This is a genomic window from Pedococcus sp. P2_D7 (genome assembly GCF_056404295.1).
Window position 1 is genome coordinate 112,722 of sequence record NZ_JBFUEH010000001.1, and the last position, 450,542, is coordinate 563,263.

The window sequence follows — 450,542 nt, forward strand, 5'->3', positions numbered from 1 at the left end:
GATGATCGAGCTCGCCGACCGGGTCTCGGTGCTCCAGGTCGAGGCCCTGTGCTGGTGTGGGCGCCGCGCCACGCACAACGCGCGAGTGGTCGACGGAGTGATGGTGGTCGAGGGCGAGCAGGTCGTCGTCGGCGACACCAAGCCGGGCACCGAGACCCTCGTGGAGTACGAGGTGCTGTGCCGCCGGCACTTCATGCGGCGGATGAACTCCGCCGCCGCGCGAGCTGCCGCCACGTCCCCCGACGTGCTGCCGTTCGACCTCGACGTCTGCCCCGTGCCGCAGGGCTAGTCGACCAGCGTCCCGCGTCCCGCGTACCCAACCTGTGTGGTCAGTACAGCTAGTCGCGGGGCTTGGCCCCGAACATGACGTCATCCCAGCTGGGCACGCTGCGGCGCGCGGACTTCTTGCCCGAGCCCGCGCCCGGACGGTGGGCCGACCCGGGCTCCGCTTCGGCGGGCGACTCGGTCGTCGCCTCGACCTCGGGCTCGGGCTCCCGGTGGTCGGTGTCGTCTGCTGCGTCGGTCGGCTGGGGTCCCCGCTCGGCCCCCGCAGGCTCGGTCGGTGCCTCCGGCGCCGCGGGCAGCACGTCGTGGCCCACGGAGCCGTCATCGGAGGCCTGGTCGAGGGGGTGTGGACCGCGCGCGGCCGGGGGAGGAGGCATCGACTCGGGGTCGTAGGCCAGGTCCTCGAGGGGGAGAGCGTCGTCCCTGGGGGCGTCGTCGCCGGGAGTCTGGGTCGCGGGGCTCTTGCGGCGACGTGGGCGCCCCCGATGAGACGCGCGCTCGCGCATGGCGGACATGAGGTCGAGCGGCTCGTCGAGCGTGCCACCCGTCGCGGAGGTCGAGCGCGTCGCTGCCCGGCGTGCCGATCCCACTCCGCCCTCGGCCTCGACGTCGTAGACGGTGGTCGCCCGCACGGGGGCAGAGACGAGGTGTGGTGCCGGCAGGGGTGAGCTCGTGCCGGACACGTCCTCCTCGCTGAGCCAGCGCGCCTCGTCGTCGGCCGCTGCGACGGTGCGTGCCTGCACGTCGAAGGACCACCGCGCCTGCCGCTCGCGACCGCCTGCCGGGAAGGTGAGGATGATCGTCCAGTCGCCCTCGGTGCCGCGGGCGGAGTCCCAGTCGGCCGAGGCAGGGTCGACCCCGCGGCCGGACAGTCGCTGGCTCACGCGGGCGGAGAGGGTGGGCGCACTGGCGCCTCCCGCCGAGCGGCCACGGAGCCGGACAGCCCTGGCCAGGCCCGCGACGTACTCGCGCTCGGCGAGGATCGGTCCTTCGTAGCGACGGACCTTCTCCACCGGCCAACCGGACCGCTCGGCGACCTCGTCGGCCGAGAGCCCGCCACGGATGAGGGCCTGCACCTCGCGCGGGCGCATCCCGCCGTCGATCTCGATCTGGAGCTGTCCGAGGCGGGGCCGGTCGCGCCTGGCGGCGGCCCGGAGCGGTTCGTCGAGCTGGACGCGGAAGCGCTCTCCGTCGGAATCGGACAGCAAGAGGTGCTGGCCGTCCTCCTGCACACCGATCAGCCGCAAATCCCGCATTGCCATCGTCTCCAGTATCGGCATGTCTCCCGTATCGCCCTCGCTCGTTGGATCGGGCACCGTGCTGCTGACTCTGCCATCCCCGAGGTCGAGGCGAAAGCGACCACGCCGCAACGGTAGTTTTGACCTCGCGATGCTCACCTTCGACGCACACCTCCAGCTGGCACTCGACCTCGTCGGCGTGTTCGCCTTCGCGCTGTCCGGTGGGCTGGTGGCCGTCAAGAAGCGGCTCGACCTGTTCGGGGTGCTCGTCCTGTCCGGGGCGGCCGCGCTCGGAGGAGGGGTGATCCGGGACGTCCTCATCGGCGCCCTGCCCCCAGTAGGCATCTCCGACTGGCGTCTGCTGACCTGCTCCGTCGTCGCCGGACTGGTGACTTTCCTCTACCACCCCGGCGTCGAACGCATCTCGCGCTTCGTCCGCGTGCTCGACGCCGCGGGGCTGGCCGTCTTCGCCATCGGGGGGTCGCTCAAGGCGCTCGGAGCCGGGATGGACCCGCTCACCTCCGTGTTCGTCGGTGGCATCACCGCTGTCGGGGGCGGCATCATCCGCGACGTCCTGGCCGGCCAGGTGCCCGAGGTGCTGCGACGAGAGATGTACGCGCTCCCGGCCCTGCTCGGCTCGATCCTGATCGTCACCGCCCACCACTACGACCTCGTCAACTCCTTCACCATCTGGGGGTGTGTCGCACTCGTCTTCGTCATGCGGATGGTGGCGGTCGTCCTCGACGTCCACGCCCCCAAACCACTGCGCACGGGAGACCTCACATGAACGGACCCACCCCATGACCACCGAGCAACCCCTCGAGCCCTACGACGGCATCCTGCTGCTGTCCTTCGGCGGCCCGGAGAAGCCGGAGGACGTGCTGCCGTTCCTGCGCACGGTCACGGCGGGCAAGAACATCCCGGACGAGCGCCTCGAGGAGGTGGGGGAGCACTATTACGGCTTCGGTGGCCGCAGCCCCATCAACGACCAGAACCGCGCCCTGCTGGCCGCCCTGCGAGCCGAGCTGGACCGTCGCGAGATCCCGACGCCGGTGATCTGGGGCAACCGCAACTTCACCCCGTTCACCGCCGAGGCGCTCGCCGAGGCGGCGCGGCAGGGGATGCAGCGGCTGGTCACCGTCGTCACGAGCGCCTACTCCTCCTACTCCTCCTGCCGGCAGTACCGCGAGGACCTCGCCGCAGCCCAGGAGTCAGTGGCCGAGCGCGGCATCGTGATCGAGCTCGACAAGGTCCGGCCCTACGCCAACCACCCCGGGTTCGCCCGAGCCAACACCCGGCTGGTGACCGAGGCCGTGCGCGGGGTGCTGCGGGACGGGGTGGACCCGGAGGGGATCCGCCTGCTCTTCGTCACGCACTCGATCCCCACGGCGATGGACGACACCTCCGGGCCCGGCGACGAGGACGGCAACGCCTACAGCCACCAGCACCTCGCGCTCGGGGCGGCGATCACCGACGAGGTCAACGCGACCCTCGACACGGAGCTCACCGGTGAGCTGGTGTTCTGCTCGCGCTCGGGTCCGCCCTCCCAGCCCTGGCTCGAGCCCGACGTCAACGACCGGCTCGAGGAGCTCGCGGCCGAGGGTGCCACGACCGTCGTGCTGGCCCCGATCGGCTTCGTCTCGGACCACATGGAGGTCGTCTACGACCTCGACACCGAGGCGGCCGCCACGGCAGAGCGCCTCGGGCTCCGGCTGGCCCGCGTGCCCACCGTCGGCGTCGACCCCGAGTTCGTGTCCGGCCTGGTCGACCTCGTGCTGGAGCGCGCCGCCCAGGCGCGCGGTGAGGAGCCGGTCGTGCCCGCCTGGCCGGGTCGAGCGGCCATGCCGTCGGTGTGCGCCCCCGGGTGCTGCCCGAACCTGCGGGCGGCCAAGCCGGCGCTCTGCGGGCGGGACTGACCATGGACCTCGCCACCCCCGACCTCACCACTCCCGACGACGCCACCCTGGAGGTTCTCGAGGCGCTCGCCGTCGACGTCGCCATGGAAGCGGGCAGGCTCATCGTCGACGAACGGCCCCCGAACCTGGGGGTCTCCAAGACCAAGAGCACCGCCACGGATGTCGTCACGGTCATGGACCAGCGGGCGCAGGACCTGCTGCGGACCCGCCTGCACGAGGCGCGACCCCAGGACGGCTTCCTCGGCGAGGAGGAGGGCGGCACCGACGGGCGCTCCACGATCACCTGGGTCGTCGACCCCATCGACGGGACCGTCAACTACCTCTACGGCATCCCCTCGTACTCGGTGTCCGTGGCCGCCGTGGTCGGCGACCCCACGATCCCCGGGGCATGGCGGCCCGTGGCCGGCGCCGTGTTCAACCCGGTGACGGGTGAGCTCTTCCGCGCACGGGCCGGTGCCGGGGCCCGGCTCGAGGTCGGACGGGCGCCGGCCCGCCGCCTCGAGGTGGCCGAGCCGCCGTCGCTGGGCCACGCCCTGGTCGGCACCGGCTTCGGCTACGACACGGCGCGGCGGCTGTGGCAGGCGACCGTGCTGCTGGACGTCCTGCCGGAGGTCCGCGACATCCGCCGGCTCGGCAGCGCCGCCCTCGACATCTGCTCGGTGGCCGCAGGCAGCCTCGACGGCTACTACGAGCGCGGCCTCAACCCGTGGGACATGGCTGCGGCCTGGCTGGTGCTGGTGGAGGCGGGCGGTGTCTTCTCCGGCCTGGGAGGCGAGCCACCCAGCGACCGGATGGTGGTCGCGGCGGCGGCCACGCTGCATACCGCCCTGCACGAGGTGGTGCTCCGCGCCGCCGGGCGGGCCGGCACCGACTCCACCCTCTGACAGCGAGCTCATGAAGGAAGCCGGCGCCGGGGCTGTGGCCCCGGCACCGGCTTCGTCGTGCAGGTCTGGCTCAAGCGGCGCTGTAGCCGCTGAGCTCAGGGATGCGCAGGCCGTGCTCGGAGGCGAGGCGAGCCAGGTTCTCGAGCTCGGCCTCACGGACGGAGGCGAGGTAGTCGTCGCCGGACTCCTGGGCCGTGCGAAGGGACTGGACGGCGCGGGCTGCGCGCTGGGTGATCTCGGTGTGGAACTCGGTCATGGTGCACCCCTCTCTTCGTGTGTCAGATGGTCGTTTCACGAGTCGGGTCGGCCGGGCCGAAGTGAGGACTCTACGGGTTCAGACGCCGAAACAGGGAGTCGGGGTTGCCCGTCAGAGGTGAATCTTGGGTGAACCCAGACCAGCACTTGGTATGCCGCTGGCGCGCGGACCGGGGTGGCGCGCCGGTCGTGTGGCGGTGCTTACGTGGGGCTTCGGAGACGCGGGCGGACCGGATCTGGACACGATGGTGACGTGGCGCCGTGGATAGGGCACAATCCCGCCCGGCAACGGGCACAAAACCGTGACCACCAGCGTTACACGGGCGAATCGTATTGCCGGGGCACCGGCCGATCGTTTTTCCCGATCTTCGGGAAGACCCAGAACGACCACAGAACAGGGAGAGCGACAGCGACCATGGCGACTGACTACGACGCGCCGCGCAAGACCGATGACGAGCTGTCCGAGGACTCGATCGAGGAGTTGAAGTCCCGCCGCGTCGACAAGAGCGCATCCAGCGTCGACGTCGACGAGACCGAACAGGCCGAAGGCTTCGAGCTGCCCGGTGCGGACCTGTCCGGCGAAGAGCTTTCGGTGCGGGTCATCCCGCGCCAGTACGACGAGTTCACCTGCTCACGGTGCTTCCTCGTGCACCACCGCAGCCAGCTGGCTTCCGAGTCCGGCGGTCAGATGGTGTGCCGGGAGTGCGCCGCGTAGGTGAGCAATGACACGGAGGACGGCAGCGTGGGCACCACGGTGCAGGATGCACCTCCTCTCGACGCAGGGATAGGGTCAGTCCACGTGACTGGCCCTTCCCGCGTTCCGACCTCGACGGTGGCCGTTGCGGTCCGGCGGCTCGACCCCGGGCTCCCGCTCCCGTCCTACGCCCACCCGGGCGACGCCGGGGCGGACCTCTACGCCGCCACGGACGTGACGCTCGCCCCGGGGGAGCGGTCCCTGGTCCCCACCGGGGTCGCGCTCGCGATCCCCGACGGCTGGGTCGGGCTGGTGCACCCCCGCTCCGGGCTGGCAGCCAAGCACGGCATCAGCATCGTCAACGCCCCCGGCACCGTGGACTCCGGCTACCGCGGCGAGATCCTCGTCAACCTCGTCAACCTCGACCCCCGTGACGCCTTCGCCGTGCGCCGTGGCGACCGCATCGCCCAGCTGGTGGTGCAAGAGGTCGCGCGGGTCGAGTTCCACGAGGTTGATTCGCTCGAAACCACCCCACGGGGTGACACTGGACATGGTGCCAGTGGTGGCTTCGGCGACCACCCCCCGACAACGAAGGACTGACTCACCAGTGGGCATTTTCCGACGCGGCAAGAACTCCGACGCGACCGACACCGTCGACAGCGTCGACGACGTCGACCTGGCTGACGGGACCGGCGCCGCCGACCTCGACCTCGCGGACCTGGGCGACGTCAGCGACACCGACGACCAGGCAGACGACCAGGCCGACGACCGGGCCGACGCTCACTCGGCCGACCAAGCGGACGACCACGCGGTCGATGCCGGGACCGGCGCCGCGGGGCCGTTCGACTCGTCCGAGGTCGACGACGACGACGGCCGGCTCGACCTCGGCGCGCTGCGCATCAAGGGCGTGCCCGGCATGGAGCTGCGGCTCGAGATCGACGAGGCGGCCAACCAGGTGGTCGGCGCGACGGCGGTGATCGGTGACTCGGCCGTGCAGATCCAGGCCTTCGCTGCCCCCAAGACGATGGGCATCTGGGACGACATCCGCAGCGAGATCGCCGAGTCGATCCTGGCCCAGGGTGGCACCGCCGACGAGGCCCGGGGAGTGCTCGGCACCGAGCTGCGCACCCGGATGCCCTCGGCCGGGCCGGACGGTCGCACCGTCTTCGCCCCGGCACGGTTCGCCGGCGTCGACGGCCCGCGCTGGTTCCTGCGCGCCGTGTTCTCCGGGCGGGCGGCGATCGAGGACGCCGCGGCCGAGCCGCTGCTCGAGGTCGTCCGCGGGACCGTGGTCGTGCGCGGCGACAGCGCCATGGCCCCTCGCGAGATGCTGCTGCTCAAGCTGCCCGACGAGATGCAGACGCCCCACGACCACGACCACGACCACGATCACGGGGACGACGCCCCCGCTGGGTCGTCCAGCCGGGTCGACGACCTCAAGCCGTTCGAGCGTGGTCCCGAAATCACCGAGGTCAGGTAGGACACCGTGGCGATCAAGCACCTCACCCCCGTCGACCCGCGGACGCCGCAGGTCCACAAGTCACCGCTGGCCAAGCTCTCCGAGCGGCTCACGAAGTCCGTCACCCAGCTGGAGGCCGACGAGCTCCAGGAGGACGCCGCGCGCCTGGGGTGTACGCCCATGTGCGACCTGCAGGACCGCCAGGAGGCCACCGTCTCCGGCACCGTCCGCGCCGTCACCCTGCGGCCGCGGGTCAACGTCCCCGCGCTGGTGATCGACCTCTACGACGGGAGCCGCACGATCAACCTCGTCTGGCTGGGCCGTCGCACGATCGGCGGGATCGAGCCCGGCACCTACCTGCGCGCGCACGGCCGCGTGACCTACACCCGCGGCACCCCGACGATCTTCAACCCGTCGTACGAGATCGTCCCGCTGCGTGCCCACTGACCCCGCGGCCGGCGTCACCGTCGAGGAGCTGATCCGGCACCGGCTGTCGACCGCCCTGGGCGGCTGGCGCGGTTCGATCGAGACGGCCCTGCCCACCGTGGCGTTCGTCGTCCTCTGGGTCTGGCGCCAGGACCTGACCATCGCGATCATCGCGTCGGTGGCGGTGACGGTCGTCCTGGCCGTCGTGCGCGTGGTCCAGCGGCAGAGCCTGCAGTACGTCCTGTCGGCCGTCTTCCCCACCGCCATCGCCGCGTTCTTCGCGCTGCGCAGCGGCAAGGCCGAGGACGCCTTCCTCCCCGGCATCATCTGGAACGCCGTGATGCTCGCGGTGGCCCTGGTCTCGGTGGCCCTGCGCTGGCCCCTGGTGGGCTTCATGGTCGGCGCGGGTGACCCGCGGATGGCCGACGACCCGGTCGGCTGGCACCGCGACCGCGGTCTCGTGCGCGTCTGTCAGCGGTTGACCCTGGTGCTGGTCGGGCTCTTCGTGATCCGGCTCGTGGTGATGGTGCCGCTCTACCTCGCGAGCCAGGTCGCGCTGCTGGGCGTCGCGAAGGTCGTGCTGGGGTGGCCGCTCTGGCTGGCCGGGATCGGCGTGATGGGCCTCATGCTCGTCAAGGGACACACCCCGCCCGAGCTGGACCCCGCCGACGAGGCACGGCCCGACGCAGAGGCAGACGCCCGCGAGTCCGAGGTCGACGCACTACCGGCGGAGGAGCAGGGAGAGGTTGAGCCCGAGGGCTCGGTTCACTCCTCGCCGCGCGGCACCCTCTGACCCGGGCTCAGCATCGCCTCGAGCTCGTCCTCGAACTCCGGCGTCGAGATGAACAGCAGCTCGTCGTGCGGTTCGAGCGAGTCGTCGCGGCTGGGGGCGATCGGGTGGTCCTCGCGGATGATCCCGACCAGCACGGTCTCACCGGGGAAGTCGACGTCGCCGACCCGCTTGCCGGCGTAGGGGCTGTCAGGCGGCAGCGTGAGCTCCACCATCGTCGCCTTGCCCTGCTGGAACTGGAAGATCCGCACGAGGTCGCCGATGCTCACGGCTTCCTCGACCAGGGCCGTCATCAGCCGTGGGGTCGACACTGCGACGTCCACGCCCCACGCCTCGTCGAACATCCACTCGTTCTTGGGGTTGTTCACCCGCGCCACGGTGCGCGGCACCCCGAACTCGGTCTTCGCCAGCAGTGACACGACCAGGTTGACCTTGTCGTCACCGGTCGCGGCGACGACCACGTCGCACTCGGCCAACCCGGCCTCGTGAAGTGCGGTGATCTCACAGGCGTCGGCGAGCAGCCAGTTGGCGTCAGGGATCTTGCTGGCCTGGACGTCCTTGCGCTCGCGGTCCATGAGGAGCACCTGGTGACCGTTGTGCAGCAGCTCGCGGGCGATCGAGCGGCCCACGCTGCCTGCACCGGCGATGACGACGCGCATGCTTGGTTCCTTCGTGCTCAGGGTTCGTGGGGCTCGGTGTTCGTGGGGCTCACTGGTCGGTCACGGCGGGCGGTCCGTCGAGCGTGCGCTCGACGGAGGGCAGCTCGGCCGCGAGGGCGGCGAGGTGGAGCAGGTCGCCCTCCTGGAAGACGCTGTCCGCGGCGGGGAGCGTGGCCACGCCCAAGCGGGTCAGGTATGCCGCGCGGGCGCCCGTCGCATCCTCGAGCTCGGTGATGCGTCGCCCGACCCAGCCGGGGTTGACGGTCACCTCGGCGATGACGACGTTGCCCGACGGGTCGACGAACTCGGGGACGTGGCCCTGGGGCAGCAGGCGCCGCATCATCTGGTCGGCGGTCCACTTCACCGTGGCGACCGTGGGGATGCCGAGCCGCTGGTAGACCTCGGCGCGACCGGGGTCGTAGATGCGGGCGACGACGTGCTCGACGCCGAAGGTCTCGCGCGCCACCCGGGCCGCGAGGATGTTGGAGTTGTCACCACTGGAGACCGCCGCGAACGCATAGGCGTCGGCGATGCCGGCCTCGTGCAGGGTGTCGCGGTCGAACCCGACCCCCGTCACCCGACGACCCTCGAACGTGGATCCGAGCCGACGGAAGGCCGACTCCTCCTGGTCGATGATCGCGACGTCGTGGCCCAGGGTCTCGAGGCTGTGCGCGAGGGAGGAACCCACCCGGCCGCAGCCCATGATGACGAAATGCACGACGCCGACGCTACACCGCGCCCTCCCACCGCCGCAGGGCGCCGCGCAGCCGTGGATACCGCGCCCTAGAGTGTTGGCCGTGCCCAACTCTTCACGTGTCGTCAAGCGCGTGCTCGTCGGACGCGCGATGCGCAGTGACCGGCTGGGCGACACGCTCCTGCCGAAGCGGCTCGCGCTGCCGATCTTCGCCAGCGACGCCTTGTCTTCCGTGGCCTACGCGCCGGACGAGATCTTCCTGACGCTCGGCCTGGCTGGTGGCTTCCTCGCCCTGACCCACTCGTGGGAGATCGGGCTGTGCGTCGTCGGCGTCATGCTGGTCGTCGTCGCGTCGTACCGCCAGAACGTGCACGCCTACCCCTCAGGCGGTGGTGACTACGAGGTCGCGACCACCAACCTCGGGCCGAAGGCCGGCCTCACGGTCGCCGCGTCGTTGCTCGTCGACTACGTCCTCACCGTGGCGGTGTCGATCTCGTCGGGCGTCCAGAACGCCGCAGCGGCGCTGCCCTTCATCCGCGGCCACGAGGTGATCGTCGCCGTCGGGCTGGTCGCGCTGCTCACCGCGATGAACCTGCGTGGAGTGCGTGAGTCGGGCAAGGCGTTCGCGCTGCCGGTCTACCTCTTCATGGCGAGCGTCATCGGCATGGGCATCGTCGGGCTGATCCGCGAGGTCTCCGGGTCGCTGCCCCAGGCGGAGAGCGCCGGACTGACGCTGGCCCCGGAGAAGGGCTTCGAGTCCCTCGGCAGCTTCGCGATGATGTTCCTGCTCCTGCGCGCCTTCTCGTCCGGCTGCGCGGCGCTCACCGGCGTCGAGGCCATCTCCAACGGCGTCCCCGCCTTCCAGAAGCCCAAGAGCAAGAACGCCGCGACCACCCTCCTGCTCATGGGCGTCATCGCCATCACGATGCTCATGTCGATGCTGACCCTGGCCAAGTGGACCGGCATCAAGTACGCCGAGGACCCCGGCACCCAGCTGCTCCGCGACGGCAAACCGGTCGGCGACTCCTACGTCCAGGACACGATCATGGGGCAGGTGGCCAAGGCGGTCTTCTCCGGCTTCCACCCCGGAGTCGTCCTGGTCTCGATCGTGGCCGGACTCATCCTGATCCTGGCTGCCAACACGGCCTTCAACGGGTTCCCGGTGCTGGCCTCGATCCTCGCCAAGGACGGCTACCTGCCCCGCCAGCTGCACACCCGCGGCGACCGGCTCGCCTTCTCCAACGGCATCCTCATCCTCGCCGGCGCGGCGGCCCTGCTCATCGTGATCTACAACGCCGAGGTCACCAAGCTGATCCAGCTCTACATCGTCGGCGTCTTCGTCTCGTTCACGTTGAGCCAGACCGGCATGATCCGGCACTGGAACCGTCACCTGCGGCTCGAGCGTGATGCGGCCGTGCGACGCCGGATGATGCGCAGCCGCGTCATCAACGCCGTCGGCGCGACGATGTCGGGCACCGTGCTGGTGGTGGTGCTGCTGACCAAGTTCATCCACGGGGCCGGCTACGCCATCGCGGCGATGATCGTCATCTTCTTCATCATGGTGCGCATCCAGCGGCACTACGAGCGCGTTCGTGCCGAGCTGCGGATCAGCGACGACGACCTGGACGCCCAGATGCTGCCGAGCCGTGTGCACGCGATCGTCCTCGTCTCCAAGATCCACAAGCCGACCCTGCGAGCGCTCGCCTACGCCCGGGCCACCCGCCCGTCCAAGCTGGAGGCGATCACGGTCAACGTCGAGCCGGACGAGACCAAGGCGCTGCAGGACGAGTGGGACCGTCGCGACATCCCCGTGCCGCTCAAGGCCCTCGACTCGCCCTACCGCGAGATCACCCGCCCGGTCGTCGAGTACGTCAAGTCGTTGCGCTCCGGCCACCCCCGCGACGTCGTCGTGGTCTACATCCCGGAGTACGTGCTGGGCAAGTGGTACGAGCAGGTCCTGCACAACCAGAGCGCCCTGCGCCTCAAGGGCCGGTTGCTCTTCACCCCCGGGGTCATGGTGGCCAGCGTGCCGTGGCAGCTCGCTTCGTCGGAGGGCCAGGAGGAGCGGTTCGACGGCCCCACCGCGGGCTCGGTCCGCCTCGGGCAGTGACCACCACCCCGCCCGCTCCAGCAGCCCTCGCCGTGGGCGACCTGGTGACCCTCGACGTGGGGGCGGTGGCGCACGGTGGGTTCTGCGTCGCGCGGCACGAGGGCCGGGTCGTCTTCGTCCGGCACGCCCTGCCGGGCGAGCGCGTCACCGCGAAGATCACCGAGGCGCGCGAGGGGCAGCGGTTCGTCCGGGCCGACTGCGTCGAGGTGCTCGACGCCAGTCCGCACCGCGTCACGCCGCCCTGCCCGTATGCTGGCCCCGGCCTGTGCGGGGGGTGCGACTTCCAGCACGCCACCCTCGCCCACCAGCGAGAGCTCAAGTCATCGGTCGTGCGTGAGCAGTTCGCCCGGTTGGCCAAGCAGGACGTCGAGGTCGCCGTCGAGGCGCTCCCGGGCGACCAGGCGGGCCTGGGGTGGCGGACCCGGGTGGAGTTCGCGGTCGACGACAGCGGTCGGGCCGGACTGCGGGGGAGTCGGTCGCACGACATCGTGCCCGTCGACACCTGCCTGATCGCTGATCCGCGCATCCTCGCCACCGGTGTCCTGGCGCGCGACTGGTCGGGCGAGTCGGCCGTCGACGTGGCGGCGCCCTCGGAGGGCGAGGCGGTCGTGGTCGCCATCCCCTCGGGGGAGGCCGAGCCTCCGGTCGTGACCGAACACGTTGCGGCTCAGACCTTCTCGGGCACGTTCGAGGTGTCGGCCCGCGGCTTCTGGCAGGTGCACCCCGGAGCGGCGGCGACCTTCGTCGACACCGTCACGGGCATGCTCCAGCCCGGTGCGGGCGAGATCGCCCTCGACCTGTATGCCGGGGTGGGCCTGTTCGCCGCAGCCTTGGCCGAGCGGGTGGGCGAGTCGGGCAAGGTCGTCGCGGTGGAGTCGGACTCCGGAGCCGTCGCGTCGGCGGCAGGCAACCTCGCGGCATACCCGTCGGTCGCGGTGGTCCGGGCCCGCGTGGACGACGCGTTCGGCGTGCCGCGGGCCAGTCGGTCGGGCCCCACCCGCAACCGCGCGCAACGGCAGCGCAAGCTGCGCCGGCACCCGCTGATCCCCCTGCGCGCCGACCTGGTGGTGCTCGACCCGCCGCGGACCGGAGCGGGGCGCGATGTCACGGCGCAGATCGCCGCCCTCGAGCCGCGGGCCATCGCGTACGTCGCCTGCGACCCTTCTGCGCTGGCCCGGGACTCGGCATTCCTGGCGGCGGCCGGCTACGAGCTGGGGGAGCTGCGGGCCTTCGACGCGTTCCCGATGACCCACCACGTGGAGTGCGTTGCCCTGTTCACGAGGGCCGCGACGTGACCGGTGGCGGTGCTGCGACGGCTGTCGCGGGCGCTCCCCACTTTCGCTGGGCGCGGCCTTGGAGCAGGATCAGGCAGTAGGCCTGACCGACGTGATATCTTGACGTCAAGATAAATCGACCGAGCACGAGCACCCGTATCGAGCGACACGAGGGTGCATCCCCAGAGCATCGATTCCGAGCATCGAAGGAGCAGGCAGTGGCCAGCACGAACAGCTTCAACGCCCACGGTGAGCTGAAGGTCGGTGACAACTCCTACGAGGTCTACCGGCTCGACGCGGTCGAGGGCAGCGAGACCCTCCCGTACAGCCTGAAGGTGCTGCTGGAGAACCTCCTGCGCACCGAAGACGGCGCCAACATCACGGCCGACCACATCCGCGCCCTGGGCGCGTGGGACGAGACCGCTGACCCCGACACCGAGATCCAGTTCACGCCGGCGCGGGTCCTCATGCAGGACTTCACCGGGGTGCCGTGCATCGTCGACCTGGCCACCATGCGCGAGGCCGTCGCCGACCTCGGGGGCGACGCGGCGAAGATCAACCCGCTCAGCCCGGCCGAGATGGTCATCGACCACTCCGTGATCATCGACGTCTTCGGTCGCGCCGACGCCTTCGAGAAGAACGTCGAGATCGAGTACCAGCGCAACGGTGAGCGCTACCAGTTCCTGCGCTGGGGCCAGACCGCGTTCGAGGACTTCAAGGTCGTGCCCCCGGGCACCGGCATCGTCCACCAGGTCAACATCGAGCACCTCGCCCGCACGGTCATGGTCCGTGACGGCGTGGCCTACCCCGACACCTGTGTCGGCACCGACTCGCACACCACGATGGTCAACGGCCTCGGCGTGCTCGGCTGGGGCGTCGGCGGCATCGAGGCCGAGGCGGCCATGCTCGGCCAGCCCGTCTCGATGCTCATCCCGCGCGTCGTCGGCTTCAAGCTCTCGGGCTCGATCCCGGCGGGCGCCACCGCGACCGATGTCGTGCTCACCATCACCGAGCAGCTGCGTGCGCACGGCGTGGTGGGCAAGTTCGTCGAGTTCTACGGCGAGGGCGTCTCGGCCGTGCCGCTGGCCAACCGCGCCACGATCGGCAACATGAGCCCCGAGTTCGGCTCGACCTGTGCGATTTTCCCGATCGACGACGTGACCCTGGAGTACCTGCGGCTTACCGGTCGCAGCGACGAGTCGGTCGCCCTGGTCGAGGCGTATGCCAAGGAGCAGGGGATGTGGCTGCACGCCGGCCCCGACCAGCCCGAGGCCCGCTACTCCGAGCGGCTCGAGCTCGACCTGTCCACCGTCGTGCCGTCGATCGCCGGGCCCAAGCGCCCGCAGGACCGCATCGCGCTCACCGACGCGAAGGACTCCTTCCGCAAGGTGCTGCCGACCTATGTCGCCCACCACGAGGGTGACGCCGGCGTGGCGTCCTCCTTCCCGGCGAGCGACCCTTCGCCGCAGGGGAGCACCGACGGCACCAACGGCGGCGACAAGCCGGCCTCGGAGGGTGATGGTGCCGAGCGTCCGTCCAAGAAGGTCACCGTCACGACCGCCGAGGGGGCGTCCTTCGAGATCGACCACGGCATCGTGTCGATCGCCTCGATCACGTCGTGCACCAACACCTCCAACCCGTCGGTCATGATGGCCGCCGCGATGCTGGCCAAGAACGCCGTCGACCGCGGTCTCACCGTCGCCCCGTGGGTCAAGACGTCGATGGCGCCGGGCTCCAAGGTCGTCTCCGACTACTACGAGAAGGCCGGTATGTGGCCCTACCTCGAGAAGCTCGGCTTCCACCTGGTCGGCTACGGCTGCACCACGTGCATCGGCAACTCCGGTCCGCTGTCGGACGAGATCTCCGCGGCCATCAACGAGAACGACCTCGCCGTCGTCTCCGTGCTCTCCGGCAACCGCAACTTCGAGGGACGCATCAACCCTGATGTGAAGATGAACTACCTCGCGTCGCCGCCGCTGGTCATCGCGTACGCCCTGGCCGGGACGATGGACTTCGACTTCGACTCCGAGCCGCTGGGCCAGGACACCGACGGCAACGACGTCTTCCTCCAGGACCTGTGGCCCGCTCCGGCCGACGTCGAGCGGACCATCACGGAGAGCATCAACAAGGAGATGTTCACCAGCGACTACGCCGACGTGTTCGCCGGCGACGAGCGCTGGAAGTCGCTCCCCACGCCTGAGGGCAAGACCTTCGACTGGGCCGAGGACTCGACCTACGTGCGCAAGCCCCCCTACTTCGACGGCATGACGATGGAGACCACGCCGGTCTCCGACATCGCCGACGCGCGGGTGCTGGCCAAGCTCGGTGACTCGGTCACGACCGACCACATCAGCCCGGCCGGGTCGATCAAGGCCGACAGCCCTGCCGGCACGTACCTCGCCGAGCACGGTGTGGACCGCAAGGACTTCAACTCCTACGGCTCGCGTCGTGGAAACCACGAGGTCATGATCCGCGGCACGTTCGCGAACATCCGGCTCAAGAACCTCCTGCTCGACGGGGTCGAGGGTGGCTTCACCCGGAACTTCCTCTCGGGCGGCGAGCAGACCACCATCTACGACGCCTCGGCGGCCTACCAGGAGGCCGGTGTCCCGCTGGTCATCCTCTCGGGCAAGGAGTACGGCTCAGGCTCGTCGCGTGACTGGGCGGCCAAGGGCACCCGCCTGCTGGGGGTCCGCGCCGTCATCGCCGAGTCGTACGAGCGCATCCACCGCTCGAACCTCATCGGCATGGGCGTGATCCCGCTGCAGTACCCGGCGGGTCAGTCGGCCGAGTCGCTGGGCCTCGACGGCACCGAGACGATCTCGATCTCGGGCATCACCGAGCTCAACGAGGGCCGGACCCCCAAGACGGTCAAGGTCTCCGCGGTCCGTGACGGTGCCGACCCGGTCGAGTTCGACGCGGTGGTCCGCATCGACACCCCCGGCGAGGCCGACTACTACCGCAACGGCGGCATCCTGCAGTACGTCCTGCGGTCGCTCGTCAACAGCTGAGCTCCGCCGCACCGCACCAACACTGAGGGGTATGCCGCGTGGTCACCACGCGGCATACCCCTCAGCCCTGCTGCAGGACCCGGATGGGGTTGCCGAACGGGTCTCGGACGCCCATGTCGGTGCCGTAGAAGTGCTCGGTCGGCTCCTGGGTGAAGTCGGTGACGCCGGCGTCCTTGAGGGACTCGTAGAGGGCCGGCACGTCGTTGGCGATGAAGACCAGCGTGCCGAACGCGCCCTTGGTGACGAGCTCGCGGATCTGGGCGGCGGTCGCCTCGTCGTGCAGGGGCGCACCCGGCTGCTCCAGCGAGATCTCGGTCGACGGGTCGCCCGGGACCCGAACCGTGAGCCACCGGTAGTCGCCCTGCCGGACGTCGTTGCTCTTCTCGAGCCCCAGCTTGCCGACGTAGAAGTCGAGCGCCTCCTCCTTGTCGAGGACGTAGACGGACGTGACGTTGAGCCTGGTGATCATGGTGCGCTCCTGGGTCGGATCGGGTCGGATCGGGTCGGGGGAATGGGTTGGCCCCATGCTAGGAAGCCGCCGTGCCCGAGACTCCTCGATTCCTGCTCGATCTGTCGCCGTCGCTGGGCAGCCATCCGGCCCCAGGCGTGATCCCCGCACGCGGGCAGGCCACCGGCCCCGCGGTCGGCGGGGTGTGGGGCGGGCTCATGGTCGGTGCTCGTCGGGGTGGGTCCACCGGGGGATGGTGCCGGTGTGGCGGAGGGCTTCGAGGTGGTCGTCGTAGGCGCCGGGGGTGAGATCCCACCGGACACTGGGTCCGAGGGCGCCGTCCACCACGGTGGCGGTGTAGCGGTGGCGGTGGACGACGGTGTGGTGTGCTCGGCAGAGCAGCGCGGCGTTGGTCAGGTCGGTGGAACCACCATCGGCCCAGTGGATCAGGTGGTGCGCGTCGGTCCAGGTGGGTGGTTTGCTGCAACCCGGGAAGGTGCAGCCTCGGTCGCGGAGCCACAGGTGTCTGACCTGGGCCGGGGTGAAGAGCCGGACGGCGGTGCCGTGGTCGAGGATCTGTCCGGCGCTCCCCAGGACGATGGGGATGAGCTCGGCGTCGCAGGCGAGGCGGCGGACAGTGTCCGTGGTGAGCAGGTCCCCGGCCAGGGTGAGCCCGGCGCCGCGGCGGGTGCGGCGGAGCACGTCGAGGTCGATGGTCACCATGAGGGCGGTTTTGGCCTGCCGTGGTGTGCCGTCGGGGGCGGTGACGGCGCGGGTCACGAGGTCGAGCAACGCGTCCGCGCGGCGCGCTGCGGGGGTCCGCGGGTCCAGCTCCCCGGTATCGGCATCCGGTCGAGGTCGGGCGAGGGCGTCGACGGCGGTGTCGAGGACCGCGGCGCCTTCGTCGTCCAGGAGCAGGGTGTAGCGGGAGAGGCCGAGCGGTCCTGGGCCCTTCACGAGGGAGCGGTGCGCGCGGCGCAGGTCGGCGTCGTGTTCGACGAACCGGTCGGGGCGCAGCTGGTCGGCGGCGCGGCGCAGCGCGGTGGCCAGACCCTTCTCGGACAGCGGTCGGTCTCCGCGAGCGGCGCGCAGGGTGATCGTGGTCAGCTCGGCGAGGTGCTCGGGCTCGGCCAGGCCGCGCACGGAGCGGTGGAACCGGACGATCTGGGCCGCCTTCCCGAGCTCCAGCCCACCCGATCCCACGTCGTCCGTGCCGCCCTCGCCTCCCCAGTGCTCCTCCGTGTCGGCACCGCCCGCATCGTCCGCACCATCGCCGGACGCGCTGCCGCGGCCAGCCGCCCCGGTGACGGCATCGATGACGTCGCCCAGGCGGGTGTCACCCGCTGCGGCGTCGGCCGCCGCCGTGGCGACGGTGTCAAGGTCGGCCAGGGTCCGGGTCGGCAGCTGAGGCGCCTGCGCTCTTGCCCAGTCGACCGGCCCCCACCCGTCACCGGTGCCGAGGCTTCGCCGCTTGGCCTCGGCAAGCACCGCGACCAGATGCGCGTCGCCGCTCGCGTGCAGCTGCCCGAGGAGCGCAACCGCCTGGGTGACTTCACCGTCACTGAGTGCCCAGAGCCGCTCCGGCGTCGACTCGGACATCGCGTCGAGGGCGGCGCTGACCGCGCCCAGCACAGGCCGGGCCGGCGGCTGGTCAGCCGGCCAGCTCGGGTCCGGTGCGAACGACATGGATCAAACCTACGACCGACCACCGACAGCCCAACCAGATGCCTGGACCGCGAATCCTGTTGCTGTGTATAACGTTTCGACGGCGGCGTGACTGTGGAGGCCTAGCCCGGATAGGGCGCCGATACGGCGCGGCCGACGCAGCGAGCGAGGCCACGAGAGGAGCCAGCCACGCGGCATACCTCAGTCGTCGACCCAGAACCCGCGCCCGCCGCCGTAGAAGCCACCGAACTGCTCTCGGTAGGAACCCGGCCCCCGCGAGCCGAGGTAGCTGCCGACGACCGCCGCACCGAGGTCGTCGAGCTCTGGCGCCACGACGCGGCCGTCGACGCGGCGCGCCATCTGGTCGATGAACCGGGCCAGCCCCGGGTCCTCGCCCAGCCGGAAGAACGTCACCTGCGCCCCGAGCCGAGCCACGTTGTCGAGCTCGCGCACGCTGTAGGCGACGGTGAGGGGGTGTGGTGGGTAGTCGAAGTAGACCTGCCCGTCGGGTTCGAGGTGGGCGGTCGGCTCGCCATCGGTCACGATGAGCAGCACCGGCTGCGCGCTCGGGTGCTTGCGGAAGTGCCGGGCTGCGAGGAGCAGGGCGTGGTGCAGGTTGGTGCCCTTGGCCCACTGCGCGTCGAGACCGGTGAGCTGCTCGATGTCCATCACCTCCGCGTGCCGGCCGAAGCCGATCAGCTGGAGGGCGTCGCCACGGAACCGGCTGGAGATGAGGTGGTGCAGCGCCAGGGCGGTGCGCTTCATCGGCACCCAGCGCCCGTCCATCGCCATCGAGAACGACGTGTCCACGAGCAGTGCGACGCAGGCCTGGGTGCGCGCCTCGGTCTCGGTGACCTCCACGTCGCGGAGGTCGAGGCGTATGCCGTGTGCGGGCTGGCCGCCTTCACCCGCCGTCCGCAGCACGGCGTTCGTGACCGTGCGCGTGACGTCCCAGGGTTCGGTGTCACCGAACTGCCACTCGCGGGTGGCGCCGCTGGCCTCGCCGGCCGCGCCGGCGTGCCGCACGTCGCGCTGTCCCTGGCGACCGGACAGCCGGGTGGCGACATCGCGCAGCAGGGCCTTGCCGAGCTGCCGCATCGCCTTGGGAGACAGTCGCAGCTGTCCGTCCGAGGTGCGGTTGAGGTAGCCCGAGTCGCGCAGGGCACGCTCCAGCTCGCCCAGCGTCCTGGCATCCACGGCAGCGTCGTCGCCGACCAGCCTGGCCAGCGCATCGATGTCGATGTCGTCCATCCGAGCGCCGGGATAGGACTGCGAGAGCTGTTCGGCGAGCTCGTCGAGCGACGCGAGCTGTTGGAGGGCGCCGGTGCCGTCGCCGAGACCGAGCCCCTGCGATCCCTCGAACTCCTCGGAGCCGCCCCAGTCCTCACCGGGGCGCAGCGCCTGCAGGTTCGCGTCGAGCTGCCCCAGCTCGTCCATGAGCGCGGGAGACCCGAACGCCTGCGCCGACAGCTGCATCAGCTCAGCCCGCTGTTCCGCGGTCATCGAGTTCAGCATCCGCTGGGCGGCGGCCGCCCGCTGGGCCAGGCTGTCGATGAGCTCGTCGACGTCCTGCGGGTCGTCCGGGAAGAAGTCGGCGTGCTGCTCCATGAACTGGCGGAACTGCTCGGTGGTGTCCTCGCCTCGACCGTGGGCGGCGAGGAGGTCGTTGAGGTCCGAGAGCATCTGTCGGACCTCTTCGCGGTCCTCGTCCGTGGCGTTCTCGAGGGCCTGTTTCATGCCGGCGAAGCGCTGGTCGAGGGCCTCGCGGCCGAGCAGGTCCTTGATGCGCTCGTAGTCAGCCCGGGCCGACTGGCTGCGCCACGAGTAGTCGGACAGCTCGCTGACCGCCCCCGCCGTGGACGCGGGCAGGCTCTCGATCCGCATCTCTGCCAGCCGGGCGTCGTCGTCGAGGTCGCGGGCGAGCTGCTTGCGCTCCTCGAGCACGGCGCGGTCGAGCAGCTCGCGGACCTCGCGCAAGGTCCCGTCGAGGGAGTGCCGCTGCAGCAGCTCCTGCCGCTTCTCGGCCACCCTGCGGGCCAGGTCGTCCAGGCCGGTCTGGTCACGGCTGCCCCGGCGCAGGTACTCGCGCATGGCGTGGTCGGCCGAGTAGCCGGCCATGACGTCCTGGCCGATCGCGTCGAGGGCTTCGGCCAGGTCGACCGGGGGTGCGAGGGGATCGGGTCCGCCTGAGTAGCGCGCGTACCGCGACCGGTGCGGGCTCATCCGTAGACCGTCTCCCCGTCCGCCGAGTCCTTGTCGACGCGGCGCGCCAGGTAGAGGGCCTCGAGCGCGAGCTCGACCGCCCCGGCCCGCTCACCGGCGCTGTGCGCGTCGAGCCGATCCGCGATGGCGTCGTAGAGGTCGGACTCGCCGAGCACCGGCAACCCGGCCAGCACATCGGTGGCCGCCACCTGCTCGCCCGTGGTGACGGTCGCACCGCCCTCGAGGGCGGCGACGAGGAGGGCGAGGTCGATCCCGGCGAGGTGACGCCGAGCGGTGTCGGCGATGGACGTGCGCAGCAGGTGGGTGAGGATCTCCTGCTCGCGACCTTCCTCACCCGTCTCGAACTCGATCTTCCCGGCCAGCACCTCCACGGCGCTGTCGAGGTCGACGACGCGGGCCACGGCCTCGGGCTCGCCCTGGCGGGTGGCGCGGTGCAGGGCTGCCGCGGCGACCGTCTCCGCCCCTGCGATGGAGAACCGCGCCGAGACGCCGGAGCGCTGGTCGACCGAGCTCGACTCGCGCAACGCTCGGGTGAACCGGGCGAGGACCTCGACGAGGTGGTCGGGGAGCTGCGCGACGAGCTCGGCCTCCTGGCGGATGACGGCCATCTCGTCCTCGAGCTCGCGCGGGTAGTGGGTGCGGATCTCGGCGCCGAACCGGTCCTGCAGGGGAGTGATGATGCGACCGCGGTTGGTGTAGTCCTCGGGGTTGGCGCTGGCCACGACGAGCACGTCGAGTGGGAGCCGCAGGACGTAACCGCGGATCTGGATGTCGCGCTCCTCCATCACGTTGAGCATCGCGACCTGGATGCGCTCGGCGAGGTCGGGGAGCTCGTTGATCGCGACGATGCCGCGGTGGCTGCGAGGGATCAGACCGAAGTGGATGGTCTCGGGGTCACCGAGCGAGCGCCCCTCCGCGACCTTCATCGGGTCGACGTCCCCGATGAGGTCGGCGACCGACGTGTCCGGGGTGGCGAGCTTTTCGGCATACCTCTCGTCACGGTGTCGCCACTCGATGGGAAGGTCGTCGCCCAGCTCGGCCACCCGACGCCGGGAGGCGTGGATGACCGGCTCGTAGGGGTGCTCGCCGAGCTCGGACCCGGCGATCACCGGCGTCCATTCGTCGAGCAGTCCGACCAGACTGCGCAGCAGACGGGTCTTGCCCTGGCCTCGCTCGCCCAGCAGGACGATGTCGTGGCCGGCGAGGAGGGCCCGCTCGAGCTGGGGGATGACGGTGGTGGCGAAGCCGTGCAGTCCGGGCCACGGGTCACGGCCCTCGGCGAGGGCGGCCACGAGGTTGCCGCGCACCTCCTCGCGAAGGGTGCGGTGCGCGTGACCGGAGGCGCGCAGCTCGCCCAGGGTCGTGGCAGGGGGCGGGGGAACAGGGGTGGAGGCAGAGGGGTGCGTCACCTCCTCACGCTAACCCCGCCGTCGGCGAATCCGTATGCCGGGGACCGCCCCTCGGACTCGCCGGTCGCCGCCCGACCGGCTCACCTCGTCAGCCCATCGTCTTCTGTCCGTCGAGTGCCTCGCGGATGACGTCGGCGTGGCCGGCGTGCTGAGCGGTCTCGGCGATGATGTGGAGGAGGGTCCGGCGAGCCGACCACCGCGCCCCCGGCTCGAACCACGGAGCCTCCGGCAGCGGGTGGGACGCGTCCAGGTCAGCGAGGCTCCCCACGAGCGCATCGGTGGCTTGGGCGACCGAATCGTAGTGTGCGAGTAAGTCGGCCAGCGTCTCGTCTTCGGTCATCCGGTGTGAGTCCATGAAGGCCCGCACGTGCTCCGGGGGGTTCTGCCAGTCGACGTCCTCCCAGTCGATGTCGGGGCGGGGAGCGGGCCCGTCGACGATGAACTCCGCCCACTGCTTCTCGGTGGTGGCGACGTGCTTGATGAGGCCACCGAGGGTGAGCTCCGAGCCGGTGGTGCGCTGGCGGGCCTGCTCGTCGCTGATGCCCTTGACGGTGAAGCGCAGGAAGTCGCGATGGCGTTGCAGCGACTCCAGGAAGTCGGCGCGCTCACCGCCGGCGGAGGCGGGTGCTGTGGCGGGTGCGGTGGTCGGGGTCTGGTCGGTGGTCGTCATGGCTCCACGCTAGGAGCCAAAGAGGTCAGTTCCTGACCGCTTCAACCACTGGATGTCGAGGTTCTGGTGGCGTCCGGCGGACGGTCCCTGGGCCCGTTTGGGGTGCGAAGGGTGGGCCTGACCTGCGGTGATGATGGGCTGACCGGTTGCCGTTGCGCGTGGTCCGTGCTCCACTGGAGTGACGGTAATGCCCTTGAGCCGGGGAGCTTGGGGTCGACTGCATGCAGGGGACGATGCACGTGCGCAGCCTCCTTCGGCTGCTCATCGGCGCTGCCCTCCTCTGTTTCGCCTGGGTCGTCCTGACCTCCGGACCGGCCTCGGCCGCCGAGCGATCCGCATCCTCGCAACCACGCTCCGACGTCGGTCGCACCCTTGCGCCGATCGACCGGGACGGGCTCGAGGCGGTGCTGGGCACCGTCGTCGGGACGTCGTCGGCCACGGCCGAGCGGCCCGCGGGTCACCCGGCCCAACCCGCGAAGTCTGCCAAGCGCGCCACGCCCGCCACGCCCGCGAAGCCCGCCACGCCTGCCACGCCTGCCACGCCTGCCGACGCGCAGGCGAGCGAAAAGCGTTCTGGCACAACGATGTTGACCACCACGTTGACGACCACGATGGCGCCCGTCAAGGCTGCCGGCCGGCAGGTACCCCCGGTCCTCGACCAGGTCGGGGCCACGGCACGGTCGACCGTCGACAGCGGGCTGACGCAGGTCATCGACCTGGCCGAGGTCGCCGGCTCGGTGCCAGTGGCCGGCGAACCGCTCGTGCTGGTGACCGACACCGTCGTGACCCTCGTGCAGTCCCTTGCTCCCGTGGGCTTCCCGTCGCCGATCGTGCCCCTGCCGATCGGCGACGGGACGCCCATCGACGTGGTCCCGCTTCCGGGGGCCACGGAAGCCGTTGCGACAGAGCGTGACCCGTCAGCCGCCAGGGCGGTCATCCGGCCAACCATGTCCCGTGATCGGGACGGGCTCCTGACGAGGTCCGAGGCCGGCCCCTCTCGCCACGCGGCATCCGTGCAGACCGAACTGCCCGCCGCACCCAGCTGGCCCGGCGAGCCGTTCGACCCGTGGGCCCCGCTCGACTCCTCGCCGGCCCTGCCGACCCAGCCGTCGCCCCCCGGCGGCGCTGCGCAGGGTGGCGGCGACCCGGCCACCGGGAGCCCGAGCGTGGTGCTCCCGGACCCCCGCTTGTTCGGTCGCAGCAGCGCCGACTGGCGCGTCCCGCGCGGCCTTCCCGCACACCCCGGTACCCGACCTGACTAGTGCCGCTCTCGCGCCGTGATCTCGGCGCAGATGAGCCATGCCCGGACACGGGCGACACAGCACGATCAGGAAGGAAAGACCATGCATGCATACGTGCGCAGAGGGCTCGAAGTGGCTCTCGTGGTCGGGGGCGGCATCCTGTTCTTCGCAGGACAGGCGTCAGCCGACGAAGGCACCACGGGCGCGGACAGCGCCCTCGGCGGCAGCCAGGCGGCAGTCTCGGTCGTCGTGCCGGTCACCGCGACGGGCAGCTCCATCTCAGCGGTGGGGGACTCGGACTCGTCCGGGTCGAACGCCACCGCACCAGCGGCGGCTCAGGCGCCCAGCGCTCAGGCCGCCAGCACCTCAGGAGACGGCTCCGCTGCCGGTGGCAACCAGGCTGCTGCGGCGGCCACGGTGCCCGTCACGGTCAGCGGCAACAGTGTGTCGGTCCTGGGGGACTCCTCGTCCTCCAACTCGACCGCAGCAGCGCCGTCGGAGCCCGCTGGGGCATCCGGTTCGACTGGTGGCACCGCCGGTGACTCGACGTCCGGTGCGGACTCGGCTGCCGGTGGCAACCAGGTCACGGCTCCGGTCAGGGCTCCGGTGACTGCCGATGGCAATGCCGTGTCGGTGCTGGGGGACTCCTCGTCCTCCAACTCGACCGCAGCAGCACCGTCGGAGCCCGCTGGGGCATCCGGTTCGACTGGTGGCACCGCCGGTGACTCGACGTCCGGTGCGGGCTCGGCTGCCGGTGGCAACCAGGTCACGGCTCCGGTGGCCGCCCCCGTCACAGCTGGTGGCAACTCCGTCTCGGTCGTCGGGGACTCCACGACCACGGGAGCTGCCACGGGGACCGACCCCGTGACACCTCCCGGCGAGGACGCGACGGACCCCACGGACCCGTCCGAACCCATGGACCCGTCCGACCCGACCGCCCCCGGTGACGGCGCGGGGGGTTCGAGCGGCCAGCCCGGGGGTGACACGGCGGACGGTGCGACCGGCCCGCCGTCAGCCTCGGCGCTTCCTGCCCTGGGCATGGCCACCGCGGCGTCGCTCGCCATGACCGGTGGTGGCCTGCCATGGCAGCTCCTGCTGGTCGCTGGGCTCCTGCTCCTCGCGGGAGCAGGTACCCGGGTCACCGCGCGGAGGTTCGCCGACGTGAGCTGACCCGGCAGGGGAGGACGGACGGTGAAGCAGCCCGCCGTCCGTCCTTCCGTCGCGCCCTGCGGGGTGCCCGCTTCTCCGTGGTGCGACTTCCCTCATCCGGTCCAGCGGAGCTCGCTCATGCCCTATGATCGAACACATGTTCGAATCGCTGGATTCCCGCCGGTCGTCCAGCACGGCCGGCGATGACTGCTTCGGCTCGCCGACCGGGTGAGGTCGCGGGACGCCTCGCGGGTCCGTCGCCGACGAGACCTGCGAGCCCCGCGGTACCCCCGGGCTGGCCGCCACTGGTGCCACCACCGGAGTCGCACGGCTGGCAGGTGCCCGCCGTCTCGTGGCTGCTCGACTTCTGCCCCTCCGAGTACCGCCTGTATGCCGGGTGGCGACGTCAGCCCGTCGCGCTGGCCTGGATGACGACCCGGCACATCGACGCGCAGGTGGTCGCGATGCGGCAGGCCTACCGCGAGGTGCGCGTCGAGCTGGGTGATCACCTCACCAGCGAGGGACTGGCCCAGGTGCTGGCCGACCTCGAGACCGAGGGGGTGCGGCTGCTGGCCGCGCGACGCAGTGCGGGGCTGATTTACGACGCGCTGCAGGGCAAGCGCTACGTGCCCCGGTTGTGAGCTCCGACCGTGCCCCGACCGTGCCCCGACCCACGGTAGGCCGCCGCGCCCGGTGGGGCACGGCGGCCTACCGACGGCGTCAGCCCTTCTCGGCCCCCTCGTTGGCGCCCGAGACGAAGTAGCGCTGGAACGCGAAGAACAGCACCGCGACCGGGATCGTCGTCAGGAGGGCGGCTCCGAGCTTGAGCGGGTACTGCGAGCCAGCACCCAGGTCGCCGCTGGCCAGGCTGGCCAGGCCGGTCACGAGGGTCTTCAGCTCCGGGCTCTGCGTCGTGACCAGGAAGTGGGTGAACTCGTTCCACGACCCCTGGAACGACAGGATCGTCAGCGTGATCAGGGCCGGGCGGGCCATCGGCAGCACCACCGACCAGAAGGTCCGGAAGACGCCAGCCCCGTCGATCCGCGCGGCCTCCTCGATCGACACCGGGACCGAGTCGAAGAACTGCTTCATGATGAAGACCCCGGCAGCGTCGACGACCAGCGGCAGGACCATCGCGGTGTAGCTGTCGTAGATGCCGAGGTAGTTCACCATCAGGAACTTCGGGATCAGGAGCGCGACGCCCGGCACGCTCATCACGGCGAGCACGGTGGAGAAGAGGAACCCGCGGCCGCGAAACCTCAGCCGGGACAACGCATATCCGGCCATGCTGTCGAGGAACACCCGAGCCGCCGTGATCACGACGGTGACGACGACGGAGTTCGTGAGCCACCGCATGATGGGGAGCGAGGTGTCCCCACCGATGCCGAAGATCCGCTTCCAGGTCGAGAGGTCGAGCGGGTTGGGGACCAGGCTCAGGGGGTTGTCGGTGGCGCTGGCGTTGGACTTGAACGACGTCGCGGTCTGGATGAGGAACGGGTAGAGATAGATGATCGCGAAGGCCACGAGCACGACGTAGAAGAGGGTGAGCTTCCAACCCTTGGTGCGCTGGTTCACTTCACCCCTCCGGTGCCGGTGCCCTGGGTCGCGACGCCGACCGCAGCTGCCCGTCCGAAGCGTCGCCTCGGCTTGGCGTCCTTGTCACGCATCAGCCATCGCTGGAAGGCGGTCAGCGCGACGATGAGGACGAAGACGATGAACGACATCGCCGCGCCACTGCCGTACTGGAGGCTGGTGAAGGACTGCTTGTAGGACAGGTAGGCGGGGGTCAGGGTGGTGTTGGCGGGCGCGCCCTTGCCCATGACGTAGATCTGGTCGAAGAGCTGCCAGGTGCCGATCAGACCGAGCGTGGTCACGAGGAAGAACGCCGGCTTGAGCATGGGGATGGTGACGTGGCGCAGCTTCTGCCAGCCGGTGGCGCCGTCGAGCATGGCGGCCTCCTCGACCTCGACCGGCACGTCCTGCAGGGCCGCCAGGAACATCAGCATGAAGGTGCCGGTGGTGGTCCAGACAGCCAGGATGATGACGACGCACATGGCGACCGAGGGCCCGGCGAACCAGTCCCAGACGGAGCGGCCCAGGATCAGGCCCTGGCCCCAGCCGGGGTTGTCACCCGCGCCGAACCACCCCAGCACGATGTGGAAGAGCCCCCGCGAGTCGCTGAACCACGCCGGCCCCTTGATGCCCACGGCGCTGAGGACCGCGTTCACCGCGCCCGAGTTGGCGAAGAGGAAGAGGAACACCACGCTGATCGCGATCGAGCTCGTGACCGAGGGAAAGTAGAAGGCGGTGCGGAAGAAGCCCTTTCCCTTGAGGAAGCGGTTGCTGACGATCAGCGCCAGGAAGAACGACACCGCCGTCTGCAGCGGCACGACGAACAGCACGTACCAGAAGTTGTTGTTGAGCGACTGCATGAAGTTGGCGCGCTTGAGTCCGTCCTGGGTGAACAGCGACGTGTAGTTGCTGGTCCCCACCCACTCGGCGTTCGTGCCGCCGTTGAAGGGCGATCCGTTGCCGTTCCAGTTGGTGAAGCTGACGTAGAGCGCCATGACGATCGGGATGAACAGGAAGAGCCCGAGGATGATCATCATCGGTGCGGTGAACAACCAGCCTGCGACGGACTCGCCGCCGCGGATCCCGCCGCCGGCCTTGGCGCGGCGACGGGATCCGGGGATGACAGTCATGCTCACTGACCCTTGAGGGCCGCGTCGCCGTTCTTCTGCAGGCTGGACAGGATCGTCTTCGGGTCCTTGCTCGCCAGCTGCTCGAGGTCGGTGTTGAAGGCGGCCATGACGGGGTCGAAGCCCGGCACGTTCACCGGACCGGTGCCGTAGGCACCACCGGCGGAGAAGGCGGCATCGTCAGGGAAGGCGGCGGCATACTGCGTCGAGCCCTCCTTGGTGGACGGCATGACACCGAACGCCTTGGCGAAGGCCATCTGCTGGTCGACCGAGGTCAGCGACTTCACGAGGTCGACCGCGGCGGCCTGGTTCTTCGACTTGGCGGCGATGCCCCAGCAGTTGCTGAACAGCAGGGTGCCCTTGCCGCCCGGACCAGCCGGCAGCTCGACGACCTTGGCCTTGATGGTGGGGAAGTCGTTCTTCAGCGCGCCGCGGATCCAGTTGCCCTCGATGGTCATCGCGGCCTTGCCCTTGCCCAGCGCCTCGCCACCCCAGCCGGCGTCGACCTGCTTGGCGTACTTCATCGAGCCGGCCTTGAGCAGCTTCTGCGCCTCGGTGAGCCCGGCGACGTTCTCCGGCGAGTCGGCCGTCACGGTCTTGCCGTCGGGGCTGACGACCCAGCCGCCGGCCTGACGCATGAAGACCCCGAGCCGGGCCCATTCGCCACTGACGACCAGGCCGGTGACCTTGCCGCTGGTGAGCTTCTTGGCCACCGTCTCCAGGCCTGCCCAGTCCTTGGGGATGTCGGCGTCGGTCAGACCGGCCTTGGTCCACATCTCGGTGTTGATGACCAGGGCGAGCGTCGAGAAGTCCTTTGGCGCGCACTGGAGCTTGCCGTCGTAGGTGTAGGTCTGCACGAGGCTGTCGAGGTAGCCCGCGTCCTTGACCTGGTCGCCGTAGGCGTAGAGGTTGCCCGCCTTGGCGAAGTCGCCGATGCGGCCGGCGTCGGCGTAGAAGATGTCCGGCGGAGTGCCACCGGCGAAGCCCTGTCCGAGCTGCTGGTTGAGGTCGGAGGCCACGACGACCTCGGCGGTGTTGCCGGTCTTCTTGGCCCAGGTGTCAGCGGCCGCCTTGACGGCGGCGGTCTCGGCGTCGCCGGACGTGCCGATCAGGATCTGCAGCTTCGCCGGGCCCGACGACTGCTGTGGCTTCGCGCCTTCGTCGAAGCCGCCGCCACCGCAGGCGGTCAGCGCCAACGATGTCGTGGCCGCGACGACCAGGGCCAGGGTGGTGTTGCGCCTCATGGGTGCTCCTTGGGGTGGGGGTGCCGTCCGCCGGGTGTCGGACGACCTGGGTAACTCAGGGGTCGTGGGTCAGGGGTCGTGGGTCAGGGGTCGTGGGTCAGGGTCTGGGTCGGGGCGTAGCAGTCGGAGGGGGTGCCGAGGGGTCGCCCGCGCGGGAGGTGCTCTCGCGGATCGAGAGCGTCGGGGCCAGCAGGGCGGTGAGGGACAGGTCGGTGCCCTTCTCGTGGACGATCCGCCACGCTTCGGCGGCCGCCTGCCGGAGGGGCTGGCGCAGGCTGGTCAGCTGCAGGGCCTCGGCGACGTCGCTGTCGTCGAAGCCCACGACGCCGATGTCGCGGCCGGGCTCGAGACCGCGGTTGCGGACCGCCCTCAGGGCGCCGAGGGCCAGCAGGTCGGAGGCGCAGAGGATCGCGCTGTCGGGACCGAGTCGCGCCAGCAACCGGTCGGCTGCCGCCGTGGCGACCGCGAGGTCCTGGACGGCCTCCTCGGCGATGGGATCGTCCGCCAGGCCCGCGTCGGCCAGGCCGGCCAGCCAGCCGCGGCGCCGGTCGTCGCCGACGGGGGAGCCCTCCGGCCACCCGAGGTAGGCGACCGAGGTGTAGCCCTGGCCGAGCAGGTGCCCGACCGCGAGCTCCATGCCGGCGCGTCCGTCGACGTCGACCCACCGGCCCATCTGCGGCTCGTCCCAGATCCGGCCGAAGGTCACGAAGGGCACGTCGTTCTGGAGCAGCCACGCGGGTCGGGGGTCGTCGTGCCTCGTGTCTCCCAGCACGAACCCGTCGACCAGCCCGGTGGACAGGATCTGGTCGTAGCCCGAGAGCAGGCTGCTCAGGTCGGGCGCGAAGGTGACCAGGTGGCAGCTGTGGTCGGGGGCGGCCACGGTCAGCTCGACGAGGAAGCCGTCGAGGATGTGACCCATCTTGCCGGCGCCGGAGGGGTTCACCTCGAACCCGTAGGCGGAGGCCTTGCGCCGCCTCAGCTGCTGGGCGGCGGCGTTGGGGGTGAACCCGAGCCGCTCGATCTCGCGATGCACCCGCGCGAGGGTGCTGGGTGCGACCCGGTCGGGGTAGTTGAGGGCGTTGCTGACGGTCTGGCGGGACACTCCGGCCGCGGTGGCGACGTCGACGATCGTCGCTCGTCCGCGGTACTGCTCTGGTCCACTTGCCACAACCGCTCCCTTGCGCTGTGATCGACCGACGGGCCATGGTGGAGATGCCCCATTTGAACGTTCCAACTAGGCTGAATATGGCCCACGACGGGCCGCCAGTCAAGAGATCATGGCCACCAACCCCTGGGTGGACCCCTCAGTGCTCAACCGGAAACGAGGCCCGCGTGACCACCGAGCAGAGCCCGCGTCAACCGTGGCTGCACGACCTGCGGATCATCGTCGACGGCAACGCGACCGCGCTGTCGGCGACCACGGGTGACGTGAGCCCCGGCGCGGGCCACGGGCTGTTCGTGGACGACGTGCGCCTGCTGTCCAGGCTCGAGCTGACCGTCTCCGGCGAGACACCCAGCGCGGTCGCCTCCGAGGCCGGGGGAGCCACCGCGGAGTTCTTCGGCGCGGCTCGCGGGCTCGGTGACGAGGGCCCTGACCCGACCGTGGAGATCCGCAGGGTGCGCACCCTGGAGGGCGCCACCCTGCACGAGGACGTCACGGTGACCTCGCGCGCCGCACGCACCGTCCGCGCGACGTTGCGGCTCGAGCTCGGGTCGGACGGCCTGGCCATCGCGCGGGTGAAGTACGGCGCCTTCGGCGCGCCGGCGGTGCCGCCCGAGCTGGTCGACGGGGTCCTGACGTTCACCACCGAACGGCACCGCACGCGCGTCGACGTCGACCCCGCGCCGACCGGACTCGAGGTCGCCGCGGACCGCGCCGTCGTGAGCCACGACGTCGTCGTGGAGCCCGGCGAGAGCCAGACGGTCCGGGTCACGGTCAGCGCCTCCCGGACCGCCGCCTCGGAGTTCGACGCCGACCCGGGCGGCGACGCCGTCACGTGGCGCGACATCCGCATCACGTCCGACGAACCCCGTCTCGCCCCCCTCGTCGCGCAGTCGACCGACGACCTGCGGCATCTCCTGCTCCGTGACCCGCTCGAGCCGTCCGATGTCTTCGCCGCAGCCGGATCCCCTTGGTATCTCACGCTTTTCGGGCGGGACTCGATCTGGGCGGCGCGCATGATGCTGCCCTTCGGCACCGAGCTCGCCGCCGGCACCCTCCGCGCACTGGCCAGACGACAGGGCACGCGACACGATGCCGACTCGGCCGAGCAGCCGGGCAAGATCCCCCACGAGGTGCGCCGCACGGCATACACGGGGTCGCCGCGCAAGGGTGACCTGGCACTCCCGCCGCTCTACTACGGCACCGTCGACGCCACCGCCCTGTGGGTGACCTTGCTCGTCGAGACCTGGCGGTGGGGTCTGCCCGAGGCCGAGGTGCGCGCGCTGCTCCCCAACCTGCGCGCCGCGCTGGCCTGGCTCACCTCGGACGGCCAGCCCGACGACGACGGTTTCCTCAAGTACCTCGACACGTCGGGTCACGGCCTCGCCAACCAGGGCTGGAAGGACTCCGGTGACTCGATGCGGATGCGCGACGGCAGCGTCGCTGCCGCGCCGATCGCCCTCGTCGAGGCCCAGGCGTATGCCGTGGAGGCACTGCTCGGGGCAGCCGACCTCCTCGAGGCGCTGGGTGAGGACGGAGCGGACCCGGCACGGGCGGAGGCCGGGGCGCTGCGTGAGCGCGTGCGGCAGGCGTTCTGGGTCGAGGGCGGTGAGGGCCGCTACCTCGCGATGGCGCTCGACGGGTCCGGCAAGCCGGTGGACGGGCTGGGCTCCAACATGGGGCACGCGCTCGGCACCGGCACCCTCGACCCCGCGGAGGCCGCCAGCGTCGGGGCGACGGTCACGGGAGACGAGCTGCTCGACACCTTCGGCGTGCGCACCCTCGGCACGGGCAACGGTGGCTTCAACCCGATCGGCTACCACACCGGCTCGGTCTGGACCCACGACACGGCCATCGTCGCGCTGGGCCTCGCGCGCGAAGGGCTGACCGGGCCGGCCGCCCGCGTGGCGCAGACCCTCGTGGCGTCCGCCGAGGCGTTCGACTACCGGTGGCCCGAGCTCTACTCGGGCCTGCCCTTGGGTGGCGGCGGAGGCCACCAGCGCAGCTTGGGTCGCCCCTCGCCCTACCCGGCCTCGTGCCGGCCCCAGGCGTGGTCCGCGGCCTCGGCCGGTGCCATCCTCACCGTCGCGCTCGGCCTGCGTGCCGACCTGCCCGGCGGGGTCCTGCACGTCGACCCCGTCCTGCCCCTGCCGTTCGGCGCGCTCCACGTCGAAGGCCTGCGGCTGGGTGGCGTGCCGTTCTCGGTCTCGGTCAGCCGCGACGGAGCGGTCGAGGTCACCGGGGTGCCGCAGGAGGTCCGGGTCAGCGGGGGCGCATAGACTCGGGCGGTTCCCCTGCAGAGATATGCCCCTGTGCTGACACAACCGGAAGGACGGCGTGCGTGGGAGTGCTCGAGACCATCACCGGCCCGGCCGACCTCAAGGCGCTGACGCCTGCCCAGCTGCCCGGGCTGGCCCAGGAGATCCGTGACTTCCTCGTCGAGTCCGTCTCCAAGACCGGCGGCCACCTGGGCCCCAACCTCGGGGTGGTCGAGCTGACCATCGCGCTGCACCGCGTCTTCGACAGCCCCCAGGACGCCATCGTCTTCGACACCGGCCACCAGTCCTACGTGCACAAGCTGCTCACCGGTCGCCACGACTTCAGCCAGCTCAAGAAGCAGGGCGGCCTGTCGGGCTACCCCAGCCGGGCCGAGTCCGAGCACGACATCGTCGAGAACTCCCACGCGTCGACCGCCCTGTCCTGGGCCGACGGCATCGCCAAGGCCCGGCGGCTGCGTGGCGAGAAGGGTCGGCACACCGTGGCGGTCATCGGTGACGGAGCGCTCACCGGTGGCATGGCGTGGGAGGCCATCAACAACATCGCGGCCGACAAGGACCTGCCCCTGACCATCGTGGTCAACGACAACGAGCGGTCCTACGCCCCGACCATCGGCGGCCTGGCCGACCACCTCGCGACGCTGCGCACCACCCGCGGCTACGAACGGTTCCTCGACTGGGGCAAGAACACCCTCAGCCGCACCCCCGTGGTCGGTGGCGCGATGTACGAGACGCTGCACGGGATGAAGAAGGGCCTCAAGGACATCGTCGCGCCGCAGGGCATGTTCGAGGACCTCGGGCTGAAGTACCTCGGTCCGGTCGACGGCCACGACGAGCAGGCGGTCGAGGCGGCGCTGCGTCGGGCCAGGGCGTTCGGCGGCCCCGTGCTCGTCCACGTCATCACCGAGAAGGGCCGCGGCTACGACCCCGCCCGCCGGGACGAGGGCGACCAGTGGCACGCCATCGGCAAGTTCAACCCCGAGACCGGGCTGCCGTTCGAGGTGAGCGGCCGGATCTGGACCGACGAGTTCAACGACGAGATGGTCGCGATCGGCCGCGAGCGCGAGGACGTCGTGGCCCTCACGGCGGCGATGCTCATCCCGGTCGGCCTCGACGGCTTCGCCGCTGCGTACCCCGACCGCGTCTTCGACGTCGGGATCGCCGAGCAGCACGCCGTGACCATGGCCAGCGGCCTGGCGTATGCCGGCCTGCATCCGGTCGTCGCGGTCTACGCCACCTTCCTCAACCGGGCCTTCGACCAGCTGCTCATGGACTGCGCCCTGCACAAGGCGGGCGTGACCTTCGTGCTCGACCGAGCCGGCGTGACCGGGAGTGACGGCGCCTCGCACAACGGCATGTGGGACATGACGATCGCGTCGGTCGTCCCCGGCCTGCGGCTGGCCGCGCCCCGCGACGGCGACCAGGTCAAGCGCCAGCTGCGCGAGGCGATCGACGTCACCGACGGGCCGACCGTGCTCCGGTTCCCCAAGGGTGACGTGGGGCCGGCCGTCGACGCCATCCGCCAGGACGGCGTCGTCGACGTGCTCCACGAGACCTCGAGGGACAGCTGCGACCTGCTCCTGGTCGGGGTCGGCGCCTTCGCCGGCATGGCCGTCGACATCGCGGGCAAGCTCGAGGCGCAGGGACATTCGGTCACGGCCGTCGACCCCCGATGGGTGCTGCCGGTCAGTGCTGACCTCGTCGAGATGGCTCGACGCGCGGGTGCCGTCGCCGTGGTCGAGGACAACCTCGTCAGCGGAGGAGTGGGAGCCGCGGTGGCCCTGGCCCTGCGCGAGGCCGACGTCGACGTGCCGGTGCACGTGCACGGCATACCGAAGCGGTTCCTCGACCACGCGTCGCGGGGACAGGTGCTCGAGGAGGTCGGCCTCACCGCGGACGCGGTGGCTACCTCGTTGGCGACCCGCCTGCGCTGAGCCGCATCAGGCGCAGCGCCAGCTGGAGCTCGAGCGACTCGCCGGGGCGCTGCCAGTGCGGCCCGAGGAGCGCGGAGATCCGCTCCAGGCGCTGGCTCACGGTGTTGACGTGGACGTGCAGGTCGGTGGCCGCGTGGCGGGGGCTGCCGCCGGCGTCGAAGTAGGCCTGGAGGGTCTTGACCAGCTCGGAGCCGCGGCGGGCGTCGTAGTCGAGCAGGGGGCCCAGGTGTTGGCGCACGTAGCCGCTGACGTCGGGTGCGGACCCGACGACCAGACCTGCGAAACCGAGGTGGCCGGCGCTTGCTCCGGTGCCCTCCAGCCCGAGTGAGACGAGCGCTGAGACGGTGCGGACGGCTTCCCGCCACACGGCCGGCACGTCGGCGCCGAGGGTCGTCGGTCCCGCCGCGCCGACGGTCACCGTGGCGAGCCGGCTCAGGCGGCGGGCGAGCTCGACGGCGGCCTCGTGCGGGTCCTGCGACGGGAGCAGGGCGACCACGTGGCCGTCGTGCTCACCGACGACGGAGCCGTGCCCAGCGGCAGCGTGGGCGGCGAGCAGCAGGGTGCGGCGCGGGGTGTCGGGGTCGGCGTGCGCGACCAGCACGGCGTGGGCGGCACCCGGGTCGATGCCCTGGGCCCTCGCCCGGGTGGCCAGTGACGTGGGGTCACCGCGACCGCTGACCAGGTCGGCCACGAGGTCGGTGCGGACGCGTTGCTCGGCCTCGGCGGCGGTGCGCTCGAAGAGCAGGACGAGCGCGCTCACGACCGACGCGCGCTCGACGGTGCGGCGGTCGGCGTCGTCGAGCACACCCACACCCCCGAGGACGAGGGTGCCCAGCGGGGTCTGCGGCGCCTTCACGCCGATGGCCCACTGGTCCGTGCCGGGGTCCTGCGCGAGCCGTCCGGTGCTGTCCGTCTCGCGGACCGCGCGCGACCGGGCGAGGGCGCCAGCGGTGCCGTCGTCCGGCAGCGGGGTCGACCCGTGGGTGCTGAGCAGCTCGCCCTCCGAGCTCAGCAGCACCACCCACCCGCCGAGCAGGTCGCCCAGCGCCTTGGTGATGTCGTCGACGCCGCCACCGGCGAGGACCAGCTCGGCGAACCGGTCGTGGGCGGCAGCGGCGCGCTCCACCCCGGCGGTGTGGCGTCGGACCTCCTCGGCGCTGCGGGTCTGCACGATCGACACCGCGGCCAGCGCCGCGAGCGAGCCGAGCAGGGCCACCTGGTCGGGGGAGAAGGGGCGCGGGGAGCGGTTGGCCGCGAACAGCACCCCCACGAACTCGTCCTCGACGACCAGGGGAGTGCCGCAGATCGAGACCAGGCCCTCGTCACCGACGGCGCTGTCGATCGCGCCGGTGTGCTGGAAGCGGTGGTCGTGCAGGTAGTCGGCGCTCCAGTAGGGCTTGCGGGTCGAGGCGACGAGCCCGCCGAGGCCATCGCCGAGCGACAGCCGCACCACCTGGAACTCGGAGCTGACGGAGCCGTCGGTCGCGCGCATGAAGGTGTCGCCCGCCTGCGGGTCGAACAGCGTGAGGTAGGAGACGTCGGTCCCGAGCAGGGCCCTGGCCCGACGGACGATCGCCTCGAGGATGCCGCTGGGGTCACGCATCGCAGCCAGGTCACGAGCCGTCTCCACGAGGCCGGTGAGCTCGGCCTCGCGGCGGCGCCGCGAGTCGAAGGCCGCCCGCACGCGCAGCGCCAGCTCGCGGGCCTCGTCGGCCTGGGCAGCCGCGGGGTCGTCGGGACCGGAGGCGTGGGGGACCACCGCCTCGAGCTCGGCCGCCGGAGCCCCCTGCGCGAGCAGGCGCAGCAGCGTCATCGCCGGGGAGTCGTCGTGGGCGTCCATCGAGTCGGATCCTAGGCGGCGGGCCCGCTCAGTGGGCGGTCCAGCCGCCGTCCATCGAGAACGACGAGCCCGAGACCGAGTCCGCGGCCGGGCTGCACAGGAAGGCCACCAGCTCGGCGACCTCGTCCGGTTCGACCAGCCGCTTGAGGGCGACCGGCGCCAGCATGACCTGCTCGACGACCTCGTCCTCGGAGATGCCGTGGGTGCGGGCCTGGTCGCTGATCTGCTGCTCGACCAGGGGCGTGCGCACGTAGGCCGGGTTGACGCAGTTGCTGGTGACCCCGTGCTCGCCACCCTCGAGCGCGGTCACCTTGGACAGGCCCTCCAGCCCGTGCTTGGCCGAGACGTAGGCGGCCTTGTAGGCGCTCGCCCGCAGGCCGTGGACGCTCGAGACGTTGACGACCCGGCCCCAGCCCTGGTCGTACATGTGGGGCAGGACGCGGCGGGTCAGCCGGAACGGCGAGGTCAGCATGAGCCGGATGATGAGGTCCCAGGTCTCCACCGGGAACTCGTGGATTGGGCTGACGTGCTGGATGCCGGCGTTGTTGACCAGGATGTCGACGGTGCCCGGCAGGGCGTCGACCGCGTCGAGGTCGGCCAGGTCCATCGCGAGCGTCTCGACCGCGCCGACCCGGTCGAACCGGGAGAGGCCCTCGGCGTCGCGGTCCACGGCATACACGCTGGCCTTGGCCGCGACCAGCCGCTCGACGCAGGCGGCACCGATGCCGCTGGCGGCGCCGGTGACCAACGCGCTCCGTCCGGACAGGTCGAGCAGCGTTGGCGTCATCGGCATGCGGTGAGACTAGGTGCGGCGCAAGCACGCGAGCATGTGGTGCCAGCCCACAGTTGGCTGCGAACCTGTGTGGTCGGTCCGGACAGGCCGGCGGCCGGCACACCGTCGCTTCGGTATGCCGGCCACCGGCCTTGCTGGGGTCCCTCGCCTAGGCGGGGACGCTTGCGGCGCCGGGCGGCAGGAAGCGCCGGCCGGTCACCTTCTCGGCCACGCCCTCGCGGTCGAGCAGGGGGGTGAGGCCGCCGTTCCAGAACTGGAACCCGGCACCGGTGATCATGGCCAGGTCGAGGTCCATCGGAGCGGCGACCACGCCCTCGTCGAGCATCCGGCGCGCCTCGTCGGCGAGGACGCCCAGCACGCGCTCCCGGACCTCCTCGGTGGACAGCACCACCGGGTCGGCCGGCTTGTCGAAGAGCGCCTCGACCTCGGGGTCGACGACCGGCTTGCCCTCGGGCCAGGTGTAGATGGCCGACTTCTTCGCGGCCACGACCTTGCGCAGGTTCTCGGAGACGTAGAAGCGGTCGGGGAAGGCCTGGGCCAGGGTCTCGTTGTTGTGCAGCGCGATGGCCGGGCCGACCAGGCCGAGGAGGATGAACGGCGGCATCGGGGCGAGCCCCGCGAACGCACGGTCGGCGACCTCGATCGGGGTGCCCTCGTCGACCACCTTGGCGACCTCGCCCATGAACCGTCCGAGCAGGCGGTTCACGATGAAGGACGGGCTGTCCTTGACGAGGATGGTCGTCTTCTTCAGTCCCTTGCCGGTGGCGAATGCTGTGGCGAGGGTGGCGTCGTCGGTCTGCTCGCCCTTGATGATCTCGAGGAGCGGCATGACGGCGACCGGGTTGAAGAAGTGGAACCCGACGACCCGCTCGGGGTGGGCGAGCTCCGAGGCCATCTCGGTGATCGACAGGGACGAGGTGTTGGTCGCGAGGACGCACTCGGCGCTGACGATCGCCTCGACCTCGGACCAGACCTGCTTCTTGACCGACATCTCCTCGAAGACCGCTTCGATGACGAAGTCTGCGTCCGCGAAGCCGTCCTTGGACGTCGCCCCGGTGACCAGGCCCTTCAGCCGGTTGGCCTTGTCGGAGCTGACCCGCTTCTTGCCGAGCAGCTTGTCGACCTCGCCGTGGACGTAGCCCACGCCCTTGGCGACCCGCTCCTCGTCGAGGTCGGTCATGACGACCGGCACCTCGAGCCGCTGGGCGAACAGCAGGGCGAGCTGGCTCGCCATGAGTCCGGCGCCCACGATGCCGACCTTGGTGACCTTGCGGGCCAGGGCCTTGTCGGGCGCGCCGGCGGGGCGCTTGGCGCGACGCTGGACGAGGTCGAACGAGTAGAGCCCGGCCCGCAGCTCGTCACCCATGACGAGGTCCGCGAGGGCCTCGTCCTCGGCGGCGAAGGCCTCGTCGCGGGTCGCGGTGCGCGCCTGACCGACGAGCTGCAGCGCGCGGTAGGGCGCGGGAGCCTTGCCACCGGTCTTGAGGTCGACCAGACCCTTGGCTGCCTTGATCGCCGCGGTCCACTCGGCCTCGTCGGTCGAGACCGGGGGGCGGTCGACCTTCGTCCGGCCGGACAGCACCGAGGCCGCCCAGAGCAGCGACTCCTCGAGGAAGTCGGCCGGCTCGAGCAACACGTCGGCCAGGCCCAGCTCGAAGGCCTGCGGACCCTTGAGCATGCGGTTCATGGTCATCGGGTTCTCGATGATGACCTTGAGGGCGTTGGCCGGGCCGACCAGGTTGGGCAGCAGGTAGCAGCCGCCCCAGCCGGGGACGAGACCGAGGAAGGTCTCCGGCAGGGCCAGCGCGGGGACCCCAGCCGAGATGGTGCGGTAGTCGGTGGACAGGGCGATCTCCACGCCGCCACCCATGGCCGCACCGTTGACGAACGCGAAGGTCGGCACGGGCAGGTCCATGATCGCCGCAAAGGCCGCGTGCCCCGCGCGAGCGACCTCTAGCGCCTGCTCGCGGTCTGCTGCCTGGGAGACTGCCTTGAGGTCGGCGCCGACGGCGAAGATGAACGGCTTGCCGGTGATGCCGACGGCCTGGATCTCGCCGGCTTCGGCGCGCGCCCGCAGGGCATCGACCGTGGCCTTGAGGCCGACGATGGTCTGCGGGCCGAAGGTGTTGGGCTTGGTGTGGTCGAAGCCGTTGTCCAAGGTGATGAGGGCCAGTGTGCCGGCCTTGCCCGGCAGCACGACGTCGCGGACCGGGGTGTGGGTCACGACCTCCTCGAACGCGGGAGTGGTGCTCGTGGTGGTGTCGCTCATGCTGCGACCTCCTTGCCGTAGTCGGCGTGGTGGGGGTTCTCCCAGATCACGGCGGCGCCCATCCCGATCCCGATGCACATGGCGGTCAGGCCGAAGCGCACCTCGGGGTGCTCCTCGAACTGGCGGGCGAGCTGGGTCATCAGCCGCACGCCGGACGACGCGAGCGGGTGCCCGACGGCGATCGCCCCGCCGTACTGGTTGACCCGGGGGTCGTCGTCGGCGATGTCGAAGTGCTCGAGGAAGGCGAGCACCTGCACGGCGAACGCCTCGTTCAGCTCGAACAGGCCGATGTCCTCGATCGACAGGCCGGCCTTGGCCAGGGCCTTCTCGGTGGCCGGGACGGGGCCGATGCCCATCACCTCGGGCTCGACACCCACGAACGCGAAGTCGACGAGGCGCATCTTCACCGGCAGGCCGAGCTCGCGGGCCGCCGTCTCCGACGCGAGGAGGCACGCGGTGGCACCGTCGTTGAGCCCGGCCGAGTTGCCGGCGCTGACGTTGCCGTGCGGTCGGAACGGGGTCTTGAGCGTGGCGAGGTCCGCCACGGTGGTGCCCGGGCGCGGCGGCTCGTCCTGGGTGGCCAGGCCGTAGCCGAGCTCCTGGTGGCGGGTGGCGACGGGCACGAGGTCGGGCTGGATCTGCTCGTTGGCGTAGGCCTTGGCGAGCTTGTCCTGCGACCCCACGGCATACGCGTCGCTGCGGTCCTTGGTGATCGACGGGTAGCGGTCGTGCAGGTTCTCCGCCGTCGAGCCCATGACCAGGGCCGAGGGGTCGACCAGCTTCTCCGCGACGATCCGCGGGTTGGGGTCGACGCCCTCACCCATGGGGTGGCGGCCCATGTGCTCGACCCCTCCGGCGATGGCGATGTCGATCGAGCCGAATGCGATCGAGCTCGCCGTGGTCGTCACGGCGGTCATCGCGCCGGCGCACATGCGGTCGACCGAGTAGCCGGGAGTGGTCTTGGGCAGACCCGAGAGGAGGGCGGCCATGCGACCGAGCGTGAGGCCCTGGTCTCCGATCTGCGTGGTGGCGGCGATGGCCACCTCCTCGACGCGCTCCGGCGGGAGCTCGGGGTGGCGGCGCATCAGCTCGCGGATGCAGCGGATGACGAGGTCGTCGGCGCGCGTCTGGGCGTACATGCCCTTGTCGCCGGCCTTGCCGAACGGTGTCCGGACACCGTCGACGAACACGACCTCATGAAGGGTGCGGGGCACGGGTGGCCTCCCTGGGTATGTGGATCTGGCTCGGGGTGGTGGTTCACCGGTATGCCGGTGGGTCCGCGCTCGATGCTACTCCGCGGTAACAAGCGGGTCACCGGCTCCGCGCGTGAGAGCCGTCACCCGGCCGCCCCTCTTCCGGACGCCATCTCATGCAAAAGGCGAGTTAGCGCCGTTCTGGGGCGGCGCTAACTCGCCTTTTGCATGAGTAGGCGCCGGGGAACGGTCAGGCGTCGGGGTTGGCCTCGAAGGCCGCCTCGATCAGGGGCGCGACCACGGCGGTCTGCCAGTGCCGGGCCCCGAGCCCGGACAGGGCCTCTGCGAACGCTGCCGCCGTGTGTTCTGCGGGCGGTGACCAGATCACGCGGCGCAGTGGCTCCGGGGACAGGACGTTCTCGACCGGGATCGCGTGCTCGGTGGCGAACGCGGTCAGCGCCTCCCGCGTGGCGGTGAGCCGGGCCGCGGCGACCGGGTTGCGCTCGGCCCACGACCGCTGCGGGGGCGGGCCGTCGGAGCGCAGGGTCATGGGGGGCAGGTCGGCGTCCGGGATCGCGTTGGCCCGGGCGATGGCGTCGAGCCACTGGCGCTGGTAGCGGCGCACCGAGCGGTGACCACTGGGCAGCGCGCCGTTCTCGGTGGGCGACTCCATCGCGACCTCGACCAGCACGGCGTCGGGCAGCACCCGGCCGGGGGAGACGTCACGGTCCTGGGCGATCTGGTCGCGGGTCTCCCACAGCTCGCGCACCACGGCGGCGATCCTGCGGTGCCGGACGCGGTGCATCCCGCTGGTGCGGCGCCACGGGTCGACCCGCTGCGCGGGACCGGTGAAGTCGAGCAGCGCCTCGAACTCCTCGCGGGCCCAGCTGTCCTTGCCCTGGCGGGCAAGGTCGACCCCCATCAGGTTGCGGACGTCGACGAGGACCTCCACGTCGAGGGCCGCGTAGCGCAGCCAGGGCTCCGGCAGGGGACGCGTGGACCAGTCGACCGCCGAGTGCTCCTTGGCCAGCGACAGGCCCAGGTAGTGCTCGACGACGGCGGCCAGGCCGACCCGCGGAAGGCCCAGGAGGCGCCCGGCGAGCTCGGTGTCGAACAGCTGCTGCGGTCGCAGCCCCACCTCGGCCAGGCAGGCCAGGTCCTGGGTGGCGGCGTGCAGGATCCACTCGGCGCTGCCGATGGCGTCGTTGACCGGCGACAGGTCGGGGCACGCGATGGGGTCGATCAGCCAGGTGCCGGACCCCTCGCGGCGGAGCTGCACGAGGTAGGCACGCTGGCCGTAGCGGTAGCCGCTGGCGCGTTCGGCGTCGAGGGCGACCGGGCCCTCGCCGGCGGCGATCGCGCGGGCGGCCTCCATCAGCGCCCGCTCCGACTCGACCACCGGCGGCACCCCGTCGGCGGGCATGTCGAGCGGGGTCAGCGGCGGGGCTGGCTCCTGCTCGGGCTCCACCGCCTGGTCGGCGTCGGTGTCGGTCACCGGGTCAACCTATCGGGCCAGCGCGTCCCGGCACCGCGTGGCGCTCAGCACTCCACCGTTCAACGGCGTGGCCCGGGCAGGGCGATGACGCCCTCCGGCAGCGGCGGGAGCCCCGCGATGGTGCACAGCAGGTCGGACCACGCGACCAGGTGGGCACCGACATTGCCGGCCACCGGGGTCCACGAGGCGCGGACCTCCATCTCGACGCTGGCGGGTCGGTCGGACAGCCCCGCGAAGCTCTCGGAGACGACGCGGGTGACCGTGCCCGCCTCCGCGGTGTAGCCGAGGTGGTGGCTCTCCAGCGCATCGGTCAGCCACGACCACCCGACCGCCCCGAGCATCGGGTCGTTGGCCAGCTCGGGCTCGAGCTCGGCCCGGGCGAAGGTGACGGCGCGCCAGGCGCCGTCCCACGGGTCCGGGACCGACGGGTCGTGCAACAGCACGAAGCGTCCGGAGGCGAGCTCGTCCTCGTCCGCAGCGGCGCCGACCACCTCGGCGGTGAGCGCCACGGCATACGGCGCGATGCGCTGGGGAGCAGGGACCTCGGTGAGACGGATCTCGGGGCGCAACCGCGCCCCGCGCAGGTCGCTGAGCGCCTGCGTGAACTCGGGGGATTGGTCGCCAGGGACCGTTCGGCTGCCCACCATCAGAGGGTATGCCGAGGGGTCGGATATCACAGGGAGGTTGCCGTCCGCGTCGTGTCGCGCCGAAAGGTAGCGTGCGCGCATGCTCTCCCTGCTCGCGCTCGCGTCCAGCGCGTGCTGGGGCACCTCGGACTTCTTCGCGGGGCTGTTCTCCCGCCGCAGGCCGGCCGTGGCCGTGGTCGGGTGGACCCAGTCGCTCGCCTTCCTCGTGCTGTGCGTCGCCGTCGCGGTCCGCTGGGACCACGTCACGTGGAGCGGCTGGCCCCTGTGGTCGGTCGGCGCCGCCCTGTCGGGGGTGGCCGGGCTGCTCTGCTTCTACACCGCGCTCGCGACCGGCACCATCGGGGTCGTCGCGCCCATCGCGGCCCTCGGCGTGGCCGTGCCCGTGCTCCTGGGAGTCGCCACCGGGGACGAGCCGTCCTCCTGGACCTGGGTGGGCATCGTGGTCGCCGTGGTCGGGGTGACCCTCGCGTCGGGACCCGAGCTCAGTGGTGGGGTGTCACCTCGACCGGTCGTGCTGGCCGGGATCGCGGCGGTCGGGTTCGGCCTCGCGCTGTTCTGCATCGACCGTGGCGCGCGGTCCTCCACCCTGATGACCCTCTGGGGGATGCGCGGGGTGTCGTTCGTCGTCTTCACGACCCTGGCCCTCGTCGTGCGCAGCCGCGGCGGCGTCGTGGTGAAGGAGCTGCCGGCCCTGCTCCTCATCGGCTGCGGCGACATGGGCGCGAACCTGCTCTTCGGGATTGCGTCGTCCCGGGGGCAGGTCAGTGTCGCCAGCGTGCTCGGCTCGCTCTATCCCGTGGTCACCATCCTGCTGGCGCGGCTGCTGCTCAAGGAGAAGCTGCGCAGGATCCAGCAGGTGGGGGCCGTGCTCTCGCTGGCGGGCGCGGCGATCATCGCCCTCTAGGCCACCTAGAATCGCTCGGTGACCTCCCCCCACGACTCTGCCCTGGTCCGTGCTGCCCGCCGCGAACCCGTCAGCCACACGCCGGTGTGGTTCATGCGCCAGGCCGGGCGGTCGCTGCCGGAGTACCGCGCGGTGCGTGAGGGCATCGGCATGCTCGACTCGTGCCGCCGTCCCGACCTCGTCACCGAGATCACCCTGCAGCCGGTGCGCCGCCACGGCGTCGACGCCGCGATCTTCTTCTCCGACATCGTGGTGCCGCTCGCTGCCGTCGGGGTCGACCTCGACATCGTCGCCGGGGTCGGCCCGGTCGTCGCCAAGCCGATCCGCACCCGCGCCGACCTCGACCGGCTGCCCGAGCTCACCCCCGACCACGTCCCCTACATCACCGAGGCCGTGGGGCTGCTGACGGCCGAGCTGGGGGCGACTCCCCTCATCGGGTTCGCGGGCGCCCCCTTCACCCTGGCCAGCTACCTCGTCGAGGGCGGCCCGAGCAAGAACCACGAGCACGCCAAGGCGCTCATGTACGGCGACCCCCAGCTCTGGCACGACCTGTGCGCCCGGCTGGCCCAGATCTCCGGCGCCTTCCTCGACGTGCAGGCCGCAGCCGGCGCCTCGGCCGTGCAGCTCTTCGACTCGTGGGTGGGCGCCCTCCCGCGCGCCGACTACGAGCGCTTCGTGGCGCCGCACTCCACCGCCGCGCTCGCCGCTGTCGCGGGCCGCGGCATACCGATGATCCACTTCGGGGTCGGCACCGGTGAGCTGCTGGCGTCGATGGGCGCCGTCGGCGCCGACGTGGTGGGGGTCGACTACCGCGTGTCCCTCACCGACGCACTGGCCCGGCTCGATGGCCGGTATGCCGTGCAGGGCAACCTCGACCCCGCGCTGCTCTTCGCGCCGTGGGAGGCCCTGGAGGCCACGGTGCGATCGATCGTCGAGGAGGGCCGCGCCGCTCCGGGACACATCTTCAACCTGGGCCACGGCGTCCTGCCGGACACCGACCCCGACGTCCTCACCCGCGTCGTCGAGCTCGTGCACGAGGTCGGCCAGCGCTGACGCACTCACACGCTGACCGACCTCGGCATGCCCCCGCGGGACCTACTGGGGGAGGACTGCAGGCGACGGGTTCACCGGACGTCGCCGACGCAGGTACCACCACACCGGAAGGCCCAGCAGGGCGAACAGGGCGAGGAACGGGAGCAGGGCCCCGAGGACGGTGAGCAGCACGCTCAGCGAGCCGGTGAAGGCGTCCCAGCCGCCCTTGAGCCCGACGAGGAACCCGGCCTGGTCCGGCTCCTCGACGATTGCGCCGGGCTCGGTGGTCAGGCTGATCTGGATGGGCGAGCGGGCCACGCTGCCCTTCAGCGACGCGAGCTGCGCCTCGAGCGACTCGAGGTCCGACTGGCGACGGGTCAGCTCGGCCTCGAGGGCCACGATCTGGTTGAGGTCCTTGGCGTCCTCGAGGAAGGCCCGCACCCGCTCGACGCTGACGCGCATGGTCTGCAGTCGTGAGGTGGTGTCGACGATCTGCCCACCGACGTTCTCGCTGGAGCTCGTGGACCGGATGACGGTGCCGACCGAGCCAAGCTCGGCGATGACCCGGTCGAGCTCGGCCGAGGGCACCGAGATGGTGATCTCGCCATAGGTCGTCGCGGTGACCTTGGCCGACTCGGCCAAGGGTGCGTCACCGGCCGCCGTGCCGATGTTCTCCGACAGGACGATGCCCTGGGCGGTGGCAGTGGTGGCCCGCACCTTGGCCACGGCCTGGCCGATGTTCTTGACCTTCAACGCGATCGAGGCTCGGCGGGCCAGGGAGTCCTGGCTGGCGGCGAGGTTGGCGGTGGTCACCGGGTCGGCGGTCGAGCCGCTGGCGCCCTTGCCGGGGCTGCCCGCGGACGATGGTGTGTCGCCGGAGGAGTCGGCTGCGCGCCCTCCTGACTCGTCGGAGAACCCGGCCTGGGGGCCGGAGGCGGCAGAGCTGCCGGAGCTGTCGCCGCTGCTTCCAGCGCACGAGGCGAGGGCGAGGGTGGCGAGGAGGGCTGCCCCGATGGCGGCAGCGGTGCGGTGCGATCGAACACGGATCATGGCGACTCCCTGGTGGTGGAGCGGGTCGTGGAGAGGTCGTGCGGCGGTGCGGATACCGGTGCGACTCGTGCCGTGCGCTCGACGTTCCCACCCGGTGGTGTCGAAAGAGTCACGATCTTGAAAGGGTGTGGGCATGGTCGGATCACGAATCCTCATCGTCGGGGGAGGCATCAGTGGGCTTGCCTGCGCTTGGGAGCTGTCGCATGCGCTTCCCGACGCGACCATCACGCTGGTCGACGCAGCCGACCGTCCGGGTGGCAAGCTCCGCCGGGAACCCGTGGCGGGCGTCGCCCTCGACGTCGGCGCCGAGTCGATGCTCGCCCGGCGACCGGAGGCGCTCGACCTGGTCACCGAGCTGGGACTCGACCTCGACGTGGTGCACCCGGCGACGACCGCTGCGTCGATCTGGTCGCGCGGCGACCTCCACCCGCTGCCCAAGGGGACCCTCATGGGCATCCCGTCGCCGGCGTCCTCCGCGCTCGGCATCCTGTCATCCGCCGAGGTGGCCAGGGCCGAAGCCGAGCAGCCCTGGGAGGCCGGCGAGTTCGACGACGTGTCGGTCGGTGACTACGTCTCGGCGCGGTTGGGTGAGGCAGTCGTCGACCGCCTCGTCGAGCCACTGCTGGGTGGTGTGTATGCCGGTCAGGCCAGGCTGCTGTCGCTGCGCGCCTGCCTGCCCCAGGCCTTCGAGGCGGCCCGGCGGGGTGAGTCGCTGGCCGCCGCCGCTGCGGGCGCCGCCACCGCCGCTGCCGCGGGGGCGGCTGCCGCGGGGGCGGGTGCCGCGGGGGCGGGTGCCGCGGCCGGGGCGACGGTTGACGCGGCTGAGCCGACGCCCGTCTTCGCCGGCCTGGCCGGCGGGGTGGGGCGGTTGGCCGAGGTGCTGACCGAGTCCCTGCGGGGACGAGGAGTGACGATCCGCAGTGAGACCATCGTGCGCGAGCTGCACCGTGAGCCGGTCGCGGCGGGGGGCGGGTGGACCGTCGTCGTCGGTCCGCAGCCCCGACCCGAGCGGCTGCACGCCGACGCCGTGGTCCTGGCGACTCCGGCCGCCCCGACGAGCAGGCTGCTCGCCCCCCACCTGCCGCAGGCGTCCAGGGCGTTGCGGGAGATCGACTACGCGTCGATGGCGATCATCACGTTGGCCGTGGGCGCCGACGGTCCGCACACCGTGCCCCTTCCGGGCTCGGGGTTCCTCGTCCCTGCAGTGGAGGGGCGCACGATCAAGGCGAGCACGTTCTCGTCGACCAAGTGGGCGTGGACCGCCGACGCTGCGGGTGACCTGTCTTTCCTGCGCGCGTCGGTGGGCCGCTATGGCGAGACCACGGACCTCCAGCGACCCGATGACGAGCTGGTCGCGATCGCGGTGGCGGAGGTCAGTGAAGCCCTCGGGCACCAGCTGCCCCGCATCGTCGACACGCACGTCCAGCGATGGGGCGGGGCCCTGCCGCAGTACACGGTCGGTCATCTCGACCGGGTCGCCAGGATCCGCGCCGACACCGCGACCGCACCGGGGCTGGAGCTGGCCGGCGCGGCATACGGTGGCGTCGGGATCCCGGCGTGCATCGCCAGCGGTCGCGCGGCGGCGCAGGCGGTGGCCACCCACCTGCGGGCGCGGTCGGCGGGCACGGGAGGATAGGGGCATGAGCGAGCCGCACCCCTCCAACCCCAACGCCGCCCGGATCCGCGAGATCAACGAGTCGATCCGCTATGCGATGTGGTCGGTGTTCGCGGTCAACGGTCCCTTGGGTGACGACCGTGAGGTGATGGCCAAGGAGGTCGAGGACCTCTTCGCGTCGCTGGCGGACGAGGGTGTCGTGACCCGTGGCGTCTACGACATCGGGGGTCTGCGCGCCGACGCCGACTTCATGGTGTGGTGGCACGCCGAGCGGATCGAGGACGTGCAGCGGGCCTACCGCGCCCTGCTGCGCACCGACTTCGGCCACCTGCTCGAGCCGACCTGGTCAGCGGCCGCGCTGCACCGGCCGGCGGAGTTCAACAAGAGCCACATCCCCGCGTTCCTCGCCGACGAGGCGCCGAAGGACTTCATCTGCGTCTACCCGTTCGTGCGGTCCTACGAGTGGTACCTGCTGCCGGACGCCGAGCGCCGCGACATGCTCCGCGAGCACGGCCAGCAGGCGCGCGACTTCCCCGACGTGCGCGCCAACACCATCGCGTCGTTCGCGCTCAACGACTACGAGTGGATCCTGGCCTTCGAGGCGGACGAGCTGCACCGCATCGTCGACCTGATGCGCGAGCTGCGGGCGTCGCGGGCTCGGATGCACGTCCGCGAGGAGCTGCCCTTCCACACCGGCCGACGCGTCGAGGTCGGCGAGCTCATGGCGTCGCTGCGCTGAGCGAGGGTCCCCCCTTTATCGGGTCTAGGGCCTTGGTTGCGCTTCACCCGAGGAGGGTTCTCGGGTGAACAGCAACGTTCTCGGGTCAAGGTCGGCGCCGCTGAGGGATCCGCCTGTCCACTGGTGCTCACGGTCGCGGCGTCCTGTCCACAGGTCGTTGCACTGACGATTGCCGGTGTGACGGCTGCGTCCGACCGTGGCGCCCATGGACACCCACCTCCTCGACCTCGCCAGGGCCCAGTCTGGGGTCATCACCACCGCACAGGCTCGCGCCGCCGGGTTGGACCGATGGGGGTTGCGTCGTCTCGTCCACCACCGTGAGCTGCTGAGCGTGACCCGCGGGGTGTATGCCGTGCGGACCGAGTCCGAGGGCGAGCTCAGCAGGGAGGCGATGCACGTGCGCTTGGGACGCGCCATGGCGTTGCTCTATCGCGACTGCAGGCTCGCCGGTCACACCGCGCTTGTCGCGCTGGGCCTCCCCGCGTGGGGCGCCGACCTCTCGCGGGCGCAGCTGGAGCGGCCAGTACAAGCGGAGGTGCTGACCCAGGATGCGGTGATCCGACCGGTGTTCGAGCTGCGGCGCCAGACGGCCGACGACGAGTCCATCGAAGAGGTGCCGAGGGACGAGGTGGTGATGGCCGAGGGAAAGGGTGCAGGGTTGCGGCCCACGCGCGGTGAGGGCCCCGAGCCGGAGGACCTCACGACCGCGATGGACGTCGAGCATCCTGCGACCGTGTCTCCGGCGATTGCGCTCATCCAGCACACTCTGCAGAACGGCGCGGCCGCAGGTGTCGTTGCCGTCGACGCCGCGCTCCGCCAAGCGATGGTCGGCACCGAGGAGCTGGAGCTGCTGGCTGATCGCGTCCGAGGGTGGCCACGATCCAGCCGCGTGCGCACCGTGCTTACTCATGCCGACGGGAGGTCAGAGTCCGTGGGTGAGTCCAGACTGCGGTTCGGTCTGGCGATGCTGGGCATCGAGCTGATCCCGCAGGTCCGCATCACGAATGAGCACGGGGCGATCGTCGCCCGAGTCGACTTCCTGGTCGCCGGGACGAACGTCGTGGTCGAGTTCGACGGCTTGGTGAAGTATCGCGACGGCGGTTCACAGGCCCTGGTGGCGGAGAAGCGGCGGGAGGATGAGCTGCGTCGCCTGGGCCATGGGGTCGTGCGCGTCATCTGGTCGGAGCTCGACCGCCCGGGATTGATCGCGGCGCGGATTCGGGCGGCCGCCTCCCCAGGGAAGGTTGCGCTTCACCCGAGAACGGACGTCGGGTGAAGCGCAACAAAGCCCCTAAACCCGATAAAGGGGAGGTCAGGCCTTCGGGCGCATCGTCAGGCTGATGCTGTTGATGCAGTAGCGCTGGTCGGTCGGGGTGCCGTAGCCCTCGCCCTCGAAGACGTGCCCGAGGTGGCTGCCGCAGTTGGCGCACCGGACCTCGACGCGCTTCATGCCCATCGTGACGTCCTCGATGTACTCCACCGACTCACCGGCGAGCGGCGAGTAGAAGGACGGCCAACCGCAGTGGCTGTCGAACTTGGTGTCCGAGGTGAACAGCTCCGCGCCACAGGCGCGACAGGCGTAGACGCCCTCGGTCTTGGTGTCGGTGTACTCGCCGACGTAGGGGCGCTCGGTGCCGGCTTGGCGGAGCACCTGGTACTCGGCCGGGCTGAGCTCGGCGCGCCACTCCTCGTCGGTCTTGGACACGGCGTACGTGCGGTCGGTCTGCTCCATGCTCACGCTGCGACTCCTTCGCGGGACGGTGACGGTGTTTCGTCGGCGGTATTTCGTCAAGAGGTGCTTCACGACCATCTCAACGCAATCGGCGTCCATTCTGGTCCCGACCATCCTGACGGCCCGGTGACGGGCGCCCCGGCTAGGCTCGCGCCATGGCGGCCAAAGCAACCGAGCTGGAAGTCCCGGGGGGTCCTGAGGGGTCGCGGCTGGTCCGCGTCTCCAGCCCTGACCGGCTGATCTGGCCCGACGACGGGATCACCAAGCTCGACCTCGCGCAGTACGCGGTCGAGGTGTCGGACCCCTTCATGGGCGCGCTGGGCAACCGCCCGGTGACGCTCCAGCGGTTCCCCGAGGGCATCACCGGCGAGGAGTTCTGGACCAAGAACCCGCCCAAGGGGATGCCCGACTTCATCAACCCGGTCATGTGCACCTACCCCTCCGGTCGCAAGCACCTCCAGGTGGTGGTCGACGAGCCGGCCGCCGTCGTGTGGGCGATGCAGATGAACACCGTGACCTTCCACCCCTGGCCGGTGCGGACCAGCAACGTCGACAACCCCGACGAGCTGCGGATCGACCTCGACCCCCAACCCGGGCGCGACTTCAAGGACTCGGTCGAGGCGGCCCTGGTCCTGCGCGAGCTGTTGACCGAGCTCGGGCTCACGGGGTGGGCGAAGACCTCCGGCAACCGCGGGGTGCACGTCTTCGTCCGCGTCGCGCCCACGCACGAGTTCCTCGACGTGCGGCACGGGGTCATCGGCATCGCGCGCGAGCTCGAGCGTCGGCTGCCCGACCTCGTCACGACCTCCTGGTGGAAGGAGGAGCGGGGCGAGCGCGTCTTCGTCGACTTCAACCAGGCGTGCCGTGACCGCACCATCGCGTCCGCCTACAGCCCGCGCCCGCTGCCCGGGGCCCCGGTGAGTATGCCGGTCAGCTGGGACGCGCTGCCGGGCGTCAGCCCCGGCGACTTCACCGTGCGGACCGTCCCCGGCATCGTGGCGGCCTACGGCGATGCCTGGGCCGGGATGGACGACGCGGTGGGGGATGTGGCCGCGGCGATCGCGTTGTGGGACAAGGACATCGAGGAGCGGGGACTCGGCGAGCTGAACTTCCCCCCGGACTACCCGAAGATGCCGGGGGAGCCGCCCCGCGTGCAGCCGAGCAAGCGTCGCAAGGACAAGTCCGACGAGGACTACATGCCGCCCAAGGCCGAGCGCGACGCCGACCTGCGCACGGTGTGGGGTCCGGTGGTGCCACCGGTGGCCCCGATGCTGGCCAAGCCCGTCAAGGGGATCCCGACCGGTGACTACCTGTTCGAGCCCAAGTGGGATGGCTTCAGGTCGATCATCTTCCGGTCCGGTGACCAGGTCGAGATCGGCAGCCGCAACGAGAAGCCGATGACGCGCTACTTCCCCGAGGTGGTGGAGGCGGTGCTGGCCAACTTCCCGGAGAAGTGTGTGGTGGACGGCGAGATCGTCCTGATCGGCGACACCGGTGACCGACTCGACTTCGACGCACTGCAGCAACGGATCCACCCAGCCGCCAGCCGGGTGAAGAGGCTGGCAGCGGAGACGCCGGCGAGCTTCGTCGCGTTCGACCTGCTGGCGATCGGCGATGAGGACCTCACCGAGCGCCCGTTCGCGGAGCGGCGCGCGCGCCTGGCGGAGGCCTTCGCGGAGGTCCAGCCGCCCATCCACCTGACCCGTGCCACCGACGACCCGTCGGTCGCGCAGGAGTGGTTCGAGCAGTTCGAGGGAGCCGGGCTCGACGGCGTCATCGCCAAGCCGCTCGACATCGCCTACGTCCCGGACAAGCGGCTGATGCTCAAGATCAAGCACGAACGCACCGCCGACTGCGTCGTGGCCGGCTATCGCACCCACAAGAGCGGCGACGACGCGATCGGCTCCCTACTGCTGGGTCTGCACACCGACGACGGCTCGCTGCAGAGTGTCGGCGTCATCGGGGCCTTCCCGATGGCCCGGCGCAAGGAGCTGTTCGAGGAGCTCCAGCCCCTGGTCACCGACTTCGACCACCACCCGTGGGCGTGGGCCGCCCAGGAGATGGGCAGCCGCACCCCGACCACCGGGGCGACCTCGCGGTGGAACGCCGGCAAGGACCTGTCCTTCACCCCGCTGCGGCCGGAGCGGGTGGTCGAGGTGAAGTACGACCACATGGAGGGCATCCGGTTCCGCCACACGGCTCAGTTCGTGCGCTGGCGTGCGGACCGGACGCCGGAGTCCTGCACCTACGACCAGCTCGAGGAGCCGGTCAGCTTCGACCTCGCCGACGTGCTGGGCGAGACCGCCACCCAGAAGCACGGGTCGGGGGAGAAGTAGTGGCGGCCTCGTCCACCCCCGCCCGGAAGGCAGCCATCGCCGGAGCGGTCACGGCGGGCTCGCTGGCCGCAGCGGGCGCGCTCAGCACCCTGGGCGCGGCGTCCTACTTCGCCCGCCGGGTGCTGACGCCCGACCGCCAGCGCCCGGACGACACCCAGATCCTCGCGGTCGAGGGCGACTCGGTGACCCTGGGCGTCAGCCCCGACACGCTCTCGCCAGGGCGCTACGGACTCTGGCTCGACGGCGACCGCGGTCATGCGCGGGTGGGTGAGGTGCTGGAGGTCCACGAGGGTTCCGGCCGCGTGCGCCGTGAGCTCCTGGGGGTCGACTTCGGGCAGCTCACCAGCGGGTTCGGCCGTTGGAACCAGTACTACTTCGCGAGCCCTCCCGACCGTTCGCTCGGGTTGCGCACCGAGTACGTCGACGTGGACACCGAGCTCGGCACCATGCCGGCCTGGGTCGTGCCCGCGCCGGCCCAGTCGGACCGCTGGGCGATCCTCGTCCACGGTCGTGGTGCCCGGCGTCAGGAGGGCCTGCGCGCGGTGCGCCCCCTGCACGACGCGGGTATCAACGTCATCATCCCCAGCTACCGCAACGACCTCGGTGCCCGCAGTGGCCCCGACGGCCGCTACAACCTCGGTCTCTCCGAGTGGCGTGACATCGAGGACGCGGGGCTGCTCGCGGTGCAGCGAGGGGCGCGGGAGCTGGTGCTGGTGGGCTGGTCGATGGGTGGCGCCATCGTGCTGCAGACCCTCGGACGGTCATGGCTCGCCGAGCACGTCACCCACGTGATCCTCGACGCCCCGGTCATCGACTGGGGAGACGTGATCGCGCACCACGCGCGAGCCAACGGCATACCCGCTCCCATCGGTGGGCTGAGCCGCGCGCTCATGGGACGGCGCTCGGCGCGGCGGCTCGTGGGCGTGCACGACCCGGTGGACGTGGCGAAGACCAACTGGGTGTCGCGCGCGGGCGAGCTGCAGCACCGCGTCCTGCTGATCCACTCGGTCGATGACGAGTTCGTCCCGGTCGGACCGTCGCTCGCCCTCGCCGGGGCGCGGCCGGACCTCGTGACGATGGAACGGTGGGACCGCGCCAGGCACACCAAGGAGTGGAACGTCGACCCCGAGCGCTGGGAGGCGTCGGTGTCGGAGTTCGTCAGCTCGTGACCCAGCGCGTCTGTCAGCGGTTGACGAACCAGCGGCTGAGGATGGTGCCGTCCTCCTCGAGGAGGAGCGTCGGCGACGCAGGCAGGTTGAGGTTCGGACCGCGCGCGATGGTGGGGTGCTCGCCCCCGACGAGGATCGGCGACCACGTGAGGTCGAGCTCGTCGACCACCCCTGCGGCCAGCATGCTGTTGAGCAGGCTCGGGCCACCCTCGCAGAGGATCTGGCGGAAACCCTTGTCCTCCAACATGTTGCGCATCTTCACGAAGTCCACCTGGTCCTGGCCGCAGGTCAGGACGAACTCCTCGCCGAGGGCCCCCCGTGAGGCTTCCAGCACGGCGGGGTCGGCGCCCTCCCGGGTGATCAGGTAGACCGAGCCGAACGGGCCGTCGACCACGCTCGGGGGCACCTTGCCCTGGTGGCTGACCACCATGAGCACGGGCGCCCTCGGGTCCTCGGCCCGCAGGGACGGGTAGCCCTCGGCCCGCACGGTGCCCGCTCCGACGACCACGACGTCCGTGAGTCGGCGCAGCAGGTCGAACACGACGTGGTCGGCCGGGGTGTTGATGCTCCCCGAACGGTCGTCGGCCCCGTTGGCGGCACCGTCGAGGCTGGCCACGAAGTTGGCCCGGAGCCATCGGCGGGCCGGCGCGACGTAGAGGTCCGCGAGGGTGGCGGCGTCGACGTTCACGCCGGGGGCATGGGTGCTGGACGAGTCGAGCAGCAGGCGCATGTCCCACAGTGTTGCATTTATCCCCTGACTCCCGTCACTAGGCTGCGCTCGTGCCTGGCTCGCTCGTGGACCGATTCCCGCAGCTCGACCGTGGACGGCTGGTGCGCGAGCTCGTGCCGCCGCCCCGCTTCGACGCCGAGCGCTTCACGACCTACCGACCCGATCCGGTGGAGCCCTCCCAGGCCGCGGCGGTCACGCGGCTGGAGGGGTATGCCGCGGGGCTCGGACAGCGCTCAGGCGGCGGGTGGTTCGGGCGTCGCAAGGCTGCCGCCGACGACGGGCGCGGGATCTACCTCGACGGCGGGTTCGGGGTGGGCAAGACCCACCTGCTCGCGTCGCTGTGGCACGAGGCCCAGGGCGACAAGGCCTTCGGGACCTTCGTGGAGTACACCAACCTCGTGGGTGCCCTCGGCTTCCAGCCCACCGTCGAGGCGTTGAGCGGGCACCAGCTGGTCTGCATCGACGAGTTCGAGCTCGACGACCCCGGCGACACGGTGCTGATGGCCACGCTGCTGTCCCGACTGGCCGGCGCCGGGGTCTCGCTGGCCGCCACCTCGAACACGCTGCCCGATGCGTTGGGCCAGGGGCGGTTCGCAGCGGAGGACTTCCTACGCGAGATCCAGTCGCTCTCGGCCCGGTTCGAGGTGCTCACGGTGGACGGGCCCGACTACCGACACCGCGACACCGTGGACAGCCCGCCGCCGTCGTCCGAGGACGAGGTGCGCGAGGGCGTCGACGGCGAGGGCGGCGTGCTCGACCACTTCGTCGATGTGACGCGACACCTCGCCCACGTGCACCCGAGCCGCTACCGCGCACTGCTCGACGGGGTCACCGCTGTCGGCTGGACCCACGTGCGGCCGGTCACCGACCAGGCCGTGGCCTTGCGCCTGGTCGTCCTGGCCGACCGTCTCTACGACGCTGACCTCCCGTTGTACGCCAGCGGTCTCCCGCTCAACGAGGTCTTCTCCGCAGAGATGTTGGCGGGCGGCTACCGCAAGAAGTACTACCGAGCGATCAGTCGACTGACCGCACTGGCACGCCACCCAGAGCACTGAGTCGCCCGACATCCCTCGCGCGGCACGACCGGCACTGACAGGATGCGGGAATGAGCAAGGGCAAGAAGGACAAGGGCGCGAAGGACAGCGGCAAGAACCTCAAGAAGGCCAAGGGGGACAAGAAGTCCAAGGTCGCCGGGCTCGACGCGACGGTGGCCTCGGACAAGGGTGTTCCGGCACCCTCGAGCTTCGCCGACGCGCTGAGGGTGGGCGAGGGCTTCATCCTCGCCGACTGCGACCCGCGTTCGACCCCTGGCTTCGACGGTGACAAGGCTGATGGCGAGCAGGCCCTCGCTGCGCGGGCCGGTGAGATCAGCCAGTTCCAGGAGCGGTTGTACGCCGAGTCCAAGGGTGACGTGAAGCGGTCCCTCCTGCTCGTGGTGCAGGGCATGGACACCTCGGGCAAGGGCGGCATCATGCGCCACGTCGTGGGACAGATGGACCCCCAGGGCGTGAAGTACACGGCCTTCAAGGCTCCCTCGCGCGAGGAGCGCGCGCACCCCTTCCTCTGGCGGATCCGCAACGCCCTGCCGGCTCCCGGACAGGTCGGGGTCTTCGACCGGTCGCAGTACGAGGACGTCCTCATCGTGCGGGTCCACGAGCTGGTGCCGCGCGCGACCTGGTCTCGCCGCTACGCGCAGATCAACGACTTCGAGGCCAAGGCGGCCGCCGCCGGCACGACCATCGTCAAGGTGATGCTCAACATCTCCTCCGACGAGCAGAAGGCGCGGCTCACCGAACGGCTCGACCGTGAGGACAAGCACTGGAAGTACAACCCGGGCGACGTGGACGAGCGGCTGCACTGGCCGGAGTACCAGGCGGCCTACCAGGCAGTCTTCGAGAAGACGTCCACCGCAGCAGCGCCCTGGTTCGTCGTGCCGGCCGACCGAAAGTGGTACGCCCGCCTCGCCGTCCAGAACCTCGTCCTCGAGCACCTGGCCCAGATGGACCCGCAGTGGCCCCCGGCGGACTTCGACGTCGAAGCCGAGAAGGAGCGACTCGCCAAGTCGTGACTGGGTCGCGATGAGTTCGGCACGCTCTGCGGGTCGGTACTCGTAGGGGACCGACGTGGGTCGGCCCTGACCACCTCCACCGAAGGAGCAACGATGCTCAGCGAGTCCAAGGCCTTCAGCGGTTTCTCGGTGCCCGACACCGAGGCCGCCCGCGCGTTCTACGCCGACAAGCTCGGGCTGGAGGTGACCGAGGACCACGGCATCCTGCAGATCCAGCTGGGCGGCGGCCACCACGCCATCGCCTACCCCAAGCCCGACCACGTGCCGGCAGGCTTCACGATCCTCAACTTCCCGGTCGCTGACATCGAGGCGACCGTCGACGACCTGACCTCGCGTGGTGTCGTGTTCGAGAAGTACGAGGGCACCCAGATGGAGACCGATGCCAAGGGCATCTTCCGCAAGGGCGGCCCGCTCATCGCCTGGTTCACCGACCCGGCGGGAAACGTGCTGTCCGTGATCGAGGACCAGGGATGATCGAGGACCAGGGCTGATCGAGAACCAGGGCTGATCGAGGACCAGGGCTGATCAGCCCTGACCCGCCCTCGACCCGCTCCTACGCGCTGAACGCCCGGTCGACGATCACCCGAGCGTGGGTGGCCGACAGACCGGCGTCGAGGGTGCCGAACGTCACGCCGTGCTGCCCACCGAGACGGCTGGCGACGAACGCGTCCGCGACCTCGGTCGGAGCGTGCCGGGCGAGCAGCGAGGCCTGCAGCGTCACCGCAAGCTGCTCCACGACGTGCCGCGCGCCGGCTTGCGCGCCCGGCTCCGCGGCATACCGGACGACGTCGTCGACCCGCGCGATCGCGGCGTCGAGGACGGAGCTGTGCCCGTGCGCCAGCGCGAGCTCCTTGCGGAACGCCTCGACCGACACTGGTTCGCGCGTGATGGCACGCAGGACGTCGAGCGCGTTGACGTTGCCCGAGCCTTCCCAGATCGAGTTGAGGGGGGCCTCGCGGTAGAGCCGGGCCAGGCCGTTCTCCTCGACGTAACCGTTGCCGCCCAAGCACTCCAGCGCCTCGGCAACCATGGGCGAAGTGCGCTTGCAGACCCAGTACTTGCCCACGGCGACGCCCAGCCGCGAGAGCGCGGTGTCACCCTCGTCGACGGCGTGGGCGAGGCGCAGGGCCAGCGTGGTCGCGGCCTCGACCTCGAGCGCCAGGTCGGCGAGGACGTTCGCCATGAGGGGCTGGTCGACGAGCAGCGCACCGAAGGCCGACCGGTGGCGGGCGTGGTGGACCGCACGCACCAGCGCCGCGCGCATCGTGGACGCCGAGCCGAGGATGCAGTCGAGGCGGGTGGCCGCCACCATGTCGAGGATCGTGCGGATGCCTCGGCTCTCGTCGCCGACCCGCACGCCCCAGGTGCCGTCGAGCTCGACCTCCGACGAGGCGTTGGAGCGGTTGCCCAGCTTGTCCTTGAGGCGTTGCAGCGCAAAGGGATTGCGTGTGCCGTCGTCGAGCGCGCGCGGCACGAGGAAGCAGCCCATGCCGGCCTCCGTCTGGGCGAGCACGAGGAACCCGTCGCTCATCGGCGCAGAGCAGAACCACTTGTGACCCGTCAGGCGGTAGGTGTCGCCGCCCTCGACCGGACCGCCCGCTGTGGCGACCGCCCGGGTGGTGTTGGCGCGCACGTCCGAGCCGCCCTGCTTCTCGGTCATCCCCATCCCCACGAGGGCCCCACGCTTCCGGTCGAGCGGTCGCAGCCCGAAGTCGTAGCTGCGCGAGGCGATCTGGGGCAGCCAGCGCTGCTGGAGCGCGGGGTTGGCAGCGAGAGCCGGCGCGGCGGCATACGTCATGGAGATGGGGCAGAGGTGACCCTGTTCGTTCTCCGACCAGGCGATGAAGCCGGCGGCTCGGCGCACGTGCGCCCCGCTGCCCGTCGGCCGGGTCCACGGCTCGGCGGTGAGGCCGGCGCCGACAGCGACGGTCATCAGCTCGTGCCACGCGGGGTGGAAGTCCACCTCGTCGAGGCGTTCCCCGGTGGGGGAGTGGGTGCGCAGGACCGGCTCGTTCTCGTTGGCCTGCACCGCCCATTCGCGCGCCTCGGCACTCCCCGCGCGGGCGCCCAGGGCGCATACCTCGTCGTATGCCGCCTGGCTGGCCCAGCGTCGCAGGCCCTCCTCGAGGGCGGGCTGGGAGGTGACGGTGTTGGCGTCGGGGAGCGGGGGTACCTGGTTGGTCACGGCGTGGGTGGGCACGGGGGCACACTATGCCGGGATACCGTGACGGGGTGACTCCCAAGGCTCGGGTACGGCGCGCACTGCTCCGCGTGCCCGGCGCCATGCCCGCGGCGAGGCTCACGGTGGAGACGATCCGGGTCTGCTTGCGCTACCGGGTGACCGGCCTGGCGTCGGAAGCCGGGTTCTTCATGCTGCTGTCGCTGCCACCCCTCGTGCTGGGGTTGTTCGGTGGCGTGGGGTATGTCGGCGGGTGGCTCGGCAACGACATCGTCAAGGACCTGATCAAGGGGATCCAGGACTTCTCGTCGGAGTTCCTGGTGGCAAACGTCGTCGACCAGATCATCCTGCCGACCGCGAACGACGTGCTGCAGAACGGCCGTGGCGACCTCATCTCGCTGGGCTTCCTGCTGTCGATCTGGTCGGGGTCGCGCGCCCTCAACGTCTTCGTCGACACCATCTCGATCATGTACGGGCAGTCGGGGGAGCGGGGGATCGTGCGCACCCGCGCGCTGTCCCTGACGTTGTACTTCCTGTCCCTGCTCGTCGGCATCATCGTGATCCCGCTGGTCGTCATCGGCCCGTCGTGGCTCGGTGACCTGCTGCCCGAGGAGGTGCACTTCCTCACCTACCTCTACTGGCCGGTCGTGAGCGTCCTGGCCGTGGCGAGCATCGCGACGCTGTTCCACATCTCCACGCCCAGGCGGTCGCCGTGGCTGCGCGACGTGCCGGGGGCGGTGCTGACGCTCGTGATCTGGGTGCTGGCGTCGTTCATCCTCCGGGGGACGCTGACGGCGTCCGTGAGTGGGGGCACGTCGATCTACGGTCCGCTGTCGACCCCGATCGTCCTGCTGATCTTCCTCTACGCCCTGGCCATCGCGGTCCTCATCGGGGCGGCCCTCAACGCGGCCATCCGCGCCATGTGGCCGGTCGAGGACCGGCTCTCCCTGCGGGCCAAGGGCGTCGAGTGGGTCAAGGGCTGGGCGAAGCGGCGCAAGGCTTCCACCCGACCGGTCAACGGCCCTGAGGCGTCGGCCGAGGCTGCCGCTGCGGGCGCAGCGCAGGCCGACGAGGAGCTGTCGACGTCGGTGAAGGCGCTGCGCGACGAGGCGCGAAAGCCGCTGACCCCCATGCCGCGGACGCCTGGAACCGACACCGACGACACCCAATTTGGAGACGACGCCGATGATCGGATAATGTCTGCACGCACGCGCAGCGGGTGAAACACCCCGTTCAACACCAATAGCGCGTGAATGCGGATGTAGCTCAGTTGGTAGAGCGCAACCTTGCCAAGGTTGAGGTCGCCGGTTCGAGCCCGGTCATCCGCTCGGAGGGTTTGACCGCCTTCACGGTGGAGTGGCCGAGAGGCGAGGCAGCGGCCTGCAAAGCCGCGTACACGGGTTCAAATCCCGTCTCCACCTCGACACGTACGAACCCGAAAAGCACCACCCGGGGCGATTGGCGCAGTGGTAGCGCGCTTCCTTGACACGGAAGAGGTCACTGGTTCAAACCCAGTATCGCCCACCAGCACGAAACGGCCCCTGACCTGCGGATGCGCAGACCAGGGGCCTTCGCCTTTGTAGGCACGTGGCCTTCAGCGAGTTCCTCCACGCCCGGATCACGAGGCAGGAGATCCGCTGCCGGACTCTGCTCGAGACCGCGGAGTTGTCGCCCGCGGCGTGTGGGGCCGCCCTCGGCGTGGGTGTCAGTCATGGGTCGTCCGTTCGGTTGTTCTATCCGCGGTTGAGCGAATGGATGCCGTGTGACGGGGTAGGACACAGTTCGAGTCCAGCCAGGACGAGCCTTTCCGACCGAGGAGTTGCCCGGATGGCCCAGCGAGCCCGTCACGCACAGGAACCCACCAAGCGCACCTACCGGACTACCCCCATCTGGCAAGACCTCGCGCTGCTCACCCTCGTCGTGGTTGTGGGGGTCGGCCTGTTCCTCACCTGGACCAAGTTCAGGTGAGCCGCAGGGCGTGACCCCCGCCCTCCCTTCGTCGTTATCCGTAGCATCGGTGTACTCAGTCCTTGGTGGGAAGGGCGTGTGGCATGTGGCGGCGATTCCTCGAACGATTCGTGCCCCTCATGGAAGATGGCCCGTCGGTGCTCGACCGACTGGATGGTGCCGGCGGTCCTCTCGTCAGGGCGCTCCTGGAGGGCGCGGCCGACAGCCAACCTCAGCCACCGAGTCGCGTGGTTGCCGGCGCGGAGGAGTCCTCCCCCCATCAACCCCGCGGGCGGTAGGGCGATTCGTCGGTTCGCCCAGCGGCCAGGAACCCGGCCCCGCAGTCGCTGATGGCGTCGCCCAGCTCCCGGTACCCACGGTTGTAGGCGTGCCGTTGCCCGGATCAAGGCCGTGGCCAAACGAGAGCATGACCTGGAGCAGGGCATGTCGAAGCAGGTGGTGGGCCCGGCTGCAGGTAACCTGTTGCCGAGTTCGGGGGCCATAGCAATGAGTGAGGGTGAGCGATGGTTTTGACCTCCGCAGGCGTGCAGGCGCTGCGGGGACTGTCAGAGCTGATGAACCGCGCGAGCGGGCAGGAGCGTCTGCAGGACCTGCTCGACCTGATCGTCGAGGGCGCAGCGGACGTCGTCGGCTTCCGCGTCGCTGCGATCAGTCTGCTGCGACCGGACGACGAGCTCGAGGTCGTCGCGGTGGCCGGTGACCCCGGCGCCCATGAGGAGCTGATGGGGCGACGGACCCCGCGCGCCCTGGTCGAGGCCGAGTTCGAGATCGCCGAGCGGTGGGGCACGCTGCGGTTCGTCCCAGCGGACCGACTGCCGCAGACGGCGCAACGCGGATGGGTGGCGGAGGGATGGGCGGACGGCGCGACCGGTGACCCGGATGCCTGGCACCCGCTGGACACGCTGTTGGCTCCTTTCTACGACGTCACCGGCACCTGGCTCGGCATCATCTCGGTGGACCTTCCGATCAGCGGCAAGCGGCCCGACGAGGTGCAGCAGGGTCTGCTGGAGGTGTTTGCGAACCAGGCTGGCATCGCGATCAACGGGGCGCAACAACGGCTCGCGCTCACCGAACGGGCCCGCCTCGCGGCCGCGGTGCACACGGTCGCCCGCATCTCCCAGGAGTTTCTCGACCCTGCTCGCGCCGTCGAAGCGGTCGTCGGACCGGTGTTGGATGGCCTGGACGGCTCCGCGATCTGGGTCAGGGTCTTCTCCGACCGGAGCTCAACGAGTGCCGAGGACTTCGTCGTGCACGCGGGCCTGGGGGCGCCGAATGCCCCCGCTGAGGTCATCAACCTGGTGCGGCGCGTCGCGCAGCACTGTTGGCGAGAGCGGACGGCCGGGATGATCCGCGCCGGGGCCAGCGAGCCGCAGGGACTGTTGAGCGAGGCGGAAATCGGCACCATGCTCACGTTCACCGCCCCCTTCGGTGGCGGCTCGTTGATGCTCGCGCCGATCGGCTCAGGCACCCAGTGCCTCGGCCACCTCGTCATCGCCCGCTCGGCCGACGAGGCACTCTGGAGCGATGCGGAGGCAGCGGCGGCCCTGGAGATGGGCCGTGACATCGGGAGGGCCGTCGTCAACGGGCGCCTGCTCGACCTCGAACGACGGCTGGTCGAGCAGCTGCGCCGCAGCGACCGCGCCAAGACCTCCTTGTTCGCGACGGTGGCCCACGAGCTCAAGAACCCGCTCGCGTCCATCGTCGGACACGTGGAGCTGCTTCAGGACGACCCACAAGAAGACGCCGGCTGGTCCCTGGGCGTCATCGAGCGCAACACCCACCGGCTCCAGGCGCTGGTTGACGACCTGCTCACCTTGTCGAAGGTCAGCGACCCGGACCGGCCACTGGTCAGCAGCCGGCTGGACCTCGCGCACCTGACGCAGGACGCGATGGACATGTTCCGGCCAACCGCCGAACAACGGGGGATCAGCCTGACCAGTGACCTGGTCGAGGGGGAAGCGGTGGTGCTCGGCAACGCCGAGGAGCTCGGCCGGGTCCTGGACAACCTGGTGAGCAACGCCGTGAAGTTCAGTCCAGACCACGGGGCGGTGCGGCTCAGCGCACGGCGCGACCATGAATCCCTCGTCCTGCTCTGCGCCGACGAGGGAATGGGCATCTCCGACGAAGACCAGCAGTCGCTGTTCACCGAGTTCTTCCGCGGCACCAACCCCGCGGCCCTGCAAGTCCCCGGCACCGGCCTGGGGCTGAGCATCGTCACCCGGATCGTGGCGCGCCACGGCGGCTCGATCACCGTGGAGTCGGAGCTCGGCAGGGGCACGACCTTCCGCGTTGGCCTTCCGGCCGCCTGAAGGTCCACGCGCGGCCCACGACACGACGTGGCCTAGGGTCGGGGAACGGGTCGAGCCGGAGAGAGACGGAGCCATGTGCCACTACTGCGGGTGTCGAGAGATGCCCCTGCTCAGGGACTACATCGCCGAGCACGAGCGCGCGACCAACCTCGGGGGTGACGCGGTGCGGGCCATCGACCGTGGTGAGCTGGCCGGGGCCAGCGTGCTGTTGGGTGCCATGGCGGCTGAGCTGCGCTCCCACTGGCAAGGCGAGGAGAACGGCCTGTTCGCCGTCATGGGGCGCGACCCCCTGGCGGCGGAGCACATCGGGCCGCTGGTGCAGGAACACAGGGAGCTGGCGGGCTTGCTCGCCACCGCGGACCTGGGCGACCCTGCCGACCAGGAGCGGATCCGGGCCGCCGTGTCGGAGCTGCACGAGCACATCGCGAAGGAGGAGGACGGCCTGTTCCCGGCCTCGCTCATCGCTCTGGGCGGCGACGAGTGGGACGCGTCGATGGTGGCCTGGCAGGAGGCCCACCCCGGCGAGACGATGATCAGCGGCTGAGGGGCTGGAGCACCTCGACCGCGGTCTCACCTGGCGCCGACTGCCGCCGTTCACGACCTCAGGGCGGTCAGCTGATGCGGTCCCAGCCACGCCGTGGCCGGTGGCTGCCGAGCTGGGCGTCGTCGCGGCTGCGGTAGACGATGTAGGGGCGGGTCAGGTACCCGACGGGCGCGCTGAACACGTGGACCAGCCTGGTGAAGGGCCACAGCGCAAACAGCCCGAAGGCCACGAGTGCGTGCAGCTGGAATCCCAGTGGTGCGGCGGCCATCAAGGCGGCATCGGGGTGGAACGCGAGGAAGGAGCGGTACCAGACGGATACGCCTTCGCGGTAGTTGTACTCGCCGCCGATCGTCAGGATCGACCCGGCGATGGTGTTCCACATGCCCAACACGATCACCACGGCGAGGAAGGCGTACATCACCTTGTCCATCCGGGTGGTCGCGGAGAAGACCGGACCTACAGTCCGTCGCCGGTAGATGAGGATCGCCATGCCGACCACCGCCATGACCCCCGCCAGGAGGCCGCCGGTGACCGCCACCACGTGGTACGCGTGCTCACTGACGCCGGCCCAGTCCGTCCACGACTGCGGCACCAGCAGGCCGATGATGTGGCCGCCGACGACCCCGAGCATCCCGAAGTGGAAGAGGGGACTGCCGATCCTCAGCAGGCGGTTCTCGTAGAGCTGGGACGAGCGGGTGGTCCACCCGAACTTGTCGTACCGGTACCGCCACAGGTGGCCGACCACGAAGATGGTCAGGCAAAGGTAGGGAAAGATGACGAAGAGGAACTCGTTCATGCGCGGCCTCCCGGGAACGACGGCATGGGCAGCGAGATGGCGTGTGCCGCGCCGTTCGGCGCGCGGTTGGCAGCGCCGGGGCTGAACTGCGGGTTGGCGAACGGCGCGAGGCCGACCTCCTCCTCGGGTGGGCCCTCGGCAGCCAGGCGCCGGACGGCGTCGCGCTCGTCACCCCGCAGTGGCGGCAGGGTGGCGGTCACCGCGTCGACCAGGTTCCCCCACGGTGAGGCCAGGTCGCGCAGCGAGAGTCGCAGCAGCTCGAGTCCCGCGCGATGGTCGAGCATGAGGTCGCGCCCGAGGGCCTGGTCGGCGGTGGCGGCGAACTCGAGGACGACACAGAGGTGGTCGGGCAGCTCCGCGTCATCGAGCTCGAACCCGGCGCGGAGGTAGGTCTGCTTGAAGCGCAGGAGGGCCATGCCACGCTTGCGGGTGTCGCCGTGGGCGAAGTAGGTCAGGAACAGGTTGCAGCGGCGACGGGTGTCGAAGGTCTCGACGTAGTCGGCCTGGAGCTCGGGCATGGGGGTGCCCTCGAGATGGTCGAGGAAGGCCCGGATGGAGCTCCCGATCCCGTCGGGCAGCCCTTGGGACGCCGATCTGAGGAAGTCGGCCCGGGCGAGGAGGTCCTCGTCGGGGTAGTCGAGGAGCAGCGAGACGGACTGCCACACGATGGTGAGCTGCTCGCTGGGCAGGCTCGACCCGGGTCGGCGACTGCTCATGAGTCGGGGCCTGCCGGAGGGAACATCCCTGGGGGCGAGCCCTTGCCGTCCCAGTTGAGCAGGTTGACCCGGCCCTTCTTGTTGCTGGGACCGCTCAGCGAGTCCGAGGTCTGACGGTCCTGCAGCATCTGGAAGTTCTCGACCGCGATCGGTGCCGGGGTGCCGGAGCCCTCGCCGAAGAGGTCCTGTTGCCCACCGCCGTACTCCGAGACCGAGCACTCCGTGGAGAGCTCCTCCAAGGAGTGGGCCTGCTCGGCGTGTGCGGGGGGAATCACGTATCTCTCGTCGTACTTCGCGATCGCGAGGAGGCGGTACATGTCGTACATCTCCTCCTCGCGCATCCCGACCGCGGCCGGTATCGAGGAGTCCGGGTCACGGCCCATGTTGATGTCGCGCATGTAGCAGCGCATCGCGGCGAGCTTCTTGAGCACGGCGTCGACGGGGGCGACGTCGCCGGCCGTGAACAGCTCGGCGAGGTACTCGATCGGTATCCGCAGGGCGTCGATTGCCGCGAAGAGGTTGCCCTTGTCCTCGGCGTCCTCACCGGTCTCGGCGACGACGTCGACCACGGGAGACAGCGGCGGGATGTACCAGACCATGGGCATGGTGCGGTACTCCGGGTGGAGCGGAAGCGCGACCTTGAACGTGTTGATCAAGGCGTAGATCGGCGAGCGCTGGGCGGCGTCGACCCAGTCACGGGCGATGCCGGCCTGCTCCGCCTGGCGGATCACCTCTGGGTCGAACGGGTCGAGGAAGACATCCCGCTGCGCCTCGTAGAGGCCTTGGTCGTCGGTGGTCGAGGCCGCTGCGAGGACCTTGTCGGCGTCATAGAGCATCAGCCCGATGTAGCGCAGTCGACCCACGCAGGTCTCAGCGCACACGGTCGGGAGGCCGACCTCGATGCGCGGGAAGCAGAACGTGCACTTCTCGGCCTTGCCGGTGCGGTGGTTGAAGTAGATCTTCTTGTAGGGGCAGCCCGAGACGCACTTGCGCCAGCCGCGGCACTTGTCCTGGTCGACCAGGACGATGCCGTCCTCCTCGCGCTTGTAGATCGCGCCGCTGGGGCACGATGCTGCGCAGGAGGGGTTGAGGCAGTGCTCGCAGATTCGGGGCAGGTAGAACATGAAGGTCTGCTCGAACTCGAACTTCACCTTGTCGGCGATCTTCTTGAGCATCGGATCGCGGTGCGCCGTGGCGGTGGAGCCGCCGAGGTCGTCGTCCCAGTTGGCCGACCACTCGATCTTCATGTTCTTGCCGCTGATCAGGGACTTGGGCCGCGCCACCGGCGTGTGCTCCTGGGCCGGCGCGTCGGTGAGGGTGGAGTAGTCGTAGGTCCACGGCTCGTAGTACTCGCCGATCGAGGGCAGCTTGGGGTTGGAGAAGATCGTCATCAGGTTCTTCAGGCGTCCACCCGCCTTGAGCTTCATGCGGCCGCGCTTGGTGAGCTCCCAGCCGCCCTTCCACTGCTCCTGGTCCTCGTAGGTGCGCGGGTAGCCGAGCCCCGGCCGGGTCTCGACGTTGTTGAACCAGATGTACTCGGTGCCCGAGCGGTTGGTCCAGGCCTGCTTGCAGGTCACCGAACAGGTGTGGCACCCGATGCACTTGTCGAGGTTCATGACCATCGCCATCTGAGCCATGACCTTCATCAGTACGTCACGTCCTGGCTGCGCTTGCGGATGATGGTGACCTCGTCACGTTGGTTGCCGGTGGGGCCGAGATAGTTGAACGCGAAGGTCAGCTGGGCGTACCCACCGATCAGGTGGGAAGGCTTCACGAGCAGTCGCGTCAGTGAGTTGTGTATGCCGCCCCGCTTGCCCGAGGTCTCGGCGAGCGGTACGTCGATCAACCGGTCCTGGGCGTGGTACATGTACACGGTCCCCTCCGGCATGCGGTGCGACACGATGGCCCTGGCCACCACGACGCCATTGCGGTTGACGGCCTCGATCCAGTCGTTGTCCGAGATGCCGACCTTGGCCGCGTCCCGGTCACTCATCCAGATGTTCTGGCCGCCGCGCGACAGCGAGAGCATGAAGAGGTTGTCCTGGTACTCGGAGTGGATCGACCACTTGTTGTGCGGAGTCAGGTAGCGCACGGTCAACCCTTCGACCTGACCTGACGAACCGTCGGACACGGTGCCGAGGGCCGGCTCAGCGAAGAGCGCGGCCATGTTGAGCGGCGGCCGGTAGACGGGCAGGCCTTCGCCCAGCTCGGTCATCCAGTCGTGGTCGAGGTAGAAGTGCATCCGCCCGGTCAGGGTGTGCCACGGCTTCTTGCGCTCCACGTTGATGGTGAAGGGGGAGTAGCGCCGTCCGCCGGTCTCTGAGCCCGACCACTCGGGTGAGGTGATCACCGGCACCGGCGGCCCCTGGGTGTCGGCGAAGGTGATCTGCTTGCCCTCGTGCTCCTCGGCCAGGTCGGCCAGCTTGACTCCGGTCCGCTTCTCGAGGGTCTTGAAACCCTGGGTGGCGAGGTGGCCGTTGGTGGTCCCGGACATCGCGAGGATCGCTTCGCAGACGTTGACGTCCTTCTTCAGCGAGGGCCGACCGTCGGCCACACCGCCGCGCACGGCGCCGTTCTTGGCCCGGAGGTAGTCGACCTGCGCGCCCAGCTCGAAGGTGACGCCCTTGGTGGTCGCACCGAGGGTGTCGACCAGCGGCCCAAGTGCGTTCATCTTCGCGGCCACGGCTCCGTAGTCGCGCTCGACCTCGACGAGCTTGGGCATGGTGACCCCCGGCACCGGCTCGCACTCGCCCTTCTTCCAGTCGCGGACCACGCCGTGCGGGTTGGCCAGCGCGTCAGGCGTGTCATGAGTCAGGGGCACCGCGACGACGTCCTTGCGCACCCCGAGGTGGGCGGCGGCCAGCTCGCTGAACCGCTCAGCGATCGTCTGCCAGGCGTCCCAGTCCGTGCGGGTCTGCCACGGTGGCGCGATGGCGGGGTTGAAGGAGTGCACGAAGGGGTGCATGTCGGTGGTGTTGAGGTCGTGCTTCTCGTACCAGGTCGCGGCGGGAAGGACGACGTCCGAGAAGATGGTGGTGCTGGTCTGACGGAAGTCGATCGTCATCAACAGGTCGAGCTTTCCCTCCGGAGCCTTCTCGCGCCACCGGACGTCGACGGGGCGTTGACCCTCGGGTGTCTCGGTGGCCCGCACCGAGGAGTCGGTGCCGAGAAGATGCTTCAGGAAGTACTCGTTGCCCTTGCCGGACGAGCCGAGCAGGTTGGCCCGCCAGATCGACAGGATCCTCGGGTAGTTGCCCGGTGCGTCCGGATCCTCGCCGGCGAAGTCCAGCTCGCCGGACTTGAGCTGCTCGACGACGTACTCGGCCACGGACTTTCCCGCCGCCGCAGCATCGTCGCTGAGGTCGAGGGGGTTGCGGTCGAAGGTCGGGTACGACGGCATCCAGCCCATCCGGGCGCTCTGGGCGATCACGTCGGCAGTGGACTTGCCCGCCAGCTGGCCCTTGCCCGTGGTCGCCGAGAGGGTGTCGGCGCCGAACTGGTCATAGCGGAACTGGTTGGTGTGCAGGTACCAGTACGCCGTCTGGATCATGTTGCGCGGCGGGCGGTTCCAGTCGAGGGCGTTGGCGATCTGGGTGTAGCCGGTGATCGGGCGGACCTTCTCCTGGCCGACGTAGTGTGCCCAGCCGCCGCCGTTGACACCCTGGCAGCCCGTGAGGTTGGTGAGCGTGAGGAAGGCACGGTAGATGGTGTCGGAGTGGAACCAGTGGTTGGTGCCGGCGCCCATGACGATCATCGACCGACCCTTGGACTCCTCGGCGTTCTGGGCGAACTCGCGACCGATGCGAGCGGCAGTCGCGGCAGGCACTCCGGTGATCGCCTCCTGCCACGCGGGGGTGTAGGGGGAGTTCGCGTCCTCATAGCCCTTGCTGCCCCCGCCCGGCCAGTCCCCGGGGAGGGGCTCGCCGTGGAACGACCGGCCGACGCCGTACTGCGCGAGCAGGAGGTCGAAGACCGTCGTGACCAGGTGGCCACCCACGCGACGTACGGGTACGCCTCGGGGCAGGTCGGCGGCGGCGCCGTCGGGGGTGTCGAAGCGCGGCATACGGACGACGACGGACTCCGTCGCGGTGTCCAGGAGAGACAGGACCGGGTCGGTGTCGGCGAGGTCGAGGTTCCACTTGCCCACCCCTGCCTCGCCGTAGCGGTGACCCAGGGATCCGTTGGGGACCACAGCCTCCCCGGAGCCGGCGTCGATGAGGACGGTCTTGAAGGCGGCGTTCTCGACGTCGGCGTGGTCCGGCAGGTCGGCGGCGGTGAGGAACTTTCCGGCGGTGAACTCACCGTCCGCCGCCTCCTCGAGACGGACCAGGTGGGGGAGGTCGGTGTACGTCTTCACGTACTCGGTGAAGTAGGGCGTCTGTCGGTCGACGAAGAACTCCTTCAGCACGACATGGCCCATCGCCATCGCGAGTGCAGCGTCCGTACCCGGCTTGGCGGCCAGCCACTCGTCGGCGAACTTCACGTTGTCGGCGTAGTCCGGCGCGACCGCGATGACCTTCTGGCCGCGATAGCGGGCCTCGGTCATCCAGTGGGCATCCGGCGTGCGGGTGACGGGGAGGTTGGAGCCCCACATGATGAGGTACCCCGCGTTCCACCAGTCACCCGACTCGGGGACGTCGGTCTGGTCGCCGAAGACCTGCGGGGAAGCCACGGGGAGGTCGGCGTACCAGTCGTAGAAGCTCAGCATCGAGCCGCCGATGAGGTTCACGAACCTGGCCCCGGAGGCGTGGGAGACCATGGACATCGCGGGGATGGGGGAGAACCCCGCGACGCGGTCGGGTCCGTACTTCTTGATCGTGTGGACGTGCGCCGCGGCGACGATCTCGCTGGCCTCGTCCCAGGTGGCCCGGACCAGCCCGCCCTTGCCGCGGGCCGACTTGTAGGCCTTGGCCCGTAAGGGATTCTCGACGATGTGCTCCCAGGCCCTGACCGGATCTCCATCGTGCTGGGCCTTCGCCTCACGGAACATCTGGAGCAGGACACCCCGCACGTAGGGGTAGCGCACGCGCGTGGGGGAGTAGGTGTACCAGGAGAAGGCTGCACCGCGGGGGCAGCCGCGGGGCTCGTACTCAGGGGAGTCCGGGCCGACGGAGGGGTAGTCGGTCTGCTGGGTCTCCCACGTGATGATCCCGTCCTTGACGTACACCTTCCACGAGCAGGAGCCGGTGCAGTTCACGCCGTGGGTCGAGCGCACGACCTTGTCGTGGCTCCAGCGGTCGCGGTAGAAGTCGTCGGCCTCGCGCCCGCCGACCTTCGAGATGGTGCGCAGGTCGTCGGACACGGTCCCTCTGGTGAAGAACCTCCGGGTGCGGACGAGGGCCTCGGTGAGGGTGCCGTCCATCCCGATGTCGGCCGTGGGCTTGTCGGGCGACGGAGTCAATGGGCTTCCTGTCCTTGGGCGGCGGTGTGTCGCACGACGGTGACGGTGAGGAACAGGGCCAGCGCCGCGGTCACGCAGAGCATCCACAGCCCGATGGCGTAGGAGTCGGTACGGCCGTAGACGTAACCCATGATCAGGGGTGGGACGAACCCGCCCAGCCCTCCGGCGGCGCCAACGAGGCCGGTCACGCCGCCAACTCGTGAGGGCTCGGTGACCTTGGCGATGAGGGCGAAGGTTGCGCCGCTTCCTGAGCCGAGCGCTGCGGCCATGGCGAGGAAGGCGATGGTGCCGATGCCGTGCAGCGGCGGTGTGCCTGCAGAGATTCCAGCACACACGACGACGATGCCGAAGCCGGTGGCAAGCACCGGGATGGCGCCCAGCTTGTCGGCGAGCCAGCCCCCGACCGGTCGCATGACGACGGCGACGAGGACGAAGCCGGCCATGCGGTTGGCCGCGCTCTCCGGGCTGAGGTGGTGAGCGGTCTTGAGGTAGGCCGGGAGGTAGACCGAGAACGCGACGTAACCACCGAAGGCGACCGCGTAGAGGAGGCAGGCCTGCCACGTGATCGCGAGCCGCGCGTTGGCGGAGATTCGCGACGTCAAGGAGGTGGAGGGGACGACCCGGCCGGGTGCGTCCCGCAGCATCACCCACGCCGCCGCGGCATACGCAGCGAGGACCACGGCGGTGATGAGGAAGGGCGACTTGGCACCCAGGTTGGTGCTGAGCTTGACGGTGGTCAGGGCGCTGATGGCGGTGCCGCCCATGCCGGCCCCGAAGATCCCGATCGCCAGGCCGCGCTTCTCCGGCGGGAACCAGGCGTTCACGAAGGGCACCCCGACGGCGAAGGCGGTGCCGGCGACGCCGAGGAAGAACCCACCGACGAGGAGCAGGGCGTAGGAGTCGAGGGCGACGAACGCGATGAAGAGGATCGGGACGATCGTCACGATGGAGACGATCGGAAACATCACCCGGCCGCCGTACCTGTCGGTCAGCCCACCCACGACGATGCGGCCCAGGGAACCGACGACGACGGGTACGGCCACGAGGAGTGCGACGTCGGACTCACTCAGGGCGCCGAGGGTCCCCGTGGTCCGGAAGAGCGGTCCGAGCGGGCTGATCAGCGCCCAGGCCCAGAAGTTCACGGCAAACCCGATGGTCGCCAGGGTCAGCATCAACCACGGGGATCGAGTGGCCTCGCGCGTCGAGGGCTCCGAGGTCACGGCAATCGTCTCTGCCCGTCGGTGGGGGGCGTCCAATGGTGCACTCACGTCTGGGCCATCCTGGGTCTTCGGGCAGCCACCGGTGGTGGTGGCGCGGGCTGGTCAGAGTCCATCGGGGTCCTCGGCGGATGGGCAGGGTCAAAGGTCCCTGGCCCTGTCAAGGCTGCAGATGCCAGGGCCAGGACCAGCCAGAGCCAGTCAGAACCCGAGCCAGCCAGAACCAGAGCCAGCCAGAACCAGAGCTAGCTCGCGGCCCAGCTCAGACGGTCGAGGAGGACCTGGAGGTCCACGAACGCGAAGCGCACCGTGGAGTCGCTACAGCCATACGGCACCACGAGCTGGTCCTGGTGGACGAGGGCTCCACACGAGTACACGACATTCGGCACGTAGCCGTCGCGCTCGTCGGCATCGGGGGTGAGGAAGGGCCGCTCCAGCGCCCCGAGCACGACCGTCGGGTGGTCGAGGTCCAGCAGCAGGGCGCCGATGCCGTAGGTACGCATCGGGCCGACGCCGTGCGTGAGCACGAGCCAGCCGGAGGCCGTCTCGATCGGGGAGCCGCACTGCCCGAGCTGCACGATCTCCCACGGGCGTTCCGGACTGACCAGGGTGGTGGGTGCGCCCCACGTGATCGCGTCGTCCGAGCTGGTGACACCCAGGGACTCACGATCCCAGCGGGTCAGGGCCAGGTAGCGTCCTCCCACCATCCGTGGGAACAGCGCCATGCCCTTGTCGCGGGCCGCAGGCCCCCGCTGCGGACGGCTGCGGAACGTCAGCCAGTCCTGCGTCGTGAGCAGCCGCGGCGCCACGTTCGCCCCGTCGTACGCGGTGTACGTCGCGTGGTAGGTCACCGTGCCGCCGTCGACGAAGGCGACGAACCTGGCGTCCTCCACGCCGTGGCTTTCCGCCGCCACGGTGGGGAAGACCACCCGGGCGGACAGCGGGCGGGTGGGGTCGAAGGACAACGTGTATGCCGCGGACTCACCTTCGGGAGACGGTTCGCCTTCCAGGTCGGGCCCGGAGCCTGCGCGATCGGTGTCCGCACGCCGGTCGCTGGACATCGTGGTGGGCGTGATGCACCCGGTCGTGGGATGCGGGTCCGGCTCGTCCAGTCGCACCTCGAGGGGTGCTGCCCCGAGGACACCCGTGCGGAGCTCGATGCTCGAAATGTGCCCCTCGCCCACGGCCCGCAGGCTCATGACGAAGCGCAGCTCCCCGGGCGGGAGACCTTCCTGGTCGGGGTGGGGAACGAGCGAAGGGTTGAACAGCGCGGCTGCCTCCAGCGCATACTCCTGGGTGAAGTAGGCCCCCACGAGCTGCTGACGCTCGTCCGACAGGTCGTCTGCGCTGGGGATGCGATGAGCCACCAGGGCGAAGTGCTCGCGAAACGTCGCTGACAGGTCGTGGTGGCGCGAGTCGAACGCCAACCGGGTCTCCACGAGGACCTCGTGCGTCCGGGCATCGTCCAGCGCGAGAATCCTCGCGATCACGGCGTCAGCCCTCGACACGCCGTTGCCGAGGAGCTCTTGGCCGGGCAGGAAGAGTCGGGCCAGCACCCGGCGTGGGTCGGGCCGCAGGGTCAGGGGGGCTCGATGGACCCAGGGGGCGTCGGTGGTCACAACCCGGCGACGCCGACGCGCTGTGCCTGTTGCATCGTCGAGATCAGCGCGATGGTCGACTCAGCGCCTTGGTTCTCGTTGCGCCCGAACTCGTGGAGACCGTCACACCCCCCGCCGCTCAGCGGGTCGCGCAGGCTGGTGCCGGCGTCATTGGCCCCGTCGAACCAGTCCGCACACAGCTGCACCGCAGCCTGCCACCGGGGATCGGCGGTGACGTCGAACGCCCTGGAGCAGGCATCCGCGAGCGCGGCCACCTCGATGGGCTGCTGGTCGAAGGCGGGGCGCGGCTCGCCCAGGGCCCACCCGTGGGCCGGTGTCGGGGAGAGGTGACCCGCCGACGTCTCCGTCTCGAGCAGCCAGGCCAGCATGCCCAGTCCGTCGGTGAGCCACTTCCAGACCCCGAGCAACGACCCAGCTGCGATGAGCGTCTCCGCCAGGACCGCGTTGGCATAGCGCAGACGCGGTTCGGGCCAGCGCCACCCGGGCACGATCGTCGGGGCGATCCCCATTCCGGGCGTCGGTCCCGCAATGAGCCGGGCGGCATCCCCCAGCAGGGTGCGGGCCGGGACGTGCAGCGGGCTGATGGTGAGCACTTCGGCGGCGCCGAGTGCCGCGAACGCCATGGAGCGATGCCACGGCGAACGCAGCTGTGCGCCAGCGGTGAAGGCGCCCAAGGCCTGCCAGTCGGCGAGCCCGGGAGCCCGGGCCACTGCGGTGCCCAGGGCCCAGAGGGCGCGGCCCCAGCAGTCCTCGACGCTGGGTTCGTCAGTCCAGTCACCCAGGACGGTGCGACGGTTGCGGAATCCTCCGTCGGGCCCTTGGGCGTCAAGCACGAAGTGCAGGTATGTCGTGGCGAGCCGCGTGAGCTCAGGGGACGGGTGCGCCTCGCGGGCAACCACCACCAGCCCGCGAGCCACGTCGTCCACGCAGTAGCCGTGGTCGCGCCGGGGACGGGTGTGGTCGGCGTGCTCGAACAGGCCGATGCGGTCCGTGAGGTGGAAGAGGTGACGGAAGGAGACCGGTGCGACGACGGAGGGGTGCGCGGCTGCGAGGGTCACGACGTCACACCGCTGCCAGGGCGGAGTTCGCGAGGGCGTGGCTCGCGAGGGTGCGGTACTGCTGGGCGACAGCGGGCCAGAGCATCTCCGGAGCGATGCGGATCGCCTCGGCCGACATGGAGGCAGCCAGCTCGGGGTCGGTCAGCACTCTCCGCACCCCGTCGGCGATGGCCCTGGGGTCCTGCCGGGCGACGAGGAGTCCCGCTCCGCTGCCCAGGGCCTCGACCGCGTGCGGGAACCCGGTGGACACCACGGGTTTGCCGGCCGTGACGGCCTCGGCGAGGACGCCAGAGGTGACCTGCTCCGTGGAGTCGTAGGGCAGCAGCACGACGTCCGCCTCGGCCACGAGCCTCTGGAGCGAGACCGGGTCCAGGTAGCGGGCGTCGAACTCCACCAGGTCCGTCACGCCGAAGCGCCGGGCCCTGTCAGTGAGCCGGTCCCGGTATCTCTCACCATCGTGTTCGAGCACCTTGGGGTGGGTCTGTCCGACGATGCGGTAGACGGGGTGCAGGTCGCGCAGCTGGGCCATCGCCTCGATGCCCCACTCGATGCCCTTGCCATCGCCCAGCAACCCCCACGTGAGGACGACCGGACGACGGGACGGAGAGGCATCAGTGGTCGGCGCCGCGCCCGGGGCTTCGGCCACCGAGCGCGCAGCCAGGTAGCCCGGGTGGGCTCCGTGGGGGACGACGCAGATCGTGTCCGCGTCGATCTCGTAGTGCTTCACGAGCCGCTCCCGGGCGGCTTTGGTCATGGTGACCACGACGGCGCTCCGGGACGCCAGCTCCCGCACGATGAGGCGCTGGCGGTGCGAAGGCTCGGTGAGGACGGTGTGGACGACCAGGACCACGGGCACGCGCAGCCCGGCCACCGCGTCGAGCACGTCGAGCCCGTCCCGCCCTCCGTAGATGCCGTACTCGTGCTGGACGATCGCGACGTCGAACTGGTTGAGCGCGGCGGTAGCCGCCACCTCACCCCCGGCACTCCCGCGCACCCACTGGTGCACCACGTCGTGGGGGAAGGCCTCCCCGACCGCGTCGACCAGCTGAACCACCCCGATGGTGTCCGGTGAGCGCAGGGAGTCCGCCAGGGACCGGCTGAAGGAGGCCAGGCCGCACTGGGTCGGCGGGTAGGTGCTGAGAATGCCGTAAGAGACGGACATGGCGCGGTGCCTTCCTGTAGACCCCGCGTCGGCTGTCGTCGCGGAGCACAGCCACCCGAAGGGCTGGATCTGCACGCACGATGCGTTGGGGGCCGTCGCGGAGTGGACACGCGCAGGCCGGTCACGGCCGGAGATCTCCGTGATGCGCCTCGTCTCCAGGGCGAGGCGTCGAGGTCCCTACGGTAACACCGCACCCCTGGGTCGAGGGCCGCCTGCTCGCTGGCCGGAACGCGACCCGGACCAGCGGGGCTAGGGTGAGCCACCTGACGCCCCGTCACGCCAGCCGCGATGCAGACCCGACCGCGAAGCCCGACACCTGCCGCGCCAGCCGCCGCCAGCCTGTTGGAGGACCGATGAGGATCGGCGTCATCGCCTCGATCGCCCACCGGCTGCCGCCGCTCGGGTACGGGCCGTGGGAGCAGATCGCCTCGACCCTCACGGAAGGTTTCGTCGAGCACGGTCACGAGGTGACGCTCTTCGCGACCGCCGACTCGGCGACCAGCGCCCACCTGCACGCGACCGCCCCGCACGGCTACGAGGAGGCTCCGGGCCTGGACGCCAAGGTCTGGGAAGGGCTGCACAACGCGGCAGCCTTCGAACGCGCGGGCGAGTTCGACGTGCTGGCGAACCACTTCGACTTCATGCCGCTGACCTACAGCCGGCTGGTCCGGACCCCCGTCGTCACCACGATCCACGGATTCTCGTCGCCGCGGATCGTTCCGGCGTACCGCGCGTATGACGACATCGCGCACTACGTGGCGATCAGCGACTCGGACCGGGACCCGACCCTTGACTACGCAGCCACCATCCACCACGGCATCGGCACGGACGCCTTCACCTTCGTCTCGGCGCCGGGCACGTACCTGCTGTTCCTGGGGCGGATCCACCCCGACAAGGGGACCCACAGAGCCATCGAGGTCGCCCGGCGCACGGGCCTCGACCTCGTGATCGCGGGCATCGTCCAGGACGAGGACTACTTCGCCAGGGAGGTGCTGCCGCACGTCGACGGACGTCACGTCCACTATGTCGGCCCAGTCGGACCCGCCGAGCGAGACCGTCTCCTCGGCGGTGCCCTGGCGCTGCTGCACCTGATCAGCTTCGCCGAGCCCTTCGGCCTCTCCGTGGTCGAGTCCCTCGCCACTGGAACCCCTGTCATCGCCACGTCCATCGGCTCGATGCCGGAGCTGCTGGAGCACGCGAGCACCGGCTTCCTCGTCACGGACGTGGACGAGGCGGTAGCCGCGGTGGCGCGGGTGGGCGAGCTCGATCGAGGGGCCTGTCGGAACGCCGCCGTGGAGCGCTTTGACTCCCGGCGGATGGTCCAGGACTACCTGCACCTGTTCCACGAGGTCGTCGCGAAGGGTCCGCGCACCCCACCCCGGTGATGCCGCGTCGGGCCCGTCGCAGGGTTCACCGGGGCGCCGCGGCCGGTCGGGGAGCGGGTCAGCAGGGGGAGGGCGTCAGCCCGCCGCACGGTGGGCCGTCAGGTAGGTGACCACGGCCTGGACGCGGCGGTTGTCGGCCGCGCCCCCGGGGAGGTCGAGCTTGGTGAAGAGGTGCCGGACGTGCGTGCCCACGGTGTGGATGCTGAGGGTCAGCCGATCGGCGATCCCCTTGTCGGACAACCCTTCTGCCATGAGTCGCAGCACCTCGAGCTCGCGGTCCGTGAGTCCGAGCCTGTCTGCGGAGCTGCGGACGAGGGACTCGGCCACGGCAGGGTCGACGACCGTGCCACCGGCTGCCACCCGGACCATCGCGTCCTCGAGCACGTCGGCGCGCAGGATCGTCTCCTTGAGCAGGTAGCCGACTCGGTGGGGCGCACGCTCGAGCAGCCACGCGGCATACCCTCCGACGACGTACTGGGACAGGACGAGGACGGCGACGGTCGGGTGGCTGTGCCGCAGCTCGGCTGCGAGCCGCAGCCCTTCGTCGGTGAACGTCGGTGGCATCTTGATGTCGACGACGACGACGTCCGGCCCATGGGCTCGCACCAGGGAGGGCACTCGCGCCGGCCCCTCGACGGCCTCGACGACGTCGTGCCCCCGAGCCCGCAGCAACGCGGAGATGCCCTCCCGCACGAGGAGGCTGTCGTCGGCGACGATGACCTTCACCGAGCCTCCCCACTGCCAGGTGTGGTCGTATGCCGCGTGGCGCAGGGGATCCCGAACGTCAGGGTGGTGCCGCCCCCGCGTGGGCTGTCGATGGTGAGCGTGCCGTCCACGGAGGCGAGCCGGTCGCGGATGCCCGTCAGTCCCTGCCCTCGTGGGTCGGCTCCGCCGACCCCGTCGTCCACGACCGTGACGACGAGGACGGCGTCGCGCTGCTCCACCGTGACCGCGACCCGCGTCGCGCTGGCGTGCTTCACCGCGTTGGTCACGGCCTCCGCCGTCGAGAAGTACGCGGCGGCTTCGACCGCAGGGGGCTGGCGCCGCGGGGTGCCGTGCGGTGCGCCGACGGTGACCAGCGCTCCGATGCGCCCAGCCAGGGCGTCGAGGGCAGGCATCAGCCCGAGGTCCGTGAGGACCGCCGGGTGGATCCCCGCCGCGAGTGCCCGCAGCTCCGCGAGCGCGCCGGTCACCTCGTCCTTGGCGTTCTCGAGCACCTCACGATCACCTGGCTGGGTCTCGAGGAGGGTCAGCGCGAGTCCGATCGCCAGCAGCCTCTGCTGGGCGCCGTCATGGAGGTCCCGCTCGAGGCGGGCCCTGGCGTCGTCGGCGGCCTCGACGATGCGGGAGCGGGACTCGCGCACCTCGAGCAGCTGGGACCGGACCTCGGCCTGGAGGCGGGCGTTCTCGAGGAGCAACCGCGTCGCGGACCCGGCCGCGGTGAGGAGTGCCGGCTCGTCCGCCAGGGATCGGTCGTGGGTGATGAGGGCCAGGGGCGCGTCGGCAGCACCGACCACGGTGACCTCTGTCGTGGGCCCCCGTGCCGGCGTCGCCACCACGCCTCCGCGGGGGTCGACATACCCATCGCCCACGGGGAAGGCGATCCGCAGCCCGGGGTCCCGGACGGCCGTGCCGAGAGCTCGCTCGAGGTCCGTGTCCGGGGACGATGCCGAGGACACGACGAAGTCGCCGATCCGCTTGTAGGACAGGCGTTCCCGAAGGAGCCCGACGAGGAAGCTCAGCGGCACACCCAGCAGGGCCACGACCTGCATGGCGGTCAGGGTGGTGGGTGACAGCCCCCAGGGGGACCGGCCCTGCAGACCCGCCACGACGACGAGGACGGCGTAGAACACGGCGGCCACGAGGATCGCCGCGTAGGGCAGCCGCAGGAGCCGGCGCTGCCGCTCACCCGCGCGGCGGTACTGCCGGACCACCTGCCAGAGGAAGACCAGCAGGAGGATCAGCCACAGCGCGCTGATCACGGCCGCCAAGGGTCTGGCCACCGATCGCGACAGACCGAGGTGGAGCAGTGGTTCGGCGCACCCCTGGCACAGCGGCCGGGTGTGACCGATCACGGTGAGCACGGACTCGGTCGCGCCAAGTGCGTAGGCGGCACGGACGAGCTGTCGGGCGATCCGGTCGTCGAGCCTGCCCGTCGGATAGGTCAGGAGGAGATGACCGGCCACCGGGGCCTGGAGCGGCACCAGGAAGACGGTGACCGTGTCGATGAGTCGGGTGTGGGGCGCCTGGCTGAGCAGCCCGAAGCTGCCGGCGAAGTTGGCCGACAGGACGAGGGCGAGGGTGAGGATCCGGACCGCTATCCGGGAGCGACCCAGCCAGATGGCCACGGCCCCCACCACGATCCAGCTCAGCGCGAACACCGTCTCCCGCGCCACCGCGCTGGGGGCCGCTCGATGGGCAGTCGCCACGGTGGCCCACAGGCTCAGCGCCAGGCAGGTGACGGCAGCCGCGAGGAGCCAGAGCTGTCGCACCCGCGAGGGCCCGGTCAGCCCGGCTGCGGGTGCGGCCGCGCTCATCCGGCCAGGTCTCTCAGGTGCGGCACCGTCAGCTCGTCCTTCTGGAGGAACCCGAGGACGCGGGCACCGGAGAGCAGCGGTGCGAGGTCCGCGCGCAGCCGGCTCGAGATGAGGATCACCCGCGGTGGCGGGGCCAGGTCGGCGAGCTGGCCAGCGACGACCACACCGTTGGTGTCCGGCAGCAACACGTCGAGGAGCACGAGGTCGGGGCTGAGCAGTCTGGCCGCCGCGAGGGCCTCTGCGCCGGTGCCGGCCTCGCCCACGACGTCGTAGCCACCACTCTCGAGCAGTCGCCTGGCCATCCGGCGAAACCCCGGATGGTCGTCGACGAGCAAGACCCGTTGAGCCATAGCTGATCGTGACACCGCCTGGGCCCCGTTGCCGAGCGATCGCCCGGAAGATCAGCAGTTTCCGTGACGCCCCGAGATGTGGAGCGACCTGACCGTGGAGTGTCAGCTCGTCCCGGCCCCCGGGCCCACCCAGAGAGGTCACGTCATGAACAACACGCCACGGAGGGCGGTCCCCGCCCTCGCCATCGTCCTGGCCGCGCTCGGAGGCTGGTCCGGAGTCGCGCCGTCAGCCTCGGCCAGCACCCCCGGGCGCGACATCGTCGTCACGTCGACCATCCAGGCCGCGGTCGACTCGGCCCTCCCAGGGGACCGGGTCCTCGTGCCGCGCGGGACCTATCGCGAGACCGTCAACGTCACAACACCCGGCCTCACCATCGCCGGTCCCACCGACGCGATCCTCGACGGCAGCGGACTCGGCGCGCGGATCGGCATCCGAGTGCGCTCGACGGACGGCTCCCGCATCGACGGGTTCACCCTCAACGGCCTGACGGTCCGTGGCTACGACTTCACCGGCGTTCAGCTCAGCGGGGTCGACGACTTCCGGCTCACCGGCACGACCTATGTCGACAACCCCCTCTACGGTCCCTTCCCGGTGCGGTGCTCACGCGGTCGCGTCGACCACAACCAGGTCACCGGGTCGGTCGACTCGGGGATCTACGTCGGCCAGTGCACCGATGTGGTGATCGACCACAACGTCGCGCACACCAACACGGTGGGCATCGAGGTGGAGCTGTCGACTCGGGTCGTCGTCGAGGACAACGTCGCCACCGGCAACTCCGTCGGCTTCTTCGTGCAGATCTCCCCGGGGCGGCCGGTCAAGGTCACTCGTGACGTCGTCCTGCGTCGCAACGTCGCCTCGTCCAACGACCTGCCCAACCTCGCCGACGGGTTCATCGGCCTGCTCCCCAGCGGGATCGGGATCCTCAACGCTGCCGGCGACGACGTCCGGGTCGAGGGCAACGTCGTGTCGGGCAACCACAGCGCGGGGATCGGCGTCATCTCCCTGCCCGCCGCGATCGCCGCGCTAGATCCCGCACTCGACCCGACCCCGACGGGCGGCGTCGTGAAGGGCAACATCACCCAGGGCAACGGTCGTTCGCCCGAGCCTGAGCTGGCGCCGCTCCCGGGTGCCGACATCGTCTGGGACGGGACGGGGACGACGTGCTTCGACGTCGCACGGGCTGCTCGCACGTTCCCGCTCGCGCTGCCCGGTTGCGCATGAAGATCCGCGGTGCGCGAGGGACCAGTCCGACTCGATCCAGCTGAGCCGTTCGAGTCGGCACGGCGTCCGTCAGGTGAACAGGCGCCTGGCGAGACGCTGTGCCTCCCCCGCGGTCTCGCGGGCGCGTCGTTGCTCGCGCTCGTGGAGCAGGCCGAAGGTGAAGCTGCTCTCGCCCGGTGCCTTGTCTGCCGTGTCGGCCAGACGTCGCAGGAGCTGGGCGCTCACGGTGCTGTCCTGAAGCTCGCCGAGGAGGTCCTGGAGCCGTCGGTAGCGGTCCACGGTCCTCAGCGCCGCCTTTCCCCTGACGGGTGACACCACCTCGGCGGCATACCGGGCCCGCTTGGCTGCCTTGCGGGCGCGGTGCATGTCCTCCACCTCGCCCGAGCGTCGAGCGCGCGCCAGTCGCGTGGCGACGGTGCGGTCAGCGTCCAGGACCATGCCGTCGAGGGTCGAGTCGGCCCGAGTGGCCTTCGCGGTCCAGGGCGGCGCGACCTGCCATCGCCCGAGGTGGCCGACCATTGCGCGATGGCGCTCACCGGCCAGCGCCTCCACCACGGCCGACCAGTGCTGTAGCCGGTCGCGGCCGAGCTCGACGTCGATCCGGGTGCGCACCGGACCGATCACCAGCTCCTCGTCGAGGTCGGCCACCAACGCGTCGAGTCGGTCCTGCAGGACCTGTAGATCGCGCACCGGGCCCATGATGCTGGCCCACCAGCGCAGCTCGTGGTCCAGGTGTTCGCTTGCAGGAGTGTCGAACAACGCTGCGTGAGCGACGAGTCGCGACCCTCCCGCCATGGACGACCGACTCGTCGCCCTCCCGGAGTCTGCCGTCCGCCTCCAGCAGGACGGTGAACTGTGCTGCCAGATAGGGCCCGACCAGTGACGCGGCGGTGCCCGGATCGGTCGGCTGGGGACTCATCGGGTGGGCTGCCTTTCGCAGGCTGACGTTGCTGAGAGGATCCCACGCGCGGTCTGCCTACAGGCGGCTGGTGCCGTCGCAGGCGGCCGCTGCCCAGCATCCGATGACCTCTTGCCGCGCGTTTGGGTGAGGTTCACACTGTCCGGATGGACACCCACGATGAGGTCGCCGCGCTCGGTGAGGTGCAGGAACGGCTGTCCGACCGGTTCCCCGACCTCGACCCGCAGGTCGTCGAGGCCGCCGTGCGCGTCGCGCACTCTCAGCTCACCGGGCCGATCCGGGACTTCGTCCCAGTCCTCGTCGAGCACATCGCCCGCGACCGGCTCGGCTCGATGGTGAGCCACTAGCCGCTAGCCACTAGCCACTAGCCGCCGGCGTCGTCAGCGCCGCGGTCGGACTGCCAGGTAGACCGTGTTGGTGGACTCGCCACCGGTCAGCGGGTTGGGGAACGGGACCACGTGGGCGTCGGCGTGGTCAAAGGCCGCACCCATCCGCCGCACGACCTCGGGTTCGGGCGGTTCGTCCGACCAGAGGGCGAAGGCGCCGTGGTCGGTGAGCAGGGCGGCGACCCGCGCGAAGCCCTCGACCGTGTAGAGGTCGCCGTGGTCGTCGCGCAGCAGCCAGTCGGGTGCATGGTCGATGTCCAGCAGGACGGCGTCATAGGTGCGGTCGGCGCGGCCGGTGCGCACGAGGTCGAAGAAGTCATCCAGCACCAGCCGTACGCGCGGGTCGGCGGCCATCCCCGCCGTGTCGGGCAGGAGGTCGCGCTGGTGCCACGAGATGACCTGCTCGAGCGCTTCGACGACGGTCAGCTCGGTCACCCGGTCGTCCTCGAGCGCGGCCAGCGCGGTGTAGCCGAGGCCGAGGCCACCGACCAGCACCGTGAGCGACGCACCGGTCACCGCGGCGAGGCCGATGCGCGACAGCTCCTGCTCACCGGTGGTGAACTGGCTCGACATGAGGAAGTCGTCACCCAGCTTGACCTCGTGCACGTCCCGCTCGGTGATGCGGTCCCACCGCCGGCGGAGGCTGATGGCTCCCCAAGGGGTGTCGGCCCAGTCGAGCTCCTCGATCCTCACCTCCCGAGACTAGTCCCGCTCGAGTCGGCCGGGTCGCCGTCCCAGACGCGGGTGCCCGGCCGGCCCCCCGTTGACGGTGGTGCGCTGACAGCAGGGCGTTGTCGGCGGCTGGTGGGATGCTGCCGGCATGGCTGGACAGGAGACCACCGCCACGGCTGGTTCGTTCACGACGCGGCTGCTCACCGAGGAGACCTGGCCGGACTTCGCCGCGCTCGTCGAGGCGAACAACGGGGTCTGGGGCGGCTGCTGGTGCATGGGCTTCCACCCCGAGGGGGTGGGGGCGGGGAAGACGGTCGCGGGCAACCGGGCCGCCAAGCAGGCCCACGTCCGTGCGGGCACCGTCCACCAGGTGCTCGCCTACGACGGCGATGCCTGCGTGGGGTGGTGCCAGTTCGGTCCGCCCGTCGAGCTCCCGAACATCAAGAATCCCAAGGCCTACGAGAAGGAGCTCACCCGCGGGCCCGACTGGCGGATCGGCTGCATCTTCACCGGGAGCCGACACCGGGGTCAAGGCGTGGCCCGGGCAGCGGTGACCGGGGTCATCGACGCCATCCGCGACGCCGGTGGGGGGATCGGCGAGGCCTATCCCGAGCAGGTCGAGGCCAGGCCGGCCCAGCGCGGGGCCTACTTCCACACAGGTCCCGAGACCCTGTTCGAGGAGTTCGGGTTCGAGCGCGACCGCCAGATCGCCAAGTGGCGCTGGGTGATGCGGCTCGAGGTCGACAGCCGCTGACCCGTCGCGCGGGCTCAGGTGGTCGTGTCGTAGAGCGGGGCCAGCGCCCGGTCGGCGTCGAGCGTCGGCAGGAGGGCGTCGCAGATCTCGCGGAGCTGGGTCACCTGCGCCGAGGTCAGGGGGTCCAGCACGTGGCGTCGGACGGCCTCCACGTGCCCGGGTGCAGCCGCCACGACGGCGTCCCAGCCGGCCGAGGTGAGGCGGGCGTTGGTGGCGCGGCCGTCCTGGGGGCACGGGAACCGCTCGACCAGCCCGCGGTCCTCGAGCCTGCGCACGACGTGGGAGAGCCGGGGGAGGGTGGCATTGGTGCGCGCTGCGAGGGCAGTCATCCGCAGCGTGTGCTCAGGCGACTCGGAGAGCATCGCGAGCACGTAGTAGTCGAAGTGCGTGAGCTGCGAGTCTCGGCGCAGCTGTGCGTCGAGCGCACTGGGCAGGAGCTCCACCACGGCGATCAGGCGCAGCCACGCCGCGCGCTCGTCCGCGTCCAGCCATCTCGGTTCCATGAGACAAGTCTAGCGAATACTTGAAGGAACAACTAAATCGTGTATGGTGTTACTTGAACCAACAACTAAACCGGATGCGACACCCGTCGCCCAGAACCCAGGAGCACCTCATGGCACACCTCTCCATCATCGGCACCGGCAGCATGGGCCAGGCCATCGCGGCCGTCGCAGGCCGCGGCGGACACACCGTCCAGCTGCTCGGCCAGGGCGACGCGGCGACGCAGGTCACGGGCGAGATCGTGGTCCTCGCCGTCCCGTACCCGGCCATCAACACCGTCCTCGCCGAGCGCGGCGAGAGCCTGGCCGGCAAGGTCGTCGTGGACATCACCAACCCGCTGAACTTCGAGACCTTCGACTCGCTCACCGTCGCGTCCGACGGCTCTGCGACGGCTGAGATCGCCGAGGCCCTCCCGCAGTCCCGCGTGCTGAAGGCGTTCAACACCAACTTCGCCGGCACGCTCGCCGCGGGCAACGTCGGCCCGCTCGGCACCACGGTCCTCATCGCCGGCGACGACGCCGACGCCAAGAGCGACCTGGCCGGTGTCATCACCTCCGGTGGCCTCGAGGCCATCGACGCGGGCTCCCTCTCGCGGGCGCGCGAGCTCGAGGCGATCGGCTTCCTGCAGATCACCCTCGCCGCCGGCGAGAAGGTCACCTGGACGGGTGGCTTCGGCGTCGTCGCCGCCTGACCGGAGGCGCTGACCCGACCGACCGCGTATGCCGCGTCCGCCCCGGAGAGGGGCGGGCGCGGCGTACGTGTTCCGGGACGCTGCTGCGTCGGTGGTCAGCCGGTGAGGAGCACCAGCTGCTGGGTGGCGCGGGTCATCGCGACGTAGCGGTCGACCGCGCCCTCGATCCCGTCGCCGAAGGCCTCGGGGCGGACGAGCACCACGAGGTCGAACTCCAGGCCCTTGGCGAGCTCGGGGGTGAGCGACCGGACCCGGCCGCTCGCCTCGAAGCTCGGGTCGCCGATGACGCAGGCGACCCCTTCGGGGTGGGCCGCGAGCCACGTGTCGAGCACCGACCGGAGGTCTGCGGTCGAGCCGTGGACGACGGGAACCCCGTTGCTGCGGATGGACGTCGGCACGTTGGCGTCGGGGAGCGCGGCACGGATCACGGGTTCGGCCTCGGCCATGACCTCCTCCGGGGTGCGGTAGTTGATGCTGAGCGAGGACAGGCTGCTGCGGTCCAGCCCCACCCGCTCGAGCCGCTCCTGCCACGACTCGGTGAACCCATGCCGCGCCTGCGCCCGGTCACCCACGATCGTGAAGCTGCGCGACGGGCACCGGGCCAACAGCATCTGCCACTCGGCATCGGTCAGCTCCTGTGCCTCGTCGACGACGATGTGCGCGAACGGCCCGGCGAGCAGGTCCTGGTCGTCGACCTGGAGTGCACCCTCGTCGACCCAGCGGTCCTTGAGGTCCTGCCCCTTGAGCATCGACATGACCTTCATCTCGGAGTCGTCGGTCGCGATGAGGTGCTCCACCACCTGGGCCATCTGCTCGCGCTCGGCCGCGACCGCTGCCTCGTGCCGGCGCCGACGGCGAGACGCCTCAGGATCGCCGAGCCGCGCCCGCGCGGCGTCGAGCAGGGGCAGGTCCGACACCGTCCAGGCCGTGGCGTCGTTGCGCTGCAACGACTTCACCTCCTCCGGGCTCAGCCAGGGGCCGCACATCCGCAGGTAGGCCGGCACCGACCAGAGGTCCCCGACGAGGTCGGTCGCCTCGACGAAGGGCCACGCGCGGTTGAGCGCATCCTGCAGCTCGCGGTCCTGCTGGAGCGACCGGCGCAGGAGCTGGCTGGGGACGTCCTCGTCGTGCTGGTCGACGATGATCGCCACCAGCTCCTCCCAGACCTGCTCGCGCGCCTCGTTGTGCGGAGTCCCGGGGTCTGGGGCAGCGAACGCCGTCGCCCAGTCATCGGGGGTGAGCCGCACGTCGTCCCAGGGCGTCGTGACCGTCATCGCCACGCTCGGTGGTTCCTCGTAGAACCGCACGGCCTTGTCGACGGCGCGCACGAGGTCGGCGGAGGACTTGAGGCGGGCCACCTCGGGGTCCGTCTCAGCCTTCGCGGTGGCGCCCTCCGGCAGGAGGTCGCGCACGGTGCAGGTCTGGACGCCCTCCTCGCCCAGGCTGGGCAGCACGTCCGAGACATAGGCCAGGTAGGGCTGGTGCGGGCCGACGAAGAGCACCCCACCGCGGCGGTGACCCAGCCTCGGGTCCGCATAGAGCAGGTATGCCGCGCGGTGCAGTGCCACCACCGTCTTGCCCGTGCCGGGCCCACCGTCCACCACGAGGGCACCGCGGGAGCTCGCCCGGATGATGGAGTCCTGGTCGGCCTGGATCGTGCCGAGGACATCGCGCATCCGCGCCGAGCGGTTGCTGCCCAGGCTGGCGATGAACGCCGACTGGTCGTCGAGGGCCGCGGCGTGACCCGTGAAGCCGTCTGCGGTGAAGACCTCGTCCCAGTAGTCGTTCACGCGGCCGCGGGACCAGCGGTAGCGGCGCCGGAAGGTCAAGCCCATCGGGTTCGCGTGGGTCGCTGCGAAGAAGGGCTCGGCCGCGGGGGAACGCCAGTCGACCAACAGCTGGCGGCCGGTGCGGTCGGTGAGCCCGAGCCGGCCGACGTAGATCGGCTCGCCTCCGTCGGTGGCAGCCGGGTCGTCGGGCACCATGTGCCCGAGGCACAGGTCGAGGCCGAAGCGGTGCAGGGCGCGCAGCCGTGCGGTCAGCCGGTGCACCTCGAGGTCGCGTTCCAGCACCTCCTGCCCGGCCCTCGCCGGTGCCGTGCGCTCGGCGTCCAGGCGCTCGGTCAGCTCGGCGATGGTCTCGTCGAGGCTCTGCTGGATGGCCCGGAAGTGCTCGTCGTCGCGGGCGATGAGACCTCGGTCTGCCTTCGCCGACAGGCGGTCCGGCAGGTCGAACGCACCTGACCCGTTCGCCTCGGAACCCCGAACCCCCACGTCGCTGTCGACCTCGTGCATGCGGTGGCTGCCCCCTTCGTTCGTCCTGGTCACGAGGGACGATTCTGAGGCAGGAGTAGGGCCTTGCCGCAAGGCCCCCTGTGCGCTATACGTTGGAGAGGGAGGAAAGGCGGACTTCCCGCAGCACCTATCGGCGCGGAGGGGTCGCCGACCAGATGGGTGCGATCTCCTTGCGGTAGCCACGCCCGAAGATCCCGCCGATGACCGACAGGACCGGTGCCGGCACGCTTGCAGTGACGCCTGCCCGCTCCTGGGGTGACGCACCGTCGAGGACCCACGAGAAGAACCGTCCGCCGCGGGCCAGGCCGGTCTTCCCGAACGCCCTCCCCATGGCCTTGATCTCGGGGGTGTCCTTCTTGGCCTGGTAGACCGGCTCCAGCTCGGCCTCCTCGTGGTCGAGGTGCCTCACGGTCACCATGCGCAGGGTCTCGAAGCAGGCCTTCGCCGCCGCGGCCTGCGCGGCGCCCGGGTCACGCAGCAGGCCGGCCATGGCGACGCGGGTCTCGGCGAGCGCGGCAGCCATGGTCTCGTGCTCGGCGTCCATGGCGTCGAGCAGCTCGGTGCTCACTCCCACCGCGTGCAGAGCGGGCCAGGCGATCTCGTGCTCACCCTCGTGGTGATAGGTGAGCTGGTCGTCGAAGTTCGCCCAGGCCGTGGCCAGCTGTGCTGCCCTGGCGCGGTCGCCGGGCTGGAACGTCTCGAGCGCGGCGATGAAGCGGTCGAGGTCGCGCCGGAAGGCGCCGTGGATGGCCTTGTTCATGCTCATCTCTCCCATGGCAGGACTGTAGGGCCGCGGACCCGATCCGGGAACCGCCATCAGGGGCCGGGTAGCCTTCACCCACCGATCCGTACGTCCTGCGCGGCCGGCACTGTGCGCCACCGCCCCGGGAGGGCAGTGGCCCCACCGAGAGGCACTGATGAGGAGTCGACTCGCCAGCCTCGTGCTGCGGGCCAGCCGCTGGACTGCCGTCGGGGAGGTGCCCCGGACCGGCGTCCTCGTTGGCGCGCCGCACACCTCGAACTGGGACTTCGTGATGATGCTGCTCATCATGTGGCGCGGTGGCGTGACGCCCCGGGTGCTGATCAAGAAGGAGCTGTTCAAGGGTCCGCTGCGTTGGCTGCTGCCACGGCTCGGTGGCCTCCCACTCGACCGGGACAACCCCGGTGCCGTGGTGCGCGAGCTCGTGCGGGAGGCGCGCAGCGGTGAGCCCTTCCTGCTGATCCTCGCGGCGGAGGGCACCCGCAAGAAGGGCGAGTACTGGAAGTCCGGCTTCTGGCGCATCGCGCGGACCGCCAAGCTCCCGATCGCCCTGGCCTTCATCGACGGGCCTACTCGCACAGCCGGATTCGGTCCGACCATCACCGCCACGGCTGACGTCGTGGCCGACATGGACAAGGTCCGCGAGTTCTACCGCGACAAGCGCGGGATCCACCCCGAGCTGCGCACGGAGCCGCGTCTGCGCGAAGAGTCGCGCTAGGGCAGACTGCCCTGAGGCAGCCCTCGACGAGGCCGGAGGAGACATCGTGGCGGAGCGCAACGTCCTGGGTGGCGAGCTGGAGGAGTGCGGCACGAGCCCGCTGACCGGCTTCTACCGCGACGGCTGCTGCACCTCCGGCCCGGAGGACCTGGGCAGCCACACGATCTGTGCCGTGGTCACGAGCGAGTTCCTCGAGCACCAGCGCGGCATCGGCAACGACCTCTCGACTCCGATGCCGGAGTACGGCTTCCCCGGCCTCGTGCCGGGCGACCGCTGGTGCGTCACCGCGCTGAACTGGGCCCGCGCCCACCGCGACGGCGCCGCCGCGCACGTCGTGCTCGCGGCCACCAACGAGGCGGTCCTGCTGGTCGTTCCTCTCCAGGCGCTCCAACAGCACGCCGTGGACGTGCCGCCCGACCTCAGCTCACTGACCTGAGCAGGCTCAGCCGTCCTTGATCCGGCGCCAGCCGCCGGCCCGGTTGTTGGCCACGATCTGGCGCAGGAACTCCAGGAGCGCCGGCTCGTCGACGGGGTCGCCCTCCCAGAACGCGATCGTCCGGGCTGTCGTGTTGTCGTGCCCGCCGGTCACGAGACCGTGTGGGTCGGGCACGATCGCGCCATCGTAGACGAACAGGTTGACGTGGTCCTTCGTGGCCAGCAGCGCACACACGTTGCCGTCCAACACGAAGTAGGGCTGCACCCGGCGCTTGACGACCTCGCGCACCCCGGGATCCGCGGCGTGGACGAGGTCGCGCAAGCGCTGGCACAGCTCGCGCTGCCAGTCCGGCAGCGGGTCGAGGTAGGCGTCGACGCCCGGGTCCCGCTGGTAGGTGTCCATGGGAGGTAGACCGGCGCGCGGGCGGCGACTCATCGGCATACCCGGCTCCCTGTGGTCAGCGCAGCGGTGCGCTCGGGGCGAAGGCCGGGGCGAGCGGGAAGAGCACGGTGAAGGTGGAGCCCTGGCCCAGCAGGGACTCCACCTCGATCGAGCCCTCGTGCCCCTCGACGATCGCCTGCACGATGGACAGCCCGAGGCCAGTGCCCTGCACCGCGCGCTCGGTCGCGTCGGTCGACCTGAAGAAGCGGCGGAAGACCTGCCGCTGGTCCTCCTCGGAGATCCCGTAGCCGCTGTCGCTCACCACCAGTCGAGCCTTGCCGACCCCCCTGGCGTCCCGCACCGTGTCGAGGGTCAGCGTCACGATGCCGCCGTCGGGCGTGAACTTCACCGCGTTGGACAACAGGTTCAGGACGACCCGCTCGATGGCGGTGTCGTCGCCGTCCACGGTGACCGGTCGGGTGACGATCTCGTGGCGGAGGTGGAGTGAGCGCCGCTGGGTGAGGGGGCCGGTGGCCTCCCAGGCATGGTCGACGATGGCTGCGAGGTCGCAGGGTCGACGGGCCAGGTTGAGCTGGCCGGACTCGATCCGTGAGTTGAGCAGCAGGTCCTCGATCAGGCCCAACAGCCGGCGCCCGTTGCGGTCGATCCGCGACACCAGGTCGAGCTGCTTGGTCGTCATCTCGCCGACCGCCCCGTCCTCGAGCATCTCGGTGTAGCCGAGCACACTGGCCAGCGGGGTTCGGAACTCGTGGCTGACCGAGGAGAGGAAGTCGGTCTTGGTCTGGTCGAGGGCGGTGAGCTCCTCGACAGCGTTTCGCTCGCGTTGCAGCGCCAGCTGGACCGCTTCCGAGGCGACCCGGCGCTCGGTGACGTCCTCGGCGACGCCGATGTAGCCGATCACCGAGCCATCCTGGTCGACGATGGGGCTGATTGTGAGGTCGACCACGATCCGTTTCTGGTCACGGGTCACCCAGGTCCAGTCGCGCGTCTCGGTGCGGCCGGCCTGGTCGAGCCCGTGGACCAGCACCTGCGGGCCCGGTGCCAGGCCGAGCTCCGCCGCCCGGGCCGCCACGTCCGCCGGCTCGTGCAGCTGCACCCAGTTGAGCGAGCCGACGACGTCCTCGGACTGGTAGCCCAGCAGGTTGCTGGCACCGCGGTTGAAGAGGGTGATGGTGCCTGAGCCGTCGGTGCCGATGATCGCGGTGGCCGCCGCCGAGTTGAGGACCGTCTGGGTGAAGGTCGCCTCGCTGAACAGGTCGGCCAAGGCGTCGCGGCGCTGGGTCGAGGCCACGGCCAGCGCCAGACCCGTCACCGCCGCGGTCACGAGGAAGGCCTGGGTCAGCGCCCCCACCGTCTCAGGGGCCACCGCACCGGACTTCCCGGCAATGGCGAACGGCCCATAGCCCGAACTGGTGAGCAGGACGACGATCACCCCGAGCACGGCCAGCTGGGTCGCGAGGGCTCGTAGGTCCAACCGCGTCGCGCCCCAGACGAGGACGGGCAGGGGGAGGAATGCCAGGGGGAGCCCGTTGGTTGAGGCGAAGACCCACAGGGTGACCCCGAGCAGGACGATGCCTTGGAGGGCGTCCTCCAGGCGCCACGGGATCGTGGCCTTCGTGGAGACGGCGACCCCCAACGGCGCGAGCGTGAGCACAGCGGCCGCGTGGGAGGCGGTCACGGCGTAGGCGGTCGGGAAGAACGTGCGGTCGAGGGTGTAGGTGACGGTGAGCCCGGCCAGCACCCCGAAGACGACGGCTCCCGCGAGCGTGGCGAGCAGGAGCCGGCCGAGGTCCTCCAGGGAGGCCAGTCGCGGGCGGTGGCTGCCGCGCGTCATGGCCCACCAGACCACCGCGGCCTCCGCGGTGTTGGCGAACCCGAAACAGGTCGCCGCGAGCGGGGGCCTCCCGCCGTAGAGGTTCGCCAGGCCACTGGTCACCACCATCCCGACGAGCACGATGGCGGCTCGTCGGCGATTGGGTCCGGTGGCGAGCAGGAATGCGACCGCCAGCCCCGCAGCCGGCCACCAGACGGCCACCGACGACCCGGGTGGGGCGAACCTGACGGCCGTTGCGCCGAGGACGAAGACGCCGAGCAGCACGATGGCCGCGGCGACGTCCCACCGGCGCAGGACCGTCAGGAGGCGGGTCACCGCACTCCACCCGACCCGCGCCCGACCGCCTGCCCCGCCGCTGGCGGCAGGGGAGGGCGATCATCCGGGCAGGTGGGCATGGGTCATTCTTGCGCAGCAGGCACGGCGAGGTGGGGGACATCCGGTGTGACGCCCCGCGGGGAAACTCGCCCGGGGGTTCCACCCGGACCTCCCACATCGTCCGTCCTAGAGGGTGTGGAGTGGAGTGTGGGCGACAGGGAGGGGGGCGGGCGTGGAGCCGCGTGAGGACTTCGAGGCGTTCGCCCGAGCCCGCTGGGTGCCACTGCTGCGCACCGCGACCCTGCTGACCGGCGACGCGCACGCAGCCGAGGACCTCGTCCAGGAGACGCTGGCGCGCGCGGCCCAACGGTGGTCAGTCGTCTCGTCAGCGGGCTCACCGGAGGCCTACGTCCGCCGCATCCTCTACACCCGCTCGGTCGACGCCTGGAGGTGGCGCCGGCACCAGCCCGACCCGGTCGAGGTGACCGAACGGCTCGGCTCCCGGAGCCGAGACCACGAGGTCGACGCCGACGCGCGACTCACCCTGGCCGACGCGCTCGCCCGGCTCACCCCCAAGCAGCGGGCCGTCCTCGTGCTCCGGTTCTACGAGGACCGCACCGAGGTGGAGGCCGCCGAGGCGCTCGGCTGCTCGGTCAACACGGTCAAGTCCCAGACGAGGCACGCCCTCGCGCGCCTCCGGGCCCTCGCCCCGGAGCTCGCACCCACCTTTGGCAGAACGGAGGTCCGTCGATGAACAGCTCACCACTCGGGTCGGCGCTGGACGGCCTGGTCAAGGACGTCCGGCCGTCCGCGGGACCACCCGTCGAGGCGCTGTGGGCACAGGGTGCGCGGCGTCGGGCCCGCACGCGGCTCGGAGGTGGCGCGGCCGCGCTGCTGGCGCTCGCCCTCGTGGCCTTCGTCAGCTGGCCGAGCCTCTCCCAGCCCGCGCCGCCGACCACCCCGCAGCCGGCCCAGACCGTCGCACCCGACACCTACCCGTCGGTGCTCGCGCACCCCTACTTCGCCGCCGACGCCCTCACCGCCCACCGGGCCATGACCGTGGCGGTCCTCGACGGCAGCACGGTGTACACGGTCGACTCCAAGGGGACGGCGTGGAAGCTGCCGGGGTCGTGGAACCAGCGCTCGTATGCCGCGTTGTCACCGAACGGGCGCTGGCTCGTCGACGGTCGGCGCGTCTACGACCTCGTGAAGGGCACCAGTGCGAGCGTGGTCCAGCCGGGCGCACCTGACGACACCCAGCTCTGGGCGGCCTGGGCGCCGGACTCGGCCCACTATGCGCGGGCCTACGAGCCGTCCAACGACGTCGTCGTCTCGACCCCGGACGGCACCCAGCTCACGATCCCGGGCGCGTCGGCCTTGGAGCAGGTGACCCGGGGCGGCATGGTGATGGGTGGCTGGCTCGACGACCGCACCCTCATGGTGGCCTACGGCTCGCAGTCGGAGGCGGCGATGGAGATCCAGACGTGGTCCATCGGGGACGACTCCTGGCGCGCCCGGGGACAGCTCACCTATCCCGAGACCCTCAACCTGACCGCCACTGTCGCTGCGGTGTCTCCGGACGGCCGCACGGTCGCGATGTCAGCCTCGGACACCTCCCGCATCGACGACTCCGCCCTGGTGACGTGGGATCTCGCGGGTTTGTTGAGCTCCGGGCAGCCCACCCCGGCGCGCATCGTGCTGTTGCACTCGCGCTACTCCGTCGACGGCATCACCTGGCGTGGGGGCACCCCGTTGGTGACCGTCAGCGGCCACACCGGCCCGGTGGCCGGGCCGCCCCTGGTCGGGAGCACAGCTGGTTTCGCGGGCCAGATGTCGTGGCGGCAGGACGCCTTCGCGGGCTCGCCCTACTGGAACTCGGCCGCGGTCTGGAGGGCGCGGTTGGTGGTCTGGACGACGATCCCCCTGGCCCTCTTCGGGGTGTGGCTCCTCTGGCGGGCAGGACTGTGGGTCGCTCGTCGCCTCGGCATCATCGACGGGCCGCTCCCGCTGCGGTTCGACCTCGCCTGGTGGCGGCGCTGAGGACGCCGTCGCAGACCTCGCGACACTTTCCGGCGCTGGACTAGTCTCCGGACTGAGGAAGGGAGACGCCGTGACCGTGCGGTCCAGCACCACCCCCGAAGTCCGTTTCACGCTCAACGGCGCGCCGACCGAGGTGGCCGTGGAGGCCGGGGTGAGCCTCCTCGACCTGCTGCGCGAGCGACTCGACCTGACCGGCACCAAGAAGGGCTGCAACCAGGGGGCGTGTGGCGTCTGCACGGTCCTCGTCGACGGGCGGCGCGTGCTGGGGTGCCTCACGCTGGTGGCGCAGCTCGAGGGTCGCGAGGTGACCACGATCGAGGGCGTCGGCACCCCGGAGCAGCCGCACGACCTCCAGCGGGCCTTCATCGGGGCCGACGGGTTCCAGTGCGGCTACTGCACCTCGGGCCAGATCTGCTCGGCCCTGGGGATGCTGCGCGAGCTCGATGACGGAGTGCCCAGCGCAGTCGCCGAACACGTTGCAGCGCAACCCGACTCGAGTGAGCTCGAGGTGCGCGAACGGATGAGCGGCAACCTGTGCCGGTGTGGTGCCTACAACGGCATCGTGGACGCCATCACCGCCTACGCCGACGCCGTGGGTGGTCACCGATGAGGCCGGTCTCGTATGCCGTGCCCGCCAGTGTCGACGAGGCCCTGGCGGCCATCGTCGACCTGCCCGGCGCGAAGTTCCTCGGCGGGGGGACCAACCTGGTCGACCTGATGCGCGAGGGCATCGAGGCGCCGGACGTCCTCGTCGACGTGACCCGGTTGCCGCTGGGGGAGATCACCGAGACCGCCGACGGTGGACTGCGCATCGGAGCCGGCGTGCGCAACACCGACCTGGCCGCGCACCCCTTGGTGCGCGAGCGCTACCCGGTCGTGGCCCAGGCAGTCGTCATGGGCGCCTCGGGCCAGATCCGCAACATGGCGACGGTGGGGGGCAACCTGCTGCAGCGCACGCGGTGCCTCTACTTCTACGACCAGGCTGCCGCGTGCAACAAGCGGGAGAGGGGCGCTGGCTGCGACGCCGCCTCGGGCCACAACCGGATGGGTGCCATCCTCGGGGCCAGCGAGCACTGCGTGGCGGTGCATCCTTCGGACCTGGCGGTGGCGCTGGTCCTGGTCGACGCCGAGGTCGAGGTGGTGAGTCGCACCGGCACCCGGACGATCGCCGTCGGTGACTTCCACCGACTGCCGGGCGAGACCCCCGACATCGAGACGACGCTGGCCACGGACGAGCTCGTCACTGCCGTGATCCTGCCCGCGGAGCCGCTGGCCGTCCGGTCGCGCTACCGCAAGGTGCGGGACCGTGCCTCCTACGCCTTCGCCCTCGTGTCGGTCGCTGCCGCCCTGGACGTCCGCGACGGCTCGGTCGCCCAGGTGCGGGTCGCGATGGGTGGCGTCGCCCATCGACCCTGGCGAGCCACCACGCTCGAACAGGAGCTGACCGGTCGGCCCGCCACCGATGCGGAGTTCGAGCGCGCAGCCCGGGCCGAGCTGGCGCACGCGGTGGGAGGGCCCGACACGGAGTTCAAGATCGGGCTGGCCGTCCGCACCATCACGGCGACGCTGCGCCGGCTGCGTGACGAAGGTGGTGCGGCATGACCATCGCGCCGGAGCGCACCACCACGACGACCGCACCCCCTGCTGCGGCACCTCCCGGTGCGCCCGGCCCCGCCATCGGTCGAGCGGTCGACCGCGTCGACGGGCTGGCGAAAGCAACTGGCACGGCACGCTTCTCGGCCGAGTACCCGATCCCCGGGATCACCCATGCCGTCCTGGTCCACGCGCCGATCGCCCGGGGCCGCATCACCTCGATGGACACGACGGTCGCGGAGGCGCACCCGGGGGTGGTGCTCGTCCTGACCCACCACAATGCCCCGCGGCTCACGCCACCACCCGCCCGGATGAACCCGATGGACCTGTCGACGATGGCTGCCGGCAGCACGATCCCGTTCCTCAACACCGACGAGGTGCACGTCGACGGACAGCCCGTCGCGGCCGTCGTGGCCGAGACCCTCGAGGCGGCCCAGTACGCCGCCTCGCTGGTCCGGGTCGAGTACCTCGAGGTCACGCCGACCGGCGACTTCGACGCCGAGCTCGGCAACTCCACGCCGGTCCGCTCGATGCCCGTCATGCCGCCGACGGGAGGCAAGCGCGGTGACGCGCGGGCGGCATACGGGAGGTCGCCGGTGAAGGTGGACCTGGCTTTCACCACCCCGCAGCACAACCACAACGCCCTCGAGCCCCACGCGACGACGGCCGAGTGGGACGGTGACCGCCTCACGGTCTACGAAGGCTGCCAGAACATCGACTGGACCCAGAAGTACCTGGCCAAGCGGTTCGGGATCCCGTCCGGTGACGTGCACGTCGTGGCGAAGTTCGTCGGCGGTGGCTTCGGCGGCAAGTCGAAGGTGTGGGCGGCGACGCTCATCGCGTGCATGGCGGCCAAGGTCGCCCAGCGGCCGGTGCGGCTGGCCCTCACCCGCGAAGGCGTCTACCGCACGGTCGGGGGCCGCACCCCGACCCGACAGCGGGTGGCGATCGGGGCCTCGGCCACGGGCGACATGGAGGCCCTGATCCACGAGGTCACGTCCCGCAAGGGCCGGGTGGGTGGCGAGGCCGACCAGATCGTGGCCTGCAGCCTCGACCTCTACGACGCGGCCACGATCCTGGCCGAGCAGCGGATCGTCGAGCTCGACCTCATGCCCAACACCGCGATGCGCGCGCCGGGGGAGGCCCAGGGCAGCTTCGCCGTGGAGTCCGCCGTGGACGAGCTGGCCGTCGAGCTCGGCATGGACCCGGTGGACCTGCGGCTGCGCAACCAGCCGGGGGAGCGCAGCCCGGTGCACGGCACGCGCTACTCGCACCGCCGGCTCGCGCAGACGCTCGAACGCGGCCGCGACCTGTTCGGCTGGGCCGACCGCCCCGCCCCCGGCACGCGGGACGGCAAGGACCTCGTCGGGTGGGGTGTCGCCGCAGCCATCCACCCGTCCTGGGAGTTCGTCGCGAACGTCCAGCTGACCGTCGACGCGACCGGTGGCGTCACCCTGTCCTGCGCGTTCCACGAGATGGGGATGGGCACGGCGACGGTGGTCGGCCAGATGGTCGCCGACTGCCTCGACGTGCCCCTCGAGCGCGTGACGGCCGTCTACGGAGACTCCGACCTGCCGATGGGTCCCGGCGCAGGTGGCTCCGGACAGACCGCGAGCCTGGCCTCTTCGATCGAGCGCGCCTGCCGCGCGATGCGCAAGCGCCTCGACGCGCTGGCCGACCGTGCGGGTATGCCGGATGGTTCAGACCCCGGGGAGGTCCTGACCCGCGCGGGCGAGGGGTCGCTGACGGTCGAGGTCGGGGCCGACAGCGGACCGCGGGCCGCGTGGGGACAGGTGCGGTTCCTGTCCAAGCTGGTGGTCGACAGCAGGCGGTGGATGAAGGCGGCCACCGGCGCGCACTTCTGCGAGGTCAGGGTCGACGCCGACACCGGTGAGCTCCGGGTCACCCGGTGGACCAGCGTCTTCGACGTCGGCCGGGTGGTGAACCCCAAGACGACCCACAGCCAGCTGCGCGGCGGCATCGTCATGGGTCTGGGTCTCGCGATGGGGGAGGAGACGCTGATCGACACCCGCAGCGCGCGGATCATGAACCCCAGCCTGGCCGAGTACCACGTGCCGGTCCAGGCCGACGTGCCCCACCTCGACGTCCACACCCTCGACGACCCCGACCCGCAGATGCCGCTGGGCATCCTCGGAGCCGGTGAGGTGGGCATCGTCGGGGTCGGCGCCGCGGTGGCCAACGCCGTGCGGCACGCCACCGGTCGACGGGTCACCGACCTGCCGCTCACGCTCGACCGCATCGTCGGCTGAGCGGCCTCCTCGCACGCTCCCGACCCCGGGCTTGACCTTGACGCAGGGTCAGGGTTGCACCCTTGCGTCATGACCACACCATCACCCATCATCGAGATCGTCGGGCTCACCAAGTCCTACGCCGACCACGAGGTGCTCAAGGGCGTCGACCTGACCGTCCCCGAGGGTGCCGTCCACGCCCTGCTCGGCTCGAACGGAGCCGGCAAGACCACCGTCGTGCGGATCCTGTCCACGCTGGTGAAGGCCGACGACGGCACGGCTGTCGTCAACGGACACGACGTCGCCACCTCCCCGCAGCTGGTGCGCCAGTCGATCAGCCTCACGGGGCAGTTCGCGGCCGTCGACGAGGTCCTCACCGGACGCGAGAACCTCGTGCTCGTCGCCCAGCTGCGCCGCCTGCGGGAAGCCGGCGCGATCGCCGACGACCTCCTCGCACGGTTCGACCTGACTGAGGCGGGTGGACGCCGAGCGGGCACCTACTCCGGTGGCATGCGCCGCCGCCTGGACATCGCGATGAGCCTGATCGGCAACCCGGCGGTGCTCTTCCTCGACGAGCCGACCACCGGGCTGGACCCGCAGTCGCGGCTCGAGGTCTGGGCCACCATCCGGGAGCTCGCCCGACAGGGCACCACGGTGCTCCTCACGACGCAGTACCTCGACGAGGCCGAGCAGCTGGCCGACCGGATCGCGATCCTGCACGAGGGCCGGATCATCGCCGACGGCACCCTGGGTGAGCTCAAGCAGCTCTTCCCGCCGGCCCAGGTCGAGTACGTCGAGAAGCAGCCCTCGCTCGAGGACATCTTCCTCGCCATCGTCGGCCACGACGCCGCCACCGCCCACCTTGCAAAGGACGCCCGATGACCACCGACCTCGTCCACGACACCACCGTCCTGCTGAAGCGCTCGCTCCGGCACATCCTGCGCAGCCCCGACACGATCATCACCACGGCGGTCACCCCGATCGCCATGCTGCTGCTGTTCGTCTACGTCTTCGGCAGCGCGATCGACGTCGGCGGCGCCAGCTACGTCAACTACCTGCTCCCGGGCATCCTGCTCATCACGGTCGCGTCGGGCATCGCCTACACGGCGTTCCGGCTGTTCACCGACGTCTCGGGCGGCATCTTCGAGCGCTTCCAGTCCATGCCGATCACCCGGTCGGCGCTGCTGTGGAGCCACGTGCTGACCTCGGTCGTCGCCAACCTGACGTCGCTCGTGCTCGTCGTCCTGGTCGCCCTGGTGATGGGATTCCGTTCCGGTGCAGGGGTGCTCGCCTGGCTGGCCGTCCTCGGGATCCTGGTCCTGTTCACGCTCGCCCTGACCTGGCTCGCCGTGATCCCCGGCCTCACGGCGAAGTCGGTGGACGGCGTGAGCGGCTTCTCCTACCCGCTGATCTTCCTGCCGTTCATCAGCTCGGCCTTCGTGCCCACGGCCGGGATGCCCGGACCCGTGCGCTGGTTCGCGGAGCACCAGCCGGTCACCTCGATCGTCAACACCATCCGCGCGCTCTACGCCGAGCAGCCCCTCGGTGACGACGGGTGGCTGGCCCTGGCCTGGTGCCTCGGGTTGCTCCTCGTGGCCTACGCGCTGGCCATGCGCACCTACCGCACCAAGGTCGCGTGACGCGCGAGGATGGGTGCCATGCTCACGATCAGCCAGCTCGCGTCGTACGCCGGCGTGACCGTGCGCGCCGTCCGGCACTACCACGCCAAGGGGTTGCTGCCCGAGCCCGCGCGCGACGCGTCGGGGTATCGGCGCTATGACGCGGCCGCCGTCGTCGAGCTCGTGCGGATCCGTACGCTCGCCGACGCCGGGGTGCCGCTGGCCAGGGTGCAGGAGCTGCTGGTCGCCGGTGACGACGAGTTCGCGGCGGCGGTCGACGAGATCGACCGCCGGCTGCGCTCGGAGATCCGCCAACGCCACCGCCATCGCGAGCGGATCGCCCAGCTCGCGGCCGGCGAGAGCCTCGCCCTGCCGCCCGAGGCGGTGGCCTACCTCGAGCGCCTCCGGGGCGTCGGCGTCCCCGAGGAGATGGTCGAGGCCGAGCGCGACGCGTGGATCCTCGTGGCCGCGCAGATCCCCGAGCGGATGGCGTTCTACATGGAGACGAAGGAGCGGCAGCTCGACGACCCCGCCGTGCGCGACCTCTACCGCGACCTGGCCGAGATCACCCAGTGGTCAGCCGACGACCCGCGTCTCGACCAGGCGGCCGAGCGGCTGGCCGAGCAGTTCGAGCAGGTGCCCGACGACGCGTGGGACGAGGAGAAGCTGCCCGAGGACCTCGCGGACCTGCTCGACGGGGTCTTCCTCTCGTCCGTCCCCGGCGCGCGTCGCATGTTGGCCCGGCTCGAGCAGCTCGGGTGGACCGGGTGGACGAACATCCAGCGCATCGAACCGGCCCGCTGACGGTGCGGTATGCCGCGTGGCTGGACCACGCGGCATACCCCGCTCGTCAGGTGGTGGCCTTGCGGGTGAAGGTCAGGTGGGTCACGCCGCCGGGGGTGGAGACCGCCTCGACGTCGTAGGAGTCCTCGATGCCCTCCAGATCGTCCCAGATGCGCACACCGCGGCCGAGCAGGATCGGCACCTGCACGAGGTGCAGGTGGTCGACCAGCCCGGCGAGGACGAAGTCGCGGACCACGGTCGCGCCGCCGCCGATCCGGATGTCCTGGTCTCCGGCCGCCGCGCGAGCCTTGTCCAGCGCCTCGGCCGGGCTCGCGTCGAGGAAGTGGAACGTCGTGCCACCCTCCATCTCCATCGGGGGTTTCGCGTGGTGGGTCAGCACGAACGTGGGCGTGTGGAACGGCGGGTTGGGTCCCCACCAGCCCTTCCACTCCGGGTCGTCGTGCCAGCCGGGCGGCCCGAACTTGTTGGCGCCCATGATCTCCGCACCGATGCCGGGAGTGTGCCGCTCGGCGAAGGCGTTGTCGGCCCCGAGCGAACCCCCCTCCGCGTCCCAGAACCGGGTCGCGAACATCCACTCGTGCAGCCGTTGACCGGCGTGGCCGAAGGGCGCCTCGAGGGACTGTGGTTCGCCGGTGGCGAAACCGTCGAGCGAGATCGACAGGTTGTGGACGCGGGTGATGGACATCCGTGCTCTCCTCAGCTGATGGACTGGACGTGGGCGATGCAGGTGCGTGCGGTTGGCCTGGCCTCGAGCCGCGCGGCGGGTATGGGCTCTCCGCACACCTCGCAGAGACCGTAGCTCCCGTCGTGGAGGCGCACCATGGCCGCCTCGATGCCGGACAGGTGCTCGCGGGCCGCCTGGATGAGGGACGAGAGCTGGGATCGTTCGTAGGCGATGGTCTGGCCCTCGGGGTCGTGCTCGTCGTCGGCGTTGGAGTCGGCCGATGCGGCAAAGAGGGCTTCGAGATCGGTCGTCATGCTGGCCAGGCGGCTCTGCACCTCGTCGCGCTCCCGGCGCAGGCGGTCGGCCGCCGCGCGGGGGTCTGCGGACTCGTGGTCAGCCATGCAGCGTCGGACGGTAGACGAGCTCCTGGATGTCGTGGTCGAGGGTCCGGTGCTCGACGAGCTCCAGGTCGAAGTCGGCCGCACCCCCGAAGATCGGGCCCAGACCGGTCTGGCCGGTGATGACCGGAAACAGTGTCACCTGCACGAGGTCGACGAGGCCCGCCGCCAGGAGGGCCCGGTTCATCGCGAGGCTTCCGTGCGAGCGCAGGGGCACCGTCGACTCCTCCTTGAGGCGGGCGACCACGTCGAGCGCATCGCCCCTCGCGATCGTGGCGTCCGGCCAGTCCAGTGGCCCCTCGAGGGTGGACGACACCACCGTCGCGGGGAGGTTCACCATGCGGGTGACCCACGGGTCACGCACGTCGGAGTCCTCGGTGCTGGCCGACAGCATCTCCGTGAACGCGCGAAAGGTGGTGGCGCCGAACACCATGTGCTGGTCCTCGGTGTAGAGGTCGAGCCGGTGGCCGAGCAGCTCCGGACCCTGCTTGCCCCAGTAGCCGGTCCAGTCGCCGCTGGCGGCACCGAAGCCGTCCAGGCTGCTGAAGACGTCGAACGTGTAGGTGGCTGTCATGTCCTTCTCCCGGTCGAGGTGGTGGTCGGATGCGGTCAGGCACGGATACAGACCGACGACGGCTGCCGAACTCATCGTGGCCCATCTGCTCGCGACCCGCCCCGGGGCATCAGGGCATCAGGGAGCCTTCCGTCCGGAACTCGTGCGAGGCTCCGGTCATGAGCACGTCGACCGAGGTCTCGGTGTCCTGGGCGCAGGCGCTGGCCTGGCGGCTGGAGCGACACCTGCTCGACCCCGTGGGATCGGAGTCCGTCGCCGGGGTCGTCCGTCGGCTCGGCGCCGTGCCGTCGATGGACGAGTCGCTCGCCGAGCTCGCGGTGCGGACCCGCCGGACGACCTCCCGGCCCGGTGAGCTGGCGCAGGCCCTGGCAGCGGGGACGGTCATCAAGGTCTTCGCCTTCCGCGGTGCCGTCCACTACCTGTCGCCCGACGACGGCGGCGCGTACCTGGCGCTGCGAACGGCGGGCCGGCAGTGGGAGCTGCCCAGCTGGGTGGACTACTACCGCCTCGCGCCCGAGGCGTGGCCCGACTTCAGGGCGGCCGTGCGTGAGGCGCTGGGTGACGGGCCGCTGACCCTCGCCGAGCTGGGCGACACCGTGACCAGCCAGGCGGCATACCGGCATCTCAAACCGGTCTTCGACGAGGGTGCCGGCACCCTCATCAAGCCGCTCACCTGGCAGGGCGACATGGGCTTCGGCCCACCGCGCGACGGACGAGCCACCTTCCAGCGCCTGGACACGAACGCACGGTGGGCAGGCATCCCGGACCTCGAGGTCGCGGGCCCGGCGGCCATCACGGCCTACCTGCGCACCTATGGTCCGGCGACGGTCGAGCACGTGCAGTACTGGCTCGGCAGCGGCCTGAGTGCCGGACGCAGACGGCTGACCGGCTGGCTGGACGGCCTCGGCGACCGGCTCGTGCCGGTCGACGTCGACGGCACGGTGGCGCACGTCCTGCGCGAGGACGTCGACGCGCTGGAGGCGGCCCGGCCCACCGACGCCGTGCGGTTCCTGCCCGGCCACGACCAGTGGGTCCTCGGCCCGGGGACCAAGGACGAGCACGTGACACCGCCAGCGCGCCGCGACCTGATGACCCGCAAGGCCAACCCCGTCACCCGCGGAGGGGTCGTGTGTGGGACCTGGGCGCGACGGGGCGACGAGCTCACGGTCAGCTGGCTCGACGGGACGACGCGACCCGATGCGGCCCTCGAGGAGGAGGGCACCCGCCTCGCGGCCCTCCTGGGCCGTGAGCTGCCGGTGCGGGTCACGTCCTAGGCGGTCGGTAGAGCTCCTCGACCGCGGCCTCGATGTCGTCGCCGTCGACGTCCACCGGCTCGACGTAGAGGTGGCCCTCGGCGATCAGGCCGTCGCGGACGGCCACGACGACGACTCCCCGCATGGCGAAGCCGGAGCCGTCGAGGTGGTGCCCGCGCCAGTCGACCTCCGCCCACTCGGTCTCGCCATCGCCGCTGGAGGCCAGCAGCTCGGCGTGGAAGTCGGGGACCCCCTCGAAGACGGAGGTCCAGTTGGCCAGCACCTGGGCCCGCCCCCGGAACGCGCGGCCGGGGTGCGCCGGCGTGATGCTGACGTAGTCCTCGGCGAAGAGCGACGCGAAGCGGTCGGCGTCGTGGGCGTTCTGGGCCTCCGTGAGGCGCTCCATCATGCTCGTCATGGGCTCAGACCCATCGCCGCACGTGGGACCGGTAGGCGTCGTACTCCGCGCCGAACTTGCCCGCCAGGTAACGCTCCTCCGGGCGGATCGCCCCCCACCAGAGTGCGGCGACGCCGAACGGCACGAACACCAACGCCCAGAACGAGTGCGCGAGGAGCGCCCACCCGACGTCGAACGCGATGAGCCCCAGGTAGAGCGGGTTCCGGCTCAGCCGGAACGGCCCCGACTGGAGCACCAGGACGGTGGCGCCGCCGGGCAGGACCGCAGTGCGGTGCGTCGCCATGTGGGCCAGTGTCCACCCGTTCCAGAGCACGAACGCGACGACCAGCGCCCAACCGACCCACCGGACGGCCGAGCCGGTGATCGAGACGGGGTCGTCCGTGGCCGCGCTGAGGAAGAGCCCCGCAGCGAGCGGCAGCCCCAGGGCCACCGGTGGCCAGATCCGGAACGCGGGCGCATCCACGACCGCCATCGTCGTCCGCGGCCGTCGCGACGGCAAGGGCCGGCCGCAGGTCAGGGCCGGTCGATCTCCGCGAAGACCGGACGCCCCAGCGACGGGTCGGTGAGCAACCGGCTGAAGTCGGTGGTGTTGCGCGAGATCGAGATCAGGAGCTTGCCATCGGCCAAGGCGATGCCGGGGTGGGCCAGCGGCGCGTACTTGAGCTGCCCGGAGGGGTCCTGGAAGTCCGCCCGCGCGCCCCGCTGGGCGGCCCACGGGCCGACGGGGGAGTCGGACGACCAGGCGTAGACGGCGTTGCCCAGGTCGCCGTCTCGCTTGGAGACGATGACGAACCGGCCGTCGAGCACGTCCACCGACAAGGTCTGTGAGACACCTCCGCGGGCGGGCAGGACGACCGCCGCCCGTGCCTGTTCGCCCACCCAGGTCGTCCCGTCCCAGAACTGCCACGTCGCGCGGTCGCGCGCGTCGGCCAGAGGTGCGCGGGCGGCATACAGGGCACGTCCGAAGGAGTCCTTGCTGGGCAGGCGGGTGCCGTAGACGTAGAGCCAGCCACCCCGGACCGTCATGGCCGACCCCCAGTTGACCTGGTCGGCGGCGGTGCTGTCAGGGGTGATGTCGAGCTGCTGCCGCAGGGTGGGCGCACCCCCGGGGGTGACGTCGAAGAGGGTGGCGCTGCTCCCGAGGTAGGTGAAGTCGAGGCCGCCCGCCGCGCCCCGACGGATGCGGGCGGAGACGACGACGAGGACGTCGCCGTCGGGCCGCGACAGGGACACGACGGACATCGGCCAGTGCACGACCCCGTCGGAGCGGTCCGGGATCACCGGTCCCTGTCCGGTCGCCTCGACCTGTGACGTGCACAGGCCGCTGGTGACGAGCATGGAGTTGGCGACGATGCGGGGGCTGATGCCGTCGCCGCGCACGGTGTCGCCGAACACCCAGACGATCCGGTCGTCGGGCAGGCGTGCGCTGGCTCCGATGTCACCGGCCTGCCAGAGCGGGAGGTCCAGGCCCGCGACGATCCGGTTGAGCTGCGCGACCGTCACCACGGGCGGTTTCCCGGTCGAGGTCGCCCGCGCGCAGGTCGGCGTCAACCGGGGGTATGCCGCGCCGCCCGCGGTCGTGGCGCCGTCGCCGCCGGGCGTGGTGGAGCAGCCTGCGAGCACCGCCGTGAGCACCAGCCCGAGCACCAGCCCGAGCGCTGCGCCCCCGAGGAGGGGAGGGGTGGCGCGGGGCATGGCGGCAATCCTAGGGACGCGACACGCGGACCCAACATGTGGTGCCAAGGATTCGCACCACCACCCGCATATGGTGTCTCTTGCTGGTCCGGAGGCCGCGCAATCGGTCTCCGGGGCAAGAGGGAACTCGGTGCGAATCCGGGACTGCCCCGCAGCGGTAAGCGGAAACGACCGCCGTCATCAAGCACTGCTCGCACCACGCGGGTGGGAAGCGACGGCCAGTAGGAACCGCGTCGACGACCGAGCTCGCCAGGGCTCACCACGGTCGCCGAGGCGAAGGTCCGCGAGTCCGAAGACCTGCCAGCGACCGCACACGCCGTGTGCGGTGAGTCGTGGCCTCGAGGGCGGGTCACACGACATGCACAGTCGACTTGCACCCCGGTTCCCGGAGGCGGTGGCTGTGTCGTCGTCCCCTCCTCGACCCGCGGCACCGAATCGCTCGCGAGGAGAGAGCAGTGACCGACACGACCACCGAGGTCATCGAGGACCCGGCGACGGGACGACAGGCCGGACCCCTGGCCACCGAGTCCCAGGCGCCCCGCCGCGCCAGCATGGCCGTGCGCAAGCGCAACGGCGACAGCGAACCCGTCGACGTCATGAAGATCGTCCGGGCGGTGGAGCGCTGGTGCGACGACCTCACCGAGGTCGACCCGATGGCCATCGCCACCCGCACCATCAGCGGCCTCTACGACGGGGCCACGACCGCCGAGCTCGACCGGCTGTCGATCCAGACCGCTGCGGAGATGACGGCCGCAGAGCCCGAGTATTCGCGGCTGGCCGCCCGCCTCCTGTCGAACTACATCGACAAGGAGGTGCGCGGTCAGCAGATCGCGTCGTTCAGCCAGGCCGTGCGGCTCGGCCACCTCGAGGGGCTCATCGGTGACGAGACCGCTGCCTTCGTCGAGGCGAACGCCCGCAAGCTCGACCACGCGGTGGACGTGACCAACGACCGCCGGTTCGAGTACTTCGGGCTGCGCACCGTCTACGACCGCTACCTGCTGCGCCACCCCGACACCCGGATGGTCCTGGAGACGCCGCAGTACTTCATGCTGCGCGTCGCCTGCGGGCTGTCGCACACGCCCCAGGAGGCCATCGGGTTCTACCGGCTGATGGCGTCGCTGGCCTACCTGCCCAGCTCGCCGACCCTCTTCAACTCCGGCACCCGCCACACCCAGATGTCGTCGTGCTACCTCGTCGACTCCCCGCAGGACGAGCTCGAGTCGATCTACGACCGCTACGCGCAGGTCGCGAAGCTCTCGAAGTTCGCTGGTGGCATTGGCATCTCGTGGTCGCGGGTGCGGTCACGCGGGGCGCTCATCCGCGGCACGAACGGCCACTCCAACGGCATCGTCCCCTGGTTGCGCACCCTCGACTCGTCGGTGTCGGCGGTCAACCAGGGCGGTCGTCGCAAGGGTGCCGCGTGCGTCTACCTCGAGCCGTGGCACCCCGACATCGAGGAGTTCCTCGAGCTGCGCGACAACACCGGCGAGGACGCCCGGCGCACCCACAACCTCAACCTCGCCAACTGGGTGCCCGACGAGTTCATGCGTCGTGTCGAGGCCGACGAGCAGTGGAGCCTGATCGACCCGAACGAGGTGCCCGAGCTGCCAGACCTCTGGGGGCCGGCCTTCGAGGAGGCGTATGCCGCGGCGGAGCGCGACGGGCGCTTCGTGCGCCAGGTCAGCGCGCGGGAGCTCTACGGCAAGATGATGCGGACCCTGGCCCAGACGGGCAACGGCTGGATGACCTTCAAGGACGCCAGCAACCGCACCTGCAACCAGACCAGCGACGACCAGCGACCGGGAGCCCCGGTCGTGCACCTGTCGAACCTGTGTACCGAGATCATCGAGGTCTCCAGCAACGACGAGACTGCCGTCTGCAACCTCGGCTCGGTGAACCTCGCCCAGCACCTCACCCCAGGTCGCGACGCCGTCGACTGGGAGAAGCTGCGCGCGACGGTCCGTACCGCGGTCACCTACCTCGACCGCGTGATCGACATCAACTACTACCCGAGCGAGGAGTCCGCGGCGTCGAACCCGCGCTGGCGCCCGGTGGGGCTGGGCGTGATGGGGCTGCAGGACGTGATGTTCGCGCTGCGGCTGCCGTTCGACTCGCCCGAGGCGAAGGAGCTGTCCACGCGAATCGCCGAGGAGGTCTACCTCTCGGCCCTGGAGCGCTCCAGCCAGCTGGCCGCCGACCATGGCGCCCACCCGGCATACGAGCAGACGCGCGCGGCGCGCGGTGACCTGCAGCCCGACCTCTGGGACGTCACCCCGACCCAGACGGAGCGCTGGGAGCTGGTGCGGAAGGCCATCAAGGAGAACGGACTTCGCAACTCACTGCTCATCGCCATCGCGCCGACGGCCACCATCGCGTCGATCGCGGGCGCCTACGAGTGCATCGAGCCGCAGGTGTCCAACCTGTTCAAGCGCGAGACGCTGTCGGGAGAGTTCCTCCAGGTCAACACGGCGCTGGTCCGCGAGCTGAAGGCGCGGGCGCTGTGGACCCCCGAGGTGCGCGAGGCGATCAAGCGCAGCGACGGCTCGGTGCAGGGCATCGCCGAGATCCCCGAGGACGTGCGGGTGCTCTTCCGCACCGCGTGGGAGCTGCCCCAGAAGTCGCTCATCGAGCTCGCCGCGGCCCGCCAGCCCTACATCGACCAGAGCCAGTCGCTCAACCTGTTCCTCGCGTCGCCGACGATCGGGAAGCTCAGCTCGATGTACCTCTACGCGTGGAAGGCCGGGCTCAAGACGACCTACTACCTGAGGTCGCGCCCGGCGACCCGCATCCAGCAGGCCACCACCACCAGTGTGAGGGCCACCCCAGCGACCGCGCTGGTTCCCACCATCCTGACCGACGAGGCAGCGATCGCCTGCTCCCTCGAGAACCCCGAGACCTGTGAGGCTTGCGAATGACTGTCACCAGCACGACCGAGAAGATGCTGCTCGACCCGGGGATGAACCTCACCCTGCGGCCGATGCGCTACCCGCAGTTCTACGAGCGCTATCGCGACGCCATCAAGAACACCTGGACCGTCGAGGAGGTCGACCTGCACTCCGACCTCAAGGACCTGCAGCGACTCACGGCGGCCGAGCGACACCTGGTGGGGCGGCTCGTGGCGTTCTTCGCCACCGGCGACACCATCGTCGCCAACAACCTGGTGCTCAACCTCTACCAGCACATCAACTCTCCGGAGGGCCGGCTCTACCTGAGCCGTCAGCTGTTCGAGGAGGCCGTGCACGTGCAGTTCTACCTGACCCTGCTCGACACCTACGTGCCCGACGAGAAGGAGCGGCACGAGGCCTTCGCGGCGGTCGACAACATCCCGTCGATCAAGGACAAGGCCGACTTCTGCTTCCGGTGGATCGACTCGGTGTTCGACCTCGACTCGCTGGAGACCAAGGAGCACCGCCGGGCGTTCCTGCTCAACGTGATCTGCTTTGCGGCCTGCATCGAGGGGCTGTTCTTCTACGGCGCGTTCGCCTACGTCTACTTCCTCCGCTCGCGCGGCCTGCTCAACGGTCTCGCGAGCGGCACCAACTGGGTGTTCCGCGACGAGTCGATGCACATGGCCTTCGCGTTCGACGTGGTCGAGACCGTGCGCCGTGAGGAGCCGGACCTCTTCGACGACGAGCTCGCCGACCAGGTGCGGGCGATGATGCGTGACGCCGTCGACGCCGAGGCCCAGTTCGCGCAGGACCTGTTGGGCGGGGGAGTGGCGGGGCTCTCGACGACCGACATGCGCACCTACCTCGAGTCGGTGGCCGACCGCCGGCTGGAGCAGCTGGGGCTCGAGCCGGAGTACGGCTCCAAGAACCCGTTGGCGTTCATGGAGCTGCAGGACGTGCAGGAGCTCTCGAACTTCTTCGAACGCCGTGTCTCGGCCTACCAGGTCGGTGTGTCCGGCTCGGTCGGCTTCGACGAGGACTTCTAGACCCCTCACCCGTCGCTCATCCATGCAAAAGGCGAGTTAGCGCCGGCAGACGCCGGCGCTAACTCGCCTTTTGCATGAGTGGGCGCCGGGGCTGGCTCACCACCAGCCCTGGCGCCGCGCCCAGCGCAGCAGCCACAGGCTGATCGAGGCCATCACGACGAGCACGATGATGAGCTGCACCCAGTGGGTGCTGCCGTTGACGATGACGTTCATGCCGTAGATCGACGCGATCGCGGTGACCGGCAGGGTGATCGCCGCGATGACGGCCAGCCGCTCCATCGCCACGGTCATCTTCGTGGTGACCCTGGTCTGGTAGAGCTCGATGACGCCGAAGAGGAACTGGCTCTCGCCGTCGGCGAGGCTGCGCACCCGGTCGAACTGTTCCGACAGGTCGCGTGCGTGGCGCTGCGACTCCTCGCTGGCGAACCGCTCGAGCGAGGCCAGTCGCCCGTAGATCTCGTGCGCCTGGCCGGCCTGGGTGCGTGAGATGAGCAGCTCGTGCCGGAGGAGGAAGAGCTCCTCGAGCAGCTCCTCGGGCTGGTGGAAGTCCGAGCCCATGACCCGCATCTCGAGGGCCGGAAGCCGGCTCGCGACGTCCTTGACCGCCGCGCTCTGCCGCCGCGCCACCGCCGACCCGATCGCGTAGGAGAGCTCGCTCGGGGTCTTGGGCCGGAACCGCCCCGCCCGCATCCGTTCCTGGACGGTGCGGGTCTCCTCCGTCGCATCGGAGAGCGCGACAGCCGGGTTGCGCGGCCCGTGCACGGTCACGAGGTAACGGCGGCCCACGAGCTGGTCGAGCTCGAGCATGTGGACGTGGCCGCCCTCGCCGGCCAGCGGGGTGTGCACGATGACGAAGGTGTGGTGCTCGTAGCCGTGCACGGACGGCACGAAGTTCCTTTCGCGACAAGCCTTCACGACCATCGGATGGGCGTGGAAGTGGTCGCGCAGGAGGGCCTCGGCCGCGTCGTCGAAGTCGGGCACGTCCACCCAGACGAAGCCGTCGTCGCGGCGGAGGAGGTCGTCGACCTGCCTGACGTCGTGCTCCTCGAGCCCGGCGTCGGACACCCACCAGGCGTCCATCACGGCTCTGCGCTCCTGACTCGACCGAGCCCCCGGCCTCAGCCGGTGAAGCTCGTCTCCAGCGTGATCGGGATCTTGAGCGCCTGGCTGACCGGGCAGTTGGCCTTGGCGTCCTGGGCCGCCTCCTCGAACTGCTCGGCGGTGATACCGGGGACGTTGCCGACGACGGAGAGGGCGCTTCCGGTGATGCCGGTGCCCGGCTGGAAGGTCACCCTGGCGGTGGTGTCCAGCGAGGTCGGGGGGTTGCCGGCCTTGTCGAGGACCAGGGACAGGGCCATGTTGAAGCAGCTCGAGTGCGCTGCAGCGATCAGCTCCTCTGGGCTCGTCTTCCCGTTCGGCTCCTCGCTTCGCGCGGGCCATGACACGTCAAACGTCCCGACCCCGGATGACTCGAGGTTGACCTTGCCGGCGCCCTCGAAGAGGGAGCCCTCCCAGTGGGCGACGGCGGTGCGGGTGGTGGCCATGAGTTCTCCTTCGAGCGGCGGGACGGTCATCCCCAATCTAGGCGCTGCACCGACATCCGCAACGGGCAGGGACGAAGGACCCTGTCGTGGCGGGCGTCGTGGACCCAGGCTCGAGGGACGAAGGGGTGCCGATCACGATGCACCTCTCGTCGGTGAGAGGAGCGAACGATGCTGGTCCGTGAGCTGGTGACCCGTGAGGTCGTCTCGGTCAGGGACGTCTCGGCCCTCGACGCGGCGGTGCGTGTCCTGGCGGAGCACCACATCTCCGCGCTGCCGGTGATCGACGCGAACGGGAGGGTCGTCGGCATACTCAGTGAGGCGGACGTCCTGCGGCTCCATGTCGCGGCGGACCCCCGAGCCCACCTCCGGCCGGTCGACGACGGCCCGGTCCAACCGTGGCCCGCCACGGTCCGCGAGGTCATGACTGCCGACCCCGTGGTCGCCCATGAGTCGAGCGACGTGGCGGATGTGGCGCGCACCCTCGCGGACACCGGGTGGAAGAGCCTGCCCGTCGTCGGCGGCAACGGAGAGCTCGCCGGGATGGTGAGCCGCAGCGACGTCATCAGGGCACTGGCCAGTCGCGACGCCGACATCTGGCTGCGAGTGGTCCGGGACTTCGCGGAGGTGGACCGGTCCTCCTGGCATGCCTCCGTATCCCGTGGGGTGGTCACGGTCACCGGGGTGCGGCCCGGTGGGGATGCGCGGATCGCGGCCGCCATGGTGGCGACCGGGCCGGGGGTGCGGGACGTGGTGGTCGAGGTCGAGGCGGACCCGGTGGGCTGACGAACCCGGTTCGGTCCGCATCCCGCGACCCCTCACGACCTACGATGGGCCCCGTGGCAGACCAGGTGGGACCGGCGGACCCAGGGCCAGGCAGCATCGCCCGACTCTCCGGGCTCGACCTCGACGACCTTCTCGAGGAGCTCAGGTCCCGCGCCGGCAGTGCACGGACGGCGCAGGCGCGGCTCGAGGCCCTCCTCGACGCCGTGGTGGTCGTGACGTCGGACCTGGAGCTGGCGGCCGTGTTGCGGCGCATCGTCGAGTCGGCCTGTCAGCTGGTCGACGCGACCTATGGCGCCCTGGGCGTGCTGGGCCCCAACGGCGAGGAGCTCATCGAGTTCGTCACGCACGGGATCTCGGAGGAGGACCGAGCGGCCATCGGTCCGCTGCCGCACGGGCGGGGTCTGCTCGGCATGATCATCACCAGTCCCCACCCCCAGCGCGTCGACCGGATCAGCGACCACCCCGACTCCTACGGCTTCCCTCCCAACCACCCGGAGATGACGAGCTTCCTCGGGGCACCGGTGCGGATCCGCCAGCAGGTCTTCGGCAACCTCTACCTCACCGACAAGCGCAACGCCGAACGCTTCAGCGCGGACGACGAGACGATCCTCACCGCGCTGGCGGCAGCGGCCGGGGTGGCGATCGACAACGCCCGGCTCTACCACCGCAGTGTCACCCAGCAGCACTGGGGCGAGGCGACCCGAGACCTCGTGTCGGCGCTGCTCGCCGGGGAATCGGAGGCCGAGGTGCTCTCCGATGCTGTCCGGCGCGTGCTCGCCCTCACGGGTGCTGAGGGTGCCTTCATCGCCCAGCCCTCGGGTCGCGACCTGGTCGTCGTGGCCTCGGCGGGGCCGGAGGCGGCCGACGTCGGCGACGTGCTCGAGGACGCGGAGACGCGGGCCGTGCTGGCAGCGGCGCCGGCTGAGCCCGATCCGGCGGCGGACCACGTCGTGGTCCCGCTCTCGGTGGGGACCCACCAGGCTCTGGGCGTCCTGGTGGTACGCGGACTGCCGGCTGAGCTGGGTGGCACCTCCGCGCCCCTGCTCGACTTCGCCCAGCGACTGGCCGTGGGTCTCACCGCCGCCAGTGCGCAGCGCGAAAAGGCGCGCATCGACCTCCTCGAGGACCGCGACCGGATCGCCAGGGACATGCACGACCACGTCATCCAGCGCTTGTTCGCCACCGGCATGTCGTTGCAGTCCGCGAGCCGCCTCACCAGCGAGCCGACTGCGCGCGAACGCATCGAGACCGCGGTGGACGAGGTGGACGCGGTCATCAAGGACATCCGACACACGATCTTCGCGCTCAACCGTGCGCCGGACGCCCGCAGCCTGGCCTCCGAGGTCACCACCATCTGCGAGGGCGCTGTCGTGGGTCTGGGGTTCGCGCCGTCCCTGACGATGCGTGGCAACGTCGCGGACGTTCCCGAGCAGATCGCGGCAGACCTGTTGGCGGTGGTGCGGGAGGGGCTCAGCAACGTGGCGCGGCACGCCCGGGCCAGTCAGGTCGAGGTCCTCATCCAGGTGTCCGACACGGTCCTGGTCCGGGTCCTCGACGACGGCGTCGGCGCGGCGGCCGACGCCACCCGGTCCGGACTCGACAACCTCGCGCGGCGCGCGAGCAGTCGAGGTGGTCGCTTCGAGCTCGCGGCGGCGACTGCCGGCGGCACGGTGCTCGACTGGCAGGTGCCGTTGGCACCGCCCACCGACTAGCCCCCCACGCGTCGCAGGACTTTCGGCCCTGTCCGCCCCGGGTCGCGGTTGGCATGGTCAGGACATGACGTCGCGACCCCACACCGAGTCGCCTGCCGGTCACCGGCTGCCCTCGTCCGACCTGGTGGGGGCACCGGTCGTCGTCGGGTTCGACGACGGTGCCGCCTCGGTCGCAGCGGTCCAGTGGGCGGCCGTGGAGGCCGCCCGGCTGGGATCTGGGCTCACCGTCCTGAGTGCCACGGACCCTCCTGTCCAGACCCCCATCGGCATCGGCGCCATCGCGCCCGCTCCGGACCTCGGGAGCGTCAGCCGGGCCATGGCCGCGCGGGGTGTGCACCTCGCCAGGTCCTGCGACCGCGAGCTCGCAGTCGGCGCGGTGGCCGTCGTCGGTGGGCCGGCCGGGGAGCTCGTCGCGCGGTCGAGCGAGACCGGGCTCGTGGTCGTCGGCCGCAGCCGACGCAGTGCGTTGCAGACGGCCGTCCTGGGATCGGTCTCCTTCGCCGTGGCCGCGCACGCGAGATGTCCCGTCGTCGTCGTGCGTGAGGGGGCGAACCGCCACCCCGGTCCCTCCTTGCCGGTGGTGGTGGGAGTCGACGGGTCACGAGGAGCGCTCGCCGCCGTCTCGCTTGCCCTGGCCTTCGCCCGCGTCTGGCAGGCGCCACTGCGGATCGTGGGTGCCTACCCGTCGCCGTCGCTCTCCCCGTACCCCGACACGTTCCAGGAAGCCCTGCTCACGACTGCGTCGGAGCAGCCGTGGGCGTTGGCCGCCAGAGCCGCCGTCGACGAGGCGGTCCGCCAGGCCAGGGAGCGCGAACCCGCTGTCCACGTCACGGGGGTCGCCGAGCCGGGACGGGCCGAGGACGTCCTGGTCGACGCCGCTCGGGACGCCGGCCTCGTCGTGGTCGGCAGCCGGGGCCATGGCGGCTTCGCCGGGCTGATGCTCGGCTCGGTCAGCCACGGCGTGATGCGTCGTTCGGCCAGCCCCGTCGTGGTCGTGCGTCGCGGTTCGGTGTGAACCTCGGTGGCGCACGCGCGTCGTCACTGCGCGTCGTTGCCCGCGTTGCCGGGTATGCCGTGGCGCGGCTGGGTAGGCTCGCACCGGAGAGGGAGTGATCGCCCATGAGCATCACGGTGTTCCTGCTGGACGACCACGAGGTGGTTCGTCGCGGCTTGCGTGAGCTGCTCGAGGTGGAGGACGACCTCGAGGTGGTGGGCGAGTCCGGCTCGGCCCAGGAGGCTGCTCGTCGGATCCCGGCCCTGCGACCCGACGTCATGGTCCTCGACGCACGGCTCCCGGACGGGTCCGGGATCGACGTGTGCCGCGACGTCAGGTCCGTGGACCCGGACATCCGCGCGATCATCCTGACGTCCTACGACGACGAACAGGCGCTGACTGCCGCGGTGGCCGCCGGCGCCGCCGGCTACGTGCTCAAGGATGTCCGTGGGGCCGACCTGGTGACGTCCATCCGTCGGGTTGCCGCGGGGGAGTCGCTCCTCGCCCCTGACGTGGTGGAGCGGCTGAGGAAGGCCTGGGGCCATGAGCAGCCGACCGACCCGAGGCTTGCCAGCCTGACGCCGCAGGAGCGTCGCATCCTGGACTGCATCGCCCAGGGCCTGACCAACCGGCAGATCGGTGAGTCCCTCTCGCTGGCGGAGAAGACCGTCAAGAACTACGTCACGTCGGTACTGGCCAAGCTCGGGATGGAGCGGCGCACCCAGGCGGCGGTCTACGTCGCCGGGCAGGGAGTCAGACCAACGCCCGACCGGTGATGCTCTGGGTGCGGACCCGCACCCAGGTGCTCGGTCCCTCGTGGGGTGGGACCCACGATGCCCGCGCCGCGTGGTCGAGCCTGCGGATGTCAGCCTCGTCGTCGACGACCATGGCCGTGCCCTGGACGAGCACGCTCCAGCCGGTCCGCGCGGACCCGTCGAACTGGTCCACCTCGAACGCGACGGGGTCGCGGTCGACCGCAGCCTGGATCTTCGAGTCACCCGTGGTCCGGAAGCAGACGTCGATGCCGTCGAGCGTGTGGACGACGGGCAGGATCGACAGCTCGCCGTCGAGCTGGAAGGCAAGCCGGCCCACCGGCACCTCGAGCAGCTTCGCGAGGCAGTCGTCGAGGTCGAGCACCACCAGGCCGGTGTGGTCGGTCGGGCGCACGATGTCAGCCATCACGCACCCCCGTCCGACCGGACCACCATCACCGGGCAGTGGGCGTGGTGGAGCACACCCTGGCTGACCGATCCGAGGAGCAGGCCGGCGAAGCCGCCGCGTCCCCGGCTCCCGACGACGACCAGCTCGGCTCCGCGCGAGAGGTCCACCAGCGCCTGCACCGGGTGGGCCCGCAGGGTGCGCTGCCGCACGGTCACGTCGGGGTACTTCTCGGACCAGCCCGCCACCGCCTCCGAGGCGACCGCCGACTCCTCCTCGGCGACCTCCTGGCGCAGGTCGGCGGTCTCGAGCGCCGCCAGGCCCGCGCCCGCCGAGTCGAGGTACCACGCGTGGACCACGGTCAGCGGCAGGCCGAGCCGGTCGGCCTGTTCGAACCCCGCGGCGATCGCGGCCTCGGACACCTCCGACCCGTCCGACCCGACGACCACGCCGGGACGGTCGGGGAGCTGGTGGGGGAGCTCGCGCACGACCACGACGGGGCAGGGGGCGTGGGCGGCGACGTCGAGCGAGGTCGACCCCAGGAAGACACTCCCCAGTGCGCTCCTGCCCTGTGCGCCGACGACCAGGCAGGTGGCGCCGCGCGACTCCTCGAGGAGCAGGGCGGCGGCGTTGCGGTAGGCGGCTGCGATGGTCACGGTCAGGCTGGGCGCGAGCGCGCGGACCCGCTCGGTCGCGGCTCCCAGGATCTCGTCGGACTCGGTCGTGTGGACCGCGAAGCCCGACTCGACGCTCGGGCCACGCAGGGGCATCGTGCGCGCGTTGACGAGGTGGAGGGGCGCCTTGACCCGCTGCGCCTCGGCGATCGCCCAGTCGAGCGCGCGGTCGGACGGTGGCTGCCCGTCGACCCCGACGACAACGGGACCGGTCATGGTGGACGACATGTCTTCCTCCTCTGCTGTGGGCCCGCACGGTGATGGGGCTCCCTCACAGCGTCCGACCGGAGGCCGCACGAGGACAGGGACCTTGGACCCTGAACACTGAGCAGCACCAGGGGGATCGTCGTCCCATGGACACGCAGAAGAACCCCCAGGCCCAGGACTCCCACGACCGGGCCGGCCGCGCCGGTCCCGACCGGGCGCCGATGCAGGAGCTCACGGTCGCGCAGTGCTGGGGAGCCCTGCGGGAAGGGGTCGTCGGACGCCTTGCCGTCGTGCACGACCGGCGTCCCGACATCTTCCCGGTCAACTACGCGGTCGACCACGGGACGGTGGTGTTCCGGACCGGCTCGGGCACCCTGTTCACGTCCGCGGACGGCACCTTCGTCGCCTTCGAGGTCGACGGCTACGACGTCGAGCGGGCCGAGGCGTGGAGCGTCGTGATCCGTGGGGTCGCCCACGAGGTCTACCAGCTCGACGACGCGCTCGAGGCGATGCGGCTGCCGGTGCACCCGTGGCACGACGCCCCCAAGCCCCGCATCATGCGCATCCACCCCGACTCGCTGTCCGGTCGTCGGTTCGTCGTCAAGGGCGGATATCGAACACAGGACCTTCGGCCCTGATCGCCCGCCTCTGGCACCGCCAGAGTTGAAGTGTCAGAACGGAATACAACCCGGGTGCTAGGCGCCCGAAGGAGGAACCACCACCATGCGACGACGCACCCTGGATGCCCTGCTCACGACCGGCGGCCTGATCGTCGCAGCGGTCCTGCTCGTGGTCGGGGGACTGATGACCTGGGCCAGCACGTTCGTGGACAACGAGGTCCAGTCCCAGCTCTCGGCCCAGCACATCACCTTCCCTGCCAAGGGCAGCGAGCAGCTGAACGACCCGTTGGTCAAGCCCTACCTCGAGCAGTACGCCGGGCAGCAGCTCACCACGGGTGCGCAGGCCAAGGCGTGGGCCGACCACTACATCAAGGTCCACCTCGACGAGTCGACCGGTGGGAAGACCTACTCGGAGCTGAGCGCCGCCGCCCGGGCGAACCCCGACGACCCCAAGGCCAAGGCCATGGTCGACCTCGCCTTCAAGGGTGAGACCCTGCGTGGACTGCTTCTCAACGCCTACGCCTTCGGCACCATGGGCAAGATCGCGATGTATGCCGCGTGGGCCAGCTTCCTCGGCGCAGCAGCGATGCTCGTCCTCGCACTGCTCGGCTTCATGCACCTTCGCCGGGTGCCGGTCGAGGAAGAGGTCGGCATCGCCGCACGGCACACCGTCCCGAAGCCGGCCATCGCCTAGCGCACACGGACCCCCGGACCAGAGCCCTCGCCCCCCTGCGGCGGGGGTTCTGCCGTGTCCAGCCTCAGAACGCGGTGTAGCCACCGTCGGCGACCAGCACCGACCCGGTGACGAACGAGGAGGCATCGCTGGCGAGGAAGATGACTGCCGGGGCCAGCTCCTCGACCGTGCCGTAGCGCTGCATGGGGGCGTCGTCGATCCAGTGCTGGCGGAACTTCGGGTCGTCGACGGGCGACATGTCGGTCTTGATGTAGCCAGGGGCGAGGGCGTTGACGCGCACGCCGTGCGGGGCCCACTCCGCGGCCAGGCTTCGAGTCAGGTGGTGCACCGCAGCCTTCGACGCGTTGTAGGCAGGCTGCCACTGGGGGCGGTTGACGATGAAGCCGGACATCGACCCGATGTTGACGATGGACCCTCCGCCCTGGTCGACGAAGTGCCGACCGAAGGTCTGCGAGCAGGTCCACACCGCGTCCAGGTTGACGGCCATGACAGCCCGCCAGTCCTCGGGGGTCACGTCGAGGGCCGGGGCGTGGACGCACGCGCCCGCGTTGTTGACCAGCACGTCGACCCGGCCGTGGAGGGACAGCGCTGTGTCGAGCACCCGGTGGACGTCCTCGGCGACTGTGACGTCAGCAGCGACGAAGTCGGCCCGGATGCCGTTGTCGCGCAACGATCCCAGCACGTCTTCGGCCGCCTCGGCGTCGCGCCCCACGAGGACGATGGCCGCCCCTGCGTCACCGAGGGCGCGCGCGAAGCCGGCTCCCAGCCCTCGGGTGCCGCCGGTGACGACAGCGACGCGGCCGGCCAGGGAGAAGCGGTCCAGTGCGTTCATCCGACCAATCTAGGGCGCGCCAAACCCACGCGAAACCCACGCGAAACCCGGGCGACGCCGGGGTCCTCGGCCGCGGGGTTCAGTGGCCGAGCAGCTGCTCGAACGGCACGGGGTCGGCGAACTCGTCGACCCGGTCGGTCCGGGGCGGGCGCCCGGTGAGGAGGTCGGCGAGCTCCCCGGCCGCCACGTCGATGCGACCCGAGAGGCCGGTGTCGACGGTGCCGCCGGTGCCCCAGTCCTCCGACGCCGCGAACACGGCGGTGGGGACGGTGATCGCCTTGAGGTAGGCGAACATCGGGCGCATCGCGTGCTCCAGCACCAGTGAGTGGCGGGCCGTCCCGGCGGTGGCCGCCATGAGGACCGGCGTGCCACGCAGGGCACCGTCGTCGAGGACGTCGACGAAGGTCTTGAACAGCCCGCTGTAGGACGCCTGGAAGACCGGCGTGACGGCGATGACGGCGTCCGCGTCGCGCACGGCGTCGAGCGCGGACCTGAGCTCACCCGTGGCGAAGCCGGTGAGGAGGGCATCCGCCATCGCGTGTGCGTGCTCGCGCAGGTCGACCGTGACGACCTCGGCCTCGTCGCCGCGCTCCAGGAGCGCGTCGCGGGTGGCGGTCGCCAGGCGGTCTGCGAGCAGCCGACTGCTGCTCGGCTGTCCGAGACCGGCCTGCACCACCACGACTCGACGGGAGCTCATCGGGTGACCTCCAGGTCCTCGTGCTTCGTGGTGGCGGTGGCGAGCCGGCTGGCGTGGGTGGGCGCGTCCGGCACGTGGGCCGGCTTGCGGGCCGCGGCGATCTTGCGCAGCTCCGGCACGACCTGGGTGCCCAGGAGCTCGACCTGCTCCATCGCGGTCCGGTGGGGGAGTCCGGCGTGGTCGACGAGGAACAGCTGGCGCTGGTAGTCGCCCACGGCGTCGGCCATGCCGGCGTACCGCTCCACGACCTGCTGGGGCGAACCCACGGTCAGGGGAGTCTCGCGGGTGAAGTCCTCGAGCGAGGGCCCGTGTCCGTAGACCGGTGCGTTGTCGAAGTAGGGGCGGAACTCGCGCACCGCGTCCTGGCTGTTGGCCCGCATGAACACCTGACCGCCGAGGCCGACGATCGCCTGGTCGGCGCTCCCGTGGCCGTAGTGGGCGAACCGGCGCCGGTAGAGCGCGACCATCTGCTTGGTGTGGCTCATCGGCCAGAAGATGTTGTTGTGGAAGAAGCCGTCGCCGTAGTAGGCCGCCTGCTCGGCGATCTCGGGGCTGCGGATCGACCCGTGCCAGACGAACGGCGCGATGCCGTCGAGGGGGCGCGGCGTGGACGTGAAGGACTGGAGCGGGCCGCGGTACTTGCCCTCCCACGTGACGTTCTCCTCGGTCCAGAGCCGACGCAGCAAGGCGTAGTTCTCGACCGCGAGCGGGATGCCGTCGCGGATGTCCTTGCCGAACCACGGGTAGACCGGGCCGGTGTTGCCGCGTCCCATCATGAGGTCGATCCGACCGTCCGCGAGGTGCTGCAGGTAGGCGTAGTCCTCCGCCAGCCGCACCGGGTCGTTGGTGGTGATCAGCGTCGTGGAGGTCGAGAGCACGAGGCGCTCGGTGACGGCGGCGAGGTGCGCGAGGAGCACGGTCGGGTTGGCCGGGGCGGCGAACGGCGGGTTGTGGTGCTCGCCGGTGGCGAACACGTCGAGCCCGACCTGCTCGGCGAGGCGGGCCAGCTCCACGGTGTGCTTGATGCGCTCGTTCTCGCTGACCGTCGTCCCGGTGGTGGGGTCGGTGGTGACGTCGCCGACCGTGAAGATTCCGAACTGCATCTCGCTCGCGCTCCTGGCTAGGTAGTTTGAATTTCAACTATCGTAACGGTGCGACCACCGTGCGCATTCCCGTGCGGCAGAGTGTGGCCCATGGCAGCCCCGACCCCGGTCCCCGACCCCGCCCGCACCCGCTACGACCGGATGCGCTGGAACACGCCGCTCGCGGCGGACCACGCGGCCCTGTTGCTGGAGCGCCTGGCGGTGGGGGAGGACGACCGGGTGACCGACCTGGGCTGCGGGTGGGGCGAGCTGCTGCTGCGGGCGGTGGAGCCGGCCGGCGCCACCGGCGTCGGGGTCGACACCGACGCCGACGGCTTGGAGCGGGGCCGTGGGCTGGCCGCAGCCCGCGGGCTCGAGTCGCGGGTCAGGTTCGTCGAGGCCGAGGCTGCCTCGTGGGACGAGCCCGCCGACCGGCTGCTGTGCATCGGGTCGAGCCACGTGCTCGGCGGCACCGGTCCTGCGCTCGCCCGTCTGGCCGAGCTCACCCCGCCCGGTGGACGACTCCTCTACGGCGACGCCTGCTGGACCGCCCCGCCCACCTCCGCCGCGGCCGAGATGTTCGAGGAGGTCGTGTCCCTGACCGATCTCCTCGAGCACGTCCACGCCAGTGGGTGGAGGGTGCTCCACCTGTCGACCGCCGACCAGCGCGAGTGGGACGACTTCGAGTCGACGTGGCGAGCGGCCAGGCAGGAGTGGCTGATCCGCCACGGCGACGACGCCCGCGCTCCGGAGGTGCGGAGCCGGCTCGACGCCCAGCTCGACGCCTACGTCCGCACCTACCGAGGTGTGCTGCAGTTCTGCTACCTGGTCCTCGGGCGCTGAGCGCGGCGGTCGAGGGTCACTCTGGAGCGGTGGCCAGGTTCGCGCACTGACCGGCTTGCTTCCAGAGCGCCAGGAGCCGTGCGCTGTCGGCAGCTGCCGGCGGCCGGGGTATGCCGTCGACCCCGATGAGCATGGGCGTCCAGACCGCCTCACGGACGGCACTGGTCTTCGTGCGCTTGGTGCCGCGCGCCGCGTTCACGTCGATCGACAGGGTCAGCACGCCGGACCGTGAGTCGGGCTCGTGGCTGCGCCACCAGACGAAGTTGCCGAAGCCGTAGTCGACGTAGGACCGTCCGAGCCACCCGGCTCCGTTGACGCGGTGCGAGTGGCCGCCGACGATGATGTCCGCGCCCGCCTGCTCGAGGGCCTCGGCGGTCTGCACCGAGAGCCGGTCCGGGCACTTCTGGTAGTCCAGCCCCCAGTGCAGGAAGACGACCACGACGTCGTACCGGGCGGCGGCCCGGCTGACCGCACCGCGGAGCCGGGTGACCGGCGTAGCGCTGGCGATGCCGCCCTTGCCCGGACCTGCCGAGTAGCGGGCCAGGGTCATCTCGAAGACTTCCGATGCCCCGAACACCGCCACCTTCAGGCCCTTGGCCGACAGGATCGCCGGCGCGAACGCCTCGTCCTCGTCCTTGCCGATGCCGACGATCGGCACGGGGCTGGCCTGCTTCGCCGCCAAGGTGTCCTTCAGCCCCACCGGCCCGTAGTCGACCCCGTGGTTGTTGGCCATGCTGACCGCATCGATCCCGGCGCCCTTGATCGTCTCGAGGGCCGAGGCCGGCGCCCGGAAGTGGAACTCCTTGCCGATCTTGGTGCCGCGCTCGGTGAGGGCGGTCTCGAGGTTCACCATCGCCAGGTCGGCTGCGCCCAGTGACGACCGCAGCTCGTCCAGCCCGTGCGGGTCACGGGCCAGCGGCGCCAGGTAGTCCTCGAAGTGCACGTCGCCGGCGAACGCCATCGTCAGGGTGTCGGGGTCGGAGGGGGGAGTCGTGGTGGTCGACGCGCTCGGGGCTGCGCCGGTCGTCCTGGAGGGCGACGAGGCTGTCGTGCCCGTGGCAGCGGTGGTGCCGGCGGCCGGGGCCGGGGTGGCCCCCTGGCAGCCCGAGAGGGCCACCACGACCGCCAGCACCAGCGCCGAGGCCAGCGTCGGGGTCGGTCTCGGGGCCGAGCGGGCGGCGACCGCGGTGGCGGCGAGAGGGCGCATGATCGGGAAGTCTAGGTCGGCCTAGGATCGCCCTCGTGGAGGCGGCGACGGGGCACGCGAGGTTCGGCTCGGTCCTGGCCACCCGACCCGTCGAGGTCCGCCACGACCTCGACTCCCTCGAGAGTGGCTTCTGGGCCGTCGTCGCCGAGTTCGAGGGGGAGGTCACGGCCGTCCGCTTCGCGGAGGTGGACCGGCTGGCGCCCACCGGACCGCCGACGCCCTGGACGCCGCTGGAGGGCGAGTGGCGCACGAGCCTGGACCACGCGGCATACCTCGCGGGAGTGGGCGAGATCCGCGATCGGATCGCGGCGGGCACCGTCTACCAGGTGAACCTCTGTCGCGTGCTCTCGCACGAGCTGCCCGAGGAGGCCGACCTCGACGGGCTGGCCAGCCTGCTCGAGCGGGGCAACCCGGCACCGCACGCTGGACGGGTGGTGGTGCCGTCCGCGGGACTCGACGTCGTGTGCGCCAGCCCTGAGGCGTTCCTCCTGCGGGACGGCGACCGCCTCGAGTCGCGCCCCATCAAGGGGACAGCCACGAGCCTCGACGCGATGCTGCCCAAGGACTACGCGGAGAACGTCATGATCGTCGACCTCGTGCGCAACGACCTGTCACACGTCTGCCGCGAGGGGACCGTGCAAGTGGACCACCTGTGTCGCCCCGAGGAGCACCCCGGGCTGGTGCACCTCGTGTCCGCCGTCTCGGGCCGGCTCCGCCCCGGCGTCGGCTGGGGCGAGGTGCTGCCGGCGACCTTCCCCCCGGGCTCGGTCTCCGGCGCGCCCAAGCACACCGCCCTGCAGGCCATCGTCGACCTCGAGCCGACCGCCCGCGGTCCGTACTGCGGCGCGATCGGCTGGGTCGACGCCGACCGCGGGACGGCGGAGCTCGCCGTCGGCATCCGCTCGTTCTGGGCGCAGAGGGACGGCGACGGGCAGCGGTGGCTGCGGTTCGGCACCGGCGCGGGGATCACGTGGGGGTCCGACCCCGAGCAGGAATGGGTGGAGACTCAGGTGAAATCCCGACGTCTCGTGGGGCTGGCGTCTGGGAAGGTGGAGGCATGAGCAACGAGCCACGGGTGTGGGTCAACGGTCGGCTGACCGCGGTCGACGAACCATCGATCACGGCACTCGACCACGGGGTGACGGTGGGCGACGGCGCGTTCGAGACGGCCAAGATCGACCGCGGCCAGGTGTTCGCCGCGACCCGGCACGCGCGTCGGCTCGACCGCACCCTGGCCGGGCTCGGACTCCCGGCCGCCGACCACGACTACATCGCCGAGGGCGCCAAGGCCGTCCTCGGCGCGGGCGAGCAGATCGAGTTCGGCCGGCTGCGCTACTCGGTGACCGGCGGGGCCGGCCCCCTCGGGTCCGACCGCGACGACAGCCCGCTCACCTACATCGTCACCGCGGGCGCCCAGCCCCGCCCGCCGCAGAGCGCCTCGGTCGCCGTCGTCCCCTGGACGCGCAACGAGCGGTCCGCCGTGGCGGGCCTGAAGACCACCTCGTATGCCGAGAACGTCGTCGCGCTCGCGTACGCCAAGGAGCGCGGGGCCATCGAGGCAGTGTTCGCCAACACGCGTGGCGAGCTGTGCGAGTGCACCGGGTCCAACATCTTCGTGGTCGTGGGTGGGGCGATCCTCACCCCGCCGCTCGACTCGGGCTGCCTGGCCGGGATCACGCGTGAGGTGACCATCGAGTGGTGCCGCGAGGACGGGCTCGAGGTGCGCGAGGAGGCCCTGCCCCTGGACGTCCTGCGCGAGGCCGACGAGGTCTTCATCACCAGCAGCACCAAGGACGTGCTGGCCATCCACGGCGTCGACGACCGCGCCCTGGAGCCGGGACCGGTCACGGCGCGCGCTGCATCGGTGTTCGCGCGGCTGTGCGTCGAGCGGATGGACCCGTGAGCGAGCGTCCGGGCGTCGCCGTGCCTGACGTGGACGACGACCCACAGGAACACGTCGAGGAGGACTGGGCCTGGCGCCGGCGGCTGCGCGCGAACCCGCACAGCCGCCGCGTCTACCGCGTGGTTGTGGCGCTCGTCGGACTGGCCATCGTGGGCGGCGGGCTGGCGCTCATCCCGCTTCCGGGGCCTGGCTGGGTGATCGTCTTCGTCGGTCTGCGGATCTGGGCCTCGGAGTTCGCGTGGGCCCGGCGGCTCTTCGACTTCGCCGAGGACAAGGTGCGGGCGTGGGGCGAATGGCTGGCCCCGAAGCCACTGTGGTTCAAGGGTGTGGTCGGCCTCGTGACGCTGGCGCTGGTGCTGGCGATCTTCTACGGGCTGTTCCTGCTGTCAGGCGTTCCCGGCTTCTTCCCCGACGCCATCGAGGACCGGATCAAGGACCTGCCGGGGCTCTGAGCCGGGTCAGCCACCGGGCGCGGGCCGATTTCACCTCGTGCGCCACATCCGGCTATTCTTCGGCAGGCCCGAACGTCACCTGGTGTGACGAGGGCGCTGGACGTGTAGCTCAGTTGGTTAGAGCGTTCGCTTCACACGCGAGAGGCCATGGGTTCGAGTCCCTTCACGTCCACCAGCCAGACAGCCCCTCACCTGCGAACCATGCAGGCGAGGGGCTGTTTCGCTTCCCGGCTCTCTAACGGCGGGTTGGAGAGGGCTCAGGAGATCTGGCAGGTCTGGACCCAGAACGTCTTGTACTTGGTGTCGGCGCCGATCGAGCCGGGTGCCTTCACCGTGAGCTTGACGTGGAAGCCCTGCTGCGGGTGGGCCATGTAGGACAGGAGGTAAGGGGAGAGGTTGTAGGTCTCCTGGGCGTCGACGTCGGTGCCGCCGCCGGCGTCGTCCTCGCCGATGAAGATCTTGTCCTTCTCGAGCAGGACGTCGCGCCCGGTGGGGGGCTGGGCCTCGAAGGTGACCGTGGCGTTGAGGTTTCCCTTGTCGAAGCCGTAGAAGTCGACCTGGAACACGCAGCCGACGTGTGGCTGGTTGTCCGGGGCCTCGTCGAACGGCATGCCGTCGATCTTGATCGTTCCGTTGTCGCCGGCGGGGCTGCCACCGGCGGAGGCCATGCTGATCGGGACCAGCAGGGCAGTGGCGCTCGCGAGCCCCACCAAGAGGGTGCGACCGCGTCCAGCTCGAATGACCATGTCCGCGCTCCTTGGCCAAGGACCCTCGGCTGCCGGCTGCATCCGCGTGGTCCAAGGCCCGCCAAGGTAGGCCCACGGCCGGAGCCGCCACATCGCCCAAGCGACCTACGCCGTTTGCGTTCGGCCTCGACCTTTTGTATCCGCTCGGGTGGTGGACGACCCCCGTGGGATGGCGGTCTATCCTGACCGTCCGGCCGGTCGCCCGGCCCTCCAGGGCCACGGGCGCTGGCCGGACCAGCGCAGCGGCATCCACCGCAGGGCTCTACCGGCCAACAGAGGGCTCCACCTGCCAACAGGGGCAACGGGCCGCGAGTGCGCGAAAGCGCCCGGACGACCTCCCTCACCGGGACGAGGGTTCCCGTCGTGGGTTCTGTCACTCTCCATCCATCAGCCACCACCACGTCAGGATGGAAGAGCCTCATGTCCAAGCACATCACCAAGCTCCGGGCCCTCATGACCGACCGCGGCGCCACCGCCGTCGAGTACGGCCTGATGGTCGCCCTCATCGCACTCGTCATCATCGTTGCTGTCGCCTTGCTGGGTACCAACCTCTCGACCATCTTCAACAACGGCGCCACCAGCATCTGAGGCGGGTAGCGCCGCGGGCATAGCATCCGAGGCGTGAGCGACTCCCTCAGCGCGACCACTGTCTTCCTCACCGCCTCCGACGGCGCGGAGGTCGAGGCGTACCTCGCCCGTCCCGACGGCGAGCACACCCGCGGCGGCGTCGTGGTCATCCACCACATGCCGGGCTACGACCGCGCCACCAAGGAGATGGTGCGCCGGTTCGCCGAGCTCGGCTACGACGCGATCTGCCCCGACCTCTACAGCCGTGAGGCACCGGGAGCCGAGCCGTCCGACGCCGCGGCCACCGCTCGAGCCCAGGGCGGCGTGCCCGACGACCGGCTCGTCGACGACGTTGGTGCTGCCGCGGCATACCTGCGCGCGCTGCCGACCAGCAACGGCTCGGTCGGCGTGATCGGCCACTGCTCCGGCGGCCGGCAGGCCGTCCTCGCCGCGTGCCACCTCGACCTCGACGCGGTCGCGGACTGCTACGGGGCGTTCGTCACGGGGGAGCCGCCGCAGGGCTACCCGCTCAAGGTCACCAACCTCGTCGACCAGCTCCCGTCCCTGGGCGCACCCCTGCTCGGCCTGTTCGGGATCGAGGACAAGACACCCAGCCCCGACCACGTGGCCGACCTCGACCGACGGCTGGGTGCGCTCGAGAAGCCCCACGAGTTCCACTCCTACGACGCGGCCGGACACGGCTTCTTCGCCACCGACCGCCCGAGCTACCGGGTGACGGCGGCGAACGATGGCTGGGAGCGAGTCGCCGCGTTCTTCGCGACCCACCTCGACGGACGGGAGAGCTGACATGTGCACCTACGCCACGGTCGCCGAACAGGTCGACGGCAGCGCCAAGGGCCCCGGCGGCCAGTGGTTCCACGTCACCGACGCGACGGTCTACTACGACCACCCGGTCCACGCGATGGCCGAGCACACCCTCAACATCGACCTCGCCGACCCCACCCGCGGACCCGGTGCCCGCGTGGCCGTCGAGCTGACCCGCGACTCGGCCGCCCGACTCGTCCGCGTGATCGAGGAAGCCCTCGCCTCCGCCCCGGAAGGCGTCTGACCGTGGCCGAGGTGACCGAGCTGCACGTCTACCCGGTGAGCGGCGAGCCCGGCCGTGACCTGGCGGAGGCCGCCGTCGACGCCGCGGGCCTGGCCGGCGACCGGCGCAAGAAGGCGGCGGTCCACGTCGTGGCTGCCGCCGACGTCGCGCCCGACACCCGGGCCAACCTCGTGGTGTCCCTGACGTCCACCGAGCTGGCCGCCGCCATCGGCGGGGTGCTCGTCACCGGGGGTGTCGAGCTCGACGTCACCGGCACCGCCCGCGACTGCCCAGGGGTGTATGCGGCGGTGCGTCACCCGGGCATCGTGCGCGTGGGGGACGAGGTGACCGCAGTCGTTCCCGACGGCGTTGTCGATGAAGGCTGAAGGTCCCCCGGCGACCGGTTGTCGGCAACCCACGTGACGACTGTCGGCACGGCGGCATAAGGTCGGAGTGTGCCGGACTTCGTCTCCGCTGGGACTGGGCGGATCGTGAAGGCTCCCACGGACGCTCGTGCGCGCCACGACGTCGCCGTGGGTCGTCTTGCTGCGAGCTACGCGGCGATCCCGCTCGATGCGCCGGTGCGGCTCGCCAAGAAGACCTCCAACCTCTTCCGGGCTCGCGCGCGCACCGACGCGCCCGGTCTCGACGTCGCCCTGCTCGACCAGGTGATCGCGGTCGACACCGAGGCCCGCACTGCCGACGTGCAGGGCATGTGCACCTACGAGCACCTCGTCGAGGCGACCCTGCCGCACGGCCTCGCGCCGCTCGTGGTGCCCCAGCTCAAGACCATCACGCTGGGAGGTGCCGTCACCGGACTCGGCATCGAGTCGACGTCGTTCCGCAGCGGTCTGCCCCACGAGTCGGTGCTGGAGATGGACATCCTCACCGGAGCCGGCGAGATCGTCACGGCCCGGCCGGAGGGGGAGCACGCCGACCTCTTCCACGGGTTCCCCAACTCCTACGGCACGCTCGGCTACGCCACCCGGCTCCGGATCGCGCTCGAGCCCGTCGACCCCTTCGTCGCCCTGCGCCACGTCCGGTTCCACGACGTCGAGTCCCTCGTCGCCGTCATGGCTCGGATCTGCGACACGGGGGAGCACGAGGGGGAGCGGGTGGACTACCTCGACGGGGTGGTCTTCTCCGCGACCGAGTCCTACCTCACCCTCGGCAGGCAGACCGCCCAGCCCGGACCGGTGAGCGACTACACCGGCCAGCAGGTCTACTACCGCTCGATCCAGCACGACTCGCCGCTGCCCAAGGTCGACCGGCTCACGATCCACGACTACCTCTGGCGCTGGGACACCGACTGGTTCTGGTGCAGTCGGGCGTTCGGCGCCCAGAGCCCTCGCGTGCGACGGCTCTGGCCGCGTCGCTACCGCCGGAGCTCGTTCTACTGGAAGCTCATCGCGCTCGACCACCGGTTCGACGTCGCCGACCGGCTGGAGGCGCGCAAGGGCCGCCCGCCGCGGGAGCGCGTGGTGCAGGACATCGAGGTGCCGCTGGGGCGGACCGCCGAGTTCGTCCACTGGTTCCTGCGTGAGATCCCCATCGAGCCGATCTGGCTCTGCCCCGTGCGCAGCAAGGACCGGTGGCCGCTCTACCCCCTGAAGCCGGGCGAGACCTACGTCAACGTCGGCTTCTGGTCCAGCGTGCCCCGCGACCCGGCCGAGCCCGAGGGTGCGGCCAACCGGCTCATCGAGGAGCAGGTCACCGCCCTCGCCGGGCACAAGTCGCTCTACTCCGACGCCTACTACGACGAAGCCCAGTTCTGGCGCCTCTACGGCGGCGACACCTACGCCGACCTCAAGCGCCGATACGACCCGAAGTCCCGACTGCTTGACCTCTACTCCAAGGCGGTGCAACGCAAGTGACGATTCTCAGGACCAACCGGACCGACCCCCAGCACAGCACTCCGGGCCCCGAAAAGCTGTCGATGGCCGAGATCCTCGACGCCGTCACGGCCGACGGCCTGCCCTTGCGGTTCACCGCGTTCGACGGTTCGGCGACCGGCCCTGAGGACGCCACCTACGGTCTCGACCTCAAGTCACCGCGGGGGGCGAGCTACCTCGCCACCGCACCGGGCGACCTGGGCATGGCGCGCGCCTACATCGCCGGAGACCTCGACCTCACCGGGGTCCACCCCGGCGACCCCTACGAGCTCCTCGACGCGATGGGCGACCTGCACTTCCGGATGCCGCCACCCAAGACCGCCGCTGCCATTGCCCGCTCGCTCGGTGTCGAGCTGCTCAAGCCCCCGCCGCCGCCTCCTCAGGAGGCCCTGCCGCGGTGGCGCCGGGTCGCGGAGGGCCTGCGGCACAGCAGGACCCGCGACGCCGAGGCGATCCACCACCACTACGACGTGTCCAACACGTTCTACGAGTACGTCCTCGGTCCGTCGATGACCTACACCTGCGCGTGCTACCCCCACGCCGACGCCACCCTCGAGGAGGCGCAGGAGAACAAGTACCGGCTCGTCTTCGACAAGCTCCGGCTCAAGGAGGGCGACCGGCTGCTCGACATCGGGTGCGGCTGGGGCGGGATGGTCCGGTATGCCGCCCGGCGGGGCGTCCACGTGATCGGGGCCACCCTGTCGGCCGAGCAGGCGAGCTGGGCGCAGGAGGCGATCCGCCGCGAGGGCCTGCAGGACCTGGCCGAGGTGCGCCACAGCGACTACCGCGACATCCGCGAGACGGGCTTCGACGCCATCTCCTCGATCGGGCTGACCGAGCACATCGGGGTGCGCAACTACGCGGCCTACTTCGGGTTCGTCAAGGACCACCTGCGCACCGGCGGGATGCTGCTCAACCACTGCATCACCCGTCCTGACAACAAGCGCACCTCCACCGGGGCGTTCATCGACCGCTACGTGTTCCCCGACGGCGAGCTGACCGGCTCGGGCACGATCATCGCGGCCGCCCAGGACGCCGGTCTCGAGGTCCGTCACGAGGAGAACCTGCGCGAGCACTACGCCCGCACCCTGGCCGGCTGGTGCGCCAACCTGCGCGACAACTGGGACGCCTGCGTCGACGAGGTGGGCGAGGCGACGGCCCGCGTCTGGGGCCTCTACATGGCCGGCTCGCGGGTGGGCTTCGAGCGCAACATCGTGCAGCTCCACCAGGTGCTGGCCGTCAAGCTCGACGACCGGGGCCAGGCCGACCTGCCCCTGCGACCGTGGTGGAACGGTTAGTGGAGCAACGACTCTCGCTCGTCACCCTCGGTGTGTCTGACCTCGCCCGGGCCGAGCGCTTCTATGCCGCCCTGGGCTGGGAGCGCGGCAACGACGACGACGAGGTCGCCTTCTTCTGCACCCTGCTGCGCGGCTGACGACGCGGCATACCTCCCTCAGTCGAGTGGGGCGAGCAGCTCGGTGCCGAGCCACGCCTTCGGGATCCCGAACGCGTCGACCAGCTCCTGGGCGTGTGGCCGCAACGCCGCGCACAGGTCGTTGACCGCGGCCGTGACCTGCTTGCTGCGCGCCGGGGTGATCCGGTCGTGCTCGAGGAACCAGCCCTTGTCGGCCTCGATGCTGCTCAGCGCATAGAGGTCGCACACCCGCGCGAGCGTCTGCGCGGCTGAGGGGTCGTCACACCGGTCAATGGCCGCGACGAACGACTCGAGGATGGTGCGGTCGACGTGCGCTCGCGCCGCCTCGATGACGTGGTCCTGGGCGTCGTTGAAGACGTCGAAGGAATCGGCGCCGGGCTTGCCGGCCTTGCGCAGTCGCAGGGCCAGGGTCTCGAGCAGGTGCTTCTCGCGGTCCTCGAAGAGGTCGAGCTGCCAGCCGCGGTCGGTCGGGCCCTTCTCGCTGTCCCGACCGGGTGCGGAGTCGATGAGGCGCTGGATGAGTCCCCGCGCGGAGGTGCGCTCGATGACGGCACCCGCGAACTGCCTGGCTCCGAACCGCACCATGCCCAACGTGTCGAGGTCGCCGAAGGCGTCGCGGTAGTCGGTGAGCAGGCCCTTGGCGACCAGCTGCAGCAGCACGGTGTTGTCGCCCTCGAAGGTGGTGAAGACATCGGTGTCGGCCTTGAGGGCGGGCAGCCGGTTGACCGCGAGGTAGCCGGCCCCACCGCACGCCTCGCGACACATCTGGATCGTCGCGGTCGCGTGGGCCGTCGCGACGGCCTTGGTGCCGGCCGCCCGTGCCTCGAGCTCGCGCTGGTCGTGCTCCGGGGCCGCCTCGCCGGCCGACTGCACGTCGTGCATGAGCCCGACCAGCTCGTTCTGGGCGAACTGCAGCGCGTAGGACTTGGCGAGGGCGGGCAGCAGCTTGCGCTGGTGGGCCCGATAGTCGAGCAGGATCACCTCGTCGGTGCCGCCGGGGGGCGCGAACTGACGGCGGTGACCGGCGTACGTCACGGCGAGGGTGAGGGCGGTGCGGGTGGCCGCGCCGGCCCCACCGGCCACGCTGATCCGACCGCGCACCAGGGTGCCCAGCATGGTGAAGAACCGGCGGGTCTGGTTCTCGATGGGCGACGTGTAGGTGCCGTGCTCGTCGATGTCGCCGTAGCGGTTGAGCAGGTTGGTCCGCGGCACGCGCACGTGGTCGAACGACAGGCGGCCGTTGTCCACGCCGGGCAGCCCGGCCTTGGCGCCGCAGTCGCCGATCGTCACGCCAGGCATCGTGGCGCCGGACTCGTCGCGGATCGGCACGAGGACGCAGTGGACGCCGTGGCTCTCGCCCCCGGTGACCAGCTGGGCGAAGACGGCCGCCATCCGCCCGTCGCGCGCGGCGCCGCCGATGTAGTCCTTGCGGGCGCGCAGGTCGGGGGTGTGGACGACGAGCTCGTCGGTGGCCGGGTCGTAGGTGGCGGTGGTGCCGAGCGACTGGACGTCGGAGCCGTGCCCGGTCTCCGTCATCGCGAAGCAGCCCGGCAGCGTGGCGTCGATGATCGACGGGAGGTATGCCGTGTGGTGGCGTTCGGTGCCGAGGTTCGCCACGGCCCCTCCGAACAGCCCCCAGTGCACCCCGGCCTTGACCATGAGCGACAGGTCGGCGTGGCCGAGCAGCTCGAAGGCGGTCACCGAACCGCCGAGGTCACCGTTGCCGCCCATGGCCTTGGGGAAGCCGCGCTTGGCGTGGCCGGTGGCCGCCAGCGCCTGCACCTGGTCGGCGATCCGGGCCCGGTAGGACTCCAGGTCGAGCGGCTCGGTCGGAGGGGCGAACCGCTCGGGGTCGAGGTCAGTCCTGGCCTCGTCGCGGATCGCGGCCCAGCGACCGTCGAGGGTCTTCTGGAGGGCGGTGGCGAGGGTGGTCATGGAGGTCTCCTGGGTCTGTGCTTCTCAGGTCAGTGCTGCTCTGGGCTTCTCAGGTCAGGGGGTCTCGTCGGGCCAGGCTGCCGAGAGCCCGCCCCAGGCGAGGTCGGTGAGGTGCTCGGTCAGCTCGGCTCGGCTGATCGCGTCGGTGTCGCCGAGCCACTGGTCGGCGGCCGCCCGCACCATCCCCACGAGCCCGGCTCCCCACACCGTCGCTGGTGCGGTGTCACGACCCGCGCGAGCCAGCGCCTCGGTGAGGACCAGCGACATCTGCGCCGCAATGTGTCCCGTCACCGGCGCCGCAGGATCCCCGGACGGCTGGTCCAGCAGGGGGGCGGTCACGACGAACCGGTAGACCTCCGGGTCCTTCTCCACGAGCGTGAGGTAGGCGTCGATGGCCCCGGCGATCAGCCCCCTCGGGGTCGAGTCCCCGCTCGTGAGGTCGTCACCCGCCGCGCCGGTCGCCTGCCCGAGGTTGTGCAGGATCAGGGCGTCCACGCTCGCCGACACAGCGGCATACAGGCCCTGCCGGTCGGTGAAGTGACGGTAGATGACGGTCTTCGAGGTGCCGGCCACGGCGGCGATGTCGTCCATCCCCACGCCCGCTCCGTGCTGGCGGATCGCCCGCAGGGTCGCGTCGACCAGCTCGCGGCGGCGAGCCGCCCGGTGCTGGTCCCACCGGGTGCTGCGGCCGTCGGGAGCCGGGATCGCCGGCTGCGTGGTCGTGGTCACAAGGCTGGACAGTAGCAGGTACTAGGTGTACCTGCTACTGTCCGTATCAGTTACCTGTCCCACAGTCCGACCCACCCCAGGAGCACCTCGTGGCCACCTCAGCGCCAGCCCGCACAGCGTCGTCCCGGACCTCCGGCCAACCCCGCCGGGCCGCCGTCATCGGCGGCAACCGGATCCCCTTCGCGCGGCAGAACGCCGCCTACGCGAAGGCCTCCAACCAGGACATGCTGACGGCGGCCATCGAAGGCCTCGTGGCTCGGCACGGTCTGGCGGGGGAGCAGGTGGGGGAGGTCGCCGCCGGTGCTGTGCTCAAGCACGCGCGCGACTTCAACCTGACCCGCGAGTCGGTGCTGGGGTCGAGCCTGTCAGCCCGCACCCCTGCCTACGACGTGCAGCAGGCCTGCGGCACCGGTCTGGAGGCGGCCATCCTCGTGGGCAACAAGATCGCGCTCGGGCAGATCGAGTCCGGCATCGCCGGGGGCGCTGACAGCGCCTCCGACGCCCCGATCGCCGTCAACGAGGGCCTGCGCGAGACGCTCCTCACGCTCAACCGCGCGAAGACGCCGGGGCAGCGCGCGAAGGCGCTCACGGGACTGCGCCCCAGCCAGCTGGTGCCAGAGGTCCCGCGCAACGTCGAGCCTCGGACGGGCCTGTCCATGGGCGAGCACATGGCCCAGACCGCCAAGCAGTGGGGCATCAGCCGGGAAGCCCAGGACGAGATCGCGGCCAGCTCCCACCAGCACCTCGCCGCCGCCTACGAGCGCGGCTTCTTCGACGACCTCATGACGCCGTTCCTCGGGCAGGCGCGCGACCAGAACCTGCGCGCCGACTCCACGGTCGAGAAGCTCGCGACCCTGAAGCCGGTGTTCGGGCTGAACCTGGGTGATGGCATGAGCGAGGGCGCGACCATGACTGCTGGCAACTCGACGCCGCTCACCGACGGGGCCTCCGCCGTGCTGCTCGGGTCCGACGAGTGGGCGAAGGAGCGCGGGCTGCCCGTGCTCGCGCACCTCGTCGACGCCCAGACCGCCGCAGTCGACTACGTGACCGGCCACGAGGGCCTGCTCATGGCTCCGGCCTATGCCCTGCCTCACCTGCTGGCCCGCCAGGGGATGAAGCTGCAGGACTTCGACCTCGTCGAGATCCACGAGGCCTTCGCCGCCACCGTGCTCACCACGCTGGCCGCGTGGGAGAGCGAGGAGTTCTGCCGCGACCGGCTGGGCCTCGACGCGCCGATCGGAGCGCTCGACCGCGACCGGCTCAACGTCAACGGGTCGTCGCTCGCGGCCGGCCACCCGTTCGCCGCGACGGGGGGCCGCATCGTCGCCTCCCTCGCGAAGATGTTGCACGAGAAGGGATCTGGCGCGCGTGGCCTGATCTCGATCTGCGCCGCCGGTGGCCAGGGTGTCATGGCGATCCTCGAGGCCGCCTGATGGCGGGCACCTACGCGGGCATCGTCAACAGCCCGGTCGGCAAGAAGCTGGCGACCCAGCTCGGGCTGCCCCGTCCCGGCAGGTTGCGCCGGTATGCCGTGGGCGAGCCGCTCGTCGACGGCGCAGTCCTCGTCGGCGGGCTCGGCACGGCACCGGTGGCAGCCCGCGTGCGCACTCTGCTGGAGCGTGAGGGCGTCGACGCGGTCGACGGGCTGTCCGACGGTGACCGGGTCGCGGGCGTCGTCGCCGACCTCACCGAGGCGGCTGAGCCCAGCGACCTCGACGCACTCCGAGCCCTCGTGGCGCCGGCCCTCAAGGGTCTGCGTCCGAGCGGTCGGGTCATCGTGGTGGGCCGAGAGCCCAGCAGTGCCAATGGTTTCGCGCAGGCGGCGACGAGACGCGCCCTCGAGGGCATCACCCGGTCCATCGGCAAGGAGCTGCGGGCCGGAGCCACCGCAAACCTCGTCCTCGTCGGTGACGGCGCGGAGGCCAACGCCGACGCGGCGGTGCGTTTCCTGCTGTCGGGCCGCGCGGCATACGTCGACGGGCAGGTCGTGCGCGTGGGACCGGGCACGCCCACGGAGCCCGCGAACTGGGCCACGCCGTTGGCCGGCAAGGTGGCGGTCGTCACCGGCGCCGCCCGGGGGATCGGTGCCTCGATCGCCGACGTGCTCGCCCGCGACGGTGCCACCGTCGTCTGTGTCGACATCCCTGCGGCCGGCGACTCCTTGGCCCGCACCGCCAATCGCGTCGGAGGCACGGCGCTCCAGCTCGACGTCACCGCCGCAGACGCGGGGCCACGGATCCTCGAGCACGCCATCGCGCGGCACGGCGGGCTCGACATCGTCGTGCACAACGCCGGCATCACCCGGGACAAGCTGCTCGCCAACATGGACGAGGCCCGCTGGTCGTCGGTGCTCGACGTCAACCTCGGTTCGATCCTGCGGATGAACGAGGTGCTCCTCGCCGAGGGAGGGGTCCGCGACGGTGGGCACGTGGTCCTCGTGTCGTCGATCGCCGGGATCGCGGGCAACCGCGGGCAGACCAACTACGGAGCGTCCAAGGCCGGGGTGATCGGGCTGGTCGACGCGTTGTCGGCAGACGAGGGCCTGCGGGCTCGGGGCATCACGGTCAACGCGGTGGCGCCGGGGTTCATCGAGACCGAGATGACCGCCAAGGTCCCGTTCGCGACCCGCGAGGTCGGTCGCCTGCTCAACTCCCTCAACCAGGGCGGCCTGCCGGTGGACGTCGCCGAGACGATCGCCTGGTTCAGCCAGGACGCCAACGCCGGCGTGAGCGGCAACGTCGTGCGGGTCTGTGGCCAGAGCCTGCTGGGGGCATGAGATGGCAGTCCGCACGCTGAGCGAGTTACCTTCGCTGGCACCGCTGTTCGCGAGGGCGGCGCTGACCCAGCGGGGCCGCAGCGGCGACCTCCCGGACACGGCGCTACGCCGCGAGGGCGTCGTCGTCGACCGTGACCACCTGCTCCGCTACGAACGGGTCTGCGGGTTCGGCGGCAGCGACGTGCTGCCACACACCTACCCCCATGTGCTGGGGTTCCCCCTGCAGGTGGCGTTGATGGCCGACCGGTCGTTCCCGCTGCCCTTGCCGGGGCTGGTCCACCTGGAGAACCAGATCACCGTGCACCGCCGGCTCAGCGCCGACGACAGGCTCGACCTGACGGTCCACGCGGAGGACCTGCGCGCGCATCCGAAGGGGCAGCTGGTCGACCTGGTCACCGAGGTGGACGTCGACGGCGAACGCGTCTGGGATGGTCGCAGCACCTACCTCCGGCGCGGCCCCGGGCACCACGACGCCGAGCGCGGCAGGCAGGCGCCCCCGCTGCCCGACGGCCCGCCCGCGGGCATCGTCCGCGTCCCCGAGGGACAGGGCCGGGCGTATGCCGCCGTGGCCGGCGACGTGAACCCGATCCACCTGTATGCCCTCACCGCCAAGGCGATGGGCTTCCCGCGTGCGATCGCCCACGGGATGTGGACGGCCGCCCGCACGCTGGCCGCCCTCGGCCGGAGCACCGCGGAGCCGAGTGGGTCGCACGTGTGGTTCGCCAAGCCCGTCCTGCTGCCCAGCACCGTCGAGCTGGTCGTGGACGACACCGGACCGGGCACGGTGGCGGGCCTACGGTCTGCCAAGGAGCCGACGACCACGCACCTGACGCTCGTGTTCGACCGGGCGGCGCACTGAGTCCGGGCCGGGTGCCTTTAGGGTCTCCACCATGGAGCGCTCACCCGACGGGCCGCAGCCGCCGTCACGGCTCGGTGCGCTGCGCGACTCGGCGCGCAGGGCGGTCCGCGCCGTCGGTGAGGTGGTGCGCCATGCCGGGCCGGAGCGCGACGCCGCCCTCCTGATGGGCAAGGCGGCCCTGGCCACCGTCCTGGCCTGGCAGTTCGCCGTGCGGGTCCTGCACAGCCCGGCCCCCTTCTACGCACCGATGGCAGCCCTGCTCGTGGTGGATCGCACGATGGTGCGCTCCCTCTTCGCCAGCGCCCAGCGACTGGTGGCGGTCATGGTCGGCATGAGCGCGGCCTGGCTGGTCGGGTCCACCCTCGGCGTGCACTGGTGGAGCATGCTGCCCGTCATGGCGCTCGCCCTGCTCGTCGGTCGGTGGCGCCGGCTGGGCGACCACGGCATCCAGGTGCCCACCATGGTGCTGCTGTCCCTCATCACGGTCGGTGGCACCGACATGGAGTTCACCTACCTCACCATCGTGGAGACGCTGGCGGGCGGTGTGATCGGTGTGCTCACCAACGCGGTCGTGGTGGCGCCCCTCCACATCCAGCAGCCGCGCGACCAGATCCGCGCGTTGACCCGACAGGTGTGCCTGCTGCTCAACGACATCGCCGCGGGGATGCGCGAGGGCTGGGACGGTGACATGGCGCGCGCCTGGTACGACACCAGCACCGACCTCCTGCGGTCGGCCCCCACCATCCACACGGCGATCGAGACCGGCAAGGAGAGCACCCGGTTCAACCCCCGCGACGACGTGCGTCGGATGGAGGTCGACTGGGCCGGCTACGCGGAGACGGTCGAGGCGATCAGACGGGGACAGTGGCAGGTGAGCGGGATCGCCCGGACCCTGGTCGACGCCACCGACGACGACGCGGGCCAGCCGACACCCACCCAGCGCTTCCTCGAGAGCTATGCCGACGCGCTGGACCAGATCGCCGGCGCCCTGAGCCACTTCGGTCTGGAGGGCCAGGATGAGGAGGCGGTGGTTCGCGACTACCTGCGCTCCGCCGAGGAGGTCATCACCGAGCTCGAGACGGTGGTCCGCACCACCGAGCTCGAGGACGCGCGGGCCTGGCCCGCCTACGGCGCCATGCTGCTCGACGCGCGGCGCCTGATCCGAGAGCTGGCTATGCACACGCGGACCGCGGTCATGCCCACGGACAGTGGACCGATCCGCAAACCCCCGAGGCGCATCGTCGGTCGCTGACCCGGGATGCGGCGTGGCGTCAGCGGCCGTCGAGGCGCTTGGCGAAGTAGCGGGACAGGTCGGAGTCGGCGTAGTGCCCGAACCGGATCGTGGGCTGGTAGCCCTGCGCCTCGTAGAGCGCGATCGCCTCGGGCTGCATGGTGCCGGTCTCGAGCGCCAGCACCTCCACACCAGCCTGCCGGGCAGAGTCCTCGAGGGCGGCCAGGAGCCGTCGCGCCAGCCCCTGACGACGCAGCATGGGGGAGACGAACATCCGCTTCACCTCGGCACACCGGCCGCCGATCGCGGCATCGAGCTCGGGCCGCAACCGCCAGCCACCCATCGCCACCGGCGAGGAGCCGACGAGTCCCAGCACGAACCGCCCCCGCGGCTCGTCGAACTCGGTCGGGTCGACGGGGGAGTCGTCGGGTCCGCCGTAGATCTGGACGTAGTAGTCCTGCACCTCGGTGACGAGGGCCTGCACGCGTGGGTCGGTGAAGCCCACCTGCTGCACGGACCACGCCGGGGCAGGGTCGGGTGTCCGCACGGTCACGAGCCCAGGGCCGCCACAGCCTGGGCGACCGGCACCTTGCCCGACACGAGGTCGACGGTGCGGCCTGCGCCCACCCCGGTGACGAGCAGCTCGGCCAGCACCGCCGCGACGTCGCGACGGGTGACCGATCCTCGGTCGAGGCGCTCGCCGAGGGCAACCCGACCCGTGCGCTCGTCGTCCGTGAGCCGTCCGGGGCGCAGCACCGTCCACTCGAGCCCAGCGCGGCCGCGGAGGTCGTCGTCAGCTGCGCCCTTGGCCCGCAGGTACACCTGGAACACGTCGTCGCTGTCGGGGTCGGCGCCCTCCGTGCCCATCGCCGACACCATGAGGTAGCGGGTCACCCCGGCCTGCTCGGCGGCGTCGGCCAGCAGGGCGGCGGCCGCCCGGTCCACGGTCTCCTTGCGGCCCGCGCCGCTGCCCGGGCCGGCCCCGGCGGCGAAGACCACCGCGTCCGCACCTGCGACGGCAGCGGCCAGCTGGTCGACAGTGGCCTCCTCGAGGTCGACCACGACACCGCGAGCGCCCTGCTTGGCGAGGTCGGCGAGGTGGTCGGGGTTGCGCACCAGCCCCACGGGTTCGTGACCGGCATCGGCCAGGAACCGTTCGAGGTGCAGGGCGATCTGGCCGTGGCCTCCGGCGATGACGACGATCATGGGGCCTGTCTACCACCACGTTGTGTGCCCCAGGGCACTGTCGAGCGCGCGTGCGCTGCCTACAGTGACGACATGACGCGACGCCCACTCACCGCGGAGTTCCTGCTCCTCGCCCTGGGTGACGAGGACGGGAGGCCCCGGATCGACAGCACCAGGCTCAAGGCCGCAGTCGCTGGTTCGGCGATCGTCGACCTGGCGCTCGACGGCGCCTTGCGCCTGACCGAAGCCGGCGACCCCGAGCACAAGGCCGGCCGGCTGGTCCGTACGAACCGCCACGTCTCCGACCCGCTGCTGGCCGAGGTGGCGCGCCTGTCCCACGACCGCAAGCCGAAGGACGCAGTCGGCCGGATCGGCGGCGTGAACGCGTGGAAGGACCGGGCCGGGACCCTCAAGGACGCGGTGCTGTCCGACCTCGTGGCCCAAGGGGTGCTGAGACGCGAGCGGGGCAGGGTGCTGGGGCTGTTCCCGACGACGTCGTGGCCGTTGGCCGACCCGACTGTCGAGCGCGAGGTGCTGGCCCGGGTGCGGGCCACGGTGGTGGGTGGGGTCGAGCCCGACGAGCGGACCGGTGCCCTGGTGGCGCTGCTGCACTCGGTCGACCTGCTGCCCAAGCTGTTCCCCGACCAGCCCAAGCGCGAGGTGCGGGCCCGCGGCAAGGCGGTCGCCGACGGCGACTGGGGTGCAGAAGCCGTGCGCAAAGCCGTCCAGGACGTGCAGACCGCCATCACGGCGTCCATCGTCGCCTCGACCGTGGTGGTCAGCGGCGGCAGCTGACCGCCGCGCGTAACTCGCGCGCGAGGGTTGCGAGGCGGCCGATAGCATCGGTATGCCGCCTGCGGGCCTCCGCGCGCGGCATACCGACAGCCCCATCACCACGACCAGCAGGAGAAGCCACCACCATGTCTGCCCAGATCACCGTCAACGTCGCTGGAGACGAGCGATCGGTGCCGGAGCAGACGACTGCCGCCGACCTGTTCGAGGGTGACCGCGCCGTCCTCGTGGCGCGCGTCAACGGTGAGCTCCGCGACCTGGCCCACGTGCTCTCCGACGGCGACGCCGTCGAGCCGGTCACCGCCCAGGAGCAGGACGGCCTCGACGTGCTGCGGCACAGCGCTGCCCACGTGCTGGCCCAGGCCGTGCAGGAGGTCAACCCGAAGGCGAGGCTCGGCATCGGGCCGCCGGTGCGCGACGGCTTCTACTACGACTTCGACGTCGCCGAGCCCTTCACCCCCGAGGACCTCAAGGCGCTCGAGAAGGTCATGCAGCGCATCGTCAACGAGGGCCAGACCTTCGCCCGTCGCGAGGTCAGCGACCAGGACGCGGCCGTCGAGCTCGCCGACGAGCCCTACAAGATCGAGCTGATCGGCCTCAAGGGCGGCGCGGCCGGCGATGCCGCCGAGGGCGCCGACGTCGAGGTCGGTGGCGCCCAGCTCACCATCTACGACAACCTCAAGCGCGACGGGTCACGGGCCTGGGGTGACCTGTGCCGCGGCCCGCACGTGCCGTCCACCAAGGTGCTCGGCAACGCGTTCAAGCTGATGCGCAGCGGTGGCGCCTACTGGCGCGGCAGCGAGAAGAACCCGCAGCTCCAGCGCGTCTACGGCACCGCGTGGCCGACCAAGGACGAGCTCAAGGCCTACCTCGACCGGCTCGCCGAGGCCGAGAAGCGCGACCACCGCAAGCTCGGCGCCGAGCTCGACCTCTTCAGCTTCCCCGACGAGCTCGGGTCGGGCCTGGCGGTGTTCCACCCCAAGGGCGGGATCATCAAGCGCGAGATGGAGGACTACGTCCGCCGCCGCCACATCGAGGAGGGCTTCGAGTACGTCGGGACCCCCCACATCAGCAAGGACGGGCTGTTCCACACCTCGGGCCACCTGCCGTACTACGCCGACACCATGTTCCCGCCGATGGAGTTCGAGGGCACCGAGTACCGCCTCAAGGCGATGAACTGCCCGATGCACAACCTGATCTTCCGCTCGCGCGGTCGGTCCTACCGCGAGCTGCCGCTGCGGTTGTTCGAGTTCGGCTCGGTCTACCGGTTCGAGAAGTCCGGCGTGGTCCACGGCCTGACCCGCGTGCGCGGCATGACCCAGGACGACTCGCACTCCTACGTCACCGCCGAGCAGGCACCGGGTGAGGTCAAGCACCTGCTCGACTTCTGCCTCGGCCTGTTCCGTGACTTCGGGCTCGACGACTTCTACCTCGAGCTGTCGACCCGCGACACCGAGGGCGACAAGAAGGACAAGTTCATCGGGTCCGACGAGCAGTGGGAGGTCGCGACCTCGGTGCTCGAGCAGGTGGCCGCCGAGTCCGGGCTCGAGCTCGTGCCCGACCCGGGTGGCGCGGCCTATTACGGCCCCAAGATCTCGGTGCAGGCGCGGGACGCCATCGGCCGCACCTGGCAGATGTCGACCATCCAGTACGACTTCAACCAGCCCGAGCGGTTCGGTCTCGAGTACCAGGCGTCGGACGGCACCCGCCAGCAGCCGGTGATGATCCACTCGGCCAAGTTCGGCTCGATCGAGCGCTTCATCGGAGTGCTCGTCGAGCACTACGCGGGGGCGTTCCCGGTGTGGCTGTCCCCTGTGCAGGTGCTGGGGATCCCGGTCGCCGACGAGTTCAACGACTACCTGTGGGACGTGCTCGCGCAGATGAAGGCCAAGGGGATCCGGGTCGAGCTCGACGAGAGCGACGACCGCTTCCCGAAGAAGATCCGCAACGCCTCGAAGGCGAAGGTGCCGTTCGTCCTCATCGCCGGCGAGGAGGACCGGGCGAAGAACGCCGTGTCCTTCCGCTACCGCAACGGCGAACAGAAGAACGGCGTGCCGATCGAGGACGCGATCGCCGAGGTCCTCGAGGCCGTCACCTCACGCCGTCAGGTGTAGTCGGGGGCGGTCGCCGTGGGTGACCAGGTCATGAGCACGTCGGGCGCGCCCTCCTCGTTGTCGCCGTCGGTCCACTCGACCGCGCGGAAGCCGTGCCGCCGGTAGAAGCGCAGCGCGTCGCGGTTGTCCTGGAAGGCCCACAGCCGCAGGCCGTCGGGGAAGCGGTCCTTGGCGAGGTCGACGAATCGGCTCCCCAGGCCGTGTCCCGTGTGGGGCTGGTCGAGGTAGAGATGGCTGAGCTGGTCGGGGGCCATGAGGGCGAGGAAGCCGACCATCCGACCGTCGAGGACGGCGACGTGGACCTCGAAGGCGGCCAGCAGGACGTCGCGCACGAACGGCAGCACGGTCTCGCGCGGGTGGGCGATCATGGGGATCGCCGGCACCGACTGCTCCCGCACCCGCCAGAACAGCTCGGCCAGCTCGACGGCGTCGTCGGTCACGGCGCGACGGATGGTGGGCTCGGATGCGGTCGCGGGCACGCCTCATAGGATCACGCCATGACGGATGCCATGCAGCCCGACACGGAGTTCGCCGGGGCCAAGGACGGCTTCGAGCGGCTGTGGACCCCGCACCGGATGGCCTACGTGACGGGGGAGCGCCCCAGCGAGGACGCGGGCGACGGCTGCCCGTTCTGCGCTGCGCCGGGCAAGGACGACCAGACTGGTCTCATCGTGCACCGCGGCACCACCTGCTACGTCGTGATGAACCTCTTCCCCTACAACCCCGGCCACGTGCTGGTCTGCCCCTACCGTCACGCCTCGCTCTACGTCGACCTGACCGACGAGGAGACCAGCGAGTTCACCCGGCTGACCAAGCAGGCCATCGCCGCGATCGACGCGGCCTCCGGGCCGCACGGCTACAACATCGGGATGAACCAGGGTGCCGTTGCCGGCGCCGGGGTGCAGGCCCACCTGCACCAGCACATCGTCCCCCGCTGGGGCGGTGACGCGAACTTCCTCCCGGTCATCGGCCAGACGAAGGCGTTGCCGATGCTCCTCGAAGACGTCCGGTCGCGGCTCGTCGCAGCGTGGCCGGGTGGGGAAGCCGCTCCAGCGGCAGGAAGCTGAGCAGGCACACGACGAGCGGCAGGAAGTGGATCTTCAGCATCACGTAGGTGCTGAGGTGAAACCCCGCCCAGAAGAGCAACGCGGCATACAGCGCTCTTCCCTTGAGCCACAACAGGATCGGCGAGGTGAACTCGGCCACCAACACGACCCACTGCAGCGCATGGGTCAGTGCGGGGTGCGACCCGACCCAGGGCCCGATGCCGTTGGGACGCCTCGTGAGCGCCCAGATGAGCGTCGCGCCGTTCGCCCAGCCCCAGCCGCCGAACCGCATCTTGGCGCTGGCCGACAGGAAGTAGATCGAGACCGCGCCGATCTGCACCATGCGGATCGCCCAGCCGGCGGCCTGCGACCGCACCTCGACGTCGGCGAGGCGAGCCCGGCCGACGGTCGGCAGGACGAAAAGGGCCACCACGAGGGCGAAGTGGTCGTGGTCGACCTTGGAGTACGCGAAGGCGTTGCTCACCCAGTCGAGCATGCCGACGGCGCAGACCCACCCCGCCAACCGTGGCAGGCGTCCCGTGACCGCGACGGCAGAGCTGACCAGCACCACGGCCAGCAGCACGCGCACGTAGTCGTGGGAGGGGGCCGGCAGGTGGAGCAGCGACCGCACCTCGAGCCCGCGGTAGAGGCTCGGGGGCACGTCACCGTGCGGGATGGGGTCGGTGACGATCCACAGCACGTCGAGCCACACGAAGGCGTGGACGAAGACCCGCAACCAGGCCACCCGCGCGAGGGAGATCTCCGGGGCGAAGAAGCGTTCGACGCGGTTCACGGCGGTCACCGGGCACCCCCTGGCAGCCCGGAGGGCTTGGGGTGCAACGGGTCCCGGACCTGCCACGTCGCGAGCGTGTAGATGGTCGTGGCGCCGGTCCCGATCTGGGTGGAGGTGTTGCGCAGGTAGACCACGGCGTAGGCGGGCTGGTCCGGGAGGCGGCGCGAGTGCAGCACCGCGAGGTCCTGGAGCAGCTCGGGGTGGGCGATGATCCGCGGGGCCTGGCCCTCGATCTCGGCGCGCTCGATGCCGATCATCTCCTTCGACAGCGGCACCCGCACGACCTCGCCGTCCACCGTCAGGGCGTCCATCGTCAGCGAGTTGATGACTCCGTCGTTGCGCACCGAGAAGGCGTACTGCGACATGGGCGCGAACGGCCACCAGTCGTCGTTGCCCACCCACGTGCCGAGGCAGACGGTCGTCACGACGGCCGCGGTCACGGCGAGCCGCCACAGCACGGCATACGGACCCAACGCCCTGGTCGTCCCCCTCACGCGGTCATGCTCCCACGCGGGTGACAGACTGGAACCATGGACATGGAGCGGGGACTGCTCATCTTCGACGGTGACTGCGGATTCTGCACGACCAGCGCACGGTTCGCCACGCGGTGGGTCGACCGCCGCGACCGCTACGACATCAAGCCCTGGCAGCAGGTCGACCTCGCGCGCTTCGGCCTGACCGAGGCCGACTGCATCGAGGCCGCCCAGTTCGTGCGCCCCGACGGGTCCGTTGCCGCGGCCCACCTCGCCATCGCGGAGGGGCTCAAGCACGGCGCCCCGCTGTGGCGGCCGCTTGGTCACCTGGTCACCCTGCCGGGGGTGAGCTGGCTGGCCGGCCGGGTCTACACGTGGGTCGCCGACCACCGCTATGCCCTTCCGGGCGGCACGCCGGCGTGTGCGCCTGCACAGCGCCCGGACGCGCCGGTGGCCGGGAAGACGGGCTCAGCCTCAGTAGGCTGACCCCACCATGCTCAACAAGTACGCACGCGCCCTCTTCACGAAGATCTTCACCCCGGTCGCCCGACTGCTCCTCAAGCTGGGCATCAGCCCCGACGTGGTGACCATCGTCGGCACCCTCGGGGTGTGCGTCGGCGCGCTGGCGTTCTACCCGCGCCACGAGTTCTTCTGGGGCACCATCGTCATCACGCTCTTCGTCTTCTCCGACACCGTCGACGGGGTCATGGCACGGATGTCCGGCCGGTCCGGCAAGTGGGGCGCCTACCTCGACTCGACGCTCGACCGCGTGGGCGACTCGGCCATCTTCGGCGGGCTCGTGCTCTGGTACGCCGGTAGGGGTGACGACTTCCTCATGGCGGGGCTCGCGCTGGCCTGCCTCATCCTCGGCAGCGTCGTCTCCTACGCGAAGGCCCGCGCGGAGGGGCTCGGCTTCACCGCCAACGTCGGGATCGCCGAGCGCGCCGACCGCCTCGTCGCCGTCCTGGTGATCACCGGGCTGGTCGGACTGGGGCTGCCCGAGGTCGTCCTCACCATCGTGCTCGCCCTGCTCGCCGTCGCCAGCCTCGTCACCGTCTTCCAGCGAATGCTGCTCGTGCGCCAGCAGGCGCTGGGCCCGATCGCCTGAACGGCCTGGTGCCATGACCGGCCTCGGCGACTTCTTCGCCGTCAACGGCTACCGCCTCGGGTGGGGCACCGTCCGACGCCTCCCCGAGCGCACGGCACACACGGTGTTCGAGCAGATCGCCGACCTCACCACCGCGCGTGGCGGCAAGGGCGTGCAACGGCTGCGGAGCAACTACGCGAGAGTGCGTCCCGAGCTGTCCTCCCAGGACCTGGACGCACTGGTGCGCGAGGGCATGCGGTCCTACCTGCGCTACTACTGCGAGGCCTTCCGCCTGCCCGACCGCAGCGCGGCCGACGTGGCTGCCTCGGTGCGGGTCGAGGGCGACGGGCCGGTGCGCGCCGAGCTCGCGGCCGGGCGTCCCGTCGTCTGCTTCCTCGGTCACCTCGGCAACTGGGACCTTGCGGGCGCGTGGGGCACGACCGACATCGCACCCGTCGTGACCGTCGCAGAGCGCCTCGAGCCCGAGGAGGTGTATGCCGAGTTCCTCGCCTTCCGGGAGTCACTCGGCATGACGATCCTGCCGCTGACCGGCGGTGGCGACGTCTTCGCCCAGCTCCGGGGTCACCTCACCAAGCCGGTGCTGATGCCCCTGCTCGCCGACCGCGACCTCACCGACCGCGGGGTCGAGGTGGACCTCTGCGGTCACCGCTCGAAGATGGCCGCTGGTCCCGCAGCCCTGTCGTTGGCGACCGGGGCGGCCCTGCACCCCGTGTCGATCCACTACGAGCGCCTCGACCGCCCCAGCTGGAAGCACCGCACGGTGATCACCTTCCACGACCGGGTCGAGGTGCCGACCACGGGCGCGACCCGCGCCAAGGCGGTCGCCATGACCCAGCAGTGCGCCGATGCGCTCGGCGCCGCCATCGTCGAGCACACGGCTGACTGGCACATGCTGCAGCGGGTGTTCCTCGACGACCTCGCCCCACGCGCCGACGCGTCCCCGCGGCCCGACCGCGCGACCGGGACGTGGCCATGAGGATCGGCATCGTCTGCCCCTACTCCTTCGACGTGCCGGGTGGGGTCCAGTTCCACGTCCGTGACCTCGCCGAGCACCTCCTCGGGCAAGGTCATCACGCCTCGGTGCTCGCTCCCGCCGACGAGGACACCCCGCTCCCCGACTACGTCGAGTCGGTCGGGCGGGCCGTCCCGGTGCGCTACAACGGCTCGGTGGCCAGGCTGAACTTCGGCCCCCTGACTGCGGCCCGGGTCGGACGCTGGCTGGAGGCCGGCGACTTCGACGTCCTCCACATCCACGAGCCGGTCACGCCCAGCATCTCCCTGTTGGCGCTCTGGTCCGCCGAGGGTCCTGTCGTGGCGACCTTCCACACCTCCAACCTGCGGTCGAGGGCCATGCAGGCCGCCTACCCGCTGCTGCGCCCCAGCCTGGAGAAGATCAACGGACGGATCGCTGTCTCCGAGGACGCCCGGCGCACCGTCACGACCCACCTGGGTGGCGACGCCGTCGTGATCCCCAACGGGGTCAACGTCGCCCGCTTCGCCGACGCGGTGCCGGCCGAACGCTGGACCGGAACGGAGGCTGCTCCGACGATCGCCTTCCTGGGCCGGATCGACGAGCCCCGCAAGGGGCTTCCGGTGCTGGCGGCCGCCATGCCCGCGGTGCTGGCGAAGCACCCCGGCGCCAGGGTCCTGGTCGCCGGCCCGGGCGACGTCGACGCCGCCCGCGAGCGCCTCGACCCGGCCGTCGCGGCCGCCACCGAGTTCCTGGGCATGGTCAGCGACGAGGACAAGGCGGCACTGCTGTCGTCGGTCGACCTCTACGTCGCGCCCCACACCGGCGGCGAGAGCTTCGGCATCGTGCTGGTCGAGGCGATGAGCGCCGGTGCGCCCGTGGTGGCGAGCAACCTGCCGGCCTTCGTCCGCGTCCTCGACGGTGGGCAGGCCGGCTGCACCTTCGCCAACGAGGACAGCGCCGACCTCGCGCGCCACCTCGTGCGGCTCCTCGGTGACCGCGCCGAACGCGAGCGCCTGGGGGAGACCGGGCACCGGCGGGCCTGGGTCTTCGACTGGTCGGTCGTGGCCGAGGACGTCATGGCGGTGTACGACACGGTCACCCACGGTACCGAGGATCAGCGGTCGGACGCTGCGGTCGACACACGGTGGACCCGGCTGCTCCGCGGGCGTCGAGGAGGCGAGGACTGATGGACTCACTGACCTGGGGTGTCGTCGTGGTGGCGGTGCTGCTCGGCGTCGCCTGGTACCTCTCCTACAGCGCGGCCAGGCTGGACCGGCTCCACACCAGGGCCGAGGGTGCGCTGTCGGCGCTGGACGCCCAGCTGGTGCGCCGGGCCGAGGCCACCCTCGAGCTGGCCAACTCGGGCGCCGTCGACCCGGCCAGCGCCCTGATGCTGGCGGGGGCGGCGTCGGAGTCCTTGGAGGCGCACAACGAGCGGGCGCTCGAGGACGACCTGCTCGACGGCCAGAGCTTCGGCGCGCGGGAGGTGCTCGAGAGCGACCTCACCGAGACGCTCCAGGCAGCCCTGACCGCCGACGTGGTGGCCGACCTGCGGGCGGAAGGCACCGACGCCCTCGGAGCCAGCGCCCTCCAGCGGGTCGAGGCAGCAGGGGTGCGGGTCCAGCTCGCGCGACGGTTCCTCAACGATGCGGTGACCGACGTGCGTCGGGTCCGCCGCAAGCCGGTGGTCCGGCTGTTCCGCCTCGCCGGGCACGCCGACCTGCCCCGCACCGTCGAGTTCGACGACGAGCTCCCGCCGGCCGTCCGCGACTGACGCCCCGCCCGCCGCCCTGCCACGCGGCATACCCTGCACTTCTGGCCACGGGTGCGGCTCCGCGGCTGCGTTTCGGGGGTGTGGTGCGGGATGGGTGGCCAGAAGTCGGGGGTCCCGGGCACTTCTGGCCACGGGTGCGGCTCGGCGGCTGCGTTTCGGGGGTGTGGTGCGGGATGGGTGGCCAGAAGTCAGGGGCCGAGCCGGGGTCGGGGGTCTCCGCCGGACCCACTAAACTCGGGGCTGAAGCGCGTCCCCTGCGCTGCGCCCTGCACATTCTTGGAGTGACCCATGTCCGCGGACACGACCCCCAGCCAGCCCACCACCGGCACCTCGCGCGTGAAGCGCGGCATGGCCGAGATGCTCAAGGGCGGCGTCATCATGGACGTCGTCAACGTCGAGCAGGCCAAGATCGCCGAGGACGCCGGAGCCGTCGCCGTCATGGCCCTCGAGCGGGTCCCGGCCGACATCCGCGCCCAGGGCGGCGTCTCGCGGATGTCCGACCCCGACATGATCGACGGCATCATCGAGGCCGTCTCGATCCCCGTCATGGCCAAGGCCCGCATCGGTCACTTCGTCGAGGCCCAGGTGCTCCAGTCCCTCGGCGTCGACTACATCGACGAGTCCGAGGTGCTGACCCCGGCCGACTACGCCAACCACATCGACAAGTGGAACTTCACGGTGCCCTTCGTCTGTGGCGCGACCAACCTGGGTGAGGCCCTGCGCCGCATCACCGAGGGCGCGGCGATGATCCGCTCCAAGGGTGAGGCCGGCACCGGCGACGTCTCCAACGCCACCACGCACATGCGCCAGATCCGCCAGCAGATCCGCAAGCTCCAGAACCTTCCCGAGGACGAGCTGTTCGTCGCGGCCAAGGAGCTCCAGGCGCCCTACGACCTGGTCAAGGAGGTCGCCGAGCTCGGCAAGCTGCCGGTCGTGCTGTTCACCGCCGGTGGCATCGCGACCCCGGCCGACGCGGCGATGATGATGCAGCTCGGCGCCGAGGGTGTCTTCGTCGGCTCCGGCATCTTCAAGTCCGGCAACCCGGCCCAGCGCGCTGAGGCCATCGTCAAGGCGACGACCTTCTTCGACGACCCCGACGTGATCGCCAAGGTCTCGCGCGGTCTCGGCGAGGCCATGGTCGGCCTCAACGTCGACGAGATCCCGGAGCCGCACCGGCTCGCCGAGCGCGGCTGGTAGCCGACCCACCCCTTTATCGGGTTTGGCAGCAAGGTTGCCCTTCACCCGACTTGCGAAGTCGGGTGAAGGGCAACTTTGTCCCAGAACCCGATAAAGGGGAGGTTCGGAGGTCGGAGGTGAGGCCTACCGCGACTCAGGTGACGGTGCTGCGGGCGCGGAACTCGTCGCGCTCGAACTCGCGACCGTCCAGCACCGCCGCGACGTGCTCGGCCGCGGCGACCACGTCGGCGTGCGAGAGGTAGAGCGGGCTGAATCCCAGGCGCACGATGTCCACCTCACGGAAGTCCCCGATGACGCCACGGGCGATGAGCGCCTGCACCACGGCATACGCCTCGGGGTGCCGCAGGCTCACCTGTGAGCCGCGACGTGCCTCGTCGCGCGGAGTGGCGAGGGGCAGGTCGACGCCGAGGCTGTCGAGCGCCTCGATGAACAGCCCGGTCAGCGACAGCGACCGCGCCCGCACGTCCTCGATCGAGAGCCCGTCGTATGCCGTGAGCGCACCTTCCAGGGTGAGCAGGCTGAGCAGGGGAGCGGTGCCGACCCTGGCCCGGGTGATGCTGGCCGCGGGGTCGTAGTCGGTGGACATGCCGAAGGGGTTGGCGTGGCCCTGCCAGCCCGACAGCGGGTTGTCGAACGCGGCCAGGTGCTCGCGCCGGACGTAGATGAACGCCGGCGCGCCCGGGCCACCGCTGAGGTACTTGTAGCCGCAACCGACCGCCAGGTCGGCCCCGCCCTCGTCGAGCCCCACCGGCATGGCGCCCGCGGAGTGGCACAGGTCCCAGCAGACCAGCGCGCCCACGTCGTGTGCGGCCCGGGTCAGCGCGGGCAGGTCCCACTGCTCCCCGGTGCGGTAGTCGACCTGCGAGTAGGCAGCCAGGGCCAGCGACTCACCGAGCTCGGCGATGCGGGCGGGTGCCTCCGGAGTCGGCACGAGCTCCAGGGTCAGGCCGAGCAGGTCGCAGGCCGAGCGGGCGATGTAGACGTCGGTCGGGAACGAGTCGGGGTCGGTCAGCACGGTGCTGCGTCCCGGACGCATGCGTGACGCGGCGACGATGGTCTTGAAGAGGTTGACCGAGGTCGAGTCGGTGACGACGACCTGCCCGGGCGCGGCACCCACCAGCGAGCCGATGCGGTCCCCGACCCGCTCGGGCGCGCCCCACCAGTCGGACTCGTTCCAGGCGCGGATGAGCTGCTCGCCCCACTGCCGGGCGACCACGTCCGCAGCGGTGCGCTCGGCCTCGAGCGACATGGCCCCGAGCGAGTTGCCGTCGAGGTAGATGACGCCTTCGGGGATGCGGAAGGCGCTGCGTCGGTCGGTGGCGGAGTGCTGCGCGTCGAGGTCGCGGGCGCGGGCGGCGAGGTCGGTCATGCCCGAAACCTATAGGGGCCTGGCGGGTCGATGTCAGGGCCGGCCGGCACTCGTCTCAGTTCAGCCGTCCGCAGGGTCAGGCAGCACCATGAACAGCACCGGCAGGTGGTCGTCGGGAAGCCACCGGGGTCGGCCCTCGCCGACCACCTGCCACCCGGTGCGACGGTAGAGCTCGACGGCCGACGCGGTCTCCTGCACGACGTCCAGCACAGGGGTTCGTCCCGACCGCCGGATGGCGTCCACCGCCGTCGCGAGCAGCGACCTGCCGATGCCCCGGCCCACCACCGTGTGGTCGACGAACAGGACGGCGACCGCGGCGAGCTCCTCGCGTGGACGTCCGGCCCCGGCGGTCCACAGGTCGGCCTCGAGCCCGGGCGCGACCCGCGACACGGCCACGTGGCCGACCACCCGGTCACCGAGCTCGGCGACCCACGCGGCATCCTCGTCGGCCCGGGCGATGAACGACCCCACCGGGTAGGGCAGTGGCCAGTTCTGCGGGTACCCGGAGTGCGGCTGCTGGGCGGCCAACACCTCTGCCAGGGCCGGGATGTCGTCCCCGGTGCGCTCGCGCACCACCACCTCGTTCATGGCGCCACTGTAGGTCGGGGGCAGGGCGGGGCGTGGCGGCGGTCCACCCGCCCGTAGCATTCCGGGCGTGACCGACCAGCCCACCATCGGAGTGCTCGCCGTCCAGGGTGACGTGCGCGAGCACCTGTATGCCGTGCAGCAGGCGGGCGCGCACGCCACCACCGTGCGCCGCACGACCGAGCTCGACGGGGTCGATGCCCTCATCATCCCGGGCGGCGAGTCGACCACCATGGACAAGCTGGTCCGGGCCTTCGAGCTGCGCGACCCGCTGCGTGAGCGGATTCGAGCGGGAATGCCGGCCTACGGGTCGTGCGCGGGCATGATCATGCTCGCCGACCGCATCGCCGACGCGCGTCCCGACCAGCAGACGCTCGGGGGCCTCGACATCACGGTGCGGCGCAACGCATTCGGGCGGCAGGTCGACTCCTTCGAGGAGGACCTGCACATCCGGGCCATCGGTGGCGCCCCCATGCGGGCCGTCTTCATCCGGGCCCCCTGGGTCGAGGACGTGGGGGAGGGCGTCGACGTGCTGGCCCGCGTCGAGGACGGACCCGCCGCAGGTAGGATCGTCGCCGTTCGTCAGGGGTCGCTGATGGCCACCTCCTTCCACCCGGAAGTGACCGGTGACCACCGGTTCCACCAGTTGTTCGTCGAGATCGTGAGAGGCAAGGCATGAGCGGCCACAGCAAATGGGCAACCACGAAGCACAAGAAGGCTGCCATCGACGCGAAGCGGGGCAAGCTCTTCGCCAAGCTCATCAAGAACATCGAGGTCGCCGCGCGCACCGGTGGCGGTGACCCCACCGGCAACCCGACGCTCTACGACGCCATCCAGAAGGCCAAGAAGACCTCGGTGCCCAACAGCAACATCGACAACGCGGTCAAGCGCGGGTCCGGTGCGACGGCGGGCGGCTCCGACTGGGAGACCATCACCTACGAGGGCTACGCGCCGGGTGGCGTGGCCGTCCTCATCGAGTGCCTGACCGACAACCGCAACCGCGCGGCCGCCGAGGTGCGCACCGCCCTGACCCGCAACGGCGGCCAGCTGGCCGACCCCGGTTCGGTGTCCTACGTCTTCGACCGCAAGGGCGTCGTCATCGTCCCCAAGGGCGACAAGACCGAGGACGACATCCTCGAGGTGGTGCTCGAGGCCGGCGCCGACGAGGTCAACGACCTCGGTGACTCCTACGAGATCATCTCCGAGGCGACCGACTTCGTGGCCGTCCGCAAGGCCGTCCAGGACGCCGGGATCGACTACGACTCGGCCGAGGCGTCGTGGGTCCCGAACCTCAAGGTGCCGCTCGACGCCGACGGTGCCCGCAAGATGATCCGCGTCATCGAGGCCCTGGAGGACTCGGACGACGTGCAGGACGTCTTCGCCAACGGCGACATCAGCGACGACGTGCTCGCCGAGATCGAGGACGACGACGAGTAGAGGCGTGTTGCTCCGCTCGATCGTGCGACCCGGTGTGTAGCGTTCAACCCGAACATGTGTTCGGAAAAGACGGATTCGGACGTGAGGGAGCAGCTGTCGTGCGCGTACTCGGTGTCGATCCCGGACTGACCCGGTGTGGCATCGGAGTGGTCGAGGGAGGGCGTGGCCGGCAGGTCCGGCTCGTGGCCGTCGGCGTCGTGCGTTCGCCTGCCACCGAGCCCACTGCGCAGCGGCTGCTCTACCTGCAGACCGAGCTCGACACCTGGCTCGACCGGTTCCAGCCCGATGCGATCGCCGTCGAGCAGGTGTTCGCCGACGTCAACGTCGCCAGCGTCATGCACACCATGCAGGCCTCGGCCATCCCGTTGCTCGCCGCCGCCCGACGGGGGCTGCCGGTCGAGCTGCACACGCCCACGTCGGTGAAGGCCGCGGTCACCGGGTCCGGCCGTGCTGACAAGGCGCAGGTCACGGCGATGGTCACCCGCATCCTGCGGATGGAGTCGGCGCCCAAGCCGGCCGATGCGGCCGACGCCCTCGCCATCGCGATCTGCCACCTGTGGCAGGGCGCCGCGTCCAGCCGCCTGCACGAAGCGGCCCGCGTCGAGCAGGCCAGGCTTCGGGCCGCGGTGGCCCGGTGATCGCCAGCGTCCGTGGCGCGGTGCGTCACGTGGGCCTCGACCGCGTGGTCGTCGAGGTCGGGGGAGTGGGCATGCTCCTGCACACCACCCCCGCGACCGCATCGGCGCTGCACCTCGGCCACGAGGCGCTGCTCGCCACCACGCTGGTGGTGCGCGAGGACTCGCTGACCCTCTACGCCTTCGGCTCCGACGACGAGCGCGACATCTTCGAGCAGGTGCAGACCGTGTCCGGCGTCGGTCCCCGGATCGCCCTCGCCATGCTCTCCGTGCTCGCGCCCGACCGGCTGCGCGCCGCCGTCACCAGCTCCGACCTCGCGACGCTCACCAAGGTGCCGGGCATCGGCAAGAAGGGCGCCGAGCGCATCGTGCTCGAGCTGCGCGACAAGCTCGCCATGCCGTCCGGTGCGGCCGGCGGCGCGACCGCGGCTCCGACCAGCCCGACCGCTGCGTGGCGCGACCAGGTGGCCGAGGCCCTCGTCGGGCTCGGCTACTCCGCGAAGCAGGCCGATGACGCGGTGTCCCGTGCCGCCGAGGCCGCGCCCGCGGGGGCCGACGTCTCGGCGATGCTCCGCGCCGCACTCCGCGAGCTGGGGCGCTAGGCCATGGCGGATGGCTTCTCCTCCGAGATGTTCGAGGACTCGTCGATCGACGCCACGTCGCGGGTGGTCGACGCCGACAGCGAGGCCGACGAGCGCACCGTCGAGGCGGCCCTGCGCCCCCGTCGGCTGAGCGAGTTCACCGGACAGACGCGCGTGCGCGACCAGCTCTCCCTGGTGCTCGAGGCAGCCCGGCGACGCGGGACCCCGCCCGACCACGTGCTCCTGTCCGGACCGCCCGGGCTGGGCAAGACCACCCTGGCCATGCTGATCGGCACCGAGCTGGAGCGCCCCATCCGCATCACCAGCGGCCCGGCGATCCAGCACGCTGGCGACCTGGCCGCGGTGCTCTCCTCGCTGATGGAGGGCGAGGTGCTCTTCCTCGACGAGATCCACCGGATGTCGCGCTCGGCCGAGGAGATGCTCTACCTCGCGATGGAGGACTTCCGCGTCGACGTGATCGTCGGCAAGGGACCGGGGGCCACCGCGATCCCGCTCGAGCTCCCGGCCTTCACCGTCGTGGGGGCCACCACCCGTGCCGGCCTGCTGCCCGCCCCGCTGCGCGACCGCTTCGGGTTCACCGGCCACCTCGACTTCTACGCGGCCGACGACCTGGTCACGATCCTCGAGCGCTCGGCCCGGTTGCTCGAGGTGTCGGCCGACACCGACGGCATCACCGAGATCGCCCGTCGGTCCCGGGGCACACCACGCATCGCCAACCGCCTGCTGCGCCGTGTGCGCGACTGGGCGCAGGTGCACGGGCGCCAGGTCGTCGACCTGGAGGCAGCCCATGCGGCCCTCGCCCTCTTCGACGTGGACGACCGTGGCCTCGACCGCCTTGACCGGGCCGTGCTCGACTCGCTCTGCCGCCGGTTCGGCGGTGGCCCGGTGGGGCTGTCGACCCTGGCCGTCGGGGTGGGGGAGGAGGCCGACACCGTCGAGACGGTCGCCGAGCCGTTCCTCGTCCGCGAGGGCTTCATCACCCGCACCCCACGCGGCCGCGCCGCCACCGCGCTGGCCTGGGAGCACCTCGGGCTCACGCCACCGGCCGGGCACGTCGCCCAGCCGAGCCTCCCGCTCGACACCGGTGAGGGCCGCTTCGGGAGCTGACCACCGCCAAAGGTCACAATTGGAACGCAGCCACGGTGGGGCACGTTGGTCGGTATGCCGTGCGTCACCTACACTCGGGCGGTCCCCCGGCTGGAGTCGGGGACTTGCGTGTGCCCGACTGCGTGGCGCCGCACACCGCCTGCCCCAACCCGAAGGGACTGCTCCATGACGTTAGGCATGCCGGCCACGCTGACGGCGGTCACGGCTTCTGGCGGCGGGTCGCCCGTGGCCAGCCTGCTGATCTTCGCGCTGCCCGTCCTGCTGATCGTCTTCATGGTGTTCAGCCAGCGGCGCCGCCAGCGTGAGGTCCAGACCCTGCAGGCGGCGCTGGTCGTCGGCGACGAGGTCTGCACGACATCGGGCCTGTTCGGCACCATCAAGTCCCTCGACGACAAGACCGCCACCCTGGAGATCAGCCCCGGGGTCACCGTCCGTTTCGACCGGCGAGCCATCGGCACCAAGACAGCGCCGACCGGCCCGGTTGCACCCGGCACCACCGAGTAGAGGTCCCTGCACGTGGCAATCAACCCGCACAACCGCAAGCCGCTGAAGGTCCTGTCAGCGCTGGCGGCCGTCACCCTGGCCCTCTACGGGCTGCTGTTCTCCGTCACCACCTGGGGTGACGCCCACTGGAAGCCCAAGCTCGGCCTCGACCTCGAGGGCGGCACGCAGCTCGTGCTCAAGCCGGTGCTCGTCGGGTCGAGCAAGGTCACCAACGAGCAGCTGACCCAGGCCCGCGACATCATCGTGCAGCGCGTCGACGCCAACGGGGTGGCCGGGGCGGAGGTGACCACGCGCAACAGCGAGGACATCGTCGTCAGCATGCCGGGCACGCCCGACAAGACCACCGAGGATGCGATCCGGAAGTCGTCGCAGATGCGCTTCCGCCCGGTGCTGGCCACGGCCCCCGGGGTGAACCAGCCGACGCCGACCGGCACGGCCACCGGCACCGCGACGGGGACCGCGACCGGCACCGCGACGGGGACGGCCACCGGCACCGCCACTGTGCCCAAGGCGACGGGCACGGCCACCACGGCCGGCTCAGGAGTGCCCGGTGCGTTCGTCAAGAGCACCACCGAACCCACCGGGAGCGCCACCGGAACCGCGACCGGCACCGCCACCACCGCTCCGACCGGCTCGTCGTCCAAGCCGGCCAACGCCAGCGACCTGGCCTGGATCACCGACGACGTGGCGAAGGCCTACCAGGCGCTCGACTGCTCCGTGCCGGGAGTCACCGACAAGATCGTCGACGACCCCGCGAAGCCCTTGGTGACCTGCAGTGACGACGGGGCGGAGAAGTACGTGCTCGGCCCGGTCGTCGTCAACGGTGACCAGATCAAGGACGCAGCAGCTGGCTACCGCCCGCTGTCCAATGGCCAGCCGTCGAGCACCGTCGAGATCAGCCTGACCTTCAAGTCGTCGGGCACCAAGGCCTACGGCGAGGCGAGCCGGCGGATGGTCTCGCTGGAGTCGCCGCGCAACCAGATGGCCGCCACCCTCGACTCGCGCGTCATCGTCGCCCCCTACTTCGAGGCAGCCATCCTCGACGGCCGCGCCAGCATCTCGGGCTCGTTCACCATCGAGTCGGCACGCGACCTCGCCAGCCAGCTGAAGTTCGGCGCCCTGCCGTTGTCCTTCACGCTGCAGACGCGCGACCAGATCAGCCCGACGCTCGGGAGCGAGCAGCTCCGCATGGGCCTGATCGCCGGCATCATCGGCTTCGCCCTGGTGTTCCTCTACTCCCTCGCGCAGTACCGCGCCCTCGGCCTCGTCACGGTGTTGTCGATCGTCATCGCCGCCATGCTGACGTACGTCGCGATCGCGTTGTTGGGGTGGTCGCACAACTTCCGGCTCGACATGGCCGGGGTGACCGGCCTGATCGTGGCCATCGGTGTGACAGCCGACTCGTTCATCGTCTACTTCGAACGGATCCGAGACGAAGTGCGAGAAGGACGGCCGCTGCGAGCGGCCGTGGACACCGGTTGGCGTCGCGCCCGGCGCACGATCCTGGCCGCTGACGGCGTGAACTTCCTCGCCGCCTTCGTGCTCTACCTGCTGGCGTCGTCCAACGTGCGCGGGTTCGCGTTCACGCTCGGCCTCACGACGCTGATCGACCTGCTCATCGTGGTCTTCTTCACCCACCCGCTCGTGGCCCTGCTGTCGGGCACGAAGTTCTTCGGCGGCGGACACAAGTGGTCGGGACTCGACCCCGAGCGCCTTGGCGCCAAGGCCCACAAGCCCCGGTATGCCGGGCGCGGACGGGTCGCGATGCCCACCACCGCACGGACCGCGAGCGACGGGAGCGCGCTGTGATCAACTTCGCCGCACTGGGCAACGACCTCTACACCGGCAAGCGGTCGGTCGACTTCGTCGGCCGCTACAAGCGCTGGTACGCCCTCTCCGGCGTCTTCTTCCTCATCGCCATCATCGGCCTCGTCTGGCACGGGCTGAACCTGAGCCTCGAGTTCCGAGGGGGCTCGGAGTTCCGGGTCTCGAAGGTCACCGCCAGCCAGGACTACGAGACCAGGGCCAAGGACGCCGTGGCCACCGTGCCGAACGCCGGTGCTGCCGAGGTGACCAAGGTCGGCTCCGGCACCATCCGGGTGCAGACCGAGAAGCTCGACGAGTCGGGGATCCGCTCGGTCCAGTCCGCGCTCGCCGACGAGTTCAAGACCGACGTGACCGACGTGTCGGCCTCCTTCGTCGGTCCCTCGTGGGGAGCCTCGGTCAGCCAGAAGGCCCTGCAGGCGCTGGCGGTCTTCCTCGCGCTCGTCTCGCTGGTGATGGCCCTCTACTTCCGCACCTGGAAGATGGCCGTCGCCGGACTCGTCGCGCTGCTCCACGACCTGTTCATCACCGTGGGCATCTACGCGTTGGCCGGGTTCGAGGTCTCGCCGGCCACGATGATCGGCTTCCTGACGATCCTCGGCTACTCGCTCTACGACACGGTCGTCGTGTTCGACAAGGTGCGCGAGAACACCACCGAGGCGCTCGGCAATGGCCGGATGACCTACTCGCAGGCGGCAAACCTCGCGGTCAACCAGACCCTCGTGCGCTCGATCAACACGACCATCGTGGCCCTGCTGCCGATCGCGTCGATCCTGGTGATCGGGTTCCTCTTCCTCGGCCCCGGCACGCTGCTCGACCTCGCGCTGGCGCTGTTCGTCGGTATCGCCGTGGGTGCGTACTCGTCGATCTTCATCGCCACCCCGCTCCTGGTGCACCTGCGCATGAAGGAGCCGGCTGTCGTCGAGCTCGACAAGAAGGCCACCCGCTACCAGGCCCGCCACGGTGGGGTGATCTCCTCCTCGGACGCTGCCCCGGTCCCGCACGAGCCCGATGCGGAGGAGCTGTCCGAGGACGGCCGCGAGCCGGTCCCGTCGGCGGCGCGCACCAGTGCTGTCCGCGAGACCCACAAGTACGCGACCAGTGGTCCGCGCAACCAGCCCAAGCGTCCGCCCAAGTCACGTCGGTGAACAGCAGCACGTCGATGAGCCAGCCGTCGCGTCGGTGGACCGGACGATGAGCGAGTCGCTCGCCGCCCGGGTCACCGCGCGGCTGCGTGACATCCCGGACTTCCCGACCCCGGGGATCCTGTTCAAGGACGTCACTCCCGTGCTCGCCGACGGCGGGGTCTTCGGCGACATCATCCGCGACATGGCCGACCGCCGGCGCGGCAGCATCGACGTGGTCGTCGGCATCGAAGCCCGCGGCTTCATCTTCGGGGCAGCCCTGGCGCACGAGCTCGGCATCGGGTTCGTGCCGGTCCGCAAGGCGGGCAAGCTCCCGGGGGCGGTGCGCGGTCTGACCTACGACCTCGAGTACGGCTCGGCCACCATCGAGATCCACCAGGACGCCTTCGTCGGCGGCGAGCGGGTGCTGGTGGTGGACGACGTCCTGGCCACCGGCGGCACCGCGGCGGCGGCCTGCCAGCTGCTCGACCAGGCCGGGGCCGAGGTCGTCGCGTTCGAGACCCTGGTCGAGCTGGCCTTCCTGTCCGGGCGCGAGCGCTTGTCCGGACGCGAGATCCACTCGACCGTGGTGGTCACGTAGGCTTCCGACATGACTGAGGACGTCGTCACCGGGCCGGTGCCCACCGGCGCGTCCTCGGCGAACCGCGTCCGCGCCCGACTGGCCAGGTTCGGCAGTCGCGGGGGCCCGACCAACCCGGTCCTCGAGCCGTTGCTCCAGACCGTGCGGGCCACCCACCCCAAGGCCGACCTGACCGTCATCGAGCGGGCCTACGTCGTCGCCGAGGAGGCCCACCGCGGCCAGCAGCGCAAGTCCGGTGACGCCTACATCACCCACCCGCTGGCGGTCACGACGATCCTCGCCGAGCTCGGCATGACGCCGGCCACGCTGGCGGCCGCCCTGCTGCACGACACGGTGGAGGACACGGCATACAGCCTGACCCAGCTCGAGAAGGACTTCGGGCGCGAGGTGGCGATGCTCGTCGACGGCGTCACCAAGCTCGACAAGGTGACCTACGGCGACGCCGCCCAGGCCGAGACGGTCCGCAAGATGGTCGTGGCCATGGCGCGCGACATCCGCGTGCTCGTCATCAAGCTCGCCGACCGCCTCCACAACGCCCGCACCTGGCGCTACGTCTCGGTCGAGTCAGCCCAGCGCAAGGCCCGCGAGACCCTCGAGATCTACGCACCGCTCGCCCACCGGCTCGGCATGAACACCATCAAGTGGGAGCTCGAGGACCTGTCCTTCGCGACGCTCTACCCGAAGGTCTACGACGAGATCGTGCGACTCGTGGCCGAGCGCGCTCCGGCGCGTGAGGAGTTCCTGTCGGGGGTGCGCGAGCAGGTCAGCGAGGACCTCAAGGGCGCCAAGATCAAGGCGACGGTCACGGGGCGACCGAAGCACTACTACTCCGTCTACCAGAAGATGATCGTGCGCGGCCGCGACTTCGAGGACATCTACGACCTCGTCGCGGTCCGCGTCCTGGTCGACTCGGTGCGCGACTGCTACGCGGCGCTCGGTGCCCTGCACGCGCGGTGGAACCCCCTGCCCGGGCGGTTCAAGGACTACATCGCGATGCCGAAGTTCAACATGTACCAGTCGCTGCACACGACGGTCATCGGACCCGAGGGCAAGGCCGTCGAGATCCAGATCCGCACGCACACGATGCACCGCAGGGCTGAGTACGGCGTGGCCGCGCACTGGAAGTACAAGGAGGACGGCACCGCGCCGAGCGCCGGCACCAAGGAAGGCGAGACCGGCCCGATCAACGACATGGCGTGGCTGCGCCAGCTGCTCGACTGGCAGAAGGAGACCGCCGACCCGGGGGAGTTCCTCGACTCACTGCGCTTCGAGATCAACGCCCGCGAGGTCTACGTCTTCACGCCCAAGGGTGAGGTCGTGGCCCTCCCGGCCGGGGCGACCCCCGTCGACTTCGCGTATGCCGTGCACACGGAGGTCGGGCACCACTGCATCGGTGGCCGCGTCAACGGCCGCCTCGTCCCGCTCGAGTCGACGCTCGAGAACGGCGACGTCGTCGAGGTCCTCACCTCCAAGGCCGACGGCGCCGGCCCGTCCCGCGACTGGCTCACCTTCGTCAAGTCGCCCCGGGCTCGCAACAAGATCAAGCAGTGGTTCTCGAAGGAGCGCCGCGAGGAGGCGATCGAGACCGGCAAGGACGCGATCGCCCGCGCCATGCGCAAGGAGGGTCTCCCGCTCCAGCGGTTGCTCACGGTCGAGACCCTGACCGGGCTCGCCTCCGAGCTGCGCTACCAGGACATCGATGCCCTGTATGCCGCGGTGGGCGAGGGCCACGTGTCCGCCCAGCACGTGGTGGGCCGGCTCGTCGCCTCCCTCGGTGGGGAGGAGGGCGCGTCGGAGGATCTCGCCGAGGCGACCACCCCGACCCGTTCGATGCGCCGACGCTCGGGCGACCCGGGTGTCGTCGTGGTCGGCACGGCCGACGTGTGGGTCAAGCTCGCGCGCTGCTGCACCCCTGTCCCCGGCGACCCGATCATGGGCTTCATCACCCGGGGCAACGGCGTCTCCGTCCACCGCACCGACTGCACGAACGCCGAATCCCTTCTCTCGCAACCGGATCGGATGATCGAGGTGGAGTGGGCGCCGTCATCCGCGTCGGTCTTCCTCGTGCAGCTCCAGGTCGAGGCGCTCGACCGCAACCGCCTGCTGTCCGACGTCACGCGGGTGCTGTCCGACCAGCACGTCAACATCCTGTCGGCGTCGGTGCAGACGTCGCGCGACCGCGTCGCCATCAGCAAGTTCACCTTTGAGATGGGCGACCCGAGCCACCTCGAGCACGTCATGAAGGCGGTCCGCAAGATCGACGGCGTGTTCGACGTCTACCGGATCACCGGCACCAAGGCCACCGCCGCCAAGGCGTAGCCCTTCGCGTGGTCGCCGACGGCGACCGTCGGTCAGCCGCCGAACTCGTCGAGGTTGCCGCGAGCCTGCTCGAGCCACTGCTCCTGGGCGTCGAGCTTGGCCTGGGCGTCCTTGACGTTGCGCTCGTTGCCCGAGGACTGTGCCTTGGCCAGGTCGTCACGCAGCGACGAGACCGACGCCTCGAGCTGGTCGACCATGCTCTGGGCGCGCGCCGCGACCTCGGGGTTCGACTGCTTCCAGCGCTGGTCGTCCGCGTCGCGGACGGCCTGCTCGATGCGGCGCATCCCCTTCTCCATGCGGTCGACGTCGCCCCGAGGCACCTTGCCGGCCGCGTCCCACTTGTCCTGCAGGGTGCGCAGCGACGCCTTGGCGGCCTCGAGGTCGGTGACGGGCAGGATGGCCTGACCCTCCTTGAGGAGCTCCTCCTTGACGGCGAGGTTGCCGCGGAACTCCTCGTCCTCCTTGGCCGAGATCTCGTCCTTCGCCGTGAAGAAGGCGTCCTGGGCGGCCTTGAACCGCTCCCACAGCGCATCGTCGTCAGCGCGGGAGGCGCGACCGGCCTGGCGCCAGCGGTCCATCAGGCGCTTGAAGGCGCCGGCGGTCTGGCCCCAGTCGGTGCTGCTGGACAGGGCCTCGGCCTCCTTGACCAGCTCCTGCTTGGCGGTCTTGGCCTCGGCCTGCGTGCCCTCCAGCTGGGCGAAGTGCACGCGGCGTGCCTTGTCGAAGGAGTTGCGGGCCTGGCTGAACCGCTGCCAGAGCGCACCCTCGGTCTCGCGGTCGAGGCGGGCCCCGCCGCGCTGGTGCTTCTTCCACTCGTCGAGCAGCTCACGCATCCGCGCGCCACTGCTCTTCCACTGGATCTTGTTCTCGGGCTGTCCGGCGATCTGCTCGGCCTCGGCCACGATCGCCTCGCGCTCGACGGCGGCGGCGGCCCGGGCGGCGCTGCGCTCGGCGGCCTCGGTCTCCTTGCGCGCCTTCACCAGGGTCTCGATCTCGGCGACCTTGCCATCCAGGATGGCGAGGTCACCCACGACGTTGGCCTCGGCACAGTGCTCGCGCAGCTTGGCCAGACCCTCGGTCGCGTCCTTGGACGAGAGCTCGGTGGTCGTCAGCCGCTGGTGGAGCAGCTCCGCGGTGGCGTAGAGCTCGTCGTACTTGCGGGCGAAGTAGTGCAGGGCCTCCTCGGCGGTCGCGCCGGGGTAGGCGCCGACCTCGCGCTCACCGTCGCCGGTCTGCACGAAGACGGTGCCGTCCTCGGCAACCCGACCGAAGGTCTCCGACGGCGGACCGGGGGGAGCCGCGACCGTCAGGGCGGCAGGCTGCGCGTGGGCGATCTTGCGGACCGCGGCCGGCGTCGGCACGGGACCGGGCTTCGGGGTGGGGCGAGGCACCGGCTTGGCGGCCGGCTCGGCTGCGGGGGCAGCGGCGACGGATTCGGGCGCGGCCTCGGGAGCGACCTCGACCTCAGGTGCAGGCGCGGGCTCGGGTGCCGCCTCTGCCTCGGGTGCAGCCTCTGCCTCGGGCGCGGGTGCCGGCTCGGGTGCCGCCTCGGGCTCGGGTGCAGCCTCTGCCTCGGGCTCGGGTGCCGCCTCGGGCCCGGGTGCCGCCTCGGGCTCGGGCTCCACCGTCCCTTCCGGCTGCGGTGCGGCGGTGGTGGGGGCCTGGCTGTCGTCGGGCTCGGTGGTGTCGGCCGGGGGAGTCTGCTCGGTCACGGTCAGGCCTTCTTCTCGGTCACAGCAACCTTGAGGATGCTGATGGGCGCGGCAGGGGCGCCATCGGTGGCACCTCCACTCACACCTGCTGCGGCGATCTTCTCGACAATATCCATACCCTTGGTCACCGTGCCGAAGATGGAGTAGCCGCCACCCTCGGTCGGGAGCTTGGTGTCCTTGTAGACCAGGAAGAACTGGTCGGCGTTGCTGTTCGGGTCACTGGTGCGGGCCATCGCCAGGGTGCCCTTGGGGTAGGTGCCGTCCTTGGGGGCGTTTTCGATGCCGTACGAGTAGCCGGGCCCGGGGCCGGAGCCCCCGAGCGGGTCACCGCACTGGAGCACGAAGATGCCCTCGGTGGTGACGCGGTGGCAGGGCGAGTCGGCGAAGTAGCTGGCCCTGGCGAGCGCGACGAACGAGGCGACCGTCTGGGGCGCCTTGGCCCCATCGAGCTCGAGCGTGATGTCGCCGCAGTTGGTCGTGACGACGGCCGTGAAGGTCTTGCCCGCAGCGGTCGCCTGGTCGGGCTTGGCGGCCTTGGGGACCTGCTTCGGGGGAGCCGGTGCAGCGGTGCAGCCCTCGACGGCGGCGGTCGTGGCGCTGGTCGCGCTGGGGGTCGTGGGTGCCGCGGCAGGGGTCTTCGTGTCGTCACCCAGCTGCGTGGTCAGGAAGACGAACGCGGCCACCACCACGAGCACGGCCGCCACCACGACGGCCACCTGGCGGTTGCGGGCCGCCTCGCGCTCCTTGAGGGCCTGCTTGGCGTCGAACTTCTCCGCACGGCGGCGCGCCCTGGCGCGCTCCTGTTCCCTGGTCACGCGCGTCAGTCTAGGCAGGGACCCTCGGTGAGGTCGTCGTTGGGCACGGACGCGAGCTCGCCCTGCAGCCACATGGACCGTTGGTCGACGGCGTGTGCCGAGCGGGCTGATCCGGCAGTGCCGTGCGGGACCACCCACCGGCTGCCGGACCGGTCGGCAAGGTCCCAGACGTAGCGCGCCGCCGGCGCCTGGACGAACCGGTCGTCGGAGTCGGGGAGGCTCGACGTCGCGAACACGCAGTCCCGGTCGCCGGAGGCGCCGACCCTCTCGGGCGGGGCTTCGCCCGGCGGTCCGATGCGGATCGGCACCAGGCGGTGCCGGTCACCCCACACGGCTTCGGGTGCGGCGGCAGCCGCCTCGAGGGCCGAGGCCAGCTCCGATCTGACGTCGAAGCCCTCGGGAGGGTTGGTGAGGAGCGACTCGAGCCGGACGGACACCCGCAGCGCCAGCGACATCCACGGGTCGAACAGCCCGGGCAGGCTCGATCCGGCCGTCAGGCCGTCGAAGGCGTCCAGACGACAGAGGGAGTCGACCAGGGCAGCCCGCAGCACGGCATACCGGTGGGCCAGGGCGCTGCCGGCATCCATCCGGCAGTCCCACGCCAGCAGCTCGCCCCGGAGCGCGGCCGCAGGCGCGCTCAGGCCTGTGAGCTCCTCCAGCCGGGGCAGGATGCGGTGGGCGGGCGCGTGAAAGGTGTCGGTGTGGATCCGTTGCAGGTCGTCCGCGTCGAGACTCGGCGTGGCGGCCAACAGGTCGGTGATGCGGTGGGCGCGGTCCGGGCTCGCGAAGTCACGGCCCAACGGCGCGGTATGCCGCGTGGCGTGGTTCGCGTGCACCGCGACGTCGCTGACGGCCGACTCGGCATGGTCGAGGTAGCCGGTCCACGTGTGGTGGGGGTCCCACCCGGGCACCGGTCCCTCGCGGTTGGCGGCATCGCGCTCGGGCACCAGCCCCGCCGTGAACTCCAGCACCGTCCCGGCCCGGTCGGCGGTGACGACGGCGTTGACCGGTTCGACCCAGCCGCGCCAGGCGGCCCGCACGTCCTGGGCGGAGCGTGCGCGGAGCAGGGCGAGCGAGGCGGCCAGCCCGGCGTCGCCCTGGACGCGGGGGACCATCCGCACCGAGAGAGCCCGGCCCGACCCCACCCTGCCAACCACGACCGGCCCGCGCGCAGTCTCGACGACCTCCACCTCGACCGGGTCGGCGCCGAGCACCTGCAGGACCTCGCGGTGCGCCGCCGCGGGAGCCCAGCCGTCTGCCTCCCGCGACTCGATGCCATCGGCCGAGCGGCGCAGCTCCTCCTCGAAGACGTCGTGGCAGTCGGACATCGCGTTCGTGATGCCCCACGCCACGTCGCCGGCGTGCGCGAAGTGTGGTGTGCCGGGCACGCCGGCGAAGGCGATGCCGACCACGTCGAACTCGGGGCACGCCAGGCGGACCTGCAGGTAGCCGCCCGGGAGCTCGAGCGAACGGTGGGGGTCGCCCGCCACGAACGGGTGGGAGGTCGTGGTCCGGCTCGCGGCGACGGCCCAGGCGTTGCTGCCGCTCGCGGCCACGCCGTCCCAGTCGGCGGCAGACGGGTGCCGCGGCCCGCACAACAGGTCCCACGCGCGGGGGGCCTCACGACGCACGCGGTCGCGCCAGAGCTTGTCGCCCAGGGTGCCGAAGAGCACGTGCTGGGTCAGCAGGACGGCGATGGGAGTCCAGGGGTCCCAGCGGCCGGCCCGCACCCCTGCGTCGTCGAACTCCGGCGCTCCGGGCCCCTCGACGAGACCGGCGCTCACGCCCTCGGCGTACGCGGCGACCCACTGGGCGGTCTCCACGTCGAGGCGCTCGAAGCAGCGGCGCGCCGTGTCCGTGATCCGGACCTGTCGGGCGAAGGTGTCCCACTCGACCCAGGCGGGTCCGAGGTGCTCGGCCAGGCGGCCCTCGGAGCGCCACCGCTGCACCTCGAGCTGCCAGGCCCGGTCCGTCGCGCAGACCTTCCCCTGCAACCGGGACAGGGCGATGACGTCCGGGGCCCAGAGCTGGGGGACTCCCCACGCGTCACGCCTGACCGTGCTCTCCTTCATGGCAGCCGACGCTAACCGACAGCGCTCTCCGCGGTGGTGGGGGATCGCGGATACAGTGCGGGCCGTGCTCACCGTCGCCTTTCCTGCCGCCGCCTTCGACACGAACTGCTACGTCCTCGCCCCGGCCGCGGGGGAGGATTGCGTCATCGTCGACCCGGGCATCGGTGTCGAGGAGACCCTGCGGGAGGTGCTGGCCCAGCACCGGCTCCGTCCAGCCGCCGTCCTGCTCACGCACGGCCACGTCGACCACGTCTACTCGGTGACACCGGTGTGCGGCGCTGACACGGCGGCCTACATCCACGGCGACGACCGCTACCGGCTCAAGGACCTGCTCTCGAACGTCGCCCCCGGGCTGCTCGCCATGCTCGAGCAGCAGTTCGGCCGGCGCGCGACCTGGACCGAGCCCAGCAACGTCATCGAGGTGACCGACCGGGCCACGCTCGACCTCGCCGGCCTCGGTTTCGAGGTCCTGCACGCGCCGGGGCACACCGAGGGCTCGGTGATGTTCAGCGTCGACGCGGTGCCCGACGGGATCGCCGACCAGGTCGACGTCGACCGCACGCTCCTCAGTGGCGACGTGCTCTTCGCCGGCTCGATCGGCCGCACCGACCTGCCGGGAGGTGACCCGGCCGCGATGGACCGGTCGCTGCGCGAGGTCGTCCTGCCCCTCCCGGACTCCACGCTGGTCCTGCCCGGTCACTACCAGGCGACCACCATGGACCGCGAGCGGGCAACCAACCCCTATTTGCAAGGATTGGCCTCGTGAAGATCACCCCGCTCAGCGGCTTCCCCGAGTTCCTCCCGGCCCAGCGGATCGTCGAGCAGCACTTCCTCGACGTCATCCGCGAGACCTTCGAGCTGCACGGGTTCCCGTCGATCGAGACCCGTGCCGTCGAGCCCGTGGACCGGCTGGTCGGCAAGGGGGGCGACGCCGACAAGGAGATCTACGGGATCCACCGGTTGGCTCGTGACGAGGACGGCGGTCCGGAGGACCGCTCCGGTGAGCTCGGCCTGCACTTCGACCTGACCGTGCCGTTCGCCCGCTACGTGCTGGAGAACGCCGGCCACCTGTCGTTCCCCTTCCGTCGCCACCAGGTCCAGAAGGTGTGGCGTGGCGAGCGACCTCAGGAGGGCCGCTACCGCGAGTTCACCCAGGCCGACATCGACGTGGTCGACGTGGGCGAGCTCGCGCCGCACTTCGAGGCAGAGATGCCGCTGGTCATCGCCGAGGTCTTCCGCAAGCTCCCCGTCGACCGGATGGTCATCCAGGTCAACAACCGCAAGATCCCCGAAGGCTTCTACCTCGGCATCGGCATCGAGGACGTGGCGGGCACCCTGCGAATCGTCGACAAGCTCGACAAGCTCGGTGCGGCCAAGGTCAAGGACCAGCTGGTCGAGGCAGGGCGGACCGCCGAGCAGGCCGACCGGTGCCTGGCGCTCGCGGCGATCCGGTCCGAGGACCTGTCGTTCGTCGAGCAGGTGCGGGCGCTCGGGGTCGAGCACCCGACCCTCGACGAGGGGCTCGAGGCTCTGGCAGCGGTCATCCGGGCGGGACTGGACAACGCCCCCGGAGCCCTGGTCGCCGACCTCAAGATCGCGCGCGGTCTCGACTACTACACGGGCACCGTCTACGAGACCCAGCTGGTCGGCCACGAGTCCTGGGGCTCGTTCTGCTCCGGCGGCCGCTACGACTCGCTCGCCTCCGACGGGAAGACGACCTACCCCGGCGTGGGGATCTCGATCGGGGTCTCACGGCTGCTCGGCCTGCTCATCGGCAAGGGGCTGCTGGTCGCCAGCCGCTCGACCCCCGCGTGCGTCCTCGTCGCGGTCAACGACGAGGAGAGCCGTGCGGTCTCCACCCGCATCGCCACCGAGCTGCGCGCCCGCGGCATACCGTGCGAGGTGGCGCCCAAGCCCGCCAAGTTCGGCAAGCAGATCAGGTATGCCGAGCGGCGCGGGATCCCCTACGTCTGGTTCCCGGGCGAGGAGGGCGCCGGGGGAGGCGTGAAGGACATCCGCTCCGGTGACCAGGTCGACGCCGACGCCACCTCGTGGGAGCCTCCGGAGCAGGACCTGCGACCGCAGATCCTGCGTGTCGAGCACGCCACCGACCAGAGCTGAGCCGCCATGGACGCCACCCGGCCCCTGACCGAGACCCGCACCAGCGGGGTGCAGCTGCACGTCACCTCGCTGCCCGGTGGGCGGCTCGGCCAGCCGGCCCGTGACTTCGTCGACTGGCTGGTCGAGGCGGGGCAGTCGGTGTGGCAGGTGCTGCCGGTGTCGATCCCTGACCAGCACCGCTCGCCCTACAAGTCGCCCTCGGCCTTCGCCGCGTCCCCCGCGCTGCTGGAGCACCCGGAGGCCCCGGTCACCGAGCAGGAGCTCGCCGACTTCGTTGAGCGGGAGGCCTACTGGGTCGACTCGTGGACGGCCTTCGGCGGTGACCTCGCCGACCAGGTGCGCTTCGACCGGGAGTGGTCGGCCCTGCGGGCCTACGCGCACGAGCGCGGGATCCGCATCCTCGGCGACGTCCCGATCTACGTCGCGCCCGACGCCGCCGACGAGCGCGCCTGGCCGCAGTTCTTCCGCTCCGATGCGGTGGCCGGCTGCCCACCCGATGCCTATGCCGCGACCGGCCAGCTCTGGGGCAACCCGCTCTACCGCTGGGACGTGCTGCGCGACGACGGCTACCGCTGGTGGATCGAGCGGCTGCGCCGGACGTTCGCGCTCTTCGACCTGGTCCGGGTCGACCACTTCCGTGGCTTCGCGGCCTACTGGGCCATCCCGGCCGGGGACGACACCGCCCTCAACGGCCGGTGGGAGCAGGGCCCGGGCCGGGAGGTCTTCGACGCGGCGCTCGGTGCGCTCGGCCCGCTGCCCGTCCTAGCCGAGGACCTCGGCGACATCGACCAGCCGGTGATCGACCTGCGCAAGGCCCTCGGCTTCCCCGGGATGGCGGTCCTGCAGTTCGCCTTCGAGCCGGCCTACGAGTACAACGCCCACGACCCGGAGAACCACGAGCCCAACCAGGTCGTCTACACCGGCACCCACGACAACGACACGGTCTGCGGCTGGTGGTGGGACCTGCCCGACCACCGTCGGCAGCTGGCCCGTGAGGCGTGTCGTCAGGCGGGGGTGGGCGCCGACGTCGATGCGGAGCCGTCCTGGGGGTTCATCGAGCTCGCCCAGCGCGGCCCGTGCGGCCTGTCGATGATGCAGGCCCAGGACGTGCTGGCCCTCGGGTCGCAGGCACGGATGAACGCGCCCGGCATCGAGGGCGGCTGGTCGTGGCAGATGGAGCCCGGCGCCCTCACCTCCGAGCACGCAGCCCGGCTCCGGGCGCTCACCGAGGAGTCAGGCCGCCTTCCCGGCTGAGGCGGGTGGGCGCAGCCCGGTGTCGCGCAGCTCGAGCAGCGCCAAAGACCGGATGGTCTCCTCGTCGCCACGACGCCAGGCGCCGGTCGGGTCGGCCGAGATCGCGGCCAGCTTGCGCATGGGCTGACCCGCCATCGCCCGCAGGGCGAACAGGTCGAGGTCGGCGGCGTTGTCGATGAACCGCTGGGCCGCGCTCGCCCTGCGGACGAACCGGCCACGCAGCACCAGCCAGACCAGGCCCACGATGAGGATCGGCACGAGGGCCGTCACCCACCCGAGGATGTTCGCGAGCCGGGTCACGGCGTCGACGAGGTCGGTGCCGGCCTGCTCGATGGTCGTCCCGGCACCGCTGACCTGGCGGAACGGCGCGGCGATGCGGTCGCCGACGAGGGGCAGGTCCCGCACCGAGTCGCCGGCGCTGGTCATCTGCTCGCGGAACCCCGACCCGGCGCTCTGCAGCTGTCGCCCTGGTGCGGCGAGCTCCATCGTCGTGTCATGGACGAGTCGTCCGACCCATGCCCACAGGCACACCCAGGCGACGATTCCGACGTCGGCGAGGATCTGGAGCGTGCGGCGGCCCGGCAGGTCTGCATAGAGCTTCATGCCGCCTACACTCCCATCCGTGCCACCCTCGAGCGCGGTCGAACGCGCAGCCCGCGGCTGGCTGAACCATCTCGACGTCGAGCGCGGCGTGGCTGCGAACACCCTCAAGTCCTACCGTCGCGACCTGGCCCGCTACGCGGCATACCTCGCGGCGCAGGGGGTCCGGGACCCCGCTGGCATCACCGAGGCGCACGTGAGCGACTTCCTCGCGACGCTGCGGGAGGGGAGCGCCGAGCACTCACCGCTCGCGGCGTCGTCCGCGGCGCGGACGCTCGTCGCGGTGCGCGGCTTCCACCGGTTCCTGGCCCTCGAGGGTGACGTCGACACCGACGCGGCCGGCGCGGTGAGCCCGCCCCGGCCGCCGGCCAGGTTGCCGAAGGCGATCAGCGTCGAGGACGTCGAGCGGCTGCTCCAGGCGGCCAGCGTCGGTGACACATCCGCCTCGCTGCGCGACCGCGCGCTGCTGGAGCTGCTCTACGGCGCCGGAGCCCGCATCTCCGAGGCGGTCGGGCTCGACGTCGACGACCTCGACCCGCGCGAGGGGGTGGTCCGGCTCTTCGGCAAGGGCAGCAAGGAGCGGATCGTCCCGCTCGGCTCGTATGCCGCGGACGCGCTCGACGCGTACCTGGTCCGGGGGAGACCGGCCTTCGCGGGAAAGGGCAAGGGCACCCCTGCGGTGTTCCTCAACCAGCGGGGCGGGCGGCTGTCCCGCCAGTCCGCCTGGGCCGTGCTCCGGGCGGCCGCCGAGCGCGCCGACCTAGGGGGACACCTGTCACCACACACGCTGCGGCACTCGTTCGCGACCCACCTGCTCGACGGCGGGGCCGACGTCCGGGTCGTGCAGGAGCTGCTCGGGCACGCGTCGGTGACCACCACCCAGATCTACACGCTCGTCACGGTGCAGCGACTGCGTGAGGTCTATGCCCAGAGTCACCCCCGTGCCCGCTGATAGGGTCGTGCCGATCAGCGCGAGGCTGACCGACGAACGCTAACTCACCGGGAGTGAAACGCCTGTGGAATCTGAGGTGACCACCCAGGAGCAGTCGCCGCCCACCCTTTCGGGCGCACCCTCCGAGTCGGCCCCCGACGGCGATGGTCGTGACCACGTGCTCCTGCCCGGCACCGAGGCTGCCGGCGCCGGACAGCTGGGTCCGACCGGGCGCCCGATGCCCGTCTTCCCCGATCCCGCGCCGCTGGCCGCGCACGGCCCCGCGCGGATCATCGCCATGTGCAACCAGAAGGGTGGCGTCGGCAAGACGACGACGACCATCAACCTCGGTGCTGCGCTGGCCGAGGTCGGTCGCCGGGTCCTGCTCGTCGACTTCGACCCGCAGGGCGCGCTGTCCGTCGGTCTCGGGGTGCGGGCCAACGAGCTCGACGTGACGATCTACAACCTGCTCGTCGAGCGCGGCCACGACGTGCGTGAGGTCATCCAGCAGACCTCGACCGAGAACCTCGACGTCATCCCGGCCAACATCGACCTGTCGGCCGCGGAGGTCCAGCTCGTCGGCGAGGTCGCTCGCGAACAGATCCTGGCCCGCGTGCTGCGGCCGGTCATGGACGACTACGACGTCATCATGATCGACTGCCAGCCCTCGCTGGGGCTGCTCACCGTCAACGCCCTCACCGCCGCCCACGGGGTCGTCATCCCGCTCGAGTGCGAGTTCTTCGCGATGCGTGGGGTGGCCCTGCTGGTCGAGACGATCGACAAGATCACCGACCGGCTCAACCCGCGGCTCCAGGTCGACGGCATCCTCGCCACGATGTACGACTCGCGCACCCTGCACAGCAAGGAGGTCGTGCGCAGCGTCGTCGACCACTTCGGTGACCAGGTGTTCCACACGGTGATCAGCCGCACGGTGAAGTTCCCCGACGCCACCCTGGCGGCCGAGCCGATCACGACCTACGCGTCGACGCATGGTTCGGCCGCGGCATACCGACAACTCGCCCGAGAGCTGATCGCCCGTGGTGGGGCGGCCTGACGAGGTGAGTCAGGAGGTCATCGCCACTGCGCCGGGAGGCGCGGTGCCGCCCAGTGACGCCCAGGCGGGGCTGACCCCCGGTGGGGTCATCACCCGCCGAGGTGGGTCCACCCCGTTCGAGGTGCACCTGGCCAACTTCTCGGGCCCGTTCGACCTGCTCCTGGGCCTGATCAGCAAGCACAAGCTCGACATCACCGAGATCGCCCTGGCGCAGGTGACCGACGAGTTCATCGCCCACATCAAGGCGGCGCAGTCGTCCGACACGGAGTGGGACCTCGGGCAGGCGTCGGAGTTCCTGCTCATCGCCGCGACCCTGCTCGACCTGAAGTCCGCGCGTCTGCTCCCGCAGACCGGCCCACAGGACGAGGAGGACCTCGCCCTGATCGAGGCCCGCGACCTGCTGTTCGCCCGGCTCCTGCAGTACCGCGCGTTCAAGGACATCGCCTTCACCTTCGGCGAGCGGATGGCCACGGCCGGCCGGATGACCCCGCGCCAGGCCGGGCTCGAGCCGCAGTTCGCCCGGCTGCTGCCGGAGCTGGTCATGGGCATCACGCCCGAGCAGCTCGCGATGATCGCGGCCCGTGCCATGGTGCCGAAGGTCGCCCCGAGCGTGGGCCTCGACCACCTCCACGCACCGCAGGTGAGCGTGCGCGAACAGGCCGGCATCCTCGGCGCCCGGCTGCGGTCGGAGCGGGTCTGCTCGTTCCGGGCGCTGGTCGCCGACGCCGACTCGACGCTCGTCATCGTGGCCCGCTTCCTGGCGCTGCTGGAGCTGTTCCGCGAGGCGGCGATCGCGTTCGAGCAGGCCGAGGCGCTCGGCGAGCTCACCGTGCGCTGGACCGGCGCCGACGACGGCGAGATCGAGGTCAGCGACGAGTTCGACGAGTTCGACGAGCTGGACGAGCCGGACGACGAAGCACGGGCCGACACCCCCGAAGACGATGGAGAGAGCGACGATGAGTGACCTTGAGGTCGTGCCCGACCACGGGCCTGACGAGGGCGTCGAGGCGCCCGGCGGCGACGGGGCTGCCGACGAGCAGTTCGCGTTCGACGTCAGCGATTTCCCGGGCGGTGCCCGCAGCGCGATCGAGGCCGTGCTGATGGTCGTCGACCAGCCGATCACCGAGATCTCGCTGGCCTCCGCCCTCGAGCTCCCCGTCGACGACGTGCGGGCGCACCTCACCGCGCTGGAGGAGGAGTATGCCGCGCAGCAGCGAGGCTTCACGCTCCGCTCGGTGGCCGGTGGCTGGCGGGTGTACAGCCGTTCCGACTACGCGCCGGTGGTCGAGAAGTTCCTGCTCGACGGCCAGCAGGCCAAGCTCACTCAGGCCTCCCTCGAGACCCTGGCGGTGATCGCCTACCGTCAGCCGATCTCCCGGTCACGGGTCAGCGCGGTCCGCGGTGTGAACGTCGACGGCGTCGTCCGCACCCTCCTCAACCGCGGCCTCATCGAGGAGCTCGGCTCCGACGGCGACGGCGGCGCGTTCCTCTATGGCACCACCGACTACTTCCTCCAGCGCCTCGGTCTCGGCAGCCTCGAAGAGCTGCCCGCCCTGGCGCCCTACCTCCCCGAAGTCGACGTGCTCGACGAAATCGCAGAACAAGGACGCGGATGACACCCCCACGCAGCAGAGGCCCCGCAGGATCCGGCTCGGACCGGGCTGGCGGTGGTCGAGGCCGTCCCGGCGGCAGCCAGGGCCACGGTGGTCGCTCGGCTGGGCGCACCGGCGGACCTCGGGGCGGTGGCCCGACGGCGTCCGAGGGAGGTCGCCCCGAGCGGCCGCAGCGCGGGAGCTCCGGCACGACCAAGAAGAGCCAGCCGACCAGGGTGCCGCGCGAGCGGGCCACCCCCGAGGTGGACGTGCACGACCCGGACGGCATCCGGCTGCAGAAGCTGCTGGCCGCGGCCGGGGTGGGTTCACGTCGGGTCTGCGAGAACCTCATCTCCGACGGGCGCGTGGAGGTCGATGGTCACGTCGTGACCGAGCTCGGCGTCCGGATCCGCCCCGACCAGACCGTCCACGTCGACGGGGTGAAGGTGCAGCTCGACGAGACCCGGGTCTACTTCGCGTTCAACAAGCCCCTCAACGTCGTCACGACCATGAACGACGAGCTGGGCCGGATCAGCATCGGCGACTACGTGGGTGACCGCCACGAGCGGCTGTTCCACGTCGGCCGCCTCGACGCCGACACCGAGGGCCTGCTGATCCTCACCAACGACGGCGAGCTGGCCCACCGGCTGCAGCACCCGCAGTACGGCGTCCTCAAGACCTACCTCGCCCAGATCCGCGGACCGGTTCCCCGCGACATCGGCAAGCAGCTGCGCGAGGGCGTCCAGCTCGAGGACGGTCCGGCCTCGGTCGACTCGTTCCGGGTCGTCGACTCCCAGCCGGGCAAGGCACTGGTCGAGGTGATCCTGCACGAGGGACGCAAGCACATCGTGCGGCGCCTCCTCGATGCCGTGGGCCACCCCGTCCTCAGCCTGGTGCGCGTGCAGGTCGGTCCGATCAGCCTCGGCGACACCAAGCCGGGCAAGATGCGCAAGCTGACCAAGGAAGAGGTCGGCCGCCTCTACACCGCTGCTGGAATGTGAGCGCACGCACCCACCACCCGTCGGTAGCCTTCGCGTCGTGACCACCAGCGTCCGCATCGTCGGCACCGGCCTCATCGGCACCAGCCTGGGCATCGCCCTCTCGCGGGCCGGGTATGCCGTCGTGCTCGCCGACCCGTCGCCCACCGCGGTGGCGCTGGCGCGCGACCTGGGGGCCGGCGCTGTCGCGGCCGCTGACGACGCGGCTCCGGACATCGTCGTGGTGGCTGCGCCGCCGGACGTCGCAGGATCGGTGGTGGCCGACGAGCTGGCCGCGTGGCCCGGCGCCGTCGTCACCGACGTCGCCTCGGTCAAGGTCGCGGTGCTCGAGGACGTGCGCCGTCGCGGAGGCGACCTCACCCGGTATGCCGGGTCGCACCCGATGGCGGGCCGCGAGCGGTCCGGTGCGGTCGCCGCCCGCGGAGACCTCTTCGACGGTCGGGCCTGGGTGGTGGTGCCGAACGAGCAGTCGTCGCGGCCGGCCGTGGCGGCCGTGACCGCTCTGGCGACCGCCGCCGGCGGCACGGTCTCGACGATGGACCCCGCCGAGCACGACGCGGCCGTCGCGGTCGTCTCGCACGTGCCACAGCTCGCCTCGTCACTCGTGGCCGGGCGACTGCGCGACCTCACCGACCCGGCCGTCGCGTTGTCCGGTCAGGGGATCCGCGACGTCACCCGGGTGGCGGCGAGCGACCCGCAGCTGTGGACCCAGATCCTGGCCGGCAACGCCGCTGCGGTCCGTGCGGTGCTCGTCCACCTGCACGCCGAGCTGACCGAGGTGATCGGTGCCCTCGACGTCCTCACCGACGGCGACGGGGTGGGCGCCCGTGAGGTGCTTGCGCGGATCGTGGCGCAGGGCAACGCCGGCCACGCGCGGATCCCGGGCAAGCACGGTGCCGCCCCCACGGCATACAGCGTCGTCGTGGTGCTCGTGCCCGACCAGCCCGGCGAGCTGGCCCGGCTGCTGCACGACGTCGGCGACGCCGGCGTCAACCTCGAGGACCTGCACCTGGAGCACGGACTCGGGCAGCCCTTCGGACTCGCCGAGGTCTCCGTGCTCCCGGCCGTCGCGGAGCGCCTGGGCGAGGAGCTGACCGCCCGCGGTTGGCGACTTCACGGCTGACGACCACCCGCCGTTAGTCTTGCCTGCCATGGAGAGCAAGCACCTCGTCGTGGCTGTCGACGGACCTTCCGGCTCGGGCAAGTCCAGCGTCTCGCGCGCTGCCGCCTCGGCGCTGGGCATCGGCTACCTCGACACCGGCGCGATGTACCGCGCAGTGACGTGGTGGTGCCTCGACCAGGGCGTCGACCTCGACGACCACGAGGCGGTCGCGCAGGCCACGCGCGACATCCCGCTCGAGATGGGCACCGACCCGACCACCCCGAGCGTGCGGGTCGGCGGGGGTGAGATCGAGGACGACATCCGCACCACGCGGGTCAGCGAGGTGGTCTCCAAGGTCGCGACCAACACGCTCGTTCGCCCGATCCTCCAGCAGCTCCAGCGCGACCTCATCGACCAGATCGCCACCGACACCGGGGGAGTCGTGGCCGAGGGCCGCGACATCACCACCGTCGTCGCCCCCGACGCCGACGTGCGGGTGCTGCTGACCGCCAGCGTCGAGGCCCGGCTGCGGCGCCGGTCCAAGGAGCTGCACGGCCACGATGCCGACCACGCGGTGGAGGCGACCCGCGACCAGATCGTGCGCCGCGACGCCGACGACTCCACCGTCTCCGAGTTCACCGAGGCCGCCGAGGGCGTCCACCTGGTCGACACCTCCGACCTCGACTTCGAGCAGAGCATCGAGGCCCTCCTCGACGTCGTCCGACGTGAGGTGCCGCACAAGGTCCCTGCGTGACGGACGCCACGGCGCCCGGCGCGAGTGGCCTGACCCCGACCTGGCGGGTCCGGATCAACATGGTCGTCGGCCGGGTCCTGTTCGGCGCGCTCTACCGGGTCACGGTCGTCGGTCGCGGCCGGGTGCCGCGGACCGGGCCCGTGGTGTTCGTCGCGAACCACGCCGGCTTCCTCGACGGACCGATGCTTCCGGCCCCCGCCCCGCGCCCGACCTCGGTGCTGGTGAAGCGCGAGATGTTCACGGGCCTGCTCGGCTGGTTCCTCACCTGGATCGGCCACATCCCGGTGACCCGCAACTCCGGCGACCGAAGGGCGCTCGCCGCGGTGGCGATCCTGCACGCAGGGGGAGCGGTGGGCATCTTCCCTGAAGGCACCCGCGGTCGCGGCGACGTGGCCGCGGTCCAGCAGGGGGCGGCCTGGCTCGCCCAGCAGGGCGCTGCCCGGGTCGTGCCCGTCGCGTTCCTCGGGACCCGCACAACGGGTGCCTCCAAGGGCTCACTGCCGCGTCTGTGGACCCGGATGGTGGTCGAGTTCGGAGAGCCGATGGACCTCGTGGCCGACCCTGCGGTGACGGGGTCGACAACCGGTCGTCAGCGGCTGGCAGCCGCCACCAGCCTGGTCCGCGAGCTGCTCGCCACGCACGTCCGGGAATCCCAGGAGCGACACCGCGTGTTCCTCCCGGAGGACGACGGCCGGCAGGGCCGCGACCCGCAGGCCTGAGGCTGGCCGGACCGCGCGACTGGTCGGTCCCACCGCAAATGTGCGCGACAATGGTGGGCGGCCACGCGGCACACCTGTCCGCGACCACACCCCCGAACGACGCAAGGAACCCCCGTGAGCGAGAACCTGACCGACGACTCGACTGTCGAGCGCGCCCTGCGCGTTGGGCTGGAGGAGTTCGACCTCAGTGAGGAGGACCGCTCCCTCATCGAGGGCGAGTACGACGAGGACGGCTACGCGATCACCGACGGGCCGCTGCCGGTCGTCGCGGTCGTCGGGCGTCCCAACGTCGGCAAGTCCACCCTCGTCAACCGCATCCTCGGCCGCCGCGAGGCCGTCGTCGAGGACGTGCCCGGGGTGACCCGCGACCGCGTCGCCTACGACGGCGAGTGGACCGGCCGCCGGTTCACCCTCGTCGACACCGGTGGCTGGGAGATCGACGCGACCGGCATCCACCTGCGCGTGGCCGAGCAGGCCGAGGTGGCCGTCGACCTCGCCGACGTCGTGATGTTCGTGGTGGACGCCACGGTCGGAGCCACCGACGACGACGAGGCCGTCGTCAAGCTGCTGCGCCGCTCGGGCAAGCCGGTCATCCTCGTCGCGAACAAGGTCGACGACCAGCGCAGCGAGGCGGACGCCGCCGCCCTCTGGAACCTCGGCCTCGGCCAGCCCTGGCCGGTCTCCGCCCTGCACGGGCGTGGGAGCGGTGACGTGCTCGACGCCGTCCTCGACGTCCTGCCGTCGATCTCCGCGAACGCCGACGCCTACCAGCGTGGTGGCCCGCGCCGCGTCGCCCTGGTCGGTCGTCCCAACGTCGGCAAGTCCTCGCTGCTCAACAAGCTCGCTGGCGAGGACCGTGTCGTCGTCGACAACGTCGCAGGCACCACGCGCGACCCGGTCGACGAGTTCATCGAGCTCGGTGGCAAGACCTGGCGCTTCGTCGACACGGCCGGCATCCGGCGCCGGGTCCACCAGGCCCGCGGCGCCGACTTCTACGCCTCGCTGCGCACCCAGACCGCCCTGGAGAAGGCCGAGGTCGCCGTCGTCCTCATCGACGCCGAGCAGTCCATCGCCGAGCAGGACGTCCGGGTCGTGCAGCACGTCATCGACGCCGGCCGCGCGCTGGTCATCGCCTACAACAAGTGGGACCTGCTCGACGAGGAGCGGCGCCACTACCTCGAGCGCGAGATCGAGCGCGAGCTCGTCCAGGTGCCGTGGGCGCCCCGCGTCAACATCTCGGCGCTCACCGGTCGCTCGGTCGAGAAGCTCGTGCCCGCCCTCGAGCGCGCCCTCGACTCGTGGGACTTCCGCGTCCCCACCGGTCGGCTGAACGCCTTCTTCGGCGAGATCGTCGCGGCCCATCCCCACCCGGTCCGTGGTGGCAAGCAGCCGCGCATCCTCTTCGCGACGCAGGCCTCGACCCGCCCGCCGCGGTTCGTGATCTTCGCCTCCGGCTTCATCGAGGCCGGCTACCGCCGCTTCCTCGAGCGCCGGCTGCGCGAGGAGTTCGGCTTCGAGGGCACGCCGATCGAGGTCTCCGTCCGGGTGCGCGAGAAGCGCAAGCGCCGCTAGCCGGCAGCACGGCATACCGATTTCAAGCGGAGGTATGCCGTGCGCTAAGGTTTCGTTCGCTCCCGCGGTCCTGCTTCGGCTGGATTTCGCGTGGGCAAGCCACGGGCTGTGGCGCAGCTTGGTAGCGCACTTGACTGGGGGTCAAGGGGTCGCAGGTTCAAATCCTGTCAGCCCGACTAACGGGGTCCGACTTGTCCACACACTTCGGGCCCCGTTTTCATGCCCCGGTGCGGCCGCCCTCGACGACACCGAGGAGCCGAAGCGGTGGGTCACAGCGATGACCAGCAGTAGACGTTCTCCCCGGAGGCAGCCGCAGCGCGGGCCAGGACGGTCAGCCCCGAGATCCACTCGCTCGCGACTTCGGGCGGATAGTCGCCCCACTGCCGGACGGCCCACTGCGTGGCGAGGTCGGCGACGCGGACCGGATCGATGGCCGCGAGCCCGTCGCGCACCCGCTCGGTCAAGCGCTCGATCCCGGGATCGGTGAGCCAAGGCGACGACTCGTCACTCGGTGGTGGTGTGTCGGCAGGCGGCCAGAGGCGTTCGGAAGTCTGCGGCCCGCGTTCGTAGGCTCGGTCCTCGGACAGGGCGAGAAGTTCCTCGAGGTGAGGGTCAGGGAACACCCCCTTGGTCGAGAAGCCGTCGTACGTCGCCGGGTTCAGAGGACCGCCCGCCAAGCCCTTCGTTGCGATGGCAGCGTCGTCGTCTGCGGCGCGGAAGTAGTCGAAGTAGATGCCCACCAGGTCCTCCGCGAGTCGAGTTGGTCCGGGCAAAGCCTGTCATCATCCAGCGGCGCGCAAGGTTGGTTCACGCGAGTTGGCGGACCAGGAAGTTCATTGCAGGATCGGCGATTCGCGTCCTCGGCGTCGATGATCGCGAGTTCAGTCGAGCCAAGTGTGGCGGTACGCCGAGGACTGGGCGGCTCGAGTCAGTGCGTCTGTCGAGCTGATGGCAGTCGGCCAGACGATGGGCGGGGAGTGATCCTCGTGCCCCCTGACGGGACGAACACTCCCACGGTCGTGTACGTCCGCTCTGGGGGCCAGCTCACGGCGTACAGCCTCTCCGGCGGGCCCTAGCTCTCCGCTCACTTTGAGCCCATCAGTTCTCGCGACGGCGCATCCCGGCTCGCATCGCCACTGCCACGACTCCCACGACCAGGCCGAACACCGTGCCCATCGCCGCCATGCCGACGAGCGAGTCGGTGCGCTCGTAGGAGTCCCCCCACGTGAGGGCGAAGACCGAGCCCACACCGATCAGCACGCCGCTCGCCCAGAACAGCGCCACCAGACCGAGGTCGGACACGCGTCGTCGGTCTCGTGGATCACCCATCACTGGAGCCTGGAGGCGGCCATACTTCCCGGGTGAGGATTGCGTCTCGGCGGTCGCGGGGAGACTCCGCCCGCAAGGCCACCTTCACTCTCCTGCTGTTCGCGCTGCCTGTCGTGGTCCTGATCTCCGCTGCCGGGGTCGGACCGCGATGTCGGTCGATGCGTGGGCTGCGGTAGTCCTCGGCGGCCCGACGGCCGCGGTCGCTCTGTGTGCCCTGGTGCTCCCCACCACGGCCACGCCAGCGGCGGCCCTCATCGGACGGCAGGGATGGCGGTCAGTCTGGGAGTGGACCGTTCGTCCCTATCGTTCGACTGCGCTACCTGCTCTCGGCATCGCCCTCGCGGAGTACCTCGGGGCTGCGCTCTCGACTCAAGGGCTGCGGCCCCTTCTCTTTGCCGACGACCCTGAACTGGGTTGGTACCTCCCGTTGGTCGGACTGGTGTTGGGTGTCCTGCTGGGGTGGGTGCTCATCGCCCTGGTGGTGATCCCGTTCAAGGCGGCAGCCCGCGCGGTGTCAATCTGGCAGTCGGACCGTCACGAGGCCGTCCGGCTACTGGTGTTCCCCTTCGTGATGCTCGCGATCCTGCTCACCGGGGCGGCCCACCTCGGCGCCTTTCCCCAGACGGCGGAGGTAGGTCGGTTGGCCATGCTCCAGGACGAGCGCGACCTCCTGTTCACGCCCGGTGCATCCGGCGCGCCGGCGTGGTGCGTGGCCTTCGCCTGGGCAGGCGTGGCGGCTGTGCTCGCCGCAGGGATCTCGGTGCGGTGGACGACGAGGGCGACGCGTCAGGTCACGCAACCCGGCCCGTAGCCCCAACCGACCGACGGCCGGATGGGGCTACGGTCGGGCCATGAGGGCGGCCGTCTACACCGAGTACGGGGGACCGGACGTCGTCCGTGTCACGGACGTCGAGGCACCCAAGCCTGGCCCGACTGACCTGCTTGTCCAGGTCCACGCGACCACGGTGAACCGGACCGATGTCGCCTTTCGCGCAGGACAGCCGACGTTCGCGAGGATCGTCTACGGGATCCGTGGTCCGAAGGCCACGATCCTCGGGTGCGAGTTCGCCGGGACGGTGATCGATGCAGGTGAGGCAGATTCCGCCTTCGCTGTCGGTGACACAGTGTTCGGTTATGTCGAGGGACCGTTCGGGGCGCATGCCGAGCTCCTCGTCGTGCCCCAGCGAGGATCGGTCGCCAAGATCCCGGCCGGCCTGTCCTTCGACATGGCCGTCGCAGGCACCGAGGGATCGCACTACGCGCTCGGCATGATCCGGGCTGCTGGCGTCCGGGCCGGCGATGCCGTGCTCGTCAACGGCGCGTCGGGTGGGATCGGCTCCGCCGCCGTGCAGCTCCTGCACCACCTGGGGGCAAAGGTGACGGCGGTCTGCTTCGCGGAGCAGGTCGACCTCGTTCGCGGGCTGGGCGCGGATCGCGTGATCGACTGCACCGCAGAGGATTTCACCCGTGACGCGTCACGCTACGACCTCGTCCTCGACGCGGTCGGCAAGAGCACGTTCACCGCTGCCCGACGGGTCCTGAAGGCCCGGGGGACCTACATCTCCTCGGAGCTCGGCCCGGCGCTCCAGAATCCGCGACGAGCCCTCGTGGCACCGCTGAGCCGCGGCCAGCGGGTGCGGTTTCCCATCCCGACGCACAACCAGGCCATGATCGAGAGCCTGGCCGCCCTCATGGAGTCCGGTGCCTTCCGCCCCGTCATCGACCGGACCTACCCGTTGGACGAGATCGTCGAGGCACACCGGTATGCCGGCAGCGGCCAGAAGATCGGGAACGTCGTCGTGCTCGTGGCGTCCACCGAGTCGTCAGGCTGACCAGCGCCTGAGTCGGCGCGGCGCGCCGCGGGTCGAGTCAGCGGGCGCGTGCGGTCGCGACCCACGCGGAGGCGGTCAGGGTGAAGGGACCATCAGGCAGCCGACGGGCGCACTCTGCCTTCAACGCCTCCCGCCCCGTCTCGTCGAGGTCGGCGACGTACGCGCCGGCCGGCCCCACGCCATACGTGAACGGCTCCCACCACTCGTCCAGGCCGGCGAAGGCCACGTCCACGGAGAGCACCCCCGAGCTGACGTCGTCCAGGCCGGCCTCGGCGAACAGCTCCGCCAGATGACCTTCGCGCGCGCCGGCCAGCCCACGCTCGGCACCGGCGAGGGGATCGAGCTCGTGCACGGCGTCCCAGAAGAGCGAGAGCGGGCCACCACCACCCGCGTGGTCCCAGACGGAGGCGGAGACGATCCCGCCGGGACGAGTCACCCGGCCCATCTCGCGCAACCCCGTGACCGGGTCACGCATGAAGTGCACGACGAGCTGGGCCAGCGCGACGTCGAACGACGCGTCCTCCCACGGGAGCTCCTCCGCGCTCCCGGCGCGGACCTCCACTCCGGGGAGGCGGTCGCGGAGCGCGGCGACGAACGACTGGGAGGGGTCGATGGCGGCCACCTGGTCGGGCCCGACCAGGTCGACCAGCACCGCCGTCAGGGCACCCGGACCGGCTCCCACGTCGAGCACTCGCTGACCGGCCGAGACTCCTGCCGCCCCGGCGAACGCCGGCGCCAGTGGCTCGGAGAAGCGCCCCATGAAGCTGCCGTATGCCGCGGCGGTCACCTCGAAGCCCATGGTCCGACGCTACTCGTGCACGTGCTCGGCCATCCACTCCACGAGCGGGCGAACCCGTCGCCACTCGGCGCGCACGTGGTCGACCGCCTCGGGCCCGGACAACCAGGACGGGGTGCCCACCCGCTGGATGGCCATCATCTCCTTGCGGCGCAGGAGCTCCAGACGAGGGTGGTCGGCAGCGAACCCCTTCGGCCGGGTCTTGAGCGAGTCACCCTCGAGGGCGAAGCCGGCTGCGGTCAGGCCTGTCGCAACCTGCTCGAGCCGGGCCCCGGACGCCGGTGCATCGACTGCGGCGCGGTAGCGGCCCGTCTCGGCGGGGGAGTGGGCGCGGAAACCACCACCGACCGCCAGCCCGTCACCACTGACCTGGACGTAGTAGCCGATCCCCGTGGCGACGCCGACGAACGCGCCCTGATGCGTCTTGTAGGGCGACTTGTCGTGGCTGAACCGGATGTCGCGGTTCGGGCGGAACAACCGCGCCGGGCCGAACTCGTCCTCCAGCGCATCGGCCAGGGCGAGCATCGGCTCACGAACGTCGCGCTCCCACTGTGCCTTGTGCTGCGCCCAGAACTCCTTGGTGTTGGTCTCCTCCAGCTCCTGGTAGAACGTCACGCCCCACTGCGGGAAGCCGGCGAAGGCACCACTGTCAGCCATGCCCACACTGTGGCACGCGGCATACTCGGCCGCATGAAGTTCACCACCGAGGTGCTGCAGACGGGGAAGACGACCACGGGCCTGGTCGTGCCGGACGAGGTCGTCGAGGGGCTCGGCGGCGGCAAGCGGCCGAAGGTCACCGTGACCATCAACGGCAAGACCTACCGCAGCAGCGTCGCGTCGATGGGTGGTCGCTACCTGGTCGGCGTCAGTGCCGAGAACCGCGCGCTGACCGGGGTCTCCGGCGGCGAGGTCGTCGAGGTCACCCTCGAGCTCGACACCGCGCGGCGCGAGGTCGAGGTGCCCGCGGACTTCGCGGCCGCCCTCGAGGTGGTGCCCGATGCCAAGGCGGTCTTCGCGCGACAGTCCTACAGCCACCAACGAGCCCACGTCGACGCGATCAACGGTGCCAAGGCTCCCGAGACGCGGCGGAGGCGGATCGACAAGGCCGTCGAGATGCTGCAGGCGCAGGCGGAGGGCTAGAGGGCAGCGGCGATCCGGCTGACCGCCTCGCGGACGATGTCGGGGGAGGTGCCGAAGTTCAGCCGGGCATGCCCGAGACCGCCCTGCCCGAACCCCGGTCCGGGGTGCAGGGCCACCCGAGCGCGCTCCCGCAGCACCGCCGCCGGGTCGTCACCGAGGCCGAGGGCCGTGAAGTCGAGCCACGCGAGGAACGTGCCGTCCGGCACGCGGTAGCCCACCTCGGGAAGCTGCTCCGCCAACAGCGACGCGAGGAGCTGCCGGTTCGAGTCCAGTCCCGCGAGGAGCGCATCGAGCCAGGGCCCGCCGTCGAGGTAGGCGGCCCGGTGGGCGATGACCCCGAGGTGGCTCGCGCCGTGGGACACCTCCTCCGGCATGCGGGCCAGGTCGGCGGCCGCGTCCGGACCGGGCACCGCCATGGCCGCCTTGAGGCCGGCGAGGTTGAACGCCTTCGACGCCGACATCAGCGCGATGGCGCGCGACCCCGCGGGCAGCGAGGCCACCGACGTGAAGGTCGCCGGAGCGTGGACGACGGGGGCGTGGATCTCGTCGGCCACGACCCGCACGCCGGACGAGTGCGCCAGCTCCAGGGCCGAGGTGAGCTCCTCGGGGGTGTGCACCGTGCCGGTGGGGTTCTGCGGGTTGCACAGCAGGTATGCCGCGCGGCCGCCACCGCTGGTCGCTTCGGCGAAGGCCCGCTCCAGCGAGGCGAGGTCGAGCCGACCGTCCTCGCCCAGCGGCGCCTCGACGACCCCGTGCCCGAGGTGGGAGACGAACTGGAAGAAGGGTGGGTAGACGGGGGAGTTGACGACCACCGCGGCACCGGGGTCGGCGACGAGCTTGAGGACCTCCACCACCCCGAGCATCACGTCGGGGACGATCCCCATCGTCGCCGGGTCGGGCTCCCAGCCCCAACGCTTCGCCGCGAAGGCCGACAGCGCCTCCGCGTAGTCGGCCGCCCACGGGTAGCCGGTGTCGCCGCTCGACATGGCGTCCGCCACCGCCTGCTGGATGGGCTCGGCCGGCACGACGTCCATCTCGGCGACCCAGAGCGGCAGGATGTCCGGGTCGTAGAGCCGCCACTTGACGCTGCGACGCTCGCGCAGCCGCTCGAGACCGGGGCCGACCAGCGGGTTGTCCATGCCTGCGAACTCTACGTGGGGCTGGCGGTTAGGCTGCCAGCGTGTCAGCACCAGGAGAGCGGGGGAGGGTCGTCGGCGAGCATGCCGTGACCGACCGTGTCCTGACTCTGCCCAACGTGCTGTCCGTGCTGCGGCTGGTCGGGGTGCCGATCTTCCTCTGGGCGATCCTGTCCGAGCACGACGTGCTCGCCCTCGTCACCCTCATGCTCTCGGGGGTCAGCGACTACCTCGACGGCAAGATCGCCCGCCGGTTCGGCATGGAGTCCCGGCTGGGCCAGCTGCTCGACCCCTTCGCCGACCGCCTCTACATCGCGACGACGCTCTTCGGCCTCGCCTGGCGCGACATCATCCCGTGGTGGCTCGTGATCGCCCTCGTGGGGCGCGAGGTGCTGCTCGCAGGGGTGCTGTGGTGGATCAAGCGCTACGGCCAGACCGGCCTCCCCGTGCACTTCGTCGGCAAGGCCGCCACCTTCAACCTCCTCTACGCCTTCCCGCTGCTGTTGCTCGGTGAGGGTTCCAGCACCTTCGCCGCGTGGGCCCTGCCGATCGGGTGGGCGTTCGCGTGGTGGGGGACCGTCCTCTACTGGGTGGCCGGGGTCATGTACATCGTGCAGGCCCGCCAGGTGGTGGCCGCACACACGGTGCCGGCGACATGACGACCCCCCACACCTCACACCGCGACGCCGGCCCGCCGGCCACCCCACCGGGCCGTCGGCCCGACGAGTCGATGACGCTGCTCATCTCGATGATGGAGCGCCCGCTGGACCCCGGGTATGCCGCGGCCGCAGCCGAGCGCGAAGCCGCCGGCCTGCCGCCCAGCACCGGGACCCGGACCGTCACGGTCGCGGTGTCCGCCCTGGTGGCCGGCCTGCTGCTCACCCTCGGCGCGCTGGCGCTGCGCACGCCCTCGACCTCGGCGATCCGGGCCAAGGCCAACCTGGTCAGCCAGATCGAGACCCGTCGGGCGGAGGTGGACCGGCAGGAGGCGCAGCTGCGGGTGGTCCAGGCGGAGGTCGACCGGTTGCAGGCGCAGGCGCTGGGGCAGGACGAGAAGTCGCTCCAGACCCGGCTCGCCGCGCTCACCCTGGCCTCCGGGGCCGAGAAGGTGTCCGGTCCCGGCATCACGGTCGAGCTCGACAACGCACCGGGCAGCGACGGCACCAGCGCGGACGGCAACCCGCGCACCGACGCGGGCAAGGACGAGGGCAAGGTCTTCTCCAAGGACCTCCAGATCGTCGTCAACGGGCTCTGGGAGGCCGGTGCCGAGGCGATCGCCGTGAATGGCCAGCGACTGACCTCGCGGTCGGCGATCCGGTTCGCGGGTGAGGCCATCCTCGTCAACTACCGTCCGCTCGCCCGGCCCTACCGGATCAGCGTCATCGGCGACCCGGAGGACCTGCAGGTCGAGTTCGCGGCCAACGACGGTGGCGCGTACGCGCGCGCCCTCCAGGACAACTACGGCATCCGTGTTTCCATTGACGCGGCCAAGAGCCTGTCGCTCCCCGCGGCGACCTCGCTCACGGTCCGCGAGGCCATGGTGCCGAAGCCGAAGTCCAGCGCGCCGGCCACCACCGGTACCACCCCATCCACCACGACCACCCCGTCCACGTCGGAGAGTTCACCGTGATACCACTGCTCGGCCTCATCGGCGGCGTGCTGGTGGGACTCCTCTGGGGTCCCGACGTGCCCGTCGCGCTGCAGCCCTACCTCCCGATCGCCGTCATCGCCGCCCTCGACGCCGTGTTCGGTGCGGTGCGCGCCGTGCTCGACGGGATCTTCAACGACAAGGTCTTCGTGGTGTCGTTCCTCGCGAACGTCGTGGTGGCCGCGTTCATCGTCTTCCTCGGCGACCAGCTCGGCGTCGGGTCCCAGCTGAGCACCGGTGTCGTGGTCGTCCTCGGGGTGCGGATCTTCTCCAACGTGGCCTCGATCCGAAGGCACCTGTTCAAGGCATGAGCGACGCAGCCATGGGCGAGGGCACGTGAGCACCGACGGTCCCGAGGACACCTCGGGCTCGTGGGGCAGGTTGCTGCGCATGGCGCGGCCGCGGGCGACGCGGGCCAACGCCTTCGCGGCCCTGCTGGCCATCGTGCTCGGCTTCGCCATCGCCACCCAGGTCCAGCAGACCAACCAGAGCGGGCTGGAGCAGCTGCGCGAGGACGAGCTGGTCCGCATCCTCGACGACGTCAGCCAGGAGCAGGACCGCCTGGCGTCCGACTCGCGTGAGCTGGAGACCAGTCGCGACCGGCTCGTGTCCGGTGTCGACTCCAGCGCCGAGGCGCTCAAGTCCGCCCAGGAACGGCTCGACACCCTGGGGATCCTCACCGGCACCTCACCGGCCACCGGACCGGGCATCGTCATCAACATCAACGACCCCGACCACAAGGTCACCGCGGCTCGTCTGCTCGACGCCCTGCAGGAGCTGCGGGACGCCGGCGCCGAGGCCGTGCAGATCGGTGACGTGCGCGTCGTGTCCGACACGTGGTTCGCCGACGTCGACGGTGCGATCGAGATCGGTGGCGAACGCGTCGAGTCCCCCTACGTCATCACGGCCATCGGCGACAGCGCCACGATGGCGTCCGCGATGGAGATCCCCGGTGGTGTCAGCGAGTCGGTCCGCGGCGATGGCGCGCTGCCGTCCGTGCGGCAGTCCGACGACCTCGCCATCACCGCGTTGCACAGTCTGAGCGAGCCTCGTTACGCTCGGCCCGTCCCGGCACCATCGCCCTGACCCGCGATCGCCCCGACGGCAGCACTCTGCCGTTGTTCGAAAGCAGCCACCCCATCCTCCGAGGAGCAGCATGAGCGAGCTGGACTACCCCCAGGACCTGCGTTACACGGCCGAGCACGAGTGGGTGCGGACCGGTGACGACGGCACGGTGCGGATCGGGATCACCTCGTTCGCCCAGGACTCCCTGGGTGACGTCGTCTACGTCAGCCTCCCCGCGGTGGGCGACACCGTGTCCGCGGGCGACGCCTGCGGTGAGGTCGAGTCCACCAAGTCCGTGAGCGACCTCTACGCCCCCCTCGCCGGCGAGGTGACGGCCGTCAACGAGTCGCTCGACGCCACCCCCGAGCTGGTCAACACCGACCCCTACGGCGAAGGCTGGATGTACGAGCTGCGCCCCTCCGACGCTGCAGCCGTCGACGCGCTGCTCGACCCGGCGGCATACCAGGCCCAGCTGGGCTGACCTGCGCGTCGCGCGTTCGCACAATTGGCTGCGGACGGCACCGGCGTCCCTTTAGGTTTGTGCTTTGCTAGAGGGGCGGACAGAACCACCACGAGGGAGTGCGGACCCATGAACGGCAGCGAGAACGACGAGCACACGTCCCGGCCCCACGAGCCGACGACGATGCGGCTGCCCGGGATCAACGACCTCGAACAGGTCGACACCAGCGCCGAGGCCGAGATCGCCCTCAGCAAGGCTGACCAGGCCACGGTCGACGCGCTCCGTCCCGGCACGGCACTCCTGGTGGTCCTGCGCGGCCCGAACACCGGCGCGCGGTTCCTGCTCGACGACGACGAGGTCAACTCCGGTCGTCACCCCGACAGCGACATCTTCCTCGACGACGTCACGGTGTCGCGCAAGCACGCGACCTTCCGTCGCGTCGGCGACACCTTCGTGGTGCGTGACGTGGGCTCGCTCAACGGCACCTACGTCAACCGCGAGCGGATCGACGAGGTCACGCTGCAGACCGGCGACGAGGTCCAGATCGGCAAGTTCCGTCTCGTGTTCTACGCCGGCAGGGCCTGACGAAGCTCCGCGAAGACCCCGGCGACACAGAAGCCTGGCTACTGGTGAGCCCTCGCACGACACCGCAGCCCATGACGATCGGTGCGGTGCTGGCTGCCCTGACGCCGGACTTCCCCGACGTCACCATCTCCAAGATCCGCTTCCTCGAGGCGGAGGGCCTGGTGACGCCGGCCCGCACCGGCTCCGGCTACCGCACCTACTCCGGCGCTGACCTCGAACGGCTCCGCTACATCCTCACCGCCCAGCGCGACCACTTCTGGCCGCTGAAGGTGATCGCCTCCGCCCTCGACGCCATGGACCGTGGCCTGACCCCGGAGCGCCACGACGCCGGTATGCCGCGGCCGTCCGTCCCGGCGCCGGTCGCCGACCCCGAGGTGCCCACCGCTGCCGAGGTCACCCAGGGCGGGACGCTGCGGCTGACGAAGGCCGAGCTGGCCGCCTCGGCCGGCCTCGACGCCGCCACGGTGGACGCGCTTGAGACCTTCGGGCTCCTGCACGCCGACGCCACTGGGCACTTCGGTGACGCGGCGCTCACGGTGGCGCACACGGCCGCCGAGCTCGCGGCCTACGGGCTCGAGCCGCGCCACCTGCGGCCGTTCCGCACCGCCGCCGACCGCGAGATCGGCCTGGTCCAGCAGGTCGTCACGCCGCACCGCTCGACCTCCGGCAAGCGCGCCCGGGCGGGCGACCCGAAGGATCCGACCGGTGACGTGCTGCGCCTGTGCATCGCGTTGCACACCGCCCTCGTGAGGGACGGGCTCCAGCGCGGCTGAACCGGGTTAAGGTGGGACGGTGAAGGTCCTCGAGGTCCTCGGTGTCCGCGTCGAGATGCCCACCAACCACCCCATCGTCCTGCTCCGCGAGCGAGACGGTGACCGCTACCTGCCGATCTGGATCGGCGCCGCGGAGGCGACCGCGATCGCCTACGCCCAACAGGGGATCGAACCGCCCCGGCCGCTGACCCACGACCTGATGAAGAACGTCATCGAGGGACTGGGTCACCGACTCACCGAGGTGCGGATCGTCGAGCTCCGCGACGGCGTCTTCCACGCGGCCCTGATCCTCGACGGCACCACCGAGATCTCGTCGCGCTCGTCGGACGCGATCGCCCTCGCCCTGCGCACCGGCACGACCATCGTCGCAGGGGAGTCGCTGCTCGAGGAGGCCGGGGTGGCCATGTCCGGCGAGGAGGACAAGGACGACGAGGTGGAGAAGTTCCGGGAGTTCCTGGACCACGTCTCGGCCGAGGACTTCGAGACCAAACCGGACGAAAGCGGGACAACCGGCTAGGGCGTCACGCTCAGAACCATGAACCTCAACTGAACATCTAGGGTTGACCCTCCGGGCGCGACACGCCGAAGGGCAAAGGTCGAGTGGTAGTTGACCTGCGGTTCTGCGCCACCGTACCTTCGGCACAGACCAGTAATGCGACCGGTGTAGTTACACCAGAGGAGGTGAGCGCTGTGAACCCGAGCAACGAGGCTCCGCACGGCCACACGAACGTGCCGGCTGCGGCACAGGGGCTGTTGTTCACGGACGACCTCCCGGAGCTGAGCGACGACATCGGCTACCGCGGACCCACGGCGTGCAAGGCGGCCGGCATCACCTACCGCCAGCTCGACTACTGGGCCCGCACCGGCTTGGTCGAGCCCTCGGTGCGCGGTGCCACGGGTTCCGGCACCCAGCGGCTCTACGGCTTCCGCGACATCCTCGTGCTCAAGGTCGTCAAGCGCCTGCTCGACACCGGTGTCTCGCTCCAGCAGATCCGGGTGGCCATCACCCACCTGCGTGAGCGCGGCGTCGAGGACCTGGCCCAGATCACCCTGATGAGCGACGGCGCCTCGGTCTACGAGTGCACCTCGGCCGACGAGGTCATCGACCTCGTCCAGGGCGGCCAGGGTGTCTTCGGCATCGCCGTCGGTCGGGTCTGGCGCGAGGTTGAGGGCGAGCTGGCCCAGCTGCCCAGCGAGCGCACCGACGACGAGGTGCCGGCAGACCACCCCGGCGACGAGCTCCGCGAGCGTCGCGCGGCCAGGTTGGCCTGACCCGCAGGCCCCATTCGTCCCATCCGGCCCGTCGTCCTCTCGAGGACGGCGGGCCGTGTTGTAGATTGGCACTGCTGAACATCCCGCGCGGGAGAGTCCCCGCGTGCACCCGGACGGGTCGCACGGCGGGGCGCCGAAGGGGCAAACTCCCCGGAACCTCTCAGGCGCCAGGACTGCGTGGGACAGGCACCTCTGGAGCGGCCAGTGCGGCGTGACAGATGGGGAGGCGATCCGAGCAATCCGACGTTCAGGAGCCTCATGTCCGCCCAGTTCACCACCGACCTGCCCGAGTTCGCCGGGCGCCACATCGGTCCGTCCGACGCCGACGTCGACGCGATGCTCGCGGCAGTCAAGCACTCGTCGCTCGAGGCCCTGGTCGACCACGCCCTGCCCGGTGCCATCCGCACCGACGGCCCGCTGCGCGTCGACCCCGCAGACTCCGAGGCGGCCGTCGTCGAGGAGCTCCGGGGCATCGCCCGCCGCAACCACGTGATGACCTCGATGATCGGGCTCGGCTACTACGGGACCATCACCCCGGCCGTGATCCAGCGGAACGTGCTCGAGAGCCCCGCCTGGTACACCGCCTACACGCCCTACCAGCCGGAGATCTCGCAGGGCCGGCTCGAGGCACTGCTCAACTTCCAGACCGTGGTCAGCGACCTGACCGGTCTGACCACCTCCGGGGCGTCGCTCCTCGACGAGGGGACCGCGGCGGCCGAGGCGATGACCCTGATGCGTCGTTCCAGCAAGGCCGCGGCCGACGCCGTCCTGCTGGTCGACCGGCACGTCTTCCCACAGACCCTGGCCGTGATGCAGACGAGGGCCAAGCCCCTCGGCCTGCCGGTCGTGGTGGCCGACCTCGACGGACTCGACTCCGCCGAGGCCCTGCGTGCCGCCGCGGACGATCGTCCGGTGTTCGGCGTGCTCGTGCAGTACCCGGGTGCCGACGGCGAGCTGCGCGACTGGCGCGGCCTGGCCACCGCAGCGCACGACGCGGGTGCCCTCGTGGCCGCGGCCGCTGACCTGCTCGCCCTGACCCTGGCCACGGCGCCGGGGGAGTGGGGTGCGGACCTGGCGGTCGGCACCACCCAGCGCTTCGGCGTGCCGATGGGCTTCGGTGGCCCGCACGCCGGCTACATGAGCGTCCGCCCGGGGCTGGAGCGTTCCTTGCCCGGCCGCCTCGTGGGCGTCAGCGTCGACACCGAGGGAGCGCCGGCCTACCGCCTCGCCCTCCAGACGCGCGAGCAGCACATCCGTCGTGAGAAGGCCACGTCGAACATCTGCACCGCGCAGGTGCTCCTCGCCGTGATGGCCTCGATGTATGCCGTCTACCACGGCCCGACCGGCCTGGCCGCGATCGCGCGGCGGGTCCACGGGCACGCCGTCACCCTCGTCGACGGCCTCACCGCCGCGGGCGCCGACGTGCAGACGTCGGTCTACTTCGACACCGTCACGGTGTCGGTCCCCGGACGCGCCGACGAGGTCATCAGCCAGGCCGCGCAGCGCGGGGTCAACCTCTGGCGGGTGGACGCCGACCGGGTCTCGATCAGCGTCGACGAGACCACCGACCTGCGCGACCTCGAAGCGGTCTGGAGCGCGTTCGGGGCCACCGGGCCGAGCGAGGTCACGATCGGTGACCTCCAGTGGCCGTCGTCGCTGGTGCGCACCAGCGACTACCTCACCCACCCGGTGTTCAGCAGCCACCACAGCGAGACGTCGATGCTGCGCTACCTGCGCCGTCTCTCCGACCGCGACTTCGCCCTGGACCGCGGCATGATCCCGCTGGGGTCGTGCACCATGAAGCTCAACGCGACCACCGAGATGGTCGCGGTGACCTGGCCCGAGTTCGCCGAGCTGCACCCGTTCGCTCCGGCCCACCAGACCGAGGGCATCCGCGACCTCATCGGTGAGCTCTCCGACTGGCTCTGTGAGATCACCGGCTACGACGCCGTCTCCCTCCAGCCGAACGCCGGTTCGCAGGGTGAGTTCGCGGGCCTGCTCGCCATCCACGCCTTCCACGAGGCGAACGGCCAGTCGCAGCGCAACATCTGCCTGATCCCCGCCAGCGCGCACGGCACCAACGCCGCGTCCGCGGTGATGGCCGGCATGAAGGTGGTCGTCGTCAAGACCGCCGCAGGTGGCGACGTCGACATGGAGGACCTCAGGGCCAAGATCGAGCAGCACCGCGATGACCTCGCCGCGATCATGGTCACCTACCCGTCCACGCACGGGGTCTTCGAGGACACCATCACCGAGCTGTGCGCGCTCGTGCACGACGCCGGTGGCCAGGTCTACGTGGACGGGGCGAACCTCAACGCCCTCGTCGGGTTGGCGCGTCCCGGCAAGTTCGGGGCGGATGTCTCGCACCTGAACCTGCACAAGACCTTCTGCATCCCGCACGGCGGTGGCGGTCCCGGCGTCGGGCCCGTCGCGGTGCGCTCGCACCTGGCCCCGCACCTGCCCAACCACCCGCTCGCCGCCGAGGCCGGTCCCGAGGGTGGCGTCGGACCCATTTCCGCTGCTCCCTACGGCTCGGCCAGCATCCTGCCGATCTCGTGGGCCTACGTGCGGCTGATGGGTGGCGCCGGTCTGACCCGGGCCACCCAGGTCGCGGTCCTCAATGCCAACTACATCGCCGCCCGACTGCGCGACCACTACCCGGTGCTCTACTCGGGTCACGACGGCGTGGTCGCGCACGAGTGCATCCTCGACCTGCGTGACCTCACCCGGCGCAGCGGTGTGACCGTCGACGACGTGGCCAAGCGGCTCATCGACTACGGCTTCCACGCCCCCACGATGTCCTTCCCGGTGGCCGGGACCTTGATGGTCGAGCCGACCGAGAGCGAGGACCGCTACGAGATCGACCGGTTCTGCGACGCCATGATCGCCATCAGGCACGAGATCGCCGAGGTCGAGGGCGGTGAGGTCGCGGTCGCCGACAGCATGCTGCGCAACGCGCCCCACACGGCGAAGGCCCTGGCCGGCAAGTGGGAGTACCCGTACGAGCGCTCCGCAGCGGCCTTCCCCGTCGGTGTCGAGGCCGCGGACAAGTACTGGCCGCCGGTGGGCCGCATCGACGGCGCGTACGGAGACCGCAACCTCGTCTGCAGCTGCCCGCCGCCGGAGGCGTTCGAGAGCTGAGCTCAGGCCGCTGGGGCGGACTCGTCGGTGCTGGTGACCAGCGCGTTTGAAACAAGCACCGACGAGCCGCGCTCGGTCTTGCGGACCACGATCTGGCTCGGGATGCGGGTGCGCAGCTCGGCGACGTGGCTGACCACCCCGACGGCGCGACCGCCCTCGCGCAGGTCGTCGAGCACGGCCATCACCTGGTCGAGGCTCTCGTCGTCGAGGGTCCCGAACCCCTCGTCGACGAAGAGGGTCTGCAGGTCGAAGCCACCGGCCTCCTCGCGGACGGCGTCGGCGAGGCCGAGCGCGAGGGCGAGCGAGGCCATGAACGACTCGCCTCCGGACAGCGAGGTCGTCGCCCTCGCCTGACCGGTCCACAGGTCGAGGACCTCGAGACCGAGACCGCTGCGGGCACCGCGCGCGGCCAGCCCGTCGGTGTGGCGGAGCTGGTAGCGGCCCTCACCCATGCGGGAGAGCCGCTCGTTCGCCAACGTCGCGACCTTCTCGAGCCGGGCAGCGAGCACGAAGGCGGAGAGCCGCATCCGCAGCTCGTTGCTCGTGCTCGTGCCTGCCACGGCGTCGGCGAGCTCGCGGATGACCTGATGGTGTGACTCCGCCTCCGTGATGCGCCCGCACCGGGCGGTGATGCTGCCCCGCACGCGGTCGAGGCCGCTCATCGTGCGGCGCACCAGGGTGTCAGCGGCCACCGCAGCCGTGTGGGCGGCATGGGCAGCCTCTCGGCCAGCGGCCAGGGCGGTGACATCGACGTCGGCGGACTCCAGAGCCTTCTGGACCTCGGGTTCGGCCAGGGTCGTGCGCGCCACCACGGCCGCTTCGTCGTGGGCGGCCACGCCGGCACGGAGCCGGGTCACCTCGGCGGCTGGCAGCTGTCCGGCCCGGGCCTCTGCGGGGCCGGTGAAGCCGGCAGTGCGGAAGGAGTCGTCGGTCGCGGTGGCCACCGTGGCCGAGTCACGCTCCGCGCGCTCCAGCTCGACGACGGCGGCAGCGTGGGCAGCCGCGACCGTGACGGCCTTGGCGTGGACGGCGCTGGTGGCGGGCATGCGGTCGGGATCGCGCAGGTCTGGAGCGGCCCCGCGCACCCCTGTCTCGGCACAGGGGCAGTGGTCGGCGTGCTGGCCCAGCGCCTCGACCTGAGCTGCCCGGTCGGTCTCCAGCTGGAGACCGACGTCGTCGATCCGCGACGCAAGGGTCGCGCAGGTCTGGCGGTCCTCCACCAGCCTGGTCGTCAGTGACTCGACGGACGCCGTCAGGGTCGTCACCCGGCTGCGCGCCGGGTCGACGGACTGCGCGCACGTGGTCGCCTCGTCGAGGTCGTGGCGGGCCTGCGTGACGGCCGCGTCGAGCGCGACCTGGTCGCGCGACTCGCCACCGAGCTGCTCGCGAAGCTGGACCACCGTGGCCGCGAGGGCCGCAGCGGTGCGTTCGGTAGCCGCGAGCTCGTCAGCGGCGCGCTGCCACCGGACCTCCGCGTCGGAGACCTGGTCCGCCGTCACCAGGTCGGTGGAGGAGGCGAGGTGGGGATGGTCCAGGGCACCGCAGACCGGACAGGGCTGGTCGTCTGCCAGTCGGCTGGCCAGCTCGCCGGCCATGGCGTCGAGTCGAGCCTGGCGGCGGTCCTGGTAGACGTCGCGCAGGTCCTGCGCGGTGGTGCGCTGGGCGGCCACCAGGGTGTGGCAGGCCGTCTGTCGGTCGAGGGTCTGGTCGAGGCTGCGGCGCGCAGCGAGCACCGCGCGGGCGCGCTCGAGCCGCGCCGTCGCGGACTCGAGCCGCGCCGCACCCTGCTGCGCGGTGGTCAGGGCCGCAGTCGCCTCGACCAGCTCGGCCTCCATCGTGGTCACGCGCCCGGCGGACTGTTCGACACTGCGTGCCATGCTGCCCAGCTCACCCCTGAGCAGGGTGGCCGCGCGCTCCCGCTCCTGCACCGCTGCCTGGATGCGCTGCGCGGTCGACAACGCCTGCGCGCCGACGTCGAGCCGCGCGATGACCTCCTCGATGGCAGTCGAGCCCCGGCCGTCGAGGGCCCACCGGGCCACGTCCGGCTGGGTCGAGGCCACCCGTCCCTGCGCTGACTCCAGGGCCGCGGTCACCCGGTCGAGGGCCTTGAGGTCGCCCGCGACGGAGGCGGCGCGCTCGGCCAGCTCGATCCGCGCGGCGGCGGCGTCTCGGCCCTCGGTCTCGGCCTCGAGGGCAGTCAGGGCCGCCTGGGCGACGAGTCCCCGTGACCGCCGGGCGACGGTCTCCTGTGCAAGGGCATGTGCGGTGGAGGCGGCTTCGTCGGCGAGGCGCGTCGCATCGACTGCAGCCAGCCGGGCGGTTGATCCCTCGTCGAGCGCCCTCCGGGCTGCATCGAGCGCGGCGGGGAGCTCGTCGAGCGGCAGGTCGGACCAGTCGCGCGAACCGTCGCCGAGGTCTGGGGCGTCCGCCAGCACGTCGGCGAGGACCGCCAGCTCGGCGTTCAGCGAGGCTCGCTCGTCGGCCACGATGGCAGCAGTGTGCTTGCGCTGCAACGCAAACCAGTCTTCGAGGCCTGCGAAGGACGAGACGTCGAAGAGTCGCTCGAGCAGCGAACGCCGCTCCTCGGGGGTGGCCCGCAGGAACGCGGCGAACTCTCCTTGGGGGAGGAGCACGACCTTGCTGAACTGCTCGAGACCCATGCCGAGCACGTCCTTGACGACGTCGGCGATCTCGTCGTGACGGGTGCTGAGGGCCACCCACTCGGTGCCGCGTCGCTCCCAGAGCACTGCTCGAGCCTGCACCTTGGTCTCGCCCTTGCCCCGGGCCTTGGGGCGCAGGAACTCCGGCGAACGCTCGATCTTCAGGCGTCGCCCACCGGCGGTGAAGTCGAGAGTCACCGACGGGACGACCCCTCGCTCCGCGTGGTCGCTGTGCAGCTGCTTCTTCGAGCGGGCGCCGGGGACGTCGGCATACAAGGCGAACGCGACGGCGTCGAGCAGGCTCGTCTTGCCCGCTCCGGTCGCGCCACGGATCAGGAAGAGGCCAGCGGCCGAAGCCGCGTCGAGGTCGACCTCCACTGTGCCGGCGAACGGACCGAAGGCGGTCACCTGGAGCCGGTGGAGCCTCACGCGACGCCCCGTCGCGCTGCGGGCAGCGTCATCGGCAGCTGGCCCTCGTCGTCGGCACCGGCACGCTGGACCCGCACGGCCTCCACCCCGGCAGCGAGCACGGCGCGCTCCTCCTCGGAGGGTCCGTGCCCACCGCGGACGTGGCCGAGGAAGGCGCAGCACACGTCGAGGTCGGACTCGGTCGCGGTGCGCTGGGTGTAGCTGCGCACCGGCACGGGTGCGCCCTGCGGGTCGAACTGGAGCACCAGGGTGTGGGGGAAGCGCCGCCTGAGCTGCTCCATCGCACCGAGGGGACGCACCGGGTCGGTCAGGGTCACCTGGCACCACGAGCGCTCGGCCGGGGTCAGGGCAGGGTCGGTGAGCAGCAGGTCGATGTCGCCGCGCAGGACGGCCAGCGGGCGCTCGACCGGGGCGTCCACGGCCTCGACGCTGACACCGGACTCGGTGAGGTCGACGAGCCAGGAACCCTTGGTGTGGCTGGCCTCGCTGAAGGACAGCGGCACCGGTGACCCGCTGTAGCGCACGCCGTCCGTGACCCGCTGGCGTCCGTGCAGGTGGCCGAGCGCGACGTAGTCGGCGCCGGCAAAGACCTTGGGGTGGACCGCGGAGACGCCTCCCACCGAGATGTCGCGCTCGGAGTCACTGGTCGCCCCACCGGTGACGAACGCGTGCGCCATGACGACGGAGGGGCCGCCACGGGCGGCGCGGTCTGCCTCGACCCGGGCCAACGCGGCGCGGAGCACCCCGGCGTGGGAACGCTCGGACGCACCCAGCGAGTCGGCGGCGACGGCCGGCTCGAGGTAGGGGAGGGGGTAGACGGCGACGCCGTCGACGAGGACGGGCACGCCGATCGACTCGGTCGCGGTGCGGATGTGCAGGCCGGCGCGGGACAGCAGCTCGCTGGCGAACCCGAGCCTGATCGCCGAGTCGTGGTTGCCGCTCGACAGGACCACCGCGGCGCCTGCGTCGATCAGTCGCGTGACGGCGGCGGAGAGCAGCTCGACCGTGTCGGGGGAGGGTAGTGCGCGGTCGTAGACATCTCCCGAGACGAGGACGGCGTCCACGCCCTCCGCGCGGACCGTCTCCACGAGGTGGTCGACGAACGCCGCCTGGGCGCCGAGCAGCCCCACCTGGTGGAAGGAACGCCCCAGGTGCCAGTCGGAGGTGTGGAGGAACCGCACGTCTGAAGGCTAGGAGAGCGGACCGACAGCCGTTGGCAGGCGCGCCCTGCGCATGGTTAGGTCATCACACACGTCACATCCTGAGGCAAGGCGCCACACCGGTGTCAGGCCCTGGGGAACACCGGAGGAGGTTCCGTGGGCGAAGAGGTCAACGCGCAGAGCTATACGCGCGAGCAACGCCAGCGGTACCGCGAGAAGGTCCGGCAGAACCTCGACGTCTTCGAGCGGATGCTGGCCCAGAGCCAGTTCGAGTTCGACCGGCCGATGACCGGCATGGAGATCGAGCTGAACCTCGTCGACGACGCCTACCAGCCCAAGTTCGCCAACGCCGAGGTGCTCGAGGCGATCGCCGATCCCGGCTACCAGACCGAGCTCGCGCAGTACAACATCGAGCTCAACGTCCCGCCCCGCCCGCTCCCGGGTGACTCGGCCATCGAGCTCGAGGACGAGATGCGCGCCTCCCTCAACGCCGCCAGCGCGGCCGCCGAGAAGCGGGGCGCCCACATCGTCGCGGTCGGGATCCTCCCGACGATCATGCCCGAGCACTTCGAGGGCGACTGGATCAGCGCCAACAACCGCTACACCGCGCTCAACGACTCGATCTTCTACGCGCGTGGCGAGGACATCTACCTCGACATCGAGGGGCCGACGGGGGAGCGGGTCGCGACCTACTGCGACTCGATCGCGCCCGAGTCCGCCTGCACCAGCGTCCAGCTGCACCTCCAGGTCGCGCCGCAGGACTTCGCGGCGCACTGGAACGCCGCTCAGGCGCTGGTCGCGCCGCAGATCGCCCTGGCGGCCAACTCGCCCTACTTCTTCGGCAAGCGGCTGCACGCCGAGACGCGGATCGAGCTGTTCAGCCAGGCCACCGACACCCGCAGCATCGAGCTGAAGAACCAGGGGGTCCGCCCACGCGTGTTCTTCGGTGAGCGCTGGATCACCTCGATCTTCGACCTGTTCGAGGAGAACGTCCGCTACTTCCCGGCCCTGCTGGCCGAGGTGAGCGACGAGGACCCGGTGGCCATGCTCGACGCCGGCGAGGCACCCTCGCTGCCCGAGCTGCGGCTGCACAACGGCACCGTCTACCGCTGGAACCGGCCCATCTACGACATCGTCGACGGCACGCCCCACCTGCGCGTCGAGAACCGCGTCCTGCCGGCGGGTCCGACGTTGGTCGACGTGCTGGCCAATGCCGCCTTCTACTACGGCGTGATCCGCAAGCTCGCGTCCGACGACCGCCCGATCTGGTCGAAGATGAGCTTCGCCGCAGCGGAGCAGAACTTCCACAACGCCGCCCGTGACGGCATCGAGTCGCGGCTCTACTGGCCGGGCTTCGGCGAGGTCAGGGCCGAGGAGCTCGTGCTCCGCCACCTCCTGCCGATGGCCCACGAAGGGCTGGCTGACTGGGGCGTCTCGGAGGCCGTGCGCGACCGCTACCTGTCCGTCATCGAGGGTCGCTGCAAGACCAGCACGAACGGCGCGACCTGGCAGACCGACACGGTCGACCGGCTCGAGGCCGCCGGCCTGGACCGCCAGAAGGCCCTGGCCGAGATGCTCAGGCTCTACGCCGAGCACATGCACAGCAACGAACCGGTGCACACCTGGCCGCTGCCCTGACGGGTAGTGTCGGCGCGGCGCGTTACCCTGTCGGTAGACCTTGACGCCCTTGACGCCTTGCCGCTGGTGACGGCGGCGAGGACGGGGAGTGAGACGACCGGCAGGAGGACCGATGGAGCCACGCACGCGCACGACGACCGATCTCGGACACCACAGCGTCGAGTCCACCAGCGTCGAGTCCACCAGCGTCGAGTCCACCAGCGTCGAGCCCACCAGCGTCGACGCCCTCACCGAGGCGGTCCGCGCCCGGGTGCAGCAGCGCGCTGCCGAGCTGGCGGCGCAGGGACGTCGGCTCGATCTCGGTGACGTCGAGGCGATCGCGGACCGCATGGTCGCCGCCCTGCCGACGGTGCACCCCCTCGACCAGCCGCTGGGTCCGTTCTACGACACGACAGGGCTGGTCGCGTGGCTGGGCATCTCCCGCCAGGCGCTCTTCGACCGGGTGCGGCGTGGGACCGTGCTGGCCTGCCGCACCGCCGACGGCCACCTCGTCTACCCGTCGCTGCAGTTCGGTCGCAACGGCGCGGTCCGCCCGGGCGTGCAGGAGGCGGTCGGTGCCTTCGTCCGCAAGGGAGCCGACGGCTGGTCGATCGGCGCCTGGCTCACGACGCCGTCAGCAGTGTTCGACGGCCACAGCGCCGTCGACTACCTCGTGGTACACCGTTCGTCCCCGACCTCGGTGGCGCGGGTGGCGGCAGCCGCTGCTGCCGACGCCAGCCACTGGGCCGCATGACGGCGCGCGAGCGGACTGCCCTCGGTCCGCCGCCCGGCTCCGTGGCCGGCTTCCCGGCATACTCCGTCGCCGCCGACACCGACCTGTACCGCGCCCACGGGCGCGACCTGGGCCCGTGGTGGTTCGGCAACGACGGGGCCGGCCGGTTCGACCTCCGGACGCCGCGCGGCACCTGCTACGTCGCGCTCGACCCGTTGAGCGCCCTGCGGGAGCGGCTGGGCCCGGTCCTCGGCAGCTCGCAGGCGGTCCCCGAGAGCCTCCTCGAGGAGGCGGTGGTCTCGCGACTGCGGCTGCCGGCTGCGCGAGACGTCGCCGACACCCAGGACCGCGGCGCGGCCGAGTTCGGGGTGACCCGTGAGATCGAGTCGACCGTCCCGTATGCCGTGCCGCAGGCGTGGGCGCGCGCCTTCGACGAGGCGGGTTTCGGGGGAGTGCGCTACGGCCCGCGGTTCACGCCGGGGGACTCGAGCGCGCTCGCGCTGTTCGACGCGGAGGGGGCCGCGGACTGGCCCGTCGATCCCGATCCCGTTCCGGCGCAGCAGGTTCCGGGCGCTCCCGCGGCCATGCCGAATCCTCGACGCGGCGACCTCACCGTGGTGCGCCCACCGCGCACGAGGACGACGCGAGACTGACCGACCGCGGCCGTGCGCCAGACCGGGTCAGTGGCCGGTCACGGCCGGCCCATGGTTCCAGACCCGGATGGCGGGCTGCTCTCGCTCGAACTGCAGCACGCTCACCGAACCCGCGTCGAGCAGCAGCTGTGCCCCCAGGCGCGGTTCCTGCCGCAGGAAGACGCTGGTGAGGACGCGCAGGCAGTGTCCGTGCCCGACCAGCGCGACGTCACCCTCGGCCATCGCCGCGATGGCGCGCTTGACGACCCGCGACGTGCGGGCCGCCACCTCCTCGACGGTCTCTCCCGGGGTGTCGCCCGGCGGCACCCCGTCCCGGAAGACGGTCCAGTCATAGCCGAGCTCGTCCCGGATCTGGGGTGTCGTCAGGCCCTCGTAGCCGCCGTAGTCCCACTCGAGGAGGTCGTCGTCGACCTCGGGCGTCAGCCCCGCGAGCTCCGCCGTCCGTCGCGCACGCTGCAACGACGAGCTGAGGGTGAGGACGAAGTCGTAGTCGGCGACCAGCCGACCGGCCTGCCGGGCGAGCTCCTCGCCGTGCTCGGTCAGTGGCACGTCGGTGCGCCCGGTGTGCTTCCCGGACCGCGACCACTCGGTCTCGCCGTGGCGCAGCAGCACGAGTCGGCCATCGGGAGTCGGGGGTGGTGAGGTCACGGCGCCAGTCTGACAGAGTGGGCGCATGCGCTTGAGGTACCGGCTGCTCAACGTCTTCGCACACGCGGACGACCCGTTCTCGGGCAACCCGCTGTGCGTCTTCGAGGACGGCTCCGCACTCTCCGACGACCAGATGCTCGCCCTGGCGCGGCAGTTCAACCTGTCCGAGACGACCTTCCTGGTGCCACCGGTCGACGGCGCCGACGCGGGCGTGCGGATCTTCACGACGTCCTTCGAGATGCCCTTCGCCGGCCACCCGACGCTCGGCACCGCCCACGTCGCCCGCGAGCTGCACGGGCTCGGTGACCGCCTCGGGCTCTCCATGCCGGCGGGAGTGATCCCGGTGGCGGCGCAGGGAGACCGGTGGACCCTCACGGCGAACGCGGGCCGGGTGGAGGCAGACCTCGTCGTCGACGACGTGGCTGCGGCGCTCGGGCTGGAGACCGACGACCTCGTCGAGCCCGTGCATCAGGTCAGCGTGGGCACGTCGCAGGTGATCGCCCAGGCCGCTTCCGTCGACGCGGTGCGCCGCGCCCGGGCCAGGCCCGAGCTGCTCGGTGGGTATGCCGGCATGGGCGCCCGAGGTGGCGAGACGCTCGTCTACGTGTGGTCGCCGTCGGGGGAGGGGGCGATCGAGGCGAGGGCCCTGATCAGCGATGGCCAGGCGGTGTCGGAGGATGCCGCCACGGGGTCGGCCTGCTCCAACCTCGGTGCCTGGATGGTGGCCCAGGGTCGGTCCGGCCGCTGGACCGTCAGCCAGGGGGAGCAGGTGTCACGGCCCTCCTCCCTCGAGCTCGCAGTGACCGAGGAGGGGACGGTCACGGTCGGGGGACTGGTCCGCGTCGTGGGTGCTGGAGAGGTCGTGCTGTGATGGCCGGCTACATCGTGTTCCTGCGAGCGGTCAATGTCGGCAAGCGTCAGCTGAAGATGGCCGAGGCGCGCGAAGTGTTGTCGGACAACGGTTTCGGCGATGTCGAGTCGTACATCCAGACGGGCAACTTCTTCGTGTCGTCGCCCCTGCGCAGCGTGCCCAAGCTCGAGGCCGAGGTGGGTCGGGTCCTCAGTGCCCACGCCGGCTTCGACATCGTCGCGATCGCCCGCAAGCCCGCCGAGCTGCCGGCCCTGCTCGCGGAGGTGGACGGCATACCCGAGCAGGTGAAGGGGGAGACCAGTCGCTACGTGAGCTTCTGCACCACCACGCCGTCTGCCGCCGCGACCACGGAGCTGCACGCGCAGGAGGCCGCGCGCGAGCGCGCCACGGTCATCGGCAAGGATGTGTTGATGGAGTTCGCGGTGCCGTTCAACGAGGCCAAGCTGACCGGTGCCCGCATCGAGAAGATCCTTGGTGTCCCGGGGACCGCCCGGAACATCACCGTCGTCCGCGCGCTGGCGCAGAAGTGGGGTGCCTGATGGCAGAAGAAACCGGCGGTACGGGTCCGGGCCATCGCTCGATCAGCATGACCCGGGTCGAGAAGGGGCTGTACGAGGTGACCAACGCGCGAGGCGGCACGATGCTCATCGGCGGGGGAGGGGACTCCACCGAGTTCACCCCCGTGGAGCTCTTCCTCGCCGCGATCGCGGGCTGCAGCGCCACCGACGTCGACTTCATCACGACCAAGCGGGTCCAGCCCACCTCCTTCACCGTGACGGGGGCGGGGGAGAAGCTGCGGGATGACGACGGCAACAGGATGGGCGACCTCAGGGTGGAGTTCGTGGTGACCTTCCCCGAGGGTGCCGACGGTGACCGGGCCCGCGAGATGCTCCCCAAGGCCATCGCGATGTCCCACGACCGGCTCTGCACGGTCACCCGCACCGTCGTGCTGGGCACCCCCATCGTCAGCGGGTTGGCTGAGGACTAGCGCCGGTCGACCAGGTAGCCCAGGAACACCACCCCGTCGCCGAAGGTGTGCTGCTCGGCGAGCCGTAGGTGGACGGTCGTGTCGCGGGGCAGGGCAGGAGTCCCACCACCCACCGAGACCGGGTGCAGGTAGAGCGAGACCTCGTCGACGAGGCCCGCTCGGAAGGCATCGGCCGCCAGGGTCGGGCCACCGATGCCGAGGTCGGCTCTCGCCGTGGCCTTGCGCTGCGCGAGGTCCGCGGCGGCCAGGTCCCGCACCAGCTCGGTGCGTGGCGTGTCGACCCCAGTCAGTGTGCTCGACACGACGACCTTGTCGGCCGACTGCCAGATCCGCCGGTAGTCGGCGGACACCGACGAGCGGTCGGACCCCGTGTCGTCGGTGGCCCAGTAGCGCATCACCTCCCACATGCGACGGCCGTAGACGTAGGTGCCCACGGTGCGCTCACGGTCGTTGACGAAGGCGTGCACCTCCTCGCTCGGCGCCGCCCAGGCGAAGCTCCCCGACGCGTCGACGGTGTAGCCGTCGAGCGAGGCGATTGCCGAATAGAGCAGCCGGGCCACCGGGGCGCCTCAGCCGACCCGGTCGCGGGCCGCCACGAAGGCGGCGACACAGGCCCGCACGTCGTCCTCGGAGTGACCGGCGGACAGCTGCACGCGGATGCGCGCCTTGCCCTGCGGCACCACGGGGTACGAGAACGCGATGACGTAGACGCCCTGCTCGAGCATCGCGTCGGCGACCTGGGCCGCCAGTCGCGCGCCGTCGTCGCCGGGGAACATGACCGGGGTGATCGCGTGCTCGCCGGGCAGGAGGGTGAAGCCGGCCTCGGTCATCAGCTCGCGGAACAGGACCGAGTTGGCCTGCAGCCGGGCCCGCGCGTCCTGCGAGCCGGCGGCGATCTCCAGGGCCTTGAGCGAACCGGCCGCGACGCTCGGCGCGACGGCGTTGGAGAAGAGGTAGGGGCGCGACCGCTGTCGCAGCAGGTCGACGATCTCGCGGTGCGCGCTGACATAGCCGCCCGACGCGCCACCGAGGGCCTTGCCCAGCGTGCCGGTGAGGATGTCGACCCGGTCCATGACCCCGAACCGTTCGGGAGTGCCGCGACCGCCCTCGCCCACGAACCCCACGGCGTGGCTGTCGTCGACGAGCACCATCGCCCCGAACTCGTCCGCGAGGTCGCAGATCTGGTCCAGCGGCGCCAGGAACCCGTCCATCGAGAAGACCCCGTCGGTCACGACGACCTTGCGTCGGGCACCGGCGGCGGTGGCCGCCTCGAGCTGGGTGCGCAGGTCGGCCATGTCGGCGTTCTTGTAGCGGAACCGCTTCGCCTTGGAGAGCCGGATGCCGTCGATGATCGAGGCGTGGTTCAGCTCGTCGGAGATGATCGCGTCCTCCGCGCCGAAGAGGACCTCGAAGACACCGCCGTTGGCGTCGAAGCAGGATGAGTAGAGGATGGTGTCCTCCATCTGGAGGAAGTCGGACAGCGCCCCCTCCAGCCGCTTGTGCAGCTCCTGCGTGCCACAGATGAACCGCACGCTCGCCATGCCGAATCCCCAGTCCTGCAACGCCTTTGCCGCAGCGGCTTCGACGTCCGGGTGGTCGGCCAGGCCCAGGTAGTTGTTGGCGCAGAAGTTGAGCGCCTCGGCGCGGACCCCGTCCGCGCGTGCGGTCCTGATGTGGGACGACTGCGGTGAGGACAGCTCGCGCTCCCGCTTGTAGAGGCCGGCCTCCTCGATCTCCCGCAGGGTCGCGGCCAGCTCGTCCTTGACGGTGCCGTACATCGCTCAGCTCCAATCCATGATGACCTTGCCGCACTGCCCGGAGCGGGCGGCGGCGAAGGCGTCCTGCCATTGCTCGGCAGGGAGGCGGTGGGTGATGACCGACGCGATCCGGTCGCGCAGGACGGGGGAGTTCCCGAGCATCGAGCTCATCGCGTACCACGTGTCGTACATCTCGCGGCCGTAGATGCCCTTGATGGTGATCATGTGCGTGATGACGCGCCCCCAGTCGATGGGGAAGGGGTCCTTGGGCAGACCCAGCATCGCGACCCGACCACCGTGGTTCATGTGGGCGAGCATGTCCTCCACCGCGCTGGGCACCCCGGACATCTCCAGGCCGACGTCGAAGCCCTCCTTCATGCCCAGGGTCTTCATCGCCTCCCCGAGGTCGGACGTCCGCACGTTGACGACGAGGTCGGCCCCGGCGTCCTTGGCCAGCGCCAGGCGGTAGTCGCTGAGGTCCGTGACGACGATGTGTCGGGCGCCCACGTGGCGCGCCAGCGCGGCGGCCATCACGCCGATCGGCCCGGCGCCGGTGATGACGACGTCCTCGCCCGCCATGGGGAACGACAGTGCCGTGTGGGTGGCGTTGCCCAGGGGGTCGAACACCGCGCCGAGGTCGGGGTCGAGGTCGTCGGGCTGCACCCAGACGTTCGAGGCCGGGATGACGACGAAGTCGGCGAAGGCTCCATCGCGGTTCACCCCGATTCCCTTGGTGTGGATGCACATGTGACGTCGGCCGGCTCGGCAGTTGCGACACGTGCCACAGACGATGTGGCCCTCGCCGGAGGCGCGCTGGCCGACGTGCACCGAGTCGACGTCCTCACCGACCTCGACGACCTCGCCGTAGAACTCGTGGCCGATGGTCATGGGCGCCTTGACGGTCGAGGCTGCCCAGTCGTCCCACTGCTCGAGGTGGAGGTCGGTGCCGCAGAGTCCGGCGCGCAGGACACGGATCTTGACGTCGTGGGGGCCGGGCTGCGGTTCCGGGACATCAACCATCTCGAGTCCGGGGCCGGCGTGGGTCTTCACGAGTGCTCGCACGCCGAACAACATAGTCGCCCTGTATACAGTCGCTGCATGGCCCGCTATCTCGACGTGCACCCCGTGGACCCGCAGCCACGGGCCATCGGCCAGGCGGTCCAGCTGATCCGGGACGGGGGCCTGGTCGCGTACCCGACCGACTCCGGCTACGCGCTGGGCTGCGCCCTGGGCAACCAGGAGGGCAAGGAGCGGATCGTGCGGATCCGGCACCTCGACGACAAGCACCACTTCACGCTGGTCTGCGCCGACTTCGCCCAGCTCGGGCAGCTCGTGCACATCGACAACCGGGTGTTCCGCGCGATCAAGGCGGCTACCCCGGGTCCCTACACGTTCATCCTGCCGGCCACCAAGGAAGTGCCGCGCCGCCTGCTGCACCCGAAGAAGAAGACCGTGGGTGTCAGGATCCCGGACAACCGCGTGGTGCAGGCGCTGCTGGCCGAGCTGGGGGAGCCGATGCTGTCGAGCACGCTGATCCTGCCCGAGGAGACGGCGCCGATGACCGAGGGCTGGCTGGTGAAGGAAGAGCTGGACCACCAGGTCGACGCGGTCATCGACGCGGGGGAGTGCGGCACCGACCCGACGACCGTGGTCGACTACTCCGACGGCACCCCGGAGGTCACGCGAGTGGGTGCGGGGGACCCGTCGCCGTTCGAGTGAGGGCTACATCTCCTCATGGGTGTCGGGGTCGCCACCGAACAACCGCCCGTCGGGGCGTCCGAGCGCGGTGATCGCGTCCATCTCGGCCCCGGACAGCTCGAACCCGAAGACGTCGAGGTTCTGCCGCTGACGCTCCGGCGTGGCCGACTTGGGCAGCGCGAGCGAGCCGAGCTGCACGTGCCAGCGCAGGATGACCTGCCCCGGCGTGACCTGGTGGGCGGCGGCAGGGTCCGCCACTGCGGGCTCGTCGAAGGGCGCCTGCCGCTTGCCCATGGGACTCCAGGCCTGGGTGCGGATCCCCAGCTCCGCGTGGACAACTCTCATGGCGGGCTGCGGGAAGTAGGGGTGCAGCTCGATCTGGTTGACGGCCGGTGTCACGCCGCTCTCGTCGATGATCCGGCGCAGGTGTCGTTCGGTGAAGTTGCTGACCCCGATGGTGCGCACCAGGCCGTCGCGCTGGGCCTCGACCAGGGCCTGCCACGCCTGCGGATAGAGGTCCTGGCTCGGGTTGGGCCAGTGGATCAGCGCGAGGTCGAGCTGCTCGACCTGAAATCGGCTGGCCGAGTCGCGAAGTGACTGCAGCGCAAGCTCTTTCGCGTGGAAGCGGCCCGGGATCTTGGTGGTGAGGGCCACGTCCTCGCGCGGCAGGCCGGAGCGGCGCAGTGCCTCACCGACCTCGGTCTCGTTCCCGTAGTTGACGGCCGAGTCGAGCAGTCGGTAGCCCGACCCCAGAGCCGCGACCATTGCCGCGATGCCGTCCTCGCCCCTGAGCGGGTAGGTGCCGAAACCGATCGCCGGCAGCGTGGTGCCGTCGTTCAGCTCGTATGCCGTGGTGTCGGTGGGCGTGGTGTCGGTGGGCGTGGTGTCGGTCGGCGTGGTGTCGGTGGGCGTGGGGGCCGTCTCGTCCATGGAGAAGAGACTATGACGACCCCGCTCGCGACTCAGCGTGAGACGGCGGCGACCGGTGCGCCGAAACGCAGTCCGTCGTAGACGAGGTCGACCAGCGCCAAGGTCGACGACGGTGGCGTGCTCTTGGGGTCGCTGGTGAGGCAGATGCCGCCGAGGGCCCGGATCAGCTCCGGAGCCGCCACGTCCTTGCGGATGACGCCGGCCTCGGTCGCGGGCGCCAGCACGCGCTCGGCCGCCTCGCGCATCGTGGCGCGGGTCTGCTCGAACTGACCGGCCCGGCTGCCGTTCATCATGGTGCGCAGCAGCGTCACCATGCCCTGCTTCACGGCGTAGAAGTCGACGAAGCCCCGCATCCACTCCCGCAGCGCCTCGCCGGGGTCGTCACTGGACGCCAGCTCGCGGGACCGCTGGTCGAGGGCGTCGATCTGCGCGCCGTACACCGCCAGCACGAGGTCCTCGCGGGTGGGGAAGTGGCGGTAGAGCGTGCCGATGCCCAGGCCGGCAGCCTTGGCGATGTCGTCGAGGGAGGCGTCCGCACCGCGGTCGGCGAAGGCGCCGGTGGCGGCGTCGAGCAGTCGCGACCGGTTGCGCACGGCATCCGCGCGCAACGTCTTGCCCTCGTCAGGGGACATCTTGGCCACCACCTTGCATAACCGGAGGCATCCTCCGTATAGTTCCAGAAGCGGAGTTAATCTCCGCTTCCATCCTTCGCAACGACGCGGAGGGATCCTCCGCTTCAAGGCCATCATAGCTCGCGCTGCCTGGAAGGACCTCCATCCATGAGTTCCACTGTTGCCCCAGCCCGGTCTGCTCGGACCTGGCTCACCCTCGCCGTCGTGCTCACGACGCAGCTGATGATCGTGCTCGACGCGGCCATCGTGAACATCGCGCTGCCGGACATGCAGCAGGCGCTGCACATCGCGCCGGCCAACCTCTCGTGGGTCGTCAACGCCTACACGCTCGCGTTCGGGGGACTCCTCCTGCTCGGCGCCCGCGCGGGCGACCTGTTCGGGCGCCGTGCCGTCTTCGCCGTCGGCATGGTGTTGTTCACCATGGCCTCGCTGCTCGGCGGTTTCGCCGACGCGGGTGCCCACCTGTTCCTGGCCCGTGCCGCCCAAGGTGTCGGTGCCGCGCTGGTGGCGCCGTCCGCCTTGGCCATCCTCATGGGTCTGTACCCCCGTGCAGAGGACCGCACGCGGGCGATCGGCTACTACACGATTGTGTCGGCGAGCGGCGCCGCCATCGGCCTGATCGCCGGGGGACTGCTCACCAACTACGCCTCCTGGCGCTGGGTGATGTTCGTCAACGTCCCGATCGGCCTCGTGGTGCTGGCACTGTCCCGGACCGCCCTGCCGAACAGCCGCGCCCACCACGGCCGGATCGACTACGCCGGAAGCCTGCTCTCCACCGCCGGGATGACCGCACTGGTCTACGGCTTCATCCGGGCGGCTGCCGACGGGTGGGGGAGTGCCACTGCCCTGGCGTCGTTCGCCGTCGCCGTTGCCCTGCTGGCGGGCTTCGTCGCCGTCGAGCGCACCGTGGAGCACCCCATCACGCCGCTGCACCTGTTCGCCGACCGCGAGCGAGCCAGCGCCTACGTGGCCCGGATGTTGTTGGTGGCAGGGAGCATGGGCGCGTTCTTCTTCCTCAGCCAGTACTTCCAGCTCGTGCTGGGATGGTCGCCGGTGCGCACCGGTCTGGCGTTCGTGCCGTTCCCGGTGTCGGTCTTCGTGAGCTCCCAGCTCGCCACCCGGGTCCTCGTGCCCCGGTTCGGGGGCCGGGCGGTCATGCTGGTCGGCATGGTCCTGTCGGCCGTCGGGCTGGTCCTGCTCACCCAGCTCGACGTCGACACCACGTACTCCCACCTGATCGGGTCGATGGTCATCTTCGCCCTCGGCAACGGCACGGCGTTCGTGCCGCTGACCGCCGCGGGCATGGCCCGGGTGGCCCCGCAGGAGGCCGGTGTGGCCTCGGGCCTGGTGAACGTGACGCAGCAGGTCGGTGGAGCAGTCGGTCTGGCTGTCCTGGTCACGGTGTTCGCCACCGCAGGGCCGGGCGCGGCCTCGGGCCCGTCGGCGAGCGTCCGGGCCAGAGAGCTGTTCGTCCTCGGCGCTGACCGCGGGTTCGGCGTCGCAGCGGCGATGATCGCGGTGGCCGTCGTGCTGGTGCTGGCGTTCGCGCGTCCGAGGCGCACGCCGGCTGTGGCACCGGTCGAGACGATGGCCCTCGAGCCCGCCACGACCTAGTGGGGAAGGGTCCGGGAATCGCTAGATTGACATAATGTCGATTATCGGCGTTCTAGCGTGAGCACAAGACGTCGAGCACACCGCGGTGCTGTCAGCGCCGCTCCTGGATCCTGATCAGGTTGCCGGCAGGGTCCCGGATCGCGCAGTCGCGCACGCCGTAGGGCTGTTCGGTCGGCTCCTGGACGACCTCGGTGCCGCTGGCCTGGACGCGCTCGAACGTGTCGTCCAGGTCAGCCGTCGCCAGCAGGATCCCGCCATACGTGCCCTTGGCCATCATCTCGACGATGGTCCGGCGTTCCTCGTCCGTGATCCCGGGATCCACGGCCGGTGGATGCAGCACGATCGAGGTCCCGGGCTGCCCGGTCGGGCCGACGGTGATCCACCGCATGCCCTGGTAGCCGACGTCGCCCCGGACCTCGAACCCGAGGATGTCGCGGTAGAAGCCGAGCGCGGCTTCCGGGTCGTCGTGCGGCAGGAAGCTCGAGTGGATGGTGATGTCCATGGCCGTCACGCTAGCTGTGGCTCGACGGCTGGTGCTTCTCGATTCCTGACCGGTCGCGTGACTTGCTTGGCCACGCAGGACGGGATGCCGGCGACTGACTCCGCTGCCTCGCGCCGGTAGGTGCTCGGTGGCATCCCGACGAGCTCGGTGAAGCGGGTGCTGAACGTGCCGAGCGACTGGCAGCCCACGGCGAAGCACACGTCGGTGACGCTCAGGTCGCCGCGACGCAGCAGGGCCATCGCCCGCTCGATCCGGCGCGTCATGACGTAGCCGTAGGGCGACTCGCCATAGGCCTTGCGGAACTCACGACTCAGGTGCCCGGCCGACATGTGCGCACCCCTGGCCAGGGCCTCCACGTCGAGCGGCTGTGCGTACTCGCGGTCGATCCGGTCCCGGACGCGTCGGAGCACCGCCAGGTCACGCAGCTGCTGGGTGCGTGGGGCGCCTGCGGGCGAGCTGGTGGTCACACAGCGATCGTGCCACGAGGTGCCGGGTGGGACCATGGGCGAACTGCCCGGCGAGGAGGACGTCATGGACCTGTCGAGCTTCTATGCCTTCTTGTCCGCCAGCTGCTTCACGCTGGTGGGCCTGTGGTGGAACGTGCTCGAGCGGCGGCCCCAGCTCTTGTCCACGCCCGAGGTGCGCAAGCTCGCCGGCGGCATCTACCTGTCGTTCCTCCTGCCGGCCCTGATGGGCCTGTTCGCCCAGGTGGCTCCGGACCGACCGTTCATGTGGCGCACGACGTTCGGGCTGGTGTCGCTCGTCGGGATCGTCTCGACCTGGCGGCTGATCCAGCTCGACGGTCGGGTCCCCCACCCCGGCCCGTTCCGCCGCTACCGGTGGGTGGTCGTCGTCCTCTACACCGCGATCCTGGTGCTCGGGCTGGTGCCGTCCTTGGCGGGCTTGCTCGACCTGGCGCCGATCCAGCTGGCGGCGATCGCCCTCATCTGCCTGATCGTCATCGCCCACGGGCTGACCTGGGAGTTCCTGACCCAGCGCGAAGCCGCTTCAGCGACAACGCCTCCACCTCGTAGCGACTGACCGTCACCGTGCCCGTGCGGAAGAACCGCCGCCGCAGGGCGCCGACCACCTCGACGAGGTCCTGCGCCTTCAGCCCGCGGGCGCTGCGACGGGTGCGAGCCGACCAGCACGCCACGTCGATGGTGTCGACGCGCCCGGCGCCGGTGTCGGTCGACCGCGGCACGACCACCCGCAGCTGAGCCACGCGGTCACCACTCGGCAGCTCGCGTTCCTGCGCGTCCACGCTGATCCGACCGACCAGCCTGACCTCGTTCTTCCACTCCCCGGCCTCGTCCATGGGTCAACCGTGGTGCCACTCCCCCACTTCTGCCATCGCCCCAACCGATGCCTGGGGACAAGTCCGGGGGCGCATCCCGGCTGTGGACGACTCATCCCCACCAGAACGAGGTGGCGATCACGGCATACACCGCGATCAGGGCCGCACCCTCGATCCAGGTGGACTCACCGTCGAAGGTGATGAAGGCCGTGAGGATCACGGCGATCACGACCGACACCACCAGCATCGGCGCGAACACCAGGGTGAGCGATGCGAACCCGAAGACCGCCGAGAGGACCACCAGGAGCGGCGCGAGGACGAGGGCGATCTGGATCGGCGAGTTGATGACGATCGAGAACGCGTACTCGGACCGGTTCTGCGCGGCTAGCTGCACCCCCACGACGTTCTCGATCGCGTTGCCGGCGATGGCGACGATGACCAGGCCCGCGAAGGCGTCCGAGATGCTGAGGGCGTTCATGGCCGGCTCGAGCGCCACGACGAACCAGTCGGAGACGAAGGCGGCGGCCGCTGCGGCGGCCGCGAGCAGGCCGACGGCGAGCCACACCGGCCACCGTGGTGCCTCAGCCTGACCGGCGCCCGTCTCCGCCTCGCTGCCGGACTCCTTCCGCAACGAGGCCGGGAGGGTGAGCGCGAAGAGCACGAGCAGCACGACGGAGACGATGAGCGACAGTGTCTTCTCGTGCGCCGCGGCCGGGGTGTGGACGTAGTGGGCCAGTGACGGCACGACCATCGCGGCCACCGAGAGCACCATCAGGACGATGATGCTGCGCGCCCGCTCCGAGTTGAGCTGCTGGGTGCCGTGCTTCAGGCCCCCCACGAGGAAGGCCAGACCGAGCACGAGCAGCAGGTTGGCCAGGATCGAGCCGATCAGGGCTGCCTGCACCACCCCGACCAGCCCGGCCTTGAGCGCGAACAGCGCGATGAACAGCTCGGGCAGGTTGCCCAGGGCCGACTGCAGCACCCCGGTGGCCCCCGGACCGAACCGGTCGCCGAGCTGCTCGACCGATCGTCCGACGAGCGACGCCAGCAGGGTCACCGCGACGGCGGAGCAGACGAACGGCAGCACCGCTCCCCCGCCGGCGAATCGGGTCACCGCCGCAGCGAGGACAGCCAGACCGCCCGCGCCGAGGATGACGTAGTCGGAGCGGATGAAGGTGGTGGTGCTGGTGGTGGTGCTGGTGGTGGGCATCGCGTGTCCCCTTCAGGCGAGCAGACGAAAGCGGCGTGGAGGAGTCTCCACGCCGCGCGCGAAAGTGACAAACGTCATGGGTGGCAGACTCGGAGCATGGAGGCCCCCGACGTGCTGCGTCCGATGACCGACGACGACGTGCCCGCCGTGCTGCAGCTCAACGCCGACCACGTGGAGCTCCTCTCCCCCTTGGACGGCGAGCACCTCGCGCGGCTGCGCGGGTGGGCCACCCGCGCCGACGTCATCCAGTGCGACGGCGAGACGGCAGGCTTCGTCCTGGTCTTCGGCCCGGGCACCGACTACGACTCCGAGAACTACCGCTGGTTCAGCGAGCGGTTCGGTGACCGCTTCGACTACCTCGACCGGATCGTCATCGCCGACCGGTTCCGGCGCAGGGGGCTCGCCTCGGCGGTCTACGACGCGGTCGAGGCGGCGGCCGCGCCGAGGGGCCGCCTGGTGCTCGAGGTCAACGTCGACCCCCCGAACGAGCCGTCGCTCGCCTTCCACCGGCGTCGGGGGTTCGAGGAGGTCGGTCGGCTCGGTCCCGCAGGGCACCGCGTCAGCCTGATGGCCAGGAGTTCTCCGCCGAAAGCAGGAGACGGACCGTGACCTTCCCGGGTTACCCTGCGTTGAGGTAGCAGAGCCGCCCGAGGGGGGTGGCGGACGAGGGAGTGGCAGATCGTGGTCGGGCTCGGAATGCGAGCCAGCGTGGTCGCAGGCGCCGTGGCGGTTGTGACGCTGGCAGGTCTCTCCCCGGCATACGCCTCGAGCACGACCCCACCCGTCACATCGTCCTCAAGCACCACAGCCACCCCGCCCCCGGCTTCCACCGTCGCGAGCCGCCCGCCCGCGACCGGCAGCGTGACCACCGGCAGCGGCACCATGTCCGCCGGGGCCACGGCCACGCCGGGCGCCGGTGGCGAGAGCACCCTCAGCCCCTCGGAGCTGGCCGCGCAGATCGCCGCCGCCGATGCCCTGACCGAGGACCTGACCGCCTCCAACGCCGGGATCGCCGCGGCCGCCACCAAGCTGGACCGGCTAGCCCTCGAGGCCAACGCGCTCCTCCAGAAGTACGCCGCCGCGCGGGATGCCGAGCGCGCCGCCCGCGAGGAGGCCAACCGCAACGTCCTGCTCTACCAGCAGCTGAGCACGCGGCTGGGCGAGGACCGCCGGGCCCTGGGCCAGTGGGCCTACCTCGCCTACGCCGGCACCGGCGGCAGCATCAGCGACATGGGCACCCTGCTCGACACCCTGGCCAAGCCCGCCGCGGAGGCGAGCGACACGGCCGCCCAGCTGTCCTACCTCAGCGACCAGCGGAGCTGGCAGATCGAGCGCGTCCAGAACCAGACCCAGCTGCAGCGCACCATCGCCCTCAAGGCGGTCGAGGCGAGCACCCGCGCGACCGAGGCCGCCACCGCGGCCGCTGACGCGAAGAAGAAGCTCGACGTGGTGGTCACGGAGCAGAAGGCGCAGCTCGACGCGACCCGCCAGCTGCACGCCGAGCAGGTCGCCAAGGCCGGACCGGTCGCCGGGCTGCTCCTCGGCAGTGGCGACCCGGCGGCGATCGAGGCGACGAAGCGGCTGCGCGCCGCGCTCGTCGTGCCCGGCGTCCTCGCCGACGGGTCAGTCAAGGCGTGCAGCACCAACGAGGGCGAGTACCCCAACGGCAAGATCCCGGTTGCCGCCCTCTGCCCGCTCTTCGGCGCCGCCGGCCAGAGCCTTCGCCCCGGTGCTGCCGCGGCGTTCAACGCCATGAGCATCGCCTACCAGAAGGACACCGGCTCCCCCATCTGCGTCACCGACTCGTACCGCTCCTACGCCGAGCAGGTCTCCGTCAAGGCGGTCAAGGGCAAGTGGGCTGCCACGCCCGGTCGCAGTGAGCACGGCATGGGCCGCGCGGTCGACCTGTGCGGCGGGATCAACAACTTCGGCACCCCCGCCCACCTGTGGATGAAGCAGAACGCGCCGCTCTACGGGTGGTTCCACCCCGACTGGGCCGAGCCCTCCGGCTCGCTGCCCGAGCCGTGGCACTGGGAGTATGCCGGCTAGTCACCGCACCACCCCGACTCGCCGTCGCATCTGGGTACGAATACCCATCTGACCGACCGGCCGCTGTGCCACCCTTCACGCATGACAACAGAGGCGGCACCGTCACGGTCGACGACGTCGGAGCACCACGCCCACCGCAGGGCCTGGTACTGGTACGACTGGGCCAACTCCGCCTTCGTCACCACGGTGGGGACCGTCCTGTTCGCGCCCTACCTGACCACCGTCGCGAAGGAGGCCGCCTGCCCGGGCCAGGACAGCGACGCGGCCTGCCACGTCGACCTGCACGTCATCCCCGCAGCGGCCGACCTGCCGAGTGGGGTCTGGCAGGTCGGGCTGGCGCTGACGCTGCTGGGACTCGTCGCGCTGGTGCTCACCGTCGTCCAGATGATCCGCAACCGGCCGACCGTGCTGCCGACTCCCATCCCGCTGGCGGTCGCCGGAGCCGGTGGGCTGCTGCTCGTCCTCACGGCTCCGCTCGACCCGGGCTCGGTGGCCTCCTACACCGTCACGCTGTCGACGATCATCAGCGCGGTCCTGCTGGTGTTCGTCGGCGCGATCGCCGACCGCACCCCGCGCCCGGCGCGGCTGCTCGGCGGCTTTGCCTGGGCCGGGGCGGTGGCTGCCTCGCTGCTGTTCTTCCTCCGCGGCGAGAACTGGCGCTTCGGCTCCGTGATGATGATCCTGGCCACCATCGCGCTGGGCTCGTCGCTGGTCGTCTACGACGCCATCCTCTGCCGCATCGCGTCCCCCGACGAGCGTGACGACGTCTCCTCGCGGGGCTGGGCGCTGGGCTACCTCGGGGGTGGCCTGCTCCTGGCGATCAACCTCGTGATCGTCTCCAAACCCGACCTGGTCGGGGTCGACAAGGGCATGGCCGTGCGGATCAGCATGCTGTCGGCCGGTCTGTGGTGGGGCTTGTTCACCCTCATCCCCGTGCGTGGCCTGTGGAACCTGCGGGGCGGCGAGATCGCCCGGGTCGAGGGGCCCTCGGCCGGGATCGTCCGTGGCAGCTACGCCCAGCTCGGTCACACCTTCCGCGACCTGCGGACCTACCCCAACACCCTGATGTTCCTGCTCGCCTACCTCTTCTTCAACGACGGCATCCAGACCGTCATCTCCTCGAGCAGCCTCTACGGCGCGGAGGAGCTCAAGTTCGCGCAGGAGCAGCTGATCGCGCTCATCCTGCTCGTCCAGTTCGTGGCGTTCGGCGGGGCCCTGCTGTTCGGCCGGTTCGCCCGGCGGTACGGCGCGTGGCGCACCATCCTCGGGTCCCTCGTCGCGTGGTCGGGCATCGTCATCGCCGCGTTCTTCGTGCCCGAGAAGGCGTTCATCCCCTTCGTCGCCCTCGGTGTGCTCATCGGCATCGTCCTGGGCGGCAGCCAGGCCCTGAGCCGTTCGCTGTTCAGCCAGCTGGTCCCCAAGAGCCGCGAGGCGGAGTTCTTCGCGTTCTACCAGGCCATGGAGCGCGGGACGTCCTGGTTCGGCACCCTGCTGTTCGGCCTCGTCCACCAGCTGACCGACTCCTACCGGCCGGCCATCGTGGCGCTCATCGTCTTCTTCGTCCTCGGCTTCGTCCTGCTCCGGAAGGTCGACGTGCGCCAGGGCATCCTGGATGCCGGCAACGAGGTGCCCGCCGTCGTCTGAGGGTCGCGTCGCGTGTGACTTGCGTCACATCGGACAACGCAGGGGCGTGCTGTTACGTCATCACGGGTACACACCGCGCGGATTCGGAACATTGAACCCATCCGCGGCGTTGGCAGTAACGAATCCCTTTCGCCCCCACCCGAGCGGGCAGGGTACCAAGCACGTTGGGAGAACCCCGTCATGGCAGAACGCACCCTCCGGGGCAGCCGAATGGTTTCGCACAGCCTGGAGACCGACGACCACGTCGTTCCGAGCGAGCGCCAGATCACCGCGTACGTGTGCCCCCTGGGCCACCGTACGGAGCTGCCCTTCTCGATCGAGGCCGAGATCCCGCCCACCTGGGAGTGCCGCTGCGGCGAAGAGGCTCGGCTGGTCGACGGCCCAGAGCCCGAGGCCAAGCAGGTCAAGCACGTCCGCACCCACTGGGACATGCTGCTCGAGCGTCGCTCCATCCCCGAGCTGGAGGAGCTGCTCGAGGAGCGGTTGACCCTCCTGCGCGAGTCGCGCGGCGAGAAGCCGCGCCGCAAGCGCACCGCCTGAATCACCCCGACCACCCAAGAGCACGACGAGGCCACGCCCGCCAGGGCGTGGCCTTCGTCGTGCCGGGAACCTAGAGGACCTCGCCCTCGATGATGTCCGGCCCCGACGGGGGCTGGCCGCCGGCTCCCCCACGCCCGGTGCCGAAGATCCCCCCGAGGAGCCGCTTCGCCACCACCGCCTCGAGGGCGGTGCGGGCGATCGGACGGGTGAGCGGCAGGATGAAGAAGAAGCCGACCAGGTCGGTCAGGAAGCCGGGCGCGAGCAGCAGCGTGCCGCCCACGAGGACCAGCGCGGCATCCGCCAGCTGGCGGCTGGGCATCTGCCCCGTGTTGAGGGCGGTGGTCAAGGCCTTCCAGGCCCGCGCACCCTCGCGCCGGACCAGCCAGGCCCCCAGTGCGGACTCGACGAGGAGCAGCACCAGGGTCTGCCAGCCACCGATCACCTTGCCGACCGCGATGATGGCCGCGATCTCCAGGACCGGGACGACGAGCAGCAGGACGAACACGACGGCCAACCAGCGCGGCCGGCGTCTGCGGGCGAAGGGCGTGTGACCTACAGCCGGTGCCACGTCGGCTCCCGACGGCCCAGCCGACGCACCTGGTCGGCGCGGTGCGACAGGCCCCAGGCGGTGATCCGCTGGAGGGACTCCCGCATGATGTCGCCGCTCATCTTGGAGTCGCCGATCTCGCGCTCGACGAACGTGATGGGCACCTCGACGACCCGGAGACCGAGGCGCACGGCTCGCTGGGTGAGGTCGACCTGGAAGCAGTAGCCCTGTGACGCCACGTGGTCGAGCCCGACGGTCTCGAGAGCGCTCGCGCGGTAGACCCGGTAGCCCGCCGTCGCGTCGTGCACCGGCATGCCCAGGAGGGCCCGGGTGTAGAGGTTGGCCCCGACGCTGAGCGCCTTGCGGTGCAGCGGCCAGTTCACGACGCTGCCACCACGCACCCACCGGGCACCGATGACCAGGTCGGCGCCCCGCAGGGCGGCGAGGAGGGCCGGGAGCTGCTCGGGCTGGTGGGAGCCGTCGGCGTCCATCTCGACGATGGCGCCGTAGCCCTGGTCCAGACCCCACGCGAAGCCGGCGAGGTAGGCGTTGCCGAGCCCTTGCTTGCCGGGGCGGTGCAGGACGTGCACCTGCGGGTCCGCGGCCACGAGCTCGTCGGCCACCGCCCCGGTGCCGTCGGGCGAGTTGTCGTCGAGGACGAGGACGTCCGCGGAGGGCACTGCCGCCCGCACGCGCTCGACGATGCGGGGCAGGTTCTCGCGCTCGTTGTAGGTCGGGATGCAGACGAGCACCCGGTCGATCTGGTCAGACAACACGCGCTGGTCAGAAGGCGCAGACTGGTCAGACAACGACGCGATCCCTTCGTTCGTGAGCCGGTGCGGTCGGTCCGTCAGCGGCGCGCTCGACCCTAGCGGTCCTGCGCCGCAGCCACAGGCCGAGTGCCAGGAGACCGACGAAGGCGATCCCCGCGGCATACTCCGGCAGGGGGCCCAGCCGGTCGGACGGGGTGACCTCGGTGCGGACCACCGGCGACCCGTAGCGGGCTGCTGCGCTGAACAACGACGTCTTGTCCACGTACGTTCCGTCGGGGTTGATGAAGCCGCTGACGCCCACGGTCGAGACGTGCACGACCGACCGTCCGTGCTCGATGGCGCGCAGCCGGCTGATCGCGAACTGCTGCTCGGACTCGGCCGTGTAGCCGAATGTCGCGTTGTTGGTCTGCACCGCGAGGATGCTGGCGCCGCGCCCCGGTTGGAGGGTCGAGTCGCGCATCAGCCCGTCGTAGGCCACCTCGAAGCAGATGGTGGGGATGATCCAGTAGGGCCGCTCCCCCGCCACCGGGACCTCGAACCCACCCGGCTGGTCCCCTCGGGTGAAGTCCCTGGTGACGAGGTCGACCTTGTCGCTGAAGTTCCGGAAGAAGCTGCGGTACGGGATGTACTCGGCGAACGGCACGGGGTGCTGCTTGACGTACCGCGCCGGGGCGCCGCCACCCGGGAGGTAGAACAGGCTGGCGTTCGAGATGTAGGGGTCCGGTCCCTGCAGGACGGCACCGATGAGCAGCGGCGCCTTGACCGCCTCCAGCGCGAGCTGGATGTCGGCGGCAGCGTCGTCGTTCAGCAGCGGGTCGATGTCGGACGAGTTCTCCGGCCACACGACGAGGGTGGGCGCAGGATGGCCGCTGGCCACGGCCTGGAGGGTCCCCTGCACGTGGTTGTCGAGGACCTTGCGGCGCTCGGCGTTGAAGTCCAGCCCGGCCTTGGGCACGTTGCCCTGCACGAAGAGCACCGACACCGGCCGCCCGTCGGTGGGTGGCGTCGTCACCAGGGCGAGCCCGAGCGGAGTCAGGGCCAGGGCCACCAGGACCGCCCCGAGCAGCCGGTGCGCTGTCGGCGCAGCGGCTCGCGGACGTCCCACCCGGTGGGTGAGCTCCCGCCCCGCGAGGTGGAGCAGCACCCCGAGCGCCGCGACGGCGAAGGTCAGACCTGGTGCGCCACCGAAGCGCGCCAACGGCGCCAAGGGGCTGTCCGCCTGGCTGAACGCGAGCCGGGCCCACGGGAAGCCCCCGAAGGGTGTCGTGCCACGGGCCCACTCCTGCAGGACCCACGCAAGCGGCACCGCGGCATACGCCAGCGGTCGCAACCGCGACCCGAGGAGGGGCTGCTGGACGGCGGTGGTGAGGGCGCACATGACGGCGATGTACAGCGCCTCGAGCGTGGCGAGCGCGATCCACGGGAGGTTGCCCACGTAGACCCCCGACCACGACAGGGTCGGGAGGAAGAACCCGAGACCGTGGGCCAGGCCGAGCAGGAGCGCCAGCCGCCACCGGGTGCCGAGGGCCGCGGCGGACAGCAGGCCGACGCCGACGGGCGCGAGCCACCAGACGTCGTGCTCGGGGAAGGCCTGCGCCGTGAGGAGGCCGGAAGCCGTGGCGACGACGAGGCGGGTCCCCGCTCGCAGGGTCAGGGTCGACGGGGGCACGGAACCACGGTAGGACACGGAACGGCCCACGCTGCCGTTGGGACCAGCAAGGGGCCGACTGGGTGCCGACATCCTGCTGTTGTCTACTAAGCGCGCGGGCCGTACCGCCGTCCACCACCGCCTCGAGCGGGGCACCAGTTCGGGTCACACGTCACTGCTGGCAGGGCGGTGGCTGCGCGCGCTAGCCACCGGGCAATGCGTGCTTCTCCGGTCTGGCTTCCCCCTGGTCGACGGTCCATCAGTGAACAACCGTGGGCCAACTTACCCCCGCGACGGTGCGTGTCAACCCGGTGTTCACGATCGAAAACCCTTGTGCTGCAAGGATTCCGTGGGTAATCGGCGAACGGTCGGCGTGTCGCGCGCGACACGCCGACCGCCTGCGTCAGGCAGTCGGCGCCGGTGGCGGAACCACGACAACACCGCGGGCTGTCGTGGCTACGACGGGTGGGTCCAGGAGAGCGGCCGCGGACTCGCCCCGATCGGGGGCGCCCCGTCCCACCACTCGGACCTCGAACTCCATCTCGCGGCTGCGGGTCCCCGCCCGCACCAGCCGGGCCTCGATCTCGATGACGTCACCCGCGCGGACGGGTGCCTTGAACTGGACATCGGAGTACGACGCGAACAGGCCCTCGTCGCCGTCGGTGCGGATGCACATCTCGGTGGCCACGTCGCCGAACGCCGCGAGCGAGTAGGCGCCGTCGACGAGGTTGCCGGCGTAGTGGGCGTGGCTGTACGGGACGTAGCGGCGATGGGTGACGGTGGTTCCGACGGTCATCACTTCTCCTTCGAGCGGGCGCTGCTGGGGGCGAGGGCGTGCACGAGGTAGCTGGCCACCTCGCCGGGGGTGGTCCCACGTCCGAAGATCCGGTCGACCCCGAGCTTGGGCGCCGACCCCTCCTCGAACCGTGGTCCGCCGACGACGAGCAGCGGCACCTGACCGGCAGGGTATGCCTCGCGGAAGGCCGCACTCATGGTCGTGGTGTTCTGGATGTGGGCGTCGCGCTGGGTGACGACCTGGCTGACCATCACGGCGTCGGCCTTCTCGGCCCGGGCACGGGCGACGAGCTCGGGCACGAGCACCTGGGCCCCGAGGTTCACCACCTTGATCTCGCGGTAGTACTCCAGGCCCTTCTCCCCCGCGAACCCCTTGATGTTGAGGATCGCGTCGATCCCGACCGTGTGGGCGTCGGTGCCGATGCAGGCGCCGACCACGACGAGCTTGCGACGCAGTCGCGCCTTGATCGCCTTGTTGACCTCGGTGGGGCTCAGGAGCGGGAACTCGCGCTCCACGACGGTGACCTCGCGGAGGTCGACCAGGTGGGTCGCGCTGCCGTAGACGACGAAGAACGTGAAGTCGGGTCCCATCGGCTTGGCGTGCACGAGCAGCGCCGGCTCCAGGCCCATCTTGGCCGCGAGCTGGAGGGCGGCACCTTCCGCCCGCTTGTCGTGTGGGACGGGCAGCGTGAACGAGACCTGCACCATGCCGTCGCCGGTGGTGTCGCCGTAGGGGCGGACGATGTCGGGTGTCTTGCGCGCTGCCTTGGCGCCCTTCGACCTGCCCTTGGCGGGCATGGGGTCGAGGGGCATCGCCTTGTCGGTCGTGCGCGGGTCCTGGGAGGGGGTCATCGGGTCTCCCCCGTCTCGAGGAGGGTCGTGGCGGGGTTGTCGTAGCCGTCGGCACGGACCACCACCCCGTCGAGTCCCTTGCCGGCGTTCGCGGGGCGCTTCATCAGGCCGAAGGTGCCGTCGGCGATCGCCTCGAGCAGCGGGGCCCGCCCCGGCTCCTCGGTGATGGTCGTCAGCAGGTCGATGGCCTCGGACAGCACTCCCCTGGCCCGCGTCTGGATGAACCCGTCGCGGGGCGGGTGGAAGTCCTCGGTGAGCCCACCGGCGGCGTTGAGCACGTAGCGGACGTTCTGCAGGGCCAGGTCACGGTCGGACAGGAACGGCGTCACGACGGCTTCGGTCATCATGCCGACGAGGAGGATGCCCTGACCGGTCATCGCTCCGACGAGGTTGAAGAACCCGTCGAGGAGGTAACCGCGGAAGACGTCGCCGGTCATGTGCTTGGTCGGCGGCATCCACTTCAGCGGCGCGTCGGGGAAGAGCTGGCGGGCCAGCAGGGCGTGGGCCAGCTCCATCCGGAACGAGTCGGGGATCTCGGGGTTGATCTCGAAGGCGTGGCCCAGGCCGAGCTGCCAGTCCTCGAGCCCGGCCTCCTTGGCGAAGTACTCGTTGAGCAGCTGGCTCACGGTGACCGTGTGGGCGGCCTCGACGGCGTCGGCGGTGGTGAGGTAGTTGTCCTCGCCGGTGTTGATGATGATCCCGGCGCGGGCGTGGATCTGGCGGCTGAACCGCTGGTCGACGAACGTCCGGATCGGGTTGATGTCGCGGAAGAGGATTCCGTACATCGAGTCGTTGAGCATCATGTCGAGCCGCTCGAGCCCGGCCAGCGTCGCGATCTCGGGCATGCACAGGCCCGAGGCGTAGTTGGTCAGCCGGATGTAGCGACCCAGCTCCTTGGACGTCTCGTCCAGGGCCGCGCGCATGAGGCGGAAGTTCTCCTGGGTGGCGTACGTGCCGGCATACCCCTCGCGGGTGGCGCCCTCGGGCACGTAGTCCAGCAGCGACTGTCCCGTGGAGCGGATCACGGCGATGATGTCGGCGCCCTCGCGAGCGGCGTTCTGCGCCTGGGGGATGTCCTCGTAGATGTCGCCGGTGGCGACGATGAGGTAGATCCAGGGGCGCTGCTCCGGGTCGCCGTGGCGCTTGATGAGGCGGTCGCGGGCGGCGCGCTGCTTGTCGATCGTGCGTATGCCGCAGCTCACCTCGCGGCGCGCGTCCTTGGCGGCCGCGGTGGCTGCCCTGCCCTCCGGCAGCCGGAACTGGACCGAACCGCTGGCGGCCTTCTGGGCCAGGGTCAGGAGGTCGGGGGCCTCTCCCCTGCGCAGCGCGTCGAAGACCGGGCTGGTGATGCCGTGCTCTAGACCGACCTCGGCGCGGACGGCGTCGACGAGGTGGTTGACCCACGGCACCCGCTCGTGGTCGGCGCCACCGAGGCCGGCCAGGCGCAGGGTGGCCCGCTCGACGCTCACGGTGGTGTGGCTCTGGGCCAGCTTCACCACGGGTCGGCCGGCCTTGCGGGCCAGGGTGCGGGCCCGGCGAACATCGGCCGGGTCGAGGTCGAGGAGGGGTTTCACACGCGAAGACACGCGGCAAATCTAGCAGTGAGAGAGAGGATTTCCGGTCAGGGTGATCGGAGGCCGCAAATCCTCTCTCCGGTGGTCGGCTAGACCGGCAGGGCACCCGAGTCGAAGACGGTCCGGCCGCGGACGACGGTGCGCTGGCAGGTCGGAGCCGCGATGCCGGGCGAGAGGTCGGGCAGTCCGGGCGTCCCCGACCGGGGGTCGGTCGACCAGGTCTGGATCCGGTCGTCCGGCGCCTGCACGACGAGGTCGCCCACCTCCCAGATGGCGAACGTGGCGGGCAGCCCGAGGTCGAGGTAGCCACGGTCGTCGAAGCCCGCGGCCCGCCAGCCACCTCGGGTGTGGGCGAGGAAGGCCGACCGGGCCGAGACCCGCTGGCTCTCGTCGTGGTGGAACGCGGCTGCGCGGACTGCTTCCCACGGGGCGAAGGGGGTCACCGGGGAGTCCGACCCGAAGGCGACGGTCATCCCCGCCGCCATCATCGACGCGAACGCGTTCATCGGCGCGGTGTCGGCACCGGCGCGACCGTGCACGCGGTCGGCACCCAGCCGCGCGGCATACATGCCCTGGTCGCCGCCCCAGAACGCGTCGAAGGCCGGCTGCACGCTGGCGCCGACGCCGAGTCGGACGAGCCGCTCGATCCCGTCGCGCGAGACCATCTCGAGGTGCTCCAGCCGGTGTCGCGCGCGGGTGACGACGGGGGCGCCGACCAGCTCGGCGGCGGCCTCGAACCCGGCCACCGCGGTGTCGACCCCGGCGTCGCCGATGACGTGGAACCCGGCCTGGAGCCCGGCCAGCGAGCACGCGCCGACGTGGTCGCGGACCTGCTCGACGGTCAGGTAGGCGTTGCCCGTGTGGCCCGCGGCATCGGCGTACGGCTCCCGCAGGTGGGCGGTGCGCGAGCCAACGGACCCGTCGATGTTGAGGTCTCCGGCCAGGCCCCGCGCACCGCGCAGGGTGGCGACGTCACGGGCCTCCGCCTCGTCGGCGACCAGCTGGGCCCAGTAGCCGAGGGTCTGGGGGCCATCGCCCCGCTCCCCCGCCGCCAGCACCTCGGCGAAGTCGTCGGTGCCCGACAGGGTGCGACCGCCGTTCTCCTGCACGAGCCCGATCCCGGCTGCCGCCGCCGACTGGAGGGCGAGGTCGATGTCGGCCTGTCGCTGGGCCGGGGTGACGGCGCCGTTGAACGCCTCACGCGCGGCGTGGTGGGCGTCGCGGGTCACCAGGCCGTCGCCCTCCCACCCCGGCAGGCCACGCGCACCGGAGGCGGCGGCGAGGGCGGACGAGATGACGGCGGAGTGGCCGTCGACGCGGGGCGAGTAGACGACCCCTCCGTAGGTGGCGCGGTCGAGCTCGGCCCCGGTGTGCGGTCGGTGCTCGGCCCAGCGGTCCTGGTCCCAGTTCGGGGCGTAGACCGGTCGTCCCTGGCTGCGGCGAGCCGCGTCCTCGATGCGGCTCAGTGCCTCGACCACCGAGTGGGTCGCGCCGAGGTCCACGCCGCGCAGTCCGGCGCCGGTCTGCGAGACGTGCGCGTGCGCGTCGACGAAGGCCGGGGCGACGAGGGCGCCGTCGAGCTCGACCACGTGGTCCACGGCGTCGACGTGCACCGCGGCTGCGTCGTCGCCGCCGATCCAGGCGATCGTGCCGGTCGCCTCGTCGACGACCATGGCGTTCGCGAACGGGTCGATCGGGGTGTAGACGAAGCCGCCGCGGTAGAGGGTGCTCACGTCCAGCACCCTAGACGGGGGCGTCCTCCCCCAGGACGGCGAGGCAGGCCCGGGCGATCTCCAGCTCCTCGTTGGTCGGGACGACGTAGGCGGGGATCCGGCTGTCGGCTGCCGTGACCAGCCGTTCCGGGTCGTCACCGGCGTTGGCGTCGTGGTCGGGGACGACACCGAGGGCTCCCAGGCCCGACAGCACCGCGGCCCGGACGGCGACGCTGTTTTCACCGATCCCGCCGGTGAACGCGACGGCGTCCACCCGGCCCAGCGCCACGGCATACGCACCGACGTACTTGCGCAGCCGGTAGACCATCACGTCGAAGGCCAGGGCGGCGTTCGCGTCGCCAGCGGTGCGGCGGCGTTCGAGCTCGCGCAGGTCGGAGACGCCCGCGAGGCCGAGGAGGCCGCTGGCCTTGTTGAGCGCCTCGTCGTATGCCGTGGCGTCCAGGTCCGCAACCCGAGCCAGGTAGGCACCCAGCGCCGGGTCGACGTCGCCTGACCGGGTGCCCATCACGAGGCCCTCGAGGGGGGACAGCCCCATCGAGGTGTCGATGCTGCGGCCGCCCTGGACCGCGCAGGCGCTGGCGCCGTTGCCGAGGTGGAGCACGATGACGTTGCAGTCCTCGGGGCGGCGGCCGAGGAGCTCGGCGGTCCGCCGCGACACGAAGCGGTGGGACGTGCCGTGGAAGCCGTAGCGCCTGACCTGGTGGCGTTCGCGCCACGCGCTGGGCACGGCATACGTGTGGGCGTGCGCGGGGAGGCTCTGGTGGAAGGCGGTGTCGAAGACCGCCACCTGTGGCACGTCCGGGAACGACTCCCGGGCGCTGAGGATCCCCTCGAGGTTGGCGGGGTTGTGCAGGGGCGCCAGCGGGACCAGCTCACGGATCGCGGCGATCACGCCGTCGTCGATGACCACCGGCTCGGTGAACAGGGGTCCCCCGTGCACGACGCGGTGCCCCACCGCGATGGGCGGGGTCGCCATCAGGTCTGGTCCGTGCTCGCGCAGCGCCGAGCGGGCTGCCTCCAGCGCGGCGCGGTGGTCGGGGCAGCTCACATCGGCCGTCGAGGTGCGGCCGCCGGTGGTGTGCTCGAGGCGCCCGTGGCCACCGATCTGGTCGACGAGGCCGGTCGCCGCGGTCTCGCCCGTCGTCGCGTCGAGGACCTGGTACTTCAGCGACGACGAGCCGGCGTTGACGACCAGGACCGTCCGCGATGACATCAGGCGCCGGCCTGGACGGCGGTGATCGCGATGGTGTTGACGATGTCGCGCACCAGGGCGCCTCGGGACAGGTCGTTGACGGGTTGGTTGAGTCCCTGGAGCACGGGGCCGATGGCCACCGCCGCGGCGCTGCGCTGCACGGCCTTGTAGGTGTTGTTGCCGGTGTTGAGGTCGGGGAACACCAGCACGGTGGCGCGACCGGCGACCGGGCTGTCCTTGAGCTTGGTCGCTGCGACGTGGGGGTCGACGGCGGCGTCGTACTGGATCGGTCCCTCGACGAGGAGCTCCGGCGCGCGTTGGTGGACCAGGGCGGTGGCGGCCCGCACCTTGTCGACGTCGGCGCCGCTGCCCGACTCCCCCGTCGAGTACGACAGCATCGCGACGCGGGGCTCGATGCCGAACTGCCGGGCCGTGCGCGCCGACGAGATCGCGATGTCGGCCAGCTGCTCGGCGGTGGGGTCGGGGTTGACGGCGCAGTCGCCGTAGACCAGCACCCGGTCGGCGAGGCACATCAGGAAGACGCTGGAGACGACCGAGACGTCCGGCGCGGTGCGCACGATCTCCAGGGCGGGTCGGATCGTGTGCGCAGTGGTCGTGATGCACCCCGAGACCATGCCGTCGGCCAGCCCCTGGTGCACCATCATCGTGCCGAAGTACGACGGGTCGACCACCCGGTCCCGGGCCTGGTCGAGGGTGACGCCCTTGTGGGCTCGAAGGGTGGCGTAGTCGGTGGCGAAGGACTCGCGCAGCGTGCTGGTGGCCGGGTCGACGACGTCGGCTCCGGAGATGTCCACGCCCAGACGCGCGGCATTCGCCCGGATCGTCTCCTCGGCGCCGAGGAGGGTCAGCCGGGCGATGCCCCTGGACAGGACCAGGTCGGCGGCGAGCAGGATGCGGTCCTCGGCGCCCTCGGGCAGCACGATGTGCGCCCCGGCCGCGCGGGCGTCCTCCACCAGGCGGTGCTCGAACATCAGCGGCGTGACCGCGCCACCGCCGGCTGCGACGACCGGACCGAGCAGGGCCTCGGCGTCCAGCCCGCGCTCGACCATGGCGACGGCGGCCTCGAGCTTGCGGGTCGAGTCGGGGGTGAGCCGGCCCCGGGCAGCGCCGAGCCGCGACGCGGTGGTCATCGTGCCGCCGTCGGTGGCGATCACCGGCAGCACGACGTCGAGCCCCTCGATGAGCCGCTCGACCTGGGGCGGCAGGGGGAACCCGCCGTTGAGCACGATCCCGGACAGTGTCGGGAAGGTCTTGGACCGGTGTGCAAGCAGCACCCCGAGCACGACGTCCTCACGGTCGCCGGGCACGATCACCACGCCGCCCTCGATCAGCCGGTCGAGGACGTGCGGCATCGTCATGGCGGCCACGACCAGGCCCATGCACTCGCGGTCGAGCCAGGCGGGGTCGCCGTGCACGAGCCGACCGGCGCAGGCGTCGAGGAGGTCCTTGACGGTCGGTGCCCTGAGCAGCGGGGTCTCGGGCAGGGCCTGCACGGGGACGTGGACGCGCGCTGACACGGCCCGCTGCGTCTCGGTGAGCCGGTCCGGTGACACCTGGTTGGCCACCACCCCTGTGACGTGGGCGTGGGCCTCGCGCGCGGCCTGCACGGCCATCTCGGCGGTCGTGGCCACCTCGACGGGGTCGCGGCCCTGGGCGGGGACGACGAGCAGGAGGCGCGACCCGAGGTTGGCGGCGACGGCCGCGTTGACCGAGAACTCCGTGGGGGCCGCCACGTCGGTGAAGTCCGACCCGACCACCAGCACGACGTCGTGCGCGTGCGCGACCTCGTGGAACCGGTCCACGATCGCCCCCATCGCCCGCTCCGGGTCGGCGTGCAGGTCGTCGTAGGTGACGCCGCAGGCCCGCTCGACGGTCAGGTCGCCCGGCAGCTGCGACAACAGCGTGCGGACCAGCTCGTCGGGCACCCCGGCTCGGACGATGGGCCGGTAGACCCCGACCCTCCCGGCTCGCCTGGACAGCTGGTCGAGCAGCCCGACCGCCACCGCTGACTTGCCGGACTGCGCCTCGGTGCCGGCGATGTAGATGCTGGTGGCCACGGGTCGAAACTACCGGCCCGTCCGGTCGGTCGCCGGGTGGCCGCCCAGGCCGCGCCACGTCCAGTCGGCGATCTCGGGCAGGTCCTCGAGGTGCTCCTCGATGTAGGGCCGGTGCTCGGCCAGCCGTCGCTCGCACAGCTCGGTCAGGGTGTCCCAGCCGGCCACCCGTCGCTCGGCCCTGCGCAGCACCTCCAGGGCGAGGTGGAAACGGCTCATCCGGTTGAGCACGACCATGTCGAACGGCGTCGTCGTGGTGCCCTGCTCGCTGAAGCCGCGCACGTGGAACCGACCCGGGTCGCTGCGGCCGTGGATGAGCTGGTGGACGGCGCGGGGATATCCGTGGAACGCGAAGACCACGTGCTTGTCTGGGGTGAACAGCCCGTCGAACGTGCTGTCGGAGTATCCGTGGGGGTGGTCGTTCTCGGGCAGCAGCCCCATCAGGTCGACCACGTTGACGAACCGCACCCGCAGGTCCGGCACGTGCTCGGCGAGCAGCTCCACCGCGGCCAGCGCCTCCTGGGTCGGCACGTCGCCGGCACAGGCCAGCACGATGTCCGGGTCGTCGTCCGGGCCGCAGGTGCTGGCCCACTCCCACACGCCGGCGCCGGCGGCGCAGTGCGCGTGGGCCTCGTCGAGGGTGAGGTACTGGAGGTGCTTCTGCTTGTCGACCACGATGAGGTTGACGTGGTTGGTGCTGCGCAGGCAGTGGTCGGTGATCGACAGGGTGGTGTTGGCGTCCGGCGGCAGCCAGACCCGCACGACCTCCGGCGACAGCGGGATGAGGCAGTCGATCAGCCCGGGACCCTGGTGGGAGAAGCCGTTGTGGTCGTTGCGCCAGCAGGTCGAGGTGAGCAGCACGTTCAGGGACGACACGTCAGCGCGCCACGGCAGCTCCTGCGCGTGCTGGAGCCACTTCACGTGCTGGACCGCCATCGACGCCGACACCATCGCGAACGCCTCGTAGGTCGCGAAGACCCCGTGGCGACCGCTGAGCAGGTAGCCCTCGAGCCAGCCCTCGCAGAGGTGCTCGCTCAACACCTCCATGACCCTGCCGTCCGGCCCCAGCTGCTCGTCGGTGTCCCGCAGCGGACCCATGAAGCAGCGGTCGGTCACCTCGAACACCGGCTGCAGCCGGTTGCTCGCGGTCTCGTCCGGCGAGAACAGCCGGAAGGTGCCGCCACCGTCGGGACGGGCCGTCGCGGCATACAGGTCGCGCATGAGCCGACCCGAGGTGATGGTGTTCTCCAGCGAGAGCTGGCCACGCGTGGACGGCGTCACCGTGAACTCGTGCGCCGTGAGGTCCACCTCGGGCAGCTCGGCCCTCAGCCGCCCGCCGTTGGCGTAGGGAGTCGCCGACATCCGCTTGTCCCCCTCCGGCGCGAGGTCACGCAGCGCGGGCACGAGCCGCCCGTCGGCGTCGAAGAGCTGGTCGGGGCGGTAGGTCTGCAGCCACTCCTCGAGCATCCTGAGGTGTTCGGGGTCCTTCGCGAGGCCGGACAGCGGCACCTGGTGGGCGAGGTTCGTGCCCTCGACCTGCTTGCCGTCGACCACGGCCGGACCGGTCCAGCCCTTGGGCGTGCGCAGGACGATCGCCGGCCACGCGTGCCGGACCGGCTGCGCCGGCCCGTCGCCGTCGCGGGCCTCGTCCTGGATCTCCCGGATCCGGTCGTGGGCGGCGGCCAGGGCGGCGCGGAACGCCGGGAACACCTCCTGGGGGTCGTCGCCGCTGACGGTCACGGGGTCCCAGCCCTGGCTGCTCAGATAGGCCTCGACATCCCCGTCGCTGGTGCGCCCCAGGACGGTCGGCCCCGCGATCTTGTAGCCGTTGACGTGCAGGATCGGCAGCACCGCGCCGTCCCGACGCGGGTTGAGGAAGTTCGGCAGGCGCCAGGAGGCGGCCATCGGGCCGGTCTCGGCCTCCCCGTCACCGACCACGCAGGCCACGACGAGGTCGGGGTGGTCGAACGCCGCCCCGGCGGCATGGACCAGCGCGTAGCCGAGCTCGCCCCCCTCGTGGATGGAGCCCGGGGTCTGCACGCTGACGTGGCTGGGGATGCCCCCGGGCGAGGAGAACTGGCGGAACAGCCGCAGCACGCCCTCGGCGTCGTCACCGACGTGGGGGTAGACCTCGCTGTAGGTGCCCTCGAGCCAGGCTGCCGCCACCAGTGCCGGACCGCCGTGTCCCGGGCCGGTGACGTAGAGCCAGTCGGAGTCGGTCTCGCGGATCCGCCGGTTCACCAGCGCGTAGATCATCGACAGGCCCGGACTCGTGCCCCAGTGCCCGAGCAGTCGCGGCTTGGTGTGGGCCAGGGCCAGCGGCTCGCGGAGCAGGGCGTTGTCGCGCAGGTAGATCTGCCCCACGGTCAGGTAGTTGGCCGCGGCCCACCACCGCAGGTCGAACTCGAGGTCCTCGGCGGAGTAGGTCAGCTCTTCGGGCACGACGGAGTTCTGCGGCATGCGCCAACCCCACCACGCTGCGTGGCGCAGCGATAGGCCCTTGGTCCTGCTACTCCTCCAGCCGTCCCTCGAACAAGCCGCGCACCGCGGCGTTGCTCCGGATCAGCTCCAGTGCGTATGCCGCATGGCCAGGGACGTAGCCGTTGCCCACCAGCATGCGCACGTCGGCCGCCACGCCCTCGGCGCCGAGGGCGGCTGCCGCGAAGTGCGTCGCCATGGAGAAGTAGATGATCGTGCCGCCCTGGGCGGTCGACAGGATGGCGGGCTGCTCACACCCGGGCACATCGACGCAGACGACGGTGACGTCAGCCGGACCGCCCGCCGCGGCCACTGCCTCCGAGAGGCCCAACGGGCTGCGCGCGTCGGCGATGACGACCTCGTCGGCCAGGCCGGTGCCTTCGAGCAGGTCGGCCTCACGCTGCACGGGCACCACCGCGATCCGGCGACCGGCTCCGGCATCGGCGGCAGCAGCGAGGGACAGCGAGCCGGACTTGCCGGCCCCGCCGAGGACCGCCACGGTCGGCGCGAGTCCGCGCTCGGCATACTCACGCACGACCCTGGCGACGAGGGCAGGGGCGCCGCACACGTCCATCACCATGAGGGCAAGGTCGGGGTCGAGGTCCTCGGGCAGCTGGGCGGCGATCGATCGCCCGAAGAGGATCGCGTGCCCCTGGGCCGGGACGCGTTCGGACCGCCCGTCCCAACCGCCGAGCTCGTCGGTGATCACGAGCGGGGTCAGGGACAGGGAGACGAGGGTGGCGACGCGGTCGCCGACCGACAGACCGAGGGTCGACTCCGGTCCGACCTCGGCGACGGTGCCGATGAGCATGCCGCCCGAGCCGGTCACGGGGTTCTGCATCTTGCCCCGGGTGGCGACGATCTCGAGGACCTCGGCGCGGACCGCGTCGCCGTCCCCGCCGTGCTTCTCGGTGAGCTGGCGGAACGACGCGGCGTCGAGGTTGAGCGTCTCGATCGCGATCCGCACCTCGTCGGGCCACAGCTCGGCGGTGGCGTCCAACCGGGCTGCGGCCTGCGGGAGGCAGGCCCCGGCCGGTTCGAGCACGCGGTGCAGACCCACCGGCGAGGACGGCGTGGATCGGCGTTCGATCGACGCAGACACAGAATCTCCCATCAATAGCGACACTCACCGCAAAAGTTGCGGCGGTTGGTCGATTTCATCGGAACCTGTCCCGTATCCTGCCATGCATGAGCACCGCGATCGAGCAGCCCTACGTCTACCGGCACCGCGAGCTGGTGGAGCCCGACTGGACCCGGTTCCCCGGCTGGCGTGACGTGACCGCCACCGACTGGGCCAGCGCCCAGTGGCAGCGCGCCCACTGCGTCAAGAACATCAAGCAGCTCCGCGAGCTCATGGGCGACCTGCTCACAGACCCGTTCTACGCCGACCTCGAGCGCGACCAGGCCGAGCGGGCGACGATGTCGATGCTGGTGCCGCCGCAGATGATGAACACCATGGTCAGCGAGCTGACCTGGGCCGACGGCACGCCGCCCGCGGCGGGTGCCGAGTTCACCCGGGCGTTCTACGCCGACCCGATCCGGCGCTACATGCTCCCGGTGTTCTCCGACCGTCGCACCGACTGGCCCTCGCACCCGCACGCCACCCGCGACAGCCTGCACGAGCACGACATGTGGGTCGCCGAGGGCCTCACCCACCGCTACCCCACCAAGGTGCTCGCCGAGCTGCTGCCGACCTGTCCGCAGTACTGCGGCCACTGCACCCGCATGGACCTCGTCGGCAACTCCACGGCGGTGATCGACAAGCTCAAGCTGACCGGCAAGCCCGTCGACCGATACGCGGCGATGCTCGCCTACCTCCAGCAGACCCCGCAGGTGCGCGACGTCGTCGTCTCCGGCGGTGACGTCGCCAACATGCCGTGGAAGAACCTCGAGGGCTTCATCGACAAGCTCCTCGACGTCGACAACATCCGCGACATCCGGCTGGCCACCAAGGCGCTCATGGGTCTGCCGCAGCACTGGCTCCAGCCCGACGTGGTCGAGGGCGTGGCCCGCGTCTCCGCGAAGGCGCGGTCGCGCGGTGTCTCGCTGGCGATCCACACCCACGTCAACAACGCCCAGTCCGTCACCCCGCTCGTCGCGGATGCGGCCAAGGCGATGCTCGAGGCCGGCGTCCGCGACGTGCGCAACCAGGGCGTCCTCATGCGTGGGGTCAACGACACCACCGAGCAGCTGCTCGACCTCTGCTTCGCGCTCCAGGACGACGCGATGATCACCCCGTACTACTTCTACATGTGCGACATGATCCCGTTCTCCGAGCACTGGCGGCTCTCGCTCGCCGAGGCGCAGCACTTGCAGCACTCGATGATGGGTTACCTGCCCGGCTTCGCCACGCCGCGCATCGTGTGCGACGTGCCCTACGTCGGCAAGCGCTGGGTGCACCAGGTCGACAGCTACGACACCGAGCGCGGTATGTCGTTCTGGCGCAAGAACTACCGCACCTCGATCGAGGGCGCGGACACCGACGCGCTGTCACGCGACTACGTCTACTACGACCCGATCTACACGCTGCCCGAGGCCGGTCAGCAGTGGTGGCGCGAGGAGGGCGACCACGAGGCTGCCCACGCCGTGGCCGTCGAGCGCGCCGCCGCCAGCCGTGAGGCGTCGCTCGTCTGAGTCGGTGACGCGGGGGGTGTGACGTGGTCGACGTGAGACATGCGTATGCCGCGTGGCCGGCTTTCGCTAGGTTGCTCCCGTGACTGCTATCGCCCTCCCCCGCAAGCGCGTCCTCGCCGACTACGTCCCTGCCGTCGCCGGTGTCCCGGCCTCGGTCGGGGCCCGGGTCCGCGACCTCGCCCTCGTCGCCGCAGGTGCCGGTTTCATCGGCCTGCTGGCGCAGTGGCACATCCCGCTCCCCGGCACGCCGGTCCCCCTCACGCTCGGCACCTTCGCGGTGCTGCTCACCGGAGCCTCGCTCGGCGGCCTGCGGGCCCTGCTGAGCGTCGGCACGTACCTCGTCGCCGGTGGCCTCGGGGTCAACTGGTTCGCCAACCACAAGGACGGCTGGGGCGGCGTCACCTTCGGCTACATCATCGGCTATGTCATCGCGGCGACGCTCGTCGGCTGGCTGGCGCAGCGCGGTGGTGACCGGACCGTCGCCAAGACCGTCGTCACCATGGCCCTCGGCAACCTGATCATCTACGCCGTGGGTGTGTCCTGGCTGATGAACGCGACCGGCATGGACCTGCAGGCCGGGCTGAAGGCTGGCATGACCCCGTTCCTCATCGGTGACGCCATCAAGATCGCGGCGGCCGCCGGCCTGCTCCCTGCAGCCTGGTCGCTCGTGAAGCGCGTCGAGAAGCGCTGAGGTTGGCCTCAGGCACTCCTGCCACGACGGCCCTGACCCGACTCGGGCTGGCCTTCGAGCTGCACCCCTACGACCATGACCCGGGAGCGGCCTCCTACGGAATGGAGGCCGCTGCCGCGTTGTCGGTGCCGCCGGGCCAGGTCTTCAAGACCCTGCTCGTGATCGGTGACTCGGGTCTGGCCGTGGGTGTGGTGCCCGTCGACCGGCAGCTCGACCTCAAGGCAGTTGCCTCGGCGCTCGGGCTGAAGAAGGTCGCGATGGCGCAGCCGTCTGACGCCGAACGCTCCACCGGCTACGTCGTGGGTGGCATCTCCCCGATCGGTCAGCGCAAGGCGCTCCCGACGGTCGTCGACGAGTCAGCCCTGAGCTTCGAGCGGGTCTACGTCTCGGGTGGGCGACGCGGGCTCGACCTCTCCCTGGCACCAGGTGACCTGGTGGTCGCGACGAAGGCAACCATCGCGTCGATCGCCCGCTGAGTCTCTACTCCCAGGGCGTCGAGAGCACCACGGTGGTGCGGGTCGCCACGTTGGCGGCGGCCCGGATCCGAGCCAGCAACGTCTCGAGGTCGCCGGGAGTCCGCACCCTGGCCTTGAGGATGTAGTTCTCCTCCCCCGCCACCGAGTGGCAGGCCTCGAGCTCGGTGATGTCGCGCAGTCGGTCGGGGATGTCGTCGGGCGCAGCGGGATCCAGCGGTGAGATGGAGATGAAGGCCGTCAACGGGAGGTCGAGGGCAGTGAAGTCCACGAGCGCGGCATACCCCTTGACGACGCCACGCTCCTCGAGCCGGCGGACCCGCTGGTGCACCGCGGAGGTGGACAGGCCCATGGCCTTGCCCAGGTCGGTGTAGCTCATCCGGCCGTCGGCGCGAAGCAGGTCGACGATGCGTCGATCGAGGTCTTCCACGCCCATACCCTACTGAGGACGGGCCCGTCTCGCGGGTCGTAGTGGGAGCATGTCCGCCATGACCCCGCCCGCCGGCACCGGCCGTCTCATGCTGCTCGACAGCGCTTCCCTCTACTTCCGGGCGTTCTTCGGTGTCCCCGACCAGCGATCTGACCCCTCCCAGCCACCCACGAACGCGATCCGTGGGTTCCTCGACATGATCGCCTCCCTCGTCACGACCCACCAGCCGACCCACCTCGCGGCCTGCTGGGACAACGACTGGCGACCGCAGTGGCGGGTCGACCTGCTGCCCAGCTACAAGGCGCACCGGGTGACGGAGGAGTCGCCCGCACCCGTGGCGGGGACGGCGCCAGACCAGGCCCACCCGGCGTCGGACGACACCGTCGCCGAAGAGGTGCCGGACGACCTGGCGCCCCAGGTGCCGGTCATCGTCGACGCGCTGGCAGCGCTGGGGATCGCCCGGCTGGGGGCCGACGGCTTCGAGGCCGACGACGTGATCGGCACCCTGGCCACCCGGTGGGGCGGCACCATGAAGGTCGACATCGTGACGGGAGACCGCGACCTCTTGCAGCTCGTCGACGACGCTCGAGGCGTGCGCGTTCTCTACACCGGCAAGGGCGGGGTGCGAGACCCCGACCTCGCGACCCAGGACTACCTGCGGGAGCGGTATGCCGTGGAGAGTGGTGACTCCTACCTGGACATGTCGGTCCTGCGCGGCGACACCAGCGACGGTCTTCCCGGGGTCAAGGGCATCGGCGACAAGACCGCGGCTCAGCTCATCGCCGAGTACGGCTCGCTCGCCGGTCTTCGCGCGGCGGTGGACTCTGGGGTTCCGGCCATCAAGGGAGCCCGGCGGGCCAACCTCGAGGCGGCGACGGCGTACCTCGATGTGGCGCCCACCGTGGTGCGGGTGACTCGCGACGCACCGGTCGACGAGGTGGACCTGGCCCTGCCGACCGAGGTGGCGGACCCCGTGCTGATGAGCCGGATCGCGAGCGAGTTCGGGGTGACCAGCTCGTTCAACCGGGTGCTGTCCGCCCTGCGCATCGAGTAGCGGGGTCGAGCTACGCGGCCGCCAGCCTGACCTCGAGGGCGTGCTCGACCCAGCTGAAGTCCGGGCTCGCTCGCCTGGCCTCGAGCAGGGGCGCTGCCGTCGAGTCGTAGGTATGGCCGGTCGGCGTGCGCAGCCGCACCCGGTGTCGCCTGTCTGAGAGCCCAGGCCGACCACCCGCAAGTCCGTCCTGCAGCACCTCTGCGCTCCAGCCCACGGCTTCCTTGGTCTGGTTGCAGGCCTCGCACAGGCCCTGCCCGTTGCCGGCGCTGGTCGGCCCGTCACGACCGGCTGCCACGACGTGGTCGGCGTGCCGGATCGGGGCATCGCACCACGGAGTGCGACAGGTCTTGTCGCGCAGGACCAGGAACCGCCTGAGGCCGTCGGGGAACAGCCGCCTTCGGCTCTCGAGCGCCACGAGCTGCCTCTCGTCCGGGCTGACGAACAGTCGACGGAACCAGATCGGGGCACCACCACGTGCCGCGGCGTCGAGCAGGCGACGGGCGGGACCCGCACCGATCGGCCCGTGACCCAGCACCTCGCTTGGCTGGTCGTCTGAGCCAAGCAGAGCGTCGACCGGCATCACGAGGTTGACCTCGATGGGGACGGCGTCGGCGGTCGCCTGGCCGGTGACCCGCTCGACGAGCGTGTCGGCCATGATCTGGCCGCGGCCACGCCCGTCACCCGCAGCGATCAGCTCGGTCGCGCGGCGGTCCAACGCGGCATACGTGGCGACGCCTTGGGCCACCGGCAGGAGCCCACTCAGGTAGGTCATCGTGTCGGGCGCTGGCCGGAGGGACACGCAGCGCTCGGCGGCGGCCTTGCTGGCCCGACGGGCCACCGACTCCGGGTCGAGCTGGGCGGCGAGCCCTCGCGCTGCTCGCGCCACTTGTGCATCACCCATGGATGGAAGGTCAGCAGCGAGTCGGCGGTCGACCTCACGCCGGTCCTCGACGGACAAGACGGCTGTCTCGCGACACAAGACGGTCGCGCGCCACTCGCTGAGCCGTCCTGCCGTGAGGTGGGCCATCGTCTCGGGCATCTCGTCGACCATCGCCCGAGCGAAGCCCAGGTGCCTCGACCCGCGATGCGGCGACTCGCGCCGCGCCAGCGCGATCTGGGCAGCCACTCCCCTGCCCCGCTCTCGGGCGGGGACGCCCGAGGCGGCCTGCGCGGACTCCTGCGAGGCGGCGAACTTCACCGCCAGCCTGGCCTGCGCGGCCGCGGCCGCACCTTTGAGCGACTCGAGGGTGCTGATCAGGTCGATGCGCTCGGCATCGGACCCACCCTCGAGCGCGGCCAGGGAGGCCATGAAGGTGCGCACGGCGTCGACCGCCTGGCTCACATCCCCCGACTCGAACATGTGTCCACCCTAGAGGGAGGGTCTGACAATGGTTCGGGCTGAAGCCGCCACACTGCACTCACTGCAACAGGCGACGCCGACCTGCACGGAGGGCTCGACCGCAACTCCGAGCGTCAACCCGCTCAAGAGCCCCCTGATCGCGGCCTGAGCGACGAGATTGACCCTTGAAGCGTGCCAAGTAGCCACTCACGGGCCCGTCCCAGCGGGTCGCTGCCGAGCACAACGGTGGGATCGCCTGCCCTATCGTTGACCGGTGCCCAACCAACTCATGCCGTTCCTCGCGGTCATCTCGTTGCTCACGGTGACTCCCGGGCCAGACATGGCCTTGGTGCTTCGTAACGGGATGCGCGGAGGCGTCCGGACCGCTTGGTGGACGGGTCTTGGCTGCTGTGCGGGTATCGCGGTCTACGCGGCCGCTTCTGCGGTCGGGCTGGCGGCGGTGCTTGCCGCCTCCGCCGCCGCGTTCACGGTCATCAAGTTTGCTGGTGCGGCCTACCTCATCTATCTAGGGGTGACGGCGCTCGTGCACTCCCGAAAGGCGGCAGGCGCCGCCGACGACCAAGTCGCGGCCCCAGGTGGCGTCCCCGAGGCGGTACTCGGACGCAAGCAGGCGTTCCGCCAAGGGCTCATGAGCAACCTCCTCAACCCAAAGATTGCGCTGATCTTCCTGACGCTCATTCCGCAGTTCATCTCGCGCGGAGAGGAGCCGTTCGCCACTACAGCAGTTCTCGCTGCGGCGTTCCTCGGCATGGGGATCGTGTGGTGGCGAATCTTCTCGCTTGCCGTCGGCGTTCTCGGGAGCATCATGGCGCGTGACAGAGTGCGCGTCGCTGTTGAGCGGGTCACGGGCCTCGTGCTCATCGCACTCGGTGTGAGGGTCGCCGTCGCCCATCACTGACGCGACCGCTCATCGGCCAGATCCGGTCGTTGCGGGCCCGGCTCGCGGCAGCCACCTCCGACGCCCGGCCGGACCTTCGGACTGCGGATGCTCCGCTCCAACCCCTCAGTCGAGGCGGTCGGCGGCGACCACGCCACGCATCACGGCGTCGATGGCCTTGCGCGACGTGGCGCGCAGGGTCGGCTCAGGAGCCGCGTCACCGATCTGGCCGAGCAGGTCGACCACCTGCTTGCAGCGCCGCACGAAGTCGCCGGCCGCCATGTCGGACCCCCGCAGCACCTCCTCGAGCTGTCGACCGCTTGCCCAGCGGTGCATCATCCAGGCCATCCCGGCGTCGGGGTCGCCGGTGAGCGGCAGGCCCAGCTCGCGCTCGCGGTCCTCGAGCACCGACCAGAGCCGGTTCATCTCGCGGACCGCCTCGGCCACGTCCTCGTTCGGCATCCGCGGTGACGGGTCGGTCTCGTCGCGCCGAGGCTCGTGGATGAGGGCTGACACGACCGACGCGAGCCCGGCCGGGTCGAGCCGCTTCCACACGCCGAGGCGCAGGCACTCGGCCGCGAGCAGGTCCTTCTCGGTGTAGAGGCGACGGAGGTTCTCGCCCTGCGCAGTCACCAGGTCACCGCTGTCGGACAGGTAGCCCATCTCCCCGAGCAGCGTGCAGATCCGGTCGAAGGTCCTGGCGACCGAGTTGGTCCGCCCCTCCACCTTGCGCTGCAGCCCGACGGTCTCGCGCTTGAGCCGCCACCACCGCTCCGCCCAGCGGGCGTGGTCCTCACGGTCGGGACACTGGTGGCACGGGTGGGCCTTGAGCTGGCGACGCAGCTCGGCGATGCGGCCGTCCTCGGCGCTCCCTGCGTATGCCGCGGAGCCACGCGAGCGGGACGGCGGCGGGTCGTGGGGCACCGCGATGCGCAACGAGGTGGCGAGGTCGCGACGGGCTTTGGGGCTCTTGGCGTTGAAGTGCGGCGGCACCTTCACGTGCCCGACGGCCTCGACGGGCGTGGGGACGTCGACGAGCGTCAGCTTGAGCAGCTGCTTGTCCTCGGTGACCACGGTCGGGGCCGGTGTCTCGCCCCGGTAGGACTTGGACGGCTGCACCACGACGGCGTACCCGGCGCGACGACCCGACGGGATCTTGATGACGTCGCCGATCCGCAGCGTCTCCAGCGAGACCGCAGCCTCGGCTCGTCGACTGGCCGACCGCTCCCGGGCGCCGTCCTTCTCCAGCCGGGCGATCTCGTGGCGCAGCGCGGCATACTCCGCGAAGTCGCCGAGGTGGCAGGCCATTCCCTCGGCGTACCCCTCGAGGCCCTCCTCGTTCTTCCGCACGGCGCGGGCCATGCCGACGACGGCACGGTCGGCCTGGAACTGCGCGAACGACGTCTCGAGGATCTCGCGGGACGTCTCGCGCCCCACCTGGGCCACGAGGTTGACGGCCATGTTGTAGGTCGGGCGGAACGACGAGCGGAGCGGGTAGGTGCGGGTGGACGCCAGCCCGGCCACGGCGAGCGGGTCCATCCCCCGGTTCCACTGCACCAGGGCGTGGCCCTCGACGTCGATCCCCCGGCGGCCGGCCCGACCGGTCAGCTGGGTGTACTCGGCCGGCGTGATGTCGGCGTGGGTCTCGCCGTTGAACTTCACGAGCTTCTCGATGACCACGGTGCGCGCCGGCATGTTGATGCCGAGGGCCAGCGTCTCGGTGGCGAAGACCGCCCGGATCCGGCCGGCCGTGAACAGCTCCTCGACGATCTCGCGGAAGGTGGGCAGCATCCCCGCGTGGTGGGCGGCGAACCCTCGGGTGAGGCCGTCGACGAAGTCCCAGTAGCCGAGCACACCGAGGTCCTCGTCGGCCAGGGACGACACCCGCTCCTCGACGGTGCGCCGGATCTTGTCTCCCTCGGCCTCCGTGATCAGCCGGACGCCGTCGCGCAGCAGCTGACCGACCGCCGCCTCGCAGCCAACCCGGCTGAAGATGAAGGTGATCGCGGGGAGGAGTCCCTCACGCTCGAGCCGCTGGACGACCTCCGAGCGCGTCGCTCCCCCGCCGGGACGTCCCCCAGACGTGCGGGCCATTCCCCGGCCGCCGTGACCACCGCCGGGCCCCCGCGGGCCCTTGCCCCTGCCACCGCGGCCGTGCCGGTCGGAGTGTGAGCCGTGACGGGCCCCTTCGTCCCACCGACCGCGTTGCTCCGACTGGCGGATCGCCTGCAGCAGCTCGGGATTCACCCTCGTGGCGTCGATGCCGGTGACGGGAGCGGACGCCTCGTCGACGAACAGGTCGTACATCGACTGCGAGACCATCATGTGCTGCCACAGCGGCACCGGCCGGTGCTCCGACACGATGATGTCGACGCCGCCGCGCACCTCGGACAGCCACGCACCGAACTCCTCGGCGTTGCTCACGGTGGCGGACAGCGAGACGACCTGCACGTCCTGCGGGAGGTGGATGATGACCTCCTCCCACACCGCCCCGCGGAACCGGTCGGCGAGGTAGTGCACCTCGTCCATCACGACGAAGCCGAGGCCGTGCAGGGTGGACGACCCGGCATACATCATGTTGCGGAGCACCTCGGTCGTCATGACGACGACGGGTGCCTCGCCGTTGATCGAGGAGTCGCCGGTGAGCAGCCCGACGTTCTTCGCGCCGTGGCGCCGGACGAGGTCGTTGTACTTCTGGTTGGACAGCGCCTTGATCGGGGTGGTGTAGAACGCCTTGCGACCGCTGGCCAGGGCCAGGTGCACGGCGAACTCACCGACGATGGTCTTGCCCGCACCCGTCGGCGCCGCGACGAGCACGCCACGACCCGCCTCCACGGCTTGGCAGGCCTGCACCTGGAAGTCGTCGAGGGGGAACCCGACCGTGGCCGCGAAGGCGGCCAACTGCGACTTCTCGTATGCCGCGCGGCTGGCGTTTGCGGCGTATCGCTCAGCGGGCGTCGACATGCTCCCGAGCCTACGGTGCGGCAGGCGCCAGCACCGTCACCGCGCCGGGGACCACCTCGACGGTCAGCGGCAGCGGGGCGAACCGCTCGCCGTCGGCGTAGGCCACGATGCCGGCGGCCTCGAGCGTGACCGACCGACCGCGGATGATCTCGACCGCAGGATGACCCACGTGGGCGCCCTTGAACACCTTGGGAAAGACCTTGAGGAACTCCATCGTGCTGATCTCGTGGAGCAGGAGCACGTCGAGCAGGCCGTCGTCGAACTGCGCGTCCGGCAGCACCTGCATGCCTCCCCCGTAGCTCGGTCCGTTGCCGACCACGACGAGCATCGCCTTGGTCTCGTGACGGACCCCGTCCACGGTCACGACATAGGGAATCGCCTTGAACAGCGGGAGCTCGCGGAGGATGGCGAGGTTGTAGCGCATCTGCCCCTTGGGCCACGGCCAGGTGTTGGCACGCTCGTTGACGAGCGAGTCGAAGCCGGCACCGAGCACCCCCACGTACCAGTGCCGGATGCCGTGGGCGTCGACGTGGCGGACGGCATCGATGGTGCGGGGCACGCCGGTGGTCACGAGGTCGGCCGCCCGCACCGGGTCGTGGACCGGCAGGCCCAGGCCACGGGCGACGTCGTTCCCGGTGCCGGCGGCGATGATGGCCAGCGTCGTCTTGGTCTCCGCCGCGAGGTCGACGCCGAGGTGCACCATGCCGTCACCACCCACCACGGCCAGGACGTCCAGGCCCTGCGCGATGGCGCCGAGCGCGCGGTCGCGAGCCGCGGCATACGTCTCGTCGGAGAGGTCGACGACGTCGTGGCCGGCCGCCCTCATCCGCTGGGCGACCTCGATGCCGAGCGACATCCCCCGGTTCTTCCCCGAGGTGGGGTTGACGACCAGGCCGATGCGCTTGGTCACAACGACGAGGCCTCGTCGTCGGGCACCTCGACCCACTCGGGACGGTTCTTGCGGCGCGCCCGCTCGATGAGCTTGCTGACGAGGATGGCCGCCACGTAGAGGATGCACAGCGGTATGGCCAACAGGAACATCGTGAACGCGTCCGGCGTCGGCGTGGCGATGGCCGAGATGACGAAGATGCCGAAGATCGCCGGCCGCCAGGCATTGATCATCGCGGAGGCGGGCAGGATCCCGATGGCGTTGAGCGCCACCAGGAAGACGGGCATCAGGAACGCGCAGCCGAAGGCCAGGATGAACCGGGTGACGAACGAGAAGTAGTCGCTGACCTGCTGGATGTTCGACGCGCCGGCAGGCGTGAACCCGTAGAGCACCTCCAGCACCTTCGGCAGCACGTAGTAGGCCAGTGCACAGCCCGCCAGGAACAGCGGAACGGTCGCCGCGATGAACGCGAGCGACACCCGCCGCTCCTTCTTGGTGAGGCCCGGCACGATGAAGGCCCACAGCTGGTAGAGCCACACCGGGCTCGAGAGCAGCACCCCGACGAAGATCGACAGGCTGACCTGCTGGGAGAAGGCCGCGGTGGCGTTACCGAAGTTCAGGCTGATGACGCTCGTGGGGTTCTGGTTCTTGTACTCGTTGAACGGTGCCGCCAGTTGGTCGTAGACCCGCTCGTAGGAGATCCAGCCCAGCACCGCACCCGCGAGGAGGGTGATCGCGGAGATCAGGAACCGTCGGCGGAGCTCGCGCAGGTGGTCGCCGAGGGACATCCGCCCCTCAGGGTTGCGGGCACGCCGGAAGGCCATGGTCGTGGGTGGCGAAGGAGCTGGGGACTCTAGGAGGCGCCGGAGCTGTTGTCCGTGCGCGGGGTGTTGTCCTCGCGGATCGGGTTGGTGCCCTCGGTGCCGGGGCTCGCGCCCGCGTCCTTGACCGTCTCGCCCTTCACGGTGTCAGCGCTCGCCGCCGACTTGCCGTCGTTCTTCATCTCGTCGACCTCGGACTTGAAGATGCGCATCGACCGACCGATGGAGCGCGCGGCATCCGGAAGGCGCTTGAAGCCGAAGAGCACGACCAGGAGGACGAGCAAGATGATGAGGTGCCAGCCCTCGAACAGTCCGCGCATGCTACTCATTTCCTCTCGGTCACCAGGTGACCATGATCTCGGTCGTGCCGGGGGTGCGGCACTGCAGTCAGTCTAGGTGTCGGGCCCAGCTTGGACGCCGCGCGGCCAGCCGGGCGCGCCGCTGCTGCTTCAACGAGGCGCGGGTGGCGTCGCGTTCCCGGCGCAGCTGACGGGGGTCGCCGAAGATGTCGGCTTGCGGAGGAGGAGGTCGCTCACCGAGGCGGTCGGTCTCGGCCTGCAGCGCGGCCACGGTCCGGGAGGAGCGGCTGACCTCGGCCGTGAGCTCCTTGAACTGGCCCCAGACGCCCCAGGCGCGGGTCGCCAGGTAGGCCAGCGCGATCAGCACCAGCAGCGCCCAGATCAGGATCCACCACCACACGGGACGACCCTACTCGTAGGCCTGCAGGGCCTCCTGTGCGCCCTCGCGCACGGAGGCCGCCACGTCGGCCGGGGCGAGGACCGTGCCGCGGCCGCCGAGCCGCCAGACCAGCCGACGGAGCCAGAGGGTGTCGGCCGTGCGCAGGGTGACGGTCTGCGACCCGTCGGGCTCGGTCTGCACCGAGTCCACCGGGTAGTAGTCACTGACCCAGGTGGCCCCCGGCTGCAGTCGCAGGGTGACGGGGGTGTCGTCCGGACGGGGGGTGAAGGCCCCCAGGTCGAGGTCCCGCAGCTGGGCATCGGGCGGTGGAGTGCCGTCCTCGTCGAGCACCTCGAGGCGGGCGATCCGGTCCATGCGGAAGGTGCGGGTGTCCTGGGCGAGGTGGCACCACCCCTCGAGGTACCAGCGCGAGTCGAGGTTCACCACGCGCATGGGGTCGACGTCACGCTCGGTGGCCTCGTCGCGGCTCGGCACGAGGTAGCGCAGGTGCACCCGGCGATGCCCCTCGACCGCACGGCGGGCGTCGGCCAGCAGGTCAGCCTCGACCCCCTCGTTGATCGACACCTCGACGCGGGCTGCGGCCTCGGCGCTCGCGCCGGTGGCCTGCTCGAGCTTGGCCATCGCCCGCTCGATGGCGTCCCGCTCCCCCAGGCCGGGGACCGAGGCCAGTGCACGCAGTCCCACCATGAGGGTCAGGGCCTCGTCGCGACCGAGCCGCAGCGGCCGGGCGATGGTGTCGGCGTTGGTGACGAAGACCCTGCCGTTCTCCCACTGGGCGTCGATCAGCTCGTCGGGCATCTGCCCGTAGCCACAGAGGAAGAGCAGGCGCAGGTCGGTCTCGAGCTGCTCGACAGTGATGCCGAGCTCGGCGGCTGCCTGGTCGAGGTCGATCCCCTGCCGGGCGACGAGCCACGGCACCATCGTCAGGAGCCGGGCCAGCCGGTCGGTGGCCGTCTCCGGGAGGGTCCTGGCCCTCTTGGGAGGCGGCGTCATGCCGCACCGCCCGAGTGCGCGGCCAGCGCGCCACGCAGTCGCTGGACCACCAGCTCGCGCACCTCCGGCGGAGACGTGACGACGACGTCAGCGCCGTAGCCAGACACCTCGTCGGCCAGCGCGTCGTCGTCGCCGAACGGCACCACCAGCTCGCTCCACTCCCCCAGGTCGGTCGTGCTCGTGGCCCGGCGACGCAACGTGTTGCCCCGGTCGGCCCGGACCCGGACGACCGCGTCGCGGGTCCGCTGCTCACCCACGGAGGTGCTGATCATCTCCTGCGCGCGGTGGTCGGCGGGCACGGCATACGGCTGCGCCTGCCTGACCTCGGTGACGTCGCCGTCGATGCGCGACAGCCGGAAGACCCTCGCCGCGTCGCGGTCCAGGTCGAAACCTGTGAGGTACCAGCGCCCGTGCCACGACGCGAGCCCCCAGGGCTGCACGACGCGGGTCATCACCGCGCCCTCGCCACCAGTGCGGTAGCCGAAGGAGATCGTGCGCTGCCCGACGACGGCGTTCTTGACCGGCTCGAAGGCCGGCTCGCTGGTGCCGAGGCGGGGCTCGATGCCGATGAGCGAGTCACCGTCACGTTCGATGCCGGCCGCCTTGAGCTTGCGCAGCGCCTGGGCCGCGGGACCGGCCAGCGAGGCGTGCGCCCACGTGCGGCTCGCCAACCCCAGCACGGCCAGCTCGTCGGCCTCGAAGGAGATGTCCGGGAGGGCGTACTCACGCTGGTCGATCCGGTAGCCCACCTCGTCGTCCCACGCCCCGCCGATGTCCTCGGTGACGAGCGGGATGCCGAGCTCGCGCAGCTCGTCCTTGTCGCGCTCGAACATCCGGTCGAAGGCCTCGTCGCTGGTGGCGTCGCCGTACTGCGGGACGACGGCACGGATCCGCGACTTGGGCAGGGGGCGGCGGGTGTAGAGCAGGCAGAGCACGAGGTTGAGCAGGCGCTCGGTCTTGGCCGCCGGACCGGTGGGGGAACTCACCCGCCCGACGCTACCCGAGTGGGACCCGCCCCTCGTGGCTAGTCTGCGTGTCGTGATGCAGTGGCGCGAGGGAACGGTCGAGCAGGTGCGTGGCCGGTGGCCGGGCGCCGTGGAGTATGCCGTGCGGCTGGGCGGTGCTCACCCTGACGACCATGACGGAGCCGAGCTCGTCCGGGCGCTCGCCTACACGGCCCTGGTCGGTGAGCCGCAGGTCGGTGACCGGGTGCTGCTCAACGCCTCCGCGCTGCTCCGGGGGCTCGGCACCGGGGGCCTGGCCTTCATCGTGGCCGCGCCCGACCGGCTGCCGGTGGACCCCGAGGCGACCGGGGGGCACATCGTCAAGGCGAGGTACACCCCGCAGCAGCAGATGTTCATGGCGGTGGACGAGCAGGACAGCCGGCACCACGACGTCATGACCGGGCCGCTGGCCGCCTCCGGTGACCTGCTGGGCATGCCCGTCGTCGTCGCCGACCTGCACTCCGCCCTGCCGGCCGTGCTCGCCGGGATCCGGCTCGACCGCCCGCACGCCCGGGTGGTCTACCTCATGACGGACGGGGGCGCCCTGCCACTCGCCTTCTCGCGGAACGTCGCGACGCTGACCGACGAGGGCTGGCTGGCCGGCACCGTGACGGTGGGCCAGGCCTACGGCGGCCAGTACGAGGCGGTGACCTTGCACTCCGGGCTGCTCGCGGCGAAGCACGTGCTCGCCGCCGACGTCGCGGTCGTCATCCAGGGTCCGGGCAACGTCGGCACCGGCACCGCCTGGGGCTACACCGGAGTCGCCGCAGGCGAGGCGCTCAACGCCGTCAGCACGCTCGGCGGCCGAGGGGTCGCGGCGCTGCGGGTCTCGGACGCCGACGCCCGTGAGCGGCACCGCGGGATCTCCCACCACAGCACCACGGCCTACGGCCGGATCTGCCTCGTGGCGGCGGACGTCCCGCTGCCCACGGACCGGTCGGAGTTCGGGCTGCTCGTCGCCGAGCAGGCGCACGCCATGGTGCGCAGTGCCCAAGGGGCCTTGCGGGTGCGGGAAGTCGACGCCGACGGTCTCGACGCTGCCCTGCGGGCCGTGCCGGTGCGGCTGTCGACCATGGGTCGCTCCCTCGACGAGGACCACGCGGCGTTCCTCTACAGCGCAGCAGCCGGGCGCCACGCCGCTCACCTTTATCGGGTGTAGGGACAACGTTGCGCTTCACCCGAGAACCGAACTCGGGTGAAGCGCAACGTTGTCGGGTCCAGCTCCGGGCGGACCGGTCTGCTCAGCGCACGTCCACGAGGTCGACCACGAAGATCAGGGTCTCGCCCGGCTTGATCGCGCCGCCGGCGCCACGGTCGCCGTAGCCCAGGTGCGGGGGGATGACCAGCTTGCGACGGCCGCCGACCTTCATGCCGACGATGCCGTCGTCCCAGCCACGGATGACCTGGCCGACGCCGAGCCGGAAGTCCAGCGGCGCGCCGCGGTTCCACGAGGCGTCGAACTCCTCGCCGGTCGAGTGGGCGACCCCGACGTAGTGCGCCGAGATGGTGTCGCCGGCTCCGGCCTCCTGGCCGTCACCCTCGGTGAGGTCCTCGATGATCAGCTCCGCAGGGGCCGCGTCGCCGGGGAAGTCGATCTCGGGCTTGGTGGTGTTGGGGTCGAAACCCATGGGGTTGCTCCTTCGCAGGGGGATGGTCGGGCTGGGGGTGGTTCAGGTGGAGCTGGGCGGGTCAGTAGGCCGCGAGGATGTCGACGACGAACACGAGGGTGTCCGTGCCCTTGATCTTCGGGGGGCTCCCTGCGGCGCCGTAGCCGTCGGCCGGCGGGACCACCATGAGGACGCGGCTGCCGACGGTCTTGCCGACGAGCTGTGCGTCCCAGGCCTTGATGACCTGCTGCTTGCCGATCACGGTCTCGAAGTACTTGGTGGGGCTGTTGGCGGAGGAGTCGAAGATGGACCCGTCCTTCCAGAGCGCACCGGTGTAGGTCACGCGGATGGTCTGCCCGGCCTGCACCGTGGCGCCGGAGCCCTCGATCAGGGCCTGGCCGACGGTCTTGGTCGGCGGCTTGGCGCCCGTGGGGATGGTGATGGTGGCGGCCTTGCCGGTCTCCACCTTCACCGTGGGCAGACCCTTCGCCGGCGCGACCTCCTTGCCCTCGGCGGAGGCCAGCGGCTTGGTCGCCGCCAGCACGTCCATGAGGAACACGACCGTGTCGGTGCCCCCGACCTTGATCTCCGCGTTGCCCTGCGTGCCGAACGCGTCCTTGGGCGGCATGGCCACCAGCACGCGCGAACCGATCCTCTGGTTCAGCAGGCCCTTCTTGAGGCCGGGCAGCAGGTCGCTGGCGCCGAGGTTGAGGCCGAGGTTCTGCTTGCCGAAGTTGCTGTCCAGCACCGAGGAGTCGTTGCCATTGACCAGGACGTACTTGAGGCTGACGATCTCGTCTCCCTTGACCGTCGCGCCGGTGCCGGCCTTGACGACCTTGGTGGTTGTCTCGGCCACCGTGAGCGGCTTGGGGTTGACCGTCACGGTCGGGGCGGTGGTGTCGCTCCCCCCGGTCACCGTGATCTTGTCGAGCGCGGAGCCCTTGGTCTCCTTGGTGTCACCGCAGCCGGTGAGCGCCAGGGCTGCCGCCAGAGCGGCGGCAGTGAGGGCAGGAAAACGTCGCAGATGCACGGTGAAGGACTTTCGCTGGGGGCGGGGAACCAGCGCCCACCATAACCTTCACGGCTGGCAAAGCCCGATTCGTCCCGCTGTGCCGGCCACCCGGCCCACCGATCCGCGGACTCAGCCGCGCATGCCCTCGATGAGCCGGTCGACGCGGGCGTCCACGGCAGCGAAGGGGTCCTTGCAGAGCACCGTGCGCTGGGCCTGGTCGTTGAGCTTGAGGTGCACCCAGTCGACGGTGAAGTCGCGTCGGTGCTCCTGCGCGGCCTTGATGAAGTCGCCCCGCAGCTTGGCCCGAGTGGTCTGCGGCGGCACCGTCTTGGCCTCGAAGACTTCCGGGTCGGTGGTGATGCGCGCTGCCCGACCGTGCTTCTGGAGCAGGTAGAACACGCCGCGCTCGCGGTTGACGTCGTGGTAGGCGAGGTCGAGCTGGGCGATCCGGGCGTGCTCCATCGGCAGGTCGTGCTTGGCCATGTAGCCGGTGATGAGCTTGTGCTTGATCACCCAGTCGATCTCGGTGTCGACCAGGGACAGGTCACCGGTGTCGACCGCGTGGATGGTGCGCTCCCACAGGTCGAGGACCTGCTTGTGGATCGGGTCCTCGAGGCCCTCCCGGTCGGCGAAGGCCTGGGCGCGTTCGAGGTACTCGGACTGGATCTGCAGCGCGGACAGCTCCCGGCCGTTGCTGAGGCGGACGGTCTTGCGGCCGGTCATGTCGTGGCTCATCTCGCGGATCGCCCGGATGGGGTTCTCCAGCGTGAGGTCGCGCACCACCATGCCGGCCTCGATCATCCGCAGCACGAGGTCGGCCGACCCGACCTTGAGCATGGTGGTCGTCTCGCTCATGTTCGAGTCGCCGACGATCACGTGGAGCCGGCGGTAGCGCTCGGCGTCGGCATGGGGCTCGTCGCGGGTGTTGATGATCGGACGGCTGCGGGTGGTCGCCGACGAGACGCCCTCCCAGATGTGGTCGGCCCGCTGGCTCACGCAGTAGGTGGCGCCCTTGGAGGTGGTGACGACCTTGCCCGCGCCACAGGTGATCTGGCGGCTGACCAGGAACGGGATGAGCACGTCCGACAGCTGCTGGAACTCCCCGGCCCGGCCCACGAGGAAGTTCTCGTGGCAGCCGTAGGAGTTGCCGGCCGAGTCGGTGTTGTTCTTGAAGACATAGATCTCGCCCTCGATGCCCTCCTCCGCGAGCCGCTCCTGGGCGTCGGCCACCAGGCCCTCGATGATCCGCTCCCCCGCCTTGTCGTGGACCACGAGCTGGCGGACGTGGTCGCACTCAGGGGTGGCGTACTCGGGGTGGGAGCCGACGTCGAGGTAGAGCCTGCTGCCGTTGGAGAGGAACACGTTGGACGAGCGGCCCCACGAGACCACCTTGCGGAAGAGATATCGGGCCACCTCGTCGGGGGTCAGCCGTCGCTGCCCCTCGAACGTGCACGTGATGCCGTACTCGTTCTCGATCCCGAAGATCCGCCGGTCCATGATCCCACTCTAGGCTTTACCAGCCTCTGGTCCGCGAGGTTGACGCACCGTGGAATCATGGGCGCCATGCCCGACGCCCACGCAGCGGACGGGGGAAGCCGTAGCCCAGGCTCGACCACCACCCAGGTGGGCGACCTGACGCGGCACACCCAGTCCATCCTCGAACGCGCACAGGCCTATGCCGACGCCATGCGAGCCGAGACCGACGAGGTCCTGGCCGCCGCACGAGCTGACGCCTCCCGCATCCGCGACGAGGTCCAGTCGCTGCTCGACGACGCCCAGCGCCAGCACGCCGACGCGGTGCGCGACCGCGAGCAGGCCGGGCGCGCGCTGGCGGACGCGACCCGCGAGGCGGAGTCGCTCGTCGCCGACGCCGCCGAGCAGGCCTCGATGCTCAACGAGTCGGCGAGCCGCACGAGCGACGAGGCGGTCACCTCCGCGCGCGCCGAGGCAGCGGCCCTCCTCGAGGAGGCCACCGCGCGCGCGGAGTCCCTACGCAGCAGCGCCCAGGTGGACTACGACGCCGCGATGGCGAGGTATGCCGCGCACGAAGCCGAGCGCGACGCGGACTTCCGTGCGGGTGTCGAGAAGATGGACCTCCACTTCGCCGAGCGCGACGAGCAGGAGCAGGCCGCGCGGGCCGCCTTGCTGGAGGAGGCCACCGCAGCGGCGGCGCAGCACCGCGAGGACGCCCAGATCGAGGCCGAGCGCATGATCGGCGCCGCCGCGATCCACGAGGAGGAGACGGCCACCAAGGCCGCCGCCCTGCTGGAACAGGCCCGGACGGATGCCCAGGAACGCCTCGACCGGGCCCACGCCGAGGCCGGCGAGATCATGACCCAGGCCGAGGACCACCTCAAGTGGGGCCAGGACACGGTGCGCCGCATCCTCGACGAGGGTGACGCCGAGGTGCGCCGGATGCGCAAGGAGACCCACCGCGAGCTGGCGGCCAGGGTCCGCTCACGGCGCCAGCTGATCCAGACCGCCCTCGCCCAGACGGCCCACCGAGCCCGCTCTGACCGCGAGTCGGCCAAACTGGAGTCCGACCGGCTCCGCGCCCAGGCCGAAGCCGTGATGGCCGCCGCGCAGGCACAGGCCGAACGCACCACCGCCGCGGCGGCCGCCGAAGCCGAGCGGGTGCGCTGGACCGCCGCCGAGACCGAGCGCGCGGCGGACGAACGCGCCGAGCGGCGGCTGGAGGAGGCCGAGAAGGCCGCGCGGATGGTCCGGGAGCGGACCGCCCAGGAGATCGAACGCCTCCAGCGCGAGACGCACGAGTCGCACCGCCAGGCCCGCGAGGAGCTGGTCACCACGACCGCCCAGGCCCGGGCCGATGCGGACCGGGTGCGCGACGAAGCGCGTGCCATGCTCGAACGCGCACGGTCCGAGGTGGCCGCCCTCGCCTCCCGCCGTCAGGACATCACGACCCAGCTGGGCCACCTGTCGGGCGTGATCAACGCGCTCTCGGTCCCCGAGAAGTCCGCAGACCCCGCGAGCCCCGACACCCCCGACACGCCAGACACCCCCGACCCCATCCCCCATGAAGAACGGAACGACCATGAGTGACACGACCTCCTTCCGCAGCGTCCTGCGCGGCTACGACCCGGCGCAGGTCGACCAGTGGCGTGCGGAGCACGCGGGTGCCCTCGAGCAGGCGCGCCAGGAGGCAGCCGAACGCACCGTCGAGGTCACCGAGCTGCGAGCCTCGCTCGCCCGCGCCCAGGACGAGCAGACCGGCGCCGCCCAGGAGCTCGCCAGCCTCCGCGAGGAGCAGAGCAAGGCCGCCGCCCCCACCTACGCCAACCTCGGCGAGCGGATCGGCACCATCCTCGGCCTCGCCGACGAGGAGGCCGACGAGATCCGGTCCAACGCGCGGGCCGACGCCGAGACCCTCAAGGGCACCACCACCCTCGAGGCCGACCGCGTCCGCTCCGAGGCAGACCGCTACGCCGAGGACGTCCGCACCAAGGCCGATGCCCAGGCGACCCAGGTCGTCGAGAAGGCCAAGCAGCAGGCTGACGCGATCCTCGACGACGCCGACCGCGAGGCTTCCGCCCGCCGTGAGGAAGCCGAGGCCTTCTACGAGCACCAGCGGGCCCGTGCCGCCTCGGCCGCCGCCGACTTCGAGGCCACCCTCGGCCAGCGGCGCGACAAGGCCGCTGCCGAGTTCTCGGCCCAGATGGCCGCCCAGCAGGACGCCCTCACCCAGGCGCAGGACCGCGCCTCGACCCTGTCCGCCGACAGCGAGCGGGCCCACGCCGAGGCCCAGGCCGAGAGCCAGCGCGCCCTCGAGGCAGCCAAGGCGGAGGCCGAGCACCTCGTCGCCGCCGCCCGCGAGCAGGCCGAGCGAATCCGTCGCGACTCCGAGCGTGAGCTGTCCGCCGCGACGCAGCGGCGGGACAGCATCACCGCGCAGCTGAGCAACGTCCGGCAGATGCTCGCGACCCTCGGCGGGGCCGCGATGGTCGACGGACTCGACGAGCACCACGACGCCCCGGCTGAGCCGGCCGCCGCGGCGGCGGTGCCAGTCGAGGACATCGACGAGGACGAGGCAGAGCTGGTCGACGAGGGTGGGGTCGACGAGGCCGGGGCCGACCAGGTCGAGGACCTCGACGACGTCGCGGACGACGACACCGACGAGGACGACACCGACGAGGACGACGAGGCCGAGGACGACGCGGACGACGAGGCCGAGGTCGACGAGAAGGCCGGCACGCGGGCCTGAGTCCCGTGTCGCTGCTCGTCCTCGGCGGGACCGCCTGGCTCGGCCGCGAGGTCGCTGCCGCCGGCGTGGCACTGGGCCAGGACGTCACGATCCTGGCCCGGGGCCAGTCCGGTGCGCCTCCGGACGGCGTCGAGGTGGTCCGTGCGGACCGCGCTGCCCCTCGTGCCTACGACGAGGTCCGCGGCCGCGACTGGGACGTCGTCATCGACGTCGCCCGTCAGCCGAGCCACGTGGCCGGGGCGCTGGAAGCGCTCGGCGACCGCGCCGCGTCCTGGGTCTTCGTCTCGTCCGCCTCGGTCTACGCCGGTGGCGAGGTTCCGGGCGCAGACGAGAGCGCGGAGCTGCTGCAAGCCCACGAGGCTGACGACGATGGCTGGGAGACCTACGGTGCCCGCAAGGTCGCGGGTGAACGACTCGTCCTCGACGCCGTGGGCGAACGGGCCCTCGTGGCTCGCTCGGGCCTGATCGCCGGGCCCGGTGACCACACCGACCGCACCGGCTACTGGCCGCTGCGGTTTGCCCACCCGGCCAGCCCTGACGATGCGGTGCTGGTGCCCGACAGCCCACTGCTGACCCAGGTGCTGGACGTCCGGGACCTCGCGCAGTGGCTGGTGTCAGCTGGCCTCTCCCGGGCCGTCGGCGTGGTCAACGCGAGCGGTCCGACGATCCCCTTGGCCGAGCACCTCGCAGCGGCCCGGTCCGTCGCCGGCCACAGGGGTGCCGTCGTGCCCGTCGACCAGGACTGGCTGGCGGCCCACGAGGTCGCCCCCTGGTCCGGGGAGCGCAGCCTCCCCCTGTGGCTGCCGCTGCCGGAGTATGCCGGGTTCATGGCGCGCAGCACCGGCGCGGCCGAGGCCCTGGGCCTCGTCGCGCGACCGCTCGAGCAGACCTTGGCCGACACCCTCGCGTGGGAGGTCGCGTCCGGGCCGGGTCGGGCGCGGCAAGCCGGGTTGTCCCCCTCGGACGAGCTCGCCCTCATCGCCGACGCTCGGAGCTAGGAGCGACCCCGCCACGCTGAGCGCCTTGCACACCCTCCAGTACACCGGCCACCTCTGCTGGGCGGACGCCATCGTCGGGCTGGCGGATGTACCAACATCCGGACAGGTCATCCATTCCTCGAGCAGATAACGGCATGTTTGGTCACGACAAACATCGCGTTACCTTCGAGAGGACCGTCATGGCCACCCTGCGACTGGGCGACGACGCCCCCGACTTCACCGCCCAGACCACCGAGGGCGAGCTCACCTTCCACGACTGGAAGGGCGACGGCTGGGCCGTGCTGTTCAGCCACCCCGCCGACTTCACGCCCGTCTGCACCACCGAGCTCGGACGGGTGGCGCAGCTCAAGGACGAGTGGGCCTCGCGCAACACCAAGGTGCTGGCCGTCTCCGTGGACGCCCTCGAGGACCACACCGCGTGGAAGTCCGACATCGAGGAGGTGTCCGGCGCTGCCGTCACCTACCCGATCGTGGCCGACAAGGACCGCGAGGTCGCCGAGCTCTACGACATGATCCACCCCGGTGCCGGCGACACGTCGCCGGTCCGCTCGGTGTTCCTCATCGACCCGGCCGGCAAGGTGCGCCTGTCGCTGACCTACCCCAAGAGCGCCGGCCGCAACTTCGACGAGATCCTGCGGGCCCTCGACGCGCTCCAGGTCAACGACTCCGGGCCGTTCTCGACCCCCGCCGACTGGAAGGCCGGCGAGCGGATCATCGTGGCCCCGACCGTCACCACCGAGGACGCCCAGGCGCGTTTCAAGGGTGTCGAGGTCGTGAAGCCCTACCTGCGCTTCGCCGACGCGCCGAGCGCCTGAACCGCGCGCGGCCTACGTTGGGGGCATGACCCCAGCCAGCGACTTCACGAGCCACCCCGTCTCCGTCGCCGACGGTGAGGTCCCTGCCGACCTCTACCTGCCCGAGGCCGGCACGGGTCCGGGCGTCGTGCTCTTCCAGGAGATCTTCGGGGTCACCGACTACATCCGTGGTCGCGCCCAGGACCTCGCCGACCTCGGCTACGTCGTGCTGGTGCCGCACCTCTACTGGCGCGTCGGCGACGAGGTCGTCAGCGAGGCTGTCGACGGGCTGCCCCGAGCCATGGAGCTGGTCGGCAAGGTCGACTGGGAGGCCGCCGTCGGCGACGGCGCCGCCAGCCTGGACGCGCTCCAGGACCTCCCGTCGGTGGACGGACCGGTCGGCGTGCTCGGGTTCTGCTTCGGCGGCGGGCTGGCCTTCAACGTCGCTGCCGTCACCGCCGCTGCAGGAGCCGGCCCCGACGCCCTCGTGAGCTACTACGGTTCGGCCCTGCCGAACCTGCTCGGGCTTGCACCGCAGGTCAGCGCGCCCAGCCTGCACCACTTCGGCCTCGCCGACGACTACATCCCGGTGGACACCGTGCGCGAGATCGAGGCGGCGGTCACGGCCGCCCACGACGACGTGACGTTCCTGACCTATCCCGGGGCCGGGCACGCCTTCGACAACCCGTCGCCGGTGTTCCACCACGACGGCGCCTCGCAGGAGGCGTGGGCGGCCACCGCGGCCTGGCTGGCCGAGAAGCTGCCCGTCTGAGACGTTCTACTGCGGCCCTTGCTCCGGACGCTGGGTCTGCGGGTTGCTCGCGTCGTCGCGGGGCGACCCCTCGCCGGTGAGGGTGTCGTGCCGGCCCGGGGTCGGGTCGTCCTCGACGGGGGCGTCGCTGGTCGGGTCGTCGGTGCTGAGCAGCGCGTCGAGCAGGCCGCCACCGATCCGGCGGAAGGTCCGGCGCGGTCGTTCCCGGTCGAGCACGGCCACCTCGAGCTGGGCAGCGGTGAGCGTGCGCGGAGCGCCAGCGGCAGGCGCGACCGGGTCCTGCCCCAGCAGCCCGACGGCCAGGCTGAGCGCGTCGCCGAGGGTGAGCCCGGGGCTCCAGCGGTCCTTGAGCCCGGTCTCGATCGTCTCCGCGGCACCACCCATGGCCACGAAGCCGAGCTCGTCGGCCACCGAGCCGTCGTAGGTGAGGCGGTAGATCTGGTCCTCGTCGGCGGTGGTGCCGACCTCGGCCACGACGATCTCGACCTCGTAGGGCTTGGACTCCTGGGTGAAGACCGTGCCGAGCGTCTGGGCGTAGGCGTTGGCCAGGCCGCGCGCGGTCACGTCGGTGCGGTCGTAGGAGTAGCCGCGCAGGTCGGCATACCGGACGCCCGCGACCCGGAGGTTCTCGAACTCGTTGTACTTGCCGACCGCCGCGAAGGCGATGCGGTCGTAGATCTCGGAGACCTTGTGCAGGGCGCGCGAGGGGTTCTCGGCGACGAACGCGATGCCCTTGTCGTAGCCGAGCACGACCACGGACCGGCCGCGGGCAATTCCCTTGCGGGCGTAGTCGGCTCGGTCCTTCATGAGCTGCTCGGGCGAGACGTAGAACGGCATGCTGGTCATCGCGCACCTCCCGGGTTGCCCTGTCGTGCCGCGATGACGGCCTCGACCACCTCGCGCAGCTCGTCGTCGGACACGAAGCGCACGCCGTCGACACCGACCACGGCGACGGTGGGCCAGATCCGGCGCCCCACGTCGGGGCCGCCGGTCGCCGAGTCGTCGTCGGCCGCGTCGTAGAGGGCCTCCACGACCACGCTGACCACCTCGTCGGCGGTGAGGCCGGGGTGCCAGACCTTCTTGAGGGCGCCCCTCGCGAACAGCGAACCGGAGCCGACGCTGTGGTGGTCGTGCTCCTCGTAGCACCCGCCCGTGACGTCGTAGGAGAAGATCCGCCCGAGCTGGCGGTCGAGGTCGTAGCCGGCGAACAGCGGCACCACGGACAGGCCCTGCATGGCCATCCCGAGGTTCGACCTGATCATCGAGGCGAGGCGGTTCGCCTTGCCCTCCAACGACAGCAGCGTGCCCTCGATCTTCTCGTAGTGCTCGAGCTCGACCTGGAACAGCTTGACCAGCTCGATGGCGATGCCAGCGGTGCCGGCGATCCCGACAGCGGAGTACTCGTCGCCCGCGAACACCTTCTCCATGTCACGGTTGGCGATGATGTTGCCCATCGTGGCCCGGCGGTCACCGGCCATCACCACCCCACCGGCGAAGGTCGCGGTGACGATGGTCGTGCCGTGCGGCGCCTCGAGGGTGCTGCCCGGGGGCAGCACCCGCCGGGAGGGCAGCAGGGACGGGGCGTGCGCGCCGACGAACTCGGTGAACGAGGACGACCCCGCCGCGAGGTATGCCGCGGGGAGCTTGCCCGCGTCGGACCCAGTGGTCACTGGCCGCCCTTCTGGACGAAGCCGCGGACGAACTCCTCAGCGTTGGACTCGAGGACGCCGTCGATCTCGTCGAGCACGCTGTCGATGTCGGAGTCGAGGTTCTCCTTGCGGGCCGTCGCCTCCGGCGCCGCGGGCGTGGGCTCGGGCGCCTCGTCGGGGGCGTCGTCGCGACGTTGTGGCCGGCTCTGCTCTTGGCTGGGCATTGGTGGGACCTCTCACTCGCGGGGCTTGCGCTCAACCTATCCCGATGCGGACGCCAACTCACGCAACAACGTGGCTGCGTCCGGACTGCGGTCGAGCAGGGGTCCGACCGTGGCCTTGGTGCCGCGCAACGGTTCGAGCATCGGCACCCGCTGGAGGGAGGGCTGCCCGGGGATGTCGAAGATGACCGAGTCCCACGACGCGGCCGCGATCTGGTCGGGGTACTTCTCCAGGCACTTGCCCCGGAAGTAGGCCCTGGTGTCGGCCGGCGGCTCGTGGACGGCCTCCAGGACGACCTCCTCGGTGACCAGCTCCTCGAACCGGCCGGCGGCCCGGAGCTTGTGGAAGATCCCGCGGTCGGGGCGCACGTCGGACCACTGGATGTCGATCGCCCGCAGCCGTGAGTCGGACCAGTCGAGCCCGTCGCGCTCGATGTAGCCCTCCATCACCTGCTGCTTGGCCACCCAGTCCAGCTCGCGGGACGCCTCCATGGGGTCCCGCTCCAGCCGGTCGAGGATGACGGCCCACCAGCGCATGACCTCGGCCGTGTCGTCGTCGAGCTCGCCGGCATACCGGTTCGTCAGGTAGCGCTCGGCCAGGCCGTGGTAGCGCCACATCAGCTGCACCGCGGTGAGCTTCGTGCCGTCACGCAGCTCCAGCAGCGTGCGGCACGTGGGGTCGTGGCTGACCGCCTGGAGGGTCGCGACCGGGCGGGCCACAGTCAGGTCGACGTCGATGGCGCGGTCCTCGATCATGGCCAGCACCAACGACGTCATGCCGAGCTTGAGCAGGTTCGCGACGTCGCAGTGGTTGGCGTCACCGATGATGACGTGCAGCCGGCGGTAGAGGTCGGCCACCGCGTGCGGCTCGTCGCGGGTGTTGATGATCGGCCGCTTGAGGGTCGTCTCGAGCCCCACCTCGACCTCGAAGAAGTCACTGCGCTGGCTCAGCTGGTAGCCGGCGGTTCGGGAGTCCACCCCGATGCCCACCCGCCCCGACCCGGTGACGACCTGTCGGGCGACGAAGAACGGCACGAGGTGGCGCACGATGTCGGTGAAGGGCGTCTCCCGGCGCATCAGGTAGTTCTCGTGCGTGCCGTAGGACTGGCCCTTGCCGTCGGTGTTGTTCTTGTAGAGGTTGACCCCGGGCGGCACGTGGGAGAGCCGTCGGACTGACTCGGCCATGATCGCCTCGCCGGCCCGGTCGAAGGCGACGGCAGCGCGCGGCGAGGTCACCTCCGGAGAGGAGTACTCGGGGTGCGCGTGGTCCACGTAGAGGCGTGCCCCGTTGGTGAGGACGACGTTGGCGAGGGTGGGGTCCTCCTCGTCGGTCAGCTGGCTCGGGTCGGCGAGACCGCGACCCATCTCGAACCCGCGGGCGTCGCGCAAGGGCGCCTCGTCGGCGTAGTCCCACGAGGCGTGCGCGGCCCGGATGCCCTGCGCGGACGCGTAGGCGTTGACCACCTGCCCCGACAGGATCATGGGGTTGGCAGCGGGGTCGCCCGGCACGGAGATGCCGTACTCGGTCTCGATGCCCATCACCCTGCGGACGGTCATGCCACTCCCGCGCTCATGGGCTCACCCTAGGTGAGAGAGTGACGGACCATGCGGCACTCCCCCTTCGCCCTCTACCCGCGGACCGCGCTGATCAGCGCCCTCCTCGACAGCGGGCTGCGCAAGCCGGTCGAGCGGCAGACCCTGGAGGAGATCCAGGCCGACCGTGGGGCGGTCACCCCGGACCGCCCGCCGTTCTCGTGGGTCACCGGTCGGGTCGACCGGTCCGTCGGCATCACGTACGGCACCGCGCAGACCCGCGACGCCTACGATCTCCCGCTGCGGATCTACCGCCCGCGAGCCGTCCGCGACACCGACGTCGACGTGCCGGTGGTCGTCTTCGTGCACGGCGGTGGCTTCGTGCGGGGCAACGTCGTGATGTACGACCCGCTGTGCACCCTCCTGGCAGCGCAGGTGCGGGCCGTCGTCGTGAGCGTCGACTACCGGCTCGCGCCCGAGCACCGGGCGCCCACGGCGGCCTTCGACGTGACCGACGCCATCGCCTGGGTGGCCGACCACGGTGCCGAGCTGCGCGCCGACACCAGCCGGATCGCGCTCTGTGGCGACAGCGCCGGGGGCAACCTCTCGGCCGTGGCTGCCCAGCTGCTCCGCGACCGCGGCGGCTCGCCGGTCGTCCACCAGGCGCTGTTGTACCCCGCGACCGACATGACCCTGGCGTCGCCGTCCATCGCCGCGAACGCCCACGCGCCGCTGCTCACCCGGGCCAGCATCGTGGCCTTCCGAGAGCTCTACGCGCCGACCGGGTCGGACTGGCGCGACCCCCTGCTGTCGCCGCTCTTCGGCACCCTCCAGGGCCTGCCCCCGGCGCTGGTCCAGACCGCCGACCTGGACCCGCTGCGTGACGACGGGGTCCGCTACGCCGATGCCATGCAGGCTGCGGGGGTGCCGGTCCGGCTGACCAACTACGTGCGCGTGCCGCACGGTTTCGTGTCCATCCCGGGGATGGTGCCCACCTCGGCCCAGCACCGGGCCGAGCTCGTCGGCGAGCTGCGCAGACACCTGTATGCCGCCGACGCGCCAGAGCGCGGGCGCGCGGGTTAGGCTCGTCCCAGACCTTCCGTCCGACGATCCAAACCCAGTCCGGCCACCCATCCACCAGGAGTGCCATTGCGGGACATCGTGGTCTTCAGCGGGAGCGCGCACCGCGCCCTGGCCCATCGCATCTGTGAGGCGCTCGGGGTGGACCTCTCCCCTGCCGAGATCAAGCGCTTCAGCAACGACTGCCTGCAGGCCCAGCTCCTGGCGAACTGCCGACAGCGCGACGTCTACATCGTGCAGCCGCTGGTGCCCCCGACCCAGGAGCACCTGATGGAGCTGCTCCTCATGATCGACGCGGCGCGAGGCGCCTCGGCGGCCCAGATCACCGCGGTGATCCCCCACTACGCGTATGCGCGCTCCGACAAGAAGGACGCCTCGCGGATCTCGCTGGGTGGCCGGCTGGTCGCCGACATGCTGGTGGCAGCCGGCGTGGACCGCGTGCTGACCATGACCCTGCACGCCCCACAGGTGCACGGGTTCTTCTCGGTGCCGGTGGACCACCTCACCGCGATCGGCGTGCTGGCCGACCACTTCCGTGGCGGTGACCTCCGGAACTCCGTGGTCGTCTCGCCCGACCTGGGCAACGCCAAGACGGCCACCCAGTTCGCCCGGCTCCTGGGCCTGCCCGTCGCGGCCGGGTCGAAGCAGCGGCTGGCCGACGACCAGGTCATCATCGACTCGATCGTCGGTGACGTGACCGGCAAGCGCGCCATCATCCTCGACGACGAGATCGCCACCGGCGGGTCGATCGTCGAGCTGCTCGACCGGTTGGCCGACCTCGGCTGCACCCGCGCCGATGTCGCCTGCACCCACGGGCTCTTCGCCGGCAAGGCCGTCGAGCGACTCCGGGACCACCCGATGATCGGCGAGGTCATCACGACCGACACGGTGCCGGTGCCGGGCCACTGGCCGGAGCTCCGGGTGCGGTCCGTGGCGCAGCTCTTCGCCGAGGCGATCAAGCGGATCCACGCGGGCGAGTCGGTCAGCAGCCTCTTCGACGGGGTGGACCCGACCCACGCCCCGCCGCAGGCCAGCTTGTTCGACAAGGTCCATGTCTGAGCCGACCGGCGTGCGACCCGTGGTCGCCTTCGTCGCCCTCGTGGTCGACCTGGCCTTCGTGCTGCTCTTCGCGACGATCGGGCGGCTGAGCCACGAGGAGGGCGTCACGGTCGCAGGAGTCCTCGGGGTCGCCGGGCCGTTCGTGGTGGCCCTGCTGGTGGGCTGGCTGGTTGCGCACCGAGCCTCGGGCTGGCCGGTCCGGATGCCCGGGTCGACGACCGTCTGGCTGGTGACCGCGGTGCTGGGTCTCGTGCTGCGGGTCGCAACCGGAGGCGGCTTCGCCTGGAGCTTCGGGGTGGTCACCCTGGTCGTGCTGGGGCTCTTCCTCATCGGGTGGCGGTGCAGTGGCGAGGTCGTCCGCTTCGCGGGTGAGGGCCTGGCCCGCTGGGCCGATCGGGCGGCGTCCCGCCGTTGACTCAGGACTCGGGTGACTCAGGACTCGGGTGACCAGCCCGGTGGCGCGAAGAGGTAGCCGAGCCGGTCACGCCAGTGCCGCGCCTGCCTGACCTGCCGGACCATCAGGGCGAACTCGGCGTACTGCAACCGGAACGGGTTGAAGGTCGAGACCGGGTGGGTCAGGCCGTAGGTGGGGCGGCGCTGCTCCTCGCGGAAGGTGCCGAAGAGCCGGTCCCACACGATGAGGATGCCGCCGTAGTTGCGGTCGAGGTACTCCGCGTCGCTGGCGTGGTGCACCCGGTGGTGCGACGGCGTGTTGAAGACCAGCTCGATCGGCCGCCACAGCTTGGGGATCGTCTCGGTGTGCACCCAGAACTGGTAGGTCAGGTTGAGCGAGAAGACGAAGAAGATCATCCACGGCGGCAGGCCCACCAGGGGCAGTGGCACCCAGAACAGCAGCTCACCCCACGGGTTCCACTTCTGCCGCAACGCCGTCGTGTAGTTGAAGTGCACGCTGCTGTGGTGGGCCTGGTGCATCGCCCACAGCACCCGGATCCGGTGGCTGCTGCGGTGGTAGGCGTACCAGAGCAGGTCGACGAAGAGCAGCGCGATGACCCAGGTCCACCATTCGTGCGGGTCGAGGCGCAGGGGCGCCACGGCATACAGGGCGGCGTAGCCGAGCAGCGCCAGGGCTCGGGCACCGAGGTTCACCACGACGGAGCCCACCCCCATGGACAGGCTGGCCACCGAGTCCTGGCTGGCGTAGCCGACGCGGGGCGCCCGGTGTTCTGCCCGCGGCGCGTCGGCGTCGGTCTCCAGCACGCGCAGCGCCACCAGCTCCAGCCCGATGAACACGACGAAGAACGGTACGGCGAGCAGCGCAGGGTCGCGCATCAGGTGGTCCACACCCGCTATGTTACCGAGAGTAAGTTAGCCCTGGCTACGGCTACTGCCCGGTCTCCTACAGGTACTGCCCCGTGTTCGCGACGTTGTCGATCGACCGACCCGGCTCGGTGCCGCTCTTGCCGGTGACGAGCGTGCGGATGTAGACGATCCGCTCGCCCTTCTTCCCGGAGATCCGCGCCCAGTCGTCGGGGTTGGTGGTGTTGGGGAGGTCCTCGTTCTCCTTGAACTCGTCGACGCACGAGGCGAGCAGGTGGTCGACCCGGATGCCCTTGGCCCCGATGGTGAGGAAGTCCTTGATCGCCATCTTCTTCGCCCGGTCGACGATGTTCTGGATCATCGCCCCGGAGTTGAAGTCCTTGAAGTAGAGGACCTCCTTGTCGCCGTTGGCGTAGGTCACCTCGAGGAAGCGGTTCTCCTCGATCTCGGAGTACATCCGCTCGACCGTCGCGGTGATCATGGCGTCGACGGTGGCCTGCGGCGACCCGCCGTGCTCGGCCAGGTCGTGCTCGTGCAGCGGCAGGTCGGCGACGAGGTACTTGGTGAAGATGTCGCGGGCGCTCTCGGCGTCGGGGCGCTCGATCTTGATCTTCACGTCGAGGCGGCCCGGGCGCAGGATCGCCGGGTCGATCATGTCCTCGCGGTTGGAGGCGCCGATCACGATGACGTTCTCGAGCCGTTCGACGCCGTCGATCTCGGACAGGAGCTGGGGCACGATCGTCGTCTCGACGTCGCTGGAGACCCCCGAGCCGCGGGTGCGGAACAGGCTGTCCATCTCGTCGAAGAACACCACCACGGGCGTGCCGTCGGAAGCCTTCTCGCGGGCCCGCTGGAAGATCAGCCGGATGTGCCGCTCGGTCTCGCCGACGTACTTGTTGAGCAGCTCGGGGCCCTTGATGTTGAGGAAGAACGACTTGCCGACCGGCTTGCCCTCCTTCTCGGCGACCTTCCTGGCCAGCGACGCGGCCACGGCCTTGGCGATCAGGGTCTTGCCACACCCGGGCGGGCCGTAGAGGAGGACTCCCTTGGGCGGCTTGAGCTTGTGCTCGGTGAACAGGTCGGGGTGGAGGTAGGGCAACTCCACGGCATCGCGGATCGCCTCGATCTGGCCGGCCAGCCCGCCGATGTCCTCGTAGTCGATGTCGGGGACTTCTTCGAGGACCAGCTCGGAGACCTCGGCCTTGGGGATCCGCTCGTAGACGAACCCGGAGCGCGACTCGAGCATGAGGGCGTCGCCCACGCGGATCGGCTCACCCTCGAGCGACTCGGCCATCCGCACGACGCGCTCCTCGTCGGCGTGCGCGACCACGAGCACCCGGCCCTCGCCGAGGAGCTCCTTGATCATCACCACCTCGCCGATGCGCTCGTAGCCGCAGGTCGCCACGACGTTCATCGCCTCGTTGAGCCGCACCTCGCGCCCCTGGGACAGCTCGGCGGGGTCGACTGCCGGGCTCACCGCCACGTGCATCTTGCGTCCGCCGGTGAGGATGTCGACCGTGGCGTCGTCGTAGGACTCGAGGATCACGCCGTAGGCAGCCGGCGGCTGGGCCAGCCGGTCGACCTCGGACTTCAGCGTGACGATCTGCTCGCGGGCCTCCTTGAGGGTGCGCACGAGCCGCTCGTTCTGCGACGAGACCGTGGCCAGGTTGGACTGGAGCTGGAGCACCTTGGTCTCGAGCTCGCGCGACCGCACCGGGGCGTCGGCGAGGCGCTGGCGCAGGGCGGCGACCTCCTCGGAGAGGAGCTCTGCCTGGCGGCGCTCCTCAGAGTGGTCACCCGGGGTGGCGTGATCGGTCATGTCGGCTCCCTCAAGACCTCAGAGTGGCTAACGACTGCTACCGACCGTCGACTGCCCGGCCGATGACCCAACCTAACCCCGATCTACTCCGCTGACGGGGAGGTTTGCGTCACAGAACGGCGAAGCCGACGGATCTTCTTGTCTGATGGGACGCGCTCCCCCATCTCCTCGGCGGTGAAGTCGCTCTCGGCCCCGAAGGCCAGGCCGCTCTCGAGGGCGCCCTCCTCGTCGGTGGACCCCTTCGCCGGGCGGCGCTTGCGCAGCGGCGGGGTGACGCCGGGAGCCAGCCGGCGGCTGGTGATGAGGAACCCGGTGTGGCCGTGCATGCGGTGCTGCGGCCGGACGGCGAGGCCCTCCAGGTGCCAGCCCCGCACCATCGACTCCCAGGCCTCCGGCTCGGTGTAGCCACCGTGGTCGCGCAGGGCCTCGGCCACCCGCGACAGCTGGGTGGCGGTGGCGACGTAACAGATGATGACGCCGCCGGGGGCGAGGGCGTCGGCCACGACGTCGAGGCACTCCCAGGGGGCCAGCATGTCGAGGACGACGCGGTCGACCGACCCCGGCTCCTCCGCCGTGGGCAGCGACTCGACGAGGTCGCCGACGGTGACCTGCCACGCCGGGTGGTCCTGCCCGAAGAAGGTGCGGGCGTTGCCCTTGGCGATGTCGGCGAAGTCCTCGCGCCGCTCGAACGAGTGCACGTGGCCGTGCTCCCCCACGGCGCGCAGCAGCGACATCGACAGGGCTCCCGACCCCACGCCGGCCTCGACGACCCGGGCACCGGGGAAGACGTCGGCCATGGTGATGATCTGGCCGGCATCCTTGGGGTAGACCACGGCTGCACCCCGGGGCATCGACATGACGTAGTCGGACAGCAGTGGCCGCAACGCGAGGTACTCGACCCCGGCGGTGTTGCGCACGACCGACCCGTCCGGGGCCCCGATGAGGTCGTCGTGGGCGAGCCGCCCACGGTGCGTGTGGAACTCGCGCCCGGCCTCGAGGCTGATCGTGTGCAGGCGCCCCTTGGGATCGGTCAGCTGGACCCGCTCCCCGACCGCGAACGGTCCCCTGCGCAGGTCGGCTCCGACGGCGGTGACCCGGGCCTCGTCAGGGCTGTCGTCAGGGCTCTGGTCGGGGGCGTCGCTCATGACCGGCGAGTCTAGTTGCGGGCTGCGGCCTCGTTGACCAGCCGGGCGTGGGCGATGCCGTAGACCCGTCCGTGCCAGGTCAGGACCACGTCCTGGTGGCCGGTCGACTGCATGACCTCGACCACGGCCAGCGCGTTCGCATCGGGTGAGACCTCGAGGACGTTGTCGTCCGGGATGCGCACCACCGCGGAGCTGAGCGGGGCGTCCGGATCCAGACCGGGTGGGGTGCCGCCGTCGGGTGAGGCGAGGAAGAGGCACGGTATGCCGCGCGCGTCCGTCGTGACGACGGCGTCGGGGTGGGCGATGGCGACGCGCAGAGGAGTGCGTGGGTCGAGGAAGACGGCCGGCTCCATCACCTGCGCGACGTGGAGCGCCTCCCACTGGGACAGTGCCTGGCCCCGGCGGATGGACTGCGTGGCGCCGCTCCAGAGCACTGATCCGATGACCAGCACCCAGATGGAGTCGAGACCGATCTGCTCGCCCTGCGCGAGCGGCCGGACGAAGAACCAGAGGACCAGGAGGACGGTCAGCACCCTCCCGCACCACCCGGCGACCACGGAGCCCTTGTTGCGGTTGCCGGTGGCCTTCCAGACCAGGCTCTCGACGACCTGTCCGCCGTCCAGCGGCATGCCCGGGAGGAAGTTCAGCACCGCGAGCGAGCCGTTGATGATGACCAGACCCGTCAGCAGGGTGCTCATGCGGTCACCGGAGGTGGTGAGGAGGAGCAGCCATGCCACCACGGCGAGCACGGCGTTCGAGGCCGGCCCCGCGGCCGCGATCGCCGCCAGCCTCCCGGGGGTGCTGCGAGCGGCCTCGAAGGAGGTGTGGCCACCCCACAGGTTCGCGACGATGCGGATCACCGGCATCTTGAACACCCGAGCGGTCACGGCGTGGGCGGCCTCGTGGACCAGCACGCTGACGAGGAGCAGGAGCGCCTGCGTGACGCCGATGGCGATCCCGGTGCCGACCCTGTCCGGGAAGTAGGGGGTGGCCACGATCGCGACGATCACGGCGGCGATGAGGAACCAGCTGGGGGCCAGGTAGACGGGCACCCCGCCGACGCGGGCGATGCGCACGCCGTGGCCGGACTCCTCCGGCTGTTGCTCGGGAGCCCGCGTCGTCATGCGCAGACCCTACGTGACCGGCCACGACCTCCCGGCCGCCACTAGGCCATACTTGTGCGGTGTCCGACTCCCCCGCGCTGCAGCCCGACGCCACCGACCAGCTGAAGACCGCTCTGACCGAGCGGATCCTCGTGATGGACGGCGCCATGGGCACGATGATCCAGCGCGAGGGGCTGGGCGAGGACGACTACCGGGGCGAGCGGTTCGCCGACTGGGAGAGTGACCTCAAGGGCAACAACGACCTGCTGAGCCTCACCCAGCCGGAGATCATCCGAGGCATCCACGCGGCATACCTCGAAGCGGGTGCCGACCTCATCGAGACCAACACCTTCAACGCCCAGCGGATCTCGCTCGCGGACTACGGCATGGAGGCGCTCGCCTACGAGTTCAACCTCGAGTCCGCGCGGCTGGCCCGGCAGGCCTGCGACGCGATGACCGAGAAGACCCCGGACCGGCCGCGGTGGGTGCTCGGCGCCCTGGGCCCGACCAACCGCACCGCGTCGATCTCGCCCGACGTCAACGACCCCGGCAAGCGCAACGTCACCTTCGACGAGCTGGTCGAGGCCTACCTCGAGCAGGCGCGTGGCCTGGTCGACGGGGGCAGCGACCTGCTCATCGTCGAGACGATCTTCGACACGCTCAACGCCAAGGCGGCGATCTTCGCCCTCGAGACCCTGTTCGAGGAGCACGAGCGCCGCTGGCCCGTGATCATCTCCGGCACCATCACCGACGCGTCGGGGCGCACCCTCTCGGGTCAGGTCACCGAGGCGTTCTGGAACTCGGTGCGCCACGCCCGTCCCCTCGCCGTGGGCCTCAACTGCGCCCTCGGCGCCGCCGAGATGCGCCCGTATGCCGCGGAGCTGGCCCGCGTGGCCGACACCTTCGTCTCGTGCTACCCCAACGCCGGCCTGCCCAACGCGTTCGGCGAGTACGACGAGACCCCCGACGCGATGGCGGGCGTCGTGGGCGAGTTCGCCGAGGCCGGGCTGGTCAACCTGCTCGGTGGCTGCTGCGGCACCACGCCCGACCACATCGCGGCGATCGCCAAGGCCGCCTCGGACCAGAAGCCGCGGGTGCCGGCCGAGGTCGCGCCCGCCCTGCGCCTGTCGGGGCTGGAGCCGCTGACCGTCACCGAGGAGTCGTTGTTCGTCAACGTCGGCGAGCGGACCAACATCACCGGGTCGGCGCGGTTCCGCAAGCTCATCCAGGCCGAGGACTACGGCACCGCGCTCAACGTCGCGCGCCAGCAGGTCGAGTCGGGCGCGCAGGTCATCGACATCAACATGGACGAGGGGATGATCGACGGCGTCGCCGCGATGGACCGCTTCGTCAAGCTGGTCGCGACCGAGCCCGACATCTCGCGGGTCCCCCTGATGGTCGACTCCTCGAAGTGGGACGTCATCGAGGCCGGGCTCAAGTGCGTCCAGGGCAAGTCGATCGTCAACTCCATCTCGATGAAGGAGGGCGTCGAGCCGTTCATCGAGCACGCCCGGCTGTGCCGCAAGTACGGCGCGGCGGTGGTCGTGATGGCGTTCGACGAGGACGGCCAGGCCGACTCGCTCCAGCGTCGCAAGGAGATCTGCCAGCGGGCCTACGACATCCTCACCACGGAGGTCGGGTTCCCCGCCGAGGACATCATCTTCGACCCCAACATCTTCGCGGTGGCGACGGGCATCGAGGAGCATGCGGCCTACGGCACCGACTTCATCGACGCGACCCGGTGGATCAAGGAGCACCTGCCGGGTGCGCTCGTCTCCGGAGGCGTCTCCAACGTGTCGTTCTCGTTCCGCGGCAACAACGCCGTGCGCGAGGCGATCCACGCCGTGTTCCTCTACCACGCCATCCAGGCGGGCATGGACATGGGAATCGTCAACGCCGGTGCCCTGGTCGTCTACGACCAGGTCGACCCCGAGCTCCGCGAACGCATCGAGGACGTCATCCTCAACCGGCGTCCCGACTCCACCGAGCGGCTGCTCGAGATCGCCGACTCGTTCAACACCGGCGACACCAAGCAGGAGGCGATCGCCGAGGAGTGGCGCTCCCTGCCGGTCGGCGAACGCATCACCTACGCGCTGGTCAAGGGCCTCGACGAGCACGCCGAGACCGACACCGAGGAGCTCCGCCAGGAGATCTCGGCGCGCGGCGGTCGACCCATCGAGGTCATCGAGGGGCCGCTCATGGACGGCATGAACGTCGTGGGCGACCTCTTCGGCGCGGGCAAGATGTTCCTGCCGCAGGTGGTGAAGTCGGCGCGGGTCATGAAGAAGGCGGTCGCCTACCTCATCCCCTTCATCGAGGCGGAGAAGACCGAGGCCGAGGTCGCCGAGAACCGGGCCAAGGGCAAGGTCATCATGGCCACCGTCAAGGGCGACGTGCACGACATCGGCAAGAACATCGTCGGCGTCGTCCTCCAGTGCAACAACTACGACGTCGTCGACCTCGGCGTCATGGTGCCGGCCCAGAAGATCCTCGATGCCGCCAGGGCCGAGAAGGCCGACGTCATCGGGCTGTCCGGGCTGATCACCCCGAGCCTCGACGAGATGGTGAACTTCGCGACCGAGATGGAGCGTCAGGGCTTCGACCTGCCGCTGCTCATCGGGGGTGCCACCACCTCACGGGCCCACACCGCCGTCAAGGTGGACCAGAAGTACCACGGCCCCGTCGTGTGGGTGAAGGACGCCTCGCGCTCGGTGCCGGTGGTCGCCCAGCTGCTGTCGGACGAGCTGCGCCCCAAGCTGATGGCCGAGGTCAAGGCCGACTTCGACTCGCTGCGCGCCCGGCACGCCGCCAAGACGACCGAGCGTCCGCTCGTGTCGATCGAGAAAGCCCGCGAGCTGGCCACGCCGATCGACTGGAGCGGCTACCGCCCGCCGGTGCCCCACCTCGTGGCGGCACAGGAGAAGGAGCTGCTGCGCCGTCAGTCGGGCAGCGACCGCAACCGCACGGTCACCCAGTTCGTGCGCACCTTCAAGGACTACCCGATCGCCGAGCTGCGCGACTACATCGACTGGGGCCCGTTCTTCCTGGCCTGGGAGATGAAGGGTCGCTTCCCGGACATCCTCAACAACCCCGCGACGGGCGAGGCCGCGACCCGGCTCTACCAGGACGCGCAGAAGATGCTCGACCAGATCATCGAGCACAAGTGGCTGCGCGCCAACGGCGTCATCGGCCTCTTCCCGGCCAACTCGGTGGGCGACGACATCGAGGTCTACACCGACGAGTCCCGCGAGACCGTGGCCACGACCCTGCACACGCTCCGGCAGCAGGGGCAGCACCGCGAGGGCATCCCCAACCGGGCGATGTCCGACTTCGTCGCGCCCAGCGACAGCGGACGCTCCGACCACGTCGGGGCCTTCGCCGTCACCGCCGGTCTCGGGTCGCACGACAAGGTCAACGAGTTCAAGGCCGCGATGGACGACTACAACGCGATCCTCCTCGAGGCCCTGGCCGACCGGCTGGCCGAGGCGTTCGCCGAGCGGATGCACGAGCGGGTGCGGCACGACTTCTGGGGCTACGCCCCCGACGAGCACCTCAAGAACCCCGACCTGATCGCCGAGAAGTACGTCGGTATCCGGCCGGCGCCGGGCTACCCCGCCTGCCCCGACCACACCGAGAAGGCCCTCCTGTGGGACCTGCTCCAGGTCGAGCAGAACACCGGGATGGAGCTGACCGAGTCGATGGCCATGTGGCCGGGCGCCTCGGTCTCCGGGTGGTACTTCTCGCACCCGCAGTCCCAGTACTTCGTCGTGGGTCGCCTGGGCCGGGACCAGATCGAGGACTACGCCGAGCGCAAGGGCTGGACCCTCGCCGAGGCCGAGCGCTGGCTGGCCCCCAACCTCGGATACCTGCCCGAGGACTGACGGCACGCCGCGGCACCGTTGTCGGCGCCGCGGCATACCGTGTGATCCATGGTTCCCGCCCTCTCACCGAGCCGGGCCTCGGACTTCAAGCAGTGTCCGTTGCTCTACCGGTTCCGCACCATCGACAAGCTGCCCTCGCCGCCCAGCCCTGCTGCGGCGCGGGGCACGCTGGTGCACGCGGTGTTGGAGCGGTTGTTCGACCTCCCGGCCGACGCGCGCACCCCGGCGGCCGCCCAGGCGCTGTTGGGCCCCCAGTGGGCAGCCCTGGTCGAGCAGGAGCCCGAGCTCGCGGCGATGATCGCCGACGACGACAAGCTCACCGAGGCCGGCTGGTTCGGTGACGCGCAGGCCCTGATCGAGACCTGGTTCACCCTCGAGGACCCGACCCGCCTCGAGCCCGCAGAGCGCGAGTTCTATGTCGAGACTGATGTCGACGGGCTGGTCCTGCGTGGCTACGTCGACCGCCTCGACGTGGCCGCCGACGGGGCGATGCGCGTCGTCGACTACAAGACCGGGCGGTCCCCCAGTGAGCTGTTCGAGGGCAAGGCGCTGTTCCAGATGAAGTTCTACGCCTTGGTGCTGTGGCGGCTGCGCGGTGAGATCCCGCGCCTGCTCCAGCTGGTCTACCTCGGCAACGGCGAGGTGGTCCGCTACACCCCCGACGAGCACGACCTGCTCAGCCTCGAGCGCAACCTCAAGGCGGTCTGGACCGCGATCGAACGGGCGGCGACGACGGGCGACTGGCGACCCAAGACCTCGCGGCTGTGCGACTGGTGCGACTACCGCGAGTTCTGCCCGGCCTGGGGCGGCACTCCCCCGCCGCTGCCGCCTGACGCCGCCCTGATCGCGCTCAACCCGGCGATCTCGGGTCAGGTCACGCCGACGGACGAGTGAGCGGCGCCAACCCATGCACCAGGCGAGTCAGCGCCGGTGCTGGAGGGCTTTGTCGACGAGAAGGCGGAGGTCGGCGGGGGTCAGCCCGCGCAGGCTCGGAGCCTGCACCGCGCCGGCGATGATCGGCACCGGCACGACGTGGGGCACCGCCAGCGTGGGCACGCCTGCGGCGACGGCGGACCGGACCCCCGTCGGTGAGTCCTCGATGGCGATGCAGTCGGTCACCTCGACACCGAGGGCCCGGGCCGCTGCGAGGTAGGGCTCGGGGTGCGGCTTGCCGTGCTCCACCTCGTCCCCGGTGATCACCGCGGCGAAGGTGCCCTCGGGGAGAGCCGCGAGGACGCTGTCGGCCAACGACCGCCACGACATGGTCACGAGGGCGTTCGGCACGCCGGCCTCGCGGAGGGCGCTGAGCAGCTCGATGGCACCGGGACGCCACGGCACGTGCTCGGTGACCTGGGCGATGACGCGCCGCAGCAGGTCCTCGACGATCTCGACGGGCTCGAGCGTGATGGGGCTGTTGTCGCGGATGAACTCGGCCGAGACCATGAGGTCGTTGCCGACGAGCTGGTGCGCGTACTCGTCGTTCCAGACCCCTCCGGCCTCCTCCACGATGGCGTGCTCGGCGTTGATCCAGTACGGCTCGGTGTCGACGAGGGTGCCATCCATGTCCCAGAAGACCGCCGCAGGCAGGTCCGCTGCGCGGGAGGTCGAGGGCTCGCTGGCGAGCGGGTGCTGAGACGGCATTGCGGAGGAGCCTTCGTGGTGCGGGAGTGGCGGCGCGCCCGACTATACGCAGCCGTGCGGATGCCTCCGCACCGCGGACCGTAGGCTGGGCGGGACAGCGGTGCCGCCTGCAGGGGCTGTGTGGATTCACGGCTGCGTATTCTTCAAGGCTGTGTCTCATTCAAGAAGGGAGCGATGGTGATCGAACTCGAAGACGTCCCGGAGCTCAACAACCCCGTCGTGATTGCGGCCTTCGAGGGCTGGAACGACGCGGGCGAGGCGGCCACGGCCGTGATCGACCACCTCATCGACGTGTGGGATGCTGACGCCATCGCGGCGCTCGACCCCGAGGACTACTACGACTTCCAGGTGAACCGTCCGCGCGTCGTCCTCGAGGACGGTCGCCGCCGGATCCACTGGCGCACCACGCGGATCCTGGTGGCCCGCTCTGCCGGGCTGGACCGCGACGTCGTGCTCATCCAGGGCATCGAGCCGTCGTTCCGCTGGCGGGCCTTCACGATCGAGCTGATGGAGTTCGCTCAGGAGGTCGGCGCGAGCACGGTCTTCACGCTCGGCGCCCTGATGGCCGACGTGGCCCACACCCGGCCCATCCCGGTCACCGCCACCTCGGACGACGACGACGTGATCCACCGGTTCGACCTCGAGCCGAGCCGCTACGAGGGACCCACCGGGATCGTCGGCGTCCTCGCTGACGCGGCCACCCAGTCGGGCATGCAGTCGCTCTCGTGCTGGGCTGCGGTCCCCCACTACGCGGGACACTCCCCCTCCCCCAAGGCGACCCTCGCGCTGGTCTCCCGGCTCGAGGAGCTGCTCGACGCCACGATCCCCCACGGCGACCTCGCCGAGGGAGCGAAGGCCTGGGAGCGGGGCATCAACGAGCTCGCCGACACCGACGAGGAGGTCGCCGAGTACGTCCAGTCCCTCGAGGAGGCGCAGGACACCGCTGACCTGCCCGAGGCGAGTGGTGACGCCATCGCCCGCGAGTTCGAGCGCTACCTGCGTCGCAGAGGCCAGGAAGGGCCCGGCTGACCTTTCCCCGTCAGACGGTGCCTCTTCAAAACGGTGGCTCTTCAGACGGTGCCTTTTCAGACGGTGCCTCTTCAGACGCGGACGCCGAGGATGGCGTCGAGCGCGCGGGCGAGCACGCCGGCCGCGGTGCCGTCCGTCCCACCGCGGGTGAGGGTCTGCTTCGCCCAGGCGTCCACGGCCCCCAGCGCGCCAGGGGTGTCGAGGTCGTCGGCGACCCGCGTACGGATGGCTTCGACCACCTGGGCCGAGTCGGGGGCCGAGTTGACCGACAGCGCCGAGCGCCAGGTGTCGAGGCGGGCCTGGGCCCGCTCGAGGACCGCGTCGGTCCAGGACCACTCGGTGCGGTAGTGCTGTCCGAGCAGGGCCAGCCGGATCGCCATCGGGTCGACACCGTCGGCCAGCAGCTTGGAGACCAGGACCAGGTTGCCCTTGGACTTGCTCATCTTCGCGCCGTCCAGGCCCACCATCGCCTGGTGGGTGTAGGTCCGGGCGAACGGTCGCTGGTCGGTCAGCACGACGGCCTGGGTGGCGCTCATCTCGTGGTGCGGGAAGACCAGGTCGGTGCCACCACCCTGGACGTCGAAGGCCATGCCCAGGTGGTCCAGCGCGATCGCGGTGCACTCGATGTGCCAGCCCGGACGACCCTGCGGGAGCCCCTCGACGGCCCACGACGGTTCGCCGTCGCGGGCGGCCCGCCACAACAGGGGGTCGAGCCGGTCGCGCTTGCCCGCCCGGTCGGGGTCGCCACCACGGTCGGCGAAGACGGCCAGCATCTGCTCGCGGGTCCAGTTGGAGACCGCCCCGAACCCCACGTCGGTCGAGATGTCGAGGTAGAGGTCGTCGCCCTCGGAGTCCGGGGTGTCGACCGAGTAGGCGGCGCCACGCTCGAGCAGGGCGCGCACGGCAGCACCCACCGGCTCGATGCTCTCGACGACGCCCACGTAGTGGTCGGGCGGGATGACGGCCAGGGCGGTCATGTCCTCGCGGAAGAGGGCGATCTCCTCCGCCGCCAGGTCCTCCCAGTCGACGCCGTCGCGGGTGGCGCGCTCGAGGAGCGGGTCGTCCACGTCGGTGATGTTCTGCACATACTCCACATCGTGCCCGGCGTCGCGCAGCGCGCGCCCCAGGACGTCGAACGTCACGTACGTCGCCGCGTGGCCCAGGTGGGTCGCGTCGTAGGGCGTGATCCCGCAGACGTACATCCGCGCGGTCGGGCCGGGCGTGATCGCCCGGACCGCTCCGGTCGCCGAGTCGAAGACCTGCACGGGGTGGCCGGTGCCGGGCACGGCGGGAAGGAACGGGGTGGGCCAGGAGATCACAGCGGAAGCCTACGGGGAGGGCTCAGAGCGGCGGCCACGGGATGGCCGGCCAGTCACCGGACGGCACCGGGTATGCCGCGTGGTCGAGCAACGCGACGCACCGGGCCTGCAGGGCGGTCACCTCGACGGGGGTGAGCAACGGGGCGAGGTCGGCTCGCAGGGGGGACCCGCCGTCGGCCAGGGCGTCTCTCACCCGGGTGATCCGGATGAGGTCGTCGTCCGGGAGCGGCTGTCCGGCGAAGCCCCACAGGACGGTGCGCAGCTTGGGGTCCTCGTGCAGGCTCACCCCGTGGTCGAAGCCGCGGAGGCGCTCGCCTTCGCGGACCAGGTGCGACCCCTTGCGGTCGGAGTTGTTGATGACCGCGTCGAACGCGGCGACGGAGCGGACCACCGGGCTGTCCTCGTGGACGACGACCACCGGCCGGCCCCGCTCGTCCTCGCCGCTCAGCACGGCCAGCCAGCCCGGCGGCACCGCGTCGGGCGTGACCAGGTCGACCACGTACTCAGGGGCCGTCTCCGGGTCACCCACCCAGCGCTGCACCGAGCCCGGACCTCGTGGCCCGTCGCGCAGGACCGTCTCGGGCACGACGTCCCACCCGCCGGTCGAGCTGATCAGGTGGGCGGCGACCTCGCGGGCGGCCAGCGACCCGTCCGGGAAGTCCCAGAGCGGTCGTTCGCCCCGGATCGGCTTGTAGATCGCCAGCGGTCCCTCGTCGTCCTCGAGCCGGACCAGCAGCGCGAGGTTCGAGGCGTCGGCCAGCGCTCCCAGCACCACCAGGTCTGCGCGCGTCAGGAGGTCGAGGGAGACCGACGGGCCGCCTGCGGGCTGGGTCAGCGCTTGTACCCGTTCGAGCGCGGGCAGATGTGCCCCTCGGGTTCGAGCGGGCCACCACAGAACGGGCAGGGCGGTCGCCCCGCGGACACGACGGACTGGGCCCGCCTCGCGAATGCGCGGGCCCTGGAGGGTGGCAGCACGACCCGCATCTGTCGCGGCTCCTCGGCGAGGACCTCCGGGTCGACACCCGCCTCCGGGTCGTCAGGGTCGCGGTCGAGGGCCTCGATGATGATCACCTGTCTGTCCTCGTCCCAGGCCAGGCTCAGGGTCGTGACCCGGAAGTCGTCCTCGATGGGGGTGTCGAGCGGCGCGTTGTCGACCACCTCGGCGGTCGCGTGGGCGGCTCCCTCGCCCCCGGCATAGCTGTCGAGCAGGTCGTTGATCCGGTCGGCGAGGACCGAGACCTGCTGCTTCTCCAGCGAGACGCTGGTCAGGCGGCGTCCCTCACTGGCCTGGAGGAAGAAGGTCCGCTGCCCCGGCGGACCGACGGTCCCGGCGACGAACCGGTCCGGTGGATCAAACTCGACGAGCCCCATGGCAAAACTCTAACCGGCTCCCCCACCGACGGTTGCGTCGCCCGACTCCGGGGCCTCCGCCGGTGTCTCCGCCGGGGGCTGGAAACGCGTGAGGTCGGGCGCGAGGTCGTTGGCGGCCAGGAGGAAGGTGTGCCGGCTGCCGTAGCGCACGACCGACACCGAGGCGGGGTCCGCGGTGTAGCGCTGGAAGCGGGCCAGACCCGACCCGGTCGCCTCGGCCAGCGTGGCCTTGAGCAGGTCGCCGTGCGTGACCGCCACCCACAGCGCGGACTCCCCCGACGCGGCCCCCACCTCGGCGTCGTGACGCCGCACGGCAGCGACGACCCGGTCACTCATCTCGCGCAGGCTCTCCGCGGCATACCGGTCGTCGTCGGGGAACCGCGCGACCTCGGGGTCGTCCTGCACGGTCCGCCAGAGCGGCTCCTTGGCCAGGTCCTTGAGCGCCCGGCCGGTCCACGCGCCGTAGGCGCACTCCTGCAGGTCGTCGTCGACCGTGACCTCGACGCCGGCCGCGGCTGCGAGGGGCCCCGCTGTCTCGAGGCAGCGTTCCAGGGGGCTGCTCACCACGCGCACGACAGGGAGGTCACGGAACCGCTCGGCCAGCTGCGCGGCCTGCTCCCGCCCCCGATCGGTGAGGTGTATGCCGGGTAGCCGGCCCGCGAGGACTCCGTCCCCGTTGGCGCTCGAGTGGCCGTGGCGGACCAGCAGGACGGTGGGCACGTGCGCACTCTACGGCGCGCTTCTCGCGGGACCGTCGCGGACGTGGTGAAGTAGCCCCGTGATCGTGGACCAAGCCATCTACCGCCAAGGCCAGCGGCACCCGTGCGGCGACCTCAGCGACGCCCTCGAGGACCTGCGCGGCGGCGACGACCCGCACGCGTTCCTCTGGATCGGGCTGAAGAACCCCACCGACGCCGAGTTCGACCTCGTCAACGACGAGCTCAAGCTCCACCCGCTCGCGGTCGAGGACGCCGTCAAGGGCAACCAGCGACCCAAGGTCGAGCTGTACGACAACACCATCTTCGTCGTGATGAAGACCTTGCGGTACATCGAGGAGACCTCGGACGTCGAGACCGGTGAGGTGATGCTGTTCGTCGGCGACCGGTTCGTCGTGACGGTGCGACGAGGCGAGGCCAACCCCCTCGCGGGGGTGCGCCAGGCCCTCGAGGGCAATGTCGCCAGCCTGCGTCACGGCGCCATCGCGGTCGTCCACGCGGTGATGGACAGCATCATCGACAACTACGTCTCCATCGACGCCGAGCTCCAGAAGGACCTCGAGGACATCGAGGCGTCGGTCTTCTCGGGCAGCAACAAGGTCAGCTCGTCGACGATCTACCGGCTCAAGCGCGAGGTCCTGGAGTTCCGGCGGGCCGCCGTGCCCCTGGCCGCGCCACTCAAGATGCTCCACGACGGGTCGCGCTCACCGTTGCCACAGAAGGAGGTGCGCCTGCTCTTCCGCGACGTGGCCGACCACCTGCTCGCCGTGATCGACCACGTGGAGTCCTACGACCGGCTGCTCACCGACATCCTCAACGCCCACCTCGCCCAGATCTCGGTCCAGCAGAACTCCGACATGCGCAAGATCTCGGCTTGGGTCGCCATCGCCGCCGTACCCACGATGATCGCGGGGATCTACGGCATGAACTTCGAGAACATGCCCGAGCTGAAGTGGCACTACGGCTACTTCATCGTCGTGGGCATCATGGGCGCCGCGTGCCTGGGGCTCTACCGCGCGTTCCGCAAGTCCGGCTGGCTGTAGGACCGCCGGCCGGCCGACCTAGGTGGCGGTCATCCATCCGGCGGCGAGCACGACGACCAGCACGAGCCCGAGGGCGACGCGGTACCAGACGAAGGCCGTGATCTTGTTGCTGCTCACGAACTTCAGCAGCCACGCGATCGACGCGTAGGCGACGATGAACGACACGATGACCCCGACGATGATCGGGCCGACGCCGAGCAGCTTGAGGTGGTCGGTCTCGCTCAGCATCTCGAAGATGCCGGCCGCCGTGAGGGCCGGGATCGCCATGAAGAAGGACAGCCTCGTCGCCGTCAGCCGGTCGAGGCCCCGGAACAGGCCGGCGGAGATGGTCGCACCGGAGCGGGACACCCCGGGCACCAGCGAGGCGCACTGCACGAGCCCGATGACGAGCCCGTCGATGAGGGTCACCTGTCCCTCCCCGCGCTCCTCGCCCCGCGTCGTCAGCATGGCGTGACGACTCTCGGCGAGCCACATGACGGCGCTCCAGGCGATGAGGGCGGCAGCGACGACCCACAGGCTGCGCAGGCCCCCGCTGATCAGGTCCTTGGCCGCGAAGCCCACGATCCCCACCGGGATCGAGCCCACGATGACCGCCCAAGCGAGCTGGTAGTCGTGGTGGGTGCGGGCCTGGGCGCTGCCGAGACCGGCGAACCAGGCGCCGAGCAGCCGGACGATGTCCTTGCGGAAGTAGAGCAGCGTGGCAAAGATCGCGCCCAGCTGGATGACCGCCGTGTAGGCGGTCACCCCGGGGGCGTCGACCGTGAGGCCGAGCAGCTTCTCCGTGATGGTCAGGTGACCCGTGGAGGAGACCGGGAGGAACTCGGTCAGGCCCTCCACGATGCCGAGGATCAGGGCGTCGAGATAGCTCAGGGTCAACGGTCTGCTTTCCGTTCGGTCGGGTGTGGCCGGGAGCGGTGCGGCGCCAAGGTCAGAGGCTAGTCTCCCCCATCAGCTCGGCCATGGTTCGCACGACATGCAGCCGCTCCTCGAGCCCTCCGGCGAACGGCGCGACCGAGAGCGTGCCCGTGCCGGCCTCGGCATACCTCGACATCCGGTCGCGGATCCGGTCCCTCGGCCCGATGAGCGAGGTGGCGTCGATGAACTCGAACGGCACGGCGGCTGCGGCGTCCCGGTGCTGCCTGGCGAGGAAGAGGTCCTGCACCTGCGCCGCCGTCTCCTCGAAGCCCATCCGCACGGCCAGCTGGTTGTAGAAGTTCTGCTCGCGGGAGCCCATGCCGCCGATGTAGAGGGCTGCGTAGGGACGGATGGCGTCAGCGGCCGCCGCCACGTCGTCGGCGATGACGACCGGCACCGACGGTGCCAGGTCGAACCCGTCGAGCGGGTCCTCCTCGGTCCCCTTTCCCGCGCGACGTCGGCCCGACACCACCGACTGCACGAGGTCGCCCGAGTGCTCCGGGCTGAAGAAGATCGCGTGCCACCCGTCGGCCACCTCACCGGCCAGCTCGAGGTTCTTCGGGCCGACGGCCGCGAGGTAGATGGGCAGGTCGGGGCGCGGCGGGTGGACGGTGAGCTTGAGGGCCTTCCCGGGGCCGTCGGGCAGCGGCAGCGTGAAGTGCCGCCCGGCGTACGCGAGGCTCTCGCGGCGCAGCGCCATGCGCACGATGTCGACGTACTCGCGGGTGCGGCCCAACGGGGCGGCGAACGGGACGCCGTGCCACCCCTCGCTCACCTGCGGACCACTGACGCCGAGCCCCAGCCGGAAGCGACCCTTCGACAGCGTGTCGAGGGTCGCGGCGGTCATCGCCGTCATGGCGGGCGTGCGGGCCGGGATCTGCATGACCGCGGCCCCCAGGTCGATCCGCTCGGTCAGCGCCCCGATCCAGGAGAGCACGGTGGGCACGTCCGAGCCGTACGCCTCCGCGGCCCACGCCACGGCATACCCGAGGCGGTCGGCCTCCTGCGCGACGGCCACGTTGTCCTGGTCCACACCCATGCCGAAGTAGCCGAGGTTCACTCCGAGTTCCATGGGAGCGAGGTTAGCGGCGGGTGCGCCGCAGGAACCCGGCGTGGGCCGACTACCGTACGGAACCATGCGTCAGCGACGAATGGGCAGCTCCGGTCTCTCGGTCTCCCGTCTTGCCCTCGGCACGATGACCTGGGGCCGCACGACCGACGAAGAGGGCGCCCGCGAGCAGCTGCGCACGTTCCTCGACGCGGGGGGCACCTTGGTCGACACGGCCCACGGCTACTCCGACGGCACCTCCGAGGAGATCATCGGCCGGCTGATCGAGGACGACGTGCCGCGCGAGGACCTCGTCATCTGCACCAAGTCGGGGATCTCTCGGCGATCGGGTCACCGGGTCGTCGACACCTCACGCCACAGCCTGCTGAGCCAGCTCGACACGTCTCTCGAACGCCTCGGCACCGACCACGTCGACCTGTGGCTGGTCCACACCTGGTCGGACGAGGCTCCCCTCACCGAGACGCTCTCGGCCCTGGAGTGGGCCGTCAACACCGGCCGGGCGCGCTACGTCGGCGTCTCGAACTTCAGTGGGTGGCAGGTCGCCCGGGCCATGTCGCTGCTCGAGCAGGCGCGAGTCCCGTTGGTGGCCAACGAGGTCGAGTACTCCCTGACCAACCGGACGGCCGAGCCGGACCTGCTTGCCGCCGCCCAGGCCCTCGGGTTCGGGCTGCTCCCCTGGTCTCCGCTGGGTCGCGGTGTCCTGACCGGCAAGTACCGCAACGGGATCCCTGCGGACTCCCGAGCCGCGTCACGCGACTTCCCCCGCTTCACCGCCCGCTACCTCGACGACCGCAGCACGGGCATCGTCGAGGCGTTGGCCATCGCGGCCAAGGGACTCGACGTCAGCCCCACCGAGGTGGCCCTGGCCTGGGTGCGCGATCGCCCGGGCGTCGTCAGCCCGGTGGTCGGGGCGCGCACCACCGCGCAGCTGCGGACCTCACTGGCGAGCGAGTCGCTGGAGCTCCCGGAGGAGCTGGTGGCCGCTCTCGACGAGGTGTCGGTTTGAGCCCTCAGGCCTCGTCGTAGTCCGCGTCGTCCAGGCCTGAGTAGACGCTGCCGTCGCCGTCCTCGTCGCCGTGGTCGTCGAGCTCCTCGTCGTCGTCGTCCGAGTCATCGTCGTCCGAGTCGTCGTCCGAGTCATCGTCGTCGTCGTCCTCGTCGTCACCGTCGTAGATGTCGAGCGGCGTCATCTCGCCGTAGGCCTGGAGGAGGGCGTCGTCGTAGGACGCGAACGCGTCGGCCAGGTCGTCGTAGGCCGCGATGACGGTCGGGTCTTCCTCGCCCCGCTTGGAGGCCGACGCCTCGAGGTGCCGCTCGAACGCGGTCATGAGGTTGGCCAGCGCGCCACGCGGGTCTGCGGTCATGGCTCGACGGTATCGGGTTCTGGGGCAAAATGGCGCTCGATGGTTGAGTACGAGTACCGCGTGGTGAGCTTCACCCGAACCGATTCACGATCCGACATCCGGCGGACGTTGACCGAGCATGCCGAGTACGGCCACTGGGAGCTGCACCGCACCCGCATCTACCTGGGTGGCCAGCAGCGGACCTGGTTGCGCCGCAAGATCATCCGCGCACCTCGCCCGCACTGACGGCGTCAGTGCGGGCGAGCCCCACAGCGGTCCTCGGCGCGCGCTCACCGGACGACTGCGAGCAGGTGTGCCTTGCGCAGGAACGCGAGGCCGAGGGCGATCAACCCTCCCGCCACCACGAGAGTCGGCGCGATCTCGGTCCCGGTGAAGGCCAGCGACGTCGGTAGGCCCGAGCGAGGGTCGGCCGGGCCTCCAGAGCCCGGGCCCGTGGCGCTCGGCACGGCCGACTGCTGCGAGGGGGCTGGGTCACCAACGGCCTTCGGGCACGGGACGACGAGCGGCTGCAGCGGCACCCCCGCCTCCACCAGCTCGGCGATGACGTCGTGGTCGAGGACCACGATGGTCGCCCGAACCGGCAGCACGTCCTGGGGGACGCGGGCACAGACGCCGAGGAACTCCGCCACCGCCGCGTCCACAGCGGCGACGTCGTCGTCAGCAGGAGCCCGCACCTCGGCGCTGGCGCCGGGGTCGTCCTGCGCTTCGCCCGACGGGTCCTGGCCCGGGAGCCCGGGAAGTGCGGGTGGTGCCGGCACCGACGGCAGCGCCGGAGGGCCCGGAGGCGGGCTCGGCAACGCGGGAGCGGCAGTGCCACCGAGCAGCCGGGTGACGGCCGCGGTGGCGGGGTCCGTCACCGTGGTCAGCGCACCACCGAGCGGGGCGGGCGGCGTCGCGGCTCCAGCCGCTCCGGCCGATGACAACCAGACGAGGCCGCCCACCGCCACCGCCCCTCCCAGCCGCGCCAGGTGGGGGCCCGAGAACCTGTGTGCCATCTACTGCTCCTGCCGTCGCGTGGACTCTCATGAGGTCAAACGACGGGCACCACCTGCGGGCTACGCCCACGCATGGCAAAGATTCGGTATGCCGCGGGGCCAGCCCCGCGGCATACCGCTCAGCAGGTGGCGATGAAGCGCTGGAGGACGCGCGTGCCGAACTCGAGCGCGGCCACCGGGACCCGCTCGTCGATGCCGTGGAACATCGGCGCGAAGTCGAGGTCGGCCGGGAGCTGCAGCGGCGCGAACCCGTAGCCGGTGATGCCGAGCTTGCTCAGGGCCTTGTTGTCGGTGCCTCCGGACAGGCAGTAGGGCAGCACCTCGGCGCCAGGGTCCTGGGCCAGGAGGGCAGCCTTCATGGCGTCCACCAGCGGACCCTCGAACGGCGCGTCCAGGGCGATGTCACGGTGCACGATGTCGACGGTGACGTGCTCGCCGGCGAGCTCGCGGATGGTGTCGAGGAGCTCGTCGTCGTGACCGGGCAGGAACCGGCAGTCCAGGGAGGCCGAGGCACTCTGGGGGATGACGTTGTGCTTGTAGCCGGCCTCGGCCATGGTGAAGTTCGCGGTGTCCTGGAGCGTCCCGCGGACGAACCCCTGGGCGCCACCGAGGTGGTCGAGCAGCTCGTCGAGGTCCTCGTCGGAGTAGGACGTGCCGGTGAGGTCGGACAGCCCGTCGAGCAGCTCGCGGACCGAGGCGATGTACTCCCGCGGCCACTTGTGCTCGTTGACCCGGGTGATCGCCTCGGCGAGGCGGACCAGGGCGTTCTCGTCGTTGGGCACCGAGCCGTGGCCGGCGCGGCCGTGGGCGGTCAGGCGCAGCCAGAGGATGCCCTTCTCGGCGGTCTGCACGAGGTAGGCGCGGGTCTGGCCCTGGGTGGTCGGGATCGTGACGCTGTAGCCGCCGACCTCGGAGACCGCCTCGGTGACCCCCTTGAAGAGCTCGGGGTGGTGGTCGACGACGTGGTGGCTGCCCTTGACCCCACCGGCCTCCTCGTCGGCGAAGAACGCGAAGACGATGTCGCGCGGCGGCTTGGCCCCACGACGGGCGAGGTCGCGGATGTTGGCCAGGATCATCGCGTCCATGTCCTTCATGTCCACCGCGCCGCGACCCCAGATGCAGTCGTCGCGCAGCTCGGCGGACAGCGGGTCGACCTGCCAGTCGTCCGCGTTGGCGGGCACGACGTCGAGGTGGCCGTGGATGCAGAGGGCCGGCCGCTCGCGGTCCTCCCCCTCGACCCGGACCACCACGCTCGTGCGGCCGGGGTCGCTCTCGACCACCGTGGGATCCAGCCCGACCTCGCGCAGCTGGGCCACGACGTAGTCGGCGGCCTCGCGCTCCCCCGGCCCGCTGCCGTCGCCGTAGTTGGTGCTGTCGATGCGGATCAGGTCGCGGCACAGGCGCACGACCTCGTCGACGGGGCTGGTGGGCTGGCTGCTGGGCTCGGTGACCTCGCTCATGACGTCCAGACTAGGCGCGTCGGGTAGGCCGTGCCCGTGACGTTCACCCGGGTTCCGTTGAGGGCTGGGCCGTTTGGGAGTTGGGGTGGCCTGCGTGCTATCGTTCCGGGTCGCAGCAGGCGCTCCCCAAGGGGCCTGCGAAGCACCTTGTCCGGGTGGCGGAATGGCAGACGCGCTAGCTTGAGGTGCTAGTGCCCTTTATCGGGCGTGGGGGTTCAAGTCCCCCTCCGGACACCACAGCGAGGACCCCGACACCCACCGTGTCGGGGTCCTTCTGCGTGGGCGGGTCAGCCGGCGGAGAAGACGTTGGGGACGGCCCGTTGCCACTCGGTGCCGGCCCGGTCCAGTCGGATCACCGTGCCAGTGGCCGTGCGCGCCACCATGGTCGTCGAGCCACCACCGTCGAGGTTCGTCGCATCCCAGGATCCCAGCGTGGCCAGGTAGTCGGCCATCTGGTGGATGGTGGCGCCGCCGTAGCGCACCCCGTCGACGGTGGCTCGGCCGGAGACGGTGACGAAGAGCAGGTCACCGCTCTTGGTCCACCCGATGGCGGTGCGCGGCCGCAGCAGCTCGTCGCGGCTGGTGCAGGCGCCGCCGTCCTTGACGCCCCGGTTCAGGAACCGGGCTCCGCGCCCGACGGCCTCGTAGACCGGGAACGGGGCGTCGGTGGAGGCGTGGTAGCTGATGGACACGCTCGTGCCGATCCGGAAGGTGGCCAGCCAGCTCCCGGCCGTGCCGGTGGCCGTCAGGATGGTCTGCCCGGAGGCGGCGGCCTGCCCGCGCGTGGTGCCGGTGCGGACCGCCACGACCTTGCCTCCCGCCACGACGACGTCGGCAGTGCCATAAGGACGACGGGCCTTGCCCCACGACGGCGTGTAGGCGTTGATGCCGCTGCCCGACAGGCTCTGCCAGTTGAGCCCGGTCACTGCCCTGTAGCCATGTCCGGAGGCGGTGACGGTGCCCGTGATCCACAGCCGCGACGGGGCGGAGCGCCCGTCCTTGGCGGTCACGATCGCGGGGTCGTGCGTGGACCGTGCCTTGCGGAGCCAGCCGGAGGTCATCTGCGGCAGGTCGGGCATGGCTCCGACGGTCGGGTTGAACACGCCGCCGTTGACCATCACCACCGAGGTCGGTGCCTCGAGGAAGTACGCCGACGGGATGCGTGAGGTGTTGAGGGTCGACGCTCCGCGAACGCGCGGGTTCGCCGCAGTGGAGGCCGGCACGGTGACGGCCACGATCCGCGTCGACGCCTGCGGGTTGCTCGGGGTCGGCCCGGTGTCCCAGATGCGGGCCGTCGCGCCACCGGCGAGCTTGGTCACGGTAGGCGTGCGCGACAGCAGGGTCGGCGTGGCCCGACACGTCGCCGCGTCCGCGGCCTGTGGCGTGGCCAGGGTGACGGCGCCGGTCAGGCCGGCCACCACGGCCACGGCGGCGCTCAGCGCCACAGGCGTGCGCCAGGTGCGAGCAGTCATCGGTACCGGGTCCTTCGTCGTGCGCAGCCCGGGGGTCGGCTGCTTCACCCGGAAGGGTGCCGTACCCGGGCCGGGGCGCACCAGCGTTCCCGGGAATGGGGGCCGAACACCTGAGGGGGCCGCTTCTCGCAGTGGCTAGGGTCGCAGGGTGCTCGAGGCCCTGCTGCTCGTCGTCGCGGCGCTGCTGATCGGGTACGCCAAGACCGCGATCGGCGGTCTCGCGAGCATCAGCGTCGCCATCTTCGCGAGCGTGATGCCGGCCAGGGAGTCGACCGCGGCGATCCTGTTGCTGCTGATGATCGGCGACGTGGTGGCCGTGTGGCACTACCGGCGCGAGGCCGACTGGGGTCTGTTGCGCCGCCTCATCCCCGCGGTGCTCCCGGGACTCGCCCTCGGCGCGGCCTTCCTCGCCGTGGTCGACGACGCCGTCCTGCGTCGGTCCATCGGGGTGCTCCTGCTCGTGCTGGCCGCCCTCCAGCTGGCCCTGCGCTGGCGGTCGCCCGACGTCGGCCGGGTCGGCAGGTCCCGCACGGCCGCGGTCGGCACCGGCATCGCGGCCGGCTTCACGACCATGACGGCCAACGCGGCGGGTCCCGTGACGACCCTCTACCTCGTGGCGCAGGGGGTCGAGAAGCTGCGGTTCCTCGGGACGAGCGCGCTGCTCTTCTTCGGCGTGAACCTCTGCAAGCTGCCCTTCAGCATCGGGCTCGGGCTGTTCGGTCCCCACACCGTGCAGCGCACCCTGCTCCTGGCGCCGTTCGTCCTGCTCGGGGCCTGGGCGGGGCTCCGGACGGTGCAGCGGCTCAGTCAGGAGCGGTTCGACCAGTCCGTCCTGCTGGCGTCGGCGGTGGCCGCGGTCGCGCTCATCGTCCGCTGAGGGCGGTGCGCTTCCTCAGCCGTTCGGCCATTCCCGGTCGTGAACTCGGCTGACCCCCGGCGCGTCCGCCCACGGCGCAATCGTCTGCCTCCTACCGTCGAAGACGTGAGCACGCAGACCATCCACCGCACCACCAGCCACCACCCGCGCGTCCTGCGCGGGGCGCGGGGCTGGCTGTGGGTGTGCGACTGCGGCAGCGCGTCGTGCCGGACCCCCGCCCAGGCCCCGTTGCCCTGGCGCTCGGCCCTGATCGGTGCGCTGCTGCACTCGTCCACCATCGCGCCCTGACCGAGGACTCCGCTCCTAGAGCCAGGTGTGCACCCGCACCGTGGTGCCCGCCACGGACGACCGCAGCTGCACCAGGTCGCACAGCTGGTTGACCATCCACAGTCCGCGGCCGTCGGGCTCCTCGGTGCCCGGCGCGAGCCGGCCCGCCAGGGGATCAGCGACGACCCCGTCGTCGGTGACTTCGCAGACCAGCGTCTGGCTCGTCCTCCAAAGCCTCAGGGTGCCCGTCCCCCGTCCGTGCACGACGGAGTTGACGCCCAGCTCGTGCAGAGCCAACCCGAGGTCGGCGGCGCGGTCGTCGGCGATGCCGCAGACCCGCGCCACGTGCAGCGCCAGGTCTCGCACCGCCCTGATCGTCTCAGGGGTGATGGCCCGCACGATGGTGGCCGACGGAGCCGCCGGCAGCGGCGACGCGAACGCGACGGCCCCCAGGTCGTGGCCGCCGTAGGAGTCATTGGTGCGGGCCGTGCCATCGCTGCCGGCGACCCAGGGGTGCGTGTGCAGGGCTTCCGAGACGACCTCGTCGGTCAGGGCGTCGACCTCGTAGGGGCAGCGCAGCCACAGCGGGGCGGTCGCCGGGATGGCGTCGTTGAGCAACGCCTCGTGCAGCTGGCACTCGGTGACCTCGACTCCGGTGCGACCCGCCCAGAGCGGCTCACCCACCCCGCGTGAGGGCCGGTCACCTGCTTCGGCGACGAAGTCCACCCAGGCCTGGATGATGCAGGCCGGGTTGGACCCGAGCGTCTCCATCTCGGCGAACCGCACCTGCGTGGCGGCCTCCCCGAGCGCGGCCTGCACCGCCCGGAGACGCACGGCGGGAAGAGCCACCAGGGTCGCCTCACCCGCCAGCACTCCCTGCCGCACGAAGTCCGCGGCGGCCGCGACGAAGGACCGCTGTCCCGACCACAGCATCATGTCGTGCACGTAGCCGTCGTGGGCGCGCTCCATCATCGGGCTGGGCGTGCTCGTCATGCTCATGATGACTCCGTGCGCGGTGGCCCCGGGTGACAGCTCCCCGGACTCCCGTCAGGCTACGCCCGCGTCGGGCCGGGCGAGGGGGAAACGCTTCGAGAGGTTTCCGGCTCATCGGCCCCTGCCGTCTGGGAGGCTGAGGTTGGCAGGCTGGCGCATCTCCGCCATTGTTCGAGGACCACTGCAACCCCCTGGAGGCTTTGATGAAGGTCGGCATTCCGCGCGAGGTCAAGAACAACGAGTACCGCGTCGCGATCACCCCGTCGGGCGTGCACGAGCTCGTCGTCCACGGCCACGAGGTCTTCATCGAGAAGGACGCCGGCGTCGGGTCGTCCATCCTCGACGCCGACTACACGGCTGCGGGCGCCACGATCCTCGACACCGCCGACGACGTCTGGGGCACCGGCGACCTGATCCTCAAGGTCAAGGAGCCGATCGAGCCCGAGTACCACCGGATGCGTGCGGGCCAGACCCTCTTCACCTACCTGCACCTCGCGGCCGACAAGCCGCTCACCGAGGAGCTCGTCAAGCGCAAGGTCACCGGCATCGCCTACGAGACCGTCGAGCTGCCCGACCGCTCACTGCCGTTGCTGGCGCCCATGTCCGAGGTCGCGGGGCGGCTCGCGCCGCAGGTCGGGGCCCACACGCTGATGCGTGCCCAGGGTGGCCGCGGCGTCCTCATGGGAGGCGTGAGCGGGGTGTATGCCGCGAAGGTCGTCGTCATCGGCGCCGGCGTCTCCGGCATGAACGCCGCCGCCATCGCGCTCGGGATGCAGGCCGAGGTGCTCCTGCTCGACCGCGACATCGCCAAGCTGCGCCACGCCGACGCGATCTACCAGGGGCACTGCCAGACGGTGGCCTCCAACACCTACGAGATCGAGCGGGCCATCGAGGACGCCGACCTCGTCATCGGCGCCGTCCTCGTGCCGGGGGCCAAGGCCCCCAAGCTCGTGACCAACGAGCAGGTCTCGCGGATGAAGCCCGGCTCGGTGCTCGTCGACATCTCGATCGACCAGGGCGGCTGTTTCGAGGACTCACGCCCGACGACGCACGCCGACCCGACCTACCAGGTCCACAACTCGGTGTTCTACTGCGTGGCCAACATGCCCGGCGCGGTGCCGCACACCAGCACCTACGCACTGACCAACGTCACCCTCCCGTATGCCGTGCAGCTCGCCAACCAGGGGTGGCGTGACGCCCTCGCGGCGAACCGCCCCTTGGCGTTGGGGCTCAACACCCACGACGGTGCGGTCACCTACGCCCCGGTGGCGGAGGCGCACGGGTTCGACTCGACCGACCTGCAGACCATCCTCGGCAAGGCCTGACACCCGGCTGACCCACGGCGCTGTCACCCGCCACGGCTAGGTTCGGATCGTGCTCTTCGCCCACGTCGTCGCCGCCTCGGCGGCAGCCACCGCCACCCGGTCCCGGTTGGCCAAGACTGCCGCCGTGGCGGACGCGTTGCGCGCGGCCGGCCCCGAGGACGCGGCGACGGTCGCGGCATACCTGTCCGGGGTGCTGCCGCAACGACGGGTCGGGGTGAGCTGGCGAGGCCTGGCCACCCTCCCGACCCCCGCGGCGGAGGCCACCGCGACCGTCAGCGAGATCGACGCAGCGCTGGGCAAGATCGCGCTGATCGCCGGCAGCGGCTCCGGGGCCGCGCGTTCCACCGCGGTGCAGGCGCTGTTCGGTCGGCTGACCGAGCAGGAGCAGGACTACCTCCGGGCGCTGGTCACCGGCCAGGTGCGGCAGGGTGCCCTGGACGGCGTCATGCTCGCCGCCATCGCGCAGGCAGCCGACGTGCCCGAGGCCGCCGTGCGCCGTGCCACCATGCTGGCCGGATATGCCGCGCCCGTCGCCGTCGCCGCCCTGACGGGCGGTGTCACAGCGCTCGACGACATCCACCTCGAGGTCGGACGGCCATTGCGCCCGATGCTGGCCGCCTCCGCGCCCGACGTCGAGGCAGCCTGGGAGCAGGTGGGTGACACCTCGCAGGGGGTGGTGGTCGACGGCAAGCTCGACGGCATCCGGCTGCAGGCCCACCGTGACGGTGCCGACGTGCGCCTCTTCACGCGGTCGCTCGACGACATCACGGACCGGCTGCCCGAGGTGGTCGAGGCGGTCCTGGCGCTGCCGGCCTCCCGGCTCGTCGTCGACGGTGAGGCCATCGCCCTCGACGGAGCGGGACGCCCGCTGCCCTTCCAGCAGACCGCTTCTCGCACGATGAGCAGCACCAACGTCGACGAGCTCAGGGCTGCCGTGCCGGTGACGCCCTACTTCTTCGACCTGCTCCACCTCGACGGCGACGACCTGCTCGAGCTCCCCGCGGCCGAGCGCTTCGACCGGCTCGCCGCCCTCGTCCCACCGGTCAGCCTGGTGCCGCGCATCACCGCGGCCAGCCCGGCTGAGGCGACGGCGTTCTTCGACCAGCTCGTCCGCGACGGTCACGAGGGCGTCGTGGTGAAGTCGCCGAGCGCCCCCTATGCCGCCGGTCGCCGCGGCGCCGGCTGGGTCAAGGTGAAGCCACGGCACACCCTCGACCTGGTGGTGCTGGCGATCGAGTGGGGCAGCGGTCGCCGCAAGGGCTGGCTCTCCAACATCCACCTCGGTGCGCGCGACCCGGAGACCGGCGGCTTCGTCATGCTCGGCAAGACGTTCAAGGGCATGACCGACGAGATGCTCCAGTGGCAGACCGAGCGCTTCACCGAGCTCGCGACCGACGGCACCGACGGCTATGTGGTGCCGGTGCGTCCCGAGCAGGTCGTCGAGATCGCCTTCGACGGCATCCAGACCTCGTCGCGCTACCCCGGCGGGATGGCGCTGCGGTTCGCGCGGGTGCTCCGCTACCGCGACGACAAGACGGCCGACGAGGCCGACACCATCGACACGGTTCGCGCGCTGCGCTGAGTCCCGGTCGGGGTCTGCGCGGACGTATCAGGCGCGACCTCACCGTCCTCCTTGAGTCAGGACGTGCCGCGGGGGGCGGCACGGACGAGGGGGACAGAACCATGGGGACACGACACACCACCAGGGGCGACATCGCCCACCACCACCCGCACGTTCTGCGGGTGAACTTCGGCACGTGGCGCTGGCAGTGCGAGTGCGGCGGCGCGTCCTGCCGCAGTGCGATCGTCCAGCTGAGCTGGCGGGAGGCCGTGCTCGGCGCGCTCAACCACGCCACCTGCCTCGCGCCCTGAGTCGCGCCGGGTCACCCCGGAGGTGCATTGCATAGGTTCTCTATGTAATGTGGGGGCCGTGACCGATCGCGACGAGCTGGGCAACAGCGTCCTGCGTTCCGCCGCACGGCTGACCCGCTGGGCCTCCCGCAACGCGACCTTCGACGTCCCGATGGCCCAGACCCGGCTGCTGGCCCTGGTCGAGGAGCTCGAGCCCGCGCGGATCAGCAGTCTGGCTGCCGCCGACCACACCAGCCAGCCGACGATGAGCATCCAGGTGCAGCGCCTCGAGGCGGAGGGCTGGACCAAGCGCGTGCCCGACCCGGCCGACGCGCGCGCCAGCCTCGTCTCGCTCACCGCCGTCGGCCGGGCCGCCCTGGGGCGGGCCCGTCAGGCGCGTCTGGAGGCCCTGTCCCCCGCGTTCGACCAGCTCGACGCCGAGGCCATCAGCCGGCTCGAGCTCGCCGTCGCGGCCCTCGACGACCTGCTCGCCCGCGCGGCGAGCACTGCACCCACCCCCTGATCCCCCACCAGAGAGAAGCCTGAACCCACCATGTGGCGCCAACCCAAGACCGTCTGGTCCGTCGCCTTCGCCTGTGTCATCGCCTTCATGGGCATCGGCCTGGTCGACCCCATCCTCAAGCCCATCGCCGACGACCTCGGAGCCAGCGCGTCGCAGGTCTCGCTGCTCTTCACCAGCTACATGGCGGTGATGGGGGTCGCGATGCTCGTGACCGGCTGGGTGTCCAGCCGCACCGGAGCCAAGCGGACTCTCCTGCTCGGGCTCGTCGTCATCATCATCGGCGCGGGCCTGGCCGGGGCCCAGGACTCGATCGGCGGGATCGTCGCGTTCCGCGCGGTCTGGGGCCTCGGCAACGCGCTCTTCATCGCGACGGCCCTGGCCACCATCGTCAGTGCCGCCCGCGGCTCGGTGGGCCAGGCGATCGTCCTCTACGAGGCGGCCCTCGGCGTCGGCATCGCCACCGGCCCGCTGCTCGGCGGGTGGCTGGGCGGACACTCGTGGCGCTGGCCGTTCTGGGGCGTGTCCGCGCTGATGGCGGTGGCCCTGGTCGCGATCCTCACCACCCTGCCGGCGACGCCACCGACCGGCCCCCGCAGCAGCATCTCCGCACCGCTCAAGGCCCTGTCGCACCGCGGCCTCCTGACCGTGGGGATCACCGCGCTGCTCTACAACTTCGGCTTCTTCACGTTGCTGGCCTTCACGCCCTTCCCGCTCGCCATGGGCGCGCACCAGGTCGGCCTCATCTTCTTCGGCTGGGGCCTCCTGCTCGCCTTCACGTCGGTGGTCGTGGCACCACGTCTGCAGCGCCGGTTCGGGACCCTGCCCGGCGTCATCGGCGCCCTCGTCGGCTTCGCCCTCATCCTGGCGGCGATGGCCATCGGCACCGACCACAAGCCGGTCCTGGTCGTCGGGGTGGTCCTCGCCGGAGCCTTCCTCGGCATCAACAACACGCTCATCACCGAGACCGTCATGAAGGTCTCGCCGGTCGAGCGCGCAGTGGCCTCGGCGGCCTACAGCTTCGTCCGGTTCGGCGGTGGCGCGATCGCCCCGTGGCTGGCCGGAAAGCTCGGCGAACGCTCGGTCCACGTGCCGTTCTGGGTCGGCTCCGCCGCGGTGCTGCTCGGCGTCGCCGTCCTCCTCACCGCACGACGGGAGATCACCGCCGTCGACCGGGAGCACGCCGACGAGACGGTCGAGCAGGCGCGTCCCCTGGAGGCCGCGGCGCTCACGGTCGGCGACGCCTGAGACGAGACGCCCGAGACCGAGTCTTCCGGGCAGCGTGGTTGCCCGCGACCATCCAGGCGGGGCGAGCGGAGAGTTAGTGCCACTGCGTCACCATTCACCAGCGCGGGCGTCCCATCCACAGGGAGGCAATGCAGCCTCCTCAGGGAGGGAAACCGAATGCGACGCGCACTATCCGTGGGGCTCGCCCTGCTGACCATGATCTTGACGGCTGTCGCCGCGGCAGGTTCGGCACAGGCGTGTGACAACACGACTCACTGCTACGCCACCGCGAGCTACACACGTTCCGGCATCAAGGGCCTCCACGCCACCATCGATCCCTATTACCTGACGTCATCCTCGGGTTACTTCACGACGGACGAAATCTGGTTGACGAGCAGCAGCGCCGCGTACTGGGTCGAAGTCGGGTACATCCGCAACTACGCCAACATCGATGGCATCAGCCAGGGCCTCAGCACTTTCTGGTTCGACTCACGACCCGGGGGCGGAACTCACGGCCACGTCCTTCAAACCAACCCGGCCCTGTCGGCGCGGACGTTCTACATCATGCAGTCATCTCCGACCACTAGCTTCGGAGTCGGAGACGGAACGGCGACCGGTACCTCGACGTCCAACACGATGACTCCCTCCTACGCCCAGGTGGGTTCAGAGACAACCACTTCATCGTCGTGCTCGCGAAGCCACGACTATTCCATGGGCTACTCGGTTGGGTCTGGCTGGGTCGGGTTTCCCAGCGCCTCGACGATCATCAACTCACCCCAACGACTTTCGTGGGTCAGCAGACCCACCAACATGGAAGCAGGTGTCTGGTGTTGAAACTCTCCCGTCCGACCCTGCACGTCGCGATCGGCGCCGCGGCGCTGGCCATCGTCGGCGTCACGCTCACCATGACCTCGGTCCACGCGCAGCCATGGTCCAGCTCGCCCAAGGACTGGTCACTGAGCGCCAAGGAGACTGCCGAAGCGCGCAAGGCCCTGATGCTCCTCGTGACCCAGTCACAACCGAACAGCACGAACACGGGTCGCGTGCACGGGGCATGGCCGAAGAACCTGACCTCGGGACGTAGCTGGGGCACAGACCGCGCCACGGCCAATGCGGCCATGGGCACCCCCGGATCCGCGCCAGCCACCGACCACCGCCCGGTCGTCTGCGTGGAAGCAAGAGGAACCTTTTCGACCTCTTCGCTCCCGCGGCCGCCGGGGGCTCCAGTCAAGACGTACAGCTACGTCACCAGCTGTTTCGACCCCACCACCGGAGACACCCTGGACATGGGCTATGACGACAAGCCCGTCACCAAGGCCTTCGCAAGCGCCCGCCCGGTCGACACCGACAGCCCACTCCCATAGCACGTAGAGAAGTCCAGCACACAGTGATGGTGTCCCCGGGAGATCCGCCCATAGCAATCAGCGCCAGTTGCGGCCGCAACTCAGTGCGTTGCAGCGTCAGGCGCACAGGCTGGCAACGGCCACAGCCCGGACCGCGACGCCCAGCCCTCTAGGCTGGCGTCGTGCTCGACGAGGTCACCGCCACGCGCTACGTCACGCCCCTCAAGGAGGGCGGGTCGCTGCCCGGCATCGTCGAGGCCGACGACCTGGGCACCTACGTGCTGAAGTTCCGCGGTGCCGGCCAGGGCCCGAAGGTCCTCGTCGCCGAGGTCGTCGTCGGCGAGCTCGCCCGCTCACTCGGCCTGAGCGTGCCACGCCTCGCCGTGGTCGACCTCCAGGCACCGATCGCCAAGTACGAGGCGGACGAGGAGGTCCAGGACCTCCTCACGGCCAGCATCGGCCCCAACCTCGGCATCGACTTCCTGCCCGGCTCGTTCGGCTACGACGGGTCGCGACCCCCGGCACCCGACACCGCCGCCGACATCCTCTGGCTCGACGCCCTCACGGCCAACGTCGACCGCACGTGGAGCAACCCCAACCTCCTGGTCTGGCACCGCAACCCGTGGCTGATCGACCACGGGGCCGCGCTGTACTTCCACCACGGCTGGCCGAGCCGTGGCGCCGACGCCGAACGGTTCGCCGCCCAGCCCTTCGACGCCAGCACCCACGTGCTGCGCGACGTCGCCTCCAGCCCGGCCGCGGCCCACGAGCGGCACGCACCAGGTCTCACCAGGGAGCTCCTGACCGAGGTGGTGGCGGCCGTCCCCGAGGTGTGGCTGGAGCAGGCACCCGGTCTCGACACCGTCGACGCGGTGCGCACGGCATACGTCGACCACTTGCTGGCCCGCGTCGCGAACCCGCCGGCCTGGCTCCCGGGTGAGGCGTCATGACCCGCCACGGCTACCAGTACGTCGTCCTCCGCTGCGTGCCGCGCGTGGAGCGCGAGGAGTTCCTCAACGTCGGTGTGGTGCTCTACAGCCAGGCCGCCGACTTCCTCGAGGCCGCCTACCGCGTCGACGAGGCGCGCCTGCGGGCGTTCGCTCCCCAGGTCAGCGTCGAGGACGTGGACCAGGCCCTGGAGACGATCTGCCAGGTATGCCGCGGGGTCACCGGCGGTGGGTTGCCCACCCTCGGTGGACTGGGACGCCGGTTCGGCTGGCTCAGTGCGCCCCGGAGCACCGTGGTGCAACCCGGCCCGGTGCACGGCGGCCTCACCGACGATCCGGCCGCGGAGCTGGCCGAGCTGCTGCGTCGACTCGTCGACCAGGCCTAGCTGTCCTGATCTAGCGCTGCGGGCGCAACGCCCAGGCGGCCACGGCACCCGCCGCAGCGACGTTGAGGGAGTCCACTCCCCCGGCCATCGGAATGGTCACGGTGAGGTCGGCCGCCTCGAGCGTGTGGTGCGAGAGCCCGTCGCCCTCCGTGCCGAGCACCAGGGCCAGTCGCTCCGGTGGGTCGGCAGCCAGCTCGTCGAGGCTCACCGCGTCGTCGGCGAGGGCCAGGGTCGCGACCGTGAACCCGGCGGCCTGCAGCTCGGCGATCCCCCCGGGCCACGGGTCGATCCGGGTCCACGGGACCTGGAAGACGGTGCCCATCGAGACGCGGATCGCCCTGCGGTACAACGGATCCGCACACCGCGGCGTCACGAGCACCGCGTCCACACCGAGGGCGGCAGCCGAGCGGAACACCGCGCCCACGTTGGTGTGGTCGACGATGTCCTCGAGCACCAGCACCCGTCGGGCGTCGGCCACCAGGGCCACGACGCTGGGCAGCTCCGGCCGCTGCATCGAGGCCAGCGCACCCCGGTGCAGGTGGAACCCCGTGAGCTGCTCGATCACGTCGTGCTCGCCGACGAAGACCGGCACGCCGTCCGCCTCGGCGTCGGCCACCAGGTCGGCGAGGTCGGTCAGCCAGCGCTCGGCCATCAGGTAGCTGCGCGGTCGGTGACCCGCTCGCAGCGCCCGGCGGATGACCTTCTCCGACTCGGCGATGTACAGGCCGCGCTCGGGCTCGGTGCGCCGTCGCAGCGCGACATCGGTGAGCGACACGTAGTCGGCCAGCCGCGAGTCGGAAGGGTCGGTGATGGCGAGGGGCACGGCGAGCAGGCTAGGCCACCACCGATTTCAGCGAAAAGCCTGCTGAGGGAGATGCCATCGGTCTAGCCTTTCCGCAGCACAGCTGCGACCGACGCAGGGTCGGCGACGGCGGTTGGTACGAGGGGGCTCGCGATGCGTGGACGGGGAATCTGGGCGCGACTGGTGACGGGCGCTGTCGTGGCTGCGCCCCTGGCCCTGGCGGCTGTCACGGCACCGGCCGTGGCCGCCGGTGAGAGCGAGACGTACGTGTCGTACGTCAGCGCGCCGGGCGACTACATCGGTCAGGGACGAAGCGCCACCCTCGCTGCTCCGACCCAGTTCAGCATCCGTGGCACCGCAGGCTCGGTCACGGTCTCCGCCGACGCGGGGTCGGAGTGGTGGGACTTCACGCTCGCAGCGCCCACTGGCCAGCAGCTGACGACCGGGTCCTACGAGAACGCCACCCGCGCTCCCTTCAACAGCACGTACGGCGGCCTCTCGGTCACCTCGACCGGACGTGGCTGCAACCAGGTCAAGGGTCGCTTCACGATCTTCGCGATCAGCGCGGACACCGCCGGACGCATCACGTCGCTCGATGCGACCCTCACACAGTTCTGCGACAACAGCACCGGAAGCCTGTCGGCCACCGTCAAGTACGCAGCCCCCTACGTCATCACCCCTGTCCTCACCTCGTCCAACCCCAGCGTGGTGGCCGACCAGCCCGTGACGCTGACCGCCAGGACGTCACCCGGCACCGCTGGCGGAGTCGTCTTCTACGACGCGACGACGCCCATCGGCCAGGGCTCCTTCGACACGAACGGCACGGCACGGCTCACCACCTCGCGACTCACCCCGGGCGCGCACTCGCTCTACGCGAAGGTCGGTACCGCCACCTCCGCCCGGTTGCTGCAGCAGGTCGCCGTCCCAGACACCTCCCTGTGGTTCGGGAGCGAGGCCGGCGACTACATCGGGCAGGGTGCCTCGGCCAGCTACCTGCCACCCACGGCCACCGTCGACGCCAGCGGTACCGCCGGGTACGCCACCGTCTCGGTGGACTCACCGGGCACCGGCCAGTGGTGGACCCTCGACGTCGCAGCGCCCCCGGGTGAGACGTTGCAGGCCGGCTCCTACACCGGCGCGGTGCGGGCGCCGTTCCGTGGGGCGGGTCAGCCCGGTCTGAGCTTCTCGGGCACCGGGCGTGGCTGCAACACGCTGACCGGTGACTTCACCGTCCACAGCATCGCGACCGACCCTGCCGGGGCGATCACCAGCCTCGACGTGTCGTTCCGGCAGTACTGCGACAACGCCGTCGCCGGGATGTCGGGGCGGGCGAGGTTCCACACCGTCGCCCCGGACCCGCGGGCCGCCACCACGACCACCGTGACCGGCGGCGCGACCAGTGACGGCGGGGTCGCCCTCACCGCGACGGTGACCGGTGGGCCCGCGGTGCCCACGGGCCAGGTGACCTTCCGCGAGGGTCAGACGACGCTCGGGACTGCAGCGCTCGACGGCGGCGGCGCGGCCTACCTGCTCGTGCCCGGGCTCCCGCGAGGGAGCCACACCCTCAGTGCCGACTACGCCGGGAGCACGACGCTCCTGCCGAGCACCGGGACGACCACGGTGGTCGTCCCCGGGATCGCGACCACGACCTCGATGTCCGTCGCCAGGACGGCCAAGACCGGCAAACCCGTGCCGGTGGCGGTCAGCGTGGCGGCCGGCTCCGGCCCCCGGCCCAGCGGGACCGTGCGGCTCTACGACGGGGTCGAGCCAGTGGGGACCGCCGCCACCTTGGTCGACGGCAAGGCCACGGTCGTCTGGACTCCAGTGGCCAAGGGCAACCACAGCCTGACGGTGCGATACCTCGGGAGCTCCACGCACGCCGAGTCGGTGTCGCCGGCCACGGTGGTCAAGGTCACCTGAGCCACGGCGGCGCCATCGGTCCGACCGTCAGCTGAACCAGACGATCTTGATGATGCCGACCAGGCCAACCACGATGATCACGCCGCGCAGGGCGACGGGGGGCAGCCGGCGTCCGACCTTCGCCCCCACGAACCCACCGGCGAACGCCCCGAGCCCGATGAGCAGCGCCACGAGCCAGTCGATCCGGCCCCACGCGACCGCCATGAAGGTGATCGCGGCGACGGCGTTGACGATGGTGGCCAGCACGTTCTTGAAGCCGTTGAGCCGCTGGATCGGCTCGCTCGACAGCGCGCTCATCAGCCCCATCAGGATCACCCCCTGGGCCGCCCCGAAGTAGCCGCCGTAGATGCCCGCCACGAGGACCCCGGCCGTCAGCGCCACCCCGTGCCACGAGGCCGGCGCGACCCCCGCCTCGTGCCGGGCCGCTGCGCGGGCCTGGAGCCTGGGGCCGAGGACGACGAGCAGCAGCCCGAGCCCGATCAGCACCGGGACGATGGCCTGGAACGCCTCTGCGGGCAGGACCAGCAGGAGCACGGCACCGATGACCCCACCGGCCAGCGAGGCCGGTGCCAACCGCCGCAGCGTGCGTCCGGCGCCCTCCAGCTCGGAGCGGTAGCCATGGACTGCCGTCACCCCACCGGCGACCAGCCCCACGGTGTTGGACACGTTGGCCACGACCGGCGGATAGCCGAAGAAGAGCAGCGTCGGGAAGGTGATCAGGGTGCCGGAGCCGACCACGGTGTTGATGGTCCCCGCCGCGAGCCCCGCGAGGAAGATCCCGAAGGCTTCGAAGACGGACACCACGTCACCCTAGCGACGCGGCTCCCCCGCTCCCGACACAGGTATGCCGCCCGCGCACGTGCGCGGGCGGCATACCGAGGTGGGGTGGAGGTCAGGCCGGCGGCGGAGGCTTGGGGTCCTCGTCGGTCTCCAGGGGCGGGACGGCCGGCGGGGTCGGCGGCTCGAAGTCGGGCACCGCGTCGGCCGGCGGCTGCACCGGGGGCTGGACCCGCCGCACCGGTGCCGCGTGCTCGGTGGCCTCCTGGCTCGCCTTGCCGGCAAGCCCGCGCGCCTCGGCGAGGGCCTGCATGGGGTCCTCGAGGACGGTCTCGTCGAAGGCGTCCGCGAGCTGGCCGGGGTCGACCCACTCGTCCTCGCCCCCGTCGTCCGGGCCGTGTGGCTTGTCGGTGGCGCCGAGCGCCCCGCCGATGCCGCGCAGGGCGTCGGTCAGCTCGCTGGGGATGATCCACATCTTGTTGGAGTCACCCCGCGCGATCTGCGGGAGCACCTGGAGGTACTGGTAGGCCAGCAGCTTCTGGGTGGGCTTGCCCCGGTGGATCGCGTCGAAGACCTGCTGGATGGCGCGGGCCTGGCCCTGGGCCTCGAGGATGCGCGCCTGGGCGGAACCCTCGGCCCGCAGGATCTGGCTCTGCTTCTCACCCTCCGCCGTGAGGATCGCGGACTGCTTGGTGCCCTCCGCGTAGAGGATCTGTGCACGACGCTCGCGCTCGGCCTTCATCTGCTTCTCCATCGACTCCTGCACGGAGTGCGGCGGGTCGATGGCCTTGAGCTCGACGCGGTTGACGCGGATGCCCCACTTGCCGGTGGCCTCGTCGAGGACTCCGCGGAGCTGGGCGTTGATCTGGTCACGGCTGGTCAGGGTCTGCTCGAGGTCGAGCGAGCCGATGACGTTGCGCAAGGTGGTGACGGTGAGCTGCTCGATGCCCTGGATGAAGTTGGCGATCTCGTACACGGCGGACTTGGCGTCGATGACCGAGTAGTAGATGACCGTGTCGATGTTGACGACCAGGTTGTCGCTGGTGATCACGGGCTGGGGCGGGAAGGACACGACCTGCTCACGCAGGTCGACGTTGGCCCGCACCTTGTCGACGAAGGGCACCAGGAAGTGGATGCCTCCCTCGAGGGTGCGCGCGTAGCGTCCGAGCCGCTCGATGATCAGGGCCGTCTGCTGGGGCACGATGCGGACCGTGCGGAAGAGCACGATCAGCGCAAAGGCGACCAGGATCAGCAGGACGATGAAGCCTGCTCCGATGCCGTCCACGTCTACTCCGTTTTCTGACCCGCCGTGACGCCGGTGACGATCACGGTGGCCCCCTCGATTGATACAACCCGGACCTCTTGGCCGGGCTGGCATGTGGCATCCCCCTGCGGGGTGCGGGCGGACCAGGTCTCGCCGCCCACCTTGACGCGACCGTCGGTCGCGGTGACTGCTTGGAGCACGCGGCCGCTCCGGCCGACGAGACCGGTGGCCCCGATGCCGTGGCTGGCCTCGGCCACCATGAACTTGCGGGTGATGATCGGGCGCACCAGGAGGAGCAGCAGCCCCGCCACGATGACGGCGACCACCACCTGGGCCGGAAACGGCACCCCGACCGCGGAGGCCGCAGCACCTGCCGCGGCGCCGCCGGCGAGCATGAGGAACACGAAGTCGACGGTGGCGGCCTCGATGGCCGCCAGGATCAGTGCCAAACCGAGCCAAGCCAGCCACGGGTTGTCCGCGAACCAGTCCATGACGCCCCTCCCTCTCCGCAGTTCCACACACCTCAGTGGTCCAGCAACTCTAGGACGAAGGAGGGCTCTCTGACGTTCCTTCGGCGACCTTCAGTCGCGCCGTCCACCGGTCGCCCCGACGCTCGAGCTCGAGCGGCATCCCGAAGGTCTCCGAGAGGTTCGCCTCCGTGAGCGTGATCTCGACCGGCCCCTGGGCCACGATCCGTCCCTCGCGCAGCAGCATGACGTCGGTGAAGTGCGGCGGGATCTCCTCGACGTGGTGGGTGACGAGGATCAGCGCGGGTGCCTCGACGTCTGCGGCGAGCACGCCCAGCCGTCGCACGAGGTCCTCACGACCACCGAGGTCGAGGCCGGCGGCGGGCTCGTCGAGCAGCATCAGCTCGGGGTCGGTCATCAGCGCGCGGGCGATCTGGACCCGCTTGCGCTCGCCCTCGGAGAGGGTGCCGTAGGTGCGGTCGGCCAGGTGGTCGGCTCCCAGCGCAGCAAGCAGCTCGGAGGCCCGGGCGTGGTCGAACGTCTCGTAGCTCTCACGCCACCGGCCGACGACCCCGTAGGAGGCGGTCACCACGACGTTGTGGACGACCTCGTCGAACGGGATGCGCTCTGCCAGGGCCGCCGAGGCGAGCCCGATCCGTGGCCGCAGCTCGAACACGTCGACCGCTCCCAGCACCTCGCCCAGCACGCCGGCCACGCCACGGGTGGGGTGCATGCGACCGGCAGCGAGCTGGAGCAGCGTCGTCTTGCCGGCGCCGTTCGGGCCGAGGATGACCCAGCGCTGCCCCTCCTCGACCTCCCAGGAGACGTCGTCGAGCAGGGTCGCCTGACCCCGGACGACGCTCACTCCTGCGAACTCAAGGACGTCACTCATGGCACCGGACCCTATCGGCTTAGCATGGCGGGATGCCCGAACTCCCTGCGTCCGTGCGGCTTTCGCTGTGGACGACCCACGCCTGGGCGACGGGGAGCCGGCTGGAGGACGCGATCACCCGGGCCCTGCCCGACATCGACCACGTCGCGGGCGACCTCGACCGCCTCGCGCTGTGGCACGACCTCGGGGAGCAGGCCCTCCTCGTGGCCCTGCCCGCGCCGGGCGACCTGGTCGGCCTGCCGGGCGCGTCGGTCGAGGCCCAAGGCGCGGCGGCGGTGGGCGGCGAGTGCGTGTTCGTCCCCGGTCTCGGCGGGATGTTGGTGCCCACGATCTCGACGTACGGCGCCGGTCCCGAGGGCGGGCTGGACGTCGGCACCCGGGTGGACTGGACGGCATACGACGCGCACCCGGTGCCGCGGCACCGCGTGGAGGCCCTGGAGCCGTCACAGCTCGAACGCCACCTGCGCGACGAGATCCGCACGGCCACCGAGGCCATCGACGCGGTGGGTGGGCAGCCGTTCGGCGCCACTGCGGCGCGTGAGCTCGCCGATGCGGCCATGGGTGGTCGCTGGGGGCTGCCGGGCGGCCTGCCCGGCCGGGCGGCTCGCGTCATCGCCCTCGCCGGCACCATCGACTCGGTCGTCGACGTGGCCCTGTCCGCGGGCGACGGCGCCCTCACCGCCGCGGAGGCGGGCGCGCGACACCGCCTGCTGCTGCGCCTCCAGCGCGCCTCGGAGCGCGCCCTCGCCGATGCCACCAACGCCGCCTGTGCGGTGCTCGCAGGCTGGCGGCCGCAGTAACCCACTGGGTCGGACGCGCCCCGCCGATTAGGCTTGGACACCATGGCGGACCCCGCAATCATCCTGGTGTCGGAGCACCACGCCGACACGCTGCTCGAGGAGTTCCAGAGCAGGTACCAGCGCGACTACGACTTGCGCACGGCCGGTTCGTGCGCCGAGGCCGAGTCCATCGCCCGTGAGATCCGTGACCGTGGGGACCACATCGCCCTCTTCGTCACGGACTCGAGGCTGCCCGACGTCGAGAGCGTCCACTTCGCCTTCCACCGCTGGCGCCTGGTCGTCGCGACCGCGCGCCGGGTCGTGGCAGCCCACTGGGACTACTTCCTCGCCGACGCGCCCGACCTGCGGGTCGGCATGGCGAAGGGCAAGTTCGACGCCTACCTCCTCATGCCGCGCGGTCGGCGTGACGAGGAGTTCCACAACGCCATCACGGACCTGCTGTCCGAGTGGACGTCCACCATCCCCCAGCCCGAGGTCGTCGTCGCCAAGGTCATCTCGCCGACCCACGACGCGCTCACGATGGCGATCCGCGACTTCCTCGACCGGATGGGGATGCAGAACCGGCTCTGGCACCCCGACACCCCTGAGCTGCAGGACTACCTGGCAGGGATCCGCGACCAGCTCGGGGTCGACGAGATCCGGTGGCCGCTCGTCGTGGCAGCCAACCGGGTGCCCATCCAGGCGACGAGCGTCCGCGACGTGGCGATCGCGATCAACGGCGCACCGCGCAACTTCGAGTTCGACGGCGTCGTCGACCTCGCCGTCGTGGGAGGCGGACCCGCCGGGCTGGCGGCCGCCGTCTACGGCGCCTCCGAGGGCCTGTCCGTCGTCGTGCTGGAGGCCGAGGCCATCGGCGGCCAGGCGGGCACGAGCTCGATGATCCGCAACTACCTCGGCTTCCCGCGTGGCATCTCGGGCATGCGACTGGCCCAGCGGGCGCGCAACCAGGCCCTGCGCTTCGGGACCGACTTCCTCACCGGGTGGGAGGTCACCGCGCTCCAGCCCGGCACCGACGAGACGCCTCACCTGCTGCACACGGACGGCGGTGACGTCCGGGCCAGGACCGTCCTGATCTCCAGCGGGGTGGCCTACCGCAAGCTGGGGGTGCCCCCACTCGAGGCCTTGGTCGGTGCGGGCGTCAACTACGGAGCCGCCATGACTGCAGCCCGCGAGATGGAGGGCTACGACGTCGTCGTCGTCGGTGGCGGCAACTCGGCCGGCCAGGCCGCGCTGCACCTGGCGCGGTTCGCGGGCTCGGTGACGATCGTGGTCCGGCGCCGTGGTCTCGAGGAGACGATGTCGCAGTACCTCATCGACGAGATCGGCTACAACGAGCGGATCTCCGTGCTGCCCTGCACGAGGGTGGTCGACGGCGGCGGCGAGGGCCAGCTCGAGTGGGTGTGCCTCGAGGACACCACCAGTGGTCGGCGCACGACCAAGCCGGCGCGGGGGCTGTTCCTGTTGCTCGGCGCGGAGCCTCGGTGCGACTGGCTCCCACCCCAGCTCGCCCGCGACAAGCACAGCTTCGTCCTCACCGGACGCGACGTCCCCCGGGACCAGTGGATCGACGACGTGCCACCGGCCAACCTCGCCACGACCGTGCCCGGCATCTTCGCCGCCGGCGACATCAGGGCCGGATCGATGAAGCGGGTCGCGGCAGCCAGCGGCGAGGGCGCCTCGGTGGTGCCTCTCGTGCACGCCTACCTCGCCCCCGCGACCGAGGACGAGCTGGCCTCGGCCCCGGTGTCCTAGCCCGGTCCGGAGCCGGCTAGCCCAACACGTCCTGGTAGACCCGGATCGTGCGGTCACCGATGGTGGCCCACGAGAACGCGTCGACCGCGCGGGTACGCCCGGCCAGCCCCATCGCGGCGGCGCGCGCCGGGTCACTCGCCGCGTCGTTGAGCGCGTGCGCGAGGTCCGCGACGAACCGATCGGCATCGAGGGGTATGCCGCTGCCGTCCTGCTTCTGCTCGATCGGCACCAACCAGCCGGTCTCGCCGTCCACGACGACCTCGGGGATGCCGCCGGTGGCCGTGGCGACGACGGCCAGCTCACAGGCCATCGCCTCGAGGTTGACGATGCCCAGGGGCTCGTAGATCGACGGACAGGCGAAGACGGTCGCGGCCGACAGCAGGGCGACCACCTCGGCGCGCGGCAGCATCTCGGGGATCCACACGACGCCCTCACGGGTGGCGCGCAGCTCCTCCATCAGGCCCTGCACCTCGGCCATGATCTCGGGGGTGTCCGGCGAGCCGGCGCACAGGACCAGCTGCACGTCAGGAGGCAGCTGGGCGGCGGCACGCAGGAGGTAGGGAAGTCCCTTCTGGCGCGTGATCCGACCGACGAAGATGACGGACTTCCCGTCGGGGTCGACGCCGTGGCGGCGCACGGTGTCCTCGTCGCGGTGTCGTTGCCAGAGCTGGGAGTCGATGCCGTTGTGGACGACCTTGACCCGCTCCGGGTCGATCGAGGGGTAGCTGCGCAGGACGTCCTGGCGCATGCCCTCGCTCACCGCGATGACCGCGGCGGCCGCCTCGTAGGCGGTGCGTTCGACGAACGACGAGACCCGGTAGCCGCCGCCGAGCTGTTCGGCCTTCCACGGCCGCATCGGCTCGAGGCTGTGCGCGCTCACGACGTGTGGCATCCCGCCGAGGAGCGACGCGACGTGCCCGGCGAAGTTGGCGTACCAGGTGTGCGAGTGGACCAGGTCGGCGCCGACGCAGTCGCCCGCCATCGCAAGGTCGACCCCCATCGTGCGGATCGCGGCGTTCGCGTCCGCGAGGTCCGGCAGGTCGGCATACCCGCTCGTCCCCTCCTCGACCACGGGCACACCGAACGCCCTCACCCGCGCATCGACGTCGCCCCTGTCGCGCAACGCGCGGACGAGCTCGGCGACGTGGACCCCCGCTCCGCCGTAGATGTTGGGCGGGTACTCCTTGGTCAGGATGTCGACTCTCACGCTCGTGAGATTAGACCCGCGCTGGGGTCGCCGCGAGGGCGTCCATTCCCTAGGGTCGAGGCATGCCGTATCGACGTGGGGTTCCCAGGGTTCTTGCCATCGTCCTCGCCGGCGGTGAGGGCAAACGCCTGATGCCGTTGACCGCGGACAGGGCCAAGCCGGCAGTGCCCTTCGGAGGCATCTACCGACTGATCGACTTCGCCCTCAGCAACGTCGTCAACTCCGGCTACCTCAAGATCGTCGTGCTCACGCAGTACAAGTCACACAGCCTCGACCGCCACGTCACCAAGACCTGGCGCATGTCGACGATGCTCGGCAACTACGTGGCCCCCGTCCCGGCGCAGCAACGCGTCGACAAGAACTGGTACCTCGGCTCGGCGAACGCGATCTTCCAGAGCCTCAACCTGATCCACGACGAGAAGCCCGACATCGTCGTGGTCGTGGGCGCCGACCACGTCTACCGGATGGACTTCTCGCAGATGGTCGCCCAGCACATCGAGACCAAGGCGGGCGTCACCGTCGCGGCGATCCGTCAGCCGATCTCGCTGGCCGACCAGTTCGGCGTGATCGAGGTCGACGATGCCGACCGCCGCAAGATCGCCGCCTTCAAGGAGAAGCCCAAGGACGCCAAGGGTCTGCCCGACTCCCCCGACGAGGTGCTGGCGTCGATGGGCAACTACGTCTTCGACGCCGACGTCCTCGTCGACGCGGTGACCAGGGACAACGACCGCGACGGCAGCAAGCACGACATGGGCGGCGACATCGTCCCCGACTTCGTGAACAACGGCGAGGGCTACGTCTACGACTTCAAGGACAACGTCATCCCCGGCGCGACCGACCGTGACCAGGCCTACTGGCGAGACGTCGGGTCGATGGACTCCTACTGGGAGGCGCACATGGACCTCGTCTCCATCCACCCGGTCTTCAACCTCTACAACTACGACTGGCCCATCTACACCGACTACGGCCCGCTCGCGCCGGCGAAGCTCGTCCAGGGCGCGGCGGGTCAGTTCGGCGAGGCGCACAACTCGGCGGTCTCCCCCGGGGTCGTCATCTCCGGCGCCACCGTGACCAACTCGGTGCTCTCGCCGCGGTGCCACATCCACAGCGGCACCACCATCGACGACAGCGTGCTGCTCGACGGCGTCGAGGTCGGGCGCGGGTGCGTCATCAAGCGGGCCATCATCGACAAGGGCGTGCAGGTGCCGGAGAACACCACCATCGGCGTCGACCACGACCGCGACCGCGCCCGCGGGTTCATGGTCACCGAGTCGGGCCTGACCGTCATCGCCAAGTTCCAGGAGGTCACCGCGTGACGGTTGACCGGCCGATCCGGATCGGGGTCCAGCTCCAGCCGCAGCACGCCGAGTACGCCGCGATCCGTCGCGCCGCGGCCGAGGCGGAGGCGATCGGCGTCGACATCGTCTTCAACTGGGACCACTTCTACCCGCTCTATCGCGAGCCGGACGGTGCCCACTTCGAGTGCTGGACGATGCTCGGCGCCTGGGCCGAGGCGACCTCGCGCGTCGAGATCGGCGCGCTGGTCACCTGCAACAGCTACCGCAACCCCCAGCTGCTGGCCGACATGGCCCGGACCGTCGACCACATCAGCGACGGCCGGCTCATCCTCGGCATCGGGTCGGGCTGGTTCGAGAAGGACTACGACGAGTACGGCTACGAGTTCGGGACTGCTGGTGGTCGGCTGAACAACCTGGCCCGCGACCTGCCCCTGATCAAGTCGCGGTGGGCGAAGCTGAACCCCCCGCCGACGCGCGACATCCCCGTCCTCATCGGCGGCGGTGGCGAACGCAAGACGCTCAAGATCGTGGCCGAGCACGCCACCATCTGGCACGGCTTCGGCAGCGCCGAGACCATCGCACACAAGCACGCCGTCCTCGACGAGTGGTGCGCCAAGCTGGGTCGCGACCCCGCCGAGATCGAGCGCTCCTCGGGCGTCTCCCCCAAGCCCGGTCGCCTCCCCGAGGACGTCAGGGACTACGCCGCCGGCGCCGAGGCCTTGTATGCCGTGGGCACGCGACTCTTCACCGTCGGCATCGGGGGCCCCAGGTACGACCTCGGCCCGATCCGGGATCTCGTCGCCTGGCGCGACGCCCACCAGACGACCTGACCTTCGGCCGTAACTGGGCACGGTCGGCCGGCCTCTGGCGTTGGAGGTTGGCCACGGGCCGAGGTGATCGAGATGGCTCTCGACAGCGTTTGGAGCCAAGACGAGTTCTGCGAGCCACTGAGCAACGCCCTACAGACAGAAGCCCTCCGATATTTCGGGAGGGCCTCTGTGGTCACCGCACTCGCTGCGCGCGTCGGCGGCGACCTCGTAGCCATTCACCAGTCAGGTAGGTGACCGTTCCCACTGACAGACCGAGAAGGAGCCCCGAAGTCCGGTGCTCGGGCTCGAGGATGAGATAGCCGAACACGGCGAGAGCGACAAGCCACACGACGAGTCCGATGAGGGTTCGCTTCATGGCCACATTCATGAGTGTGGCCTCAGACTCGACACGTCACAAGCGCCAACTGAGTGAGGCCCATGTCCGCCAGCGGAGGCGCAGCCATTCGAATGCGGATGCACTTCTTCTGGTTCAGCCCGGACTGGATGAGGTTCTTGAGCGGCAGGTAGAAGACCGCAACGATGCTTCCACAGGCGGCGGAGAGCACACCGGGAAGCCACGCACACGCCGCAGCGGACAGCATGTTGATGTAGTCCCAATGGTCTCTCAGCCACCACATCCATGACCAGGAGTAGCGGAGGTAGACGACTGTCCTGATCTGGCCAACGGTGTTGACGGCGACTCCATACCAGTAGTCACTGCCCTTGGCTGCAGAGACGACCACAGACGCCGCCGCAAGCTGCTCGACCTGCCTTTCCGCGTCCTTGGCCGCCGCCAATGCGCGTCCTGACTCGACGCCCTCGACGTAGACCTTGCCGCCCCGGACGATGGTGGCAGGGTCGGTCGCGACCTTTGCGGCCAGCTCGGCCGGCATCCCTGACTCATGAGGATTTTGGCGGCCTTTGAGTCCGACGGGGTCACCGCCCCGGCCGGGGCCGCGGAGAGGATCACCAGGGCAAGCCCTGCGACCGCCGCCACGATGTTGCGTTTCATGTGTCCCCCTTCAAATAGCCGGCTCGTTGGTCGAGCTCGGGCTAGCAGGGAGGGTACGAAAGTAGTCACATCCACGCACGTGACTGGATGTGACTACCTATATCTGTACAGACTCTTTACTCAGGATCGCGGGCAGGCGTTCCTGTCGGGCCGCGCGGGCGGACGGTCGGATGGCGAGACTCCCGCCGACAGCATGGACGGCCGTCGATAGTGTGGCGAGGTGCCCGACCTGACCGCGCAGACGCTCCTCGTGACCATCTCCGGTGAGGACCGGCCGGGAGTCACCAGCACGTTCTTCGACGCCATCGCCGACGTGGGCGCAGAGGTCCTCGACCTCGAGCAGGTCGTCGTCCGGGGCCACCTGACCCTGGCGATGCTGCTCGCGGCCGGCGAGGCCCACGAGCGGCTGCGGGCCGTGCTCACGACGGTCGGGCGCGACCTCGACCTGAAGGTGAAGATCAAGTCGGGCACCGGCGACAGCCGTCACCGTCGGGGTGGCCGGGCGGCGGTCGTCGTGCTGGGGGCGCCCCTGCGCGCCAGCGGGGTCGCGGCGATCACGGCCAGGATCGCCTCGCACGGCGCCAACATCGACCGCATCCGACGGCTGTCGCGCTACCCCGTCACGACGGTCGAGTTCGACGTCTCCGGCGCGGATGTCGAACGGCTGCGCCGTGAGCTCGCCATGGAGTCGAGCGTCCACGGTCTCGACATCGCGGTCGCCGCCGGGGGCTTGGCCCGGCGCGGTCGGCGGCTCGTCGTCATGGACGTCGACTCGACGCTGATCCAGGACGAGGTCATCGAGCTGCTTGCCAGCCACGCCGGCCGTGAGGCCGAGGTGGCGGCAGTCACCGCCGCTGCCATGCGCGGCGAGCTCGACTTCGCCGACAGCCTGCGCGAGCGGGTCGCCGCCCTCGAGGGCCTTCCCGTCTCCGTGCTCGACGACGTGCGAGCCGCGGTCCAGTTCACCCCGGGCGCCCGCACCCTCGTCCGCACCCTCAAGCGCCTCGGCTTCACCGTAGCGATCGTCTCGGGTGGCTTCATCGAGATCGTCGAGGACCTCGCCCGCGAGCTCGGCATCGACCACGCCCACGCCAACCGGCTCGAGGTGCGCGACGGCATACTCACCGGACGCTTGGTCGGGGACATCGTGGACCGGGCCGGAAAGGCAGCCGCACTGCGCCGATTCGCTGCCGAGGCCGGCCTGCCGCTGTCGCGCACGGTCGCCATCGGCGACGGGGCGAACGACCTCGACATGCTGGAAGCCGCCGGACTCGGGGTGGCGTTCAACGCCAAGCCGGTGGTGCGCGAGCAGGCCGACACTGCGGTCAACGTGCCCTACCTCGACGCAGTGCTCTACCTGCTGGGGATCACCCGTGAGGAGATCGAGGAGGCGGACGAGGCCGACGGCACGCCGACCCCCGCTCCGCCGATCCCCACCCCCTGACTCCTAGGCTGACGCAATGGCACGTACGCAGGGCCGCAAGGTCCCCACCCTGTTCATCATCGGCGGAGCAGAGGACCGGGTCGGCAAGGCGACCGTGCTCCGCCGGTTCGTGCGCCTCGCGGGTGGCAAGCGCGCTCGGATCGTCCTCATCCCCACGGCGTCGTCGTTCGAGAACGAGGTCGTCGAGTCCTACCGCGAGGTCTTCACCCGCCTGGGCGCCCCCGAGATCCAGGTCGTGAACCCGCCGAGCCGGGTCTCGGCCCACGACCTGGAGCTGGTCGCCCTGCTCGACCAGGCGACGGGCATCTTCATGAGCGGGGGCAGCCAGCTCAAGCTCAGCCAGCGGTTCCCCGGCACCCCGCTGGGCGACGCCCTGACCCGAGCCCACGAGCGGGGCACCGTCATCGGCGGGACCTCGGCCGGTGCCTCGATCATGAGCCAGTTCATGATCTCGATGGGCGAGGAGGGCGTCACACCGCGGCAGCGCTACGGCCAGCTCACCGCCGGGCTGGGGCTGATCGACGGCGTCATCATCGACCAGCACTTCGCGCAGCGGTCTCGCTACGGCCGGCTCATGTCGATGGTGGCGGCCTCCCCCAACCTGATCGGGGTCGGCATCGACGAGGACACCGCCATCGAGGTCCGCGACCGGCGCTTCTTCACGGTGCACGGCAGTGGGGTCGCCTTCGTCCTCGACTGCCGCAGCGCCGAGTCCGACGCGCCCGAGGCCCGACGGGGCGCACCCCTCATGGTCTCCGGCGCAGTCGTGCACTCGCTGCCCGCAGGCGCTACGTTCGACCTCTCGGAGGTTTGCCTCGTCGACTTCGTCGAGAAGCACCCCGATGTCGCGGTGGCCCTCGCGACGGCCAAGGCCTGACCCCACCGCCTCGCACTGCCCGACCCGCAAGGAGATCCCATGGCAGATCGCCCCACCCCCACTGGTCCTGCTGCACCCGAGCTCTCGATCGTGGAGTCGCGGGTCTATCGCGGCGGGAACATCTGGTCGTACAGCCCGGCGATCCACCTCATCGTCGACCTCGGCGTCCTGGAGGCCTATCCCACGGACACCATCGACGGGTTCACCGACCGGCTGGTCGAGCTGCTGCCGAACCTGCAGAACCACACCTGCTCGCGGGGCGTGAAAGGCGGCTTCATCGAGCGGATGCGCGAGGGCACCTGGCTCGGCCACGTCGCCGAGCACGTCGCCCTCCAGCTCCAGCAGGAGGCCGGGCACGACCTGCGTCGCGGCAAGACCCGGGCGGTCAAGGGCCAGACCGGCGTCTACAACGTCATCTACGACTACGCCGACGAGGCGGTCGGCCTCGCCGCCGGCACGCTCGCCGTCCGGCTCGTCAACCACCTCGTGCAGGCCGAGGAGGGCTTCGACTTCCCCGAGGAGCTCGACGTCTTCCTGCGCCGCGCGCAGCGCACCGCGTTCGGGCCGTCCACGGGCGCCATCCTCGAAGAGGCGATCTCGCGCGACATCCCCTACATCCGCCTCAACTCGGCGTCCCTCGTGCAGCTCGGGCAGGGCGTCCACGCGCAGCGCATCCGCGCCACCATGACCTCGAAGACCGGCGCTCTCGCCGTCGACATCGCCAGTGACAAGGACATGACGACGCGGCTGCTCGGCTCCGCCGGTCTGCCCGTGCCCAAGCAGGAGACCGTGCGCACCGCCGACGGCGCTGTTGCCGCCGCGAAGCGGATCGGCTACCCCGTCGTGGTGAAGCCGCTCGACGGCAACCACGGCCGAGGGGTCTGCCTCGACCTCACGACCGATGAAGCCGTCAGGGCGAGCTTCGTCATCGCCGAGGGCGAGTCACGACGTGGCCACGTGATCGTGGAGTCCCACGTCACCGGCCGCGACTACCGCTGCCTCATCGTGGGCGGCCGGATGCAGGCCATCGCGGAGCGCGTCCCGGCCCACGTGGTCGGCGACGGCACCCACACCGTCACCGAGCTCGTCGAGATCACCAACGCCGACCCGCGGCGCGGTGTCGGTCACGAGAAGGTGCTCACCCGCATCAAGGTCGACGACGCGGCGATCGGGCTGGTGCGCGACCAGGGCTTCGAGCTCGACGACGTGCCGCCCAAGGACCAGATGGTCAAGCTCGCCCTGACCGGCAACATGTCGACCGGTGGCATCTCGGTCGACCGGACCTTCGACGCCCACCCCGACAACGTCGAGATCGCCGAGGAAGCGGCTCGGATGATCGGGCTCGACGTCGCCGGCATCGACTTCATCTGTCCCGACATCGCCTCCCCCGTGCGCGAGACGGGTGGCGCGATCTGCGAGGTGAACGCAGCTCCGGGGTTCCGGATGCACACGCACCCGACGGTGGGTGAGCCGCAGTTCATCGCCAAGCCCGTGGTCGACCTGCTCTTCCCGCCCGGCTCCGCGTCGCGGGTGCCGATCGTCGCCGTCACCGGCACCAACGGCAAGACCACGACATCGCGGATGATCGCCCACATCTTCAAGGGAATCGGCCACAAGGTCGGCATGACGTCGACAGACGGCATCGTCATCGACGAGCGTCTGGTCTACAAGGCCGACGCCTCCGGTCCGCGGTCCGCGCGGATGGTCCTGCAGAACCCGCGGGTCGACTTCGCCGTGATGGAGGTGGCGCGCGGAGGCATCCTCCGGGAGGGCCTGGGCTACGACCGCAACGACGTCGCCGTCGTCACGAACGTCGCCCCGGACCACCTCGGCATGAAGGGCATCGACACGCTCGCACAGTTGGCCGACGTCAAGGCCGTTGTCGTGGAAGCGGTGCCGCGCAACGGTTTTGCGGTGCTCAACGCCGACGACGACCTCGTCCGCAAGATGCGCCGGCGCTGCTCCGGCGGGATCGTCTGGTTCTCGTTGCAGCCGCCCGGCAGCAAGGTCCGCGAGTTCGTCGAGGACTACTGTCGGCGCGGCGGACGCGCCGTCGTGCTCGACCACACCGACCGCGGCGACATGATCGTCATCAAGCACGGACGACGCTCGATGCAGCTGGCCTGGACCCACCTCCTGCCGTCGACCTTCGGTGGCACGGCGAAGTTCAACGTCGCCAACGCCATGGCCGCAGCCGGTGCGGCGTTCGCTGCCGGCGCCGGGCTCCACGAGATCCGCCAGGGTCTGCGCACCTTCACGACGAGCTACTACCTCTCCCCCGGACGCATGAACCTCGTCAACGTGCACAACGTCGACGTGTTCGTCGACTACTGCCACAACGCCCCCGGCATGCGGGTGCTCGGCGAGTTCGTCGAGTCGTATGCCGACCAGAAGGCCGGTCAGTCCGACCTCGGCAAGGTCTCGCGCATCGGCATGATCTCCACGGCGGGCGACCGGCGGGACGACGACATGCGCGAGCTCGGGTCGCTGGCAGCGCGCCACTTCGACGTAGTCGTGGTGCGCGAGGACGAGCGCAAGCGCGGTCGTCCGACGGGCCAGACCGCCGACCTCATCGCCGAGGGGGCCAAGGCCGAGATCGGCAAGGAGGGCGTGCGCTGCCGCCAGGTCGAGATCGTCCTCAACGAGGTCGACGCGGTGCGGCACTGCATGGCGCGCGCGAACCCCGGCGACGTCGTGGTGCTCTGCGTCGACCAGCACGCGGAGGTGCTCGGCGAGCTCGAGCAGATGACCAAGCACGCCCAGGCGGGTGCCCACAACAAGGAGGGCATCGGCGACCCCGACCTCGACCCGGTCGAGATGCAGTCCGAGGCGCAGCAGTCCGGTGACGACGCCGCAGTGTCCGAGGCATCCGAGGTCGAGCCGGCCACCACCTGACGACCACCCCCAGTAGTTCGGAAGATGCACCGCGTCAGGACCCGGTGCATCTTCCGAACGACGGCCTTGGACCCGGCACATCAGCCGAGGTGGGGCTCAGCGGTCGCGCAGCTCCGCGGCATACCCCGACAGGGCACGCTGGTAGGCGAGGGCGTCCTCGTCACCGGCGTGGTGCAGGAGCACCTCGATGAGGTCGGCGACCGACGACTCGGCGTGCCCGCTGTCGACTCCGGCAAGGGCACGGAAGGCCTCGACGGCGACGCTGCCTGGGCGCTCGGCGCTGAGCTCGGTCAGGAGCGAGTAGGCGAGCTCGGGCTGTCCCGCGACCCGCAGGCTCGACGCCAGCTGGATCCTGGCGCGGTGCCGCTGCGGCTCGCGCAGACCGGCTGCGAGGCAGGCGCGGTAGAGCGGGATGGCGTCCTGCTCCTTGCCCGCGGCGTCGAGCGCACTCGCGTGCTCGAAGACCAGCCGCGGGTCAGCCGGGCGCTGGCTGCGCAGCCGGGCTGCGGCGTCGATCCGCTCCTGGTCGTCGGCCAGCTCCCACAGCTCGGCGATGTGGGCCTCGAACTCGTGCTCACCGCGCGCGGCCACCACCTTGCGGCGGATGTCGTCCGGGGTGTCGGCCCTGGCGCCCTGCTCGGCCAGCCACGACGCCACCTGGGAACGCTCGGCGTGGCACATGAGCGCCACGACGTCGCCGTCGGCTGCGCCCGGCACGAGCGCCTGCAGACCGCCCAGCTCGGTCTCGTAGGAGTCGATGTCGGACACCCCGGCGCGGGCGAGACCCGCGCGCAGGTGCGACTCCAGCTCCTCCATCGTGCGCCCGCGAAGGTAGTGCGCCTTGTGGGCGGCGACGACCCGGTCGGCCCGCAGGCCGGCTACCTCGCCGATCGACTCCAGCAGGTCGTCGGTGCGGTCGCCGGCCAGCCCGAGACCCAGGTGCACCTGCCCGCCGGGCACCTTGAGGCCGTGCGCGACGTCCATGAGCGCCTCGAGCCCGGCCTCGTTGTGCGCGAGGTCGACGATGACCGTGATGGCCGCGCCGTCCTCGCGCCGCAGGGTGTAGGTGTTCATCCGGCCCGGGTTCAGCTTGTCGTCGGGGACGAAGGTGCGCAGCCCGTCGACGACGGCCGCCCGCGGAAGCCCCAGCCCCAGGGCGGCTGCTGCACCAGCGAGGGCGTTGGCGATGTTGTGGTGCGACAGCCCCGACAGGGTGGCAGGGACGTCGAGGATGCTGATCAGGCGGTCGGGGTCCTGTCCGTTCTGGAGGACCGTGATCGACCCGTCGAGCACGGTGATCGCCCGACCGCCCAGGTCGAGTGACTCACGGATCGCCGGGGCGTCGGCGCGCAGGGTGAAGACCCACGGCTTGCCCTTGATGCCGTTGCGCATGGCCCAGACCCGCGGGTCCTCGCCGTTGAGCACGACCCAGCCACCGGGCCTGGTGGCCTTGGTGATGATGGCCTTGACCTCGGCCAGCTGGTCGACGGTGTCGATCCCCTGCAGGCCCAGGTGGTCGGCCGAGACGTTGGTGACGACGCTGACGTCGTTGGAGGTGACGCCCATTCCCTTGAGCAGCATGCCGCCCCGGGCGGTCTCGAGGATGCCCAGCTCGACGCCGGGGGCAGTCAGCACGCCACGCGCCCCAGCCGGCCCGGAGTAGTCCCCCGCCTCGATGACCTCGCCCTGGACGACGACCCCGTCGGTCGAGGACCAGGCAGTCCGCAGCCCGGCGGTCATGCCGATGTGGCCGAGCAGGCGGGTGGTCGTGGTCTTGCCGTTGGTGCCCGTGATCGACGCGACGGGGATCTGCGGCTTGAGGATCGACGGACGGTCACCGGGTTCGGTGCGCCCGACCACCAGCCCCTCCTGCTCGATCACGTCGCCACCCTCGAGCCAGGCCCGGAGGACCGGGCCGACACCCTGCCCGAGCGCGCGCGCCCGGGTGCGTCGGCGCCATACGAAGGCCATCACGACCGCCTCGGGGGCACTGCCCGGACGGACCCGCACACCCAGTCGCGTGGTGCCGCTCGCGGCGGCCAGCCGGCGCACGGCCCGCTCGACCAGGCGCATGACGAAGCGCTGGCGCTGCTCGGTGCCGGGGGCCCCCGGGCGCGCGCTGCGCATGCCCACGCGGGTGGCCAGGTCGGTGAGGGTCCGCTCGTCCGCCGCGAGGTAACCCGGCAGCTCGAGGCTCACCTTGATCGCCGGCTTGGCGAAGTAGAGGTTCGGGCCTTCGAGGACCCGGACCTCCGTCACCGCAACGGCGGGCTGGGTGAGGGATTCGGGCTGGGCGACGGCGGGGGAAGACGTCATGCGGCGAGCCTAGTAGCGGCGGAGCGCGGTAGGAGTGGCAGTGCGGCGGAGCGCGGTAGTAGTGGCAGTGCGGCGGTCACTGCCCCATCGCGTGGACGCCGCCGTCGACGTGGACGATCTCGCCCGTGGTCGCCGGGAACCAGTCGGAGAGCAGCACAGCGCATGCCTGGGCAGCCGGGACGGCGTTGTTGACGTCCCACCCGAGGGGCGCCCGCTCGTTCCAGGTCTCCTCGAAGGTCTGGAAGCCGGGGATCGACTTCGCGGCCGTGGTGCGGATCGGTCCGGCGGCCACGAGGTTGCAGCGCACGCCCTTCGGTCCGAGGTCACGGGCGAGGTAGCGGTTGGTGGACTCGAAGGCAGCCTTGGCGACGCCCATCCAGTCGTAGACCGGCCAGGCGAACTTCGCGTCGAAGGTCAGGCCCACGATGCTGCCGCCGTCCTTCATCATCGGCAGCGCCGCGACCCCGAGCGACTTCAGCGAGTAGGCCGAGGCGTGCATCGCCGTCGCGACGTCCTCGAAGGTGCCCTCGAGGAAGTTGAACGCGCCCTGGGGGGCGAAGCCGATGGAGTGCAGGACGCCGTCGAGGTGGTCCACGTGCTCGCCGAGCCGCTCCGAGAGGCTGTCGAGGTCGTTCTGGTTGGTGACGTCGAGCTCGATCACGGGAGGCGTGGTGGGCAGCCGCTTGGCGATCGTCTGGGTGATCTTGAACGTGCGACCGAACGACGTGAGCGCCACCTCCGCCCCCTGCTCCTGCGCGATCTTCGCGACGTGGAAGGCGATCGAGGAGTCCATGAGGACACCGGTGATCAGGAGCTTCTTGCCCTCGAGCAGCATCTGGGTGCCTTTCGCTGTGGGTGTGGGGGCTGGTGCTGTGGGTTGGGTGGGTTGAGTCGTGGGCGCGGGCTCAGTGGCCCATGCCCAGCCCGCCGTCGACGGGGATCACCGCACCGGTGATGTATGCCGCGTCGTCACCGGCGAGGAAGCGCACCGCTGCCGCGACCTCCTCCGGCTGGGCGAACCGTCCCGCGGGGATGGTTGCCTGGTAGGCCTTCTTGCGGTCCTCGGGCAGCTCGGCAGTCATGTCGGTCTCGATGAAGCCCGGCGCCACGACGTTCGCGGTGATGCCGCGGCCGCCGAGCTCACGGGAGATGGACCTGGCCAGCCCCACGAGACCGGACTTGCTGGCGGAGTAGTTGGTCTGGCCGGGCGAGCCGTAGAGGCCGACGACGCTGGAGATGAAGATGATCCGGCCGTGGCGCTGCTTGATCATGCCCTTGACCGCGCGCCGCGCGCAGCGGAAGGCCCCGGCGAGGTTGGTGTCGATGACGACGTCGAAGTCCTCGTCGGACATCCGCATCAGCAGGGTGTCGCGGGTGACCCCGGCGTTGGCCACGAGGACCTCGACCGGGCCGCCGAGGATCTCCTCGGCCTCGGTGAAGGCCTGGTCGACGGACGCCGAGTCGGTCACCTCGCAGCGCACACCGCGCAGGCCCTCCGGTGGCTCACCCGACCGGTGGGTGATGACGACGTTGTCGCCGCCCTCCATCAGGGCCGTGGCGATGCTGAGACCGATGCCGCGGTTGCCGCCGGTGACCAGCACGTTGCGTCCTGCCATGGATGTCCTCCGGGGGTTCTCGACGATGCTCCGGGCCGGGCGCACACGCACGCTGCGCCTTCGCCGCGACCTTATCGACTACCCATGGGTACACCGCATCCGAGGACGCCTATCGTGGACATGTGCCCCGCCCCCACCGCCACCACCACCACGACGAGCCCGTCGTGCAGTCGGTGACGTCGGTGCCGGAGTCACTGGCCGATGAGCAGGCCGGCCGGATCCGCCGCTACCTGGTGACCATGGGCATCCGCACGGTGTGCTTCGTCCTCGCTGCCGTGACCGCCACCAAGGGCGCCCCCTGGTGGCTCTGGGGCAGCTTCGCCGTGGCAGCCATCGTGCTCCCCTACGTCGCCGTGGTGCTGGCCAACGCCGTGCGCCCTCGGCCGCCGGGGTCGTCCGCGCCGGTCACCCCACGGGGCGATGGTCCCGACCAGATCGGTCACTGATGGAGTCCTTGGTCTGCAGCGCGAAGGCGTGCCGCAACACCGCCGCCTGGGCCCACCTGTGGAACAACCCGAAGCTGCACACGCCCGAGCGCCGGAAGGTCTGGCTGGCCTGCGACGACCACCGCACCTCGCTCGGCGAGTTCCTGTCGATCCGTGGTTTCCTCGTCGAGACGGTGGCAGCGGACGCGATCCCCGAGACCGCCGGCTGACCGGGCGGCTGACCCGGCGACAGCGGTCGGTCAGCCGCCGATGGCCGACATCGGCCGGTCGGGCTGGACGAAGTCGGCCGTCCCGATGCCGTGGCCGGGGAGCTTGCGCCACATCTCGCCCTGGATGAGCGCGCCGAGCTCCTCGTCGCTGGCTCCCTCGCGCAGCGGTCCGAGCAGGTCGGTCTCCTTCTGCGAGAACAGGCAGTTGCGCACCTGGCCGTCTGCGGTGAGCCGGGTGCGGTCGCAGGCCGCGCAGAACGGCGCACTGACGCTCGCGATGATGCCGACCGTGACCGGCCCGCCGTTGACGAGGAACCGCTCGGCCGGCGCACTCCCCCGGTCGGCGGCAGGCAGCGGCGTCAGCTCGAAGCGCTCGGTCAGGCGCTCGCGGATCTCGTCGGCGCTGATCATCGTCGAGGCGTCCCAGCCGTGTTGGGCGTCGAGCGGCATCTGCTCGATGAACCGCAGCTCGTAGTCGCGGTCGAGGCACCACTGCAGCAGGTCGGCCACCGAGTGGTCGTTGATCCCCCGCATCGCGACGGCGTTGACCTTCACCGGAGTCAGCCCCGCCGCGGCCGCGGCCTTGAGCCCCAGCTCGACGTCGTGGAGCCGGTCGCGACGGGTGAGGTCGGCGAACTCCTGCGGGTCGATCGTGTCGAGGCTGACGTTGACCCGGTCGAGTCCGGCGTCGGCCAGCGGCTGGGCCAGCCGGTCGAGCCCGATGCCGTTGGTGGTCATGGCGATCCGCGGGCGTGGCTCGAGGGCGGCGACGCGTCGTACGACGTCGACCAGCGACCTGCGCAGCAGGGGCTCGCCACCGGTGAGCCGGATCTGCTGGACACCCAGCCCGACGAAGACCCCGATGACCCTCACGAGCTCGTCGTCGGTGAGCATCTCGGGCTTGGCCAGCCACGGGAGTCCTTCGGCGGGCATGCAGTAGCGGCAGCGCAGGTTGCACCGGTCGGTCACGGAGACGCGCAGGTCGCGCGCCACCCGGCCGAGCTGGTCGGGCAGGCCCACGGTCCCCGCCGGAGCGCGCGAGTCACCGCGCACACTGGGGAAGGGAAGGCCGGTCATGCCCCCTAGCCTAAGCCGGGTACCGTGAAGCAGTGGTCAAGGTGCTCACATCGCGTCGGTGGCTGGGTGCCTTTGGGGTCGCCCTGGCCTTCGCGGTGGCCGCGTACTTCCTCGGCCAGTGGCAGTGGCACCGCTACGAGGCCAAGGCGGCGCGGGCCGACCGGATCCACAGCCACTACGACGCGAAGCCGCAGCCGGTCGCTGACGTGCTCGGGGCAGCCCCCCTGCCGTTGTCCCGCGAGTGGACCCGCATCACCATGCAGGGCCGGTATGCCGCGGACGCCACCCTCCTGGTCCGGAACCGTCCGTTCGACGGCACCTACGGCTACGAGGTGCTCGTGCCTTTCCGGGACACCTCCGGGGGCACCGTGCTCGTGGACCGCGGCTGGGTCCAGAACGCCCAGACCGCCGAGACGCTGCCCGATGTGGTCCCGGCACCGACCGGGGACCTGACCGCGACCGGCTGGCTGCGTCGCTCCGAGCCGTCGCTGGGCAAGTCACTCCCCCGCGGCCAGCTGGCCAGCATCAACCTCGCGGAGGCCAGCAGCCAGGTCGGCAGCCCGCTGCTCGGTGCCTACGTCATCCTCGAGGTCGAGCGTCTCCCGGACGGGACCGCTCCCCCGCGACCGACCGCCCTGGAGGCACCCGACACCGACCTCGGACCGCACCAGGCCTACGCCTTCCAGTGGTGGCTGGGGATGGTGGCCGGGTTCGTCCTGGTCTGGTTCGGGGCGCGACGGGAGTACCGGGAGGGTCTCGAGCAGATCGCTCCCGAGGGCACCCCCAGACCGGTCAGAAAGGTGCGGATCTGGGACGAGGAGGACGCCTGAGCCGCTCGTCGCGTCAGGCCGGGACGTCAGTCGTGCGGCTCTCCTGGTCGGCGAACTGCGTCGTGTAGAGGTCGTTGTACAGGCCGCCGCGCTCGAGCAGCTCGCGATGCGTGCCGCGCTCGACGATCCGCCCCTGGTCGACCACGAGGATCTGGTCGGCGCCACGCACGGTCGAGAGCCGGTGGGCGATCACGATCGCCGTCCGCCCCTCGAGGGCGGTGTCGAGGGCACGCTGCACCGCGGCCTCGGACTCGCTGTCGAGGTGGGCAGTGGCCTCGTCGAGGACGACCAGGCCGGGGCCCTTGAGCAGGAGCCGCGCGAGGGCCAGTCGCTGCTTCTCGCCGCCGGACAGCCGGTGTCCACGGTCTCCGACGACGGTGTCGAGCCCCTCGGGCAGCGAACCCACCAGTGACCAGACCTGTGCGGCCTTGAGTGCGTCGACGAGCTCGTCGTCGGTGGCCTCGGGAGCGGCATAGCGCAGGTTGGCGCGGATGGTGTCGTGGAACAGGTGGGCTTCCTGGGTGACCATGCCGACGGTGCGGGTCACGGACTCCAGCGCGGCCTCGCGCAGGTCGACCCCGTTGAGCCGCACCGAACCCGTCGACGGGTCGTAGAGGCGCGCCAGCAGCGACGTGATGGTCGTCTTGCCGGCTCCGCTCGGGCCGACCAGCGCCACCAGCTGACCCGGCTCGGCGACGAACCCGATGTCCCTGAGCACGACTCCCCCGCCCTTGCGGTCGCCGGTCGCGACGCTCTCGAGGGAGGCCAGCGACACCTCGTCGGCCGAGGGGTAGCGGAACGCGACGCCGGACAGCTCGACCCGCACCGGCGCGGCGGGGATCGGTCGGGCGTCGACGCGCTCGGTGACCAGGGGCTGGAGGTCGAGCACCTCGAAGACCCGCTCGAACGAGACGAGGGCGGTCATCACGTCGACGCGCACGTTGGACAGCGAGGTGAGCGGGCCGTAGAGCCGTGCCAGCAGCGCCGTGAGGGCGAGCAACGTGCCGACGGTGAGCGAACCGCTCACCGCCATCAGGCCGCCGAAGCCGTAGACCATGGCGGTCGCCAGCGACGCGACGAGGGTGAGGGCGACGAAGAAGATGCTGCGGTTGAGCGCGATCCGGACACCCATGTCGCGGACTCCGGCCGCCTGCTCGGCGTACTCGCGGTCCTCGCGGTGGGGCTCGCCGAAGAGCTTGACGAGGAGCGCGCCAGCCACGTTGAACCGCTCGGTCATGCGTGAGCCGAGGTCGGCGTTGAGGCCCATCTGGGCATGGGTCAACCCCGCCAGGCGTCGTCCCATGAGCCGCGCCGGGAGCAGGAAGAAGGGCACCAGCGCCAGCGACGCGAGCGTCAGCTGCCACGACAGGGTCGCCATGGTGACGATGATCAGGACCAGGGAGACGACGTTGCTCACGACGCTGGACAGCACCGAGGTGAACGCCTGCTGCGCCCCGATGACGTCGCTGTTGAGCCGGCTGACCAGCGCGCCGGTCTGGGCGCGCGTGAAGAAGGCGATCGGCTGACGCAGCACGTGGGAGAAGACCTCGGTGCGCAGGGAGTAGATCAGGCCCTCACCGATCCGGCTCGAGAACCAGCGCTCGACGAGCGTGAGGGCCCCGCTCACGACCGCCAGGGCTGCCACGACCAGGGCGAGCTCGATGACGACGCCGCGGTCGCGCGGGGTGATCCCCCTGTCGATCAGCTCCTTGAGCAGCAGCGGGGTGGCCACGACCAGCGCCGAGTCGATGACGACCAGCACGAGGAACAGCCCGATCTCACGACGGAACGGCTGGGCGTAGGACGCCACCCGACGGGCGGTGCCGGGCGCGAGCTTGCGGTCCTTGACCGAGTCGTCGCGCGTCAGCGACCGCATGGCCATCCAGCCAGCGTGGCTCACGGGGCTTCACTCCTGTGCATCGTGCGTCTCCTGCTCACGGCCGTGGAACGCCACCCGGGCGACGGCTCATTCCCCATCATGGGGCCGGGCACCGACATTGCGCCGAGCGCGCAACGGCGAGGTCGGTGCTGGTCAGCGGGCCAGCTGACCGGCGATGCCGTGCAGCAGCCGGCCCTGCGCCTCGCGCTCGAGCCGCAGCTGGGCCTCCCCCTCCGCCCCCACCGCGCCGCGCAGTAGTGGCTTGAGCTCGCGCAGCGCCGCCGCCGGTGCGGCGAGCAGGGCCGCGACGAGGTCGTCCGTGGTCTCCCGAAGCGCGTCCGCAGGCACCGCGACGTTGGCCAGGCCGATGGCGACGGCCTCGGACGCTCCCACGAACCGCCCCGTGGCGCAGATCTCGAGGGCCCGGGCCACCCCGACGAGGGAGACCAGCGGACCGGTGCCGCCCAGGTCGGGCACGAGCCCGAGCGAGGTCTCGCGCATCGCGAACTGGACGTCGTCGGCCACCACGCGCAGGTCAGCGGCGAGGGCGAGCTGGAAGCCGGCGCCGATCGCGTGGCCCTGCACTGCGGCCACGACCACGGCCGGCACCTCGGCCCAGGCGGAGAAGCCGCGCTGGAAGGACTTGATGGTGTCTGCGGCTCCCTCGGCGCTCTCGACGGCCATCGCGATCATGTCGGTCTCACCGGGCACCCCGCCGGGTGCGAGCATCGCCCGGTCGAGGCCGGCCGAGAACGACGGTCCCTCGCCGCGCAGGACGACGACCCGGACGTCGGGGTCGAGACTCGTGGCGAGCTCCGCGAGGGCCAGCCACAGGCTCGGGGTCTGGGCGTTGCGGCGGTCCGGGTGGTCGAGACTGACGGTGAGGACGGCCCCGTCACGCGCGACGGACAGGTGCGGGTGGGGCTGGGCTGCGTCGGTCACACCGGCAGGCTATCCGCCCGCTCGAGGACGAGGTGGGCGGCCGCCGACGTGCGGGCCAGGGCACCGGGCACCATCGACACACCGGCCCGGCCGCACTGCTGGGCCATCCGGTCGCGCAGGACCCCCTCGGCCACCGTGAACGACACGGCCACCGTGCGCTCGACCTCGTCGGGCAGCCGCCGCAGGACCTGGTCGAGGGTCGACCCGCCGTCGAGGGCAGCCACTCCCCACGGACCCCAGCCCGCGCGCGGGTGCTCGGCGATGGTGTGGCCCACGGTGGCGACGGCTTCGCTGTCGCTCGACCCCGCGGCATACAGGACGACGGCGGTGGTGGGGTCGGGGGCGATGCCCTCGGCGGCCAGCAGCTCCTCGACGGCCTCCAGCAGCAGCTCGTGGGGACCGAGCGGGGCGGCAAGCGAGACCGAGGAGCCGGAGGCGGCCGCGAGCTCGTTGACAGCGGCCGGGACGTCGACCTTCGCGTGGTAGGCGGGCGTGACCAGCACCGGGACGACGACCACGTGCTCACCGAGGTCGGCCCCCGCCTCGGTCGCGTTGGGACCGTGGTGGTCGAGGTATGCCGTGTGGACGGTCCGGTGCGGAGCCAGCTCGCGCACGTGGGTGGCCAGGGTCTCGACACCCTGCGCGTGCCGGGGGTCCGGCGAGCCGTGGGCGAGCAGCACGATGTCGGTGTCGGTGGTCACGCCGTGACGTTACTCCCCGCGAGGTCGCCGAGGTGCTCTCGCAGGGCCACAACCTGTCCGACGACGACGACGGCCGGGGCCCGCACGCCGGCCGCCTCGGCATCGGCCGCCGCGGTGGCCAGCGTGGTGGTCGTCGTGCGCTGCTCGGGCGTCCAGCCGCGCTCCACGAGGGCCACCGGCGTGTCGGAGGGGCGCCCGGCGGCGATGAGTGCCGCAGCGGTCTCCGCGAGTCGGGTGACGCCCATCAGGAGGACGAGCGTCGCGTCGGGAGCCGCGTCGGCGGCTGCCGCGAGCACGTGGTCGGCGCCCTCGTGCGCGGACGCGACGACGAAGGACGCCGCCACGCCGCGGTGGGTCACCGGGATGCCTGCTGCCGCAGGGACCGAGACGGCCGACGTCACCCCGGGCACGACCTCGACGGGCACGCCGTGAGCGAGGCAGTGCATGGCCTCCTCGCCACCCCGGCCGAGGACGAACGGGTCGCCGCCCTTGAGCCGCACCACCCGCTTGCCGAGCCGGGCGTGGTGCACCAGCAGCTCGTTGATGCGCTCCTGGGTGACCGGGTGGTTGCCGGGGGTCTTGCCGACGTCGACGACCTCGACCTCGGAGGCGAGCGTCCGGAGCAGCCCGCGCGGGCCCAGCCGGTCGGTGACCACGACGTCCGCAGCGGCCAGCAGGGCTCGTCCGCGCACCGTGATGAGGTCCTCGGCTCCGGGGCCACCGCCCACGAGCGCCACGCGACCCACGCTGCCGGGTGCGCCGTCCGCATTGGCCGACTCCGCGCGTCGGACCCGGCGGACCGGCAGGGTGCCGCTCTCGAGGGCCGCGAGCACCGCGTCGCGGACAGCCGTGGCCCGTCGTGGGTCGGCACCAGCGCTCACGGCAACGGTCAGCCCCTCGCTGGCCGTGCCTGCGGTCCCCCGCGCGACCGCAGGGGTCCACGCAGTCGAGGCAGTGGCGTCGTCGGCGCGGACGCACCAGATGCGTGCGGCCTCGGCCTCACGCGCAACCTGGGCGTCGACCTGCGGCTCTCCGGTGGCCGTGTGGATCAGCCACGCAGCCGTGGGGTCGAGCAGGTCGCCGGCCACGTAGTCGCGCTCCTGCCAGCCGAGCCGGCCAGCGGAGACGAGGGCGGCGAGGTCCTCGCAGACGAAGGGGGCGATGACGTCGACCAGGGCCCCGGCCTCGACCAGGGCCGAGGCCTTCCGGGCTGCGACCGGCCCTCCCCCGACCACGACCACCCTGCGACCGGTGAGGTCGAGGGTCAGGGGGTAGGACGGCGAGCCCATCAGATGCCCTCACCGATGCTGCGGTCCGGGGCGTCCGCCATGCCTGCGGCCAGGGTGGAGCCGTCTGCGTCGTCGATGAGCAGGAAGGCGCCGGTCCGGCGCAGCGTGCGGTAGTCGTCGATCGCGATGTCGTCCGCGAGGCGGATGCGCACGCGGCCGATCGCATTGAGCGCCAAGCCATCCGGGGCAGTCCGCTGCTCCATGGTCGCGATGTCGAGCTGGTCCACGACGTCGTCGACGAGGGCTCGGACGGTGCGCGTGCCGACCCTGAGCAGCACCCGGTCACGCTGGCGCAGCGGACGCTCCGACAGCACTGCGACGGTGCCGGACAGGTTGCGGGTCGTCAGGCTCGGCTCGTCTGCGGCGGCGAGCAGGTCGCCCCGCGACACGTCGAGGTCGTCGGTCAGGCGGAGCACCACCGACTGCGGCGCGAAGGCCACGTCGAGCGACTCCAGCGAACCGTCGGCTCGAGCGCGGTCGATGCCGGCGACGGTGGTGCGGGCACCACCGGGCAGGACCGTGACCTCGTCGCCGGGGCGCACCACCCCGGAGGCCAGCCGACCGGCATACCCGCGGTAGTCACGGTGCTCGGCGCTCTGCGGACGGATGACGTACTGCACCGGCATGCGCAGGGGCTGGGCCGACGGGTCCGTGCCGACGGGCACGGACTCGAGGTGCTCGAGCAGGGTGGGTCCGGTGTACCAGCCGGCCCGGTCGGTGCGGTCCACGACGTTGTCGCCGAAGAGGGCCGAGACGGGCACGGCCACGACGTCCTCGATGCCGAACCGCGTTGCGTGGCGGGCGAACTCGGCCACGATCTCGTCGAACCGCTCCTGCGACCAGTCGACCAGGTCCATCTTGTTGACGGCCACCGCGACGTGACGCACCCCGAGCAGCCCGGTGACCGCCAGGTGGCGGCGGGTCTGCTCGACGACCCCGTGGCGGGCATCGATGAGGATCAGGGCGAGCTCGGCGGTGGAGGCGCCGGTGACCATGTTGCGGGTGTACTGCACGTGTCCGGGCGTGTCGGCCAGCACGTAGGAACGCGTCGCCGTCGAGAAGTAGCGGTAGGCGACGTCGATGGTGATGCCCTGCTCGCGCTCGGCCCGGAGGCCGTCGGTCAGCAGGGCGAGGTCGGCGGCGTCCAGACCCCGCTCCCGGCTGACCCGCTCGACCGCGTCGAGCTGGTCGGCGAGGACCGACTTCGTGTCGTAGAGCAGCCGGCCCACGAGCGTCGACTTGCCGTCGTCGACCGAGCCGGCGGTGGCCAGCCTGAGCAGGTCGTGACGGTGCGCGGGTGCCAGGTCGTCAGCGGTGGCGAGGGTCACGGCAGCATCCGCCTCACGGGTCGCAGTCATCAGAAGTACCCCTGCTTCTTCCGGTCCTCCATGGCAGCCTCGGACATCCGGTCGTCCGCCCGGGTCGCGCCCCGCTCGGTGAGGCGGGACGCCGCGAGCTCGAGGATCACCCCGGCCACGTCGGCCGCGGCGGAGTCGACGGCGCCGGTGCAGCTCATGTCGCCGACGGTGCGGTAGCGGACCGTCCGGCTCTCGACCCGCTCGGAGCCCTGTGGACCGCCCCAGTCACCGGGCGAGAGCCACATGCCGTCACGGGCGAACACCTCGCGCTCGTGGGCGTAGTAGAGGTCGGGCAGGGCGATCCCCTCCCGCTCGATGTAGCGCCAGACGTCGAGCTCGGTCCAGTTGGAGAGCGGGAAGACGCGGACGTGCTCTCCCGGTGCGTGCTTGCCGTTGTAGAGGTCCCAGAGCTCGGGTCGCTGTCGACGCGGGTCCCAGGCCCCGAACGAGTCGCGGAGGCTGAAGACGCGCTCCTTGGCGCGGGCCTTCTCCTCGTCGCGGCGGCCGCCGCCGAAGACGGCGTCGAACTTGCCGGCCTCGATGGCGTCGAGCAGCGGGACGGTCTGCAGCGGGTTGCGGGTGCCGTCAGGTCGCTCGCGCAGCCGGCCGTCGTCGATGTAGTCCTGCACGTGGGCGACGACGAGCCGCACCCCCAGCCGCTCCACCGTCGCATCGCGGTAGTCGAGCACCTCCGGGAAGTTGTGGCCGGTGTCGACGTGCAGGAGCGCGAACGGCAGCGGCCCGGGCGCGAACGCCTTGAGCGCCAGGTGCACCATGACGACCGAGTCCTTGCCTCCCGAGAACAGGATGACCGGTCGCTCGAACTCCCCGGCCACCTCCCGGAAGATGTGGATCGCCTCGGACTCCAGGTGGTCGAGGTGGTCGAGGGTGAAGTGGTCGGGCAACGCCCGCGCGGCAGTCGTCATGTGTGCAGCCCGCATTCGGTCTTGTCCTGACCGGCCCAGCGGCCGGCCCTGGCGTCCTCGCCCTCGGCGACGGGGCGGGTGCAGGGGGCGCAGCCGATCGAGGCGTAGCCCTCCTGGCGCAACGGGTTGAGGAAGACCCCGTGCTCCGCGACGTAGCGGTCGACGTCGTCGTCGGACCAGCCCGCGATCGGGTTGAGCTTGACCATCTCGCGCTTCTCGTCCCAGCCGACGACCCCGATGTCGGTGCGGGTCGGGGCGTCGACGCGGCGCATGCCGGTGACCCAGGCCTGGTGCGTGGACAGCGCGCGGTTGAGCGGCTCCACCTTGCGCATCGCGCAGCACGCGTTCGGGTCGCGGTCGTGCAGCTTGGCGCCGTACTTCTCGTCCTGCTGGGGCACGGTCAGCAGCGGGAGGATGGTGCGGATGTTCAGGGGCAGCATGGCCTCGTAGGCGTCCCGGGTGCCGAGCGTCTCGACGAAGTGGTAGCCGGTGTCGAGAAAGAACACGTCGGCTCCGGGGATGGTCGTCCCGACGAGGTGCACCAGCACCTCGTCGCCCATCGACGACGCCACGGTCAGGTGCTCGCCGAACGTCTCGTGCGCCCAGCGCAGCGCTTCCCGCGCCACCTCCACGCGATGCTCGTATGCCGCGGCGTCGCCCTGCGCCTCCAGCGCGCCGAAGCGCTCCTCGCCTGACTGGGCCAGGGCCCTCAGCTCCTCGACGGAACGGGTGTCGGTGGTCGTGCTCACGCTTCCACTCCTCCCCGGAGCTCGGCTTCCTCGCGGAGGCGACCCGGGATGCGGGTCGTGTCGAGCGTGGCCATCTGCACGGTGAAGACGCGGGCGCAGGCGTTGCAGCGCCACCCGCCCTGGGGCTCCTCGACCGGGCGGAGGTCTTCCTCGGCGCAGAACGGGCAGTAGTAGATGATGCTGGCGCGGGGGCTGTCGCTCATCGCAGGTCGTCCTCCTCGGCGCGGTGGGCCCAGTGCGCGAACGACTCGTCGTCCTCGCGCTGCGCGACGAAGCGGCCGGCGAGGCGCTCGACGTAGTCGGGCAGGTCCTCGGCGCGGACCTTGAGCGCGCGGGTCTTGCGGGCGAGCTGGGGCTCGGTGCCGAGCCCACCCCCGAGGTGCACCTGGAAGATCTCGACGAGGTTGCCGTCGTCGTCGGTCTGCACCATGCCCTTGAGGCCCACGTCGGCGACCTGGGTGCGGGCGCACGAGTTGGGGCAGCCGTTGATGTGGATCGAGAACGGGACGTCCCAGTCGGGCAGGCGCCGCTCCATCTCGGCGATGACGGTGTGGGCCCGCGCCTTCGTCTCGACGAGGGCCAGCTTGCAGAACTCGATGCCGGTGCACGCCATGAGACCGCGCCGCCACTCGCTCGGGGCGGCCGGGAGACCGATCTCGTCCAGGGCCGCCGTCAGGGCTGCGACCTGCTTCTGGGGCACGTCGAGCACGAGCAGCTTCTGGTGGGCGGTGAGCCGCACCCGACCCGAGCCGTGCTTGGCAGCCAGCTCGGCGACGGCAGACAGGGTCGTGCCGCTCACGCGGCCGGCGATCGGGGCGACGCCGACCCAGAAGTTGCCGTCCTGCTGGGGGTGCACGCCCACGTGGTCGCGGCGGTGGGCGCTGGGCGCCGGGGGCGCCGGGCCGTCGAGGAGCACGCGCTTGAGGTACTCGTTCTGGAGGACGTCGCGGAACTTCTCGGCTCCCCAGTCGGCCATCAGGAACTTCAGCCGGGCGCGGTTGCGCAACCGGCGGTAGCCGTAGTCGCGGAAGATCGAGACGACGCCCTTCCAGACGTCGGGGATGTCCTCGAGCGGCACCCAGGCGCCCAGGCGCTGCGCGAACATCGGGTTGGTGGAGAGTCCACCGCCGACCCAGACGTCGAACCCCGGGCCGTGCTCGGGGTGCTCGACCCCGACGAACGAGATGTCGTTGACCTCGTGGGCGACGTCGAGGCTGGGGCTGCCGGAGATCGCAGTCTTGAACTTGCGGGGCAGGTTGGAGAACTCCGGGCTGCCGATGTAGCGGTCGAGGATCTGGCGCACCGCCGGCGTGCCGTCGAGCACCTCGTCGGCCGCGATGCCGGCGACCGGCGAGCCGAGGATGACCCGTGGGGTGTCGCCGCAGGCCTCGGCAGTCGTCAGGCCGACCGCCTCGAGGCGCTGCCAGATCTCCGGCACGTCCTCGACCCGGATCCAGTGCAGCTGGATGTTCTGCCGGTCGGTGACGTCAGCGGTGTCGCGCGCGAACTCGCGGCTGATCTCGGCGACCGTGCGCAGCTGGTCGGCGTCGAGCGCCCCGCCGTCGCTGCGGACGCGCAGCATGAAGAACTCCGCGTCAAGCTCGCTGGGGTCGAGGGTCGCCGTCTTGCCGCCGTCGATGCCGGGCTTGCGCTGCGTGTAGAGACCCCACCACCGCATGCGGCCACGCAGGTCCTCACCCGGGATGCTCGCGAAGCCCTCCTTGGCGTAGACCTCCTCGATGCGGGCCCGCACGTTGAGGCCGTCATCGGCCTGCTTGAACTCCTCGTTGGCGTTCAGTGGCGTGCGATCGCCGTCGGCCCAGGCGCCGGTGGCCTTGCCTGCCTGCCGCTGGGGACGGATCGGGGTCTGCGTCACCCCACCATTCTGCCAGTTTGCTTATGCGATGCATAACCGTCCATTATCCGACCGCAATCCCCACCAAGCCGGTGGGTATGCCGCGGGCGGACGCGCGGGGTGCCGCGCGGCTGGACTCCGGCTCAGGCGAGCGAGATGAGGTCGAGGTAGTCCTGGCCCCAGTGGTCCTCGACGCCGTCGGGCAGCAGCAGGATCCGCTCCGGCTCGAGCGCCTCGACCGCGCCCTCGTCGTGCGTCACGAGGACGACGGCGCCCTTGTAGGTGCGCAGCGCGCCGAGGATCTCCTCGCGCGACGCGGGGTCGAGGTTGTTCGTGGGTTCGTCGAGCAGGAGGACGTTGGCGCTGGAGACGACCAGCATGGCCAGGGAGAGCCGGGTCTTCTCGCCACCGGAGAGCACGCTGGCCGGCTTGTCGACGTCGTCACCGCTGAAGAGGAACGACCCCAGCACCTTGCGCACCTCGGTCTCGCCGAACGAGTCCGGCGCGGCCGTCTTCATGTTGGCGAGCACGGTGCGGGTGATGTCGAGGTTCTCGTGCTCCTGGGCGTAGTAGCCGAGCTTGAGTCCGTGCCCGGGCTCGACCTGGCCGGTGTCGGGCTCGTCGGCCCCCGCGAGCATGCGGAGCAGGGTGGTCTTGCCGGCGCCGTTGAGGCCCAGCACGACGACCCTCGAACCCCGGTCGATCGCCAGGTCGACGTCGGTGAAGACCTCCTGGCTGCCGTAGGAGCGCGAGAGTCCCGAGGCACGCAACGGCGTCTTGCCACAGGGTGCGGGGTCGGGGAACCGCAGCTTGGCGACCTTGTCGCTGGTCCGCTCCCCCTCGACTCCCGCGAGCATCCGCTCGGCGCGCTTGATCATGTTCTGGGCGGCCACCGCCTTGGTCGCCTTGGCCCGCATCTTCTCGGCCTGCTCCATCAGCGCGGCGGCCTTCTTCGTCGCGTTGGCGTACTCGCGCTTGCGGGCCCGCTCGTCGGTCTCGCGCTGCTGGAGGTACGGCTTCCAACCCACGTTGTAGAGGTCGAGCTCCCCGCGGTTGGCATCGAGGTGGAACACCCGGTTGACCACGGCGTCGAGCAGCTCGACGTCGTGGCTGATCACGACCAGCCCGCCCTGGTAGCCCTTGAGGTAGTCGCGCAGCCAGCCGATCGAGTCGGCGTCGAGGTGGTTCGTGGGCTCGTCGAGCAGCAGCGTCGCGGCACCGGAGAACAGGATCCGCGACAGCTCGACGCGACGGCGCTGGCCACCGGACAGCGTCCCCAGGGGCTGCCCCAGCACCCGCTCCTCGAGCGACAGCGCACTGGCGATGGTCGCGGCCTCGGACTCCGCGGCATACCCGCCCTCGGCGGTGAACTCCGCCTCGAGCCGCGAGTAGCGACGCATCGCCTTGTCGCGGGTCTCGTCGTCGGCGCTCGCCATGGCGCCCTCCGCCTCCCGCATCTGCGTGATGATCCGGTCGAGGCCTCGGGCCGACAGGATGCGGTCGCGGGCCAGCACGTGCAGGTCACCGGTGCGGGGGTCCTGGGGCAGGTAGCCGACCTCGCCGGTGGCGGTCACCGAACCCGCGGCGGGCTGACCCTGACCGGCGAGCACCTTGGTGAGCGTGGTCTTGCCGGCGCCGTTGCGGCCCACCAGCCCGACGCGGTCGCCGGCAGCGATCCGGAACGTCGCGCCGTCGAGGAGGAGCCTGGACCCAGCACGCAGCTCGATCCCACTGGCGGCAATCACGACGGAACTCCAGACATCACAGGCGGGGGTGGGGGCGCTCCGACGAGTTGCGGATGCGCCGCTCAGAGGCTGAGATCACTAGTCTAACTTGCACAGTTGCCCGGCCAGGACAACTGCACCGGGGAGCGACGCACCCACGACCGCGGAGGCCAGATGAGCTTCAACGACGACGTCAACATCGGCGGCTCACAAGTCGGGTCCGGCGGCAGCGGCGGCGGCCCCGGTGGCATGGTCGTCGGCGGCGGCATCGGCGGCATCATCCTGCTGATCATCGCGCTCATCTTCGGCATCAACCCCAGCGACCTGCCCACGAACCCCGGTGGCGGCGGGAGCGACCAGGGCCAGGTCCAGCCAGGTGGCACCGAGCAGGACTCCGAGCTGGCCAACTGCAAGACCGGCGCCGACGCCAACAAGAGCGACGCCTGCCGCGTCAAGGCGACCGTCCTGGCCGTCAACACGTTCTGGTCGCAGGAGCTGCCGAAGTACAAGCGCGAGTACACCCCCGCCACGACGATCCTCTACAACGGCTCGACCCAGTCGGCCTGCGGCACGGCGAGCAACCAGGTAGGGCCGTTCTACTGCCCCCTCGACAAGCAGGTCTACATCGACGCGAGCTTCTTCCAGATCCTCAGCGACCAGTTCGGGTCGAGCAGCGGCCCGCTGGCCCAGGAGTACGTCGTGGCGCACGAGTACGGCCACCACGTGCAGGACCTCCTCGGTCTGCTGGACGAGGCACAGAAGGACCCCAAGGGCGAGCAGAGCGGCGGGGTGCGCATCGAGCTGATGGCCGACTGCCTCGCCGGCGTCTGGGCCAACCACGCCACCGAGACCAAGGGCCAGAGCACGAAGGGTGGCGACGTGGCGTTCCTCAAGCCGCTGACCGACCAGGACATCAAGGACGCCCTGTCTGCGGCCTCCTCGGTGGGTGACGACCGGATCCAGGAGAAGACCCAGGGACGGGTCAGCCCCGAGTCGTGGACCCACGGCTCGGCCGCCGCCCGCCAGAAGTGGTTCACCACCGGCTACACGTCAGGCGACCTCAACCAGTGCGACACCCTGAGCCCTGACACGGTCGAGTAGCCGACCCTCCGCCCAGGTCGCAGCCCAGGGCGCAGCCCAGGTCGCGGCGGCTCAGTCGCCCTTGGCGCCAGGGTGCGCCTTGTCGAGCTCCTGCAGCAGGCGGTGCGCCGCCAGCTCGACGTCCTTGTGGCGCCACTCCGCGGCCCGGTAGACACACGCGATCAGCCCGCTGCGGTGGACCTTCGTGAAGTCGCCGTAGGCGAAGGCGTGCCGCGCCTTGGTCTCGTCGTTGGCGCCCTCGGTGAGCCCGAGGAACCAGAGCGGGTACTCGTCCCAGCCGTGCTCCTCGAGGAACCCGTTCTCGGTGTCCGCGTCGGGCTGCACCGCGCCCCACTCGCTGTCGAGCACGACGTTGCCGGCCTTGATCAGGTCGCGGCAGTGCCGGACGGCTGCCCGGTTGACCTTGTACTTCGCCATGCCGCCATCATGCGACAGGTCAGTCCTCGATGGTCACCCGAACGGCCCGGCCGCGGCGCAGGGCGTCCTCCAGGACACCGCGCCTGGGGTCGGGGAGGTCGTAGAGCTCGCGTCGCGGGAGGGCGTCGAGGTGCGCCAGCCGGGGGTCGTCGAGCACCGCGCGCACCAGCGCCTTGTCTCCCCCGACGACCAGACCACGAGGTATGCCGCGCGGCAGGATCCGCAGCGCGTGCTCGGTGACGGCGCGCACCAGCTCGTCGGCCTGGTTGCCGCGTCGCCGGGCGAAGCGTTGCTGGGACCAGCCGCCGGCGGCGGTCCGGGACTGGACGTGGCGCTTGCCGACCTTGGACTCGCTGAACGCGCGCCCCTTGGCCAGCCCCACGGCATACCCACCGCGACGGATGAGGAGGACCCCGACCGGGTCGTGCGGGAAGTCCTCCCGTCCGGTGACCCGCTGGGGCGACTCGGCTCCCGCGTTGTTGGCGGCGAAGCGCTCGAGCCAGCCGTCGATCCGCTCGGGAGCGACCTCGACCACGCGGGGCCGGGGGTCAGGCGGGGAAGGGCTCAGAGGTTGAACCCGAGGGCGCGCAGCTGCTCGCGGCCGTCGTCGGTGATCTTGTCGGGGCCCCACGGCGGCATCCACACCCAGTTGACGCGGTAGGACGCGACCAGGCCCTCGAGCGCCTGCGCGGTCTGGTCCTCGATCACGTCGGTCAGCGGGCAGGCCGCCGAGGTGAGGGTCATGTCGAGGACGGCGTGCCGCTGGGCGTCGACGGTGATGCCGTAGACGAGCCCGAGGTCGACGACGTTGATGCCGAGCTCGGGGTCGACCACGTCGCGCATGGCCTCTTCGACGTCGGCGACGTTGGGGGTGGCAGTGGTGGTGTCACTCATGACTCGTCCTTGCTGGTCGTCGTGCTGGTGGTGTCGATGCCTGCTTGGTGCAACGCGTCGGTGAAGGCCATCCATCCCAGCAGAGCACACTTCACGCGTGCTGGGTACTTGCTGACGCCGGCGAAGGCCACCCCGTCACCGATGAGCTCCTCGTCACCGACGTCCGCGCCCTTGGAGGTGAGCATGGCGCGCATCGCCTCGTGGGTGGTCATCGCCTCGGCCACGGTGTGCCCGATGACCTCCTCGGCCAGCACGCTGGTGGAGGCCATCGAGATCGAGCAGCCGAGTGCGTCATAGGAGATGTCGCGGACCACGGCACCGGCACCGGTGCCCTCGACGTGGACGCGCAGGGTGACCTCGTCGCCGCAGGTGGGGTTGACGTGGTGCACCTCGGCGCCGAACGGCTCGCGCAGCCCGGCGTGGTGCGGTCGCTTGGAGTGCTCGAGGATGAGCTCCTGGTAGAGGTCCATCAGCTGGCCACCCCGAAGATCGCGGGCACCCGGTCGAGCGCGTCGAGCATGGTGTCGACCTCGACCGGCGTGGTGTAGGCGGCGAGGGTGGCCCGCGTCGTGGCGGTGACGCCCATACGGCGGTGCAGCGGCCACGCGCAGTGGTGGCCCACGCGGACCGCGACGCCTTCGTCGTCGAGCACCTGCCCGACGTCGTGGGCGTGCACCCCCTGCACGTCGAAGGCGACGGCCCCGACCCGGTCGACTGCGAGGGCGGGTCCGACGACCCGCACCCACGGGCGCTGCGCCAGGCCGGCCAGCAGGCGCTCGGTGAGGGCGTGCTCGTGGGCGGCGATGCGGTCGAGGCCGAGCTCGTCGAGGTAGTCGATGGCGGCACCGAGACCCACGACCTGAGCCGAGTTGGGCGACCCGGCCTCGAAGCGCTGCGGCGGCGGGGCGTAGGTGGTCGCCTCCATCCGGACCGTCTCGATCATCGAGCCACCGGTGATGAACGGCGGCATGGCGTGCAGCAGCTCGCGACGACCCCACAGCGCGCCGACGCCGGTGGGCCCGAACATCTTGTGGCCGGAGAACGCCGCGAAGTCGACACCGAGGTCGGCCACGTCGAGCCGCAGGTGCGGCGCGGACTGGCAGGCGTCCAGGACGGTGAGCGCCCCGACCGCGCGGGCTGCGGCGGTGAGCTCGCGGACCGGGTTGATGGTGCCGAGCACGTTGGACACGTGGGTGAACGCGAAGACCTTGGTGCGCTCGGTCAGCAGCTCGCCGAGCGCAGGTCCGTGCACGCCCTCGAGGTCGAGCCGGCCCTCGTCGGTGACGCCGATCCAGCGCAGCGTCGCGCCGGTGCGCCGGGCCAGCTCCTGCCACGGCACGAGGTTGGCGTGATGCTCCATCTCGGTGATGAGGATCTCGTCGCCCTCGTGCAGGTCGAGCCGGGGGTCCTTGGCCTGGCCCGCCACGGAGTTCGAGAACGCGTAGGCCACGAGGTTGAGGGACTCGGTGGCGTTCTTGGTGAACACCACCTCCTCGTCCGCTCCCCCGACGAACCGGGCCACCGTGGCGCGCGCACCCTCGTAGGCGTCCGTGGCCTCCTCGCTGAGCTGGTGGGCTCCGCGGTGCACGGCACTGTTGACCTGCTCGCTGAAGGCGCGCTCGGCGTCGAGCGCACCGGCATACCGCTGCGACGTCGCCCCGGAGTCGAGGTAGACGAGCGGCTTCCCGTCTCGCACCGTGCGCGACAGGATCGGGAACCCGGCCCGGATCCGGGCCAGCTCCGCGTCGGTGAAGGTCGTTGCGCTCATGACAGCTGCCGGTGGCTCGTGGTCGGCCCTCAGGCCTGGGTGGCGAGGTAGCGGTCGTAGCCCTCGGCCTCGAGGCGGTCGGCCAGCTCGGGGCCGCCCTCCTCGACGATCTTGCCGTCGACGAAGACGTGCACGAAGTCGGGCTTGATGTAGCGCAGGATGCGCGTGTAGTGCGTGATCAGCAGGACGCCGACGTCGGTGCCCTCCTTGGCGCGGTTGACGCCCTCGGAGACGATGCGCAGGGCGTCGACGTCGAGACCGGAGTCGGTCTCGTCGAGGATCGCGACCTTCGGCCTGAGCAGCTCCATCTGGAGGATCTCGTGGCGCTTCTTCTCGCCACCGGAGAAGCCCTCGTTGACGTTGCGCTCGGCGAACGCGGGGTCCATGCGCAGGGCGTCCATCGAGCCCTTGACGTCCTTGACCCAGGTGCGCAGCTTGGGCGCCTGGCCGTCGATCGCGGTCTTGGCGGTGCGCAGGAAGTTGCTCACCGTCACGCCGGGGACCTCGACGGGGTACTGCATCGCGAGGAACAGGCCCGCGCGGGCGCGCTCGTCGACCTTCATGGCCAGCACGTCCTCGCCGTCGAGGGTCACGGTGCCGCCGGTGACGGTGTACTTCGGGTGCCCGGCGATCGAGTAGGCCAGCGTGGACTTGCCCGAGCCGTTGGGACCCATGATCGCGTGGGTCTCCCCCGACCTCACGGTCAGGTCGACACCGCGCAGGATCTCCTTGGTGCCCTCCTCGACGTCGACGGTCACGGTCAGGCCGCGGATCTCAAGTGTTGCCATGGTGATTCAGTTCCTCATTCTGTTCGAAGACGTCAGGCGTTCATGGGGGTCGTGCCGACGAAGACCTCGTCGTTCTCGACCCGCACCGGGTAAACGTTGATGGGGATGATCGCGGGCGGGCCCGAGGGCTCACCCGTGCGGATGTCGAACCGCGAGCCGTGCAGCCAGCACTCCAGCGTGCAGCCGTCGAGCTCACCCTCGGAGAGGGAGACGTTCGCGTGGCTGCAGGTGTCGTCGACCGCGTGGATGGAACCGGTCTCGGTGCGGATGATCGCGACGATGGTGCCGTTGATGTCGGCCGCGGCCGCACCCTTCTCCGGCAGCTCGTCCACGCGGCAGACCCGCACGAAGTCGGCGTCGTCGGTGACCAGCTCGGGGGCGGCGCTCACGCGACGTCCTCGGTGGCGATGCCGGGCACCGCACCGAGCTCGGCGTCGATGACCTCCATCAGGTGCTCGGAGATCTCGGGCACGCCGATCCGCGCGACGATGCTCGCGAAGAAGCCACGGACGACCAGGCGGCGGGCGACGTCCTCGGGGATGCCCCGGGCCTGCAGGTAGAACAGCTGCTCGTCGTCGAAGCGACCGGTGGCCGAGGCGTGTCCGGCCCCGACGATCTCGCCCGTCTCGATCTCCAGGTTCGGGATCGAGTCGGCGCGACCACCCTCGGTGAGGACGAGGTTGCGGTTGAGCTCGTAGGTGTCGGTGCCTTCGGCGCTGGCGCGGATGAGGACGTCGCCGACCCAGACGGTGTGGGCGGTGTTGCCCTGGAGGGCGCCCTTGTACTCGACGTTCGAGTGGCAGTGCGGCGCCTCGTGGTCGACGAAGAGACGGTGCTCCTGGTGCTGCCCGGCGTCGGCGAAGTAGACGCCGAGGCCTTCGAACGAGCCACCAGGGCCCGAGTAGCGCGCGTTGGTGGAGACGCGGACGATCTCGCCGCCCAGCGTGACGGCGATGTGCCGCAGGCGGGCGTCGCGGCCGATCAGCGCGTCGTTCTGGGTGACGTGGAGCGCGTCGTCGTCCCACTCCTGCACGGTGACGAAGGTGAGGTCCGCGCCGTCGCCGACCCGGATCTCGACGTTGGCGCCGCACTCGGCCGAGCCGCGGTGCGTCAGCACGACGGTGGCCTTGCTGTGCTGCCCTGCGTCGACGACCAGGTGGCCGTTGACGCGCGCCAGGTCAGTGGCAGTGATGGTGATGCGCACCGGCTCGGTGAGCTCGGCCTCGGCCGGGATGCCCACCCGGGTCGCCTGCGCCTCGCCGGCGAAGGCAACCACGGACGCGCGGTCGGCCGGCACGAGCACGCCGGCGGACCGGGGGTCGACCTGCGACACGGTCACGCGAGCGGGCGACTGCACGTCGACCGTGACCTTCCCGGTGTCGGTCGGCGCGACGTGGAACAGCGACGCGAGGCGGTCGACGGGGGTGAACCGCCACTCCTCCTCACGGCCACCGGGGACGGCGAAGTCGTCCACGGCATACGAGGTCTTGCGCTCGGCTCGCGACTGGTCGGGGACGAACGCGACGGCGGAGTCCTCGTGGGACCCCACCGGCGCATCGGGGTTCTTCTGGGCCAGCAGGCTCAACCTACGGCTCCTTCCATCTGAAGCTCGATCAGGCGGTTCAGCTCGAGGGCGTACTCCATCGGCAGCTCGCGCGCGATGGGCTCGACGAACCCGCGCACGATCATGGCCATGGCCTCCTCCTCGGTCATCCCGCGGGACATGAGGTAGAACATCTGGTCCTCGGACACCTTGGAGACGGTCGCCTCGTGACCCATCGTCACGTCGTCCTCGCGGATGTCGACGTAGGGATAGGTGTCGGAGCGGCTGATGGTGTCGACCAGCAGCGCGTCGCAGACCACGCTCGACCGGGAGCCGTGGGCGCCCTCGAGGATCTGCACGAGACCGCGGTAGGACGTCCGGCCACCACCACGGGCCACCGACTTGGAGACGATGGTGCTCGAGGTGTTCGGAGCGGCGTGGACCATCTTGGCGCCGGCGTCCTGGTGCTGGCCCTCGCCCGCGAAGGCGATCGACAGCGTCTCGCCCTTGGCGTGCTCGCCGAGGAGGAAGACGGCCGGGTACTTCATGGTGACCTTGGAGCCGATGTTGCCGTCGATCCACTCCATCGTCGCGCCCTCGGCGGCGGTCGCCCGCTTGGTGACGAGGTTGTAGACGTTGTTGGACCAGTTCTGGATGGTCGTGTAGCGCACGCGGGCGTTCTTCTTCACGATGATCTCGACGACCGCGGAGTGCAGCGAGTCGGACTTGTAGATCGGCGCGGTGCAGCCCTCGACGTAGTGCACGTAGGAGCCCTCGTCGGCGATGATCAGGGTGCGCTCGAACTGGCCCATGTTCTCGGTGTTGATCCGGAAGTAGGCCTGCAGCGGGATGTCGACGTGGACGCCCGGCGGCACGTAGATGAACGAGCCGCCCGACCAGACCGCCGTGTTGAGCGCGGCGAACTTGTTGTCACCGGCCGGGATGACCGACGCGAAGTACTCGCGGAACAGGTCCTCGTGCTCGCGCAGGCCGGTGTCGGTGTCGACGAAGATGACGCCCTTCTCCTCCAGGTCCTCGCGGATCTGGTGGTAGACGACCTCCGACTCGTACTGCGCCGCGACGCCGGAGACGAGGCGCTGCTTCTCGGCCTCCGGGATGCCCAGGCGGTCGTAGGTGTTCTTGATGTCCTCGGGCAGCTCGTCCCAGCTGGTCGCCTGCTTCTCGGTGGACTTCACGAAGTACTTGATGTTCTGGAAGTCGATGCCGGTGAGGTCGCTGCCCCAGTTGGGCATGGGCTTCTTGCCGAACAGCCGCAGTGACTTCAGGCGCAGGTCGAGCATCCACTGGGGCTCGCTCTTGCGACCCGAGATGTCGCGCACGACGTCCTCGTTGAGGCCACGCTTGGCGGTCGCGCCAGCGGTGTCGCTGTCGGCCCAGCCGTATTCGTAGCGGCCCAGGTCCTTCAGACCCGGGTTCAGCTCCTCGATGTGGGTGCTCATCGCGTGGATGCCCCTTCAGTTGCAGTTGGTGTGACAGCGGTTGGTGTGACAGGTGTGGTGGATGGCTTGCTGGTGGGGATGAACGTGGTGCACACGTGGTCGCCGTGCGCGAGCGTCGCCAGCCGCTGGACGTGCACGCCCAGCAGGCGCGAGAACGCATCAGTCTCAGCGTCACAGATCTCGGGAAATTCCCGGGCCGCGTCCTGCACGGGGCAGTGCCCCTGGCAGAGCTGTATGCCGGTGAAGGGGCTCTGGGAGCCCGGCTCGCCGACCGGTCGGGCCGAGGCGGCGAACCCGTCGCGCGTCAGGGCGGCGACGAGGGCGTCGACCCGGGCGGCGCGGTCGGTGCCCGCGGCCGCGAGCTGCGCGGCATACCGGGTCTCGACCTCGGCGACGCGGCTCTCGGCGAAGCGGCGCACGGCCCCGTCGCCGGCTTCCTGCGCCAGGAAGCGCAGCGCCTCCGTGGCGAGGTGGTCGTAGTCGGACTCGAGCGCGTGGTGGCCCGCGTCGCTGAGCACGAAGGACCGGGCGGGACGTCCGCGCCCACGGATGCCGGGGGCCGGCTCGCGCGCGGTGATCAGGCCGGCCTCCTCGAGGTTCTCGAGGTGGCGCCGCACGGCGGGTGCGGTGAGGCCCAGGTCGTCGGCCAGCGTGGCCGCGGTGATCGGGCCCCGTTCGCTGATCGCCTGGAGCACCCGGTCGCGGGTGCGCGACTCGAGCACCAGTGGCGCGTCGTGACCCCGAGCATCCGTCGCGCGGGGCGACACGGAGGCGGCAGGGATATTCACAACACCGATGTTACGTAAATGCTGGTGCCCCTGCCTAGCAAGGTCTACCTAACCTCCCGAGGACCCGCTTCGAGGTCAGTCGAGCAGGCCGCGGTCGCGGGCCACCGCCACGGCCTCGCCGCGGCCGGTGACCCCCAGCTTCGCGATGATGTTGGAGACGTGCACGCTCGCGGTCTTCGCGCTGATGAACAGCTGGGTGCCGATCTGGCGGTTGCTGCGCCCCAGCGCGACCAGCGCGAGGATCTCGGCCTCGCGGGCGGTCAGCGACTCACCCTGGCGCGACGCGGCCTTCGCGGTGGCGCGCGCTCCCCCGCCCTGGCGGATCTCGGCCCGGAGGGGTTCGGCCCCCAGGCGCTGGGCGACCTCCAGGGCTGCGGTGAGCTCCTCGGACCCGCGCGGGTCGCCGACGGACTTGAGGACGGCGCCCAGGCGCGCCCTCGACCGGGCCGTCTCGTAGGGATGTCCGTAGGCCTCGAACGCGTCGACCGCGCCCTGCCACGCCTCGACCAGGCGAGCAGGGTCGACGTCGGCCCCGCCGAGCCACTGGAGGCGCAGCGCCTCGGCCGCGGCGCGCGCGAGCCAGGCCGTCGACTCGGGCCCGTCGTTGCCCGGTCGCGCGGTGGCGCGGTCCCAGACCTGGGTGGCGGACTCGGCGAGCTGCGCTCCCCTGGCCAGCAGGGCCGGCCGCTCGGAGCTGGGCACCCGCTGGATGTGGCTGCCGAGCTGTCCGAGCAGCAGGGCGTCCAGCCGCAGCTGGCCCTGGAACAACGGGTACCAGACCCGGGTCAGCACCTCGACGACCTCGTCGTGCACGGCGATGGCCTGGGCGAGGTCGTCGGCATGACCGTGCAGGTCGATGGTGGCGCTGCCGGTCAGCAGGGGGACGAGTCCTTCGCTCTCCCACCAGGGGCGGGAGACCTCGTAGCCCGAGACCGCGGAGTAGTCGCCCTGGGCGGCCGCGACGTACATCCGGGCACCGAGCAGGAGCGAGCGGGCCGGCTCGGGCGGGACCTCGTGGGACACGTCGAGGATGTCGAGCGCCTCCGGCCAGCGACCCCGCTCGTAGGCGGCGATGCCGGCCAGCAGGCGACCGTCGAACGCGTAGGGCGCCCAGGGACGTCCTGCTCCCCTGGCCCGCTCCACCCCGCGTCGGTAGACGTCGACGGCCTCGTCGAGCCGTCCGGCACGGTGGTGCAGCCACCCGAGGTGGTGGTAGGCCCGGACCTCGGCCGGGTCACCAGGCGCCCTGGACTCCGCGATGATCCGCTCGAGGGTGCGACGGGAGGTCTCGGGGTCGCCGGCGCGCTCGAGGATCCGGGCCTCGACGACGCGCACCTCGTCGGCGACGTCACGCAGCCCCGCAGCCTGGGCCGCTGCCACCGACTCCTCCACTCCCGCGAGGGCCTCGCCGTCGCGACCACGATCGGCCAGCGCCTGGACCTTGGCGGCGAGCAGCCGGGCCCTGGTCTGCGGGTGGTCGAGGTCTGCGGCGTCGAGCAGCCCGAGCCCTTCCTTGGTGGCGGCAAGGGTGTCGAGGGTGCTCTCGGTGATGCGGGCGGTGGTGGCCAGCGCAGCCAGCAGCTCGGCGCGACCGGCCGGGTCGGCGCCGGTCGCGCGGCGAGCGAGTCGGTCCTCGAGCAGCTCGAGGGCCTTGAGCGTCTGGCCCACCGCGGTGGCCGCCGTGGCGGCCCGCAGGGTGACGCCGTCGACGTCGGAGTCGGTCTCGGACATCATCGCCAGGGCGTTCTTGAAGTGCCGGAAGGCCTCCTCGGGGCCGGCCATCCGCATCGCGGACTCGCCGGCCTGGACGCTGGCCTCCCGGGCCTGCTCCCGCAGGCCGGCCGCCGTGGCGTGCCGCGCCAGCTCGGCCCAGGTGCCGAGCGTGCGGTCGTCGGCCAGCGCCGCGGCATACCGCTCGTGGGCCCTGACCCGCTCGCCAGGCAGGAGGTCGTCGTAGACCGTCTCGCCGAGCAGCGCGTGCCGGAAGGCGTAGCCACCGCTGTCGGTGGGGACGAGGACATGGTGCTCGACCGCGTCGCGCAGGCCGGCGTCGAGCTCGGCCTCGCCGAGCCCGGCCACCGCGGCCAGCAACCGGTGCGAGACGTGGCGACCCGCGGCGGAGGCGACCCGGACGACGTGCTGGCCGGCGGTGTCGAGCTGGTCGAAGCGCACGAGGAGCAGGCGGGAGAGGTCCTCGGCCAGCCCGGAGCCGCCCAGCGCGGTGGCGGCGACGAGCTCCTCGGCGAAGAAGGCGTTGCCCTCGGCCCGTGCGACCACCTCCCTCACCTGCGCCTCGGGCAGGGGCTGGGACTGGAGGCCACGCACCAGCTCGCGCACGGCTCGGTCGGGCAGCGGCGCGAGGTCGAGGCGCTCGACGTCACCGAGCCGGGCCCAGTGGGCCAGGGTGGTGCGGAGCGGGTGGCGCCGGTGGAGGTCGTCGCTGCGGTAGGAGGCGACGATGCTGACGCGGCGCGCGAAGCCGCGCGTGAAGAGCAGGGTGAGCAGGTCACGGGAGGACTGGTCGGCCCAGTGCACGTCCTCGACGACGAGCAGGAGCGGTGCGTCGCTGGCCAGGTCGTCGAGCGTCGCGTGGACCGCCTCGACGAGGTCGCCACGGTCGACCACCTCGTCGGCGGGGTCGTCGGGGTTGGGCTCGTGACGGCGCGACGGGACCAACCGGCTGAGCCCCGGGTGGGCTGACACGACCCGGTCGAGCAGGTCGGGCGAGGTGCTCTCGAGCCGGCCGAGGACCTCGATGAAGGGGAGGTAGGGCAGCGCCTGACCGGCCTCGCCCAGGCAGTGCCCGATCAGGACCGACCACCCGGCTTCGCGGGCCCGGCCGGTGACCTCGGCGAGGATGCGGGTCTTGCCGATGCCGGCGTCTCCGGAGAGCAGCACCAAGCCGGTGCCGTCGGGGTCGGCGCTCGCGAGGCCCAGCAGACGGGCGAGCTGGGCTGCCTCGTCGTCACGCCCGACGAACAACCCGGCTGCCGAACGCTCGAAACCCACGGCACCGATTATGTCGGAGTGGTCCGACACGGTGTCGTGGGTCTCGGGAGGTCGGGCGGTCGTCAACGGCACGTCGAGCGCGGTCGCCATCGGGCGGCCGGGTCAGGCGACGCGAGCCGCGTGCTGACGGGCGGTGTGCCGTCCGTGCCCGTGCGGGTGGCGCACCCGCTGGATCGCGGCGCGGATCGCGCGACCGTGGTGCCTCGGCGACGAGGCGTGGGCCAGTCCGGCCGAGAGGTTCTCGGTGCGCCACTGGACCTCGGCGGCGACGAACAGCGGGTCTGCGGTGATGCTCATGGTGTGCTCCTTCGTGGTGGTGGTGACTCGGTGTCTCTCGTGATGTCTCAAACCTGATGCCCTGAGGTGGGCGTCCACATGGGGCGAGTGCCTTATCTCCGTCCGGACGCCCTTCGGGGGGCCTTAGACGGGCCGCGGCGTGTGCCGGGTCAGCTGTCCGAGCGGCCGCGGCAGGTGCCAGTCGATGCGGCGCCGACGGATCCGGCGACGCTGGCTGGAGCGGTGTGCGGCGAGGTTCGCGCCGGACAGGCTCTCCTGCTTCCACCGCTGCTCGGCGAGGACGACGTAGGGGTGTGCGGTGAGGCTCATTGCTCTGCTCCTTCGAGTGGTGCTGGTCGGGTCCTGCGGATGACTCCACAGTTCGCTCCTGAGGTACCCCCTGACATGGGGAAGTCGCCCATGCCTGCAGCGCCGTGGGCCGGTCTGAGGCCCTCAGGCCCGCGACCGGGCCGCGGTGGGCCGCGACCTACACTCAGTGCGTGCCACCCGCCGTCCACGTCTCCGGTCTCGCCAAGCGCTACGGCGGTGTTGTCGCCCTCGACGGCGCCACCTGGCAGGCCTCAGCAGGAGCCGTCACGGCCGTGCTCGGACCCAACGGCGCAGGCAAGACGACGATGGTCGAGTGCTGCGAGGGCCTGCGACGCCCCGACGGCGGACAGGTGCGGGTGCTCGGCAGCGACCCCTGGAACGCGTCACCGGAGCACCGGGCCCGGGTCGGCGTGATGCTCCAGGACGGTGGTCTCCCCGCGTCCGCGCGTCCCCTCCGCCTGCTGCGTCACCTGAGCGCGATGTATGCCGCGCCCGCACCTCTCGACCCGATCGTCCAGCGGCTCGGGATCGACCGGTTCGCCGACACCACGGTGCGCCGGCTGTCCGGGGGGCAGCGCCAGCGGGTCGCGCTCGCGGCCGCGCTGGTCGGTCGCCCCGAGGTGGCCTTCCTCGACGAGCCCAGTGCCGGCCTCGACCCCCATGCCCGGCTCGACGTGTGGGACCTGGTGCGGTCGCTCGCGGACGACGGGGTCGCCGTCGTGCTGACCACGCACTCCTTCGAGGAGGCCGAGCGGCTGGCCGACCACATCGTCGTCGTCGCGGGTGGTGCGGTCGTCGCCGAGGGGTCGCTCGCCGACGTGACCGGGGGCGACCGGCTCGAGGACCGCTACTTCGCGCTCACCCGCAGGTCCGTCGCATGACGACCGTCGACCCGGCCGTGACCTCGGCAGGCCCCGCGTCCCCGGTCGCACGCGTGCTGGCGCAGGCGCGGTTCGAGGCGACGACCCTGCTGCGCAACGGCGAACAGCTCCTGGTCGCCGTCCTGCTCCCGGCTGCCGTGCTGGTGGGCCTGGTGCACGCCGAGTCGATCTCGCTGGGTGACGGTCGCCGGGTCGACCTGGCGGTGCCCGGGGTGCTGGCCCTGTGCGTCATCTCCTCGGCCTTCACCGGCCAGGCCATCTCGACCGGGTTCGACCGCCGCTACGGCGTCCTGCGGCTGCTCGGCGTCACGCCACTGGGTCGCACCGGGCTGGTGCTGGCCAAGGCGGTGGCCGTGCTGGCCGTCATCGCCGTGCAGGTGCTGCTGATCGGCGCCCTCGGCGCGGCGCTCGGCTGGGAGCCGGCGCCGCGCGGCATACCCGCTGCGGTCGTGGCCCTCGCCCTCGGGACGTGGGCGTTCACGGCCCTGGCCCTGCTGCTCGGCGGCACCCTGCGCGCCGAGGGCGTGCTCGCCGTCGCCAACCTGGTCTGGGTGGCCCTGCTCGGTCTGGGTGGGGTGGTGGTCGCCGGCACCGAGCTGCCCGACGGGTTCGCGACCGTGCTGAGGGTGCTGCCCTCAGCGGCGCTCGGTGACAGCCTGCGCACGGCGCTGGTCGACGGCCGGGCCGCCCCAGGCGCGTGGCTCGTCCTGGCCGGCTGGGCGATCGTGGCGACGCTGGCGGCGCGCCGGTTCTTCCGCTGGAGCGACTGACCCGGCTCGCGGGCACTGGCCCAGCAGGCGGTGGCCGCGACGGCCAGGCCGGTCACGAGCCAGCCGGGTCGAGCCGTCAGGGCCGCCACCGCGAACAACGCCGCGTAGCCGACCGCGACCCCCGCCCGCCACGTGTTCGTCACCATGGGTCAAGTCAGCCAGCGAGCGAGCCCGCGCACCATGAGGGGACTCCCCCAACCGCGTCAGGGTCCACCCTGAGCCGTACCCTCGTGCCGTGACCGCCGCACCCGTCCCGACGTCAGCCCCAGCTGTCGCTGAGCCCACCACCGGCGCCGTCTGGCTCCCGAGGATCCTGCTGGCGAACCTCGTCGTCGAGGTGCTCATCGTGGTCACCGGCGGCCTGGTCAGGCTGACCGGCAGCGGGCTCGGCTGCCCGAGCTGGCCGGAGTGCGTGCCCGGGTCCTACACGCCGGTCCCGCACCAGGCCGAGGGCTGGCACCGCTACATCGAGTTCGGCAACCGCACCCTCACCAGCGTGGTGAGCCTCGCCGCCATCGCCACCGTGTATGCCGTGTGGCGCTGGGCCGCCGGCCGTCGCGACCTGCTCGTCCCCGCCGTCGGCGTGCTCGTGGGGGTGGGCGTCCAGGCGGTGCTCGGCGGCATCACGGTCCGCACCGGGCTCAACCCGGTCACGGTCGCCGCCCACTTCCTGGTGTCGATGTGCCTCGTCGCCACCGCCACCTACCTCGTCGTCCGGGCGCAGGAACCGGTCGGTCCGCGGCCCCTGGTCGTGCACCCCCTGGTCGAGCGGCTCGGCTGGGCCACCTGCGCGGTGGCCGCCGTGGTGCTGGCCCTCGGCACCGTCGTGACCGGGTCCGGGCCGCACTCGGGTGACGCCGACGAGCCGGCCCGGTTCGGCTTCGACCCGCGCACCATCTCGTGGCTGCACGCCGACGCGGTGATGCTCTTCGTCGGGCTCGTGGTCGCCGTGTGGGTGGCCAGCCGGATCACCACCGAGACCGCCCTTCCCGGCCGGGCCTGGGCGGCGGTCTTCGTGGTGACCCTCGCGCAGGGCGTCGTGGGCTACACGCAGTACGTCACCGGGCTCCCGTGGGTCGTCGTGCTGGTGCACATGCTCCTGGCGACGCTCCTCGTCGTGGCGCTGACCCGCGCGATGGTCCGCCTCCGGTCCGCCGCCTGACCCGCTTCCCCTTCTCCAGTTACACAAGGCGTCTTGTGCAATTAGCTTTGTGCAATTACTCTTGTGCGTATGAAGCCCGCAGCCAGACCCGGTATCCGCACGGTCACCGACGCCAAGGCCCTCTCGGCGATGGCGAACCCCTTCCGCTCGCGGATGATGGACGCCCTCAAGGTCGACGGTCCGTCGACCGCGTCGGCCCTGGCCACCCGCACCGGGCAGGCGGTCGGGAGCGCGAGCCACCACCTCAAGGTGCTCCACGAGGCCGGTCTGGTCGAGGAGGCGCCCGAGCTCGCGAAGGATCGCCGTGAGCGGTGGTGGCGCCTCGTCGACGCCGGCACCCGGTGGTCGCGAGCCGACTTCGCCGACGACACGGCCGCGGTGACCGCGGCGTATGCGGCGGAGGCCCTGGGTCTGCAGCGGCAGTTCGAGCGCACCCAGGAGTGGAACGCGAACGCGTCGTCGGCACCCGAGTGGGACGCCGCCGCCTTCGCCACCCAGAACTGGATGCGGCTGTCGCCGGACGAGCTCACCGACGTGGCCAACGAGATCATCGACGTGCTCCTGCGCTGGTCGAGCCGACCCGTGCCCGACGACGGCGTCGAACGCGAGTCCGTCTACGTCTTCGCCCGAGGGTTCCCGGCCCAGCCATGACGACCCACACCACACCGGTTGCCCAGCCTCTCCCACTGGCCCGCAACCGGAACTTCGGCCTGCTCTGGTTCGGCGAGGGCGTCAGCGTCCTCGGCAACGCCACCACCTCCGTGTTGCTCCCCCTTCTCGCCGTCGTCGGCTTCGACGCGGGCGCCGGGTGGATGGGTGCGCTCACGGCAGCGGCCTGGGTGCCCTGGCTGGTCATCGGTCTGCCGGCCGGCGCCTGGGTCGACCGGCTCCCGGTGCGCCGGGTCATGGTCGTCAGCGACCTGGTCGCGGCCCTGACCCTCGCGAGCGTGCCGGTCGCCTGGCTCCTCGACGTGCTCACCCTCCCCCACCTCGCCGTCGCCGCGTTCTGCAACGGCGTCTGCACCGTGTTCTTCCGGGCGGCCTACCCCGCGCTGGTGCGACAGGTGGCCCCGCGCGACCAGCAGGAGCAGGCCTTCGCGCGGTTGTTCGGCACCGAGTCGGCCATGCAGGTCGCCGGCCCCGGTGTCGGCGGGCTCCTCGCCCAGGCGACCTCTACGGCGGGAGGGCTGCTCGTCGACGCCGTCAGCTTCCTCGTGTCGGCGGTCTGCCTGTGGCGGCTTAAGCTCCCGGCCGCCGAGCCGCAGCCGACGGCCGGCACCGAGGTCGCCTCGCTGGGCCAGCGCATCCGTGAGGGCATCGACTACATCCGCCACGACCGGATCCTGCGCTTCTTCACGGTGATGGGCGGCCTGAGCAACTTCGGCCTCACCGGCTACGCGGCGCTGCTCGTGCTGTTCCTCGTCCGCGAGGTGCACCTGGGATCCGGTGCGGTCGGGCTGGTGATGGCCGTGGGCTCACTCGGCGGCGTGATCGGGGCGACCATCGCGACGCGGGTCTCGCACCGGCTCGGATCGGCTCGCGCCCTCCTCGCGCTCCAGGTCCTGGCCGGGCCGCCGGCGCTGTTGGTGCCGCTGGGTGCACCGGGCGCCGGGCTGGTGGCCATGGTCGCCGGCATGCTCCTGGTCGGCACCGGTGTGGTCGCCGGCAACGTCGTGAGGGGCGCCTGGCGCAACCGCTACGTCCCCGAGCACATGGTGGCCAGGCAGGTCACGACGGTCCAGGTGATCAACTACGGGACCATGCCGCTGGCCGGCATCGTGGCGGGCGCGATGGGCAGCACCCTCGGACTGCGACCCACCATCGCGGTGATGGCGGCCATCCACGTGCTCGCGTGCGTGTCGATGTTCTGGAGCCCGCTGCGCGGGCTGCGGGACATGCCCGCGGGAGCCGACGCCGACGTCAGCGCGAGATGACGGGCAGGTAGACCAGCGGGTCGATCGCGACCCCGAGGAACAGGATCCCGACGTACGTGATCGAGAAGTGAAAGAGCCGCATCGGCTTGAGCACCGTGGGTCCGGCGCCACTCCTCGCGGCGCGGAAGAGCCGGTGGGCCTCGGCGAGGAACAGCGCACCGGTGACGACGGCGGTGCCCAGGTAGACCAAGCCCATCGGGTTGACCCAGACCAGCGCCAGCGACACGACGACCATCGCCCACGAGTAGGCGACGATCTGTCGGGCCACGACGACGAACTCCTCGACGACCGGCAGCATCGGCACGTGGGCCGCGGCGTAGTCGTCCTTGAACTTCATCGACAGCGGCCAGTAGTGCGGGGGCGTCCAGAAGAAGATGACCAGGAAGAGCATGACGGCCGACCACGACAGCGAGTTCGCGACCGCGGACCAGCCGATGAGGACGGGCATGCACCCGGCCGCCCCGCCCCAGACGATGTTCTGTGCGGTGCGGCGCTTGAGGATCATCGTGTAGCCCACGGCATACATGACGATCGCCCCGAGCGAGAGGGCCGCCGACAGCCAGTTGGTGAAGACCGCGAACCACGCGGTCGAGGCGACGGTGAGGACGACGCCGAAGACGAGGCCCTCGCGCGGGCTGATCTCTCCGGTGACCATCGGTCGGCTGCTCGTGCGGTGCATCTCGGCGTCGATGTCGCGGTCGTAGACACAGTTGAACGTGTTGGCTGCGCCGGCACTCAGCGCGCCACCGACGAGGGTCGCGACGATCAGCCAGAGCGACGGAATCCCCTTGTGCGCCAAGAACATCACCGGGATCGTCGTCACGAGCAACAGCTCGATGATCCGCGGCTTGGTGAGCGCGAGGTAGGCCGCGGCCTTGCTTCGGCTCCCGGGAGACGGGGACGCGGAGATCCGGGCAGTCGGATCGAGTGCGGTCACGGCGTCCTTCACGGTGGTGCAGGGGCGGGCGGGGTGGAGCGGCGGCCAGTCTATCCCCGCCCGTGACCTGTCTGGTGGACGGGACTGGATGCGACGCGGGTCACCCTCGGGACTAGTCTCGGATCGTTGCCGTGCGACGCCTGTTCAGCTCAGTGTGAGGAGACCCATCCGTGCCCACCTCGACCCGCTCCGCCAAGTCAACGCCCGCGCGGAAACGCAGCAGCTCGCTGCGTCCGCCGGTGGCGCGAAAGGCCGGCTGGACCGACCTCGACGTCCGCGCCGTGGACACCGTCAGGGTGCTCGCCGCCGACGCCGTGCAGAAGGTCGGCAACGGCCACCCGGGCACGGCCATGAGCCTGGCTCCCGCGGCATACCTGCTCTACCAGAACGTGATGCGCCACGACCCGTCCGACTCCCACTGGCTGGGGCGCGACCGGTTCGTGCTCTCCTGCGGGCACTCCAGCCTCACCCAGTACATCCAGCTCTACCTGTCCGGCTACGGCCTCGAGCTCGCCGACCTCCAGGCCCTGCGCACGTGGGGTTCACTGACCCCCGGCCACCCCGAGGTCCACCACACCAACGGGGTCGAGATCACCACGGGTCCGCTCGGCTCCGGGCTGGCCTCCGCGGTGGGGATGGCGATGGCCCAGCGGCGCCAGCGCGGTCTCTTCGACCCCGACGCGAAGCCGGGCACCAGCCCGTTCGACCACCACGTCTGGGTGCTCGCGTCGGACGGCGACATCATGGAGGGCGTCTCGCACGAGGCCTCTGCCCTGGCCGGTCACCAGGAGCTCGGCAACCTCACGGTCATCTACGACCAGAACACCATCTCGATCGAGGACAAGACCGAGATCTCGTTCTCCGAGGACGTGGGCAAGCGCTACGAGGCCTACGGCTGGAACGTCGTCACGATCGACTGGCGCGGCGACGGCACGAGTGGTGGCTACGTCGAGAACGTCGACCAGCTGCTGGCCGCCCTCGAGAAGAGCCGCACCTCGCGCAAGCCCACCTTCGTGGTGCTGCGCACGATCATCGCCTGGCCTGCGCCCACCAAGCAGGACACCGGCAAGTCGCACGGCTCGGCCCTGGGCGACGCCGAGATCGCCGCCACCAAGGAGCTCCTCGGCTTCGACCCCACGAAGACCTTCGAGGTTCCGCGGCCCCTGCTGACCCACACCCGCAAGGTCGTGGCGCGCGGCAAGGCCGCCCACAAGTCCTGGGACAAGACGTATGCCGCGTGGCGCAAGGCCCAGCCCGAGCGCGCCGCACTGCTCGACCGCCTCGTCGCGGGCAAGCTGCCCGACGGCCTCGACAAGGCCGTCCCGACCTTCGCCGCAGACGCCAAGGGCATCGCGACCCGCGCGGCCTCGGGCAAGGTCCTCGGCGCCCTCGCCGACATCGCCCCGGAGCTGTGGGGCGGCTCGGCCGACCTCGCCGAGTCCAACAACACCACCATGGAGGGCCAGCCCTCCTTCATCCCGAAGTCCAAGCAGACCCGTGAGTGGTCGGGCGGCCCCTACGGCCGCACCCTCCACTTCGGCATCCGCGAGTTCGGGATGGGCCTGATCCTCAACGGCATCGCCCTCGAGGGACTGACTCGCCCCTACGGCGGCACGTTCCTCGTCTTCTCCGACTACATGCGCCCCGCCGTCCGCCTCGCCGCCATCCAGCAGGCGCCGGTGACGTTCGTGTGGACGCACGACTCCATCGGACTCGGCGAGGACGGACCCACCCACCAGCCGATCGAGCACCTCGCCGCCCTGCGGGCCATCCCGTCGTTCGACGTGGTGCGGCCGGCCGACGCCAACGAGACCGGCGCTGCGTGGCTCGCCATCCTCAGGAACCGACGCCCGGCCGGCTTGGCGCTCAGCCGCCAGAACCTCCCCATCGTCGACCGCTCCGGCGCCGACGGAGCAGGCAAGGTCAGCGGGGTCGCCAAGGGCGCCTACGTCCTCTACGACTCCAGCAAGGCGACCCCGGACGTGATCCTCGTGGCCACCGGCTCCGAGGTGCAGCTCGCCGTCGCGGCGCGCGAGACGCTCGAGAAGTCGGGGATCGCCACCCGAGTCGTCTCGATGCCGTGCCGCGAGTGGTTCGAGGACCAGACCCCGGCGTACCGCGAGAAGGTCCTGCCGGCCGCGGTCAAGGCGCGCGTCTCGGTCGAGGCCGGGGTGCCGCAGGGCTGGCGCGACATCGTCGGTGACGCCGGCGAGATCATCGGCATCGACCACTTCGGTGCGTCCGCCGACGCCGCCACGCTCTTCCGCGAGTTCGGATTCACCGCGGCTGCCGTCGTGGCCGCGGCCAAGAAGTCCCTCAAGACCGTCAAGGGAAAGTGAACAGCCATGACTGACAACGCAGCCCTCAAGGCACTCGCCGACAACGGCGTCTCCATCTGGCTGGACGACCTGTCGCGTGAGCGCATCGAGACCGGCAACCTGCAGGAGCTCATCGACACCAAGGGTGTCGTGGGCGTGACGACCAACCCGTCGATCTTCCAGGCCGCGCTGGCCAAGGGCGAGCGGTACGACGCCGACCTGCGGAAGTTCGCCGCCGACGGCAAGACCGTCGACGAGACGGTGTTCGGCCTCACCACCGAGGACGTCCGCAACGCCTGCGACATCCTCAAGCCGGTGTACGACGCCACCAACGGTGTCGACGGCCGGGTCTCCATCGAGGTCGACCCCCGGCTCGCCCACGAGACCGGCAAGACGGTGGCCCAGGCCAAGGAGCTCGCGGCCGCCGTCGACCGCGACAACGTCCTCATCAAGATCCCCGCGACCGTCGAGGGCCTGCCGGCCATCTCGCAGGTGCTCGCCGAGGGCATCAGCGTCAACGTCACGCTGATCTTCTCCCTCGACCGCTACCGCGGCGTCATGAACGCCTTCCTCACCGGTCTCGAGCAGGCCCGCGAGGGCGGCAAGGACCTCTCGAGGATCCACTCCGTCGCCTCGTTCTTCGTCTCGCGCGTCGACACCGAGATCGACAAGCGGCTCGACGCGATCGGCACCGACGAGGCCAAGGGCCTCAAGGGCAAGGCGGCCGTGGCCAACGCGCGACTCGCCTACCAGGCCTTCGAGGAGGTCTTCGCGACCCCGCGCTGGAAGAACCTCGCCGACGACGGGGCCAACGCCCAGCGTCCGCTGTGGGCCTCCACCGGCGTGAAGGACCCGGCCTACTCCGACACCCTCTACGTCACCGAGCTGGTCGCGCCGCAGACCGTCAACACGATGCCGGAGAAGACGCTGGAGGCCGTCGCCGACCACGGCGAGGTCACCGGGGACACCATCGCCGGCACCTACGAGGAGGCCGGCGGCGTCCTCGACGCGCTCGAGGGCCTCGGCATCTCGTACGCCGACGTCACGGCCCAGCTCGAGCGCGAGGGTGTCGACAAGTTCGAGGCCGCCTGGGGCGAGCTGCTCGACGAGGCCCAGTCCGACCTCGACCTGGCCCGCGCCGACGTCGCCGAGGCTGGCGACAAGTGAGCTCACTCGGCGTGGTTGCATCGGGCGCGGCGGCCGACGCCATCGCCAGCAAGGTCGCCGACCTCGTCGAGGCCAAGTTCGCCAGCCGGCTCTTCGCCCAGGACGCCACGCTGTGGGGTCCGGACGCCGAGTCCGAGTCGGCCATCCGGCTGTCCTGGGTCAACCTGCCGCGCTCGTCGCGACCGCTCCTCGGTGAGATCGCCGCGCTGCGCGAGCAGCTCACGGGCGACGGCGTCGACCGGGTCGTCCTCTGTGGGATGGGTGGTTCGTCGCTGGCGCCCGAGGTCATCTGCGGCACCGCCGGCGTCGACCTGGTGGTGCTCGACTCGTCGCAGCCCGACATGGTGCGCGCAGCCATCACCGACCTCGACCGCACCGTCGTCGTGGTCTCGAGCAAGTCCGGCTCCACCGTCGAGACCGACTCGCAGCGGCGTGCCTTCCAGGCCGCCTTCTCCGAGGCCGGCATCGACCCCACGGCCAGGATCGTCATCGTCACCGACCCGGGCAGCCCGCTGGACGAGGAGTCCCGCACGGGCGGATACCGCGTCATCAACGCCGACCCGAACGTCGGCGGGCGCTACTCGGCCCTGACCGCCTTCGGGTTGGTGCCCTCGGGGCTGGCCGGAGCCGACATCGAGGCACTGCTCGACGACGCCGAGGCCGTGGCCGACGTGCTGAGCGCCGACGACGACGGCAACCCGGGTCTGCGCCTCGGCGCGGCCATGGCCGGGACCGACCCGTTGCGCGACAAGTTCGTCATCGTCGATGACGGCTCCGGGATCGTCGGGTTCGCCGACTGGGCCGAGCAGCTCATCGCCGAGAGCACCGGCAAGCAGGGCACCGGCGTCCTGCCCGTGGTCGTGGGCGGCGACTCCGACCCCGAGGTCCGCTGGCCTGCCGCTGACGTGACGGTCGCCCGGCTGGTCGGCGACTCCGACGACGACCTCGACGCCCTCGGCTCGGGTCCCGACGGCGAGGCCGACGGCAGCCGCTCCGAGGTGGCCGTCAGTGGCACCCTCGGCGCCCAGCTGCTCCTCTGGGAGGTGGCCACGGCCGCGGCGGGTCGTCTCCTCGACATCAACCCGTTCGACCAGCCGGACGTCGAGAGCGCCAAGAAGGCCGCTCGTGCGTTGCTGGACAAGGGAATCGGCGACTCCGAGGCCCCCGCCGCCACCGACGGAGCTGTCGAGATCCACTCCTTGGGTGGTGACTGGCTCGGCGCCGCGAGCACCGTGTCCGACGCGCTGGGGGCACTGTTCGCCCAGCTCGACCCCGCGCGCGGCTACGTGTCCGTGATGGCCTACCTCGACCGGATCACCGACGCGGCCCTGGCCGACGTGCGGCCCGGGCTGGCGCGGCACACCGAACGACCCACCACGTTCGGCTGGGGGCCGCGGTTCCTGCACTCGACCGGACAGTTCCACAAGGGCGGCCCGGCCACCGGCGTCTACCTGCAGATCACGACAGCGCCCCACGAGGACCTCGCGATCCCGGGTCGGGAGTTCACCTTCGGTGACTTCATCGCCTCGCAGGCCGCCGGTGACGCCCAGGTCCTCGCCGAGCACCAGCGTCCGGTGCTGCAGCTGCACCTGACCGACCACGACGCCGGGCTGGCGCAGGTCACCCGGGCGCTGACCGACCTGTCCCCCACGGAAGGCAACGCATGAGTCCGACGCGGGTGACGCAGGACAGCAACCCCCTTCGCGACCCTCGCGACAAGCGGCTCCCCCGCATCGCCGGCCCCTGCGGGCTGGTCCTGTTCGGGGTCACCGGCGACCTGGCCCGCAAGAAGCTCATGCCGGCGATCTACGACCTGGCCAACCGTGGGCTCCTGCCACCGGGCTTCTCGCTGGTCGGGTTCGCCCGACGCGACTGGGCCGACCAGGACTTCGGCAAGATCGTCTATGACGCGGTCAAGCAGTATGCGCGCACGCCGTTCCGGGAGAGCGTCTGGCGCAACCTGGCCGAGGGCTTCCGGTTCGTCCCCGGCACGTTCGACGACCCGACGTCCTTCGACCTGCTGGCCGCGACCGTCAAGAACCTCGAGACCGAGCGCGGCACCGGCGGCAACCTCGCCTTCTACCTCTCGATCCCGCCGTCCTCGTTCTCAGTCGTCTGCGAGCAGCTCGAGCGCTCCGGCCTGAGCCGGCCGGAGGGCGACGCCTGGCGACGGGTGGTCATCGAGAAGCCGTTCGGGCACGACCTCAAGAGCGCCCGCGAGCTCAACGACATCGTCGAAGGGGTCTTTCCCCCCGACGCCGTCTTCCGGATCGACCACTACCTCGGCAAGGAGACCGTCCAGAACCTGCTGGCCCTGCGCTTCGCCAACCAGATGTTCGAGCCGGTCTGGAACGCCAACTACGTCGACCACGTGCAGATCACCATGGCCGAGGACATCGGCATCGGGGGACGCGCCGGCTACTACGACGGTATCGGCGCGGCCCGCGACGTGATCCAGAACCACCTGCTCCAGCTCCTCGCACTGACCGCGATGGAGGAGCCGGTCTCGTTCGCGGCCGAGCACCTGCGCTCCGAGAAGGAGAAGGTCCTCTCGGCGGTGCGGCACCCCAAGGACCTCGGCAAGTCGACGGCGCGCGGCCAGTACGCCCCCGGCTGGCAGGGCGGCGAGCAGGTCGGCGGCTACCTCGACGAGGACGGCGTGGCCCCGGGCTCACGCACCGAGACGTATGCCGCGATGAAGGTCGAGATCGACTCGCGCCGCTGGGCCGGGGTCCCGTTCTACCTGCGCACCGGCAAGCGCCTGGGCAAGCGGGTCACCGAGATCGCCGTGGTGTTCAGGAAGGCGCCCCACCTGCCGTTCAACGACACCGCCACCGAGGAGCTCGGGCAGAACGCGATCGTCATCCGGGTGCAGCCCGACGAGGGCATCACCATGCGCTTCGGCGCCAAGGTGCCGGGCGCGCAGATGGAGGTGCGCGACGTGACGATGGACTTCGGCTACGGCCGCGCCTTCACCGAGTCGAGCCCCGAGGCCTACGAGCGGCTGATCCTCGACGTGCTGCTCGGTGACCCGCCGCTGTTCCCCCGCCACGAGGAGGTCGAGCTCTCCTGGGAGATCCTCGACCCGGTCGAGGACTACTGGTCGAAGTCTCGGGCGAAGCTCGAGCCCTACACGGCGGGCGGCTGGGGACCGGCCGGCGCCGACGAGATGATGCGCCGCGACGGCCGTGTCTGGAGGATGCCGTGATCGTCGACCTGCCCAGCACCTCGACCGTGGCGATCAGCAAGAAGCTGGTCGCGCTCCGGCAGGACACCGGGGCGATGGCCCTCGGCCGGGTCCTCACCCTCCTGATCATCGTCGACGAGCAGGACGCCGAGGAGGCGATCCAGTCTGCCAACGACGCCAGCCGCCAACACCCCTGCCGCATCATCGCCGTCGTCATCGGCAACAAGCGTGGACAGTCGCGGATCGACGCGCAGATCCGCGTGGGCGGCGACGCCGGCGCCAGCGAGGTCGTGGTGCTGCGGCTCTACGGCGCGCTGACCGACCACGGGCGCAGCGTCGTCATCCCGCTCCTCCTGCCCGACTCCCCTGTCGTCGCGTGGTGGCCCACCGACGCCCCGACGCACGTCGCGCAGGACCCGATCGGCTCGATGGCCCAGCGACGCATCACCGATGCCGCAGAGTCGAAGAGCCCCCGCGCGACACTCAAGTCGCGCGCCGAGGCCTACACCCGAGGTGACACCGACCTCGCCTGGACCCGGGTCACGCTGTGGCGTGGGCTGCTCGCCGCCGCCCTCGACCAGCCGCCGTTCGAGCCGGTCATCGAGGCGACCGTCACGGGAGGCTCGGACTCGCCGTCCACCGACCTGCTGGCGGCCTGGCTGGCCCTGACCCTGCGGTGCCCGGTGCGCCGCGCCCGGTCCCGCACCGGGACCGGCATGGTCAGCGTGCGGCTCGAACGCCGTAGCGGCGCCATCGACCTGGTCCGCCCCGACGGCTCGATCGCGACCCTCAGCCAGCCGGGACAGCCGGTCCGCCGGATCTCGCTGGCTCGCCGCGCGACCGCGGAGTGCCTTGCCGACGAGCTGCGACGGCTCGACCCCGACGAGATCTACGAGGAGACCATCCGCAACGGGCTGGCGAAGGTGGGCACCAAGTCGGTGACGGCCAGCGAGGCCGTCCGCGAGGGCGAGGCCCCGTCCGTGAAGGAGGCCGAGCGCGCGTCGCGCCGGATCGCCCGGAGCGCATCGAAGGCCAGCAGCGCCGAGATGGTGCAGGTGCCACCCCCGGCACCGAAGGCCGACACCGCCGTCGTCAAGAAGGCGGCCGCCCGCAAGCTGGCCAAGACGAAGTCGACCACGAAGGACAACGGATGACTTCCGCCCCGGTGGTCGTGGTCCACCCCGACAAGCAGTCCGTCGCCGACGGCGGCGCGGCCCGGCTGGTGACGACCCTGCTCGACCTGCAGGCCGCGGGACGGGCCCCGCACGTGTCGCTGACCGGCGGCTCGCTCGGCTCGGCGATCATCGCCTCGATCCTCGAGGTGCCGGCCCACACCGCGGTCGACTGGTCGAAGGTCTCACTGTGGTGGGGCGATGAGCGCTACCTGCCGGCCGGGGACGCCGACCGCAACGACACCCAGAACGACGCGGCCGGGCTCGACCGCCTCGGGCTCGACCAGGCCAACGTGCACCGCGTCGCGGGCCCCGACGCCAGCGACTCGGCCGAGGACAGCGCCGAGCTGTACTCGGCTGCGGTCCGAGGCAGCGGCGGGGGCGAGTTCGACATCATGATCCTGGGTGTCGGTCCCGACGGCCACGTCGCATCGCTCTTCCCCGGGCACCCCGCCCAGCTGACGACCGACGCGATCGCCGTAGCCGTGCACGACTCCCCCAAACCCCCGCCGGACCGCGTGTCACTCACCTTCGAGTGCCTGAGCCGCTCCGACCGCGTCTGGTTCCTCGTCGCCGGAGCGGACAAGGCGGAGGCCGTCCGCAACGGAGTCGAGGGGGCCGGGCCCGAGCTGTCCAGCGCGGCCCAGGTGCGCGGCATACGCGAGACGATCTGGCTGGTCGACGCCGACTCCGCCACCGACCTCCCTGCTACTGGATGAGCTTGCGCTCCCGCAGCGTGGCCAGGGCCTCGTCGAGGATGGCCTTGCCGTCGGCGTCGGAGCGACGCTCCTTCACGTAGGCCAGGTGCGTCTTGTAGGGCTCCACCTTCGGCGGGGCCGGCGGGTTGGCCTCGTCCTGCCCGGCGGGGAAACCGCAGCGGGGGCAGTCCCAGGTCTCGGGGACGGCCAGACCGGGCTCCTCCGCGAACGAGGGGCGCGTCTGGTGGCCGTTGGCGCACCAGTACGAGATGAACACCCGGGGGGCCGCCTCACCGCGCTCGGCCTCGCCCATCGGGCCTGCGCCGACTCGGCTACCTCGGATTGCGTTGCCACCTGCCATGTGCGAATGGTCCTTATCTGGTCAGGGAAGTGAGGGTCTGGGTTTCGTTCGCCGTGCTGGCCGGGTCAGCTGGAGAACCGGTCGATGAGACCGATCCCCACGATGCACGCGAACCAGATGATGCCCACCGCGACGGTGAACCGGTCGAGGTTGCGCTCTGCGACCGACGAGGAGCCCAGTGAGGTGGACATGCCACCACCGAACATGTCGGACAGGCCGCCGCCCTTGCCCTTGTGGAGCAGGACCAGCAGCGTCAGGAACAGACCACCGATGACCAGCAGGACCTGCAGGCCAATGCGTACGGCTTCCACGGAGCACCCATCTCGAGTCGACGTCAGTTGTCGCTGCGAAAACGCAGCAGGGGTCAGGATACCTGTTCGATGCTCAGGAGGTCGCCAGGTGGTCCCGGTAGCGGCAGATCGAGGCGAACTCCGCCGGGTCGATCGACGCGCCACCGACGAGGGCGCCGTCGACGTCCTCCTGCGCCATGATCGCCGCGACGTTGCCGGCCTTGACCGACCCGCCGTAGAGCACGCGCACCCCGTCGGCCAGGTCACCGGAGTAGAGCTCGGCCAGCTTGGTGCGGATCGCCGCGCAGACCTCCTGCGCGTCCTGGGGGGTCGCGACCTCGCCGGTGCCGATGGCCCAGACCGGCTCGTACGCGATGACGATGGTGGCGGCCTGCGCCGCGGTGACGTCGACCAGGCCTGCCTCGAGCTGCATGAGCACGTGGTCGAGGTGGGTGCCGGCCTGGCGCACCTCCAGGTGCTCGCCCACGCAGAAGATCGGGGTCAGGCCGTGTCGGAGGGCGGCCTTCACCTTGGAGTTCACGATCTCCTCGGTCTCGTGGTGGTACTCGCGGCGCTCGCTGTGGCCGGCCAGCACATAGGTGCAGCCGAGCTTGGCCAGGAAGGCACCCGAGATCTCACCGGTGTAGGCACCGCTGTCGTGGGCCGAGAGGTCCTGGCCGCCGTGCCGCAGGTCGAGCCGGTCGCCGTCGATGAGGGTCTGCACCGAGCGCAGGTCGGTGAACGGCGGCAGCACCGCCACCTCGACGGCGCCGAAGTCGTGGCGACCGTCGCGCAGGGTCCAGTCCAGCTTCTGCACCAGGTGGGTGGCCTGCAGGTGGTCGAGGTTCATCTTCCAGTTGCCCGCCATGAGGGGCGTGCGGCCGGAGGTCTTGGCTGCCATCAGGTGTCGTCCTTGGGAGTATGCCGGTGGGCCGGGCACTGGGCCCGGCCCACCGAAACGGTCGTTGGTCTGGTGCTGGGTGGTCGGCGGTGGTTCAGGCGCTCGGCTCGTCGAGCACCGTCAGGCCCGGGAGCTGCTTGCCCTCGAGGTACTCCAGGCTCGCCCCACCACCGGTGGAGATGTGTCCGAACTGGTCGTCCTCGAACCCCAGCTGTCGGACGGCCGCCGCGGAGTCGCCACCGCCGATGACGGTGAGTGCCCCCTTCTCGGTGACCTCCACCAGGGCCTCGGCGACGGCAGCCGTGCCCTCGGCATACGGGGCCATCTCGAACGCGCCCATCGGGCCGTTCCAGAACACCGTCTTGCAGTCCTTGAGCTTCTCGGCGAACAGCACGCCGGACTCGGGGCCGATGTCGAGGCCCATCCGGTCGGCCGGGATCGCGCCGGCCGGGACGACCTCGTGGTCCGCGTCGGCCGAGAAGGCCGTGGCCGCCACGATGTCGACGGGCAGGACGATCTCGACGCCACGCTCCTCGGCCTGGGCGAGGTAGCCCTTGACCTGCTCGACCTGGTCGGCCTCGAGCAGGCTGGAGCCCACTTCGTAGTCCTTGGCGGCGAGGAACGTGAAGACCATGCCGCCCCCGATGAGCAGGCGGTCGGCGGTCTGGAGCAGGTTGTCGATCACGCCGAGCTTGTCGGAGACCTTCGCCCCGCCGAGGACCACGGCATACGGGCGCTCGGGGTCCTCGGTGAGGCGCTTGAGCACGCCGACCTCGGTCTCGACCAGCCCGCCGACGGCCGACGGCAGCAGCCTGGCGACGTCGTAGACGCTGGCCTGCTTGCGGTGCACCACCCCGAACCCGTCGGAGACGAACACGTCGGCCAGGGCCGCGAGCTGCGCGGCGAACTCGGCGCGCTCCTCGTCGGTCTTGGCCGTCTCCCCCGGGTTGAACCGCAGGTTCTCGAGCAGCACGACGTCGCCGTCCTGGGCCGCCTCCACCGCGGCCCGGGCGCTCTCCCCCACCGTGTCGGTGGCGAAGGTGACGTCCTGGCCGAGCAGCTCACCCAGCCGGGTCGCCACCGGGGCCAAGGAGTACTTGTCCTCCGGTGCGCCCTGGGGACGGCCCAGGTGGGCGCACACGACCACGCGCGCCCCCGCCTCGGCCAGCGCCTTGATCGTGGGTGCGGACGCGCGGATCCGCCCGTCGTCCGTGATCGTGCTCCCGCCTGCGTCATCGTCATGCTCGAGGGGCACGTTGAGGTCGGAGCGGACGAGGACGCGCTTGCCGCGCAGGTCGCCCAGCTCGGAGATGGTCTGCATCAGGACTGGCCCCGGCCGGGTCAGAGGGTCTGGCCGACGAGGACCACGAGGTCGGCGAGGCGGTTGGAGTAGCCCCACTCGTTGTCGTACCAGCCGATCACCTTCACCTGGTTGCCGATCACCTTGGTCAGGCCCGCGTCGAAGATGCAGGAGGCCGGGTCGGTCTCGATGTCCTTGGAGACGATGGCGTCCTCGGTGTAGACGAGGATGCCCTTGAGCGGGCCCTCGGCAGCCGCCTTGACCGCCGCGTTGACCTCCTCGGCCGTCGTGTCGCGGCCGGCCTCGAAGGTGAGGTCGGTTGCCGAGCCGGTGGCGATCGGGACCCGCAGCGCGAACCCGTCGAGCTTGCCCTTGAGCTCGGGCAGCACGAGGCCGATGGCCTTGGCGGCTCCGGTCGAGGTGGGCACGATGTTGAGGGCGGCGGCCCGGGCGCGACGCAGGTCCTTGTGCGGGGCGTCCTGGAGGTTCTGGTCCTGGGTGTAGGCGTGGATCGTCGTCATCAGGCCCTTGACGATGCCGAACTCGTCGTTGAGCACCTTGGCCATCGGGCCGAGGCAGTTCGTGGTGCACGACGCGTTGGAGATGATCGTGTGCTTCGCGGTGTCGTAGTCACCATCGTTGACACCCATGACGATGGTGATGTCCTCGTTGGACGCCGGCGCCGAGATGATGACCTTCTTGGCCCCACCGTCGATGTGCGCCCTGGCCTTGGTCGCGTCGGTGAAGAACCCGGTGGACTCGACGACGATGTCGGCACCGACGGAGGCCCAGTCGATCTTGGCCGGGTCGCGCTCCTCGAAGACCTTGAACGTCTTGCCACCAGCGGTGATCGAGGTGTCGTCGTAGCTGACCTCGCCGGGGAAGCGACCGAGGATCGAGTCGTACTTGAGCAGGTGGGCCAGCGTCTTGTTGTCCATCAGGTCGTTCGTGGCGACGACTTCGATGTCGGCGCCCGACGCCTCGATGGCGCGGAAGAAGTTGCGGCCGATGCGGCCGAAGCCGTTGATACCTACGCGAACAGTCACGATGCCAAGTCCTTCTGGGATGGGGACGGTATGCCGCGTGCTCGCGGCACGGTGTTGCTCAGCGGTGAGCCTATTGGATGGGTTGGGCCCGCAGGCAGGGCGGTCCGGCGTACGGGCGGGTAACCCCCGGGTGACTTCGCCCCGGTCAGGAGTCGCCGCCGAAGAGGTCGCGGGTGTAGACCTTGTCCGCCACTGGCTCGAGCTCGGCCACCATGCGGTTGGCGACGATCACGTCGGAGAGCTCGGCGAACTCGTCGAGGTCGCGGATCACCCGTGACCCGAAGAAGGTGTCGTCGGCCAGGGCGGGCTCGTAGACGACCACCTGGACACCCTTGGCCTTGATCCGCTTCATGATCCCCTGCACGCTGCTGGACCTGAAGTTGTCGGAGCCGGACTTCATGATGAGCCGGTGGATGCCCACGACCTGGGGCCTGCGGCGCAGGATGTCGGTCGCCACGAAGTCCTTGCGCGTCGTGTTGGCCGTGACGATGGCCTCGATGAGCGACTGCGGGACGTCCTGGTAGTTGGCGAGGAGCTGCTTGGTGTCCTTGGGCAGGCAGTAGCCGCCGTACCCGAACGACGGGTTGTTGTACCCGGGCCCGATCCGCGGGTCGAGGCCCACGCCCTCGATGATCTGGCGGGGGTCGAGGTCGTGGGTCAGCGCGAAGGTGTCGAGCTCGTTGAAGAAGGCCACCCGCATGGCGAGGTAGGTGTTGGCGAACAGCTTGACCGCCTCGGCCTCGGTGCTGTCGGTGAGCAGCACCGGCACGTCCGGCTCGAGGGAGCCCTCGACGAGCAGGTCGGCGAAGGCCCGCCCGCGCTCGCCCAGGTCGCCGACCACGATCCGGGAGGGGTGCAGGCTGTCCCAGAGCGCCCGTCCCTCGCGGAGGAACTCCGGGCTGAAGATGAGGTGGTCGGTGCCCAGCCGCTGGGCCAGGGCCCGGGTGAAGCCCACCGGCACGGTCGACTTGACCACCATCACGGCGGTCGGGTTGGCCGCAGCCACGTCGGCCGCCACCTTCTCGACGGTCGAGGTGTTGAAGTAGTTGGTCACCGGGTCGTAGTCGGTGGGGGTCGCGATGACGACGAAGTCGGCGCCCGAGTAGGCCTCGTCGGAGTCGTCGGTGAAGGTGAGCCGCAGCTCCCGGTGGGCGAGGAAGTCCTCGATCTCGGCGTCCTTGATCGGGCTGCGTCCCTCACGTAGTCCCGCGACCCGGTCGCGGTCGATGTCGAACGCGACGACGTCGTGGTGCTGGGCGAGCAGCACGGCCATCGACAGTCCGACGTACCCCGTGCCGACGACGGCGATCCTCGTCATGCTGGCTCCTCGTGGGTGCGTGCGGCAGCTGGCTCAGGCGTCGAGCATGTCGGGCGTGAGGTTGGCCTCCGTGCCCGGGATGCCGAGGTCCTGCGCGCGCTTGTCGGCCATCGCCAGCAGCCGCCGGATCCGGCCGGCGACGGCGTCCTTGGTCATCGGCGGCTGGGCCAGCTGGCCGAGCTCCTCGAGCGAGGCCTGCTTGTGCTCCAAGCGCAGCGCCCCGGCCTCCTTGAGGTGGTCGGGGATGTCGTCGCCGAGGATCTCCATGGCCCGGTGCACCCGGGCCCCGGCGGCGACCGCGGCACGCGCCGACCGGCGCAGGTTGGCGTCGTCGAAGTTGGCCAGCCGGTTGGCCGTGGCGCGGACCTCGCGGCGCATCCGCCGCTCCTCCCACGCCATCACGGCGTCGTGCGCCCCGAGTCGCGTGAGCATGGCCCCGATGGCGTCGCCGTCGCGGATGACGACGCGGTCGACGCCGCGCACCTCGCGGGCCTTGGCCTGGATGCCGAGCCGACGGGCCGCGCCGACCAGGGCCAGGGCTGCCTCCGGTCCGGGGCAGGTCACCTCGAGGGCCGACGACCGGCCGGGCTCGGTGAGCGAGCCGTGCGCGATGAACGCCCCGCGCCAGGCGGCCTCGGCGTCGCACGCCGAGGCGCTGACGACCTTGGGCGGCAGACCACGCACCGGACGACCACGGGCGTCGATCAGCCCGGTCTGGCGGGCCAGTGCCTCGCCGTCCTGGACCACGCGGACGACGTAGCGGCTGCCCTTGCGCAGCCCACCGGCCGCGAGGACGAGCACCTCGGACGGGTGGCCGTAGAGGTCACTGATGTTCTTGCGGAGCCGACGGGCCGCGTTGGCGGTGTCGAGCTCGGCCTCGACCACGATCCGGCCCCCGACGATGTGCAGCCCGCCCGCGAAGCGCAGGGTCGCGGCCACCTCGGACTTGCGGCAGCAGGGCTTCGTGACGTCGAGTCTGCTGAGCTCGTCCTTGACCCGCGCCGTCATCGCCATTGCTTCATCCTGCCATCTCGCTGTCCTGCCCTGGTCCGCTGGCCTGCCCTGATCCGCTGTCGTCCCATGCTCCGCCGTCTCCCCCGTCCGGTGTGCCCGAGGGCACCGGCACCTGCTCGTCCGACTCAACCACGTCCGTCAAGCATGTCGGCCGACGAGGACCCGAAGAGGTCACCCGAAGAGGTCACGGTATGCCGCGGCGAGCCGCAGCGAGTCATGGTGCCCCGGCGCACTGCGTTGCGCCACCGGGGCGAGGACGAGGTCGGCGCCGAGTCGGCCGGCTGCGGCCCGCAACCCCGCCTCGTCGTCGACCGCCGTCGGGTCGGCCAGGACCGCGTCGAGGCGCATCCGTGGCGCGTGGTCGACGAGGGCCTCCACCTGTTGCGCCGCGGTGAAGCCCGCCGTCTCACCGGAGTGCTCGAGGTTGAGCGTCAGCAGGCGGCGGGCGGTGGTGTTGTGCAGGGCCTCGCGCAGGGCCGGGACCATGAGGTGCGGCATGACGGAGGTGAACCACGAGCCCGGGCCCAGGATGAGCCAGTCGGCCTGGAGGACGGCGGCGATCGTCTCGGGTGCGGACGGCGGGTCCTGCGGCTCGAGCGCGATGCTCACCACCGTGCCCCTGGTCGTGGCCACGGCGACCTGACCGCGCAGGGTGGTCAGGCCGTCCGGGTCGCCGGCGTCGAGCCCGTGGACCCGCGCCGTGATCTCCAGTGGCACCGCGGCCATCGGCAGCACCCGCCCGCGGGCGTTGAGGAGGCGTCCGACGAGGTCCAGCCCGACGACCGGGTCCTGGTGGACGTCCCACAGGGCGGTGATCAGCAGGTTGCCGAGCGCGTGGCCGGCGAGCGGGCCGTCGCCGCGGAACCGGTGTTGCAGGACGTCGCGCCAGGTGTGTCCCCACTCCGTGTCGTCGCACAGCGCGGTGAGGGCCATCCGGAGGTCGCCGGGGGGCAGGACGTCGAACTCGTCGCGCAGCCGGCCCGACGACCCGCCGTTGTCGGCCACCGTGACCACGGCGGTGATGTCGTCGGTGACGAGCTTGAGGGCCTCGAGCGAGGCCGCGAGACCGTGGCCACCCCCGAGGGCGACGACTGCCGGCCCGCTCACTCCTGCCCCAGGTCGCGGTGCACGACGAAGGTCGCGATGTCGTCGCTGCTCAGCCGGGTCCGCAGGGCTTCCGCGACTGCGACCGAGCGGTGCTTGCCGCCCGTGCAGCCGACCGCGAGCGTCACGTAGCGACGGCCCTCCCTGATGTAGCCGGCGGTCACCGGCTCCATCAGGTCGACGACGCGGTCGACGAACTCGGGAGCCCCTTCCTGCGCCATGACGAAATCGGCCACCGGGGCGTCGCGACCCGTGAAGTTGCGGAGCTCGGGGATCCAGAACGGGTTCGGGAGGAAGCGCATGTCGAAGACGAAGTCGGCGTCGAGCGGCACGCCGTACTTGAAGCCGAACGACATCACGGCGATCCGCACCTTGTGCCCGGAGTCGCCGGAGAAGACCGGGTGCACCTTCTTGGCGAGCTGGTGGACGTTGAGGCCCGAGGTGTCGATGACGACGTCGGCCCGGGCCCGGAGGTCGGCGAGCATGGCTCGCTCACGGATGATCCCGTCGAGCAGGCGACCGTCGCCTTGGAGGGGGTGGGGGCGGCGGACCGACTCGAAGCGCCGCACGATCGCCTCGTCGGTGGCGTCGAGGAAGACCAGGTTGGGCCGCCAGCCGCGGGCGCGCAGCTCGTCGAGCGCCGTCTGCAGGTGGTCGAAGAAGCCCCGCGCGCGCACGTCGACGACGGCGGCCAGGCGCGGGATGTCGCCCCGACGGGGCGCCTCGTCGGCGAGGTCTGCCAGCGAGACCAGCAGGTGCGGCGGCAGGTTGTCGATGACGTACCAGCCGGAGTCCTCCAGCACGTTGGCCGTGGTCGACCGGCCCGCGCCGCTCATGCCCGTGACGATCACGAGCTCGGCGGGGTCGTGACCTGCGTCGGTGGGACCTGCGTCCGCGACCTCGCTCTCGGACCGCTCGTCCTCGGTCATCCCTGCTCCGTCTCCTGGTTCGTCGCGGTCAGTCATCGTCGAGGATCTCTCCGGTCATCAGGTTGACCGCCGGGGCAGGCGTGCCCGCCGAGACCAACTCTGCCGCAATCGTGGCCGCCAGCGCAGGTCCGATCCCCGAAACCTCCTGCAGCTCCTCGACCGAGGCGGCCCGGACCTTCTTCACCGACCCGAAGTGCCGGAGCAGCGCCTTGCGCCGCGTCTCGCCCAGCCCGGGGATGCCGTCGAGGACGCTGCTCGTCATCGCCTTGGAGCGGCGCTGCCGGTGGAACGTGATGGCGAAGCGGTGCGCCTCGTCGCGGACCCGCTGGAGCAGGTAGAGCCCCTCGCTGGTGCGCGGCAGGATCACGGGGTAGTCCTGGCCCGGCACCCAGACCTCCTCCAGACGCTTGGCCAGCCCGACGACGGCGACGTCGTCGATGCCGAGGGCGGTGAGCGCGGCCTGCGCCGCGTTGACCTGGGGCAGCCCACCGTCGACCACGACGAGGTTGGGTGGGTAGGCGAACTTCTTCGGCTTGCCGGTGTCGGGGTCGATCCGCTCCGGTCCCGCCTCCGGGTCCGGCCCGAGCTCGACGTCGGAGGCCTGGTCACGCTCCTCGAGGTAGCGCTGGAAGCGGCGGGTGAGGACCTCGTCCATCGCCGCGGTGTCGTCGACCTGCTCGCCACGGATGACGAACCGGCGGTACTCGGACTTGCGCGCCAGGCCGTCCTCGAACACGACCATCGACCCGACCACCTGGGAGCCCTGGATGTGGCTGATGTCGTAGCACTCCACCCGCAGCGGTGCGTCTGCCAGGTCGAGGCTGGTCTGCAGCTCCTGCAGCGCCTGGCTGCGGGCGGTGAGGTCGCCGGCGCGGGCGAGCTTGTGCCTCGCGAGGGACTGCTTCGCATTGCGGTGCACCGTCTCGAGGAGGGTGCGCTTGTCGCCCCGCTGGGGCACCCGCAGGTCGACGGCGGAGCCGCGCAGCGACCCGAGCCACACGGCCACGGCGTCGGCCTCGTCGGGGAGCACCGGCACCAGGACCTCGCGCGGGACGCTGTCGCCGGACTCGCCGCCGTAGACCTGCTGCATGAGGTGACCGACGATCTCCGGGACCGTCTCGGCGTCCATCTCGGCGACCCAGCCCCGCTGGCCCCGCACCCGGCCACCGCGGACGTGGAAGACCTGGACCGCGACCTCGAGCCCGTCGTCCTCGAGCGCGAACACGTCGGCGTCGGTGCCGTCACCCAGCACGACCGCCGACTTCTCCAGGGCCTTCCCCAGGGCCACGAGGTCGTCACGCAGCCGGGCCGCCTGCTCGAACTCCAGGGACTTCGACGCGGCCGCCATGTCGCGCTCGAGGCGCTTGACGAAGCGGGTGGTGTTACCGGCCATGAAGTCGCAGAAGTCCTCCGCGATGGCGCGGTGCTCCTCGGGCGTGACCCGACTGACGCACGGCGCCGAGCACTTGTCGATGTAGCCCAGCAGACACGGTCGCCCCACCTGACCGGCTCGCTTGAAGACCCCCGAGGAGCAGGTGCGCAGCGGGAACACCCGCAGCAACAGGTCGAGCGTCTCGCGGATCGCCCAGGCGTGGGCGTAGGGCCCGAAGTAGCGCGTGCCCTTGCGCTTGGCGCCCCGCATCACCTGCGCCCGCGGGAACTCCTCGCCGAGGGTCACGGCGAGGTAGGGGTAGGACTTGTCGTCGCGGTACTTGACGTTGAACCGCGGGTCGTACTCCTTGATCCAGGAGTACTCCAGCTGGAGTGCCTCGACCTCGGTGGACACCACGGTCCACTCGACGCTCGCCGCACTGGTGACCATCGTCGCCGTGCGCGGGTGCAAGGCGGCGATGTCCTGGAAGTAGGAAGACAGCCGCGGGCGCAGCGACTTGGCCTTGCCGACGTAGATGACCCGCTTGGCCGAGTCGCGGAACCGGTAGACCCCCGGGTCGACGGGGATCTCCCCCGGCGCCGGGCGGTAGGTCGACGGGTCAGCCACGGCTCCACTCTATGGAGGGTCACCGACGGCCCGCCCCGCGGGCCACAAGGTATGCCGCGCGGTGACCGCGCGGCATACCTCCCCCTGCGCTCGTGGTGGGCAGGTGGGTCAGGTGACGCTGATCCCGTCGCCGCTCACGGTGACCGTCTTCTCGGGCAGCGCCTTGGTGGCCGGCCCCTGCTTCACGGCGCCGGTGGAGATGTCGTACTTGCTGCCGTGGCAGGCACAGTTGATCGTCCCGTCGGCCACCCCGCTCACCAGGCAGGCCTGATGGGTGCAGACCGCGCTGAACGCCTTGAAGTCGCCGGAGGTGGGCTGCGTGACGACGATCTTCTGGTCGGCGAAGATCTTCCCGCCGCCGACCGGGACGGTGGCCTTGGAGATGGCCTCCTTCGCCGCGTCGGTGACCGAGCTGGCGGCGCCCGTCGCTGCATCCTCGGCGGCACCACACGCGGCCAGCGCGGTCGCGCCGACCCCGGCGAGCCCGACGGACGCCAGCACGGTGCGGCGTGAGGGCCCGGACGCGGGGGCGGCTCCGGGGACCGACGTCGGCTCGGAGACAGGGGTGGGGGTCGGGGTGTCGGGTGGGGTGTCGGGTGGGGTGTCGGGCGGGGTGGTCATGCGCGCGCCTTTCGGTGGAGGTGCCCCCTGCCGGGGGGACTGACCAAGGGGGCCCGGTGGGTGGGCCTGACATGGGTACTACGGGTGACGCTGCCATGACGTTCATGTGCATCTGTCCGTCGGGGTGATAACGACACGGTCACGCATGACGGCGATGTGCCCACATGCGCGGGGAACGGCGGCATAGTCTGCACACACCCCAACCGGGGTGACCCGCGGGCGCAGGCTGTCCCGCGTGCTTCAGATGACTTCAGGAGGAGTCTTGCGTTCCGTGTTCAAGATTGGCGCGCCCCTCGTGGCCGCTGCCCTCGCGCTGACTGCTTGCGGAGGGACCACCGGCGACAGTGGCTCCGGCTCCGGCAGCAAGGCGTGTGACCTCAAGATCGGCTACTTCGGTCCGCTGACCGGAGATGCCGCCAACCTCGGTATCAACATCAAGAACGGCGCCGAGCTCGCCGTCAACGAGTACAACGCCAAGAACGCCGACTGCAAGGTGACGCTGACCTCCTTCGACAGCCAGGGCGACCCCTCGATCGCCCCCGGCCTGGCCCAGAAGGCCGTCACCGACAAGAAGCTGGTCGGCATCGTCGGCCCGGCGTTCTCCGGTGAGTCCAAGGCAGCCGGCCCGATCTTCGCCCAGGCCGGCCTCAACACCATCACCGCCTCGGCGACCAACCCGGCGCTGTCCGAGAACGGCTGGAAGACCTTCCACCGCATCCTCGGCAACGACGCCACCCAGGGTCCCGCTGCCGCGAAGTACATCAAGGACATCCTCAAGGCCGACAAGGTGTTCGTCAGCGATGACACCTCCGAGTACGGCAAGGGCCTGGCCGACATCGTCAAGAAGGACCTCGGCTCCGCCGTGGTCGCGACTGACCAGACGGCAGCCGACGGCAAGCAGGACGACTTCTCGCCGACCGTGACCAAGGCCAAGGCCTCGGGCGCGACCGTGTTCTTCTACGGCGGCTACTACTCGAACGCCAGCAAGCTGGTCAAGCAGCTGAAGAGCGGTGGCTTCACCGGTCAGTTCGTCAGCGCCGACGGCGTCAAGGACGACGGCTTCATCAAGGGCGCCGGCGCGGCGTCCGAGGGCACCATCGTCACCTGCCCGTGTCTCCCCCCGGACCAGGCCCCCGAGTTCGCTGCGGCGTTCAAGAAGGCCTACAACTCCGACCCGGCCACCTACTCGGCCGAGGCCTATGACGCCGCGAACGTCTTCCTCGCTGCGATCAAGGACGGCAAGACGTCCTCCGCGGACATGATGTCGTTCATCAGCTCCTACAGCGCCAAGGGCGTGACCAAGACGGTCAAGTTCGACGCCAAGGGCGAGCCGGCCGAGGTCTCCGTGTGGGCCTACAAGGTCACCGGCGGCAAGATCGTTCCGGACCAGGAAATCAAGTAGTTAGACCGGTTGCGGCCAGGACTCTCGGCAACGGGAGTCCTGGCCGCTACCGTGTTCCCGTCCGGACCCGGACCCGGTCGGCCCTGCTGCGACGGTCCCTCACCACGGAGGTCTGATGGAGCTTCTCCTCAGCAATTTCTGGGCGTACACGATCGGCGGTCTGGCCTTCGGTGCCATCTACGCGCTGATCGCGCTCGGCTACACCCTTGTCTACGGCGTGCTGCGACTGATCAACTTCGCGCACTCCGAGGTCTTCATGTGGGGCAGCTTCGCCGCCGTCTGGGTGCTCCTCGCCCTCGGCGCGAAGGGCGCGACCGGGTTCGGCCTGGTCGGGTTCCTGGTCATCGGTTTCGCGGCGGCCATGGCGGTCTCTGCGGCCGTGGCACTGGGACTCGAGTTCGTGGCCTACCGCCCGCTGCGCAAGCGCAACTCGCCACCGCTGATCGCCCTGATCTCCGCGATCGGCGCCTCCTACGTGCTGTCCGAGGCGATGGGCCTGCGCGACAAGCCGTTCAAGTGGTTCGGGGCCGACGACAACCTGGCCGACTACGTCGGGCGGCCGCGTGAGGCGTCTCCGCTCCCGCTGGACGTCCCGACCGTGCGGCTCTTCTACATCTTCGACTACCACGTCTCGAACATCGACCTGATCGTGCTCGGGTCGGCGATCGTGATGATGGTCGTGCTCGACCAGTTCGTGCAGCGGTCCCGGCTCGGCCGAGGCATCCGCGCTGTCGCCCAGGACCCCGAGGCCGCCGCCCTGATGGGTGTCAACCGCGACCGGGTGATCCGCCTGACCTTCGTGATCGGCGGGGCGATGGCCGGCGCCGCAGCCATGATGTACCTGCTCAAGATCGGGGTGACGCGGTACAACGCGGGCTTCCTGCTCGGTGTGAAGGCGTTCACGGCCGCGGTCCTGGGTGGCATCGGCAACCTGCGCGGAGCCCTCCTGGGCGGGTTCGTGCTCGGCGTCGCGGAGAGCTACGGCTCGGCGGTCTTCGGCTCGAACTGGAAGGACGTGGTCGCGTTCACGCTGCTCGTCGTCATCCTGCTGTTCCGACCCACCGGCCTGCTCGGTGAGTCCCTCGGAAAGGCGCGCGCATGAACCCCGTCTCGTCCTTCTTCCACGGTGTGGCCAACCGGTTCCGTGCCCTCCCCCGCTGGGGCCGGCTCGTGGTGCTGGCCGTCGTGGTCGTGTTGGTCTACTTCCTCCCCATCCTCAACCCGCCGCTGATCACGACGCCCGACTCCGACTTCGGGGCGGTGCTGTTCCTCTGCGCGATGTACGCCCTCGTGGCGATCGGGCTGAACATCGTGATCGGGTATGCCGGGCTGCTCGACCTCGGCTACATCGGCTTCTTCGCGATCGGCGCCTACACCGTCGGCGTCCTGGGTTCGGCCCACGCGAAGCTCCCACTCCTGCTGTGCATCCCCGCCGCGATGGCGGTGACGCTGGTCTCCGGTGTCGTGCTCGGTGCACCGACCCTGCGGGTGCGTGGCGACTACCTCGCCATCGTGACGCTCGGGTTCGGTGAGATCGTCCGCCTGATCCTGGTCAACGCGGACAAGCTGACCAACGGCAACCGCGGCATCTCCGGCATCCCGACGCCGCCCAGCCTCGACCTGTTCGGGGTCCCTCACCTCGTGTGGGACGGCTTGGTCGCCAGGGTCGACCTCGACAACCAGACCCGGTTCATCAAGTTCTCGGTGGTCGACTCGATCCCCTACTACTGGCTGGCGCTGACCCTGGTCTTCGTCGTGCTCTTCCTCGACTGGCGGATGCAGAACTCCCGCGTCGGTCGGGCCTGGGAGGCCACCCGCGAGGACGAGGACGCTGCCGAGCTGATGGGTGTGCCGACCTTCCGGTTCAAGCTGCTGGCGTTCGCCACCGGCGCGGCGATCGGTGGCCTGTCGGGTGCGCTGTTCGCCACCAAGCAGCAGTTCATCAACCCCGACAACTTCACCATCCTCTACTCGGTGCTGTTCGTCGCCATGGTCGTCGTCGGTGGCCAGGGCAACCGCTGGGGCGTGGTCGTCGCGGCCGCGCTGCTGACCTACCTGCCGGAGCGGTTCCGGGACCTGTCCGACGCCCGGTTCCTGCTGTTCGGCCTGGCCCTGATGGCGCTGGCCATCTTCCGCCCGCAGGGCCTGATGCCTGCCCGGAGGAACGTCCGAGCCAAACGGGCCGACGAGGAAACCGAAGTGCTCGAGGAAGGAGCGGCGCATGCCTGACGCCACCAAGGGTCCCGCCGGCGCCGGCCGCCCCGACGACAACGACCCCACGAAGGACCTCGCCGACGACGCGAGCGTCACCCAGGCGGACGCGCACCGTGGCACCCGCGTCGACGACGACACGGTGCTGGCCCCCGACGAGGAGGCCGTGCCCGACACCTCGGTCGACATCTCCGTGGGCGCGGTGGCCGACCTGCCCCCGGGCAAGATGCTCGAGGTCGACGACGTCACCCTCCGCTTCGGTGGTGTCACGGCCCTCGACGGGGTCTCGTTCCACATCAACACCGGGGAGATCCTCGGACTCATCGGGCCGAACGGCGCGGGCAAGACGACCTGCTTCAACGTGATGACCGGCGTCTACCAGCCCACCTCGGGTCAGGCCCGGTTCATGGGTGAGCCGCTCGGCAAGCGCCAGAAGTTCCAGATCACCAAGCTGGGGATCGCGCGGACGTTCCAGAACATCCGCCTGTTCCACAACATGACCGCCATGGAGAACGTGCTCGTCGGTGCCGACGCGCACCACTCCACCGGCATCGGATCGGCCCTGCTGCGGCTCCCGAAGCACAAGGCCGAGGAGGCCGAGGGCAACGAGCGGGCCTACGAGCTGCTCCGGTTCATGGGGCTGGAGAAGCGGGCCGACGAGCTGGCCCGCAACCTCCCCTACGGTGACCAGCGTCGCCTCGAGATCGCCCGCGCCCTGGCGACCAACCCCAAGCTGCTCTGCCTCGACGAGCCCGCTGCCGGGTTCAACCCGGCGGAGAAGTCCCGGCTCATGGAGCTGATCCAGACGATCCGTGACCAGGGCTACACGGTGCTGCTGATCGAGCACGACATGAAGCTCGTCATGGGCGTCACCGACCGCATCGTCGTGCTGGAGTTCGGCAAGAAGATCGCCGAGGGCCTCCCCGCGGAGATCCAGGACAACCCTGCCGTCATCGCGGCCTATCTGGGAGTTGATGAAGATGCTTCTTGAGGTCGAGGACCTCTGCGTCAACTACGGACGCATCGAGGCGATCCGCAACATCTCGTTCACGGTCGAGGAGGGCGAGGTGGTCACGCTGATCGGCGCCAACGGGGCCGGGAAGACCACCACGATGAAGACGGTCTCCGGGTTGCGGCCGGTCCGCCAGGGCACGGTGCGGTTCGAGGGCCAGGACATCACCTCGACCCCCGCGCACGAGCGGCCGGTGCTCGGCATCGCCCAGTCCCCGGAGGGGCGGGGCTGCTTCGTCGGCATGACCGTGCTCGAGAACCTCGACATGGGGGCCTACGCCCGAGCCGACCGCAAGACCCCGAAGATCAAGGAGGACCGGGACCGCGTGTTCGGGCTCTTCCCGCGTCTCGCGGAGCGCCGCAGCCAGGTCGCCGGAACGATGTCCGGCGGTGAGCAGCAGATGCTCGCCATCGGCCGGGCGCTGATGGCCAACCCGAAGCTGCTCCTCCTCGACGAGCCGTCGATGGGTCTGGCGCCCAAGCTGATCCAGCAGATCTTCGACATCATCACCGAGATCAACAAGCAGGGCACCACGGTGCTGCTCGTCGAGCAGAACGCCGCCCAGGCCCTCAAGCGCGCCCACCGCGCGTACATCCTCGAGACCGGTGAGATCGTCCGTGAGGGCACCGGCCAGGAGCTCGCCAACGACCCCGCGGTCAAGGCGGCCTACCTCGGTGGCGACGTCTAGGCGGACCCACCTCCTGTGCCGCGCCACCGGCATACCGCGAACGGCCCCTCGGTGCTCACCGAGGGGCCGTTCGCGTGGGGTGGCTAGGCCTTCTTGGTGGCCTTGCGCGCCGGGGCCTTCGCGGCAACCTTGCTGGTCGCCTTGCGCGCCGGGGCCTTCGTCGCGCTCTTCGCTGCCGACGTCGTCGCAGCCTTGCGGACCGGTGCCTTGGCCGCTGCGTTGGTCGCGGACTTGGTCGCCGTCTTCTTGGTGGCGGCTGCCGCCGCGGTGCGCTTGGCCCCGGTGGCGCGCTGGGGGGTCCGGGCACTGCGGGCCAGGATCGGTGCGAGGAACTGGCCGGTGTAGCTGTCCTCGACCCGCGCGACCTGCTCGGGCGTGCCCTCGGCGACGACCCGGCCTCCGCCGTTGCCACCCTCCGGGCCCATGTCGACGATCCAGTCGGCGTTCTTGATGACGTCGAGGTTGTGCTCGATGACGATGACCGAGTTGCCCTTGTCGACCAGGCCCTGCAGCACCATGAGCAGCTTGCGGATGTCCTCGAAGTGCAGACCCGTGGTGGGCTCGTCGAGGACGTAGATGGTGCGACCGGTGGACCGCTTCTGCAGCTCCGCGGCCAGCTTGACGCGCTGGGCCTCACCACCGGAGAGCGTGGGCGCCGGCTGTCCGAGTCGGACGTAGCCGAGCCCGACCTCGTTGAGCGTCTTCATGTGTCGCGCGATCCCGGGGACGGCGGCGAAGAAGTCGGCGGCCTCCTCGATCGGCATGTCGAGCACGTCGGCGATGGTCTTGCCCTTGAAGTGCACCTCGAGGGTCTCGCGGTTGTAGCGCGCCCCGTGGCAGACCTCGCACGGCACGTAGACGTCCGGGAGGAAGTTCATCTCGATCTTGATGGTGCCGTCGCCGGAGCACGCGTCACAGCGCCCGCCCTTGACGTTGAACGAGAACCGGCCCGGCTGGTAGCCGCGGATCTTCGCCTCGGTCGTGGTGGCGAACAGCTTGCGGATCGCGTCGAACACCCCCGTGTAGGTCGCCGGGTTGGACCGCGGGGTGCGGCCGATCGGGCTCTGGTCGACGTGGACGACCTTGTCGAGGTTGTCGAGGCCCTTGACGGTCTTGTGGCGGCCGGGCACGTGACGGGCACCGTTGAGCTTGTTGGCCAGGACGTTGTAGAGGATGTCGTTGACGAGGGTGGACTTGCCCGAGCCCGAGACGCCGGTGACGGCCACGAGGTTGCCGAGCGGGAAGGACACGTCGACCCCGTGCAGGTTGTGCTCGCGGGCCCCGACGACGGTGACCTCGCGGCCCTTCTCCTGCGGCCGACGCACGGCCGGCATCGGGATCTCGAGGCGACCGGAGAGGTACTTGCCGGTGATCGAGTCGGGATGCTCGAGAAGGCCCTGCACCGGCCCGGAGTGCACGACGACCCCGCCGTGCTCCCCCGCACCCGGACCGATGTCGACGACCCAGTCGGCGGTGGCGATGGTGTCCTCGTCGTGCTCGACGACGATGAGCGTGTTGCCGAGGTCGCGCAGGCGCGTCAGGGTCTCGATCAGGCGGTGGTTGTCACGCTGGTGGAGCCCGATGCTGGGCTCGTCGAGGACGTAGAGGACGCCGACCAGGCCCGACCCGATCTGGGTCGCGAGCCGGATGCGCTGCGCCTCGCCGCCGGACAGGGTGCCGGCCGGCCGGTCGAGCGAGAGGTAGTCGAGCCCCACGTCGAGCAGGAAGCCGAGCCGGGCGTCGATCTCCTTGATGACCCGCTCCGCGATCTGGCGCTCCCGGGTGGTGAAGTCGACCTCCTTGAGGAACTTCGCGCAGTCCGCGATCGCCAGCCCGCAGATGGCGGAGATGCTGCGACCACCGATGTGCACCGCCAGCGACTCGGGCTTGAGCCGGGCCCCACCGCACTCGGGGCACGGCACCTCGCGCATGAACCCCTCGTAGCGCTCCCGGCTCCACTCGGAGTCGGTCTCGGAGTGCCGACGCTTCACGAACGGCACGACACCCTCGAAGCCGGTGGTGTAGGACCGCTCGCGGCCGTAGCGGTTCTTGTAGCGGACGTGCACCTTGTAGTTCTGGCCGTGGAGCAGTGCCTCCCGGGCGCGCGCCGGCAGCGCCTTCCACGGGGTGTCCATCCCGAACTTGAGGTCCTCGCCGAGGGCGGTCATGACCCGCTGGAAGTACTCGGCCGAGCCGCTGGTCGAGGCCCAGGGGGCGATCGCCCCCTCGGCCAGGGTCAGGTCCTCGTCGGGCACGAGGAGCTCCGGGTCGACCTCGAGCTCGGTGCCGAGACCGGTGCACTTGGGGCAGGCACCGAACGGGCTGTTGAACGAGAACGACCGCGGCTCGACCTCGTCCATCGACAGCGGGTGGTCGTTGGGGCAGGCCATCCGCTCGGAGAAGCGCCGCTCGCGCTCGGGGTCCTTGGGGTCCTTGTCGACGAACTCGACGACCAGGACGCCGCCGGCCAGGCCCAGCGCGGTCTCGACCGAGTCGGTGAGGCGGCGCTTGGCCCCGGTGTCGTCGCCCTTGGCCACCAACCGGTCGACCACGACGTCGATGGTGTGCTTGACCTGCTTCTCCAGCTTGGGCGGCTCGGTCAGCGACACGACCTCGCCGTCGACCCTGGCCCGGGAGAAGCCCTTGCTCTGGAGCTCGCTGAACAGGTCGACGTACTCGCCCTTGCGGGCCCGGACGACCGGGGCCAGGACCTGGAACCGGGTCTTCTCGGGCAGCTCGAGGAGGCGGTCGACGATCTGCTGGGGGCTCTGCCGGGTGATCGGCTCGCCACAGACCGGGCAGTGCGGGCGACCGGCGCGCGCGAACAGCAGGCGGAGGTAGTCGTAGACCTCGGTGATGGTGCCGACCGTGGAGCGGGGGTTGCGGTTGGTCGACTTCTGGTCGATGGACACCGCGGGCGACAGGCCATCGATGAAGTCGACGTCGGGCTTGTCCATCTGGCCGAGGAACTGGCGGGCGTAGGCGGACAGCGACTCGACGTAGCGACGCTGGCCCTCGGCGAAGATCGTGTCGAAGGCGAGCGAGGACTTGCCCGACCCGGACAACCCGGTGAAGACGATCAACGAGTCGCGAGGGAGCTCGACCGACACGTCACGGAGGTTGTGCTCACGGGCCCCCCGGACGATGAGCTGGTCGTGCTGGTGGCGGCGGGCAGGCACGGCTGAAGTCACGCGCCCCATCGTAGGTGGCCGCACCGACACTGCTCGCCGGAGCCCGTGGCGCAGGCCCTCCCCGCGGCATACCCGGCGCAGGCCCACCCCGCGGCATACAGTCGGCGCATGGCCACCCACGCCCCCACTCCGATCGAGGAGTACGCCGTGCTCGGCGACACCGAGACCGCCGCCCTGGTCAGCCGGGCGGGGTCCATCGACTGGCTGTGCCTGCCGCGGTTCGACTCGACGGCGTGCTTCGCAGCGCTCCTGGGCACCCCCGAGCACGGCCGGTGGCTCCTCGGCCCGGTCGGCGAGGCCAGGAGCACCCGGCGCTACGTCGAGAACTCGTTCGTCCTGGAGACCATCCACGAGACCGAGACGGGGGCCGTCAAGGTCCTCGACCTCATGCCGCTCGGCGACGGACGGGCCGACATCATCCGCAGCGTCGAGGGACTGCGCGGCACCGTGCGGATGCGGCACGAGTGGATCGTCCGGTTCGACTACGGCAAGGTGCGTCCATGGGTGTCCCACAGCGTGGGTCACCGGCTCGACGGCGACGTCATCACGGCCGTCGCGGGTCCCGACATGCTGGTGCTCCGGGGCAGCCGGCTCCCCCAGGCGCACGACGGCCACCACGAGGACGAGTTCGAGGTCGCCGCCGGACAGACCCACACCTTCTCGACGACGTGGTTCCCCTCGTTCGAGCAGGTCCCGCCGCCGCTGGACATCGACTCGCGGATCGCGGAGACCATCCGGGTCTCGAACGAGTGGGCCGAGCGCTGCGACTACGAGGGCCCGTACCGCGAGCTCGTCGTGCGGTCACTGCTCACGCTGCGCGGCATGACGCATTCGCGCTACGGCGGCATCGTCGCCGCACCCACGACGAGCCTCCCCGAGGACTTCGGGGGTGAGCGCAACTGGGACTACCGCTACTGCTGGCTGCGCGACGCCTCCCTGACGCTCGAGGCGCTGCTCGCGTCGGGGTACGTGGACGAGGCCCGGCTGTGGCGCAACTGGCTGCTGCGCGCCGTGGCCGGTGATCCCGAGGACCTCCAGATCATGTACGCCATCAACGGGTCGCGACGGCTGCCCGAGCGCACGCTCGACCATCTCCCCGGCTACGCCGGCTCCACCCCCGTGCGGATCGGCAACGGCGCGGTCGACCAGCGCCAGTCCGACGTCCTCGGCGAGGTGATGATCGCGCTGGACGAAGCCCGGGCCAAGGGTCTCGAGGTGTCCACCCAGAGCTGGGCCATGCAGCGGGCGCTCGTGCAGAACCTCGCCCGCCACTGGCAGGAGCCCGACAACGGCCTCTGGGAGATCCGCGGCCCGCTGCGCCACTTCACCCATTCGCGGGTGATGGTGTGGGCGGCGTTCGACCGCGCCGTCCGGGGGGTCGAGAAGTGGGGCCTGGAGGGTCCGGTCGAGCAGTGGCGCGAGCTGCGCGACCAGGTCCGCGAGGAGATCCTCTCGAAGGGCTTCGACGCCCGGCGCAACACGTTCACCCAGCACTACGACACCACCGAGGTGGACGCCTCCTTGCTGCTGATCCCGCTCGTCGGCTTCCTGCCACCCGACGACCCGCGCGTCCTCGGCACCGTCGCCGCGATCGAGCAGGACCTGATGCGTGCGGGCTTCCTGCTGCGCTACCGCACCGAGACCGGGGTGGACGGCCTCGCGGGTGACGAGCACCCCTTCCTGGCCTGCTCGTGGTGGCTGGTGAGCGCGTATGCCGTGTGCGGCCAGCTCGCGAAGGCCCGGGCCCTCATGGACCGGCTCGTGGAGCTGTTCAACGACGTGGGGCTGATCTCGGAGGAGTACGACCCCCACGAGAAGCGGATGGTCGGCAACTTCCCCCAGGCGTTCTCGCACCTCACCTTCATCGGCGCCGCCCACGCCCTCGCCGAGGCGGAGGCGAAGGGCGCCGCCGAGCCCGGGGGTCAGCTGCCGTGAAGGCGGACCCGGGGACCTTCGAGGCCGACCTCGCAGCGGTGCGGCGCCACACCACCCTGCTCGTCGAGCACACCGACACGCTGGCGGACCTGCGGGCGCCGTCGCTGTGCGAAGGCTGGAGCCGGGCGCACGTGCTGGCCCACGTGGCCCGCAACGCGGAGGCCATCCAGCGGCTGGCGCAGTGGGCCGTCGACGGTGAGCCGAGGCCGATGTACCCCGGAGGCACCAAGGGTCGCGATGCGGCGATCGAGGAGGGCGCCGCGAAGCCCGGACCGACCTCCCCCGACGACCACCGGCCCGCCGGGGCGTTCGCCGACGACCTGGCCGTGACGGCCGCCGCGCTGGACCCGCACCTGGCCGCCCTCGGTGGTCCGCTGGCCGTCGACGAGGTCGAGATGCGGGGTGGGCTGATGGTCCCCCCGCTCGTGCTGCCGCAGCTGCGGCTGCGCGAAGTGGTCTTCCACCACGTCGACCTCGACGACGGCTTCACCTTCGCGGACGTCGAGACCGACCTCGTCCGCGGGTTCATCGACGACGCGGTCGGCCGGCTGACGGCGACCGAGCACGCGCCCGGCCTTCGGGTCGTCAGCGACGAGGGCGACGAGTGGGTGGTGGCCGACGGCGCAGCCACGGTGAGGGGACCACGGTCCGGCCTGCTGCTCTGGCTGGCGCGGCGGGACCCCCGCGAGGTCAGCTCGGAGGGCGACCTTCCCCACCTCCCCCGCGGGTCCTAGGCCCGTGCGGGGCCGGTGCCCTTCAACCGGCTGGGACCGTCGCTCCGGTGATTCCGGCACGACGCGCGATCGCGACCGCGGCGAGGGCCGAGTGGACCTTGAGCTTGTGCAGGATGCTCTGCACGTGGGTGCGCACGGTGTTGGGTGAGACGTGCAGGAGCAGCCCGATCTCGGTGCGGCTCATGCCCTCGACGAGGCAGGCCAGGACTTCGAGCTCCCGGCTCGTGAGCTCACGGATGCCCTGCACGTGCTCGACGGTCGTGTGCTGGCCGCGCGAGAGCGACACCAGCACCTCGGCGAGCAGGTCGGCAGGGATGCGGGTCTCGCCGCGGGCCACCCCGCGGATCGCGTCGACCAGGGCGTCGGCGGTCTCGGTCTTGGAGACCCATCCCCGGACCCCCAGCTGGACCGCCTCGACGATCTGGTCACCGGCCTCGGCCCCCGTGGCGATGACGATGCCGAGCGTCGGGTCGTCGGCCAGCGCCTCGCGGGCCAGGGTCAGACCGTCCTCACCCGCGAGGGCGAGGTCCAGCACGACGACGTCGCACTGGGTCTCGCGGAGGCGCCGGAGCCCCTGCGCGACACTGGTCGCCGACCCCTGGACCTCGATGTCGGGGTAGTCCCCGAGGCAGAGGGCCAAGGCGTCCACGAACACCTCATGGTCATCCACGAGCAAGACGCGTACAGGGGCTGGCATGTGCCCCAGCGTCGCGCACCCCCTCGGTCGGCAGAACACGCCAGTGCGGGAGTGGCGCCTACGTCAAAAGGGTGACGGGACTAGTCCCGTCCCTCTGGACGCAAACGTCACTCCCGACCCCCGACCAGACGTTCAACGCAGGTGGTCAGCCCAGGCGGTCAGCGCAGGTGGACCGGCCACGACTCGTGCGAGCCGTGGGCCGACATCAGCGCGGCCGCCTGGAGCCTGGAGTGCACCCCGAGCTTGGTGAGCAGGTTCTGGACGTGCGTCCGGGCCGTGCTCCGCTGCACTCCCAGCGAGGACGCCATCTCCTCGGTGGTCTGGCCGTCCATGATGCAGCGCATGACCTGCCACTCGCGGTCGGTCAGGAACTGCAGGGCCCACAGCGGGTCGTCGGTCGACTTCTGCGGGCGCAGCGCGCGCTGGAGCAGCGACGGCTCGACCGCCAGCTGACCACGGACGGCGCGGTCCAGCATCTCGACGATCTCGACGATCGGCTTCTCCTTGCCGACGTACCCCGACGCACCCTCCGCGATGGCCCGGCCGACGATGCCGTGGTCCGCCTCGGCGGAGAGCATCACGACCTTGGTCTGCGGCGAGATCTCGCGGATCTCGTGGATGGCGGAGACCGAGGTCCCACCCGGGAAGTTCACGTCGAGCAGGCACACGTCGGGACGGTGCATCGCGACCGCACTGACCGCCTCCTCGGGCGTGCCCGCCAGGGCGACGACCTCGTGACCACGGGCGCCGAGCGCGAGGCCCAGGGCCTCGAGCAGGAGCAGGTGGTCGTCGCAGACGACGATCCTCATGACGCCACCCGCCGGAGCTCGGCCCTGGCGAGGCAGATGTCGGCCACGGTTCCCCGGTCTTCACCGGCGTAGAGCCGGAACGACCCGTGGCAAGCGGCAACCATCGCCCGGGTGGTGGTCAGTCCGAGCGACGTGCGGGAGCTGATCTTGCCCAGCCCCGGTCCGTCGTCGGACACCGTGAGGTGGATCCCCTCACGGTCGGTGTAGGTGTCGACCCGCACGTGGCCACCGTCGCCGGCGGCACGCACGGCGTTGTCGAGCACGCAGGCCAGCGCCCGGCTCAACGCCACCGGACGAGCCCAGGCCTCGATGCCCTCGACCATCTCGATGCTGATGACACAGTGCGCGGTGGCCCGGGCTCGGACCACCGCCCGGTGGGCGATGGCACCCAGGTCGGTGGTGCTGACCTCGTCGGCAGCGGCCTCGCTGAGGCTCGTCTCGACGAGCTCGGCGAGCCATCGTGCCTGACCGGCGATACCGTCCATCTTCCGACCGACGTCACCGCCTTCGGTGCCGGCAAGCAGGAGAATCGCAGCCAGCGGTTGCCGCAAGTCATGCAGCAACGCGCGAACGGTGTCGATCTCCCCTCCAGCGACTGGGCGCTGGTGATCTTCGAACAAAGCAGCCATGTATGTCCCTCACAACCCCGCAGACCGAAGACCAGCACCCCCTGTGAGGTCTCCTTGTGGTTCCGCGACTGGACAAAGGTATGAGTTCAAAAAGACGGGCAGCAATAGTCATTAGGGACTAGGTGACCTCACCAATACATGCCGGTTGCCTGCTCTCACCATGGGGTGCTTCACGTGCCGTGCGACGGCGCCGGGAATGTGAACGGTCTAAGTGAAAATCGGCGGGCAGACCTTCTCACTATTTGGATGACTTGTGTCTTACGGCCGGTCAACAACGCATATCTTTCGCCGAAGGGTGGTACAGGAGGACGTTGTCCGGCGCAGCGCTGGCTAGAGTCGCCCACCATGACCACGAGGACACCGGCCCAGCCGCTGCTCCTCGTCCTGACCGCCATCGTCTCGGTCCAGTTCGGAGGCGCGCTGGCCGCCACCCTGGTCCCCGAGATCGGGGCGGGCGGGTCGGTCACCCTGCGCCTGGTCTTCGCGACCGCGATCCTCTGGGCGATCGCCCGACCCCGCGTGCGAGGGCACAGCCGGGCCGCCTGGCTGACCGTCCTCGGGTTCGGCGCCGCGCTGGGCCTGATGAACTTGGCCTTCTACTCCTCGCTGGCCCACCTGCCGATCGGGGTGGCCGTCACCGTCGAGTTCCTCGGCCCGTTGACCCTCGCCACCGCGCTGTCCAGACGACTTCGTGACCTGGCCGCGGTCGGGGCGGCCGCGATCGGGGTGGTGCTGATCTCCGAGGCGCTCGACACCCCCTTCCCGGACGTGGAGTGGACCGGGCTGGGACTGGCCGCGCTCGCGGGCGCCTGCTGGGCGGCATACATCCTCGCGAGCGGTCGCGCCGGCCGCGAGTTCCCGAAGCTCGAGGGCCTCGCCCTGGCGATGGCCGTCGCCCTCGTCGTCGCGCTGCCGTTCGGCGTGACGAGCGTCCCGGACTGGACCGGCGAGTCGGTGGCCAAGGGCCTCGGCATCGCCGTGCTGTCCTCGGTGCTGCCCTACTCGCTCGAGCTGGCCGCCCTGCGCACGCTCAGCGCCCGCGTGTTCGGCATCCTGCTGAGCTTGGAGCCCGCTGCTGCCGCACTGGCCGGACTCGTCGTCCTCGGCCAGCGGCTCGGCCACCTGCAGCTCCTGGGCATGGCCCTGGTGGTGCTGGCCAGCGCCCTGGTGATGGGTGCCGGCCAGCGTCGCGACGAGCGCCCTGACGAGCGTCCCGACCCGGCCCTGTCAGGAGGCTGAGAGCCGCTCGCGCTCGTCCTTGCGGGACTTCCACAGGCTCGCGACGGTCGTCACGCCGAGGATGACCACGATGGCGCCCAGGGACACCGAGATCGGGATGTCCGGAGCACTCTTGACGTGCTCGCCACCGTTGATGAAGGGCAGCTCGTTCTCGTGCAGGGCGTGCAGCACGAGCTTGACGCCGATGAAGGCGAGCAGCACGGCCAAGCCCAGGCTCAGGTAGACCAGCTTCTTGAGCAGCCCGCCGATCAGGAAGTAGAGCTGGCGCAGCCCCATCAGCGCGAACAGGTTGGCCGTGAGCACCAGGTATGGCTCCTTGGTCAGGCCGTAGATCGCGGGGATGGAGTCGAGCGCGAAGAGCAGGTCGGTGGTCCCGAGCGCCATGATGACGATGAACATCGGGGTGGCGAGCTTCTTGCCGTTGATGTGGGTGAACAGCTTGGCCCCGTCGTACTGGTCGGTGGCCGGGAAGCGCTTCTCGACCCACTTCATGAAGCGGTTCTCCTCGTACTCCTCGTCGTCGGTCTCGCCCTCCTTGCCGAGCTTGACCGCGGTGTAGATGAGGAACGCGCCGAAGATGTAGAAGACCCACGAGAACTGGTTGATCGCCGCGGCACCGACCGCGATGAAGATGCCACGCAGGGCGATGGCGATGATGATGCCGATGAGCAGCGCCGACTGCTGGAGCTTCTCAGGCACCCCGAACCTGGCCATGATCAGCAGGAAGATGAACAGGTTGTCGACCGACAGCGAGTACTCGGTCAGCCAGCCGGCGTAGTACTCGGTGGCGAACTTGCCGCCAGCCTGGTCGTGGGTGAAGTACCAGATGCCGAGGCCGAACAGCAGGGCCGCACCGATGTAGAAGGCCAGCGAGATGCTGACCTCCTTGGTCGACGGCACGTGCGGGCGGCGCGCGATGATGAAGACGTCGAAGAGGAGCACGACGGCCATCAGGCCGACGGTGAGGTACCAGACCCAGGTGGGGACTTCCATCTGGGTGGCGGTGGTCGCAACGAACGCGGTCACAGGGGGAACCTTCCGGTCACAACGAGGTGGCCGGAGGTCTCTCCCGCCCCGTGAGGTGCGGACCGGCTCCCCGGGTCGGTATGCCGCGTGGCTGCGTGAGCCGGCGCGACAGGCGACCGTGATGACGAGGACACCGCGTGGGGATACTCCCCTCCGATGGTCAAAAACAAAAGCTACATCGAGGGGGCCCGCCCTCCGATGGTCAAAACACTTCATCGAGGGGGCCAGCCCTTCGATGAACAAGAAGAAGTGTCCCAGACTTGAGCCGCTCCCCCAACTCGGCCCACCGGCTGGTCAGTCCAGGGCCGGCCGGCGGCTCTTGGGAAGCTTGGCCACGACGGTGTCGTAGGAGGTGTCGACCGCCTCGCGGAGCTCGTCGTCAGGGATCGTGCCACCCAGTCGCAGGGTGTTCCAGCCGGACCGGCCGATGTAGGCCATCACCGACGCGTCCTCGGGGTACTGCAGGAGCCACTCGTCGGCCTCGGTGCGGGAGGCGCCGCACTTCAGGCCGACCGACTCGCTGCCCATGAAGGCGAAGATCTTGTCCCGACCTTGGCGACGAAGTCGCCCTCCCAGGGCTGGTCGGCCCAGGCGCCCGGCTTGGCCAGGCAGTAGTCGCGCAGGGCATCGGCGTCGAAGGTGGTCACAGCAGCGACGGTAGTCCCGACTCGCCCACGAGCGGGTCGACTGGTTGCCGAGGACCATCGTCGACGAGGACTAGGACAACTGAGGTACAGCGGCGAGCCGTGCACCGGCCACGATGGGAGCCCTCGACCACCTGCCGAACTGAGGTCTGCCATGTCCGTACGCCGACTGCGCCCACGCCCCGTCCCGGTCCTGGCCGTGGTGGCCATGATCTGGGCAGCGGCCCTCCTGCTGGTGGCGCCGTCGGCGTCGATGGCAGGATCCGTCAAGGGGTCGCTCGCGGTCATCTCCGTCGGCGACCAGGGCACGGGCTTGGTCGGTGCCGTGGCCGGGCGCCCGTTCACCGTCGTCGTGGAGGCGAGGGACCCCTTGGGTGCGCCGCTCGCGCCCACCCAGAACACCACGATGCGACTCAGCCTGGTCACGGGCTCCGGCACCCTGGCCGGCGTCCTCGAGGGCACCATCGTCAAGGGCACGACGCGCGGCACGATCGCCGGGGCCACCTACGCGCCGTTCGGGAACGCCGTCAAGCTCGCCGTCGGCGTCGTCTCCGGGACCGCCCTGACTGGCACGACCACGACGATCAACGTGGCCGCGACCGCCGTCCGCGCCCAGGCCGCTCCGCGCAGCACCCTGAACGTCACCGACCCCGGCTGCCCGGCTCCCACGCCCACCTCGCCGGTGTGCGGCTTCCTCCAGCTGCCCAACGGGGGCAACGGCACCGTGCTGATGTCGGTCGGCTCGTGCGACACCATCCTCACCTGCCGCACCAAGTCGGGCACCACCGCTCGGCTGGTCACCGCCGAGGTCTCGCTCAAGGACGAGAACGGGGCGCCGCTGTACACGCCGACTGCTCCCGCCACGTTCGTCCTGGCCTGCGACAAGACGCTGTGCGGGCAAGGCGGCGTCAGCTCGTTCCCCGTCACCATCGACCTCACGAACACCGGGGCCTTCACCCAGGTGCCGGACTGCCCCTCCAAGGGCGTGCTGGGCACGGGGCAGACCGCGTGCCGCGACACCGTGCAGTCCACCCGTGACAACGCCGGCGACGTCTACAGCGTCATCCTCTTCACCCACGACATCCGGGGCAGCTACCCGTGATGGAGCTGTTCCTGACCGACCGGCGCCAGCCACGGTAGGGGTGCCCTGAGCACTCCCAGCCGCTCGAGGACGGCGAACGCCTCGTGGTCGGCCAGGGCCACCGACTCCAGGTGGGCCTGGACCGCCAGCAGGAACCCGCGCTCGTGGGCGAGGTCCGGCGCCGCGCTCGCGGCCAGCCCTGCATGCAGTGACGCCCACGCGCCGGCCTCGTCACCCAGCACCGCCTGGGCGCTCGCGCGGACGCGCAACGCCGACGGCAGGAGGGTCGCCGCCCTGAGCGCGGTGATGGTCGCGAGGGCGCGGTGCGTCGCCGCGAGCGCCTCGGCGGAGCGCCCGGCGAGCAGGTGTCCCTCGGCGACGGCGATGTCGGTCTCGCAGACCTCGTGGGGCTCGTGCAGCGCGTGGAACAGGGCACGCGCCTCGTCGAGCAGCCTGCTGCCCTCGTCCGGGCGCCCGGCCCGGTGGTGGGCCCGGCCCTGTTCGCGCAGCACCAGCGCGCGCAGCTCCTCGTCGTCGACCGCCTTGGCGATCCGCAGCACCCCGGCGAGGACGTCCAGGGCCGCCTGGGGGCGCCCCTGCCGGTTCAGCAGGTCGGCGCTGTTGTATGCCGCGTTCGCGGCGTTCGCTGCGTCGCCCACCTTCTCGAAGCTGGCCGCCGCGCGCTGGAAGCCCTCCAGCGCCTCGGTCCAGCGGCCCTGGAGGAGCAGCCGCATGGCGATGTTGTTGTGCGCGTGGGCCTGCCCGCTCAGGTCCCCGAGGGCGGCATACAGCGCCAGGGCCGTCTCGCCGTGGTCGACTCCCGAGCTGGAGCCGGTGAAGACCTCCACGCCGTGCAGCACCAGGTGGGCCTGGGCGAGCGCGTCGTCCTGACCGGCCTGCTCGGCGGTGCCCACCGCCTCCAGCGCGCACCGCGCCGCGTCGGCGTAGCGCCCCTGGCTCATGAGCACGACGCTCCTGCGGGAGAGCAGCCGGGCCCGGGTCGCCAGCGCATCGGGGCCATCGACTCCGACCAGGATCCCCAGGCCGGTCGCGGTGCGCCGCAGGGCGACCGGGTGGCGCCCTTGGCGCTGGGCCACCTTGGCCCCCTTGAGCGAGAGCGCTGCCGACCGCACCGGCGCGCCGACCCAGAGTCGCCTGGCCTGGGCGTAGGCGCGGTCGGCGTCGCGGGACCGGCCGCACAGGAACAACGCGTCACCCCACGACTCGAGGTCGGCCGCCCGCTCCCCCGTGGGCACCGACCCTGATCGCAAGGCGGCCTCGGCCGCCTGGGCGTAGGCGTGGGCGGCGGCCTCCGGTGCGGCCGCAGCCAGTGCCTTCGCGCCCGCCCGCCGAGCACACTCCCACGCGTCCGCGAAGCGTCCGGCCGCGAAGAAGTGGTGCGCCAGCACCTCTGGCCTGCGACCTCGGGCGCGCGGCGAGCGCGACAACACCTCTCCCACCGTCGCGTGCAGTCGGGTCCGCACCCTGATGGGCAGACCGGCATACGCGGTCTCCCGGTGCACCGCGTGTCGGAACTGCCACCGCCGCGCCCCGGCCGGCTCCAGGAAGGCCGATAGCTCGGCGACGTCGTCACGCAGCGTCCGCCCATCGGGGAGATCGGCCACCAGCTCGGCCAGGAGCGCGAGCGTGAACGAGTTCCCGAGCACCGCGGCGCGGCGCAACACCGACCTCTGCCGGGGGGCCAAGGCGTCGATCTGCACCGCCACGAGCTCCTCCACCGAGAGCGGAAGGTCGTCGATCCGGTCGCCGCGCGAGGCCGCCAGGACCAGCTCGCGGATGAACAGGGGGTGCCCACCGGCGCGGGCCACCAGGGCCCGGGCCGCGGCCGGCGGCAGGGGGCGTTCGGGGTCGACCAGCTCGGTCATCAGCTCGCTGGCGGTGGCGGCCAACGGACCGAGCTCGACCACGACGCCTGCAGGGGGTGTGCTGTCGTCGAGCTCCCGCCGGGTCGTCAGCAGGAGCCACGGCAGGTCGTCACAGCGGGCCGCCAGCAGCTCCAGCACCCGCGCACTGTCGCCGTCCATGAGGTGGGCGTCCTCGACCACCAGCAAGGTCGGGGACTGGAGGGCCGCCTCCATGACGGCAACCACCAACCGGTGCAGGGCGTCGGAGCGGAACTCCTCCCCCAGCTCGACCTCGTCGCGTGGTGCGGGCATGGGGACGTCGAAGACCAGGCCGAGCATCGGCAGCAGCCCCTCGAGCTGGGGGTCACGGGCCCGGACCAGGGTGCCCGCCCTCCGGAACCCCTCCTGGGGGTCGACCTCGGAGGACAGCCCGAGAGCTGCGGCGAGGAGGACGCGCACGGTCGCATAGGGCGCCGTGGCACCACTGTGCCCGCACTCGGCCTTGAGCACCTCGAAGTCTTCGGCACCCGCCAGCACCTCGGCGACGAGCCTGGTCTTGCCCATGCCGGGCTGGCCGACGACCGTGACGAGGCCGCCCACTCCGTCACCGAGGCGGTCGAGGGCGGTCCGGATCACCCCGAGCTCGAGTTCTCGGCCGACCATCGCCGTCTCCACCTGGTCGACCACGCGCGAGGTCGGGCGGCCGAGGGTCACGCTGGGCACGGGCTCGGCCAGTCCCTTGAGCCGCAGCGAGCTCGTCGACTCCACCTCCCACCGGGTGCGGCTGTGGTCGAGCAGCTCGGCGGGCAGGCTGATGCTCCCGGGCGAGGCGCGAGCGGCGAGCCTGGCCGCCAGGTTCACGGCACCCCCCTTCACCGAGTAGGTCCGCCGGCTGGCCGGACCCAGGTCTCCGGTGAAGACCCGTCCCTGCGCGACCCCCACCCGGACCGGCAGACGACCGGGCCGGTCGACGACGTGGCGGACTGCCGCCAGGAGGTGGTCGACGTCGTCGCCCGTGCTCTGCGGGGCGCCCGCGACCAGCATCACCTTGCCGCCGTCGACGTCGATGTCGGTCTCGTGGAACGACACCCCGTGCCGGGTCGTCGCCTCCTGGATGGTGCGCACCAGCTCGTCGATGGCGACGGTGAGGGCTTCGGGTCCGTCCTGTTCCACGAGCTCGTCCGTCCCCGAGAAGCGGATGAAGGCCGCCGCGGCGACCCGGTGCTCGGGTTCGCGGTTGCCGTGCGCGACGTGGGCGCGCAGCTGGCTGGGCACCAGCCGGGCACGGTCCGTGGCCGGACCACCCGAGGTCTGGGGCAGGACCGCAGTCAGGTCGCCAACCCCCTCACCGGCGCGAGCTGGGGGCGGGAGGCCGCGCAGGAGGAAGCCCGGACCCGTCGCCTCCCCCACGAACCGCTCCGGCAGGAGAGCGGCCGTCGCACCGTCCACCAGGACCTGCCCAGCCGCGGCCGCCGCCTCGGTCGACGTCACCCGACTGGCCAGGGGCCCGAGCACCATGAGCTCGCGGTGGGCACTCGGGTCTCCCGCCAGGACGAGGTGCACGTCACCGGTGGCCACCCCGGTCGAGGCCCGCAGGACGACGGCCCCCACCGAGGTGCGCAGGTGTCCGACGCGGGACAGCACGGCGCGCATCCTGGCGGCGGCACGGGTGGCGCGCACGGCCGAGCCGTCGCCGGTGGCCAGCAGCAGCACCGCGTCGCCACCCCACTTGAGCAGGTCGCACCCTTCGGCCAGGGCCACCTCGACGAGTGGGCCGAACACGTCGTCCAGGACGTCGCTGAGCTCCTCGGCGCCCGCCCGCCCGCGCGCCGCCAACCTCTCGGTGAGCCGCGTGAAGCCGCTGATGTCGAGGACCACGAGGCTGCCGGACAGCGCCCAGTGCGCTGGGGCGGGGTCGGCCGCCACCCGCCCCCGCAGCAGGACGGGCAGGTAGGGCTCGAGCCGCGAGTCGAGGTCGTCCACCGTCACCCCGCGAGGATCCGGCGGGCCATGACGGTCTCGGCAGCTGTCACCGCCTCGACGTTCCCGAGCACGGCGTCGAGGAAGGCCCGCCGCCCCAACCCGCGGAGAACGGTCGGCTCGACAGCGCGGACCTGGGCCGTCCGCGGCACCTGACGCAGCAGGGCGATCTCGCCGAAGTAGTCGCCGGCGTACTCGGTGCGCAGCAGCACACCGTCGTGCCAGATCTCCACGGCGCCCGACTCGATGATGAAGAACTGGTCGCCCTCCTCGCCCTCGTCGAAGACGAGCGCGCCCGCCGCGACCTCGACCCGGGTCAGCTGCCGTGCGAGACCCTCGAGGGCGGTGCGGTCCAGGGGCGCGAACATCGGCACCGACTCGACCAGCGGCAGTCCCTCCGGCGCGCGCAGCGTCAGGTCTAGCCGACGCATCCGCGGGACCGCCGGAACGACCATCGCGGTCACGAGCAGACCGAGCAGGGCCATGCCCCACTGGAGACCGACGAGGGCGATCAGCAGCGGCATGACGCCGGCACCGACCGCCATCGAGGCGATGTAGGCGGAGTCGAGCGTGCCGAACACGCGACCCAGCAGGTGGTCGGGGGTGAGCCGTTGCAGCAGGGTGTCGAGGTTGACGTCCACGAGCGGGTTGGCCAGGCCGAGCAGGAGCATGACCAGCACGGCGACTGCCACGGTCGGCCAGACCAGGACCAGCACGAGCGGGAGCGACCACAGGACGACGCCCACGCAGAAGTCGAGACCGAGCTGCTGGCGGGAGGCCCGGGACAGCGCCACGAAGCCACCTACCAGGGCGCCCACACCGAGCATGGAGTCGAGGAAGCCGACCCCCGGCGGGCCGAGGTCGACGAGGTCGAAGGCCATCGAGACCACGAAGACAGCCGACGCCCCGGCGATGAGGGTCTGCGCGCAGGTGAGCGCGATGAGCACCCGTAGGTCGCGGTCGCGCCAGATGTAGGTGAAGCCCCCACCCGTCTCGCGCAGGAACGCCCAGCGTTGCTTGGCTTCGGCCGGGTCCTGCGCCGTGTCCTTCGACTCCGTGGCGTCCGCGGGCTCCGGCTCCGCTACCGCGGACGCGGACGCGGGTGTGGCCGGTGCGACCGGGTGCACGCCGTACACCAGGGCAGCCGACCAGAGGAAGGTGGCGGCGTCGAACAAGAGGACCACTTCGACCGAGGTCGACGCCAGCAGGCCGGCCGCCAGGGCGGGTCCGGCGAAGAAGGCCAGGCTCTCCAGGGTGCTGGACGTGCCGTTGACCGCGGTGAGCTCCTCGGGCCGGGACACCAGCGACGGCATCATCGCGCGCTGGGCGGGCCGGAACGGGGTACCCAGGACGGACGCGAGGCCGGCCAGCACGAAGACGACCAGCGGGTCCACGCTCGCCATGGTCGCCGCGATGACCAGCAGCAGGACGCACCGGGCCAGGTCGACGCTGATCATGATTCCCTTGCGGGAGTAGCGGTCGACCAGGGTGGCGGCGAACGGCGTGCAGACGGCCATCAGGATGAACCGCACCACGGCCCAGACCGCCAGCACCTTGGCCCCGCCCACGCTGTACGCCCAGACGGAGATGGCGGTGCCATAGGCCCAGTCGCCGATCACCGACCCGCCGAAGGCGAGCATGATGCGACGCAGGTTGCGGTTGCCGAAAACCGTCCGGACCGCCGTCGAGGACTCGCGGCCGGCCTGTCCAAGCACACTCATCCGCCCAACACCCGCATGAAGTTGTTGGCGCGGCAGGGTCCTGCAGCCATGGTGCACCTCCACCCGTCAGGCTGTCAGGGCCCCACCCACCGTGTCTTCACGCAAATGACGCACACCACGCGCCATGCACCTCAGGAGCCCTCGTCAGGCCCCAAACGACACCTACTGGGTCGCAGCGGACATTTGCCGCAGTTCCTTCTTCAGGTCACCGATCTCGTCACGCAGCCGGGCCGCCAGCTCGAAGTGGAGGTCCGCGGCCGCCTGGTGCATCTGGGCCGACAGCTCCTGGATGAGGTTGGCGAGGTCGTTGGCGGGCAGGTTGCGCAACCGGTCGGCCGCGACCCCGGCGTCGGCCTGGAGGGCGCCACGACCGCCCCGGTTGGCGTTCTTGCCGCGCGACTGGCTGCGGCCCGACCCGAGCAGTGCCTCGGTGTCGGCATCCTCCCGCTGGAGCAGGTCGGTGATGTCGGCGATCTTCTTGCGCAGGGGCTGCGGGTCGACCCCGGCCGCGAGGTTGTAGGCGACCTGGATCTCGCGGCGGCGCTGCGTCTCGTCGATCGCCTCCCGCATCGACGGCGTGACCTTGTCGGCGTACATGTGCACCTGGCCGGACACGTTGCGGGCCGCGCGGCCGATGGTCTGGATCAGCGAGCGGGCCGAGCGGAGGAAGCCCTCCTTGTCGGCGTCGAGGATGCTGACCAAGGACACCTCGGGCAGGTCGAGTCCCTCGCGGAGCAGGTTGATGCCGACGAGGACGTCGTACTCCCCCATCCGGAGCTCGCGCAGCAGCTCCACCCGCCGCAGGGTGTCGACCTCGCTGTGGAGGTAGCGGACCCGCACCCCCTTGTCGAGCAGGTAGTCGGTGAGGTCCTCGGCCATCTTCTTGGTGAGCGTCGTCACCAGGACCCGCTCGTTGACCTTGGTGCGCTCGCCGATCTCGTGGAGCAGGTCGTCGATCTGGCCCTTCGTCGGCTTGAGCACGACCTCGGGGTCGATCAGCCCGGTGGGGCGGATGATCTGCTCGACAACCCCCGTGCTCTGCGCGAGCTCGTAGGGGCCGGGCGTGGCCGAGAGGTAGACGGTCTGGCCGATCCGGTCGAGGAACTCCTCCCACCGCAGCGGCCGGTTGTCCATCGCGGACGGCAGCCGGAAGCCGTGGTCGACGAGCTGGCGCTTGCGCGACATGTCGCCCTCGTACATCGCCCCGATCTGCGGCACGGTGACGTGCGACTCGTCGATGACCAGGAGGAAGTCCTCCGGGAAGTAGTCGAGCAGCGTGTTCGGGGCGGTCCCCCGGCCCCGGCCGTCGATGTGCATCGAGTAGTTCTCGATGCCCGAGCACGACCCGACCTGGCGCATCATCTCGATGTCGTAGGTGGTGCGCATCCGCAGCCGCTGCGCCTCGAGGAGCTTGCCCTGCTTCTCGAACGCGGCGAGCTGGTCGGCCAGCTCGAGCTCGATCCCCCGGATCGCCCGCTCCATCCGCTCGGGGCCGGCGACATAGTGCGTCGCCGGGAAGACGTACATCTCCTGCTCCTCGTGCATGATCTCGCCACTGACGGGGTGGAGGGTGTAAATCCGCTCGATCTCGTCGCCGAAGAACTCGATCCGGACGGCGAGCTCCTCGTAGACCGGGATGATCTCGACCGTGTCTCCGCGCACGCGGAAGGTGCCGCGCGTGAAGGCCAGGTCGTTGCGGGTGTACTGCATCTGGACGAACCGCCGCAGCAGGTCGTCGCGGTTGACCTCGGTGCCGACCCGCAGGCGGGCCATCCGGTCGACGTACTCCTGCGGGGTGCCCAGACCGTAGATGCAGGAGACCGAGGCGACGACGATGACGTCACGACGGGTGAGCAGCGAGTTGGTGGCGCTGTGCCGCAGCCGCTCGACCTCGTCGTTGATCGAGGAGTCCTTCTCGATGTAGGTGTCCGTCTGCGGGATGTAGGCCTCGGGCTGGTAGTAGTCGTAGTAGGAGACGAAGTACTCGACGGCGTTGTTGGGCAGCAGCTCACGGAACTCGTTGGCGAGCTGGGCCGCGAGCGTCTTGTTCGGCGCCATCACGAGGGTCGGCCGTTGCACCTGCTCGACCAGCCACGCGGTGGTCGCGGACTTGCCGGTGCCGGTCGCGCCCAGCAGCACGGTGTTCTTCTCCCCTGCCCGGATCCGCGTCGCGAGGTCGGCGATGGCGGTGGGCTGGTCTCCGGCGGGCTGGAAGTCGGAGATCACCTCGAACGGGGCGACCGTGCGTTGCAGGTCTGTCGTGGGACGCATGCGTCCAGCGTAGGCCGACCCTCCGACAGCGCCCGTCTCAGGATGCGGTGAGACAGACTGCCCCCCCCCCCGACGACGCGAGGCGTAGGACTGGGTGGTGGCCACCGCAACCAGCCCCCACGACCGGACCGCCGCCCCGTCCACGGAGGTGGGGCCCGGCCGCCGTTGGGCGATGCTCGCGGTGAGCACGCTCGCCCAGACGGCGTCCGCCGTCGCCCTGCACGGACCCGCCTTCCTGATCCCCGTCCTGCACGCCCGCGAGGGGCTTCCGTTGGCCACTGCGGGGCTGGTCAGCGCCGCGCCCATGCTGGGCGTCATGCTCACCCTGGTCGCGTGGGGCGTCGTCGTCGACCGCAGGGGCGAGCGCCTGGCCCTCGTCACCGGACTCGCGGTGACCGCACTCGCCGCCCTCGCGAGCACGACGGCGCGCGGGCCGGTGGGCTGGTGCGCGTGGCTCTTCGTCGCGGGCGCAGCCGCCGCCAGCGCCAACGCCGCCAGCGGGCGGGTCGTGGTCGGCTGGTTCCCAGCGGGCCGGCGAGGGCTCGCCATGGGCATTCGCCAGATGGCCCAGCCACTCGGGGTGGCCGTGGCCGCGGTGACCATGGCCGTGCTGGCCGAGCACCACGGCATCCGCGTGGCGCTGGCGGTGCCCGCTGCGGCTGCTGCCCTCGCGTGCGTGGCGGTCGCCGTGGTCGTCAAGGACCCGCCGCGGCCGCCGCGCACCGTCGACACGGCGCGCAACCCCTACCGCAGCGACCGCACGCTGGCGCGCGTGCACGGCGTCTCGATGCTCCTCGTCGTGCCGCAGTTCCTGGTGTGGACCTACTCGCTCGCCTGGCTGGTCACCGACCGTGGCTGGTCTGCGGCCGCAGCCGGCACCCTGGTCGCCGTGACGCAGGTCGGCGGAGCCGCGGGGCGGATCGCCGTGGGCCACCTGTCCGACCGGGTCGGGAGCCGGATGCGACCGTTGCGGTGGGTCGCGGCCGCGGTCGTGGTGACGATGGGGCTGCTCGGCGTCGCGTCCCACGAGGAGTGGGGTGTCGCCGTGCTCCTGCTCGTCGTCGCGTCGGCGGTCACCGTGGCCGACAACGGCCTCGCGTTCACCGCCGTCGCCGAGCGAGCGGGGCCGTTCTGGTCGGGGCGAGCGCTCGGCGTCCAGAACACCGGCCAGTTCCTCACGGCCGCGGCGGTGCCCCCGCTCGCGGGTGCCCTGGTGAGCTGGACCGGGTATGCCGTGACGTTCGCCTCCGCGTCCCTCTTCGCCCTGGTCGCACTTCCCCTGGTCCCCGTGCGCGACGAGCACCACCCTCCAGGCCGCTGACCCGGGCTGCGCGGTCAGCCCAGCCACGAGGTGACCCCCAGCACGACTCCACCGGTCGCGGCGAGGAGGGTCACCACGGCGACGCGGACCATCGGCTGGAAGGGCGAGTAGCCACGGGTCTCGTCGCGCAGCTGGACGAGACGGCGTCGCACCGACCCCACCAGTGCCACGCTGACGCCCATCGCCGCGGCCCCCGCCGCTGCCCGGAGGGGTCGGTCGGTGCGCAGCGCCACGAGGACCAACGGCACCAGCGCCACCATCGCGGTGATCGCGGTGCGCTGCCAGGCCAGGGCCGTGCGCTCGGGCTGGAGTGCGTCGCGGTCCGGGATGGCGCTCACCGGCCGGCGACCTCCACCACCGCGAGGACGAGGGTGAGACCGCCGAGGACCACGACGCCCCCGGCGAGGAGGAGAAGGGCTTGCGGTGCGGGCAGTGGTCGGGTCAGGCGCAGGGCTCGCTCCACCCGCGCCCAGGCGACGACGGCCCGGACGGCCAGGACGGCTCCGCCGATGCAGGCGGCGGCACCCACGAGGGCCGCCCAGGCCGGGAGGGTCGACAGGCTCGCCAGTGACACGAACGCGACGCCGCCACCGACCAGGGCCAGGGCCGTGCGCATCCACGCCAGGGCGGTCCGCTCGTTGGCGAGCGAGAACCGTGGGTCCGGCTCCTCGCCGACGCCGTAGACGCTCGTGGGCCGGCGCTGCTCAGTCACGCGTCGGCTCCCAGGCCGTGTCGGCCGCCCACGCCTCGGCCCGGGCGTGGACGGAGTCGAACCACGGCTCCTTGGCCTCGGCGTACTCGCTGACCGTCGTGACGGCCGCCGCGATGCGCCGCTTCTCGACCTCGTAGTCGGTGCGGGCCTGCGAGTCCGCCCGCATCCAGTCACGGAACATCAACGCCCACCGCCACCCGGGGCTCCCCACCTCTCGGACGTGGACGTGCGTCACCCGAGACGGGTCGCAGCTGCCGTGCATCCGCTTGGGCCAGAGCCCGTCGGAGCCCCGGTCGAAGTCGGAGAACACGCCTTCGGCGCGGGGGAAGCCCGCAGCGTCGAGCCGCGCCCGCAGGGCCTCGCCGTCCGCGTCGTCGAGGCTCGGCACCCCGATCTGCAGGTCGACCACGTCCTTCGCGACGAGGCCGGGGACCGCAGTGCTGCCGATGTGGTGGGCCGTCACCGCCGTCTCCCCGAAGGCCAACCGCAGGCGCCCGAGCAACCGGCGTGCCTCGTCCGGCCACGAGGGGTCGCTTGCCACCAGCTCCAGCGTCTCGCCACGACGCGACCGTATGCCGCGGCGGACGTTCTCCTCGAAGGGCACCAGGCGCTCGTCCCACAGTGCGTCGACCACCGTCAGCAGGTCGTCCTGGTGGCCGTCGTTGGCGACCCAGACGTCAGCGACGGCGCGCCGCTCCTGGTCGGTGGCCTGGGCAGCGATCCTGCTCCGGGCGTCGGACTCGGTCATGCCCCGGGTCTGCATCAGCCGCTTCACCCGGGTCTCCTCGTCGGCGCCGACGACGACCACGAGGTGGTAGCGCGGGCCGTAGTGCTTCTCGACCAGCAGCGGGACGTCGTGGACGACCACTGCGTCCGACGGCGCGGCCTCGACCAGCTCCCGCGTGCGGTCGGCGATCAGGGGGTGGGTGATCCCCTCGAGGTCGCGGCGCGCACCCTCGTCGGCGAAGACGAGCGCCCCGAGGGCCGGGCGGTTCAGGGCGCCGTCGTCGTCGAGCACGGCGTCGCCGAACCGGTCGACGATCGCTGCCAGGCCGGCACTCCCGGGCGCCACGACCTCCCGCGCCAGGACGTCGGCGTCGATGACGGTGGCCCCGTGTGACGAAAGCCGTTGCGCCACAGTCGACTTCCCGGACCCGATGCCTCCCGTGAGGCCCACGCGGAGCATGCCCACCACCCTAGTCGGCCAGGCGCGGCGGGAAGCCGCCGGTGGCGACCGGGCCCCAGCGAGTCGGGGTGATCCGCAGGATCGACTTGTCCTGGTCGACCATCGCCTGGCGGTACTCGTCCCAGTCCGGGTGCTCCCCCGAGATGTTGCGGAAGTACTCAACGAGCGGCTCGACCGACTCGGGTGCGTCGATCACCTCGCACTCCCCGTCGACCTGCACCCACGCGCCGCCGAAGTCGTCCGAGAGGACGACCACCGACACGTCGGAGCGCCTGCGGGCGTTGACCGTCTTGGCGCGGTCGCGGTAGCTGGAGATCACGATGCGGCCGCTGTCGTCGACCCCGCCGGTCACCGGTGACGCCTGGGGGCGGCCGTCGGCCCGGCTGGTGATGACGAGCATGTGGTGACGGGGCCTGACGAAGTCGAGCAGCCCCTCGAGGTCGACCTGGGTGGTGGTCGCGATCGTCCGTGCCATGCCCCCGAGCCTAGACACCCGCGTCGCGGTCGGCCCCCGCCGGAGCCTGCGTCTTCGCCTCCGCCTCGACGGCAATGGCTCGTCGGCGCACCGTGAGGTGCCACCACGCCGCGACGCCACACGCGGCCAGGCCCAGCCCGCTCACGCCACGGACGACCGCGATGAAGAACACCATCTCGGTGGAGGTCCCGACCACCCACGCGGGCACTGCGAAGGCGAGCGCACACCCCACCGGGAAGGCTGCGAGCAACGCCAGTGCGGTGGTCCGCTCGCGTTCCCCGGCGCATGGCACGTCGCCCGGTGCCGGCGGCGCCGCCTGGCGCCGGAGGCAGTAGGCCAGCACCACCGCACACCCGAGCAGTCCGCTGCCGTACTGCGCCAGCTTGAAGACCGGGAGCCCGTGGTCCTCGGTCAGGAACGGGACCCGCTCGACCACCCACCCGTTCGCGTGGGTGAAGGAGTCCCACCCGACGTGGGTCAGGGCACCCCCGACCACGCAGGGCACGGCCCACAGCGCCGCTCGCAGCGTCGCCGGTGGTGGCACGGGGATCCTGCCGCGGATGCTCCCCGGTGCGAGGTCACGCACGACGGGTGAGGCGACCGACCTCCAGAGCGCCACGACGAGCAGGCCCAGCGCCAGGTCGAGGGTGACGACCCCCGTCAGCGAGTGCGACAGGTCGCGGTCGATGCGGATCGGCACGAAGTAGAGGAGGTCCGGCACCATCGACCCGATGACCAGCGCCGACGGGACGACCCACGTCGGCCGTCGCTTACCCACCAAGGGCAGGACTGCTGCCACGTGGGCGGGCGTGAACGGCATCCGTGCACCCTAGCCCGGGCCGCACGAGTCAGGATGCGGCCGGCGCGACGGCATCCGAGCGCGGGCCCTCGACCCCGTGCTCACGCACGCTGCTCACGGCATACCGGGGCGTCCCAGCTCCCGGCTCCGCATCCGTGAAGGCGAGCGTGGCGCTGGTGCCCACGAGGACCTCGGCGCCGCCGTCGACGGTGCGGTAGATGCGGTACTCCACCACGGTGTCCGAGTAGGTGTGCGGCACGGTCACCGCCGGTGGCGGCGACCACGACAGCCGCACGGTGGCCCCCTCGCGGGCGGCCCTCACGCGCTGCGGCGGAGGCGGGTTCACCCGCAGCTGCTCCTCGGCGGTGAGCTCCGGGGGCACCGACGTCGGAGCGACCCTCGATGCCGAGGGGCTGGTCGACGTGGCCGTCGTGGACGGGGCCGACATCCCGGGCTGGTGGTCGTCAGGAGCCGTGGAGGCGCACCCTCCCACGGCCACGACCAGGACGATCGCGCTGACGGCTGTCAGCCGTCGGACCAGGTTGGTGCTCATGACACTTCGACGCCTCCTCCCAAGGGGCGGTTCCCCAGAGCCGCCCGCCAGTCGCCCCGAGCCGCCCGACTGGCGGGGAGCCGAAGCTCCCCGCCAGCCGGTGTCGACCCTGCGGTCACTTGTGCAGGTGGTGCTCCTTCGCCTCTTGGTAGGTGAGCTCGTGCGGAGCCTTCTCCGTCGCGCTCAGCCCAGCGGAGATCCCGCCACCAACCGTGCCGCCGCCGTAGGTCAGGTTCGCCCAGTTGTTCTGGGTGCCCAGGACCGTGAGGCCGCCGGCGTTGTTGATGTCGGATGCGACGATCCCGCCCGTGACGCCATCGCAGTTCCAGTTGATCGGCAGGTTCGCGCCACCGACGGTGGTGCGCTGCGTGCCGTTCGGGCAGAACCAGCGGGTGCGGTAGGTCGCCGCACTGGCGCTCCCGAGCCCCGCGTTCTCGTTCAGGGCCGCCTCGTTGAGGTTCGGCAGGGTGAACGATGAGTAGGTGAAGCTCGGCGGGATGGTCCCCGTCCGCGGGATGCCGGTCACCTGGAACGCGTAGTTCATCACGCTCAGGTAGTTCGGCTCGAAGTTGGCGTGGTCGTCACCGCCGTGGCGGAGTCCGAGGTCGTGCCCGAACTCGTGGATGAACGTGCCCACCTTGGCGTCCGAGCTGCCGCCGCCACCCCAGAGCCCGAGCGTCACGACGAAGCTGTCGTTCGGGATGTTGAAGGCGTTGCCACTGCTGCTGCCACCGTCGTAGCCGTGTGCCCAGATCATGTAGTAGTAGACCTTGGCGCGTGCGGCGTTGAAGTTGGCGGACTTGATGGCGTTGAACTGTGCGGCGACCGGGTTGAGGTCGGCGTCGAACGGGACCAGGTTGCCTCCACCGAGGTTGAACGCAGCTCCACGCGCCGCACCGGCGTCGAGGTGCAACCGGATGCCTGCGAGCCCGTCAGGGTTGGCGGCATACGGGGCAGCTGCGTAGGCAGCCACCATGCGGTTCAGGTCTGCGGCGAGCGGCAGGTGGCACGGGCACACGGCCTCGGCACCCATGTAGTCCATCTCGACGTAGAGATCCTTGTGGACCGGGTTCGCACCCGGCAGCGCGACGTCGAACGTGCCGTTGCCGTCGGAGTCGAGGCCGTTGGCCTCCCACCCGTCGAGCAGCTTGTCGCCGTCGGTGTCGATCTGGCCGTAGTAGCGGGCCGACATGACCTGGGCCACCCAGGAGAGGCAGTCCGGGCCGCCGTCGACCGTGAACCTCGCGCTCGTGTCACCCGGGTGGACCAGGCGGCCGAACGAGATGGTGTCGGTGTCCCACAGGTTGCCCTGGCTGTAGCGCGGGAGCGGACGGTCCGTCCCGTCCCAGTCGGGCGGGAAGACATCGACACCGTTGACCTTGCTGAACGGCTCGCCGGCGTTGGCCTGGCCGTCCGCACCGATGAACGTGGTCCGGAACTCACCAACCGGGTTGGAGGCCGAGAACCCGAAGGGCAGCGACGTGGTCATGGCGCCACCAGAGGTCATGCCGTAGCCGTTGGCGACGACGACCTGGGTGAGCGGGAAGCTGGGCTTGTCGTAGACCACGACGAGCGAGGCGCCCTCGGCGAGCGGAGCGGGCGCAGACGTCTTGAACGGGTCGGCGCCGTCGTGCCGGCTCGACGCGAACCCCTTGAGTGCGTACCAGCCGTTGCCGGTCACATAGCTGCCGACGTTCGCCCGGTAGGCGTAGCCGGTGGTCGTGCCGCCCCAGCAGGGACTTCCGCCCTGACCGACCTTGATGCCCCGGATCGGCAGACCCTTGAAGGTCCCCGCCGAGAACGACGAGGACTCCGCATTGCCGAGGATGCTCCAGTAGAGATAGGCCTCGACGACCTTGGCGCCGGCAGGCACCCCGGACACGTAGATCGACCCTGCGCCGCGGTTGCGCAGGCCGACGCCCGAGGCGGTGTAGCCGCCGTGCACCGTCAGCTGTGCATAGGTCGAAGGCGCTGCTCCGGAGACGCCACCCACACCCGAGGTCTTCGAGCCGGTGGCGACGCCCTTGCCGGGTGGCACCTTTGCAGCGATGGCAGTCGCGGCCGATGGTGCCAATGCGTCCACGGCGGCCGCGACGGGCGCCTTGTGGATGCTGATCGACGGTGCCGCCGAAGCGGCCGTCTGTGCTGTCGCGGCTGCCGCAGCAAAGGCTGCACCTGCCGTGACGAGCACGGTGGCGAACCGCGCCGAACGGCGCAGCCCAGTGGTGGTTGATTTCATTGCGAGTCCTCCCCAAGACTCTTGTGTGCCGCCCGCCTGCGACCCGCACCAGCCCTCCGGTCGTCACCGCGCCCCCTGCGCTGGTGGACGGCCGCGGACCGCGACGTCACGTGCACACATCCCCTAGTGCTGCGCCAGGATCCGACGGTGTCGGCCCCCCCTGCTGTCGCAGCACCAATAGGTATAGAGCCAGTAGCCTGCGTTCGCCATCAGCAATATGACGTAGACCGTGGATAGATCCTTCAACTTCCACTCCTCGTGATTCACGACGTGAAGACATCACTGCTCGTGATTCACGACGTGGAGACATCTCGGCGGGCCGCGCCGCGGGCGGCCCGCCGGCCCGCTCGGGCTGCTAGCCCGGGGGGTTGTATGCCGCGTAGTCCACCCGCGTGACCGGCCGCGTCACGAGCTGCCCGCTCGGGTCGGGCATCGGCAGTGCGCGGGTGCCCTGCACCAGCTGGACGCTCTGCGCCAGGCTGTTCGCCGTCACGGTGAACACGAGCTGGGCCATCGCCAGCGACTGCTCGCGGACGGAGATCCGCTCGAAGCCGGACGGCAGGGTGATCCGGGCCACGCCGTCCGCGTCGACGACTCCCCGCAAGGGGGTGCTGGCGATCGGCAGGGCGCTGCGGATGCCGGCCGCGGCCATGGCCGGCGTGACCGGGGCGGCCAGACCGACGAAGGACGGCTCGAGCCCGGCGCCCGGTGGCACGGTGCGGGTCAGGCGGGCCAGGTGGTCGCCCTGCACGAAGTAGACCGCCACCGTGAGCGGCACGCCCTGACGTCTGGGGCCCGACGCGGTCGTCGTCGCCGTCGGTGCCGAGGCAGGGACAGGACTGGCCTGGGTGCCGATCGAACACGCGGACAGGCCCAGGGCGACGGCGACCACGGCGACCACGACGCCGGCCACGCGGCATACCGGGCTAGGACGAGATGGTGGGCAGCTCGACGACAAACCGGGCACCTCCTCCCGGTCGTTCCTCGACGAGCACCTGGCCCTCGTGGAGGGCCACGTGCCGCTGGACGATGGACAGCCCGAGGCCCACGCCGGTGCGCTCGCTCGAGCCACCGCGCGCGAAGCGTTCGAACACCCGCGAGCGGCGCTCGGGCAGGATGCCGGGGCCGGCGTCCTCCACCACGATGCGCAGCCCGTGCGCACCGAGCTCGACCCGGACGGCCGTGCACCCACCTCCGTGCGTCTCGGCGTTGCCGACGAGGTTGGCGACCACCCGCTCGAGGCGACGCTTGTCGACCTCCATGGTGAGGGTGGCGACCGCCGGGTCCACCGTCGTGACGACCCGGCCGGCCGCGGCGTCGGCGGCGCGCCGCACCAGGTCTCCCACCCGGACCGTCTCGCGGACCACCTGGTCGCCCGCGTCGTGGCGGGAGATCTCGAGCAGGTCCACGACCAGGGCGCGGAACCGTTCCAGCTCGTCGGCCAGCAGGTCGACGGGCTCCCGCACCGACTCGGGGAGCTGCTCACGCCGGTTCTGGATGACCTGCATCGAGTTGAGCATGGTCGTCATGGGGGTGCGCAGCTCGTGGCTCACGTCGACCGCGAACCGCGCATCGGCGACGACGTGGCGTTGGAGGTCCTCGACGGTACGGTTGAAGGAGCCGGCCAGCTCCTCGAGGTCAGGGTCACCGGCTGCGTTGAGGCGTGCCGAGAGCTGCCCGGCAGCGACGTCGGCGGCCACCCGGTTGAGCTCGGTGAGTGGGCGCAGGGCCAACCGGCTGGCGAACCGACCGACCCCCAGACCGATCAGGACCGTGACCACGGCGGCCGCGACGAGCCCGAGCGACAGGGCGCGCGCGGTCCGCTGCATCTCCTCGAGGGAGTAGATCTCGAAGTAGCTCCCCCGCCCGCCGTCCAACGGCAGCCCGACCGCGAGGTGCAGCGTCCCGTCGACGCGGATCCGTTGGGTGGCTTCCCGTCCGTCGCCGACGAACGCCACCAGCGAGGTCGGCAGGCTGGCCGGGCCGAGGCTCGGCGAGGTGGCGTACCACCGTCCGTCCACGTGGGCGAGGACCGCGGCCGAGTCGGTGCCGGGCACGCCCTCGAGCACCGTCGGCAGGTCGGCGACGCCGGTCGAGAGGGCGGTCTCCACCTCACCCCGGTCGAGCGAGGTCTCGACGAGGGCGGTCTGCTCCGTCTGCGACACCATGGCGCGGGTCACGAGCGTCCAGGCCAGCCCGGAGAGCAACGCCGAGAGCCCGAGTGCGAGGAGCCCGAAGCCCAGGGTCACCCGCCCCCGCACCCCGAACCTGCGAGCGGGAAGAAACCGACGCAGGCCCCGCGCGCCAGCGCCAGCTCCCCCGCCGGCCACTAGCCCGCCAGCCGGTAGCCCAGCCCCCGGGCCGTGACCACGTAGCGAGGGCTGGCGGGGTCGCGCTCGACCTTGGTCCGCAGCCGGCGGATGTGCACGTCGACGATCCGCGAGTCGCCGAAGTAGCCGTAGCCCCAGACCTTGTCGAGGAGGTCCTCGCGGCTGAGGATGCGCCCCTCGGCGACGGCGAGCTCGGCCAGGAGGCGAAACTCCGTGCGCGTCAAGGCAACCGGCTCCCCGTCACGAAGCACCACGCCGTCGTCGAGACCGATCGACAGGTCGCCCACCATGGGCCGCCTCGGGCGGTGGTCGACGGCGGGCTCGACCCGTCGCAGGAGGGCGCGGATCCTCGCCGACAGCTCCTTGGCGACAAGGGGCTTGGTCACGTAGTCGTCGGCACCAGCCTCCAGCCCCGCGACCACGTCGTGGCTGTCGGAGCGGGCGGTGACCATGATGACCGGGACGTTGCTGCGGTGCCGGATCTCACGGCAGACCGAGAATCCGTCGGTGTCCGGGAGCATCACGTCGAGCAGCACGACATCAGGTTCCTCGCGGGGCAGGTCGGCCAGGCCCTGCTCCCCCGTGGCCGCCTCGGACACGTGGTAGCCCTCGTCCTCCAAGGCCAGGCGGAGCACCCGCCTGACCCGAGGGTCGTCCTCAACCAGCAGCACGCGCCGCGTCACGTCGTCAGTATCACACCGCCCGGCGGAGCCGTCCGGAAGTTCTGTCGCGTATGGCGTTCCGTCACGCAATCGTCATGAAGCCCCGGACTCTGTGACGGAGCATTTGCGGTCGCGTGACGCTTCCCGGCGCGCCCTCCCACGGCTGCGGTGCGGTGCCTAGTTTCGCAGTCGACCTGTCCTGCACGACCGGGCAGACCGCTCCTGTTCAAACCAGCTCCGTCCACCCATCCGAGGAGAAATCATGATCCCCAGGACACGTCGGCTCGCAGCGGTGGCAACCGCCTGCGCTGCGAGCCTCGGACTGGCTGCCTGCGCCAGCAGCACGGGCACCGGTACCGGCTCGTCGGCCACCGGCGGCACCGCCGTCAAGGGCGGCACCCTCAACATGCTGGGAGTCGGCGACGTCGACTACATGGACCCGAACATCAGCTACTACTCGGGTGGCTACGTCGCACTGCGACTGTGGAGCCGACAGCTCTTCACCTACCCCGCCATCAAGGACCAGGTCACCAAGGCCGCCCCCGACCTCGCGACCGCGATCCCGACCGAGGGCAACGGCATCAGCGCCGACGGCAAGACCTACACCTTCACCATCCGCCAGGGCGCGAAGTGGGACACCACCCCGGCCAGGCAGGTGACCGCCCAGGACATGGTTCGAGGGGTCAAGCGCACCTGCAACCCGGTCCAGCCGTTCGGCGGCCTGCCGGACTACGCCGACCTCATCGTCGGCTTCCAGTCGTTCTGCGACGGCTTCGCCAAGGTGGCCAAGACGCCCGCGGCCCTCGCGGCCTACGTCGACAAGACACCAGTGGCCGGTCTCCAGGCGAAGGACGACCAGACCGTGGTCTTCCAGCTCACCCACCCGGCCAGCTACTTCGTCGACATGCTCACCCTGCCGTCCTTCTCCCCGGCGCCCAAGGAGTACGACGCCTACCTGCCGGGCAGCCCGGAGCTGGCCGCGCACACCGTCTCTGACGGCCCCTACAAGATCGACTCCTACACGGCCACGAAGAAGATCTCGATGAGCCGCAACCCCGCGTGGGACCCCGCCACCGACCCGATCCGCAAGGCATACGTCGACAAGGTCGTCATCAACGAGACGGTCAGCCAGGACTCGGTCCAGCAGCAGCTCCAGACCGGCACCCCGAGCGCCGACATGGCCTTCGACACGTTCCCGCCGCCTTCGCAGCTCTCGGCGCTGATCGCGAAGAAGGACCCGCTGCTCAACCTCGGCGAGGGCTCTTCGAACAACCCCTACCTCGTCTACAACACCGTCTCGCCGACCAACAACAAGGCGCTGCAGAAGAAGGAGGTGCGGCAGGCGCTCTCCTACGCGCTCAACCGCACCAACATCATCCAGGTGCTCGGTGGACCCAAGGTCAACCCGCCCCTCACCCACGTCTTGCCGAGCAACGTCGTCGGTGGTGAGCAGAGCTTCGACCCGTACCCGAACGACCCGGCCAAGGCGAAGTCGATGCTGGCGGCCGCCGGCTACCCCAACGGTCTGACGCTGAAGATGTTGTACCGCAACGCCTCCGAGGGACAGAGCAAGTCGTTCCAGACGGTGCAGCAGGACCTTTCGAAGGTCGGCATCAAGGTCGTCGGTGTCCCGTCCCCGAACGCAGACTTCTACACGAAGTACCTCCAGGTGCCGACCGTCGCCCAGCGCGGCGTGTGGGACATCGCGATCGCCGGGTGGGGAGCCGACTGGTACGGCAACGCCGCGCTGTCGTTCTTCAAGCCGCTGTACTTCGGCAAGGCGGCCTTCCCGCCGATCGGCAGCAACTTCGGCTTCTACGACAGCCCGACGACCAACTCCCTCATCGACCAGGCGGCGAACGCCAAGACCGAAGACGAAGCCAGGGTCCTGTGGGCCAAGGCCGACCACCAGGTGATGGACGACGCCATCTTCTTCCCGATCACCAACCCGATCACCGCCAACTACCGGGCGGCCCAGGTGATGAACGCGGTCTACATCCCCGCCTTCCAGCAGTTCGACCCCGCGAACGTGTGGCTCGCCGCGGGCAAGCAGGGTGGCTGAGGACCCCGCCATGGCACTGCTGGAGGTTCGTGACCTCGAGGTCGCCTTCAACACCCCCGACGGTGTCGTCCAGGCCGTGCGCGGACTCTCCTTCGATGTCGAGCGTGGCAGCACGCTCGCCATCGTCGGGGAGTCCGGCTCGGGCAAGAGCGTGGCGACCCAGACCATCGCCGGCCTGACACGCGGCGCCCGGGTGAGCGGCACCGCACGGTTCGACGGCATCGACCTCATCGGAGCCGATCCGGAGGTGCTGCGCCGGGTTCGGGGTGCGCAGATCGGCATGATCTTCCAGGACCCGCTGTCGAGCCTGCACCCCTACTACACGGTCGGGTGGCAGATCGTCGAGATGATCAGGGCGCACCGCAAGGTCACCAAATCCGTTGCGCAGCAACGGGCCGCGGAGCTCCTGTCCATCGTCGGCATCCCCCGTGCCGAGCAGCGGATCCACGACTACCCCCACCAGTTCTCGGGCGGCATGCGACAGCGGGTCATGATCGCCATGGCGATGGCCCTCGACCCGGCGCTGCTCATCGCCGACGAGCCCACCACAGCCCTCGACGTGACCGTGCAGGCGCAGGTGCTCGACGTGATGCGCAGCCTCCAGGAACGGTTCGGGACGGCCATCATCCTCATCACCCACGACCTCGGCGTGGTCGCCGAGATGGCCGACGAGGTGGTGGTCATGTATGCCGGGTCGGTCATGGAGCGGGCACCTCGCCGGACGCTGTTCTACCGGAACCACCACCCCTACACCGAAGGGCTCCTGGCATCGCTGCCGTCCCAGGGCGGCACCGGCCAGCGGCTCACGCCGATCCCGGGGTCGCCACCCTCACTGATCAGCTTGCCGGCAGGGTGCCCGTTCGCGCCGCGCTGCCGCTACGCCTTCGACCGGTGCTGGAGCGTGGCCCCACCGCTGGACATGGTTCACGACGACCCCGAGCACCGCTCCGCCTGCTGGCTCGCCGACGACGCGCAGGCGCGCAGGGAGACGCAGGCGCGCACCGCGGCGTCGGCTGCTGCGGCGGCCGGCTCCGACGACCTCACGCCGACCCCGGCAGGGGTCGGGCCATGAGGTCCGAGGTCCTCCTGCGTGCCGAGGAGGTCACCAAGTCGTTCCCGGTGCGCTCGTCGGGGCTACGACGCACGCACGACGTGGTGCAGGCCGTCGCGGGGGTCAGCCTGGAGGTCCGGCGCGGCGAGACCCTCGGCCTGGTGGGCGAGACCGGGTGCGGGAAGTCCACCCTCGCGCGGTGCCTGGCCCGGCTCTACGACCTGACCTCGGGCACGGTGACCTTCGAGGACCGCGACATCAGCACCCTGTCGGGCCGCGATATGCGCCCCCTGCGCCAGGACATCCAGATGATCTTCCAGGACCCCTACGGCTCGCTGAACCCTCGCCGCCGGGTGGGCTCGATCATCGGCGACCCCTTCGTCATCCACGGGATCGGCTCGGCCGCCGACCGCAAGCGCACGGTCCAGGAGCTGATGGAGCGCGTGGGGTTGAACCCGGAGCACTACAACCGGTTCCCGGCCGAGTTCTCGGGGGGCCAGCGGCAGCGGATCGGAGTGGCTCGCGCGCTCGCGCTGCGGCCCAAGCTCGTGATCTGCGACGAGCCGGTGTCGGCTCTCGACGTGTCGATCCAGGCACAGATCATCAACCTGCTCGTCGACCTCCAGGACGACTTCGGGCTCACGTACCTGTTCATCTCGCACGACCTCTCGGTGATCCGTCACGTGAGCGACCGCATCGCGGTGATGCACCTGGGCAAGATCGCCGAGCTCGCCCCGGCGGCCCAGCTGTTCGACCACACCCGTCACCCGTACACCCGGTCGCTGCTGTCCGCCCTGCCCCATGCCGACCCGGACGTGGCCGACAGCCGCGAGCGGATCGTGCTCGTGGGTGACCTGCCCACCCCGACCAACCCGCCCTCGGGATGCCGGTTCCACACGAGGTGCCCCAAGGCGCGCGAGGACTGCGCCGTCACCGACCCACCCCTGGTCCCGGTGCTCGGGGACGGCCCGGTGCACCTGACGGCGTGCCTGCACCCGCTGGCCGTGGGCGAGGACCTCTCGCGGGCCAAGCCACGGGTCAGTGACACCGAGATCGACACCCGGTCGCGCCGGGCCGAGGAGGCTGAGTCCGCATGAGCGACACCGCAGACGTCGTGGCCGTCATGAGCCCCACGGGCCCCGAGGCCGACCCCCACGCCACCAGCCGGGCCACGGCGGCCACCGGCATCGAAGGCCGCACGCCCTGGCAGCTCGCGTGGCAGCGGCTGCGCCGCGACCGGGTGGCGATGGTGTCGCTCGTCGTGATCGGCCTCATCGTCCTGATGGCCGTCGCGGCACCCGTGGCCGCGCTGATCACCGGTCACCCGGTCAACGAGCAGTACCGCACCACCGGGCTCACCCCCGACGGCCTCCCCCGTGGCCCGTCGAGCGAGTTCTGGCTCGGGACCGACGACCTCGGCCGCGACATCCTCGTCCGCATCGCCTACGGCTCCCGCATCTCGCTGCTCGTCGGCGTCGCCTCGACCGTGCTCACCGTGGTGATCGGCGTGGTGATCGGGCTGGCTGCCGGCTTCCTCGGCGGCCTGGTGGACACCGTGCTGGCCCGTCTCATCGACGTCGTCCTGTCGGTGCCGTTCCTGCTGGTCGCGATCGCGCTGGTCTCGATCACGGGGCCGAGCCTGATCGTCACGGTCCTCGTCATCGGGTTCTTCAGCTGGGCCTCGGTGGCCCGCATCGTCCGGGGTCAGGTGCTGTCGATGCGAGAGCGTGAGTTCGTGGAGGCGGCCCGGTCCCTGGGCGCGTCCAACTCCCGGATCATGTTCGTCGACATCCTGCCCAACGTGCTCGCACCGGTGATCGTCTATGCCTCACTGCTCATCCCGGTGGTCATCGTCGTCGAGGCGACGCTGTCGTTCCTCGGGTTGGGTCTCGCCCCGCCGACGGCCGACTGGGGCGGGATGATCAGCGAGGCCCAGACCTACTACACGACGTCGTGGTGGTTCGTCGTCTTCCCCGGAGCCGCGCTGCTCGTCACGACGCTGGCCTTCAACCTCCTCGGCGACGGCATCCGCGACGCCTTCGACCCGCGCTCCGAGCGCCTGATGGCGAAGTGAGGTCGTCATGGTCCGCTTCCTGATCCGACGAGTCTTCCTCGGCTTCCTCGTGCTGTGGCTGATCACCGTGGCCGTCTTCGGCCTGTTCTTCGTCGCTCCCAACAACGTCGCCCGCACGCTGGCCGGCCGGCAGGCCACCCCCGAGACCGTCGCGGCGATCTCCCACCGGCTCGGGCTGGACCAGCCGTTGTGGAAGCAGTACCTCGACTTCGTGGGCAACGCCCTGCACGGCGACCTCGGCTACGACTACTACCACCAGGTGCCGGTCACGACGATCCTCGGCTCGGCGCTGCCGATCACCCTGTCGCTGGTGTTCGGCGCAGCCTTCCTGTGGCTCGGCCTCGGCGTCTTCAACGGCGTCATCTCGGCCACCCACCCGCGCTCGTTCACCGACCGGTCGCTCACCGCCCTGAGCCTGTTCTTCTACTCCACGCCGACGTTCCTGCTCGGCATCCTGCTGCTCTACGTCCTCTACTTCCGGCTCACCCTCGCCGGGCACACGGCCTTTCCCGCCGGGGGCTATGCGCCCTTCGGCGGTGGTCTGGGCCCGTGGGCGCAGCACCTGGTCCTGCCGTGGTTCACGCTGGCCCTGGTGTCAGCTGCGACCTACACGCGACTGACCCGGGCGTCGATGCTCGACGTGCTCGGCGAGGACTACGTGCGCACCGCCCGGTCCAAGGGGATCGGCGAGCGACGGGTGGTCCTGCGGCACGGGTTGCGGGCCGCGCTCACCCCGATCGTCACGCAGTTCGGGATCGACGTCGGATCGCTGCTGGGCGGCGTCGTCGTCACGGAGACCGTGTTCAGCCTCCCCGGGCTCGGCAAGACCGCCATCGACGCGATCAACCAGCAGGACCTCCCCGTCATCATCGGGATCGTGTTGTTCGCCGCCGCCGCGGTCGTGGTCGCCAACATCCTGGTCGACCTCGCGTATGCCGTGCTCGACCCCCGCGTCCGCCTGCACTGACCGATTCCGCGCCCCAGCCCGGGACGCCGAGAGGCCCGGCCCCCCAACTTGGGGAACCGGGCCTCTCGTGGTCCAGCGACCGAGCCGGCCACGCGGCATACGAGGTATGCCGCGTGGCGCAGGCTCAGTTGCCGGTGAGCTTCTCGCGCAGTGCGGCGAGGGCCTCGTCAGAGGCCAGGGTGCCCTCGGACGCCGGGGCGGCCGGGCGGCTGCTGCTGCTGCCCGTGTCGCTGTCGGAGTCCGCTGCGGACGTACCCGAGTCGGACGAGTAGGACGTCGCGGCACCAGCGTTGGCGGCTGCCTCGGCGTCGGCCTTGGTGGCCTCCTCGACCTGGGTCTTGTGAGCCTCCCAGCGGGTGTGGGCCTCGGCGTACTGCTTCTCCCACTTCTCACGCTGGGTGTCGAAGCCCTCGAGCCACTCGTTGGTCTCCGGGTCGAAGCCCTCCGGGTACTTGTAGTTGCCGGCCTCGTCGTACTCCGCGGCCATGCCGTAGAGGGTCGGGTCGAACTCGGCGACGGGCGCGCTGTCGTCGTTGGCCTGCTTGAGGCTCAGCGAGATCCGGCGACGCTCGAGGTCGATGTCGATGACCTTGACGAAGATGTCGGAACCGACCGTGACGACCTGCTCCGGCAGCTCCACGTGGCGCTCGGCCAGCTCGGAGATGTGGACCAGGCCCTCGATGCCGTCGTCCACGCGGACGAACGCACCGAACGGGACCAGCTTGGTGACCTTGCCCGGCACGACCTGACCGATCGCGTGGGTGCGGGCGAAGTGCTGCCACGGGTCTTCCTGCGTCGCCTTGAGCGACAGGGAGACACGCTCGCGGTCCATGTCGACGTCGAGAACCTCGACGGTGACCTCCTGGCCGACCTCGACAACCTCGGACGGGTGGTCGATGTGCTTCCAGGACAGCTCGGACACGTGGACGAGACCGTCGACGCCGCCGAGGTCCACGAACGCACCGAAGTTGACGATGGAGGACACGACGCCGGAGCGGACCTGCCCCTTCTGGAGCTCCTTGAGGAACGTGGTGCGCACCTCGGACTGCGTCTGCTCGAGCCACGCACGGCGCGACAGGACCACGTTGTTGCGGTTCTTGTCGAGCTCGATGATCTTGGCCTCGATCTCCTTGCCCACGTAGGGCTGGAGGTCGCGGACGCGACGCATCTCCACGAGCGAGGCGGGGAGGAAGCCGCGCAGGCCGATGTCGAGGATGAGTCCACCCTTGACGACCTCGATGACGGTGCCGGTGACGACGCCGTCCTCTTCCTTGATCTTCTCGATCGTGCCCCAGGCGCGCTCGTACTGCGCACGCTTCTTGGACAGGATCAGACGACCTTCCTTGTCCTCCTTCTGGAGGACAAGGGCCTCGACCTCGTCGCCGACCTTGACGACCTCAGAGGGGTCGACGTCGTGCTTGATCGAGAGCTCGCGGGAGGGGATGACACCCTCGGTCTTGTAGCCGATGTCGAGCAGGACCTCGTCCCGGTCGACCTTGACGATGACACCCTCGACGATGTCTCCGTCATTGAAATCCTTGATCGTCGCGTCGATTGCGGCGAGCAGTTCTTCCTCGGTGCCGATGTCGTTGATGGCAACCTGAGGGGCGGTCTTTTCGACCGTGCTGGCAGTCATGTAGTAGGAACTCCGATGGTGGACAGTGAATAGAAGGTGGTGGTTGTGCTCACGCGAACCGGGCCGCCACACGGCGGCACGACGAAGCGCGCACACGGAAGTGCCTCCCTACCCTACCGAGGCCGTCCCTGCAGGGTCAAAACGCGAGAGGTATGCCGTTGAGTGAGTATGCGCAGGTCAGCCGTCGCGAGGCGGGCGCCGAGGAGACCGCCGCCGCGAACCGGTCGTGGTGGGACGCCGAGGCCGGCGAGTACTACGCCGAGCACGGGACCTTCCTGGGTGACGCGGATTTCGTCTGGGGACCTGAGGGCTGGCGGGAGGACGAGCTCCGGCTGCTCGGCGACCTCGGCGGTCGCCGGGTGCTCGAGATCGGGGCCGGCGCCGGCCAGTGCGCCCGCTGGGTGGCGGCCGCGGGAGCCGAGGTCGTCGCCACCGACCTGTCAGCCGGGATGGTCCGGCAGGGTCTCGATCTCAACCGCAAGGTCACGGCCCCGGAAGAAGCCGTGCCGTTCACCCAGTGCGACGCGGTCGAGCTGCCCTTCGCCGACGCCTGCTTCGACACGGTGTTCACCGCCTACGGCGCGATCCCCTTCGTGGCGGACACCTCCCGCCTGATGCGCGAGGTGGCGCGGGTGCTTCGCCCTGGCGGCCGGTTCGTCTTCTCGACGACCCATCCCTTCCGGTGGGCCTTTCCGGACGACCCCGGGGCCCGCGGCCTGACCGTGACCCAGTCCTACTTCGACCGCACTCCCTACGTGGAGGCCGACTCCGACGGCGAGGCCACCTACGTCGAGCACCACCGCACCGTGGGCGACCGCGTGCGTGAGCTGGTGGCCGCCGGGCTGGTCCTCGTCGACCTCGTCGAGCCCGAGTGGCCCGAGCGCAACCAGCAGCAGTGGGGTGGCTGGTCGCCGCTGCGAGGCGGCTACTTCCCCGGCACCGCGATCTTCGTCTGCCTCCGGACCTGACCGGACGTTTCGACCGCGCCAGGGTGGGTACGGAGGGCCCCGGAGTCCCCATCACACCCCGCAGAGGAGCCCTCGTGGCATCAGACGTCGAGACCGGACGCATCACCACCGACATCCCCGGACGGATGGACCGGTTGCCATGGGCGCGATGGCACTGGATGGTCGTCATCGGGCTGGGGACGGTGTGGATCCTCGACGGCCTCGAGGTCACGATCGTGGGCTCGATGTCGGAGGCGCTCAAGCCGAACGACACCGGCCTGGGCCTGAGCAGCTCGGACATCGGCATGGCCGGCGCGGTCTACGTCGCGGGCGCCTGTCTCGGTGCCCTGCTGTTCGGCCAGCTGACCGACCGGTTCGGCCGCAAGAAGCTGTTCCTGGTGACCCTGGGGGTCTACACCTTCGCGACCGTGCTCACGGCGTTCTCGCCGAGCCCGCTGTGGTACTTCATCGCGCGGTTCATCACCGGCATGGGCATCGGGGGCGAGTACGCCGCGATCAACTCGGCGATCGACGAGCTCATCCCCAAGAAGTACCGCGGCCGGGTGGACGTCGCGATCAACGGGTCGTTCTGGGTCGGGGCCGCTGCCGGCTCGCTGCTGACGATCCCGCTCCTCGACCCCAAGGTCCTCGACCCGGCGCTGGGCTGGCGGCTGGCCTTCGGCCTCGGCGCGATCCTGGCCGTCGGCATCCTCGTCGTCCGGCGGCACGTGCCCGAGAGCCCCAGGTGGCTGTTCATCCACGGCCGCGAGGACGAGGGCGAACAGATCGTCCAGAGCATCGAGCGGACCGTCTCGGACGAGACCGGCACCGACCTGCCGGAGCCGACCGAGGAGCCGATCACGATCCGGCAGCGACGGACCATCTCCATCCCGGAGATCGCCCGCACCGTCTTCACCCTCTATCCCCGCCGCACGGTGCTCTGCTTCTCCCTCTTCGTCGGTCAGGCCTTCCTCTACAACGCCTTCTTCTTCACCTACGGCGACAGCCTCACCACGTTCTTCGGGGTGAAGCAGACCGGCTGGTACATCGCGGTCTTCGCGGTGAGCAACTTCCTCGGTGCCCTGCTGCTCAGCCCGCTGTTCGACAGCATCGGGCGGATCCGGATGATCAGCGGCACCTACATCGTGTCCGGGGTCCTGCTCGGCGTGGCGGGGCTGCTGCTCGGCTCGCTCAATGCGACCACCCTCACCGCCTTCGGCGTCGTGACGTTCTTCTTCGCCTCGGCGGGTGCCAGCGCGGCATACCTCACCGCCAGCGAGGTGTTCCCGCTCGAGACGCGGGCCCTCTGCATCGCGTTCTTCTACGCGATCGGCACCGCCGTCGGCGGCATCAGCGGCCCGCTGCTGTTCGGCAAGCTGATCGACGACGCCTCTGCGTCCAAGGACATCACCGGCCTGGCCGTGGGGTACTTCCTCGGCGCAGCGCTCATGGTGGCCGGCGGGATCATCGAGGCCTTCCTGGGTGTGAGGGCCGAAGGCCAGTCGCTCGAGAGCATCGCCCAGCCGCTGACCGCGGCAGACGCCTCCACCGGGTGACCGCAGGGCCCCTCGGCACGCTGTGGACGCCGCGAGGGCCGACCGGATCGCTCCGGTCGGCCCTCGATCGACGTGCTGGGTGGGTGCGGTGTCAGACGGCCTCGCGGCGTCCTCGCGGGGCGGCGCTGCCGCGCACGGCGAGGAAGCCCACCAGGAGCAGGATGACCCCGAGGATGAGGAAGGTCAGCGGGAGGGTGCTGCGCACGAGCGCGAGCTTCGACCCCTTGCCGCCGGCGTCCTCCGCGTTGGCCTTCACCGTCGCGTCGTCGTACTTGATCGTCCCCTTCTGCAGGGTCACGATGTCCTGGCCGTCCTTCTGGAAGCGGGTGTTGAGCACTTCCTCACCCTTGACGACGATGCCGGTGTTGGGCTCGACCCAGATGGTGCGGGTGTTCTCGTAGACGCGGTCGACCGTGACGTTGCCCGTGGCCTTGGGGTCACCGGCGAGCGAGGCCGGCACCTCCTGCTGGGTGTAGGCCGTGGCCGGGATGACCATGCGGTAGACGTAGACGTCGGTGCCGAAGAGGTTCTCGGTGCGGACGAACTTGGCGTCGACCGGCTTCAGCAGGGTGTTGTCCCACCACTGGTAGGTCTGCTTCTGCGCGTTGAAGGGCATCTTGAAGATGAGGCCCTTGTAGGCGGTCGCGGTCCGGTCGGCCGGGTCCTCGGTGGCGGAGTTGTAGGTGTCGCAGCACTGGACGGCCTCGCCGGTGGTGCGGTCCATGGCGACCCGCTGCAGACCGGCGGAGAGCACCACGCCGTTCTGGTCGGTCGAGCGCACGAAGCTGTCCCAGACGGCGACGTTGCCACCCTGCTTCGTCTGCGCGGCCTGGTCAGCCTTCACGAAGCGGGTCGAGGTGAGCGTGAGGCCCGTCTTGGTCTCGAGGTCGGCGACGTAGAACGCCTCCATGTCCTGACCCTGGGACACCGACTTGGAGTACTGGTCGAGCGGAACCTTTGCCAGCGCCGGGTAGGCGTAGACCTTGAGCATCAGTGCAGCGACGAGGAGAAAAGCTCCCAGTCCCAGCCCGATGAGACCAGCGACCTTGCGCATCCAGAAACCTTTCGTTGCGGTCCGACGGCGACCGCGCAGCGCAGGTGCTGGCGCGGCTGGACCCCGGCGGCCAGCTGACTGATGACTATCCTGCGGGCATGGCCGAAGCCGACCCGACTGGCGGGACTCTACCAGCGAGTAGGGCTACGGCGAGTGCACCTTCAGCGAACCCGCGGAGCGTGTCCCCTGACCTGCAACGACTCGGCGCGCTCGACGGTTTGAGGGCCGTCGCGGCGGGTCTGGTCGTGCTCACCCACGTCGGATTCCTGACCGGCGCGGTCTCCTTCGGCGTGGTGGGTCGGCTCCTCGGTCGCGGTGACCTGGGGGTCTCGATCTTCTTCGCCCTGTCGGGCTTCCTCCTGTATGCCGCGATGGGCCGCGAGTGGGCCAGGTCGGGGCGGGTGGACGTGCCGGGCTACTACGCGCGTCGGGCGGTGCGGGTGCTGCCGGCGTTCTGGGTGGGGCTGCTGGTCGTCGGCCTCGTGGTGCGCCCGCCGGCCAGGGTGTGGCTGGCCAACGCGTCCCTCACCCAGATCTACCTCCCCGACGCGCTGCTCGACGGCTACACCCAGACCTGGAGCCTGGCGACCGAGGTTTCCTTCTACCTCGTCCTCCCGTTCGCGTTCCTCGCGCTGCGGCGTCGCACCGGACGCCCGTCGGTGGTCCTGCGCGTGCTCGGGGCCACGTGGGTGCTAGGCCTGGCGGCAGCCGTCGTGTCCGGCCTCGTCGAGATCGGGGGCGACAGCCTGGCCGGGCGCTGGCTGCCGGCGCACTGGCCGGAGTTCGCCCTCGGGATGGCGCTCTCCGTCGTCCGTGACGCCCCCGCCCTGCGCGCGCACCGCGTGCTGCGCGAGCTCGCCGCCTACCCGGGCACCTGCCTGGCGCTGGCTGGTGGCGCCTACCTGCTGGCGACGACCACCGTCGCCGGGCCGCTCACCCTCGGGCCCATCGCCGGCATCCAGCTCGCGGGCAAGGGGGTCCTGGGCTCGATCGTCACGGCCGGTCTCATGGTGCCGCTGCTGTTCGGTGACGGGAGCGACGCGTTCAGCCGCGCGCTGGTGTCGCCGCCGGCGCGGTACCTCGGGCGGATCTCCTACGGCGTGTTCCTGTGGCACCTGCCGGTGTTCGAGGCGATCTATGCCGTGACGGGGATCGACTACTTCACCGGCGGCGCACTCGCCCTCCTGGCCGTGGGGGTGCCGGTCACGCTGGGGATGGCCGCCCTCAGCGAGCGTCTGGTCGAGCGTCCGCTGATGGACCGGGTGCACGCCAGGACGCGCTGACGAGGACGAGGGACGCGACGCACAGGAGGCGGAAGGTGGCCTCGAGAGCCGGAGCGCCCAGCCGCCCCGGGGCCCACCAGGCCTGGACGAGCCCGGCGACCGTGACCAGCCCGACCACCAGACCGCCGACCAGCAGGGCCCGCTGTCGGCGCCGGACTCGCGGCAGGGGTGCCAGGGTCACCAGCACGCACGGTACGGCGACGAGCAGGCCCCACCAGCCGGCGAGCAGGAAGCCCACGAGCACCGCCGCGACCGGCCCGGCCCAGGCGCGCACCCGTGTCGACGATGCCTCCGCTGGGTGGACTGCTGCGACCGCACCGGCTCGACTCCGCGATGGCGTGAGGGCGCTGGCGCCGACCAGCAGCACCAGCACCAGACCCAGGAGCAGCCCCCAGCGGTAGGGGCCGTCGGGACCGAAGGTCACCGTCACCGTCCCACCGGGGCCCTCCGGCACGACGAACCCCTGCCGCCAGCCATCCACGGTGACGGAGTCGAGGCGCCGACCGTCCAGGGTCGCGCGCCAGCCCGGGTTGGCGTTCTGGGACAAGGTCAGGAGCGCCGCCGGGCCCGGTCCCACCGCGGCGGACACGCGACCGGCGGCTGTCTCACCCACCTGGACCGACCGGGCCGGGGCCGGCTTCGCGGAGGACGTGTCGGTGCGCGTCAGGACCAGGCGGTCGGGGACGAAGCCACCCCATGGCTCCACCGCCACCCGTCCGTCGGGTGCACTCATCCGCACCGGTTCGCACGCCTCGTAGGCGAGCTGCCCGACCCCGAAGGCCGCCGACCGCGGTCCACTGACCCGGGTCGGGACGGAGACGCCCTCGACCAGCAGCTGCGGACCGGTGCCGCACCCGGTGGTGAGCTGCCCCGGCGGGGGTGTGGGCTCCAGGCCGTCGATGACCAGTTCGCTGACCTCCATGCCGGCGGCCGGCTTGGCGTCCCGCTCGGCGTCCTGTCGCGTGGCGGCCAGCAGGAGCCGCACGCGCAGGTTGCGACCCGTGGCGGGGCGGATGTCGAAGCTGCCGTCCTGGGCCACCTCGGCGAGCTGCACGGTGCCGTCGACGGTGACCTGCGCCGTCACGTCGCGTCCGGTCAGCCACTCCCCTCGGGTCTGCAGCCGCAGGTGCGAGACCGTGGTCGACCGGGCCAGCTCGAGCGACAGGGTGGGCGTGGCGTCGGCCGGGTCCGGAGCCCATGCAGTGGCCGGGTCGCCGTCCAGCACGGCACCCGGACGTACCTGCGGCGCCCGCGACAGCCGGCTGCTCGCGGTCACCACGCCGGGCGCACCGAGGTCGAGCACCGCATCGAGGCCCGGACCGGGGACGGCACCCAGGGTGCCGTGCACGGCATACGGGACTCCGTCGGACACCGGGATGGTGCGGTCGAGACCCGCGGCGTCCTCGGGCGCGCGCTGCTCGTCGCGGCACACGAACTCGTCGCGGACCTCGACGCAGCCGTCGGTGCCGCGGTACTGCTCGGAGAGCACGAAGGCGTCGGCCGGCGCCGGGCTCGGGTGGGGCACGACGGCGCTCTCCCTGACCACGAGCCCGGGCACCCGCACCTCGGTGAGCCCGGTGACGAGCGCGTCGGCGCGGCGGTCGGTCTCGAGGATCTCGAGCCGCAGCCGCGTCGTGGGGCCCGAGGGCAGCCCCGTCACCACCTGCGACCGTCCGGTGGCGGCCAGCCGGACCACGGTGTCGCCTTGGTCGGTGGTCACCTTCACGCGTGTCGGTATGCCGAGGAAGTCACCGAAGCGGGTCTTGTCGGCGAGCGCCGAGACCTCGAGGCCGTCGACCGGGCGCGGCCGGTCGAAGGTCATCGTCACCGAGGGCCGTCCGTCCGCGGCGACCACCCACGCCGTGGTCCCGAGGCCGTCGACGGCGGAGAACGGCCGGTCGGCCGGGTCGAGCCCGCCGGGGCCGGCGTCGGTGGCCAGCGACCCCGACGCCTCGAGGTCACGCAGCCCCGTCCACGCGACTGTGGTGCGCAGCCGCGGGTCGCTCCAGGGCAGGTAGTCGCGGGCGCCGGACAGGTGGTCGGCCGGCAGGGTCTGGCTCACGTCCCTGCCCCGAATCGCGCCGAAGGCGCGGTCTCGAGCCCGCAGGCCGTCGGTCACCACCCGTCGTCCACCGGCTGCCGAATCGTGGGCGACCCGAGCCGCCGCCGCGCTGGTGGCTGCGTCGCCGTCGAAGACCACTGGTCCGTCGATGCCCGCGTCGCGCAGGTCGGGCAGGCTGTCGCTCGCCCCGGAGGCCGAGACGACCCCCGAGAGCGGCGTCAGCTCTGCAGCGGGGGCGGTCGAGCCCTCGATCGCGTAGACCTCCACGGGCCGCAGGCGCGTGCCGGTGCCATCGACGAAGGTGTTGCCGAAGGCTGCCACCTGCTTCAGCGCGGGCGTCCGGGTGATGGCCGACCGCGCCACCGAGACCGGCACCCCGCCGGTCGACGAGGTGTCGAGGTCGTTGCGCAGCACGACGTGGCGCACCCCGGCCGTGCGGAGCACGTCCACGACGCCGCCCAGGTCGCGGCCGGTCTGCAACCGCGTCTCGACCGAGTCGAGCATGCGCACCGTGTTGGCGGGCGTCAACGGCACCGCATCGCGGACGGCGGTGTCGGTCGAGGTCTGGGTGCGCAGGACGAGGTCGAGCGGGCGGCCCCAGGTGTACTCGTCGAAGTTGGACGCGGGGACGACGAGCGCGGTCCCCCCACCCGGTTGCCGGTCGAGCCACCGGCCGGCCTGGCTCCACTCCTGGGGCACCGCGGCGAAGGAGCCGCGCGAGGCCAGCTGGCCGGCCAGTCCGGGCAGGACCGGGCTCAGCGCTGCGACGCAGGCGGTCAGCGCGGCCAGGACCACGACCGGGCGGGCCGCCCGGGCCGGCACGCGGGGCGCCCGACGGTCGCGCTGGGCCAGCCGGCCCACGACGTGCGTGAAGGCCACCGCCAGCGGCAGCCGGAGCAGTGGATCGGCCTTGTGCACGTTGCGCAGCGCCGCAAGCGGCCCGTCGAGCAGGTCCTGGATGAACGGCCGCAGCGGGCTGTCGAGGGGCCCTGTATGCGGCAGCGCCAGGACGAGGACTCCCAGCAGCGCGAGACCCACGAGGTAGTCGCGGTGCGGCAGCCCACGCAGGGTGAGCCCGGCGAGACCGATCGCCGCGGCCAGGGCGGTCCCGATCACCAGCCCCGGCGCCGCGACGAGGTCGTACCCGGCGTTCCACCAGGGCCCAGCCGGCGTGACGAGGTGGCCGAGCCAGTGGGACGTCCCACGGAGGTCGTCGAGCAGGCTGATGGTGCGGGTGACCGTGTCGGAGGACTCGATCCAGTCGAGGAACGGCGGCGAGTAGCGGCCCAGCACCAGGAGGGGCACCGCCCACCAGGCCGACGCGGCCACCACCGACGCGGCCCACCACCACGTCAACGGCGTGCGCCACCACCCCCGTCGCGTCACCAGCCACAGACCCGCGGGGACCACGGCGAACGCGGTGGCCGTGGCGTTGACCCCGCCACAGCAGAGGACCGCCAGGGCCGACAGCGCGGCAGCCCGACGGGGGCCCAACCGACCCAGGCCGGCGAGCACCAGTGGCAGGAGGATCGCGGGCGCGAGCAGCGCGGGAGCCGACTCCGACGAGATCGGGCCCAGTGTGCTCACGACCCGGGGTGAGAGGGCGAACGCGACGGCGCCGACCTGCCGGGTGACCGGGTCGGCGACCCGCCAGGCAGCCAGGAGCGCCCGCATCGCCAGGAAGCCTGCCGTCAGCAGGGCTGCCCACCAGAGCCGCTGCACCACCCACGGGGCGGCGACCAGCTGGCCGGCAGCGGCGAAGGGAGCCATCGGGAAGAGGTAGCCGTAGCCCTGGTTCTGCAGGACGCCGAAGGTGGTGCTCGGGTCCCACAGGTGCAGGGCGCGGGACATCAGTCCCCCCGGGTCGAGCGCGAGGTCGATCTTGGTGTCGGCCACCACCTTGCCGGGCTGCTGTGCGAAGGCGACCGACCACAGCACCAGCAGGCAGGTGAGGGTGCGGACCCGGTCGACCAGGGTGGGCACCGTCCGCACCCGGGCCGCCCGGACACCGTCGGGTCGGCGACCTGCGGACACCGAGGAAGCGGTCACCGGCGCCGCAGCACCATCATGAGGTTCCAGGTCGCGACCTCGCGCAGCACCGGCACCTCGACGACCGCCCGCGCCCAGTCGGGGTGGTAGCGCGGCGAGAGCTCCTCGACGACGAGGTCCTCCTGCGTCCGGGCCCAGTGGATCCCGTCGCCGACCCGGGCCGCGAACATGGACGTCCCGAACCGGTTCTTGGGCGGGCGGCCGTTCACCCGCTCGTAGCGCCGCGCGGCATACTCCCCTCCGAAGACGTGCCACGGCGACGTCTCGTGGCCTCCCCAGGGAGACGCCCACGCGGTGTAGGAGATGAACACGAGCCCGCCGGGGCGCACGACGCGCACCATCTCGCGGGCCACGACACCGGGCCTCTGGACGTGCTCCATGACGTTGCTCGACATGACGACGTCGAGGCTCGCGTCGGCGAACGGCAGCCGCTCCCCCACGCCCACGACGTCCGGGGCCGCGGCGTCGGCGAGGTCCCCCACAGAGACGTCCAGTCCCACGTAGCGCGCCCCGGCACCGGCGAAGGCGGCCGCGAACTGCCGTGGCCCTGCTCCCACGTCGAGGACCCCCGCCCCCGCGAGGTCGGTGTGCCCGGACAGCAGCGCGACCGTGTCGTCGGCGAGGTCGCCGTAGAAGCGGTCGGGGTCGGTCTGCTCCATGAGGAACGACCGGAAGAGGCGGAGCGACCGACCAGCGGTGCGATACCGTCGCGTCGGTCGCTGATTCACCCGTGCATGCTAGCCAGCCGGACCGCATGGTCCGTTCGGGCGTGCCCACACCACCAAGGATTTCTGCGTGCGCAACCCGTTGTCCGTCGTGCTGCTCAACTGGCGGGACATGAACCATCCGGAGGCCGGCGGCTCCGAGAAGTACCTCAGCGAGATCGCGACCGGCCTGGCCTCCCGCGGGCACCGCGTCACCGTCCGCACCGCTGCCTACCCCGGCGCGCTGCCGCGCGAGACCGTCGACGGCGTGGGGTACCTGCGACGCGGCGGTCGCTACGGCGTCTACCTGCGATCCCTGGCCGCACTGGCGCTGGGCCGGCACCGCGCCGACGTGGTCGTCGACGTGCAGAACGGCGTGCCCTTCCTCAGCCCCCTCGTCCGGTCCGGCAGCCCGGTCGTCAACCTCGTGCACCACGTGCACCGCGAGCAGTGGGGCGTGGTGTTCGGGCCGACCGTCGCGCGCGCCGGGTGGTTCCTCGAGTCGAAGATCGCGCCCCGCGTCTACAGTCGCAGCCACTACGTCGCGGTCTCCGAGTCGACGCGTGACGAGCTGGGTGGGCTGGGCGTGGAGGCCTCCCGGGTGACCGTGATCCACAACGGCACGGACGCCGTGGCCGACGAGCACGTGAGCCGGGCGGGGCACCCGGTCGTCCTGGTGCTCGGCCGGCTCGTCCCGCAGAAGCGCGTGGAGATCGCGATGCAGGCCGTGCGCGACCTCGCCGTCGACCGACCCGACCTCGAGCTGTGGGTGGTCGGCTCCGGCTACTGGGACACCGAGCTGCACCGCGTCGCCGACGAGCTCGGCATCCGCGACCGCACTACGTTCACCGGCCACGTCTCCGAGGCGGAGAAGCACCGGCTCCTCGCCGAGGCGTGGGTGCTGGCCCTGCCCAGCCTCAAGGAGGGCTGGGGGCTCGTGGTCGTGGAGGCCGGGGTGCACGGCACGCCCACCGTGGCGTTCGCCGACGTGGGTGGCCTCAACGACTCGGTCCGCGACGGCGAGACCGGGGTGCTCGTGCACGGCGGGCAGGACGAGTTCACCGCTGCGCTGGGTGCGCTGCTCGACGACACCGCCGCCAGGAGCGCCATGAGTGAGCGCGTCGTGCAGTGGGTGACGAGGTTCCGCTGGTCCGAGACGGTCAGCCGGTGGGAGTCACTGCTGTATGCCGCTGCGGCGCGCGAGCTCGACCCGCCGGCGGATCACCGCGTGGTCACGGACAGCGAAACGGACCACTGACCGAGGTCAGCAGCCCGCGGGCGACGTAGGTGCGGTCAGTTGCCGTCGTAGTTGACGACCGGCGCGTTGTTCGCCGCGACGGACGGGGTCAGCGCCGCGGTGCCGCCGAAGATGGCCAGCAGGGCCAGCACGGCACCGGTCACGAGGGCGGCGATGCCGCTGACAGCAGTAGTCATGGGCCGAACCCTACCAGCGAGTTCGGTTGCCTCCGCCATTTCTGTGCAAGCCGCGCCGGGTCGCCAGGACGAGCCACGCGGCGACTGTTGCGAGCGTCACACCCCAGCCCGTGGCGGAGCCCGCCCGCCCATCCGGGTCGCTCGCTCCGGTCACCGCTCCCGTCGTCGGACCGGCCGACCGGTCCACCTCGACGACCAGCACGTGCGCCGTGTCCGCGATGACGCGCCCGGCTCCGGCCGGGGGCTGCGGGGTCGGGAGTCCGGTGTCCTTCTCGACGACGACGTAACGAACTCCCTGCGCCACCACCGCATCCCACGCGGCGGCCCCGCCGTCGATCGCGGCGGTGACGGCCGCGGAACGGGGGCTCTCCCCCGCGATCCGGCCCGAGCTGAGCGGTAGCGAGTCGTCGTAGAGCACCCGCTGGTCGACCATGCGCGGGACCAGGCTCAGGCTCACCCGCGCGTCGTTCCAGCCATAGCGGCGGTACTGCCGCCACGGCAGGAGCCCGACGTCCCCCTCGGGAGCACTGGACAGCTCGGCGGCCGTCGCCCGGAGGTCTGCTGGCACCGTGACCGCCTCGATCCGGCTCCGCTCACCCCACGCCAGCGTGGGCAGCAACAGCGGAGCCACGACGGTCAGGCCGATGGCCGGCACGAGCGCGGCACCACGGTGGCGGACCAACCCCTCGACGAGCAGGCCCACCCCGGCCGCCCCGAGGACGACCCACAGCGCCACGACCTTCTGGCTGTCACGAAGCACCGCGCCGCCCGGGACGTCGGCCAGCCGCGACCAGCCATCGGCCAGCCACGGGGTGCCGCTGGCAACGGCCAGGAGCAGGCCGAGCAGCGCGACCACGACCAGGACGGGGAGACCCACAGGTGTGCGCCGGCCCCGGCCGGCGTGCACGGCCACTGCCACGACGCCGGCTGTGGTCAGGACGGCGGTCGCCACCGCGAGCGCCGCGACCCCCCGCTCGGCCGGGTAGGACGCCGGGTTCCAGAAGCCTCCACCTCCCGCGAGTGAGACCACCAGTCCGAAGGGACCGTCGGAGCGCGCGGCGAAGACCGTGAAGCCCGCGGGGTCCGAGGCCAGCCCGCCCCACAACGCGGGCACCGCCCAGCCTGCGGCGCCCCCGGCGACGACCGCGAGCCACCCCAGGACGGCGCGCCAGACCGGGCGCGGGACGAGCAGGAGCACCGCGACCGGAGGCCCGACGAGCACGAGGGAGTTCGCGCCGCCGACGGACGCGAGCACCGCCCACCCGCACAGGGCGACCAGCGAGCCCTCCCCGGCTCGGACGCGAAGGGCGGCGCGCACCGCCCAGGGCAGCACGGCATACCCGAGCAGGACGGTCCACTGACCGATGACCAGGCGTTCGGCCACGAACGGGTTCCACACGGCCGCCACCGCCGCGGCGCTGGCCGCGAGGCGACCGGCGGGCGGGCGCACCACGCGGACCAGGCCGGCGGCACCGAGCCCGGCCAGCACGAGGACTCCCCCGAGGACCAGCTTCTGCGCCACGCCGGGGGTGAGCAGCACCCCGAGCAGCCAGGCTGCGACGTCGCTCGGGACGGCGCGCGGAGCCGGGGTGTCAGCGCCGGTGGCGAAGGGCGTCAGTCGGGCGTCAGGTGACCAGGCCAGGTCGTACGCGAGGACGACTCCGGGTCGCAGCGCAGGGCCGAGGACGACCGCCACGAGGCCCACAATCACCACCAGCTCGACGGCGGCGCGTGTCGAGGGGCGGGCCACAGGGGGAGGCTATAGCAACGCTTCGAGTGGGCAGGTTAACCTCTGCCAAAACCACGCGGAGGACCGGTGCACACCCCAGCAGTCACGACCACGCCACGAATCACGACGTTCGACGGACTCCGAGGCATCGCCATCGTGATCGTCGTGCTGTCGCACGGATGGACGCTCTGGCCGACGGATGGCCTGAGCCGGATCCCGGTGGTCCGGGGCGTGTTCAACAGCGGCAACACGGCCGTGACGGTCTTCTTCGCGGTCGGCGCCTTCCTGCTCTGTAGTGCCGTCCTCGCCGCCGGGGACGGCCCCGGACGGCTCCCCTGGCGGCTGGCCGCCCGACGGTTCATCCGCCTGAGCTCGCAGGTCTACCCGCTGCTGCTGGCTGTCGCCGTGGTCAGCCTGCTCGACTCGACCGACCCGGCCACGGACCAGACCAACCGCCGCACCCTCTGGTCCGTCGCGACCTACACCTGGAACTGGCTGCTGCAGACGGACTCCGCCGACGCGAGACAGGACCTGGGACACCTCTGGTACGTCTCGGTCGACCTCCAGGTGAGCCTCCTCCTGGTGGTGCTCGTCTGGCTCCTGCGTCGTCGACTCCGGGCCCTGCTGATCGTGCTCGCCGCCGGGGTCGTGCTGGTCATGCTGTGGCGGGCCCACATCCTCGACGTCGAGGGGTGGGTGGGCGCATCCCTGCGGACCACCACCCGGTGCGACCCGATCCTCGGGGGCGCGCTGGCCGCCGTGGCTGCCCGACTCCACACCCTCAAGGCACGCGATGCGCGGCTGCTCGCCACGGCAGGGGCCGTGGGGCTCGTCATCGTGGTGGCCAGTGCAGGGAGCGCGGGCGACCTGGCCTACCTGGGGTGGGCCGGGGCGGCTGCGACGGTCGCCACGATCGCCCTCGTCGCGGGACTCGCGGCACCCAGTCGTCCGCTCACGCGTGAGCTGGGCCTGGTCCCGCTGCGCCGGCTCGGGACCCTCTCGCTCGCCATCTACGTGTGGCACTACCCCGTGTTCTGGGCCGTGGCGCGACACTCCCACGGCTGGAGCTGGGTGTCCCGCATGCTGCTCGCCGTCGCCCTGACGGCCCTCGTCGCGGTCCTGACCGAACGACTCTGCGAGCGCCCCACCCAGGGATGGCTGCGCCGCCCCCGGACCGCGCCGGTGCCTACTTCGTCCGTCGCGCCCTCAGGCGGCTGATCCGCTCGAGCAGGCCGTAGGCGTGCTTGTCCGAGAGGCCGAGCTTGCGCTTGGCGCGGTCATAGAGGGCGACCACGCCGCGGTCCACGGCGATCGCCGCGCGCTTGACGACGGCCTCGTCCGGGCGGGCGCGGAAGTTGGTCGACTTGCGGACCGCGTTCTCCTCCTCGGTGAAGTAGTAGAGCGCCATCGACCGGCGGGCGACGTCCTCCGGGCAGGTGAGGGCGTCCGGGTGACCGTGGAAGCTGTCCTCGCTCGTCGTGAAGATGAGCATCCGGTTGCCGGCGGGCTGGACCTTCGCCTGCGCGGCAGTCATGTCCTTGTCCCAGAGCTCGAGCTTGCCGCCCCACTCCTCGCGCCACTCCTCGTTGAGGTAGAGAAGGATGTTGACCCGCCGACTCCACTGCTCGTTGACGTGGTGGGTGGTGAAGTCGGCGTGGATGTTGAGGTGGCCGCCGCGCAGCGTCTGGTGCAGGCCTCCGCCGTCCATGCTCCAGTCGGGCAGCAGGTCGCGGATGCCCGTCAGCTCCTCGAGGAAGCTCACGAACTCGGGCGACACGAACTCCTTGGCGACCTCGGTCAGGGTCGGCCCCCAGGTGTCGGGCTGGGTGTTGCCGTACTTCGTCTCGTTGACGTGCAGGTAGCCCTTCCAGAAGGGGTCCCGCATGGCGGGGAACTCCTGGGCAGCGCGGGTGAACGCATCGGCGAAGAGCACGTCGTCGAGCACGATGTGGGGGAAGGGCTGGGCGGAGCGGTACTGCTCCGCGAGCTCGGGCAAGCGGGCCTGCAGCGTGCCGAGGTCGACGAGGGCGGCGGTCATTGGGCGGAGTATGCCAGAACGTCCTGCCGCCTCGTTACCAACGGGTAAGATTCCCCGAGCCCAATGCAGTGCGAGGCGAGTCGGGACTCCACGGGGCAGCATGAGAGGGATGACAGTGACGTCAGCAGACGTGGGCTCGGCAGAGCCGGCCGCAGTCCGGATCGGTGTCCTCGTGGTCGCCTACAACGCGGCCACCACCCTCCGACAGACCCTCGACCGCATCCCGTCCAGCTTCCGCGACCAGCTCGACCACGTCCTGGTCTGCGACGACGCGAGCGTCGACGAGACCTACGAGATCGGCCTCGAGTACAAGTCCGGCTCGACCCTCCCGCTGACCGTGATCAAGCACGTCGAGAACCTGCGCTACGGCGGCAACCAGAAGTTCGGGTACCGCTGGGCGATCGAGGAGGGGCTCGACATCGTCGTGCTGCTGCACGGCGACGGCCAGTACGCCCCGGAGGTCATGGAGCAGATCGTCTCGCCGCTGATGACCGGCGCGGCCGACGTCGTAATGGGCTCGCGCATGATGCAGCCTGGTTCAGCCCTCAAGGGCGGTATGCCGCTCTACAAGTACGTGGGCAACCGCATCCTCACGCGGTTCCAGAACGCCATGACGGGTGCGTCCCTCACCGAGTGGCACAGCGGCTACCGCGCCTACCGCACCGACGCGCTGCGCGACGTGCCCTTCGCCGACTACTCCAACGACTTCGACTTCGACACCGAGATCATCCTGGGCATGCTCGCCGCCCGGAAGCGGATCGTCGAGGTGCCGATCCCCACTTACTACGGCGACGAGATCTGCTACGTCAACGGGTTGTCCTACGCCCGCGACGTGGCCGTCGACGTGCTGCGCCACCGGGCCCTCCAGATGGGGTTCGGTGGGTCCACCGGTGGCGGCGGCGTCGACACCGCGGCCTACGAGGTCAAGCACAGCCCGCACTCCTCGCACGGCCAGCTGCTCACCTGGCTGACCGGCATCCCGTCGGCATCGGTGCTCGACGTCGGCTGCTCCGACGGCCTCTTCGCCGGGCTGGTGCGCTCGATGGGGCACCATGTCGTGGGCGTCGACCTGGTCAAGCACGAGGGCATCGGCCAGCGGATCGACGCCTTCGTCGAGGCCGACCTCAACCAGGGGCTCCCGACCGAGGCCGGCTCCGGCTACGACGTGATCGTGGCGGGCGATGTCCTCGAGCACGTGATCGACCCTGACTCACTCATGGCCGACATGGTCTCTCGCCTCGGCGACGACGGCTCGATCCTCGTGAGCATCCCCAACTTCGGCCATTGGTACCCACGGCTGCGGACCGCGTCGGGCAACTTCGACTACGACCAACGCGGGCCGCTGGACCGGGGCCACGTGCGGTTCTTCACCCGCCGCAGCTTCGAGCGCCTCATCGCAGGCGCGGGCCTGCGGATCGTCGAGCGCCGGACCGTCGGCTCGCCGCTCGACGTGCTCGAGCGTGGGGGCAACCCCGTCGTCGGCCGGGTGGCCCGGTTCGCCTCGGCCGTCGACCGTGCTGCCGTGCGGGTCTGGCCGACGCTGTTCGGCTACCAGTTCCTCTACAAGCTGGAGCGAGTTTGAGTTCCCATGTGCGGCGGCGACCACCCCGCGAGGGGTTCGCCACGGCCACGGGTCTGATCCTCGGCGGCATACCCTTCTTTCTCGCACTCCTGAACTACCGCACCGACCTGCTGCGCACCGCCGTGTCGCAGCGTTACGCGTCGAACTTCTTCGACATCCAGGCGACGGCTTTCCTGCACGGGCACCTCGACGTGCCGAAGGGCTCGCTGGGCATCGAGGGCTTCGTCATCGACGGCCGGACCTACATGTACTTCCCGCCGTTCCCGGCGCTGCTCCGCGTCCCGGTGCAGCTGGTCACGCACGAGTTCGACGGACGACTGAGCCTGATCTCCATGGGCCTGGCCTGGGTCGTGTTCGCGGTGTTCGCGCAGAAGCTCTTGTGGCTGCTCAGGGTGCAGCTCCGGGGCGACACGCCCCTCACGCGGTTCGAGTGGCTGGGCGCGGCGGTGGTCCTCGGGCTGGCCACCGGGGGCACCACCCTGACCTTCGACGCCTCGCTGCCGTGGGTCTACCACGAGGTGTACCTCTGGTCCACGGCGCTGCTCGTCGGATGCTGCTACTGGATGCTTCGGGTGGTCCTCTCCCCCGACCGCCCGGCGGTGCTGTGGCTGGCCGCCCTCATCCTCGCCGAGGGCCTCACCCGGACCCCTGGCGGCTGGGCCATGGCCGGCACCACGATCCTGCTCGGCGCCACCCTCGCGATGCGTCATCGCCGGCGGCTCGGCCCGGGCGTGGTCGCGGCCGGAGCCGCACCCTTGGGCGTGGCTGTCCTCTACAACCTGGTCAAGTTCGGCCACCCGTACCTCTTCCCGCTCCAGTCCCAGGTCTGGACCCAGGTGAACGCGCACCGTCGTGAGGCCCTGCGCGTCAACGGTGGCACCATCACCGGCCCCCAGTTCTTCGAGACGTCGCTGGTGAACTACCTGCGCCCGGACGGCCTCCGGTTCGTCGACTACTTCCCCTTCATCACGCTGCCGGCGGAGCCGGCACGGGCGTATGGCGGCGCCTTCCTCGACCAGACCTACCGCACCGGGAGCGTGACCGCCCTGATGCCGGGGCTGGTCCTGCTGACGCTCGTCGGCCTCGTGGCCCTGGTGGGCCTGCGGTCTGGTGCGGGTGTGGCCGCGGTCCGCTGGCCGATGTTCGCGGCGGTGGGCGCCACCGGCGGCATCATGGGCTACGGCTACCTGGCCAACCGGTACACGAGCGACTTCGTGCCGATGCTGGTCCTCGGCGGCTTCGTCGGCTTCTGGGTGGTGGTCGGTCTGGTGCCTCGCGTGCGCGCCCTGCGCGTGGCGGTGGCGGCCGTCCTCGGCGTGCTGTGCGCGTTCAGCATCGTGGCCCAGCTGGCGACCGGCAGTGCCGTGGCAGCCCAGACCTGGGGCGGCGACCGGCTCGCCAGCTACCTCATGGTCCAGCAGCGCCTTCGTCTCGGGGACGGGGCCTCCGCACCCCCATTGACCCGTTCGGACGACGTCCCCCAGACCGGCCGGACCGACCAGCTCCACATCAGGGGAGAGTGCGCCGCCCTCTACCTCAACACCGGCGACCAGTACGAGCCGTGGGCCCTGGTCGAGCAGCGCGACATGGTGGTGACGGTCAGCCCCGTCTTCGAGGACTACCGACCGGGCACCATCGGGCTCTTCCGCCAGACCGGCCTCGAGGACCGCACGATCGGGGTCGAGTTCGACAGCAGGCTGCCCGAAGCCCGACTGGTGATCGAGGACCCGGACGGCAACTTCTACTCGCCCTGGTTCGAGGTGCAGCGCGGCAAGCCGTTCACGGTCAGGGCCCACACCACGCCGGAGACCGGCCAGACGCGCATCCGCGTCGACGACCAGCTGGTCTACGACCTGTACGTCGCCACCAGCGAGTGGAACGCGGACTGGTACAACGTGCAGACCACGCTCTCGTTCACCGGGGCCGGCGAGCACGGCAGTGCCAGGCACGCCACGGTCTCGTCCGAGTACGGCCCCGTACCCGACCTGTGCGCCCACCTCGACGGATGAGGCGAAGCAGCCGCCAGCGGCTCCTAGGCCCTCGAGAGTCTGCGACAATTGTGCCCAACTGCGGCGAAATGTCGGCAGTGCGCAGACTTCCGATAGAAAGGCCCGATCTCCGTGGCCACCGAAACAGACCACGAGGTCGAGGACCGCAGCCCGGTGTCGCCCCGACACACCCGGCCGGGCCCGCGCGAATGGAATCGCGTCAAGGGCTCGCTACCGGCCGCAATCCTGGCAGTCGGGATCGGCCTGCAGGCCATTCTCCTCGTCGGCTTCGCGCGCCAGTTCTGGTTCGTCATGGACGACTGGGACTTCCTGTTGTTGCGCGGCACCATCCCGGAGGAGTCGCGCGGCTGGCTCGAGCCGAGGAACGGACACTGGTCGACCCTGACCATCGCCATCTACCGGGCTCTGTTCGCGGTCTTCGGCCTGCGCACCTACCTGCCGTATGCGTTGGTGACCATCGTGTTCCACCTGGCGATCGCGGCCCTGTGGTTCGTCATCCTGCGGCGACTGCACGCCCGCAAGGTGGCTGCCCTGATCGGGGCGTGGGTGATCCTGTTCCTCGGCATCGGTGGCGACGCCATCCTCTACTCGGCCGCGATGAACCACCTGGGATCGCTGCTCCTCGGACTCATCGCGCTCCTGCTGGCGCTCTCTGAACGCCCCCGCACCTGGGTGGTCGCAGTGCCGCTCGTGGGTGCGCTGATGTTCTCGAACACCGGCGTCAGCGCGGTCTTCTTCGTCGTGGCGTTCGTGGCGATCCGGCACGGGCTCCTGCGGGCGGCCCGCTTGGTCGTGATCCCCGCGGGCGTCTACGTCCTCTGGTACTTGAGGTACGGACACGTCGAGGCCGGCGCCCAGCTGCCCACGGGCGTGTGGGACTACCTCAAGATCCCGCAGCTTGTCTGGCAGGGCATGTCGGCCGCGATCGGGAACGCCCTCGGGTATGCCGAGGTCGGGCCGGCCGTGCTGGTGGCACTGCTCGTGGGGACCGCCCTCGTCAAGAGCCGCAAGGAGAAGCTGAAGCAACTGGCGTGGGCGGGCCTGCTCGCCGCCGTGTTCATGAGCACGACCTTGTCCCTGTCCCGCCAGTTCGTGTCCCCTGACACCGGACGCTATTCCTACTACACGGTCGTCTTCCTCGTCCCAGCCGTCGCACTGTGCATCGAGGGGGTCAGCCGTCTGGCCGTGGAGCCCCGGTGGCTGCCGGCCCTCATCGCGGCGGGTCTCCTCGGCGGCTACGCGGTCAACGGTGTCCTGGCTGAGCGCACGTTCGCAGCCGCCTGGGTGCCGATCACCAGACCATGGCAGGACCGAACCCTCGGCATGGTGGCTGCCGTGGACGCGGGCGAGCGCAGTCTCAACGACTTCTCAGGTGACTTCTACAACGGCGACATCAACCCGCAGCGCATCACCAAACCGAACATCCGTGAGGCCCTGCCACCGGGCAAGGCCACGCCGCAGGGGCGCATCGACGCCGAGGCCCTGTACATGGTCCGGGTCGGCACTACGAGTGCGGTCCTGCCGGCCGCCGGCGGACTCGACCAGATCACAGGGAGCTTCACCGGGCCGATGGAGCCCGGCGCCGGGTGCCACACCTACACGGCCCAGGGACAGCGACCCGCCCTCGTTCTCGGCACCGGTCGGGGGAACGAGATCACGGTGACGAGCCAGAGCACCGAGGTCGTCACCCAGGTCCTGCGCGGACAGAACCTGGCGAGCGTCCAGCGGATGTGGACGGTCGCCCCGGGAACCATCTACGTCTCGACCACAGCCAAGGACGCGCTGCTCTTCATCACCCTCAACGGCGCCGGGGAGTACACGATCTGCAAGTCCTGATGGTCAGTGTGCGGCGTCGAACCAGGAGCGTCCGACCCCGACGCTGACGTCGAGCGGGACGTCCATCTCGATCGCGCCACCCATCTCCTGGCGGACCAGCGCCTCGACGTCGGCGGCTTCACCCGGGGCGATCTCGAGCACCAGCTCGTCGTGCACCTGGAGCAGCTGCCGCGAGCGGGCGCCGGACTCCGCCAGAGCCTTCTCGACGCGCAGCATGGCGAGCTTGATGATGTCGGCGGCCGACCCCTGGATGGGCGCGTTCAAGGCCATCCGCTCGGCCATCTCGCGACGCTGTCGGTTGTCGGAGGTGAGGTCGGGCAGGTAGCGGCGCCGCCCCAGCATGGTCTCGGTGTAGCCGGTCCCCCGCGCCTCGGCGACGACGGAGTCGAGGTAGTCCTTGACCCCGCCGAACCGCGCGAAGTACTCGTCCATCAGGCCCTGGGCCTCGCCGGTCGAGATGGTGAGCTGCTTCGAGAGCCCGAACGCCGACAGGCCGTAGGCCAGCCCGTAGGACATCGCCTTCACCTTGGAGCGCATCGCCGACGTGACGTCCTCGGGCTCGACCGAGAACACCCGCGACCCGACGAACCGGTGCAGGTCCTCCCCCGACCGGAACGCCTCGATCAGGCCCTCGTCGCCGGACAGGTGCGCCATGATCCGCATCTCGATCTGGCTGTAGTCGGCGGACATCAGCGACTCGAAGCCCTCGCCCACGATGAACACCTCCCGGATCCGGCGCCCTTCGTCGGTGCGGATCGGGATGTTCTGGAGGTTGGGGTCGGTCGAGGACAACCGCCCGGTCGCGGCGATGGTCTGCTGGTAGGTCGTGTGGATGCGCCCGTCGTCGGCCACGGACTTCAGCAGGCCCTCGACGGTGACCCGCAGCCGCGACGAGTCACGGTGCCGCAGGAGCGCCTCGAGGAACGGGTGCTCGGTCTTGGTGAAGAGGTCGTTCAGCGCATCCGCGTCGGTGGTGTAGCCGGTCTTGGTGCGTCGGGTCTTGGGCAGCCCGAGCGTCTCGAAGAGCACGACCTGCAGCTGCTTGGGCGACCCGAGGTTGATCTGGTCGCCGCCGATCGCGTCGTAGGCGTCCTGCTGGGCCTCGCGGACCTTGGCCGCGAAGTCGGCCTCCAGCCCGGTCATCACTTCGACGTCGGCCGCGATGCCAGTGCGCTCCATGCCCGCGAGCACCTGCTCCAGCGGCAGCTCGACGTCCTGCTGCAGGGAGGTGCCGCCGGTGGCCTCGAGCTGCTCGGCCAGCGAACCGGCCAGGTCGAGGACCGCCCGGGCCCGGACCATCGCGTCCTGCGCGCCTGCGTCGCCCTCGTCACCGAAGTCGAGCAGGCCCTGGCCGGAGGTGTCGGACTCGGCGCGCAGCTCGCGCCCGAGGTGGCGCAGGACCAGGTCGGCCAGGTCGTAGGACCGCTGGTCGGGCCGCACGAGGTAGGCAGCCAGCGCGGTGTCGGTGGCGATGCCGGCCACCGGCCAACCCCGCGCAGCCAGCGCCAGCAGCGGTCCCTTGGCATCGTGGAACACCTTGGGACGGTCGGCGTCGGCCAGCCACGCGCCGACGGCGGCGTCACCCGCCGGGTCGAGTGCCGTCAGGTCGAGGTATGCCGCGGCGTCGCCGTCCGTGGCCAGCGCCAGGGCGGTGGCGTCCCCGGTGCCCCGACCCCACTGGCCGACGAGGTGCACCCCCACGGTGGTGCCGTGCGCGGCATACTCCTGCAGCCACCCGGCCACCTCGTCGGGCGCGAGCAGCGCGCCGTCGAGGTCGAAGCCGTGGTCGGCCTCCTCCTGCGGCGCGTCGAGGTACTCGAAGAGCCGGTCACGCAGCACCCTGAACTCGAGGCTGTCGAAGACGGTGTGCACCTGCTCGCGGTCCCAGTTCTGGCGCTCGAGGTCGGCGATGCCGAGAGGCAGCTCGAGGTCGCGGACCAGCTGGTTGAGCCGGCGGTTGCGGAGCACTCCGTCGAGGTGCTCACGCAGCGACTCCCCCGCCCTGCCCTTGATCTCGTCGACGTGGGCGACGACCCCGGTGAGGTCGCCGTACTGGGTGATCCACTTCGCGGCGGTCTTCGGACCGACCCCGGGCACCCCGGGCAGGTTGTCGGAGGACTCACCGACGAGGGCGGCCAGGTCGGAGTAGCGCTCCGGGAGCACGCCGTACTTGGCCTCGACCGCGCCAGGCGTCATGCGCGCGAGCTCGGAGACACCCTTGACCGGGTAGAGGACGGTGCTGGTGTCGGTGACGAGCTGGAACGAGTCACGGTCACCCGAGCAGATCAGCACCTCCATGCCCTCGGACAGGGCCTGGGTGGTGAGGGTGGCCAGCACGTCGTCGGCCTCGTAGCCGTCGACCTCGACATAGCGGATCTTGAGCGCGTCGAGGACCTCGTGCAGCAGCGACACCTGGCCGTGGAACTCGGTGGGGGTGGCCGAGCGACCGGCCTTGTAGTCGGCGTACTGCTCCGTGCGGAACGTCTGGCGGGACACGTCGAACGCCACCGCGAGGTGGGTCGGCTGCTCGTCGCGCATGACGTTGATGAGCATCGAGGTGAAGCCGTAGACAGCATTGGTGTGCTGGCCCGTGCTGGTCGAGAAGTTCTCGGCCGGCAGCGCGAAGAAGGCGCGGTAGGCAAGGGAATGACCGTCGAGGAGCAGGAGGCGACTCACGCATGGCAGCCTATTGGTTATGAGTGACACCCCCGCGACCGCCGGCCCCATGAGCGCCGGCCCCACCCACCCCGAGTTCGCCGCCGCCCTCGAGGCGATGCTGGCGATGAACCCGAACTCGCTGCTCCACCGCATGCAGATCGAGGTGCTGGAGGCATCGCCGGAGCGCCTCGTCGCCCGGATGCCCGTCGAGGGCAACACCCAGCCCTACGGGCTGCTCCACGGGGGTGCCTCCGTCGTGCTGGCCGAGACCCTGGGCTCGATCGGCTCAGCGCTGCACGCCGGCCCGGACCGGATCGCCGTGGGGCTGGACATCAACGCGACGCACCACCGGGCCGCCCGCTCGGGCTACGTGACCGGCACGGCCACCGCCCTGTCCCTGGGCAACACCCTGGCCTGCTACGAGATCGTCATCACCGACGACCAGGACCGGCGCACCTGCACCTGCCGGATCACCTGCCTGCTTCGCGACGCGGCGCCCGGCGCCTGACCCGTCAGCCGGCCAGGCGGCTGTCGGCGCTCGCGCTGGCCGTCGCCCGTGCGCGCAGGGAGCGGCGGCGGTGGAGCAGTGCCTCGATGGAGTGGTGCCGCGGCTCGTCCTGCCCCAGTCGGCGGCGCAGTGCGGACACGCTGGTCACGCGGCGCACCATCTGCGAGGAGAAGCCGAGCCGGGCGAAGAAGCGGTTGGCGTCGCGGTGCTGGGCCGGCACGTTGCAGCCGATCTGCTCGCACCCGCGGGAGTCGGCGTAGAGGGTGACGGCGCTCATCAGCTGACGGGCGACCCCGTGCTTGCGCGAGTCGGGCACGACGTAGAGCTGGTCGATGGTGACGCACGGGACGTCGGTCAGCGACGAGAACGGGCTGGTGGCGGCAACGGCGAACCCGACCGGCTGACCGTCCGCCATGGCGACGTAGGCCCGGACGTCCTCGCGGTGCAGGGCGGTCGAGATGCGCCCCTCGGAGGCGGCGCGGGCGGCCACCTCGGGACTGACGCCGGCCTCGACCCGGGAGCACATCCAGAGCTCGGTGAAGGACCGCTCCTCATCCGCAGAGACGCGCCTGACGCTGATCACGGGACGGCTCACCGGGGTTCCTCCATCGTCGGTCTGGACTGCTCACCACCTGCAGACGGCTCCCCCGACGGCCGCGGCGCCTCGAAAGGACGACCGAGTCAGGACTCTAGGCCCATTCGAGGGCCCTCGTGAAGGGTTCAACAACTTTCCCGTGTTAACTCTTGTCGCTGTCGGTGTTCCACGGCTGTTACATCACAGGTCGGCGCCGAATCGCTGCTTCGCCATGGTTTCACGGCGTCCGCGAGGACTCGGCAGCCGGGTCCCCCCGGAGGGCTTCCGGAGGCTCAGGCGGGCCGCTCGAAGACGTAGTCGTCCTCGTAGCGGTCACCCACGAGGAAGCGCTTGGTGCCCACCCTGGCGAACCCGCTCTTGGCGTAGAACCGCTGGGCGCGCTCGTTCTCCTGGTTGACCCCGAGCCAGACCCCGACCGCGCCACGCGCCCGCGCCGCCTCGATCGAGGCCTCCATGAGCAGCCAGCTGGTGCCCGCGCCGTGGTGGTCGGGCAGGACGTAGATCTTGCTCAGCTCGGCAGTCGGCCGCAGCGTCAGCGCGGTCCGCACGTCGGGGTCGGCGGGCTCCCCGTGGACCACCATCGCGTAGCCCGTGACGACGTCGTCGCCCACCGAGACGAACAGGTCGCGGGTGGGGTCGGCGAGGTAGCGCGCGAAGCACTCGAGCGACAGGACGTCGGCGATGAAGGAGTCGATCGCCTGCTGGGTGGTGTGCGGAGGGCAGGCCAGCGCGAACGTCGCCGCCGCCACCCGCGCCAGCACCGCGGCGTCACCCTGACCTGCGGGGCGCACCACCAGGTCCACGCTCAGGCCTTGTCCATCCCGGCCACGACGGCCTCGGCCACCTCGCGCATGCCGAGGCGACGGTCCATCGCGGTCTTCTGGATCCAGCGGAAGGCCTCGGCCTCGGTGATCTTGAGCTTCTTCATCAGCACGCCCTTGGCGCGGTCGACCGCCTTGCGGGTCTCGAGCCGCTCGCCGAGGTCGCTGATCTCCTGCTCGAGGGCCTTGACCTCGGTCCAGCGGTGCCTGGCGATGTCGATGGCCGGCGTGAGGTCGGAGGCCGTGAACGGCTTGACGATGTAGGCCATCACCCCTGCGTCGCGGGCCCGCTCGACGAGCTCGGTCTGGCTGAAGGCCGTGAGCATGACCACGGGGCAGATGCGGGCGGCGCCGATCTGCTCGGCGGCGGTGATGCCATCCATCACCGGCATCTTCACGTCCATGATCACCAGGTCAGGGGTCAGCTCGGTCGCCATCTCGACGGCCTGCTCACCGTTGCTGGCCTGTCCGACCACGTCATAGCCCGCCTCGACGAGCATCTCGGCGAGGTCGAGGCGAATCAGGGCTTCGTCCTCGGCCACCAGGATCCGGGTGGGCGCGGACGCCGCGGGCGTCGGCAGGGGCGTGGTGGTGTCACGGGTGTCGCTCACGGAAAGAGCCTAGGGGACGTGCGTTAACGGAAGGTTGCGGCGGTCCACGGGCGGACGCCCGGCCCCGCGCGGGCCCGGCCGGGCAGGCCACCCGCCCCGCACCGGAGGTATGCCGCGGCGGCACCGCACGCGGCATACGGGCTCTGGTTGTGGACGGGTCGAAGGACCAGAATGGAGCCGGTCCCGGAGCCAACCGGGCGTGCTCGTCCGTCGCGGTCCGGCCGTTCCTGGTGTCGGTGTCCGTGGCCTGGCAGCTGGAGCCGTGGCAAGTGGAGAACGTGGTGGGTGAGGCCGCCCGTCCACGCCGCCGACCGACGTCCGCGTCGATGCGGGTGGTGTGGATGCTCGTCGCGTTCGTGGGCGGCGGCCTGCTCGGGCTGTTCCTCGTCCTCCCCCGCACCCGGATGCTGCGCCCCCGCCGCGTGCTCGCCTGCGACCTGTGCCAGCGGCGGCACCGACGCCTGCTGGCGGCGATGGTGGTCCTTGCGCTCCTGTCCGTCGCCGGGTTCGGGCTGCGGCTCTCCCAGCGGGCCCGTGAGCTGCCGGCCTGTGCCGCCGACACCTCGATCGCGGAGGGGCGCCGGGTGATCGACCCGCGTGCCCCGAGCCGCCCGCCGCCGTGGTCGACGGTCCGCTCGGTGATGACGGCGCCGGTGAGCGGGCTCGCGCTCGGCTTCGCCGAGGCCCGGGGCCAGGGCCTGTGCAGTGTCGGCGACCCGCCCATCACCCTGGCCTTCGTGCCGCAGGCCGGCGAGCACATGGGCAGCATGGTCGGCGAGGTCTTCCTGGCCTCGCCCGTGCCCCGCATCAACCCGGTCCGTGCCCGCGACCTGGCCGAGCACGAGTCCCGCCACGTCGACCAGTGGGCCGTGTGCACCATCGTCGGCGGGATCTCGCTGCTCCCGGTCCTCTACCTCGTCGACGACACCCTCTACCCGGGGTCGGAGAACCACTTCGAACAGGCCGCCGGTCTGTTCGACGGGGCCTATCCCCCGCCGCCCGATCCGCCTCGAGGCCCGCAGGGCTGGGCGATCGCGCTGTGGATCGGCGTGGTCCTGCTGCTCACCCGCCGCCGGATCCGCTGGGTGGTCCGGAGCCTGGTGCGGCACACCACGGTCGCCGACCCCGCGCGCTGCGGCGTGCACACGACCGGCTGGCGCTAGCGGGCTGTCCCAGGAGCGGGTCCCACCGGTCCCCCGGGCTCTCCTCAGGTGCTCGGCTGGTCCTTGAGGAGGTGGAGGAGCGCGCCCCGGTCGGTGCTGACGAGGGCGTAGCGGCTGGCTCCCCGGCGGCCGTGCAGGACGAAGACGGTGCGTCGCTCGGTGCGGTCCTCGAGCTCCCACCAGCCGGTGTCGGCGATCGACTTCGTCTCGTCCTCGTAGGTCGCGTGCTCGAGCGCGTGGTCGTCGACGGGCACCGCGAGGCGGTCCTTCGACGCGCTGGTCGGCAGTCCGCGCGGCACGGCCCACGAGCGCAGGACCCCGTCCTCCTCGAGCCGCAGGTCGAAGTGGTGCTGCGGCTTCTGGTGCTCGTGCAGCACGAAGACCGGACGACCACCCTCCTGCTCAGCGGACACGGCCACCTCCGAGATGCGCGAGCTGGGTGCCGAACGCGGGACCTGAACCAGTAGGAATGCTGCTCAGGGGCCTGGCCACCGACACCCAGTGTGGCTCACAGTGAACCGTCAGCGGAGGCGGAGGCGTGTTCACGGGCTCACGCCCGACGGGCGTCGCCGTGCTTCTGGAACCAACAGCCGCGCACCGGCTGCCGCCGCGCGGCTCTCCGCCCAGATTGGGCGCTGTTCAGCGGTCTGCGATCGGCGCATGAAGCCAGCCGCAATCCTCGTCCCGCTTGTGTCTGAACCCGGATGTTCCTCCCTGCAAGCCGAGCCGGCCTGTGCGCACGACGAGAAACCTAGGCGCATGCATCGAGCGGGCCAAGAGCCAAGGGCGGCCCGCGACGGTTTGGGGCGATCGTGCGGATCCCGGAATCGCCCGCTGAAGCGCCCCGTCGAGACTGATGATGGTTGCCATGGGCAGCATCGGGCTTCGACTTGTGGGTAGGGATGCCGAGCGCACGAGGTTGCGCCACTTGGCCGTTAGCGCTCGTGAGGGCTTCCCGTCGACTCTTCTACTTCACGGCGAAGCTGGTATCGGCAAGACGGCCCTGGTCAGGGACCTCCTATCGGCCCTCGAGCCCGGCGTGTTTCATGTGTTGTTCGCAACGTGCCTTCGGTTCGGCGCTGAGGGTCCGGCCCTGCTTCCTTTGTCGACCGCGTTGACAGGTTGGTTGCGCCAGACGGACCCGACGGACCGAGCCAGGCTGTTCCCGAGCGCCCAGCGTGGCGAGGATCTGGTATCGGTGCCACGGTTCGAAGACGTCTCTTCTGATGCGGTTTTGCAGTGGAGCCGCGCGCTGGACACTCTCGTGGACAGTCGGCCAACCCTGCTCGTCGTCGACGATCTTCAGTGGGCGGACCAATCCACGCTCGACGCGCTCTCTTACCTCCTCACTGGCTTCCGCGCAGGCCTTAATGTGGCGCTTCTAGGCACCTACCGCGACACCGACCTCCAGGACGGGCACCGGCTACGTGCATGGCTAGCCGACGTATGGAGGCTTCCAAGTGTCGACTCACTCGCGCTGCAGAGGCTGGACTCTTGGGCCACGGAAGAACTCGTGTCGAGCATTACCCCTGTGCGGTCCAGTGGGCAGATCGTTGAGTCAATCTTCGACAAGTCTCGCGGCAACCCCTACCTGACCGAACTCCTCGTCCGCACGCCCCACACGAGCGACCTCCGCCCGGCATCAATGACCGGCGACGCCGACCTTCGTGACGCCGTCCTGGGAGCCTGGCATCGGCTGGGGCCGGTCGCCCGACAGGTCACGCAGCTCTTGTCTGCGGGCGGCCAACCCGTGGAATTCCGCGTGCTGCAAGGTCTGGCCCTTCAGCGGCACATCGGACTGCACGACTTCACGCTGGCTCTGGACGAGGCTGTGGGCAAGGGTGTCGCTCAGGTTCGCCAAAGCGGCGAGGCCTGGTTCGTTCACCCACTGTTCGCGGAGGTGATCGCCGCGACCTTGCCTGCCTGGCAGGTGGCTGACCTTCACCTGCAGTACGCCCAGATGTGGTCGGACGCAGAGGCGGTGATTCCCCAGGAACGAACACATCGACTCGCGCTGCACTACGAAGCCGCTGGCAGGTTCGACGATGCCTACCGGTGGTCTCTCGAGGCTGCGGACGAGGCCGGCCGAGTTGGCTCCACCGACGTCGCCGCAGGTCACCTGGCCCGAGCTGTGGATCTCCACCCCAAGCTTTCCTCGGCCATGCAAGCGACTGTGGACACCCTCGATCTGCAGCGGCGTACCGCGGAGGCATGCGAGCGTGCCGGACGGTACGACGACGCCCTCCGGTTCTACGAGGGGGCACTTGCAGACATCGACCGGAGCGCAAGCCCCGTGGACGCGGCGCGAATGCTGCTGCCCCTGCCATTCCTCCGCGCCTTCCTCGGCCAGGGGTGGGGGATATCGCCCGACGAATGGCTCGAGTGCGTCAGACTCTGCGAAGGACTTGGCCCAACAGCAGAGGAGGCAATGGCCTGGGCCCACATCGCCTTCGGCGAGGTGTTCACGGCAGATGTTCACGCGAGGACGCACGCAGAACACGCCCTCGACGTGGCCCGACAGGCTCGCTCCGGCGCGGCAGTGGCTTGGGCGACCGGCGTACTGTCCCAAACTGAGTGGGGCACCGAGCACGGGCTTGACCTCAGCCTTGAGGCACTCGAGCAGGCAAGGGACGTCGGCGACACGGCGCTGTTGGCACGCACCGCGGTCCTCACCACCAACAGCTACCAGTCGCTCGGCCGGTACGCCGAAGCAGCCACCGTCGCGAACGACGCCTACGCCTCAATCCTTGCCCAAGGGCAAAGGCATGATGCAGCCAATATCGGCTCCGTTGGCGCGCAGTTCCTCATTGCACTCGGCCGGTTCGACGAAGCCCAGTCCCTCGCACGCGAGATCCTGTCCTTCCGGCAAGCCCAGCGCTGGAGTGGCCATGCGCGGTGCGTCGCAGCCATCGTCAGCGCCCGACGCGGTGAGGTCGAGGCGGCCGATCGACACATCCAACGGGCCCATGAGCTCATGCCGGGACACCAGCCCGTTGGCGACCCTTTGGATTGGGCCGAGATGCAGGTGAAGGTTGACATCGGTGAGCCTTGGCGAGCGCTCGACATCGCGGAAGACGTCATGGCCGAAGCGGCATCGATCGACGCTTGGACCGCTGACGAGTACCTCCTGTGGGCGGCGCGGGCGGCCGCGGACCTTGCGGCCGCCGCGACGACAACTCGGCAACGGGAGAGCGCCCACGAACGCCTCCGTGCCTTGGAGGGTTTACGCGCCGCCAACACCAACGCCCTCTTCGCCGGCGTCGGCTCTCGCGACCTGGTTCACCCGGCGTACCTGGCCATGTATCGCGCAGACCGCGCCCGGTGTTACGAGGCACCTGAGCCGGCACGCCTCTGGGACGAGGCGCTCGCGGCAACTCGGGCAGCGGGGCTGCGCTACGAGCAGGCTCGATGCGGTATGCACCTGGCGCGACGCCTCCTGACGGAACCAGGCCAGCGCCAGCGTGCACGGCACGAACTCCGGGAATGCGCGCACCAAGCGGTCGACCTCAGAGCCACGACGCTCCTCGTGGCGATCACGCGCCTAGCAGACCAGGCCCATATCGACCTCGATGCCGGACTCACGCCGCCGAGCGCCGGCCCGGCCAGTGTGGCGGGCGTTCCGGTGACCGTTCGGGAGAGGGAAGTTCTCTCCCACCTCAGGACTGGCGAAACGTATGGCGAGATAGCGCGAGCCCTGTTCATCAGCGAGAAGACAGTGAGTTCCCATGTGTCCAACCTGCTCCGCAAGACCGGCACCCGGAGCCGCATCGAACTCGTCGATGCAGCAATGCGGGAACAGCCCCCTGATACCGAGCAGACGCTGCGCTCACGAACACGCGGAGGTGGCCTCATCGGGGGCGTGTGAGTACCCATCCGCTGCAGTCCGGTCCAGCAAGTCGGCCCGACGACGTGCCGACCGCCGAAGCGCCATCGAGTTGGGGCACCGACCTGCGTCACTCCGCCCGCGAGTCGGCTGACTGTCTGGGTCCTCCAGACGGTCTCGAGTAGGTCGCTCGGGGCCGCACCCGCCTGCTGGTTCGTCGTCGGCGCCACGCGACGGAAGCGGAGTGACCTGACGGGCGGCGCCGCGCCAGGCCCCCAACAAAGGTACGGTGCCTGCCCTGCATCCGACACCGGCAATCGGCGTCGGGCCAGCTACGCGGGACGTCCAACTGTCACGTCCTTTGCGCGTGATGACTGGCGCTGAAGCCGGGCTCGAGGTCAGGTCGACTGAAGCACGAGCATCCTGCCGCGTATCTCACCGGCCGCGAGCAGCGAGCCCATCCGGCTCGACTGCACTTCAGCCGTCTGCCAGCGGGGATCGTCCTCGTGGCGACGCTGGAGCTCGGCCTGGACGGTGGCCATCACGTCTTCCCAGTCGGCCGGGAAGGCAGCGAAGTGGTCGGTCCAGCTACTGGTCAGCACCCGCAGTGACGCTCTCTCGAGCAGTTCGTCCAGCGCTTCAACGGTGAGGAAGTTGTTGCCCTCGGGCGGCTCCAGACAGAGGCCTCCGGGGTGCGTGGCGCAGTAGACGATCATCCCGAAGCGCGCCTTCGACCCGAGCACCCGCCGGATCTCGGCCAGGTATGCCGCCTGGTCGTTCACCGTGCACAGCACACCCAGGCTCCACCCCGCTCTGATGGACCCGGTCGCGATCGGCAATTGGGTGCCTGCCTGCAGCGCCGCAAGGCCGAATAGCATGCGCGCGGCGCTGCAGGCTCCGGGCTCAGGGTCGGTCAACAGGGGACGCACGCCGGTTTCTCGTGCCGCGAACGCGGCCGGGCCGCCGACGCCGGCGCCGCAGTCCAGGAAGATGTCCTCGGCCTCGGGCGCCAGGTCCTGCCAGAGCCGCTGCCGAAACCTCGTCGGTGAACACGACGACGGAGGCGATCACCGGTAACTCCAGCCCCGCCACCCGGGCCGTCTCCAGGAACTCGACCAGCTGGGCCCGCCTCGGCACGTGGTTCAGGACGGCCACTCGGGCACCGACCTCCTGCTTGCGCACCAACCTCTTGGGACGCACGGCCACCGGCCGCGCGGTCGGCGTCTCCACCACCGCAACGGGAAGACCGAGCGACGCGGCCAACGCCGCGAGCCGGGTACCGTCCAGATCGAAGGCCTGGGTGACCTCCGGGCGAACGTCGTACGCCCGACCGTCGCCTGTGACGCACAGCACGGTGGCCAGACCGTCCAGGGCGAGGGCGTGTAGCTCCTGTTCGAGACTGATCCGGTTGCGATCCCGGCAGGCAAGCGTCACCCAGGGCACGGCGTCCGCTTCGTCGATCAACCGGGCCAGCGTGCTGGGCGGGAAGTCGGCGCGGTCCTGGTGGTCGCCGACCAGGACCGCGTCGCAGCTCGGCGCGAGCAGCCGGGCGGTGGAGCGCAGCGTCTGCGCATCGGCCGGCGGCGCGCTCAGGTCGGTCAAGATCAACGGTGCCTGCCACGGGCCCGACGGCTCCGGGGGCCGGTCGACGCCCGATGCGCCCCAGTCGATCGCAGAGCCCTCCGGAAGGTCTGCGAGCCCGTCGAAGACACACGGTGCCGCAATCATCTCGCACTCGCCGTCGAGCCGGACGCCACCGCAAGGGCCGTACACCATTCGCTTGGGACAGCCCGGGACCGGCTGCTGAGACGACAACCGCACAGATCACAGACTGTCAGGCCTCCCTGCCCACCGCGCGACCAGTCCTGGCGAACCGCACCGTCAGCTCAAGGCGGAAGAGTTCTTGTCAGTCGTCCTTTTTCAGGCTCGGATACGCCTTCTCGACCGCCGCCCGCACCTTCTTCTTCTCGGCCGCCGACCCATGTTGGGCCACCCTTGCCAAAGCGTTCCGGGCGTGCTCGATGTCAGGAATCGGGTACTTCTCCTGCTCAGGCAACGCGAACGACGACTTCTTCAGCTTCTTGCGGTTCTCGCTGTCACTCAGATCCTTCGACACCTCGGTCTCCTTCCATTCGGGTCCGGTCTGGTACTACCCACTTAGGGCATCGTCCAATCTGCGGGGTATGGAAACGACATCCTGACCGCGTCATATCACCGCTACTGCCTGATGCTTCTCCCACCCGCAGGACTGACCTCCCTCGATCTCCCTCAGGCCCGCCACGGACCGACCCCCGTAAACGGCCTCCGAATGGTTTGTCCCGGACGCGATGGGTACGTTCTAGATGACCTGCGCACGTCCCACCAGGGGCTACCCACGCATCAGCAGAACGAGGCTCAGCATGTCCAAGCACGACGAGGGTGACTACTCCGAGGCCGATCTGGTGGTCAAGGGTCAGGAGGACCACGCAGCCGGCCCCACCGCGGTCGCGGTGTCGATGAGGCGGTCCCTCGACCACATGGGGGTGAAGCGGACGGCGCAGACCCTGCTCAGGCTCAACCAGGCTGAGGGCTTCGACTGCATGAGCTGTGCGTGGCCGGACCCCGACCCGGGCCACCGCCACACGGCAGAGTTCTGCGAGAACGGCGCCAAGGCCGTCGCGGAGGAGGCGACCCGCGACCGGGCCACGCCGGAGTTCTTCGCCCGGCACAGCATCGACGAGCTCGACGCCCACACGGAGCACTGGCTTGGCCAGCAGGGCCGCATCACGCACCCCATGGTCAAGCGGCCGGGTGGCGCGCACTACGAGCCGATCGAGTGGGACGAGGCCTTCGAGCTCATCGGGGCCGAGCTTCGCTCGCTCGCCAGCCCCGACGAGGCGACGTTCTACACCTCCGGGCGGGCCTCCAACGAGTCGGCGTTCGCCTACCAGCTGTTCGTCCGCGCGTTCGGCACCAACAACCTGCCGGACTGCTCGAATATGTGCCACGAGTCCACGAGTATCGCGCTGCAGGAGTCCATCGGCATCGGCAAGGCGAGCGTCACGCTCGACGACGTCCACACGGCGTCCGTCATCGTCATCGCCGGCCAGAACCCCGGGACCAATCACCCGCGCATGCTCTCGGCCCTGGAGATCGCGAAGCAGAACGGCGCGAAGATCATCTCGATCAACCCGCTGCGTGAGGCCGGGCTGGTCAGGTTCAAGAACCCGCAGAAGCCCAAGGGCGTCATCGGGCACGGCACGGCCATGGCCGACCTGCACCTCCCTGTGAAGGTCAACGGCGACCTTGCCCTCTTCCAGGCGATCGGCTCGCTCCTCGTCGAGTGGGACGCGCTCGACCACGAGTTCATTGAAACCCACGCCACGGGCTTCGAGCAGTGGCGCGACCACGTCCGGGCGGTCGACTGGGACCAGGTCGTCGAGGTGACCGGGCTGTCCCGTGAGCTGATCACGCAGGCCGCCGAGATGCTCCGTGGCTCCACGCGGACGGTCTACTGCTGGGCGATGGGCCTGACGCAGCACCGCAACGGGGTCGCGACCATCAAGGAGGTCGTCAACCTCGCCCTGGCGCAGGGCAACATCGGCCGCGAGGGCGCCGGCCTGCTGCCGGTGCGCGGTCATTCCAACGTCCAGGGCGACCGCACGATGGGCATCTGGGAGCGACCCCCGGCGGCCTTCCTCGACGCCCTCCAGAAGGAGTTCGGCTTCGACCCGCCGCGTGCGCACGGCCTGGACGTCGTCGACTCCCTGCGCGCCATGCGCGACGGCAAGGTCCACTTCTTCATGGGGCTCGGCGGCAACTTCGTGCAGGCCGTGTCGGACACCGACATCGCGATCCCGGCGATGCGCAAGGTCCGCATGACGGTGCAGGTGTCGACGAAGATCAACCGCTCGCACCTCGTCTGCGGCGAGACCGCGCTGATCCTGCCGACCAAGGGCCGCACCGAGAAGGACATCCAAGCCAGTGGTGCCCAGTGGATCTCCGTCGAGGACTCCACCTGCTCGGTGCACGCCTCTCGCGGCCCGCTGGAGCCGGCCAGCCCCCAGCTCAGGTCCGAGGTCGACATCGTCACCAGCATCGCCGAGGCCACGCTCGGGAACCGCCACGGCCTGCAGTGGAAAGCGATGCGCGACGACTACCGCGTCATCCGCCACCACATCGCCAAGGTCGTCCCCGGGTGCGAGGACTACGAGGTCAACGTCCGCAAGCCCGGCGGCATGATCATGCCGCACCCGCCCCGCGACACCCGGACCTTCGACACCAAGTCCGGCAAGGCCGAGTTCGTCGCCTCCCCCATCGAGGTCGTCCACGTCCCCCAGGGCCACGTGCTGCTCCAAACCCTGCGCAGCCACGACCAGTACAACACCACGATCTACGGCCTCAGCGACCGCTACCGCGGCATCGAAGGAGGCCGCAAGGTGATCTTCGTGCACCCAGACGACATCACGGCCTTCGGGCTCAAAGACGGCGACCTCGTCGACATCACCACCCGATGGACCGGCGACGACATCGTCCGCCGCGTCCGCGGGTTCCGCGTGACCAGCTATGACACCCCACGCGGGTCCGCTGCCGCCTACTACCCCGAGACCAACCCGCTGGTGCCGCTGGACTCCACGGCCATCGGAAGCAACACCCCGACCTCCAAGTCCGTGGTGGTGTCCCTGACCCCGGCCACCGGCCCCGGCGCGGTGAACGGCACCACGCCGGCGGAGACCGATGGCCCCTCCCAGAACCCCACGGGTTCGGACTGGGACCACAAGAAGACCCCGGAGCCCAAGCACCTGTCCTGAGCACAGCCCGGTCGTCGACGGCACCCACGTCGACCGGGTCGGGATGCTCAGTCGCGCAACAGAGCCTCGAGATCAGAGGCGATGGAGGTGGCATCTGGCAGGTCCGAATCAATGCCGCGTCGAACCACCGCCATAGGACGATGAGTCTGTTCACCCGCCGCGTCTTTCCGCTGCGTGCGCTCGCCCATGATGGGCGCGGTCGTGACCGTTCGGGCATGGCTCATGGCTTGACTTGCGGGTGATCCTTGCGGTGGTGGGCCCTGGCAATGGTGGGCAGTGCACCACGAGGCGACCCTCCGGCTGGGGTTAGTTGGTCATTTCGAGCCACGCGTCGTCCGGTGCGTAGTCCCACTCGGTGACCAGCCCGTTCACGGTGACGGAGGCGTACGCGTACAAGTCCGCGGAGTTGGTGAACGCACAGGGTGTAGGTGCGCCCGACAAGAAGAAGATGTGTACATCCGACGGCTCAGTCGCGCTCTCGCTGGGATAGGCGAAGTCGAAGGGGATGCCGTACGGCGGGCCGACGCGTTCGTCGGTGACGCCGGTCGTCAGGTTCTTGACCCACACTCGCAGCTGCCCGGGTTTCGGGGCGTCGGTGTTGATCCCGAGCTGGCAGTCCGCGGCTCCATCGCGATCGGTGTCGAAGACCAGGCCGTGCTCGATCACGCGGCTCGCGGGGTCAAGTGTTGACGCCAACGGGGGCCTCTCCCGCAGCTTGATGTTCCAAGACAGGGAATGCGATGGGTCCCCGGAGTTGACCTCGCGGATGTCGATCCCCCCGTAGGTGGTGTCTGCTTCATCGGTCTGGACCTGCCTCGCCGTGACCCGAGAGGTGTCCGGGCGAAGGGGAGTCCAGTGCCTCGCCAACGCGTCACTGGTGGTCCGGGTGGGCGGATTCGGATTCTTGGCCGGCTGGGGAGCGGTGCGATCGGACCCGCCCAGGAAAGACGTTCCGAGCGTGGCCAGGACGATGAGCGCCGCGGTGACAGCAGCAGTGAGCACGGTGCGGGTCCGGTGGCGGTGCGCTCCGCGCTGCTCGATGGCCGAGAAGTCGGGCGGCCGGGCGGCCTGAGCCGCAGCGTCGGACAGGTCGGAGCGCAGGAGCCGGTCGAGGTCAGGCATCGGGCGCCTCCTCGTGACGGGGGTCGGGAGGGTCGGCGAGCAGCAGGGCGAGAGCAGCGCGTCCCCGGCGCAGCCGCGTCTTGACGGTGCCCACGGGGACGCCGGTGGCCTCGGCGACGGCTTGGACAGGGAGGTCGGCCAGGTAGTGCAGCGCGACAGCCTCTCTCTGGTTGGCGGGCAGAGCCCGGAGGGCAGCCATCAGCGCCAGCCGGTCATCCTCGAGCATCGGGTGACGCGCGACCTGCGCGCGGTCGCGGTCGCGGTCGCCGAGCAGCCTGCGCCTGCGCGCGCGGGTGCGGCTGACGTTGACGGCGACCGTGCGCAGCCACGCCTCCGGGTTGTCCAGGCGGGCGAAGGTGCGCCGATGCTGCACCGCGCGCGCGAAGGCCTCCGCGACCACCTCCTCCGCCTCGGTGAGGTCGCGGCACACGCCATACAGCTGGCCGACCAGGCGCCGGTAGGACGCCTCGAAAACCACCCGCACCCGGTCTGGCTCGCTGTAGACCTCGTGGTCCACGAGCGGTTGCCCAGGCCCGGCTCCCATGACGTCCCTATTCCCCGAAACGGATCGAGTCGAGGGCGGCCAACAGGTCGGCCTGGTCCGCGGCAGTCGCCCGGAGGCTCGTCGCAACCAGGAAGACCTGGCGCCTGCCGTGCACGTCGACGACGTACAGGCTCACGCGTTGGCCGGGAAGGAGCACGAAGTACTTGTCCGCAGGTGTGCTCTTCCAGACCTGCAGACCCATGACGTCGTCTTCGGCCAGGCGGCACTTCGCCAGGTCGAGGCTCTGTGGGACCTCGAGGTCGATCCGGGTTGCGGGGTACCCGGCCAAGGTGCTGGCCACGGGGCTCCCCTTGACCGGGCCGGGCTGCTCGAGCAGCGCCGTCACGAGGTCTCCCACACGGGATCCGACGGCCACGGGGACACCCTCACCCAGGCACGGGTCGGTGAAGATCTCGTCGACCACGACGGCATAGAACCCGAGCTCGTTGGCCGCGTCGGAGTGCTTGCTGAAGAGGTGGCCGTACTGCACCTCCCAGCCCTCCGGGAACGTCACCGTGTAGTCCGCCACCGACCACGCGGAAGCCGGAATCAGGTAGGTACCTGGCTCGATCGCCACCTGCTCAACGGAGGACCGGCCGCTCGTCGTGGAGTCGCGCGCCCACGTCGGAGTCACCGGCCGCGGGACCTTGTCCGTGGCGTCCCTAGCGCACCCCGTCAGAGCCCCCACCACCAACAACCCAGCCGCTACGACCCGGTGAGGTGCCGGGACATTCATCCCCCGCAGGAACATGCCTGTCATGACCACACGACCCACGAGCGGCCGAAAAGGTTTCACACCAGCGACGATCCCACCCAGCTCGCGGCCCCGGAAGTGTGTCTTGTCGCTGCGTGCCGGCGAACCGAGGACCGCGTTCTCGTGCCGAGGTGATGCGTCACCCCGTCGCCTGCCGGCGCGGTGTCATTGCCGATACCGGAGTCAGGCGCCGGACGCCATCTCCGGGCCGCGCTGTCAGCCCGGCGTGAAACTTGACGGCGGTGAGAGCGGAAGCAACAGTGCCCACATGGCTGACGAAGTCCAGGGCACTGATGTATCCCGACGTCAGGCGCATGCGGAGGCAACGTATGAGCGCCTCTTCGGGCCGCGAGACGTGACTGCCCCGGACGACGACCCGGAGCTCATGCGTATCCTGCGAGGGTTCATCTTCGGAGACGTTTTCGACACCGGCGCCCTGGACGACCACAGCCGTGAACTCATCACCGTCACCGTATTGACCTGCATGGAGGCCTTGCCGCAGCTGACGTCCCACACCGGGGCCGCGCTCAACGTCGGCGTCGAGCCGGTCGCCATCCGCGAGGCCATCTACCAGCTGGCACCGTTCATCGGTTTCCCCCGCACCCTCAACGCGGTCGCCACGATCAACGAGGTCTTCTCGGCCAGAGGAATCCCGCTCCCGCTGCCGGACCAGGGCACCGTCACCGACGCCGAGCGGTACAGCAAAGGCCTCGCCGTCCAGGCACCCTTGTACGGCAACGAGATCAAGGACAACTTGGCGGATCTACCCGAACCGTTCGACACGGCACTTCCCCAGTTCCTCACCGAGTTCTGCTTCGGCGACTTCTACACCCGACACGGACTTGCTCTGGCCCGGCGCGAGCTACTCGTACTTTGCGCGCTGGCCACCATCGGCGACACCGCCGCACAGCTCGGCCCCCACGGACGCGCCTGCCTGCAAACCGGCAACACCAAGGCCGAGGTGATCGCAGCCCTGGTCCACTGCTTCCCATACATCGGCTTCCCGCGCACGGTCGCTGCGATCCGGGCAGTCAAGGACCTGTAGACGCCCGCCCGTGCGATCCTTCGCCGCCCTACTGCGGCAGAGGCGCGTTTCAACCGTAGTTCAGGCGTCGCGAGGAAGGCTCGACGTCATCCCTGGGCAGCAGACAGGTCCATGCTCCAGCACACGGCGTTGCCTTCGAGGGCCACCACTCCGTCGTCGCGGATCACGCGAACGTCCAGCCAGGTAATCGGCTTGTCGTGCCGCACAGCCGTGACGGTGACCTCGCCGGTGATGGTGTCTCGGGGGCGGACCGGCGCGAGGAACCGCAGGTTCGTCTGCATGAAGACCGTGCCGGGTCCCGGCAGCCGTTCGGCGACGACGGCGTTGAGGATCGCGCTCGTCACGCCCCCTTGGACGACGATGCCGCCGAAGGGAGTGCGCCGCGCAGCTGCCTCGTCGTAGTGGAGTGGGTTGCGATCGCCACTCAGGCTGGTGAACAGCGCGATGTCTTCTTTGGTGATGGTCCGGGACAGGGAAGCCTGTTCGCCCACCCTGGGCGCCCGGTTCGACCACGTGCTCATGACTACCTCGTATTCTGTCGGTGGGACTGGTGGACTCCAGTTGTCCTCGCTGAGGTGCACGGTATGGAGCCGACCTTTCGCAACCCTTCCTCGCGCAGGCCGCCCGCGTTCGCGGACGGGTTGTGCGAGCGACGTCGATGCCTTGGCCGGGGCCACCCTGCACCACTCGACGGGTCCGAGCACGAGGCAGGAAGATCGAGCGCATGGCCAGCACCGACCACCGGGTCGTGGTCCACGTCCAACTCCTGGGTGACGTCGTGGTCCGCGTCGGGGAGCGAGCGGTCGTCGCGGGCGCGCGGGGTCGTCGAGACCCGATCCGCCTCGCCGAGTACCTCGCGCTCGCGCCCGGTCGACGCGCCCACCGCGAGGTGGTGGTGGAGGCCCTGTGGCCGGATGCCTCCATCGACTCGGTCGGCAACCGGCTGCACATGGCGGCTCACTACCTCAGGAGCGCGATCGGCATACCGGAGAGCGTGACGTTCGCCGCCGGCACCGTGGCGCTGTTCCCCGGGGACCTGGTGCACGTCGAGGTCGACGCGGTCGTCTTCGAGCGGCTGGCCCGGACCGCTCTCGACCCGAAGTCCTCACCCGAGGAGCGGGCGTCCTGCGCGGAGCGTGCCCTCGACATGTATCAAGGCGACCTCCTGCCGCACGAGCTCTACGAGGACTGGGCCTTCCACCACCGTCAGCGCCTCCAGATGCGGCATCACGAGCTGCTCCGGAACAGCGGCCGGTTCGCGGAGCTCGTGGCCCTCGACCCGGTCGACGAGGAGGCGCGGGTGGCGCTGATGCGCGAGCTGCTGGACGCCGGAGACCGTGCCGGGGTGCTGCGCCACTTCACCGCGCTGACCGACGCACTGGAGCGTGAGCTGGGGATTGGACCCAGCGCCGAAGCCAGCGCCGTACGGGACCTTGCCCTGCCGCCGATCGTGCGGCCGGCGGCGCCGGTCGCGTCTCCGCGGGCTGCAACTCTCGCCGACCAGCGGGTCAGCTTCTGTCACACACCGGACAACGTACGCCTCGCCTACGCGGTCAGTGGATCTGGCCCGCCCTTGGTGAAGGCGTCGAACTGGCTGACCCACCTCGACCACGACTGGGAGAGCCCCATCTGGCAACCGTGGTGGAGCGCGCTCTCGCAGCGACACACTCTCGTGCGTTACGACGAGCGCGGTTGTGGGCTCTCTGACTGGGAGGTGGACGACGACTCCTTCACGCTGGAGGCGTGGGTGCGTGATCTCGAGACCGTCGTCGACGCGATGGGACTGGAGCGCTTCCCGCTGCTCGGCATCTCACAGGGCGGACCGATAGCCATCACGTATGCCGCGCGCCACCCCGAGCGCGTATCTCACGTCGTCGTCTACGGCACCTGTGCCCGGGCGACCTGGGCTCGCGCGGACGACGAGCTGCGACGCGAGCTGGCGGCGTTGGGGGAGCTGATCAAGACGTCCTGGGGCGGCGACCAACCGGGCTTCCGACAGGTCTACGACGCGCGGTTCTTGCCCGACGGTCCACTGGAGAGCTGGCGTG

At 70.8% G+C, this 450,542-nt stretch carries 424 protein-coding genes, 6 tRNA genes, 1 pseudogene and 2 riboswitches (2 of these 433 cut by a window edge); of the genes and pseudogenes, 216 read left to right on the forward strand and 215 right to left on the reverse strand.

The annotated features are described in order from the left end of the window. On the forward strand, nt 1–289 hold the 3' portion of the coding sequence (locus AC1DWJ_RS00540; protein ID WP_457252868.1) for a thymidine kinase. It extends 386 nt beyond the left edge of the window; 289 of the gene's 675 nt are visible here — the last part of the coding sequence; its start codon lies off the left edge, out of view; it ends in the stop codon at nt 287–289. Between the two features lie 49 nt (nt 290–338). Here AC1DWJ_RS00540 and sepH read toward each other — a convergent pair whose 3' ends face one another. Continuing rightward, nucleotides 339–1,547, reverse strand: a complete 1,209-nt coding sequence (gene sepH / locus AC1DWJ_RS00545) for a septation protein SepH (protein WP_457252867.1) — start codon at nt 1,545–1,547, stop codon at nt 339–341. Nucleotides 1,548–1,674: 127 nt separating this feature from the next. Between sepH and AC1DWJ_RS00550 the strand changes: the two genes are divergently transcribed. From AC1DWJ_RS00550 to AC1DWJ_RS00560, 3 genes are read left to right on the forward strand one after another with little or no spacing between them, the layout of a single operon-like run. Next, the gene (locus AC1DWJ_RS00550; RefSeq protein ID WP_457252866.1) at nt 1,675–2,310 is read left to right on the forward strand and encodes a trimeric intracellular cation channel family protein; all 636 of its coding nucleotides are present in this window, start codon (nt 1,675–1,677) and stop codon (nt 2,308–2,310) included. A 13-nt stretch (nt 2,311–2,323) separates the two neighbouring features. Then, the gene (locus AC1DWJ_RS00555) at nt 2,324–3,439 is read left to right on the forward strand and encodes a ferrochelatase (protein ID WP_457252865.1); all 1,116 of its coding nucleotides are present in this window, start codon (nt 2,324–2,326) and stop codon (nt 3,437–3,439) included. Between the two features lie 2 nt (nt 3,440–3,441). Continuing rightward, entirely contained in the window at nt 3,442–4,323 is an 882-nt protein-coding gene (locus AC1DWJ_RS00560) for an inositol monophosphatase family protein (RefSeq protein ID WP_457252864.1), read from the forward strand. Between the two features lie 70 nt (nt 4,324–4,393). Here the strand turns inward: AC1DWJ_RS00560 and AC1DWJ_RS00565 are convergent, their stop codons facing one another. Next, nucleotides 4,394–4,579 (reverse strand): hypothetical protein, encoded by a 186-nt coding sequence (locus tag AC1DWJ_RS00565; protein ID WP_457252862.1) that lies wholly within the window; start codon nt 4,577–4,579, stop codon nt 4,394–4,396. Nucleotides 4,580–4,993: 414 nt separating this feature from the next. Between AC1DWJ_RS00565 and AC1DWJ_RS00570 the strand changes: the two genes are divergently transcribed. From AC1DWJ_RS00570 to AC1DWJ_RS00590, 5 genes are all read left to right on the forward strand, one after another. Further along, entirely contained in the window at nt 4,994–5,293 is a 300-nt protein-coding gene (locus AC1DWJ_RS00570; RefSeq protein WP_056920802.1) for a DUF4193 domain-containing protein, read from the forward strand. Nucleotides 5,294–5,377: 84 nt separating this feature from the next. Continuing rightward, the gene (gene dut / locus AC1DWJ_RS00575; RefSeq protein ID WP_457252861.1) at nt 5,378–5,872 is read left to right on the forward strand and encodes a dUTP diphosphatase; all 495 of its coding nucleotides are present in this window, start codon (nt 5,378–5,380) and stop codon (nt 5,870–5,872) included. A 7-nt stretch (nt 5,873–5,879) separates the two neighbouring features. Then, complete coding sequence (locus tag AC1DWJ_RS00580) at nt 5,880–6,752, forward strand: DUF3710 domain-containing protein (protein ID WP_477619766.1); 873 nt, start codon at nt 5,880–5,882, stop codon at nt 6,750–6,752. Nucleotides 6,753–6,758: 6 nt separating this feature from the next. Then, nucleotides 6,759–7,178 carry an OB-fold nucleic acid binding domain-containing protein gene (locus tag AC1DWJ_RS00585; RefSeq protein WP_457252859.1) on the forward strand — a complete coding sequence of 140 codons (420 nt, stop codon included), beginning with the start codon at nt 6,759–6,761 and terminating at the stop codon, nt 7,176–7,178. Further along, nucleotides 7,168–7,950, forward strand: a complete 783-nt coding sequence (locus tag AC1DWJ_RS00590; protein ID WP_457252857.1) for a DUF3159 domain-containing protein — start codon at nt 7,168–7,170, stop codon at nt 7,948–7,950. The genes AC1DWJ_RS00585 and AC1DWJ_RS00590 overlap by 11 nt, the downstream gene beginning before the upstream one ends. Here AC1DWJ_RS00590 and AC1DWJ_RS00595 read toward each other — a convergent pair. After that, on the reverse strand, nt 7,923–8,606 hold the full coding sequence (locus AC1DWJ_RS00595) for a potassium channel family protein (RefSeq protein WP_056920806.1): 684 nt from the start codon (nt 8,604–8,606) through the stop codon (nt 7,923–7,925). The genes AC1DWJ_RS00590 and AC1DWJ_RS00595 overlap by 28 nt on opposite strands. Before the next feature lie 49 nt (nt 8,607–8,655). Beyond that, on the reverse strand, nt 8,656–9,324 hold the full coding sequence (locus AC1DWJ_RS00600; protein WP_457252856.1) for a potassium channel family protein: 669 nt from the start codon (nt 9,322–9,324) through the stop codon (nt 8,656–8,658). A 79-nt stretch (nt 9,325–9,403) separates the two neighbouring features. Between AC1DWJ_RS00600 and AC1DWJ_RS00605 the strand changes: the two genes are divergently transcribed. The 3 genes from AC1DWJ_RS00605 to acnA all read left to right on the forward strand — a co-directional run bounded on the left by AC1DWJ_RS00605 (nt 9,404) and on the right by acnA (nt 15,695). Beyond that, complete coding sequence (locus tag AC1DWJ_RS00605) at nt 9,404–11,410, forward strand: APC family permease (protein WP_457252855.1); 2,007 nt, start codon at nt 9,404–9,406, stop codon at nt 11,408–11,410. Next, complete coding sequence (locus AC1DWJ_RS00610) at nt 11,407–12,705, forward strand: class I SAM-dependent RNA methyltransferase (protein ID WP_457252854.1); 1,299 nt, start codon at nt 11,407–11,409, stop codon at nt 12,703–12,705. Before AC1DWJ_RS00605 ends, AC1DWJ_RS00610 begins: the two co-directional genes overlap by 4 nt. Nucleotides 12,706–12,902: 197 nt before the next feature. After that, the gene (gene acnA, locus AC1DWJ_RS00615) at nt 12,903–15,695 is read left to right on the forward strand and encodes an aconitate hydratase AcnA (protein ID WP_457252853.1); all 2,793 of its coding nucleotides are present in this window, start codon (nt 12,903–12,905) and stop codon (nt 15,693–15,695) included. Between the two features lie 61 nt (nt 15,696–15,756). Here the strand turns inward: acnA and AC1DWJ_RS00620 are convergent, their stop codons facing one another. The 5 genes from AC1DWJ_RS00620 to AC1DWJ_RS00640 all read right to left on the reverse strand — a co-directional run bounded on the left by AC1DWJ_RS00620 (nt 15,757) and on the right by AC1DWJ_RS00640 (nt 22,110). Next, nucleotides 15,757–16,164, reverse strand: a complete 408-nt coding sequence (locus AC1DWJ_RS00620; protein ID WP_457252852.1) for a VOC family protein — start codon at nt 16,162–16,164, stop codon at nt 15,757–15,759. Between the two features lie 195 nt (nt 16,165–16,359). After that, nucleotides 16,360–17,829, reverse strand: a complete 1,470-nt coding sequence (locus tag AC1DWJ_RS00625) for an HNH endonuclease signature motif containing protein (protein ID WP_457252851.1) — start codon at nt 17,827–17,829, stop codon at nt 16,360–16,362. Between the two features lie 180 nt (nt 17,830–18,009). Further along, on the reverse strand, nt 18,010–20,031 hold the full coding sequence (locus AC1DWJ_RS00630; RefSeq protein WP_457252850.1) for a vWA domain-containing protein: 2,022 nt from the start codon (nt 20,029–20,031) through the stop codon (nt 18,010–18,012). Continuing rightward, nucleotides 20,028–21,440 (reverse strand): magnesium chelatase ATPase subunit I, encoded by a 1,413-nt coding sequence (locus AC1DWJ_RS00635; protein WP_457252849.1) that lies wholly within the window; start codon nt 21,438–21,440, stop codon nt 20,028–20,030. Before AC1DWJ_RS00635 ends, AC1DWJ_RS00630 begins: the two co-directional genes overlap by 4 nt. Nucleotides 21,441–21,528: 88 nt before the next feature. Continuing rightward, a complete protein-coding gene (locus AC1DWJ_RS00640; protein WP_477619767.1) occupies nt 21,529–22,110 on the reverse strand; it encodes a DinB family protein in 582 nt (193 codons plus the stop codon). Between the two features lie 221 nt (nt 22,111–22,331). On the opposite strand from AC1DWJ_RS00640, the gene AC1DWJ_RS00645 reads away from it, so the two are divergent. The 3 genes from AC1DWJ_RS00645 (at nt 22,332) to AC1DWJ_RS00655 (ending at nt 25,141) form a co-directional block, all read left to right on the forward strand. Continuing rightward, the gene (locus AC1DWJ_RS00645; RefSeq protein WP_477619768.1) at nt 22,332–23,372 is read left to right on the forward strand and encodes a hypothetical protein; all 1,041 of its coding nucleotides are present in this window, start codon (nt 22,332–22,334) and stop codon (nt 23,370–23,372) included. Nucleotides 23,373–23,453: 81 nt separating this feature from the next. After that, nucleotides 23,454–24,521, forward strand: a complete 1,068-nt coding sequence (locus tag AC1DWJ_RS00650; protein WP_477619769.1) for a hypothetical protein — start codon at nt 23,454–23,456, stop codon at nt 24,519–24,521. A 317-nt stretch (nt 24,522–24,838) separates the two neighbouring features. Next, entirely contained in the window at nt 24,839–25,141 is a 303-nt protein-coding gene (locus AC1DWJ_RS00655; RefSeq protein WP_457252845.1) for a hypothetical protein, read from the forward strand. Nucleotides 25,142–25,220: 79 nt separating this feature from the next. Here AC1DWJ_RS00655 and AC1DWJ_RS00660 read toward each other — a convergent pair whose 3' ends face one another. From AC1DWJ_RS00660 to AC1DWJ_RS00675, 4 genes are all read right to left on the reverse strand, one after another. Beyond that, complete coding sequence (locus AC1DWJ_RS00660; RefSeq protein WP_457252844.1) at nt 25,221–26,075, reverse strand: carbohydrate ABC transporter permease; 855 nt, start codon at nt 26,073–26,075, stop codon at nt 25,221–25,223. Beyond that, nucleotides 26,072–27,202 carry a carbohydrate ABC transporter permease gene (locus tag AC1DWJ_RS00665; RefSeq protein ID WP_457252843.1) on the reverse strand — a complete coding sequence of 377 codons (1,131 nt, stop codon included), beginning with the start codon at nt 27,200–27,202 and terminating at the stop codon, nt 26,072–26,074. Before AC1DWJ_RS00665 ends, AC1DWJ_RS00660 begins: the two co-directional genes overlap by 4 nt. Before the next feature lie 2 nt (nt 27,203–27,204). Then, on the reverse strand, nt 27,205–28,443 hold the full coding sequence (locus AC1DWJ_RS00670; protein ID WP_457252842.1) for a sugar ABC transporter substrate-binding protein: 1,239 nt from the start codon (nt 28,441–28,443) through the stop codon (nt 27,205–27,207). 97 nt (nt 28,444–28,540) lie between these two features. Then, complete coding sequence (locus AC1DWJ_RS00675) at nt 28,541–29,611, reverse strand: LacI family DNA-binding transcriptional regulator (protein WP_457252841.1); 1,071 nt, start codon at nt 29,609–29,611, stop codon at nt 28,541–28,543. A 164-nt stretch (nt 29,612–29,775) separates the two neighbouring features. Here AC1DWJ_RS00675 and AC1DWJ_RS00680 point away from each other — a divergent pair, with 164 nt between their 5' ends. Then, a complete protein-coding gene (locus AC1DWJ_RS00680) occupies nt 29,776–31,884 on the forward strand; it encodes an amylo-alpha-1,6-glucosidase (RefSeq protein WP_457252840.1) in 2,109 nt (702 codons plus the stop codon). Between the two features lie 62 nt (nt 31,885–31,946). After that, on the forward strand, nt 31,947–33,815 hold the full coding sequence (gene dxs, locus AC1DWJ_RS00685) for a 1-deoxy-D-xylulose-5-phosphate synthase (protein WP_457252839.1): 1,869 nt from the start codon (nt 31,947–31,949) through the stop codon (nt 33,813–33,815). Here the strand turns inward: dxs and AC1DWJ_RS00690 are convergent. From AC1DWJ_RS00690 to AC1DWJ_RS00715, 6 genes are all read right to left on the reverse strand, one after another. Then, on the reverse strand, nt 33,787–35,655 hold the full coding sequence (locus tag AC1DWJ_RS00690; RefSeq protein WP_457252838.1) for a helix-turn-helix domain-containing protein: 1,869 nt from the start codon (nt 35,653–35,655) through the stop codon (nt 33,787–33,789). The genes dxs and AC1DWJ_RS00690 overlap by 29 nt on opposite strands. 28 nt (nt 35,656–35,683) lie before the next feature. Next, on the reverse strand, nt 35,684–36,448 hold the full coding sequence (locus AC1DWJ_RS00695; protein WP_457252837.1) for a 3-hydroxybutyrate dehydrogenase: 765 nt from the start codon (nt 36,446–36,448) through the stop codon (nt 35,684–35,686). Nucleotides 36,449–36,596: 148 nt separating this feature from the next. After that, on the reverse strand, nt 36,597–38,717 hold the full coding sequence (locus tag AC1DWJ_RS00700; RefSeq protein WP_457252836.1) for a 3-hydroxyacyl-CoA dehydrogenase NAD-binding domain-containing protein: 2,121 nt from the start codon (nt 38,715–38,717) through the stop codon (nt 36,597–36,599). Continuing rightward, nucleotides 38,714–39,931 (reverse strand): thiolase family protein, encoded by a 1,218-nt coding sequence (locus AC1DWJ_RS00705; protein WP_457252835.1) that lies wholly within the window; start codon nt 39,929–39,931, stop codon nt 38,714–38,716. Before AC1DWJ_RS00705 ends, AC1DWJ_RS00700 begins: the two co-directional genes overlap by 4 nt. Before the next feature lie 229 nt (nt 39,932–40,160). Beyond that, the gene (locus AC1DWJ_RS00710; protein ID WP_457252834.1) at nt 40,161–41,405 is read right to left on the reverse strand and encodes an HRDC domain-containing protein; all 1,245 of its coding nucleotides are present in this window, start codon (nt 41,403–41,405) and stop codon (nt 40,161–40,163) included. A gap of 59 nt (nt 41,406–41,464) precedes the next feature. Further along, on the reverse strand, nt 41,465–42,052 hold the full coding sequence (locus AC1DWJ_RS00715) for a DUF3000 domain-containing protein (RefSeq protein ID WP_425564830.1): 588 nt from the start codon (nt 42,050–42,052) through the stop codon (nt 41,465–41,467). Between the two features lie 79 nt (nt 42,053–42,131). Between AC1DWJ_RS00715 and AC1DWJ_RS00720 the strand changes: the two genes are divergently transcribed. Together AC1DWJ_RS00720 and hemE are read left to right on the forward strand one after the other, a co-directional pair. Beyond that, nucleotides 42,132–42,956 (forward strand): EamA family transporter, encoded by an 825-nt coding sequence (locus tag AC1DWJ_RS00720; RefSeq protein WP_477619770.1) that lies wholly within the window; start codon nt 42,132–42,134, stop codon nt 42,954–42,956. An 18-nt stretch (nt 42,957–42,974) separates the two neighbouring features. After that, on the forward strand, nt 42,975–44,009 hold the full coding sequence (hemE, locus tag AC1DWJ_RS00725) for a uroporphyrinogen decarboxylase (protein ID WP_477619771.1): 1,035 nt from the start codon (nt 42,975–42,977) through the stop codon (nt 44,007–44,009). Between the two features lie 42 nt (nt 44,010–44,051). On the opposite strand, the gene AC1DWJ_RS00730 is transcribed toward hemE, so the two are convergent. Then, nucleotides 44,052–45,038: a DUF4349 domain-containing protein gene (locus AC1DWJ_RS00730; RefSeq protein ID WP_457252831.1), complete on the reverse strand. Its 987-nt coding sequence runs from the start codon at nt 45,036–45,038 to the stop codon at nt 44,052–44,054. A gap of 133 nt (nt 45,039–45,171) precedes the next feature. Between AC1DWJ_RS00730 and hemG the strand changes: the two genes are divergently transcribed. From hemG to AC1DWJ_RS00745, 3 genes are all read left to right on the forward strand, one after another. After that, entirely contained in the window at nt 45,172–46,674 is a 1,503-nt protein-coding gene (gene hemG / locus AC1DWJ_RS00735) for a protoporphyrinogen oxidase (protein ID WP_477619772.1), read from the forward strand. A 4-nt stretch (nt 46,675–46,678) separates the two neighbouring features. Then, entirely contained in the window at nt 46,679–47,392 is a 714-nt protein-coding gene (hemQ, locus tag AC1DWJ_RS00740) for a hydrogen peroxide-dependent heme synthase (protein WP_457256819.1), read from the forward strand. A gap of 205 nt (nt 47,393–47,597) precedes the next feature. Continuing rightward, nucleotides 47,598–48,668: a type IV toxin-antitoxin system AbiEi family antitoxin domain-containing protein gene (locus tag AC1DWJ_RS00745; RefSeq protein ID WP_477619773.1), complete on the forward strand. Its 1,071-nt coding sequence runs from the start codon at nt 47,598–47,600 to the stop codon at nt 48,666–48,668. A gap of 36 nt (nt 48,669–48,704) precedes the next feature. Here AC1DWJ_RS00745 and msrB read toward each other — a convergent pair whose 3' ends face one another. Further along, nucleotides 48,705–49,124 carry a peptide-methionine (R)-S-oxide reductase MsrB gene (gene msrB, locus AC1DWJ_RS00750; RefSeq protein ID WP_457256831.1) on the reverse strand — a complete coding sequence of 140 codons (420 nt, stop codon included), beginning with the start codon at nt 49,122–49,124 and terminating at the stop codon, nt 48,705–48,707. 155 nt (nt 49,125–49,279) lie between these two features. On the opposite strand from msrB, the gene AC1DWJ_RS00755 reads away from it, so the two are divergent. Then, nucleotides 49,280–51,460, forward strand: coding sequence for an ATP-dependent DNA ligase (locus AC1DWJ_RS00755; RefSeq protein WP_477619774.1), 2,181 nt, complete (start codon nt 49,280–49,282; stop codon nt 51,458–51,460). Next, the gene (locus AC1DWJ_RS00760; RefSeq protein ID WP_477619775.1) at nt 51,460–52,629 is read left to right on the forward strand and encodes an alpha/beta hydrolase family protein; all 1,170 of its coding nucleotides are present in this window, start codon (nt 51,460–51,462) and stop codon (nt 52,627–52,629) included. The genes AC1DWJ_RS00755 and AC1DWJ_RS00760 overlap by 1 nt, the downstream gene beginning before the upstream one ends. A gap of 13 nt (nt 52,630–52,642) precedes the next feature. Here the strand turns inward: AC1DWJ_RS00760 and AC1DWJ_RS00765 are convergent, their stop codons facing one another. Beyond that, nucleotides 52,643–53,359, reverse strand: coding sequence for a dihydrofolate reductase family protein (locus AC1DWJ_RS00765; protein ID WP_477619776.1), 717 nt, complete (start codon nt 53,357–53,359; stop codon nt 52,643–52,645). A 50-nt stretch (nt 53,360–53,409) separates the two neighbouring features. On the opposite strand from AC1DWJ_RS00765, the gene zapE reads away from it, so the two are divergent. From zapE to AC1DWJ_RS00780, 3 genes are all read left to right on the forward strand, one after another. Then, entirely contained in the window at nt 53,410–54,414 is a 1,005-nt protein-coding gene (zapE, locus tag AC1DWJ_RS00770; RefSeq protein ID WP_477619777.1) for a cell division protein ZapE, read from the forward strand. Between the two features lie 50 nt (nt 54,415–54,464). After that, nucleotides 54,465–55,427, forward strand: a complete 963-nt coding sequence (locus tag AC1DWJ_RS00775) for a polyphosphate kinase 2 family protein (RefSeq protein WP_477619778.1) — start codon at nt 54,465–54,467, stop codon at nt 55,425–55,427. 93 nt (nt 55,428–55,520) lie between these two features. After that, on the forward strand, nt 55,521–55,901 hold the full coding sequence (locus AC1DWJ_RS00780) for a VOC family protein (RefSeq protein WP_477619779.1): 381 nt from the start codon (nt 55,521–55,523) through the stop codon (nt 55,899–55,901). Nucleotides 55,902–55,980: 79 nt separating this feature from the next. Here AC1DWJ_RS00780 and AC1DWJ_RS00785 read toward each other — a convergent pair whose 3' ends face one another. Continuing rightward, nucleotides 55,981–57,627: an acyl-CoA dehydrogenase family protein gene (locus tag AC1DWJ_RS00785; RefSeq protein WP_457256808.1), complete on the reverse strand. Its 1,647-nt coding sequence runs from the start codon at nt 57,625–57,627 to the stop codon at nt 55,981–55,983. A 32-nt stretch (nt 57,628–57,659) separates the two neighbouring features. Between AC1DWJ_RS00785 and AC1DWJ_RS00790 the strand changes: the two genes are divergently transcribed. From AC1DWJ_RS00790 to AC1DWJ_RS00820, 7 genes are all read left to right on the forward strand, one after another. Next, nucleotides 57,660–58,829 carry a YihY/virulence factor BrkB family protein gene (locus AC1DWJ_RS00790; protein ID WP_457256807.1) on the forward strand — a complete coding sequence of 390 codons (1,170 nt, stop codon included), beginning with the start codon at nt 57,660–57,662 and terminating at the stop codon, nt 58,827–58,829. Nucleotides 58,830–58,861: 32 nt separating this feature from the next. Further along, nucleotides 58,862–58,934, forward strand: a tRNA-Gly gene (locus AC1DWJ_RS00795). Between the two features lie 22 nt (nt 58,935–58,956). Next, nucleotides 58,957–59,027: transfer RNA gene (locus tag AC1DWJ_RS00800), tRNA-Cys, on the forward strand. A 31-nt stretch (nt 59,028–59,058) separates the two neighbouring features. Further along, nucleotides 59,059–59,133: transfer RNA gene (locus AC1DWJ_RS00805), tRNA-Val, on the forward strand. 300 nt (nt 59,134–59,433) lie between these two features. Next, entirely contained in the window at nt 59,434–59,574 is a 141-nt protein-coding gene (locus tag AC1DWJ_RS00810) for a hypothetical protein (RefSeq protein WP_457256805.1), read from the forward strand. A 503-nt stretch (nt 59,575–60,077) separates the two neighbouring features. Further along, nucleotides 60,078–61,883, forward strand: coding sequence for a sensor histidine kinase (locus AC1DWJ_RS00815; RefSeq protein WP_457256803.1), 1,806 nt, complete (start codon nt 60,078–60,080; stop codon nt 61,881–61,883). Nucleotides 61,884–61,983: 100 nt separating this feature from the next. Further along, nucleotides 61,984–62,427 (forward strand): hemerythrin domain-containing protein, encoded by a 444-nt coding sequence (locus AC1DWJ_RS00820; protein WP_457256801.1) that lies wholly within the window; start codon nt 61,984–61,986, stop codon nt 62,425–62,427. 67 nt (nt 62,428–62,494) lie between these two features. Here the strand turns inward: AC1DWJ_RS00820 and narI are convergent, their stop codons facing one another. The 8 genes from narI to AC1DWJ_RS00860 form a co-directional block, all read right to left on the reverse strand. Next, nucleotides 62,495–63,223, reverse strand: coding sequence for a respiratory nitrate reductase subunit gamma (gene narI / locus AC1DWJ_RS00825; RefSeq protein ID WP_457256799.1), 729 nt, complete (start codon nt 63,221–63,223; stop codon nt 62,495–62,497). Beyond that, nucleotides 63,220–63,939 (reverse strand): nitrate reductase molybdenum cofactor assembly chaperone, encoded by a 720-nt coding sequence (gene narJ, locus AC1DWJ_RS00830; RefSeq protein ID WP_457256797.1) that lies wholly within the window; start codon nt 63,937–63,939, stop codon nt 63,220–63,222. The genes narI and narJ overlap by 4 nt, the downstream gene beginning before the upstream one ends. After that, nucleotides 63,936–65,585 carry a nitrate reductase subunit beta gene (narH, locus tag AC1DWJ_RS00835; protein ID WP_457256795.1) on the reverse strand — a complete coding sequence of 550 codons (1,650 nt, stop codon included), beginning with the start codon at nt 65,583–65,585 and terminating at the stop codon, nt 63,936–63,938. Before narH ends, narJ begins: the two co-directional genes overlap by 4 nt. Continuing rightward, the gene (locus tag AC1DWJ_RS00840) at nt 65,585–69,301 is read right to left on the reverse strand and encodes a nitrate reductase subunit alpha (protein ID WP_457256829.1); all 3,717 of its coding nucleotides are present in this window, start codon (nt 69,299–69,301) and stop codon (nt 65,585–65,587) included. The genes narH and AC1DWJ_RS00840 overlap by 1 nt, the downstream gene beginning before the upstream one ends. 35 nt (nt 69,302–69,336) lie before the next feature. Further along, a complete protein-coding gene (locus AC1DWJ_RS00845) occupies nt 69,337–70,560 on the reverse strand; it encodes an MFS transporter (protein WP_457256793.1) in 1,224 nt (407 codons plus the stop codon). Nucleotides 70,561–70,802: 242 nt separating this feature from the next. Further along, nucleotides 70,803–72,176 (reverse strand): glycoside hydrolase family 130 protein, encoded by a 1,374-nt coding sequence (locus AC1DWJ_RS00850; protein ID WP_477619780.1) that lies wholly within the window; start codon nt 72,174–72,176, stop codon nt 70,803–70,805. After that, nucleotides 72,173–73,234 (reverse strand): glycosyltransferase, encoded by a 1,062-nt coding sequence (locus AC1DWJ_RS00855; protein ID WP_457256789.1) that lies wholly within the window; start codon nt 73,232–73,234, stop codon nt 72,173–72,175. The genes AC1DWJ_RS00850 and AC1DWJ_RS00855 overlap by 4 nt, the downstream gene beginning before the upstream one ends. Nucleotides 73,235–73,238: 4 nt before the next feature. After that, nucleotides 73,239–74,396: a glycosyltransferase gene (locus tag AC1DWJ_RS00860; protein WP_457256787.1), complete on the reverse strand. Its 1,158-nt coding sequence runs from the start codon at nt 74,394–74,396 to the stop codon at nt 73,239–73,241. Between the two features lie 353 nt (nt 74,397–74,749). On the opposite strand from AC1DWJ_RS00860, the gene AC1DWJ_RS00865 reads away from it, so the two are divergent. After that, on the forward strand, nt 74,750–75,781 hold the full coding sequence (locus tag AC1DWJ_RS00865; RefSeq protein WP_457256785.1) for a glycosyltransferase family 4 protein: 1,032 nt from the start codon (nt 74,750–74,752) through the stop codon (nt 75,779–75,781). Between the two features lie 75 nt (nt 75,782–75,856). On the opposite strand, the gene AC1DWJ_RS00870 is transcribed toward AC1DWJ_RS00865, so the two are convergent. Genes AC1DWJ_RS00870 through AC1DWJ_RS00880 form a run of 3 tightly spaced genes read right to left on the reverse strand, consistent with a single transcriptional unit; the run spans nt 75,857 to nt 78,668 of the window. Next, nucleotides 75,857–76,507, reverse strand: coding sequence for a response regulator transcription factor (locus AC1DWJ_RS00870; RefSeq protein ID WP_457256783.1), 651 nt, complete (start codon nt 76,505–76,507; stop codon nt 75,857–75,859). Further along, entirely contained in the window at nt 76,504–78,318 is a 1,815-nt protein-coding gene (locus AC1DWJ_RS00875; protein WP_457256781.1) for a sensor histidine kinase, read from the reverse strand. The genes AC1DWJ_RS00870 and AC1DWJ_RS00875 overlap by 4 nt, the downstream gene beginning before the upstream one ends. Then, nucleotides 78,315–78,668 (reverse strand): response regulator, encoded by a 354-nt coding sequence (locus AC1DWJ_RS00880; RefSeq protein WP_457256779.1) that lies wholly within the window; start codon nt 78,666–78,668, stop codon nt 78,315–78,317. The genes AC1DWJ_RS00875 and AC1DWJ_RS00880 overlap by 4 nt, the downstream gene beginning before the upstream one ends. A gap of 145 nt (nt 78,669–78,813) precedes the next feature. On the opposite strand from AC1DWJ_RS00880, the gene AC1DWJ_RS00885 reads away from it, so the two are divergent. After that, the gene (locus AC1DWJ_RS00885) at nt 78,814–79,890 is read left to right on the forward strand and encodes a parallel beta-helix domain-containing protein (protein ID WP_457256777.1); all 1,077 of its coding nucleotides are present in this window, start codon (nt 78,814–78,816) and stop codon (nt 79,888–79,890) included. A 69-nt stretch (nt 79,891–79,959) separates the two neighbouring features. On the opposite strand, the gene AC1DWJ_RS00890 is transcribed toward AC1DWJ_RS00885, so the two are convergent. Then, nucleotides 79,960–80,685: a CHAD domain-containing protein gene (locus AC1DWJ_RS00890; protein WP_477619781.1), complete on the reverse strand. Its 726-nt coding sequence runs from the start codon at nt 80,683–80,685 to the stop codon at nt 79,960–79,962. A gap of 270 nt (nt 80,686–80,955) precedes the next feature. Here AC1DWJ_RS00890 and AC1DWJ_RS00895 point away from each other — a divergent pair, with 270 nt between their 5' ends. Then, a complete protein-coding gene (locus AC1DWJ_RS00895) occupies nt 80,956–81,156 on the forward strand; it encodes a three-helix bundle dimerization domain-containing protein (RefSeq protein WP_457256774.1) in 201 nt (66 codons plus the stop codon). Nucleotides 81,157–81,189: 33 nt separating this feature from the next. Here the strand turns inward: AC1DWJ_RS00895 and AC1DWJ_RS00900 are convergent, their stop codons facing one another. After that, nucleotides 81,190–81,888, reverse strand: coding sequence for a spermidine synthase (locus AC1DWJ_RS00900; RefSeq protein ID WP_457256772.1), 699 nt, complete (start codon nt 81,886–81,888; stop codon nt 81,190–81,192). A gap of 127 nt (nt 81,889–82,015) precedes the next feature. On the opposite strand from AC1DWJ_RS00900, the gene AC1DWJ_RS00905 reads away from it, so the two are divergent. Beyond that, entirely contained in the window at nt 82,016–82,621 is a 606-nt protein-coding gene (locus AC1DWJ_RS00905) for a GNAT family N-acetyltransferase (protein WP_457256771.1), read from the forward strand. Nucleotides 82,622–82,635: 14 nt separating this feature from the next. Here the strand turns inward: AC1DWJ_RS00905 and AC1DWJ_RS00910 are convergent, their stop codons facing one another. Beyond that, entirely contained in the window at nt 82,636–83,124 is a 489-nt protein-coding gene (locus AC1DWJ_RS00910; protein ID WP_457256769.1) for a MarR family winged helix-turn-helix transcriptional regulator, read from the reverse strand. Between the two features lie 110 nt (nt 83,125–83,234). Here AC1DWJ_RS00910 and AC1DWJ_RS00915 point away from each other — a divergent pair, with 110 nt between their 5' ends. Further along, nucleotides 83,235–83,813, forward strand: coding sequence for an NADPH-dependent F420 reductase (locus tag AC1DWJ_RS00915; protein ID WP_457256767.1), 579 nt, complete (start codon nt 83,235–83,237; stop codon nt 83,811–83,813). A 95-nt stretch (nt 83,814–83,908) separates the two neighbouring features. Here AC1DWJ_RS00915 and helR read toward each other — a convergent pair whose 3' ends face one another. Together helR and AC1DWJ_RS00925 are read right to left on the reverse strand one after the other, a co-directional pair. Then, nucleotides 83,909–86,107: an RNA polymerase recycling motor ATPase HelR gene (gene helR / locus AC1DWJ_RS00920; RefSeq protein ID WP_477619975.1), complete on the reverse strand. Its 2,199-nt coding sequence runs from the start codon at nt 86,105–86,107 to the stop codon at nt 83,909–83,911. Between the two features lie 127 nt (nt 86,108–86,234). Next, a complete protein-coding gene (locus AC1DWJ_RS00925; RefSeq protein ID WP_457256766.1) occupies nt 86,235–86,882 on the reverse strand; it encodes a hemerythrin domain-containing protein in 648 nt (215 codons plus the stop codon). A 142-nt stretch (nt 86,883–87,024) separates the two neighbouring features. On the opposite strand from AC1DWJ_RS00925, the gene AC1DWJ_RS00930 reads away from it, so the two are divergent. Both AC1DWJ_RS00930 and AC1DWJ_RS00935 read left to right on the forward strand, forming a co-directional pair. Beyond that, entirely contained in the window at nt 87,025–87,585 is a 561-nt protein-coding gene (locus AC1DWJ_RS00930) for a 1-acyl-sn-glycerol-3-phosphate acyltransferase (RefSeq protein WP_457256764.1), read from the forward strand. Nucleotides 87,586–87,631: 46 nt separating this feature from the next. After that, the gene (locus AC1DWJ_RS00935) at nt 87,632–88,021 is read left to right on the forward strand and encodes a DUF2237 family protein (protein ID WP_477619782.1); all 390 of its coding nucleotides are present in this window, start codon (nt 87,632–87,634) and stop codon (nt 88,019–88,021) included. A 6-nt stretch (nt 88,022–88,027) separates the two neighbouring features. On the opposite strand, the gene AC1DWJ_RS00940 is transcribed toward AC1DWJ_RS00935, so the two are convergent. Continuing rightward, on the reverse strand, nt 88,028–88,423 hold the full coding sequence (locus tag AC1DWJ_RS00940) for a DUF1801 domain-containing protein (RefSeq protein WP_477619783.1): 396 nt from the start codon (nt 88,421–88,423) through the stop codon (nt 88,028–88,030). 55 nt (nt 88,424–88,478) lie between these two features. Next, complete coding sequence (locus tag AC1DWJ_RS00945) at nt 88,479–90,572, reverse strand: ATP-binding protein (RefSeq protein ID WP_477619784.1); 2,094 nt, start codon at nt 90,570–90,572, stop codon at nt 88,479–88,481. A gap of 232 nt (nt 90,573–90,804) precedes the next feature. Between AC1DWJ_RS00945 and AC1DWJ_RS00950 the strand changes: the two genes are divergently transcribed. The 8 genes from AC1DWJ_RS00950 (at nt 90,805) to AC1DWJ_RS00985 (ending at nt 98,877) form a co-directional block, all read left to right on the forward strand. Further along, nucleotides 90,805–91,326, forward strand: coding sequence for a SigE family RNA polymerase sigma factor (locus AC1DWJ_RS00950; protein ID WP_457256758.1), 522 nt, complete (start codon nt 90,805–90,807; stop codon nt 91,324–91,326). Continuing rightward, complete coding sequence (locus tag AC1DWJ_RS00955; protein ID WP_477619785.1) at nt 91,323–92,612, forward strand: hypothetical protein; 1,290 nt, start codon at nt 91,323–91,325, stop codon at nt 92,610–92,612. Before AC1DWJ_RS00950 ends, AC1DWJ_RS00955 begins: the two co-directional genes overlap by 4 nt. Nucleotides 92,613–92,682: 70 nt before the next feature. Next, nucleotides 92,683–93,222, forward strand: a complete 540-nt coding sequence (locus tag AC1DWJ_RS00960; RefSeq protein WP_457256754.1) for a (2Fe-2S)-binding protein — start codon at nt 92,683–92,685, stop codon at nt 93,220–93,222. After that, a complete protein-coding gene (locus AC1DWJ_RS00965) occupies nt 93,219–94,214 on the forward strand; it encodes an FAD binding domain-containing protein (protein WP_457256752.1) in 996 nt (331 codons plus the stop codon). Before AC1DWJ_RS00960 ends, AC1DWJ_RS00965 begins: the two co-directional genes overlap by 4 nt. Then, on the forward strand, nt 94,211–96,475 hold the full coding sequence (locus AC1DWJ_RS00970; protein ID WP_477619786.1) for a xanthine dehydrogenase family protein molybdopterin-binding subunit: 2,265 nt from the start codon (nt 94,211–94,213) through the stop codon (nt 96,473–96,475). The genes AC1DWJ_RS00965 and AC1DWJ_RS00970 overlap by 4 nt, the downstream gene beginning before the upstream one ends. 69 nt (nt 96,476–96,544) lie before the next feature. Continuing rightward, the gene (locus AC1DWJ_RS00975) at nt 96,545–97,336 is read left to right on the forward strand and encodes an ABC transporter ATP-binding protein (RefSeq protein ID WP_477619787.1); all 792 of its coding nucleotides are present in this window, start codon (nt 96,545–96,547) and stop codon (nt 97,334–97,336) included. Further along, a complete protein-coding gene (locus tag AC1DWJ_RS00980; protein ID WP_477619788.1) occupies nt 97,333–98,094 on the forward strand; it encodes an ABC transporter permease in 762 nt (253 codons plus the stop codon). The genes AC1DWJ_RS00975 and AC1DWJ_RS00980 overlap by 4 nt, the downstream gene beginning before the upstream one ends. Before the next feature lie 18 nt (nt 98,095–98,112). Further along, nucleotides 98,113–98,877 (forward strand): MerR family transcriptional regulator, encoded by a 765-nt coding sequence (locus tag AC1DWJ_RS00985; RefSeq protein ID WP_477619789.1) that lies wholly within the window; start codon nt 98,113–98,115, stop codon nt 98,875–98,877. Nucleotides 98,878–98,923: 46 nt separating this feature from the next. Here the strand turns inward: AC1DWJ_RS00985 and AC1DWJ_RS00990 are convergent, their stop codons facing one another. The 3 genes from AC1DWJ_RS00990 to AC1DWJ_RS01000 are packed head-to-tail and all read right to left on the reverse strand — an operon-like array spanning nt 98,924 to nt 100,513. Next, a complete protein-coding gene (locus AC1DWJ_RS00990; RefSeq protein ID WP_477619790.1) occupies nt 98,924–99,562 on the reverse strand; it encodes a dihydrofolate reductase family protein in 639 nt (212 codons plus the stop codon). Between the two features lie 11 nt (nt 99,563–99,573). Then, nucleotides 99,574–99,942, reverse strand: a complete 369-nt coding sequence (locus AC1DWJ_RS00995; protein ID WP_457256742.1) for a TraR/DksA family transcriptional regulator — start codon at nt 99,940–99,942, stop codon at nt 99,574–99,576. Further along, a complete protein-coding gene (locus tag AC1DWJ_RS01000) occupies nt 99,935–100,513 on the reverse strand; it encodes a dihydrofolate reductase family protein (RefSeq protein WP_457256825.1) in 579 nt (192 codons plus the stop codon). Before AC1DWJ_RS01000 ends, AC1DWJ_RS00995 begins: the two co-directional genes overlap by 8 nt. 158 nt (nt 100,514–100,671) lie before the next feature. Between AC1DWJ_RS01000 and AC1DWJ_RS01005 the strand changes: the two genes are divergently transcribed. Continuing rightward, nucleotides 100,672–101,787 carry a DNA glycosylase AlkZ-like family protein gene (locus tag AC1DWJ_RS01005; RefSeq protein ID WP_457256740.1) on the forward strand — a complete coding sequence of 372 codons (1,116 nt, stop codon included), beginning with the start codon at nt 100,672–100,674 and terminating at the stop codon, nt 101,785–101,787. On the opposite strand, the gene AC1DWJ_RS01010 is transcribed toward AC1DWJ_RS01005, so the two are convergent. Genes AC1DWJ_RS01010 through AC1DWJ_RS01020 form a run of 3 tightly spaced genes read right to left on the reverse strand, consistent with a single transcriptional unit; the run spans nt 101,777 to nt 103,879 of the window. Further along, nucleotides 101,777–102,184, reverse strand: a complete 408-nt coding sequence (locus tag AC1DWJ_RS01010) for a nuclear transport factor 2 family protein (protein ID WP_457256738.1) — start codon at nt 102,182–102,184, stop codon at nt 101,777–101,779. The two genes, AC1DWJ_RS01005 and AC1DWJ_RS01010, sit on opposite strands and share 11 nt — an antisense overlap. Before the next feature lie 4 nt (nt 102,185–102,188). Next, entirely contained in the window at nt 102,189–102,647 is a 459-nt protein-coding gene (locus AC1DWJ_RS01015) for a methyltransferase family protein (protein WP_457256736.1), read from the reverse strand. A gap of 50 nt (nt 102,648–102,697) precedes the next feature. Further along, a complete protein-coding gene (locus AC1DWJ_RS01020) occupies nt 102,698–103,879 on the reverse strand; it encodes a DUF4185 domain-containing protein (RefSeq protein ID WP_457256735.1) in 1,182 nt (393 codons plus the stop codon). 67 nt (nt 103,880–103,946) lie between these two features. Beyond that, nucleotides 103,947–104,198: riboswitch (cobalamin riboswitch) on the forward strand. A 136-nt stretch (nt 104,199–104,334) separates the two neighbouring features. Between AC1DWJ_RS01020 and AC1DWJ_RS01025 the strand changes: the two genes are divergently transcribed. Then, the gene (locus AC1DWJ_RS01025; RefSeq protein WP_457256733.1) at nt 104,335–106,794 is read left to right on the forward strand and encodes a ribonucleoside-diphosphate reductase subunit alpha; all 2,460 of its coding nucleotides are present in this window, start codon (nt 104,335–104,337) and stop codon (nt 106,792–106,794) included. Continuing rightward, nucleotides 106,791–107,813, forward strand: a complete 1,023-nt coding sequence (locus AC1DWJ_RS01030; RefSeq protein ID WP_477619791.1) for a ribonucleotide-diphosphate reductase subunit beta — start codon at nt 106,791–106,793, stop codon at nt 107,811–107,813. The genes AC1DWJ_RS01025 and AC1DWJ_RS01030 overlap by 4 nt, the downstream gene beginning before the upstream one ends. 96 nt (nt 107,814–107,909) lie before the next feature. On the opposite strand, the gene AC1DWJ_RS01035 is transcribed toward AC1DWJ_RS01030, so the two are convergent. Further along, a complete protein-coding gene (locus AC1DWJ_RS01035) occupies nt 107,910–108,893 on the reverse strand; it encodes a magnesium transporter CorA family protein (RefSeq protein ID WP_457256823.1) in 984 nt (327 codons plus the stop codon). A gap of 38 nt (nt 108,894–108,931) precedes the next feature. Further along, nucleotides 108,932–109,357, reverse strand: a complete 426-nt coding sequence (locus AC1DWJ_RS01040) for an OsmC family protein (RefSeq protein ID WP_457256731.1) — start codon at nt 109,355–109,357, stop codon at nt 108,932–108,934. A gap of 168 nt (nt 109,358–109,525) precedes the next feature. Between AC1DWJ_RS01040 and AC1DWJ_RS01045 the strand changes: the two genes are divergently transcribed. The 4 genes from AC1DWJ_RS01045 to AC1DWJ_RS01060 all read left to right on the forward strand — a co-directional run bounded on the left by AC1DWJ_RS01045 (nt 109,526) and on the right by AC1DWJ_RS01060 (nt 113,622). Next, entirely contained in the window at nt 109,526–110,140 is a 615-nt protein-coding gene (locus AC1DWJ_RS01045; protein WP_457256730.1) for a CBS domain-containing protein, read from the forward strand. Nucleotides 110,141–110,193: 53 nt separating this feature from the next. After that, nucleotides 110,194–111,852: a GAF domain-containing sensor histidine kinase gene (locus tag AC1DWJ_RS01050; RefSeq protein ID WP_457256728.1), complete on the forward strand. Its 1,659-nt coding sequence runs from the start codon at nt 110,194–110,196 to the stop codon at nt 111,850–111,852. Nucleotides 111,853–111,916: 64 nt separating this feature from the next. Continuing rightward, nucleotides 111,917–112,867: a universal stress protein gene (locus AC1DWJ_RS01055; protein WP_457256726.1), complete on the forward strand. Its 951-nt coding sequence runs from the start codon at nt 111,917–111,919 to the stop codon at nt 112,865–112,867. 104 nt (nt 112,868–112,971) lie between these two features. Further along, entirely contained in the window at nt 112,972–113,622 is a 651-nt protein-coding gene (locus AC1DWJ_RS01060; RefSeq protein WP_457256724.1) for a response regulator, read from the forward strand. Here AC1DWJ_RS01060 and AC1DWJ_RS01065 read toward each other — a convergent pair. Both AC1DWJ_RS01065 and AC1DWJ_RS01070 read right to left on the reverse strand, forming a co-directional pair. After that, nucleotides 113,600–114,025: a pyridoxamine 5'-phosphate oxidase family protein gene (locus tag AC1DWJ_RS01065; RefSeq protein ID WP_457256722.1), complete on the reverse strand. Its 426-nt coding sequence runs from the start codon at nt 114,023–114,025 to the stop codon at nt 113,600–113,602. The genes AC1DWJ_RS01060 and AC1DWJ_RS01065 overlap by 23 nt on opposite strands. Continuing rightward, the gene (locus tag AC1DWJ_RS01070; protein WP_477619792.1) at nt 114,025–114,906 is read right to left on the reverse strand and encodes a universal stress protein; all 882 of its coding nucleotides are present in this window, start codon (nt 114,904–114,906) and stop codon (nt 114,025–114,027) included. Before AC1DWJ_RS01070 ends, AC1DWJ_RS01065 begins: the two co-directional genes overlap by 1 nt. 125 nt (nt 114,907–115,031) lie before the next feature. Between AC1DWJ_RS01070 and AC1DWJ_RS01075 the strand changes: the two genes are divergently transcribed. After that, entirely contained in the window at nt 115,032–115,523 is a 492-nt protein-coding gene (locus AC1DWJ_RS01075; protein ID WP_457256720.1) for a pyridoxamine 5'-phosphate oxidase family protein, read from the forward strand. 85 nt (nt 115,524–115,608) lie between these two features. Continuing rightward, the gene (locus AC1DWJ_RS01080) at nt 115,609–116,199 is read left to right on the forward strand and encodes a hypothetical protein (protein ID WP_457256719.1); all 591 of its coding nucleotides are present in this window, start codon (nt 115,609–115,611) and stop codon (nt 116,197–116,199) included. A 64-nt stretch (nt 116,200–116,263) separates the two neighbouring features. Here AC1DWJ_RS01080 and AC1DWJ_RS01085 read toward each other — a convergent pair whose 3' ends face one another. From AC1DWJ_RS01085 to AC1DWJ_RS01095, 3 genes are all read right to left on the reverse strand, one after another. Next, the gene (locus AC1DWJ_RS01085; protein ID WP_457256717.1) at nt 116,264–117,031 is read right to left on the reverse strand and encodes an SDR family NAD(P)-dependent oxidoreductase; all 768 of its coding nucleotides are present in this window, start codon (nt 117,029–117,031) and stop codon (nt 116,264–116,266) included. A gap of 79 nt (nt 117,032–117,110) precedes the next feature. Then, entirely contained in the window at nt 117,111–117,728 is a 618-nt protein-coding gene (locus AC1DWJ_RS01090; protein WP_457256715.1) for an FMN reductase, read from the reverse strand. After that, on the reverse strand, nt 117,725–118,831 hold the full coding sequence (locus AC1DWJ_RS01095; RefSeq protein WP_457256714.1) for a CE1758 family FMN-dependent luciferase-like monooxygenase: 1,107 nt from the start codon (nt 118,829–118,831) through the stop codon (nt 117,725–117,727). The genes AC1DWJ_RS01090 and AC1DWJ_RS01095 overlap by 4 nt, the downstream gene beginning before the upstream one ends. Nucleotides 118,832–118,921: 90 nt before the next feature. On the opposite strand from AC1DWJ_RS01095, the gene AC1DWJ_RS01100 reads away from it, so the two are divergent. Next, nucleotides 118,922–119,653, forward strand: a complete 732-nt coding sequence (locus AC1DWJ_RS01100; protein ID WP_457256713.1) for an SAM-dependent methyltransferase — start codon at nt 118,922–118,924, stop codon at nt 119,651–119,653. Between the two features lie 16 nt (nt 119,654–119,669). Here AC1DWJ_RS01100 and AC1DWJ_RS01105 read toward each other — a convergent pair whose 3' ends face one another. Then, nucleotides 119,670–120,860, reverse strand: a complete 1,191-nt coding sequence (locus AC1DWJ_RS01105) for a CapA family protein (RefSeq protein WP_477619793.1) — start codon at nt 120,858–120,860, stop codon at nt 119,670–119,672. 35 nt (nt 120,861–120,895) lie between these two features. On the opposite strand from AC1DWJ_RS01105, the gene AC1DWJ_RS01110 reads away from it, so the two are divergent. The 4 genes from AC1DWJ_RS01110 to AC1DWJ_RS01125 all read left to right on the forward strand — a co-directional run bounded on the left by AC1DWJ_RS01110 (nt 120,896) and on the right by AC1DWJ_RS01125 (nt 123,390). Next, nucleotides 120,896–121,921 (forward strand): chorismate-binding protein, encoded by a 1,026-nt coding sequence (locus AC1DWJ_RS01110; RefSeq protein ID WP_457256709.1) that lies wholly within the window; start codon nt 120,896–120,898, stop codon nt 121,919–121,921. Next, nucleotides 121,918–122,763 carry an aminotransferase class IV gene (locus tag AC1DWJ_RS01115; protein WP_457256707.1) on the forward strand — a complete coding sequence of 282 codons (846 nt, stop codon included), beginning with the start codon at nt 121,918–121,920 and terminating at the stop codon, nt 122,761–122,763. The genes AC1DWJ_RS01110 and AC1DWJ_RS01115 overlap by 4 nt, the downstream gene beginning before the upstream one ends. Beyond that, on the forward strand, nt 122,760–123,215 hold the full coding sequence (locus tag AC1DWJ_RS01120) for a TIGR02611 family protein (RefSeq protein WP_457256706.1): 456 nt from the start codon (nt 122,760–122,762) through the stop codon (nt 123,213–123,215). Before AC1DWJ_RS01115 ends, AC1DWJ_RS01120 begins: the two co-directional genes overlap by 4 nt. A gap of 98 nt (nt 123,216–123,313) precedes the next feature. Beyond that, nucleotides 123,314–123,390 (forward strand) — tRNA-Val (locus tag AC1DWJ_RS01125). An 82-nt stretch (nt 123,391–123,472) separates the two neighbouring features. Here AC1DWJ_RS01125 and AC1DWJ_RS01130 read toward each other — a convergent pair. After that, nucleotides 123,473–123,961 carry a hypothetical protein gene (locus tag AC1DWJ_RS01130; RefSeq protein ID WP_477619794.1) on the reverse strand — a complete coding sequence of 163 codons (489 nt, stop codon included), beginning with the start codon at nt 123,959–123,961 and terminating at the stop codon, nt 123,473–123,475. Nucleotides 123,962–124,381: 420 nt separating this feature from the next. Between AC1DWJ_RS01130 and AC1DWJ_RS01135 the strand changes: the two genes are divergently transcribed. From AC1DWJ_RS01135 to AC1DWJ_RS01165, 7 genes are all read left to right on the forward strand, one after another. Then, nucleotides 124,382–124,549 (forward strand): Flp family type IVb pilin, encoded by a 168-nt coding sequence (locus AC1DWJ_RS01135; RefSeq protein ID WP_457256701.1) that lies wholly within the window; start codon nt 124,382–124,384, stop codon nt 124,547–124,549. A gap of 33 nt (nt 124,550–124,582) precedes the next feature. Then, nucleotides 124,583–125,335, forward strand: a complete 753-nt coding sequence (locus AC1DWJ_RS01140) for a dienelactone hydrolase family protein (RefSeq protein ID WP_477619795.1) — start codon at nt 124,583–124,585, stop codon at nt 125,333–125,335. A gap of 1 nt (nt 125,336) precedes the next feature. After that, complete coding sequence (locus AC1DWJ_RS01145) at nt 125,337–125,597, forward strand: DUF6295 family protein (RefSeq protein ID WP_457256699.1); 261 nt, start codon at nt 125,337–125,339, stop codon at nt 125,595–125,597. A 2-nt stretch (nt 125,598–125,599) separates the two neighbouring features. Beyond that, on the forward strand, nt 125,600–125,962 hold the full coding sequence (locus AC1DWJ_RS01150; RefSeq protein ID WP_457256698.1) for a hypothetical protein: 363 nt from the start codon (nt 125,600–125,602) through the stop codon (nt 125,960–125,962). A 105-nt stretch (nt 125,963–126,067) separates the two neighbouring features. After that, nucleotides 126,068–127,450: an FAD-binding oxidoreductase gene (locus AC1DWJ_RS01155; protein ID WP_457256697.1), complete on the forward strand. Its 1,383-nt coding sequence runs from the start codon at nt 126,068–126,070 to the stop codon at nt 127,448–127,450. Continuing rightward, complete coding sequence (locus AC1DWJ_RS01160; RefSeq protein WP_457256695.1) at nt 127,447–128,766, forward strand: class I SAM-dependent methyltransferase; 1,320 nt, start codon at nt 127,447–127,449, stop codon at nt 128,764–128,766. Before AC1DWJ_RS01155 ends, AC1DWJ_RS01160 begins: the two co-directional genes overlap by 4 nt. Then, nucleotides 128,766–128,903 carry a hypothetical protein gene (locus tag AC1DWJ_RS01165; protein WP_477619796.1) on the forward strand — a complete coding sequence of 46 codons (138 nt, stop codon included), beginning with the start codon at nt 128,766–128,768 and terminating at the stop codon, nt 128,901–128,903. Before AC1DWJ_RS01160 ends, AC1DWJ_RS01165 begins: the two co-directional genes overlap by 1 nt. An 18-nt stretch (nt 128,904–128,921) precedes the next feature. On the opposite strand, the gene AC1DWJ_RS01170 is transcribed toward AC1DWJ_RS01165, so the two are convergent. Both AC1DWJ_RS01170 and AC1DWJ_RS01175 read right to left on the reverse strand, forming a co-directional pair. Next, nucleotides 128,922–130,838 carry an acyl-CoA dehydrogenase family protein gene (locus AC1DWJ_RS01170; RefSeq protein WP_477619797.1) on the reverse strand — a complete coding sequence of 639 codons (1,917 nt, stop codon included), beginning with the start codon at nt 130,836–130,838 and terminating at the stop codon, nt 128,922–128,924. A 54-nt stretch (nt 130,839–130,892) separates the two neighbouring features. Further along, a complete protein-coding gene (locus AC1DWJ_RS01175) occupies nt 130,893–131,567 on the reverse strand; it encodes a TetR family transcriptional regulator (RefSeq protein WP_477619798.1) in 675 nt (224 codons plus the stop codon). 89 nt (nt 131,568–131,656) lie between these two features. Here AC1DWJ_RS01175 and AC1DWJ_RS01180 point away from each other — a divergent pair, with 89 nt between their 5' ends. From AC1DWJ_RS01180 to AC1DWJ_RS01195, 4 genes are read left to right on the forward strand one after another with little or no spacing between them, the layout of a single operon-like run. Continuing rightward, nucleotides 131,657–133,000, forward strand: coding sequence for an acetyl-CoA C-acetyltransferase (locus tag AC1DWJ_RS01180; RefSeq protein WP_477619799.1), 1,344 nt, complete (start codon nt 131,657–131,659; stop codon nt 132,998–133,000). Further along, on the forward strand, nt 133,000–134,343 hold the full coding sequence (locus AC1DWJ_RS01185; RefSeq protein ID WP_477619800.1) for a 3-oxoacyl-ACP reductase: 1,344 nt from the start codon (nt 133,000–133,002) through the stop codon (nt 134,341–134,343). Before AC1DWJ_RS01180 ends, AC1DWJ_RS01185 begins: the two co-directional genes overlap by 1 nt. Before the next feature lies 1 nt (nt 134,344). Next, nucleotides 134,345–135,202 (forward strand): MaoC family dehydratase, encoded by an 858-nt coding sequence (locus tag AC1DWJ_RS01190; RefSeq protein ID WP_457256687.1) that lies wholly within the window; start codon nt 134,345–134,347, stop codon nt 135,200–135,202. Between the two features lie 31 nt (nt 135,203–135,233). Continuing rightward, nucleotides 135,234–136,454, forward strand: a complete 1,221-nt coding sequence (locus AC1DWJ_RS01195; protein ID WP_457256685.1) for an FUSC family protein — start codon at nt 135,234–135,236, stop codon at nt 136,452–136,454. A gap of 19 nt (nt 136,455–136,473) precedes the next feature. On the opposite strand, the gene AC1DWJ_RS01200 is transcribed toward AC1DWJ_RS01195, so the two are convergent. Both AC1DWJ_RS01200 and AC1DWJ_RS01205 read right to left on the reverse strand, forming a co-directional pair. After that, a complete protein-coding gene (locus AC1DWJ_RS01200; RefSeq protein WP_457256683.1) occupies nt 136,474–136,980 on the reverse strand; it encodes a GNAT family N-acetyltransferase in 507 nt (168 codons plus the stop codon). 2 nt (nt 136,981–136,982) lie between these two features. Further along, on the reverse strand, nt 136,983–137,639 hold the full coding sequence (locus AC1DWJ_RS01205; protein ID WP_457256682.1) for an NAD(P)H-binding protein: 657 nt from the start codon (nt 137,637–137,639) through the stop codon (nt 136,983–136,985). Nucleotides 137,640–137,711: 72 nt separating this feature from the next. Between AC1DWJ_RS01205 and AC1DWJ_RS01210 the strand changes: the two genes are divergently transcribed. Next, entirely contained in the window at nt 137,712–138,413 is a 702-nt protein-coding gene (locus AC1DWJ_RS01210; protein WP_457256681.1) for a GOLPH3/VPS74 family protein, read from the forward strand. A gap of 125 nt (nt 138,414–138,538) precedes the next feature. After that, on the forward strand, nt 138,539–140,524 hold the full coding sequence (thrS, locus tag AC1DWJ_RS01215) for a threonine--tRNA ligase (protein ID WP_457256680.1): 1,986 nt from the start codon (nt 138,539–138,541) through the stop codon (nt 140,522–140,524). Here the strand turns inward: thrS and AC1DWJ_RS01220 are convergent. Beyond that, nucleotides 140,515–141,003, reverse strand: coding sequence for a GNAT family N-acetyltransferase (locus tag AC1DWJ_RS01220; protein WP_457256679.1), 489 nt, complete (start codon nt 141,001–141,003; stop codon nt 140,515–140,517). The genes thrS and AC1DWJ_RS01220 overlap by 10 nt on opposite strands. Nucleotides 141,004–141,021: 18 nt before the next feature. On the opposite strand from AC1DWJ_RS01220, the gene AC1DWJ_RS01225 reads away from it, so the two are divergent. Further along, nucleotides 141,022–141,591, forward strand: a complete 570-nt coding sequence (locus AC1DWJ_RS01225; RefSeq protein WP_457256677.1) for an HIT family protein — start codon at nt 141,022–141,024, stop codon at nt 141,589–141,591. Here the strand turns inward: AC1DWJ_RS01225 and AC1DWJ_RS01230 are convergent. Continuing rightward, on the reverse strand, nt 141,488–142,372 hold the full coding sequence (locus tag AC1DWJ_RS01230; protein ID WP_457256675.1) for a hypothetical protein: 885 nt from the start codon (nt 142,370–142,372) through the stop codon (nt 141,488–141,490). The two genes, AC1DWJ_RS01225 and AC1DWJ_RS01230, sit on opposite strands and share 104 nt — an antisense overlap. Then, a complete protein-coding gene (locus AC1DWJ_RS01235) occupies nt 142,369–142,857 on the reverse strand; it encodes a hypothetical protein (protein WP_477619801.1) in 489 nt (162 codons plus the stop codon). Before AC1DWJ_RS01235 ends, AC1DWJ_RS01230 begins: the two co-directional genes overlap by 4 nt. A gap of 36 nt (nt 142,858–142,893) precedes the next feature. On the opposite strand from AC1DWJ_RS01235, the gene AC1DWJ_RS01240 reads away from it, so the two are divergent. The 6 genes from AC1DWJ_RS01240 (at nt 142,894) to pdxS (ending at nt 147,888) form a co-directional block, all read left to right on the forward strand. Further along, nucleotides 142,894–143,322 carry a thiol-disulfide oxidoreductase DCC family protein gene (locus AC1DWJ_RS01240; RefSeq protein ID WP_477619802.1) on the forward strand — a complete coding sequence of 143 codons (429 nt, stop codon included), beginning with the start codon at nt 142,894–142,896 and terminating at the stop codon, nt 143,320–143,322. Nucleotides 143,323–143,329: 7 nt separating this feature from the next. After that, on the forward strand, nt 143,330–143,944 hold the full coding sequence (pgsA, locus tag AC1DWJ_RS01245; RefSeq protein ID WP_457256671.1) for a phosphatidylinositol phosphate synthase: 615 nt from the start codon (nt 143,330–143,332) through the stop codon (nt 143,942–143,944). A 13-nt stretch (nt 143,945–143,957) separates the two neighbouring features. After that, nucleotides 143,958–144,920 (forward strand): phosphatidylinositol mannoside acyltransferase, encoded by a 963-nt coding sequence (locus tag AC1DWJ_RS01250; protein WP_477619803.1) that lies wholly within the window; start codon nt 143,958–143,960, stop codon nt 144,918–144,920. Beyond that, the gene (locus AC1DWJ_RS01255) at nt 144,917–146,104 is read left to right on the forward strand and encodes a glycosyltransferase family 4 protein (protein WP_477619804.1); all 1,188 of its coding nucleotides are present in this window, start codon (nt 144,917–144,919) and stop codon (nt 146,102–146,104) included. The genes AC1DWJ_RS01250 and AC1DWJ_RS01255 overlap by 4 nt, the downstream gene beginning before the upstream one ends. Beyond that, nucleotides 146,104–146,691 carry a hypothetical protein gene (locus AC1DWJ_RS01260; protein ID WP_457256666.1) on the forward strand — a complete coding sequence of 196 codons (588 nt, stop codon included), beginning with the start codon at nt 146,104–146,106 and terminating at the stop codon, nt 146,689–146,691. The genes AC1DWJ_RS01255 and AC1DWJ_RS01260 overlap by 1 nt, the downstream gene beginning before the upstream one ends. Before the next feature lie 288 nt (nt 146,692–146,979). Next, nucleotides 146,980–147,888, forward strand: a complete 909-nt coding sequence (gene pdxS / locus AC1DWJ_RS01265; protein ID WP_477619805.1) for a pyridoxal 5'-phosphate synthase lyase subunit PdxS — start codon at nt 146,980–146,982, stop codon at nt 147,886–147,888. A gap of 133 nt (nt 147,889–148,021) precedes the next feature. Here pdxS and kynU read toward each other — a convergent pair whose 3' ends face one another. Together kynU and AC1DWJ_RS01275 are read right to left on the reverse strand one after the other, a co-directional pair. Further along, nucleotides 148,022–149,257, reverse strand: a complete 1,236-nt coding sequence (kynU, locus tag AC1DWJ_RS01270) for a kynureninase (RefSeq protein WP_477619806.1) — start codon at nt 149,255–149,257, stop codon at nt 148,022–148,024. A gap of 60 nt (nt 149,258–149,317) precedes the next feature. After that, nucleotides 149,318–149,845, reverse strand: coding sequence for a GNAT family N-acetyltransferase (locus AC1DWJ_RS01275; protein ID WP_477619807.1), 528 nt, complete (start codon nt 149,843–149,845; stop codon nt 149,318–149,320). Between the two features lie 67 nt (nt 149,846–149,912). Between AC1DWJ_RS01275 and pdxT the strand changes: the two genes are divergently transcribed. The 10 genes from pdxT to AC1DWJ_RS01325 all read left to right on the forward strand — a co-directional run bounded on the left by pdxT (nt 149,913) and on the right by AC1DWJ_RS01325 (nt 159,995). Continuing rightward, nucleotides 149,913–150,521: a pyridoxal 5'-phosphate synthase glutaminase subunit PdxT gene (pdxT, locus tag AC1DWJ_RS01280; protein ID WP_457255199.1), complete on the forward strand. Its 609-nt coding sequence runs from the start codon at nt 149,913–149,915 to the stop codon at nt 150,519–150,521. Beyond that, nucleotides 150,518–151,279 (forward strand): YebC/PmpR family DNA-binding transcriptional regulator, encoded by a 762-nt coding sequence (locus AC1DWJ_RS01285; protein WP_457255200.1) that lies wholly within the window; start codon nt 150,518–150,520, stop codon nt 151,277–151,279. Before pdxT ends, AC1DWJ_RS01285 begins: the two co-directional genes overlap by 4 nt. 98 nt (nt 151,280–151,377) lie before the next feature. Next, on the forward strand, nt 151,378–151,917 hold the full coding sequence (ruvC, locus tag AC1DWJ_RS01290; protein ID WP_457255201.1) for a crossover junction endodeoxyribonuclease RuvC: 540 nt from the start codon (nt 151,378–151,380) through the stop codon (nt 151,915–151,917). Further along, the gene (gene ruvA / locus AC1DWJ_RS01295; protein ID WP_457255202.1) at nt 151,914–152,516 is read left to right on the forward strand and encodes a Holliday junction branch migration protein RuvA; all 603 of its coding nucleotides are present in this window, start codon (nt 151,914–151,916) and stop codon (nt 152,514–152,516) included. The genes ruvC and ruvA overlap by 4 nt, the downstream gene beginning before the upstream one ends. A gap of 3 nt (nt 152,517–152,519) precedes the next feature. Continuing rightward, a complete protein-coding gene (gene ruvB, locus AC1DWJ_RS01300) occupies nt 152,520–153,623 on the forward strand; it encodes a Holliday junction branch migration DNA helicase RuvB (protein WP_457255203.1) in 1,104 nt (367 codons plus the stop codon). A 165-nt stretch (nt 153,624–153,788) separates the two neighbouring features. Continuing rightward, entirely contained in the window at nt 153,789–154,127 is a 339-nt protein-coding gene (yajC, locus tag AC1DWJ_RS01305; RefSeq protein ID WP_457255204.1) for a preprotein translocase subunit YajC, read from the forward strand. Between the two features lie 12 nt (nt 154,128–154,139). Next, nucleotides 154,140–155,936, forward strand: a complete 1,797-nt coding sequence (gene secD / locus AC1DWJ_RS01310) for a protein translocase subunit SecD (RefSeq protein WP_457255205.1) — start codon at nt 154,140–154,142, stop codon at nt 155,934–155,936. Then, entirely contained in the window at nt 155,933–157,099 is a 1,167-nt protein-coding gene (gene secF, locus AC1DWJ_RS01315; protein WP_457255206.1) for a protein translocase subunit SecF, read from the forward strand. Before secD ends, secF begins: the two co-directional genes overlap by 4 nt. A gap of 46 nt (nt 157,100–157,145) precedes the next feature. Further along, the gene (locus tag AC1DWJ_RS01320; protein WP_457255207.1) at nt 157,146–157,676 is read left to right on the forward strand and encodes an adenine phosphoribosyltransferase; all 531 of its coding nucleotides are present in this window, start codon (nt 157,146–157,148) and stop codon (nt 157,674–157,676) included. A gap of 9 nt (nt 157,677–157,685) precedes the next feature. Further along, nucleotides 157,686–159,995: a RelA/SpoT family protein gene (locus AC1DWJ_RS01325; RefSeq protein WP_457255208.1), complete on the forward strand. Its 2,310-nt coding sequence runs from the start codon at nt 157,686–157,688 to the stop codon at nt 159,993–159,995. 32 nt (nt 159,996–160,027) lie between these two features. Here the strand turns inward: AC1DWJ_RS01325 and AC1DWJ_RS01330 are convergent, their stop codons facing one another. Genes AC1DWJ_RS01330 through AC1DWJ_RS01340 form a run of 3 tightly spaced genes read right to left on the reverse strand, consistent with a single transcriptional unit; the run spans nt 160,028 to nt 164,594 of the window. After that, entirely contained in the window at nt 160,028–161,707 is a 1,680-nt protein-coding gene (locus AC1DWJ_RS01330) for a DUF349 domain-containing protein (RefSeq protein WP_477619808.1), read from the reverse strand. 2 nt (nt 161,708–161,709) lie between these two features. Continuing rightward, complete coding sequence (locus tag AC1DWJ_RS01335) at nt 161,710–162,522, reverse strand: peptidylprolyl isomerase (protein WP_477619809.1); 813 nt, start codon at nt 162,520–162,522, stop codon at nt 161,710–161,712. A gap of 5 nt (nt 162,523–162,527) precedes the next feature. Then, nucleotides 162,528–164,594, reverse strand: coding sequence for a penicillin acylase family protein (locus AC1DWJ_RS01340; protein WP_477619810.1), 2,067 nt, complete (start codon nt 164,592–164,594; stop codon nt 162,528–162,530). Nucleotides 164,595–164,658: 64 nt separating this feature from the next. Between AC1DWJ_RS01340 and AC1DWJ_RS01345 the strand changes: the two genes are divergently transcribed. The 3 genes from AC1DWJ_RS01345 to AC1DWJ_RS01355 are packed head-to-tail and all read left to right on the forward strand — an operon-like array spanning nt 164,659 to nt 167,969. After that, a complete protein-coding gene (locus tag AC1DWJ_RS01345; protein WP_477619811.1) occupies nt 164,659–165,360 on the forward strand; it encodes an MBL fold metallo-hydrolase in 702 nt (233 codons plus the stop codon). Continuing rightward, nucleotides 165,357–166,715, forward strand: a complete 1,359-nt coding sequence (gene hisS / locus AC1DWJ_RS01350) for a histidine--tRNA ligase (protein WP_477619812.1) — start codon at nt 165,357–165,359, stop codon at nt 166,713–166,715. The genes AC1DWJ_RS01345 and hisS overlap by 4 nt, the downstream gene beginning before the upstream one ends. A 6-nt stretch (nt 166,716–166,721) precedes the next feature. After that, nucleotides 166,722–167,969 carry a 4-alpha-glucanotransferase gene (locus AC1DWJ_RS01355; protein ID WP_477619813.1) on the forward strand — a complete coding sequence of 416 codons (1,248 nt, stop codon included), beginning with the start codon at nt 166,722–166,724 and terminating at the stop codon, nt 167,967–167,969. Here AC1DWJ_RS01355 and AC1DWJ_RS01360 read toward each other — a convergent pair. Continuing rightward, the gene (locus tag AC1DWJ_RS01360; RefSeq protein WP_457255215.1) at nt 167,949–168,572 is read right to left on the reverse strand and encodes a hypothetical protein; all 624 of its coding nucleotides are present in this window, start codon (nt 168,570–168,572) and stop codon (nt 167,949–167,951) included. The genes AC1DWJ_RS01355 and AC1DWJ_RS01360 overlap by 21 nt on opposite strands. Between AC1DWJ_RS01360 and xerD the strand changes: the two genes are divergently transcribed. The 10 genes from xerD (at nt 168,571) to AC1DWJ_RS01410 (ending at nt 177,467) form a co-directional block, all read left to right on the forward strand. Continuing rightward, entirely contained in the window at nt 168,571–169,521 is a 951-nt protein-coding gene (gene xerD / locus AC1DWJ_RS01365) for a site-specific tyrosine recombinase XerD (RefSeq protein ID WP_477619814.1), read from the forward strand. The genes AC1DWJ_RS01360 and xerD overlap by 2 nt on opposite strands. A gap of 217 nt (nt 169,522–169,738) precedes the next feature. Continuing rightward, nucleotides 169,739–170,554, forward strand: a complete 816-nt coding sequence (locus AC1DWJ_RS01370) for a ParA family protein (RefSeq protein WP_457255595.1) — start codon at nt 169,739–169,741, stop codon at nt 170,552–170,554. A 19-nt stretch (nt 170,555–170,573) separates the two neighbouring features. After that, nucleotides 170,574–171,518 carry a segregation and condensation protein A gene (locus tag AC1DWJ_RS01375; protein ID WP_477619976.1) on the forward strand — a complete coding sequence of 315 codons (945 nt, stop codon included), beginning with the start codon at nt 170,574–170,576 and terminating at the stop codon, nt 171,516–171,518. Next, nucleotides 171,511–172,170, forward strand: coding sequence for an SMC-Scp complex subunit ScpB (scpB, locus tag AC1DWJ_RS01380; RefSeq protein ID WP_477619815.1), 660 nt, complete (start codon nt 171,511–171,513; stop codon nt 172,168–172,170). The genes AC1DWJ_RS01375 and scpB overlap by 8 nt, the downstream gene beginning before the upstream one ends. Further along, nucleotides 172,167–173,147, forward strand: a complete 981-nt coding sequence (locus AC1DWJ_RS01385) for a pseudouridine synthase (RefSeq protein WP_457255218.1) — start codon at nt 172,167–172,169, stop codon at nt 173,145–173,147. The genes scpB and AC1DWJ_RS01385 overlap by 4 nt, the downstream gene beginning before the upstream one ends. 37 nt (nt 173,148–173,184) lie before the next feature. After that, complete coding sequence (locus tag AC1DWJ_RS01390; protein WP_457255219.1) at nt 173,185–174,267, forward strand: prephenate dehydrogenase; 1,083 nt, start codon at nt 173,185–173,187, stop codon at nt 174,265–174,267. A 28-nt stretch (nt 174,268–174,295) separates the two neighbouring features. Then, nucleotides 174,296–175,000 (forward strand): (d)CMP kinase, encoded by a 705-nt coding sequence (gene cmk, locus AC1DWJ_RS01395; RefSeq protein WP_477619816.1) that lies wholly within the window; start codon nt 174,296–174,298, stop codon nt 174,998–175,000. Further along, nucleotides 174,997–175,719, forward strand: coding sequence for a lysophospholipid acyltransferase family protein (locus tag AC1DWJ_RS01400; RefSeq protein WP_477619817.1), 723 nt, complete (start codon nt 174,997–174,999; stop codon nt 175,717–175,719). The genes cmk and AC1DWJ_RS01400 overlap by 4 nt, the downstream gene beginning before the upstream one ends. Nucleotides 175,720–175,833: 114 nt before the next feature. Continuing rightward, entirely contained in the window at nt 175,834–177,291 is a 1,458-nt protein-coding gene (gene der, locus AC1DWJ_RS01405; RefSeq protein WP_457255222.1) for a ribosome biogenesis GTPase Der, read from the forward strand. A gap of 102 nt (nt 177,292–177,393) precedes the next feature. Next, nucleotides 177,394–177,467: transfer RNA gene (locus AC1DWJ_RS01410), tRNA-Pro, on the forward strand. Between the two features lie 93 nt (nt 177,468–177,560). Here the strand turns inward: AC1DWJ_RS01410 and AC1DWJ_RS01415 are convergent. Then, nucleotides 177,561–178,031, reverse strand: a complete 471-nt coding sequence (locus AC1DWJ_RS01415; RefSeq protein WP_457255223.1) for a hypothetical protein — start codon at nt 178,029–178,031, stop codon at nt 177,561–177,563. Between the two features lie 358 nt (nt 178,032–178,389). Beyond that, complete coding sequence (locus AC1DWJ_RS01420; RefSeq protein ID WP_457255224.1) at nt 178,390–178,620, reverse strand: hypothetical protein; 231 nt, start codon at nt 178,618–178,620, stop codon at nt 178,390–178,392. A 148-nt stretch (nt 178,621–178,768) separates the two neighbouring features. Here AC1DWJ_RS01420 and AC1DWJ_RS01425 point away from each other — a divergent pair, with 148 nt between their 5' ends. Beyond that, nucleotides 178,769–179,431, forward strand: a complete 663-nt coding sequence (locus AC1DWJ_RS01425; RefSeq protein WP_457255225.1) for a hypothetical protein — start codon at nt 178,769–178,771, stop codon at nt 179,429–179,431. Nucleotides 179,432–179,471: 40 nt separating this feature from the next. Beyond that, nucleotides 179,472–180,452 carry an NAD(P)-dependent alcohol dehydrogenase gene (locus AC1DWJ_RS01430; RefSeq protein WP_457255226.1) on the forward strand — a complete coding sequence of 327 codons (981 nt, stop codon included), beginning with the start codon at nt 179,472–179,474 and terminating at the stop codon, nt 180,450–180,452. Between the two features lie 37 nt (nt 180,453–180,489). Here the strand turns inward: AC1DWJ_RS01430 and AC1DWJ_RS01435 are convergent, their stop codons facing one another. Next, nucleotides 180,490–181,251 (reverse strand): class I SAM-dependent methyltransferase, encoded by a 762-nt coding sequence (locus AC1DWJ_RS01435; RefSeq protein ID WP_457255227.1) that lies wholly within the window; start codon nt 181,249–181,251, stop codon nt 180,490–180,492. Between the two features lie 9 nt (nt 181,252–181,260). After that, the gene (locus AC1DWJ_RS01440) at nt 181,261–181,905 is read right to left on the reverse strand and encodes a DUF2461 domain-containing protein (protein WP_457255228.1); all 645 of its coding nucleotides are present in this window, start codon (nt 181,903–181,905) and stop codon (nt 181,261–181,263) included. Nucleotides 181,906–181,938: 33 nt separating this feature from the next. Here AC1DWJ_RS01440 and AC1DWJ_RS01445 point away from each other — a divergent pair, with 33 nt between their 5' ends. Continuing rightward, nucleotides 181,939–182,388 carry a YdeI/OmpD-associated family protein gene (locus tag AC1DWJ_RS01445; RefSeq protein ID WP_477619818.1) on the forward strand — a complete coding sequence of 150 codons (450 nt, stop codon included), beginning with the start codon at nt 181,939–181,941 and terminating at the stop codon, nt 182,386–182,388. On the opposite strand, the gene AC1DWJ_RS01450 is transcribed toward AC1DWJ_RS01445, so the two are convergent. Continuing rightward, complete coding sequence (locus tag AC1DWJ_RS01450; RefSeq protein ID WP_457255230.1) at nt 182,385–183,527, reverse strand: MalY/PatB family protein; 1,143 nt, start codon at nt 183,525–183,527, stop codon at nt 182,385–182,387. The two genes, AC1DWJ_RS01445 and AC1DWJ_RS01450, sit on opposite strands and share 4 nt — an antisense overlap. A 41-nt stretch (nt 183,528–183,568) precedes the next feature. On the opposite strand from AC1DWJ_RS01450, the gene clsA reads away from it, so the two are divergent. From clsA to gcvP, 10 genes are all read left to right on the forward strand, one after another. Beyond that, nucleotides 183,569–184,183: a cardiolipin synthase ClsA gene (clsA, locus tag AC1DWJ_RS01455; protein WP_457255231.1), complete on the forward strand. Its 615-nt coding sequence runs from the start codon at nt 183,569–183,571 to the stop codon at nt 184,181–184,183. After that, nucleotides 184,180–185,154 (forward strand): DUF881 domain-containing protein, encoded by a 975-nt coding sequence (locus tag AC1DWJ_RS01460; protein WP_477619819.1) that lies wholly within the window; start codon nt 184,180–184,182, stop codon nt 185,152–185,154. The genes clsA and AC1DWJ_RS01460 overlap by 4 nt, the downstream gene beginning before the upstream one ends. Next, the gene (locus AC1DWJ_RS01465; RefSeq protein ID WP_056920954.1) at nt 185,151–185,483 is read left to right on the forward strand and encodes a small basic family protein; all 333 of its coding nucleotides are present in this window, start codon (nt 185,151–185,153) and stop codon (nt 185,481–185,483) included. The genes AC1DWJ_RS01460 and AC1DWJ_RS01465 overlap by 4 nt, the downstream gene beginning before the upstream one ends. Before the next feature lie 25 nt (nt 185,484–185,508). Further along, nucleotides 185,509–186,258: a DUF881 domain-containing protein gene (locus AC1DWJ_RS01470; RefSeq protein WP_457255233.1), complete on the forward strand. Its 750-nt coding sequence runs from the start codon at nt 185,509–185,511 to the stop codon at nt 186,256–186,258. 70 nt (nt 186,259–186,328) lie between these two features. Next, nucleotides 186,329–186,718, forward strand: coding sequence for a glycine cleavage system protein GcvH (gene gcvH / locus AC1DWJ_RS01475; RefSeq protein ID WP_457255234.1), 390 nt, complete (start codon nt 186,329–186,331; stop codon nt 186,716–186,718). Nucleotides 186,719–186,826: 108 nt separating this feature from the next. After that, a complete protein-coding gene (locus AC1DWJ_RS01480; protein WP_457255235.1) occupies nt 186,827–187,282 on the forward strand; it encodes an FHA domain-containing protein in 456 nt (151 codons plus the stop codon). A 71-nt stretch (nt 187,283–187,353) separates the two neighbouring features. Continuing rightward, entirely contained in the window at nt 187,354–188,055 is a 702-nt protein-coding gene (ftsR, locus tag AC1DWJ_RS01485) for a transcriptional regulator FtsR (protein WP_457255236.1), read from the forward strand. A 19-nt stretch (nt 188,056–188,074) separates the two neighbouring features. Then, nucleotides 188,075–188,572, forward strand: coding sequence for a bifunctional nuclease family protein (locus AC1DWJ_RS01490; protein ID WP_457255237.1), 498 nt, complete (start codon nt 188,075–188,077; stop codon nt 188,570–188,572). A gap of 173 nt (nt 188,573–188,745) precedes the next feature. Continuing rightward, complete coding sequence (locus AC1DWJ_RS01495; protein ID WP_457255597.1) at nt 188,746–189,327, forward strand: MerR family transcriptional regulator; 582 nt, start codon at nt 188,746–188,748, stop codon at nt 189,325–189,327. A gap of 78 nt (nt 189,328–189,405) precedes the next feature. Beyond that, a riboswitch (glycine riboswitch) is annotated at nt 189,406–189,513 on the forward strand. Between the two features lie 72 nt (nt 189,514–189,585). Next, nucleotides 189,586–192,468 (forward strand): aminomethyl-transferring glycine dehydrogenase, encoded by a 2,883-nt coding sequence (gene gcvP, locus AC1DWJ_RS01500; RefSeq protein WP_477619820.1) that lies wholly within the window; start codon nt 189,586–189,588, stop codon nt 192,466–192,468. Nucleotides 192,469–192,470: 2 nt separating this feature from the next. On the opposite strand, the gene AC1DWJ_RS01505 is transcribed toward gcvP, so the two are convergent. Beyond that, nucleotides 192,471–195,557 carry an AAA family ATPase gene (locus tag AC1DWJ_RS01505; RefSeq protein ID WP_477619821.1) on the reverse strand — a complete coding sequence of 1,029 codons (3,087 nt, stop codon included), beginning with the start codon at nt 195,555–195,557 and terminating at the stop codon, nt 192,471–192,473. Further along, the gene (locus AC1DWJ_RS01510) at nt 195,554–196,738 is read right to left on the reverse strand and encodes an exonuclease SbcCD subunit D (RefSeq protein ID WP_457255240.1); all 1,185 of its coding nucleotides are present in this window, start codon (nt 196,736–196,738) and stop codon (nt 195,554–195,556) included. Before AC1DWJ_RS01510 ends, AC1DWJ_RS01505 begins: the two co-directional genes overlap by 4 nt. Nucleotides 196,739–196,873: 135 nt before the next feature. On the opposite strand from AC1DWJ_RS01510, the gene AC1DWJ_RS01515 reads away from it, so the two are divergent. The 3 genes from AC1DWJ_RS01515 (at nt 196,874) to AC1DWJ_RS01525 (ending at nt 199,720) form a co-directional block, all read left to right on the forward strand. After that, nucleotides 196,874–198,355, forward strand: a complete 1,482-nt coding sequence (locus AC1DWJ_RS01515) for a glutamate-cysteine ligase family protein (RefSeq protein WP_457255241.1) — start codon at nt 196,874–196,876, stop codon at nt 198,353–198,355. Nucleotides 198,356–198,467: 112 nt separating this feature from the next. Beyond that, complete coding sequence (locus tag AC1DWJ_RS01520; RefSeq protein ID WP_477619822.1) at nt 198,468–199,088, forward strand: hypothetical protein; 621 nt, start codon at nt 198,468–198,470, stop codon at nt 199,086–199,088. Continuing rightward, nucleotides 199,085–199,720, forward strand: a complete 636-nt coding sequence (locus tag AC1DWJ_RS01525; protein ID WP_477619823.1) for an RES family NAD+ phosphorylase — start codon at nt 199,085–199,087, stop codon at nt 199,718–199,720. Before AC1DWJ_RS01520 ends, AC1DWJ_RS01525 begins: the two co-directional genes overlap by 4 nt. A 27-nt stretch (nt 199,721–199,747) precedes the next feature. On the opposite strand, the gene AC1DWJ_RS01530 is transcribed toward AC1DWJ_RS01525, so the two are convergent. Next, the gene (locus AC1DWJ_RS01530; RefSeq protein WP_457255244.1) at nt 199,748–200,368 is read right to left on the reverse strand and encodes a histidine phosphatase family protein; all 621 of its coding nucleotides are present in this window, start codon (nt 200,366–200,368) and stop codon (nt 199,748–199,750) included. 25 nt (nt 200,369–200,393) lie between these two features. Between AC1DWJ_RS01530 and AC1DWJ_RS01535 the strand changes: the two genes are divergently transcribed. From AC1DWJ_RS01535 to AC1DWJ_RS01545, 3 genes are read left to right on the forward strand one after another with little or no spacing between them, the layout of a single operon-like run. Further along, nucleotides 200,394–201,239, forward strand: a complete 846-nt coding sequence (locus tag AC1DWJ_RS01535) for a PhzF family phenazine biosynthesis protein (RefSeq protein WP_477619824.1) — start codon at nt 200,394–200,396, stop codon at nt 201,237–201,239. Beyond that, the gene (locus AC1DWJ_RS01540; protein ID WP_477619825.1) at nt 201,239–201,778 is read left to right on the forward strand and encodes a DUF1697 domain-containing protein; all 540 of its coding nucleotides are present in this window, start codon (nt 201,239–201,241) and stop codon (nt 201,776–201,778) included. The genes AC1DWJ_RS01535 and AC1DWJ_RS01540 overlap by 1 nt, the downstream gene beginning before the upstream one ends. Next, a complete protein-coding gene (locus AC1DWJ_RS01545; protein WP_457255247.1) occupies nt 201,778–202,227 on the forward strand; it encodes an OsmC family protein in 450 nt (149 codons plus the stop codon). The genes AC1DWJ_RS01540 and AC1DWJ_RS01545 overlap by 1 nt, the downstream gene beginning before the upstream one ends. On the opposite strand, the gene AC1DWJ_RS01550 is transcribed toward AC1DWJ_RS01545, so the two are convergent. The 3 genes from AC1DWJ_RS01550 to tdh are packed head-to-tail and all read right to left on the reverse strand — an operon-like array spanning nt 202,224 to nt 205,046. Then, a complete protein-coding gene (locus AC1DWJ_RS01550) occupies nt 202,224–202,787 on the reverse strand; it encodes a dihydrofolate reductase family protein (protein WP_477619826.1) in 564 nt (187 codons plus the stop codon). The two genes, AC1DWJ_RS01545 and AC1DWJ_RS01550, sit on opposite strands and share 4 nt — an antisense overlap. Nucleotides 202,788–202,796: 9 nt before the next feature. After that, nucleotides 202,797–204,005, reverse strand: coding sequence for a glycine C-acetyltransferase (locus tag AC1DWJ_RS01555; protein ID WP_477619827.1), 1,209 nt, complete (start codon nt 204,003–204,005; stop codon nt 202,797–202,799). 3 nt (nt 204,006–204,008) lie between these two features. Beyond that, complete coding sequence (tdh, locus tag AC1DWJ_RS01560; protein ID WP_457255250.1) at nt 204,009–205,046, reverse strand: L-threonine 3-dehydrogenase; 1,038 nt, start codon at nt 205,044–205,046, stop codon at nt 204,009–204,011. Nucleotides 205,047–205,082: 36 nt separating this feature from the next. Here tdh and AC1DWJ_RS01565 point away from each other — a divergent pair, with 36 nt between their 5' ends. Continuing rightward, nucleotides 205,083–205,703, forward strand: coding sequence for an L-threonylcarbamoyladenylate synthase (locus tag AC1DWJ_RS01565; protein ID WP_477619828.1), 621 nt, complete (start codon nt 205,083–205,085; stop codon nt 205,701–205,703). A 3-nt stretch (nt 205,704–205,706) separates the two neighbouring features. On the opposite strand, the gene AC1DWJ_RS01570 is transcribed toward AC1DWJ_RS01565, so the two are convergent. Further along, complete coding sequence (locus AC1DWJ_RS01570; RefSeq protein WP_477619829.1) at nt 205,707–206,612, reverse strand: aldo/keto reductase; 906 nt, start codon at nt 206,610–206,612, stop codon at nt 205,707–205,709. 32 nt (nt 206,613–206,644) lie between these two features. Further along, nucleotides 206,645–207,244 carry a TetR/AcrR family transcriptional regulator gene (locus tag AC1DWJ_RS01575; RefSeq protein ID WP_477619830.1) on the reverse strand — a complete coding sequence of 200 codons (600 nt, stop codon included), beginning with the start codon at nt 207,242–207,244 and terminating at the stop codon, nt 206,645–206,647. Nucleotides 207,245–207,391: 147 nt separating this feature from the next. Between AC1DWJ_RS01575 and AC1DWJ_RS01580 the strand changes: the two genes are divergently transcribed. Further along, nucleotides 207,392–208,858 carry an MFS transporter gene (locus AC1DWJ_RS01580; RefSeq protein WP_477619831.1) on the forward strand — a complete coding sequence of 489 codons (1,467 nt, stop codon included), beginning with the start codon at nt 207,392–207,394 and terminating at the stop codon, nt 208,856–208,858. Between the two features lie 91 nt (nt 208,859–208,949). Here the strand turns inward: AC1DWJ_RS01580 and AC1DWJ_RS01585 are convergent, their stop codons facing one another. Then, entirely contained in the window at nt 208,950–209,360 is a 411-nt protein-coding gene (locus AC1DWJ_RS01585; protein ID WP_056921238.1) for a VOC family protein, read from the reverse strand. 5 nt (nt 209,361–209,365) lie between these two features. Continuing rightward, complete coding sequence (locus AC1DWJ_RS01590; protein ID WP_477619832.1) at nt 209,366–209,827, reverse strand: helix-turn-helix transcriptional regulator; 462 nt, start codon at nt 209,825–209,827, stop codon at nt 209,366–209,368. 34 nt (nt 209,828–209,861) lie between these two features. Between AC1DWJ_RS01590 and AC1DWJ_RS01595 the strand changes: the two genes are divergently transcribed. Next, nucleotides 209,862–210,401 (forward strand): hypothetical protein, encoded by a 540-nt coding sequence (locus AC1DWJ_RS01595; RefSeq protein ID WP_457255257.1) that lies wholly within the window; start codon nt 209,862–209,864, stop codon nt 210,399–210,401. Here AC1DWJ_RS01595 and AC1DWJ_RS01600 read toward each other — a convergent pair. Then, on the reverse strand, nt 210,319–210,678 hold the full coding sequence (locus AC1DWJ_RS01600) for a single-stranded DNA-binding protein (RefSeq protein WP_457255258.1): 360 nt from the start codon (nt 210,676–210,678) through the stop codon (nt 210,319–210,321). The two genes, AC1DWJ_RS01595 and AC1DWJ_RS01600, sit on opposite strands and share 83 nt — an antisense overlap. Before the next feature lie 91 nt (nt 210,679–210,769). Next, the gene (gene cax, locus AC1DWJ_RS01605; RefSeq protein ID WP_457255259.1) at nt 210,770–211,867 is read right to left on the reverse strand and encodes a calcium/proton exchanger; all 1,098 of its coding nucleotides are present in this window, start codon (nt 211,865–211,867) and stop codon (nt 210,770–210,772) included. A gap of 96 nt (nt 211,868–211,963) precedes the next feature. On the opposite strand from cax, the gene AC1DWJ_RS01610 reads away from it, so the two are divergent. The 4 genes from AC1DWJ_RS01610 (at nt 211,964) to AC1DWJ_RS01625 (ending at nt 216,100) form a co-directional block, all read left to right on the forward strand. Beyond that, nucleotides 211,964–212,476: a GNAT family N-acetyltransferase gene (locus AC1DWJ_RS01610; protein ID WP_457255260.1), complete on the forward strand. Its 513-nt coding sequence runs from the start codon at nt 211,964–211,966 to the stop codon at nt 212,474–212,476. Between the two features lie 252 nt (nt 212,477–212,728). Further along, on the forward strand, nt 212,729–213,916 hold the full coding sequence (locus tag AC1DWJ_RS01615; RefSeq protein ID WP_457255261.1) for a M15 family metallopeptidase: 1,188 nt from the start codon (nt 212,729–212,731) through the stop codon (nt 213,914–213,916). Between the two features lie 81 nt (nt 213,917–213,997). Next, nucleotides 213,998–215,560, forward strand: coding sequence for an MFS transporter (locus tag AC1DWJ_RS01620; protein ID WP_477619833.1), 1,563 nt, complete (start codon nt 213,998–214,000; stop codon nt 215,558–215,560). A gap of 180 nt (nt 215,561–215,740) precedes the next feature. Beyond that, nucleotides 215,741–216,100 (forward strand): RNA polymerase-binding protein RbpA, encoded by a 360-nt coding sequence (locus AC1DWJ_RS01625; protein ID WP_056885115.1) that lies wholly within the window; start codon nt 215,741–215,743, stop codon nt 216,098–216,100. Between the two features lie 70 nt (nt 216,101–216,170). Here AC1DWJ_RS01625 and AC1DWJ_RS01630 read toward each other — a convergent pair whose 3' ends face one another. The 11 genes from AC1DWJ_RS01630 to kdd all read right to left on the reverse strand — a co-directional run bounded on the left by AC1DWJ_RS01630 (nt 216,171) and on the right by kdd (nt 230,869). Beyond that, nucleotides 216,171–216,605: an FxsA family protein gene (locus AC1DWJ_RS01630; RefSeq protein ID WP_477619834.1), complete on the reverse strand. Its 435-nt coding sequence runs from the start codon at nt 216,603–216,605 to the stop codon at nt 216,171–216,173. 47 nt (nt 216,606–216,652) lie between these two features. Then, nucleotides 216,653–217,420, reverse strand: coding sequence for a polyprenol monophosphomannose synthase (locus AC1DWJ_RS01635; protein WP_477619835.1), 768 nt, complete (start codon nt 217,418–217,420; stop codon nt 216,653–216,655). Nucleotides 217,421–217,448: 28 nt separating this feature from the next. Further along, nucleotides 217,449–219,089: an apolipoprotein N-acyltransferase gene (gene lnt, locus AC1DWJ_RS01640; RefSeq protein WP_457255265.1), complete on the reverse strand. Its 1,641-nt coding sequence runs from the start codon at nt 219,087–219,089 to the stop codon at nt 217,449–217,451. A gap of 382 nt (nt 219,090–219,471) precedes the next feature. After that, nucleotides 219,472–219,864, reverse strand: a complete 393-nt coding sequence (gene kal, locus AC1DWJ_RS01645) for a 3-aminobutyryl-CoA ammonia lyase (RefSeq protein ID WP_457255266.1) — start codon at nt 219,862–219,864, stop codon at nt 219,472–219,474. Next, entirely contained in the window at nt 219,864–220,715 is an 852-nt protein-coding gene (gene kamE / locus AC1DWJ_RS01650; RefSeq protein ID WP_477619836.1) for a lysine 5,6-aminomutase subunit beta, read from the reverse strand. The genes kal and kamE overlap by 1 nt, the downstream gene beginning before the upstream one ends. After that, nucleotides 220,712–222,301 carry a lysine 5,6-aminomutase subunit alpha gene (gene kamD, locus AC1DWJ_RS01655; protein ID WP_477619837.1) on the reverse strand — a complete coding sequence of 530 codons (1,590 nt, stop codon included), beginning with the start codon at nt 222,299–222,301 and terminating at the stop codon, nt 220,712–220,714. Before kamD ends, kamE begins: the two co-directional genes overlap by 4 nt. A 77-nt stretch (nt 222,302–222,378) precedes the next feature. After that, nucleotides 222,379–224,022, reverse strand: coding sequence for an amidohydrolase (locus AC1DWJ_RS01660; RefSeq protein WP_477619838.1), 1,644 nt, complete (start codon nt 224,020–224,022; stop codon nt 222,379–222,381). A gap of 10 nt (nt 224,023–224,032) precedes the next feature. Next, nucleotides 224,033–225,235, reverse strand: a complete 1,203-nt coding sequence (locus AC1DWJ_RS01665; protein ID WP_477619839.1) for an acetate/propionate family kinase — start codon at nt 225,233–225,235, stop codon at nt 224,033–224,035. Continuing rightward, complete coding sequence (gene pta / locus AC1DWJ_RS01670; RefSeq protein WP_477619840.1) at nt 225,235–227,292, reverse strand: phosphate acetyltransferase; 2,058 nt, start codon at nt 227,290–227,292, stop codon at nt 225,235–225,237. The genes AC1DWJ_RS01665 and pta overlap by 1 nt, the downstream gene beginning before the upstream one ends. 9 nt (nt 227,293–227,301) lie before the next feature. Beyond that, nucleotides 227,302–229,749 carry a phosphoketolase family protein gene (locus tag AC1DWJ_RS01675; RefSeq protein ID WP_477619841.1) on the reverse strand — a complete coding sequence of 816 codons (2,448 nt, stop codon included), beginning with the start codon at nt 229,747–229,749 and terminating at the stop codon, nt 227,302–227,304. Between the two features lie 49 nt (nt 229,750–229,798). Next, nucleotides 229,799–230,869: an L-erythro-3,5-diaminohexanoate dehydrogenase gene (gene kdd, locus AC1DWJ_RS01680; RefSeq protein WP_477619842.1), complete on the reverse strand. Its 1,071-nt coding sequence runs from the start codon at nt 230,867–230,869 to the stop codon at nt 229,799–229,801. 86 nt (nt 230,870–230,955) lie between these two features. Between kdd and AC1DWJ_RS01685 the strand changes: the two genes are divergently transcribed. From AC1DWJ_RS01685 to ybaK, 3 genes are all read left to right on the forward strand, one after another. Further along, complete coding sequence (locus AC1DWJ_RS01685) at nt 230,956–232,401, forward strand: KamA family radical SAM protein (RefSeq protein ID WP_457255274.1); 1,446 nt, start codon at nt 230,956–230,958, stop codon at nt 232,399–232,401. A gap of 79 nt (nt 232,402–232,480) precedes the next feature. After that, a complete protein-coding gene (locus AC1DWJ_RS01690) occupies nt 232,481–233,092 on the forward strand; it encodes a biotin transporter BioY (protein ID WP_457255275.1) in 612 nt (203 codons plus the stop codon). Nucleotides 233,093–233,094: 2 nt separating this feature from the next. Then, complete coding sequence (gene ybaK / locus AC1DWJ_RS01695; protein ID WP_457255276.1) at nt 233,095–233,568, forward strand: Cys-tRNA(Pro) deacylase; 474 nt, start codon at nt 233,095–233,097, stop codon at nt 233,566–233,568. 4 nt (nt 233,569–233,572) lie between these two features. On the opposite strand, the gene AC1DWJ_RS01700 is transcribed toward ybaK, so the two are convergent. Next, nucleotides 233,573–233,995, reverse strand: coding sequence for an Lrp/AsnC family transcriptional regulator (locus AC1DWJ_RS01700; protein ID WP_457255277.1), 423 nt, complete (start codon nt 233,993–233,995; stop codon nt 233,573–233,575). 58 nt (nt 233,996–234,053) lie between these two features. On the opposite strand from AC1DWJ_RS01700, the gene AC1DWJ_RS01705 reads away from it, so the two are divergent. Continuing rightward, nucleotides 234,054–235,049, forward strand: coding sequence for a 5'-3' exonuclease (locus AC1DWJ_RS01705; protein ID WP_457255278.1), 996 nt, complete (start codon nt 234,054–234,056; stop codon nt 235,047–235,049). Between the two features lie 10 nt (nt 235,050–235,059). Here the strand turns inward: AC1DWJ_RS01705 and AC1DWJ_RS01710 are convergent, their stop codons facing one another. Next, nucleotides 235,060–236,409, reverse strand: a complete 1,350-nt coding sequence (locus AC1DWJ_RS01710; RefSeq protein ID WP_477619843.1) for an HNH endonuclease — start codon at nt 236,407–236,409, stop codon at nt 235,060–235,062. A 253-nt stretch (nt 236,410–236,662) separates the two neighbouring features. On the opposite strand from AC1DWJ_RS01710, the gene AC1DWJ_RS01715 reads away from it, so the two are divergent. Next, nucleotides 236,663–237,307: a LysE family translocator gene (locus AC1DWJ_RS01715; protein WP_457255280.1), complete on the forward strand. Its 645-nt coding sequence runs from the start codon at nt 236,663–236,665 to the stop codon at nt 237,305–237,307. Nucleotides 237,308–237,412: 105 nt separating this feature from the next. Here the strand turns inward: AC1DWJ_RS01715 and AC1DWJ_RS01720 are convergent, their stop codons facing one another. The 7 genes from AC1DWJ_RS01720 to AC1DWJ_RS01750 form a co-directional block, all read right to left on the reverse strand. After that, nucleotides 237,413–240,250, reverse strand: coding sequence for a DEAD/DEAH box helicase (locus AC1DWJ_RS01720; RefSeq protein WP_457255281.1), 2,838 nt, complete (start codon nt 240,248–240,250; stop codon nt 237,413–237,415). Nucleotides 240,251–240,260: 10 nt separating this feature from the next. Next, nucleotides 240,261–241,160, reverse strand: a complete 900-nt coding sequence (locus tag AC1DWJ_RS01725) for a YegS/Rv2252/BmrU family lipid kinase (protein ID WP_457255282.1) — start codon at nt 241,158–241,160, stop codon at nt 240,261–240,263. Beyond that, nucleotides 241,157–241,963 (reverse strand): twin-arginine translocase subunit TatC, encoded by an 807-nt coding sequence (gene tatC / locus AC1DWJ_RS01730; RefSeq protein ID WP_457255283.1) that lies wholly within the window; start codon nt 241,961–241,963, stop codon nt 241,157–241,159. Before tatC ends, AC1DWJ_RS01725 begins: the two co-directional genes overlap by 4 nt. A 29-nt stretch (nt 241,964–241,992) precedes the next feature. Continuing rightward, nucleotides 241,993–242,280 (reverse strand): Sec-independent protein translocase subunit TatA, encoded by a 288-nt coding sequence (gene tatA, locus AC1DWJ_RS01735; protein WP_056921004.1) that lies wholly within the window; start codon nt 242,278–242,280, stop codon nt 241,993–241,995. Between the two features lie 67 nt (nt 242,281–242,347). Next, a complete protein-coding gene (locus AC1DWJ_RS01740) occupies nt 242,348–242,659 on the reverse strand; it encodes a hypothetical protein (RefSeq protein ID WP_457255284.1) in 312 nt (103 codons plus the stop codon). Between the two features lie 9 nt (nt 242,660–242,668). Beyond that, nucleotides 242,669–243,652: a helix-turn-helix transcriptional regulator gene (locus tag AC1DWJ_RS01745; RefSeq protein WP_477619844.1), complete on the reverse strand. Its 984-nt coding sequence runs from the start codon at nt 243,650–243,652 to the stop codon at nt 242,669–242,671. Next, a complete protein-coding gene (locus AC1DWJ_RS01750; protein WP_477619845.1) occupies nt 243,649–244,638 on the reverse strand; it encodes a helix-turn-helix transcriptional regulator in 990 nt (329 codons plus the stop codon). The genes AC1DWJ_RS01745 and AC1DWJ_RS01750 overlap by 4 nt, the downstream gene beginning before the upstream one ends. A 52-nt stretch (nt 244,639–244,690) precedes the next feature. Between AC1DWJ_RS01750 and AC1DWJ_RS01755 the strand changes: the two genes are divergently transcribed. Next, on the forward strand, nt 244,691–245,815 hold the full coding sequence (locus AC1DWJ_RS01755) for a DUF3866 family protein (protein WP_477619846.1): 1,125 nt from the start codon (nt 244,691–244,693) through the stop codon (nt 245,813–245,815). Nucleotides 245,816–245,897: 82 nt separating this feature from the next. Here AC1DWJ_RS01755 and AC1DWJ_RS01760 read toward each other — a convergent pair whose 3' ends face one another. The 3 genes from AC1DWJ_RS01760 to pafA form a co-directional block, all read right to left on the reverse strand. Continuing rightward, nucleotides 245,898–246,284, reverse strand: a complete 387-nt coding sequence (locus AC1DWJ_RS01760) for an FKBP-type peptidyl-prolyl cis-trans isomerase (protein WP_457255287.1) — start codon at nt 246,282–246,284, stop codon at nt 245,898–245,900. Between the two features lie 61 nt (nt 246,285–246,345). Continuing rightward, complete coding sequence (locus AC1DWJ_RS01765; RefSeq protein WP_457255288.1) at nt 246,346–247,293, reverse strand: FKBP-type peptidyl-prolyl cis-trans isomerase; 948 nt, start codon at nt 247,291–247,293, stop codon at nt 246,346–246,348. A 111-nt stretch (nt 247,294–247,404) separates the two neighbouring features. Beyond that, nucleotides 247,405–248,772 carry a Pup--protein ligase gene (pafA, locus tag AC1DWJ_RS01770; protein ID WP_056921010.1) on the reverse strand — a complete coding sequence of 456 codons (1,368 nt, stop codon included), beginning with the start codon at nt 248,770–248,772 and terminating at the stop codon, nt 247,405–247,407. A gap of 66 nt (nt 248,773–248,838) precedes the next feature. On the opposite strand from pafA, the gene AC1DWJ_RS01775 reads away from it, so the two are divergent. The 5 genes from AC1DWJ_RS01775 (at nt 248,839) to AC1DWJ_RS01795 (ending at nt 254,061) form a co-directional block, all read left to right on the forward strand. Further along, a complete protein-coding gene (locus tag AC1DWJ_RS01775; protein WP_477619847.1) occupies nt 248,839–250,338 on the forward strand; it encodes a coiled-coil domain-containing protein in 1,500 nt (499 codons plus the stop codon). Next, complete coding sequence (locus tag AC1DWJ_RS01780) at nt 250,331–251,497, forward strand: hypothetical protein (protein ID WP_477619848.1); 1,167 nt, start codon at nt 250,331–250,333, stop codon at nt 251,495–251,497. Before AC1DWJ_RS01775 ends, AC1DWJ_RS01780 begins: the two co-directional genes overlap by 8 nt. A gap of 5 nt (nt 251,498–251,502) precedes the next feature. Beyond that, nucleotides 251,503–252,495: a Rossmann-fold NAD(P)-binding domain-containing protein gene (locus AC1DWJ_RS01785; RefSeq protein WP_477619849.1), complete on the forward strand. Its 993-nt coding sequence runs from the start codon at nt 251,503–251,505 to the stop codon at nt 252,493–252,495. A 179-nt stretch (nt 252,496–252,674) separates the two neighbouring features. Next, nucleotides 252,675–253,310, forward strand: coding sequence for a peroxiredoxin (locus AC1DWJ_RS01790; protein WP_457255293.1), 636 nt, complete (start codon nt 252,675–252,677; stop codon nt 253,308–253,310). Nucleotides 253,311–253,335: 25 nt separating this feature from the next. Continuing rightward, nucleotides 253,336–254,061, forward strand: coding sequence for a dienelactone hydrolase family protein (locus tag AC1DWJ_RS01795; RefSeq protein WP_477619850.1), 726 nt, complete (start codon nt 253,336–253,338; stop codon nt 254,059–254,061). A 6-nt stretch (nt 254,062–254,067) separates the two neighbouring features. Here the strand turns inward: AC1DWJ_RS01795 and prcA are convergent, their stop codons facing one another. Genes prcA through dop form a run of 4 tightly spaced genes read right to left on the reverse strand, consistent with a single transcriptional unit; the run spans nt 254,068 to nt 257,488 of the window. Further along, nucleotides 254,068–254,907, reverse strand: a complete 840-nt coding sequence (prcA, locus tag AC1DWJ_RS01800; RefSeq protein WP_457255295.1) for a proteasome subunit alpha — start codon at nt 254,905–254,907, stop codon at nt 254,068–254,070. Continuing rightward, nucleotides 254,904–255,731 carry a proteasome subunit beta gene (gene prcB / locus AC1DWJ_RS01805; RefSeq protein ID WP_477619851.1) on the reverse strand — a complete coding sequence of 276 codons (828 nt, stop codon included), beginning with the start codon at nt 255,729–255,731 and terminating at the stop codon, nt 254,904–254,906. Before prcB ends, prcA begins: the two co-directional genes overlap by 4 nt. Next, complete coding sequence (locus AC1DWJ_RS01810; RefSeq protein ID WP_056914404.1) at nt 255,728–255,934, reverse strand: ubiquitin-like protein Pup; 207 nt, start codon at nt 255,932–255,934, stop codon at nt 255,728–255,730. Before AC1DWJ_RS01810 ends, prcB begins: the two co-directional genes overlap by 4 nt. Nucleotides 255,935–255,970: 36 nt before the next feature. After that, nucleotides 255,971–257,488 carry a depupylase/deamidase Dop gene (dop, locus tag AC1DWJ_RS01815; protein WP_457255297.1) on the reverse strand — a complete coding sequence of 506 codons (1,518 nt, stop codon included), beginning with the start codon at nt 257,486–257,488 and terminating at the stop codon, nt 255,971–255,973. 48 nt (nt 257,489–257,536) lie between these two features. Between dop and AC1DWJ_RS01820 the strand changes: the two genes are divergently transcribed. From AC1DWJ_RS01820 to AC1DWJ_RS01830, 3 genes are all read left to right on the forward strand, one after another. Then, nucleotides 257,537–258,547 carry an alpha/beta hydrolase gene (locus AC1DWJ_RS01820; RefSeq protein ID WP_477619852.1) on the forward strand — a complete coding sequence of 337 codons (1,011 nt, stop codon included), beginning with the start codon at nt 257,537–257,539 and terminating at the stop codon, nt 258,545–258,547. A 66-nt stretch (nt 258,548–258,613) separates the two neighbouring features. Further along, a complete protein-coding gene (locus AC1DWJ_RS01825) occupies nt 258,614–259,603 on the forward strand; it encodes a ribose-phosphate diphosphokinase (RefSeq protein WP_477619853.1) in 990 nt (329 codons plus the stop codon). Further along, nucleotides 259,596–260,018, forward strand: coding sequence for a DUF3054 domain-containing protein (locus tag AC1DWJ_RS01830; RefSeq protein WP_477619854.1), 423 nt, complete (start codon nt 259,596–259,598; stop codon nt 260,016–260,018). The genes AC1DWJ_RS01825 and AC1DWJ_RS01830 overlap by 8 nt, the downstream gene beginning before the upstream one ends. A 17-nt stretch (nt 260,019–260,035) precedes the next feature. Here the strand turns inward: AC1DWJ_RS01830 and AC1DWJ_RS01835 are convergent, their stop codons facing one another. From AC1DWJ_RS01835 to AC1DWJ_RS01850, 4 genes are all read right to left on the reverse strand, one after another. Continuing rightward, nucleotides 260,036–260,905, reverse strand: coding sequence for a sterol desaturase family protein (locus AC1DWJ_RS01835; protein ID WP_477619855.1), 870 nt, complete (start codon nt 260,903–260,905; stop codon nt 260,036–260,038). A 55-nt stretch (nt 260,906–260,960) separates the two neighbouring features. After that, nucleotides 260,961–262,700, reverse strand: a complete 1,740-nt coding sequence (gene arc / locus AC1DWJ_RS01840; protein ID WP_457255302.1) for a proteasome ATPase — start codon at nt 262,698–262,700, stop codon at nt 260,961–260,963. A gap of 83 nt (nt 262,701–262,783) precedes the next feature. Continuing rightward, nucleotides 262,784–263,845 (reverse strand): tRNA (adenine-N1)-methyltransferase, encoded by a 1,062-nt coding sequence (locus AC1DWJ_RS01845; protein ID WP_457255303.1) that lies wholly within the window; start codon nt 263,843–263,845, stop codon nt 262,784–262,786. An 11-nt stretch (nt 263,846–263,856) separates the two neighbouring features. Beyond that, a complete protein-coding gene (locus tag AC1DWJ_RS01850; RefSeq protein ID WP_477619856.1) occupies nt 263,857–264,969 on the reverse strand; it encodes a site-2 protease family protein in 1,113 nt (370 codons plus the stop codon). Between the two features lie 134 nt (nt 264,970–265,103). Here AC1DWJ_RS01850 and metH point away from each other — a divergent pair, with 134 nt between their 5' ends. Both metH and AC1DWJ_RS01860 read left to right on the forward strand, forming a co-directional pair. After that, on the forward strand, nt 265,104–268,829 hold the full coding sequence (gene metH, locus AC1DWJ_RS01855; protein ID WP_477619977.1) for a methionine synthase: 3,726 nt from the start codon (nt 265,104–265,106) through the stop codon (nt 268,827–268,829). 48 nt (nt 268,830–268,877) lie between these two features. After that, on the forward strand, nt 268,878–269,723 hold the full coding sequence (locus AC1DWJ_RS01860; protein ID WP_477619857.1) for a RecB family exonuclease: 846 nt from the start codon (nt 268,878–268,880) through the stop codon (nt 269,721–269,723). Nucleotides 269,724–269,750: 27 nt separating this feature from the next. Here the strand turns inward: AC1DWJ_RS01860 and AC1DWJ_RS01865 are convergent, their stop codons facing one another. Beyond that, complete coding sequence (locus AC1DWJ_RS01865; protein ID WP_477619858.1) at nt 269,751–270,470, reverse strand: HAD family hydrolase; 720 nt, start codon at nt 270,468–270,470, stop codon at nt 269,751–269,753. 177 nt (nt 270,471–270,647) lie between these two features. Between AC1DWJ_RS01865 and AC1DWJ_RS01870 the strand changes: the two genes are divergently transcribed. After that, the gene (locus AC1DWJ_RS01870; protein WP_056921247.1) at nt 270,648–271,499 is read left to right on the forward strand and encodes a PAC2 family protein; all 852 of its coding nucleotides are present in this window, start codon (nt 270,648–270,650) and stop codon (nt 271,497–271,499) included. Between the two features lie 71 nt (nt 271,500–271,570). Here the strand turns inward: AC1DWJ_RS01870 and mshC are convergent, their stop codons facing one another. From mshC to AC1DWJ_RS01890, 4 genes are read right to left on the reverse strand one after another with little or no spacing between them, the layout of a single operon-like run. Beyond that, the gene (mshC, locus tag AC1DWJ_RS01875; protein WP_477619859.1) at nt 271,571–272,818 is read right to left on the reverse strand and encodes a cysteine--1-D-myo-inosityl 2-amino-2-deoxy-alpha-D-glucopyranoside ligase; all 1,248 of its coding nucleotides are present in this window, start codon (nt 272,816–272,818) and stop codon (nt 271,571–271,573) included. 22 nt (nt 272,819–272,840) lie between these two features. Next, entirely contained in the window at nt 272,841–273,713 is an 873-nt protein-coding gene (locus AC1DWJ_RS01880; RefSeq protein ID WP_477619978.1) for an SCO1664 family protein, read from the reverse strand. Continuing rightward, nucleotides 273,650–274,189, reverse strand: a complete 540-nt coding sequence (locus tag AC1DWJ_RS01885; protein ID WP_457255308.1) for a DUF3090 domain-containing protein — start codon at nt 274,187–274,189, stop codon at nt 273,650–273,652. Before AC1DWJ_RS01885 ends, AC1DWJ_RS01880 begins: the two co-directional genes overlap by 64 nt. A gap of 9 nt (nt 274,190–274,198) precedes the next feature. Beyond that, nucleotides 274,199–274,909, reverse strand: coding sequence for an MSMEG_4193 family putative phosphomutase (locus AC1DWJ_RS01890; RefSeq protein ID WP_477619860.1), 711 nt, complete (start codon nt 274,907–274,909; stop codon nt 274,199–274,201). 58 nt (nt 274,910–274,967) lie between these two features. On the opposite strand from AC1DWJ_RS01890, the gene corA reads away from it, so the two are divergent. After that, nucleotides 274,968–275,948, forward strand: coding sequence for a magnesium/cobalt transporter CorA (corA, locus tag AC1DWJ_RS01895; protein ID WP_477619861.1), 981 nt, complete (start codon nt 274,968–274,970; stop codon nt 275,946–275,948). 18 nt (nt 275,949–275,966) lie between these two features. On the opposite strand, the gene AC1DWJ_RS01900 is transcribed toward corA, so the two are convergent. Beyond that, nucleotides 275,967–276,824, reverse strand: coding sequence for an undecaprenyl-diphosphate phosphatase (locus AC1DWJ_RS01900; protein WP_477619862.1), 858 nt, complete (start codon nt 276,822–276,824; stop codon nt 275,967–275,969). 52 nt (nt 276,825–276,876) lie between these two features. Next, nucleotides 276,877–277,935 carry an LLM class F420-dependent oxidoreductase gene (locus AC1DWJ_RS01905; RefSeq protein ID WP_477619863.1) on the reverse strand — a complete coding sequence of 353 codons (1,059 nt, stop codon included), beginning with the start codon at nt 277,933–277,935 and terminating at the stop codon, nt 276,877–276,879. Nucleotides 277,936–277,999: 64 nt separating this feature from the next. Between AC1DWJ_RS01905 and AC1DWJ_RS01910 the strand changes: the two genes are divergently transcribed. Then, nucleotides 278,000–278,938 carry an aldo/keto reductase gene (locus AC1DWJ_RS01910; protein ID WP_457255313.1) on the forward strand — a complete coding sequence of 313 codons (939 nt, stop codon included), beginning with the start codon at nt 278,000–278,002 and terminating at the stop codon, nt 278,936–278,938. A gap of 4 nt (nt 278,939–278,942) precedes the next feature. Here the strand turns inward: AC1DWJ_RS01910 and AC1DWJ_RS01915 are convergent, their stop codons facing one another. Then, nucleotides 278,943–279,296 (reverse strand): hypothetical protein, encoded by a 354-nt coding sequence (locus tag AC1DWJ_RS01915; protein WP_477619864.1) that lies wholly within the window; start codon nt 279,294–279,296, stop codon nt 278,943–278,945. A 39-nt stretch (nt 279,297–279,335) separates the two neighbouring features. Here AC1DWJ_RS01915 and AC1DWJ_RS01920 point away from each other — a divergent pair, with 39 nt between their 5' ends. After that, nucleotides 279,336–279,521: a DUF5703 family protein gene (locus tag AC1DWJ_RS01920; RefSeq protein WP_057377450.1), complete on the forward strand. Its 186-nt coding sequence runs from the start codon at nt 279,336–279,338 to the stop codon at nt 279,519–279,521. A gap of 44 nt (nt 279,522–279,565) precedes the next feature. Here AC1DWJ_RS01920 and AC1DWJ_RS01925 read toward each other — a convergent pair whose 3' ends face one another. After that, on the reverse strand, nt 279,566–280,291 hold the full coding sequence (locus tag AC1DWJ_RS01925) for a hypothetical protein (RefSeq protein WP_477619865.1): 726 nt from the start codon (nt 280,289–280,291) through the stop codon (nt 279,566–279,568). Between the two features lie 119 nt (nt 280,292–280,410). After that, nucleotides 280,411–281,751 (reverse strand): M20/M25/M40 family metallo-hydrolase, encoded by a 1,341-nt coding sequence (locus tag AC1DWJ_RS01930; RefSeq protein ID WP_477619866.1) that lies wholly within the window; start codon nt 281,749–281,751, stop codon nt 280,411–280,413. A 149-nt stretch (nt 281,752–281,900) separates the two neighbouring features. Here AC1DWJ_RS01930 and AC1DWJ_RS01935 point away from each other — a divergent pair. After that, a tRNA-Leu gene (locus AC1DWJ_RS01935) sits at nt 281,901–281,988 on the forward strand. Between the two features lie 50 nt (nt 281,989–282,038). On the opposite strand, the gene AC1DWJ_RS01940 is transcribed toward AC1DWJ_RS01935, so the two are convergent. Beyond that, nucleotides 282,039–283,223 (reverse strand): phosphodiester glycosidase family protein, encoded by a 1,185-nt coding sequence (locus AC1DWJ_RS01940; protein ID WP_477619867.1) that lies wholly within the window; start codon nt 283,221–283,223, stop codon nt 282,039–282,041. Nucleotides 283,224–283,371: 148 nt separating this feature from the next. Here AC1DWJ_RS01940 and AC1DWJ_RS01945 point away from each other — a divergent pair, with 148 nt between their 5' ends. Then, complete coding sequence (locus tag AC1DWJ_RS01945; RefSeq protein ID WP_457255318.1) at nt 283,372–284,100, forward strand: sulfite exporter TauE/SafE family protein; 729 nt, start codon at nt 283,372–283,374, stop codon at nt 284,098–284,100. A 105-nt stretch (nt 284,101–284,205) separates the two neighbouring features. After that, nucleotides 284,206–284,388 carry a hypothetical protein gene (locus AC1DWJ_RS01950; RefSeq protein WP_056921044.1) on the forward strand — a complete coding sequence of 61 codons (183 nt, stop codon included), beginning with the start codon at nt 284,206–284,208 and terminating at the stop codon, nt 284,386–284,388. Between the two features lie 15 nt (nt 284,389–284,403). Here the strand turns inward: AC1DWJ_RS01950 and AC1DWJ_RS01955 are convergent, their stop codons facing one another. Then, a complete protein-coding gene (locus AC1DWJ_RS01955) occupies nt 284,404–285,366 on the reverse strand; it encodes an anti-sigma factor RsbA family regulatory protein (protein WP_457255319.1) in 963 nt (320 codons plus the stop codon). 197 nt (nt 285,367–285,563) lie between these two features. On the opposite strand from AC1DWJ_RS01955, the gene ald reads away from it, so the two are divergent. From ald to AC1DWJ_RS02000, 9 genes are all read left to right on the forward strand, one after another. After that, on the forward strand, nt 285,564–286,685 hold the full coding sequence (ald, locus tag AC1DWJ_RS01960; RefSeq protein WP_457255320.1) for an alanine dehydrogenase: 1,122 nt from the start codon (nt 285,564–285,566) through the stop codon (nt 286,683–286,685). 49 nt (nt 286,686–286,734) lie between these two features. Further along, nucleotides 286,735–288,267 carry an ATP-dependent DNA ligase gene (locus AC1DWJ_RS01965; RefSeq protein ID WP_457255321.1) on the forward strand — a complete coding sequence of 511 codons (1,533 nt, stop codon included), beginning with the start codon at nt 286,735–286,737 and terminating at the stop codon, nt 288,265–288,267. A gap of 101 nt (nt 288,268–288,368) precedes the next feature. Then, complete coding sequence (locus tag AC1DWJ_RS01970; RefSeq protein WP_457255322.1) at nt 288,369–288,557, forward strand: hypothetical protein; 189 nt, start codon at nt 288,369–288,371, stop codon at nt 288,555–288,557. A gap of 58 nt (nt 288,558–288,615) precedes the next feature. Continuing rightward, entirely contained in the window at nt 288,616–289,059 is a 444-nt protein-coding gene (locus AC1DWJ_RS01975; RefSeq protein ID WP_477619868.1) for a MarR family winged helix-turn-helix transcriptional regulator, read from the forward strand. A 30-nt stretch (nt 289,060–289,089) separates the two neighbouring features. Continuing rightward, a complete protein-coding gene (locus AC1DWJ_RS01980) occupies nt 289,090–290,304 on the forward strand; it encodes an MFS transporter (protein WP_477619869.1) in 1,215 nt (404 codons plus the stop codon). A gap of 174 nt (nt 290,305–290,478) precedes the next feature. After that, a complete protein-coding gene (locus AC1DWJ_RS01985; protein WP_477619870.1) occupies nt 290,479–291,117 on the forward strand; it encodes a hypothetical protein in 639 nt (212 codons plus the stop codon). Further along, nucleotides 291,072–291,647: a hypothetical protein gene (locus AC1DWJ_RS01990; protein WP_477619871.1), complete on the forward strand. Its 576-nt coding sequence runs from the start codon at nt 291,072–291,074 to the stop codon at nt 291,645–291,647. Before AC1DWJ_RS01985 ends, AC1DWJ_RS01990 begins: the two co-directional genes overlap by 46 nt. A gap of 161 nt (nt 291,648–291,808) precedes the next feature. Continuing rightward, entirely contained in the window at nt 291,809–292,576 is a 768-nt protein-coding gene (locus AC1DWJ_RS01995; protein ID WP_457255327.1) for a HipA family kinase, read from the forward strand. Further along, nucleotides 292,573–292,959 carry a DUF3037 domain-containing protein gene (locus AC1DWJ_RS02000; RefSeq protein WP_457255328.1) on the forward strand — a complete coding sequence of 129 codons (387 nt, stop codon included), beginning with the start codon at nt 292,573–292,575 and terminating at the stop codon, nt 292,957–292,959. The genes AC1DWJ_RS01995 and AC1DWJ_RS02000 overlap by 4 nt, the downstream gene beginning before the upstream one ends. Nucleotides 292,960–292,969: 10 nt before the next feature. Here AC1DWJ_RS02000 and AC1DWJ_RS02005 read toward each other — a convergent pair whose 3' ends face one another. Next, nucleotides 292,970–293,782, reverse strand: a complete 813-nt coding sequence (locus tag AC1DWJ_RS02005) for a TrmH family RNA methyltransferase (RefSeq protein ID WP_477619872.1) — start codon at nt 293,780–293,782, stop codon at nt 292,970–292,972. A gap of 132 nt (nt 293,783–293,914) precedes the next feature. Here AC1DWJ_RS02005 and AC1DWJ_RS02010 point away from each other — a divergent pair, with 132 nt between their 5' ends. Continuing rightward, on the forward strand, nt 293,915–295,681 hold the full coding sequence (locus AC1DWJ_RS02010) for an Ig-like domain-containing protein (RefSeq protein WP_477619873.1): 1,767 nt from the start codon (nt 293,915–293,917) through the stop codon (nt 295,679–295,681). Between the two features lie 27 nt (nt 295,682–295,708). Here the strand turns inward: AC1DWJ_RS02010 and AC1DWJ_RS02015 are convergent, their stop codons facing one another. From AC1DWJ_RS02015 to AC1DWJ_RS02030, 4 genes are all read right to left on the reverse strand, one after another. After that, nucleotides 295,709–296,482: a sulfite exporter TauE/SafE family protein gene (locus tag AC1DWJ_RS02015; protein ID WP_457255331.1), complete on the reverse strand. Its 774-nt coding sequence runs from the start codon at nt 296,480–296,482 to the stop codon at nt 295,709–295,711. Nucleotides 296,483–296,573: 91 nt separating this feature from the next. Beyond that, on the reverse strand, nt 296,574–297,734 hold the full coding sequence (locus tag AC1DWJ_RS02020; protein WP_457255603.1) for an SPFH domain-containing protein: 1,161 nt from the start codon (nt 297,732–297,734) through the stop codon (nt 296,574–296,576). An 11-nt stretch (nt 297,735–297,745) separates the two neighbouring features. Then, nucleotides 297,746–298,213, reverse strand: a complete 468-nt coding sequence (locus AC1DWJ_RS02025) for an NfeD family protein (protein ID WP_457255332.1) — start codon at nt 298,211–298,213, stop codon at nt 297,746–297,748. A 49-nt stretch (nt 298,214–298,262) separates the two neighbouring features. Further along, nucleotides 298,263–299,081 carry an ABC transporter ATP-binding protein gene (locus tag AC1DWJ_RS02030; protein ID WP_457255333.1) on the reverse strand — a complete coding sequence of 273 codons (819 nt, stop codon included), beginning with the start codon at nt 299,079–299,081 and terminating at the stop codon, nt 298,263–298,265. 32 nt (nt 299,082–299,113) lie between these two features. Between AC1DWJ_RS02030 and AC1DWJ_RS02035 the strand changes: the two genes are divergently transcribed. Next, the gene (locus AC1DWJ_RS02035; protein ID WP_457255334.1) at nt 299,114–299,881 is read left to right on the forward strand and encodes a hypothetical protein; all 768 of its coding nucleotides are present in this window, start codon (nt 299,114–299,116) and stop codon (nt 299,879–299,881) included. A gap of 42 nt (nt 299,882–299,923) precedes the next feature. Further along, entirely contained in the window at nt 299,924–301,633 is a 1,710-nt protein-coding gene (locus tag AC1DWJ_RS02040) for an NAD(P)/FAD-dependent oxidoreductase (RefSeq protein WP_477619874.1), read from the forward strand. Nucleotides 301,634–301,649: 16 nt separating this feature from the next. Here AC1DWJ_RS02040 and glgA read toward each other — a convergent pair whose 3' ends face one another. Beyond that, nucleotides 301,650–302,840: a glycogen synthase gene (glgA, locus tag AC1DWJ_RS02045; RefSeq protein WP_477619875.1), complete on the reverse strand. Its 1,191-nt coding sequence runs from the start codon at nt 302,838–302,840 to the stop codon at nt 301,650–301,652. Between the two features lie 62 nt (nt 302,841–302,902). Between glgA and glgC the strand changes: the two genes are divergently transcribed. Beyond that, nucleotides 302,903–304,156, forward strand: coding sequence for a glucose-1-phosphate adenylyltransferase (gene glgC, locus AC1DWJ_RS02050; protein ID WP_457255337.1), 1,254 nt, complete (start codon nt 302,903–302,905; stop codon nt 304,154–304,156). Beyond that, nucleotides 304,153–304,968 (forward strand): LLM class F420-dependent oxidoreductase, encoded by an 816-nt coding sequence (locus AC1DWJ_RS02055; RefSeq protein ID WP_477619876.1) that lies wholly within the window; start codon nt 304,153–304,155, stop codon nt 304,966–304,968. The genes glgC and AC1DWJ_RS02055 overlap by 4 nt, the downstream gene beginning before the upstream one ends. 377 nt (nt 304,969–305,345) lie before the next feature. Here the strand turns inward: AC1DWJ_RS02055 and AC1DWJ_RS02060 are convergent, their stop codons facing one another. Further along, the gene (locus tag AC1DWJ_RS02060; RefSeq protein WP_477619877.1) at nt 305,346–305,840 is read right to left on the reverse strand and encodes a hypothetical protein; all 495 of its coding nucleotides are present in this window, start codon (nt 305,838–305,840) and stop codon (nt 305,346–305,348) included. 339 nt (nt 305,841–306,179) lie between these two features. Here AC1DWJ_RS02060 and serB point away from each other — a divergent pair, with 339 nt between their 5' ends. The 3 genes from serB to cphA are packed head-to-tail and all read left to right on the forward strand — an operon-like array spanning nt 306,180 to nt 311,175. After that, nucleotides 306,180–307,403 carry a phosphoserine phosphatase SerB gene (gene serB / locus AC1DWJ_RS02065; RefSeq protein WP_477619878.1) on the forward strand — a complete coding sequence of 408 codons (1,224 nt, stop codon included), beginning with the start codon at nt 306,180–306,182 and terminating at the stop codon, nt 307,401–307,403. Between the two features lie 16 nt (nt 307,404–307,419). Then, the gene (locus tag AC1DWJ_RS02070) at nt 307,420–308,280 is read left to right on the forward strand and encodes a cyanophycinase (RefSeq protein WP_457255341.1); all 861 of its coding nucleotides are present in this window, start codon (nt 307,420–307,422) and stop codon (nt 308,278–308,280) included. 39 nt (nt 308,281–308,319) lie between these two features. Next, nucleotides 308,320–311,175, forward strand: coding sequence for a cyanophycin synthetase (gene cphA, locus AC1DWJ_RS02075; protein WP_477619879.1), 2,856 nt, complete (start codon nt 308,320–308,322; stop codon nt 311,173–311,175). 96 nt (nt 311,176–311,271) lie between these two features. Here cphA and AC1DWJ_RS02080 read toward each other — a convergent pair whose 3' ends face one another. The 3 genes from AC1DWJ_RS02080 to fabG form a co-directional block, all read right to left on the reverse strand. Further along, nucleotides 311,272–313,491: a tetratricopeptide repeat protein gene (locus AC1DWJ_RS02080; RefSeq protein ID WP_477619880.1), complete on the reverse strand. Its 2,220-nt coding sequence runs from the start codon at nt 313,489–313,491 to the stop codon at nt 311,272–311,274. 76 nt (nt 313,492–313,567) lie between these two features. After that, a complete protein-coding gene (fabI, locus tag AC1DWJ_RS02085) occupies nt 313,568–314,326 on the reverse strand; it encodes an enoyl-ACP reductase FabI (RefSeq protein WP_477619881.1) in 759 nt (252 codons plus the stop codon). 70 nt (nt 314,327–314,396) lie between these two features. Continuing rightward, nucleotides 314,397–315,107 carry a beta-ketoacyl-ACP reductase gene (fabG, locus tag AC1DWJ_RS02090; RefSeq protein WP_457255345.1) on the reverse strand — a complete coding sequence of 237 codons (711 nt, stop codon included), beginning with the start codon at nt 315,105–315,107 and terminating at the stop codon, nt 314,397–314,399. A gap of 122 nt (nt 315,108–315,229) precedes the next feature. Between fabG and AC1DWJ_RS02095 the strand changes: the two genes are divergently transcribed. Together AC1DWJ_RS02095 and AC1DWJ_RS02100 are read left to right on the forward strand one after the other, a co-directional pair. Then, a complete protein-coding gene (locus AC1DWJ_RS02095) occupies nt 315,230–315,553 on the forward strand; it encodes a DUF3099 domain-containing protein (RefSeq protein WP_477619882.1) in 324 nt (107 codons plus the stop codon). Further along, on the forward strand, nt 315,553–315,762 hold the full coding sequence (locus tag AC1DWJ_RS02100) for a hypothetical protein (RefSeq protein WP_457255347.1): 210 nt from the start codon (nt 315,553–315,555) through the stop codon (nt 315,760–315,762). The genes AC1DWJ_RS02095 and AC1DWJ_RS02100 overlap by 1 nt, the downstream gene beginning before the upstream one ends. A gap of 30 nt (nt 315,763–315,792) precedes the next feature. Here the strand turns inward: AC1DWJ_RS02100 and moaA are convergent, their stop codons facing one another. Next, nucleotides 315,793–316,839 (reverse strand): GTP 3',8-cyclase MoaA, encoded by a 1,047-nt coding sequence (moaA, locus tag AC1DWJ_RS02105; protein ID WP_457255348.1) that lies wholly within the window; start codon nt 316,837–316,839, stop codon nt 315,793–315,795. 32 nt (nt 316,840–316,871) lie between these two features. Between moaA and AC1DWJ_RS02110 the strand changes: the two genes are divergently transcribed. Continuing rightward, a complete protein-coding gene (locus AC1DWJ_RS02110) occupies nt 316,872–317,669 on the forward strand; it encodes an SURF1 family cytochrome oxidase biogenesis protein (RefSeq protein WP_477619884.1) in 798 nt (265 codons plus the stop codon). 13 nt (nt 317,670–317,682) lie between these two features. Here AC1DWJ_RS02110 and AC1DWJ_RS02115 read toward each other — a convergent pair whose 3' ends face one another. The 10 genes from AC1DWJ_RS02115 to AC1DWJ_RS02160 all read right to left on the reverse strand — a co-directional run bounded on the left by AC1DWJ_RS02115 (nt 317,683) and on the right by AC1DWJ_RS02160 (nt 329,113). Next, on the reverse strand, nt 317,683–319,551 hold the full coding sequence (locus tag AC1DWJ_RS02115; protein ID WP_477619979.1) for an ABC transporter ATP-binding protein: 1,869 nt from the start codon (nt 319,549–319,551) through the stop codon (nt 317,683–317,685). A 150-nt stretch (nt 319,552–319,701) separates the two neighbouring features. Then, entirely contained in the window at nt 319,702–320,490 is a 789-nt protein-coding gene (locus tag AC1DWJ_RS02120; protein ID WP_477619885.1) for an enoyl-CoA hydratase/isomerase family protein, read from the reverse strand. Next, nucleotides 320,487–321,191 (reverse strand): sirohydrochlorin chelatase, encoded by a 705-nt coding sequence (locus AC1DWJ_RS02125; RefSeq protein ID WP_457255351.1) that lies wholly within the window; start codon nt 321,189–321,191, stop codon nt 320,487–320,489. Before AC1DWJ_RS02125 ends, AC1DWJ_RS02120 begins: the two co-directional genes overlap by 4 nt. Continuing rightward, nucleotides 321,188–322,480 carry a uroporphyrinogen-III C-methyltransferase gene (cobA, locus tag AC1DWJ_RS02130; RefSeq protein ID WP_477619886.1) on the reverse strand — a complete coding sequence of 431 codons (1,293 nt, stop codon included), beginning with the start codon at nt 322,478–322,480 and terminating at the stop codon, nt 321,188–321,190. The genes AC1DWJ_RS02125 and cobA overlap by 4 nt, the downstream gene beginning before the upstream one ends. Further along, nucleotides 322,480–323,838, reverse strand: a complete 1,359-nt coding sequence (locus tag AC1DWJ_RS02135) for a sulfate adenylyltransferase subunit 1 (protein ID WP_457255353.1) — start codon at nt 323,836–323,838, stop codon at nt 322,480–322,482. The genes cobA and AC1DWJ_RS02135 overlap by 1 nt, the downstream gene beginning before the upstream one ends. Further along, nucleotides 323,838–324,764 (reverse strand): sulfate adenylyltransferase subunit CysD, encoded by a 927-nt coding sequence (cysD, locus tag AC1DWJ_RS02140; RefSeq protein WP_457255354.1) that lies wholly within the window; start codon nt 324,762–324,764, stop codon nt 323,838–323,840. Before cysD ends, AC1DWJ_RS02135 begins: the two co-directional genes overlap by 1 nt. Continuing rightward, nucleotides 324,761–325,513, reverse strand: coding sequence for a phosphoadenylyl-sulfate reductase (locus AC1DWJ_RS02145; RefSeq protein WP_477619887.1), 753 nt, complete (start codon nt 325,511–325,513; stop codon nt 324,761–324,763). Before AC1DWJ_RS02145 ends, cysD begins: the two co-directional genes overlap by 4 nt. Further along, nucleotides 325,510–325,716 (reverse strand): hypothetical protein, encoded by a 207-nt coding sequence (locus tag AC1DWJ_RS02150; RefSeq protein ID WP_457255356.1) that lies wholly within the window; start codon nt 325,714–325,716, stop codon nt 325,510–325,512. The genes AC1DWJ_RS02145 and AC1DWJ_RS02150 overlap by 4 nt, the downstream gene beginning before the upstream one ends. Then, nucleotides 325,713–327,389, reverse strand: coding sequence for a nitrite/sulfite reductase (locus AC1DWJ_RS02155; protein WP_477619888.1), 1,677 nt, complete (start codon nt 327,387–327,389; stop codon nt 325,713–325,715). The genes AC1DWJ_RS02150 and AC1DWJ_RS02155 overlap by 4 nt, the downstream gene beginning before the upstream one ends. A gap of 122 nt (nt 327,390–327,511) precedes the next feature. Beyond that, a complete protein-coding gene (locus AC1DWJ_RS02160) occupies nt 327,512–329,113 on the reverse strand; it encodes an ABC-F family ATP-binding cassette domain-containing protein (protein ID WP_457255358.1) in 1,602 nt (533 codons plus the stop codon). A 153-nt stretch (nt 329,114–329,266) separates the two neighbouring features. Between AC1DWJ_RS02160 and ypfJ the strand changes: the two genes are divergently transcribed. Next, on the forward strand, nt 329,267–330,193 hold the full coding sequence (ypfJ, locus tag AC1DWJ_RS02165; protein WP_477619889.1) for a KPN_02809 family neutral zinc metallopeptidase: 927 nt from the start codon (nt 329,267–329,269) through the stop codon (nt 330,191–330,193). 51 nt (nt 330,194–330,244) lie between these two features. On the opposite strand, the gene AC1DWJ_RS02170 is transcribed toward ypfJ, so the two are convergent. The 13 genes from AC1DWJ_RS02170 to AC1DWJ_RS02230 form a co-directional block, all read right to left on the reverse strand. After that, nucleotides 330,245–330,610 carry a hypothetical protein gene (locus tag AC1DWJ_RS02170; RefSeq protein ID WP_477619890.1) on the reverse strand — a complete coding sequence of 122 codons (366 nt, stop codon included), beginning with the start codon at nt 330,608–330,610 and terminating at the stop codon, nt 330,245–330,247. Between the two features lie 19 nt (nt 330,611–330,629). Then, entirely contained in the window at nt 330,630–331,145 is a 516-nt protein-coding gene (locus AC1DWJ_RS02175) for an acVLRF1 family peptidyl-tRNA hydrolase (protein WP_477619891.1), read from the reverse strand. Nucleotides 331,146–331,174: 29 nt separating this feature from the next. Continuing rightward, the gene (locus AC1DWJ_RS02180) at nt 331,175–331,504 is read right to left on the reverse strand and encodes a metal-sulfur cluster assembly factor (RefSeq protein ID WP_345504884.1); all 330 of its coding nucleotides are present in this window, start codon (nt 331,502–331,504) and stop codon (nt 331,175–331,177) included. Next, on the reverse strand, nt 331,501–331,974 hold the full coding sequence (sufU, locus tag AC1DWJ_RS02185; RefSeq protein ID WP_457255362.1) for a Fe-S cluster assembly sulfur transfer protein SufU: 474 nt from the start codon (nt 331,972–331,974) through the stop codon (nt 331,501–331,503). The genes AC1DWJ_RS02180 and sufU overlap by 4 nt, the downstream gene beginning before the upstream one ends. Next, nucleotides 331,974–333,272 (reverse strand): SufS family cysteine desulfurase, encoded by a 1,299-nt coding sequence (locus tag AC1DWJ_RS02190; RefSeq protein WP_477619892.1) that lies wholly within the window; start codon nt 333,270–333,272, stop codon nt 331,974–331,976. Before AC1DWJ_RS02190 ends, sufU begins: the two co-directional genes overlap by 1 nt. 29 nt (nt 333,273–333,301) lie before the next feature. Next, entirely contained in the window at nt 333,302–334,060 is a 759-nt protein-coding gene (gene sufC, locus AC1DWJ_RS02195) for a Fe-S cluster assembly ATPase SufC (RefSeq protein WP_457255364.1), read from the reverse strand. Between the two features lie 32 nt (nt 334,061–334,092). Further along, nucleotides 334,093–334,449, reverse strand: coding sequence for a non-heme iron oxygenase ferredoxin subunit (locus tag AC1DWJ_RS02200; RefSeq protein ID WP_457255365.1), 357 nt, complete (start codon nt 334,447–334,449; stop codon nt 334,093–334,095). After that, nucleotides 334,446–335,645, reverse strand: a complete 1,200-nt coding sequence (gene sufD, locus AC1DWJ_RS02205; protein WP_477619893.1) for a Fe-S cluster assembly protein SufD — start codon at nt 335,643–335,645, stop codon at nt 334,446–334,448. The genes AC1DWJ_RS02200 and sufD overlap by 4 nt, the downstream gene beginning before the upstream one ends. Beyond that, nucleotides 335,642–337,063 (reverse strand): Fe-S cluster assembly protein SufB, encoded by a 1,422-nt coding sequence (gene sufB / locus AC1DWJ_RS02210; RefSeq protein ID WP_344133388.1) that lies wholly within the window; start codon nt 337,061–337,063, stop codon nt 335,642–335,644. Before sufB ends, sufD begins: the two co-directional genes overlap by 4 nt. Further along, complete coding sequence (locus AC1DWJ_RS02215; RefSeq protein WP_477619894.1) at nt 337,060–337,851, reverse strand: helix-turn-helix transcriptional regulator; 792 nt, start codon at nt 337,849–337,851, stop codon at nt 337,060–337,062. Before AC1DWJ_RS02215 ends, sufB begins: the two co-directional genes overlap by 4 nt. 75 nt (nt 337,852–337,926) lie before the next feature. Next, nucleotides 337,927–340,950, reverse strand: a complete 3,024-nt coding sequence (locus tag AC1DWJ_RS02220) for a helix-turn-helix transcriptional regulator (RefSeq protein ID WP_477619895.1) — start codon at nt 340,948–340,950, stop codon at nt 337,927–337,929. A 12-nt stretch (nt 340,951–340,962) separates the two neighbouring features. Continuing rightward, complete coding sequence (locus AC1DWJ_RS02225) at nt 340,963–341,157, reverse strand: hypothetical protein (protein WP_457255370.1); 195 nt, start codon at nt 341,155–341,157, stop codon at nt 340,963–340,965. Nucleotides 341,158–341,280: 123 nt separating this feature from the next. Beyond that, the gene (locus AC1DWJ_RS02230; RefSeq protein ID WP_477619896.1) at nt 341,281–341,466 is read right to left on the reverse strand and encodes a hypothetical protein; all 186 of its coding nucleotides are present in this window, start codon (nt 341,464–341,466) and stop codon (nt 341,281–341,283) included. A 170-nt stretch (nt 341,467–341,636) separates the two neighbouring features. Between AC1DWJ_RS02230 and AC1DWJ_RS02235 the strand changes: the two genes are divergently transcribed. The 5 genes from AC1DWJ_RS02235 (at nt 341,637) to AC1DWJ_RS02255 (ending at nt 346,213) form a co-directional block, all read left to right on the forward strand. Then, entirely contained in the window at nt 341,637–342,347 is a 711-nt protein-coding gene (locus AC1DWJ_RS02235) for an ABC transporter ATP-binding protein (RefSeq protein ID WP_477619897.1), read from the forward strand. After that, nucleotides 342,344–343,117 (forward strand): ABC transporter permease, encoded by a 774-nt coding sequence (locus AC1DWJ_RS02240; protein ID WP_477619898.1) that lies wholly within the window; start codon nt 342,344–342,346, stop codon nt 343,115–343,117. The genes AC1DWJ_RS02235 and AC1DWJ_RS02240 overlap by 4 nt, the downstream gene beginning before the upstream one ends. 235 nt (nt 343,118–343,352) lie before the next feature. Next, nucleotides 343,353–344,279, forward strand: coding sequence for a COX15/CtaA family protein (locus AC1DWJ_RS02245; protein ID WP_477619899.1), 927 nt, complete (start codon nt 343,353–343,355; stop codon nt 344,277–344,279). Between the two features lie 69 nt (nt 344,280–344,348). Continuing rightward, the gene (locus AC1DWJ_RS02250; protein ID WP_457255375.1) at nt 344,349–344,930 is read left to right on the forward strand and encodes an ArsR/SmtB family transcription factor; all 582 of its coding nucleotides are present in this window, start codon (nt 344,349–344,351) and stop codon (nt 344,928–344,930) included. Then, nucleotides 344,927–346,213: an MFS transporter gene (locus AC1DWJ_RS02255; RefSeq protein ID WP_477619900.1), complete on the forward strand. Its 1,287-nt coding sequence runs from the start codon at nt 344,927–344,929 to the stop codon at nt 346,211–346,213. Before AC1DWJ_RS02250 ends, AC1DWJ_RS02255 begins: the two co-directional genes overlap by 4 nt. Here AC1DWJ_RS02255 and AC1DWJ_RS02260 read toward each other — a convergent pair. Beyond that, the gene (locus AC1DWJ_RS02260; RefSeq protein ID WP_477619901.1) at nt 346,200–347,150 is read right to left on the reverse strand and encodes a heme o synthase; all 951 of its coding nucleotides are present in this window, start codon (nt 347,148–347,150) and stop codon (nt 346,200–346,202) included. The two genes, AC1DWJ_RS02255 and AC1DWJ_RS02260, sit on opposite strands and share 14 nt — an antisense overlap. A 170-nt stretch (nt 347,151–347,320) precedes the next feature. Here AC1DWJ_RS02260 and tkt point away from each other — a divergent pair, with 170 nt between their 5' ends. Genes tkt through pgl form a run of 6 tightly spaced genes read left to right on the forward strand, consistent with a single transcriptional unit; the run spans nt 347,321 to nt 355,713 of the window. Further along, nucleotides 347,321–349,489, forward strand: coding sequence for a transketolase (tkt, locus tag AC1DWJ_RS02265; RefSeq protein ID WP_477619902.1), 2,169 nt, complete (start codon nt 347,321–347,323; stop codon nt 349,487–349,489). A 6-nt stretch (nt 349,490–349,495) separates the two neighbouring features. Then, the gene (tal, locus tag AC1DWJ_RS02270; RefSeq protein WP_477619903.1) at nt 349,496–350,635 is read left to right on the forward strand and encodes a transaldolase; all 1,140 of its coding nucleotides are present in this window, start codon (nt 349,496–349,498) and stop codon (nt 350,633–350,635) included. Beyond that, the gene (locus AC1DWJ_RS02275) at nt 350,632–352,302 is read left to right on the forward strand and encodes a glucose-6-phosphate isomerase (protein ID WP_457255380.1); all 1,671 of its coding nucleotides are present in this window, start codon (nt 350,632–350,634) and stop codon (nt 352,300–352,302) included. The genes tal and AC1DWJ_RS02275 overlap by 4 nt, the downstream gene beginning before the upstream one ends. After that, nucleotides 352,299–353,843: a glucose-6-phosphate dehydrogenase gene (gene zwf, locus AC1DWJ_RS02280; protein ID WP_477619904.1), complete on the forward strand. Its 1,545-nt coding sequence runs from the start codon at nt 352,299–352,301 to the stop codon at nt 353,841–353,843. The genes AC1DWJ_RS02275 and zwf overlap by 4 nt, the downstream gene beginning before the upstream one ends. Continuing rightward, nucleotides 353,840–354,976, forward strand: coding sequence for a glucose-6-phosphate dehydrogenase assembly protein OpcA (opcA, locus tag AC1DWJ_RS02285; protein WP_477619905.1), 1,137 nt, complete (start codon nt 353,840–353,842; stop codon nt 354,974–354,976). The genes zwf and opcA overlap by 4 nt, the downstream gene beginning before the upstream one ends. Then, nucleotides 354,973–355,713: a 6-phosphogluconolactonase gene (gene pgl, locus AC1DWJ_RS02290; protein ID WP_477619906.1), complete on the forward strand. Its 741-nt coding sequence runs from the start codon at nt 354,973–354,975 to the stop codon at nt 355,711–355,713. Before opcA ends, pgl begins: the two co-directional genes overlap by 4 nt. Here the strand turns inward: pgl and AC1DWJ_RS02295 are convergent. The 11 genes from AC1DWJ_RS02295 to AC1DWJ_RS02345 all read right to left on the reverse strand — a co-directional run bounded on the left by AC1DWJ_RS02295 (nt 355,703) and on the right by AC1DWJ_RS02345 (nt 366,575). Then, nucleotides 355,703–356,053, reverse strand: a complete 351-nt coding sequence (locus tag AC1DWJ_RS02295) for an RNA polymerase-binding protein RbpA (RefSeq protein WP_082592485.1) — start codon at nt 356,051–356,053, stop codon at nt 355,703–355,705. The two genes, pgl and AC1DWJ_RS02295, sit on opposite strands and share 11 nt — an antisense overlap. Nucleotides 356,054–356,118: 65 nt before the next feature. Further along, nucleotides 356,119–356,364, reverse strand: a complete 246-nt coding sequence (secG, locus tag AC1DWJ_RS02300) for a preprotein translocase subunit SecG (RefSeq protein ID WP_056921105.1) — start codon at nt 356,362–356,364, stop codon at nt 356,119–356,121. A 73-nt stretch (nt 356,365–356,437) separates the two neighbouring features. Further along, nucleotides 356,438–357,244, reverse strand: a complete 807-nt coding sequence (tpiA, locus tag AC1DWJ_RS02305) for a triose-phosphate isomerase (RefSeq protein ID WP_477619907.1) — start codon at nt 357,242–357,244, stop codon at nt 356,438–356,440. Between the two features lie 94 nt (nt 357,245–357,338). After that, a complete protein-coding gene (locus AC1DWJ_RS02310) occupies nt 357,339–358,565 on the reverse strand; it encodes a phosphoglycerate kinase (RefSeq protein ID WP_477619908.1) in 1,227 nt (408 codons plus the stop codon). 20 nt (nt 358,566–358,585) lie between these two features. Then, a complete protein-coding gene (gene gap, locus AC1DWJ_RS02315) occupies nt 358,586–359,590 on the reverse strand; it encodes a type I glyceraldehyde-3-phosphate dehydrogenase (RefSeq protein WP_457255386.1) in 1,005 nt (334 codons plus the stop codon). Nucleotides 359,591–359,735: 145 nt separating this feature from the next. Further along, complete coding sequence (locus tag AC1DWJ_RS02320) at nt 359,736–360,908, reverse strand: nucleotide sugar dehydrogenase (protein WP_477619909.1); 1,173 nt, start codon at nt 360,906–360,908, stop codon at nt 359,736–359,738. Between the two features lie 33 nt (nt 360,909–360,941). Beyond that, nucleotides 360,942–361,922 (reverse strand): DNA-binding protein WhiA, encoded by a 981-nt coding sequence (gene whiA / locus AC1DWJ_RS02325; RefSeq protein WP_056921110.1) that lies wholly within the window; start codon nt 361,920–361,922, stop codon nt 360,942–360,944. Between the two features lie 171 nt (nt 361,923–362,093). Next, nucleotides 362,094–363,029 carry a gluconeogenesis factor YvcK family protein gene (locus AC1DWJ_RS02330; protein ID WP_457255388.1) on the reverse strand — a complete coding sequence of 312 codons (936 nt, stop codon included), beginning with the start codon at nt 363,027–363,029 and terminating at the stop codon, nt 362,094–362,096. Continuing rightward, on the reverse strand, nt 363,026–363,955 hold the full coding sequence (rapZ, locus tag AC1DWJ_RS02335) for an RNase adapter RapZ (protein ID WP_457255389.1): 930 nt from the start codon (nt 363,953–363,955) through the stop codon (nt 363,026–363,028). The genes AC1DWJ_RS02330 and rapZ overlap by 4 nt, the downstream gene beginning before the upstream one ends. Nucleotides 363,956–363,983: 28 nt before the next feature. Further along, nucleotides 363,984–365,954, reverse strand: coding sequence for an excinuclease ABC subunit UvrC (uvrC, locus tag AC1DWJ_RS02340; protein WP_477619910.1), 1,971 nt, complete (start codon nt 365,952–365,954; stop codon nt 363,984–363,986). 108 nt (nt 365,955–366,062) lie between these two features. Then, on the reverse strand, nt 366,063–366,575 hold the full coding sequence (locus tag AC1DWJ_RS02345) for a Rieske (2Fe-2S) protein (protein ID WP_457255391.1): 513 nt from the start codon (nt 366,573–366,575) through the stop codon (nt 366,063–366,065). 271 nt (nt 366,576–366,846) lie between these two features. On the opposite strand from AC1DWJ_RS02345, the gene AC1DWJ_RS02350 reads away from it, so the two are divergent. The 5 genes from AC1DWJ_RS02350 to AC1DWJ_RS02370 all read left to right on the forward strand — a co-directional run bounded on the left by AC1DWJ_RS02350 (nt 366,847) and on the right by AC1DWJ_RS02370 (nt 371,888). Next, entirely contained in the window at nt 366,847–367,977 is a 1,131-nt protein-coding gene (locus AC1DWJ_RS02350; protein ID WP_457255392.1) for a branched-chain amino acid ABC transporter substrate-binding protein, read from the forward strand. A 115-nt stretch (nt 367,978–368,092) separates the two neighbouring features. Continuing rightward, nucleotides 368,093–369,079 (forward strand): branched-chain amino acid ABC transporter permease, encoded by a 987-nt coding sequence (locus AC1DWJ_RS02355; protein ID WP_457255393.1) that lies wholly within the window; start codon nt 368,093–368,095, stop codon nt 369,077–369,079. After that, nucleotides 369,076–370,206: a branched-chain amino acid ABC transporter permease gene (locus AC1DWJ_RS02360; RefSeq protein WP_457255394.1), complete on the forward strand. Its 1,131-nt coding sequence runs from the start codon at nt 369,076–369,078 to the stop codon at nt 370,204–370,206. The genes AC1DWJ_RS02355 and AC1DWJ_RS02360 overlap by 4 nt, the downstream gene beginning before the upstream one ends. Further along, complete coding sequence (locus tag AC1DWJ_RS02365) at nt 370,199–371,179, forward strand: ABC transporter ATP-binding protein (RefSeq protein WP_457255395.1); 981 nt, start codon at nt 370,199–370,201, stop codon at nt 371,177–371,179. Before AC1DWJ_RS02360 ends, AC1DWJ_RS02365 begins: the two co-directional genes overlap by 8 nt. Further along, nucleotides 371,169–371,888, forward strand: a complete 720-nt coding sequence (locus AC1DWJ_RS02370) for an ABC transporter ATP-binding protein (protein WP_457255605.1) — start codon at nt 371,169–371,171, stop codon at nt 371,886–371,888. The genes AC1DWJ_RS02365 and AC1DWJ_RS02370 overlap by 11 nt, the downstream gene beginning before the upstream one ends. Nucleotides 371,889–371,971: 83 nt before the next feature. On the opposite strand, the gene uvrA is transcribed toward AC1DWJ_RS02370, so the two are convergent. Next, nucleotides 371,972–375,088, reverse strand: coding sequence for an excinuclease ABC subunit UvrA (gene uvrA / locus AC1DWJ_RS02375; RefSeq protein ID WP_477619911.1), 3,117 nt, complete (start codon nt 375,086–375,088; stop codon nt 371,972–371,974). A gap of 99 nt (nt 375,089–375,187) precedes the next feature. On the opposite strand from uvrA, the gene AC1DWJ_RS02380 reads away from it, so the two are divergent. Both AC1DWJ_RS02380 and AC1DWJ_RS02385 read left to right on the forward strand, forming a co-directional pair. Continuing rightward, nucleotides 375,188–377,014 (forward strand): glycoside hydrolase family 15 protein, encoded by a 1,827-nt coding sequence (locus AC1DWJ_RS02380; protein WP_457255397.1) that lies wholly within the window; start codon nt 375,188–375,190, stop codon nt 377,012–377,014. Next, complete coding sequence (locus tag AC1DWJ_RS02385; protein ID WP_457255398.1) at nt 377,011–377,748, forward strand: maleylpyruvate isomerase family mycothiol-dependent enzyme; 738 nt, start codon at nt 377,011–377,013, stop codon at nt 377,746–377,748. The genes AC1DWJ_RS02380 and AC1DWJ_RS02385 overlap by 4 nt, the downstream gene beginning before the upstream one ends. Before the next feature lie 22 nt (nt 377,749–377,770). Here AC1DWJ_RS02385 and AC1DWJ_RS02390 read toward each other — a convergent pair whose 3' ends face one another. The 3 genes from AC1DWJ_RS02390 to AC1DWJ_RS02400 all read right to left on the reverse strand — a co-directional run bounded on the left by AC1DWJ_RS02390 (nt 377,771) and on the right by AC1DWJ_RS02400 (nt 379,739). Further along, nucleotides 377,771–378,418 carry a response regulator transcription factor gene (locus tag AC1DWJ_RS02390; RefSeq protein WP_457255399.1) on the reverse strand — a complete coding sequence of 216 codons (648 nt, stop codon included), beginning with the start codon at nt 378,416–378,418 and terminating at the stop codon, nt 377,771–377,773. A 185-nt stretch (nt 378,419–378,603) separates the two neighbouring features. Next, complete coding sequence (locus AC1DWJ_RS02395) at nt 378,604–379,254, reverse strand: response regulator (protein ID WP_056921120.1); 651 nt, start codon at nt 379,252–379,254, stop codon at nt 378,604–378,606. Beyond that, nucleotides 379,251–379,739, reverse strand: coding sequence for a sensor histidine kinase (locus AC1DWJ_RS02400; RefSeq protein WP_457255400.1), 489 nt, complete (start codon nt 379,737–379,739; stop codon nt 379,251–379,253). The genes AC1DWJ_RS02395 and AC1DWJ_RS02400 overlap by 4 nt, the downstream gene beginning before the upstream one ends. A 489-nt stretch (nt 379,740–380,228) precedes the next feature. Here AC1DWJ_RS02400 and AC1DWJ_RS02405 point away from each other — a divergent pair, with 489 nt between their 5' ends. Continuing rightward, nucleotides 380,229–381,122: an EamA family transporter gene (locus AC1DWJ_RS02405; protein ID WP_457255401.1), complete on the forward strand. Its 894-nt coding sequence runs from the start codon at nt 380,229–380,231 to the stop codon at nt 381,120–381,122. On the opposite strand, the gene AC1DWJ_RS02410 is transcribed toward AC1DWJ_RS02405, so the two are convergent. The 3 genes from AC1DWJ_RS02410 to AC1DWJ_RS02420 all read right to left on the reverse strand — a co-directional run bounded on the left by AC1DWJ_RS02410 (nt 381,111) and on the right by AC1DWJ_RS02420 (nt 382,795). Continuing rightward, the gene (locus tag AC1DWJ_RS02410; protein ID WP_457255606.1) at nt 381,111–382,115 is read right to left on the reverse strand and encodes a TerC family protein; all 1,005 of its coding nucleotides are present in this window, start codon (nt 382,113–382,115) and stop codon (nt 381,111–381,113) included. The genes AC1DWJ_RS02405 and AC1DWJ_RS02410 overlap by 12 nt on opposite strands. A 327-nt stretch (nt 382,116–382,442) precedes the next feature. Further along, on the reverse strand, nt 382,443–382,676 hold the full coding sequence (locus tag AC1DWJ_RS02415) for an MmcQ/YjbR family DNA-binding protein (RefSeq protein ID WP_477619912.1): 234 nt from the start codon (nt 382,674–382,676) through the stop codon (nt 382,443–382,445). Then, nucleotides 382,652–382,795 (reverse strand): hypothetical protein, encoded by a 144-nt coding sequence (locus AC1DWJ_RS02420; protein WP_477619913.1) that lies wholly within the window; start codon nt 382,793–382,795, stop codon nt 382,652–382,654. The genes AC1DWJ_RS02415 and AC1DWJ_RS02420 overlap by 25 nt, the downstream gene beginning before the upstream one ends. Before the next feature lie 151 nt (nt 382,796–382,946). Here AC1DWJ_RS02420 and AC1DWJ_RS02425 point away from each other — a divergent pair, with 151 nt between their 5' ends. Further along, nucleotides 382,947–383,894, forward strand: coding sequence for a hypothetical protein (locus AC1DWJ_RS02425; RefSeq protein ID WP_457255403.1), 948 nt, complete (start codon nt 382,947–382,949; stop codon nt 383,892–383,894). On the opposite strand, the gene AC1DWJ_RS02430 is transcribed toward AC1DWJ_RS02425, so the two are convergent. From AC1DWJ_RS02430 to uvrB, 3 genes are all read right to left on the reverse strand, one after another. Then, entirely contained in the window at nt 383,885–387,727 is a 3,843-nt protein-coding gene (locus AC1DWJ_RS02430) for an AAA family ATPase (protein WP_457255404.1), read from the reverse strand. The two genes, AC1DWJ_RS02425 and AC1DWJ_RS02430, sit on opposite strands and share 10 nt — an antisense overlap. Beyond that, complete coding sequence (locus tag AC1DWJ_RS02435) at nt 387,724–389,439, reverse strand: MFS transporter (RefSeq protein WP_457255405.1); 1,716 nt, start codon at nt 389,437–389,439, stop codon at nt 387,724–387,726. Before AC1DWJ_RS02435 ends, AC1DWJ_RS02430 begins: the two co-directional genes overlap by 4 nt. A gap of 162 nt (nt 389,440–389,601) precedes the next feature. Further along, entirely contained in the window at nt 389,602–391,710 is a 2,109-nt protein-coding gene (gene uvrB, locus AC1DWJ_RS02440) for an excinuclease ABC subunit UvrB (RefSeq protein WP_457255406.1), read from the reverse strand. A gap of 97 nt (nt 391,711–391,807) precedes the next feature. Here uvrB and AC1DWJ_RS02445 point away from each other — a divergent pair, with 97 nt between their 5' ends. Next, entirely contained in the window at nt 391,808–393,031 is a 1,224-nt protein-coding gene (locus AC1DWJ_RS02445) for an MFS transporter (RefSeq protein ID WP_457255407.1), read from the forward strand. 14 nt (nt 393,032–393,045) lie between these two features. Here the strand turns inward: AC1DWJ_RS02445 and AC1DWJ_RS02450 are convergent, their stop codons facing one another. The 10 genes from AC1DWJ_RS02450 to AC1DWJ_RS02495 form a co-directional block, all read right to left on the reverse strand. Continuing rightward, nucleotides 393,046–393,369, reverse strand: coding sequence for a DUF202 domain-containing protein (locus tag AC1DWJ_RS02450; protein WP_457255408.1), 324 nt, complete (start codon nt 393,367–393,369; stop codon nt 393,046–393,048). Further along, entirely contained in the window at nt 393,366–393,743 is a 378-nt protein-coding gene (locus AC1DWJ_RS02455; RefSeq protein WP_457255409.1) for a YidH family protein, read from the reverse strand. The genes AC1DWJ_RS02450 and AC1DWJ_RS02455 overlap by 4 nt, the downstream gene beginning before the upstream one ends. Next, a complete protein-coding gene (gene coaE, locus AC1DWJ_RS02460; RefSeq protein WP_457255410.1) occupies nt 393,736–394,929 on the reverse strand; it encodes a dephospho-CoA kinase in 1,194 nt (397 codons plus the stop codon). Before coaE ends, AC1DWJ_RS02455 begins: the two co-directional genes overlap by 8 nt. Nucleotides 394,930–394,939: 10 nt before the next feature. Further along, nucleotides 394,940–395,404, reverse strand: a complete 465-nt coding sequence (locus tag AC1DWJ_RS02465) for a PPOX class F420-dependent oxidoreductase (RefSeq protein ID WP_457255411.1) — start codon at nt 395,402–395,404, stop codon at nt 394,940–394,942. Nucleotides 395,405–395,414: 10 nt separating this feature from the next. Then, nucleotides 395,415–396,224, reverse strand: a complete 810-nt coding sequence (locus AC1DWJ_RS02470; protein ID WP_477619914.1) for a DUF4184 family protein — start codon at nt 396,222–396,224, stop codon at nt 395,415–395,417. 28 nt (nt 396,225–396,252) lie between these two features. Next, nucleotides 396,253–396,756 carry a hypothetical protein gene (locus AC1DWJ_RS02475; RefSeq protein ID WP_457255413.1) on the reverse strand — a complete coding sequence of 168 codons (504 nt, stop codon included), beginning with the start codon at nt 396,754–396,756 and terminating at the stop codon, nt 396,253–396,255. Between the two features lie 115 nt (nt 396,757–396,871). Next, a complete protein-coding gene (locus tag AC1DWJ_RS02480) occupies nt 396,872–398,995 on the reverse strand; it encodes a hypothetical protein (protein WP_457255414.1) in 2,124 nt (707 codons plus the stop codon). 355 nt (nt 398,996–399,350) lie between these two features. After that, the gene (locus AC1DWJ_RS02485; protein ID WP_457255415.1) at nt 399,351–399,908 is read right to left on the reverse strand and encodes a GerMN domain-containing protein; all 558 of its coding nucleotides are present in this window, start codon (nt 399,906–399,908) and stop codon (nt 399,351–399,353) included. A 13-nt stretch (nt 399,909–399,921) separates the two neighbouring features. Beyond that, on the reverse strand, nt 399,922–401,244 hold the full coding sequence (locus AC1DWJ_RS02490; protein WP_457255416.1) for an ATP-binding protein: 1,323 nt from the start codon (nt 401,242–401,244) through the stop codon (nt 399,922–399,924). A gap of 80 nt (nt 401,245–401,324) precedes the next feature. Next, nucleotides 401,325–402,008, reverse strand: coding sequence for a response regulator (locus AC1DWJ_RS02495; protein WP_457255417.1), 684 nt, complete (start codon nt 402,006–402,008; stop codon nt 401,325–401,327). A 241-nt stretch (nt 402,009–402,249) separates the two neighbouring features. Here AC1DWJ_RS02495 and AC1DWJ_RS02500 point away from each other — a divergent pair, with 241 nt between their 5' ends. Genes AC1DWJ_RS02500 through AC1DWJ_RS02520 form a run of 5 tightly spaced genes read left to right on the forward strand, consistent with a single transcriptional unit; the run spans nt 402,250 to nt 408,141 of the window. Continuing rightward, entirely contained in the window at nt 402,250–404,049 is a 1,800-nt protein-coding gene (locus AC1DWJ_RS02500) for an ABC transporter substrate-binding protein (protein ID WP_457255418.1), read from the forward strand. A 10-nt stretch (nt 404,050–404,059) separates the two neighbouring features. Then, nucleotides 404,060–405,121 carry an ABC transporter ATP-binding protein gene (locus AC1DWJ_RS02505; RefSeq protein WP_457255419.1) on the forward strand — a complete coding sequence of 354 codons (1,062 nt, stop codon included), beginning with the start codon at nt 404,060–404,062 and terminating at the stop codon, nt 405,119–405,121. After that, nucleotides 405,118–406,197 carry an ABC transporter ATP-binding protein gene (locus AC1DWJ_RS02510; RefSeq protein ID WP_457255420.1) on the forward strand — a complete coding sequence of 360 codons (1,080 nt, stop codon included), beginning with the start codon at nt 405,118–405,120 and terminating at the stop codon, nt 406,195–406,197. Before AC1DWJ_RS02505 ends, AC1DWJ_RS02510 begins: the two co-directional genes overlap by 4 nt. Further along, on the forward strand, nt 406,194–407,174 hold the full coding sequence (locus AC1DWJ_RS02515; RefSeq protein WP_457255421.1) for an ABC transporter permease: 981 nt from the start codon (nt 406,194–406,196) through the stop codon (nt 407,172–407,174). The genes AC1DWJ_RS02510 and AC1DWJ_RS02515 overlap by 4 nt, the downstream gene beginning before the upstream one ends. Before the next feature lie 7 nt (nt 407,175–407,181). Then, nucleotides 407,182–408,141, forward strand: coding sequence for an ABC transporter permease (locus AC1DWJ_RS02520; RefSeq protein ID WP_457255422.1), 960 nt, complete (start codon nt 407,182–407,184; stop codon nt 408,139–408,141). A gap of 124 nt (nt 408,142–408,265) precedes the next feature. Here AC1DWJ_RS02520 and rpsA read toward each other — a convergent pair whose 3' ends face one another. Continuing rightward, complete coding sequence (rpsA, locus tag AC1DWJ_RS02525) at nt 408,266–409,777, reverse strand: 30S ribosomal protein S1 (RefSeq protein ID WP_457255423.1); 1,512 nt, start codon at nt 409,775–409,777, stop codon at nt 408,266–408,268. 152 nt (nt 409,778–409,929) lie between these two features. Here rpsA and AC1DWJ_RS02530 point away from each other — a divergent pair, with 152 nt between their 5' ends. Both AC1DWJ_RS02530 and AC1DWJ_RS02535 read left to right on the forward strand, forming a co-directional pair. Then, a complete protein-coding gene (locus AC1DWJ_RS02530) occupies nt 409,930–410,745 on the forward strand; it encodes a class I SAM-dependent methyltransferase (protein WP_457255424.1) in 816 nt (271 codons plus the stop codon). 74 nt (nt 410,746–410,819) lie between these two features. Next, entirely contained in the window at nt 410,820–412,280 is a 1,461-nt protein-coding gene (locus tag AC1DWJ_RS02535) for an MFS transporter (protein ID WP_477619915.1), read from the forward strand. A gap of 91 nt (nt 412,281–412,371) precedes the next feature. Here AC1DWJ_RS02535 and pgfA read toward each other — a convergent pair whose 3' ends face one another. Next, nucleotides 412,372–413,334 (reverse strand): cell envelope lipid trafficking protein PgfA, encoded by a 963-nt coding sequence (gene pgfA, locus AC1DWJ_RS02540; protein ID WP_457255426.1) that lies wholly within the window; start codon nt 413,332–413,334, stop codon nt 412,372–412,374. A 179-nt stretch (nt 413,335–413,513) separates the two neighbouring features. Between pgfA and AC1DWJ_RS02545 the strand changes: the two genes are divergently transcribed. Next, complete coding sequence (locus tag AC1DWJ_RS02545) at nt 413,514–414,617, forward strand: acyltransferase family protein (protein WP_457255427.1); 1,104 nt, start codon at nt 413,514–413,516, stop codon at nt 414,615–414,617. Here AC1DWJ_RS02545 and AC1DWJ_RS02550 read toward each other — a convergent pair. Both AC1DWJ_RS02550 and AC1DWJ_RS02555 read right to left on the reverse strand, forming a co-directional pair. Next, the gene (locus tag AC1DWJ_RS02550; RefSeq protein ID WP_477619916.1) at nt 414,559–418,728 is read right to left on the reverse strand and encodes an alpha-(1->3)-arabinofuranosyltransferase domain-containing protein; all 4,170 of its coding nucleotides are present in this window, start codon (nt 418,726–418,728) and stop codon (nt 414,559–414,561) included. The genes AC1DWJ_RS02545 and AC1DWJ_RS02550 overlap by 59 nt on opposite strands. Next, on the reverse strand, nt 418,725–419,456 hold the full coding sequence (locus AC1DWJ_RS02555) for a class I SAM-dependent methyltransferase (RefSeq protein WP_477619917.1): 732 nt from the start codon (nt 419,454–419,456) through the stop codon (nt 418,725–418,727). Before AC1DWJ_RS02555 ends, AC1DWJ_RS02550 begins: the two co-directional genes overlap by 4 nt. Nucleotides 419,457–419,523: 67 nt before the next feature. On the opposite strand from AC1DWJ_RS02555, the gene AC1DWJ_RS02560 reads away from it, so the two are divergent. Continuing rightward, complete coding sequence (locus AC1DWJ_RS02560) at nt 419,524–420,690, forward strand: glycosyltransferase family 4 protein (RefSeq protein ID WP_477619918.1); 1,167 nt, start codon at nt 419,524–419,526, stop codon at nt 420,688–420,690. A 35-nt stretch (nt 420,691–420,725) separates the two neighbouring features. Here AC1DWJ_RS02560 and AC1DWJ_RS02565 read toward each other — a convergent pair whose 3' ends face one another. Both AC1DWJ_RS02565 and AC1DWJ_RS02570 read right to left on the reverse strand, forming a co-directional pair. Continuing rightward, nucleotides 420,726–420,866, reverse strand: a complete 141-nt coding sequence (locus tag AC1DWJ_RS02565) for a hypothetical protein (RefSeq protein ID WP_457255431.1) — start codon at nt 420,864–420,866, stop codon at nt 420,726–420,728. 10 nt (nt 420,867–420,876) lie between these two features. After that, nucleotides 420,877–422,616 (reverse strand): MmpA family trehalose lipid delivery protein, encoded by a 1,740-nt coding sequence (locus tag AC1DWJ_RS02570; protein WP_477619919.1) that lies wholly within the window; start codon nt 422,614–422,616, stop codon nt 420,877–420,879. Between the two features lie 66 nt (nt 422,617–422,682). On the opposite strand from AC1DWJ_RS02570, the gene AC1DWJ_RS02575 reads away from it, so the two are divergent. Beyond that, a complete protein-coding gene (locus AC1DWJ_RS02575; RefSeq protein ID WP_477619920.1) occupies nt 422,683–423,813 on the forward strand; it encodes an acyltransferase family protein in 1,131 nt (376 codons plus the stop codon). Here the strand turns inward: AC1DWJ_RS02575 and AC1DWJ_RS02580 are convergent. Continuing rightward, complete coding sequence (locus AC1DWJ_RS02580; RefSeq protein WP_457255434.1) at nt 423,782–424,633, reverse strand: 2OG-Fe(II) oxygenase; 852 nt, start codon at nt 424,631–424,633, stop codon at nt 423,782–423,784. The genes AC1DWJ_RS02575 and AC1DWJ_RS02580 overlap by 32 nt on opposite strands. A 109-nt stretch (nt 424,634–424,742) precedes the next feature. Between AC1DWJ_RS02580 and AC1DWJ_RS02585 the strand changes: the two genes are divergently transcribed. The 3 genes from AC1DWJ_RS02585 to AC1DWJ_RS02595 all read left to right on the forward strand — a co-directional run bounded on the left by AC1DWJ_RS02585 (nt 424,743) and on the right by AC1DWJ_RS02595 (nt 430,060). Further along, nucleotides 424,743–426,215: a bifunctional glycosyltransferase/class I SAM-dependent methyltransferase gene (locus AC1DWJ_RS02585; protein ID WP_457255435.1), complete on the forward strand. Its 1,473-nt coding sequence runs from the start codon at nt 424,743–424,745 to the stop codon at nt 426,213–426,215. Between the two features lie 8 nt (nt 426,216–426,223). Then, entirely contained in the window at nt 426,224–428,224 is a 2,001-nt protein-coding gene (locus AC1DWJ_RS02590; protein WP_477619921.1) for a hypothetical protein, read from the forward strand. 111 nt (nt 428,225–428,335) lie between these two features. Further along, nucleotides 428,336–430,060 carry a hypothetical protein gene (locus AC1DWJ_RS02595; RefSeq protein WP_477619922.1) on the forward strand — a complete coding sequence of 575 codons (1,725 nt, stop codon included), beginning with the start codon at nt 428,336–428,338 and terminating at the stop codon, nt 430,058–430,060. Nucleotides 430,061–430,063: 3 nt separating this feature from the next. Here the strand turns inward: AC1DWJ_RS02595 and polA are convergent, their stop codons facing one another. Further along, a complete protein-coding gene (polA, locus tag AC1DWJ_RS02600; RefSeq protein WP_477619923.1) occupies nt 430,064–432,736 on the reverse strand; it encodes a DNA polymerase I in 2,673 nt (890 codons plus the stop codon). A 97-nt stretch (nt 432,737–432,833) separates the two neighbouring features. Here polA and AC1DWJ_RS02605 point away from each other — a divergent pair, with 97 nt between their 5' ends. Continuing rightward, nucleotides 432,834–433,226 carry a PaaI family thioesterase gene (locus AC1DWJ_RS02605; protein ID WP_477619980.1) on the forward strand — a complete coding sequence of 131 codons (393 nt, stop codon included), beginning with the start codon at nt 432,834–432,836 and terminating at the stop codon, nt 433,224–433,226. 4 nt (nt 433,227–433,230) lie between these two features. On the opposite strand, the gene AC1DWJ_RS02610 is transcribed toward AC1DWJ_RS02605, so the two are convergent. From AC1DWJ_RS02610 to AC1DWJ_RS02620, 3 genes are all read right to left on the reverse strand, one after another. Beyond that, nucleotides 433,231–433,821, reverse strand: a complete 591-nt coding sequence (locus tag AC1DWJ_RS02610) for a GNAT family N-acetyltransferase (RefSeq protein WP_457255439.1) — start codon at nt 433,819–433,821, stop codon at nt 433,231–433,233. A gap of 272 nt (nt 433,822–434,093) precedes the next feature. Further along, nucleotides 434,094–434,615 (reverse strand): GNAT family N-acetyltransferase, encoded by a 522-nt coding sequence (locus tag AC1DWJ_RS02615; RefSeq protein ID WP_477619924.1) that lies wholly within the window; start codon nt 434,613–434,615, stop codon nt 434,094–434,096. Between the two features lie 11 nt (nt 434,616–434,626). Next, complete coding sequence (locus AC1DWJ_RS02620) at nt 434,627–435,253, reverse strand: ANTAR domain-containing response regulator (RefSeq protein WP_457255441.1); 627 nt, start codon at nt 435,251–435,253, stop codon at nt 434,627–434,629. 269 nt (nt 435,254–435,522) lie between these two features. Between AC1DWJ_RS02620 and AC1DWJ_RS02625 the strand changes: the two genes are divergently transcribed. Then, complete coding sequence (locus AC1DWJ_RS02625) at nt 435,523–436,416, forward strand: hypothetical protein (RefSeq protein WP_477619925.1); 894 nt, start codon at nt 435,523–435,525, stop codon at nt 436,414–436,416. A gap of 44 nt (nt 436,417–436,460) precedes the next feature. Here AC1DWJ_RS02625 and AC1DWJ_RS02630 read toward each other — a convergent pair whose 3' ends face one another. Then, a complete protein-coding gene (locus tag AC1DWJ_RS02630) occupies nt 436,461–436,829 on the reverse strand; it encodes a DNA polymerase ligase N-terminal domain-containing protein (RefSeq protein WP_477619926.1) in 369 nt (122 codons plus the stop codon). A gap of 455 nt (nt 436,830–437,284) precedes the next feature. On the opposite strand from AC1DWJ_RS02630, the gene AC1DWJ_RS02635 reads away from it, so the two are divergent. Continuing rightward, nucleotides 437,285–440,281, forward strand: coding sequence for a helix-turn-helix transcriptional regulator (locus AC1DWJ_RS02635; protein ID WP_477619927.1), 2,997 nt, complete (start codon nt 437,285–437,287; stop codon nt 440,279–440,281). A 356-nt stretch (nt 440,282–440,637) separates the two neighbouring features. Here AC1DWJ_RS02635 and AC1DWJ_RS02640 read toward each other — a convergent pair whose 3' ends face one another. The 4 genes and pseudogenes from AC1DWJ_RS02640 to AC1DWJ_RS02655 all read right to left on the reverse strand — a co-directional run bounded on the left by AC1DWJ_RS02640 (nt 440,638) and on the right by AC1DWJ_RS02655 (nt 442,355). Continuing rightward, nucleotides 440,638–441,168 carry a methyltransferase domain-containing protein gene (locus AC1DWJ_RS02640; protein WP_477619928.1) on the reverse strand — a complete coding sequence of 177 codons (531 nt, stop codon included), beginning with the start codon at nt 441,166–441,168 and terminating at the stop codon, nt 440,638–440,640. Next, nucleotides 441,143–441,841 carry a hypothetical protein gene (locus AC1DWJ_RS02645; protein WP_477619983.1) on the reverse strand — a complete coding sequence of 233 codons (699 nt, stop codon included), beginning with the start codon at nt 441,839–441,841 and terminating at the stop codon, nt 441,143–441,145. The genes AC1DWJ_RS02640 and AC1DWJ_RS02645 overlap by 26 nt, the downstream gene beginning before the upstream one ends. A 111-nt stretch (nt 441,842–441,952) precedes the next feature. Next, nucleotides 441,953–442,060, reverse strand: a pseudogene (locus AC1DWJ_RS02650) (methylenetetrahydrofolate reductase C-terminal domain-containing protein); the annotation flags it as partial. Between the two features lie 85 nt (nt 442,061–442,145). Continuing rightward, nucleotides 442,146–442,355 (reverse strand): DUF6582 domain-containing protein, encoded by a 210-nt coding sequence (locus AC1DWJ_RS02655; RefSeq protein WP_457255447.1) that lies wholly within the window; start codon nt 442,353–442,355, stop codon nt 442,146–442,148. Nucleotides 442,356–442,638: 283 nt separating this feature from the next. On the opposite strand from AC1DWJ_RS02655, the gene AC1DWJ_RS02660 reads away from it, so the two are divergent. Beyond that, entirely contained in the window at nt 442,639–445,029 is a 2,391-nt protein-coding gene (locus AC1DWJ_RS02660; protein ID WP_477619929.1) for an FdhF/YdeP family oxidoreductase, read from the forward strand. A 306-nt stretch (nt 445,030–445,335) separates the two neighbouring features. Here the strand turns inward: AC1DWJ_RS02660 and AC1DWJ_RS02665 are convergent, their stop codons facing one another. Genes AC1DWJ_RS02665 through AC1DWJ_RS02675 form a run of 3 tightly spaced genes read right to left on the reverse strand, consistent with a single transcriptional unit; the run spans nt 445,336 to nt 447,329 of the window. Further along, on the reverse strand, nt 445,336–446,151 hold the full coding sequence (locus AC1DWJ_RS02665; RefSeq protein WP_477619930.1) for a hypothetical protein: 816 nt from the start codon (nt 446,149–446,151) through the stop codon (nt 445,336–445,338). After that, the gene (locus AC1DWJ_RS02670) at nt 446,144–446,695 is read right to left on the reverse strand and encodes an RNA polymerase sigma factor (protein ID WP_477619931.1); all 552 of its coding nucleotides are present in this window, start codon (nt 446,693–446,695) and stop codon (nt 446,144–446,146) included. The genes AC1DWJ_RS02665 and AC1DWJ_RS02670 overlap by 8 nt, the downstream gene beginning before the upstream one ends. 7 nt (nt 446,696–446,702) lie before the next feature. Continuing rightward, nucleotides 446,703–447,329: a hypothetical protein gene (locus AC1DWJ_RS02675; protein WP_477619932.1), complete on the reverse strand. Its 627-nt coding sequence runs from the start codon at nt 447,327–447,329 to the stop codon at nt 446,703–446,705. A gap of 388 nt (nt 447,330–447,717) precedes the next feature. Between AC1DWJ_RS02675 and AC1DWJ_RS02680 the strand changes: the two genes are divergently transcribed. After that, nucleotides 447,718–448,494, forward strand: coding sequence for a carboxymuconolactone decarboxylase family protein (locus AC1DWJ_RS02680; RefSeq protein ID WP_457255452.1), 777 nt, complete (start codon nt 447,718–447,720; stop codon nt 448,492–448,494). Between the two features lie 86 nt (nt 448,495–448,580). Here the strand turns inward: AC1DWJ_RS02680 and AC1DWJ_RS02685 are convergent, their stop codons facing one another. Beyond that, nucleotides 448,581–449,015, reverse strand: a complete 435-nt coding sequence (locus AC1DWJ_RS02685) for a MaoC family dehydratase (protein WP_457255453.1) — start codon at nt 449,013–449,015, stop codon at nt 448,581–448,583. A gap of 203 nt (nt 449,016–449,218) precedes the next feature. On the opposite strand from AC1DWJ_RS02685, the gene AC1DWJ_RS02690 reads away from it, so the two are divergent. Next, on the forward strand, nt 449,219–450,542 hold the 5' portion of the coding sequence (locus AC1DWJ_RS02690; RefSeq protein WP_477619933.1) for a bifunctional AfsR/SARP family transcriptional regulator/alpha/beta hydrolase. 290 nt of this gene lie beyond the right edge of the window; the window shows 1,324 of its 1,614 coding nt (coding positions 1–1,324); the start codon lies at nt 449,219–449,221; the stop codon falls past the right edge of the window.

What these genes read in the sequence shown, in the direction of transcription:
- sepH (WP_457252867.1), bottom strand. Translation starts at nt 1,547, where the DNA reads ATGGCAATGCGGGATTTGCGGCTGATCGGTGTGCAGGAGGACGGCCAG.
- AC1DWJ_RS00550 (WP_457252866.1), top strand. Translation starts at nt 1,675, where the DNA reads ATGCTCACCTTCGACGCACACCTCCAGCTGGCACTCGACCTCGTCGGC.
- AC1DWJ_RS00555 (WP_457252865.1), top strand. Translation starts at nt 2,324, where the DNA reads ATGACCACCGAGCAACCCCTCGAGCCCTACGACGGCATCCTGCTGCTG.
- AC1DWJ_RS00560 (WP_457252864.1), top strand. Translation starts at nt 3,442, where the DNA reads ATGGACCTCGCCACCCCCGACCTCACCACTCCCGACGACGCCACCCTG.
- AC1DWJ_RS00565 (WP_457252862.1), bottom strand. Translation starts at nt 4,579, where the DNA reads ATGACCGAGTTCCACACCGAGATCACCCAGCGCGCAGCCCGCGCCGTC.
- AC1DWJ_RS00570 (WP_056920802.1), top strand. Translation starts at nt 4,994, where the DNA reads ATGGCGACTGACTACGACGCGCCGCGCAAGACCGATGACGAGCTGTCC.
- AC1DWJ_RS00595 (WP_056920806.1), bottom strand. Translation starts at nt 8,606, where the DNA reads ATGCGCGTCGTCATCGCCGGTGCAGGCAGCGTGGGCCGCTCGATCGCC.
- AC1DWJ_RS00620 (WP_457252852.1), bottom strand. Translation starts at nt 16,164, where the DNA reads ATGATCACCAGGCTCAACGTCACGTCCGTCTACGTCCTCGACAAGGAG.
- AC1DWJ_RS00625 (WP_457252851.1), bottom strand. Translation starts at nt 17,829, where the DNA reads ATGTCGTTCGCACCGGACCCGAGCTGGCCGGCTGACCAGCCGCCGGCC.
- AC1DWJ_RS00630 (WP_457252850.1), bottom strand. Translation starts at nt 20,031, where the DNA reads ATGAGCCCGCACCGGTCGCGGTACGCGCGCTACTCAGGCGGACCCGAT.
- AC1DWJ_RS00640 (WP_477619767.1), bottom strand. Translation starts at nt 22,110, where the DNA reads ATGACGACCACCGACCAGACCCCGACCACCGCACCCGCCACAGCACCC.
- AC1DWJ_RS00645 (WP_477619768.1), top strand. Translation starts at nt 22,332, where the DNA reads ATGCAGGGGACGATGCACGTGCGCAGCCTCCTTCGGCTGCTCATCGGC.
- AC1DWJ_RS00650 (WP_477619769.1), top strand. Translation starts at nt 23,454, where the DNA reads ATGCATGCATACGTGCGCAGAGGGCTCGAAGTGGCTCTCGTGGTCGGG.
- AC1DWJ_RS00665 (WP_457252843.1), bottom strand. Translation starts at nt 27,202, where the DNA reads ATGACTGTCATCCCCGGATCCCGTCGCCGCGCCAAGGCCGGCGGCGGG.
- AC1DWJ_RS00670 (WP_457252842.1), bottom strand. Translation starts at nt 28,443, where the DNA reads ATGAGGCGCAACACCACCCTGGCCCTGGTCGTCGCGGCCACGACATCG.
- AC1DWJ_RS00690 (WP_457252838.1), bottom strand. Translation starts at nt 35,655, where the DNA reads ATGGACGCCCACGACGACTCCCCGGCGATGACGCTGCTGCGCCTGCTC.
- AC1DWJ_RS00695 (WP_457252837.1), bottom strand. Translation starts at nt 36,448, where the DNA reads ATGCCGATGACGCCAACGCTGCTCGACCTGTCCGGACGGAGCGCGTTG.
- AC1DWJ_RS00700 (WP_457252836.1), bottom strand. Translation starts at nt 38,717, where the DNA reads ATGAGCGACACCACCACGAGCACCACTCCCGCGTTCGAGGAGGTCGTG.
- AC1DWJ_RS00715 (WP_425564830.1), bottom strand. Translation starts at nt 42,052, where the DNA reads ATGGTGGGCAGCCGAACGGTCCCTGGCGACCAATCCCCCGAGTTCACG.
- AC1DWJ_RS00720 (WP_477619770.1), top strand. Translation starts at nt 42,132, where the DNA reads ATGCTCTCCCTGCTCGCGCTCGCGTCCAGCGCGTGCTGGGGCACCTCG.
- AC1DWJ_RS00730 (WP_457252831.1), bottom strand. Translation starts at nt 45,038, where the DNA reads ATGATCCGTGTTCGATCGCACCGCACCGCTGCCGCCATCGGGGCAGCC.
- hemG (WP_477619772.1), top strand. Translation starts at nt 45,172, where the DNA reads ATGGTCGGATCACGAATCCTCATCGTCGGGGGAGGCATCAGTGGGCTT.
- hemQ (WP_457256819.1), top strand. Translation starts at nt 46,679, where the DNA reads ATGAGCGAGCCGCACCCCTCCAACCCCAACGCCGCCCGGATCCGCGAG.
- AC1DWJ_RS00745 (WP_477619773.1), top strand. Translation starts at nt 47,598, where the DNA reads ATGGACACCCACCTCCTCGACCTCGCCAGGGCCCAGTCTGGGGTCATC.
- msrB (WP_457256831.1), bottom strand. Translation starts at nt 49,124, where the DNA reads ATGGAGCAGACCGACCGCACGTACGCCGTGTCCAAGACCGACGAGGAG.
- AC1DWJ_RS00755 (WP_477619774.1), top strand. Translation starts at nt 49,280, where the DNA reads ATGGCGGCCAAAGCAACCGAGCTGGAAGTCCCGGGGGGTCCTGAGGGG.
- AC1DWJ_RS00765 (WP_477619776.1), bottom strand. Translation starts at nt 53,359, where the DNA reads ATGCGCCTGCTGCTCGACTCGTCCAGCACCCATGCCCCCGGCGTGAAC.
- AC1DWJ_RS00775 (WP_477619778.1), top strand. Translation starts at nt 54,465, where the DNA reads ATGAGCAAGGGCAAGAAGGACAAGGGCGCGAAGGACAGCGGCAAGAAC.
- AC1DWJ_RS00780 (WP_477619779.1), top strand. Translation starts at nt 55,521, where the DNA reads ATGCTCAGCGAGTCCAAGGCCTTCAGCGGTTTCTCGGTGCCCGACACC.
- AC1DWJ_RS00810 (WP_457256805.1), top strand. Translation starts at nt 59,434, where the DNA reads ATGGCCCAGCGAGCCCGTCACGCACAGGAACCCACCAAGCGCACCTAC.
- AC1DWJ_RS00815 (WP_457256803.1), top strand. Translation starts at nt 60,078, where the DNA reads ATGGTTTTGACCTCCGCAGGCGTGCAGGCGCTGCGGGGACTGTCAGAG.
- AC1DWJ_RS00820 (WP_457256801.1), top strand. Translation starts at nt 61,984, where the DNA reads ATGCCCCTGCTCAGGGACTACATCGCCGAGCACGAGCGCGCGACCAAC.
- narI (WP_457256799.1), bottom strand. Translation starts at nt 63,223, where the DNA reads ATGAACGAGTTCCTCTTCGTCATCTTTCCCTACCTTTGCCTGACCATC.
- narJ (WP_457256797.1), bottom strand. Translation starts at nt 63,939, where the DNA reads ATGAGCAGTCGCCGACCCGGGTCGAGCCTGCCCAGCGAGCAGCTCACC.
- narH (WP_457256795.1), bottom strand. Translation starts at nt 65,585, where the DNA reads ATGAAGGTCATGGCTCAGATGGCGATGGTCATGAACCTCGACAAGTGC.
- AC1DWJ_RS00840 (WP_457256829.1), bottom strand. Translation starts at nt 69,301, where the DNA reads ATGGACGGCACCCTCACCGAGGCCCTCGTCCGCACCCGGAGGTTCTTC.
- AC1DWJ_RS00860 (WP_457256787.1), bottom strand. Translation starts at nt 74,396, where the DNA reads ATGTCCGTCTCTTACGGCATTCTCAGCACCTACCCGCCGACCCAGTGC.
- AC1DWJ_RS00865 (WP_457256785.1), top strand. Translation starts at nt 74,750, where the DNA reads ATGAGGATCGGCGTCATCGCCTCGATCGCCCACCGGCTGCCGCCGCTC.
- AC1DWJ_RS00875 (WP_457256781.1), bottom strand. Translation starts at nt 78,318, where the DNA reads ATGAGCGCGGCCGCACCCGCAGCCGGGCTGACCGGGCCCTCGCGGGTG.
- AC1DWJ_RS00880 (WP_457256779.1), bottom strand. Translation starts at nt 78,668, where the DNA reads ATGGCTCAACGGGTCTTGCTCGTCGACGACCATCCGGGGTTTCGCCGG.
- AC1DWJ_RS00885 (WP_457256777.1), top strand. Translation starts at nt 78,814, where the DNA reads ATGAACAACACGCCACGGAGGGCGGTCCCCGCCCTCGCCATCGTCCTG.
- AC1DWJ_RS00890 (WP_477619781.1), bottom strand. Translation starts at nt 80,685, where the DNA reads ATGGCGGGAGGGTCGCGACTCGTCGCTCACGCAGCGTTGTTCGACACT.
- AC1DWJ_RS00895 (WP_457256774.1), top strand. Translation starts at nt 80,956, where the DNA reads ATGGACACCCACGATGAGGTCGCCGCGCTCGGTGAGGTGCAGGAACGG.
- AC1DWJ_RS00905 (WP_457256771.1), top strand. Translation starts at nt 82,016, where the DNA reads ATGGCTGGACAGGAGACCACCGCCACGGCTGGTTCGTTCACGACGCGG.
- AC1DWJ_RS00910 (WP_457256769.1), bottom strand. Translation starts at nt 83,124, where the DNA reads ATGGAACCGAGATGGCTGGACGCGGACGAGCGCGCGGCGTGGCTGCGC.
- AC1DWJ_RS00915 (WP_457256767.1), top strand. Translation starts at nt 83,235, where the DNA reads ATGGCACACCTCTCCATCATCGGCACCGGCAGCATGGGCCAGGCCATC.
- helR (WP_477619975.1), bottom strand. Translation starts at nt 86,107, where the DNA reads ATGCACGAGGTCGACAGCGACGTGGGGGTTCGGGGTTCCGAGGCGAAC.
- AC1DWJ_RS00925 (WP_457256766.1), bottom strand. Translation starts at nt 86,882, where the DNA reads ATGGGAGAGATGAGCATGAACAAGGCCATCCACGGCGCCTTCCGGCGC.
- AC1DWJ_RS00930 (WP_457256764.1), top strand. Translation starts at nt 87,025, where the DNA reads ATGAGGAGTCGACTCGCCAGCCTCGTGCTGCGGGCCAGCCGCTGGACT.
- AC1DWJ_RS00940 (WP_477619783.1), bottom strand. Translation starts at nt 88,423, where the DNA reads ATGGACACCTACCAGCGGGACCCGGGCGTCGACGCCTACCTCGACCCG.
- AC1DWJ_RS00955 (WP_477619785.1), top strand. Translation starts at nt 91,323, where the DNA reads ATGAACAGCTCACCACTCGGGTCGGCGCTGGACGGCCTGGTCAAGGAC.
- AC1DWJ_RS00965 (WP_457256752.1), top strand. Translation starts at nt 93,219, where the DNA reads ATGAGGCCGGTCTCGTATGCCGTGCCCGCCAGTGTCGACGAGGCCCTG.
- AC1DWJ_RS00970 (WP_477619786.1), top strand. Translation starts at nt 94,211, where the DNA reads ATGACCATCGCGCCGGAGCGCACCACCACGACGACCGCACCCCCTGCT.
- AC1DWJ_RS00975 (WP_477619787.1), top strand. Translation starts at nt 96,545, where the DNA reads ATGACCACACCATCACCCATCATCGAGATCGTCGGGCTCACCAAGTCC.
- AC1DWJ_RS00980 (WP_477619788.1), top strand. Translation starts at nt 97,333, where the DNA reads ATGACCACCGACCTCGTCCACGACACCACCGTCCTGCTGAAGCGCTCG.
- AC1DWJ_RS00985 (WP_477619789.1), top strand. Translation starts at nt 98,113, where the DNA reads ATGCTCACGATCAGCCAGCTCGCGTCGTACGCCGGCGTGACCGTGCGC.
- AC1DWJ_RS00990 (WP_477619790.1), bottom strand. Translation starts at nt 99,562, where the DNA reads ATGTCCATCACCCGCGTCCACAACCTGTCGATCTCGCTCGACGGTTTC.
- AC1DWJ_RS00995 (WP_457256742.1), bottom strand. Translation starts at nt 99,942, where the DNA reads ATGGCTGACCACGAGTCCGCAGACCCCCGCGCGGCGGCCGACCGCCTG.
- AC1DWJ_RS01000 (WP_457256825.1), bottom strand. Translation starts at nt 100,513, where the DNA reads ATGACAGCCACCTACACGTTCGACGTCTTCAGCAGCCTGGACGGCTTC.
- AC1DWJ_RS01005 (WP_457256740.1), top strand. Translation starts at nt 100,672, where the DNA reads ATGAGCACGTCGACCGAGGTCTCGGTGTCCTGGGCGCAGGCGCTGGCC.
- AC1DWJ_RS01010 (WP_457256738.1), bottom strand. Translation starts at nt 102,184, where the DNA reads ATGACGAGCATGATGGAGCGCCTCACGGAGGCCCAGAACGCCCACGAC.
- AC1DWJ_RS01020 (WP_457256735.1), bottom strand. Translation starts at nt 103,879, where the DNA reads ATGCCCCGCGCCACCCCTCCCCTCCTCGGGGGCGCAGCGCTCGGGCTG.
- AC1DWJ_RS01030 (WP_477619791.1), top strand. Translation starts at nt 106,791, where the DNA reads ATGACTGTCACCAGCACGACCGAGAAGATGCTGCTCGACCCGGGGATG.
- AC1DWJ_RS01035 (WP_457256823.1), bottom strand. Translation starts at nt 108,893, where the DNA reads ATGGACGCCTGGTGGGTGTCCGACGCCGGGCTCGAGGAGCACGACGTC.
- AC1DWJ_RS01040 (WP_457256731.1), bottom strand. Translation starts at nt 109,357, where the DNA reads ATGGCCACCACCCGCACCGCCGTCGCCCACTGGGAGGGCTCCCTCTTC.
- AC1DWJ_RS01045 (WP_457256730.1), top strand. Translation starts at nt 109,526, where the DNA reads ATGCTGGTCCGTGAGCTGGTGACCCGTGAGGTCGTCTCGGTCAGGGAC.
- AC1DWJ_RS01055 (WP_457256726.1), top strand. Translation starts at nt 111,917, where the DNA reads ATGACGTCGCGACCCCACACCGAGTCGCCTGCCGGTCACCGGCTGCCC.
- AC1DWJ_RS01060 (WP_457256724.1), top strand. Translation starts at nt 112,972, where the DNA reads ATGAGCATCACGGTGTTCCTGCTGGACGACCACGAGGTGGTTCGTCGC.
- AC1DWJ_RS01065 (WP_457256722.1), bottom strand. Translation starts at nt 114,025, where the DNA reads ATGGCTGACATCGTGCGCCCGACCGACCACACCGGCCTGGTGGTGCTC.
- AC1DWJ_RS01070 (WP_477619792.1), bottom strand. Translation starts at nt 114,906, where the DNA reads ATGTCGTCCACCATGACCGGTCCCGTTGTCGTCGGGGTCGACGGGCAG.
- AC1DWJ_RS01075 (WP_457256720.1), top strand. Translation starts at nt 115,032, where the DNA reads ATGGACACGCAGAAGAACCCCCAGGCCCAGGACTCCCACGACCGGGCC.
- AC1DWJ_RS01080 (WP_457256719.1), top strand. Translation starts at nt 115,609, where the DNA reads ATGCGACGACGCACCCTGGATGCCCTGCTCACGACCGGCGGCCTGATC.
- AC1DWJ_RS01085 (WP_457256717.1), bottom strand. Translation starts at nt 117,031, where the DNA reads ATGAACGCACTGGACCGCTTCTCCCTGGCCGGCCGCGTCGCTGTCGTC.
- AC1DWJ_RS01090 (WP_457256715.1), bottom strand. Translation starts at nt 117,728, where the DNA reads ATGAGCTCCCGTCGAGTCGTGGTGGTGCAGGCCGGTCTCGGACAGCCG.
- AC1DWJ_RS01095 (WP_457256714.1), bottom strand. Translation starts at nt 118,831, where the DNA reads ATGCAGTTCGGAATCTTCACGGTCGGCGACGTCACCACCGACCCCACC.
- AC1DWJ_RS01100 (WP_457256713.1), top strand. Translation starts at nt 118,922, where the DNA reads ATGGCAGCCCCGACCCCGGTCCCCGACCCCGCCCGCACCCGCTACGAC.
- AC1DWJ_RS01105 (WP_477619793.1), bottom strand. Translation starts at nt 120,860, where the DNA reads ATGCGCCCTCTCGCCGCCACCGCGGTCGCCGCCCGCTCGGCCCCGAGA.
- AC1DWJ_RS01115 (WP_457256707.1), top strand. Translation starts at nt 121,918, where the DNA reads ATGAGCAACGAGCCACGGGTGTGGGTCAACGGTCGGCTGACCGCGGTC.
- AC1DWJ_RS01130 (WP_477619794.1), bottom strand. Translation starts at nt 123,961, where the DNA reads ATGGTCATTCGAGCTGGACGCGGTCGCACCCTCTTGGTGGGGCTCGCG.
- AC1DWJ_RS01135 (WP_457256701.1), top strand. Translation starts at nt 124,382, where the DNA reads ATGTCCAAGCACATCACCAAGCTCCGGGCCCTCATGACCGACCGCGGC.
- AC1DWJ_RS01145 (WP_457256699.1), top strand. Translation starts at nt 125,337, where the DNA reads ATGTGCACCTACGCCACGGTCGCCGAACAGGTCGACGGCAGCGCCAAG.
- AC1DWJ_RS01170 (WP_477619797.1), bottom strand. Translation starts at nt 130,838, where the DNA reads ATGACCACCCTCGCCACCGCCCTCCAGAAGACCCTCGACGGTCGCTGG.
- AC1DWJ_RS01185 (WP_477619800.1), top strand. Translation starts at nt 133,000, where the DNA reads ATGGCGGGCACCTACGCGGGCATCGTCAACAGCCCGGTCGGCAAGAAG.
- AC1DWJ_RS01190 (WP_457256687.1), top strand. Translation starts at nt 134,345, where the DNA reads ATGGCAGTCCGCACGCTGAGCGAGTTACCTTCGCTGGCACCGCTGTTC.
- AC1DWJ_RS01195 (WP_457256685.1), top strand. Translation starts at nt 135,234, where the DNA reads ATGGAGCGCTCACCCGACGGGCCGCAGCCGCCGTCACGGCTCGGTGCG.
- AC1DWJ_RS01205 (WP_457256682.1), bottom strand. Translation starts at nt 137,639, where the DNA reads ATGATCGTCGTCATCGCCGGAGGCCACGGCCAGATCGCCCTGCACCTC.
- AC1DWJ_RS01210 (WP_457256681.1), top strand. Translation starts at nt 137,712, where the DNA reads ATGACGCGACGCCCACTCACCGCGGAGTTCCTGCTCCTCGCCCTGGGT.
- thrS (WP_457256680.1), top strand. Translation starts at nt 138,539, where the DNA reads ATGTCTGCCCAGATCACCGTCAACGTCGCTGGAGACGAGCGATCGGTG.
- AC1DWJ_RS01225 (WP_457256677.1), top strand. Translation starts at nt 141,022, where the DNA reads ATGACGGATGCCATGCAGCCCGACACGGAGTTCGCCGGGGCCAAGGAC.
- AC1DWJ_RS01240 (WP_477619802.1), top strand. Translation starts at nt 142,894, where the DNA reads ATGGACATGGAGCGGGGACTGCTCATCTTCGACGGTGACTGCGGATTC.
- pgsA (WP_457256671.1), top strand. Translation starts at nt 143,330, where the DNA reads ATGCTCAACAAGTACGCACGCGCCCTCTTCACGAAGATCTTCACCCCG.
- AC1DWJ_RS01250 (WP_477619803.1), top strand. Translation starts at nt 143,958, where the DNA reads ATGACCGGCCTCGGCGACTTCTTCGCCGTCAACGGCTACCGCCTCGGG.
- AC1DWJ_RS01255 (WP_477619804.1), top strand. Translation starts at nt 144,917, where the DNA reads ATGAGGATCGGCATCGTCTGCCCCTACTCCTTCGACGTGCCGGGTGGG.
- AC1DWJ_RS01260 (WP_457256666.1), top strand. Translation starts at nt 146,104, where the DNA reads ATGGACTCACTGACCTGGGGTGTCGTCGTGGTGGCGGTGCTGCTCGGC.
- pdxS (WP_477619805.1), top strand. Translation starts at nt 146,980, where the DNA reads ATGTCCGCGGACACGACCCCCAGCCAGCCCACCACCGGCACCTCGCGC.
- kynU (WP_477619806.1), bottom strand. Translation starts at nt 149,257, where the DNA reads ATGACCGACCTCGCCGCCCGCGCCCGCGACCTCGACGCGCAGCACTCC.
- AC1DWJ_RS01275 (WP_477619807.1), bottom strand. Translation starts at nt 149,845, where the DNA reads ATGAACGAGGTGGTGGTGCGCGAGCGCACCGGGGACGACATCCCGGCC.
- AC1DWJ_RS01285 (WP_457255200.1), top strand. Translation starts at nt 150,518, where the DNA reads ATGAGCGGCCACAGCAAATGGGCAACCACGAAGCACAAGAAGGCTGCC.
- ruvB (WP_457255203.1), top strand. Translation starts at nt 152,520, where the DNA reads ATGGCGGATGGCTTCTCCTCCGAGATGTTCGAGGACTCGTCGATCGAC.
- yajC (WP_457255204.1), top strand. Translation starts at nt 153,789, where the DNA reads ATGACGTTAGGCATGCCGGCCACGCTGACGGCGGTCACGGCTTCTGGC.
- AC1DWJ_RS01320 (WP_457255207.1), top strand. Translation starts at nt 157,146, where the DNA reads ATGAGCGAGTCGCTCGCCGCCCGGGTCACCGCGCGGCTGCGTGACATC.
- AC1DWJ_RS01325 (WP_457255208.1), top strand. Translation starts at nt 157,686, where the DNA reads ATGACTGAGGACGTCGTCACCGGGCCGGTGCCCACCGGCGCGTCCTCG.
- AC1DWJ_RS01340 (WP_477619810.1), bottom strand. Translation starts at nt 164,594, where the DNA reads ATGAAGGAGAGCACGGTCAGGCGTGACGCGTGGGGAGTCCCCCAGCTC.
- AC1DWJ_RS01355 (WP_477619813.1), top strand. Translation starts at nt 166,722, where the DNA reads ATGGACGCCACCCGGCCCCTGACCGAGACCCGCACCAGCGGGGTGCAG.
- xerD (WP_477619814.1), top strand. Translation starts at nt 168,571, where the DNA reads ATGCCGCCTACACTCCCATCCGTGCCACCCTCGAGCGCGGTCGAACGC.
- AC1DWJ_RS01360 (WP_457255215.1), bottom strand. Translation starts at nt 168,572, where the DNA reads ATGAAGCTCTATGCAGACCTGCCGGGCCGCCGCACGCTCCAGATCCTC.
- AC1DWJ_RS01370 (WP_457255595.1), top strand. Translation starts at nt 169,739, where the DNA reads ATGCCCGTCTTCCCCGATCCCGCGCCGCTGGCCGCGCACGGCCCCGCG.
- scpB (WP_477619815.1), top strand. Translation starts at nt 171,511, where the DNA reads ATGAGTGACCTTGAGGTCGTGCCCGACCACGGGCCTGACGAGGGCGTC.
- AC1DWJ_RS01385 (WP_457255218.1), top strand. Translation starts at nt 172,167, where the DNA reads ATGACACCCCCACGCAGCAGAGGCCCCGCAGGATCCGGCTCGGACCGG.
- cmk (WP_477619816.1), top strand. Translation starts at nt 174,296, where the DNA reads ATGGAGAGCAAGCACCTCGTCGTGGCTGTCGACGGACCTTCCGGCTCG.
- AC1DWJ_RS01420 (WP_457255224.1), bottom strand. Translation starts at nt 178,620, where the DNA reads ATGGGTGATCCACGAGACCGACGACGCGTGTCCGACCTCGGTCTGGTG.
- AC1DWJ_RS01425 (WP_457255225.1), top strand. Translation starts at nt 178,769, where the DNA reads ATGTCGGTCGATGCGTGGGCTGCGGTAGTCCTCGGCGGCCCGACGGCC.
- AC1DWJ_RS01430 (WP_457255226.1), top strand. Translation starts at nt 179,472, where the DNA reads ATGAGGGCGGCCGTCTACACCGAGTACGGGGGACCGGACGTCGTCCGT.
- AC1DWJ_RS01435 (WP_457255227.1), bottom strand. Translation starts at nt 181,251, where the DNA reads ATGGGCTTCGAGGTGACCGCCGCGGCATACGGCAGCTTCATGGGGCGC.
- AC1DWJ_RS01440 (WP_457255228.1), bottom strand. Translation starts at nt 181,905, where the DNA reads ATGGCTGACAGTGGTGCCTTCGCCGGCTTCCCGCAGTGGGGCGTGACG.
- AC1DWJ_RS01445 (WP_477619818.1), top strand. Translation starts at nt 181,939, where the DNA reads ATGAAGTTCACCACCGAGGTGCTGCAGACGGGGAAGACGACCACGGGC.
- AC1DWJ_RS01450 (WP_457255230.1), bottom strand. Translation starts at nt 183,527, where the DNA reads ATGGACAACCCGCTGGTCGGCCCCGGTCTCGAGCGGCTGCGCGAGCGT.
- AC1DWJ_RS01460 (WP_477619819.1), top strand. Translation starts at nt 184,180, where the DNA reads ATGACGACCCCCCACACCTCACACCGCGACGCCGGCCCGCCGGCCACC.
- gcvH (WP_457255234.1), top strand. Translation starts at nt 186,329, where the DNA reads ATGAGCGAGCTGGACTACCCCCAGGACCTGCGTTACACGGCCGAGCAC.
- AC1DWJ_RS01480 (WP_457255235.1), top strand. Translation starts at nt 186,827, where the DNA reads ATGAACGGCAGCGAGAACGACGAGCACACGTCCCGGCCCCACGAGCCG.
- ftsR (WP_457255236.1), top strand. Translation starts at nt 187,354, where the DNA reads ATGACGATCGGTGCGGTGCTGGCTGCCCTGACGCCGGACTTCCCCGAC.
- gcvP (WP_477619820.1), top strand. Translation starts at nt 189,586, where the DNA reads ATGTCCGCCCAGTTCACCACCGACCTGCCCGAGTTCGCCGGGCGCCAC.
- AC1DWJ_RS01520 (WP_477619822.1), top strand. Translation starts at nt 198,468, where the DNA reads ATGGAGCCACGCACGCGCACGACGACCGATCTCGGACACCACAGCGTC.
- AC1DWJ_RS01525 (WP_477619823.1), top strand. Translation starts at nt 199,085, where the DNA reads ATGACGGCGCGCGAGCGGACTGCCCTCGGTCCGCCGCCCGGCTCCGTG.
- AC1DWJ_RS01535 (WP_477619824.1), top strand. Translation starts at nt 200,394, where the DNA reads ATGCGCTTGAGGTACCGGCTGCTCAACGTCTTCGCACACGCGGACGAC.
- AC1DWJ_RS01540 (WP_477619825.1), top strand. Translation starts at nt 201,239, where the DNA reads ATGGCCGGCTACATCGTGTTCCTGCGAGCGGTCAATGTCGGCAAGCGT.
- AC1DWJ_RS01545 (WP_457255247.1), top strand. Translation starts at nt 201,778, where the DNA reads ATGGCAGAAGAAACCGGCGGTACGGGTCCGGGCCATCGCTCGATCAGC.
- AC1DWJ_RS01555 (WP_477619827.1), bottom strand. Translation starts at nt 204,005, where the DNA reads ATGTACGGCACCGTCAAGGACGAGCTGGCCGCGACCCTGCGGGAGATC.
- AC1DWJ_RS01565 (WP_477619828.1), top strand. Translation starts at nt 205,083, where the DNA reads ATGGCCCGCTATCTCGACGTGCACCCCGTGGACCCGCAGCCACGGGCC.
- AC1DWJ_RS01570 (WP_477619829.1), bottom strand. Translation starts at nt 206,612, where the DNA reads ATGGACGAGACGGCCCCCACGCCCACCGACACCACGCCGACCGACACC.
- AC1DWJ_RS01575 (WP_477619830.1), bottom strand. Translation starts at nt 207,244, where the DNA reads ATGTCCCCTGACGAGGGCAAGACGTTGCGCGCGGATGCCGTGCGCAAC.
- AC1DWJ_RS01580 (WP_477619831.1), top strand. Translation starts at nt 207,392, where the DNA reads ATGAGTTCCACTGTTGCCCCAGCCCGGTCTGCTCGGACCTGGCTCACC.
- AC1DWJ_RS01585 (WP_056921238.1), bottom strand. Translation starts at nt 209,360, where the DNA reads ATGGACATCACCATCCACTCGAGCTTCCTGCCGCACGACGACCCGGAA.
- AC1DWJ_RS01595 (WP_457255257.1), top strand. Translation starts at nt 209,862, where the DNA reads ATGGGCGAACTGCCCGGCGAGGAGGACGTCATGGACCTGTCGAGCTTC.
- AC1DWJ_RS01600 (WP_457255258.1), bottom strand. Translation starts at nt 210,678, where the DNA reads ATGGACGAGGCCGGGGAGTGGAAGAACGAGGTCAGGCTGGTCGGTCGG.
- cax (WP_457255259.1), bottom strand. Translation starts at nt 211,867, where the DNA reads ATGCCCACCACCAGCACCACCACCAGCACCACCACCTTCATCCGCTCC.
- AC1DWJ_RS01610 (WP_457255260.1), top strand. Translation starts at nt 211,964, where the DNA reads ATGGAGGCCCCCGACGTGCTGCGTCCGATGACCGACGACGACGTGCCC.
- AC1DWJ_RS01620 (WP_477619833.1), top strand. Translation starts at nt 213,998, where the DNA reads ATGACAACAGAGGCGGCACCGTCACGGTCGACGACGTCGGAGCACCAC.
- AC1DWJ_RS01625 (WP_056885115.1), top strand. Translation starts at nt 215,741, where the DNA reads ATGGCAGAACGCACCCTCCGGGGCAGCCGAATGGTTTCGCACAGCCTG.
- kal (WP_457255266.1), bottom strand. Translation starts at nt 219,864, where the DNA reads ATGACCGTCGGAACCACCGTCACCCATCGCCGCTACGTCCCGTACAGC.
- kamE (WP_477619836.1), bottom strand. Translation starts at nt 220,715, where the DNA reads ATGACCCCCTCCCAGGACCCGCGCACGACCGACAAGGCGATGCCCCTC.
- AC1DWJ_RS01665 (WP_477619839.1), bottom strand. Translation starts at nt 225,235, where the DNA reads ATGTCATCGCGGACGGTCCTGGTCGTCAACGCCGGCTCGTCGTCGCTG.
- AC1DWJ_RS01675 (WP_477619841.1), bottom strand. Translation starts at nt 229,749, where the DNA reads ATGCCGCAGAACTCCGTCGTGCCCGAAGAGCTGACCTACTCCGCCGAG.
- AC1DWJ_RS01685 (WP_457255274.1), top strand. Translation starts at nt 230,956, where the DNA reads ATGAGCACCGCGATCGAGCAGCCCTACGTCTACCGGCACCGCGAGCTG.
- AC1DWJ_RS01705 (WP_457255278.1), top strand. Translation starts at nt 234,054, where the DNA reads ATGACCCCGCCCGCCGGCACCGGCCGTCTCATGCTGCTCGACAGCGCT.
- AC1DWJ_RS01710 (WP_477619843.1), bottom strand. Translation starts at nt 236,409, where the DNA reads ATGTTCGAGTCGGGGGATGTGAGCCAGGCGGTCGACGCCGTGCGCACC.
- AC1DWJ_RS01720 (WP_457255281.1), bottom strand. Translation starts at nt 240,250, where the DNA reads ATGTCGACGCCCGCTGAGCGATACGCCGCAAACGCCAGCCGCGCGGCA.
- tatC (WP_457255283.1), bottom strand. Translation starts at nt 241,963, where the DNA reads ATGGCCTTCCGGCGTGCCCGCAACCCTGAGGGGCGGATGTCCCTCGGC.
- tatA (WP_056921004.1), bottom strand. Translation starts at nt 242,280, where the DNA reads ATGCGCGGACTGTTCGAGGGCTGGCACCTCATCATCTTGCTCGTCCTC.
- AC1DWJ_RS01745 (WP_477619844.1), bottom strand. Translation starts at nt 243,652, where the DNA reads ATGACGCCGCCTCCCAAGAGGGCCAGGACCCTCCCGGAGACGGCCACC.
- AC1DWJ_RS01760 (WP_457255287.1), bottom strand. Translation starts at nt 246,284, where the DNA reads ATGGGTTTCGACCCCAACACCACCAAGCCCGAGATCGACTTCCCCGGC.
- pafA (WP_056921010.1), bottom strand. Translation starts at nt 248,772, where the DNA reads ATGGACCGGCGGATCTTCGGGATCGAGAACGAGTACGGCATCACGTGC.
- AC1DWJ_RS01775 (WP_477619847.1), top strand. Translation starts at nt 248,839, where the DNA reads ATGCCCGACGCCCACGCAGCGGACGGGGGAAGCCGTAGCCCAGGCTCG.
- AC1DWJ_RS01780 (WP_477619848.1), top strand. Translation starts at nt 250,331, where the DNA reads ATGAGTGACACGACCTCCTTCCGCAGCGTCCTGCGCGGCTACGACCCG.
- AC1DWJ_RS01790 (WP_457255293.1), top strand. Translation starts at nt 252,675, where the DNA reads ATGGCCACCCTGCGACTGGGCGACGACGCCCCCGACTTCACCGCCCAG.
- AC1DWJ_RS01795 (WP_477619850.1), top strand. Translation starts at nt 253,336, where the DNA reads ATGACCCCAGCCAGCGACTTCACGAGCCACCCCGTCTCCGTCGCCGAC.
- prcA (WP_457255295.1), bottom strand. Translation starts at nt 254,907, where the DNA reads ATGACCAGCATGCCGTTCTACGTCTCGCCCGAGCAGCTCATGAAGGAC.
- AC1DWJ_RS01810 (WP_056914404.1), bottom strand. Translation starts at nt 255,934, where the DNA reads ATGCCCAGCCAAGAGCAGAGCCGGCCACAACGTCGCGACGACGCCCCC.
- dop (WP_457255297.1), bottom strand. Translation starts at nt 257,488, where the DNA reads ATGACCGTCCGCAGGGTGATGGGCATCGAGACCGAGTACGGCATCTCC.
- AC1DWJ_RS01820 (WP_477619852.1), top strand. Translation starts at nt 257,537, where the DNA reads ATGCGGCACTCCCCCTTCGCCCTCTACCCGCGGACCGCGCTGATCAGC.
- AC1DWJ_RS01830 (WP_477619854.1), top strand. Translation starts at nt 259,596, where the DNA reads ATGTCTGAGCCGACCGGCGTGCGACCCGTGGTCGCCTTCGTCGCCCTC.
- arc (WP_457255302.1), bottom strand. Translation starts at nt 262,700, where the DNA reads ATGACCGATCACGCCACCCCGGGTGACCACTCTGAGGAGCGCCGCCAG.
- AC1DWJ_RS01845 (WP_457255303.1), bottom strand. Translation starts at nt 263,845, where the DNA reads ATGAGCGACGCCCCCGACCAGAGCCCTGACGACAGCCCTGACGAGGCC.
- AC1DWJ_RS01850 (WP_477619856.1), bottom strand. Translation starts at nt 264,969, where the DNA reads ATGACGACGCGGGCTCCCGAGCAACAGCCGGAGGAGTCCGGCCACGGC.
- metH (WP_477619977.1), top strand. Translation starts at nt 265,104, where the DNA reads ATGGACGGCGCCATGGGCACGATGATCCAGCGCGAGGGGCTGGGCGAG.
- AC1DWJ_RS01860 (WP_477619857.1), top strand. Translation starts at nt 268,878, where the DNA reads ATGGTTCCCGCCCTCTCACCGAGCCGGGCCTCGGACTTCAAGCAGTGT.
- AC1DWJ_RS01865 (WP_477619858.1), bottom strand. Translation starts at nt 270,470, where the DNA reads ATGCCGTCTCAGCACCCGCTCGCCAGCGAGCCCTCGACCTCCCGCGCA.
- AC1DWJ_RS01885 (WP_457255308.1), bottom strand. Translation starts at nt 274,189, where the DNA reads ATGGGGCTCGTCGAGTTTGATCCACCGGACCGGTTCGTCGCCGGGACC.
- AC1DWJ_RS01905 (WP_477619863.1), bottom strand. Translation starts at nt 277,935, where the DNA reads ATGGAACTCGGAGTGAACCTCGGCTACTTCGGCATGGGTGTGGACCAG.
- AC1DWJ_RS01910 (WP_457255313.1), top strand. Translation starts at nt 278,000, where the DNA reads ATGCGTCAGCGACGAATGGGCAGCTCCGGTCTCTCGGTCTCCCGTCTT.
- AC1DWJ_RS01915 (WP_477619864.1), bottom strand. Translation starts at nt 279,296, where the DNA reads ATGACCGCAGACCCGCGTGGCGCGCTGGCCAACCTCATGACCGCGTTC.
- AC1DWJ_RS01920 (WP_057377450.1), top strand. Translation starts at nt 279,336, where the DNA reads ATGGTTGAGTACGAGTACCGCGTGGTGAGCTTCACCCGAACCGATTCA.
- AC1DWJ_RS01925 (WP_477619865.1), bottom strand. Translation starts at nt 280,291, where the DNA reads ATGGCACACAGGTTCTCGGGCCCCCACCTGGCGCGGCTGGGAGGGGCG.
- AC1DWJ_RS01930 (WP_477619866.1), bottom strand. Translation starts at nt 281,751, where the DNA reads ATGAGCGAGGTCACCGAGCCCAGCAGCCAGCCCACCAGCCCCGTCGAC.
- AC1DWJ_RS01940 (WP_477619867.1), bottom strand. Translation starts at nt 283,223, where the DNA reads ATGACTGCTCGCACCTGGCGCACGCCTGTGGCGCTGAGCGCCGCCGTG.
- AC1DWJ_RS01955 (WP_457255319.1), bottom strand. Translation starts at nt 285,366, where the DNA reads ATGAGCATGACGAGCACGCCCAGCCCGATGATGGAGCGCGCCCACGAC.
- ald (WP_457255320.1), top strand. Translation starts at nt 285,564, where the DNA reads ATGAAGGTCGGCATTCCGCGCGAGGTCAAGAACAACGAGTACCGCGTC.
- AC1DWJ_RS01970 (WP_457255322.1), top strand. Translation starts at nt 288,369, where the DNA reads ATGGGGACACGACACACCACCAGGGGCGACATCGCCCACCACCACCCG.
- AC1DWJ_RS01980 (WP_477619869.1), top strand. Translation starts at nt 289,090, where the DNA reads ATGTGGCGCCAACCCAAGACCGTCTGGTCCGTCGCCTTCGCCTGTGTC.
- AC1DWJ_RS02000 (WP_457255328.1), top strand. Translation starts at nt 292,573, where the DNA reads ATGACCCGCCACGGCTACCAGTACGTCGTCCTCCGCTGCGTGCCGCGC.
- AC1DWJ_RS02010 (WP_477619873.1), top strand. Translation starts at nt 293,915, where the DNA reads ATGCGTGGACGGGGAATCTGGGCGCGACTGGTGACGGGCGCTGTCGTG.
- AC1DWJ_RS02025 (WP_457255332.1), bottom strand. Translation starts at nt 298,213, where the DNA reads ATGGACTGGTTCGCGGACAACCCGTGGCTGGCTTGGCTCGGTTTGGCA.
- AC1DWJ_RS02030 (WP_457255333.1), bottom strand. Translation starts at nt 299,081, where the DNA reads ATGAGTGACGTCCTTGAGTTCGCAGGAGTGAGCGTCGTCCGGGGTCAG.
- AC1DWJ_RS02035 (WP_457255334.1), top strand. Translation starts at nt 299,114, where the DNA reads ATGCCCGAACTCCCTGCGTCCGTGCGGCTTTCGCTGTGGACGACCCAC.
- AC1DWJ_RS02040 (WP_477619874.1), top strand. Translation starts at nt 299,924, where the DNA reads ATGGCGGACCCCGCAATCATCCTGGTGTCGGAGCACCACGCCGACACG.
- glgC (WP_457255337.1), top strand. Translation starts at nt 302,903, where the DNA reads ATGCCGTATCGACGTGGGGTTCCCAGGGTTCTTGCCATCGTCCTCGCC.
- AC1DWJ_RS02060 (WP_477619877.1), bottom strand. Translation starts at nt 305,840, where the DNA reads ATGCCGGCCGAGCTGGCCGCAAAGGTCGCGACCGACCCTGCCACCATC.
- AC1DWJ_RS02070 (WP_457255341.1), top strand. Translation starts at nt 307,420, where the DNA reads ATGGCACGTACGCAGGGCCGCAAGGTCCCCACCCTGTTCATCATCGGC.
- cphA (WP_477619879.1), top strand. Translation starts at nt 308,320, where the DNA reads ATGGCAGATCGCCCCACCCCCACTGGTCCTGCTGCACCCGAGCTCTCG.
- AC1DWJ_RS02080 (WP_477619880.1), bottom strand. Translation starts at nt 313,491, where the DNA reads ATGACGTCTTCCCCCGCCGTCGCCCAGCCCGAATCCCTCACCCAGCCC.
- fabI (WP_477619881.1), bottom strand. Translation starts at nt 314,326, where the DNA reads ATGCTGCTCGAGGGCAAGAAGCTCCTGATCACCGGTGTCCTCATGGAC.
- fabG (WP_457255345.1), bottom strand. Translation starts at nt 315,107, where the DNA reads ATGGCAGGACGCAACGTGCTGGTCACCGGCGGCAACCGCGGCATCGGT.
- AC1DWJ_RS02100 (WP_457255347.1), top strand. Translation starts at nt 315,553, where the DNA reads ATGGAGTCCTTGGTCTGCAGCGCGAAGGCGTGCCGCAACACCGCCGCC.
- moaA (WP_457255348.1), bottom strand. Translation starts at nt 316,839, where the DNA reads ATGACCGGCCTTCCCTTCCCCAGTGTGCGCGGTGACTCGCGCGCTCCG.
- AC1DWJ_RS02115 (WP_477619979.1), bottom strand. Translation starts at nt 319,551, where the DNA reads ATGGCCATGCGGTCGCTGACGCGCGACGACTCGGTCAAGGACCGCAAG.
- cobA (WP_477619886.1), bottom strand. Translation starts at nt 322,480, where the DNA reads ATGGGCTCGCCGTCCTACCCCCTGACCCTCGACCTCACCGGTCGCAGG.
- AC1DWJ_RS02135 (WP_457255353.1), bottom strand. Translation starts at nt 323,838, where the DNA reads ATGACTGCGACCCGTGAGGCGGATGCTGCCGTGACCCTCGCCACCGCT.
- cysD (WP_457255354.1), bottom strand. Translation starts at nt 324,764, where the DNA reads ATGACGACTGCCGCGCGGGCGTTGCCCGACCACTTCACCCTCGACCAC.
- AC1DWJ_RS02150 (WP_457255356.1), bottom strand. Translation starts at nt 325,716, where the DNA reads ATGAGCGACAGCCCCCGCGCCAGCATCATCTACTACTGCCCGTTCTGC.
- ypfJ (WP_477619889.1), top strand. Translation starts at nt 329,267, where the DNA reads ATGAGCTTCAACGACGACGTCAACATCGGCGGCTCACAAGTCGGGTCC.
- AC1DWJ_RS02170 (WP_477619890.1), bottom strand. Translation starts at nt 330,610, where the DNA reads ATGGCGAAGTACAAGGTCAACCGGGCAGCCGTCCGGCACTGCCGCGAC.
- AC1DWJ_RS02180 (WP_345504884.1), bottom strand. Translation starts at nt 331,504, where the DNA reads ATGAGTGACACCACCACTGCCACCCCCAACGTCGCCGACGTCGAAGAG.
- sufU (WP_457255362.1), bottom strand. Translation starts at nt 331,974, where the DNA reads ATGGACCTCTACCAGGAGCTCATCCTCGAGCACTCCAAGCGACCGCAC.
- AC1DWJ_RS02190 (WP_477619892.1), bottom strand. Translation starts at nt 333,272, where the DNA reads ATGAGCGCAACGACCTTCACCGACGCGGAGCTGGCCCGGATCCGGGCC.
- sufC (WP_457255364.1), bottom strand. Translation starts at nt 334,060, where the DNA reads ATGGCAACACTTGAGATCCGCGGCCTGACCGTGACCGTCGACGTCGAG.
- sufB (WP_344133388.1), bottom strand. Translation starts at nt 337,063, where the DNA reads ATGAGCACCCACATCGAGGAGCTGAACCCGGGTCTGAAGGACCTGGGC.
- AC1DWJ_RS02220 (WP_477619895.1), bottom strand. Translation starts at nt 340,950, where the DNA reads ATGGCGACCGCGCTCGACGTGCCGTTGACGACCGCCCGACCTCCCGAG.
- AC1DWJ_RS02225 (WP_457255370.1), bottom strand. Translation starts at nt 341,157, where the DNA reads ATGAGCATCACCGCAGACCCGCTGTTCGTCGCCGCCGAGGTCCAGTGG.
- AC1DWJ_RS02230 (WP_477619896.1), bottom strand. Translation starts at nt 341,466, where the DNA reads ATGAGCCTCACCGCACACCCCTACGTCGTCCTCGCCGAGCAGCGGTGG.
- AC1DWJ_RS02240 (WP_477619898.1), top strand. Translation starts at nt 342,344, where the DNA reads ATGACGACCGTCGACCCGGCCGTGACCTCGGCAGGCCCCGCGTCCCCG.
- AC1DWJ_RS02250 (WP_457255375.1), top strand. Translation starts at nt 344,349, where the DNA reads ATGAAGCCCGCAGCCAGACCCGGTATCCGCACGGTCACCGACGCCAAG.
- AC1DWJ_RS02255 (WP_477619900.1), top strand. Translation starts at nt 344,927, where the DNA reads ATGACGACCCACACCACACCGGTTGCCCAGCCTCTCCCACTGGCCCGC.
- tal (WP_477619903.1), top strand. Translation starts at nt 349,496, where the DNA reads ATGACTGACAACGCAGCCCTCAAGGCACTCGCCGACAACGGCGTCTCC.
- zwf (WP_477619904.1), top strand. Translation starts at nt 352,299, where the DNA reads ATGAGTCCGACGCGGGTGACGCAGGACAGCAACCCCCTTCGCGACCCT.
- pgl (WP_477619906.1), top strand. Translation starts at nt 354,973, where the DNA reads ATGACTTCCGCCCCGGTGGTCGTGGTCCACCCCGACAAGCAGTCCGTC.
- AC1DWJ_RS02295 (WP_082592485.1), bottom strand. Translation starts at nt 356,053, where the DNA reads ATGGCAGGTGGCAACGCAATCCGAGGTAGCCGAGTCGGCGCAGGCCCG.
- tpiA (WP_477619907.1), bottom strand. Translation starts at nt 357,244, where the DNA reads ATGGCAGCCAAGACCTCCGGCCGCACGCCCCTCATGGCGGGCAACTGG.
- AC1DWJ_RS02310 (WP_477619908.1), bottom strand. Translation starts at nt 358,565, where the DNA reads ATGCAGACCATCTCCGAGCTGGGCGACCTGCGCGGCAAGCGCGTCCTC.
- AC1DWJ_RS02320 (WP_477619909.1), bottom strand. Translation starts at nt 360,908, where the DNA reads ATGACGAGGATCGCCGTCGTCGGCACGGGGTACGTCGGACTGTCGATG.
- whiA (WP_056921110.1), bottom strand. Translation starts at nt 361,922, where the DNA reads ATGGCGATGACGGCGCGGGTCAAGGACGAGCTCAGCAGACTCGACGTC.
- rapZ (WP_457255389.1), bottom strand. Translation starts at nt 363,955, where the DNA reads ATGACCGAGGACGAGCGGTCCGAGAGCGAGGTCGCGGACGCAGGTCCC.
- AC1DWJ_RS02345 (WP_457255391.1), bottom strand. Translation starts at nt 366,575, where the DNA reads ATGACCACCCCGCCCGACACCCCACCCGACACCCCACCCGACACCCCG.
- AC1DWJ_RS02355 (WP_457255393.1), top strand. Translation starts at nt 368,093, where the DNA reads ATGGAGCTTCTCCTCAGCAATTTCTGGGCGTACACGATCGGCGGTCTG.
- AC1DWJ_RS02360 (WP_457255394.1), top strand. Translation starts at nt 369,076, where the DNA reads ATGAACCCCGTCTCGTCCTTCTTCCACGGTGTGGCCAACCGGTTCCGT.
- AC1DWJ_RS02365 (WP_457255395.1), top strand. Translation starts at nt 370,199, where the DNA reads ATGCCTGACGCCACCAAGGGTCCCGCCGGCGCCGGCCGCCCCGACGAC.
- AC1DWJ_RS02370 (WP_457255605.1), top strand. Translation starts at nt 371,169, where the DNA reads ATGCTTCTTGAGGTCGAGGACCTCTGCGTCAACTACGGACGCATCGAG.
- uvrA (WP_477619911.1), bottom strand. Translation starts at nt 375,088, where the DNA reads ATGGGGCGCGTGACTTCAGCCGTGCCTGCCCGCCGCCACCAGCACGAC.
- AC1DWJ_RS02380 (WP_457255397.1), top strand. Translation starts at nt 375,188, where the DNA reads ATGGCCACCCACGCCCCCACTCCGATCGAGGAGTACGCCGTGCTCGGC.
- AC1DWJ_RS02395 (WP_056921120.1), bottom strand. Translation starts at nt 379,254, where the DNA reads ATGAGGATCGTCGTCTGCGACGACCACCTGCTCCTGCTCGAGGCCCTG.
- AC1DWJ_RS02400 (WP_457255400.1), bottom strand. Translation starts at nt 379,739, where the DNA reads ATGGACGGTATCGCCGGTCAGGCACGATGGCTCGCCGAGCTCGTCGAG.
- AC1DWJ_RS02405 (WP_457255401.1), top strand. Translation starts at nt 380,229, where the DNA reads ATGACCACGAGGACACCGGCCCAGCCGCTGCTCCTCGTCCTGACCGCC.
- AC1DWJ_RS02410 (WP_457255606.1), bottom strand. Translation starts at nt 382,115, where the DNA reads ATGGAAGTCCCCACCTGGGTCTGGTACCTCACCGTCGGCCTGATGGCC.
- AC1DWJ_RS02415 (WP_477619912.1), bottom strand. Translation starts at nt 382,676, where the DNA reads ATGGGCAGCGAGTCGGTCGGCCTGAAGTGCGGCGCCTCCCGCACCGAG.
- AC1DWJ_RS02425 (WP_457255403.1), top strand. Translation starts at nt 382,947, where the DNA reads ATGTCCGTACGCCGACTGCGCCCACGCCCCGTCCCGGTCCTGGCCGTG.
- AC1DWJ_RS02435 (WP_457255405.1), bottom strand. Translation starts at nt 389,439, where the DNA reads ATGAGTGTGCTTGGACAGGCCGGCCGCGAGTCCTCGACGGCGGTCCGG.
- uvrB (WP_457255406.1), bottom strand. Translation starts at nt 391,710, where the DNA reads ATGCGTCCCACGACAGACCTGCAACGCACGGTCGCCCCGTTCGAGGTG.
- coaE (WP_457255410.1), bottom strand. Translation starts at nt 394,929, where the DNA reads ATGCTCCGCGTGGGCCTCACGGGAGGCATCGGGTCCGGGAAGTCGACT.
- AC1DWJ_RS02465 (WP_457255411.1), bottom strand. Translation starts at nt 395,404, where the DNA reads ATGGCACGGACGATCGCGACCACCACCCAGGTCGACCTCGAGGGGCTG.
- AC1DWJ_RS02470 (WP_477619914.1), bottom strand. Translation starts at nt 396,224, where the DNA reads ATGCCGTTCACGCCCGCCCACGTGGCAGCAGTCCTGCCCTTGGTGGGT.
- AC1DWJ_RS02475 (WP_457255413.1), bottom strand. Translation starts at nt 396,756, where the DNA reads ATGAGCACCAACCTGGTCCGACGGCTGACAGCCGTCAGCGCGATCGTC.
- AC1DWJ_RS02480 (WP_457255414.1), bottom strand. Translation starts at nt 398,995, where the DNA reads ATGAAATCAACCACCACTGGGCTGCGCCGTTCGGCGCGGTTCGCCACC.
- AC1DWJ_RS02500 (WP_457255418.1), top strand. Translation starts at nt 402,250, where the DNA reads ATGATCCCCAGGACACGTCGGCTCGCAGCGGTGGCAACCGCCTGCGCT.
- AC1DWJ_RS02505 (WP_457255419.1), top strand. Translation starts at nt 404,060, where the DNA reads ATGGCACTGCTGGAGGTTCGTGACCTCGAGGTCGCCTTCAACACCCCC.
- AC1DWJ_RS02510 (WP_457255420.1), top strand. Translation starts at nt 405,118, where the DNA reads ATGAGGTCCGAGGTCCTCCTGCGTGCCGAGGAGGTCACCAAGTCGTTC.
- AC1DWJ_RS02515 (WP_457255421.1), top strand. Translation starts at nt 406,194, where the DNA reads ATGAGCGACACCGCAGACGTCGTGGCCGTCATGAGCCCCACGGGCCCC.
- AC1DWJ_RS02520 (WP_457255422.1), top strand. Translation starts at nt 407,182, where the DNA reads ATGGTCCGCTTCCTGATCCGACGAGTCTTCCTCGGCTTCCTCGTGCTG.
- rpsA (WP_457255423.1), bottom strand. Translation starts at nt 409,777, where the DNA reads ATGACTGCCAGCACGGTCGAAAAGACCGCCCCTCAGGTTGCCATCAAC.
- AC1DWJ_RS02530 (WP_457255424.1), top strand. Translation starts at nt 409,930, where the DNA reads ATGCCGTTGAGTGAGTATGCGCAGGTCAGCCGTCGCGAGGCGGGCGCC.
- pgfA (WP_457255426.1), bottom strand. Translation starts at nt 413,334, where the DNA reads ATGCGCAAGGTCGCTGGTCTCATCGGGCTGGGACTGGGAGCTTTTCTC.
- AC1DWJ_RS02565 (WP_457255431.1), bottom strand. Translation starts at nt 420,866, where the DNA reads ATGACTACTGCTGTCAGCGGCATCGCCGCCCTCGTGACCGGTGCCGTG.
- AC1DWJ_RS02580 (WP_457255434.1), bottom strand. Translation starts at nt 424,633, where the DNA reads ATGACCGCCGCCCTCGTCGACCTCGGCACGCTGCAGGCCCGCTTGCCC.
- AC1DWJ_RS02585 (WP_457255435.1), top strand. Translation starts at nt 424,743, where the DNA reads ATGACAGTGACGTCAGCAGACGTGGGCTCGGCAGAGCCGGCCGCAGTC.
- AC1DWJ_RS02605 (WP_477619980.1), top strand. Translation starts at nt 432,834, where the DNA reads ATGCTGGCGATGAACCCGAACTCGCTGCTCCACCGCATGCAGATCGAG.
- AC1DWJ_RS02635 (WP_477619927.1), top strand. Translation starts at nt 437,285, where the DNA reads ATGGGCAGCATCGGGCTTCGACTTGTGGGTAGGGATGCCGAGCGCACG.
- AC1DWJ_RS02660 (WP_477619929.1), top strand. Translation starts at nt 442,639, where the DNA reads ATGTCCAAGCACGACGAGGGTGACTACTCCGAGGCCGATCTGGTGGTC.
- AC1DWJ_RS02665 (WP_477619930.1), bottom strand. Translation starts at nt 446,151, where the DNA reads ATGCCTGACCTCGACCGGCTCCTGCGCTCCGACCTGTCCGACGCTGCG.
- AC1DWJ_RS02670 (WP_477619931.1), bottom strand. Translation starts at nt 446,695, where the DNA reads ATGGGAGCCGGGCCTGGGCAACCGCTCGTGGACCACGAGGTCTACAGC.
- AC1DWJ_RS02680 (WP_457255452.1), top strand. Translation starts at nt 447,718, where the DNA reads ATGGCTGACGAAGTCCAGGGCACTGATGTATCCCGACGTCAGGCGCAT.
- AC1DWJ_RS02685 (WP_457255453.1), bottom strand. Translation starts at nt 449,015, where the DNA reads ATGAGCACGTGGTCGAACCGGGCGCCCAGGGTGGGCGAACAGGCTTCC.